The 456,916-nt window shown below is 64.5% G+C and carries 404 protein-coding genes, 1 tRNA gene, 5 pseudogenes and 1 riboswitch (1 of these 411 only partly in view); of the genes and pseudogenes, 230 read left to right on the forward strand and 180 right to left on the reverse strand.

Translation table 11 applies throughout. The features are described from left to right. Positions 1–5 carry the 5' end (the start) of a L,D-transpeptidase gene (locus tag JQ587_RS06760; RefSeq protein ID WP_212297700.1) on the reverse strand. 676 nt of this gene lie to the left of the window's left edge, so only the first 5 of its 681 coding nucleotides appear in the window; the start codon lies at positions 3–5; the stop codon falls past the left edge of the window. 336 nt (positions 6–341) lie between these two features. Between JQ587_RS06760 and JQ587_RS06765 the strand changes: the two genes are divergently transcribed. Together JQ587_RS06765 and JQ587_RS06770 are read left to right on the forward strand one after the other, a co-directional pair. Continuing rightward, positions 342–1,319, forward strand: coding sequence for a magnesium transporter CorA family protein (locus tag JQ587_RS06765; protein WP_212424791.1), 978 nt, complete (start codon positions 342–344; stop codon positions 1,317–1,319). Positions 1,320–1,526: 207 nt separating this feature from the next. Further along, complete coding sequence (locus JQ587_RS06770; RefSeq protein WP_212297702.1) at positions 1,527–1,760, forward strand: hypothetical protein; 234 nt, start codon at positions 1,527–1,529, stop codon at positions 1,758–1,760. Positions 1,761–1,843: 83 nt separating this feature from the next. Here the strand turns inward: JQ587_RS06770 and JQ587_RS06775 are convergent, their stop codons facing one another. From JQ587_RS06775 to pdxH, 3 genes are read right to left on the reverse strand one after another with little or no spacing between them, the layout of a single operon-like run. Next, the gene (locus JQ587_RS06775) at positions 1,844–2,614 is read right to left on the reverse strand and encodes a class I SAM-dependent methyltransferase (protein ID WP_212297703.1); all 771 of its coding nucleotides are present in this window, start codon (positions 2,612–2,614) and stop codon (positions 1,844–1,846) included. Positions 2,615–2,641: 27 nt separating this feature from the next. Continuing rightward, entirely contained in the window at positions 2,642–3,394 is a 753-nt protein-coding gene (locus tag JQ587_RS06780; protein WP_212297704.1) for an SDR family NAD(P)-dependent oxidoreductase, read from the reverse strand. A 38-nt stretch (positions 3,395–3,432) separates the two neighbouring features. Continuing rightward, positions 3,433–4,074, reverse strand: a complete 642-nt coding sequence (pdxH, locus tag JQ587_RS06785; protein ID WP_212297705.1) for a pyridoxamine 5'-phosphate oxidase — start codon at positions 4,072–4,074, stop codon at positions 3,433–3,435. Between the two features lie 113 nt (positions 4,075–4,187). Here pdxH and JQ587_RS06790 point away from each other — a divergent pair, with 113 nt between their 5' ends. Further along, on the forward strand, positions 4,188–4,595 hold the full coding sequence (locus JQ587_RS06790; protein WP_212424792.1) for an RT0821/Lpp0805 family surface protein: 408 nt from the start codon (positions 4,188–4,190) through the stop codon (positions 4,593–4,595). 109 nt (positions 4,596–4,704) lie between these two features. Beyond that, a complete protein-coding gene (locus JQ587_RS06795) occupies positions 4,705–5,664 on the forward strand; it encodes a DnaJ C-terminal domain-containing protein (protein ID WP_212424793.1) in 960 nt (319 codons plus the stop codon). 349 nt (positions 5,665–6,013) lie between these two features. Here the strand turns inward: JQ587_RS06795 and JQ587_RS06800 are convergent, their stop codons facing one another. Next, positions 6,014–6,787 carry an anti-sigma factor family protein gene (locus JQ587_RS06800; protein ID WP_212424794.1) on the reverse strand — a complete coding sequence of 258 codons (774 nt, stop codon included), beginning with the start codon at positions 6,785–6,787 and terminating at the stop codon, positions 6,014–6,016. A gap of 100 nt (positions 6,788–6,887) precedes the next feature. After that, positions 6,888–7,376, reverse strand: coding sequence for a sigma-70 family RNA polymerase sigma factor (locus JQ587_RS06805; protein ID WP_212297709.1), 489 nt, complete (start codon positions 7,374–7,376; stop codon positions 6,888–6,890). Positions 7,377–7,548: 172 nt separating this feature from the next. Here JQ587_RS06805 and fabI point away from each other — a divergent pair, with 172 nt between their 5' ends. From fabI to JQ587_RS06825, 4 genes are all read left to right on the forward strand, one after another. Then, entirely contained in the window at positions 7,549–8,382 is an 834-nt protein-coding gene (fabI, locus tag JQ587_RS06810; protein WP_212297710.1) for an enoyl-ACP reductase FabI, read from the forward strand. Positions 8,383–8,394: 12 nt separating this feature from the next. Continuing rightward, a complete protein-coding gene (locus JQ587_RS06815; protein ID WP_212424795.1) occupies positions 8,395–8,994 on the forward strand; it encodes a histidine phosphatase family protein in 600 nt (199 codons plus the stop codon). A 158-nt stretch (positions 8,995–9,152) separates the two neighbouring features. After that, positions 9,153–10,241 carry a chorismate synthase gene (gene aroC / locus JQ587_RS06820; protein ID WP_212424796.1) on the forward strand — a complete coding sequence of 363 codons (1,089 nt, stop codon included), beginning with the start codon at positions 9,153–9,155 and terminating at the stop codon, positions 10,239–10,241. A 75-nt stretch (positions 10,242–10,316) separates the two neighbouring features. Next, entirely contained in the window at positions 10,317–11,507 is a 1,191-nt protein-coding gene (locus JQ587_RS06825; protein WP_212424797.1) for an adenylate/guanylate cyclase domain-containing protein, read from the forward strand. A 184-nt stretch (positions 11,508–11,691) separates the two neighbouring features. On the opposite strand, the gene clpS is transcribed toward JQ587_RS06825, so the two are convergent. Genes clpS through JQ587_RS06850 form a run of 5 tightly spaced genes read right to left on the reverse strand, consistent with a single transcriptional unit; the run spans position 11,692 to position 14,434 of the window. Next, positions 11,692–11,997, reverse strand: coding sequence for an ATP-dependent Clp protease adapter ClpS (gene clpS, locus JQ587_RS06830; protein WP_148752581.1), 306 nt, complete (start codon positions 11,995–11,997; stop codon positions 11,692–11,694). A 43-nt stretch (positions 11,998–12,040) separates the two neighbouring features. Next, positions 12,041–12,382 (reverse strand): DUF190 domain-containing protein, encoded by a 342-nt coding sequence (locus JQ587_RS06835; RefSeq protein WP_212424798.1) that lies wholly within the window; start codon positions 12,380–12,382, stop codon positions 12,041–12,043. Positions 12,383–12,384: 2 nt separating this feature from the next. After that, positions 12,385–12,810 carry a fluoride efflux transporter CrcB gene (crcB, locus tag JQ587_RS06840; RefSeq protein ID WP_212424799.1) on the reverse strand — a complete coding sequence of 142 codons (426 nt, stop codon included), beginning with the start codon at positions 12,808–12,810 and terminating at the stop codon, positions 12,385–12,387. A 6-nt stretch (positions 12,811–12,816) separates the two neighbouring features. Continuing rightward, on the reverse strand, positions 12,817–13,206 hold the full coding sequence (gene crcB / locus JQ587_RS06845) for a fluoride efflux transporter CrcB (RefSeq protein WP_433995236.1): 390 nt from the start codon (positions 13,204–13,206) through the stop codon (positions 12,817–12,819). A 16-nt stretch (positions 13,207–13,222) separates the two neighbouring features. After that, positions 13,223–14,434, reverse strand: coding sequence for an MFS transporter (locus JQ587_RS06850; RefSeq protein ID WP_349629482.1), 1,212 nt, complete (start codon positions 14,432–14,434; stop codon positions 13,223–13,225). A gap of 126 nt (positions 14,435–14,560) precedes the next feature. Beyond that, a riboswitch (Fluoride riboswitch) is annotated at positions 14,561–14,639 on the reverse strand. Positions 14,640–14,891: 252 nt separating this feature from the next. On the opposite strand from JQ587_RS06850, the gene JQ587_RS06855 reads away from it, so the two are divergent. After that, on the forward strand, positions 14,892–15,770 hold the full coding sequence (locus JQ587_RS06855; protein WP_212297716.1) for a DUF1194 domain-containing protein: 879 nt from the start codon (positions 14,892–14,894) through the stop codon (positions 15,768–15,770). Positions 15,771–15,935: 165 nt separating this feature from the next. Continuing rightward, the gene (locus JQ587_RS06860) at positions 15,936–16,571 is read left to right on the forward strand and encodes a hypothetical protein (protein ID WP_212297717.1); all 636 of its coding nucleotides are present in this window, start codon (positions 15,936–15,938) and stop codon (positions 16,569–16,571) included. A gap of 4 nt (positions 16,572–16,575) precedes the next feature. Here JQ587_RS06860 and JQ587_RS06865 read toward each other — a convergent pair whose 3' ends face one another. Beyond that, positions 16,576–16,725 carry a hypothetical protein gene (locus tag JQ587_RS06865; protein ID WP_212424800.1) on the reverse strand — a complete coding sequence of 50 codons (150 nt, stop codon included), beginning with the start codon at positions 16,723–16,725 and terminating at the stop codon, positions 16,576–16,578. A 196-nt stretch (positions 16,726–16,921) separates the two neighbouring features. Further along, positions 16,922–17,980, reverse strand: a complete 1,059-nt coding sequence (locus JQ587_RS06870; RefSeq protein WP_212297719.1) for a class I SAM-dependent methyltransferase — start codon at positions 17,978–17,980, stop codon at positions 16,922–16,924. A gap of 257 nt (positions 17,981–18,237) precedes the next feature. Here JQ587_RS06870 and JQ587_RS06875 point away from each other — a divergent pair, with 257 nt between their 5' ends. After that, positions 18,238–18,828 (forward strand): hypothetical protein, encoded by a 591-nt coding sequence (locus JQ587_RS06875; protein WP_212424801.1) that lies wholly within the window; start codon positions 18,238–18,240, stop codon positions 18,826–18,828. On the opposite strand, the gene JQ587_RS06880 is transcribed toward JQ587_RS06875, so the two are convergent. The 8 genes from JQ587_RS06880 to JQ587_RS06915 form a co-directional block, all read right to left on the reverse strand. Next, on the reverse strand, positions 18,825–20,072 hold the full coding sequence (locus JQ587_RS06880) for a class I SAM-dependent RNA methyltransferase (RefSeq protein WP_212424802.1): 1,248 nt from the start codon (positions 20,070–20,072) through the stop codon (positions 18,825–18,827). The two genes, JQ587_RS06875 and JQ587_RS06880, sit on opposite strands and share 4 nt — an antisense overlap. Next, entirely contained in the window at positions 20,065–20,799 is a 735-nt protein-coding gene (locus JQ587_RS06885; RefSeq protein ID WP_212297722.1) for a TlyA family RNA methyltransferase, read from the reverse strand. The genes JQ587_RS06880 and JQ587_RS06885 overlap by 8 nt, the downstream gene beginning before the upstream one ends. A gap of 25 nt (positions 20,800–20,824) precedes the next feature. Next, positions 20,825–21,379 carry a nucleoside 2-deoxyribosyltransferase gene (locus tag JQ587_RS06890; protein WP_212424803.1) on the reverse strand — a complete coding sequence of 185 codons (555 nt, stop codon included), beginning with the start codon at positions 21,377–21,379 and terminating at the stop codon, positions 20,825–20,827. 243 nt (positions 21,380–21,622) lie between these two features. After that, positions 21,623–23,551 (reverse strand): 1-deoxy-D-xylulose-5-phosphate synthase, encoded by a 1,929-nt coding sequence (dxs, locus tag JQ587_RS06895; protein WP_212297724.1) that lies wholly within the window; start codon positions 23,549–23,551, stop codon positions 21,623–21,625. Positions 23,552–24,144: 593 nt separating this feature from the next. Next, complete coding sequence (locus tag JQ587_RS06900) at positions 24,145–24,396, reverse strand: exodeoxyribonuclease VII small subunit (RefSeq protein ID WP_212424804.1); 252 nt, start codon at positions 24,394–24,396, stop codon at positions 24,145–24,147. 73 nt (positions 24,397–24,469) lie between these two features. Continuing rightward, positions 24,470–25,399: a histone deacetylase family protein gene (locus JQ587_RS06905; protein WP_212297726.1), complete on the reverse strand. Its 930-nt coding sequence runs from the start codon at positions 25,397–25,399 to the stop codon at positions 24,470–24,472. A gap of 135 nt (positions 25,400–25,534) precedes the next feature. Continuing rightward, complete coding sequence (locus tag JQ587_RS06910) at positions 25,535–27,193, reverse strand: bifunctional metallophosphatase/5'-nucleotidase (RefSeq protein ID WP_212424805.1); 1,659 nt, start codon at positions 27,191–27,193, stop codon at positions 25,535–25,537. An 87-nt stretch (positions 27,194–27,280) separates the two neighbouring features. Beyond that, on the reverse strand, positions 27,281–28,039 hold the full coding sequence (locus JQ587_RS06915; protein WP_212424806.1) for an enoyl-CoA hydratase-related protein: 759 nt from the start codon (positions 28,037–28,039) through the stop codon (positions 27,281–27,283). Positions 28,040–28,338: 299 nt separating this feature from the next. Here JQ587_RS06915 and JQ587_RS06920 point away from each other — a divergent pair, with 299 nt between their 5' ends. Beyond that, the gene (locus JQ587_RS06920) at positions 28,339–29,574 is read left to right on the forward strand and encodes an MFS transporter (RefSeq protein ID WP_212297729.1); all 1,236 of its coding nucleotides are present in this window, start codon (positions 28,339–28,341) and stop codon (positions 29,572–29,574) included. 80 nt (positions 29,575–29,654) lie between these two features. Here JQ587_RS06920 and JQ587_RS06925 read toward each other — a convergent pair whose 3' ends face one another. Beyond that, on the reverse strand, positions 29,655–31,433 hold the full coding sequence (locus tag JQ587_RS06925) for an acyl-CoA dehydrogenase family protein (RefSeq protein WP_212424807.1): 1,779 nt from the start codon (positions 31,431–31,433) through the stop codon (positions 29,655–29,657). A gap of 241 nt (positions 31,434–31,674) precedes the next feature. On the opposite strand from JQ587_RS06925, the gene JQ587_RS06930 reads away from it, so the two are divergent. Continuing rightward, a tRNA-Gln gene (locus tag JQ587_RS06930) sits at positions 31,675–31,749 on the forward strand. A 63-nt stretch (positions 31,750–31,812) separates the two neighbouring features. Here JQ587_RS06930 and JQ587_RS06935 read toward each other — a convergent pair. From JQ587_RS06935 to JQ587_RS06945, 3 genes are read right to left on the reverse strand one after another with little or no spacing between them, the layout of a single operon-like run. Beyond that, positions 31,813–32,112: a hypothetical protein gene (locus tag JQ587_RS06935; protein ID WP_212297761.1), complete on the reverse strand. Its 300-nt coding sequence runs from the start codon at positions 32,110–32,112 to the stop codon at positions 31,813–31,815. A 57-nt stretch (positions 32,113–32,169) separates the two neighbouring features. Further along, the gene (locus JQ587_RS06940; protein ID WP_212297762.1) at positions 32,170–32,664 is read right to left on the reverse strand and encodes a flavin reductase family protein; all 495 of its coding nucleotides are present in this window, start codon (positions 32,662–32,664) and stop codon (positions 32,170–32,172) included. 50 nt (positions 32,665–32,714) lie between these two features. Next, positions 32,715–33,806 carry an LLM class flavin-dependent oxidoreductase gene (locus tag JQ587_RS06945; RefSeq protein WP_212297763.1) on the reverse strand — a complete coding sequence of 364 codons (1,092 nt, stop codon included), beginning with the start codon at positions 33,804–33,806 and terminating at the stop codon, positions 32,715–32,717. 164 nt (positions 33,807–33,970) lie between these two features. Here JQ587_RS06945 and JQ587_RS06950 point away from each other — a divergent pair, with 164 nt between their 5' ends. Continuing rightward, positions 33,971–34,888 (forward strand): LysR family transcriptional regulator, encoded by a 918-nt coding sequence (locus tag JQ587_RS06950; protein WP_212297764.1) that lies wholly within the window; start codon positions 33,971–33,973, stop codon positions 34,886–34,888. Between the two features lie 12 nt (positions 34,889–34,900). Here the strand turns inward: JQ587_RS06950 and JQ587_RS06955 are convergent, their stop codons facing one another. Continuing rightward, positions 34,901–35,785: an SMP-30/gluconolactonase/LRE family protein gene (locus JQ587_RS06955; protein ID WP_212424808.1), complete on the reverse strand. Its 885-nt coding sequence runs from the start codon at positions 35,783–35,785 to the stop codon at positions 34,901–34,903. Positions 35,786–35,883: 98 nt separating this feature from the next. On the opposite strand from JQ587_RS06955, the gene JQ587_RS06960 reads away from it, so the two are divergent. Continuing rightward, the gene (locus JQ587_RS06960) at positions 35,884–36,582 is read left to right on the forward strand and encodes a TetR/AcrR family transcriptional regulator (RefSeq protein WP_249154210.1); all 699 of its coding nucleotides are present in this window, start codon (positions 35,884–35,886) and stop codon (positions 36,580–36,582) included. Positions 36,583–36,602: 20 nt separating this feature from the next. On the opposite strand, the gene JQ587_RS06965 is transcribed toward JQ587_RS06960, so the two are convergent. Then, the gene (locus JQ587_RS06965) at positions 36,603–37,580 is read right to left on the reverse strand and encodes a tripartite tricarboxylate transporter substrate binding protein (RefSeq protein ID WP_212424809.1); all 978 of its coding nucleotides are present in this window, start codon (positions 37,578–37,580) and stop codon (positions 36,603–36,605) included. A 197-nt stretch (positions 37,581–37,777) separates the two neighbouring features. Between JQ587_RS06965 and JQ587_RS06970 the strand changes: the two genes are divergently transcribed. From JQ587_RS06970 to JQ587_RS07025, 12 genes and pseudogenes are all read left to right on the forward strand, one after another. Then, positions 37,778–38,548 carry an enoyl-CoA hydratase/isomerase family protein gene (locus tag JQ587_RS06970; RefSeq protein ID WP_212424810.1) on the forward strand — a complete coding sequence of 257 codons (771 nt, stop codon included), beginning with the start codon at positions 37,778–37,780 and terminating at the stop codon, positions 38,546–38,548. Position 38,549: 1 nt separating this feature from the next. After that, the gene (locus JQ587_RS06975; protein WP_212424811.1) at positions 38,550–40,673 is read left to right on the forward strand and encodes an acetate--CoA ligase family protein; all 2,124 of its coding nucleotides are present in this window, start codon (positions 38,550–38,552) and stop codon (positions 40,671–40,673) included. Between the two features lie 62 nt (positions 40,674–40,735). Then, a complete protein-coding gene (locus tag JQ587_RS06980) occupies positions 40,736–41,953 on the forward strand; it encodes an ABC transporter substrate-binding protein (protein WP_349629483.1) in 1,218 nt (405 codons plus the stop codon). 57 nt (positions 41,954–42,010) lie between these two features. Further along, positions 42,011–43,222, forward strand: coding sequence for an acyl-CoA dehydrogenase (locus tag JQ587_RS06985; RefSeq protein ID WP_212424812.1), 1,212 nt, complete (start codon positions 42,011–42,013; stop codon positions 43,220–43,222). After that, positions 43,222–43,995 carry an SDR family NAD(P)-dependent oxidoreductase gene (locus JQ587_RS06990; RefSeq protein ID WP_212424813.1) on the forward strand — a complete coding sequence of 258 codons (774 nt, stop codon included), beginning with the start codon at positions 43,222–43,224 and terminating at the stop codon, positions 43,993–43,995. The genes JQ587_RS06985 and JQ587_RS06990 overlap by 1 nt, the downstream gene beginning before the upstream one ends. 45 nt (positions 43,996–44,040) lie before the next feature. Further along, positions 44,041–45,060 carry an acyl-CoA dehydrogenase family protein gene (locus tag JQ587_RS06995; protein WP_249154211.1) on the forward strand — a complete coding sequence of 340 codons (1,020 nt, stop codon included), beginning with the start codon at positions 44,041–44,043 and terminating at the stop codon, positions 45,058–45,060. Positions 45,061–45,071: 11 nt separating this feature from the next. Further along, positions 45,072–45,845: an SDR family NAD(P)-dependent oxidoreductase gene (locus JQ587_RS07000; RefSeq protein WP_212424815.1), complete on the forward strand. Its 774-nt coding sequence runs from the start codon at positions 45,072–45,074 to the stop codon at positions 45,843–45,845. Positions 45,846–45,858: 13 nt separating this feature from the next. Continuing rightward, positions 45,859–46,155: pseudogene (locus JQ587_RS37135) on the forward strand (carboxymuconolactone decarboxylase family protein); the annotation flags it as partial. Positions 46,156–46,649: 494 nt separating this feature from the next. Further along, positions 46,650–47,117 carry a tripartite tricarboxylate transporter TctB family protein gene (locus tag JQ587_RS07010; protein WP_212424817.1) on the forward strand — a complete coding sequence of 156 codons (468 nt, stop codon included), beginning with the start codon at positions 46,650–46,652 and terminating at the stop codon, positions 47,115–47,117. A gap of 12 nt (positions 47,118–47,129) precedes the next feature. Further along, positions 47,130–48,629, forward strand: a complete 1,500-nt coding sequence (locus JQ587_RS07015; protein ID WP_212297775.1) for a tripartite tricarboxylate transporter permease — start codon at positions 47,130–47,132, stop codon at positions 48,627–48,629. Positions 48,630–48,651: 22 nt separating this feature from the next. Continuing rightward, positions 48,652–49,806, forward strand: coding sequence for an acyl-CoA dehydrogenase family protein (locus tag JQ587_RS07020; RefSeq protein ID WP_212424818.1), 1,155 nt, complete (start codon positions 48,652–48,654; stop codon positions 49,804–49,806). A gap of 36 nt (positions 49,807–49,842) precedes the next feature. Beyond that, positions 49,843–51,039, forward strand: coding sequence for a CaiB/BaiF CoA transferase family protein (locus JQ587_RS07025; RefSeq protein WP_212424819.1), 1,197 nt, complete (start codon positions 49,843–49,845; stop codon positions 51,037–51,039). 38 nt (positions 51,040–51,077) lie between these two features. Here the strand turns inward: JQ587_RS07025 and JQ587_RS36875 are convergent, their stop codons facing one another. The 3 genes from JQ587_RS36875 to JQ587_RS07035 all read right to left on the reverse strand — a co-directional run bounded on the left by JQ587_RS36875 (position 51,078) and on the right by JQ587_RS07035 (position 52,211). Further along, the gene (locus tag JQ587_RS36875) at positions 51,078–51,206 is read right to left on the reverse strand and encodes a hypothetical protein (protein WP_283815600.1); all 129 of its coding nucleotides are present in this window, start codon (positions 51,204–51,206) and stop codon (positions 51,078–51,080) included. Positions 51,207–51,276: 70 nt separating this feature from the next. Continuing rightward, on the reverse strand, positions 51,277–51,741 hold the full coding sequence (locus tag JQ587_RS07030; protein WP_212297778.1) for a hypothetical protein: 465 nt from the start codon (positions 51,739–51,741) through the stop codon (positions 51,277–51,279). Between the two features lie 239 nt (positions 51,742–51,980). Continuing rightward, complete coding sequence (locus tag JQ587_RS07035; protein WP_212424820.1) at positions 51,981–52,211, reverse strand: hypothetical protein; 231 nt, start codon at positions 52,209–52,211, stop codon at positions 51,981–51,983. A gap of 209 nt (positions 52,212–52,420) precedes the next feature. Here JQ587_RS07035 and JQ587_RS07040 point away from each other — a divergent pair, with 209 nt between their 5' ends. Together JQ587_RS07040 and JQ587_RS07045 are read left to right on the forward strand one after the other, a co-directional pair. Continuing rightward, the gene (locus tag JQ587_RS07040) at positions 52,421–52,636 is read left to right on the forward strand and encodes a CCRG-2 family RiPP (RefSeq protein WP_212297780.1); all 216 of its coding nucleotides are present in this window, start codon (positions 52,421–52,423) and stop codon (positions 52,634–52,636) included. A 204-nt stretch (positions 52,637–52,840) separates the two neighbouring features. After that, positions 52,841–53,029 (forward strand): hypothetical protein, encoded by a 189-nt coding sequence (locus JQ587_RS07045; RefSeq protein WP_212297781.1) that lies wholly within the window; start codon positions 52,841–52,843, stop codon positions 53,027–53,029. A 168-nt stretch (positions 53,030–53,197) separates the two neighbouring features. On the opposite strand, the gene JQ587_RS07050 is transcribed toward JQ587_RS07045, so the two are convergent. Further along, complete coding sequence (locus JQ587_RS07050; protein ID WP_212424821.1) at positions 53,198–53,725, reverse strand: hypothetical protein; 528 nt, start codon at positions 53,723–53,725, stop codon at positions 53,198–53,200. 140 nt (positions 53,726–53,865) lie between these two features. On the opposite strand from JQ587_RS07050, the gene JQ587_RS07055 reads away from it, so the two are divergent. Genes JQ587_RS07055 through JQ587_RS07065 form a run of 3 tightly spaced genes read left to right on the forward strand, consistent with a single transcriptional unit; the run spans position 53,866 to position 60,174 of the window. Then, complete coding sequence (locus JQ587_RS07055; protein WP_212297783.1) at positions 53,866–55,131, forward strand: NHLP bacteriocin system secretion protein; 1,266 nt, start codon at positions 53,866–53,868, stop codon at positions 55,129–55,131. Next, positions 55,124–57,283: an NHLP family bacteriocin export ABC transporter peptidase/permease/ATPase subunit gene (locus JQ587_RS07060; RefSeq protein WP_212297784.1), complete on the forward strand. Its 2,160-nt coding sequence runs from the start codon at positions 55,124–55,126 to the stop codon at positions 57,281–57,283. Before JQ587_RS07055 ends, JQ587_RS07060 begins: the two co-directional genes overlap by 8 nt. Continuing rightward, a complete protein-coding gene (locus JQ587_RS07065) occupies positions 57,280–60,174 on the forward strand; it encodes an NHLP bacteriocin export ABC transporter permease/ATPase subunit (RefSeq protein WP_212424822.1) in 2,895 nt (964 codons plus the stop codon). The genes JQ587_RS07060 and JQ587_RS07065 overlap by 4 nt, the downstream gene beginning before the upstream one ends. Positions 60,175–60,269: 95 nt before the next feature. Here JQ587_RS07065 and JQ587_RS07070 read toward each other — a convergent pair whose 3' ends face one another. Continuing rightward, positions 60,270–60,512, reverse strand: a complete 243-nt coding sequence (locus tag JQ587_RS07070; RefSeq protein ID WP_212424823.1) for a hypothetical protein — start codon at positions 60,510–60,512, stop codon at positions 60,270–60,272. A 127-nt stretch (positions 60,513–60,639) separates the two neighbouring features. After that, positions 60,640–61,527 (reverse strand): hypothetical protein, encoded by an 888-nt coding sequence (locus JQ587_RS07075; RefSeq protein ID WP_212424824.1) that lies wholly within the window; start codon positions 61,525–61,527, stop codon positions 60,640–60,642. Positions 61,528–61,699: 172 nt separating this feature from the next. On the opposite strand from JQ587_RS07075, the gene JQ587_RS07080 reads away from it, so the two are divergent. Further along, a complete protein-coding gene (locus JQ587_RS07080) occupies positions 61,700–62,887 on the forward strand; it encodes a CaiB/BaiF CoA transferase family protein (protein WP_212424825.1) in 1,188 nt (395 codons plus the stop codon). Positions 62,888–63,288: 401 nt separating this feature from the next. Beyond that, complete coding sequence (locus tag JQ587_RS07085; protein WP_212425042.1) at positions 63,289–66,396, forward strand: DEAD/DEAH box helicase; 3,108 nt, start codon at positions 63,289–63,291, stop codon at positions 66,394–66,396. Between the two features lie 4 nt (positions 66,397–66,400). Here the strand turns inward: JQ587_RS07085 and JQ587_RS07090 are convergent, their stop codons facing one another. The 8 genes from JQ587_RS07090 to JQ587_RS07125 all read right to left on the reverse strand — a co-directional run bounded on the left by JQ587_RS07090 (position 66,401) and on the right by JQ587_RS07125 (position 76,329). Beyond that, positions 66,401–67,081, reverse strand: a complete 681-nt coding sequence (locus JQ587_RS07090; protein ID WP_212424826.1) for an SDR family NAD(P)-dependent oxidoreductase — start codon at positions 67,079–67,081, stop codon at positions 66,401–66,403. A gap of 4 nt (positions 67,082–67,085) precedes the next feature. Beyond that, positions 67,086–68,291, reverse strand: coding sequence for a sialidase family protein (locus JQ587_RS07095; RefSeq protein ID WP_212424827.1), 1,206 nt, complete (start codon positions 68,289–68,291; stop codon positions 67,086–67,088). Beyond that, on the reverse strand, positions 68,288–69,706 hold the full coding sequence (locus JQ587_RS07100) for a sodium:solute symporter family protein (protein ID WP_212297796.1): 1,419 nt from the start codon (positions 69,704–69,706) through the stop codon (positions 68,288–68,290). Before JQ587_RS07100 ends, JQ587_RS07095 begins: the two co-directional genes overlap by 4 nt. A gap of 230 nt (positions 69,707–69,936) precedes the next feature. Then, positions 69,937–71,082, reverse strand: coding sequence for a caspase family protein (locus JQ587_RS07105; protein ID WP_212424828.1), 1,146 nt, complete (start codon positions 71,080–71,082; stop codon positions 69,937–69,939). A 63-nt stretch (positions 71,083–71,145) separates the two neighbouring features. Continuing rightward, on the reverse strand, positions 71,146–72,294 hold the full coding sequence (locus JQ587_RS07110; RefSeq protein ID WP_212425043.1) for an amidohydrolase: 1,149 nt from the start codon (positions 72,292–72,294) through the stop codon (positions 71,146–71,148). A 276-nt stretch (positions 72,295–72,570) separates the two neighbouring features. Continuing rightward, on the reverse strand, positions 72,571–73,659 hold the full coding sequence (locus JQ587_RS07115; RefSeq protein ID WP_212424829.1) for a mandelate racemase/muconate lactonizing enzyme family protein: 1,089 nt from the start codon (positions 73,657–73,659) through the stop codon (positions 72,571–72,573). Positions 73,660–73,842: 183 nt separating this feature from the next. Next, entirely contained in the window at positions 73,843–75,048 is a 1,206-nt protein-coding gene (locus JQ587_RS07120; RefSeq protein ID WP_212424830.1) for a M20/M25/M40 family metallo-hydrolase, read from the reverse strand. Between the two features lie 33 nt (positions 75,049–75,081). After that, positions 75,082–76,329 carry an MFS transporter gene (locus tag JQ587_RS07125; RefSeq protein ID WP_212424831.1) on the reverse strand — a complete coding sequence of 416 codons (1,248 nt, stop codon included), beginning with the start codon at positions 76,327–76,329 and terminating at the stop codon, positions 75,082–75,084. Between the two features lie 301 nt (positions 76,330–76,630). On the opposite strand from JQ587_RS07125, the gene JQ587_RS07130 reads away from it, so the two are divergent. Beyond that, positions 76,631–77,368, forward strand: a complete 738-nt coding sequence (locus JQ587_RS07130; RefSeq protein ID WP_212424832.1) for a metallophosphoesterase family protein — start codon at positions 76,631–76,633, stop codon at positions 77,366–77,368. A gap of 164 nt (positions 77,369–77,532) precedes the next feature. Here JQ587_RS07130 and JQ587_RS07135 read toward each other — a convergent pair whose 3' ends face one another. The 7 genes from JQ587_RS07135 to JQ587_RS07165 all read right to left on the reverse strand — a co-directional run bounded on the left by JQ587_RS07135 (position 77,533) and on the right by JQ587_RS07165 (position 84,952). Next, complete coding sequence (locus JQ587_RS07135; protein WP_212297804.1) at positions 77,533–77,889, reverse strand: response regulator; 357 nt, start codon at positions 77,887–77,889, stop codon at positions 77,533–77,535. Between the two features lie 41 nt (positions 77,890–77,930). Next, positions 77,931–78,260, reverse strand: coding sequence for an HGGxSTG domain-containing protein (locus JQ587_RS07140; RefSeq protein WP_212297805.1), 330 nt, complete (start codon positions 78,258–78,260; stop codon positions 77,931–77,933). Next, positions 78,257–78,859: a hypothetical protein gene (locus JQ587_RS07145; RefSeq protein ID WP_212424833.1), complete on the reverse strand. Its 603-nt coding sequence runs from the start codon at positions 78,857–78,859 to the stop codon at positions 78,257–78,259. Before JQ587_RS07145 ends, JQ587_RS07140 begins: the two co-directional genes overlap by 4 nt. A 354-nt stretch (positions 78,860–79,213) precedes the next feature. Then, positions 79,214–81,754: a branched-chain amino acid ABC transporter ATP-binding protein/permease gene (locus JQ587_RS07150; RefSeq protein ID WP_212424834.1), complete on the reverse strand. Its 2,541-nt coding sequence runs from the start codon at positions 81,752–81,754 to the stop codon at positions 79,214–79,216. After that, positions 81,751–82,626, reverse strand: coding sequence for a branched-chain amino acid ABC transporter permease (locus JQ587_RS07155; protein ID WP_212424835.1), 876 nt, complete (start codon positions 82,624–82,626; stop codon positions 81,751–81,753). Before JQ587_RS07155 ends, JQ587_RS07150 begins: the two co-directional genes overlap by 4 nt. A gap of 27 nt (positions 82,627–82,653) precedes the next feature. Further along, complete coding sequence (locus tag JQ587_RS07160; protein ID WP_212424836.1) at positions 82,654–83,898, reverse strand: ABC transporter substrate-binding protein; 1,245 nt, start codon at positions 83,896–83,898, stop codon at positions 82,654–82,656. Positions 83,899–84,040: 142 nt separating this feature from the next. Continuing rightward, positions 84,041–84,952 carry an IclR family transcriptional regulator gene (locus JQ587_RS07165; RefSeq protein WP_249154212.1) on the reverse strand — a complete coding sequence of 304 codons (912 nt, stop codon included), beginning with the start codon at positions 84,950–84,952 and terminating at the stop codon, positions 84,041–84,043. Between the two features lie 225 nt (positions 84,953–85,177). Between JQ587_RS07165 and JQ587_RS07170 the strand changes: the two genes are divergently transcribed. From JQ587_RS07170 to JQ587_RS07180, 3 genes are read left to right on the forward strand one after another with little or no spacing between them, the layout of a single operon-like run. Continuing rightward, positions 85,178–86,977 carry a thiamine pyrophosphate-binding protein gene (locus tag JQ587_RS07170; protein ID WP_212424838.1) on the forward strand — a complete coding sequence of 600 codons (1,800 nt, stop codon included), beginning with the start codon at positions 85,178–85,180 and terminating at the stop codon, positions 86,975–86,977. A gap of 45 nt (positions 86,978–87,022) precedes the next feature. Beyond that, positions 87,023–87,727 (forward strand): SDR family oxidoreductase, encoded by a 705-nt coding sequence (locus JQ587_RS07175; protein WP_212297811.1) that lies wholly within the window; start codon positions 87,023–87,025, stop codon positions 87,725–87,727. Positions 87,728–87,738: 11 nt separating this feature from the next. After that, entirely contained in the window at positions 87,739–88,122 is a 384-nt protein-coding gene (locus JQ587_RS07180) for a cupin domain-containing protein (protein ID WP_212424839.1), read from the forward strand. Position 88,123: 1 nt separating this feature from the next. Here the strand turns inward: JQ587_RS07180 and JQ587_RS07185 are convergent, their stop codons facing one another. The 4 genes from JQ587_RS07185 to JQ587_RS07200 form a co-directional block, all read right to left on the reverse strand. Continuing rightward, a complete protein-coding gene (locus JQ587_RS07185) occupies positions 88,124–89,080 on the reverse strand; it encodes a lytic transglycosylase domain-containing protein (protein WP_212424840.1) in 957 nt (318 codons plus the stop codon). 211 nt (positions 89,081–89,291) lie between these two features. After that, the gene (locus tag JQ587_RS07190) at positions 89,292–89,567 is read right to left on the reverse strand and encodes a hypothetical protein (RefSeq protein WP_212297814.1); all 276 of its coding nucleotides are present in this window, start codon (positions 89,565–89,567) and stop codon (positions 89,292–89,294) included. 79 nt (positions 89,568–89,646) lie between these two features. Beyond that, on the reverse strand, positions 89,647–90,504 hold the full coding sequence (locus JQ587_RS07195; protein ID WP_212424841.1) for a VOC family protein: 858 nt from the start codon (positions 90,502–90,504) through the stop codon (positions 89,647–89,649). A 146-nt stretch (positions 90,505–90,650) separates the two neighbouring features. After that, positions 90,651–91,844: a urate hydroxylase PuuD gene (locus tag JQ587_RS07200; protein WP_212424842.1), complete on the reverse strand. Its 1,194-nt coding sequence runs from the start codon at positions 91,842–91,844 to the stop codon at positions 90,651–90,653. Positions 91,845–92,050: 206 nt separating this feature from the next. On the opposite strand from JQ587_RS07200, the gene JQ587_RS07205 reads away from it, so the two are divergent. Then, positions 92,051–93,364: a PQQ-dependent sugar dehydrogenase gene (locus JQ587_RS07205; protein ID WP_212425044.1), complete on the forward strand. Its 1,314-nt coding sequence runs from the start codon at positions 92,051–92,053 to the stop codon at positions 93,362–93,364. A 49-nt stretch (positions 93,365–93,413) separates the two neighbouring features. Here JQ587_RS07205 and JQ587_RS07210 read toward each other — a convergent pair whose 3' ends face one another. Both JQ587_RS07210 and JQ587_RS07215 read right to left on the reverse strand, forming a co-directional pair. Continuing rightward, positions 93,414–94,214, reverse strand: coding sequence for an SDR family NAD(P)-dependent oxidoreductase (locus JQ587_RS07210; RefSeq protein WP_212424843.1), 801 nt, complete (start codon positions 94,212–94,214; stop codon positions 93,414–93,416). A gap of 82 nt (positions 94,215–94,296) precedes the next feature. Next, positions 94,297–94,434, reverse strand: a complete 138-nt coding sequence (locus tag JQ587_RS07215) for a hypothetical protein (RefSeq protein ID WP_249154213.1) — start codon at positions 94,432–94,434, stop codon at positions 94,297–94,299. Positions 94,435–94,660: 226 nt separating this feature from the next. On the opposite strand from JQ587_RS07215, the gene JQ587_RS07220 reads away from it, so the two are divergent. The 4 genes from JQ587_RS07220 to cyoD are packed head-to-tail and all read left to right on the forward strand — an operon-like array spanning position 94,661 to position 98,511. Next, positions 94,661–95,494 carry a cytochrome ubiquinol oxidase subunit II family protein gene (locus JQ587_RS07220; protein ID WP_212424844.1) on the forward strand — a complete coding sequence of 278 codons (834 nt, stop codon included), beginning with the start codon at positions 94,661–94,663 and terminating at the stop codon, positions 95,492–95,494. Continuing rightward, positions 95,484–97,484: a cytochrome o ubiquinol oxidase subunit I gene (gene cyoB, locus JQ587_RS07225; RefSeq protein ID WP_212424845.1), complete on the forward strand. Its 2,001-nt coding sequence runs from the start codon at positions 95,484–95,486 to the stop codon at positions 97,482–97,484. Before JQ587_RS07220 ends, cyoB begins: the two co-directional genes overlap by 11 nt. Next, entirely contained in the window at positions 97,484–98,125 is a 642-nt protein-coding gene (locus JQ587_RS07230; RefSeq protein WP_212424846.1) for a cytochrome (ubi)quinol oxidase subunit III, read from the forward strand. Before cyoB ends, JQ587_RS07230 begins: the two co-directional genes overlap by 1 nt. After that, on the forward strand, positions 98,122–98,511 hold the full coding sequence (cyoD, locus tag JQ587_RS07235; RefSeq protein ID WP_212424847.1) for a cytochrome o ubiquinol oxidase subunit IV: 390 nt from the start codon (positions 98,122–98,124) through the stop codon (positions 98,509–98,511). Before JQ587_RS07230 ends, cyoD begins: the two co-directional genes overlap by 4 nt. Positions 98,512–98,729: 218 nt before the next feature. On the opposite strand, the gene JQ587_RS07240 is transcribed toward cyoD, so the two are convergent. Then, positions 98,730–99,518, reverse strand: coding sequence for a thermonuclease family protein (locus JQ587_RS07240; RefSeq protein ID WP_212424848.1), 789 nt, complete (start codon positions 99,516–99,518; stop codon positions 98,730–98,732). Between the two features lie 199 nt (positions 99,519–99,717). On the opposite strand from JQ587_RS07240, the gene JQ587_RS07245 reads away from it, so the two are divergent. The 4 genes from JQ587_RS07245 (at position 99,718) to JQ587_RS07260 (ending at position 104,672) form a co-directional block, all read left to right on the forward strand. After that, positions 99,718–101,316 carry a GMC family oxidoreductase gene (locus JQ587_RS07245; protein WP_212297823.1) on the forward strand — a complete coding sequence of 533 codons (1,599 nt, stop codon included), beginning with the start codon at positions 99,718–99,720 and terminating at the stop codon, positions 101,314–101,316. A gap of 7 nt (positions 101,317–101,323) precedes the next feature. Beyond that, positions 101,324–101,773 (forward strand): hypothetical protein, encoded by a 450-nt coding sequence (locus JQ587_RS07250; RefSeq protein WP_212424849.1) that lies wholly within the window; start codon positions 101,324–101,326, stop codon positions 101,771–101,773. Between the two features lie 90 nt (positions 101,774–101,863). Continuing rightward, a complete protein-coding gene (locus JQ587_RS07255) occupies positions 101,864–102,883 on the forward strand; it encodes a S1C family serine protease (protein WP_212297825.1) in 1,020 nt (339 codons plus the stop codon). A gap of 58 nt (positions 102,884–102,941) precedes the next feature. Further along, positions 102,942–104,672: an FAD-dependent oxidoreductase gene (locus tag JQ587_RS07260; protein WP_212424850.1), complete on the forward strand. Its 1,731-nt coding sequence runs from the start codon at positions 102,942–102,944 to the stop codon at positions 104,670–104,672. A 152-nt stretch (positions 104,673–104,824) separates the two neighbouring features. Here JQ587_RS07260 and JQ587_RS07265 read toward each other — a convergent pair whose 3' ends face one another. Then, the gene (locus tag JQ587_RS07265) at positions 104,825–108,301 is read right to left on the reverse strand and encodes an indolepyruvate ferredoxin oxidoreductase family protein (protein ID WP_212424851.1); all 3,477 of its coding nucleotides are present in this window, start codon (positions 108,299–108,301) and stop codon (positions 104,825–104,827) included. A 162-nt stretch (positions 108,302–108,463) separates the two neighbouring features. Here JQ587_RS07265 and JQ587_RS07270 point away from each other — a divergent pair, with 162 nt between their 5' ends. Both JQ587_RS07270 and JQ587_RS07275 read left to right on the forward strand, forming a co-directional pair. Next, positions 108,464–109,417 carry a hypothetical protein gene (locus JQ587_RS07270; protein ID WP_212424852.1) on the forward strand — a complete coding sequence of 318 codons (954 nt, stop codon included), beginning with the start codon at positions 108,464–108,466 and terminating at the stop codon, positions 109,415–109,417. A gap of 333 nt (positions 109,418–109,750) precedes the next feature. Next, positions 109,751–110,455 carry a cysteine hydrolase family protein gene (locus JQ587_RS07275; RefSeq protein WP_212424853.1) on the forward strand — a complete coding sequence of 235 codons (705 nt, stop codon included), beginning with the start codon at positions 109,751–109,753 and terminating at the stop codon, positions 110,453–110,455. Between the two features lie 272 nt (positions 110,456–110,727). Here the strand turns inward: JQ587_RS07275 and JQ587_RS07280 are convergent, their stop codons facing one another. Then, a complete protein-coding gene (locus tag JQ587_RS07280) occupies positions 110,728–111,771 on the reverse strand; it encodes a helix-turn-helix domain-containing protein (RefSeq protein WP_249154214.1) in 1,044 nt (347 codons plus the stop codon). A 228-nt stretch (positions 111,772–111,999) separates the two neighbouring features. On the opposite strand from JQ587_RS07280, the gene JQ587_RS07285 reads away from it, so the two are divergent. Both JQ587_RS07285 and JQ587_RS07290 read left to right on the forward strand, forming a co-directional pair. After that, the gene (locus JQ587_RS07285) at positions 112,000–113,562 is read left to right on the forward strand and encodes a hypothetical protein (protein ID WP_249154215.1); all 1,563 of its coding nucleotides are present in this window, start codon (positions 112,000–112,002) and stop codon (positions 113,560–113,562) included. A gap of 4 nt (positions 113,563–113,566) precedes the next feature. Further along, a complete protein-coding gene (locus JQ587_RS07290) occupies positions 113,567–114,121 on the forward strand; it encodes a hypothetical protein (protein WP_249154216.1) in 555 nt (184 codons plus the stop codon). Positions 114,122–114,148: 27 nt separating this feature from the next. On the opposite strand, the gene JQ587_RS07295 is transcribed toward JQ587_RS07290, so the two are convergent. The 10 genes from JQ587_RS07295 to JQ587_RS07340 form a co-directional block, all read right to left on the reverse strand. Then, complete coding sequence (locus JQ587_RS07295; RefSeq protein ID WP_212424854.1) at positions 114,149–114,973, reverse strand: carbohydrate ABC transporter permease; 825 nt, start codon at positions 114,971–114,973, stop codon at positions 114,149–114,151. Continuing rightward, positions 114,970–115,908, reverse strand: a complete 939-nt coding sequence (locus JQ587_RS07300; RefSeq protein ID WP_212297831.1) for a carbohydrate ABC transporter permease — start codon at positions 115,906–115,908, stop codon at positions 114,970–114,972. Before JQ587_RS07300 ends, JQ587_RS07295 begins: the two co-directional genes overlap by 4 nt. After that, complete coding sequence (locus JQ587_RS07305) at positions 115,905–117,230, reverse strand: ABC transporter substrate-binding protein (RefSeq protein WP_212297832.1); 1,326 nt, start codon at positions 117,228–117,230, stop codon at positions 115,905–115,907. The genes JQ587_RS07300 and JQ587_RS07305 overlap by 4 nt, the downstream gene beginning before the upstream one ends. 76 nt (positions 117,231–117,306) lie before the next feature. Further along, positions 117,307–118,086 (reverse strand): sulfur oxidation c-type cytochrome SoxA, encoded by a 780-nt coding sequence (soxA, locus tag JQ587_RS07310; RefSeq protein WP_212424855.1) that lies wholly within the window; start codon positions 118,084–118,086, stop codon positions 117,307–117,309. Then, entirely contained in the window at positions 118,083–118,400 is a 318-nt protein-coding gene (gene soxZ / locus JQ587_RS07315) for a thiosulfate oxidation carrier complex protein SoxZ (protein ID WP_212424856.1), read from the reverse strand. Before soxZ ends, soxA begins: the two co-directional genes overlap by 4 nt. Then, positions 118,400–118,858, reverse strand: coding sequence for a SoxY-related AACIE arm protein (locus JQ587_RS07320; RefSeq protein WP_212424857.1), 459 nt, complete (start codon positions 118,856–118,858; stop codon positions 118,400–118,402). The genes soxZ and JQ587_RS07320 overlap by 1 nt, the downstream gene beginning before the upstream one ends. 8 nt (positions 118,859–118,866) lie before the next feature. Beyond that, positions 118,867–119,316 (reverse strand): sulfur oxidation c-type cytochrome SoxX, encoded by a 450-nt coding sequence (gene soxX / locus JQ587_RS07325; protein ID WP_212424858.1) that lies wholly within the window; start codon positions 119,314–119,316, stop codon positions 118,867–118,869. Beyond that, positions 119,309–120,592, reverse strand: coding sequence for an NAD(P)/FAD-dependent oxidoreductase (locus JQ587_RS07330; protein ID WP_212424859.1), 1,284 nt, complete (start codon positions 120,590–120,592; stop codon positions 119,309–119,311). The genes soxX and JQ587_RS07330 overlap by 8 nt, the downstream gene beginning before the upstream one ends. 45 nt (positions 120,593–120,637) lie before the next feature. Beyond that, positions 120,638–122,824, reverse strand: a complete 2,187-nt coding sequence (locus JQ587_RS07335) for a xanthine dehydrogenase family protein molybdopterin-binding subunit (RefSeq protein WP_212424860.1) — start codon at positions 122,822–122,824, stop codon at positions 120,638–120,640. An 11-nt stretch (positions 122,825–122,835) separates the two neighbouring features. After that, positions 122,836–123,285, reverse strand: a complete 450-nt coding sequence (locus tag JQ587_RS07340; RefSeq protein WP_212424861.1) for a (2Fe-2S)-binding protein — start codon at positions 123,283–123,285, stop codon at positions 122,836–122,838. Positions 123,286–123,613: 328 nt separating this feature from the next. On the opposite strand from JQ587_RS07340, the gene JQ587_RS07345 reads away from it, so the two are divergent. Beyond that, positions 123,614–125,233 (forward strand): B12-binding domain-containing radical SAM protein, encoded by a 1,620-nt coding sequence (locus JQ587_RS07345; protein ID WP_212424862.1) that lies wholly within the window; start codon positions 123,614–123,616, stop codon positions 125,231–125,233. 5 nt (positions 125,234–125,238) lie between these two features. Here the strand turns inward: JQ587_RS07345 and JQ587_RS07350 are convergent, their stop codons facing one another. Beyond that, entirely contained in the window at positions 125,239–126,627 is a 1,389-nt protein-coding gene (locus tag JQ587_RS07350; protein ID WP_212424863.1) for an MFS transporter, read from the reverse strand. 132 nt (positions 126,628–126,759) lie between these two features. Here JQ587_RS07350 and JQ587_RS07355 point away from each other — a divergent pair, with 132 nt between their 5' ends. After that, a complete protein-coding gene (locus tag JQ587_RS07355; protein ID WP_212424864.1) occupies positions 126,760–127,821 on the forward strand; it encodes an isocitrate/isopropylmalate dehydrogenase family protein in 1,062 nt (353 codons plus the stop codon). Between the two features lie 235 nt (positions 127,822–128,056). On the opposite strand, the gene JQ587_RS07360 is transcribed toward JQ587_RS07355, so the two are convergent. After that, complete coding sequence (locus tag JQ587_RS07360) at positions 128,057–128,230, reverse strand: hypothetical protein (RefSeq protein WP_212424865.1); 174 nt, start codon at positions 128,228–128,230, stop codon at positions 128,057–128,059. 121 nt (positions 128,231–128,351) lie between these two features. Then, the gene (locus tag JQ587_RS07365; RefSeq protein ID WP_212425047.1) at positions 128,352–129,095 is read right to left on the reverse strand and encodes an SDR family NAD(P)-dependent oxidoreductase; all 744 of its coding nucleotides are present in this window, start codon (positions 129,093–129,095) and stop codon (positions 128,352–128,354) included. Positions 129,096–129,239: 144 nt separating this feature from the next. Between JQ587_RS07365 and JQ587_RS07370 the strand changes: the two genes are divergently transcribed. The 5 genes and pseudogenes from JQ587_RS07370 to JQ587_RS07385 all read left to right on the forward strand — a co-directional run bounded on the left by JQ587_RS07370 (position 129,240) and on the right by JQ587_RS07385 (position 135,470). Beyond that, positions 129,240–130,010 carry a methyltransferase domain-containing protein gene (locus JQ587_RS07370; RefSeq protein ID WP_212424866.1) on the forward strand — a complete coding sequence of 257 codons (771 nt, stop codon included), beginning with the start codon at positions 129,240–129,242 and terminating at the stop codon, positions 130,008–130,010. 216 nt (positions 130,011–130,226) lie between these two features. Further along, on the forward strand, positions 130,227–131,240 hold the full coding sequence (locus tag JQ587_RS07375; RefSeq protein WP_212297848.1) for a DctP family TRAP transporter solute-binding subunit: 1,014 nt from the start codon (positions 130,227–130,229) through the stop codon (positions 131,238–131,240). Between the two features lie 276 nt (positions 131,241–131,516). Further along, a pseudogene (locus JQ587_RS37020) lies at positions 131,517–131,858 on the forward strand (TRAP transporter small permease); the annotation flags it as partial. Positions 131,859–132,083: 225 nt separating this feature from the next. Beyond that, a complete protein-coding gene (locus tag JQ587_RS37025; protein ID WP_349629487.1) occupies positions 132,084–133,367 on the forward strand; it encodes a TRAP transporter large permease in 1,284 nt (427 codons plus the stop codon). A 174-nt stretch (positions 133,368–133,541) separates the two neighbouring features. Further along, positions 133,542–135,470 carry an alkyl/aryl-sulfatase gene (locus tag JQ587_RS07385; RefSeq protein WP_212424867.1) on the forward strand — a complete coding sequence of 643 codons (1,929 nt, stop codon included), beginning with the start codon at positions 133,542–133,544 and terminating at the stop codon, positions 135,468–135,470. A 185-nt stretch (positions 135,471–135,655) separates the two neighbouring features. Here JQ587_RS07385 and JQ587_RS07390 read toward each other — a convergent pair whose 3' ends face one another. Then, positions 135,656–136,726, reverse strand: coding sequence for a glycosyltransferase family 4 protein (locus JQ587_RS07390; RefSeq protein ID WP_212297851.1), 1,071 nt, complete (start codon positions 136,724–136,726; stop codon positions 135,656–135,658). A 276-nt stretch (positions 136,727–137,002) separates the two neighbouring features. On the opposite strand from JQ587_RS07390, the gene JQ587_RS07395 reads away from it, so the two are divergent. From JQ587_RS07395 to JQ587_RS07410, 4 genes are read left to right on the forward strand one after another with little or no spacing between them, the layout of a single operon-like run. Further along, positions 137,003–138,766 carry an ABC transporter ATP-binding protein gene (locus JQ587_RS07395; protein ID WP_212424868.1) on the forward strand — a complete coding sequence of 588 codons (1,764 nt, stop codon included), beginning with the start codon at positions 137,003–137,005 and terminating at the stop codon, positions 138,764–138,766. A 59-nt stretch (positions 138,767–138,825) separates the two neighbouring features. Next, complete coding sequence (locus JQ587_RS07400) at positions 138,826–141,030, forward strand: amylo-alpha-1,6-glucosidase (RefSeq protein ID WP_212424869.1); 2,205 nt, start codon at positions 138,826–138,828, stop codon at positions 141,028–141,030. A gap of 19 nt (positions 141,031–141,049) precedes the next feature. Beyond that, on the forward strand, positions 141,050–141,559 hold the full coding sequence (locus JQ587_RS07405) for a PRC-barrel domain-containing protein (RefSeq protein WP_212424870.1): 510 nt from the start codon (positions 141,050–141,052) through the stop codon (positions 141,557–141,559). A gap of 23 nt (positions 141,560–141,582) precedes the next feature. After that, positions 141,583–142,896: an MFS transporter gene (locus tag JQ587_RS07410; RefSeq protein WP_212297855.1), complete on the forward strand. Its 1,314-nt coding sequence runs from the start codon at positions 141,583–141,585 to the stop codon at positions 142,894–142,896. A 40-nt stretch (positions 142,897–142,936) separates the two neighbouring features. On the opposite strand, the gene JQ587_RS07415 is transcribed toward JQ587_RS07410, so the two are convergent. The 4 genes from JQ587_RS07415 to fixL form a co-directional block, all read right to left on the reverse strand. Then, positions 142,937–143,635, reverse strand: a complete 699-nt coding sequence (locus JQ587_RS07415) for a helix-turn-helix domain-containing protein (RefSeq protein WP_212297856.1) — start codon at positions 143,633–143,635, stop codon at positions 142,937–142,939. 103 nt (positions 143,636–143,738) lie between these two features. Further along, complete coding sequence (locus tag JQ587_RS07420; RefSeq protein ID WP_212297857.1) at positions 143,739–144,161, reverse strand: response regulator; 423 nt, start codon at positions 144,159–144,161, stop codon at positions 143,739–143,741. A gap of 43 nt (positions 144,162–144,204) precedes the next feature. Continuing rightward, positions 144,205–144,822 (reverse strand): response regulator FixJ, encoded by a 618-nt coding sequence (fixJ, locus tag JQ587_RS07425; protein WP_212297858.1) that lies wholly within the window; start codon positions 144,820–144,822, stop codon positions 144,205–144,207. Further along, positions 144,819–146,342, reverse strand: coding sequence for a sensor protein FixL (gene fixL / locus JQ587_RS07430; RefSeq protein WP_212424871.1), 1,524 nt, complete (start codon positions 146,340–146,342; stop codon positions 144,819–144,821). Before fixL ends, fixJ begins: the two co-directional genes overlap by 4 nt. Positions 146,343–146,550: 208 nt before the next feature. Between fixL and JQ587_RS07435 the strand changes: the two genes are divergently transcribed. The 10 genes from JQ587_RS07435 to ccoS all read left to right on the forward strand — a co-directional run bounded on the left by JQ587_RS07435 (position 146,551) and on the right by ccoS (position 155,998). Beyond that, positions 146,551–147,381: a universal stress protein gene (locus tag JQ587_RS07435; RefSeq protein ID WP_212297860.1), complete on the forward strand. Its 831-nt coding sequence runs from the start codon at positions 146,551–146,553 to the stop codon at positions 147,379–147,381. 80 nt (positions 147,382–147,461) lie between these two features. Continuing rightward, complete coding sequence (locus tag JQ587_RS07440) at positions 147,462–147,887, forward strand: CBS domain-containing protein (protein ID WP_212297861.1); 426 nt, start codon at positions 147,462–147,464, stop codon at positions 147,885–147,887. A gap of 212 nt (positions 147,888–148,099) precedes the next feature. Next, the gene (gene ccoN / locus JQ587_RS07445; RefSeq protein ID WP_212297862.1) at positions 148,100–149,749 is read left to right on the forward strand and encodes a cytochrome-c oxidase, cbb3-type subunit I; all 1,650 of its coding nucleotides are present in this window, start codon (positions 148,100–148,102) and stop codon (positions 149,747–149,749) included. A 10-nt stretch (positions 149,750–149,759) separates the two neighbouring features. Next, on the forward strand, positions 149,760–150,494 hold the full coding sequence (ccoO, locus tag JQ587_RS07450; protein WP_212297863.1) for a cytochrome-c oxidase, cbb3-type subunit II: 735 nt from the start codon (positions 149,760–149,762) through the stop codon (positions 150,492–150,494). A gap of 13 nt (positions 150,495–150,507) precedes the next feature. Next, entirely contained in the window at positions 150,508–150,672 is a 165-nt protein-coding gene (locus tag JQ587_RS07455) for a cbb3-type cytochrome oxidase subunit 3 (RefSeq protein ID WP_212297864.1), read from the forward strand. A gap of 6 nt (positions 150,673–150,678) precedes the next feature. Further along, positions 150,679–151,551: a cytochrome-c oxidase, cbb3-type subunit III gene (gene ccoP / locus JQ587_RS07460; protein WP_212424872.1), complete on the forward strand. Its 873-nt coding sequence runs from the start codon at positions 150,679–150,681 to the stop codon at positions 151,549–151,551. A 110-nt stretch (positions 151,552–151,661) separates the two neighbouring features. Then, positions 151,662–153,128, forward strand: a complete 1,467-nt coding sequence (gene ccoG / locus JQ587_RS07465) for a cytochrome c oxidase accessory protein CcoG (RefSeq protein WP_212424873.1) — start codon at positions 151,662–151,664, stop codon at positions 153,126–153,128. 15 nt (positions 153,129–153,143) lie between these two features. Continuing rightward, positions 153,144–153,629, forward strand: a complete 486-nt coding sequence (locus tag JQ587_RS07470; RefSeq protein ID WP_212424874.1) for a FixH family protein — start codon at positions 153,144–153,146, stop codon at positions 153,627–153,629. 9 nt (positions 153,630–153,638) lie between these two features. Continuing rightward, positions 153,639–155,828 carry a cation-translocating P-type ATPase gene (locus JQ587_RS07475; protein ID WP_212424875.1) on the forward strand — a complete coding sequence of 730 codons (2,190 nt, stop codon included), beginning with the start codon at positions 153,639–153,641 and terminating at the stop codon, positions 155,826–155,828. After that, a complete protein-coding gene (ccoS, locus tag JQ587_RS07480) occupies positions 155,828–155,998 on the forward strand; it encodes a cbb3-type cytochrome oxidase assembly protein CcoS (protein WP_212297869.1) in 171 nt (56 codons plus the stop codon). The genes JQ587_RS07475 and ccoS overlap by 1 nt, the downstream gene beginning before the upstream one ends. Here ccoS and JQ587_RS07485 read toward each other — a convergent pair. Both JQ587_RS07485 and JQ587_RS07490 read right to left on the reverse strand, forming a co-directional pair. After that, on the reverse strand, positions 155,995–157,197 hold the full coding sequence (locus tag JQ587_RS07485) for an MFS transporter (protein ID WP_212424876.1): 1,203 nt from the start codon (positions 157,195–157,197) through the stop codon (positions 155,995–155,997). The genes ccoS and JQ587_RS07485 overlap by 4 nt on opposite strands. A 104-nt stretch (positions 157,198–157,301) precedes the next feature. Next, positions 157,302–157,784: a cupin domain-containing protein gene (locus tag JQ587_RS07490; protein ID WP_212424877.1), complete on the reverse strand. Its 483-nt coding sequence runs from the start codon at positions 157,782–157,784 to the stop codon at positions 157,302–157,304. Between the two features lie 260 nt (positions 157,785–158,044). Here JQ587_RS07490 and JQ587_RS07495 point away from each other — a divergent pair. Then, positions 158,045–158,759, forward strand: a pseudogene (locus JQ587_RS07495) (peroxiredoxin-like family protein). Between the two features lie 27 nt (positions 158,760–158,786). On the opposite strand, the gene JQ587_RS07500 reads toward JQ587_RS07495, so the two are convergent. Next, the gene (locus JQ587_RS07500) at positions 158,787–159,674 is read right to left on the reverse strand and encodes a LysR family transcriptional regulator (RefSeq protein ID WP_212297873.1); all 888 of its coding nucleotides are present in this window, start codon (positions 159,672–159,674) and stop codon (positions 158,787–158,789) included. A gap of 192 nt (positions 159,675–159,866) precedes the next feature. Here JQ587_RS07500 and JQ587_RS07505 point away from each other — a divergent pair, with 192 nt between their 5' ends. The 3 genes from JQ587_RS07505 (at position 159,867) to JQ587_RS07515 (ending at position 162,954) form a co-directional block, all read left to right on the forward strand. Then, positions 159,867–160,691, forward strand: a complete 825-nt coding sequence (locus tag JQ587_RS07505; protein ID WP_212297874.1) for a 3-hydroxybutyrate dehydrogenase — start codon at positions 159,867–159,869, stop codon at positions 160,689–160,691. A gap of 85 nt (positions 160,692–160,776) precedes the next feature. Then, a complete protein-coding gene (locus JQ587_RS07510; protein WP_212424878.1) occupies positions 160,777–161,919 on the forward strand; it encodes a patatin-like phospholipase family protein in 1,143 nt (380 codons plus the stop codon). Between the two features lie 84 nt (positions 161,920–162,003). Continuing rightward, positions 162,004–162,954: an oxygenase MpaB family protein gene (locus JQ587_RS07515; RefSeq protein ID WP_212424879.1), complete on the forward strand. Its 951-nt coding sequence runs from the start codon at positions 162,004–162,006 to the stop codon at positions 162,952–162,954. A 187-nt stretch (positions 162,955–163,141) separates the two neighbouring features. Here the strand turns inward: JQ587_RS07515 and glgA are convergent, their stop codons facing one another. Next, the gene (glgA, locus tag JQ587_RS07520; protein ID WP_212424880.1) at positions 163,142–164,557 is read right to left on the reverse strand and encodes a glycogen synthase GlgA; all 1,416 of its coding nucleotides are present in this window, start codon (positions 164,555–164,557) and stop codon (positions 163,142–163,144) included. Between the two features lie 202 nt (positions 164,558–164,759). Between glgA and JQ587_RS07525 the strand changes: the two genes are divergently transcribed. From JQ587_RS07525 to JQ587_RS07565, 9 genes are all read left to right on the forward strand, one after another. Continuing rightward, positions 164,760–165,956, forward strand: coding sequence for a CaiB/BaiF CoA transferase family protein (locus JQ587_RS07525; RefSeq protein WP_212424881.1), 1,197 nt, complete (start codon positions 164,760–164,762; stop codon positions 165,954–165,956). Between the two features lie 128 nt (positions 165,957–166,084). Next, positions 166,085–167,629 (forward strand): ABC transporter substrate-binding protein, encoded by a 1,545-nt coding sequence (locus JQ587_RS07530; protein ID WP_212424882.1) that lies wholly within the window; start codon positions 166,085–166,087, stop codon positions 167,627–167,629. 7 nt (positions 167,630–167,636) lie between these two features. After that, positions 167,637–168,587 (forward strand): ABC transporter permease, encoded by a 951-nt coding sequence (locus JQ587_RS07535; protein WP_212424883.1) that lies wholly within the window; start codon positions 167,637–167,639, stop codon positions 168,585–168,587. Beyond that, positions 168,574–169,443, forward strand: coding sequence for an ABC transporter permease (locus JQ587_RS07540; RefSeq protein WP_212424884.1), 870 nt, complete (start codon positions 168,574–168,576; stop codon positions 169,441–169,443). The genes JQ587_RS07535 and JQ587_RS07540 overlap by 14 nt, the downstream gene beginning before the upstream one ends. After that, the gene (locus JQ587_RS07545; protein WP_212424885.1) at positions 169,440–170,432 is read left to right on the forward strand and encodes an ABC transporter ATP-binding protein; all 993 of its coding nucleotides are present in this window, start codon (positions 169,440–169,442) and stop codon (positions 170,430–170,432) included. The genes JQ587_RS07540 and JQ587_RS07545 overlap by 4 nt, the downstream gene beginning before the upstream one ends. Beyond that, a complete protein-coding gene (locus tag JQ587_RS07550) occupies positions 170,429–171,400 on the forward strand; it encodes an ABC transporter ATP-binding protein (RefSeq protein WP_212424886.1) in 972 nt (323 codons plus the stop codon). Before JQ587_RS07545 ends, JQ587_RS07550 begins: the two co-directional genes overlap by 4 nt. A gap of 80 nt (positions 171,401–171,480) precedes the next feature. Beyond that, a complete protein-coding gene (locus tag JQ587_RS07555; RefSeq protein ID WP_212297884.1) occupies positions 171,481–172,548 on the forward strand; it encodes an alcohol dehydrogenase in 1,068 nt (355 codons plus the stop codon). Positions 172,549–172,680: 132 nt separating this feature from the next. Next, complete coding sequence (locus tag JQ587_RS07560; RefSeq protein WP_212424887.1) at positions 172,681–173,760, forward strand: isocitrate/isopropylmalate dehydrogenase family protein; 1,080 nt, start codon at positions 172,681–172,683, stop codon at positions 173,758–173,760. A 38-nt stretch (positions 173,761–173,798) separates the two neighbouring features. Continuing rightward, on the forward strand, positions 173,799–174,197 hold the full coding sequence (locus JQ587_RS07565; protein WP_212424888.1) for an ASCH domain-containing protein: 399 nt from the start codon (positions 173,799–173,801) through the stop codon (positions 174,195–174,197). A 49-nt stretch (positions 174,198–174,246) separates the two neighbouring features. On the opposite strand, the gene JQ587_RS07570 is transcribed toward JQ587_RS07565, so the two are convergent. The 5 genes from JQ587_RS07570 to JQ587_RS07590 all read right to left on the reverse strand — a co-directional run bounded on the left by JQ587_RS07570 (position 174,247) and on the right by JQ587_RS07590 (position 178,797). After that, the gene (locus JQ587_RS07570; protein ID WP_212297888.1) at positions 174,247–174,528 is read right to left on the reverse strand and encodes a hypothetical protein; all 282 of its coding nucleotides are present in this window, start codon (positions 174,526–174,528) and stop codon (positions 174,247–174,249) included. 115 nt (positions 174,529–174,643) lie between these two features. Beyond that, positions 174,644–175,459 carry an enoyl-CoA hydratase gene (locus JQ587_RS07575; protein ID WP_212424889.1) on the reverse strand — a complete coding sequence of 272 codons (816 nt, stop codon included), beginning with the start codon at positions 175,457–175,459 and terminating at the stop codon, positions 174,644–174,646. A gap of 109 nt (positions 175,460–175,568) precedes the next feature. Further along, positions 175,569–176,939, reverse strand: coding sequence for a L,D-transpeptidase family protein (locus tag JQ587_RS07580; RefSeq protein ID WP_212424890.1), 1,371 nt, complete (start codon positions 176,937–176,939; stop codon positions 175,569–175,571). A gap of 407 nt (positions 176,940–177,346) precedes the next feature. Continuing rightward, complete coding sequence (locus tag JQ587_RS07585; RefSeq protein ID WP_020608151.1) at positions 177,347–177,718, reverse strand: helix-turn-helix domain-containing protein; 372 nt, start codon at positions 177,716–177,718, stop codon at positions 177,347–177,349. Positions 177,719–177,747: 29 nt separating this feature from the next. Further along, positions 177,748–178,797, reverse strand: coding sequence for a LysR family transcriptional regulator (locus tag JQ587_RS07590; RefSeq protein WP_212297893.1), 1,050 nt, complete (start codon positions 178,795–178,797; stop codon positions 177,748–177,750). A gap of 471 nt (positions 178,798–179,268) precedes the next feature. Between JQ587_RS07590 and JQ587_RS07595 the strand changes: the two genes are divergently transcribed. Together JQ587_RS07595 and JQ587_RS07600 are read left to right on the forward strand one after the other, a co-directional pair. After that, positions 179,269–179,535 (forward strand): hypothetical protein, encoded by a 267-nt coding sequence (locus JQ587_RS07595; RefSeq protein ID WP_212297894.1) that lies wholly within the window; start codon positions 179,269–179,271, stop codon positions 179,533–179,535. 208 nt (positions 179,536–179,743) lie between these two features. Then, on the forward strand, positions 179,744–180,475 hold the full coding sequence (locus JQ587_RS07600; protein WP_212424891.1) for a cytochrome c biogenesis CcdA family protein: 732 nt from the start codon (positions 179,744–179,746) through the stop codon (positions 180,473–180,475). Between the two features lie 226 nt (positions 180,476–180,701). Here JQ587_RS07600 and JQ587_RS07605 read toward each other — a convergent pair whose 3' ends face one another. Beyond that, positions 180,702–182,159, reverse strand: coding sequence for a sensor histidine kinase (locus JQ587_RS07605; RefSeq protein ID WP_212425048.1), 1,458 nt, complete (start codon positions 182,157–182,159; stop codon positions 180,702–180,704). A 343-nt stretch (positions 182,160–182,502) separates the two neighbouring features. Continuing rightward, on the reverse strand, positions 182,503–182,847 hold the full coding sequence (locus JQ587_RS07610) for a DUF1236 domain-containing protein (protein WP_212297897.1): 345 nt from the start codon (positions 182,845–182,847) through the stop codon (positions 182,503–182,505). Between the two features lie 139 nt (positions 182,848–182,986). On the opposite strand from JQ587_RS07610, the gene JQ587_RS07615 reads away from it, so the two are divergent. Beyond that, complete coding sequence (locus JQ587_RS07615) at positions 182,987–183,220, forward strand: hypothetical protein (protein ID WP_212297898.1); 234 nt, start codon at positions 182,987–182,989, stop codon at positions 183,218–183,220. Positions 183,221–183,381: 161 nt separating this feature from the next. Here the strand turns inward: JQ587_RS07615 and JQ587_RS07620 are convergent, their stop codons facing one another. Further along, the gene (locus JQ587_RS07620; RefSeq protein ID WP_212424892.1) at positions 183,382–184,656 is read right to left on the reverse strand and encodes a serine hydrolase domain-containing protein; all 1,275 of its coding nucleotides are present in this window, start codon (positions 184,654–184,656) and stop codon (positions 183,382–183,384) included. A gap of 172 nt (positions 184,657–184,828) precedes the next feature. Here JQ587_RS07620 and JQ587_RS07625 point away from each other — a divergent pair, with 172 nt between their 5' ends. The 11 genes from JQ587_RS07625 to JQ587_RS07675 all read left to right on the forward strand — a co-directional run bounded on the left by JQ587_RS07625 (position 184,829) and on the right by JQ587_RS07675 (position 198,772). Continuing rightward, the gene (locus tag JQ587_RS07625) at positions 184,829–185,746 is read left to right on the forward strand and encodes an intradiol ring-cleavage dioxygenase (RefSeq protein ID WP_212297900.1); all 918 of its coding nucleotides are present in this window, start codon (positions 184,829–184,831) and stop codon (positions 185,744–185,746) included. 344 nt (positions 185,747–186,090) lie between these two features. Further along, positions 186,091–187,401, forward strand: coding sequence for a CmpA/NrtA family ABC transporter substrate-binding protein (locus JQ587_RS07630; protein ID WP_212424893.1), 1,311 nt, complete (start codon positions 186,091–186,093; stop codon positions 187,399–187,401). Positions 187,402–187,463: 62 nt separating this feature from the next. Beyond that, positions 187,464–188,360: a nitrate ABC transporter permease gene (gene ntrB, locus JQ587_RS07635; RefSeq protein WP_212424894.1), complete on the forward strand. Its 897-nt coding sequence runs from the start codon at positions 187,464–187,466 to the stop codon at positions 188,358–188,360. Positions 188,361–188,373: 13 nt separating this feature from the next. Continuing rightward, on the forward strand, positions 188,374–189,168 hold the full coding sequence (locus JQ587_RS07640; RefSeq protein ID WP_212297903.1) for an ABC transporter ATP-binding protein: 795 nt from the start codon (positions 188,374–188,376) through the stop codon (positions 189,166–189,168). A gap of 335 nt (positions 189,169–189,503) precedes the next feature. Continuing rightward, positions 189,504–190,895 carry an MFS transporter gene (locus JQ587_RS07645; RefSeq protein ID WP_212297904.1) on the forward strand — a complete coding sequence of 464 codons (1,392 nt, stop codon included), beginning with the start codon at positions 189,504–189,506 and terminating at the stop codon, positions 190,893–190,895. A gap of 122 nt (positions 190,896–191,017) precedes the next feature. Further along, positions 191,018–191,446, forward strand: coding sequence for a globin family protein (locus JQ587_RS07650; RefSeq protein ID WP_212424895.1), 429 nt, complete (start codon positions 191,018–191,020; stop codon positions 191,444–191,446). A gap of 10 nt (positions 191,447–191,456) precedes the next feature. Continuing rightward, positions 191,457–192,674: an NAD(P)/FAD-dependent oxidoreductase gene (locus JQ587_RS07655; protein WP_212424896.1), complete on the forward strand. Its 1,218-nt coding sequence runs from the start codon at positions 191,457–191,459 to the stop codon at positions 192,672–192,674. Positions 192,675–192,688: 14 nt separating this feature from the next. Beyond that, complete coding sequence (locus JQ587_RS07660) at positions 192,689–195,394, forward strand: nitrate reductase (RefSeq protein ID WP_212424897.1); 2,706 nt, start codon at positions 192,689–192,691, stop codon at positions 195,392–195,394. Positions 195,395–195,662: 268 nt separating this feature from the next. After that, entirely contained in the window at positions 195,663–196,502 is an 840-nt protein-coding gene (locus tag JQ587_RS07665) for an aldo/keto reductase (protein WP_212424898.1), read from the forward strand. A gap of 188 nt (positions 196,503–196,690) precedes the next feature. Continuing rightward, complete coding sequence (locus JQ587_RS07670; RefSeq protein ID WP_212424899.1) at positions 196,691–197,632, forward strand: DMT family transporter; 942 nt, start codon at positions 196,691–196,693, stop codon at positions 197,630–197,632. 60 nt (positions 197,633–197,692) lie between these two features. Continuing rightward, positions 197,693–198,772: a zinc-binding dehydrogenase gene (locus JQ587_RS07675; protein ID WP_212424900.1), complete on the forward strand. Its 1,080-nt coding sequence runs from the start codon at positions 197,693–197,695 to the stop codon at positions 198,770–198,772. Between the two features lie 4 nt (positions 198,773–198,776). Here the strand turns inward: JQ587_RS07675 and JQ587_RS07680 are convergent, their stop codons facing one another. Beyond that, positions 198,777–199,238, reverse strand: coding sequence for an Lrp/AsnC family transcriptional regulator (locus tag JQ587_RS07680; protein WP_212297911.1), 462 nt, complete (start codon positions 199,236–199,238; stop codon positions 198,777–198,779). 133 nt (positions 199,239–199,371) lie between these two features. Between JQ587_RS07680 and JQ587_RS07685 the strand changes: the two genes are divergently transcribed. After that, a complete protein-coding gene (locus JQ587_RS07685; RefSeq protein WP_212424901.1) occupies positions 199,372–201,735 on the forward strand; it encodes a thiamine pyrophosphate-binding protein in 2,364 nt (787 codons plus the stop codon). A 288-nt stretch (positions 201,736–202,023) separates the two neighbouring features. Beyond that, positions 202,024–203,454 (forward strand): aldehyde dehydrogenase family protein, encoded by a 1,431-nt coding sequence (locus tag JQ587_RS07690; RefSeq protein WP_212297913.1) that lies wholly within the window; start codon positions 202,024–202,026, stop codon positions 203,452–203,454. A gap of 127 nt (positions 203,455–203,581) precedes the next feature. Here the strand turns inward: JQ587_RS07690 and JQ587_RS07695 are convergent, their stop codons facing one another. After that, positions 203,582–204,559: an SMP-30/gluconolactonase/LRE family protein gene (locus tag JQ587_RS07695; RefSeq protein ID WP_212424902.1), complete on the reverse strand. Its 978-nt coding sequence runs from the start codon at positions 204,557–204,559 to the stop codon at positions 203,582–203,584. An 89-nt stretch (positions 204,560–204,648) separates the two neighbouring features. On the opposite strand from JQ587_RS07695, the gene JQ587_RS07700 reads away from it, so the two are divergent. Together JQ587_RS07700 and JQ587_RS07705 are read left to right on the forward strand one after the other, a co-directional pair. Then, complete coding sequence (locus JQ587_RS07700; protein WP_212424903.1) at positions 204,649–205,473, forward strand: NAD-dependent epimerase/dehydratase family protein; 825 nt, start codon at positions 204,649–204,651, stop codon at positions 205,471–205,473. Positions 205,474–205,688: 215 nt separating this feature from the next. After that, positions 205,689–206,102 carry a hypothetical protein gene (locus JQ587_RS07705; RefSeq protein ID WP_212424904.1) on the forward strand — a complete coding sequence of 138 codons (414 nt, stop codon included), beginning with the start codon at positions 205,689–205,691 and terminating at the stop codon, positions 206,100–206,102. Between the two features lie 35 nt (positions 206,103–206,137). On the opposite strand, the gene JQ587_RS07710 is transcribed toward JQ587_RS07705, so the two are convergent. From JQ587_RS07710 to JQ587_RS07720, 3 genes are all read right to left on the reverse strand, one after another. After that, on the reverse strand, positions 206,138–206,821 hold the full coding sequence (locus JQ587_RS07710) for a nitroreductase (protein WP_212424905.1): 684 nt from the start codon (positions 206,819–206,821) through the stop codon (positions 206,138–206,140). Positions 206,822–206,947: 126 nt separating this feature from the next. Then, entirely contained in the window at positions 206,948–207,262 is a 315-nt protein-coding gene (locus JQ587_RS07715) for a hypothetical protein (protein WP_212424906.1), read from the reverse strand. 50 nt (positions 207,263–207,312) lie between these two features. Further along, on the reverse strand, positions 207,313–207,993 hold the full coding sequence (locus tag JQ587_RS07720; RefSeq protein WP_212424907.1) for a GntR family transcriptional regulator: 681 nt from the start codon (positions 207,991–207,993) through the stop codon (positions 207,313–207,315). A 174-nt stretch (positions 207,994–208,167) separates the two neighbouring features. On the opposite strand from JQ587_RS07720, the gene JQ587_RS07725 reads away from it, so the two are divergent. The 4 genes from JQ587_RS07725 to JQ587_RS07740 all read left to right on the forward strand — a co-directional run bounded on the left by JQ587_RS07725 (position 208,168) and on the right by JQ587_RS07740 (position 213,085). Next, entirely contained in the window at positions 208,168–209,886 is a 1,719-nt protein-coding gene (locus tag JQ587_RS07725; protein ID WP_212424908.1) for an IlvD/Edd family dehydratase, read from the forward strand. Positions 209,887–209,948: 62 nt separating this feature from the next. After that, the gene (locus JQ587_RS07730) at positions 209,949–210,956 is read left to right on the forward strand and encodes a TRAP transporter substrate-binding protein (RefSeq protein ID WP_212424909.1); all 1,008 of its coding nucleotides are present in this window, start codon (positions 209,949–209,951) and stop codon (positions 210,954–210,956) included. Positions 210,957–211,169: 213 nt separating this feature from the next. Then, the gene (locus JQ587_RS07735) at positions 211,170–211,748 is read left to right on the forward strand and encodes a TRAP transporter small permease (RefSeq protein ID WP_212424910.1); all 579 of its coding nucleotides are present in this window, start codon (positions 211,170–211,172) and stop codon (positions 211,746–211,748) included. After that, positions 211,745–213,085: a TRAP transporter large permease gene (locus tag JQ587_RS07740; protein WP_188097926.1), complete on the forward strand. Its 1,341-nt coding sequence runs from the start codon at positions 211,745–211,747 to the stop codon at positions 213,083–213,085. Before JQ587_RS07735 ends, JQ587_RS07740 begins: the two co-directional genes overlap by 4 nt. Positions 213,086–213,089: 4 nt before the next feature. On the opposite strand, the gene JQ587_RS07745 is transcribed toward JQ587_RS07740, so the two are convergent. Next, positions 213,090–213,884, reverse strand: a complete 795-nt coding sequence (locus tag JQ587_RS07745) for an enoyl-CoA hydratase/isomerase family protein (RefSeq protein ID WP_212424911.1) — start codon at positions 213,882–213,884, stop codon at positions 213,090–213,092. Positions 213,885–214,109: 225 nt separating this feature from the next. On the opposite strand from JQ587_RS07745, the gene JQ587_RS07750 reads away from it, so the two are divergent. After that, complete coding sequence (locus tag JQ587_RS07750) at positions 214,110–215,327, forward strand: NAD(P)/FAD-dependent oxidoreductase (RefSeq protein ID WP_212424912.1); 1,218 nt, start codon at positions 214,110–214,112, stop codon at positions 215,325–215,327. 41 nt (positions 215,328–215,368) lie between these two features. Here JQ587_RS07750 and rbsK read toward each other — a convergent pair whose 3' ends face one another. Next, the gene (gene rbsK / locus JQ587_RS07755) at positions 215,369–216,274 is read right to left on the reverse strand and encodes a ribokinase (protein ID WP_212424913.1); all 906 of its coding nucleotides are present in this window, start codon (positions 216,272–216,274) and stop codon (positions 215,369–215,371) included. 18 nt (positions 216,275–216,292) lie between these two features. Beyond that, positions 216,293–217,186: a sugar kinase gene (locus JQ587_RS07760; protein WP_092295859.1), complete on the reverse strand. Its 894-nt coding sequence runs from the start codon at positions 217,184–217,186 to the stop codon at positions 216,293–216,295. A gap of 207 nt (positions 217,187–217,393) precedes the next feature. Here JQ587_RS07760 and JQ587_RS07765 point away from each other — a divergent pair, with 207 nt between their 5' ends. From JQ587_RS07765 to JQ587_RS36640, 10 genes are all read left to right on the forward strand, one after another. Next, positions 217,394–218,242: a VOC family protein gene (locus JQ587_RS07765; RefSeq protein ID WP_212424914.1), complete on the forward strand. Its 849-nt coding sequence runs from the start codon at positions 217,394–217,396 to the stop codon at positions 218,240–218,242. A 184-nt stretch (positions 218,243–218,426) separates the two neighbouring features. Next, a complete protein-coding gene (locus JQ587_RS07770) occupies positions 218,427–219,086 on the forward strand; it encodes a TetR/AcrR family transcriptional regulator (protein WP_212424915.1) in 660 nt (219 codons plus the stop codon). A gap of 284 nt (positions 219,087–219,370) precedes the next feature. Next, entirely contained in the window at positions 219,371–220,180 is an 810-nt protein-coding gene (locus JQ587_RS07775) for an ABC transporter permease (protein WP_212424916.1), read from the forward strand. Between the two features lie 51 nt (positions 220,181–220,231). Continuing rightward, positions 220,232–221,224: an ABC transporter substrate-binding protein gene (locus JQ587_RS07780; protein WP_212424917.1), complete on the forward strand. Its 993-nt coding sequence runs from the start codon at positions 220,232–220,234 to the stop codon at positions 221,222–221,224. Positions 221,225–221,268: 44 nt separating this feature from the next. Further along, the gene (locus JQ587_RS07785; RefSeq protein ID WP_212297928.1) at positions 221,269–222,114 is read left to right on the forward strand and encodes an ABC transporter ATP-binding protein; all 846 of its coding nucleotides are present in this window, start codon (positions 221,269–221,271) and stop codon (positions 222,112–222,114) included. Between the two features lie 221 nt (positions 222,115–222,335). Beyond that, on the forward strand, positions 222,336–223,742 hold the full coding sequence (locus JQ587_RS07790) for an enolase-like domain-containing protein (protein ID WP_212424918.1): 1,407 nt from the start codon (positions 222,336–222,338) through the stop codon (positions 223,740–223,742). Continuing rightward, the gene (locus JQ587_RS07795; RefSeq protein WP_212424919.1) at positions 223,739–224,890 is read left to right on the forward strand and encodes a Gfo/Idh/MocA family protein; all 1,152 of its coding nucleotides are present in this window, start codon (positions 223,739–223,741) and stop codon (positions 224,888–224,890) included. Before JQ587_RS07790 ends, JQ587_RS07795 begins: the two co-directional genes overlap by 4 nt. A 10-nt stretch (positions 224,891–224,900) precedes the next feature. Further along, a complete protein-coding gene (locus JQ587_RS07800) occupies positions 224,901–226,091 on the forward strand; it encodes a dihydrodipicolinate synthase family protein (RefSeq protein ID WP_212424920.1) in 1,191 nt (396 codons plus the stop codon). Beyond that, positions 226,091–226,954, forward strand: coding sequence for a sugar phosphate isomerase/epimerase family protein (locus JQ587_RS07805; protein WP_212424921.1), 864 nt, complete (start codon positions 226,091–226,093; stop codon positions 226,952–226,954). Before JQ587_RS07800 ends, JQ587_RS07805 begins: the two co-directional genes overlap by 1 nt. 214 nt (positions 226,955–227,168) lie before the next feature. Next, positions 227,169–227,663 carry a hypothetical protein gene (locus tag JQ587_RS36640; protein ID WP_249149273.1) on the forward strand — a complete coding sequence of 165 codons (495 nt, stop codon included), beginning with the start codon at positions 227,169–227,171 and terminating at the stop codon, positions 227,661–227,663. 158 nt (positions 227,664–227,821) lie between these two features. Here JQ587_RS36640 and JQ587_RS07815 read toward each other — a convergent pair whose 3' ends face one another. Beyond that, the gene (locus JQ587_RS07815) at positions 227,822–229,003 is read right to left on the reverse strand and encodes a Spy/CpxP family protein refolding chaperone (RefSeq protein ID WP_249154218.1); all 1,182 of its coding nucleotides are present in this window, start codon (positions 229,001–229,003) and stop codon (positions 227,822–227,824) included. A gap of 3 nt (positions 229,004–229,006) precedes the next feature. Between JQ587_RS07815 and JQ587_RS36645 the strand changes: the two genes are divergently transcribed. Next, the gene (locus tag JQ587_RS36645) at positions 229,007–229,249 is read left to right on the forward strand and encodes a hypothetical protein (RefSeq protein ID WP_249154219.1); all 243 of its coding nucleotides are present in this window, start codon (positions 229,007–229,009) and stop codon (positions 229,247–229,249) included. 527 nt (positions 229,250–229,776) lie between these two features. On the opposite strand, the gene rocD is transcribed toward JQ587_RS36645, so the two are convergent. From rocD to JQ587_RS07830, 3 genes are all read right to left on the reverse strand, one after another. Beyond that, complete coding sequence (gene rocD, locus JQ587_RS07820; RefSeq protein WP_212424922.1) at positions 229,777–230,991, reverse strand: ornithine--oxo-acid transaminase; 1,215 nt, start codon at positions 230,989–230,991, stop codon at positions 229,777–229,779. A 253-nt stretch (positions 230,992–231,244) separates the two neighbouring features. Further along, complete coding sequence (locus tag JQ587_RS07825; protein WP_212424923.1) at positions 231,245–231,922, reverse strand: potassium channel family protein; 678 nt, start codon at positions 231,920–231,922, stop codon at positions 231,245–231,247. 6 nt (positions 231,923–231,928) lie between these two features. Next, on the reverse strand, positions 231,929–233,149 hold the full coding sequence (locus JQ587_RS07830; protein ID WP_212424924.1) for a cytochrome P450: 1,221 nt from the start codon (positions 233,147–233,149) through the stop codon (positions 231,929–231,931). A gap of 107 nt (positions 233,150–233,256) precedes the next feature. Between JQ587_RS07830 and JQ587_RS07835 the strand changes: the two genes are divergently transcribed. From JQ587_RS07835 to cnbZ, 10 genes are all read left to right on the forward strand, one after another. Further along, positions 233,257–233,799 carry a phosphonopyruvate decarboxylase gene (locus JQ587_RS07835; RefSeq protein ID WP_212424925.1) on the forward strand — a complete coding sequence of 181 codons (543 nt, stop codon included), beginning with the start codon at positions 233,257–233,259 and terminating at the stop codon, positions 233,797–233,799. Beyond that, entirely contained in the window at positions 233,796–234,386 is a 591-nt protein-coding gene (locus JQ587_RS07840; RefSeq protein ID WP_212424926.1) for a thiamine pyrophosphate-dependent enzyme, read from the forward strand. Before JQ587_RS07835 ends, JQ587_RS07840 begins: the two co-directional genes overlap by 4 nt. Before the next feature lie 139 nt (positions 234,387–234,525). Beyond that, positions 234,526–235,227 carry a TetR/AcrR family transcriptional regulator gene (locus JQ587_RS07845; protein WP_212298067.1) on the forward strand — a complete coding sequence of 234 codons (702 nt, stop codon included), beginning with the start codon at positions 234,526–234,528 and terminating at the stop codon, positions 235,225–235,227. Positions 235,228–235,229: 2 nt separating this feature from the next. After that, positions 235,230–236,423, forward strand: coding sequence for an efflux RND transporter periplasmic adaptor subunit (locus tag JQ587_RS07850; RefSeq protein ID WP_212425049.1), 1,194 nt, complete (start codon positions 235,230–235,232; stop codon positions 236,421–236,423). Positions 236,424–236,492: 69 nt separating this feature from the next. Then, positions 236,493–239,588, forward strand: a complete 3,096-nt coding sequence (locus JQ587_RS07855) for a MexW/MexI family multidrug efflux RND transporter permease subunit (protein ID WP_212424927.1) — start codon at positions 236,493–236,495, stop codon at positions 239,586–239,588. Positions 239,589–239,703: 115 nt separating this feature from the next. Then, positions 239,704–240,687 (forward strand): ABC transporter substrate-binding protein, encoded by a 984-nt coding sequence (locus JQ587_RS07860; RefSeq protein WP_212424928.1) that lies wholly within the window; start codon positions 239,704–239,706, stop codon positions 240,685–240,687. Positions 240,688–240,741: 54 nt separating this feature from the next. After that, positions 240,742–243,321, forward strand: coding sequence for an ATP-binding protein (locus tag JQ587_RS07865; RefSeq protein WP_212424929.1), 2,580 nt, complete (start codon positions 240,742–240,744; stop codon positions 243,319–243,321). After that, positions 243,318–243,707, forward strand: a complete 390-nt coding sequence (locus JQ587_RS07870) for a response regulator (protein WP_212297942.1) — start codon at positions 243,318–243,320, stop codon at positions 243,705–243,707. Before JQ587_RS07865 ends, JQ587_RS07870 begins: the two co-directional genes overlap by 4 nt. After that, positions 243,704–244,954, forward strand: a complete 1,251-nt coding sequence (locus JQ587_RS07875) for an adenylate/guanylate cyclase domain-containing protein (RefSeq protein WP_212424930.1) — start codon at positions 243,704–243,706, stop codon at positions 244,952–244,954. The genes JQ587_RS07870 and JQ587_RS07875 overlap by 4 nt, the downstream gene beginning before the upstream one ends. A gap of 8 nt (positions 244,955–244,962) precedes the next feature. Continuing rightward, complete coding sequence (gene cnbZ, locus JQ587_RS07880) at positions 244,963–245,709, forward strand: 2-amino-5-chloromuconate deaminase CnbZ (RefSeq protein WP_212424931.1); 747 nt, start codon at positions 244,963–244,965, stop codon at positions 245,707–245,709. Here cnbZ and JQ587_RS07885 read toward each other — a convergent pair. The 12 genes from JQ587_RS07885 to JQ587_RS07940 form a co-directional block, all read right to left on the reverse strand. Further along, positions 245,706–246,590: an ABC transporter permease gene (locus tag JQ587_RS07885; protein ID WP_212424932.1), complete on the reverse strand. Its 885-nt coding sequence runs from the start codon at positions 246,588–246,590 to the stop codon at positions 245,706–245,708. The genes cnbZ and JQ587_RS07885 overlap by 4 nt on opposite strands. A gap of 3 nt (positions 246,591–246,593) precedes the next feature. After that, entirely contained in the window at positions 246,594–247,535 is a 942-nt protein-coding gene (locus tag JQ587_RS07890) for an ABC transporter permease (protein ID WP_212424933.1), read from the reverse strand. Positions 247,536–247,545: 10 nt separating this feature from the next. Then, positions 247,546–249,054: an ABC transporter substrate-binding protein gene (locus JQ587_RS07895; protein WP_212424934.1), complete on the reverse strand. Its 1,509-nt coding sequence runs from the start codon at positions 249,052–249,054 to the stop codon at positions 247,546–247,548. A 22-nt stretch (positions 249,055–249,076) separates the two neighbouring features. Beyond that, complete coding sequence (locus JQ587_RS07900; protein WP_212424935.1) at positions 249,077–250,183, reverse strand: ABC transporter ATP-binding protein; 1,107 nt, start codon at positions 250,181–250,183, stop codon at positions 249,077–249,079. Then, positions 250,183–251,172, reverse strand: a complete 990-nt coding sequence (locus tag JQ587_RS07905) for an ABC transporter ATP-binding protein (RefSeq protein WP_212424936.1) — start codon at positions 251,170–251,172, stop codon at positions 250,183–250,185. Before JQ587_RS07905 ends, JQ587_RS07900 begins: the two co-directional genes overlap by 1 nt. Beyond that, positions 251,169–251,879: a DUF1028 domain-containing protein gene (locus JQ587_RS07910; protein ID WP_212297950.1), complete on the reverse strand. Its 711-nt coding sequence runs from the start codon at positions 251,877–251,879 to the stop codon at positions 251,169–251,171. The genes JQ587_RS07905 and JQ587_RS07910 overlap by 4 nt, the downstream gene beginning before the upstream one ends. 9 nt (positions 251,880–251,888) lie before the next feature. After that, positions 251,889–253,694: a gamma-glutamyltransferase family protein gene (locus tag JQ587_RS07915; protein WP_212424937.1), complete on the reverse strand. Its 1,806-nt coding sequence runs from the start codon at positions 253,692–253,694 to the stop codon at positions 251,889–251,891. An 81-nt stretch (positions 253,695–253,775) separates the two neighbouring features. Continuing rightward, a complete protein-coding gene (locus tag JQ587_RS07920; RefSeq protein WP_212424938.1) occupies positions 253,776–254,765 on the reverse strand; it encodes an ABC transporter ATP-binding protein in 990 nt (329 codons plus the stop codon). After that, positions 254,762–255,748 carry an ABC transporter ATP-binding protein gene (locus tag JQ587_RS07925; protein WP_212424939.1) on the reverse strand — a complete coding sequence of 329 codons (987 nt, stop codon included), beginning with the start codon at positions 255,746–255,748 and terminating at the stop codon, positions 254,762–254,764. The genes JQ587_RS07920 and JQ587_RS07925 overlap by 4 nt, the downstream gene beginning before the upstream one ends. Before the next feature lie 13 nt (positions 255,749–255,761). Further along, entirely contained in the window at positions 255,762–256,724 is a 963-nt protein-coding gene (locus JQ587_RS07930; RefSeq protein WP_212424940.1) for an ABC transporter permease, read from the reverse strand. 1 nt (position 256,725) lies between these two features. Next, positions 256,726–257,706, reverse strand: a complete 981-nt coding sequence (locus JQ587_RS07935) for an ABC transporter permease (protein ID WP_212297955.1) — start codon at positions 257,704–257,706, stop codon at positions 256,726–256,728. A 98-nt stretch (positions 257,707–257,804) separates the two neighbouring features. Further along, positions 257,805–259,403, reverse strand: a complete 1,599-nt coding sequence (locus JQ587_RS07940) for an ABC transporter substrate-binding protein (protein WP_212297956.1) — start codon at positions 259,401–259,403, stop codon at positions 257,805–257,807. A gap of 374 nt (positions 259,404–259,777) precedes the next feature. Here JQ587_RS07940 and JQ587_RS07945 point away from each other — a divergent pair, with 374 nt between their 5' ends. The 6 genes from JQ587_RS07945 to JQ587_RS07970 all read left to right on the forward strand — a co-directional run bounded on the left by JQ587_RS07945 (position 259,778) and on the right by JQ587_RS07970 (position 267,491). After that, a complete protein-coding gene (locus JQ587_RS07945; RefSeq protein WP_194476990.1) occupies positions 259,778–260,035 on the forward strand; it encodes a DUF6489 family protein in 258 nt (85 codons plus the stop codon). Next, positions 260,035–260,835 carry an alpha/beta hydrolase family protein gene (locus tag JQ587_RS07950; RefSeq protein WP_212424941.1) on the forward strand — a complete coding sequence of 267 codons (801 nt, stop codon included), beginning with the start codon at positions 260,035–260,037 and terminating at the stop codon, positions 260,833–260,835. The genes JQ587_RS07945 and JQ587_RS07950 overlap by 1 nt, the downstream gene beginning before the upstream one ends. 47 nt (positions 260,836–260,882) lie before the next feature. Further along, positions 260,883–262,433 carry a WS/DGAT/MGAT family O-acyltransferase gene (locus JQ587_RS07955; RefSeq protein WP_212297958.1) on the forward strand — a complete coding sequence of 517 codons (1,551 nt, stop codon included), beginning with the start codon at positions 260,883–260,885 and terminating at the stop codon, positions 262,431–262,433. 9 nt (positions 262,434–262,442) lie between these two features. Then, positions 262,443–263,438 (forward strand): alpha/beta fold hydrolase, encoded by a 996-nt coding sequence (locus JQ587_RS07960; RefSeq protein ID WP_212424942.1) that lies wholly within the window; start codon positions 262,443–262,445, stop codon positions 263,436–263,438. A gap of 111 nt (positions 263,439–263,549) precedes the next feature. Further along, positions 263,550–266,786, forward strand: a complete 3,237-nt coding sequence (locus JQ587_RS07965; RefSeq protein ID WP_212424943.1) for a bifunctional cytochrome P450/NADPH--P450 reductase — start codon at positions 263,550–263,552, stop codon at positions 266,784–266,786. 30 nt (positions 266,787–266,816) lie between these two features. Further along, entirely contained in the window at positions 266,817–267,491 is a 675-nt protein-coding gene (locus JQ587_RS07970) for a spermidine synthase (RefSeq protein ID WP_212297961.1), read from the forward strand. Here JQ587_RS07970 and JQ587_RS07975 read toward each other — a convergent pair. Both JQ587_RS07975 and JQ587_RS07980 read right to left on the reverse strand, forming a co-directional pair. Continuing rightward, the gene (locus JQ587_RS07975) at positions 267,488–267,952 is read right to left on the reverse strand and encodes a nuclear transport factor 2 family protein (RefSeq protein WP_212424944.1); all 465 of its coding nucleotides are present in this window, start codon (positions 267,950–267,952) and stop codon (positions 267,488–267,490) included. The genes JQ587_RS07970 and JQ587_RS07975 overlap by 4 nt on opposite strands. A gap of 128 nt (positions 267,953–268,080) precedes the next feature. Next, entirely contained in the window at positions 268,081–269,001 is a 921-nt protein-coding gene (locus JQ587_RS07980; protein ID WP_212297963.1) for an alpha/beta fold hydrolase, read from the reverse strand. 156 nt (positions 269,002–269,157) lie between these two features. Here JQ587_RS07980 and JQ587_RS07985 point away from each other — a divergent pair, with 156 nt between their 5' ends. The 16 genes from JQ587_RS07985 to JQ587_RS08060 all read left to right on the forward strand — a co-directional run bounded on the left by JQ587_RS07985 (position 269,158) and on the right by JQ587_RS08060 (position 283,273). Continuing rightward, positions 269,158–269,538, forward strand: a complete 381-nt coding sequence (locus JQ587_RS07985) for a hypothetical protein (protein WP_212297964.1) — start codon at positions 269,158–269,160, stop codon at positions 269,536–269,538. Continuing rightward, positions 269,535–270,617 carry a PHA/PHB synthase family protein gene (locus tag JQ587_RS07990; RefSeq protein ID WP_212424945.1) on the forward strand — a complete coding sequence of 361 codons (1,083 nt, stop codon included), beginning with the start codon at positions 269,535–269,537 and terminating at the stop codon, positions 270,615–270,617. Before JQ587_RS07985 ends, JQ587_RS07990 begins: the two co-directional genes overlap by 4 nt. Continuing rightward, complete coding sequence (locus JQ587_RS07995) at positions 270,614–271,207, forward strand: GNAT family N-acetyltransferase (protein WP_212424946.1); 594 nt, start codon at positions 270,614–270,616, stop codon at positions 271,205–271,207. The genes JQ587_RS07990 and JQ587_RS07995 overlap by 4 nt, the downstream gene beginning before the upstream one ends. A gap of 246 nt (positions 271,208–271,453) precedes the next feature. Beyond that, positions 271,454–271,909 (forward strand): phasin, encoded by a 456-nt coding sequence (locus JQ587_RS08000; protein WP_212297967.1) that lies wholly within the window; start codon positions 271,454–271,456, stop codon positions 271,907–271,909. Between the two features lie 169 nt (positions 271,910–272,078). Continuing rightward, entirely contained in the window at positions 272,079–273,365 is a 1,287-nt protein-coding gene (locus JQ587_RS08005) for a DUF445 domain-containing protein (protein WP_212424947.1), read from the forward strand. 202 nt (positions 273,366–273,567) lie between these two features. Continuing rightward, positions 273,568–274,338, forward strand: coding sequence for an esterase/lipase family protein (locus JQ587_RS08010; protein WP_212297969.1), 771 nt, complete (start codon positions 273,568–273,570; stop codon positions 274,336–274,338). Positions 274,339–274,550: 212 nt separating this feature from the next. Beyond that, positions 274,551–275,417 carry a phenylacetic acid degradation operon negative regulatory protein PaaX gene (gene paaX, locus JQ587_RS08015; protein WP_212424948.1) on the forward strand — a complete coding sequence of 289 codons (867 nt, stop codon included), beginning with the start codon at positions 274,551–274,553 and terminating at the stop codon, positions 275,415–275,417. Between the two features lie 77 nt (positions 275,418–275,494). Continuing rightward, positions 275,495–276,487: a 1,2-phenylacetyl-CoA epoxidase subunit PaaA gene (gene paaA / locus JQ587_RS08020; RefSeq protein WP_212297971.1), complete on the forward strand. Its 993-nt coding sequence runs from the start codon at positions 275,495–275,497 to the stop codon at positions 276,485–276,487. Between the two features lie 10 nt (positions 276,488–276,497). Next, the gene (paaB, locus tag JQ587_RS08025) at positions 276,498–276,785 is read left to right on the forward strand and encodes a 1,2-phenylacetyl-CoA epoxidase subunit PaaB (protein ID WP_008136594.1); all 288 of its coding nucleotides are present in this window, start codon (positions 276,498–276,500) and stop codon (positions 276,783–276,785) included. Further along, on the forward strand, positions 276,785–277,561 hold the full coding sequence (gene paaC / locus JQ587_RS08030; protein ID WP_212424949.1) for a 1,2-phenylacetyl-CoA epoxidase subunit PaaC: 777 nt from the start codon (positions 276,785–276,787) through the stop codon (positions 277,559–277,561). The genes paaB and paaC overlap by 1 nt, the downstream gene beginning before the upstream one ends. Continuing rightward, a complete protein-coding gene (gene paaD / locus JQ587_RS08035) occupies positions 277,555–278,058 on the forward strand; it encodes a 1,2-phenylacetyl-CoA epoxidase subunit PaaD (protein WP_212424950.1) in 504 nt (167 codons plus the stop codon). The genes paaC and paaD overlap by 7 nt, the downstream gene beginning before the upstream one ends. Positions 278,059–278,194: 136 nt before the next feature. Continuing rightward, the gene (gene paaE / locus JQ587_RS08040; protein ID WP_212424951.1) at positions 278,195–279,277 is read left to right on the forward strand and encodes a 1,2-phenylacetyl-CoA epoxidase subunit PaaE; all 1,083 of its coding nucleotides are present in this window, start codon (positions 278,195–278,197) and stop codon (positions 279,275–279,277) included. A gap of 55 nt (positions 279,278–279,332) precedes the next feature. Continuing rightward, positions 279,333–279,782, forward strand: a complete 450-nt coding sequence (gene paaI, locus JQ587_RS08045) for a hydroxyphenylacetyl-CoA thioesterase PaaI (RefSeq protein ID WP_212424952.1) — start codon at positions 279,333–279,335, stop codon at positions 279,780–279,782. Positions 279,783–279,814: 32 nt separating this feature from the next. Further along, positions 279,815–281,146, forward strand: a complete 1,332-nt coding sequence (paaK, locus tag JQ587_RS08050; protein WP_212424953.1) for a phenylacetate--CoA ligase PaaK — start codon at positions 279,815–279,817, stop codon at positions 281,144–281,146. 64 nt (positions 281,147–281,210) lie between these two features. Beyond that, the gene (locus tag JQ587_RS08055; RefSeq protein ID WP_212424954.1) at positions 281,211–282,215 is read left to right on the forward strand and encodes a quinone oxidoreductase family protein; all 1,005 of its coding nucleotides are present in this window, start codon (positions 281,211–281,213) and stop codon (positions 282,213–282,215) included. 2 nt (positions 282,216–282,217) lie between these two features. Further along, complete coding sequence (locus JQ587_RS08060; protein WP_212424955.1) at positions 282,218–283,273, forward strand: YeeE/YedE family protein; 1,056 nt, start codon at positions 282,218–282,220, stop codon at positions 283,271–283,273. Here JQ587_RS08060 and JQ587_RS08065 read toward each other — a convergent pair. Beyond that, positions 283,252–284,169: a DMT family transporter gene (locus JQ587_RS08065; RefSeq protein WP_212424956.1), complete on the reverse strand. Its 918-nt coding sequence runs from the start codon at positions 284,167–284,169 to the stop codon at positions 283,252–283,254. The two genes, JQ587_RS08060 and JQ587_RS08065, sit on opposite strands and share 22 nt — an antisense overlap. Before the next feature lie 100 nt (positions 284,170–284,269). On the opposite strand from JQ587_RS08065, the gene pdxR reads away from it, so the two are divergent. Beyond that, the gene (pdxR, locus tag JQ587_RS08070; protein ID WP_212425050.1) at positions 284,270–285,700 is read left to right on the forward strand and encodes a MocR-like pyridoxine biosynthesis transcription factor PdxR; all 1,431 of its coding nucleotides are present in this window, start codon (positions 284,270–284,272) and stop codon (positions 285,698–285,700) included. A gap of 4 nt (positions 285,701–285,704) precedes the next feature. Here the strand turns inward: pdxR and JQ587_RS08075 are convergent, their stop codons facing one another. The 5 genes from JQ587_RS08075 to JQ587_RS08095 all read right to left on the reverse strand — a co-directional run bounded on the left by JQ587_RS08075 (position 285,705) and on the right by JQ587_RS08095 (position 290,481). After that, positions 285,705–286,928, reverse strand: a complete 1,224-nt coding sequence (locus JQ587_RS08075; protein WP_212424957.1) for a bifunctional alpha/beta hydrolase/OsmC family protein — start codon at positions 286,926–286,928, stop codon at positions 285,705–285,707. Between the two features lie 24 nt (positions 286,929–286,952). Then, the gene (locus tag JQ587_RS08080; RefSeq protein WP_212424958.1) at positions 286,953–287,612 is read right to left on the reverse strand and encodes a sulfite oxidase-like oxidoreductase; all 660 of its coding nucleotides are present in this window, start codon (positions 287,610–287,612) and stop codon (positions 286,953–286,955) included. A gap of 18 nt (positions 287,613–287,630) precedes the next feature. Then, positions 287,631–288,953 carry an MFS transporter gene (locus JQ587_RS08085; protein WP_212424959.1) on the reverse strand — a complete coding sequence of 441 codons (1,323 nt, stop codon included), beginning with the start codon at positions 288,951–288,953 and terminating at the stop codon, positions 287,631–287,633. A 32-nt stretch (positions 288,954–288,985) separates the two neighbouring features. After that, complete coding sequence (locus JQ587_RS08090) at positions 288,986–290,206, reverse strand: cytochrome P450 (protein ID WP_212424960.1); 1,221 nt, start codon at positions 290,204–290,206, stop codon at positions 288,986–288,988. 65 nt (positions 290,207–290,271) lie between these two features. Next, positions 290,272–290,481: a ferredoxin gene (locus JQ587_RS08095; RefSeq protein ID WP_148774408.1), complete on the reverse strand. Its 210-nt coding sequence runs from the start codon at positions 290,479–290,481 to the stop codon at positions 290,272–290,274. Positions 290,482–290,639: 158 nt separating this feature from the next. Here JQ587_RS08095 and JQ587_RS08100 point away from each other — a divergent pair, with 158 nt between their 5' ends. Beyond that, positions 290,640–291,287: a TetR/AcrR family transcriptional regulator gene (locus JQ587_RS08100; RefSeq protein WP_212297984.1), complete on the forward strand. Its 648-nt coding sequence runs from the start codon at positions 290,640–290,642 to the stop codon at positions 291,285–291,287. On the opposite strand, the gene JQ587_RS08105 is transcribed toward JQ587_RS08100, so the two are convergent. The 4 genes from JQ587_RS08105 to JQ587_RS08120 all read right to left on the reverse strand — a co-directional run bounded on the left by JQ587_RS08105 (position 291,284) and on the right by JQ587_RS08120 (position 295,360). After that, positions 291,284–291,922, reverse strand: a complete 639-nt coding sequence (locus JQ587_RS08105) for an aspartate/glutamate racemase family protein (protein WP_212424961.1) — start codon at positions 291,920–291,922, stop codon at positions 291,284–291,286. The two genes, JQ587_RS08100 and JQ587_RS08105, sit on opposite strands and share 4 nt — an antisense overlap. A gap of 186 nt (positions 291,923–292,108) precedes the next feature. After that, positions 292,109–293,122, reverse strand: coding sequence for an amino acid ABC transporter substrate-binding protein (locus JQ587_RS08110; protein WP_212297986.1), 1,014 nt, complete (start codon positions 293,120–293,122; stop codon positions 292,109–292,111). A 12-nt stretch (positions 293,123–293,134) separates the two neighbouring features. Further along, a complete protein-coding gene (locus JQ587_RS08115) occupies positions 293,135–294,484 on the reverse strand; it encodes an aspartate aminotransferase family protein (protein ID WP_212424962.1) in 1,350 nt (449 codons plus the stop codon). A gap of 3 nt (positions 294,485–294,487) precedes the next feature. Further along, positions 294,488–295,360: a MurR/RpiR family transcriptional regulator gene (locus JQ587_RS08120; protein ID WP_212297988.1), complete on the reverse strand. Its 873-nt coding sequence runs from the start codon at positions 295,358–295,360 to the stop codon at positions 294,488–294,490. 87 nt (positions 295,361–295,447) lie between these two features. On the opposite strand from JQ587_RS08120, the gene JQ587_RS08125 reads away from it, so the two are divergent. Both JQ587_RS08125 and JQ587_RS08130 read left to right on the forward strand, forming a co-directional pair. After that, entirely contained in the window at positions 295,448–296,635 is a 1,188-nt protein-coding gene (locus JQ587_RS08125; RefSeq protein WP_212424963.1) for an amino acid ABC transporter permease, read from the forward strand. 2 nt (positions 296,636–296,637) lie between these two features. Continuing rightward, positions 296,638–297,744 (forward strand): amino acid ABC transporter permease, encoded by a 1,107-nt coding sequence (locus JQ587_RS08130; protein WP_212297990.1) that lies wholly within the window; start codon positions 296,638–296,640, stop codon positions 297,742–297,744. Between the two features lie 185 nt (positions 297,745–297,929). Here the strand turns inward: JQ587_RS08130 and JQ587_RS08135 are convergent, their stop codons facing one another. Together JQ587_RS08135 and JQ587_RS08140 are read right to left on the reverse strand one after the other, a co-directional pair. Next, positions 297,930–299,348 carry an amidase gene (locus JQ587_RS08135; RefSeq protein ID WP_212424964.1) on the reverse strand — a complete coding sequence of 473 codons (1,419 nt, stop codon included), beginning with the start codon at positions 299,346–299,348 and terminating at the stop codon, positions 297,930–297,932. A gap of 148 nt (positions 299,349–299,496) precedes the next feature. Beyond that, positions 299,497–300,273: an SDR family oxidoreductase gene (locus JQ587_RS08140; RefSeq protein WP_212424965.1), complete on the reverse strand. Its 777-nt coding sequence runs from the start codon at positions 300,271–300,273 to the stop codon at positions 299,497–299,499. 156 nt (positions 300,274–300,429) lie between these two features. On the opposite strand from JQ587_RS08140, the gene JQ587_RS08145 reads away from it, so the two are divergent. After that, the gene (locus JQ587_RS08145) at positions 300,430–301,503 is read left to right on the forward strand and encodes a tartrate dehydrogenase (protein WP_212424966.1); all 1,074 of its coding nucleotides are present in this window, start codon (positions 300,430–300,432) and stop codon (positions 301,501–301,503) included. A gap of 60 nt (positions 301,504–301,563) precedes the next feature. Here the strand turns inward: JQ587_RS08145 and JQ587_RS08150 are convergent, their stop codons facing one another. The 4 genes from JQ587_RS08150 to JQ587_RS08165 all read right to left on the reverse strand — a co-directional run bounded on the left by JQ587_RS08150 (position 301,564) and on the right by JQ587_RS08165 (position 305,862). Continuing rightward, positions 301,564–302,637, reverse strand: a complete 1,074-nt coding sequence (locus tag JQ587_RS08150; RefSeq protein ID WP_212424967.1) for a malate/lactate/ureidoglycolate dehydrogenase — start codon at positions 302,635–302,637, stop codon at positions 301,564–301,566. A gap of 11 nt (positions 302,638–302,648) precedes the next feature. After that, positions 302,649–303,560 carry an NAD(P)-dependent oxidoreductase gene (locus JQ587_RS08155; protein ID WP_212424968.1) on the reverse strand — a complete coding sequence of 304 codons (912 nt, stop codon included), beginning with the start codon at positions 303,558–303,560 and terminating at the stop codon, positions 302,649–302,651. 12 nt (positions 303,561–303,572) lie between these two features. Then, complete coding sequence (locus tag JQ587_RS08160; RefSeq protein WP_212297996.1) at positions 303,573–304,823, reverse strand: Zn-dependent hydrolase; 1,251 nt, start codon at positions 304,821–304,823, stop codon at positions 303,573–303,575. A 121-nt stretch (positions 304,824–304,944) separates the two neighbouring features. Beyond that, positions 304,945–305,862: a LysR family transcriptional regulator gene (locus JQ587_RS08165; RefSeq protein WP_212297997.1), complete on the reverse strand. Its 918-nt coding sequence runs from the start codon at positions 305,860–305,862 to the stop codon at positions 304,945–304,947. Between the two features lie 119 nt (positions 305,863–305,981). On the opposite strand from JQ587_RS08165, the gene JQ587_RS08170 reads away from it, so the two are divergent. From JQ587_RS08170 to JQ587_RS08195, 6 genes are all read left to right on the forward strand, one after another. Continuing rightward, a complete protein-coding gene (locus tag JQ587_RS08170; RefSeq protein WP_212297998.1) occupies positions 305,982–306,797 on the forward strand; it encodes a putative hydro-lyase in 816 nt (271 codons plus the stop codon). 85 nt (positions 306,798–306,882) lie between these two features. Next, positions 306,883–308,127, forward strand: coding sequence for an ABC transporter substrate-binding protein (locus JQ587_RS08175; RefSeq protein ID WP_212424969.1), 1,245 nt, complete (start codon positions 306,883–306,885; stop codon positions 308,125–308,127). A 151-nt stretch (positions 308,128–308,278) separates the two neighbouring features. After that, on the forward strand, positions 308,279–309,157 hold the full coding sequence (locus tag JQ587_RS08180) for a branched-chain amino acid ABC transporter permease (protein ID WP_212425051.1): 879 nt from the start codon (positions 308,279–308,281) through the stop codon (positions 309,155–309,157). Beyond that, on the forward strand, positions 309,157–310,140 hold the full coding sequence (locus JQ587_RS08185; RefSeq protein WP_212298000.1) for a branched-chain amino acid ABC transporter permease: 984 nt from the start codon (positions 309,157–309,159) through the stop codon (positions 310,138–310,140). The genes JQ587_RS08180 and JQ587_RS08185 overlap by 1 nt, the downstream gene beginning before the upstream one ends. Further along, positions 310,137–310,868, forward strand: coding sequence for an ABC transporter ATP-binding protein (locus JQ587_RS08190; RefSeq protein WP_212298001.1), 732 nt, complete (start codon positions 310,137–310,139; stop codon positions 310,866–310,868). Before JQ587_RS08185 ends, JQ587_RS08190 begins: the two co-directional genes overlap by 4 nt. Then, positions 310,852–311,556, forward strand: coding sequence for an ABC transporter ATP-binding protein (locus JQ587_RS08195; protein ID WP_212424970.1), 705 nt, complete (start codon positions 310,852–310,854; stop codon positions 311,554–311,556). Before JQ587_RS08190 ends, JQ587_RS08195 begins: the two co-directional genes overlap by 17 nt. Positions 311,557–311,741: 185 nt before the next feature. On the opposite strand, the gene otnC is transcribed toward JQ587_RS08195, so the two are convergent. Next, entirely contained in the window at positions 311,742–312,428 is a 687-nt protein-coding gene (gene otnC / locus JQ587_RS08200) for a 3-oxo-tetronate 4-phosphate decarboxylase (RefSeq protein ID WP_212424971.1), read from the reverse strand. A 105-nt stretch (positions 312,429–312,533) separates the two neighbouring features. Here otnC and ltnD point away from each other — a divergent pair, with 105 nt between their 5' ends. The 8 genes from ltnD to JQ587_RS08240 all read left to right on the forward strand — a co-directional run bounded on the left by ltnD (position 312,534) and on the right by JQ587_RS08240 (position 326,731). After that, the gene (gene ltnD / locus JQ587_RS08205) at positions 312,534–313,451 is read left to right on the forward strand and encodes an L-threonate dehydrogenase (RefSeq protein ID WP_212298004.1); all 918 of its coding nucleotides are present in this window, start codon (positions 312,534–312,536) and stop codon (positions 313,449–313,451) included. 13 nt (positions 313,452–313,464) lie between these two features. Next, the gene (otnI, locus tag JQ587_RS08210) at positions 313,465–314,247 is read left to right on the forward strand and encodes a 2-oxo-tetronate isomerase (RefSeq protein ID WP_212298005.1); all 783 of its coding nucleotides are present in this window, start codon (positions 313,465–313,467) and stop codon (positions 314,245–314,247) included. Beyond that, entirely contained in the window at positions 314,244–315,533 is a 1,290-nt protein-coding gene (otnK, locus tag JQ587_RS08215) for a 3-oxo-tetronate kinase (protein ID WP_212424972.1), read from the forward strand. The genes otnI and otnK overlap by 4 nt, the downstream gene beginning before the upstream one ends. Positions 315,534–315,692: 159 nt before the next feature. Next, entirely contained in the window at positions 315,693–317,384 is a 1,692-nt protein-coding gene (locus tag JQ587_RS08220) for a methyl-accepting chemotaxis protein (protein ID WP_212424973.1), read from the forward strand. A gap of 179 nt (positions 317,385–317,563) precedes the next feature. Further along, positions 317,564–319,756: a methyl-accepting chemotaxis protein gene (locus tag JQ587_RS08225; RefSeq protein ID WP_212424974.1), complete on the forward strand. Its 2,193-nt coding sequence runs from the start codon at positions 317,564–317,566 to the stop codon at positions 319,754–319,756. 346 nt (positions 319,757–320,102) lie between these two features. After that, positions 320,103–322,199: a methyl-accepting chemotaxis protein gene (locus JQ587_RS08230; RefSeq protein ID WP_349629486.1), complete on the forward strand. Its 2,097-nt coding sequence runs from the start codon at positions 320,103–320,105 to the stop codon at positions 322,197–322,199. A 169-nt stretch (positions 322,200–322,368) separates the two neighbouring features. Continuing rightward, a complete protein-coding gene (locus tag JQ587_RS08235) occupies positions 322,369–325,548 on the forward strand; it encodes an efflux RND transporter permease subunit (RefSeq protein WP_212298009.1) in 3,180 nt (1,059 codons plus the stop codon). Then, on the forward strand, positions 325,535–326,731 hold the full coding sequence (locus tag JQ587_RS08240) for an efflux RND transporter periplasmic adaptor subunit (protein ID WP_212424975.1): 1,197 nt from the start codon (positions 325,535–325,537) through the stop codon (positions 326,729–326,731). The genes JQ587_RS08235 and JQ587_RS08240 overlap by 14 nt, the downstream gene beginning before the upstream one ends. Before the next feature lie 92 nt (positions 326,732–326,823). On the opposite strand, the gene JQ587_RS08245 is transcribed toward JQ587_RS08240, so the two are convergent. Beyond that, positions 326,824–328,359, reverse strand: coding sequence for an acetyl-CoA acetyltransferase (locus tag JQ587_RS08245; RefSeq protein WP_212424976.1), 1,536 nt, complete (start codon positions 328,357–328,359; stop codon positions 326,824–326,826). Positions 328,360–328,483: 124 nt separating this feature from the next. Beyond that, positions 328,484–329,617, reverse strand: a complete 1,134-nt coding sequence (locus JQ587_RS08250) for a nitronate monooxygenase (protein WP_212298012.1) — start codon at positions 329,615–329,617, stop codon at positions 328,484–328,486. Positions 329,618–329,946: 329 nt separating this feature from the next. Between JQ587_RS08250 and yghU the strand changes: the two genes are divergently transcribed. Further along, entirely contained in the window at positions 329,947–330,822 is an 876-nt protein-coding gene (yghU, locus tag JQ587_RS08255) for a glutathione-dependent disulfide-bond oxidoreductase (protein WP_212298013.1), read from the forward strand. Positions 330,823–330,874: 52 nt separating this feature from the next. On the opposite strand, the gene JQ587_RS08260 is transcribed toward yghU, so the two are convergent. The 3 genes from JQ587_RS08260 to JQ587_RS08270 form a co-directional block, all read right to left on the reverse strand. Continuing rightward, complete coding sequence (locus tag JQ587_RS08260; protein ID WP_212424977.1) at positions 330,875–332,152, reverse strand: acyl-CoA dehydrogenase family protein; 1,278 nt, start codon at positions 332,150–332,152, stop codon at positions 330,875–330,877. A 302-nt stretch (positions 332,153–332,454) separates the two neighbouring features. Continuing rightward, on the reverse strand, positions 332,455–332,835 hold the full coding sequence (locus JQ587_RS08265; protein ID WP_212298015.1) for a VOC family protein: 381 nt from the start codon (positions 332,833–332,835) through the stop codon (positions 332,455–332,457). Positions 332,836–332,943: 108 nt separating this feature from the next. Next, entirely contained in the window at positions 332,944–333,723 is a 780-nt protein-coding gene (locus JQ587_RS08270; RefSeq protein WP_212424978.1) for an SDR family NAD(P)-dependent oxidoreductase, read from the reverse strand. 180 nt (positions 333,724–333,903) lie between these two features. Between JQ587_RS08270 and JQ587_RS08275 the strand changes: the two genes are divergently transcribed. From JQ587_RS08275 to JQ587_RS08285, 3 genes are read left to right on the forward strand one after another with little or no spacing between them, the layout of a single operon-like run. Beyond that, on the forward strand, positions 333,904–334,692 hold the full coding sequence (locus JQ587_RS08275) for an enoyl-CoA hydratase/isomerase (protein WP_212424979.1): 789 nt from the start codon (positions 333,904–333,906) through the stop codon (positions 334,690–334,692). Continuing rightward, the gene (locus tag JQ587_RS08280; protein ID WP_212424980.1) at positions 334,689–335,675 is read left to right on the forward strand and encodes a phosphotransferase family protein; all 987 of its coding nucleotides are present in this window, start codon (positions 334,689–334,691) and stop codon (positions 335,673–335,675) included. The genes JQ587_RS08275 and JQ587_RS08280 overlap by 4 nt, the downstream gene beginning before the upstream one ends. A gap of 2 nt (positions 335,676–335,677) precedes the next feature. Continuing rightward, positions 335,678–336,055, forward strand: a complete 378-nt coding sequence (locus JQ587_RS08285; protein WP_212424981.1) for a DUF6285 domain-containing protein — start codon at positions 335,678–335,680, stop codon at positions 336,053–336,055. Positions 336,056–336,241: 186 nt separating this feature from the next. Here the strand turns inward: JQ587_RS08285 and JQ587_RS08290 are convergent. After that, positions 336,242–337,020, reverse strand: a pseudogene (locus JQ587_RS08290) (enoyl-CoA hydratase-related protein). 210 nt (positions 337,021–337,230) lie between these two features. Between JQ587_RS08290 and JQ587_RS08295 the strand changes: the two are divergent. Continuing rightward, on the forward strand, positions 337,231–338,505 hold the full coding sequence (locus JQ587_RS08295) for an acyl-CoA dehydrogenase family protein (protein ID WP_212298021.1): 1,275 nt from the start codon (positions 337,231–337,233) through the stop codon (positions 338,503–338,505). Positions 338,506–338,682: 177 nt separating this feature from the next. Here JQ587_RS08295 and JQ587_RS08300 read toward each other — a convergent pair whose 3' ends face one another. Together JQ587_RS08300 and JQ587_RS08305 are read right to left on the reverse strand one after the other, a co-directional pair. Further along, the gene (locus JQ587_RS08300; RefSeq protein WP_212424982.1) at positions 338,683–340,263 is read right to left on the reverse strand and encodes a fatty acid--CoA ligase; all 1,581 of its coding nucleotides are present in this window, start codon (positions 340,261–340,263) and stop codon (positions 338,683–338,685) included. A 229-nt stretch (positions 340,264–340,492) separates the two neighbouring features. Next, on the reverse strand, positions 340,493–341,365 hold the full coding sequence (locus JQ587_RS08305; RefSeq protein ID WP_212424983.1) for an SDR family oxidoreductase: 873 nt from the start codon (positions 341,363–341,365) through the stop codon (positions 340,493–340,495). Positions 341,366–341,470: 105 nt separating this feature from the next. Here JQ587_RS08305 and JQ587_RS08310 point away from each other — a divergent pair, with 105 nt between their 5' ends. The 5 genes from JQ587_RS08310 to ppc all read left to right on the forward strand — a co-directional run bounded on the left by JQ587_RS08310 (position 341,471) and on the right by ppc (position 348,608). Next, positions 341,471–342,280, forward strand: a complete 810-nt coding sequence (locus JQ587_RS08310) for a crotonase/enoyl-CoA hydratase family protein (RefSeq protein WP_212298024.1) — start codon at positions 341,471–341,473, stop codon at positions 342,278–342,280. A 67-nt stretch (positions 342,281–342,347) separates the two neighbouring features. After that, positions 342,348–343,892, forward strand: a complete 1,545-nt coding sequence (locus JQ587_RS08315) for an acyl-CoA synthetase (protein WP_212424984.1) — start codon at positions 342,348–342,350, stop codon at positions 343,890–343,892. Between the two features lie 233 nt (positions 343,893–344,125). Then, positions 344,126–345,217, forward strand: coding sequence for a rhomboid family intramembrane serine protease (locus tag JQ587_RS08320; RefSeq protein ID WP_212298026.1), 1,092 nt, complete (start codon positions 344,126–344,128; stop codon positions 345,215–345,217). Between the two features lie 64 nt (positions 345,218–345,281). Beyond that, positions 345,282–345,686: a YccF domain-containing protein gene (locus JQ587_RS08325; protein ID WP_212424985.1), complete on the forward strand. Its 405-nt coding sequence runs from the start codon at positions 345,282–345,284 to the stop codon at positions 345,684–345,686. A gap of 132 nt (positions 345,687–345,818) precedes the next feature. Then, complete coding sequence (gene ppc, locus JQ587_RS08330; RefSeq protein ID WP_212424986.1) at positions 345,819–348,608, forward strand: phosphoenolpyruvate carboxylase; 2,790 nt, start codon at positions 345,819–345,821, stop codon at positions 348,606–348,608. 64 nt (positions 348,609–348,672) lie between these two features. Here ppc and JQ587_RS08335 read toward each other — a convergent pair whose 3' ends face one another. From JQ587_RS08335 to JQ587_RS08345, 3 genes are all read right to left on the reverse strand, one after another. Beyond that, on the reverse strand, positions 348,673–349,587 hold the full coding sequence (locus JQ587_RS08335) for an SDR family oxidoreductase (protein WP_212424987.1): 915 nt from the start codon (positions 349,585–349,587) through the stop codon (positions 348,673–348,675). A 138-nt stretch (positions 349,588–349,725) separates the two neighbouring features. Further along, positions 349,726–350,865 (reverse strand): thiolase C-terminal domain-containing protein, encoded by a 1,140-nt coding sequence (locus JQ587_RS08340; protein ID WP_212424988.1) that lies wholly within the window; start codon positions 350,863–350,865, stop codon positions 349,726–349,728. Between the two features lie 3 nt (positions 350,866–350,868). Then, positions 350,869–351,282 carry a Zn-ribbon domain-containing OB-fold protein gene (locus tag JQ587_RS08345; protein ID WP_212424989.1) on the reverse strand — a complete coding sequence of 138 codons (414 nt, stop codon included), beginning with the start codon at positions 351,280–351,282 and terminating at the stop codon, positions 350,869–350,871. 177 nt (positions 351,283–351,459) lie between these two features. Between JQ587_RS08345 and JQ587_RS08350 the strand changes: the two genes are divergently transcribed. From JQ587_RS08350 to alkB, 4 genes are all read left to right on the forward strand, one after another. Continuing rightward, positions 351,460–352,809, forward strand: a complete 1,350-nt coding sequence (locus tag JQ587_RS08350) for an amidase (protein ID WP_212424990.1) — start codon at positions 351,460–351,462, stop codon at positions 352,807–352,809. After that, positions 352,802–353,488: a DUF2848 domain-containing protein gene (locus JQ587_RS08355; protein WP_212424991.1), complete on the forward strand. Its 687-nt coding sequence runs from the start codon at positions 352,802–352,804 to the stop codon at positions 353,486–353,488. The genes JQ587_RS08350 and JQ587_RS08355 overlap by 8 nt, the downstream gene beginning before the upstream one ends. Positions 353,489–353,671: 183 nt before the next feature. After that, positions 353,672–354,418 carry a 2OG-Fe(II) oxygenase gene (locus JQ587_RS08360; RefSeq protein WP_212424992.1) on the forward strand — a complete coding sequence of 249 codons (747 nt, stop codon included), beginning with the start codon at positions 353,672–353,674 and terminating at the stop codon, positions 354,416–354,418. Positions 354,419–354,427: 9 nt separating this feature from the next. Further along, a complete protein-coding gene (gene alkB / locus JQ587_RS08365; RefSeq protein WP_212298035.1) occupies positions 354,428–355,081 on the forward strand; it encodes a DNA oxidative demethylase AlkB in 654 nt (217 codons plus the stop codon). 86 nt (positions 355,082–355,167) lie between these two features. On the opposite strand, the gene JQ587_RS08370 is transcribed toward alkB, so the two are convergent. From JQ587_RS08370 to hpaH, 6 genes are all read right to left on the reverse strand, one after another. After that, positions 355,168–356,793 (reverse strand): thiamine pyrophosphate-dependent enzyme, encoded by a 1,626-nt coding sequence (locus JQ587_RS08370; protein WP_212424993.1) that lies wholly within the window; start codon positions 356,791–356,793, stop codon positions 355,168–355,170. Between the two features lie 26 nt (positions 356,794–356,819). Further along, positions 356,820–357,689, reverse strand: coding sequence for a fumarylacetoacetate hydrolase family protein (locus JQ587_RS08375; RefSeq protein WP_212298037.1), 870 nt, complete (start codon positions 357,687–357,689; stop codon positions 356,820–356,822). A gap of 177 nt (positions 357,690–357,866) precedes the next feature. Beyond that, a complete protein-coding gene (gene hpaD / locus JQ587_RS08380; protein WP_212303767.1) occupies positions 357,867–358,850 on the reverse strand; it encodes a 3,4-dihydroxyphenylacetate 2,3-dioxygenase in 984 nt (327 codons plus the stop codon). Positions 358,851–358,978: 128 nt separating this feature from the next. Further along, positions 358,979–360,517 carry a 5-carboxymethyl-2-hydroxymuconate semialdehyde dehydrogenase gene (hpaE, locus tag JQ587_RS08385; RefSeq protein WP_212424994.1) on the reverse strand — a complete coding sequence of 513 codons (1,539 nt, stop codon included), beginning with the start codon at positions 360,515–360,517 and terminating at the stop codon, positions 358,979–358,981. Further along, on the reverse strand, positions 360,510–360,908 hold the full coding sequence (locus JQ587_RS08390) for a 5-carboxymethyl-2-hydroxymuconate Delta-isomerase (protein ID WP_212303769.1): 399 nt from the start codon (positions 360,906–360,908) through the stop codon (positions 360,510–360,512). The genes hpaE and JQ587_RS08390 overlap by 8 nt, the downstream gene beginning before the upstream one ends. A 31-nt stretch (positions 360,909–360,939) precedes the next feature. Beyond that, positions 360,940–361,746: a 2-oxo-hept-4-ene-1,7-dioate hydratase gene (gene hpaH, locus JQ587_RS08395; RefSeq protein WP_212424995.1), complete on the reverse strand. Its 807-nt coding sequence runs from the start codon at positions 361,744–361,746 to the stop codon at positions 360,940–360,942. 111 nt (positions 361,747–361,857) lie between these two features. Here hpaH and hpaR point away from each other — a divergent pair, with 111 nt between their 5' ends. The 17 genes from hpaR (at position 361,858) to JQ587_RS08480 (ending at position 384,720) form a co-directional block, all read left to right on the forward strand. Then, complete coding sequence (hpaR, locus tag JQ587_RS08400; RefSeq protein ID WP_212424996.1) at positions 361,858–362,376, forward strand: homoprotocatechuate degradation operon regulator HpaR; 519 nt, start codon at positions 361,858–361,860, stop codon at positions 362,374–362,376. A 338-nt stretch (positions 362,377–362,714) separates the two neighbouring features. Next, positions 362,715–363,491, forward strand: a complete 777-nt coding sequence (locus tag JQ587_RS08405; protein ID WP_212303772.1) for an HpcH/HpaI aldolase family protein — start codon at positions 362,715–362,717, stop codon at positions 363,489–363,491. Between the two features lie 177 nt (positions 363,492–363,668). Beyond that, complete coding sequence (locus JQ587_RS08410; protein WP_212303773.1) at positions 363,669–365,192, forward strand: UxaA family hydrolase; 1,524 nt, start codon at positions 363,669–363,671, stop codon at positions 365,190–365,192. 206 nt (positions 365,193–365,398) lie between these two features. Continuing rightward, complete coding sequence (locus JQ587_RS08415; protein WP_212303774.1) at positions 365,399–365,917, forward strand: PAS domain-containing protein; 519 nt, start codon at positions 365,399–365,401, stop codon at positions 365,915–365,917. After that, the gene (locus JQ587_RS08420; protein WP_212424997.1) at positions 365,895–367,199 is read left to right on the forward strand and encodes a methyl-accepting chemotaxis protein; all 1,305 of its coding nucleotides are present in this window, start codon (positions 365,895–365,897) and stop codon (positions 367,197–367,199) included. Before JQ587_RS08415 ends, JQ587_RS08420 begins: the two co-directional genes overlap by 23 nt. Before the next feature lie 222 nt (positions 367,200–367,421). Continuing rightward, positions 367,422–370,691, forward strand: coding sequence for a transglutaminase family protein (locus JQ587_RS08425; RefSeq protein WP_212424998.1), 3,270 nt, complete (start codon positions 367,422–367,424; stop codon positions 370,689–370,691). 27 nt (positions 370,692–370,718) lie between these two features. Next, on the forward strand, positions 370,719–373,241 hold the full coding sequence (locus JQ587_RS08430; RefSeq protein WP_212424999.1) for a circularly permuted type 2 ATP-grasp protein: 2,523 nt from the start codon (positions 370,719–370,721) through the stop codon (positions 373,239–373,241). Next, positions 373,238–374,116 (forward strand): transglutaminase family protein, encoded by an 879-nt coding sequence (locus tag JQ587_RS08435; protein ID WP_212425000.1) that lies wholly within the window; start codon positions 373,238–373,240, stop codon positions 374,114–374,116. The genes JQ587_RS08430 and JQ587_RS08435 overlap by 4 nt, the downstream gene beginning before the upstream one ends. Before the next feature lie 260 nt (positions 374,117–374,376). Next, a complete protein-coding gene (locus JQ587_RS08440; RefSeq protein ID WP_212425001.1) occupies positions 374,377–376,011 on the forward strand; it encodes a tetratricopeptide repeat protein in 1,635 nt (544 codons plus the stop codon). Positions 376,012–376,316: 305 nt separating this feature from the next. After that, positions 376,317–377,144 carry a metal-dependent phosphohydrolase gene (locus JQ587_RS08445; RefSeq protein ID WP_212303780.1) on the forward strand — a complete coding sequence of 276 codons (828 nt, stop codon included), beginning with the start codon at positions 376,317–376,319 and terminating at the stop codon, positions 377,142–377,144. A gap of 61 nt (positions 377,145–377,205) precedes the next feature. Then, positions 377,206–378,096 (forward strand): alpha/beta fold hydrolase, encoded by an 891-nt coding sequence (locus tag JQ587_RS08450; RefSeq protein WP_212303781.1) that lies wholly within the window; start codon positions 377,206–377,208, stop codon positions 378,094–378,096. Positions 378,097–378,210: 114 nt separating this feature from the next. Then, positions 378,211–378,837 (forward strand): GTP cyclohydrolase I FolE, encoded by a 627-nt coding sequence (folE, locus tag JQ587_RS08455; RefSeq protein ID WP_212425002.1) that lies wholly within the window; start codon positions 378,211–378,213, stop codon positions 378,835–378,837. 30 nt (positions 378,838–378,867) lie between these two features. Then, entirely contained in the window at positions 378,868–380,391 is a 1,524-nt protein-coding gene (locus JQ587_RS08460) for an FAD-dependent oxidoreductase (protein ID WP_212425003.1), read from the forward strand. A 103-nt stretch (positions 380,392–380,494) separates the two neighbouring features. Further along, positions 380,495–381,076: an HdeD family acid-resistance protein gene (locus tag JQ587_RS08465; RefSeq protein ID WP_212303784.1), complete on the forward strand. Its 582-nt coding sequence runs from the start codon at positions 380,495–380,497 to the stop codon at positions 381,074–381,076. Positions 381,077–381,534: 458 nt separating this feature from the next. Then, entirely contained in the window at positions 381,535–382,767 is a 1,233-nt protein-coding gene (locus JQ587_RS08470) for an acyl-CoA dehydrogenase family protein (RefSeq protein WP_212425004.1), read from the forward strand. A 444-nt stretch (positions 382,768–383,211) separates the two neighbouring features. Beyond that, positions 383,212–383,706, forward strand: a complete 495-nt coding sequence (locus tag JQ587_RS08475; protein WP_212303786.1) for a septal ring lytic transglycosylase RlpA family protein — start codon at positions 383,212–383,214, stop codon at positions 383,704–383,706. Positions 383,707–384,201: 495 nt separating this feature from the next. Continuing rightward, entirely contained in the window at positions 384,202–384,720 is a 519-nt protein-coding gene (locus JQ587_RS08480) for a P-loop nucleotide/nucleoside kinase family protein (protein WP_212303787.1), read from the forward strand. A 174-nt stretch (positions 384,721–384,894) separates the two neighbouring features. On the opposite strand, the gene JQ587_RS08485 is transcribed toward JQ587_RS08480, so the two are convergent. Beyond that, entirely contained in the window at positions 384,895–385,803 is a 909-nt protein-coding gene (locus tag JQ587_RS08485) for a LysR family transcriptional regulator (protein WP_212303788.1), read from the reverse strand. Between the two features lie 154 nt (positions 385,804–385,957). On the opposite strand from JQ587_RS08485, the pseudogene JQ587_RS08490 reads away from it, so the two are divergent. Both JQ587_RS08490 and JQ587_RS08495 read left to right on the forward strand, forming a co-directional pair. Beyond that, positions 385,958–386,344: pseudogene (locus tag JQ587_RS08490) on the forward strand ((R)-mandelonitrile lyase); the annotation flags it as partial. A 28-nt stretch (positions 386,345–386,372) separates the two neighbouring features. Continuing rightward, positions 386,373–387,389, forward strand: a complete 1,017-nt coding sequence (locus JQ587_RS08495; RefSeq protein ID WP_212425005.1) for a zinc-dependent alcohol dehydrogenase family protein — start codon at positions 386,373–386,375, stop codon at positions 387,387–387,389. A gap of 19 nt (positions 387,390–387,408) precedes the next feature. Here the strand turns inward: JQ587_RS08495 and JQ587_RS08500 are convergent, their stop codons facing one another. From JQ587_RS08500 to JQ587_RS08510, 3 genes are all read right to left on the reverse strand, one after another. Continuing rightward, on the reverse strand, positions 387,409–387,861 hold the full coding sequence (locus tag JQ587_RS08500) for an arsenate-mycothiol transferase ArsC (protein ID WP_212425006.1): 453 nt from the start codon (positions 387,859–387,861) through the stop codon (positions 387,409–387,411). A 185-nt stretch (positions 387,862–388,046) separates the two neighbouring features. After that, complete coding sequence (locus tag JQ587_RS08505; RefSeq protein ID WP_212425007.1) at positions 388,047–388,673, reverse strand: phosphoribosylanthranilate isomerase; 627 nt, start codon at positions 388,671–388,673, stop codon at positions 388,047–388,049. A gap of 204 nt (positions 388,674–388,877) precedes the next feature. Then, positions 388,878–390,608: a methyl-accepting chemotaxis protein gene (locus tag JQ587_RS08510; protein ID WP_212425008.1), complete on the reverse strand. Its 1,731-nt coding sequence runs from the start codon at positions 390,606–390,608 to the stop codon at positions 388,878–388,880. A 222-nt stretch (positions 390,609–390,830) separates the two neighbouring features. Here JQ587_RS08510 and JQ587_RS08515 point away from each other — a divergent pair, with 222 nt between their 5' ends. The 5 genes from JQ587_RS08515 (at position 390,831) to JQ587_RS08535 (ending at position 398,165) form a co-directional block, all read left to right on the forward strand. Then, on the forward strand, positions 390,831–392,213 hold the full coding sequence (locus JQ587_RS08515; RefSeq protein ID WP_212425009.1) for an ethanolamine ammonia-lyase subunit EutB: 1,383 nt from the start codon (positions 390,831–390,833) through the stop codon (positions 392,211–392,213). 162 nt (positions 392,214–392,375) lie between these two features. Continuing rightward, complete coding sequence (locus JQ587_RS08520; RefSeq protein WP_212303795.1) at positions 392,376–393,962, forward strand: B12-binding domain-containing radical SAM protein; 1,587 nt, start codon at positions 392,376–392,378, stop codon at positions 393,960–393,962. After that, positions 393,959–394,744 (forward strand): ethanolamine ammonia-lyase subunit EutC, encoded by a 786-nt coding sequence (gene eutC, locus JQ587_RS08525; RefSeq protein WP_212425010.1) that lies wholly within the window; start codon positions 393,959–393,961, stop codon positions 394,742–394,744. Before JQ587_RS08520 ends, eutC begins: the two co-directional genes overlap by 4 nt. 205 nt (positions 394,745–394,949) lie before the next feature. Next, positions 394,950–397,316, forward strand: a complete 2,367-nt coding sequence (locus JQ587_RS08530; protein ID WP_212303797.1) for an efflux RND transporter permease subunit — start codon at positions 394,950–394,952, stop codon at positions 397,314–397,316. A gap of 57 nt (positions 397,317–397,373) precedes the next feature. Beyond that, the gene (locus JQ587_RS08535) at positions 397,374–398,165 is read left to right on the forward strand and encodes a class I SAM-dependent methyltransferase (RefSeq protein ID WP_212425011.1); all 792 of its coding nucleotides are present in this window, start codon (positions 397,374–397,376) and stop codon (positions 398,163–398,165) included. Between the two features lie 89 nt (positions 398,166–398,254). Here JQ587_RS08535 and JQ587_RS08540 read toward each other — a convergent pair whose 3' ends face one another. Next, the gene (locus tag JQ587_RS08540; RefSeq protein ID WP_212303809.1) at positions 398,255–398,752 is read right to left on the reverse strand and encodes a hypothetical protein; all 498 of its coding nucleotides are present in this window, start codon (positions 398,750–398,752) and stop codon (positions 398,255–398,257) included. 479 nt (positions 398,753–399,231) lie between these two features. Between JQ587_RS08540 and JQ587_RS08545 the strand changes: the two genes are divergently transcribed. The 6 genes from JQ587_RS08545 to JQ587_RS08570 all read left to right on the forward strand — a co-directional run bounded on the left by JQ587_RS08545 (position 399,232) and on the right by JQ587_RS08570 (position 405,430). Continuing rightward, the gene (locus tag JQ587_RS08545; RefSeq protein ID WP_027533949.1) at positions 399,232–399,465 is read left to right on the forward strand and encodes a hypothetical protein; all 234 of its coding nucleotides are present in this window, start codon (positions 399,232–399,234) and stop codon (positions 399,463–399,465) included. A gap of 188 nt (positions 399,466–399,653) precedes the next feature. After that, positions 399,654–400,538 (forward strand): squalene synthase HpnC, encoded by an 885-nt coding sequence (gene hpnC, locus JQ587_RS08550; RefSeq protein WP_212425012.1) that lies wholly within the window; start codon positions 399,654–399,656, stop codon positions 400,536–400,538. Continuing rightward, positions 400,528–401,367: a presqualene diphosphate synthase HpnD gene (hpnD, locus tag JQ587_RS08555; RefSeq protein ID WP_212425013.1), complete on the forward strand. Its 840-nt coding sequence runs from the start codon at positions 400,528–400,530 to the stop codon at positions 401,365–401,367. Before hpnC ends, hpnD begins: the two co-directional genes overlap by 11 nt. After that, a complete protein-coding gene (hpnE, locus tag JQ587_RS08560) occupies positions 401,367–402,623 on the forward strand; it encodes a hydroxysqualene dehydroxylase HpnE (RefSeq protein ID WP_212425014.1) in 1,257 nt (418 codons plus the stop codon). Before hpnD ends, hpnE begins: the two co-directional genes overlap by 1 nt. Positions 402,624–402,686: 63 nt before the next feature. Further along, entirely contained in the window at positions 402,687–404,684 is a 1,998-nt protein-coding gene (gene shc / locus JQ587_RS08565; RefSeq protein WP_212425015.1) for a squalene--hopene cyclase, read from the forward strand. Beyond that, positions 404,681–405,430, forward strand: a complete 750-nt coding sequence (locus tag JQ587_RS08570) for a phosphorylase (RefSeq protein WP_212425016.1) — start codon at positions 404,681–404,683, stop codon at positions 405,428–405,430. The genes shc and JQ587_RS08570 overlap by 4 nt, the downstream gene beginning before the upstream one ends. An 83-nt stretch (positions 405,431–405,513) precedes the next feature. Here the strand turns inward: JQ587_RS08570 and hpnH are convergent, their stop codons facing one another. Beyond that, positions 405,514–406,674 carry an adenosyl-hopene transferase HpnH gene (gene hpnH, locus JQ587_RS08575; RefSeq protein ID WP_212425017.1) on the reverse strand — a complete coding sequence of 387 codons (1,161 nt, stop codon included), beginning with the start codon at positions 406,672–406,674 and terminating at the stop codon, positions 405,514–405,516. A gap of 35 nt (positions 406,675–406,709) precedes the next feature. Continuing rightward, complete coding sequence (gene ispH / locus JQ587_RS08580) at positions 406,710–407,636, reverse strand: 4-hydroxy-3-methylbut-2-enyl diphosphate reductase (protein ID WP_212425018.1); 927 nt, start codon at positions 407,634–407,636, stop codon at positions 406,710–406,712. A 449-nt stretch (positions 407,637–408,085) separates the two neighbouring features. Between ispH and hpnN the strand changes: the two genes are divergently transcribed. Continuing rightward, a complete protein-coding gene (gene hpnN, locus JQ587_RS08585; protein ID WP_212303805.1) occupies positions 408,086–410,674 on the forward strand; it encodes a hopanoid transporter HpnN in 2,589 nt (862 codons plus the stop codon). On the opposite strand, the gene JQ587_RS08590 is transcribed toward hpnN, so the two are convergent. Next, complete coding sequence (locus tag JQ587_RS08590) at positions 410,642–411,271, reverse strand: DUF2147 domain-containing protein (protein ID WP_212425019.1); 630 nt, start codon at positions 411,269–411,271, stop codon at positions 410,642–410,644. The two genes, hpnN and JQ587_RS08590, sit on opposite strands and share 33 nt — an antisense overlap. 142 nt (positions 411,272–411,413) lie before the next feature. On the opposite strand from JQ587_RS08590, the gene hpnO reads away from it, so the two are divergent. Further along, positions 411,414–412,805: an aminobacteriohopanetriol synthase HpnO gene (gene hpnO, locus JQ587_RS08595; RefSeq protein ID WP_212425020.1), complete on the forward strand. Its 1,392-nt coding sequence runs from the start codon at positions 411,414–411,416 to the stop codon at positions 412,803–412,805. Positions 412,806–412,825: 20 nt separating this feature from the next. Here hpnO and JQ587_RS08600 read toward each other — a convergent pair whose 3' ends face one another. The 7 genes from JQ587_RS08600 to JQ587_RS08630 form a co-directional block, all read right to left on the reverse strand. Further along, the gene (locus tag JQ587_RS08600) at positions 412,826–413,011 is read right to left on the reverse strand and encodes a hypothetical protein (RefSeq protein WP_212303808.1); all 186 of its coding nucleotides are present in this window, start codon (positions 413,009–413,011) and stop codon (positions 412,826–412,828) included. 105 nt (positions 413,012–413,116) lie between these two features. Then, positions 413,117–413,881 carry an anti-sigma factor family protein gene (locus tag JQ587_RS08605; RefSeq protein ID WP_212300316.1) on the reverse strand — a complete coding sequence of 255 codons (765 nt, stop codon included), beginning with the start codon at positions 413,879–413,881 and terminating at the stop codon, positions 413,117–413,119. Further along, positions 413,878–414,426: a sigma-70 family RNA polymerase sigma factor gene (locus tag JQ587_RS08610; RefSeq protein WP_212300317.1), complete on the reverse strand. Its 549-nt coding sequence runs from the start codon at positions 414,424–414,426 to the stop codon at positions 413,878–413,880. The genes JQ587_RS08605 and JQ587_RS08610 overlap by 4 nt, the downstream gene beginning before the upstream one ends. A 139-nt stretch (positions 414,427–414,565) precedes the next feature. Next, a complete protein-coding gene (locus JQ587_RS08615) occupies positions 414,566–414,895 on the reverse strand; it encodes a cupredoxin domain-containing protein (RefSeq protein ID WP_212425021.1) in 330 nt (109 codons plus the stop codon). A gap of 23 nt (positions 414,896–414,918) precedes the next feature. Beyond that, positions 414,919–415,863, reverse strand: a complete 945-nt coding sequence (locus JQ587_RS08620; protein WP_212425022.1) for a metallophosphoesterase family protein — start codon at positions 415,861–415,863, stop codon at positions 414,919–414,921. A 174-nt stretch (positions 415,864–416,037) separates the two neighbouring features. Continuing rightward, positions 416,038–416,922 carry an alpha/beta fold hydrolase gene (locus tag JQ587_RS08625; protein ID WP_212300320.1) on the reverse strand — a complete coding sequence of 295 codons (885 nt, stop codon included), beginning with the start codon at positions 416,920–416,922 and terminating at the stop codon, positions 416,038–416,040. Positions 416,923–416,934: 12 nt separating this feature from the next. Further along, positions 416,935–418,554: a GMC family oxidoreductase gene (locus JQ587_RS08630; protein ID WP_212300321.1), complete on the reverse strand. Its 1,620-nt coding sequence runs from the start codon at positions 418,552–418,554 to the stop codon at positions 416,935–416,937. 176 nt (positions 418,555–418,730) lie between these two features. Here JQ587_RS08630 and JQ587_RS08635 point away from each other — a divergent pair, with 176 nt between their 5' ends. Next, entirely contained in the window at positions 418,731–419,903 is a 1,173-nt protein-coding gene (locus JQ587_RS08635) for a M20 aminoacylase family protein (protein ID WP_212300322.1), read from the forward strand. Between the two features lie 76 nt (positions 419,904–419,979). On the opposite strand, the gene JQ587_RS08640 is transcribed toward JQ587_RS08635, so the two are convergent. The 3 genes from JQ587_RS08640 to JQ587_RS08650 all read right to left on the reverse strand — a co-directional run bounded on the left by JQ587_RS08640 (position 419,980) and on the right by JQ587_RS08650 (position 424,405). Next, a complete protein-coding gene (locus JQ587_RS08640; protein WP_212300323.1) occupies positions 419,980–421,602 on the reverse strand; it encodes an inorganic phosphate transporter in 1,623 nt (540 codons plus the stop codon). Between the two features lie 125 nt (positions 421,603–421,727). Then, complete coding sequence (locus JQ587_RS08645) at positions 421,728–423,170, reverse strand: UdgX family uracil-DNA binding protein (protein ID WP_212425023.1); 1,443 nt, start codon at positions 423,168–423,170, stop codon at positions 421,728–421,730. Then, positions 423,170–424,405: a putative DNA modification/repair radical SAM protein gene (locus JQ587_RS08650; RefSeq protein ID WP_212300325.1), complete on the reverse strand. Its 1,236-nt coding sequence runs from the start codon at positions 424,403–424,405 to the stop codon at positions 423,170–423,172. The genes JQ587_RS08645 and JQ587_RS08650 overlap by 1 nt, the downstream gene beginning before the upstream one ends. A gap of 162 nt (positions 424,406–424,567) precedes the next feature. Here JQ587_RS08650 and JQ587_RS08655 point away from each other — a divergent pair, with 162 nt between their 5' ends. The 3 genes from JQ587_RS08655 to JQ587_RS08665 are packed head-to-tail and all read left to right on the forward strand — an operon-like array spanning position 424,568 to position 430,234. Next, entirely contained in the window at positions 424,568–425,374 is an 807-nt protein-coding gene (locus tag JQ587_RS08655) for an ImuA family protein (protein WP_212300326.1), read from the forward strand. Continuing rightward, positions 425,271–426,863: a Y-family DNA polymerase gene (locus tag JQ587_RS08660; protein WP_212300327.1), complete on the forward strand. Its 1,593-nt coding sequence runs from the start codon at positions 425,271–425,273 to the stop codon at positions 426,861–426,863. Before JQ587_RS08655 ends, JQ587_RS08660 begins: the two co-directional genes overlap by 104 nt. Beyond that, positions 426,860–430,234 (forward strand): error-prone DNA polymerase, encoded by a 3,375-nt coding sequence (locus JQ587_RS08665; RefSeq protein WP_212425024.1) that lies wholly within the window; start codon positions 426,860–426,862, stop codon positions 430,232–430,234. The genes JQ587_RS08660 and JQ587_RS08665 overlap by 4 nt, the downstream gene beginning before the upstream one ends. A 191-nt stretch (positions 430,235–430,425) precedes the next feature. On the opposite strand, the gene JQ587_RS08670 is transcribed toward JQ587_RS08665, so the two are convergent. Both JQ587_RS08670 and JQ587_RS08675 read right to left on the reverse strand, forming a co-directional pair. Then, positions 430,426–431,196, reverse strand: a complete 771-nt coding sequence (locus JQ587_RS08670) for an SDR family NAD(P)-dependent oxidoreductase (protein WP_212425025.1) — start codon at positions 431,194–431,196, stop codon at positions 430,426–430,428. 195 nt (positions 431,197–431,391) lie between these two features. Beyond that, positions 431,392–431,679: a hypothetical protein gene (locus tag JQ587_RS08675; protein WP_128917193.1), complete on the reverse strand. Its 288-nt coding sequence runs from the start codon at positions 431,677–431,679 to the stop codon at positions 431,392–431,394. A gap of 56 nt (positions 431,680–431,735) precedes the next feature. On the opposite strand from JQ587_RS08675, the gene JQ587_RS08680 reads away from it, so the two are divergent. The 3 genes from JQ587_RS08680 (at position 431,736) to JQ587_RS08690 (ending at position 437,676) form a co-directional block, all read left to right on the forward strand. Further along, a complete protein-coding gene (locus JQ587_RS08680; RefSeq protein WP_212425026.1) occupies positions 431,736–433,130 on the forward strand; it encodes a CoA transferase in 1,395 nt (464 codons plus the stop codon). Between the two features lie 151 nt (positions 433,131–433,281). After that, the gene (locus JQ587_RS08685) at positions 433,282–434,526 is read left to right on the forward strand and encodes an efflux RND transporter periplasmic adaptor subunit (RefSeq protein ID WP_212425027.1); all 1,245 of its coding nucleotides are present in this window, start codon (positions 433,282–433,284) and stop codon (positions 434,524–434,526) included. Between the two features lie 33 nt (positions 434,527–434,559). Then, on the forward strand, positions 434,560–437,676 hold the full coding sequence (locus tag JQ587_RS08690) for an efflux RND transporter permease subunit (RefSeq protein ID WP_212425028.1): 3,117 nt from the start codon (positions 434,560–434,562) through the stop codon (positions 437,674–437,676). A gap of 10 nt (positions 437,677–437,686) precedes the next feature. On the opposite strand, the gene JQ587_RS08695 is transcribed toward JQ587_RS08690, so the two are convergent. The 6 genes from JQ587_RS08695 to JQ587_RS08720 form a co-directional block, all read right to left on the reverse strand. Further along, complete coding sequence (locus JQ587_RS08695) at positions 437,687–438,313, reverse strand: LysE family translocator (RefSeq protein ID WP_212300333.1); 627 nt, start codon at positions 438,311–438,313, stop codon at positions 437,687–437,689. 234 nt (positions 438,314–438,547) lie between these two features. Next, the gene (locus tag JQ587_RS08700; RefSeq protein ID WP_212425029.1) at positions 438,548–439,459 is read right to left on the reverse strand and encodes an amidohydrolase family protein; all 912 of its coding nucleotides are present in this window, start codon (positions 439,457–439,459) and stop codon (positions 438,548–438,550) included. Between the two features lie 40 nt (positions 439,460–439,499). Continuing rightward, on the reverse strand, positions 439,500–440,057 hold the full coding sequence (locus JQ587_RS08705) for a P-loop NTPase family protein (RefSeq protein ID WP_212300335.1): 558 nt from the start codon (positions 440,055–440,057) through the stop codon (positions 439,500–439,502). 23 nt (positions 440,058–440,080) lie between these two features. Continuing rightward, positions 440,081–441,478, reverse strand: a complete 1,398-nt coding sequence (locus tag JQ587_RS08710; protein ID WP_212300336.1) for a TolC family outer membrane protein — start codon at positions 441,476–441,478, stop codon at positions 440,081–440,083. A 222-nt stretch (positions 441,479–441,700) separates the two neighbouring features. Next, positions 441,701–442,480, reverse strand: coding sequence for an enoyl-CoA hydratase (locus tag JQ587_RS08715; protein ID WP_212425030.1), 780 nt, complete (start codon positions 442,478–442,480; stop codon positions 441,701–441,703). 136 nt (positions 442,481–442,616) lie between these two features. Next, positions 442,617–443,303, reverse strand: coding sequence for a hypothetical protein (locus tag JQ587_RS08720; protein ID WP_212425031.1), 687 nt, complete (start codon positions 443,301–443,303; stop codon positions 442,617–442,619). 289 nt (positions 443,304–443,592) lie between these two features. On the opposite strand from JQ587_RS08720, the gene JQ587_RS08725 reads away from it, so the two are divergent. Together JQ587_RS08725 and JQ587_RS08730 are read left to right on the forward strand one after the other, a co-directional pair. Further along, positions 443,593–444,138 carry a sigma-70 family RNA polymerase sigma factor gene (locus JQ587_RS08725; RefSeq protein WP_212300339.1) on the forward strand — a complete coding sequence of 182 codons (546 nt, stop codon included), beginning with the start codon at positions 443,593–443,595 and terminating at the stop codon, positions 444,136–444,138. A gap of 2 nt (positions 444,139–444,140) precedes the next feature. Further along, positions 444,141–444,779 carry an NrsF family protein gene (locus JQ587_RS08730; protein WP_212425032.1) on the forward strand — a complete coding sequence of 213 codons (639 nt, stop codon included), beginning with the start codon at positions 444,141–444,143 and terminating at the stop codon, positions 444,777–444,779. On the opposite strand, the gene JQ587_RS08735 is transcribed toward JQ587_RS08730, so the two are convergent. After that, a complete protein-coding gene (locus JQ587_RS08735) occupies positions 444,776–445,873 on the reverse strand; it encodes a DUF2336 domain-containing protein (protein ID WP_212425033.1) in 1,098 nt (365 codons plus the stop codon). The two genes, JQ587_RS08730 and JQ587_RS08735, sit on opposite strands and share 4 nt — an antisense overlap. A gap of 63 nt (positions 445,874–445,936) precedes the next feature. Next, positions 445,937–447,094 carry a GGDEF domain-containing protein gene (locus tag JQ587_RS08740; protein WP_212425034.1) on the reverse strand — a complete coding sequence of 386 codons (1,158 nt, stop codon included), beginning with the start codon at positions 447,092–447,094 and terminating at the stop codon, positions 445,937–445,939. A 439-nt stretch (positions 447,095–447,533) separates the two neighbouring features. Here JQ587_RS08740 and JQ587_RS08745 point away from each other — a divergent pair, with 439 nt between their 5' ends. From JQ587_RS08745 to JQ587_RS08760, 4 genes are all read left to right on the forward strand, one after another. Further along, complete coding sequence (locus JQ587_RS08745; protein WP_164938793.1) at positions 447,534–448,103, forward strand: sigma-70 family RNA polymerase sigma factor; 570 nt, start codon at positions 447,534–447,536, stop codon at positions 448,101–448,103. Then, on the forward strand, positions 448,100–448,792 hold the full coding sequence (locus JQ587_RS08750) for a hypothetical protein (RefSeq protein WP_212300343.1): 693 nt from the start codon (positions 448,100–448,102) through the stop codon (positions 448,790–448,792). Before JQ587_RS08745 ends, JQ587_RS08750 begins: the two co-directional genes overlap by 4 nt. Before the next feature lie 16 nt (positions 448,793–448,808). After that, the gene (locus JQ587_RS08755) at positions 448,809–450,503 is read left to right on the forward strand and encodes a S8 family serine peptidase (RefSeq protein ID WP_212300344.1); all 1,695 of its coding nucleotides are present in this window, start codon (positions 448,809–448,811) and stop codon (positions 450,501–450,503) included. A 471-nt stretch (positions 450,504–450,974) separates the two neighbouring features. Continuing rightward, on the forward strand, positions 450,975–451,571 hold the full coding sequence (locus tag JQ587_RS08760; protein WP_212425035.1) for a TIGR03809 family protein: 597 nt from the start codon (positions 450,975–450,977) through the stop codon (positions 451,569–451,571). Positions 451,572–451,592: 21 nt separating this feature from the next. Here JQ587_RS08760 and JQ587_RS08765 read toward each other — a convergent pair whose 3' ends face one another. The 5 genes from JQ587_RS08765 to JQ587_RS08785 form a co-directional block, all read right to left on the reverse strand. Continuing rightward, positions 451,593–452,963: a TIGR03808 family TAT-translocated repetitive protein gene (locus JQ587_RS08765; protein WP_212425036.1), complete on the reverse strand. Its 1,371-nt coding sequence runs from the start codon at positions 452,961–452,963 to the stop codon at positions 451,593–451,595. 87 nt (positions 452,964–453,050) lie between these two features. Continuing rightward, on the reverse strand, positions 453,051–453,719 hold the full coding sequence (locus JQ587_RS08770) for a pyroglutamyl-peptidase I (RefSeq protein WP_212300347.1): 669 nt from the start codon (positions 453,717–453,719) through the stop codon (positions 453,051–453,053). Continuing rightward, a complete protein-coding gene (meaB, locus tag JQ587_RS08775; RefSeq protein ID WP_212425037.1) occupies positions 453,716–454,705 on the reverse strand; it encodes a methylmalonyl Co-A mutase-associated GTPase MeaB in 990 nt (329 codons plus the stop codon). The genes JQ587_RS08770 and meaB overlap by 4 nt, the downstream gene beginning before the upstream one ends. A 41-nt stretch (positions 454,706–454,746) precedes the next feature. Beyond that, positions 454,747–455,733, reverse strand: a complete 987-nt coding sequence (locus tag JQ587_RS08780; RefSeq protein WP_212300349.1) for a tripartite tricarboxylate transporter substrate binding protein — start codon at positions 455,731–455,733, stop codon at positions 454,747–454,749. Positions 455,734–455,855: 122 nt separating this feature from the next. Beyond that, positions 455,856–456,638, reverse strand: a complete 783-nt coding sequence (locus tag JQ587_RS08785) for an RsiV family protein (RefSeq protein ID WP_212425052.1) — start codon at positions 456,636–456,638, stop codon at positions 455,856–455,858. Positions 456,639–456,652: 14 nt separating this feature from the next. Between JQ587_RS08785 and JQ587_RS08790 the strand changes: the two genes are divergently transcribed. Beyond that, positions 456,653–456,916 (forward strand): hypothetical protein (locus tag JQ587_RS08790; RefSeq protein ID WP_212425038.1); only part of this gene is annotated, 264 nt, incomplete at its 3' end.

Here is a 456,916-nt window from a genome sequence, read left to right on the forward strand (position 1 = left end):
GACATGGTTTGGTTCCAATCAAAACAATACCGCGCAGGTCTTGAGCGTAGCACCCAAGGCCTTCGACTCCGTTGCTTTCATTATCGTTGAAATCCGCCACAATTCCAGCGTTTAGGGGCTTATCCCGCGCTGCGAGACCCAACCTGTGGCTTTTTTGCCGCAAGATTTGCGCGCTTGGGCTGATTCTTTGGCGCGAAAAGCACAGTTGTCGATTCCGCGCCACAGTTAGGCCACGTCGCCGCCACAAATGCAAATGCTCCGTTAATGTGGTTGTCATCATGAACTTGTCAGAATCGCGCTAAGGGCTGTCATTCTGTCGCAGCCCCTTCTTGGAGTTGTTCATGTTTTCTGTGTTCGTTCCCTCCGAGTCCTCCCTGAAGAAGGCCGTTGTCGACGATCTCGCGGCGGTACCGGAGCACGCGATATGGGTCGACCTGGTCAATCCGACCGCGGCGGAGGACAAGGCCGTGGAGCGGCTGTTGGGGATCGCGATCCCGACCCGGGAGGATATGCAGGAGATCGAGATCTCCAGCCGCCTCTATATCGAGAACAGCGCCCGCTACATGACCGCGACGCTGATGTGCCAGTCCGACACCGACATGCCCCGGACGACGGCGGTGACCTTCATCCTCGGCGACCACCGCCTGGTGACGGTGCGCTACGACCAACCCAAGCCGTTCGCCCTGGTCGAAGCCAAGCTGGCCCGTTCCTGTACCTCCGCAATTACCGGCGAGATGGTGCTGATGGAACTCCTGGACGCCGTGATCGACCGCTGCGCCGACATTCTGGAACGCTGTGGCATGGAGATCGACCAGGTCTCGCACGACATTTTCGAGCCCGAGAGCGAGCGCCATGGCCATGCCAAGCAATACTCGCAGATCCTGATCTCGATCGGCCGCAAGGGCGATTTGACCTCCAAGGTTCGCGAGAGCCTGGTGTCGATCGGCCGCGTCGTCACCTTCCTGTCGGCGGTGGTGGAGGGCGTGAAATGGTCGAAGGACATGCGCGAGCAGCTCAAGACCATGCAGCGCGACGTCGCCTCCTTGACCGACCACGCCTCCTACCTCTCCAGCAAGATCACCTTCGTGCTGGACGCCATGCTCGGCGTCGTCAATCTCGAGCAGAACAACATCATCAAGCTGTTTTCGGTCATGGCCGTTGTCCTGATGCCGCCGACGCTGATCGCCTCGATCTACGGCATGAACTTCAAGTCAATGCCGGAACTCGAATGGACGCACGGCTATCCGTTTGCGCTGGTGCTGATGGTGATCGCCGCCGTCGTCCCGTACTGGATCTTCAAGTTCAAGAAGTGGCTCTGAAACAGTCGCGCTCGTGGAAGATAGCTACCGAGACCTTACGCTGCTCGCACAGACAAGGCTGATGGTGTCGCAGAATAGATCGCCATTGCGGCTGCGCTGTGATGCGTGTGTCGTGCCCCAATTCCTCCGGTAAAATTTGAGCGGTGGGCTGAACGTTTGCGCGAAACTTGTCTGCGATAAACAACGGGTAAGCCGCGAGGAACAACCATGGTTGAAAAACACATAACGACGCCCCGCAACGTCATCGACCTGACGAGCTATCGTCAGATCGTGGCGAGCGGCAAGGCGCCGTCGTTGTCGGCTCGGATGTGCCGGCACTGTGGTGCTCCGCTGCTCGATGGCGAGAACGATGACGACTGCTCGACTGCATTCAACGCGGCCGCTCCAGGTGCTGCAACGTTGAGGCTGCGCGACCGGTCGCGCCGGATTCGCCTGGATTGAGGAGCGGAAGGAAGGGCGGGCGATCCAGTCTTGCGGCGGCGTTGTCTGGATCGCCTTGCTTTCCGCCTTCCGCGGCACGTCTCCTAGCGCTTCACGATCTGCGCCGTCGAGACGATGGTCTCGTCGATCACGCCGTCGCGGCCGAAGGATGCCAGATGGTTCTCGACATCCCGCAGCAACGCCTCGACATCGTCGCCCAACGCTTCCGGGGAGGACGACGAGTAAGTGAGCGTGCGTTGCGCCAGATCCTGCATGTTGACCGTGTGCCTGGTCTCGACCGTGACGAGCTCGGTGGGTGCAAAGGCGCTGCCGCGAAAGAACGCGGAAAGGTCGCGATGAGTCCGCGCGCCTTGACCGGCTTCCTCCCAGAGCTTCGCGGGTGACCAGCGGCGGCGGATCTCGTTGTAGCCGTCGAGCCAGGGGTTGCGGCCGTCGGTGACCGAGAACGAGGCGCAGATCAGAACGACGCCGTCGCGTGCGACCAGCCCGTCGAGCCGCGCGAGCGTCGCATCGCGATCCATCCAATGCAGCGCACGGCCGATCGTGACGATGTCGAACGTACCGATATCGGGAGGAAGCGATTCTGCCTTGCCTTCGATCAGCGTGAGCGCTTGCCTCGCGCGCACGGCCGCCTGTCGCGCGGCCTCGATCATCGCGGTTTCGGGATCGACGCCGACGATACGGCCAACGTAGGGCGCAAAGCCGAGCGCGAGCAGCCCGGGGCCGGTGCCCAGATCGATCAGGGCGCATCGTTCGGTGAGGCCGAGCTTCTGCGCGACGTTGCGAAAGAACACGCCCGGGTAGGGCGGCCGCAAGTGCTCATAAGTTGACGCCGTGCTCGCAAACCGGCCCATGCGTCATCCTCAATGCGTCACCTGGCCCTAGACGTGCTGGCCGCCGTTGATGTGGATCTCGGCGCCGTTGACGTAAGAGCTGGTGTCCGTGCACAGCACATAGATGATCTTGGCCACTTCGTCCGGCGTGCCGAGCCGATGCATCGGAATCTGCTGTTCGACGATCTTCTCGGTACCCGGCGACAGGATCGAGGTGTCGATCTCGCCCGGCGCGATCGCGTTGACGCGCACGCCGACGCGACCGAAATCCGAGGCCATCTCGCGCGTCAGTGATGCGAGCGCGGCCTTCGAGGTGGCGTAGGCGGCGCCCGCGAAGGGATGCACGCGCGAGCCCGCGATCGAGGTGACGTTCACGACCGATCCCTTGGCCGCCTTCAGCTCCGAGATTAAGCCGCGGGCGATCATGATCGGCGCGAAGAAGTTGACGTGGAAGACGTGCGTCCAGGTGTCGAGGTCGGTATCGACCGAGCCGAGCCTGGAGCCACCCGGGCCCTTGGGCGAGATCGCGGCGTTGTTGACCAGCGCGTGCAACGTGCCGCCTTCGAGGCGGTTGCGGATTTCGGAGATCGCCCGCGAAGTGTCCTGGGGATCGCCAAGGTCGACCTGGATGTGATCTTCGGGGCCCGCGTCCCACGGGCAATCCTCCGGGAAGGGATGCCGCGAGCAGGTGATGACGCGCCAGCCGGCCGACGAGAAGCGGATGACGGTGGCGTGGCCGATGCCGCGGCTCGCTCCGGTCAGGAGCAGCGTGCGGCGCGGCGCATTGGACGAATGCGGCATGGACATCTTTCAGGTCGGCCCAAAGATCGAGAGAAGGCTCAGGGGTACATCCGCGTCTTGGACCATGGCTGGCCGGCCGCGTCACGGCGAAATTCGATGCGGTCGTGCAGGCGGAATGGGCGGTCGTGCCAGAACTCGATCCGCGAGGGTGTGATGCGCCAGCCGCTCCAGCCCGGCGGCCGCGGCACGTCGCCGATGACGTGCTTGGCCGCGACCTTTGCGATGGCCTGCTCGAAGGCGAATCGGCTTTCGAGCGGCTGTGACTGCTTGCTGGCCCAGGCGCCGATCTGCGCCTGCTTCGGTCGCGTCGCGAAATAGGCATCAGCCTCGACATCGGTCACCGGCGTCACGTTGCCGCGGACGCGGACCTGACGGCGCAGCGACTTCCAATGAAAAAGTAAAGCCGCCTTAGGATTTGCGGCGAGTTCGCGGCCCTTCTGGCTGGCGATGTGGCTGTAGAAGACAAAACCCTCGGTATCGAAGCCTTTCATCAGCACCATGCGCACGTCGGGCAGGCCTTCCGGATCGACGGTTGCGAGCGCCATGGCGTTGGGATCGTTGGGCTCGCTCTTGATTGCCTCGTTCAGCCAGGCCTCGAACAGCGCAAAAGGCTCGTCGGCTGCAGTGAAATCACCGGATGTTAAGGGTGTCTGGTGTTTCATCGAGGTCGTGTCGGTCATGTCTGGAGTCCGAATTGCGTCCCGCGGCCCAAAGCGCGCTGTTGTCTGCTCTCGCTCTATATAGGGCATGGGGACGCGTTGGCCTATCGGCGATGCGGCCCTTGAGCATTGCCATGACGATGATTTTGATCGGGCTCGGCGCCGGCGGCTGCAGCATGTCCCGCACGGACACCAACGCCTACGCCAAGGCCGACGACAACGACCTCACCGGCTCGATCGCACAGCCAGCAAAGGGCGTGCCTCCAACCGAGACCGATCTCGCCTTCGCCCGCAACGCGGCGTCCGACGTGCTGAGCAGGGGCGACAAGGATGCCAGTCAGCACTGGGAGAATCCGGAAACCGGCGCGCGCGGCTCGGTGACGCCGATCGCGCGATCCTACGCCGCCGAGGATGGCCGCAAGTGCCGCGATTTCCTCGCGAGCTACGTCAACGGGACGACCGAAAGCTGGCTCCAGGGCGCCGGCTGCCAAAGCGGCCGTGGCCGTTGGGAGATTCATACGCTAAAGCCGTGGCGGAGCTAGGATTCGGTCAGCCTGGCTAGTTGCAAAAATGCCACGCCGACCCCACATGGATCGCAGGTGGGGCGGGGAGCCCTTTGAACATTTTGAATTCTTGAAGGAGACGTGACGGATGCGCGACCCCTATGAGGTCTTGGGGGTGCCGCGGAGCGCTAACGCTGCCGCGATCAAGAGCGCCTATCGCAAGCTGGCCAAGAAGCATCATCCCGACAGCAACAAGGGTGATCCCAAGGCCGCCGAGCGCTTCTCCGAGATCAATTCGGCTAACGAGATCATCGGCGACGAGGACAAGCGCAAGCAGTTCGATCGCGGCGAGATCGACGCCGAGGGCAAGCCGCGCTTCCAGGGCTTTCCCGGCGGCGGCGGGCCGCGCGGTCGCGCGGGTCCCGGCGGGTTCGAGAGCTACAGCTTTCGTGGCGGTGGCGCAGGCCCCGGCCAGGGCGCGGGCGCATTTGAGGACATTCTCAACAGCATGTTCGGCGGGGCGCGCGGCGCGCGGCCGGGTGCCGGCGGTGCTCAGTTTGAATTCGACACCGGTGGGATCGGGCTCGATCTCGACGTCAACGTCGCCATGTCGGTCTCGCTGGAAGAATCGGTCAAGGGCGGCGAGAAGCGCGTCCGGCTGCCGAATGGCAAGGAGCTCAACGTCAAGATTCCGGCGGGTGTCATCGAAGGCCAGCAGATCCGGCTGCGGGGCCAGGGTGAAACCGCGCAAGGCCATCCGCCTGGGGATCTCCTGATTACCATCAGCATCGCGCCGCATCCCTTCTTCAAGATAGAGGGTCCGGACTTGCGGATCGATCTCCCGGTCACGCTCTATGATGCTGTGCTCGGCGGCAAGGTTCGCGTGCCCACGCTCGGCAATGCCGTGGAACTCTCGGTCCCGAAAAACACCTCCAGCGGCCGAACCTTCCGCCTCAAAGGTAAGGGCTTGCCAAAATCTGGTGGAACCGGGGATCTCTTCGTCACCATCAGGATTATGCTACCGGACGGGAACGACGCCGAGCTTGAAGCATTGATGGAGAAGTGGCGGGACCAGCACCCCTACAATCCACGTAGCGGGCTCGGTTAGGGCGAGATCGAACTGAAGGGGGTCCTCCTAAAGGCCTAGAGCATCGTCCGGGAGATGATGCTCATCATATGCCTGAGGCGTGGTAGCGCTTCATGGGCTGGACGTGTCGACTGTCCGGCGGGGCAGCCGATAAAAAGGTGCGGCCTCGAGAGGGGGACCAGCGCGGTACCAAAAACCCCAATCGAGGCCGCCCGCGTCGATCGGCGGATCGAACGCTGCTCATATTCGCGTGAGCACCCGGTGCGATAATGAGACGCACACATGTCTTGATTCCAGATTTTCAATGACGGAATCGAGGCACCGCGCTGTTTGAAGGACGCCCAGCAAAGCTTGGGCTATGCGCGCTTGCTTAGCTGCCGTTTTTCTCGGCTTGGTCGTAGACCGCCTGCGCCACCTTGGTCAGGCGATCGCGGTCGGCGCCGCCGCCGCTGACGACGTAGCCGACACCGCGCTCGGCCCAGAACAGCGCCCCGTCCTTCTCCGTGTTTGCGTACCGCATTTGCGTCGCACCACTCTCGGTCTTGGCGGTGTAGATCGTATACCGCTCGCCCGAGGCGCCCTCATACATCAGAAACGAGGCCGGGCCGTTCGGTCCCGGCAAAAGCCGGCCGCCGACCAGCTTCAGCCCACTTCCTTCCAGATTGGGGGCGAACACCGTCCAGCCGCAGCGCCTGGTCAGCCAAGCCTGCAGATGGTCGCGCTCGTTGCCGCCGACCTCGACGGGATGGCGGACCTCGACGACATAGAGGCGGTGGGCGTCGAGCGCATCCGTCGTAAAGTTCTGGAAAGTCGAGGGAGCGTTGGCGGCGCCATGCGCCACCCAACCGGCCGTGCCGCCGGCGATGAAGGCGACCAGCGTAGCCGCAACCGCACCGTAGAGCCATTGCCGCGGACGGCGCTCCAGCCGTTCGAGCTCCAGCCGCGCCGGCACCGGCTCCTGGGCGACGCTGTCGTAGCGGGCGTGCAGCCTTTCGGCCATGGCGCGCCAGGACTGAACCCGCTCGGCATCGTCAGGGTGGGCTGCAAGCCACGCCTCGACGTCGGCGCCGCGCTCAGCCGGCAGCTCGCCGTCGACATAGGCGTGGAGCTCGTCCTCAGTCACTGAAATTCTCTGGTCGTTCATATCGGTCGTCTCTGGCTCTGCGGCCCAAAATATCGGTTCAACGGCGTTGCTTCTCGCTCCGTGCGGCGGACGCGGCGTGCGCGATGCATCAATCCTGCCATCATTTCACCCGCCTGAGCGCAGGGCGCTCACCCTCCAGCGACGCTTTAACGTGTGCGCGGGCGCGCGCCAGGCGGGACATGACGGTGCCGATCGGCACGCCCTGGATATCGGCGACCTCGCGGTAGCTCATGCCTTCCAGCATCACCAGCAGCAGCACCGAGCGTTGCTCCTCGACCAGCGTCGAGAGTGCCCGCTCGATGTCGCGTCCTTCGGCCTCCGTGCCACTGGCATCCGGATTGTTCTCAGTCAGCTGCATGAATTGCGGCCGTCTTGCCAGCGAGCGCCGCCGGTTCTTGTTGAGGTTGGTCAGGATCGTGTAGAGCCAGCTCCTGACGTCGCCTCCCAGAAACAAGCGCTCCGAACGCAACGCACGCACCAGCGTGTCCTGCACCAGATCGTCGGCCGCATCCGCATCGCGCGTGAGCGCGCGGGCGTAGCGGCGCAACGCCGGGATCATGGCCTCTACGCTCTGTCGAAACGCATTCATTGCCGTGCTGACGTCCTTCACATCAGGCGCGAGCGCCCATAGCGATCATAACACCCGAATGGAACGGCTATTCCGGCGCAGGAAACAGCGTTAACGCCGCGTATTAGGACTGTACCGCAGGGGAGGGCTGGTGTACCTCCAGACCTTAACGAGAGCTACAGGACGTGAGCAAATGGCGCAGAATTCAGGTCTGATGCAAGGACTGATGCAGGGCAAGCGCGGGGTGATCCTCGGCGTCGCCAACAACCGCTCGATCGCCTGGGGCATCGCCAAGGCATGCCAGGCGGCAGGCGCCGAGATCGCGCTCACCTACCAGGGCGATGCGCTGAAGAAGCGGGTCGAGCCGCTCGCCGCCGAGCTCGGCGCGCTCATGCTCGGCCATTGCGACGTCACCGATGCTTCGACCATCGATGCGGTGTTCGACGTGCTGAAGGAGAAGTGGGGCAAGATCGATTTCGTCGTGCACGCGATCGCGTTTGCCGACAAGGATCAGCTCGAGGGCCGCTACGTCGACACCACTGCGGACAATTTCTCCAAGTCGATGCTGATCTCCTGCTACTCGCTGACTGCGATCGCGCAGCGCGCCGAGAAGCTGATGACCGACGGCGGTTCGATCGTCACGCTGAGCTATTACGGCTCCGAGAAGTGGATGCCGAACTACAACGTCATGGGCGTTGCCAAGGCGGCGCTGGAGGCCAGCGTGCGCTATCTGGCCGCCGATCTCGGCGAGAAGGCAATCCGCGTCAACGCGATCTCGGCGGGACCGATCAAGACGCTGGCATTCGCCGGCATCGCCGATTCACGCCTCCTGCTGAAATACAACGAGCTCAACGCGCCGCTGCGGCGTAACGTGACGATCGAGGAGGTCGGTGACAGCGCACTGTATTTCCTCTCCGACCTGGGGCGTGGCGTCACCGGCGAAGTGCATCACGTCGATGCCGGCTACCACGTGCTCGGCATGAAGCGGCCCGACGCGCCGGATGTCTCGCTCGGCGGGAAAGACTAGTCATCACCTGGAATGCCCGTGCCCACGATCTACTATCTTCGCCACGGCGAGACCGAGTGGAATGCGCTCGGCAGGCTCCAGGGCACCAAGGACATTCCGCTGAACGCGCGCGGCCGCGGCCAGGCGGTGCAGGCAGGCCTCATCCTCGCCGATCTCCTCAAGCGCGACGGGCGCGACAAGGCGGCGCTGCCCTATGTGTCGAGCCCGCTCGGCCGTGCACGCCAGACCATGGAGCTGGCGCGCGGCAAGCTAGAACTGCCGATCGCGGATTATGCGCTGGACGACCGCCTGCGGGAGATCGGCTATGGCGTCTGGGAAGGGCTGACGCTGGCCGAGAGCGAGGCGAAGGATCCCGAGATCTATGCCAGGCGTCTTGCCGACAAATGGTCGGTGGGGCCCGCGGGCGCGGAGACCTATGCCGACGTCCAGGTTCGTGTGCGCGCCTGGTATGACGAGCTTCGGACCGACACCGTCGCGGTCGCCCATGGCGGCACCTGCCGGGCGCTAATGGTCTCGCTCGGCCTGGAGACGCCGCTCAGCGCCGCCGAGCTCTATATCGAGCAGGGCGCGGTTTACGTGTTCCGCGACGGCCGGCTGGACAAGTATAGCTAGGCTCACTCACCGTCATTCCGGGGCGGTGCGCAGCACCGAACCCGGAATCTCGAGATTCCGGGTCTGGTCCCTCGGACCATCCCGGAATGACAGTGCATGGGTTTGACCCCCGGCCCCCCGCGCGTTACCACACGCCGGAACCAAGCCAGCGAGCAGCAATGTCCTTCAACACCTTCGGCCACATGTTCCGCGTCACCACCTTCGGCGAGAGCCACGGCGTGGCGATTGGCTGCGTGGTCGACGGCTGCCCGCCGATGATCCCGCTCACCGAGGCCGACATCCAGCTGGATCTCGACCGCCGCAAGCCGGGCCAGTCGCGCTTCACCACCCAGCGACAGGAGCCGGATCAGGTCAAGATCCTGTCCGGCGTGATGGCGCATCCCGAGACCGGCGTGCAGGTGACGACGGGCACGCCGATCGGGCTCCTGATCGAGAACACCGACCAGCGCTCGAAGGACTATTCCGAGATCAAGGACAAGTTTCGTCCGGGCCATGCCGACTTCACCTATGAGGCAAAGTACGGCCTGCGCGACTATCGCGGTGGCGGCCGCTCCTCGGCGCGCGAGACCGCGATGCGCGTCGCCGCCGGCGCGATCGCACGAAAGGTGCTGCCCGACGTCAAGGTGCGCGGCGCGCTGGTGCAGATCGGCCCGCACAAGATCGACCGCGCGAAGTGGGACTGGGACGAGATTGCGAAAAATCCGTTCTTCTGTCCGGACAAGGACAAGGCCGCGTTCTTCGAGACCTATCTCGACGGCATCCGCAAGAGCGGCTCCTCGATCGGCGCTGTGCTCGAAATCGTCGCCGAGGGCGTGCCGGCCGGACTCGGCGCCCCGATCTACGCCAAACTCGATTCCGATCTGGCCGGCGCCATGATGACTATCAACGCCGTGAAGGGCGTCGAGATCGGCGCCGGTTTCGGCGCGGCGGAGCTCACCGGTGAAGAGAACGCCGACGAGATGCGCACCGGCAATGACGGCACGCGCTTCCTGTCCAACCACGCTGGCGGCGTTCTGGGCGGCATCTCCACGGGACAGCCGATCGTGGTGCGTTTCGCGGTGAAGCCGACCTCGTCGATCCTCCAGCCGCGTCTCACCGTCGATCGCAAGGGCGCCGACACCGAGATCTTCACCAAGGGCCGCCACGATCCCTGCGTCGGCATCCGCGCCGTCCCCGTCGGCGAAGCCATGATGGCCTGTGTGTTGGCCGACCACTTCCTGCGCGACCGCGGACAGGTGGGGCGCTAACCCGACGTCTTCATGTCACGGTACTAGCCCACCGCGCAGCTTGACGATTCCACAACTTCATCGGCAAATGCGGGCATGGACAGCTCCGGGCTCCAACATGTCTTGAATTGGCTGATCGACGGGGCGAGGACCTCGGGGACCTCGGCCGACATGGTCGCCGCTGTCTGTGAACAGCTGGTCGACGCCGGCCTGCCGCTGTCGCGCTTCGGTCTCTTCATCCGCACGCTGCATCCGGAAATCTTCGGCCGCAACTTCATCTGGCGGCAGGGCCAGAAGGTCGAGATGGGCACCGTCGATTTCGATATCCTGGATTCACCCGAATTCGCGCAGAGCCCGCTTCGTATCGTGTTCGAACAGGGGACCGAGGTGCGCGGCCGCATGGACGATCCCGACAGCAGGCGGTTTCCGTTCCTCGACGACATGCGCGCCGAAGGCGTGACCGACTACATCGCGGTGCCGATGCCGTTTCTCGATGGCTCGATTCATGCCACGAGTTGGGTCACGCGCCAACCCGGCGGTTTCAGCGACGACGACGTCGCGGCGATCAGGATGATCATGGCGCCGCTCGCGCGCGTCAACGAGATCGTCAGCCTGCGCCGCACCGCCGAGATGCTGCTCGACACCTATGTCGGCAACCGCGCCGGCGCGCGCATCCTCGGCGGCCAGATCCGCCGCGGCCACAACGACACCATGCAGGCCGCGATCTGGCTGTCGGATCTGCGCGGCTTCACTGCGTTGTCGGACCGGCTGCCGGCCGAGACGGTGGTCGAGATCCTCAACCATTATTTCGATTGCCAGGTCACGGCGATCCGCGGCCATGGCGGCGAGGTGCTGAAATTCATGGGCGACGGATTGCTCGCGGTGTTCCCGATCGATGAATATATCGGCGATGCCGCGCATGTCTGCACGCGCGTGCTGGAAGCCGCGCGCGAATCCCGCGCCAGCGTCGAGGCGCTCGCCTTTCCGGTCGGCGACGTCATCGAGCGCTTCCGCTTCGGCGTCGCGCTGCATGTCGGCAATATCCTCTACGGCAATATCGGCGGCGGCAACCGGCTCGACTTCACCTGCATCGGCCCGGCCGTCAATCTCGCAGCCCGGCTGGAGAAGATCGCAGGCCGCCTGGGGCGGACCGTCGTGGTGTCCGAGGGCTTTGCAAATGTCTGCCGCGAGGGCTGGCGCGAACTCGGCGACTTTCCAATCGCGGGATTTTCCAAGGCCCAGCGCGTCTACGGGCTGGCCGAGGAGACGCCAGCGGTAATGGCGTGAAGCAGCGGGCTCACTCATGACCGTCGAATTCCGCCAGATCGGGCTCGCCGACGCAGACGCCTTCCGTGCGGCCGTCGACGTCGTCGCCCGCGAGCGAAAATACATCGCGCTTGTGGAGGCGACGGCATCTGCCACGACGAAATCATCATGGCACGGCTCTAGGATCAACTCGAGGCCGCGCGGCCTATTCCTCCGGCTCCGTCGTGAACAGCAGCGGATAGCCCTTGGTACGGGCGGCGTCGGTGGCACGCGTCGCCTTGGTTTCGGCGACGTCCTTGGTGAAGACGGCGACGACGCAGGCGCCGAGCTTGTGTGCGGTGATCATCACCTTGTAGGCCTGATCCTCGGTCATGCGGAACTCGGCCTTCAGGATCATGGTGACGAACTCACGCGGGGTGTAGTCGTCGTTGATCAGGATGACCTTGTGCAGCTTCGGCCGCTCGACCTTGGTTCTGGTCCTGGTTTTCGGCGTGGTGACGGTGTCGTTCATTCCGCCTCCTGGACACGGCGGGTCGGGTTCCCAGCCGGAGCGATCAGCTCACGGTCTTCGTACCATATTGCAGGACCTGCACCTTCTCCAAGGTGATCAGGCCGCTCGACATCATGCCGTCCAGGATGGGCAGGAATGCGTTGATGTTGTCCTCGCTGTCGACGATTTCGATCAACAGCGGCAGGTCTTCCGAGAGCCGCAGGATCTTCGAGGTGTGCAGCCGGCTCGACTTGCCGAATCCCATCGGGCCGCGCAGCACGGTGGCACCCGCAAGGTGGCGCTCGCGCGCCGTCATCACGATGGCTTCATAGAGCGGCTTGCCGTCGAAATGGTCGCTCTCGCCGATGAAGATCCGCAGCGAAACGGCCTGATTGGGGATCTGCATGGTCAACTCCTGGTCAGACGGTTGTAGCGGCTCGCGATCATATGCCCTGCCCATACCGACGCCAGCCAGCAGGCGACGGACGCCGCGACATAGGCGAGCGCGGTATATTTCATGCCGCCGTGAAACAGGCGGAAAGTCTCCAGGCTAAAGGTCGAGAAGGTGGTGTAGCCGCCGCAGAAGCCGGTCATGACAAACTGCCGGTGCTCTGGGCGCGCCAGTATGCGGCCGTCGGGGCCGGTCAGCGTTGCGTAGAAGCCGATGATCAGCGAGCCCGTCGCATTGATGAACAACGTCGCGAAGGGAAAGCCAGGACCGGTATCGAGGGCGAGTCCGACCAGATAACGCGTCAGCCCGCCGACGATGCTGCCGGCGGCAACCCAGGCATAGAGCATCGCCGTGCGCCAGCGATCCGCAGAGGGGGAGGTCATCTGCCGCTAGCCTCCCAGACGGTCCGCAAGGAGGAAGCCGCAGCTCACAGCGGCGAGGCACAGTCCGACGGAGAATGCGACATTGCCGAGTGCGTGCACCGGCTCACCGTTACGGGCGAGTGTCAGCGTTTGCAGGCTGAACGAGGACACTGTGGTGTAGCAGCCCAGGAAGCCCGTCACCGCGAACAGCCACGGATTGGGCGCGGCGAACGCGGAGCCGGGATGGGTCGCGAGCGCACCGAAGATGCCGATCAGGAAGGCGCCGGTGACGTTGATCGTCATGGTGCCCCAGGGAAACGTCTCGCCCAGCCGCCGCGCGATCGCGCCGGAGATGAAATAGCGGGCACAGCCTCCCAGCACGCTGCCGACGATGATTGCGATTGCTCCGCTCAGCACGATGAACAGCTCCCCATCATCCCTTGTCCTCCACCGTCAAGCCGTTGCCGATGGCGAGTAGTCCCACGAGCGCGGCCAGTGCGAAGCCGAGCCCGGCGAGGAACGTTCCCGTAGGACCATAGGCGTCCCACAGGGCGCCGGCGATGACGCTCGCAGCCAGCATCGCAAGGCCCGTGAAGAGATTGAAATAGCCGAACGCGGTGCCGCGCAGGCTTGACGGTGCAGCATCTGCGACCAGGGCCGAGAGCAAGCCTTGGGTCAGTCCCATATGCAGCCCCCACAGCACGACGCCGAGCGCGAGGCCGGACAGACTCGGCAGCAGCGCGAGAGCAAGATCGGCGCCGTCGAGAACGACGAGGCCGAGGGCGAGCAGGGCGGTCCGGTTGATCCGGTCCGACAGCGCGCCGGCCGGATAGGCCGAGAGCGCATAGGTGATGTTCATCAGCACCAGCACCGCCGGCACCCACATCGCATTGAGGCCGATGTTCTGGGCGCGCAGGATCAGAAAGGCCTCGCTGAAACGGGCGAGCGTGAAGACCACGCCGATTGTGACGACGCGCCAGTACACGGAGCCGAGCTGGCGCATCGCAGCGCCGTTGAGCGGATTCTTCGCAGGCGCCCGGTCCGGATCCGGCTCCGGCTCGTGGACTGCGAACGTGATCAGCCCGAAGGACAGGAACGCCGGTACCACGGCGACCCAGAACACGGCGACAAAATGATCCGCCGTCCACCACATCAGGCCGATCGCGACGAGTGGTCCGACGAAGGCGCCGATCGTGTCGAGCGACTGCCGCAGGCCAAAGCTCGCGCCGCGCAGGCCGGCCGGCGAGATGTCGGCGATCAGTGCATCGCGCGGCGCGCCGCGAATGCCCTTGCCGACGCGATCGATGAAGCGCGCCGCGACCAGCCAGCCGACGCTGGGGGCGAGCGGGAACAGCGGCTTGGTCAGGGCGGCGAGGCCATAGCCGAGGGCGGCGAGAAGCTTGCGCCGGCCGAGCCAGTCCGACAATGCTCCGGAGAAGATCTTGGTGATCGCGGCGGTTGCCTCTGCGATGCCTTCGATGAAGCCGACGGTGAGCGTCGAGGCACCGAGCACGGTGACCAGATACACCGGCAGCAGCGCGTGGATCATCTCCGAAGAGACGTCCATCAGCATCGAGACGAAGCCGAGCACCCAGATCCCACTGGGCAGCTTGGTGCGTGCGGCAGCATTCGGTGTGGTCGTCACGTCGTCGCCTTCACGTCCTGGACATCCTCTTGGCTTTCCTCCTGGCCTTCGCTTTCAGGCAACAAAAAACCCGCCATCGGCGGGTTGGTCCATGCTCCCGCCAAAGGCAGAGGCCGAATTGCCTCTCCTCGAGCAGGAGTCATCAGCCCACCACAGTCATTCGACCGCCGGGCGGTTGTCGGGGGACTCCATCCCCATCTGTGCGGTCAACCTAGCATGGAAATCGCCGGGAACAAGTGGGTGGGGCGTGCTGTCCCGCCGCTTGAATGCGTGGGGACGCAAGCGTGGCGACATCGCGGCGGTTTCGCGCTGGCGTACGACAACCCAACTCGCAAACCTTGAACCTGCAAATCTCTACCCTGCAAATCTCTAACCGGAATGTGAAGCGCAAGCGATCTTCGTGCTTTGCGGCAGGGAGTTTGCATGTCACCATCGCGTCATACGACGGGAGGCTGCGATGCGCTTGCTGTTCTCGATCGGGGCTGTGCTGGTGGCCGGCGTGCTTGCCGGAGGGGACGTCGCGGGCATTGCGGCACCAAGTCCTAAATTTGAACCGCCGAAATTTGAACCGTCACGACATCAACCGCAGCGGCTGGCGGCCGACAATGATGCGCAGTCGGTCGATGTCGAGCTGGTCCTCGCGGTCGACGTCTCCTACTCCATGGACATGGACGAGCTCGCGATCCAGCGCGAGGGGTACGCGCAGGCAATCCAGTCAAAGGATTTCTTGCAGGCGCTGAAGGCCGGTCCCAACGGCAGGATCGCGGTGACCTATTTCGAATGGGCTGCGTCCTCCGACCAGAAAATCATCATCCCCTGGCGCCTCATCGACGGACCGGAGACGGCGGACGCGGTCTCGGCCGAGATCATGAAGACGCCGATCCGTCGGGCTTCGCGTACCTCGATCTCCGGTGCGATCGGATTTGCGATGCCGCTGTTCGATGAAAATCCCTATCGCGGGCTTCGTCGCGTCATCGATATTTCCGGCGACGGTCCCAACAACAACGGCGGCCCGGTCACCCTGGCGCGCGATGCCGCGCTCGAGAAGGGCATCGTCATCAACGGCCTGCCGATCATGGTCAAGGAGCCGTCCTATTCGACCATGGATATCGACAATCTCGACTACTACTACGAGGATTGCGTCATTGGCGGTCCCGGCTCCTTCGTGATCCCGATCAAGGATCGCGAGAAGTTCAAGGAGGCGATCCGCACCAAGCTGCTGATGGAAGTCGCCGGCCGCACACCCGAGCGTCCGGTGGTGCGCGTGGCGGACAAGGAGCCGCGTGTGAGCTGCACGATCGGCGAGAAGATCTGGTCGGATCGCTGGGGCCGATGACGGCCAAGCCCGACGAGACCATTTACCTCATCGTGTCAGGCGCTTGAAATTAACCGCTCGTTAACTGTGGCGTGGTCCTAATCGATATGTGTCTGAATGTGTCTGACGGCGCCTGCCGTTGCGCGAAAGCAGGCGAATTCGCCGGGCCATTCACCGAGCAAGCTCATGGCCATCGTCACGCAAAGCACAAGCCAGATATCCCCCGCCAATGAGCGGATGTATCACCAAAGCGCTCTGCTCGGTGAGTGGAAGGGCAATTGGGCGGGCAACAACCAGCCGGTCGGCTTCAAGGTCGTCAACATCCGTGGCAGCCGCGCCCAGGTGGAGTACACCCACAATGGGCACACCGAACGTGGTTTTGCCCAGGTCAGCGGCGCGCTTATCACGTTCGGTTCTGTCACGGTCGGCACCAAGGACGGCAAGAACCTCGTGCTCTTGTTCTCCGCGGGCGGCGCCGGCAAGCAGACCGCGACGCTCGAGAAGCAGGCGCCGCCAGCCTCCGACAGCCGGCTCATGGGAAGCTGGGGCGGCTATTCCAGCGACAACGGCAAGAGCGCGAGCTTCAAGGTGCTCTCCGTCAACGGCAATGAAGCGCAGGTCAGCGTCACCACCGACGGCACGACCCGGCAGGGCACCGGCATCGTCTACAAGAACGTCATCATGTTCGGACAGGCGCAGATCGCGACGGACGACGGACAGAACGGCAAAGTCATCTACCAGGTTGGCACCAAGTCCTTCATGGTCCCGGTGACGAAATATCCGCCGGCCGACTCGTCGTCCTCGGTGGATAGGACGGCTTAACCGCTCACTGTTGTGTTGCGCCCGACTGCGTCAGCGCCTGCAATTGCCAGTCGATCTCCCGCGACATGTCGCAGGCGAGCGCAAGCGCGCCTGCGCCAACCAGCCGCCAGATCTCTTTTGCCTGCTCGGCCAGGTGCGGATTCTTCAGCGGCAAGTGCGCGGCTTCCAGCAGTGCTCCCTTTTCATTGATGAGATAGCGTTCGTTCCGCGCGAACAGGACCTGCGCGGCGCAGGATCGCGATTATGGCATGCGCGACTTCGACGCGGTCGATGCTGACGGCAATCAGCTCACCTTCGGCATGGGAACGGACGCCGCGACCTGACTTATCGGCCGCGGCGCCCGGTGAAGATCAGATCCGTGCCTCAAGGATGAGGTTGAACGGTGTTTCCGCGGCACGACGGAAGCGCGACAAGCCGCCTTCGCTTGCGACCTTGCGCAGCCTTGCCTCGCCGGCTTGCGCGCCGAGCGCGAGGCCCACCTCCTGATCGAGCGAGGCTGGCGTGCAGATCATGGTCGATGCTGCGTAATAGACGCGTCCAACCGGATTGAGATTATCTTCCAGGCGGTCGCCCGCGAACGGCTCGACCAGCATGCAGGTGCCATCCTTCGCCATGCTCTGACGCACGTGGTTGATGGCGCCGACGGGATCGCCCATGTCGTGCAGACAATCGAAGAAGCAGACGAGATCATAACCCTCGGCCGGATAGGTCTTGGCGGAGTGAACCGCGAAACTCACGCGATCGCCGAGCTTGGCCTCGGCTGCCGCCTTGCGGGCCGCATCGATAGAGCCCTCGTGATAGTCGAAGCCATAAAAGCGTGAATTCGGGAAGGCCTCCGCCATCAGCCGCGTCGAGACGCCGTGGCCGCAGCCGACGTCGGCGACCTTGGCACCGCGCTTCAGCTTGTCGACGACACCGTCGAGTGCAGGTAGCCACTCTTGCACCAGATGATGCATATAGCCCGTGCGGAAGAAACGGGCAGTGCCACAGAACAGGCATTCGCTGCGCCGGTTCCAGCCGACGCCCTTGCCGGACTTGAAGGCGTCCGTGATCTTCGGCTCGTCTAGAAACGCTGCGGCAATGACGTTGCCGACCGCGCCGAGAAAGACCGGGCTGTCCGCATCGGCGAGCGCCATCGCTTGCTCCGGCAGCATCGAGAATTTTCCTGAACCGGCATCGTATTCGACGTAGCCGGATGCCGCCTGGCTCGACAGCCACTCGCGGACATAGCGTTCCGTCGTTCCGGTGGCCTTTGCCAGCTCGGCGGAGTTCATCGGCCCCTTGGCGGCGAGGGCGCGGTAGAGGCCGAGCTTGTCGCCCAGGAGGAGGAGCGATGCGTTCATCGCTGCCCCGACCTCGGTGATCATCTTGCCCATAAAAGCGTTCAACCTGTCGGAATTGACCTCCATGACAGCCTCCATCCAATGTCAGGCATTTTCAAAGGTCTGCGCAATTGCGCGTGTTCGGACCGCGCCAGGCCTTTTGCGGTCAAAAACCGCGGCCTGAACTTGCGCGTCCTCTCAATGGGTCAATCCGCCACGGAGGAGGTTCAAAGCGTCAGACGGAGGCGATCCGGGAACCGGATGGCGCGGCCGGCGGCGTCGGATCGCTGGTATTGGGACGAGCCCCGGCGTATGATTTGCCCGCTATCCTGACGGTCACCTGAATGCTCAGCCTTCTACGCTCCTGCGGTCTCGCAACTCTCTTGGCGGTGTTTTGCCTCGGCGGAACGCCGGCTCATGCGCAAGTCGCGCCCCTGCGATATTGGATTCCGGGCGGTGCTTTCGGTTATGGCGGCAGCGCCGATAGCTATGGCAACTTTTCAAGCTTCAATGCCGGCGATGCCAACGGCGGCTACGATTTCCGGCCCGGCTTCTTTGTCGGAAGCCAAAGCGGCAATCTCGGTCTGACCGGTTTCAGCCAGGCAGCATCGGCTGGAAACTTCAGCGCGCTGTCCTATGACAGCACGCAGTTCGGCTACAACATGAAGACTGCGGGCGGCTCGCCCGTGACGTTCTTTGCCGGCTTCGACACGCTGAAATACGGCAACGGCATCGGCAGCTCGGTTGCGCCGCTGACCTCGGCCGCCGGGCCCGGCTACGGCGCGTTTGGGGGTGTCGAATTCAAGCCGACCTCCAACCTCAGCCTGTCGTTCGGGGCCGGGTTCACTCAGCGGGACTCGGGCCGCATGGACAGCGATATCAGGTCGAACATGCTGCCCGGCGAGTCGCCGGCGCTTGGGGCTCTGCGGCGTTAGCGCGTGAGCCGCGCCACCAATTCCACATGCGGCGTGTGGCGAAACTGGTCGACGGGTACAACGCTCTCGATCTTGTAACCGCCGTCGATCAGCAGCCGCGCGTCGCGCGCGAAGGTGGCGACGTTGCAAGAGACTGCGATGATGACCGGCACTTTGCTCGCAGCGAGCTTCAGCGCCTGCGCCTGTGCGCCCTGGCGCGGCGGATCGAATACGACCGCATCGAAGTCGCGCAGTTCCGGCGGCACCAGCGGCCGGCGGAACAGATCGCGCGGCTCGGCCTTGATCGGCTTCAGCCCCGGCGTCCGTGCGGCCTTCGCGAGCGCGGCGATTGCGCCGGCGTCGTTGTCAAAGGCGGTGACGCGCGCCCTTTCGGCCAGCCTGAGCGCGAACGGGCCGACACCGCAGAAGAGGTCGAGAACCTCCTTGGCCTTGCCGACGCGTTCGGCAACGAGTGCGGCCAGCGTCTCCTCGCCGGCGACAGTTGCCTGCAGGAACGAGCCCGGTGGCAGCGTCACGTCCGCACGGCCCATCTTTACCGTCGGCGGCAAGCGTTGCAGCACCAGTTCGCCGTGACGCGTCAGCCGCGCCAGGCGATGCTGCTCGGCAACGCGCGAGAGCGCCGTGACCAGTGGCGTCGGCAGCGGGCCGGAGCCGCGCACGTCGACATCGAGGCCGTTGGTGGTCGCGGTGACCTGGATATCGAGCGGCTTCGTCACCGCCATCTTCGACGTCAGCGGCTCGGCAATCGCCCATGCCGCATCGAGCGCGCCTTCGAGCGCGGGATCGAGGATTGGGCAGCGATCGATCGGAATGACATCGTGCGAGCTGGTTGCCGAGAAGCCGACCTTCAGGATGTCATGTGTGCCGAACCTCCCGTGCAGCGTGACGCGCCGGCGGCCCGCACCATGGGCATCGACCAGCGGCGCGACGTCGCACGCGATGCCGGCCTGCGCCAGCGTCTCGACCACGATGTTGCGTTTCCAGGCGTGATAGGGCTCCGCCGCCCAGTGCTGGATCGCGCAGCCGCCGCACACTCCGAAATGCGGGCAGAACGGCGCGACGCGTTCCGGGCTTGCGAGATCGACCGCCAGCAGCTTGCGGCGGTCGGGATGATGGCCGGCGACATGATCGACCTCGACGGTTTCGCCGCCGAGCGTGTAGGGCACGTAGACCGCATCGCCGGTCGTGAGCGAGACGCCGTCGCCGCGATGGCCGACATGATCGATCGTGACGCGCTCAACCACGGTGCGCACCCAGGAAGAATTCGATATTGCCGTCGCCGCCGGCAATCGAGGACGGAAACACCTCGATGTCAGTGCAGCCGAGCGACGCGGCAAAGGCTGCGATGTCGTCGCAGATCTCCTGATGCACGGCAGCGTCGCGGACGATGCCTTTTTTGTTGTGCTTCCGTTCGGCCTCGAACTGCGGCTTGATCAGGGCCAGCAGGCTCATGGGCGCGGCGGCCAGCGACAGCGCCACCGGCAGCACTGTCTTGAGCGAGATGAAGCTGACGTCGATGACGACGACATCGGGCCGCGCCGGCAGCCGCTTGCCCTCGTAGCTGCGGATGTCGGTCTCTTCCATCGACACGATCTTGGGATGACCGCGCAGCGAGGCATGCAGCTGGCTGGTGCCGACATCGATGGCGAACACCAGGCTGGCGCCGTTGGCCAGCAGCACCTCCGTGAACCCGCCGGTGGAAGCGCCGACGTCGAGGCAGACATGATCCTCGATCTCGATCGGGTAGCGCTCCAGCGCGCCGGCGAGCTTGACGCCGCCGCGTGAGACGTAGGGGTGCGCCGGCTCGGCCTGAATCACCGCGTCCTCGGCGATCGTCTCCGAGGGCTTGGCGACCTGCTTGTCGTCAGCCCTGACGAGGCCGGCCTCGATCGCCGCGCGCGCCCGCGCCCGGCTCTCGAACAGGCCGCGCTCGACCAGCAGAACATCCGCGCGCTTGCGGGCAGGGGGCATCAATCTCTCCGGAGCGACTAAAGCGCTATGTAGCGATCAATCGCGCGGCCGCCATCCGGACGCAAGTCTCGAACGCGGCGAGATCGTGCCAGACATCGACCGGCTGCTTTGCCGGCGTCACCAGTGGGCAGCCATGCAGCTCCAGCGCATGGATCATCATGAGATTGTCGACGAGGCCAAAATCCTCGACCGTCAGCCCCTGCGCGTCGACCAGCCGCCCCTCCTCGGAGGTGACATGCATGGAGCGGCCGACACGGTCGGCATAGGTGGTGCCATCGTTGGAATAGGCCAGGCAGAACTTGCGGCGGCCGGCCATGTAGCCCAGTTCGTAGACCGTGCCGGGATCGGCGCCGGCGCCGCGGAACGGCGTGAGATTGGCGATGATGGCGTCGGCCCCGTCCATCATGGCCTCGTTGCCGCAAAAAATCTGGCGCGAGGCGTCGGGCGCGGCGAGGTCGATCGCGTTGTCGAGGGGGTAGAGGCCGGTCAGGCCGTGATCAGCGCAGATCGCGGCCTTGCGCCGGCCGATCTCAACCGCATCCGGCAGGAACACATCGGGGCCTGCCAGATAGATTTTCATGGGACTACCGATCGAGGAGGCAGCGATTTGCTACGGCATCGGCGGTGCGAAACCTCTCCCGAAGGGAGAGGTCGCGCCGAAGGTGCGGGTGAGGGGTTACGCTCTCGCGTGAGACCTGAACCCCTCACCCGGATCGCTGCGCGACATAGCCGAGGCTTCGCCTCGGTGTTCTCAGGTACGGCCGCCGAAGGCGGCCTATGCCTCTCCCTATGGGAGAGGTGGGGTTCAGTGCCCGTACGACTCTCAGGCGAGCTTGACCGTCTCGGTCTTCACGTCCTTGCCGAGCGCCTCGAACACCTTGGCGACGATGCCCTTGGCGTCGAGACCGGCGCGACCGTACATCGCGGCCGGCGTGTCGTGGTCCTGGAATACGTCGGGCAGGACCATCGTGCGGAACTTGACCATGCCGGTGTCGAGCACGCCCTGGTCGGTCAGGAACTGCGCGACATGCGAGCCGAAGCCGCCGATCGAACCCTCCTCGATCGTGATCAGGATCTCGTGGTCACGGGCAAGCTTGAGCACCAGCTCGGTGTCCAGCGGCTTCATGAAGCGCGCATCTGCGATCGAGGTCGACAGGCCATGGGCTGCGAGCTCGTCGGCGGCCTTCTCGCATTCGGCCAGACGCGTGCCGAAGGAGAGCAGGGCGATCTTGTTGCCCTGGCGGATCATGCGGCCCTTGCCGATCTCGAGGGGGACGCCGACGTCGGGCATCTCGATACCGCGGCCCTCGCCGCGCGGATAGCGCAGCGAGCTCGGACGATCGTCGATCGCGACCTGGGTTGCCACCATGTGGACGAGCTCGGCTTCGTCGGCCGCCGCCATGATCACCATGTTCGGCAGGCAGCCGAGATAGGCATTGTCGAACGAGCCGGCATGCGTCGCGCCGTCGGCGCCGACGAGGCCGGCACGGTCGATGGCGAAGCGCACGGGCAGGTTCTGGATCGCGACATCATGCACGATCTGGTCGTAGCCGCGCTGCAGGAAGGTCGAGTAGATCGCGCAGAACGGCTTGTAGCCTTCGGTCGCAAGACCTGCGGCAAAGGTCACCGCGTGCTGCTCGGCGATGCCGACGTCGAAGGTGCGGTCCGGGAACGCCTTGTTGAAGATGTCGACGCCGGTGCCCGACGGCATCGCCGCGGTGATGGCGACGATCTTGTCGTCCTTCTGTGCTTCCTTCACTAGGCTCTGGCCGAACACGTTCTGATAGGCCGGCGCGTTCGGCTTGGCCTTGGCCTGGGTGCCGGTTGCGACATCGAACTTCACGACGGCATGGTACTTGTCGGCGGAGGCTTCCGCCGGGCCGTAGCCCTTGCCCTTCTGCGTCACGACGTGGACCAGGATCGGGCCGGTCTCCATGTCGCGCACGTTCTTCAGCACGGGCAGCAGATGGTCGAGGTTATGGCCGTCGATCGGGCCGACGTAGTAGAAGCCGAGCTCCTCGAACAGCGTGCCGCCGTCCATCATGAAACCACGGGAATATTCCTCGACGCGGTTGGCGCGGTTGGCGATGATCTTGGGCAGGCGCTTGTTGATCTGCTTGGCCGCCTCGCGCAGCGTGCGGTAGGTCTTGCCGGAGTAGAGCCTCGACAGATAGGCGCTCATCGCGCCGACCGGCGGAGCGATCGACATGTCGTTGTCGTTGAGGATGACGATCAGGCGGGAGTTCATCGCGCCCGCATTGTTCATCGCCTCATAGGCCATGCCCGCCGACATCGAGCCGTCACCGATGACGGCGATCACGTTGTTCTTGCCGCCGGAAAGGTCGCGCGCCACGGCCATGCCGAGGCCGGCCGAGATCGAGGTCGAGGAGTGCGCCGCGCCGAACGGATCGTAATCGCTCTCGCTGCGCTTGGTGAAGCCGGAGAGGCCGCCGCCGGTGCGCAGCGTGCGGATGCGGTCGCGGCGTCCGGTGAGGATCTTGTGCGGATAGGCCTGATGGCCGACGTCCCAGATCAGCCGGTCGCGCGGCGTGTCGAAGACGTAGTGGATCGCGGTGGTGAGCTCGACCACGCCGAGACCCGCGCCGAAGTGACCGCCGGTGACCGAGACGGCATCGATGGTTTCCTGACGCAACTCGTCGGCGACCTGGCGCACCTGCTCGATCTTGAGCTTGCGCAGGTCTTCCGGCGTCCGGATGGTGTCGAGAAGCGGCGTCTTGCTGTATGCGTTCACGGCGATTTCCAATTTTTCAGCGCCGGAAGGTCATTCCGGTGCGCGATGGGTTTGCACAATATCGGCGCAGCGCGAGTCCTTAAACCGTCGGAGCCACCTGCATGGGGCAATGCCCCGTCTTCAAGCTTAGGTGAGCTTAAGTGCGCTCCGGTTCAGTCTCTGTGATCCCTGTCACGTAGATCGGCTTCGTCCGTCCAAGCCAATTTCATTAGCGATTTGAGGCGCTTGTCGTCGGTATTCGGTCCCCACGTCAAGGCTAACAAAAAGCCACACTCCGCGCAGCTTTACACCAAAGCTGGGGCCAAAGCCAACCCGCCGGACCGATTACGGGTATGCAGATGCAACCGGCGGGCCGATTTGGTTAATCGCGGCGCCGGAGCGGAGGTTCCAATTCTACCCCGGTTCCTTGGCAGGATCCTGGGCGAAAGAACAGATATTTTGGCGGGATTCGCGAGGCCGAAAGGACCCTAGCGAGAAAATTCCCCAATTTTAGCGCCCGCGCCCGCTTCCGGTGGCTGGAGACGGCGGCGTGCGATCTTGAAATAACCCAAGGCGACTACTGCCCGACACGGACAGCCTTGGACGGCGGCCCCTTACTGCACGTCGAGCGGGGCGGTGCCGCTGGCCTGTCCGCTGGCATCGGTCGTGATCTTGTCGACGCGCGCCTCGGCCTGGCGCAAGAGTTCCTCGCACCGGCGCTTCAGGGCTTCACCACGCTCGTAGATCGTAACGGATTCCTCGAGCGGCACCTTGCCGTCCTCGAGCCGCTTCACGATCGTTTCGAGTTCCTCGATCGCGCGCTCGAAGGTGAGCCGGGAGACGTCGATTTGGGTATTTTCGGCCATATCCGTTTCCGATTGCCCGATTCGCTTCATTTCTGAAAAAGCAGAGTTTTGCGGGCGTAATGTGGCAGGGGCATCAGGCGCCCATCAAGGCGCCGACATGCGCCGTAACAGATTCTTTCAGTCCTTGCAGGTCGTAGCCGCCTTCGAGCACAGAAACAACGCGCCCTCCGGCAGACTTGTCGGCGAGATCCATCAGCTTGCGCGTCACCCAGGCATAATCCTCCGCGCGCAAATTCAGCGAGGCCAGCGGATCGCGGTAATGCGCATCGAAGCCTGCCGAGATGATCAGCAGTTCGGGGCTGAACTTTTCAAGCTGCGGCAAGATCAGGTTCTCGAACGCGGAGCGGAATTCCGGCCCGCCGTCCTCGGAGGCGAGTGGCGCATTGACGATGGTGTCGTGGTCGCCGCGCTCGCCCTTGGCTCCGGTGCCCGGAAACAGCGGCATCTGGTGGGTCGAGCAGTACATCACGGTCGGGTCCGACCAGAAGATGTCCTGCGTGCCGTTGCCGTGATGCACGTCGAAATCGACGATGGCGGCGCGCTTGATGCCGTATTTGCGCTGGGCGTGCCGCGCGGCGATCGCGACATTGTCGAAGAAGCAGAAGCCCATCGGCTTGCCGATCTCGGCGTGATGGCCGGGCGGGCGCACCGCGACGAAGGCGTTGCGGTGCTCGCCATTCATCACCGCTTCGGTCGCCGCAACCGCGCCGCCGACGCCGCGCATCACCGCTTCCCACGTGCCAGGGGACATCGAGGTATCGCCGTCGATGTAGACCTGGCCGCTGGTCGGCGCGATGTGGCGCAACTCGGTGACGTAGTGCTCGTTGTGGCACAGCGTGACGAGATCGAGATCGCCCTCCGGCGCCAGGTCGCGCGCCAGGAACTGGAAACGCTCGTGCGACAACGCTTCCTCGACCGCGCGCAGGCGGTCGGGCCTTTCAGGGTGTCCCGGCGGCGTGACGTGGTCGAGGCAGGCCTTGTGGGAGAGGAGAAGCGTGCTCATCAGGTCGGCCTCACTGGGAACGAACTCTCGACGTCGCTTGGCGCATCCGGCGCCAAAACGCAATGCAAAATGCAATCTATGCGGTCCGCCGCGAATGGCAAAGGGCTGAGCCGTTCCGCCTCGGTTTGATCCGGATCAATTCACACGCAGGATGCGGGTCGGCGGCAACGGGCCGATCGGTCCATGCGCCCTGAAGAAGGCAAACAGCGCATCGGCGTCGTAGCCGCCATATTGTGGCGAAGCGCCCTGCTTGGCGACGGTAAAACCGTCGCCGCCGACCGCGAGGTAATCGTTGAGGGTGACGCGGTAGCCGGTGGCCGGCTCGATCGGTCTGCCGTTGAGCGTCATCTTGTCGGCCATGACGCGTTCGCCGGGCGGCTTTGATGCGTCCCAGGTGTAGCTGAACCCGTTCGATACCTGGAGAATCCGTGGCCGCTTCGGATCGAGCCATTGCTGCTCCAGCATGTCCTTGAGCTGGCGGCCGGTGAGCGTCATGGTGACAAGGCGGTTGCGGAACGGCTGGCTCGCGAACAGTTCGCCGTAGGACACCGTGCCGTTCTCCTTCGGGATGATGTCGGTGCGAATACCGCCGGGATTGGTGATCGCGATGGCGGCGCTGCCATCCTTCTCATCCCTGGTCGCCGCAAGCTGCGCGTCGGCGATGACGTCGCCGAGCGGACTTTCGCCGGCGTCGTTCGGAACGCGCGACAGCGTTTGGGTCACCGATCCGGCCGGCCGGTTGGCGATCGGCGCGGAGAGCTTGTCATAGGCGTCGATCAGCGCGGTCTGCTCGGGATCCCTGGCCAGCGAGGCGTTGGCGACGATGACGTTCTCGCCCCTGGCGCCGACGATGTCGCGTGTTGCCGGATCGAGCTTGAGGTCGATCGCGGTAACGAGCGTGCCGTATTTGTCGCCGCTGGTGACGAGTCTGCCGTCGATCTGGCAAACATAGGCGCGATGGGTGTGGCCGCTGACCACGACGTCGACGGCGCGGTCGAATTTCTTGACGATATCGACGATTGGTCCCGTGATATCAGGGCACTCGTTGTAGTCTCCGGCCGGCTCGCCGCCCTGGTGGATCAGGACCACGATCGCCTCGACGCCCTGCGCCTTCAGTTGCGGTACCAGCGCGTTCACGGTCTCGGCCTCGTCGCGGAATTCGAGCCCGGCAACGCCTGATGGAGAGACGATGCCGGCCGTTTCCTTCAAGGTCAGCCCGATGAAGGCGACGGGGATGCCCTCGAACTCCCTGATCTCATAGGGCGGCAAAATGCTCTTGCCTGTCGCGGTCTCGACGGTGGACGCCGCGAGATAGTGGAATTTTGCTCCAGTGAAGGAATGCGGTCCCTGGCATCCGTCCTCCGGATGACAGCCGCCGTTCTGCATCCTGAGCAGCTCGGTCTTGCCCTCGTCGAACTCGTGATTGCCGACCGAGGTGATCGCAAGCCCCATCATCGACAGCGATTCGACCGACGGCTCGTCGTGAAACATCGCCGACAAAAACGGGCTCGCCCCGATCAGATCGCCGGCAGCAACGAAGATCGTGTTCTTGTGGCCCTCGCTCAATTGCTTGACCAGCGTCGCCATGTACTCGGCGCCACCGGCAGCCACCATCACCTTCCTGCTCTTGTCTTCAGGATCATTGATGCGGATGCCACCCGGCGGCGGGCGGAGATTGCCGTGAAAATCGTTGATCGCGAGAATGCGCAGCTCGACGGGGGCCGCGCTTTGGGCTGCGGCGGGCAGGGCGGCGAGTGCGAGTGAAAGTGCGGCAAGGATGGGCTGGTATCGCATGGAACCAGACTAGACGTTCCAGGCGAGGATTTCACGAAAGTTCTCGCTGTCATTCTGGGCTCGCGGCGCGCGCCCCGGAATGACGGCCTACCGCTTCTTCCGATTCGCGAACGCATTGAACGCGGCAACGGCATCGTCGGATTTCAACCGCTCGCCGAACAGATGGGCCTCCTGGTCGACGCGGCGGGTGAGCTCTTCGGGCGCGGCGCGCAGCAATTTGCGCGAGGTTGCGACCGCTTCGGCCGGCAGCCGGCAGATTTCGCGCGCCACCTTGCGCGCCTCGACCTCGGTATGTCCCGGCGAGACCACGCTGTTGACGAAGCCGGCGGCGTGCGCCTCGGCGGCGGTAAACGTGCGCCCCATCACCAGCATCGCGAAGGCGCGCTGATAGCCCATCGTGTTCGGCATCAACAGGCTGGAGGCCCCGACCGGCACGAGGCCGAGATGAATATAGGGTGCGGAGAAAGTCGCAGCATTCGAGGCGAGCACGTAGTCGCAGTGGAACAGCATCACTGTGCCCATGCCGATCGAGGCGCCGTCCACGGCCGCAATGATCGGCTTGGTGTTGAGAGCGAGCGAATAGAGAAACTTGACTCCGTCCGATAGTGTTTCCGGGCGTGACGTGTCGGCGTGCAGGAAATCGTCGATGTCGTCACCGGCCGTGAACACGCCTGAGCCTCCGGTGACGATCATGCAGCGGATATCGGGATTGTTCTGCGCGGTATCGATCGCGCGGCTCATCTCCCGATACATGACCTGGGTGATCGCGTTTTTCTTGCTCGGGCGGCGCAGGGTGATGATGCGCGTTCCACGCTCTTCGGTGACGACGATATTGCCGTTCGGCATGGAGCACTCCCTGCGGCCGCCGCGGCGCCTGCCATCGGCGAGTCTTGCTGGAGGCAGCCTACATGATCTCACAGAGGAGCCAATGCTGCGGTTCAACCATTTCGGCCGCGACGCAGGTGAGCGGTTGCATGACACCCGCCCCATGGCTGGATTGCCCGGGGAACTGTGACGCGAACGGGCGTCACATCTCCAGCGATGCTCTTTGCGCATTGCAACAATTGGATACAACGTTTCATTTGAAAAACCGGTGGTTGTGCGGCACGATCAGCCGTCTCGTTCCATTAGGCCATACTCGATCGATGATTGCCGCAACGGGCGTTGACGAATCCTCGCTGCACTATCGTGGCTGGCGCGTGGTGCTGGCCTGTTTCCTGATGGCCTTCTTCATGTTCGGCTTCGGCCTCTACGGCCAGGGCGTCTATCTGGCCGAGCTCCAGCGTGCCCATGGCTGGCCGGGCACGCTGGTATCCGCGGCCAGCACATTCTCGTTTCTGCTGAGCTCGGTCCTCGTCGTCTTCACCGATGATCTGCTTGCCCGGATCGGGTTGCGAGCGCTGATCCTGTGCGGACTGTCGGCGCTCGGCGCATCGACCGCGCTGCTGGGAGTGATGCAGGCGCCCTGGCAGCTCTATGTCGCCTATGCGCTGATGTCGGTCGGCTGGACCGGCATGGGCACGGTGGTGATCGCCACCGTTCTGAATTCCTGGTTCGCGCGGAGGCGCGGGCTCGCGCTCAGTCTCGCCTTCAACGGCGCTACTTGCGGCGGCATCATCCTCGTTCCGGTCCTGCTGGCGCTGAGCAGCAGCCTCGGCTTTCGCTCCGCGATGCTGATGGCCACCGTCGTGATGGTGGTCCTGGTGCTGCCGGTGGTCGTCGTCTTCACCGGTTGGCCGGTCGACGCGTCGCTGAATCCGGCCGGAAGTACGTCCCGCGGCGGCGAGGCCGTGCGTCATTCGCGGAAGGAGCTGCTCGCCAACGCGCCGTTCTGGACCATGGTGCTGCCGATCGCGATCGCGCTGTTGGCGCAGATGGGATTCATCATCCACCAGGTGACGTTTCTCGAACCGCTGATCGGCCGCGCCAGCGCAGGCCTCGCGGTGACCCTGATGGCGGCGATGGCGGTGGTCGGACGGCTGTCGCTCGGCCTGTTCGTCGACCGGCTCGATCCGCGGCTTGCTTGCGCCGCGTCGATGACGAGCCAGGCGGCGGCGTTGCTCGTTCTCCTGCAAAGCCACAGCCCGACCGTGCTGCTTATCTGCTGCGCCGTTTACGGCTTCTCGATCGGCAACATGATCACGTTTCCACCCCTGATCATCCAGCGCGAGATCGGCAGCACGGCCTTCGCGGCCGCGATGGGGCTGGGGACCTCGATCAGCGGCATCGTCAGCGCGTTCGGCCCCGGCATCGTCGGCCTCGTGCGCAGCGTGAGCGGCGACTACACCATGGCGTTCGCGATGTGCGTGGTGCTGGATGTCGTCGCCGCCGGCGTCGTGCTGTGGCGGCCGGGCAAACGGGTGAAGGTCGTGGCGTCGTAAGCCCGGATGGATCCAAATATTCGGTGTCGTCCCGGCCTTGGCCGGACGACACTGAATGTGCAGCCGGCAACGAGCCCATCTTACCCCAGCAACACCGCGTCCGCCGCTGCGACCGACTCCGCGCTTTCCGTCACGGTGCGCTCGAGCGCGCCAGCCTGCACGGTGATGTTTTCCGCAAAGAAGCGCGCGAGCGAGACGTGGCGGGCGGCCTCGGGATTGCCGTCGGCTTTGGCGGCGAGCGCCTCGGAGGCCAGCATGCAGCCGCCGAGCGTGGCGCCGAACTGCTGCAAATACGGTGTCGCGCCGGCGAGTGCCTCGTTCGGCGCGGAGGTGACGCGCTCCAGCAACCACTTGCTGCTGCGCGTCAGCGCTTCCAGCGCCTCGCGCAATTTTGCGCCGGTGGTGCCGAAGGCGGGGTCGTTGGAGGCCTCGACCTGTTTGACGGTAGCCGCGAGCTCCTCGATCAGCGCCCACACCGACGCGCCACCATTGGCCGCCAGCTTGCGTGTGACGAGGTCGATCGCCTGGATGCCGTTGGTGCCCTCATAGATCGCGGTGATGCGGGCATCGCGATAGTGCTGCGCCGCGCCGGTTTCCTCGATGAAGCCCATGCCGCCATGCACCTGCACCCCGAGATAGGCGACCTCGTTGCCGATATCGGTGGAATAGCCTTTGGCCATCGGTGTCAGCAGCGCCGCGCGTGCGGCTGCATCGGCGCGCACCTTCGGGTCCTTTGCGCGTAAGGAGACGTCGAGCGCGACTGCGGTCGCATAGCAGATGGTGCGAGCGGCCGCCGTCTGCGCGCGCATCCGCATCAACATGCGCTTGACGTCGGGATGCACGAAGATCGCGTCCGAGCCGTCGCCCTTCTTGCCGACGGCGCGGCCCTGCCGGCGCTCCTGCGCGTAGGCCAGGGCCTGCTGATAGGCGCGATCGGCTACGCCGACGCCCTCCAGGCCGACGCCGAGGCGGGCCTGGTTCATCATCGTGAACATGCAGCGCATGCCCTGGTTCTCTTCGCCGATCAGGAACCCGATCGCGCCGCCATGATCGCCCATGGTCATGGTGCAGGTCGGCGAAGCATGCATGCCGAGCTTGTGCTCGACGCCCGAGGCAAAGATGTCGTTGCGCGCGCCGAGCGAGCCGTCGGCGTTGACCATGAATTTCGGCACCAGGAACAGCGAGATCCCCTTGGTGCCGGCCGGAGCATCCGGCAGCCGCGCCAGCACGAAATGCACGATGTTGTCGGTCATGTCGTGCTCGCCATAGGTGATGAAGATCTTCGTCCCCTTGATGCGATAGGTGCCGTCGCCCTGCTTTTCGGCGCGGGTGCGCAGCGCCCCGACATCGGAGCCGGCTTGCGGCTCGGTGAGCTGCATCGTGCCGGTCCATTCGCCGGAGACCAGCTTTTCGAGATAGATCGTCTTGAGCTCATCGTTGCCATGCGCGTCCAGCGCCTCGATCGCGGAGGCCGTCAGCAGCGGGCAAAGGCCGAAGGCGACGTTGGCGGCACTCCAGATCTCGGTGCAGGCGGCGTTGATGGCGAGCGGCAGGCCCTGGCCGCCGAAATCCTCAGGTCCCGAGACCGCATTCCAGCCGCCCTCGATCCAGCGCCTGTAGGCATCCGGCCAGCCCGGCGCGGTCGTGACCTTGCCGGCGTCGAGCTTGATGCCGTGCTCGTCGCCGACCTTGTTGAGCGGCGCCAGCACGTCGGTCGCGAACTTGCCGGCTTCCTCCAGCACGGCGGCCGCGATATCCGCGTCGAAATCGCCATAATGGCCGGCTTCCACGGCGGCCTTGAGGCCAGCGCCGTGGTTGAGCGACAGCAGCATGTCAGAGATCGGCGCGCGGTAGGTCATGGCTCACTCCCGAAGACAGGTTTGGCGCCGTATTCCCATGAAACGCCGGAGGTCTCAATGGCCGGGAGGGGCGGGACCGGACCGGGATCTGGCTTATAATAGAGTGGGACCACGCCATATCCCGGCCTGTGGTATTTTGCCTCTCCAGGCGGTTGAAATGCCCCGCCGCTCCCTATAGACCGGCTGCGACTGGAGGGAATCTGCGGTAGTCGGGTCTTCCGCCATTTCTCCCGTCACCTGATGGGGCGTAGCCAAGCGGTAAGGCAGCGGATTTTGATTCCGCCATTCGGAGGTTCGATCCCTCCCGCCCCAGCCAGCAGCGCCGCTTGTTCCCCGAAGCGCGGAAAATCTGTGCGGGGCAAGGATCTGAGGGACCGTCTCAGGTTATTCGTTCGATATGAGCGCGGATCGCGTGCCGTTCGGCATCGATCCAGCCGTGCTCGCGGGCCTTGTCGACCATCTCGGCAAAACGCTGATCCCAGCTGGCATCATCAGGGCGTCCTGCCAGCGTGGGGACCAGGTCAACCGAGACGAGCGCGTCACGATCGTCGAGCAGCGTGATCCCCGGCCAGGCCAGCGTTCCGGACCCGACATCGGCGTGCAGCACCAGCTTGAACCTGCGGAAGTCGAGCGGCTCGCTGAGCCGGACGATGCCGCCGTCGAAACATTCGATGATCACGCCGCCGCTCCTGTTCTGGCTCCCTGGCGATTCCGGTCCGGCGCCATCGCAGGCCGGCTATGCCTGCGGCAAGGCGCGCAGCGCGCCCTGAAAATTGACAAGAGGATCGCCATTGCCGCCGCGGGTGGCCACGATCCTGCCGATGAAGAGACCGTGTGTGCCGACCATCTGGTGATGATGCAGCACGCATTCCAGCGTGCCGATCGCGGGTTCAAGCAATGGCACGTCGAGAATGCCTTGCTCCCACGCTGCCGTCGCGAAGCGGTCGATGCCTTTGGCGCCGCCGGCGAAACGCAGCGCCAGATCCTCTTGCCCACTGCCGAGGAGACTGATCCCGAAGCAGCCATTGGCGAGAATGGCGGCATGCGTTTCGGAGCTCTTATTGACACCGACGAGCAGACAGGGTGGCTCCATGCACAGCGAGGTGACGGAGCTCACCGTCAGCCCGCGCCGCATCGCCTGCGTCCCCGTCGCCACGATCGCGACGCCGCTCGCCAGGTTGCGCATGGCCAGCCGGAATTCGGCGGCTTCGACTGAGCGGAAATCGGTCATTTGAGACATCTGACATCCCATGACGTACCTCCTGGCTCGGCGGGGCTGCGCTATGCCGAAACCGCTTCGCCCGCAGTCGTGCCGTGTCCGGCTCGGCCGGCCTTCAGCTCTTTCCGGATCGCGGGAATGATCTTGCTGCCCCACAATTCGATCTGGCGCAGCATCGTGCGCTGATCGAAATCGCCGAGCTGGGTCTGAAGCGCGATGTGGGTCGGCTTGAGAATGCTGATTTCTTCCAGCATGCGGTCGATCACCTGGTTGACGCTTCCGACGGGCAGGTTGCTGCGCATCGTCTCCAGGCTCATGTCGTTCGGCCCGGCCTCCTCCTTGATCAGATAGCCGTCGTCGCTCTGGGCGCGCCGGAATTTCAGGCTTTCGGAAAGACGGCGTTGGAAGCGCGCATTGTCCAGATATGACTGGATCTCGCTCTCATTGTCGCTGGCATAGGCGCAGCGCAGGAAGCCGAAACGGGTGTTGTCGATGGAGCGGCCTTCCTTGGCCGCAATCCCCTCGAGACGTTCGCGCAAGGCCTTGATGGCGTCGAGGCCGTTCAATAGCGCGGTGACGAACAGATTGTGGTTGTCGCGAATGGCGCGGCCGAGCGTCTCGCCGTGGCCCGACGTGACCCAGATTGGCGGCATCGGCGTCTGCACCGTACGCACCGCGATTGCGGTCGGCGGCATCTTCAGGTGCTGGCCGGAATAGGAGAAGATGTGCTCTTTCATGCCGGCGTGGAGCACATCGTAGAATTCGGCGAACAGCGCGTGCGAATGATCGAGATCGACGCCGAAGCGGTCGAACTCGAACTTCTGGTAGCCGGAGCCGATGCCGAGATCGAGGCGGCCGTTCGAGACCGTATCTGCAAAGCCGATTTCGCCGAGCAGCCGTGCCGGATGATACAGCGGCAGCACGCAAACGGCCGAGCCGAGGCGGATGCGCTTGGTCAGGCCGGCGCAATGCGCGACCATCATCAGCGGTGAGGGACACAGGCTGTAATTGTTGAAATGATGTTCGGCGTACCAGGCCGTATCGAAGCCGGCATGCTCGGCGGCAACCGTCTGCTCGACCGCGTTGTTGATGACTTGCTGCGAGGTTTGATGATAGCCGCGCTGCTGCGCGAGAATGAATACGCCGAATTCCATGGATACGTCCTCCACCACATCGCGGTCGCTCTTGCGATCCCGCGGTCGCTTTTGCGATCCGCCGCGGTCGCTTTTGCGACGCGTTCTCATGACGATATGACCTTGAGCTTTTTCGAACAATTGGCGTAATCTGAGTATGTCCTTTGCAGAATATGAAAAGATCGATGAACCGCCTCCAGGCCATGGAATTGTTCGTGAGCGCCGTCCGGGAGGGCAGCTTTTCCGCGGCCGGGCGCCGCGTCGGGCTCTCGCCGGCGTCGGTGTCGCGCTACATCGGCGAGCTCGAGGCACAGCTCGGTGTGCAGCTTCTGAACCGGAGCACGCGCCATCTCGGCTTGACCGATGCCGGCAAGATCTTCTTCCAGCGGACCGAGCAGGTGTTGCACGGCATCGAAGACGCCGAAGCTGCCGCGCTCTCGCTCCAGACCGCGCCACGCGGAACGCTGCGGGTTCACTCGCGGACGCTATTCGGCATCAAGGTGCTCTCGCCGTTGATTCCAGGCTTTCAGAAGTTGTATCCGGAGCTGAAGGTCGAGCTGCGTCTGTCCGAGCGGCGTCCCCAGCTTCGCGAAGATGAATTCGACGTCGACTTCCAGATCCAGACGGCGAAGGACCCGGGCCTGATGCAGCGGCGAATGCTGAGGAGCGAGCGGATCCTCGTGGCGTCGCCGGACTATGTCGGCCGGATGCCGAAATTGCGTGAACCCGATGACATCACTCACCACAACTGCCTGACCTACTGGATGGGCCCCGACGATGTGGTCTGGAAATTCATGCGCAGGAACAGGCTGCGCGAGATCATCGTGCCGTCGTCCCTCAGCAGCAACAACGGCGTGGTGCTGTGCGATCTCGCCGTCAGCGGGCACGGGATCGCGCTGCTCGACGACTACACCGTGGCGGAGGAGTTGAAGAGGGGGCGCCTGACACGCCTGCTGCCGGGCTTCCGGGTGACGAATTCCACCTTCGACGAAGGGATCTACGCGACGTTTCTTCAGAGCAGCTATCTGCCGGAGAAGATCAGGGTTTTCGTGGACTACATGGCGGAGAACGTGCCGAAGCAGATCAAGCGATCAGCGCAGTAATCGAGGAGACGGTCAGTCCGAGGCAAACCTGTGCGCCGGCAATCCGCGAACGCCGAGGCCTTCCACGGCGAACAGGCCGCCGGCATCGGGGTGATCGTCCCTGAGGGCGTGGCTCCGCGAGATCGACGTCACGTAGAGAATATCGAGATCGGCTCCGCCGAACGTCACGCTGGTCGGGTGACGGATCGGCATGTCGATGATGCGCGCGATCGTCCCGTCCGGCGCAAATCGCGCGACCTTGCCGATGCGCACGAGGACGGACCAGAGGTAGCCCTGCGAATCGACCGTTGCGCCGTCGCAGCCCGACTGCAGCGCTTCGGTGTCGACGAAAACGCGTTTGTTCGCGAGAGGGCCGTTCTGGCTGTAGTCATAGGCCCAGATGATCCGTCTGGCGCTGTCCGCGAGGTAGAACGTCTGGCCGTCGGGGCTGAAGCACGGTCCGTTGCTCACGGCGAGATCCGTTTCCAAGAGCTCCACCGCGCCCGTAGCGTCCAGGCGATAGAGACCGCCTTGCGGCGCTTCGTCGGGAGTGCGGTCGCCGTGCATGGTGCCGGCCACGAAGCGTCCTTGGGGATCGGCTTTGCCGTCGTTCAGCCGCACCTTGGGGTGCTCGAGCCCGATCGACGGGTCTTCCGTCAGGACATGCGTGTCGAAATCGTAGCGCGCAAATCCATGGCGCAGCGCGAGCACCGCGCCGCCGTCGTCGCGCAGGGCCAGTGAGCCGATCGGCGCGGGGACGCCGAACTGTTCGGCCGCGCCGGTGACGGGATCGCGCGCGCGGATCAATCCGGCGAGCGCGTCGATCCAGAAGAGGCGTTGCCGGCGCTCGTCCCATACCGGGCTCTCGCCGAGCTCGTCCTTGGTCGTGCCGACCCGTGTGATCAAGGTCGTGCTCATGGCCCCGCGCTTTGGTATCGCCGGGCTTGACCGGTCGGTCGGTGAAAACCTAGTTTCATTCCAAAGACTCGCGGGCTGACGAATGGATTGCGGAGTTCATGACTGAACTGTCAACGATGAGGGACGGCGTTGCGAACCAGGCCGAGGCCTCGGACCGGGTGCTGCAGATTCTCGCCGAGGCCGGGCGACTGTTCGCCAGCAAGGGATTCGAAGGCACCTCGATGCGGGATATCGCGCTCGCCTGCGGTATCTCCAAATCGCTGCTCTATCATCACTTCTCCAACAAGGACGAGATCTACGCGCGCGTGGCGGTCGGCTCCACGCTGGAGCTTTATCTGTTCGTGCGCGATCGCATTCCGGACGGAACGCCCTCGCAGAAGATTCGTGCGTTCATGGTCGCCACGGCCGAGTACTTCCGGCGCTACCGCTGGGCCTGGATCGCCTCTACGACCGCGTTCTGGAACGATCCGGACCGCCAGCGGCAGAAGGAGCGGTTGACGCGCCGCGACCGTTTTGAGAATTTTCTGCGCGGCCTGATCCAGGAAGCGATCGACGCCGGCGAAATCCGCAAGGTCGACGTTCCCATGACCGGGCGGCTGATCCTGTCCTCGCTCAACTGGATGCATCGCTGGTACAATCCCAACAAATCCGCAACCCCCGAGCAGATCGCGGATATTTTCTTCGACATGATTTTCAACGGCTTGCGAAGCGGCGAACTGGTCGAGCTTCCCGGCGCTGCGTCGCCCAAGGAGCCGTCCAAGGAGCCGTCCAAGGCCGGCCGGCGCAAGTCACGCTGACCGGCGGGGGCGGCCCCGCCTTATTCCAGAACGATATTCTGCGCCTTGATGACGGGTCCCCAGAGCGCGGCATCCTTGGTCAACTGAGCATCGAGCCGTTCCGGCGCACCGGTGTCGGTCACCAGGCCGTCGATCTCCAGTTGCTTTGCGATCTCGGGCTTCTGCATCGCCGCGTTGGCTGCTGCGTTCAATCGCGCGATGACGTCGCGGGGCGTGCCCGCGGGCGCGTGCAGCGCGGTCCAGAAAGAGGCCGTGAGGTCGGGATAGCCGGATTCGGCCAGCGTCGGTATCTCGGGAAAACTCGCCATGCGCTTCTCCGATGAGAGCGCGAGGATGCGGAGCTGGCCGCCGCGGGCGTGTTCGATGACGGCGGCGGGCGTTGCGAAATTGAGGTCGCATTCCCCCGACAGCGTTTCCATGATGGAGGCCGGATTGTTGCGATAGGCAACGTCGGTGACGGCAAATCCCATCGATTTGCTCATCATGATCCCGAACAGATGCGTGACGCTGCCGGGACCGAGCGTGGCGTAAAACAGCGGCTTGTCGCGTCCCTTGGCATAGGTGACGAAGCTCTTCACGTCGGTGGCGGGCGTTCGTGCGTTCACCGTCAGCGACAACGGTCCGTTGCAGAGCATGGCGACGGAGGCAAAATCCTCGAGCTTGTAGGGCAGGTTCTTGCGCAACAGCACGTTCAGCGAAATCGGACCGGTGCCGCCGGCCAGGAGGACCGATCCGTCCTTCGGCGCCCGCGCCACATATTGCGATCCAACGATGCCGTTGGCGCCGGGCTTGTTGTCCACCAGGACCGGCTGGTCGAGGTTCTCCGCCATGACCTTCGCGATCGAGCGCATCAGGCTGTCGATCGAGCCGCCCGGGGCGTAGGGTACGATGATGAAGATCTGTGGCGAGCGCGCCCTGACGATAGCGGGAGCGCCAAGCGGCGCGGCGAGGGCGCCGGCGATCAGAGTTGTCGCCTGGCGTCGGCTGATCCTGTGCATGCGCGTCCTCCTTGGTGTCGTTCCTTGATTGCGAGCGAACCTATCGACTGACCGATCGGTCAGTCAATAGTCCATCAGCAGGATATTGCCAGCCCCGGCTCTTGGTGCTATCAGCGAGAAGGCTGACCGATCGGTCAGGAGAGACTGGCAGCGCCAGCAAGACAAGCACAAGACAAGCAAAAGCCCAGGAGGAAGCCATGTCAGGAGATATCGTCACTCTCGAAGTGTCCGATCACATCGCGCTGGTGACGCTGAACCGTCCTCCCGTGAACGCGCTCGATCGCGCGATGCGTGACCGCATCGTCAGCGTGTTCGACGAGATCTCCGAGCGCAGCGATGTCAGGGTTGCGATCCTGACCGGAGCCGGGAAGGTGTTTTGCAGCGGCGCGGATCTGAAGGATCGTCCGGACCCGGCGAAGGTCGGCGCGTTTCACAGTCATAACCGGATCACGCGCGAGACCGGCAACTGCATCCGCGAATGTTCAAAGCCGGTCATCGCGGCGATCAACGGTGTTGCGCTCGGCGCGGGTGTGGGCCTGATGGCCTCCTGCGACATCTTCTACGCCTGCGAGGAAGCGGTTTTCGGCATGCCCGAGATCAACGTGGGTCTCGCCGGCGGCGCGGCCATGTTGAACACATTGTTCGGCCGCTCGCTGATGCGCCGCATGTTCTTCACCGGCTATCGCGTGCCGGCCGCCGAGCTCTACCGCCTCGGCATCATCGAGGCCTGCACCACCAAGGAAAATCTGATTCCCGAAGCGATGAAGCTCGCGCAGGAGATCGCCTCGAAGAGCCCGATCGCGATGGAATATGCCAAGAACGCGGCAAACATGGTCGAGTTGATGCCGCCGCGCGATGCCTATCGCTTCGAGCAGAACATCACCATGGCCCTGTCCAAGACCGAAGACGCCAAGGAAGCGCGGATGGCGTTCCTGGAGAAGCGCGCGCCGGTGTTCAAGGGGCGCTGAGATGCGGCCGGGACAAGGTCTCGACGCGCTGATGTCGCCGCGCTCGATCGCGATCATCGGCGCCTCGCAGGAGGCGACCAAGATCGGTGGTCGGCCGGTCGACCTGCTGCGCCGCCACGGCTATGCAGGTCGCATCTATCCGGTCAATCCGAAGGCCGCGACGGTGCAGGGCCTCAAGGCCTATGCATCCGTCGCCGAGGTGCCGGAGGCGCCCGATCTCGCCATCATCGCGGTCGATGCGGAGCGCGCGGGCGAGGCCGTCGAGCAGTGCGCCGCGCGCGGCGTACGCAGCGTCGTCGTGTTCTCATCGGGCTTCGCGGAGCTTGGCGAGCAGGGCCGCGCGATGCAGGACCGGCTGCGCGTGGCCGCGCGAGACAGCGGCATGCGCCTGCTGGGGCCGAACTGTCTCGGCGCGGTCAGCGTCGCCGAGAAGAGCATCGCGACCTTTTCGATCGTGCTCGAACACAGCATGCCGGCGGCTGGCTCGCTCGGCATCGTGTCGCAGAGCGGCAATCTCGGCAGCTACACGATGCGGCTTGCCAGCGAGCGTGGTGTCGGCGTCAGCCGTTTCATCACCACGGGCAACGAGTGCGATGTCGATATCGCGGACGGAATTGCCTGGATGGCGCGCGATCCCGCCACGAAGGTGATCCTGTGCTGCCTCGAGGCTTGCCGCGATGCCGGCCGCCTGATCTCGGCGCTGGAGGAGGCGCGTGATGCCGGCAAGCCCGTCATCGCGATGAAGATCGGGACGTCGGCGGCAGGCCAGGCCGCAGCCGCCTCGCACACCGGCGCGATGGCCGGATCGGACGCGGTGTTCGACGCGCTGTTTGCCCGTTGCGGGGCCGTGCGCGTCCGCAGTATCGACGAGCTGATCGATCTCGGCCATGCCGCATCGATCCTGCTGCCAGACCGGCTGCCGAAAGGCCCTGGCGTGGCGATCCTCACCGCGTCGGGCGGCTTTGGCGTGCTGCTCGCGGATGTGGCGCAGTCGGCCGGGCTGACGTTGCCAGAGCTCGGGCAGGAGACGCAGCGCCAGATTCTGGAGCTGGTGCCGTTTGCATCGGCCCGCAATCCGGTCGACGCGACGGCACAGATGTCGAGCCGCCCCGATCTTCTGGAGAAGATCATGTTCGCCGTCGTCGCGGACGAGCGCGCCGATACGGTGATCCTGCCATTGCCGTTCTCGCTGCACCTGCCGCGGCTGCGCTCCATCTATATGCAGACGCTGCGCAACATCCGCGCGCAGTTTCCGCACCGCCCGGTCATCCTGTGCGTCGACGGTCCGGAGGACGCGCTGGCCGAGCTGCACGCGTTGGGCTTCCCCACGGTGGAAAGCTTCGATGGCTGCTGCGCCACCGTCGCTGCGCTGGTGCGCCTGCAGGCGGCATCGAAGCGTTCGCAGGACGTGCCTGCGGTCGTCGAGCCGGCGCAGCCGCTTGCCGCCGACGCATTCCGCCACGAACTCGGCGCCAAGCGCGCGCTTGCCGAGGCGGGTGTTCCGGTCCTGGCCGAGCGCCTCGTTCAGGACGCCGATGCGGCGGCGCGTGCTGCTTCTGGCATCGGCTACCCCGTGGTGTTGAAGATTGCCTCGCCCGATCTGCCCCACAAGACTGAGGCCGGCGGCGTGGTCGTCGGCCTGGGCTCGGAAGCTGAGGTGCGGCGAGCCTATGCCCAGATGCGCGATAGCGTCGCCACCAAGGCGCCGCATGCGACGATTGACGGCGTGATCGTGGCGCCGATGGCCAGGGGCGTCGCCGAGCTCATCCTCGGCAGCCGCATCGATCCGGTGTTCGGGCCGGTCGTGATGGTCGGCCTCGGCGGCATCTTCGCGGAGATCCTGCAGGACTCCGCCGTGCAGATGGCGCCGGTCAGCGAAACGCAGGCGTTGGCGATGCTGAAATCGCTGAAGGCCTTCGCCGTGCTCGACGGTGCGCGCGGTCGGCCGCGCGCCGATCTCGACGCTGCGGCCCGAGCCGTTGCCGCGCTGTCGCGCTTTGCCGCCGCACATGCCGAGACAGTCGCGGAGATCGACGTCAACCCGCTGCTGTTGCGTGCCGAAGGCGAGGGAGCCGTGGCGCTCGATGCGCTGTTGATCCCGCGCGGAGCGCAGCCAACGCACTGAACCAGCCAAGGAGAGCCGGCAGAAGTCGGCCTAAAGCAAAAGCGTAAAAGCAGGAGGAAACGGTGAAGAGATCGACGATTGCCGCACTCGGCATGATTGCCTTGCTGCTCCCGAATGCGCCGCTGTCCGCGCAGGGTATCTCCGGTGACGTCGTCAAGATCGGCATCATGAACGACCAGAACGGTCCCTATGCCGACAATTGCGGCCTCGGCTCGGTGGCAGCCGCCAAGCTCGCCGTCGCCGATTTCGGCGGAACGGTCGGCGGCAAGAAGATCGAGCTCGTGACCGCCGATGACCAGAACAAGCCCGATGTCGGTGTCGCCATCGCGCTGCGCTGGGTCGACAACGAAGGCGTCGATGCCATCGTCGGCTGCTCGGCCTCGTCGATCGCGCTGGCGGTGCAGGAGATCATGAAGAACCGCAAGAAGCCCTATCTTCTTGCCGGTACGGCCGGCTCGTTCTTCACCAACGACAAATGCTCGCCGATGACCACGCAGTGGGTGGTCGACACCTATGCGCAGCCAAAAGCAACGGTGAAGGCGCTGCTCGCGCAGGGCATCGACAGCTGGTTCTTCCTGACGGTGGACTACGCCTTCGGCAAGGCGTGGCAGGCGGACGCGACCAAGTTCATCGAGGCGGGCGGCGGCAAGGTGGTGGGCTCGGTGCTGCATCCGCTCAACTCGTCGGATCTGTCCTCATTCCTGCTGACGGCACAGGCCAGTGGTGCCAAGGCAATTGCGCTCGCCAATTCGGGCGCGGACTTCGCCAACGCAATCAAGCAGGCCCAGGAGTTCGGACTGAACAAGTCGCAATTGCTGGTCCCGCTGGGGTTGATGATAAGCCAGACGCACGGCATCGGCCTCAAGGATCTCCAGAACGTCCGGCTCACGACGCCTTTCTACTGGGACATGACGCCGGAGAGCCGGGCCTTTGCCAAGCGCTATGCCGAGGCGACGGGCGGCCAGCTTCTCAACGAGGGCAAGGCGGCCACTTACAGCGCCATCACGCATTATCTGAAGGCGGTCGACGCCGCCGGGTCCGACGACGGCGACGCCGTGATGCGGCAGATGAAGAATACGCCGATCAACGACTTCGAAATGAAGAATGTCAGCATCAGGGCTGACGGCCAGGTCATGCGCCCGCTCTATGTCGCGCGGATCAAGACGCCGGCGGAGTCCAAATACACCTACGATTATTACGAGATCACCGGCACGATCGCGCCGGAGGATGCGTGGCGGCCGGCATCGGAGAGCGCCTGCGCGCTGCTCAAGTCGCACTGATGGACGGCAAGCCGGCAGGACGTGGCGGCACAGATGGCGAAAGCAGGAAAGCAGGCGATGAGTGCACTTGAAGCGGTATCGACCCATCCGGAAGCACGTGAGAACCTGACCGGCGAAGCCTATCGCGACGTGATGTATCGCTGGCTGCGCGCCAATCTGCCTGCCAGTTTCCGCAGCGACAGCGTCGCGTTCGCGCCGCCCACGCTTGCGCAGTCGGTCGCCTGGGAAGCGGCAATGTACCGCGCCGGGCTGACCGGCATCACCTGGCCGCAAGTCTATGGCGGACATGGACGTTCCCTGCGCGAGCATCTGATCGCCAATCAGGAAATCGGCCGCCTTGCGATGCCGGAGAGCGTCAACTCGATCGGAAAGGAGCTCGCCGGCCCCATCATTCTCGCGGTCGGGACCGAGGAGCAGAAACGGCGCTTCCTGCCCGCGATCCTCGAGATGCGAAACATCTGGTGCCAGGGATTTTCCGAGCCGGAAGCCGGCTCCGATCTTGCCGGCCTTCGCACGCGAGCCACGAGGAACGGGGACGGTTGGCGGATCAACGGCCAGAAGATCTGGACCAGCGGCGCCTATCGCGCGCAGCGCTGCCTGGTCCTCGCCCGCACTGGACCGCTGGAGGACCGCCATCGCGGCCTTGCCATGTTCGCGGTGCCGCTCGATGCCAAGGGCGTGCGCGTGCGCACCATCAAGTCGATCGACGGGCGCGAGAGCTTTTGCGAGGTTTTCTTCGACGAGGTCGAGGTCGCGCAGGCTGACGCGATCGGCGCGCCCGACGAGGGGTGGGCGGCAGCCATCCGCGTGCTGGAGATCGAGCGGGCGACCAACCGCATGTACCGTGCCTGGCGCTTCGAGAACGAGCTGCGCCATCTGATTTCGGCCTGCAAGGCGGACGCGGTGTTGTCGGCGATGGTTGCTGACAGGCATTATGCGGTCCGGCTCGGCGAGGTCGCGGTCGAGATCGAGGTGCTGAAGGCGCATGTCGAGACCGCCGTCGAGGCGCTCGCGAGCGGTGACAAGATCGGCGCGCGGGGCAGTCTCGCAAAGCTCTATTGGAGCGAATCGCATCAGCGCTTTGCCGCGCTCGCCCTCGAGCTGCTCTCGCAGGCCTCGCTGCCGCAGAACCCCGCGATCAAGGTCGCGCGGCAACGCTTCGAGGCGATCTATCTCCAGGCCCGCGCCGAGACGATCTATGCCGGCACGACCGAGATCCAGCTCGGCATCATCGCCGACCGCATTCTCCAGCTCTCGCGGGGCAAGTGATGGTCTCGCTCCAAGGTCAGGGCCCCGGCTTGCTGAAGGATCGTCTCGTCCTGGTGACGGGAGCGGGCCAGGGGATCGGACGCGCCATCGCGCTCGGCGTCGCCACTGCGGGCGCGAGGGTGGTCGTGACCGATCAGAGGCAGGACCAGGCAGAGTCTGCCGCTCGCGAAATAAGGGACGCAGGCAGGGAGGCGGCCGCCTATTCGCTCGACGTGACCGATGTCGCCGCGTGCAGCGACGTGGCGAGGCGCGTCGACGAGGAGGTTGGCCCCGCCGACGTCGTCGTCAACAACGCCGGCATCATCATTCGCGAGCCGATCGACAGTCCGCGCGCCCACGAGAACTGGCGACGGGTGTTTGACGTCAACGTCAACGGCACCTTCAACGTGGTTCATGCCTTCATTCCGGCGCTGCGCAAGACGCGAGGGACCATCATCAATGTCGCGTCGGTCGCGGGCTTCGGCGGCATGGGCAATACGCTCGGCTATTCGCCGTCCAAGGGAGCCGTGAGGCTGTTCACGCAGGCACTGGCCCGCGATCTCGCCCCCGATGGCATCCGGGTCAACGCCGTTGCCCCCGGCATCATCGCGACCGAGATGAGCGAGAGCACCCGTGACAATCCGGCGAGGCTCTCCGGCCTCATGGCGCGCACCCCCATGAAGCGCGTGGGACAGCCCGACGAGATCGCGGGGCCCGTGGTCTTCCTCGCCTCGGCGATGGCGTCCTATGTCAACGGCGTCATCTTGCCGGTCGATGGCGGCTATCTCGCCTAGTGAACGATTGTCGTCGCAAGAGTTTCGAAGAGGATAAGGATGAGCATGGCCGAAGCACTTCAGCCCGACGAGTTCGCGGCAACCGCGGCGCGCGCAGTGACCGCATGTGCGGGCCTCGACATCCGCGAGCAGGCGCAAAATCTCGCCGGTGACGGCCTGCTCGGCGTCATCGCTGACGAGGGTGTGGGAGGATTGGCGCTGCCGCTCGGCTTCGCCGTGCCGGTGATTGCCGCCGCGCATTCCGGATTGCTCGCCTTTCCGCTGCTGGAAACCGTTCTCGTCGGCCGTCTGCTGCAGTCATCGCTGACGCGTCTTGCCGCTGCGATCGTGTCCGGCGAGACGCTGGCAACGATCGCCTGGCAGGGCGAGGTTCTCGCCGAACGGGAGGGCGGCCAGCTGCTGCTGAGCGGTTCGCTTGGGCGCGCGCCCTGCGCGGGGCAGGTCGACCACATTCTGGCGCGGACAAACGACGGTGCCGCCGTGCTGATCCCGGCCAATGCCGGGGGTGTCGTCGTGGAAGAGGCCGCCGGTCTCGATCTGACGGTGCCGGAGCATGTCGTGCGACTGGAGAAGGTCGAGCTTCCCGTCGGCTCCATCCTGCCGGCAGGCACATGGGATCTGCTGAACTCGGATGCCAACGTGCTCCGCGCCGCAGCCATTCTGGGATCGGCCGAAGCATGCCTGTCGCTTGCGCAGGAACACGCGTCGACGCGCCGCCAGTTCGGCCACGCCCTGTCCTATAACCAGGCCATCCGCCATGCACTGGCGCGGCAGAAGCTCGGGCTCGAAAGCATTCGTCATGCCATCACGCGCAGCCTGTCGAAGGATGGCGGGCCCGTTCAGCGCGATGCCGCGTTCCTCGCAGCCGCGACCTATGGCAGTTCGATCGGCGAAGGCGCGCTGCAGATCCATGGCGGCATGGGCTTCACCTGGGATGTCCCGGTGCATCGCCATCTGCGCCGCATCCGCACGCTGCAGGCACAAGGTGATGCCAGCGGCCTGATCAACTCGTTCGGCCACCGTTACGTATCGGAAGTCGCTCCGTTTGCCGAGGCAGGAGCGTGAGGGAGACAGCCATGACCGAAACCAGGGATCAGACGCTCGCGGGCCGCGTCGCACTCGTCACGGGCGCCGGGAACGGCATCGGCCGCGCGACCGCGCTCAAGCTCGCCGCACGCGGTGCGATCGTCGGCGTCAATGATTTGAAGCCGGAATTCGTCGATAGCACGGTGGACGCGATCAAGGCGGCAGGCGGCAACGCGGTTGCCGTCTCCCAGGACGTCTCCAGCCGCGACGGTATGCGGCAAGCGGTGCTTGGATTGGCGAAAGCGCAAGGGCGTCTCGACATCCTCGTCAACAACGCGGCGTGGGTCCGTTATCAATCCGTCCCGGACATCGCGCCGGAAACCATCGACCGCATGCTCAACATCGGCTTCAAGGCGGTGATCTGGGGAATCCAGGCCGCCGCGGAGGTTATGGATGCTGAGCGCGGCGGCGCCATCGTCAACGTCGCGTCGGTCGCCGGCCTGATCTCGGCCAAGAACAGCATCGTCTACAGCGGCATCAAGGCCGGCGTCATGGGCATCACGCGTGCGGCTGCAGCGGAGCTGGGTGAGCGTAACATCCGCGTCAATGCGGTGGCGCCGTCGGCGATCCCGACCGAAGGAACGATGCGTAATCGCAATGCCGAGCTCGACGCACGTCGTGTCGCGAGAACCCCTCTGGGCCGGCTCGGCACGGTCGACGACATCGCCAAGGCGATCTGCTTCCTCGCCGGTGACGAGAGCGGCTTCATCACGGCGCAGGTGCTCACCGTCGATGGCGGCATCGTCCTGACCAACATTGCCTGACGGGACAAGCGCGATGTCCGATCTGACGCCGGAACAGCAGGTGCTGAAAGAGGCCTATGTCAGGGCGCGCGGCTATTGGCGGCCCTGGACCGAGGGGTTGCTGCGGCTCGATCCGGCGTTTCTTCAGACCTACGGGAAGTATGCGGGCTACGCCGCGGAGAATGGACCGCTGTCGCCGAAGATGTGCGAGCTGATCTACGTCGCGCTGGACGGATCGGCGACGCACCTGTTCCGCTCGGGGCTTGCGCTGCACCTGCGCCTTGCGCTCCAGGCAGGCGCGACGGCGCGGGAGATCATCGACGTGTTTCGCCTGGCGACGGCTCAGGGGCTGGACGGCTGCAGCCTCGGCATCGGCATCCTTGCCGAGGAGCTGGCGAGCGCGGGCGTGGAGGTCGATCATGCCGCGCTCACCAAGGAGCAGCGCGCGCTGCGCGATGTCTACGTGGCGCAATTCGGCGACTGGCCGGATTTCTGCGAGCAATGGCTGCGGTCCGATCCCGGCTATTTCGCGGTGCTGCTGGATCTCCTCGCAGGCGGGGACGCCGGCGACGGTCTCGACCAGCGGTCGCGATGCCTGATCTCGATCGCATTGAACGCCTGCTTCACGGCGCTCGATGCCCATGGACTGCGCGTGCAGATCCGGCGGGCGGTGCGGCTCGGCATCGGCCAGCGGGAGATTCGCCAGGTTCTCCAGATGACCGCGCATCTCGGCGTCCACGCCTGCGCGGTCGGCGTCCCGGTTCTGATGGAAGCCCTTGAAGGGCGCACCGCGAAGGCTGGTGCGGATGAGAACGGGGGAAGCGAATGAAGGGATTGGCGATCCGCAATCACAGGGCTTTCGCGTCCGGCGTCCTGTTCCTCGCATTTGCAATCTTCTTCTTCGTGACGGCGTTGCAGTACCCTGCAGGTACAGCCGCGAGGATGGGGCCGGGCTATTTTCCGCGCCTGCTTGCGATCGTGCTCGCCGCCGTCGGTCTCATCGTGATCCTCGGTGCGATGAAGCCGACCGCGGAGGCGCAGGGGCTGCGCCAGTGGGATCTCAAGGGGCTCGCCTGGATTGCCGGCTCCGTGATCCTGTTCGGCGCTCTGCTGTTTCCGCTCGGTCTGGTCGGCGCCTTGTTCGTCCTCGTCATGGTGTCGAGCCGCGCCAGTCCCGAATTCACCTGGACGGGCGCGCTGGCGAATGCGGTGGTGCTCACCGCGCTGTGCCTGGCCGTCTTCGTCTACGGGCTCGGGCTGCAACTGCCCGTTTGGCCATCCCTTCTCAACTGAACGAGCCGATCGATGGACCTCTTTCACAATCTGGCAATCGGCTTTGCTACGGCCGCCCAGCCCGCCAATCTGCTCTACGCCTTCTTCGGCTGCCTGCTCGGCACCTTGATCGGCGTGCTGCCGGGCCTCGGTCCGCTGGCGACCATCGCGATGTTGCTGCCGATCACCTATGCGCTGCAGCCGGACGCGGCGCTGATCATGCTCGCCGGGATCTATTACGGAGCGCAATATGGCGGCTCGACCACGGCGATCGTGGTCAACCTGCCCGGCGAGTCCTCGTCCGTCGTCACCACGATCGACGGCTATCAGATGGCGAAGCAGGGCCGCGCCGGCGTGGCGCTCGCCACCGCGGCGATCGGCTCGTTCTTCGCCGGATGCGTGGCGACGCTCGCCCTGGCGGCCCTTGCCGGCCCGTTGACCGCGACTGCGCTGTTGTTCGGCCCCAAGGAATTCTTCGCTCTCATGGTTCTGGGCCTGATCCTGGCGTCGGTGCTGTCGAGCGGCCCGTTCATCGAGGGCATCGGCATGGTCGTGCTCGGCATGCTCTTGAGCCTCGTCGGCACCGACCTCAGCAGCGGCAGCCAGCGCTTCGCCTTCGGCATTCCGCAGTTGTTCGACGGCCTCGATTTCGTGCCGCTGGCGATGGGCATCTTCGGCTTCGCCGAGATCGTCAAAAATCTCGAGCAGGACGACAAGTTGTCGCTGGTCACCCAGAAGATCACCAATCTGTTTCCGACCCGCGACGACGTCCGCCGCATGGTGCCGGCGATGCTGCGCGGCACGGCGCTCGGTACCCTGCTGGGCGTTCTGCCCGGCGGCGGCGCGGTGCTCTCCTCCTTTGCGTCCTATACGCTGGAGAAGAAGCTGTCGCGGTATCCCGAACAATTCGGCAAGGGTGCCATCGAGGGCGTTGCGGGTCCGGAGTCCGCGAACAACGCCGGCGCCCAGACCTCGTTCATTCCGCTGCTGACGCTGGGGGTGCCGTCCAACGTCGTGATGGCCCTGATGGTCGGTGCCATGAACATCCACAACATCCATCCGGGCCCGGAGGTGATGACGAAGAACCCGACCCTGTTCTGGGGCCTGATCGCCTCGATGTGGGTCGGCAATCTGATGCTGCTGATCCTCAACCTTCCGCTGGTCGGGCTGTGGGTGAAGCTGCTCACCATTCCCTACCGCTATCTGTTCCCCGCGATCATGGTGTTCTGCTCGATCGGCGTCTATTCCATCAACAGCGGGACGTTCGAGGTCTACGAGGCCGCGGTGTTCTGCGTGTTCGGCTACGTCCTGATCAAGCTGCAACTGCCGGCAGCGCCGCTGCTGCTGGGCCTGGTTCTGGGCCCCGCCATCGAGGAGAACTTTCGACGCGCCATGGTGCTGTCGCGCGGCGACGCCACCGTGCTGCTGACCTCGCCGCTGTCGGCGAGCCTGTTGGCCGCAGCCGCCATCGCCATCATCCTGATCATGCTTCCCACGATCCGCGCCCGGCGCGAGGAGGCACTTCAGGAATGAGCTCCATCGCAAGGCTGCTGCCATGATCCGCGAACCTGCTGCCTTCGAGGCCTTGCTGGAGCGCGTCCGCGGCTTCGTCCGCGACACCGCCATTCCGGCCGAGGCGCGCGTCGAAAGCTGCGATGACGTGCCCGAGGACATCGTCGCCGTCATGCGCGCCGAAGGTTTCTTCGGCTGGAGCATCCCCGAAGCCTATGGCGGGGCCGGGCTGACCACGGAGGAGCTCGTTCTTGCGGCGTTCGAATTGTCGCAATGCTCGGTCGCCTTCCGCGCCCGCGTCGGCACCAATACCGGCATTGGTTCGGAGGGCATCGTCGCCGACGGGACCGAGCAGCAGAAGCAGGCCTATCTGCCGCGCCTCGCCAGCGGCGAATGGACCGGCTGCCTTGCCGTGACCGAGCCCGACGCTGGTTCAGAAGCCTCGAATGTGCGGACCACCGCCCGCCGCGAAGGCGATCACTACGTTCTCGACGGCGAGAAGTGCTTCATCACCAATGCCCCGGTCGCCGATGTCTTCACCGTCACCGCGCGAACCGATCCGCAGTCGAAGGGCGCGGCCGGCGTCTCGGCTTTCATCGTCGCGCGCGGCAGCGCCGGCCTTGCCACCGGCGCACCCTATCGCAAGATGGGGCAGGCGGGCTCGCCCGTGAGCGCGGTCCATTTCAACCGGTGCCAGGTGCCGGCCGCCAATCTGATCGGCGGCCGCGAAGGCGCGGGCTTCAAGACCATTATGAAGGTGCTGAACAAGCAGCGCATTCATCTGGCCGCCTTGTCCACCGGGCCGGCGATCCGGATGCTCGACATGGCGATCCGCTACACCACCAGCCGCGTTCAGTTCGGCGAGCCGGTTGCGAACTACCAACTGGTTCAGGCGATGATCGCCGATTGCCGGACGGAGATCTTCGCGGCGCGATCGATGATCCTGGAAACCGCCCGCAAACGCGATCGCGGCGAGGACGTCGCGCTCGAAGCATCGATGTGCAAATATTTCGCGACCGAGATGTGCGGCCGCGTGGCCGATCGCTGCGTGCAGATGTTCGGCGGCGCCGGCTACATCGCCGATCTCTCCTCGATCGAGCGCTGGTACCGGGACGTCCGGCTGTTCCGGCTCTACGAGGGCACCAGCCAGATTCATCAGCTCAACATCGCGCGCCTCCTGCTGCGCGATGCGACCTGAGCCGTCGGACCAATTCAAAATGTTCGAGGAAGTGAAATGAGCGGGCCGCTCGAAGGACTGAAGGTCCTGGACATCGCGACCATCGTCGCTGCGCCTTTCGCGGCGACGCTGCTGGCCGACTACGGCGCCGACGTGCTCAAGATCGAGATGCCGGGGCAGGGCGACGGCGTGCGGGCCTTTCCGCCGTTCAAGGACGGCAAGCCGCTGTGGTGGAAGAGCGTGAACCGCAACAAGAAGTTCGCAACGCTCGATCTGCGCAAGCCGGAAGGCGTCGCGCTGTTCAAGCGGATGCTGCCGCAGTTCGATGTTCTGATCGAGAATTTCCGCCCCGGCACGCTCGACCGCTGGGGGCTCTCGAAGGAGGTGCTGTGGCAGATCCAGCCGCGCTTCGTCATCCTGCGTGCGACCGCGTTCGGACAGGACGGGCCCTATCGCGACAGGCCGGGCTTCGCGCGGATTTTCGAGGCGATGGGCGGGCTTACCTACATCACCGGCGAGGCCGACGGTCAGCCGATGCATCCCGGCTATCCCATGGGTGATGCGATCGGCGGTCTGTTCGGCGCGGTCGGTGCGCTTGCGGCCTTGTGGAAGCGGGCGAAGGATCCCGACGCGCCGGGCGAGGAGATCGATCTCGCGCTGACCGAGGCGGTGTTCAGGCTGCTCGACGTGCTGCCCATCGAGTTCGACCAGCTGGGGGAGGTGCGTAGCCGCATCGGAAACGGCAACGCCTATTCCGCTCCGGCGGCGGTCTACCGGACCCGCGATGATCGCTGGGTCACGCTGGCGGGATCGACCAATGCGCTGTTTGCCGCGAACTGCCGGGCAATTGGCCGAGCTGACCTGATCGAGGATCCCCGCTTTTCCAACAACGCGCGCCGCGTCGAACATTCGGCGGAGCTGAACGCGATCTTCTCGCAATGGTGCGGCGGCCATACGCTCGACGATGTGCTAGCCGCCTTTGCGGCCGAGGAGGGCACGCTGGCGCCGATCTACGCGATCGATCAGATCGCCGCCGATCCGCAGTCCCTGGCGCGTGAGATGATCACCCGTGTTCCCGACAAGGATTTCGGCTCGGTTGCAATGTCGAATGTCGTGCCGCGCTTCGCGGTCGACCGCGCGCAGTTGAAGACGTCCGCCGGCGACATCGGCGAGGACAATCGCGAGATCTACCAGCGCTGGCTCGGACTTTCGGATGACGAACTAAGCCTGCTGCAACAGCTGAAGGTCATCTAGCGGTCGGCGCTCGACGACGCATCGGTCCTTCGCGGGCTCTATTGCGACTTGCTGAACACCGACAGGATTTGAAGCAGTTGCTTGTGTCCGCCGGCGCCGACCTTCCTGATCAGGCGCTGCTCATGCTTCGACGGCACCAATCGCAAGGCCGGCCGGCCGCCGGTCATGCGGATGCCATCGCATTCGCAGCCCGGCAGCGGGAGGCTTTATTTGGCGAGGATGGCAGCTGCTATGTCGTCACTGGATCGGAGTGATCAGCTCTCCGCTCAAGGTGCATTCGATGAAGATGGTGCTGTTCGTGCTCGTGTAGGCCTCTACATACGGATATCTCGACGGGCCCATCAGGAACTCCGGGTCGACATCGACGGTTGTGAAATAAGAGCCGCCTACAGGGCCCGGCGTGTTGAGCGTCAGTTGCACGTAGCGTCCGAGCGTTGCACCGTTTGTCGTTGCCGAAACCTGCAGGTTCGAGACGTACACGGGCACCGTGGTCGTGAACCTGCACGTCGCCCTATGAACCAGTGTCAGCTTGTCCGACGGCAATTGAGAGAAGAGGACCTGGCAGTATGTTGTAGCGAAACAGGAATGAGAGATGGTCTCGTCGTAGTGCGTTCCGTACAAGGTCTGCGTTGCCGGTGCTTGTGTTGCGATGACGAGCGAGCTGGCGATGATTGCGAGCTTAGCCGTGCGTGCAGAATGCATTTCAACCCTCCATTGAAAAAATACAAGTTTGAGAAGGAAAGAAGCAACCTGGTCGGCCCTGCTCCTCTTGCTCGCGAATTGACCAATTCGCCGGCGCGACCGAGTAGAGGCCTAATCTCGCAACGTATCATGACGCGAAGCCTTGGTAACCAGCTTGGTCCGCGATGATTGCGTCAATGATCCTTTTTCAAGCCAGATACGCTTTTGAATTCGTTGTATAATCAAGCACGCCATGGCTCTCAGCTTCCCGCCATCGCGTGACGGACGATGGCGATGACCTCGTCCGCTTCCGCTTCGGTGCTGTCAAAATGGGTGACGAAGCGGATGACGTCCTGCCCCCATCGTGCGAATGGCAAGCCAGTCGCAGCGAGGGCGCGCTTCTCGGTGCGGTGACCGTCAGTGGTCCCATCGAACGCATCCGTCAGGCCGACCTGAAGGCGTTGGCGTCGCGGTCGACTGATGCCTCGCATCGGCTCTCGCTTGTGCTGGGCGCGCCTTTGCCCTGCGGAGCAGGCAACTCGCGGATCGCCAACCTGCCGTCGACTGATCCCGGCGTTCTCTAACGCCATCCGAACGAAGGATCGAACGAGGTGACCGCCGTCACAGCTTCTCCTGTTGCCTGCTGACATGCTGTCCGCGATTGCGGGATCGGCCCGCAGCGCTAACAGGAGAAGGAACGATGACGGTTTCGACCAAGCATGAGCTTGCGAATTGCGAGCTCTCGATCGACGAGCTCGAGGCCGTCGCCGGCGGCGGTCTGTGGGGTTGGATCAAGCACGAAGCGTCCGACGCCTTGCATTGGATCGAGAAGAACGCAGGCGGCGTGGCCTCGGTCATTGAGAAGGTGCTGGGCGGCCCGATCTACAACTCCCATACCCCGCACAAAATGTCCTGACGACCGCCCAGGTCCACCGCTTGTCCAGCCTGCTTTTCCCGGGCCATCGGCCCGGGAAACTATCTTGAGAGGCCGAATCCTGGCGGGAGCTCCGGCACGTGTTCCTGTGTGACCGACCTCACAGCCTCGACCAACCCTCAAGTCCTATAGCTGTGACCACTGATCGAGAGGGGCGGTCCCTCCTAAGGCAAACAGGAGATGACAATGACCAAGTTTGAGACGTCCGGGAACGAACGACGTGCAGTTCTGCTCGATGATGCGGCGCTGGAGAAGGTGGTGGGCGGTTCCGCCAACAACGACTTCCAGAGCTTCCTGGCGGCGCACTCGGTCGGCGGATGGACGATGCGAGACGTCTTCGCCAAGCCGGTGCTGGGGCGCTACACCCCGCAATAGCCCCGAACCAGGCCAAGTAGAACGCTCGGTGACAATTTGTGCCGGGAGGTCATTCGTTCGGATGACCTCTTCCGATCCGCCACCCGGTAAGCTTCGATGACGATGTGCCGGCGAGGCCGCGCGGCCGCGGGGCGCCTGTCCGGACATCACAGCCCGCGATAAATCCCCTCAAAGTCGAGAGCGAATAGAACTCAAAATTCCGGTCGTCGCGTCGACGACTTGCAAAGCCTGCTGAGCCTTGGCCAAGGCGAGAGGCGACCTCGCGCATTGATCGGGCAGCTGGGCGATCTTCTTACGTTGGCTGGTCAGAATATTGGTCGACTGCTCGACGGCAAATTTCACCACATCGCGGGTCGGGTCATTCTCGCTGACATTGGTCAGCTCTTTCTCGATCGTGATCAGATATTCGAAACTGGACAGCTCTTGAGAAATCTCGACAAGATTCTGGATCGTGGACTTGACGCAATCCGCGTCGACCGCGGAGATGTCGGGCCTCTTCGAGGTTTGCACGAGATCGCCCATCAGGCCCGCGAACATCGGCCTGAGGTCCTCGACCTTCTTCAGGTCCGCCTGGCTCAGGACGCCTGCCAGACACACATTCGTGGCGACCAGCACTCCAAGGCATGGCCACGCCAGCCGAGCGGTCAAGGCGCGGGCCATTGCAACAGGCGTGATGCGATCCGCTTGCCAATTCATCTGATGCGTCCGATGCCCACTGTCTCGACAAATGCAGTTCTCGTAGTAAGCTTAGCTCCGCTCACAATTTCGCTCAATCCCATTCTCGGCGTCGTGCGTGTGGGCGTTGGCGCCGCAAATGTTTTGCGAGGGAGCGCGGCGTGACCGATGGCACCGACAAAATCTTCCGCGCCAGCGCGCTGCAGCGTGCGGCCTCGCCGGAGGAGCTTGATCATCTCGTTGCGATCACCAAGCCGGCCGATTGGATCCTCGCTGCGATCGTGACGATCGCGCTGGTCGCCGCGCTCATCTGGGGCATTTACGGCCGGATCCCGTCGCGCGTGTCGGGGCAGGGAATTCTGGTCGGCAGCGGGCGCGTCGTCGATGCGGTGTCGGCCGCCGAAGGCCGGCTGGCGTCGCTCAGCGTCTCCGTCGGTGACCATGTCGAGCGCGGGCAGGTCATCGCCCAGATCTCGCAGACCGAGATCGAGCAGAAATACGTCAACGCCGTCGAAACCTACAAGGAGCGTCAGCGCGAGCACGACGACATGGCCGCGAAAGTCTCGGCCGAGCTTGCCGTCAAGGCTTCCAACTTCGACAAGCTCGAAGCCGCCTTCAACAAGGTCATCGAGGCGACCGGCCAGCGCGTTCAGGCCCTCGATGTCGACGTGAAGAATCTCGAACAGCTGATGGCCAAGGGCCTGACGACGCGGAAGACGCTCGAGGATCGCCGCCTCGAATTGACCGAGGCGCAGCAGCGTCGCACGGATTCGCAGAACGAGATCCTCAAGCTTCACGCACAGAAGACCGATCTCGAAACCCAGCGCGAGCGCGAATTGCAGCAGGCCGAATTCGCCTCGAACAATGCGCGGCGCGAGATGCAGGCGCTGGCGGGAACGCTGGGGCGCAATTCGCAGGTGCTCAGCCCGATCGCGGGACGGGTGCTGGAAATCAAGACATCGTCCGGCTCGGTTCTCGCCGTGGGCACGCCGGTCGTCCTCATCGAGGACGAGGGCGCACGGCTCGAAGCGGTCGTCTACATCCCCGCCGAGCAGGGCAAGAGCGTCAAGCCGGGCTACCAGGTGCGCGTCGCCCCCAGCACGGTCAAGCGCGAGGAGTTCGGCACCATGATCGGTGTGGTCTCGAGCGTCTCCGAATTTCCCGTGACGCCGCAGGGCATGACCGCCGTGCTGCACAATGACCAGCTCGTGAAAGTGTTTTCCCATGACGGCGCGCCCTATGCGGTGGCGGTGTCGCTGGACCAAGATCCATCGACCGCCAGCGGCTATCGCTGGGCAGTGGGGAAGGGGCCGCAGGTTCATCTCACCAGCGGCACGCTGGCGCAGGCCGAGATCACCACGCGAAGCCGGCGCCCGATCGATCTGGTTGTCCCCCTGCTGCGGAAGTGGACGGGGATCGATGGATAGTCCTGGTTCGACGACCGCAGGCATCAAGCGCACGCCGACCATTTTGCAGATGGAAGCGGCCGAATGCGGCGCTGCGTGCCTTGCAATGGTGCTGGCGCATTATGGGGCGTGGGTTCCGCTCGAGCGGCTTCGCGTCGAATGCGGCGTCTCCCGCGACGGCAGCAAGGCCAGCAACGTCGTCAGGGCGGCGAAGCGTTTCGGGCTGTCGGCGAAAGGATTCCGGCTCGACCTTGCCGCGCTCGGTTCGGCGCCGACGCCTTGCATCATCCATTGGAACTTCAACCATTTCGTCGTCCTGGAAGGCATCAAGGGCAGGTCCGCCTCCATCAACGACCCCGCCTTCGGGCGTCGGCAGGTCGGCGTCGACGAGCTCGACCGAAGCTTTACCGGCGTTGTCCTCACTTTTGAACCGGCGCCCGGATTCGTACCAACCGGCGACAAGCCGGCGGGATTGCGGCTGCTGCTGCGGGAACTGCGCGGATCGAAAGCCGCTGTCGGGCTGCTGATTCTGCTCAGCTTCGTCATGGTCGTTCCCGGCCTCGTGGCCGCGAGCTTCTCGAAGATCTTCATCGACGATATTCTCATTCAGCATCTGAACGGATGGCTGCGCCCGCTGCTGATCGGCATGGCTGCAACCGCGCTGATCCGCACGATCCTGACGCTGCTGCAACAATCCCTGTTGCTGCGGTTGCAGACAAAGCTCTCGGTCGTGATGATCAGCCGCTTTCTCTGGCGGGTGATGGCCTTGCCGATCGAGTTCTTCACCCAGCGCCACGCCGGCGACATTGCGGCGCGAGTGGGGGCCAATGATCAGATTGCGCGCCTGCTGGCGGGCGGCATTGCCGCGAACGCGCTCAGCCTCACCTCGGTGGTCTTCTTCGCCTTCGCGATGATCGTCTACGATCACTGGTTGGCGGCGGTCTGCATCAGCTTGTCGTTGCTCAACGTTCTCACCTTGCGGCTGTCGATGCGGCGCAGGGAAGATCTCAGTCGCGGGCTCTCGCTGGAGCGCGGCAAGCTCCTGGGCGCGGTCGTCAGCATCGTCAGGTCGATCGAGACGATCAAGGCGAGCGGGCTCGAGGACGAGGCCTTCGCGCAATGGTCGGGCGTCCAGGCCAAGGTGCTGAACGCGGAGCGCGACCTGGCGTCCTCGTCGATCCTCCTCGACATGATCCCGACCCTGATCTCCGGCATGACCATGACCGCGATCCTGATCCTCGGCGGCTTGCGGGTGATCGAAGGCTCGCTCACGCTCGGCAGCCTCGTTGCCTTCCAGGCGCTGATGGCGAGCTTTTCCGAGCCGGTGGCGACGCTGGTCAATCAGGCCGGCAGCTTCCAGTTGATCAAAGGCGCACTCGACCGCCTCGAAGATGTCTACAATTATCCGCTCGGCGATAAGCCGCGCGCATCGGACAACGCGTTCCCTGCAAGGCTCGATGGACGTATCGAATTCAAGGACGTGCAGTTCGGCTATTCGCTGCTCGAACCGCCGCTGATCTCCGACCTCTCGATTACCGTGACCCCTGGGTCGCGCGTGGCGCTGGTCGGCGCCTCCGGCAGCGGAAAGTCCACCCTCGGCCGCCTGGTCTGCGGGCTCTACAAGCCCTGGGCCGGCGAGATCCTGATCGATGGGACGAGGCTCGAGGAAGTTCCGCCCGACATCCTCGCCAATTCGATCGCCTATGTGGATCAGGACATCTTCCTGTTCGAGGGCACCATCCGCGACAATCTTACGCTCTGGGACCGCACGACGCCGGACATCGATCTCACCCGCGCGCTCAAGGACGGCGAGATCCAGGACGATATCGCGATCCGAGCCGGCAATTACGATTCCTACGTCAACGAGGGCGGCACCAATTTCAGCGGCGGACAGCGCCAGCGCATCGAGATCGCCCGCGCGCTGGTCGGCCGTCCGTCCATCGTCGTGCTCGACGAGGCGACCGCGGCGCTCGACCCTGTCACGGAGAAGGCCATCGACGACAACCTCCGCCGTTGCGGTTGCACCTGCATCATCATCGCCCATCGCCTCAGCACGATCCGGGATTGCGACGAGATCGTCGTGTTACGGCAAGGCAAGGTCGCCGAGCGCGGCACGCACGAGACCCTTCTCGCCCTGAACGGCGAATATGCCCGGCTGGTGTCGCAGGAATGACGAAGCCGATCGACCATATCGTGTCCGGTGCGGACCTCGTCGCGGCGCTGGAATTGCCGGGCGAGATGGCGCTCGATGGCCGCCGGCCCATCCTGCTCGATCACCACGGCCATGTCTTCGAGATCGTCGCCGGTCACGCCGACATCTTTGCTGTCGATATCAGGGACGGCAAATCCGGCAGCCGCCATCATCTGTTCCGCATCGAGCGCGGAGACATCATTCCCGATCTCCCGGGCTTTCCAGCGTCATCTCCGGACGGCCTCCGCTTCATCGCGGTGGGCGCACAGGACACGCTTGTGTCCATCGTTCCCCGAGCCGATCGGCCGTCGGAGCTGGCGCTGCGCTGGATCGAGCGGCTTGCACGTTTCGTCGCGGGACCGGCGCCATTGTGGCAGATGCCCGAATTGCCGGAGGGCGAGGTGACGCTGACCGCGGGCGAAGCCCGCCGCGGCCCCATGCGCGGCCTGCTCTGGCTCACCGTCGAGCGGGGTGCGCTCGGCCTGCTCGGGACCGGCGCGCGTTACACGGCGGGAAGTCCGCCGCTGCCGTTGACATCGGGCCTGTGGGTCGAGGCGGGCGCGGACGGCTGCGCCGCAGGTGCGGCCGGCCACGTACCGGCCGACGGGGTGATCTGGCCGGCGATCGATCGGTTTCATCTCAGCTTTGCGGAATGCGTTCAGGACATGCTTGCGCGCGACTCTCTGAATGAGGGCGCGCGCCTGGAAAGCCGAACCGGGCTTGCGGCGTCACAGGCGATCGAAGCTTTCGACCGCCTGTCCGGCATTATCGTGCGCCGCTTCGATCACGATGCGATCGACGCGTCCCGGTCCGACAGGCTGGCCGGCGCCTGCCAGATCGTCGGCACCGCGATGCGAGCCCCGATCGCGATCACCAATCGCATCGAAGGCAGCGGGCAGGATTTTGCGGGCCTCGCCCAGATCGCTCAGGCCGCACGCCTGCGGCTGCGCGAGGTGTTGCTCCGGTCGGACTGGTGGCGGCTGGATGCGGGCCCGCTGGTCGGTTGGTTCGGCGAGGCTCGCGCCGCGATCGCGCTCGTCTACGAGCCGCGTCGCGGCTACATCATGGTCGACCCGCTCACGAAGGCGCGCCGGCCGGTCGATCGGTCCATCGCGGCGCAGATCGCGCCGGAGGCCGCCACGTTCTATCCGCCGCTGCCGTCGCGCGCCCTGAAATTCAAGGACCTCCTGCAATTCTCGCTGCGCTATGCCCGTGGCAGCGGGCTGCGCATCGCATTGTCGGTCGTCATGATCGGCCTGTTGTCGCTGGTGACGCCGTTCGTCACCAACCTCTTGATCAGCTCGATCATCCCGCGATCGGAGCTGGATCAACTCGCCTTCTGCGCACTCGCGCTGGTTCTCGCCGGGCTGTCGGTCGCCGGCGTCCAGGTCATGCAGGCTCTCGTCATGCTGCGGATGGAGGCGACGATCGACTGGCGGCTGCAGTCGGCGATGATCGATCGTCTGCTCCGGCTGCCGACCGCCATTTTCCGGGAATACACCGCCGGCGAGCTGGTCGACCGCGCCATGGGCATCGATGCCGCGCGGCGGGCGCTGACCGGTCATGCCTTGCGCGGCATGATCGCCGGCCTGTTCTGCGTCTTCAGCCTCGGCTTGATGCTCTATTACAGCTTCAAGCTGGCGCTGGTCGCGATTGCACTGACATTCGTTCGGGCGGCCGCCATCATCGGGACCAATCTGGTGCGGCTGCATTTCGAGAGCAAGCACTTCAACCAGCAGGGCAAGGTCAGCGGCTTTGTGCTCCAGCTCCTCACCGGCGTCGGAAAATTGCGCGTCTCGGCGGCGACGTCGCGCGCGCTCGCCATCTGGTCGAGGCAGTTTGCGATCCAGAAGCAGTATTTCGTGTCGTCGCAGGTGGCGGGCAACGGGCTCGGCGCGTTCGAGACGGCGTTCCCCACCATCGCGACGCTGATCATCTACGCCTACGCATCGTATTCGAGCAGCGGCCTGCTGACCGACATCGGCACGTTCTTCGCGTTCTTTTCCGCCTTTGGCCAGTCGATGGGATCCGTCGGCTCCTGGGCGGCCGGCGTGAGCGAGGCGCTCATCGCCATCCCGCCGCTGCTTCGGCTGCGGCCTCTGATCGCAAGCCCAACCGAAATTCCCGACGATCGGAAGTCGCCAGGGGAATTGTCCGGATCGGTCGAGCTCGCGCGCGTGTCGTTCCGTTATCTCCAGAACGGGCCCCTTGTGCTGGACAACGTCTCCTTGAAGATCACCCCGGGCGAGTATGTCGCAGTGGTGGGTCCCTCCGGCAGCGGGAAATCGTCGCTGTTCCGGCTGCTGCTGGGATTCGAGCGCGCGGAGTCGGGCGCGGTGTTCTACGACGGCAAGTCGATCGAGACGCTGGATGCGAGCGCGCTGCGGCGCCAGCTCGGCGTGGTCCTGCAGAGCGCCAAGCTCGCGAACGGCAACATCTATGAAAATATCTGCGGCGGAATCCGGCTGCCGCTCGACCAGGCCTGGGAGGCTGCGCGTCTCGCCGGCATCGCAGACGACATCCAGGCGATGCCGATGGGCATGCTCACCCAGGTCTCGGAGGGTGTCAGCACGCTGTCCGGCGGACAACGCCAGCGCATCATGATTGCGCGCGCGATCGCGCGGCGTCCCCGTATTCTCTTGTTCGACGAGGCGACGAGCTCGCTGGACAACCGGTCCCAGGCTATCGTCAGCGATGCGCTGGAAAATCTGAACGTCACGAGGATCGTGATCGCACACCGGCTCAGCACGGTGCAGCGGGCCGACCGGATCATCGTGCTGGTCGACGGCAAGATCGTCGAGACCGGGACATTCGCCGAGCTGAACGCCGCGTCCGGCATGTTCGCCGCGTTCGCGCGGCGCCAGATGCTCTGAGCGAGACGACGGCCTCCGCACAAACGAAAACCTCCCGGACGTCATTGTCCGGGAGGTTCTCAGGTTAAGGCATTTGGCTTGGCTTGGGACCGAGCTTAGTTCAGCTTCATGTTGGAGCCGCCACCGGCACCGGTGACGATCCCGCCGACCAGGATGATGCCGGCGGCAATCCCCGCCACGACCGGGTTCTTGAAGAAGCTGCCGACGGCATGGCCGATCACGTGCGCTTCGTGGCTGATGAAGTGCCCGATGCTGGAGAAGAAGCCGCCGCCGGCAACGCCGTCGAGCTGCTCCATCGAGAGTTCGCAATTGGTGCTGTTGTTGATCTCACGGGTCATGTTGTCTCTCCTGTCTTGATGCCGCGGGATCATCCCCGCAACCGTGGACAGCATGCCGCATGCAGCCGGTGATTGCCGTGACCGGGGTCACGCTCTCGCGCGCGATCATGATTTCGTCGCGGGAGTCCTATCCCTCGTACTGATCCGGCCCCATCGCCCACGATGCCTGATCGTGGCCGTACGCGAAGTTGCGGTTGTTGACCGAAGGATTGCGGTTGACCATCGGCCGCATGAACATCGGATGCGTCGCGCTGCGTACCTCGTGCTCGACGGTGAAGAGAAGCTTGCCGCTGTCGAGATCGACGATGTCGCAGAAGCGGTACTGGTATTGATTGTCCTCGCGGGAGATCAGGTCGCGCGCCAGCAGCTTGCGGTACGGGCCGGAGAAATCGGTGATGTACATCTGCACATGGTGGCCGTCATAGCCGGGTTGCGGCCGATCGGTCTCCCGGAACAGCAGGTGCTGGTCGCGGCCGGTCTTCACCGCCGCGACCTTGCCGTCGCCGTTGCGCAAGGCCGCCGGCATGCCCATGATCGCGGGATAGAAGGCGCAGATCGCCTGCGCTGATCCGGCCGGCACATCAAACTCGACATAGGGGATGCCGAGCGTGATGCGCCCGAAGCGCGCCGCGTCCGGTTCGTGGACGCGGATGCGGTTGCCCCACGGGCAGGTGGCTTCGACATAGTCGTTGTGCTCGGCATAGGCAAAGGCCGTGCCTTCGAGCTTGCTCTTGACCGAAGCCAATCGCGTCAGCAGGGCCTCGCGGCCCTCGATGACGAGCCCGGTATGGCCGCGCAGCACCTGCGCCTTGCCGCTCGGGAGATGAAACTGGCTTCGTCCGGCATTGATCCACATGTTGGTGTCGGACACCATCAGATAGGGATCGCGGGTCAGCCCGAGGCCGGTGACGTAGAACAGCGTGGCGAGGCGCTGGTCCGGAACCTGGATGTTGACGTGCTCGAAATGAATGGCGTTGCCGAGATCTTCTGCGGATCGATCGAATTGTTGCGGCATGGAGCTGCGCTTCTCGCTGGAGGGACGGACAGGCCCATACTAGAGCAGAATTTCCGCCAGCCGAAACGGTTGGCTGATCACATCTTGCAGGTTGGGCATCGTGTCCCTCGCCACCTTGCCGCGGCACCCATTCCCTGTAATCTGACCGCAAAGACATGAGGGAATGAGGCCGATGGGGGGAGTTCTGGAAGGCGTGCGCGTCCTCGATTTCGGGCGCTATATCGCGGGGCCGTATTGCGCGACATTGCTGGCCGAGTTCGGCGCCGAGGTCATTCGCGTCGAAAAGCGCGACGGCAGCGAGGACCGCTTCGTGGCGCCGGTCGGCGAGGGTGGCGAGGGCGCATTGTTCCTCCAGGTCAACCGCAACAAGAAGTGCATCACGCTCGATCCCATGACGGCGGAGGGGCAGGAGGTGATGCGACGCCTGGTGGCGACGGCAGACGTGGTCGTCGCCAATCTGCCTCCGCAGACCTTGCGCGCGATGAAGCTCGACTACGACTCGTTGAGAGCGATCAAATCAGACATCATCCTGACGACCGCAACCGCGTTCGGCGGGCCGGGGCCCTGGTCCGACCGCGTCGGCTTTGACGGCGTCGGACAGGTCATGTCGGGCTCGGTCTACATGACCGGCGCCGGCGATCCGCCGTACCGCGCGGCCGTGAACTGGGTCGATTTCGGCACCGCGCTGCATTGCGCGTTCGGGACGCTCGCAGCCCTGATCGAGCGCGGCAAATCCGGGCGCGGACAGATCGTCGAGGGCGCATTGCTTGCGACCGCGCTGTCCTTCACCAATGCCACGCTGATCGAGCAGGCGGTCATCAACGTCAACCGCGTTCCGACCGGCAATCTCGGCCAGACTGCGGCGCCGGCGGATATCTACCGCACCAAGGACGGCTGGGTGCTGTGCCAGGTCACGGGCCATCCGCTGTTCAAGCGCTGGGCGAGGCTGATGGGCGAGGAGGAGCAGTGGCTGAACGATCCGCGCTTCGCCGATGACATCAGCCGCGGCAACAACGGCGCCATCATCAGCGAGCGGATGGCGCGCTGGTGCGCGGAGCGTACCACGCAGGAGGCGGTCGACACGCTCGGCAAGGCGATGATCCCGACCGGGCCCGTTTTGAGTCCGCAGCAGGCACTGGATCATCCGCACATCCGCGCCGCCGGCTTCCTTCAGGACGTCGACTATCCCGGCTTGCCGAAACAAGCACCGGTTGCCCGCGCCGCGATCCGGCTGTCGGAAACGCCGGGCGAAATCGCAGCACGTCCGCCGACGCTCGGCGAGCACACGGATACCGTGCTGGCGGAACTTGGCTACGACAAGGCAGCGATTGCGGCGCTTCGGCAGAGCGGCATCATTTAGGCGCAGCGTCGAAACGAGAGTGGAAATGAGCGGGCGCGTCTGCTAGACGACTGGCGGCTTGTCCTCGCGCTTTCTGCGTTGGCCGACGATCTTTGCGTCGTATGAGGTTTTAGGGAGGCGTGCGTTCGCACGCTTCATCCCATCGGCATGGCCGTCCGCGACCGAATCGCCCTCGAGCTCGGCCGCGTGTGCCATTGACGACTACTTACGACGAGAAACGGATTCACGTGCGTCATTCCAAGAAAGTGCGGCCAGCCACCAAGAACTCGTCAGTCAAGAGTTCGCCGAAGAAGCGCCTGCCGGCGAAGAGCCCGACAAGCAGGCGCTCGCCAAGCAAGGCGTCACCGAAGCCGGGCAAGGGCCCGCAGCGCGCCACAATCGCCTCGTCGTCGCCCCTCGGCATGATGGCGCTGCATCTGCTGGCGCAATGGAAGGAATCAGGCCGCAGCGGACTCGTTTTCCTTGCCGAGAGCGAGAACCGGGCGGAGCGGCTCGGCAGCGTGATTCACGCGCTGGACCCGTCCTGCGAAGTCCTGGTGTTTCCGCGGCTGAATACGCTGCCGTTCGATCAATTGGAACCATCGCGCGAGATCGCAGGCCGCCGCACCTCGGTGCTGCGGCGCCTGGCGAAAACCAAACAGCCGATCTTTCTCATCTCCACGGCCGAAGCCGTGATGGAGCGCTTGCCGCCGCCGGCGAGCCTGTTGCGCTTGAATACGGGTTTGAAGGTCGGCGGGGCATTCTCGGAGAGCGAGCTTCGCGTCCGTCTCGAAGAGCTGGGCTACGATCTCGACGATGAACCGGACTACCCGGGCGGCGTGCTGTTTCACGGCCAGACCTTCGAGATCTTTCCGGCCGGCGCGCTGGGACCGTTCCGGGTCGAGCACTCGGAGCGCGCCATCAAGCGCATCGTGGCGTTCGACCCGCAAGAGCACGAGATCATCTTCGAGACAAAAGAGCTTCTCGTCGATCCCATGTCGGAACGAACAGCCATGTCAGGCGCGCGGGCCAAGCGCGCGACCCTGTTCGACTATTGCGGCAAGGCCAAGTGGATCGCGGACGCCGGCGTGTCGGTGCATGCCGATGCCTGGCTGAGCACGATCGAGGAGGCCGCCGGCCGCGCCGACAGGGAGCGCGAATATCTGGGACGGAGCGACTGGAAGCAGGCGACCCGCGGCATGAAAGTGCTGTCGCGAACCGCCCCGTTCCAGCCGACGCCGGAATTCTCCAAGCTGTCGTCCACCAGGAAGGCGCTGCGCGCTTTCGTCGAGGAGATCAGGCGGGCCGGTTCGCGCCTGATCCTCGTCGCGGCACAGGAAGAAGATCTCCGCGTGATGGAGCGGATGAGCGGCGTCCGGGCGGAACGTGTCGAGAATTGGAATGAGGCCGAGAGCGCGCGCCCTCGCGACGTGGCGCTGCTCGCCGATCTCGATGCCGGCTTCGTCATTCCCGGCAAGAAGGCCGCGGTGGTCCTGACGGCGAGTGACGTGCTCGGCAGCCGCGCGCATCATCCGCAGCCGATGGCGCGAAGCTGGAGCGCGGCTTTCGATCATGCCGACGTGCCGGAACCGGGCACGGTGGTCGTGCATCTTCAGCGCGGCATCGGCGTGCTTGATGGCTTGCAGACCGTAAACACTGGCGGCGGCGCCATGCGCGAGATGGTCAGGTTGTCCTTCGCCGGCGACAACGCGGTTCTGGTGCCGCCGCCCGATCTGGCGCAGATGTGGCCCTACTCGACGGAGCGCGGCAAGCTCGCGCTCGACAAGGCGGATGGCAGCACATGGTGGGCCCGCCGCAGCGAGGCCGAACAGGAGATTCAGGCCGCCGGCAAGTTGCTCGCCAAGCACATCAGCCAGCGCAAGCGGCGCAAGGCGGCAAAGCTGGTCCCACCGGGCTCGGCCTACGAAAAATTCGTGGCGCGATTCCCCTATTTCACGACCATCGATCAGGCCAAGGCCATCCACGACGTGCTGGATGATCTTGCATCCGGCCATCCCATGGACCGGGTGATCTGCGGCGACGTCGGCTTCGGCAAGACCGAGGTGGCGTTGCGCGCGGCGGCGGCCGTGGTGCTATCAGGGAAGCAGGTCGCGATCGCGGTGCCGACGACCGTCTTGGCCCGGCAGCACGTCGCCACCTTCCGCAAGCGCTTCGCGCCGCTCGAGATCGAGGTCGGCAGCCTGTCGCGCGCCATCTCGGGTGCCGAGACGCGGGAGACCAAGGAAGGCTTGCGCAGCGGCCGGATCAAAGTCGTGGTCGGCACGCAGGCGCTGACGTCGAAGGACGTGAAGTTCGACGATCTCGGCCTCGTCATCATCGACGAGGAGCAGCATTTTGGCGCCGCCGAGAAGGCAAAACTCTCGGGGCTTGCCAAGAACGCCCATACGCTCTGGATGAGCGCCACGCCGATCCCGCGCACGCTTGCTGCGGGGCTCGCCGGCTTCAGGGACCTCAGCGTCATTGCGTCGCCGCCCGTTCACCGGCTTCCGGTCGCGACCAAGATCGCGCCGCTGTCGGATGCCGCGATCGCCTCGGCCCTGCTGCGCGAGCAGCGGCGGCACGGCCAGAGTTTTCTGATCTGCCCGCGCATCCAGGATCTCGAGCCGATGCTGGCGCGCGTGCAGGCGGTGGCACCCGATCTCAAGATCGTCTGTCTGCACGGCAAGCTGCCGGCCGACGAGATCGACGACCGCATGATGACCTTCGTCGAGGGCAAGGCCGACGTTCTGCTCGCCACCAACATCGTCGAGAGCGGCCTCGACATCCCGCGCGCCAACACCATCGTGGTGTGCTGGCCCGAAAATTTCGGTCTGGCCCAGCTGCACCAGCTGCGCGGGCGCGTCGGTCGCGGCGGCATCCGCGCCTTTGCGTTTCTCCTGACCGAGTCGGCCTCGGGGCAGTCCGAGAAGCGGCTCGCCGTGTTGGAGGAGTTCAGCCGTCCTGGCGCCGGTTTTGCCATCAGCGAGCGCGACCTCGATCTGCGCGGCGCGGGCGATCTGTTCTCGGAGCAGCAATCCGGCCACGTCCAGGTGTTCGGGCCCGTGCTCTACAGCCATCTCCTGAAAATGGCCTCGGAGAAGGTCGATGACGGCAGGTCCGTGGTGTGGGTGCCAGATCTCAATCTGCCGGTCGCGGACATGCTGCCTCCGGGCTATGTGCAATCCGCCCCCGTGCGGCTGGAGCTCTATGCCCGTGCCGCCCGCTGCGCCAGCGAGGACGAGCTCGACGATCTCGAGGAGGAAACCTCGCGCCGCTTCGGGCCCTTGCCGCAGGCCGCCCGCGATTTTTTTGCGGTGGCGCGGCTGAGACTGGATTGCAAGCGCCGAGGCATCATCCGCCTCGATGTGGGGCAAAGCGCGGTGGCCGCGACGTTCCTGCCGGGGCGGTTGCGGAAGTCAAAAGGAAAGACGCTGCAACGTGACGGCGATCGCGTCGTCTACCACAGCCCTATGCGCGATGCCCCGTTCGACCGGGTCGAGCAATTGTTCGAGCTTCTCGACGAGGCGTGAAAATTCAGAGCGAGCTGCCGCCGCAAATCACGAGCTGCTGCCCGGTGATGGCGGCAGCTTCGCCTGAAAGCAGGAAGGCCACGGCGGCGGCGACTTCCTCCGGTTGAATGAAGCGGCCGATCGGCGGCAGCTTTGGCGTGACATTAGCCCGCGTGGGGTCCTTCAGCATCGGCGTCTCGGTCGCGGCGGGCGAAACCACATTGACAGTGATGCCGCGCGGCGCCAGCTCGCTCGCCCAGGACCGCGCCAGCGCGACCAGCGCCGCTTTCGTCGCGGCATATTGCCCGCGGCCGGCCGCGCCCGAGGCGGTGCGGCTGCCGATGAAGACGATGCGCCCGCCTTTCGGCAGGCGCGGTGCCAGCGCGTCGGCGAGACGCTCGGCGACGTCGACATGCAGCCGCCACATCGCCGCACCGTCATCATGGTCGAGCGATCCGAGCGAGCCGACTTTCAGCAGGCCGGCCGCGTGAACCAGCGCCGTCGGAGCGAGACCGGTGACAGCGGCGGCGATGGAATCGACATCGGCGAGATCGAGCGGCAGATGCGCGAATGCCGGATGATCGAATGGCCCGGGCCGTCGGCTGATTCCGGTGACGCGCCAGCCGTCGCGCAGCAGACGCTCGACGATCGCGGCGCCGATCCCCGAACTGGCGCCCGTGACGAGCGCGTGCGGCCGCTTGTCCATCACCTTAGTCCTGCTGCACCCATGGTTCGGTCACGCGCACATATTTGATGGCGCGGCGATGGAAGGTGAAGGCCATGTGGATCGCGCCGTCCGCGGTCTGCTTGACGGAAGGGTAGGACAGTTCGCGATTGGTCTGGTCGCGCGAATTGTTGGTCATGCAATAGCCGTCGCCGGTCTCGACGTCGCGCTTGGCCCATGTGCGTCCGCCGTCGCGCGAGATCGCCAGCGTCATCGGCGCCCGCGGCGCGCCCCAGAACGCAGTACGTCCGTCGGTTTTGCCGCCGTCGCCGGTGAGCACGGGCGGAAGATCGTCCTCGATCTCGTCATAGAGCGAGAGGCGGCGATCCGTTGCGTTCCGGGCGCTGGAATCGTTGAAGACCAGCGCGAGATGCCCGTTGTCGAGCCGCGTGAGCTGGATCGAGGAATTGTTGTTCGGCAGCGCGGTCGCAACCGGCGCCGACCAGCTGCGGCCGTGATCGGTGGATCGGCTCTGATAGATGTTGTCGGCCCAGCGGCTGCGATACATCGCAACCAGCGAGCCGTCGTCGAGGCGCACGATGCTCATATGCACGCAGCCGCGGCTGCCGGGGACGTCGATGTCGCGCCAGGTGGCTCCCGCGTCGGACGAGATCTTCACCGCGCTGGTGTCCTCGTCGCCGTTCCATTTCCGGCCCGGCATGCTGTGGCAATAGAACACGGGCAGCAGCCAGTCGCCATTGTCGAGCACGACGATCGGCTGGCGGATGAAGGTGCCGCGGCCGCGATGCTCCGGAAACAGCGTCTCGATCGGGCCCCAACTCCTGCCATGGTCGCGCGAGAGGCGGCGGCGGATGATGGCGGTGTCCTGGTTGCCCGCCAGTTGCGCCGTCCACATCAGCCACAGCGTGCCGTCAGGGGCGGGGAACAGCACCGGGTTCTGCTCGGAGCGGCCGGAATCGTCGGACAGCTTTTCGGCCGCCGACCATTGCGCCGCGCCGCGCGGAAGCCGCGAGAAATACACCGAGATATCGGACATGCCCTCCTGCGTGCCGCCGAACCAGACGCAGGCGAGATCGCCATTGGCGAGCGGCATCAGATTGGCGGCGTGGTTCTGCACGCAAGGCGAGGGAATGAAGGCGTCGAACCGGTCGGGATCGCCGGCCGCGGGACGAACGACCCCATCGGCGGCGATCTCGATGTCGGTGATCGCGACCTCGGCACCGATGGTCATGTCGAAGTCCTTTCAACGAAAGCATTGGATTGCGCCGGCTGCGGCGCGGCGCCCATCACCAGGCGCTCGATCGCCATCACGACCAGCGGCGTCACGGCGGCGATGTACATGTTGTCGATGCCGAAGGGGTTGCCGAGCAGGTACCAGACCGTGGTCGAGACGGCGGCGCCGATCAGGCCGGCGGTGGCGCCGCGGTTGCTGGCGAACAGCGGCAGATAGAAGCCCAGCATCGCGACCATCGTGATCGACAGGCGCAGCGCGCGGGTGAAGAACGACAGTTTCAGGATCTCCGGAATGAAGAAGACGAAGACCAGCGGCACGATGGCGATCACGATCGAGAACACGCGGGTCATCTTCAGCTCGCGCTCCGGCGTCGGCTGCCAATACGGCACGTAGAAGTCGCGCACCACCAGCGAGGCGATCGCAAGCGCAACGGTGCAGACGCTGACGAAGATCGAGGCGACCAGCGAGGTCGTCACGAAGGCGGAGGCCAGCGGCGGCATCTTCTCCAAAAACACCGGCAGCGCATAGAGGCTGTTCATGTCGGGATAGAGATACTTTGCGGCGACGCCGATCAGCGCCAGCAGGAGGCCGAGCGGAAGGCAGAATGCCGCGGCATAATACGTCGCCTTGCGGGCGTCATCGGCGCTCGGCGTCGAGGAGATCGCCTGCACGATGAACTGTGTCGAGAAGATCGCGCCGACCGTGCCGAAGGTCCAGGCGAAGATGGTCGCAAAGCCGATCTTGCCGTCCCAGCTGAAATAATAAGCCGGCAGCTTGGCCTGCATCGGCGCGATGCCGCCGGTCAGCGACATCGCGACCGCGAAGATGATGATGATGCCGACGACCTTGAAGGCGCTGTGCAGGATCGTCACCCAGGCGACGCCCTTGAGTCCGCCGAACACGTAATAGAAGGTCGAGACCACGGCGATGATGCACATCGCAACCGGCATGCTGACATGCAGCGAGGTGGCAATCGCCGCCGCGCCGCTGACGTAATTGCCGACATTCACCAGCAGCAGCGCGTAGATCATGATCACGGACACCGTGAGCATGGTCGACTTGCCGTATTTCTGCGCGATCGCGGCCGAGATGGTGTATTCGCCGGAATTGTAGAGCTTCTTCACCATCAACATCCCGAACAGCAGGAAGCCGATCGAGGCGCCGAGCACGGCCCATCCCGCAGCCATGCCGGACTGGAACGCCTCCTGCGCCGTGCCGACGGTCGATTTGGCGCCGACGAATTCGCTCATCATCAGCACGCCGACGACCACGGCCGGCATCGCGCGGGACGCGGTCATGAACTGATCGCTGGTCCGGCTGCGCAGCTTCAGCGTGAGCCAGGAGGTGAAGGCGATGTAGGCGACGATCATCGTGACGATGAGCGTGCTTTCGCCGTTGAGGAGAGCTTGCATCGGTGACGTTTCCTCTGGTGGTGCGGGACGCGGTGTTGTGAGCCCGCTTGTGCCCGACGGCTAATGTTCGGAATGCGAACAATTGTTCTTAAAACTCATTAAACCTGCCCGGGCGCCGTGCGTCAAGCGCACGCCGCAAGGCCGCCGGGGAAACCTGGGTTCCAGAGAGCAGGGCGGGAGCCAGCGCACGGCCGCGATCGCGGCCCGGCGGGGCGGTACGCCTAACGCATCTATTCGGCGCTGCGTTTCCAGGCGCCGGTGCCGAGCTTGCCGGTAATCACCGCCAGCGCATCGTGGATCTCGTAGGCGCCGCCGTCGCTGTAGCCTGACAGGCCCCTGATGGCGTGCAGGGTCCAGCGGCCGTTCGCCGCCGTGATGGTGCCTTCGTGCGCACGGGCCGAGCGCTGCGGCTCGGCGTGGAACCGGTAGGTGCCGTCGCCCATGATCTGCCAGATCCAGCGCGACTGCCCTCTGCCGCTCGGCACCATGATCTCCCAGGTGCCGACCAGCGCGGGATCGATCGTTGGCGCCGTCGTCGTCTGCATTGGCGCAGGAGAGACGGCAGCCTGCGTTGGCGTTCCCTCCGCACCGTCCGGTGGCCGGCCCGCGAGGTAGATCGCCTTGCGCGACAGCGAACCGTAGACGAACGGCTGCTGCTCGTTGCGCGTTGCTTCCATCACGTCGTCGCGGACGTTGCGGAACATGAAGGTCACCTCGACGCCCGGCGCCTCGATGTTGCGCAGCAGCGCTGCTGCAAACGGGCTGTTGCGCGCCTCGCCGTCGAGCGCCGTGGTGCCGTCGCGCGCGGCATAGGCGACGAGAACGTTGCCGACGGGCTCGATGCGGCCGAGCCCGCTCGTGGGGGCCGCACGCGTGGCCATCGATCGATTCATCCTGGCGGCAAACGGATTGTTGCGGCAGGCATCGAGGATGACGAGGCCAAGGCTCGTGGTGTTGGACACCTGCAGCATCACGCTTTGCAGGTTGATGGCTTCATTCGCCGCGTCGGTGTCGCGTTTCAGCTCGGCGTCGATCGGGATCAGCCAGTTCTCACCATTGATCTCCATGCCATGGCCGGCGAAGTACACGGCTGCCATGTCGGCGCCGGCGGCGTCGCGCCCGAATGCGATCAACCTGCGGCGCATGTCGTCGAAGCCGGCGTTCGTCGCCAGGGCGACGGTGAAGCCAAGTCGGCTCAGCGCCGCGGCGATGTCGCTGGCGTCGTTCGGCGGATTGGTCAGGGTGGGCACGTTCCTGTAGGCACCGTTGCCGATGACGAGCGCGACCCGCCGGCTCTCCGTGGCTGCGGCCGTCGCAGCCACGCCTGCAAGCGCAGTTGCCGCCGTCAACCCTGAGACGAATTCACGCCGGTTCATCCGGATCCCGCTGGCTCGAACGCGTTGCCATCCTAGCGCAACCGATCCGGGGGAGCCACGGGGCTAGTTCGCCGACAGCGCCGTCTTGGCGACTTCGGCCATCCAGCTCGACGCGACGGGGAGGATGGTATCGTTGAAATCGTAGCGCGGGCCGTGCAACTCGGCGCCGTCGCGCAAGGGCCCGTTGCCGATCCAGACAAACGCGCCGGGGCGGTGCTGGAGATAGAAGGCGAAATCCTCGCCCGCCATGCTCGGCGCCAGATCGCGCCGCAGCGGCGCCCGCACCTTGTCCGCGGCGATGCGCGCGAGGCCAGCTTCCTCCGGCGTGTTGCTGACCACGCCGACGCCCAGGACGATGTCGGGCGTGACCTTGACGTCGAAGCTCGTGGCGATGCCGGCGCAGATGTCGCCGATCCGCGCGAGGATGATGTCCTTCACCTCGTTGCGGTGATGCCGCAGCGTGCCGCGGATCACGACCTTGCCCGCGACCTGGTTCGGCGCGGTGCCGCCCTCGATCGTGCACAGCGAGAGCACGGCGGTGTCGAGCGGATCGACGCTGCGGGACACGATCGACTGCAGCGCCACGATCAGATGGCCGGCCGCCATCACCGGATCGCGCGTCAGATGCGGCATGCCGGCGTGACCGGCGTGGCCCTCGATGGTGATGGTGACGCGGCCGCCGGAAGCCATGACCACGCCGTCATGAACCGCGATGGTGCCGGCATCCAGGCCCGGCCAATTGTGGAAGCCGAACACGCGCTGCATCGGGAAACGCTCGAACAGCCCGGCCGCGACCATCGCGCGCGAGCCGCCAAAACCTTCTTCGGCCGGCTGGAAGATGAAATCGATCGTGCCGCTCCAGCTGGTGTCCGCGGCGAGCAGCGCGGCGGCGCCCAGCAGCGAGGCCGTGTGCCCGTCATGCCCGCAGGCATGCATCACGCCCGGATTTTTCGAGGCGTAGGCAAGCCCGGTATCCTCGGTGATCGGAAGCGCGTCCATATCTGCGCGCAAGCCGACGCGCCCCTCGGCCGCTCCGCGCGTCAGCGTCGCGACCACGCCATGACCGCCGATTCCGGCTTCGAAGGGAATGCCGAGCTCGGTGAGCCGCTCCTGCACGAAGGCGGCGGTCGCCTTCTCCTGCAGGGATACCTCGGGGTGGGCATGCAGATGCTGGCGCCACGCGGTCAGTTTCTTGTGCAGCTCAGGGGGCAAGGCGTGGCTCTCTCGAAAGATGGCGATTGCAGGCAGCATAGCGGATTATCTGGCCACCGCATCAAGCGCCTCGGAATGCCTCGCGTGCAGAAGCGAGTTCGGTGATTGCTGGGCAGACCGACCGCGCTGCGCGCTCCGCTTCACCTCTCCCGCTTGCGGGAGAGGCCGGGAGAGGGTTCGACCGTCATAGGGAGTCTCACTGTGGAGGCACCCTCTCCCCAACCCTCTCCCGCAAGCGGGAGAGGGGGCACACCTCCATCGTGGCCGCAGACTGTCCTACGCTGCCAGTTTCGCCAGCCCCTTCCAGTCAAAACCGATGCCATGACCCGGCCGGTCCGGCGCCAGCGCCTTGCCGTCCTCGAGCACCAAGGGATGCTCGATGTACTTGTCGAGCCCGAAACCGTGCGCCTCCAGATACGACCGGTTCGGGCAGGCCGCGAGCAGGTGCACGGTGATGTCGTGCGCACCGTGGCTGGTGACGGGCAGGTTGAACGCCTCCGCCAGCCGCGCGATCTTCATGAACGCGCTGACGCCGCCGCAATTGGTGACGTCGGGCTCGGGATAGGAGACCGCACCCGACGCGATGTAGTTCTTGAACTCCCACAGCGAGCGCAGATTTTCACCGGCGGCGATCGGCACGCCGCCGGCCTGCATGATGCGCGCATGGCCCGCGACATCGTCGGGGATGATCGGCTCTTCCAGCCAGGTCAGGTCGTAGGGCACGAAGGCGCGGGCGGCGCGGATCGCTTCCTCGACCGTCCATTTCATGTTGGCATCCGCCATCAGCGGAAAGCCGTCGCCGAGATGCTGCCGCATCGCTGCGACCCGCGCGACGTCGGATTTGAGATCGGGCCGGCCGACCTTCATCTTGATGGCGCGAAAGCCTTTTGCGAGATTGCCGTCGGTCTGCTTCAGCAGGGCCTCGACCGACAGATCGAGGTCGATGCCGCCGGCGTAGCACGGCACGCGCGCATCGAATCCGCCGAGCAGGCGGAACAGCGGCAATTTGGCCCGCCGCGCCTTCAGGTCCCACAGCGCAATGTCGAGCGCGGACAGCGCCAGCACCGCAGGCCCGCCGCGTCCGCCATAATGCAGGCCCCACCAGACGTGATGCCAGATCGCCTCGGTATCGTCGGCCTCGCGTCCTTCGACCAGCGGCGGAATCTCGCGCTTGAGGATATCGGATGTCGCCCCGCCATTGCGCCCGACCGTATAGGTGTAGCCGACGCCCTCCGCACCATCGGCATCGCTGATACGGCAGGTGATCAGCTCGAACGCCGCGATCTCGCCATGGGTGGAGTCGGACAGTGTGACGGGGAGGGGGATCCGGTAGAGCCCGGATTCGATCGTCGCGATGCGCGCCATGTGGCCTCCTTGCGTTTTTTTCTTGGTTCGTAGGGTGGGTTAGCCCTGCGAACTGTGCGAAGCGCGGATCGCGGGGCGTAACCCACGCATGTTTCCACACTTGCCGAACGAAGTTGGTGGGTTACGCCAGCGGACTGCGCTTCGCGCGGCCGCGGGCTAGCCCACCCTACAAGTCAGCCTACCTCACCGCATCGTCGCGATCTGCACGGCCAGCGCGCAGGCGCGATCGTATTCGTCGAGATTGATCCATTCGTCGATCGTGTGTGCCTCGTTCTGCCCGGCGCCGAACGTCACGGTCGGAATGCCGTGGCGGACCATCCAGTTGGCATCGAGGCCGCCATTGGCGGCGCGGACGTTCGGGGTGCCGCCGACGGCGGATACGGCCTCGATCGCGCGTTTGACGACCGGCAGGTTCTCCTTCATGCGGAACGGAAAATAGTCGGTCTCGGCCTTGAACTTGACCTTGCCGGACTTGCCTTGTGCGTTGGTGACCTTCTTGGCCGCCTTCTCGAACGCGGCCTTGTAGGCCTTGGTGATCTCCTTGAAGAATTTGCCGTCATGGCTGCGACATTCGCCGCGCACATGCACATAGTCGGTGACGACATTGGTGGCATCGCCCGCGGGGCGGCCTTCGCCGCCGGTGACGGGGCCGACATTGCTGGTGCCCTGCCGCGCGCTTGCGCCCTTGCCCTTCACCACCTTGCCGAACCAGCCGCCGGCCTTCACCTCGGCGAGCGCCAGCGCCATGATCATGGTCGAGGAGATGCCGCGCTCCGGCGCGACGCCGGCGTGCGAGGCGCGGCCAAAAATCTCGACGGTCCAGCGATCGGCGCCGACCGCGCCGATGATCACGTTGGAGGCCGAGCCGCCGTCATAGTTGAAGGCCATCACCGGCGAGCCGAGCTCGTCGAGCTTGACGTGGCGCGCGCCATAGAGGCCGCTCTCCTCGCGCACGCAGAACAGCAGCGTGATCGGCGGATGATCGAGCTTCTGCTTTTCGAGCTCGGCCGCCAGGGTCACCAGCACCCCGCAGCCGCAGCGATTGTCGCCGCCGAGCGCGGTCTTGGCCTCGTTGACGATTCTGCGGCCGGATTTCTTCGGCTTGGCGCCGGCGCAGAGCGGCACGGTGTCCATGTGGGTCATGAACATGATGCGCGGCTGGTTGTGCAGGGCACCGCGGCCGGGCAGATCGACGATGAGGTTGCCGGTCTCGGTCGGCACGGGAATGCGGCTGTTGGCGTCGTCGAGCCGGATCGCCTTGGCCGGCACGCCGCTCTCCTTCAGCGCGGCGGCGAGCTCACGCCCGATCGCCGCCTCCTGTCCGGTGACGCCTTCCACGGCGAGGAAGCGCATGAGGCGGTCGGTGGCGGCTTTGGTGTCGACAGGCATGGAGTTCATTCCCTTGATGCACGAGCGCCCATCCTACGTATGCGACGAGGTGTAAGTCAAAAAGATCATCGCTCCCACGAGCAGCGCGGCCGCCATGAACAGCAACACCGCCGGTAGCCCCGCGAGCGCTGCCACCGCGCCTGTGACCGACTGCATCAGCGCCGCGCCGAGGAAGAAGGCGAGGTTGATCGCCGCGAGAGCCTTGCCCGCGGTTTGCGCGTCGACCAGCTGCCGGGACATGCCGAACAGCAATGGCTGGGCGGAGGTCGCGATGCCGATGAGCACGAACAGCACGAGATCGTAGAGCGGCGGCATCACGGGCACGCCGAACAGCATCGAGACCAGATAGTGCGGCGCGCCGAGCGCCATCAGCGCCAGCAGCAGGCCTCCGACCATATGCGTGCTCGCCACCAGCTCGCGGCGGCGGCCGATCCTGCGGTCGATCATGCCGACGCACAGGGGTCCTGCGATCATCGCGAGCGTGAACGCAGCGAGCTGGTTGCCGGCCTCGACCCGCGACAGGCCCTTGACCTGCATCAGCCATGGCCCGCCCCACAGCCCGCGCAGCACCAGCGAGGTGGCAAGCGACACCAGCGCCAGCGCGATCAGGCCGCGCAGAGGCCGCGAGAATCCGAGCCTGAGCACCTCGATCATCTGCAACAGCGGGGAAGAATCGTCCTTGTGCTCAGCCGGCTGGCTCGGCACCAGCAGGAACACGGCAAGCGCCACCAGCACGCCACCGAGCGCCGAGATCCAGAACCCGGCGCGCCAGCCGTAATGGTCGACCACGAAGGCCAGCGGGCTCGACGACAGCAGCATGCCGATATTGCCGATCGAGAGGATCGCACCCGACCATAGTCCGAAACGCGCAGCCGACAGTTGCTTCGCCGCCAAGGTCATCGGGCACATCAGCATGCCCGACGTGGCGATGCCGAGCAGCACTTGCCCGAGGGCAAAGCTCGATGGCCCCGTCGCAAAGCCCGACGCGATGGCGCCGACCACGGTTCCCATGAGCAGGCTGAGCGACACCGGCCGCACGCCGAAACGATCCATCGCGGCGCCGACCGGGATCTGCGCCGCCGCAAAGGCGAAGGGATAGACCGAGGTGAGGCTCGCCAGCGCCTGCGGTTCGATGCGGAAATCCGCCGCCATCACATCGAGGCTGACCGCCGGAATGGTGCGCAGCAAGGTCGAGAGCATGTGCCCGCAGGCCAGCGCAAGCAGCGCAAAGATCAGCGCGCGGGTGCCCTGTCCCGCCTCATCCGTCGCAACCGCACTCATCAGCGTCCCGTCCCGGCAAGGGTTTTGGCCGGGTTACATGATTGGGGGAGCCGTGCCAATGGCGGGAGAGGGCGCCTTATCGCATGGCCCGCCAGCCATGGCGGCACAGCGCCTCGCGTCATTCGCTGCCTCGTCAAAGCCGTCACTTGCCCGCGCAGCGATCGCAATGATAGCTTTCCGCACGGCGCCGATTTGACACTCAGCTTGCGGGCGCTTCTCAAAATGCAGCTAAAGCGACCTGCCATTTCTGCATCGTCCCGCAATCGGAGTGTCGTCGGCCGTCCCGCATGAGGAGGGCGAGATGAAATTTGCTGCAATCGCGGACGTCCACGGCAATTGCCCGGCGCTTGAAGCCGTGCTCGCTGATATCGCCGAGCTCGGCATCCGCGAGATCGTGAATCTCGGCGATCACGTCAGCGGCCCGCTCGAGGCGGCCCGGACGGCAGATCTGCTGATCGAACGGGGCTTTCCATCGGTACAGGGCGACCAGGATCGCATTCTCGTCGAGCTCTGGCGGAGAGGGACATCGGCCAGGAGCGATTTCCGGCAGCTCGCGCGCAAGCATTTCGACTGGATGGCCAGCATGCCGTCGACGCTTCTCTATCGAGAGGACGTGTTTCTGTGCCACGCATCTCCCAGGGACGATGCTGCCTTCTGGCTCGATCACGTCACGGCCGACGGCAGCGTCCGCGCCAGTCCGATCGACATGATCGAGGCCGGCGCCGAAGGCGTCGATGCAGAACTCATTCTCTGCGGGCACACGCATATCCCGCGCGTGGTCCGCCTGAGGGATGGACGCATGGTCGTCAATCCCGGCAGCGTTGGGCTGCCCGGTTACGATGGGCGGTCGCCCGTTCCCTATGTGGTCGAGGTCGGCACGCCCCACGCCTGCTACGCCATTCTGGAGCGCGGCCGCGCAGGCTGGTCCGCGACGATCCGTTACGTGCCCTACGACAGCACGGCCATGGCCGCATTGGCCCGCGACAGGGGCATGCCGACCTGGGCCAGCGCGATTGCAACGGGATGGGTTGAACGGTGAGGGCTTACTGAGGGCTTACGGAGATGCTGCGCAGGATCGGGTCTAACATCTCGCCGCAAAACGCGAACTCATCCTGAGGGCCCGCCGGAGGCGGGCGTCTCGATGGATGGCCGCAGGCGAGCTTCGCCCCACGTTGTTCTGATGTGCGATAGCCCTGCGTGCGTCTACTGTCCCGCTTCCGCCAGCAGCACGGTCGGGTAGACCGGCTTGGTGAAGAACTTTGCACCGGGCGGCAGGGGCCGCGGCAGCGGACGGCCCGAAATCACGATGATCCGCATGTCGGCGTTGTACTGCTGGGCAAAGTGAGCGAGGTCCACGCCGTCCATTTTCCCGACCAGATTGACGTCGGTGACCATCAGGGATGGGTGCCGGACTTTCAGTGCCAGAGCCGCAGTCTCTGCATCCTCGCACTGGAGCACGTCAAAATTGCTTTCTTCGAGCAGCAGCGCGAGCATCTCTCGCTGAATGTCGTCATCCTCGACGACGATGGCGGTCGGCCGGATCGGCTTTGATTGGCCCATGGTTGCACCTCGCTTCCTATCATTTGTTAAGTGCGAGGAGGCTATTCTGTTCCCGGCGTGGTGCATTTGGTTTCGCTCTCGTCCGGGTTGCGGGCCGTTTCCGATCCCGCGGACAATCTGCGCAGCAGAGTCTCTGCCTCGATTAGCACGGTGCGAATAAACTTCCGTTCGTCGATCGCCTCGCTGGTGAAATAGCCGTGCTTGACGGCATTGCTGTTCCCAAATGGCGCGCCGGATCCCCACGCTCCGCCGTGCATGCGACAGCGGCTTTTGCCGCGCAGCGCCGGCGCGCGGCAGGCTTCGCCGTTCCGTGTCTGCGCGCCGCAGCGCGAGCTGGCCTGCATCGGCACGGTGTTGCGGGGGTGGCTCATATGGTGATGGCCGCGGCGTCTACGAGGCCCGGCTGCGCAGCGATCAAGTTTGCGTGTTGCGTGATATGGCCGACCACGGCCTTGCCGCCGTCCTGCACCGACAGATTCTGCACCGTGATCGCACACGCGCCATTGCTGCGATGGCGGCTCAGTGCCTCCATCTGGGCTGCGTAGGTGCGGGCCAGCCGGGTCAGGGCGCGCGTGAGGCTCTCCTGCTGCGGCACGTCGTCGGTACAGGCGAGGCGACAGGCGCAACGCATCGAGGCAACGTGGATGCTCACCATCTGTGCCGCCAGCATGGCCTCGAGCGGGTCCTTCGGCGCGATGCTCTTCAGCATCGAGATCATGAAGGACAGATTGCCCTGCTCAGGCTTGCACGCAACCGCGCTGGCTTTCACCAGCTGGCTCAGGAGGCCATGTAGCGCGTCGCGGTCGACGACGCCAAGCGCCTCGGCGAGCAGCTTCTCGCCGACGCGCGGGTCGGGATGGTCGATCACGATGCGCCTGCGGCGGAGCTTTACATTTGGGCTTGCAATGATCGCGGTGTGATTGCCCGCCGCGATGGGCATCGTCTCGGTGCAGGTCAGGGATGTCGTCATGCGATGGGTCCTTTGCCGGCGCAAGCGCGAGAGGCCGCGACGAGCGGAGCCGGCCGCGCGCCTGCTGTCGCGGCGCTTCAGATTTTCAGATGTCGATGAGGAGTTTTCGCGTCGCCAGGCCGAAGCGCCCGTGATCGGGCATGGTGGGCACGGGCGATTGTCGCGATGATGCCATCGTGCGCCTGTTTTGCCCGACGTGTCAAACGGATTTTCTGGAATTCCGCAAGGCCGCCCCGTGCAAGTGCGCTCGTACCGGCTGGCGCCGGCTACTGTGCATGGGGTTGTTTTCGCGGTTTTTGTCCGGATAGAGGCGCGCACCCGCCGCGCGACGGAATGCCGGACGGAAACGCGGGCCTACAGCCACAGGATCTGCTTGCGATAGCCGAGGTCGTTCAGCAGCGGCGCCGCCGGACCCTGGTGGAACACAGCGCCGCGCTCCAGCGCAAAGACACGGTCCGCGAGCGCCAGCACGAGATCGAGATTGTGCTCGACGATCACGATCGACATGTGCTGCCGGAGTGCATCGAACACCCTGAACAGTTCCAGCGTCACCGCGGGCGCGAGGCCCTCGAACGGCTCGTCGAGCAGCAGCAGGCGGACATTGCCGGACATGGCACGCGCGACCGCAACCATCTGCTGCTCGCCGCCGGAGAGATAGTCGGCCGCGATGTTCATGCGCTCCTTCAGGCGCGGGAAGGTGTTCAGGATCTTCTCCTCGTCCCAGGCCACGCCGTCGCTGCCGTCGGTCTTGCGGGCGAGGCGACCGAGCGCGAGGTTTTCGCGCACGGTCATGCCGGCGAACAGGCCGCGGCCCTGCGGCACATAGCCGACGCCGCGGCGGGCGATGTCGGGCGCGGCGAGGCTTGCGATATCATCGCCGCGATAGACAATGCTGCCCGAGGCCGCCGGCACGAGGCCGGCGATGGTTTTCAGCAGCGTCGACTTGCCCGCGCCGTTGCGACCCAAAAGCGCGACGATCTCGCCCTTGCGGACGTCGAGCGCGGCGTCGTTGAGGATGTGGCTCTTGCCGTAGAACGTGTTGACCCGCTCGAGCCGCAGCGCGGTCTCTTGTGTGCCAGCAGGCTTGTCGCTGCGCCGGTGTTCGACGGCGGGAATGCCCTTGCCAGTATAGATCTCCTGCACCCTATGGTCGGCCCGCACGGCGGCGGGGCAGGCGGACATCAGCACCTCGCCCTGGTTCATCACGGTGACGGTTTGCGAGAAGCCGAGCACGCGGTCGATGTCGTGCTCGACGATCAGCACGGGAATGTTGGCCGCGATGTTCTTGATCAGGTTGGAGACGCGCTCGCGTTCGGCCGCGGCAAGGCCGGCGAGCGGCTCGTCGAGCAGCAGCACCTGCGGTCTTGATCCGAGCGCAATACCGAGATCGACCAACCGCTGCCCGCCATAGGAGAGCTCGCCGCCCGCGATCTCCTCGATGCCTTCGAGCCCGAGAAACTTGACCAGTGCCGCGGTCTCGGCGTGGATGTCCTTGTAGGCGTCGATGTCGTTCCAGATGTTGAAGCGCATCGCGCGCCGCGCCTGCAGCGACAGGCGGAGATTCTCGTAGATCGAGAGCCCGCGAAACAGGTTCGTGATCTGGAACGAGCGCGCCAGCCCCTGGTGGCAGATCGCATTCGCCGGCACGCCCGCGATGTCGCGGCTCTGCAGACGGATCGTCCCTCGGTCCGGCGTGTAGAGACCGGAGACCAGGTTGAACAACGTGGTCTTGCCGGCACCGTTCGGTCCAATCAGGGCGTGGATCTCGCCTGACACGACTTTGAGGCTCGCATCCTCCACCGCGCGAATGCCACCGAACTTTCGCGACACGCCGCTGACTTCCAGCACCGTGCCCGTCAACGCCTCCGGTCGCAAAAAGTCCGGCAGTGGCAAGCCGTCATAGATCTTGCGCCGGCTCATTGCCGCCGTCTCTTCCGCGGGCGGACGCAGGCGCCGCATGATTAGCGAACCGATGCCGACGAGGCCGCCGGGCGAATACATCACGAAGGCCACGAAGGTGAGGCCGAACCAGAACAGCCAGTCCGACGTCCAGATCGAGAACAGCTCGCGGAACAGGATGAAGAACACCGCACCCAGCGCGGGACCGAGCAGGCTGCGCATGCCGCCGATCACGACCATCGCCAGCAGCTCGCCGGCGAACGGCACCGAGACGGCTTCGGCGGAGACGAGATAGTTCAGAAACGCGATCAGCGCGCCGGCAAGGCCGGTGACGACGGCCGAGATCACGAACACCGCGAGCTTGTAACGCTCGACCGGATAGCCCTGAAAGTTCGCGCGCAGCTGGTTCTCGCGGATCGCGACCAGCACATGCCCGAATGGCGAGCGCACCAGGCGCATCAGCACATAGAGCACAGCCAGTCCGATCGCCGCGACCACGATGTAATAGTTGAGAGCGCTGTCGAAGCTGATGGGGCCGATGCCGCCGCGCTTCAGGCCGCCAAGCCCGTCCTCGCCGCCGGTGAGGCTCGTCCAGCGGAAGGCGGTGGTGTAGACCAGCGCCGCCAGCGCCAGCGTCAGCAGCGAAAAGTAGACGCCACGCCGGCGCAGGATCAGCAGGCCTGTTATGGTCGAGGCGAGCGCGACCACGACCATCGACCCCAATAGCGGCAGCCAGATCTCGCCGGGGAAGAAGCGGAGCTGGATGAGCCCGGCGGCATAGGCGCCGACGCCGAACCAGGTGCTGTGGCCGAACGAGACCAGACCAGTCGTGCCGATGCAGAGGTTGAGCCCCGTCGCCGCGATGGCGAGGCCGAGTATCCAGGTGCCGGTGTTGAGCGACAGGCCCAGCGCGCGCAGCAGGAAGGGCAGTGCGATCACTGCCACAGCCGCGATCAGCACCGGCCTCAGCCTGTCGATGGTCGAGGCGGTCCTCATTCGAACTTCTCGATGCGTTCGCCGAGCAGGCCGCGCGGACGCACCAGCAGCACCAGGAACATCAGGATGTAGATCGAGGCCTCGCCCGCCGCGGGTTCGAAATGAATGGCGATGCCGCGCACGACGCCGACGAGAAGGGCGGCGATGACCACGCCCCAGAAACTGCCGAGCCCGCCGATCACGACCACGACGAAAGCGACGGTCATGATCTCGGCACCCATCGCCGGGTGCACCGTCGTGATCGGGGCAAAGAACGCACCGCCGAGCGCGGCGAGACCGACGCCGAGCATCACGATCGCGGTCATGTAGGGCTGCAGGCGGATGCCGAGCGCCGCGACCATGTCCGGCCGTTGGATGCCGGCGCGCACCACGCGTCCGAACGAGGTTTTTTGCAGGAGCCACCAGACGCCCAACAGAATCGCCGCGACGGCAGCGAGGATCAGCAAGCGATAGCGCGAGAACAGGAAGTCCCCGACGATGACCGAGCCGCGAAAACTCTGCGGGATCTCGGTCGTAACAGGTGCCGCGCCCCAGATCATCCGGATCGCCTGCTCTGCAACCATTGCGAGCCCAAAGGTCACGAGCAGGCTGAGGATCGGATCGGCGGTGTAGAAACGGCGCAGGATGAAGCGTTCGAACAGGATGCCGAGCAGCGCGACCGCGAAGGGCGAGATCACCACCGAGGCCCGGAAGCCGAGACGGCTGCTCAGCTCGACGCAAATGTAGGCGCCGAGCGCGTAGAACGCGCCGTGCGCGAGGTTGACGATGCCGCCGACGGAGAAGATCAGCGACAGCCCGAGTGCGATGAGCAGGTAATAGCCTCCGAGCACGAGGCCATTCACCACCTGTTCCAGCAAGAACTCGAACTGCATGTTGCGTCCTTGCCGCGAGGGCGCGCGTCAGGCCTTCATCTCGCAGGGGTTCTGCTCTTTGGTCGGGTAAATCGATTCCAGCGGATCACCGGCCGCCGGTACCGCATCGCCCAGTACGAGCATGTCCCACTGGTCCTTCATCTGGTCCTTTGGCTTGACCGTGAACGGGTAGGCTTCCTGCACCAGCTGGTGATCCCAAGATCGGAAATACGCCTTGCGCGCCTTGCCGATGTCGAATTGCGCCTGCTTCTCGAAATAGGCGATCAGTTCGCCGCTGTCGGTCGATTTCGTCGAGTTGATCGCCTCCGCCAGGAGCTTCAGCGTGACGTAGTCGATCCAGGCATGGTTCTCCGGCGTTTTGCCGTACTTCTTGGTGAAGGCGGCGACGAAAGCCTGCGATGTCGGATTGGTCAGCGTGTGATACCACACCGTCGGCCAGGTGCCGCTGAGATTGCCCGCGCCCGCGGCCCAGGCATCGCCGGTGTTGAGGTTGAAGCCGACCAACGGGTAGGGGAAGCCGAACTCGGCATATTGCTTGACGAGGTTCGTCACCTGATTGCCTGCGAGGTTGCAGCAAACCACGTCGGGTTTTGCCTGTCGTACCTTCAACAGATACGGGCTGAAATCGGTGACATCCGTTGCGATCAATTCGTCGCCGATCAGGTTCGCATCATGCGCGCCGAAGAAGGTTTTTGCGGCCTTCAGCAGGTCATGGCCAAAAATGTAGTCGGCCGTAAGCGTGAAGAACTTCTTGCCCTTCACCATGCCCTGCTGCGACAGCGCGGTGCCGACTGCGTTCACCATCACGGTGTTCGGAATGTCGCAGTGGAACGCGTATTTGTTGCAGTTCTTGCCGCGAAGCGCATCCGACCGCGCGCCGGTCGAGAAGAACACCTTCTTGTTGCGCTCGGCGACTTGCATGATGGTGAGCGAGGAGGCCGACGAGATCTCACCGAGCAGCACCGCCGCGCCGTCCTGCTCCAGCATGCGCTGTGCCTTGGTCGCCGCGGTCGCCGGGTTGATCGAGTCTTCCGAGAGCAGATCGATCTGCTTGCCCAAGATGCCGCCGGAGGCGTTGATCTCCTCCGCTGCGAGCTTCACCCCGAGCTGCGCGTAGCTGCCGATCACGCCGAGGAAGCCGGTGAGCGGGGTGAGGTGCCCGATCCGGATCTTCTCGGTCTGCGCCCTGACGATCGCGGGAAATCCGAGCGCGGCCGCGCCAGCAAAGGCTGCGCCCGCCCGTAACAACGTCCGTCGTGGGTAGCGGATCATGTCTGTCTCCTCCCGGGTGCATTGCGTGCCTCCCTTCAAAGCCGGTTATCCGGTATTGTGAGAGAGCTTTTTCTAATGCGGGAGGATAATCCCGAACGTCACTGCCGGTGTCAACCGGCAAAATCGCCGTTTGGGTTGCGGCTCAGGCCTTCTGCATAAAGGCCCTGTGCGCCCGGTCCTTGGCGCCGAACTCGGCCGACAGGCGATCGGCGGCGGCCTGCACGACCTGCGCACCGGCGTGCAGCGCCTGGTTGGACAGGCGCCAGATCGGCCCGGAAATGCCGAGCGCACCGATCACCTGCCCGGTGAAATCGGTGACGGGCACGGCGACGCAACGCACTTCCGGATTGAACTCGCCGTCGTCGAAGGCAACGCCGGTGCGCTGCACTTCGGCGATCTCACGCATAAGAGCGCCGGCATCGCTGATGGATTTCGGCGTCGACGGTTTCAACTCGGCGCGGTCGATAAAGCGCTTGAGCTGCTCGGGGCGCAGCGACGCCAGAATGATCTTGCCGAGCGCGGTGCAATGGGCGGGCCGCACCACGCCGACGCGATCGGTGAGCTGAAACGCGCCGGGACCGCTGGTGCGGGCGATCACAACCACCGCATCGCCCATCCGCACGGCAAAATGGCCGCTTTCGCCGGTCTGGCGCGACAGCTCCTCCAGCACAGGCGTTGCGACATTGACCATCTCGATTTCGTCGAGCGCTGATGCGGCGAGTGCAAACAAGGGACGGCCGATGCGGTACCGTTTGTTGTCCTTCTCCTGGCGGAGGTAGCCGAGCGAAACCAGCGTCTTGGCCAGATGAAACGTCGTCGAGTTGTGCAGGCCGACCAGCTTGCTCAGTTCCGCAAGCCCAATTCCTTCGCGATGGCGCGCCACCTCTTCGAGGATCGAGAAGGCGCGCCCGAGCGATTGAACGCCGCCACCGCGCTGCTTGTCCTCGGCCTCGTCGTCGCCATCCGCCTTGGGTGCAGGGACCAGTTTGGCAATCGCGGCCTTGCGCGGGCTTGCGGGCTTCTCGCCGGTGGTCGGCTTGGTACGCGATCTCAAGGACAAGGCTCCCTCGGGTGAATCGAATTGGCTCCGTTCTTGCGACAGTAGCACGCAACCGGCGCAACCGTGCGGAGCTTCGCGTTCCCTCAAGCCGAAAGACTACCACAATATAAATTGACGTACAGCATTATGAGAAATAGGCTTCCCGCGGCCCCTGATGACCGCGCCGCGTTCTCCGCATCGGTACACAAGAAGTCGATGGGCCGAGAGGGAGACCGGTTGATGTCGAAAAACATGCTCAATGGCGCTCAGGTCATTGTCGATTATCTGATCCAGGAGAAGGTGCCGCAGGTGTTCGGGCTTTGCGGCCACGGCAACATCCAGTTCATCGACGCGCTGTACGAGCGCTCCTCCGACATCAAGACGATCTCCGTCCATCACGAGAGCGTCGCCGGTTTCATGGCGGACGTCTATTACCGCGTCTCCGGTAGGCCGACGGCGACCTTCACCTCTTGCGGGCCGGGTTCGGCGAATCTGCCGATCTCGCTGGCCAACGCGTATCTCGATTCCGTGCCGTTCATGGCAATCACCGGCAACGTGCCGACCAGCCAGTTCAACCGCGGTGCATTCCAGGAAATGTACCGGCACTACCAGGCCGACTTTCCCTCCACGGTGCGCACGATGTGCAAGAAGGTGTTTCAGCCAACGCGCGGCGAGATGGTGCCGCTCGCGGTGCGGCAGGCGTGGAAGACGATGGTCACGGGACGGCCGGGGCCTGTCGTGATCGACGTGCCATTCGACGTCTTCATGGAGTCGGCGGCCGAGGAAGCGCCGAAGGCGGTCGAGTGGAGCGCCAACATCTCCAGCCGCTGCGGCGCCGATCCGGAAGGCGTCGAGAAGGCTGTCGATATGCTGCTCGCGGCTGAGCGGCCGGTGATGCTGGTCGGGCAGGGTGTTCGCTATGGCGGCGCGGCGGAGGAGCTGCGCAAGCTCGCCGAGCGGCTGCAGATTCCGGTTGCGGCATCCGCAAGCGGCCTCGGCGCGCTCGATGTCAATCATCCGCTCGCACTCGGCCTCGTCGCACGAGCCGGACACTATCAGGCCAATCACGCCACGCGGCAGGCCGACGTTCTGCTTGCGCTCGGAGTCCGCTTTGACGACCGCACCTCGAGCTCGTGGATCCCCGGCTATTCCTTCACGATCCCGCCGACGAGATTGATTCACGTCGACATCGACCCCGAGGAAATCGGCCGCAACTATCCGGTCGCGCTCGGCTTGATGGCGGACGTCCGCACCTTCCTGCGGCAGATACATGGCGAACTCGATCGCCGCGACAATCTGTTCAAGAAATCGGATGCTCGCAAGAAGTGGCTGGCGCAGATCGACGGCTATCGCAAGGAGTGGGACGAGTTCGTCGCGCCTGGCTTCTCCGACGATACCACGCCGATCAATCCGCAGCGTGCGGCGGCCGAAATCGACAAGGCGTTGCCGGAGGATGCTATCCTCGTCTCCGACATCGGCGTGCACCACAACTGGCTGCTCGGCTTCTGCAAGCCGAAGCGGCCCGACTCGCTGATCGGCTCCATGGGGTTTGGCCCGATGGGCTTTGGCGTTGCCGGCGTGATGGGCGCAAAATTCGCCGCGCCCGATCGCCCTTGCGTGTCGGTTTGCGGCGACGGCGCCTTCTTCATGCATGCCAACGTGCTGGGCACGGCGGTCGAGTATAATCTGCCCGTGGTCTGGGTGGTCTGGAACAATTACGCCTATGCCTCGATCCGCGGGCTTCAGCGCGGCTATCTCGGCGGCCGCGAGCTTGCCACCGACTTCAAGCATCCGGAGACGGGCGAGCGCTACAACCCGGATTTCGCGGCGATGGCGCGCTCCTGCGGCGTCGAAGGCGTGCGGGTCGATCGTGCCGGCGATCTCGGTGAGGCGATCCGCAAGGGCATCGCTGCCAACAAGCCCTATCTGATCGACGTCGATATCGCCGCGGACGTCAATCCCTCCGGCGCCGGCGTCTGGGAATTGCCGGGCCTCGGCCAGAGCAAGGCCGGCATCGGCACGCGCTTCCAGCCGGGCTGATTCGCGGTTCGCAAAAGCAATCAACAAGAATATCGGGAGATGGGAATGACGCTCGCAGGCAAGAACATCGTCGTGATCGGCGGCTCCTCAGGCATCGGCCTCGCCACTGCGGAGCTCGCAAAATCAGAGGGGGCCGATGTCGTCATCGCCTCGCGCAGTGCCGCGAAGCTCGATCCAATCGCCGCGCGGCTGAAGGTGACGGCGATCCCGACTGACGTCACCAGCGATCAGAGCGTCGCCGAACTGTTCAAGCGCACCGGTGCTGTTGATCATGTCGTGCTGACGGCCGCGCAGCTTCGCACCGGGCCGTTCAAGACCGTCGCAATGGAGGAGGTCCGGGCCACGATGGAGGGAAAATTCTGGGGCGCCTGGCGCGTCGCGCGTGAGGCCGATATCCGGCCCGGCGGCTCGCTGACGCTGGTCACCGGTTTCCTCAGTGTCCGGCCGCGCCCGAACTCGGCGATCATCAGTGCGGCTAATGGTGCGCTGGAGTCGCTCGCCCGCGCGCTGGCGCTCGAGCTTGCGCCGGTGCGTGTCAACGCGGTGTCACCCGGCGTGATCGACACGCCGATCCGGGCTGCGATGCCCGAGGCTGCTCGGAAGGAGATGCTGGCCAGGACGGCGGCGACGCTGCCGGTCGGGCGCGTCGGCATGGCTGAGGACATCGCCCAGCAGATCGCGAGTTTCATGAGGAACGGCTTTGCCACCGGCTCGATCGTCTATGTCGACGGCGGCGCGCTGGTGAATTAGGGAGAACTGGCATGGCTGTGGAAAGCAACGGCGCCTTCATCCGGAACATTGCGGAAGTGCCCTGGCGCGAGTTCCCCAACCATTTTGGTGGTGCGCTATCGAAGCCGCTGGTGATGCCGGAGACAGCGGGCTCGCGTCGCATCGACTACCGCATCTCGATGTACCAGCCGATGGCCTATGTGGCGCGGCATCACCACAAGGTGCAAGAGCAAGTCTATCACGTGCTCGACGGCGAGGGATTGATGGAGATTGCCGGCAAGAACCATGTCGTGCGTAAACACGACGTGATTTTCCTGCCGCCCGGCGTCGAGCATGCGATCTCGAATTCCGGTCTGACCGATCTCGTGTTCCTTGTAGTGACCTCACCGGTCGCCGACGACGAGAAGCCGGTCTAAGCTAGCCCGAGAAGCGCTCGCGCGCCGCGACGCGAATGGCGTGAGCCTTTGCACCCTTTGCGCGGGCCGCAATCATGCTGCGCGCCTTGCCGTGAGTTGTGCCGTTCTTGCGGAGCAGGGACACTAGGTGCTTGCGGGCGCGATTTGCCGCGAGCCGCGCCGCCAGTTGCTCGGCCTTGCGGATGATGGTGGCGGTGGATGGCGTGAGATTGACGGGCACCCAGGCGACGTCCCTGCTCTTGGACAGGCTGCCGACGCCTTCACAAGGCGCCTCGCGCGGCAGGTCGATCCGGATCGCAAGTGCTTGCGAACGCTCGATCCAGTCTTCCGCCTTGGTGCCGGTGATGATGCGGACATAATCGCGCGTCTCGCGCGGCAGCTCGCTCTCCTTGGCGAGCCACTTCTGGATGCGGCCGGGGCCCGCGTTATAGGCGGCCGCGGCGAGACCAAGATTGCCGAAATCGTCGCGGAGCTTGCGCAGGAACTTTGCCGATGCAGGCAACGCCTTCATGGGATCGAAGGGATCATCAAGCCCGACCTCGGCGGCGGTCTCCGGCATGAATTGCGCGACGCCCTGGGCGCCGGCCTGGCTGACCTCGTTGGATTTGAAGCGGCTCTCCTGCCAGAGCAGGCGAGCGAAGAACGGCACGGGAATGCCGCTCTCCTCGGCCGCTTCCTTCAGGGCGCGGCAGAATTGTTCAGTCGGCGACGCCGGAGCCTGCACGGCGGTTTCCTCCGCGCGCGGGGGCTCGATCGTCTCTTCGTACGATGCGTGTGCATTGGCGAGCTCAATGGCCTGCACGCTTGCAAGGAACATCTCGACCAGAGGAACCAGCGAAGGCGCGCGATCTGCCTTGGGTGTTGCGTTGTCGAAGCTGGAAGCTTGCAAGGTCGGCGGCGTGCTGACGTCGCACATCAGAATCAGGAAGGCAGCGCAAGCCGCGACGAGAAATCGCATCTCGATAAAAGTCCTCGAACTGTGGGGGAACAACCAGCGGCGCGCCGGCGAGAAGGACTTCTTAACCGTAATTGCGGCGAAGCTGCGATTTCACGAAGCTGCCGGTGTTAGTACGGTGTTCCCACCGCGGGAACGCGCTGCTCCCGCGGATCTACGGGAACCGCGGGAAGGTTCAAGGCCTGCAAAAGACAGTGCGGGAGGCTGGTGGCGCTTACGCCTTGGGAAAGTCCTTGCGCATCGCGATCTCGGCGGCATCGCCGGGTGACAACACGGTCTGCTCGAAGGCTGCTTGCGGCTTCGTCATGATGTCATAGAGCGAGATGCCTTTGATCGGCTTGTCCATGAGCTCGCGGACGCAGTCGGCGAGCGTGCCGTTATAGACGAGATAGGGCGGACCGCGGTCCTTCTGCCTCTCGCCCTTCAACGACGGCCACTTCTTCAATTCGGCCGGCGCGTCGTACGCGATCGGCGATCCCTCTTTGAACATGAGCGTGGCCCCGGGCGGCTTGGATTAGCAGGGAATCCTAGTGCCGCCCGGTAAACGCGCGTTAAAGAATTAGTTCAAATCAGCCGGCAATGAAGGCGAGCAGGGTGCCGTTGGCTTTGGCCGGCGGCACGACGATCGCGGCTCCACTACGGATTCCCGCCGAACCCAGCGCTTTCTCCGTCGCCGCGAGATCGCCGCTGACGAGAACCAGCGCTGCGCCACCGCGCCCGGAGAGGCCGGCAAGCGGCACACCGGGATAGCATTTGCCGAGTTGGTCGAGCGTCAGATAGACGAAGTCGGCACGGTCGCCGCCGGAGGGCACGGTCACCGAGTCGTCGGCTTGCGTCTTCGCGTCGCGATCGATCAGCCGCGCCAGATGGGCGGCTTCGCTTGTGGGCTCGGGCGTCGCAATCAGCACCTGGCTGATCCGCTTCGCCGCATTGGCGTGCATCATCAACTCGGGAATCCACACCGTCTCGCGAGTCTTGTGCTGGCAGGCGAAGATGCGCACGCCGCCGGGCGCCTCCGCGGTCGGCCACATGAAGGTACGGAATTTGGCGGCCGAGACCGTGCCATCAGGCAGCGTCACCGGCCGTTCGAAATCAGTCGGGCCGATCGGCGTGAAGCCGCGCGTGCGGATTTCTTCGGCGCCAGCTGCGGAGTCGATGGCGGTGAAGGCGATGCGCTCGATGCCTTCGCCCTGCCGCTCGACAAAGGCGCGGGCCGGCGCGTTGTGCTCGGTCGGCACCAGTACGCCAAGCAGCTCCATATAGTCCGGGTCGAACATGATGGTGTAGTTGCCGGTGCCCATATGTGCGCTGTGGGTGCCGCGCGGAGAGAGGGTGAAGCCGAGTTGCCTGTAGTTTTCGGCCGCCTTGTCGAGGTCCCGCACCATGACGACCGCGTGATCGATACCGATGACGTTCTTGAGGGCCACTGTGATTTCCCCGAATGCAAAATGACGTTGGACGGCGTGAGCGGCCGCTGTCCCTGTCTACGCCGGATAGGCGCGCGAGTCATTTTCAAATCGGCAGGAGAAGCGGAATTTCATTCCGCGAAATGCGGCGTCGACGCGGCATGGCGTCAGCGATTCTGCTCGCTGATATAGGCAGCGAGCATGGCGCGCTCCTCGCCGGTCATTTCGGTGATGTTGCCCGGCGGCATTGCATTGGACCATGCCGCGACACGGCCGATCAGGCGGATGTTACGGTGGATGTGCTCGGGCGCGTCGAGCAAAATGCCCTTCGGCGCGGTGACGATGCCGGCCCAGACCGGCTCGGCCGCGTGGCACATGCTGCAGCGTGACATCACGATCTCCTCGACATTGACGAGTGTCGGCCGCGCTGACAGGGCGCTCGTCTTAGCCTCGCGCGGGCCGGCCGCGGACAGGAACAGGATCGCGATCACGCCCGCCGCTGCGACGCCCCATACCCACCACGGCGATTTGCGGCCGGCATGGCCCTCGTTGAAGAAATGGCGGATCACCGGCCCCAGCGCCAGTATGATCGCAACGATGATCCAGTTGAAGCGCGTGGCATAGAGCAGGGGATAGTGATTGCTGATCATCAACACGACGACCGGGAGCGTCAGATAGTTGTTGTGGACCGAGCGCTCCTTGCTGGTCTTGCCGAGTTTCGGATCAGGCGCCTGGCCCGCGATCAGGCTGGAGACGATCTTCTTCTGGTTCGGAATGATCAACGCGAAAACATTGGCGACCATGATGGTGCCGATGATCGCGCCGATCTGGTTGAAGGCACCGCGCCCGCTCAGCACGTGGGTGAAGGCGTAGGTGAGCGCGACAAGGAACAGATAGCCGCCAATGGCAAAGGGCAGCTCGCGCTGCGCGAGGCCGGTGCGGCACGCGGTCTCGTAAAGCAGCCAGGCCAGCGCGAGGCTGCCGAAGCTGAAGAGTCCGGCCTGGACCGGCGTCAGATCGAGGATCGATTTGTCGACCAGGAACAAATCGGCGTCGAGATAGTACACCACCACCATCAGCGCGAAGCCGGACAGCCAGGTGGTGTAGGCCTCCCATTTGAACCAAGTCAGTTCGTCCGGCATCTGGCGAGGTGCCACCAGATATTTCATGATCCGGTAGAAGCCGCCGCCATGGACCTGCCAGGCCTCGCCCTGCACGCCATCGGGCAGATCGCTGCTGGGCTTGAGGCTGAGGTCAAGGGCGATGAAATAGAACGAGCTGCCGATCCAGGCGATCGCGGCCACCACGTGCAGCCAGCGCAGCAGTAGACTTGCCCATTCCGATACGATCGATCCCCACATGATCACCCCATCAACCGCATCGCCGATGCCGCAGCTTTGATGACCGCAACCGGCGGTCGAACCTCTACAATGTGTTGCACCGATCCGCGCCGTTTTCCAGTACGATGGGTCATACCAAATGCACATCGTGCGGGCATGAGCTGACGTGGGATTTGGCAGAGGAAGTCCGGGAGGAAGGTGACGTGACAATCCGCGTTTCGCACATGATGGCGTCCGCATGGCTGTTGGTCGCCTGCGTCGGCGCGCGGGCTGAGCCCGTGCTGCAGGGCAAGGACGCTTATGGAAGCTGGCAGGCCGACAAGCCCGGGACCGTCAGGCTGATCCGTCCGCAGGATCTGGCCAAACCTGGCGCTTCGCCGTCGGTTTCCAACCCCACGCGCGTGACTGCACGCGGCGCCGCGACGCCGCTCGTGCCGGAGGGATTCAAGATCGAGCTTCTGGCTGATGGCCTATCCGACGCACGCGTGCTGCGCGTCGCGCCGAATGGCGATATTTTCGTTGCGGAGACCGGACCGGGGCGTATTCGCGTGCTGCGTCTTGCTGAGGGCGGCGCCAAGGTTGCGACAAACGAGGCTTTTGCCAGCGGGCTCAGCCGTCCGTTCGGAATCGCCTTCTTCCCGAACGGTGACAATCCGCAATGGATCTATGTCGCCAATGCCGGCAGCGTCGTTCGCTTCCCCTATCACGCCGGAGACCTGAAGGCGTCCGGCAAGGCTGAAATCGTGGTGGCGAACCTGGCGCAAGGGTCGGGGCATTCTACCCGCGACATCGTGTTCACGCCTGACGGCAAGCGGATGCTGGTGTCGGTCGGCTCCGCCAGCAATGTCGCTGAGGGCATGGGGAGCCCGCCCGGCGGGCTCGATGCCTGGTCGCGCACGCAAGCGACCGGCGCGTCCTGGGGCTATGAGACCGAGCGTGCCGCGGTGCTCTCCTTCGACCCCGAAGGCAAGGACCGCAAGCTTTACGCCACCGGTATCCGCAACTGTGTCGGCCTTGCAATCCAGCGGCAAACTGGCCTCCCCTGGTGCTCGACCAACGAGCGCGACGGTCTCGGCGACGATCTTGTGCCGGACTACGTCACCAGCGTGAAGGAGGGCGCGTTCTACGGCTGGCCGTGGTTCTACATCGGCAACAACGAAGACCCGCGTCACGCCGGCGCCCGGCCAGACCTCAAGGACAAGGTGACGGTACCTGATGTGCTGATCCAGCCGCATTCCGCCTCGCTCGGCATGACCTTCTATCAGGGCACGCAGTTTCCGATCGAGTATCAAGGCGACGCCTTCGCCGCCGAGCACGGCTCCTGGAACAGGTCGAAGCGCACCGGCTACAAGGTGATCCGCGTCAGGATGAAAGATGGCAAGCCGACTGGCGAGTACGAGGATTTTGTCACGGGCTTTGTCGTGAACGACAGCCAGGTGTGGGGACGGCCGGTGGGGATTGCCGTGGCGAAGGATGGCGCGCTGCTGGTGGCGGAGGATACGGGCGGCACGATCTGGCGAGTGACGAGCGTGCCGCGGTGACCGGTTCTCTTCGCCTCTCCCCGCGTGCGGGGAGAGGGAGAAGCAAGACCTATCCTCGCCGCACGCTCGCCCCGCCGTCCACCGGAAGCGTCACGCCCGTGATGAAATTTGCCTCGTCCGACGCCAGGAACAGTGCGGCATTTGCGACGTCCCAGCCCGTTCCCATCTTCCTGCGCAGGGGCACCTTACTGTCGCGTTCGGCTTCGACTTCGGCGCGGGTCTTGTGCCATTCGCGCGCGCGGGTGTCGACGGCCATCGGCGTGTTCATCAGGCCGGGCAGGATGACGTTGGCGCGGATGCCGTATTCGGCATTCTGGTAGGCGAGCTGTTCGGTGAAGGCGATCATCGCCGATTTCGTCGCCTTGTAGGCGACGTAAGGATAGGTCGTGATCGCGGCCATCGAGGAGATGTTGATGATCGCGTCGCTCTTTTGCGCGCGCATGATCGGGACGACTTCCTTGGCCGCGAGAATGCAGCTCTTCAGGTTGATGGCGACGACGCGGTCAAATGCCTCTTCGGTGAGTTGAAGCAGTTCGGCATCGCCGCCGGCCAGGCTGACGCCGACATTGTTGTGCAGCACGTCGATGCGGCCCCAGCGCGATTTCGCGTCCGCGACCATCGCGTTGATGTCGGTGGACCTGGTCACGTCGGCCTTGAAGGCCGCAGCGGTGCCGTGCGACGCCGTAATCAGGTCCACGGTTTCCTGCGCCGATTCCAGATGGTGGTCGACGCACAGCACCTTCGCCCCCTCACGCGCGAAGGTGAGTGCGGTCGCGCGACCATTGCCCATGCCTTCGCCGGGGCTCTGGCCGGCGCCGACCACGATCGCAACCTTGTCCTGCAAGCGCATTCAGTTCACTCCTGGGATCGGGGTACTGCTGAAGTACCTCTTTGTAAGTGGGCTCGTTGTCGATCTTCATCTTGAATCGGATCTAGCCGCCGACGCCATTGAAGGCGCGCGCCATCTCCGGCGAGCTGACCAGCAACTTATGTAGATTGGTGTTGCGCTTGAGCATGTCGCGATATTCGGGCGCGACCTGGTCGGCCTCGGGATAGGGCAGGCGGGCCATTGCTGTGTTCCATCCCGTTGCTTTTTGCCGACGATAGCAATGGAGGGGCGGGGTGAGAAGGGCCGGCCGCCCCGCGCGGATGTCATTGACATCGCACGGAATTGCATGCCCTCGCGCGCTCGACCGGGCGGTTCGAGGAACCGAGTTCACGCGATCGCGTTTGTTGCGGAGCCTTTCCCCGCGTTAGGTTCTGTGCCGGGGCTCCCCAACCGCCAGTGGCTTGCCGATGAATCTGCTCGATCCACAAGGGCCCGTCGCTGCGGCCAACAGCACTATCCTGATCGATTCCGTCTTCATCATGCTGGCGATCGTGGTCCCAACCATCTTCGCGATCCTCGCCTTTGCATTCTGGTTTCGTGCGTCCAATCCGAAGGCGCGCTTCCAACCCGACTTCGTCTATTCCGGCCGTGTCGAGATGGTGGTGTGGGCGATTCCCGCGCTGACCGTGGTCCTGCTCGGCGGCGTCGCCTGGATCGGCTCGCACCAGCTCGATCCTGCCGCCCGAGTGCCGGGCACCGGCAGTCCGGTTCGGATTCAGGCGGTTTCGCTGGACTGGAAATGGCTGTTCATCTATCCGGATCAGCGCGTCGCCGCGGTCAATGCTTTGACGGTGCCGGCCGGCGCCGAGTTGAACATCCAGCTGACATCGTCGAGCGTGATGAATGTGTTCTTCATCCCGCAGCTCGGCAGCATGATCTACACCATGAACGGCATGGTGACGAAGCTGAACCTGCGCGCCGACAACGAAGGCAAGCTGCAAGGCTTGTCGGCGCATTTCTCCGGCGACGGCTTTCCGGACATGATGTTCGACGTCAACGTGATCTCGCCGCTGTCTTTTCCCGACTGGGTTGCAAACACCGCGAAGACTGGTTCGGTGCTGAACGAGGACAGCTACAAGAAGCTGATGCAACAGGGCGTCGAGAAGGGCAAGCCGACCTATCGGCTCGCCGATCCGCGCCTGTTTGATCTGATTGCGACCCAGCACATTCCGCCGGGGCCGGGGCCGGAGCTCGTCTCCGATGCCGGCCGTCCCCACAGTGGAGGCGTTGATGCTCGGTAAGCTCGACTGGTCGGCAATCCCGTTCGATCAGCCCATTCCGCTGATCGCCGGCGCCGTGGTGCTGGTCGGGATCCTCGCCGTGCTGACGTGGGTCGTCGTAAAGGGCCATCTGCCCTATCTCTGGCACGAATGGATCACCAGCGTCGATCACAAGCGCATCGGGGTCATGTACATCCTGCTGGCCTCGGTGATGCTGCTGCGCGGTGGCAGCGATGCCATCATGATGCGGATCCAGCAGGCGATTGCCTATCAGTCGCAGGGCTATCTTCCGCCCGAGCACTACAACCAGATCTTCTCCGCGCACGGCACCATCATGATCTTCTTCGTGGCGATGCCGTTCGTGATCGGGCTGATGAATCTGGTCGTGCCGCTTCAGCTTGGGGTGCGCGACGTCGCGTTCCCGACGCTGAATTCCGTCGGCTTCTGGCTGACCGCGACCGGCGCGCTGCTGGTCAATCTGTCGCTCGTAATCGGTGAGTTCGCGCGTACCGGCTGGCTCGCTTTTCCGCCGCTGTCGGAGCTGTCCTACTCGCCCGGCGTCGGCGTCGACTATTACGCCTGGTCGCTGCAGATCTCCGGCGTCGGCACGCTGGTCGCGGGCATCAACCTCGTCACGACCGTGCTGAAGCTTCGCACCAAGGGTATGAATTATCTGCGCATGCCGATGTTCTGTTGGACCACGCTGGCCTCGAACCTCCTGATCGTCGCGGCCTTCCCGATCCTCACCGCCACGCTCGCGATGCTGCTGCTCGACCGATATCTCGGCTTCCACTTCTTCACCAATGAAGCCGGCGGCAACGTCATGATGTTCATGAACCTGATCTGGGCCTGGGGACATCCCGAGGTTTACATCCTGGTGCTGCCGGCGTTCGGCATCTTCTCCGAGGTGGTCTCGACGTTCTCCGGCAAGGCGCTGTTCGGCTATCGTTCGATGGTGCTCGCGACCATGGCGATCTGCGTCATCTCCTTCATGGTCTGGCTGCACCACTTTTTCACGATGGGCGCCGGCCCCGACGTCAACGCCATCTTCGGCATCGCCAGCATGATCATCGCAGTGCCGACGGGAGTGAAGATCTACAACTGGCTGTTCACGATGTATGGCGGCCGCATTCGCTTCGCGACGCCGATGTTGTGGGCGGTCGGTTTCATGGTCACCTTCATCCTTGGCGGCTTGACCGGGGTGCTGGTCGCGGTGCCGCCGGCCGATTTCATGCTCCACAACAGCATGTTCCTGGTCGCGCACTTCCACAACGTCATCATCGGTGGTGTCCTGTTCGGCGCCTTTGCAGGCTTCGAGTACTGGTTTCCGAAGGCGTTCGGTTTCCGTCTCGACGAACGCTGGGGCAAGCTGGCGTTCTGGTTCACCTTCACGGGCTTCTACATCACCTTCGTGCCGCTCTATGTCGCCGGCATGCTCGGCATGACGCGGCGGATGCAGCACTATGACGTCGCGGAGTGGCGCCCGTGGATGATCGTGGCGGCGGTCGGGATGGCCGTGCTGTCGATCGGCGTGATCTGTCAGATCATGCAGCTCGTGGTCAGCATCCGCAACCGCGAGGCCCTGCGGGACCGCACCGGTGATCCCTGGGACGCCCGCTCGCTGGAATGGGCGACCTCGTCGCCGCCCCCGGTGTTCAATTTCGCCTTCCATCCCGACGTCCGCGGCGAGGATGCCTATTGGGACATGAAGATCCATGCCCGGCAGCAATCGCTCGAGCACGAAGAGCTCGAGTATCACGACATCGAGATGCCCCGGAATTCGCCGACCGGGTTCGTCTGCGCATTCTTCGCCACCATCATGGGCTTTGCGTTGATCTGGCACATCTGGTGGATGGTGATCCTGGGCGGCATCGGTGCGTTCGCGACCTTCGTCGTCTTCGCCTGGCGTGACCATGACGAGTACGTCATTCCGGCTGCCGAGGTCGCCGCGATCGACCGCTTCAATCTCGAGGAGCGGCGCAGCCTCGTCAGCATGGCCGGGGTGATTTGATGTCGATGACCGCAACTGTCGGCCACGCGCATGCCGACCCCCATCACGTCGGCATCGTCGTCGAGCATCCCGGGCCCGCGCCGAAGCGGATTGTCACCGCTTACGGCTTCTGGGTCTTCTTGCTCTCGGACATCGTGATGTTCTCCTGCTTCTTTGCGGCCTATGCGGTACTGGTCAACCAGACCGCCGGCGGGCCAAAAGGCTCGGAGATTTTCGAGCAGCGCAACGTTGCGATCGAAACGGTTTGTCTGCTGCTTTCGAGTTTTACCTGCGGTATGGCCGGCATCGCGGCCGATGTGCGCAATCGGTTCTGGTTCTATCTCGGCATGGCCGTGACCTGCGTGCTCGGACTGATCTTCCTGGCCATCGAGTTTAACGAGTTCGTCGACCTCGTTGCCCGCGGCTATGGCCCGTCGCGCAGCGCGTTCCTGACCGCATTCTTCTCGCTCGTCGGCTGCCACGGCCTGCATGTATCGGCCGGTGTGCTTTGGCTCCTCACCATGATGGCTCAGGTCTTTGCAAAGGGCTTTCGCGCCGACGTCCTGCGCCGGATGATGTGCTTTGCGCTGTTCTGGCACGCACTCGACATTATCTGGGTCGGGGTGTTTTCCGTCGTCTACCTGCTTGGGAGTGGCGCATGAGCGATCAGACGCACATGCATGTAGATCATGACATCGCACCTGGCGATGAAGAGCAGCACAGCGTCGGCGGGCGGGCGCTTGGCTATGTCGTAGGTCTCGGTCTTGCGCTGCTGCTCACCGCGACCTCATTCTTCATCGCCGGCACCGATCTGGTCTGGCAGCCCTCAATCCCCGTCGCGCTGATCGTGCTGGCGGTCGCGCAGATGGGCGTGCACCTGGTCTTCTTCCTGCACATCACCACGGGGCCCGACAACACCAACAACGTGCTGGCACTGGCCTTCGGACTTCTGGTTGTCTTTCTGGTAGTTGGTGGAACTGTCTGGATCATGGCGCATCTCAATCAGAACATGCCGCCGATGGACCAGATCATGCCGATGCGCAGCTAGCGCCACACAAAAAGAAGAGCCGCCTGTTTGTGACAAGCGGCCCAAGTCTAGGGAGGAAACGCCCGAGCAAAGCAATCGGACCGAAGCCGGATTGCCGCCAAGGAAACGCTCGCGCGAAGCGCTCGCGTACACATATAGGTGCCGCAACTCCCCTTTGAGTTCAATTCCGGATCAATACGGTCTCGGACTACTACTCACGGGTGCGTGAACCAAATTGTTCACTTTGGCCGGCGGCAGTTATAGGCCTTGCGGAAGCCCGAGGCCTGCGCGTCGTCCTCCGAGCAGAACCAGCGGTCCGGTTTGGTGGTCGCGGCATAGCTCGGGCAGCCCCGCAGATGATAGATGCCGATATTGCCGGTGACGCGCGCGCGCACCGCGAGCTTGCCCTTGATGGCGCAGTCCGGCGGCGCCGTCAGCTCCTCCGGAAACAGCACCGCACGAATCTCCTTCTCGCGGTCGGCGCGGCAGGCGGCGCCGAGCAGGGAGCCGTCTTTCTTGCCCGTCCGGAACTCTTGCGGTGCAACAAAGCACCCCTTCCAGATGCCGGCCGAGGCTGTCTTGGCGTCGGCGGCTGCCGGCTTGACGTTGGCCTTGATCGGCTCGCGCGCGATCGCAAAGCCTGCCTTGAGCAACTGCTCGTTCAACGAGGCCTTATCGCCCTCGACCGTGCAGATCGCGCGATGGCGTTTGCCGAAGTTCTTCTCGGGACCGACATCGTCGCAGCGCACGGGCTTTCCGCCGATCAGCTTCGTGAGCTGGTCGCGGGCCTCGATGCCGCAGGTCCAGGGATCGGCATGGTCGTCGATGCAGACCTGGTCCAGCTCGGGCGCGTCGACGCCGTCGAGCCGGTAGGTGACGTCGCCGAGCTGGATTGAATTGGCGTCCCGGACCGTCGCGGCGGCAGTTAGCGCGGTGGCAGGGCTGGAAGTCCCCAGAAATCCGGACAGAGCGAGAAATAAAACAAACGCGAAGGCGCGGGCGGCGGCAAATGAATTCTCGAAGGACATAACTTCTCGCTATCGATGGCTCTTGCTCCCCGTTCCTAGCATCCGGGCGAGGCGATACCAATGGTCTGCGCTGCGCGAAGTGCGACATTCGCCCACCAGCCTTTACTCGCCGGCCGGTCTGCCCCTATCGTTTGCGGCCTTGTGAGCCGTGATGGCCGAATCGCCCGGGAAGCGGCGAGGGCGGGAGGAAGGCGTTTCGATGAAAGACCCCGTGGACGTCCTGATCATCGGCGCCGGCGCTTCGGGCGCTGCGGTGGCATGGTCGCTGGCCGAGACCAAGATGCACATCCTCTGCCTGGAGCAGGGCGGCTGGATGAACCCGGCGGAATATCCCAGCACGGGCCGGGACTGGGAGGCCAAGTTTTACGGCGAGTGGTCGTCGAGCCCGAACGTTCGCGGCCGGCCCGAGGACTATCCGATCAACGACGACAATTCACCGATCAAGGTCGTCAACTATAATGCGGTCGGCGGCTCGACGGTGATGTACACCGCGCACTGGCCGCGGCTGCATCCGTCCGATTTCAAGGTGAAGACGCTCGACGGCGTCGCCGACGACTGGCCGATCGACTACGACGCGCTGACGCCGTTCTACGAGGAAAACGACCGGATGATGGGCACGTCCGGTCTGTCGGGCGATCCGCTGTCGCCGCTGACCCATCCGCCGATGCCGCAGCAGCCGCTCGGCCTGTCCGGCGCCATTATCGGCAAGGCCATGAACAAGCTCGGCTGGCACTGGTGGCCGTCGGACACGACGGTCGCGACGATGGACTATGAGGGCCGTGCCCGCTGCATCAATCTCGGCCATTGCACCCCGGCGTGTGCGCAAGGCGCAAAGTCCTCGACCGACATCACCTATTGGCCGCATGCGGTTCGCGCCGGCGTCGAGCTGCGCACGCATTGCCGGGTGCGAGAGATCACCGCCGACGAGAACGGCATGGCCACGGGAGTGGTCTATTTCGACAAGGATGGCGTCGAGCAGTTCCAGCCGGCGCATGTCGTCATCATCGCCTGCAACGGCGTCGGCACACCGCGACTGCTGCTCAACTCGAAATCCGATCGCTTTCCGAACGGCCTCGCCAATTCATCCGGCCTCGTCGGCAAGAACCTGATGTTCCATCCCTACGCGCAGATCTACGGTTACGTGAAGGAGCCGACCGACAGCAACCGCGCGCCGCCGACTTGCCTGTGGAGCAAGGAGTGGTACGACACTGATCTGTCGCGCGGCTTCACGCGCGGCTATGGCGTTCAATTCGTGCGCGGCGCAGGTCCCGTGTTCGAGGCCGTCGTCAGCGAGCAGAAGGGCATTTTGCCCTGGGGCGCGGATCATCACCGTGTCTTCCGCAAGCTCAACGGTCATCGGCTCGGGTTCTCGGCGATCTGCGAGGATCTGCCGGAGGAGCACAACCAGGTCACGCTCGATCCCGTGCTGAAGGACAGCCACGGCATTCCCGCACCGAAGATCGACTACACGATCTCCGAGAACAGCCGGAAGATGATGGACCATGCGCTCGCCCGCGGCCGAGAGGTCCTGGAGATGGCGGGGGCCACCGACATCTGCATCAATTCGCCGATCCCGTGGGGCGGCTGGCATCTGCTCGGCACGGCGCGGATGGGCACCGATCCCAAAAAATCCGTCGTCAACGAATGGGGCCGCACGCACGATGTCAAAAACCTCTTCATCGTCGACGGCAGCATCTTCGTCACCTCGGGCGGCGTAAACCCGACCTCCACCATCCAGGCTCTTGCGCTCTACATCGCCGACCAGATGAAGCAGCGCCTCGCCAACTTGTTCGACTGAGGCCGTCATGTCCGAAAGTCTTCAACTCACGCGCACCCAGCGCGACGACCTCCGCACCATCGCCGGGATGATCGTGCCGGCCAGCGACGAGTACAAGGTGCCCGGCGCCGACGATCCCGCGATCCAGGCCGACATGCTGACGACGCTCGGCCGCGACACCAAACTGGTGACGGCGGCGCTGGATGTTCTGGCGCGGCTGGCAGGTCAGCCGCTGGCGGAGCTCGACGCTACGAAGCGCGATGCGGTGGCGCAGGAATTTCGCAAGTATGGTGGCGCAGCCGCGGCGACGCTCGTTCGCGTCGTCTTGCAATGTTACTACCGCGACGACCGCGTCCTGACTTCGCTCGGGCTCGAGCTGCGCGCGCCATTCCCCAAGGGCCATGTACTCCCGGATGGCGATTGGTCGCTGCTCGACCCCGTCAAGGCCAGATCCGGCACGCTGCGGCGCGCCCCCTAGCCACTTGGGCAGTCCAGCCCCGCGCCCCGGGCGGTCCCTTGCGTGGCAGGGAAAAGGCTACCATCTGTGTGAGCCTCAAGGACTTTCGCCATGCTGGATTTCACTTCAGATATCGTCGATGACGTGCCGTCATCGCGGACGACGGCGTCTGACCCGGTCGATGATCGGGCCCTGCTTGACGCCTATTCCAATGCCGTGATCGATGTGACCGACCGCGTCGGCCCCGCGGTCGTGCGCGTCGAAACCGGGCCAAAGGTGCCGAGCGGCCGCGAGCGCGGCGGTCTCGGCTCCGGAATCGTAATTTCGCCGGACGGGCTCGTGCTCACCAACAGTCACGTGGTCGGCTCCGCCAAGGAGATCCGGCTGCGGGACGTGGAAGGACATGTCGGTGATGCCCGCGTGCTCGGCGTCGATCCCGATACCGATCTTGCACTGCTGCGCGCCAACGGCGTGCGCGATCTGCCCTATGCCGCGCTCGGCAACTCGAAGAGCTTGCGGCGCGGCCAGCTCGTGATCGCAATCGGCAATCCGCTCGGCTTTGAATCGACTGTCACTGCCGGTGTCGTCTCGGCGCTGGGGCGTTCGATCCGCTCGGTGAGCGGCCGCACCATCGAGGACGTGATCCAGACCGATGCTGCGCTCAACCCCGGCAATTCCGGCGGGCCGCTGGTGTCGTCGAATGCCGAGGTGATCGGCATCAACACCGCCATCATCAATGGCGCGCAGGGCATCTGCTTTGCGGTCGCCAGCAATACCGCGCAATTTGTGCTGTCGGAGATCATCCGCCACGGCTACGTCCGCCGCGCCTTTATCGGCGTTGCCGGGCAGACCGCGCCGGTCCCGCGGCGGCATGCGGTATTGGCCGGCGTCGAGAACAAGATGGGCGCGCTGCTGATGCAGATCGAGCAGGACGGCCCCGCGGCGAAGGCGGGCCTGTTGCCCGGTGACGTCGTGATCAGGCTGGACGGCGTCGAGATCAACGGCGTCGACGACCTGATCCGTGTGCTCGACCGCGACCGGATTGGCCGGCGGCTGGCCATGGACGTGCTGCGGCTCGGTCGTCTGCGGGCGATCGACATCGACCCGATCGAGCGCAAGCCGGCCCGCTAGCTGCCCGCCCGCGGGCGGGGTATGACGGTGTCATGCCTCGCCTCTGGAACCCAGCCGCATGATGCCGGCGCATGAGACCTACGACGTCGTTGTCATCGGCGCGGGTGCCGGTGGCATGACGGCCGCGGCGGTCGCCGCCGCCGAAGGCCTGCGCGTGCTGGTGATCGAAAAGACCGCGTTCGTCGGCGGCACCACGGCGTGGTCCGGCGGCATGGTCTGGATCCCCGCCAATCCCAAGATGAAGGAGGCGGGGCTCTCTGACAGCATCACGGATGCCGTCCAATATCTGTCGAGCACGGTGCCGGAGCCCGCCAACGCGGGCTTGCGCGCGGCTTTCCTTGCGCGTGGGCCAGAGGCGGTCGCCTATCTCGAAGCCAACACGGACGTGCGTCTGCAGCCGGTGAAAGCCTATCCGGACTATTACCCGGAACGATTGGGCGCAACATCAGGCGGACGCGTGCTGGAGCCGGTGGCGTTCGACGGCTCGCGGCTGGGCGGAGCTTTCGCGCGATTGCGGGCGCCGCTGCCGGAGTTCACGCTGTTCGGCGGGATGATGGTCAATCGCCTCGACATCCCGCATCTGCGCCGGATCGGGAAGTCGTTGCGCTCGACCCTGCGGGCGGTGCGGCTGGTCTCGGAGTATGCGCTGCAGCGGTTGCGCAGTCCGCGCGGTACGACGCTCCATCTCGGCAATGCGCTGGCCGCGCAACTGTACGCCTCCCTGCTGGCGCGGCAAGTCGAGATCCTGTTCAGCGCCGACGTCGATGATCTGTCGATGCAGGGCGATCGCATCAGCGGCGTGGTCATTCGCCATGGCTCACGCGACCGTTCGATTGCGGCGCGACGCGGGGTGGTGCTGGCGACCGGTGGCTTCTCGCACGATGCGAGTTTGCGCAAGCGCTTCTTCCCCGCGGCGGCCGGCTTCGTCTCGGCCACCAACACAGCAGGCATGGGCGATGGGCTTCGCCTTGCGACCGCTAGCGGCGCCGCGCTCAACACTGACGCAACGAGCCCGGCCTATTGGGTGCCGGCCTCGTTGTTCCGCCGGACCGACGGCAGCCGCGGCGTCTTCCCGCATACGGTGACCGACCGCGCCAAGCCCGGCGTGATCGCCGTGAATGCAGCGGGCCGGCGTTTCGTCAATGAGGCGCTGTCGTACCATGAGTTTGTGCTTGCCATGCTGCGCGATGGAAGTGGCGAGCCGGATCGGCCGTTCTATCTGGTGTGTGACCGTCAGTTCCTGTGGAGCTACGGCCTCGGCCGCATCAAGCCGTTTGCGCGCAACGTGCGACGCTATGTGGCCAGCGGCGAATTGATCGAGGCGCCCGATATGGCGCAGCTCGCGACGAAGATCGGCATCAAGCCGTCCGCGCTCATGGCGACGATCGCGAGCTACAATTCCGATGCGAAGGACGGCCGCGATCCTGAATTCGGTCGGGGAAGCACCATCTATCAGCGGCACCTCGGCGATATCGGCCACAAGCCCAACCCATGCGTCGCGCCGATCGTCCGCGCGCCGTTCTTTGCGATGCGGATCTATCCGGCCGATCTCGGCACCGCGATCGGCATGAAAGTCGATGCCCAGGCGCGCGTGCTGCGTGAGGACGGCTCGCCGATCGTGGGCCTCTATGCCTGCGGCAACGACATGGGCTCGATCATGAACGGGAATTATCCGGGGCCCGGAATCACGCTCGGCCCGGCGCTGACGTTCGGGTACATCGCGGGAAGGCATCTGGCGGAGGGGGCTGCGACGGCGGCGACGTCCGCGGCCGCCACGACTTCAGTCTAGCCATCCCCATCACTGTAATGTCCCGCGAAGGCGGGGAATCCAGTACACCGCGGCGGTTGTGGCGAGAGCGAGTTCTCCAACGAGCGTCCCTGGAATACTGGATCGCCCGGTCAAGCCGGGCGATGACACTGAAAGTGTGGTGGCCGCTTGCCCTACTCCGCCGCCGCTGCAAAGCGGCTGTTCTCCAGCTCCGCTTCCAGTCGCGCCTTCTCAGCGGTCGCCAGCTTGACGTTGGCTTCCTTGACGTGGCCGAAGCCGCGGATCGTTTCCGGCACCCTTGCGAGTCTTACCAGCAGAGGAATTTGCTCCGCCTTCAGTCCGACTGTCCGCTGCTCGATCATGCCGAGATAATCCGCGACCAGCTTGCGCTCGGTCCGGCGCTCCTCGGTGCGGCCGAACGGATCGAACGCGCCGCCGCGCAGGAATTTCAGCTTCGCCAGCACGCGGAAGGCATGGACCATCCAGCCGCCGAACTCCTGCTTCTGGAGATGTCCGGTGGTCTTGTCGCGCTTCGCGAAGATCGGCGGTGCCAAGTGGTACTTCAGCGTAAAATCGCCGTCGAACTTTTCGGACACCTTATTGGCAAAGCTGCCGTCGGTGTAGAGCCGGGCGACCTCGTATTCGTCCTTGTAGGACATCAGCTTGAACAGGTTCTTCGCGACGGCCTCGGTCAGCTCGGCGGACGCGGGGGAGGCGAGATTCTCGGCCTTCCGCACCTTGGCAACAGCCGCGAGATAACGATCGGCATAGGCCTTGTCCTGATAGCCGGTCAGGAACTCTGCGCGCGTCGCGATGACATCGTCGAGCGACTTGGTCGGCGCCGACGTCCGGCTCTTGAACTGCAGCACGATGCGCACGCGCGACATGTCGTGGGCGGCGAGGCGGCCCCAAGTAAAGGCGAGCTTGTTCATCTCGACCGCGGCGCCATTGATCTCGATGGCACGGAGCAGGGCCTCCAGCGACAGCGGGATCGCGCCCTTTTGGAAGGCGAAACCGAGCATGAAGGGGTTGGTCGCGATGCTGTCGCCCATCAGTGCCGCGGCGATGCCGGTGGCGTCGATGATGTCCAGGTTCTTGTCGCCGACGGCGTCGCGCAGCACGGTCTGCATCGTGCCCATTTCGAAATCGATGTCGGGGTTTTGCACGAAGCTGGCGGTCGGCTGAAGGTCGGCGTTGATATAGGCCTTGGTCACGCCGCGCTCGGCCCGGCTCAGCGCAGTCGGGCCAGCCGAGACGATCATGTCACAGCCGAGGATGACATCGGCTCCGCCGGTGGTGATGCGGACTGCCGAAATGTCTTCCGGCCGCTGCGCGATACGAACATGGCTCATCACCGCGCCGTTCTTCTGGGACAGGCCGGTGAAGTCGAGCGCCGAGCAGCCGCGGCCGTCGACATGGGCGGCCATGCCGAGCAGGGCGCCGATGGTGATGACGCCGGTGCCACCGATGCCGGTGACGAGGATGTTGTAGGGGCCGTCGAGCTCACGCGTCGGCGGTAGCGGCAGATCGGCGAACAACTGGCCAGAGTCCACTGCCGAGGTCTTCATACGCTTAAGCGAGCCGCCATGCACGGTGACAAAACTCGGGCAAAAGCCCTCGACGCAGGAAAAGTCCTTGTTGCAGTTCGACTGGTCGATCTGGCGCTTGCGGCCGAACTCGGTCTCCAGCGGTTGCACCGAGACGCAGTTGGAGGCCTGCGAGCAGTCGCCGCAGCCTTCGCAGACGAGCTCGTTGATGAAGGCGCGCTTGGCGGGATCGGGATAGAGCCCGCGCTTGCGGCGGCGTCGCTTTTCGGCAGCGCAGGTCTGATCGTAGATCACGACCGTGAGGCCCTTGATGTCGCGCAGCTCGCGCTGCACGGCATCGAGCTCGCGGCGGTGATGGATGGTCGCGCCTTGCGGGAAGTAGTTGCCCTCAGGGTATTTCGTGGGATCGTCTGAAACGATCGCGAGCCGCTTCACGCCCTCGGCCCAGACCTGGTGCGCGATCTGCGCGACGTTGAAGGCGCCTTCGGCCGGCTGGCCGCCGGTCATCGCGACGGCGTCGTTGTAGAGGATCTTGTACGTGATGTTGATGCCGGCGGCAGATGCCGCACGAAGGGCGAGAAGCCCGGAATGGGTGTAGGTGCCGTCGCCGAGATTCTGGAAAATGTGCTTCTCGGTGGTGAAGGGCGACTGGCCGATCCAGTTCACGCCTTCGGCGCCCATATGCGAGATCAGATCAGTGCGGCGCGTCGGCATGCTCAGGGCCATGCCGTGGCAACCGATGCCGGCCATGGCGCGGCTGCCTTCCGGCACGCGGGTCGAGGAATTGTGCGGGCAGCCCGAGCAGAAGAACGGCGTGCGCGCGAGGGTGATCTGCGTGCTTGTCGTGGCGGGATTGTCAAAGGCCTCGAGCCGGGCGAGGCGTTGCTCCAGCACCGGGCTGTGATGGCCGAGCTTACGCAGCCGCGCCACCAGCGCGCCCGCGACGATGGTCGGTGTCAGCTCGCCCTCGCTCGGCAGCAGCAGTGCGCCGCGCTCGTCGCGCTTGCCGGTGACGGTCGGTCGCCGGGACGCATCGATGTTGTAGAGGATGCGCATCAGCTGGTCTTCAATGAAGCCCCGCTTTTCCTCGACGACGAGGACGTCTTGAAGACCTTCGGCGAAGCGCTTGGCGCCGCTTTCCTCCAGCGGCCAGGTCAGCGCGACCTTGTAGATGCGAAGGCCGAGATCCTGCGCGTCCTTGTCGGTAATGCCGAGGTCGGCGAGCGCCTGGCGCAGATCGAGATAGGCCTTGCCGGTCGCGACGATGCCGAGCCGCGCGGGCTTGGAATCGAGCACGATGCGGTCGAACTGGTTGGCGCGGGCGAAGGCCTGCACTGCGGCCATCTTCGGACCGAACAGGCGCCGCTCTGCCTCCAGCGGCGGATCGGGCCAGCGGATGTTGAGGCCGCCGGGCGGCATCTCGAAATCATCCGGGAGCACGATCTTGATGCGTTCAGGATCGCTGTCAATCGAAGCTGAGCTCTCGACGGTCTCGCTGATTGCCTTGAAGCCGACCCAGCAGCCGGAGAAGCGCGACAGTGCAAAACCGTAGAGGCCGAGATCGAGATAATCCTGAAGCGTCGCCGGATTGATCACCGGGATCAGCGCCGCGGCGAAAACCTGCTCGCTCTGATGCGCCAGCGTCGAGGACTGGCAACCATGGTCGTCGCCGGCGAGCGCGAGCACGCCGCCATTGAGCGAGGTGCCGGCCGCGTTGGCATGCTTGAGCGCGTCGACCGAGCGGTCGACGCCGGGGCCCTTGCCGTACCAGATGCCGAACACGCCATCGACCTTGGCGCCGGGAAACAAGCCGACCTGCTGGCTGCCCCAAACTGCGGTCGCAGCTAAGTCCTCGTTCAGGCCGGGGACGAAAGCGATGTCGTGTTGCTGAAGGTGCGACTTCGCGCGCCACAGCGCATGGTCGTACATGCCGAGTGGGGAACCGCGATAACCCGAGATGAAGCCGCCGGTGTTGAGGCCTTGGAGTCGGTCACGTTCGCGCTGCAACATGGGCAAACGGACCAGGGCCTGGGTGCCGGACAGGAAGATCCGCTTCGATTCGAGCCGGTATTTGTCATCCAGCTCGACCTGCATCAGCGTCATTTCAGGAGTCCTTGTCGTCGTGCCCGGTGGGAATTTTGCGCCGCGGAAAGAGGGCGACTTGCGAAGCGGATATTGGCAGTCAAAAGCATGGAGCATCGAAGTCAATATCGCTGGCCGCATCCGTGGCGGGCCTGCTAGTCATGGCTGCCTGTGGAGGAGCCAATGACTGCAAGTGCGTTCAAGACTGAGATCACCGAGACGGCCGAAGCCCTGATCGGGCCGTGGCGCCAGCCGCGCCAGATGCTGCATGCGCAGGTTTACGACGCGCACGCCTCCATCCACGATGATGCCACCGCGCAGAAGCTCGGCTTCAAGGGCGGGACCATCGAGGGACCGACGCATTTCAGCCAGTTCGCGCCGCTGGGTGCGCGTCTGTGGGGACAGGCGTGGTTCGAGAGCGGCTGCCTCTCCGCGCATTATCGCAACGCCTGTTTCGAAGGCGAGGAGGTGCAGGCGATCCTGTCGAAGCCTTTGCCCGGAACGAGCCAGTGCCAGATCCAGATGGTGAAGCGCGACGGCACCGAGGTGCTGCGCGGCACGGCCTCCGTCGGCGATCCTCACGCTGCAACGGCGCTGGAGACCCGCCTGACCGAGCTCAAGCCGCTCGCCGATCCCGTGATCCTGCGCGATCTGAAGGTGGCACAGACGAGCAAGCGACAGACGGTGCGGATGGCGTTCGACCAGAACATGGGCGACCTCTATCCGTTCTCGCTGCGGCAGAAGCTTACGGTCATCACCGAGAACTCGCCCTACTATTCCGGCGCCGACAATCCGTGGGGAAGAGCCATCATCCCGATGGAGATGCTGAGCGTGCTGTTTCAATACCGCGCCAAGGACGATCCGCTGCCGGCGAAAGGGCCGGCCGTCGGTCTGTTCGCTGACCAGGAGATCCGACTGGTGAAGGGCCCGCTGTTCGTCGACGAGGAATACGAGGTCGAGCGCGAGGTGGTCGCGCTGTCCGGCAGCCGCCGCACCGAGAGCGCCTGGGTCAGGACGCGCGTGTTCGACAAGGCTGGCGCGATGGTTGCGACCATGCTGCTCAACATGGCGACGTTGAAGGACTCTTACGCGCCGTATGAAGAGGAGCATCGGCGGTTGTATGGGGCGGGGCCTTAGCGCCACGCTCCGTCGTCATTCCGGGGCGACGCGAAGCGTCGAGCTATGATGCGCAATTGCGCATCAGAGAATCCATTTCACCTCATATATTGCGGCCCGATGGATTCCGGGCTCGCGACTTCGTCGCGCCCCGGAATGACAGCGGGCGCCGCTCATCCTTTAAGCAAATGCACGTCGCAAAGCCGTCGCGAAGGGAATATGCAGATGTCGATCGCTGGCGTAACGTTCTGAGTACGCAGCGGTTTCCGTCGCAGCTGGTGCGCCGCCGCAATTGTACACAATGGCACGGCGCTTGCAGAGCTGATGGCAAAGAGAGTTCTCGCGAGGGGCGTCATGTTGAACTCAAGCAAGTCGAGACTGGGTGTCATCAGAGCCGAGCCCGAGCCGATCAAGCTCGACTTGTCGTCGACCGCGCTCGTCATCATCGACATGCAACGCGACTTCATGGAGCCCGGCGGCTTCGGTGAGACGCTCGGCAATGATGTCAGCCAGCTTGCGCGCGCGGTGAAACCGATCGGCGCGGTGCTAGAGGCGGCGCGTGACACCGGCATGTTGGTGATCCACACCCGCGAGGGCCATCTGCCCGATCTCTCCGACGCGCCGCCGGCGAAAGTCGAGCGCGGCGCGCCGTCCCTGCGCATCGGCGATCCCGGCCCGATGGGGCGCATTCTCATCCGTGGTGAGGCCGGTCACGATATCATCCCCGAGCTCTATCCGCTCGACAGCGAGGTTGTGATCGACAAGCCCGGCAAGGGCGCGTTCTATGCCACCGAGCTTAGCGAGGTGCTGGAAAGATACGGCATCGAGAACCTGCTCGTGTGCGGCGTCACCACAGAGGTATGCGTCAACACCACCGTGCGCGAGGCCAATGATCGCGGCTATCGCTGCATCGTCATCTCGGACGGCTGCGCGTCTTACTTCCCCGAGTTTCATGAGATGGGCCTGAAAATGATCAAGGCCCAGGGCGGCATCTTCGGCTGGGTCGCGGATTCAGTTGCCGTCCTGGAGGCAATGAGAGGCTCGGCCGCAGGGGAGTAGTATCGCAAGGCGCATTGACGGGGACGGTTGGCAAGTCGGGGTTCAAGGCGGCCTTTCAACATGGGCGACCGGAGCGCGTTCTTCGGCTTCGGCACCAAGGTCCAGCGTGCCGCACATGTTCATCGTCACCTTCGTCGGTGTCGGCTTTGGCGTTACACTCCCGCAGTGGCATTTGCCTACGCCGTGACTGCGGCCGGCCTGTTCGCGGCGAGCAAGCTCGGCGCCGGCGAGCACTATGCCGCACATCCGGAGATGCACGCCGCGCCGACGGGTCAGCCGAGCCGGCCGATCCATTCACGGAACAACTCAGGGCCGGCTTCGACCGCGGCTGCAAGATCGTGCAGACGAGTATCGCGCGCTACGCGTGGCGAGTAGCCGAAGTGTTGCCGGAAGCTTCGGCTGAAATGCGCCTGGCTCACGAAGCCGAATTCAGCGGCGATCTCCGCATTCCAGCGATCCTCGCTCGCGTCATCAAGCAGCACATGGATCGCCTCGAGCCGGCGCCCGCGGATGTAATCCGCGATGCCCGCGAGCGGTGCGAATACGCGATAGAGCACCGAGCGCGACACACCGATCTCGCGGCAGATGGTCGCCACCGATAGGTCGCTGTGACCCAGGTTCTGATCGATGAAACGACTGGCACGATGAAGGATGCCGATGTCGCGCCGGGCAAGGCCTTGCCCGCGCGGCCGCGCAGCCACACCAAAACACCCGCGCAGCAGGCCGAGTGTCGTCTGGACCGCCTCGGGCGCGCCGGTTTCGTCCATCGCCGGAAGTCTTCTCCGCAACAGCGTCATCTGATCGGCGAGCACCCGGCCGGCGGCACCGTCAAGCACCAGCCCGTGCAGGTCGAGGCCATCGGGCGCAGCGCTGACGATGGGATCGCGCTCCACGTCCAGGCTGATGGTGTCGGTCGCCGTCGCGATGCCGTCGAAGGGCCGGGTGAGATCGAGCACCAGCACCTGGCCAGGGCCGGCCGAGATCGGTTCGCCGTCGACCTCGCCGCGCCAGGCGCCGCGACGGAGCAGCAGCAGCGCGAATGAGTTGCGGCCATCGGCTTTTGCCAGCGCGGCAGAGCGGGTGAAGCGCACCGGCCCCATCCGAGTTGATGCTGCAACCAGGCCACCGAGCAGCCACGCCTCGGCATGGACCTCGAACCCATCCCGGCCGGTGCCGTCGGGGAGCGACACTTCATAGTGCGTGAGAATCGCGCGGTAGCGGTCAAGGCGCTCGGCGGCAGGCAATTCCGCGCTGTCAAAGCGCAGGTACGGAATTTTGGTCATGCCAAGCCGCTCCCTTCGGCAGTTGGTCTGCAAATTGGGACGATCAGGCAAGTTTCCGCGTCGTCGAACCGCAGTCTCCGGACATGAATATTCATATTATCGCGCGCGGGCCAGATGCATGTGTGTGCCGGGCCCACGCAATTTGCGATGACGTGAAGGTGAGCGATGAAAACGCGGGGGATGAGTCTTGCGGCGCGGCCGGCCGAGGGGCGGACCAGCGAGACGGCCGGACGAACGGGGAGGGTGGTGGCGAGGCGGCGAATGCGGCCGGCAACGATGTGTGCAGTGGCGGCTTTCGTGCTTGGCGCCTTGCTCGGCAATCCATCCGCGCGGGCGCAGTTCGTCTGCGTCGACGCCAGCAATAGCACCGGCGGCGCAGGCGCGGGGACCGCCGGAAGTACGGCATGCGGCACCGGAAGCATGGCCGGTGGCGCGTCCAGCTCGGCCTACGGCGCATCCAGCAACGCGTTCGGCAACTTCAGTCTTGCCGCCGGCGCCTTGAGCCAGGCCACCAACGAACAGACCGTCGCGGTGGGCTATGGCGCCAACGCGGCCGGCCGGTACACGTCCGCCACCGGGGCGCAGAGCGTGGCGAATGGCTATGAGAGCTCCGCCTATGGTTACGTGAGCAACGCGAGCGGCGATTTCGCCGTGGCCGTTGGTGCCAACAGCAGTGCCGCCGGCTGGATGTCCACGGCGACGGGGACGAGCTCCCGTGCCTCCGCCGACTACGCGACCGCATCCGGCGGCTGGAGCACCGCGACCGGCATGTCGAGCTCGGCCTACGGCACGAGCAGCTATGCGGCCGGCGACAGCTCGCTGGCGGTCGGTGCCTCGGCGGTTGCCAACGCAGGCAGCACGAATGGGACGGCCGTCGGCTCCAACAGCGTGGTGACCGGCGCCAACAGCACGGCCGTCGGCGCGAGCAACAGCGTCACCGGAAACAACAGCGGCGCGTTCGGCACCGGCCAGATCGTTCGAGGCAATGGAAGCTTCGCCATCGGTGATCCCAATACCCTGAACGGAAATGGCAGCTTCGTGCTGGGCGACAACAACAAGATCAACGGCACCAACCAGACCGGCTGGGGCGACAACGTCAATGCGGTCGGCTCCAACAACGCCGTGGCCGCCACGGCAAGCGCCGCCGGGTCCTCCGTGTTCGGCTCCGGCAATGCCGTCAACGCACCCAATGCCCTGGTGATGTCGAACGCTGCGACAGTGACCGGCTCGGGCGCCATCGCAATCGGCAACACCGTGTCGGTTACTGGCACCAACGCCGTCGCTGTCGGCAACAATACCAGTGCCGGTTTCGCCAACTCGGCCGCCTTCGGCAATGGTGCCACCGTGACGCGCGCCAACCAGCAGACCTTCGGCACGGCAGGCAACACCTACACCATGACCGGCATCACCTCCTCCGCAAGCAAGGCCGCGCAAAGCGGCGCAACGCAACTCGTGACGTCCGACGGCGCCGGCAATCTTGCAACCACCTCCCTCGGCGCACTCGGCATCGCCTCGGTGGGCGATCTCAGCGCCATCAACGGTCAGCTGGCCGCTATGAATCGCCGTCTCGACGATCTCAATAGCCGCACCAGCAAGGCGACCAGTGGCGTCGCGATGGCTTTTGCCATGGCGGGTGTGCCGACGCTGCTGCCGAACGAGAGTTTTGCCATCGCGATGAACTACGGGACCTTCGAGCGAGCCAATGGTCTTGCGTTCAATGCGGCACTACGCCTCAACCGCAATATGCAGTTCAACGGCGGCATCAGCTACGGGCCGGACGAGAAAGTCGCCGGGGGGCGTGTTGGCCTGCGCATGGGGTGGTGAGGACATGATTGCGTTATCCCCACGATTTGCGGTGTGCCTGTTCCTCGTCGCGGCTTGCGTACCCGCGGAAGCGGAGACGCAACCATCGCCCTCCGGCTTCGCCGATCGCTGGGCAGTTCAACCGGCCGCAACCGCGACGAGGCAGGGGCCCCAGATCTCTGTCGAGCAGGCGCTCTATCTGATCCGCTCCGCGCTCCTGACGCTGAATGACGCCAATCGCTCAGGCAATTATTCGGTGTTGCGAGACCTTGCCGCACCCGAATTCCAGGCCAGGAACAGTGCGGCCGACCTCGCACTTGTGTTCGCCGATCTGCGGGCGCGCAAGTTCGATCTGTTTGGCGCCGCGCTTCTTGCGCCGCGATTGTCGACGCCTCCGGCGATCGATCCCGGCGGAATGCTGCGGCTCAGCGGCAACATCCCGACCAGGCCTTTGCAGATCGATTTCGATCTGCTGTTCCGAAATGTCGGCGGCAGCTGGCGGCTTTACGGACTTTCGGTGGCTACCCCTGTTGCTGCGGCTCAACCTGTCGCTCCGCAGGCAGAGGCTGCGAAGCGATAGTCTTCGAAATGCTATGAGGACAGGCGATCAGCCGCCCTTGACGGCACCTGCAGTGAGCCCGGCCACGATCTGCCGCTGGGCGAACACCGTGAGCAGCAGCACCGGGAGGGTGACGATCAGCGCGGCGGCGGCCAGCGGGCCCCAGCTCAACTGATCGAACGAAATCATGTTATAGACGGCGACAGGCAGGGTGCGCGTCTCGCGTCCCGCCAGTACGATGCCGAACACAAAATTGTTCCAGGAGAAGATCACCGCGAGAATGAAGGCGACCGCAATGCCGGGCTTGGCGATCGGCAGCGCGACATGCCTGAACACCTGCCAGCGTGTGGCGCCGTCGATCAGCGCGGCTTCCTCCAGCTCAAGTGGCGTCGTCTCGAAATATCCGATCATGATCCAGATCACGATCGGCACAGTCACAACCAGATGGATGATGATCTGCGGCACTAGCGTGCCGAGCAAGCCCAGCCACTGGAACAGCAGGAACAGCGGGATCAAATAGGACAGGCCGGGCGTGATGCGGGCGATCAGGATCACGATCGCCGATTTGTGTGCGGCCATGCGTGCGATGCCGTAGCCGGCAGGGACGCCGACGATCAACGCAAGCGTCGTCGCGCCGCCGGTGACGATCAGGCTGTTGAAGAAATAGGTGACGAAGCGGTTGGAGGCGAGCACGTCCACATAGTTCTTCCAGGCGAAATGCTCGGGGATGAAGACCGGTGGGTAGGCAGCATTGTCGACCTCGAACTTGAGCGAGAGCGAGAGCATCCAGAGAAAGAACAGGATTGCGGGCGACACGATGACGAGCACCGCGAACCACAGGCTGATCTTGCCGACGATTTGCTTCGGGGTCATGCGCCCCTCGCAATCTCGGTCCACAGCATGCGCTGGCGGGCGTAGAGCATCACCGCTGCGAGCAGGACAATCAGCAGGAAGAACACGACCGCGATCGCCGAGCCGTAGCCGAGATCGTAATAAACGAAGGCGACGCTGTAGAGGTAGAGGTTAATGGTCTCCGACGCCGATCCCGGTCCGCCCTGGGTGATCGCAAAGATAACGTCAAAGCTCTTTACCGCGTCGATCATGCGGATCATGCCGGCGATGAACAGGAACGGCATGATCAGCGGCAGGGTGATGAAGCGAAACACCTGCCAGAGGCTGGCGCCGTCGATCTGTGCGCTCTCATAGGGCTCGGTCGGGATCGCGGCGAGGCCGCCGAGCACGATCAGCATGACGAGCGGCGTCCATTGCCAGGTCTCGACCAGCACCAGCGACGGAATGACCGTTGCCGGATGAAACACCCAGAGCTGCGCGGGAATCCCGACCAGCGACAACAGGTAGTTCAACACGCCAAGCTGCGGGTGGAACATCATGGTCCAGACCAGTGCGATCGCGACCGGCGTCGCCATCATCGGCATGATGAAGATGCCGCGCAGAAAACCGCGACCGGCGAATTTCTGGTGAAACACCACGGCGGCGAATGTGCCAAACACCAGCGGCAGCACCACAGACAGCACGGTGTAGACCAGCGTATGTCCGATCGCCTCGATGAAGCGGGGATCGCCGGTCAACCGCAAATAATTGGAGAATCCGACGAAGGTAGTCGGCGAGCCGACCTTCCATTCGTTCAGGCTCATCCAGATCGTGAACACCCATGGGAAAATGATGATCGCGAGCACGACGACCAGCGCCGGCACCACGAACGGCCAATAGGACGGCGGCCGCAGTTCCTTCTCCGGCGCGGCATCAGACTGTGCCGCGCGCGGAGTCGATTGTGTCAACGCACTCACGTCTTTTCGCTACGCTCCAGGATCGGTCGGAACTGGTCGTGGGCCTTCTTCAGCTCCGCCGCGGGATCAGAGCCGGCCAGGGTCGCGGTGACGGCGGCGCCGACGAGATCGCGGAATTCGGCGACCGGGATGATCACCGGCAGGCCGAGCTTGCTGATCTTGGCGGAATCAATCACCGACTGCAGCCACTCCTTGGGCATCTTCACGCCCTTCTGGACCTCAGCATCGTTCAGGATCGAGTTACGGAACGGCACGCCGCCGCCGGCCTGCAACAGCCGCGCGCCCTGCGTCTTCGAGACTGCCCACTGACAGAGCAGATAGGCCGCTTCCTTATTCTTGCTCGCGGCCGGAATGCCGAGGCCGTCACCGTAGGTGGCCGAGTATTGTCCCTTCGGCCCGGCGGGCACGACGGTGTAGCCGACCTTGCCGACGACGCGCGAGGCCGCCGGATCCTCCAGCGGCGGCGCCCAGCCCACGCCGTCGATCCACATCGCTGATTTGCCTTGCGTGAACGAAGCCATCGACTCCATCCAGTTGAAGCCGGCGACGCCGGGCGGGGCCATCTTCGTCAGCAGAGTCTGGTAGAGCTTGGTCGCTGCAACGGCTTCGGGGCCGTCGGTCAGGATGTTGCCCTTGGCGTCGAGGAATTCACCGCCATAGTCGAGGAAGAAGTTGGTCCACAAGGTCATGTTGGCGTTGCGCAGGCCGCGTCCGACGAAGCCGAAGGTGCCGTCCTTGGCATCGGTGAGCTTTTCGGCGGCGGCGACCATCTCGTCCAGCGTTTTGGGCACCGCAACGCCCTTCTTCTGGAACAGCTCCTTGTTGTAGTAGAGGATGAAATAGTCGACCGACCAGGGCAGCGACAGCATCTGGCCCTTATCGTTCTTGGCGTATTGCAGGCCGGCGGCCGAGAAATCGCTCTCGACGAGATCAGGCGCGGTCAGCGCCGGGTCCTTCATGAAGGGCGTCATGTCGGCAAGCCAGCCGGCCTTCTCGAATTGACGCTTCTGGACGTGATAGCTGAGGTGAACGACGTCGAAGCTCGGCCGCCCCGAGGTCAGCTCGATCACGCATTTCTGCCGTTGCTGCTGCTCGGGGATCTGCTCGGATTCAACCTGGATGCCGGTGAGATCGGTAAATTCCTTGATGTACTTTTGCAGGTTGTCGCCGCGCGGGCCCTTGGCGAGGATCACCTCCAGCTTGGTCCCGGCATACTTCTTCCAGTTGACCTCGGCGCGCGCCGGCAACCCCGTCAGGCTGAGCGCGCCAGCCGCGGCAGTGCCGGTCAAAAGCGTACGGCGCGAGATTTTGTGGTTAGCCACTTTAGTCCCTCCCTGTGACTCGGTTTGGGGGGGATACTAGCGACCGTTCCACGCCTGCCTAGCCCTAATTTGGGCGTTACGGTCGCACCGCGGGCGTTTCCATCGGCATTCCGCGGGCCCGCGACATCAGATAGAGCTCGAGCGCGACCAATTCGGGGGCGCCGTAATCATAGGCCTGGGCGCGGACACCGGTCATGCAACTGCGCAGCCGCCGCTCCAGCGATCCCAGCGTCTGCCATTCCAGCCGGTAAAGCGGATAGCCGGTCGGCTGCGCCTGCGTGATCGGCGAGCCCGCGAGGCGCCTGTCAAAGTTGTCGTCGTGGCAATTGGTGCAGGCCAGGTTGAGCTGACCTTCGCGCTGCGTGAAAAGGGTGCGGCCCTGGTCGATGAAGGGCTTTGCTTGCGGATCGTCGCCTGCGGCGATCGCGACGCCGCGGGACTGGTGGGCGACGAAGGCGGACAGCGCCAGGATGTCGCGGCTCTCGTAGGGCAGGGGCGTCGCCTGCTGATGATTGGTACGGCAGAGGTTGATGCGCTGGTCAAGCGTGACGGGGCGGGCCAGCGCCCTGTCGAAGGCGGGATAGCGCGCCGCGACGCCTTTCATGCTGTCCCGCGCATCGCCGTGGCAGTCCGCGCAGGCCTTGTCCGCGCTTCCGGCCTTCCTTGTCCACAGCGCTTCGCCGTCGAGCACGAACAGCATACCCGGATTGGACGTGTCGTCATCCTGCATGGCGCGCGTGTCAGGGCCCATGAAGGAATAGCCGGAGCGGCGTGCATCGGACGGGATTTCACCGGCGAGCAGGGCAGGGGTTGCGGCAAACAGCGTTGCCGCCGCTATCGCGCGCCAAAAGATCATTCGACAATGATCGATGCCGAGGCGATGGACGAATAGCCGTTGTCGCCAATCCATTCAAACTCGAACTTGCCGCTCTCTTTGGCGACTGTGAAGAACGACAAATACGGATTGGCGGCGATGGCCGGAAACAGGTCGGCGCGGAAGATCTCGGCGCCGTTGTGGCGGCAGGTGAAGCTCGTGATGATGTCGCGCGGCACCGGCGCGCCGTCCATGGTGTGGCGAAAGCCGGTTTCCATGATGTGCGAGGTCAGCGTGCGGATCTCGATGATGTCGCCGCGTTTGGCTCTGGTGGGAACGTTGACGAGGGCGGCCATCAGTTCACCTCCTCGGTGCAGGCGGCCAGCGTCACGACCACGTCGGCGGCAACCTGCCAGAAGCTGTCGTCGGAGAGGCGGGCGATCGCAACCACCTTCTGGGTGTCGGCAAGGCGGATCCGGGTCGAAACCTGAGCACGACCGGAGGAAGGGTTCAGGTAGAAATTGCCGATGTTCGGCTGCGGGTTCTTCTCGTTGAAGATGTGGATGCTCTTGACGTAGTCGTCCGCCGTCATCGGGCTTGCGACGCTCACCGTCATCGGCACCGTGTTGCCGTTCTCGACCAGCGGCGGAATCTCGAGCTTGACCTTGCCGATGCGAACTGCCGCTTCGCCGACGACGTTGCGGATCGCGGTGTTGAGCATCGTCGGCGTTGCGTCGACCGGCGGCAGCGCCACGATCGGAATGACCGTGACACTGCCGACCAGGCTTAAAAATTGACGTCGCGTCGCTGGCATGACCATTCCTAGTCCCGAAGTGTTGCAAGATAGGCCACGATGTCCTCGATCTCTGCGGCCGAGAGCACCGGTTTGCCGACGAAATTACGTCCGACGCGGACGAGGCCGTCCGCACGATAATAGGACGGCATGATGGTGTCCGGATTGAAGCGCGAGGCGTCAACCAGCCGAAGCCGCAACTGGCTCACCGTCCAGCGGTTCCCCGCGCCGGTGAGATCAGGCGCAAGGTCGCCCTGGAACCGCGTTTCCGGGAAGGGGCCGGAATGGCAGAGGATGCAGGTCGTTGCGCGCGCCAGCACCAGCACGCGTCCGCGCGCGGCGTCGCCGGGGGCCCCTGTCAGCGAATGCGCGATGCCATTACCGGTGATTTCATAGGGCACGAGTCCCTCGGCGCACGCGTCTGAGACGAACGCAAGGCTGGCAACCAGCACTGCGATGAAGGCTATCGATCTAGCCAAAGGTGTCCGCCGTGATCGTTTGAAACCAGTGCTCGGCATCAGCCGCCTCGCGGGCACGCAGTTCGCGCGGCGCATCGACCGGGCTCGTTGCGCCGCCTTCTACCTCCGCGAAGATGTCGCCTTTCGGCTGGTAGTTGTCGGCAAGCGAGAAGCCGTAACCAGGCGCGACGGTGTTATAGCAGACACCGGTGAGCCGCGGCGCCTCCGGCGCGCGACCGGCGAGCAGGCTGACGATGGCCGCTGCGCAAGCCTTGCCTTGCGCGCTCGCGGCCGACGCTGATTTCGGGATGCCGCCGCCGAGGCAGGCGTCGCCGATGACGTGGACGTTTTCGACCAGCTTTGACTCGAAAGTCACAGGATTGATCGGGCACCAGCCGGTGGCATCCACGGCGCCCGCCACTTCGGCAATGTGGCCGGCGCGCTGCGGCGGGATGACGTTGGCGACGTCAGGCGTGTAGGTGCCGAATTCGGTGACGATGGTCTTGGTCGACGGATCCACGGATGTCACGCGGCCGCCTTGTGACAAGCCGATGCGTTCGATCATGTCGCCGTAGAGCTCCTTCCACGCCTTCTCGAACAGCCGCTGCTGCGAGAAATTGTCCTTGGCATCGAGGATCAGGACTTTCGAGCGCGGTTTCCTGGTCTTCAAATAATGCGCGATCAGGCTGGCGCGCTCGTAGGGCGCCGGCGGACAACGAGAGGGATTGGCGGGGATCGCGATGGCGACCGTGCCACCATCGTCCATCGCCTCCAACTGCCTGCGCAGCAGCAGCGTCTGCGCGCCCGCCTTCCAGGCGTGCGGCATCTTTTCCGATGTGGTCTCGTCATAGCCGGGCAAGGCGTCGAAATGGAAATCGATGCCGGGCGAGAGGACGATACGGTCAAAGGGCAGCGCGACGCCATCGGCCGTCAGGACGCTGCGCTGCTCCGGCGCAATCGTGGTCACGGCCTGGCTGATCACGGTGATGCCCTCGGCGGCGAGCTTGTCATGGCCAAATTGCTGCGCTTCGATCTCGCGCAGGCCCGCGATCACCTCGTTGCTGAAGGGGCAGGAGGTGAAGACCGCATTGGGCTCGATCAGGATGACCTGCAGGTCGGCTTGCGCGCGCTTGAGAGCGCGGGCGCAGGCTGCTCCGCCAAAGCCGCCGCCGACCACGACGATGCGGCCCGTCGATTGCGCGCGCACGACGTGTGGCCGCCCCAATGTTGCGGCTGCGGCGGTGATACCGAGCACGGCAGTTCGCCGTGTCACCGGTCGCGTGGTCATCAGGATCATCCAGGCGAAATGCCGCGGCGGCCGTGATGACCGCCGCGGCGTTTGTTAGGCGAAGGTGATGTTCTGGTCGCGCAGCGGCACCGAGCGGATGCGTTTGCCCGTCGCTGCGAAATAGGCATTGAGCACCGCAGGCGCCGCAACGCCGATGGTCGGCTCGCCGACACCGCCCCAGAAGCCGCCGCTCGGCACCATCACCGCCTCCACCTTCGGCATCTCGTTGATGCGCATCGAGTTGAAGGTGTCGAAGTTGGTTTGCTCGATGCGGCCGTCCTTGACGGTGCAGCCGCCGTAAAACAGTGCCGAGAGGCCATAGACGAAGGAGCCCGCGATCTGCCGTTCCACCTGCGCCGGATTGACGACGTAGCCGGGATCGGTGGAGGCGACGATCCGGTGCACCTTGATCTTGCTGCCGTCGGTCACCGAGATTTCGGCGGCGCCGGCGACATAGCTGCCGTAGCCCATGACCTGCGCAATGCCGCGATAGACGCCTTGCGGCGCCGGCTTGTCCCAGCCGATCTTTTCGGCCACGGCATTAAGCACGGCCAGATGCTTGGGGTGATTGCCCATCAGCTTGCGGCGGAAGGCGAGCGGGTCCTGGCCCGCTTCATGGGCGAGCTCGTCCATGAAGCATTCCATGTAGATCGCGTTGTGATTGACGTTCACGCCGCGCCAGAAGCCGGGCGGAACGTGCGGGTTGCGCATGGAATGCTCGATCAGCAGGTTCGGCACCGCGTAGCCGAACGCGGCCTCGCCGGATTGGGCGACGCCCTGGAAGGCCGCCGGATCCATGCCGTTCTGCAATGCCTCGGGGCGCACCGAGAACAGGATGGATTGCCCGGACAGGCGGTAGTGCAGCGCGACCAGATTGTTGTCGGCGTCGAACGCGCCGGTCATCTTGCATTGGGTGACCGGGTGATACCGGCCATGCGTCATGTCCTCTTCGCGCGACCATAACAATTTGATTGGCGTGCCCGGCATCTGCTTCGCGATCGCGACGGCCTGGCGGACATAATCCGTCATGCCGCGCCGGCCGAAGCCGCCGCCGAGCATCACCTTGTGCACGTCGCACTTCTCCGCCGGCAGGCCGGATGCCTCAAGCACGGCCGCGAAAGCCGCTTCGCCGTTCTGTGTGCCGCACCAGACCTCGCATTTGTCCGCCGTATAGAGCGCGGTGGCGTTCATCGGCTCCATCGTGGCGTGGTTCTGATAGGGATAGTTGTAGACGGCCTCGATCTTCTTCGCGGCGCCGGCCATCGCTGTCTTCACGTCACCGTTCTTGTTGCCGACATAGGCCGGCTGCGCGTCGTCAAGGCCCTCGGCCAGCCATTTCGCAATCGTCTCGCTCGAGACCTTTGCGTTGTCGCCTTCGTCCCAGACGATCGGCAGCGCTTCCAGCGCGGTCTTGGCGTGCCACCATGTGTCGGCAACGACCGCGACCGCGGAATCGCCGACCTTGACGACCTTCTGGACGCCTTTCATGCCGGCGACCTTGGCTTCGTCGAAGCTCTTCACCTTGCCGCCGAACACGGGGCAATCCTTGATCGCGGCGTTCAGCATGCCCGGCAGCTTGATGTCGATGCCGTAGACCATCGTGCCGGTGGTCTTGTCGGTGGTGTCGAGCCGCAGCAGGCCTTTGCCTGCGATGGTCCAGTCCTTGGGATCCTTGAGCTTGACGTCCGCCGGCGGCGTCAGCTTCGCAGCGGTTTCGGCGACCTTGCCATAGGTCGTGGTCTTGCCCGATGCTTTGTGAGTGATGACGCCTTTTTCGACGGTGCATTCGGAGGCCAGCACCTTCCACTCGTCGGCGGCGGCCTGGATCAGCATCACGCGCGCGGTGGCACCGCCCTTACGAACATAGTCCTGCGAGGAGCGGATGCCGCGGCTGCCGCCGGTCGAGAAATCGCCCCAGACGCGTTTGCGGGCGACACTCTGGCCGGGTGTCGGGTACTCGGTCGTGACCTTCGACCAGTCGCATTCGAGCTCCTCGGCAACGAGCTGGGCGAGGCCGGTGAGCGAACCCTGACCCATCTCGGAGCGGGCGATGCGGATCACCACGGTGTCGTCCGGCCTAACCACGACCCAAGCGTTGACCTCGGGCGAGCCGTCGGCTGCGCGGACCACCGCGGGGCCGCCGAAGGGGAGGTCGAGGCCGATGGCGAGGCCCGTGCCGACGGCGGCGGTGCCGATCACGAAGGCGCGGCGGTTCATCTTGGCGGAAACGTGCTTGTTCATATGCCGGCTCCTTAGGCGCTAGCGATCGTGTGGATCGCCTCGCGCACCTGCTGGAAGGTGCCGCAGCGGCAGATATTGGTGATGGCCTCATCGATGTCGGCGTCGGTCGGTTTCGGCTTCTCGCTCAGCAGTGCCGCCACCGCCATGATCATGCCGCTCTGGCAATAGCCGCATTGCGGGACGTCCTTGGCGATCCAGGCCTGCTGCACCTTGTGCAGCGTGCTGCCGGAGGCGAGCCCCTCGATCGTGGTGATCTTCTTGCCCTCGGCCTCACTGATCGAGACCCCGCAGGAGCGGGTGGCGACGCCGTCGATATGGACGGAGCAGGCGCCGCATTGTGCAATGCCGCAGCCATATTTGGTGCCAGTGAGGCCAGCATTCTCGCGGATCGCCCAAAGCAGCGGGGTGTCCGGCTCGACGTCGAGCGTGAAGTTTTTTCCGTTGATTGTTAGGTTTGCCATCGCAAGTCCCCTGATTGGCCCATCCACCGATGGACTCAGCGGCGCAATGTGTCCGGCAAACTGGAACTGTTCAAATCAAGAGTCCGAGGGGCAGCTATCGAAGATTCTCGCGGCTGCGGGAAGATTATGGACCGGGCGGTGTTGTGCGCGTTCTGAGAAGGGCCGGGCCTGTGCCCGGATTGCGCCATCTCCCTGGACGCCGGTGGCTTGGTCTGAGGCGACGTCGGGGCGCGAAGAAAGCGCGACAGCTTGTCCCTTTTGCCTGGGTGCAAGACCACGATGCTTTGCTACACTGACTCAAAGCCTCTAAGAGTTCCATGGGAGTTTCGTGAACGTGCCGCAGCCCTGCAACGTGCTCATGCTCTATCCGCTGTTCACCGCGGAGTCCTTCTGGAGTTTTGGCGAGTCCTGCAAGCTGATGGGGGTGCGGCGCCCTGCTGCGCCGCTCGGCCTCATCACCGTTGCGGCGATGTTGCCGGAGAGCTGGACTGTCCGGCTCATCGATTGCAACACGCAAACCTTCGGCGACGACGATCTCGCCTGGGCCGACGTGGTCTTCACCGGCGGCATGCTGCCGCAGCAGGCCGACACGCTGCTTCTGATCGACAAGTGCCACGCCGCGGACAAACCGGTGGTGGTCGGCGGGCCAGATCCGACGTCGAGCCCTCACATCTATGCCAGCGCGGACTTCCTGGTGCTTGGTGAGGCCGAGGGCGTCATCCACGAATTCATCGCAGCTTGGGACAGTGGCAAGCGCGCCGGAGTCTTCACCGCGCCCAAATTCCAGGCCGATGTTACCCGGACGCCGGTGCCGCGCTTCGATCTGCTCAAGTTCGAGGACTATCTCTATCTCGGTGTGCAGTATTCGCGCGGTTGTCCGTTCACCTGCGAGTTCTGCGACATCATCGAGCTCTATGGCCGCGTGCCGCGGACCAAGACGACCGAGCAGATGTTCGTCGAACTCGAGCGGCTCTACCAGATGGGTTATCGCGGCCATCTCGACTTCGTCGACGACAATTTCATCGGCAACAAGAAGTCGCTGCGCCAATTCCTGCCCCAACTCGCCGAATGGCAGCGCGCGCACGGCTATCCCTTCGAGCTGTCGACCGAAGCCTCCGTCAATCTGGCCGACGATCCCGAATTGCTGGAGCTGATGGGCGCGGCGAATTTCTTCGGCATCTTCGTCGGCATCGAAAGTCCGGATCCCGCAACGCTGGTCGCAATGCGGAAGAAGCAGAACACGCGGCGCAACATCGCCGAGAGCATCCACAAGATCTACGCCGCCGGCATGCTCGTCACCGCCGGCTTCATCGTCGGCTTCGACAACGAGAAGGTCTCGATGGCGGATGCGATGGTCGATTTCATCGAGGAGGCCGCGATTCCCGTCGCCATGGTTGGCCTGCTCTATGCCTTGCCGAACACGCAGCTCACGCGGCGGCTCGCCAAGGAAGGCCGTCTGCATCCGGACCATGATCTCGCCTCGACGACCGGCGGCGACCAGTGCACCGGCGGCATCAATTTCGATCCGGTGCGGCCGCTACGCGATATCCTGAAGGACTACAGGAACGTGCTGGAGCGGATCTATAGTCCAGCCGCCTATGCGAGGCGTGTCGACAAGCTGATGACGCTGCTCGACCGCTCGAGGCAGCGCCATGAGCTCGCCGAGGGCGACATCCGCGCGCGGGTCGGGGCGATGGAGACGGTGCATCGTGTGGTCACCGCAATCCCCGAAGCACGCGGGCCGCTCTGGCAGACCTTCATGAATTGCGCCAAGCGCGACACCTCGTCGGCACGCATCGCCGTGCAGATGATCGCGGCCTATGCCCATCTCGGACCGTTCTCGCGCAAGGTCATCGATGCCATCGACGCGCGCTTGGCCGCGCTCGACGACGAGCCGGTGATCCCGGCGCCGGCGATTGACGTCACGGCGGCACGACACTTGGCCTGAACGTCTTACTTCACGGCCAATCGCAGGAAGCTCATCACGCTGCCGAGCGCGGCAAAGCCTGCCCCGAGCGCCAGCGCGACGGTGGCGCCGTTGTGGCCGGCGAGCGCGAAGCACGCCGCGGCAAGCGCTGCGCCGGTCGTCTGCCCGGTCAGGCGCGCGGTGGCGACGATGCCGGAGGCACTCCCGCCGCGATGCGGCGGTGCGCTTGACATGATCGCCTTCATGTTCGGCGCCTGGAAGAAGCCAAAGCCCATGCCGCAGATCATGATCCGCCAGACGATATCAGGAATGCCTGGATTCGCCGGCAGCAACGCGAGCAGCGCCATGCCGAGGCCGAGCAGAATGAGGCCGACGCCGCCGAGGAGACCGACCGGATGGCGATCGGAGAGGCGTCCGGCGATCGGCGCCATGATGCCGACGACCAGCGGCCACGGCGTCATGAAGAACCCGGTCTCGACCTGGGAGCGCCCGAGCACGTCCTCGAAGTAGAACGGCAGCGAGACGAAGGCGAGGCCTTGCACCGCGAAGGAGCAGACCGCCGTCGCCGCCGACAACGCAAACATCGGCCGGCTGAACAAATCGATCGGCAGCATCGGCGCGGGATGATCGGCGTGCCGCCGCGTCAGGATGAAGCCGAGCGAGAGCGCCGTGACCAGCTCGACGGTCACGACGACCGGCGACAGATTATGCGCGGCGCTGCCGATGCCCGTGATGAACAGGCCGAGGCAGATTGCGGTGAGAAGCGCGCCGAGGAAATCAAAACCGTGATCGGCGCGCGGCGTCTTCGGCAGCATCGCAAAACCGATGCCGGTGGCGACGAGGCCGAAGGGGATGTTGACGGCGAACAGCCACGGCCACGGGCCAACCGCAAGGATCGCAGATGCGATCGAAGGGCCGAAGGTGAAGGCGGTTGCAACCACGAGTGCATTGTGGCCGAAGCCGCGGCCCTGCATCCGGCCGGGGTAGACGAAGCGCACCAGCGCGGTGTTGACGCTCATGATGCCGCTGGCGCCCAGGCCCTGCAGCGTGCGTGCGACCAGCAGGCTGTCCAGCGACCAGGCGACCGCGCAGAGCAGCGAAGCGACGGTGAACAGCACGAGGCCGCCGAGATAGATGCGCTGGTGCCCGACGATCTCGCCGAGCGCGCCGAGTGGCAGCAGGGTCGCGATCAGCGCGATCTGGTAGACGTTGACCACCCAGACCGACTGCTCCGGGCTGACATGCAGATCAGCCGCGATCGCGGGCAGCGCGATGTTGGCGATCGCGGTGTCGAGCGAGGCCATCGCCAGCGCGGTGAAGATTGCGGCGATCGCCCAGCGGCGTTGCTCGGCCGGCAGGCCATCGGCAACTGGACGATCGGGCTCGCGCGCAGCGGCAGGTAACGTGATTGTCATTGCCTTGCGCTTTGCTCCGGCGGCCTGGCTTTGGTGGGGTTTTCGCATGTACTACGCTTGGGGCGGCTTCCACAGGCATATGCTTGCATGCATTGTATGCGCGAAGGTCAGGCGCTCTCATGGGGAATCACCATGCACATCGTCGTCCTGCCGGGGGACGGCATCGGACCGGAGATCACGGCCGCGACATTGGGCGTGCTGCGCGCGGCGTCTGAACGCTTCCAGCTCAATCTGCGGCTGGAGGAGCACGCGGTCGGGCATGCGAGCCTGAAGCTGTCAGGCACCACGGTGCGCCCCGAGCTGCTCGACATCGTTCGCGCCGCCGACGGCCTGATCCTGGGACCGACCGCGACCTTCGACTTCAAGGATGAGGCGCATGGCGAGATCAACCCGTCGCGCCACTTCCGCAAGAACCTCGATCTCTACGCCAATGTCAGGCCTGCGCGCACCTATACCGGACGGCCCGGCCGCATCGGCGATTTCGACCTCGTCGTGGTGCGCGAGAACACCGAAGGGTTTTACGCCGACCGCAACATGGAGCAGGGTAACGGCGAGATGCTGGTCACGTCCGACGTCGTGATCTCGCTGCGCCGGATCACGCGCCTCTGCTGCGAGCGCATTGCGCATGCCGCTTGCCGGCTGGCGATGAAGCGGCGCAAGCATCTCACCATCGTGCACAAGGCCAACGTGCTCAAGATCGGCGACGGCATGTTTCTGGACATTTGCCGCGAGGTGGCGAGGTCCTATTCCGGCCTTGCGGTCGACGACATCCTGGTCGACGCCATGATGGCGCATGTGGTGCGCAACCCCGAACGCTTCGACGTCATCGTTGCCACCAACATGTTCGGCGACATCCTGTCCGATCTCACGGCGGAGCTCTCGGGCAGCCTCGGCCTCGGCGGCTCGCTCAATGTCGGCGACCGCTACGCGATGGCGCAGGCCGCGCACGGCTCGGCGCCCGACATCGCAGGGCAGGACGTCGCCAACCCGGTCTCACTGATCCTCTCGACGGCGCTGCTGCTCGGCTGGCACGGCGAGAGAAGCGGCGCGGTCCGCTACGAGGAAGCGGCGCGTGCGATCGAGGCGGCGGTGGCGAAGGCGATTGGCGAGGGCAGGGCGACACGCGACGTCGGCGGCAAGCTCGGCACCATCGCAGCGGGCGCCGCGATCGCGGAGATCCTGCAGGCGGAATGAGCAGCGCCTGACTTTTTTCTGCTTTTTCTTTCGAGCCCGAACCGGATAGCTCGAAAACAACCCCATGCACAGTAGAAGGCCCCTTGAACGACAGGGGTTTTCAGACGACTTCGCCGCGACCTCTGGCGCTTCGGCGAAGTTGACACGTCGGGCAAAACACCGGCACGATGTCATCATGGGCGATCGCGTTGACGATCATGCCGCGTGCGCTCGGATGTGCATGGCTCTTCGCCTTTCACGCGTTGAAATACGGTAGCGTGCAGACGAGGCGGTCCTGCGCGGGACCATCGGGACGTTCAAACCGGACGTGCGCGCCAGGATGGTCGATGGAATCGAACGGACCGCCAGGGCGGTCGCCGCCATCGCGAACGCTCCGGCATCGGATGTCATCATCACCGAAGGCGGTCATCAACGATCCCGCCCTGGTCGCGACCGCCGAGAAGGCAGAGAAACCCGCGTTTGGCGAGAAGCGGAGTCTGTCGCCGGCGATCACCCCGAGCGCGTCCGGGACACGGGAGATTTGCGCTAAGTTAGAACTGATACCGTCGCAATCCCCCATCCACCGGGATCACCGTTCCCGTGATGTAGCGCGCCACTGGCGATGCCAGGAACACTGCGAGCGCGGCGAGGTCCTCCGGCTCGCCCCAATAGCCGACCGGAATCTCCTCCTCGGCAAAGCGCTCGCGATAATCCGGCGGATAGTTGCGGCGGATCTGCTCGCTCATGATGCGGCCGGGCGGGATGCAGTTGATGGTGATGCCGTGCTCGCCGATCTCGCGCGACAGGCCCTTGGCCCAGGCGTGGACGGCGGCCTTCGCGGCGAAGGCGGCGTTGAGGCCTTCCGGCTCGGACTTGCCGGTGATGTTGACGATGCGGCCCCATTTGCGGTCGATCATCTGCGGCAGCAGCGCATGGGCGATGCGGCGATAACTGGTGAAATTGAGCGCGATCGCCTCGTCCCATTTGCTGTCGGGCGCATCGACCGGCAAGGGGCGGCTGCCGCCGGCATTGTTGATGAGGATGTCGACATGGCCGAGCTCGCTCACGGCGAAGGCTGCGATCCTCTCGGCGGCGTCCTTGGCCATCACGTCCTGCTCGAGCGGCGTGATCAAGCCGCCGCCGACCTCCTGCACGAGTTCGGCGAGCAGGTCGGTCCGCCGCGCCACGCCGACGACGCGCACGCCTTCGGCAGCCAAGCCCTTGGCGATGGCACGGCCGATGCCGATGCTCGCTCCGGTGACAACAGCGGTTTTCGATTTGAGCCCGAGGTCCATGGTCACACGCTCTCTTGATGGGGTCTTGCTTCTTGGTTTCGTTTCCAGGCCGTCCCGCGGGCTCTACCGAATTGCCTGGGCGGGACGAGCAGTGGTAACCAAGAGGCCTCGCGAAGGAAACACCAAAAAGAAAAGGCTCGACCAATGGTCTGGGATCCGCAGCAATATCTGAAATTCTCCGGCCACAGGCTCCGGCCCGCGGTCGACCTGTTGATGCGCATTCCCGACGTCGGCCCGCGCACGGTCGCGGACCTCGGCGCTGGCGCCGGCAATGTCACCAAGCTGATCAAGGAGCGCTGGCTCTCGGCCGCGGTGACCGGCGTCGAAGGCTCGGCCGAGATGGTTGCAGCGGGGCGCAAAGCCGCGCCTGAGGTGGAATGGTCACATGAAGACCTCGGCCATTGGCACCCCGCCAAGCAATATGACGTCGTCTATTCCAATGCCGCACTGCACTGGCTGCCCAATCACGCGGCACTCTTCCCCTCGGTGATGGAGAAGGTCGCGCCCGGCGGGATACTTGCGGTGCAGATGCCGCGCAACTTCCTGGCGCCGTCGCATGTCCTGATCGGCGAGACCGCCCTGAATGGGCCCTGGCGGTCCAAGGTCGAGCACCTCGTGACGCCGCCGCCGGTGGAGGGGCCGGCCTTTTATCACGATTTGCTCGCGCCGCTGTCCGAGAACATCGATATCTGGGAGACCGAATATCTCCAGGTGCTCGAAGGCGAAAATCCCGTGAAGGAATGGACCAAGGGCACCTGGCTGACGCGGTATCTCGATGTGCTCGAGGGCGACGAGAAGGCGGCGTTCGAAGCGGCCTACGGGACGCGGGTGGCCAAGGCCTATCCCAAGAATGAAGCGGGGCAGACGCTGTTCCCGTTCAGGCGGCTGTTCATGGTCGCCCAGCGCAAAAGTTAATCGTCTTTTCTGCGATGCGACATAAGCGCTCGCTCCCCGGGGCGGGGCGAGCGCCGGGTTGCGCATGCGACCGCCATCAAGATAGCCTCCCTGCGGCATAGCTTCGCTGCGGCAAATTGGGCTTAGGTCTAGTTGTTCGGCGTGCGGATTGCTGCCACTACTGAAACCGTAAAACAAAAAAGAACCCGGTTTCCGAGGTTGTTGGGGAGGTCCTTCATGCGCAAACTGCTCTTTGCGGTCGCGGCTGCCGCGTTCGCTTTGGCTCCGGTCCTGTCTTCGGACTTGGCTCAGGCTCAAAGCCCGATCATCATCAAGTTCAGCCACGTCGTGGCCAACGATACGCCGAAGGGCAAGGGCGCGCTCAAGTTCAAGGAGCTCGCCGAGAAGTACACCGACGGCAAGGTCAAGATCGAAGTCTACCCGAACTCCTCGCTCTACAAGGACAAGGAGGAGATCGAGGCGCTGCAGCTCGGTTCGGTGCAGATGCTGGCGCCTTCGACTGCGAAATTCGCCCCGCTCGGCATCAAGGAGTTCGAGGCGCTCGACCTGCCCTGGTTGTTCAAGGACGACGCGACTTATTCCAGCGCGATGAAGGGCACTGTCGGCAAATGGCTGTTCCAGAAGCTGGAGGCCAAGGGCATCACTGGACTCGCCTATTGGGACAATGGCTTCCACATGGTGTCGTCGAATCGCCCGCTGATGAAGCCGGAGGATTTCAAGGGCCTGAAATTCCGTATCTCCGGATCCAAGATCGCCGATCAGTATTTCCGTCTGATGGGCTCGATCCCGCAGATCATGGCGTTCTCCGAAGTCTATCAGGCGCTGCAGACCGGCGTGGTCGACGGCTGCGAGAACACGGCGTCCAACTATCTGACGCAGAAGTTCTACGAGGTGCAGAAGGACATCACGGTGTCCTATCACGCGCATCTGCAATACGCCGTCATCGTCAACTCGAAATTCTGGTCCGGCCTGCCGCCTGACATCCGCACCCAGCTCGACAAGGCGATGGCGGAGGCGACCGACTATACCAACCAGATCGCGCACCAGGAGAACGAGGACGCGCTGGCCGAGATCAAGAAGGCGGGCAAGACCACGCTGCATTATCTGAGCGACGCCGATCGCAAGGCGTGGCAGGAGGCGATGCAGCCGACCTATAAATGGGCGAAGGGCCGGGTTGGACAGGAAGTGCTCGACCTCATCTCCAAGGAACTCGACGTCAAGATGAACTGACGCGTTTCCCGGAAAAGCAAATAACAACGGTCGGGAGTGAACGCTCCCGACCGTTTCGCATCGATAGGGGGACTCAATTTGCTGCGCGTGCTCAACCAGGTGCTCAATCATCTCGAAGAATGGTTGATCGCGACGCTCATTGCGGCTGCAACCGGACTGATCTTCATCGCCGTCGTGCACCGCTACGGTGCGGGCGAATCGATCAACCTGTCGCGATGGGCCACCGCGCACGGGATGACCTGGCTGGCATCGCTGTCGATGGCGGTGTTTACCTTCATGTCCGAGCTGGACCTGTCCTGGGCGCAGGAACTCTGCATCTACATGTTCATCTGGATGGCGAAGTTCGGCGCGGCCTATGGCGTGCGCACCGGCATCCATGTCGGCGTCGATCTGCTCGTCAACCGCCTGCCCGAGCACTCGCGCAAGCACGTCATCCTGTTCTCGCTGCTGTGCGGCGCGCTGTTCACCGGCATGATCGCCACCTTCGGTGCCTCCTTTGTCAGCGAGATGTTCAAGACCGGCCAGCAGTCGAACGATCTCGAAGCGCCGATGTGGTTCGTCTATCTGGCGATCCCGCTCGGTTCAGGCCTGATGTGCTTCCGCTTCCTCCAGGTCTCCTGGTCCTATCTCCGGACCGGTGAACTGCCGCATCATGACGAGGCCCATGTCGAGGGCGTGCAGGCCGACGGCTCGCCAGTGCTGCATCCGCAGCCGGCCGGTGCGGCAACGAAGGCTGCCTCGCGAAAGGTGTCGCCGCTCGGCGTCATCCTGATCATGGCGCCGGTCCTGATCTTCGCGCTCTGCCTTGCCGAGAAGACCGGCTTCATCGTGCTGCCGCACTGGATGCGCGCGGCGACCGTGTTCGCGCTTCTGATCGCGCTGATGCTGACCGGCATCCCGGTTTCGATCGCGCTCGGTCTCACCGTGATGACGTTCCTGTTCACGCTGACCGCGGTGCCGATCGAAGCCGTCTCGATGAAGCTCTTCACCGGCATCGAGGGCTTCGAGATCATGGCGATCCCGTTCTTCATCCTCGCCGGCAATTTCCTCACCCATGGCGGCGTCGCGCGGCGCATGATCAATTTCGCGACCTCGCTGATCGGGCATTGGCACGGCGGCCTCGGCCTCGCCGGCATCGTCGCCTGCGCGATGTTCGCGCTGGTCTGCGGCTCGAGCGTGGCGACGGTCGCCGCGATCGGCGCCATCGTGCTGCCGGAGATGGTCCGTCACGGCTATCCCATGCGCTTCGGCGCCGGCATCATCACCGTCGCCGGCTCGCTCGGCATCTTGATGCTGCCGTCGATCCCGAAGATCGTCTACGCGGTGTCGACCAACACCTCGATCGGCGCGCTGTTCGTCGCGGGCCTGCTGCCCGGCATCCTCCTGACGACGATGCTCTGCATCGTCACCTGGTGGCTCGCGCGCAAGCGCGACTATCCGCGGCTGCCGAAGGCGACCTGGGGCGAGACCGTCCACGCCTTCCGCGAGAGCATCTGGGGATTGATGCTGGTCGTCATCATCATCGGCGGCATTTATAGCGGCCTGTTCACCGCGACCGAAGCCGCCGCAATGGCCGCGGTCTATTCCTTCATCATCGCGGTGTTCGTCTACAAGGCGATCAAGATGTCGGACGTGCCGCGGGTGCTGCTGCGCGCCGCCAACACCAGCGCGATGCTGCTCTACATCGTCACCAACGCGGTGCTGTTCTCCTTCGTGCTCTCCAACGAGAACCTGCCGGCGACGCTCGCCGACTGGATCGCGGCGCAAAACCTCGGCTGGGTCGGCTTCCTCCTGGTCGTCAACGTGCTGCTGCTGCTCGCCGGCAACTTCATGGAGCCGAACTCGATCATCCTGATCATGGCGCCGATCCTGGCGCCGGCGGCCAAGAAGCTCGGCATCGACCTCGTCCATTTCGGCATCGTCATGGACGTCAACATGGAGGTCGGCCTCTGCCATCCGCCCGTCGGCTTGAACCTCTACGTCGCATCGATGATCGCGCGAATGCGCATCACGGATCTCGCGGGAGCGGTGATGCCGTGGCTGCTCACCATGCTCGGCTTCCTCGTCATCGTGACCTATTGGCCCGATTTGACGCTGTGGCTGCCGCGGGTGCTGGGGATGCACTGAGGGGCATCTCGCAGCCCGGATGGAGCGAAGCTTAATCCGGGTTTTTGCACGTTTCGATAGATGGCCCCGGATTGCGCTTCGCTCCATCCGGGCTAAACATCAGTCCTCCACCGACGATGGCAATCGACCGCGAGATGCGGTTAGATGCCGCGCATCAGGCCGGGAGGACGCAAAATGACTGAATTCAGCAGCGAGCCGAAGGACGCAACGCCGTCCGTCATTGCGCAGCATCGGGCGATGCTGAATGCGCTGCCGTTTTCCGACACGCGGGATTTCGACGACGCTGCGCGCGGCTTTCTCGGCACGATCGAGCACGCGAAGATTACGAATCCGCAAGGGCGAACGGTCTGGAGCCTCGAGCCTTATGGCTTTCTGTCCGCTGCGGAGGCGCCGCCGACGGTCAATCCCAGCCTGTGGCGGCAGTCGCGGCTCAACATGCAGCACGGCCTGTTCGAGGTCGTCCCCGGCGTCTACCAGGTGCGCGGCCTCGACATCGCCAACATGACGCTGATCGAGGGCGACAGCGGCGTCATTGTCGTCGACACCCTGACCTCGATCGAGGGCGCGCGCGCCGCGCTCGATCTCTACTTTCGGCATCGCGGCCTGAAGCCGGTCGCGGCCGTCATCTTCACCCACACCCACACCGATCACTGGGGCGGCGCGCGCGGCGTGCTGGAGGAGGATGCGCTGGCGACCGGGCGCGTGCCGATCATCGCGCCGAACCTGTTCATGGAGCACGCGGTCTCGGAGAACATCATTGCGGGGCCCGCGATGTTGCGCCGGGCGCAATATCAGTTCGGGCCGTTCCTCGCCAAGGGCGTGCGCGGGCAGGTCGACAACGGGCTCGGCAAGTCGATGGCCGCCGGAGGCGTTGCGCTGCTGCGGCCGACCGATCTGATCGTGGCGACCGGCGACAGGCGCGTCATCGACGGCGTCGAGTTCGAATTCCAGATGGCGCCCAACAGCGAAGCGCCGGCGGAGATGCACTTCTTCCTTCCGCGCTACAAGCTTCTGAACCTCGCCGAGAATTGCACGCATAATTTCCACAATCTGCTGCCGTTCCGCGGCGCCGACGTGCGCGACGCGCTGGCCTGGTCGAAGTACCTGGGCGAAGCCTTGCATCTGTGGGGCGGCAAGGCGGAAGCGATGTGCGGCCAGCATCACTGGCCGGTGTGGGGACGCGAACGGATCGACACCATGATCCGCGAGCAGCGCGACCTCTACAAATTCGCGCACGACCAGACCATCCGCCTGATGAACCATGGCCTGAATGCCGCCGAGATCGCCGAGACCATCCAGTTGCCGAAGAGCCTTGAAGGTGCCTGGCACGGCCGCGGCTATTACGGCCACATCCGCCATAACGTGAAGGCGATCTACCAGAAATATCTCGGCTGGTACGACGCCAATCCGGTCAACCTCGATCCGCTGCCGCCGGTGGAGTCGGGCAAGAAGTATGTCGAGTACATGGGCGGCGCGGATGCGATCCTGGCGCGGGCGCGCAAGGACTTTGACAAGGGTGAGTTCCGCTTCGTCGCGCAGGCGCTCGGCCATCTCGTCTTCGCCGAGCCGGACAATCAGGCGGCGCGCGCATTGCTGGCGGATACGCTGGAGCAGCTCGGCTATGCCGCCGAGAGCTCGACCTGGCGCAACGCCTATTTGTTCGGCGCGCAGGAGTTGCGGCAAGGCATGCCGAAGACTCCGCCGCGCCCGCCGATGCCGCGCGAGACGCTGGCGGCGCTGCGCACCTCACAGCTCTGGGACGTGCTCGGGATTCGCCTCAACGGCCCGAAGGCGGAGGGAAAGCACATCGTGCTGAACTGGAGCTTTTCCGACACCGGCGAGACGTTCGTGCTCAACCTCGAAAACTGCGCGCTCACCTATACGGAAGGCGTGCAGGCCGACAACGCCGATGCCAGCTTCACGCTGGCGCACGCCACGCTGGATGAGGTGATCGCGAAGCTGACGAGCTTTCCGGAGGCCGTCGCTGCCGGCAAGGTCAAGCTGTCCGGCAACCCGATGAAGCTCGCCGAGCTGATGGGGCTGATGGACGAATTCCCGCGGATGTTCGAGATCGTCGAGCCGAAGCGGACGGTGGTGGTGTAGGGCACCGCTGGCGCGACATATTCAGGGTCGTCCCGGCGAAGGCCGGGACCCATAACCCCAGGGAGAAGTCGTGTGGCGAGACTGGTCACTCCGAGTCTTCGCCAAACTATCGCTGCGGCGTATGGGTCCCGGATCGGCGCGCGCTTTGGGCGCGCTTGTCCGGGACGACACCTTTTATGGGTCTACTACTCCGCGCTGCTCACCAGCTTGATCCGTGGCGCGGTGGCCTCGGTCAGGCTGCGATAGGCGGCGAGATAGTCGAGCGCCATCCGCCGCGCCGTAAAGCGCTTCTCGAACTGCTTGCGGATGGCTGTGCGGTCGAGTTGCGCGAGGCGGCCCACCACGCCGGCGGCGCTGAGGATGTCCTCGACCACGAAGCCGGTGAGGCCCTCGTCGATGATCTCGGGTACCGAGCCGCGGTTGAAGGCGACGACCGGCGTGCCGCAGGCCATCGCCTCGATCATCACCAGGCCGAACGGCTCCGGCCAGTCGATCGGCAGCAGCAGGCCGAGTGCACCGCTCAGGAAGTCGGACTTCTCGTGATCGCTGATCTCGCCGATGAAATCCACCAGCGGATTGTTCTGGATCATCGGCTTGATCAGTTCGTCATAGTAATCCTGATCGGCCCGATCGACCTTCGCCGCGATCTTCAGTGGGATGCCGCAATGCATCGCGATCTTGATGGCGCGGTCGACGCCTTTCTCCGGCGCGATACGGCCGAGCACGGCGAGATATTCCTGTTTCGCCGGCTTCGGCCTCAGCAGGTTCTCCGGCAGGCCGTGATGGATCGTCGTCACCCAGTTCGCCTGCGGCACCGGCCGCCGCTGCGCGTTCGAGATCGAGATCACCGGCATCTTGGAGAAGGTGCTGAAGACCGGCTGATGCTCCGGCAGGTCGAGCCGGCCGTGCAGCGTGGTCAGGAACGGCGTCGGCTGCCGGTAGAACAGCGACCACGGATAATAGTCGAGATGGAAGTGGAGGAAGTCGAACTCCTCGTCGTCACATTTCTGCCGCACCCGCTCCAGCAGCACCATGTGCAGCGCGTTGGGATCGCGCACGGAACCGTCGAGACGCAGCGCCCGCGGCCATAGCGCGTCCAGCTTTGCCGACGTCTGGGAATCGCCACTGGCGAACAGCGTCACATCGTGTCCAAGGGCAACCAACTCTTCCGTCAACCAATGCACCACCCGCTCGGTGCCGCCATACAGCTTGGGTGGAACAGCCTCCGTCAACGGAGCTACCTGCGCGATGCGCATCTCACCATCTCCTCTGCGATCATTGAACGTTGAAACCCCCAGCGCGTCGGCACCGGCTATGCCAGCCAAGGGAACGTTTCCGCACTTGCGAAGTTCCCCTCAACAAACGTTACTTATTGGACACATCGCGCGCGTGTCTCGATGCTGCCATCGCATCATCTCAGATCGTCCGCATCCGCATGTCGTGATGACATTGCCCGGGAACCGAGGCGAACTGGTCGATGTTCAATCGGCCAGTAAGAAAAATTGGATCATCATAACGGGGTCAAGTGTCACATGGATCATCTTTCTGGATACGCGCGCAGGCCATTTGCCTTTGTCTTGCGCTATCTTAGGCGGCGGCTCGCGTCGCATCTGGTGATCCTCACCGCCGTCGTTGCGGCGGTTGCCTGCTCCGTGGGCACGCAGTACGGCGTTAAATCCCTCGTCGATAGTTTGTCGGCGGGAACCTCGCATGGTGGCAGCGTATGGCTGGCATTCATCCTGCTCATGTCGCTGATCACCGCCGATAACTTTCTGTGGCGGATCGCGAGCTGGACGGCGAGCTTCACCTTCGTTCGGGTCACGGGCGATTTACGCCGTGACATATTTCGTCATCTGACCGGGCACGCGCCGAGCTATTTCTCGGACCGGATGCCGGGCATGTTGACCAGCCGCATTACGGCCACATCCAATGCCGTGTTCACCGTCGAGAACATGTTCGTCTGGAATGTGTTGCCGCCGTGCATTGCCACAGTTGCGGCCATCATGCTGATTGGAACCGTCAGCCCTTACATGGCCCTCGGCCTGATCGTGATCGCCGGTGGCATGGTAGTCGCGATGTTCCATCTGGCCGCGGCCGGCAAGCCGCTGCATGACGATTTCGCCGACAAGGCGGCCGTGGTCGACGGTGAGATGATCGACGTCATCAGCAATATGCCGCTGGTCCGCGCCTTCTGCGGCATCGGCCACGAGCATGAGCGCTTCGACGCGACGGTGAACCGTGAGCTCACGGCGCGAGGGCGGAGCCTGCGCTATCTGGAGAAGCTGCGGCTCACTCACGCCGGCGTGACCGTCGTCCTGACGGTGGCGCTGATGGCCTGGGCGATCACGCTCTGGCAGCAGGGCGAGGCGACCACCGGCGATGTCGTCCTGGTCTGCACGCTCGGCCTGTCGATCCTCAACGCGACGCGCGATCTCGCGGTGGCGCTCGTGGACGTCACCCAGCACGTCGCGCGCCTGACCGAGGCGATCGCCACGCTCCTGGTGCCGCATGAATTGCGTGATCATCCCGAGGCCGAGCCGCTGGTCAAGAGCGGCGCCGCGATCGCGTACAACAACGTCACCTTCGGCTATCCCGGCGCTGAGAAGATTTTTGAGCGGTTCAGCCTGCGGCTGCAGCCGGGCCAGCGCGTCGGTTTGGTCGGTCAGTCCGGCGGCGGCAAATCGACCTTGTTTACACTGCTGCAGCGCTTCTACGACGTGGACGAAGGCAGCATCACGGTCGACGGCCAGGACATCTCCATGGTGACGCAACAGAGCCTGCGCGAGGCGATCTCCGTCGTGCCGCAGGACATCTCCCTGTTCCATCGCTCCATTCGCGAGAACATCCGCTATGGCCGGCCCAACGCGACCGACGACGAGGTGCTGCGCGCGGCGATCGCGGCGCGCTGCGACTTCATCGACAGCCTGCCCGAAGGTCTCGACACCATGGTCGGCGACCGCGGCGTCAAAATGTCCGGCGGCCAGCGCCAGCGCATCGCGATCGCGCGCGCCTTCCTCAAGGACGCGCCGATCCTGCTGCTCGACGAGGCCACTGCGGCGCTCGACAGCGAATCCGAAGAAGCGATCCGCGAGGCGCTGACGCGGCTGATGCGCGGCCGCACCGTGATCGCGATCGCGCATCGCCTGGCCACGCTGCGCAATTTCGACCGCGTGGTCGTGCTCAGGAACGGCAAGATCATCGAGGATGGCGCGCCCGACCGGCTGATGCAGGGCCACGGTCCGTATCGTGAGCTGGTGACGCAGGAAATGAGCCGGCTCGCGAAGGTCGCCGCGTAAGCCCGATAGTTGCGTTTGCGTTGGTCGCGTTCGCAAAACAAGACGCAGGGGAGCAGCTCATGGCAGCCGAAGCCGCAACCAAGATCATCTCGGTATCGCAGACGGCGGAGGCCGTCGCGGAGCAGGCGTTCTACATTCCGATGACGGGGCCCGCCGCGCGACCGCGGCGGTCTCTCAAGCATGATGACACCTTTATCGTGCTGGACAGCCATGGCGACATCGGCGCTTCGGCCGGCGGGCCGGATGGCCTGTTCAACCATGACACGCGTTATCTGGCGCGGCTGGAGCTCGTGCTTGACGATCTCCAGCCCCTGTTGCTCGGCTCGAACCTGCGCGACGACAATTCGGGACTGACGGTCGATCTCACCAATCCCGACATCTACCGGCAGGGCCGTCTCGTCCTGCAAAAGGACCTGCTGCACATCGTGCGCACCATCTTTCTGTGGCGCGGCACGGCGTATCAGCGCATCGGGTTACAGAACCATGGCGAGCAACCAGCCGCTTTCGAGCTGACGCTGCTGTTCGACAATGATTTTGCCGACCTGTTCGAGGTGCGTGGCGAACGGCGACCGCGCCGCGGCACCGGCACCAGCAAGCTGGTCGGACCGACCGACGTGCTGTTCGAATATCGCGGCCTCGACGATGCCGAGCGAACCACCGGCCTGCATTTCGATCCGCGCCCAACCAGGCTTTCGGTCAATGCCGCGACCTGGCAGCTCGAGCTGGAGCCGCATGAGACCAAATCGCTGTTCGTGGCCGTGTCCTGCAACCGGCCGGTGGCGGAGAAGCCGGCGCGGTTCTTCAGGGGGCTGCTCGCCCACCGCCGCGAGATGCGGCGGTCGGCGATCGGGGCGGCGAGCATCGAGACCTCCAACAACATCTTCAACGAGGTGCTGTGCCAGGCCATGGCCGACCTCAACATGCTGACGACGGAGACGCCGCAGGGGCGCTATCCCTATGCCGGTATTCCCTGGTACTCGACGACATTCGGCCGCGACGGCCTGATCACGGCGCTGCAGATGCTGTGGGTCGATCCGCGGGTGGCCAAGGGCGTGCTGCGTCGGCTTGCCCATTTCCAGGCCAAGGCCGTCGATCCGCTCGCCGACGCCGCGCCGGGAAAGATCCTGCACGAGATGCGCGGCGGCGAGATGGCGGCGCTGCGCGAGGTGCCGTTCTCGCAATATTACGGCAGCGTGGATTCCACCGCCTTGTTCGTCCTGCTCGCGGGGCGCTATTTCGAGCGCACCGGCGACGAGACGACGTTGGTCGAGCTGTGGCCGGCGATCGAGGCGGGGCTCGCCTGGATCGACGGGCCCGGCGATCCCGACCAGGACGGCTTCGTCGAATATCAGCGCGCCACCGAAAAAGGCCTCGCCAATCAGGGCTGGAAGGACTCTTACGACGCCATCTTTCACGCCGACGGCAAGCTCGCGGAAGGCAATATCGCGCTCGCCGAGGTGCAAGGCTATGTCTACGCAGCAAAACAGCTCGCCGCGCGATGTGCGCTGCAGCTTGGCAAGCCCGACCTCGCGAAGCGGCTCGAGGCGGAGGCCAGGACGCTCGCCGAGCGCTTCGAGGAGGCATTCTGGTGCGAGGAGCTCGGCACCTATGCACTCGCGCTCGACGGCAACAAGCGGCGATGCGAGGTCCGTACCTCGAATGCCGGGCAGGTGCTGTTCAGCGGCATGATCCGGGAGGACCGCGCCCGTCTGGTTGCTGCCGATCTGATGCGGCCGCACTTCTTCTCGGGCTGGGGCATCCGCACCGTCGCGCGCGGCGAGGTGCGTTACAATCCGATGTCGTATCACGACGGATCGATTTGGCCGCACGACAACGCGCTCATCGCACTCGGGCTCGCGCATTACGGGCTGAAGCACTCGGTCGCGCATGTGTTCAAGGGCCTGTTCGATGCCGCGACCTATATGGATCTGCGGCGGCTGCCGGAATTGTTCTGCGGCTTTCGCCGTGAGAAGCGGCGTGGCCCGACGCTCTATCCGGTCGCCTGCGCCCCGCAGGCCTGGGCCAGTGCGACGCCGTTCACGCTGCTGGAGGCCGCACTCGGCATCGAATTCGATGTCGCGCGCTGCGAGATCCGCCTGCGCAATCCGCATCTGCCGGCGTTCCTGAACGAGGTCATCCTGCGCGATCTGCGGCTTGGCCAATCCAGCGTGGATCTGCGCGTCAGCCGCCACGGCCACGATGTGGCGCTCGAGGTGCTGCGCACGCGCGGCAGGATCCAGGTGTCGATCGTGCTGGCGCATTAGCGGCCTGCAAGGAGGGTTCATGCGTACCGCCGGATGGTTGATCTTGAGCATGGCGATCGTCGCGGGATTGACGGTTGCCGTATCGCAGGCCGCGGAGGAGCTGCCCGCGACCACCAATGAGGCGAAGGCGCCGCCGACGGCCTCGGTCGTGCCTGTGACGCCGAAAGATGCCGCGCCGCCGCCATCGGTGACCATCATCGGCGCCAGCGACGCCCACGGCGTGCTCGGCCGCGACGTGCGCAGTGCGGCGGATGAGGACATGGGCCGCATCGTCGACGTCATCGTCGATCGCGAGGGTCATGTCCGCGCCGCCGTGATCGATTTCGGCGGCTTCCTCGGCGTCGGCAGCCGCAAGATCGTGGTGGACTGGAATGCGCTACGCTTCGGCAAGATCGCCAACAAGAAGGACAGCATCACGCTGGAATTGACTAAGGCGCAGGTCGCGGCCGCGCCGGAATACAAGGAAGACACGCCGATGGTCGTGCTCGGCGCGTCCGGCAGTCTTCAACCGCTGCAAGCCATCCAGTGAGGAGGGGGGAGGGCTGACCGCCTGTGCTCTTGTCGAGGAAGCCGAACCATGCAGATCGCGAGGGACGCGTTGAACAGGACAACGTCGCCGCGCCCATCCTTGCGGCCATTCCGGCGCCCTCGCGCCGCAGCCTGCGCGGCCTCGACTGGTTCATCTTTTTCCTTGCCGACGTGCAAACCGGCTTCGGTCCCTTCATCGCGGTTTATCTGACGACGCAGAAATGGACTCAGGTCGAGATCGGCTTCGTGCTGTCGATCGGCGGCATCGTCGCGCTGATCGGCCAGATGCCGGGCGGCGCCATCATCGACGCCGCGAAATCCGAGCGGCTGGTGGCCGCACTCGCGATCGCGACCATCGGCTGCTGCGCGCTCGCCTATGCGGCGATGCCGGTCTTCGCCGTCGTGGTGAGCGCGGCCACGCTGCATGCGGCGGCGAGCTGCGTGCTGGGCCCGGCGATCGCAGCGATCAGCCTTGGTCTCGTCGGTCCGCTCGCGATCGGCGAGCGGCTCGGTCGCAACGCCCGCTTTGCCTCGCTCGGCAACGGCGTCGCCGCCGCGGTGATGGGCACGGCCGGCTATCTGCTGTCGAGCCGCTCGGTGTTTCTGGTCACCTTCCTGCTCGCGATCCCGACCCTGATCGCCCTGTCGCGCATCCGCGAGGAGGAGGTCGACATCGCGCGCTGCCACGGCGAGATGCCGCGCGAGGCGCCGGTTCCAGGGGACACCAATATCTGGCACCTGATCCGGCAGCGGCCGCTCATCGTGTTTGCGCTCAGCGTATTGCTGCTGCAACTGGCTAACGCCTCGATGATGCCGCTGATGGCAAGCGCGGTGACGGCGCGATCGAGCCAGTGGGCGACGGTGCTGGTGGCGGCCTGCATCATCGTCCCCCAGGCGATCGTGGCACTGCTGTCGCCCTCGGTCGGACGCAAGGCGCAAGCGTGGGGCCGTCGGCCGCTGCTCTTGATCGGATTCGGTGCACTGACGATCCGCGGCCTGTTGTTCGCGACTGTGCGCGATCCCTATCTGCTGGTGCTGGTGCAGGTGTTCGACGGTTTCACAGCCGCGGTGTTCGCGGTGATGATTCCGCTGATCGTGGCCGATGTCGCCTTCGGCAGCGGGCACTTCAATCTGGCACAGGGCATCGTCGGCACCGCGACCGGTATCGGCGCGTCGCTGAGCACCGCGCTTGGTGGCTATGTCAGCGACAAATTCGGCAATGCCACCGCATTCTTCGGCCTGGCGAGCATCGCCGCGACCGGGCTGTTGCTGATCCTGTTCGTGATGCCGGAAACCCGGCGCACGGGTATGACGGCCGCAAAAGAATTGGCCGGCTGAACGAATTCAGCCGGCCAAGTTGGTAGGGAGGACGAAAAGATCAGGCGTCGAGATTGTGCAGGCGTTGACGGTTGCGCAGCACGATCTGGCGGGCGCCGGAGAAACCCAGGATGCCCTGGCTGTGGAGCTGCGACAGCGCGCGCGAGACGGTCTCGAGGGTGAGGCCGAGATAGTCGCCGATGTCGCGGCGGCACATCGGCAGCGCCATCATGCCGGCGACGGCGAGGCGGCGATCCATTTCGAGCAGGAAGGTTGCAACCCGCTCCATCGCGGTCTTGCGGCCAAGCAGCAGCATGTGGTCTTCGGCGTGGCGCAACTCGCCCGCCGTCATGGCCCAGAGCTTGCGGGCGACCTGCACGTCGGTGCCGGCGGCCTTCTCCAGGCTCGAGCGCTTCACCAGCCGCACACTGGTGTCGATGATGGCTTCAGCGGCGAGGCGATGGCTGGGGCCGGATTCGAGGCCGAACACGTCGCCGGCAAGATGGAAGGCGCCGATCTGACGGCGGCCGTCGGAGAGGAGCTTGTAGGTGCGGACCGCGCCGGAGACGACCTGATAGACGTATTCGGCCGGCTCGTCTTCGCCGTAGATCTCCTCATCCTTGCGGTAGGAGAACTCGGTGGCGACCAGGCCGACATGGCCGGTGATCGCGCCGAACTGGTCCGAGACGGGATGGGCTGGGGCAATCTTGCCACCGATTTGGGTGTTGATCGCCTGGGTGTTGAGTGTCTGGGTCAGCATCTGCGCCATCTCCGTTGTGATGACGCTTTCCTACGCGGTATCGGATGCTTCGAAAATTTCGCGAGATATCTTAAGGGGGGTTACCTACGTAGAACCCCGTAGGTCAATTCCGGCGCCGATCCTGGATGGCCGCGCGGATGCGCTTGACCAAGTTTTCGTCGAGAAGCGGCTTCAAAATCACATCTTTTACGCCTGCCGCCGCCGCCCGGGCCGAGATATTACCGTCCGGATAGCCGGTGATGAGGATCACCGGGATGTCGCCGTCGGACTGACGCAGCCGGCCGGCGAGCTCGATGCCGTTGATATCGGGCATCTTGTAGTCGATCACATAGCAGTCCGCGTCCGGCAGGCTCGTCGCGTTGAGCAACGCCGTGGCGTTCCGGAAGGTCCGCACGGCAAAGCCGTCGGTTTCCAACAGGAAGCGCAGCGATCCCAGCACGGCGTCATCGTCGTCCACCACGTAGACAACGAGCTGTGCGGGTGATGCCACTGGCAGCCGCTGAGGGTGCGAGCCGATTTCGATCATTCTGACTACGTAGCACAGCGGGAGAGCACCGACTTGACCTGTCTCAATCCCTGAGCATGCCGGCGCGCATGGCCAGCCGCACCAATTCCGAAAGGCTGTTGGCCTGCATCTTGGTCATGACATTGGCCCGGTACACCTCGATGGTGCGCGGGCTGATGTCGTACTCGCGGGCGATCAGCTTGTTGGAGAGCCCCGCGACCAGCCCCTCCATGACCTGACGCTCCCTCGGGCTCAAGGAGGCGACGCGGGCGGCAATGTCCTGGACCACGGCCTCGCTCTTTGCCGCCGGTTCGGCCTGGCGGATGGCGGCCTCGATCATGGCGGTCAAGCGGTCGTCTTCGAACGGCTTTTCCAGGAAGTCGACGGCGCCAAGCTTCATCGCCTCGACTGCGAGCGGCACGTCGCCGTGGCCTGTCATGATCAGGATCGGAAACGGCGAGTGCTGGCTCTTCATCAGCTTCAGGAGCTCGATCCCGTCGAGGCCCGGCATCCTGATGTCGGAGACGACACAACCGAAGGCGAGGCCGGGCAGGGTGTCGAGGAAGTCTTGCGCGTTGTCGAACAACGTGACGCCGAAGCCTGCGGAATCCAGCAGAAAGTTGAGTGAATCCCGCATCGCCTCGTCGTCGTCGATGACGTAAACATGTCCCTTGGTCGTCATTGATCAGTCTCGTCGGCTGCTGGCAGGGTGAAGCGGAATGAAGCGCCGCCCGATGCGTTGTTCTCGGCGACCATGCGGCCGCCGTGAGCCTCGATGATCGAGCGGCTGATCGACAATCCCACGCCCATGCCGGTCTCTTTGGTGGTGAAGAAGGTCTGAAACAGGTTTGGAATGACGTCGTCGCGGAAGCCGGAGCCGGTGTCCGATACCTCCACCTCGATCATGTCGTCCCGGATGTGCCTGTTGGCGATGACGAGCTCGCGCCGCGGCGACTGCGCCATCGCTTCCAGCGCGTTGCGGAACAGATTGACCAGCACCTGCTGGATCTGTACCCGGTCGGCGAGCACGAGATCGGCGTTCGGATCGAGATTGAAGCGGAGCTGAACGTTCTGCTCGCGTGCACCGGCGAGCCCCAGCGCGCCGGCTTCCTCGATCAGTTTCGACAGACTCTCGATTCGCTTCTCGGATTCGCCGCGGGAGACGAAATCGCGCAGCCGCCGGATGATCTGGCCGGCGCGGAGCGCCTGCTCCGACGCGCGATCCAGCGCGCTTTCGACTTTCGGCGTGTTCGGGTCCTGGCTGCCGGCGAGCAATCGCCGCGACCCCTTCATGTAGTTGCTGATCGCAGCCAGCGGCTGGTTGATCTCGTGGGCGAGCGCGGATGCCATCTCGCCCATCGCGGTCAGCCGCGAGACGTGCATGAGCTCGGATTGCAATTCCTGCAGCCGTGCCTGCGTCTGCTGGTGCTCGGTGAGGTCGCGGACGAAGCCGGTGAAATAGGGCTCGCCGCCCGACTGCATCTCGCCGATCGACAGGTGCATCGGGAAGGTGGTCCCGTCGCGGCGCTTGCCGGTCACGATGCGGCCGATGCCGATGATGTGCGGGTCGTTGGTCGAGCGATAGCGTGCGATGTAGCTGTCGTGGCGGGTGCGGTCCGGCTCCGGCATCAGAATGCTGACGTTCTGGCCGATCGCCTCATGCTCGGACCAGCCGAACAGGCGTTCGGCCGCCGTGCTGAACAGCTGCATGATGCCACGGCCGTCGATGACGATCATGGCGTCCGGAATGGTGTGGAGGATGGAGCGGAGGTGGGTCTCGCGCGTCCGCAGGGCTTCCTCGACCTGCTTTTCCTCGTCGATGTCGAGCAAGATGCCGCTGAGATGACGGGCGGTGCCGGCCTCGTCCCTGATCAGGCCGGCGCGGGCCCTGATCCATTTGCCCCGGTCGGACATGCCGGCAATCCTGAAGGAGACGTCGAAGCCGCCGCCATGCCCGGTGACCTGCCTGATCGCAGCCTCGACGCGCTCGCGGTCCCCGGGCTCGAGGCGCGACAGGAAGAGGTCGTAGCTCGCCGGCTGGCCCTGCTCGATACCGAGCAGCATCCGCGCGGTTTCCGACCATTCCAGCTCGCGCGTCGTGAGGTCGAGATCCCAGGTGCCGACGCCGAACCCTTCGATCCGGACCCGGAAATGCTCGCCGCGATGATCGTCCGGCGGGTGCGTTACGCGGGTCGGCGACAAGTCATGGCTCCCATTGTGCAAGCTGCGGCAAGGTGCCGCGAACATGCCGGTAATTTCGCCCAACGCCGCGCCGGAGGCAAGTTCCGATGTCTGATTCCGCTGGTGGATTTCCCGCGGCACGGCCCCGGGGGCGATTTGATCTATCTCATTCTGCCGGGCTGGCGCGGGCTTACACTTTCGTCAAAGCTCACCGCTCCGGAGATTCCCGATGACATACGCGACCGTGATGGTCAGCCTGGCGCTGGATCAGCTCAACACCGCGCGCCTCCAGGTCGCGGGCGAGCTTGCCGAACGATTCGAGGCGGCGATCGTTGGGATCGCCGCAGCGCGATTCGCGCCGCCGCTCTACTTCACCGATGGTGCCGAGGCCCAGCGCCTGATCGATCAGGAGGAGGGCTCCGTCAAGCAGCGCCTTGCCGAACTGGAGGCGCAATTCCGCGCCGCGACCAGGACGCGCAACGGGCGTGCGGAGTGGCGCAGCGCCATGGATTTTCCCGCACGATACGTCCTGGCACAGGCGCGCTGCGCCGACATCATCGTCAGCGGTGGGCAGAGCCCGACCTTCTCCGATGCCTTTTCGATGGCAAGCCCCAGGGATCTGGTGATGCAGACCGGCCGGCCGCTGCTGGTCGTGCCCGACCGAATCAACTGGCTCGATCTGCGCAGCGTGCTGGTGGCCTGGAAGGACACCCCGGAATCGCGGCGCGCGGTGGCCGATGCGCTGCCGATGCTGCGCAAGGCCAAGGATGTCGTCGTGGTCGAGATTCCGGAAGCGGACGATGACCGCTCGGGGGTGATGGCGCATGTCAGCGACGTCGCCGCCTGGCTCGCCCGTCACGGCGTCACCGCGACGGCGCGGGTTCCGGAGGCGGCGAGCGAAACCGCTGCCGTGCAATTGGAGAGGATCGCCAGCGATGTCGGAGCCGGTTTGATCGTCGCCGGTGCCTACGGCCATTCCCGCTTCCGCGAGCTGATTCTCGGCGGCGTCACGGAATATCTGATCACGCAAACCGCCCGCTGCGTGCTGTTGTCGCACTGACGGCCAGATACTGAAGGCAAGTCCTTGAAGGCAAGTCCTTGAAGGTTTGGCCGGCAGAGAACAATCAATGAGGACGCGCCGTGTACAAATTCCTTGAACAGACCGTCGAAAGCTACATGACGCGCAACGTCCGCACGGTGCAGCGTGACCACAATCTGCTCGCACTCAGCGAGATGTTCGAGCAGGACGACTTCAACTCTTATCCGGTCGAGGACGACGGCCAGGTCGTCGGCATCGTCACCAAATTCGACATCCTGAAGTGCTTTGCGTTCACGCCGAGCCAGATGTTGCCGCGCTATCACGACCTGATGAGTCGCAAGGTCGGCGACGTCATGACGCCGGAGTTCATCTATGTCAGCCCCGACACGCGGCTGACGCGCGTGCTCCAGATCATGGTCGAGCACCGGATCCGCAGCATCATCGTGCTCGACGGCACCCAAAAGCTGGTCGGCATCGTTGCGCGCGAAGACGTCATCGCGGCGCTGAAGGCAACCGCGAGCGACTGACGAGACGTCCTCAAATCCTGCGGTTCCAGGCCCCGTGATTTCCCGGAGACGGCAGCGCGCGATGGGCTCGGCGCGATGTCCAGGCGCTTGATATCGTTCGCCAACCTTCAGCGGCCTCACATTAACAGAAATCCATCCATCTTGATTTCAATCAATTCCTCGCGAGGGTGAATGTGTTTTCTGGCTGCGTGTTCTTTCAGAGAGAATCCGCGATGCCCCAGCCCTCCATCTCGAAAACCATGACGACAGGCGAAAGCGGCTTGGCGTTCATATTCGCGGTCACTGCCTTCCTGTGCCTGATCGCCTCGGCCAAGGCGCTCGATGCGCCCTTCGCCTTCCACGCCGCACTGAGCGCGGCGGCGAGCCTGGCCGCGGTGTTCTTCATCATCAACCGCTACTACGACCGCCCGGCGGCGCTGCCGCCCGCGGAGATCAATGGACGGCCCAACTACAACATGGGTCCGATCAAGTTCACCGCATTCATGGCAATGTTCTGGGGCATCGCCGGCTTCCTGGTCGGGCTCATCATCGCCTCGCAGCTGGCCTGGCCCGCGCTGAACTTCGATCTGCCCTGGATCCAATTCGGCCGGCTGCGGCCGCTGCACACCTCCGCCGTGATCTTCGCCTTCGGCGGCAACGTGCTGATCGGCACGTCCTTCTACGTGGTGCAGAAATCCTGCCGCGCGCGCCTCGTCGGCGATCTCGCGCCCTGGTTCGTCGTGCTGGGCTACAACTATTTCATCCTCATCGCCGGCACGGGCTATCTGCTCGGCGTCACTCAGTCGAAGGAATATGCCGAGCCTGAATGGTACGCCGACCTCTGGCTGACCATCGTCTGGGTCGCCTATCTGCTCGTTTTCCTTGGCACCATTATCAAGCGCAAGGAACCGCACATCTTCGTCGCGAACTGGTTCTATCTCGCCTTCATCGTGACGATCGCGGTTCTGCATCTGGGCAACAACCCCGCGCTGCCGGTGTCGTTCTTCGGCTCCAAATCCTACATCGCCTGGGGCGGCATCCAGGATGCCATGTTCCAGTGGTGGTACGGCCATAACGCGGTCGGCTTCTTCCTGACCGCCGGCTTCCTCGCCATCATGTACTACTTCATCCCGAAGCGCGCCGAGCGGCCGGTCTATTCCTACCGGCTCTCGATCATCCACTTCTGGGCGCTGATCTTCCTCTACATCTGGGCCGGCCCGCACCATCTGCACTACACGGCGCTGCCGGATTGGACGCAGACGCTCGGCATGACCTTCTCGATCATGCTGTGGATGCCCTCCTGGGGCGGCATGATCAACGGCCTGATGACGCTGTCGGGCGCCTGGGACAAGCTGCGGACCGACCCCGTGCTGCGCATGCTGGTCGTCTCCGTCGCCTTCTACGGCATGTCGACCTTCGAAGGCCCGATGATGTCGATCAAGGTGGTCAACTCGCTCAGCCACTACACCGATTGGACCATCGGCCACGTGCATTCCGGCGCGCTCGGCTGGGTCGGCTTCGTCTCCTTCGGCGCGCTGTACTGCCTGGTGCCGTGGGTCTGGAATCGCAAGGGCCTCTACAGCCTCAAGCTCGTCAACTGGCACTTCTGGATCGCCACGCTCGGCATCGTTCTCTACATCTCCGCGATGTGGGTGTCCGGCATCCTCCAGGGCCTGATGTGGCGCGCCTACACCTCGCTCGGCTTCCTCGAATATTCCTTCATCGAGACCGTCGAGGCGATGCATCCCTTCTACATCATCCGTGCCGCCGGCGGGGCGCTGTTCCTGATCGGCGCGCTGATCATGGCCTACAATCTCTGGATGACCGTTCGCGTCGGCGAGCAGGAAGTCCAGATGCCCGTCGCTCTTCAGCCGGCGGAATGAGGAGCTTCCCATGTCGTTCTGGACACGCCACCAAGTCTTCGAAAAGAACTCGATCATCCTGGTCGTCGGCATTCTGCTGGTGATCGCGATCGGCGGTCTCGTCGAGATCACGCCGCTGTTCTACCTCAAGAGCACGATCGAGGTGGTCGACGGCGTCAGGCCCTACACGCCGCTGGAGCTCGCCGGCCGCAACGTCTACGTCCGCGAGGGCTGCTATCTCTGCCATTCGCAGATGATCCGGCCTCTGCGCGACGAGGTCGAGCGCTACGGCCACTTCTCGCTAGCCGCCGAGAGCATGTTCGACCATCCGTTCCAGTGGGGCTCGAAGCGTACCGGGCCTGACCTTGCTCGCGTCGGCGCCAAATATTCCGACGACTGGCACGTGACCCATCTGACCAACCCGCGTGCCATCGTGCCGCAGTCGGTGATGCCGGGCTATCCCTTCCTGGCTCAAACGGAGGTCAACACGGACACGATTGCCGACCACATGCGTACGCTGCGGACCGTCGGCGTGCCCTATACCGACGACCAGATCGCCAACGCGGCCGCCGACATGAAGGCCCAGGCCGATCCGGACAATGCCGGCGGCGATGCCTTCACCAAGCGCTACGCCAAGGCCGTCGTGCGCAATTTCGACGGCAAGACCGGAACGCCGACCGAGATGGACGCGCTGATCGCGTACCTGCAGATGCTCGGCACGCTGGTCGACTTCAAGCTCTACAACGAGAAAGCCAATCTTCGCTGAGAAGGCATCACCGATGAAAGCCATCCTGACACTCGACAATCTCGCGTCCGGTCTCGTGACCACGATCTGGACGCCAGTCTTCGTCGCGATCTTTCTCGCGATCATCGCCTACGCGTTTTGGCCTCGCAACAAGGCTGTGTTCGACGAAGCGGCCAGCCTGCCGCTGCGGGAGGAGTGAGAGATCATGACCGACCATAGTGAAATCGATTCCGTCACCGGCAGGGCCACGACCGGGCATGAGTGGGACGGCATCAAGGAGCTCAACACGCCGCTGCCGCGCTGGTGGGTGATCTGCTTCTACCTGACCATCGTTTGGGCGGTCGCCTATTGGGTCGTCTATCCGGCCTGGCCGCTGATATCGAGCAACACGACGGGCCTGTTCGGCTACTCGTCGCGCGCCGACGTCGCGGTCGAGCTTGCCAATCTCGAGAAGATCCGGGGTGACAAGATGGCGGCACTCGGCACTGCCTCGCTCGCCGACATCGAGAAGGACCCGGCCTTGCTGGCGCTCGCTCGCGCCAAGGGCAAGACCGTGTTCGGCGACAATTGCGCGCCGTGCCATGGCTCCGGCGCTGCCGGCGCCAAGGGCTTCCCGAACCTGAACGACGACGACTGGCTGTGGGGCGGCACGCTCGACCAGATCATGCAGACCATCCAGTTCGGCGCACGCTCCGGCCACGCCAAGACGCATGAGGGCCAGATGCTGGCCTTCGGCAAGGACGGCGTGCTGAAGCCAGAAGAGATCGTCACGGTCGCCAATTACGTGCGCTCGCTGTCCGGCCTCTCGACCAGGAAGGGTTATGACGCCGCCAAGGGTGAGAAGATCTTCGTCGACAATTGCGTCGCCTGCCATGGCGATGGCGGCAAGGGCAACCAGGAACTCGGCGCGCCCAATCTGACCGACAAGATCTGGCTCTACGGCTCCGACGAGGCGGTCCTGATCGAGACCATCGGCAATGGCCGCGCCGGCGTCATGCCGGCCTGGGAAGGGCGGCTCGATCCCGCCACCATCAAGGCGATGGCAGTCTACGTCCACTCGCTGGGCGGTGGAAAATAGCCTCATGGCGACAAGCGGGGGCGAACAAAAATGCCCCCGCTTGAGCTGGATCAACTGACCCAGCGGCGTCGGGTCTAGGTTTAATCGCACCTCTTCGAGAGTCCCGAGCGATGAACAAGACCGTAAACCCGAAAGACCTCACACCGGTTGATGACAACGGGCCGCTCTATGCAGCCCGCAAGAAGGTTTATCCCCAGAGCGTCTCCGGCACCTTTCGCCGGATCAAATGGGGCCTGATGGCGTTCTGCCTCGGCGTCTACTACTTCCTGCCCTTCGTGCGCTGGAACCGCGGCCTCGGCGCCCCCAGCCAGGCGGTGCTGATCGATCTCCCCAACAGCCGCTTCTACTTCTTCTTCATCGAGCTGTGGCCGCAGGAGGTCTACTACTTCACCGGCCTCTTGATCGTTGCCGCGGTGGCGCTGTTCCTGATGAACTCGGTCGGCGGCCGCATCTGGTGCGGCTATCTCTGCCCGCAGACGGTCTGGACCGACCTGTTCTACGCGGTCGAGCGCCTCGTCGAGGGCGACCGCCGCGAGCGGATGCGGAAGGATAAATCGGCCGGTACGCTGACGATCAAGCGCGCCTCCGAGATCGGGCTCAAGCACGCGATCTGGCTCATGATCGCCTGGTGGACCGGTGGCGCCTGGGTGCTCTATTTCAACGACGCCCCGACGCTGGTGAAAGAGCTCCTGACCTTCCAGGCGCCGATGATCGCCTATAGCTGGATCGGCATCCTGACGGCCACGACCTACGTACTGGCCGGTTACATGCGCGAGCAGGTCTGCACCTATATGTGCCCGTGGCCGCGCATCCAGGCTGCGCTCACCGACGAATGGGCGCTCAACGTCACCTATCGCTACGACCGCGGCGAGAAGCGCACCTCGGTCAAGAAGGCCGCGGAGCTGCGCGCGCTCGGCGAGCAGGTCGGCGATTGTGTCGACTGCTACCAATGCGTCGCGGTCTGCCCGACCGGCATCGATATCCGCAACGGACCGCAGCTCGAATGCATCCAGTGCGGGCTCTGCATCGACGCCTGCGACAACGTGATGACCAAGATCGGTCGGCCGAAGCGGCTGATCGGCTATGACAACGACATCAACATCCATCGCCGCCAGGAAGGCAAGCCGCCGGTCTACCGCATCGTCCGGGCCCGCACGGTGGTCTACAGCGCGATCATTGCCGCGGTCGGCGGCATCATGATCTATACGCTCGCGACCCGTAGCCTGCTCGACGTCAACGTGCTGCACGACCGCAACCCGGTCGCGGTCAAGCTCAGCGACGGCTCGATCCGAAATGCCTATACGGTGCGGCTGTTGAACAAGAGCGGCTACGATCGCGTCATCGCGATCGACGCCGATGGCCCGGTCAATTCCACGATTCACGTCGTCGGCGTCGATTCGGTAACGCCCGACAGGCCGATGATCGTGGTCCCGCGCGACTCCACCAGTGAGCTGCGCCTGCTCGTCACCGCGCCGGCCGACAACAATCCGGAGAAGTCGATCCCGGTGCACTTCCACGTTACCGATATCGGGCTTGGCGAGGTCGCCTCCACCACCGACAATTTCGTCGCGCCGTAAGTTCAGGAGATCGCCATGGCCACCAAGCCGCTGACCGGAACCAAGGTGTTCCTGATGCTGGTCGCCTTCTTCGGGGTAGTGATCGGCGTCAACGTCACCATGATGAAGCTCGCGATCGCGACGCTGCCCGGCACCGACGTCGACAGCCCCTATGCCGCGGGTCTCGCCTATGACCGCGAGATCTCGGCGGCGCAGGACCAGGCCGCGCGCAAATGGAAAGTCAATGCGCATATCGAGCGGCGCGCCGATGGCAATGCCGTGCTGCAGGTCGAGGCGCGCGATGCGGCGGGTCAGCCGGTGAGCGGCTTGAAATTCGGCGGGCGCCTGGAGCGGCCGACCGACAAGCGCGCCGACCTTGCGGTCGAGCTCGCGGAAGCCGGCGTCGGCATTTATCGCGGCAACGCGGCCTCGGTTGCGCCGGGCCAGTGGGATCTCGTCATCGAGGGTGACGCCAAGGGTGAGCGCGTGTTCCTGTCGCGCAATCGCGTGATCCTGAACTGAGGTCTTCCCATGCAGGTGACACGCGATTTCTCTCACTACGTCCGCGCCGCGGGCGCAGGCATTCAGCATATCGATCTGGCGGTCGAGGGCGTTCATTGCGCCGGCTGCATGGCCAAGATCGAGCGCGGTCTGCAGGCCATCCCGGATGTCACGATGGCACGGGTGAACCTCACCGACCGGCGCGTCGCGCTGGAATGGAAACAGGGCACGCTCGATCCCGCCCGTTTCATCGATCGGCTCGAAGAGCTCGGCTACAAGGCCTATCCTTACGAAACCGAAAGCGCGGAAGCGACCGAGGTCGCCGAATCGCGCTTCCTGCTGCGTTGCCTCGGTGTCGCCGCGTTTGCCACCATGAACGTGATGATGCTGTCGATCCCGGTATGGTCGGGCAACGTCTCGGACATGCTGCCGGAGCAGCGCGACTTCTTCCACTGGCTGTCGGCGCTGATCGCGCTGCCGGCGGCGGCCTATGCCGGCCAGCCGTTCTTCCGTTCGGCCTGGCGTGCGCTGTCGAACAAGACCACCAACATGGACGTGCCGATTTCGATCGGCGTGTGTCTTGCACTCGGCATGTCCGTGGTCGAGACCGTCAACCATGCCGAGCACGCCTACTTCGACGCGGCGATCATGCTGCTCACGTTCCTGCTGGTCGGTCGCTTCCTCGACCAGAACATGCGGCGGCGAACCCGCGCGGTCGCCGGCAATCTCGCGGCGTTGAAGGCGGAGACCGCGGCGAAGTTCGTCGGGCCTGATGAAATCTCGCAGGTGCCGGTCGTTGCGATCCATCCCGGCGACATCGTGCTGCTGCGACCGGGCGAGCGCTGCGCCGTCGACGGCACCGTGATCGAGGGGCGCTCCGAGATCGACCAGAGCCTGATCACCGGCGAGACGCTCTATGTCATGGCCGAGCACGGCACGCCGGTCTATGCCGGCTCGATGAATATCTCCGGGACGTTGCGGGTGCGGGTCTCGGCCGCGTCGGAAGCAACGCTGCTCGCCGAGATCACGCGCCTGCTCGACAATGCCCTGCAGGCTCGCTCGCGCTACATGCGGCTCGCCGACCGCGCTTCGCGGCTCTATGCGCCGGTGGTACATGCGACCGCGCTGATCACGATCCTTGGCTGGGTCATCGCGGGAGCGAACTGGCACGATGCGATCGTCACCGGCGTTGCGGTGCTCATCATCACCTGTCCCTGCGCGCTCGGCCTTGCCATTCCGACCGTGCAGACGGTGGCCTCGGGTGCGATGTTCAAGGCGGGCGTGCTGCTCAATTCCGGCGATGCCATCGAGCGGCTTGCCGAAGCCGACCACGTCATCTTCGACAAGACCGGCACGCTGACGCTGCCGGATCTCGACGTGACGAATGCGGCCGATATTCCTGCGGACGTCTTCGATCTCGCCGGCCGCCTCGCGCTGTCGAGCCATCATCCGGTCGCCGCTGCTGTCGCGCAGGCCGCCGGTGCAAAATCGCCGATCGTCGGTGCAGTCGAGGAGGCCGGGCAGGGCGTTCGTGCTGTGGTGGATGGTGTCGAGATCCGCCTTGGTCGGCCGTCCTTCTGCGGTGCCGAAGCTTTGGTCGGCGGCGTCACGCTCGATCCCGAAGCGTCCGTCGTGGCGTTCAGCAAGGGGGCCGACAGGTTCATTCTCTCCGTGCGTCAGGGCCTGCGTCCGGATGCGCAGGCCGTGATCGCAGCGCTGAAGGACCGCAACATCGGCATCGAAATTCTCTCCGGCGACCGCGAGTCCGCCGTGATCGCGGCGGCTCATGCGCTGGGCGTTGCCGAATGGCGCGCGGGCGTCACGCCGGCCGACAAGATCGCGCGGATCGAGGAATTGAAACGGCGCGGCGCGAAAGTGCTGATGGTTGGCGACGGCATGAACGACGCGCCCTCGCTGGCGGCTGCCCATGTCTCGATGTCGCCGATCTCGGCCGCGCATCTCAGCCAGGCCACCGCCGATCTCGTCTTTCTCGGCCGGCCGCTGGCCCCTGTCATTGCGGCCATCGATTCCGCGCGCAAGGCGCTGCATCTGATGCGGCAAAATCTCTGGCTCGCGATCGGCTATAATGTGCTGGCCGTGCCGGTGGCGATCAGCGGCGTCGTGACGCCCCTGATTGCGGCGGCTGCCATGAGCGGGTCCTCGATCCTGGTGATGCTGAACTCGCTGCGCGCCCGCAGCGCCTCGCGGGAGTTCGTGTGATGGAGATCCTGGTCTTCCTGGTGCCGCTGGCGCTGATGCTCGGAGGCGCCGGCCTCGTCGCCTTCCTCTGGTCGCTGCGCAGCGGCCAGTACGACGATCTCGACGGCGCCGCCTGGCGCGCCATTGCCGACGACGATCCGCCGCCGCAGGAAGTGCCGGCGAAGCGCTAGCGTTTCAAGGCGAAGGTGAAGAGGGCCGCTGCCGCGAGCGCCACGCCGACACCCGCCACGCACGCGTGCCAGCCGAAGGCGTCGAACAGACGTCCGAGCACGGCCGTGCCGATCAGTCCGCCACCGAAATAACACGCCAGATAGGTGCCGCTGGCAACGCCGCGGTTGTCGGCCGCAGTCTGCCCGACGAAGCCGGTAGCTGCGGCCTGCGCGAAGAATGTGCCAACACCGACCAGAACCATTCCAATCAGCACTTCGCCGAGACGCGCAGAAAGCATCAGCGGCAAGCCGACGCCGGCAACCGCGAGCGCTGCCCATATCGTCACGCGTGTTCCCAGGCGCGATGCGGCCCGGCCAGCCAGCAACGTCGTGACGACCGACGGCAGGAAGACGAAGTAGACCAGGCCGAGGTCCATCATGCCGAGCGACAGCGGCGGCCGGACCAGGACGAAATTGACGAAGGTGAAGGTGCCGATGAAGGCGAACAGAATGCAGAAGCCGATGCCGAAAGCGGCGCGCAATCGCGGATCGCGCCAATGTGCGATCATGGCGGCAAACGGTGCGCCCACCGGCGTGGTCGGTGATACGGGCTGGACGCGTTTGATGGTGAAGTAGACCAGCGCGGCGCCGGCGAGATTGAGGCTTGCGAAGAAATAGAAGTTCCATTGCAATCCGAGGCCATCGGCGACCGCCGCCGAGATCAGCCGGCCGAGCAGATTGCTGGCGACGTTTCCGGTTATGTAGGCGGCAAACGCAGTACCGGCGTCCATGGCGCTGCATTGCTCGCCGAGATGGGCCAGCGTCAGTGCGAAGGCAGACGCCATGCAGAGACCCTGGGCGATGCGCAGAGCGGTGAAGACTGCAAGGTTTGGCGCGACCGCCAGCAGGCTGGTCGGGATCGCGAGAAGCGCCAGGCTGAGGAGGATTCCGGTGCGGCGATCGATATGCGGACTGAGAAAGCCGACGACGAGGCCTGCGATGGCCATGCCGAAGGTGCTGGCATTGACGGCAAAGCCCATCGCCGCGGGCGTGACACCGTAGTGCCGCGTCAGCGAGGGTAGGATCGCCTGCGTCGCGAAGAGGTCGACGACGGTCAGGAAAGCAGTCAGGCCGATGACAAGCGAACGGAGCGCAACTCGCTTGGTGTGCGTATCCGTGATGATCACGTCGGTCCCGGCATGCGCGGAAAGGTCGGCCATGATGCAGCTCCTCCTGTGGTGGGTGCGGCGCCCGGCAGTTTGGAAGGCTTGGGGAGTACCGGGCGCCGCATCCGGTAACGGGTGCGCTGGGGCAGGTGCACGCGTTACATGTTGTGGTCTTGCGGGTCCCTGCGAACGTCGCCGACATAGAGAATGACCGTCTCCTTGCCGCGGTTCTTCCACCAGTGCGAGGTGCCTGATACCTCGGGCCGGATGTCGCCGGCCTTGTGCACGATCGGATCGGCGCAGTTGGAGGCGTATTCGACGATCTCGCCCTGCTGCACGAAGATCAAGGCGGGGCGATCGTCGTGGCTGTGCCAGGGCACGATGCCGCCGGGCTCGATGGTCAGCTTGCGGAAGCGCAGCTCGCGGCCCTCGATATGCGCTGGCTGCTTGCCGAGATCGATGGCGCCGAGCGTGACGTCGGTGACGCCGACGGCCTTGGCGTCGACCATCTGTTGCGCGTTCGGCTTGATCTTGTCGGCCGGGCATTCGCCGGCGAATACCGGCTGCGCCGAGAGTGCCAATGCACCGACGATGGCAAGGCCCGGAAAGATCAGACGCGGTAAGATGTGGCTCTTGGACATGGGAGGTCTCCTGTGCTGGCCGGAACCTTGCTGGTTGCCGGCTATGGCAGGAGCTTCGTCGAGACTGCGTCGAAGCTGAAATGCCGGCTTGCTCTCGATGCGATAGCCTCGTGCTATCTTGATGCGCGGCGGCTATCGAACCGATTGGGCATCGGCATTTCCGCTTCGGGAGCTTCCGGGGTCCGATGGTCGCCAAGCCGCCCCTTGCGGGCAGCCGAACCGGGAAACTAATATTCGCCTCAAGAGTGCCGGAGCGGAAGATGACGTCTCTCTCACCAGCCGACACCGAACGTCTCAGGTCTGCCTTCCAGCGCTGCCGCGATATGGACGGCACACTGAACGAACAGTTGCGCGCCTATGCCGATGCCAGCCGCAAGGTCTTCCCGGCCTATGGCGAGGCGGTCGATCGCCTCGTGGCGAGATTGGGTGGGAATGGCGGCGGCGAGAGCGCGCCGAGTCCGGGGGATGCGATGCCGCCGTTCATGCTGCCGGATGACAGCGGACGTCTGGTCGCGCTGGCCGCGCTGCTGGAGCGCGGCCCGGTCGCGGTGATGTTCTTCCGTGGTCATTGGTGTCCCTATTGCAGGCTCAATGTCCGCGGTGGTCCAGGCGCTTGACCGCATCGAAGCCATGGGCGCGCAGATCGTCGCAATCGTGCCGGAGACCCAGGAGTACACCCGGCAGCTCAAGGCCGATTCGGGTGCGCCATTTCCGATCCTGACGGATCTCGACAATGGTTACGCGCTGTCGTTGAACCTCGCGATCTGGCTCGGCGCCGAGATCAAGAACCTGCTGTCCTATCAGGACATGGCGAAATTTCACGGCAATGACGGCTGGATGCTGCCGATTCCGGCCGTGTTCGTGGTCGGCCGCGACGGCATCGTCAAAGCCCGCTTCGTCGATCCTGATTTTCGCAAGCGCATGGAGATCGACGATCTGCTCGAGGCGCTCGCGGGCGCGAGCGGAAGGCGCTGAAGCCCGCGTCGTCCCGGTGCAGCGAACCTAACCGGCGATCGCCCGCCAGTCGGCACCGCGCAGCATCCGCATCACCGCATTGGCCACCGCCGTGCGTTGCCGGCCGGCCACCCCGTAAAGGCTGACGGTGCGGCGGGCGTCGAGCCCTGCGACCGCAGCGCGCGTCAACTTCTCCGGCACGGGGGAGGAGTGGGGGACCATGGCGACGCCGATATCGGCTTCGACGAGTTCGATCAGATCGTGCTCGCTCGAGACCTCATGGCCATGCTCGACGTCGATGCCGTGCTCCCGCAGGCTCGTGGAGATTCGGCTGGAATGCTCGCAAAATGTCCGGCTTAGCAGTTGCTCCGCCTGCAGATCGTCCAGCTCGATGGAGCTGCGGCCGGCCAGGCGATGTCCCTCGTTGACCACGAGCTCGAAGCTCTCCGTGAACAGCGGCCAGACATCGAGCCGCTCCCAGGATTCGTCGATTTCGGCCGCGATGCCGAGTTCGGCCTCGCCCTCTTTCAGGAATTCGGCGACGTCGCGGCTGGAGCCGCGCAGGAAGCGAAATTCCAGCCGATTGAACTGCCGCTTGATCTGGTTCAGGTGGGGAATGAGCAGCGAAAGATCGATCGAATGCGTCAGCGCGATGCGCAGCGCGCCGATCTCTCCGCTCTTGAACGAGGAGGCGAGCGAGCGTGCGCCGGCAGCGGCATCGTAGCACTGCTTCAGCAGCGGATGCATGCGCTGGCCGAGCTCGGTCAGTTGTGCCGCGGGCCGCTCGCGGCGAAACAGGTCGCCACCGAGCTCGGCCTCGAGCTGCTTGATGGCGCGCGTCAGCGAAGGCTGCGTCACGTTGCACTCCTCGGCGGCGCGGGTGAAATTCAACAGCTGCGCCACCGCGAGGAAATAGCGGACTTGATGCATTTCCATGGATCGGCTCCCCAGCAAGATCGGCCCGAAACCTAGCCGATCGCGACGGGAAATGACATCCCGCCTACGATAGCGCGGACGTATGGACTCGGAAGCCAACCGGCATTTCCGCCAGGTGCGATGATCCCGCACATTTCGGCCCAGCGATGGCGCGTGCGTTGCGCCGGTCGTGGCCCAGAAGAGGTTTGGATCATGAATATTCCCATCACGTCGCAGACGCCGGCTTCGTCAAGGGTGTTGACCGGCAAGGTGGCGCTGGTTACCGGATCGACCAGCGGGATCGGCCTTGGCATTGCGCGGGCGCTGGCCGCCGCGGGCGCCGACATCGTGCTCAACGGCCTGGGTGTCGCCAGCGAGATCAGCCGGACGCGCGAGCAGATCACCGCCGAGTTCGGTGTCAAGGCGAGCTATTCGCCGGCGGACATGACCCGGCCGGAATCGATCGCCGAGATGATCGCGGCGACGGGGGCGCAATTTGGTCGACTCGACATTCTCGTCAACAACGCCGGCATCCAGCATGTCGCACCGCTCGAGCAGTTTCCGGTCGAAAAATGGGACCAGATCCTGGCGATCAACCTGTCGTCGGCTTTCCACACGACACGGCTCGCGCTGCCCGCGATGCGCCAGAACGGCTTTGGCCGGATCATGAACGTCGCATCTGCGCACGGCCTCGTCGGCTCGCCGTTCAAGGCGGCCTATGTCGCAGCCAAGCATGGTATCGTCGGCCTGACCAAGGTGACGGCGCTGGAGACTGCGGAGGAAGGCATTACCTGCAATGCCATCTGCCCGGGTTACGTCTACACGCCGCTGGTCGAGGCGCAGATCGATGGGCAGGCCCAGGCACACGGCATCTCGCGTGATCAGGTCGTCCGCGACGTGCTGCTCGCGCAGCAGCCCAACAAACGCTTCGCCACGGTCGAGCAGCTTGGCGCCCTCACGGTGTTCCTGGCGACCGACGCAGCCGCCTCGATCACCGGCATTGCGCTTCCGGTCGATGGCGGCTGGACTGCGCATTGACATGAAGCGGGATCGCTCGGTCCGGAGTAACAAGTCGCGGCCAACGGCGAATATTCGACCAGTGCAGGCTCATCAGGAGCGAACCATGAACGGCACACAGGATAAAACACAGGGCAAGGGCCTACCGGGCCAGGTCGTGCTGGTACTCCAGGGCGGCGGCGCGCTCGGCTCGTATCAGGCCGGGGTCTACCAGGCGCTGCACGAGGCCGGGATCGAGCCGGATTGGATCATCGGCACTTCGATCGGTGCGATCAATGCGAGCCTCATCGCAGGCAATGAGCCTGGACAGCGGCTGGTGCGACTGAAGGAATTCTGGAAACGGATGGAGCAGAATCCGGTCTGGAATCTGCGCAGCGTGTTTCCCGGGTTCAACGAAAAGCTGGCCTATTGGTCGACGGTGACCAGTGGCATCCCCGGCTTCTTCCGCCCCAATCCGCTGGCGCATGCGGGCGATTCTTACCCGCTGGGGGCCGACCACGCCGGCTTCTATTCGACCGCTCCGCTGGAGAAAACGTTGCGCGAGCTCGTCGATTTCGGCCTCGTCAATCGCTGCGCACCACGGCTGACGGTCGGCGCGGCTCATGTCCGCAGCAGCCAGATGCGCTATTTCGACAGCCGTGACGGCGAGCTGACGGTGAAACACATCATGGCCTCGGGCGCGCTTCCACCGGCGTTTCCGGCAGTGCGCATCGACGGTGAGCTCTATTGGGACGGTGGCATCCTGTCGAACACGCCAACCGAGGCGGTCTTCGACGACAATCCGCGCAGGAATTCGCTGATCTTCGCGGTGCATCTGTGGAATCCCGTCGGTGCCGAGCCGACCACGATGGCGGAGGTGCTGAACCGTCACAAGGACGTGCAGTACTCCAGCCGCATCGCGAGCCACATTGCCCGCCAGCAGCAGGCCCATCGTCTCCGCCACGTCATCAACCAGCTCGCCGGGCATCTGCCCGAAAGCGAGCGCGGCGATCCTGCGGTGAAGGAGTTGATCAGCTACGGCTGCCCGACCCGGATGCATGTGGTGCGGCTGCTCGCACCCCAGCTCGACCACGAGAGCCACACCAAGGACATCGACTTCAGCCCGTCCGGCATCATGCAGCGCTGGGATGCGGGCTATGCCCACACGAGATCGGTGCTCGAGCGAAAGCCGTGGATCGGCGAATTCGATCCGTTGTCGGGCGTGGTGCTGCACGAGCATCTGGACGAGATGCCGCTGGCCGCAGAATAGCGCCGCAAGCCGTCGTTTGCTTCATCGAATTGCCACAGGCTTTGCGGATCGTCGGCCTTCGTCCGACGTCGAGAGGGCCTGCACGTGGTGTCCGGCAACGATCTGGAATTGGCTCTCGATCAGGTCCGCGCGCGCGCAGCGGGACCGGTTGCAGGCGTGTTCGGTCCTGACACGGTGACGTGGCGGATCGATCGGGAGGCCGTCATCTTCCTCGGCGCCGGCCGCGCGCTGCTGCTTCAACTTGCCCACCCCTGGGTCGCCGCCGCCATCGCCGAGCACTCCAAGACCTTTGCCGATCCGATCGGGCGCTTCCACCGCACCTTCGACATCGTCTTTGCCATGGTGTTCGGTTCGCTCGACCGGGCGTTCTTGTCATCCCGGCAATTGCACCGGCGCCATGGCATGATCGTCGGTGAGATGCCGGAGACGGTCGGCCCGTTTGCGGCGGGCTCGCGCTACTGCGCCAACGACGTTCCGTCGCTGCGCTGGGTTCATGCGACGCTGGTCGAGACTGCGCTGATGGCGCATGATTTGGTTCTGCCGCCACTCTCGGTGGAGGAGCGCGAGCGGTACTGGACGGAAAGCCGGATGTTCGGCGCGCTGTTCGGATTGACGGCGGATGATCTGCCGGCCGACTGGTCGGGCTTTGCGGCCTACACTGCAGCGATGGTGCAGTCGGACAATCTGACCGTCAGCTCGGCGGCGCGCGAGATCGCCGCGCAGATATTTGATGGTGCGCGTCCTTGGCTGCGGCCGCCGCGATGGTACCGGGCGCTGACCGCGAACCTGCTGCCGGAGCGTCTGCGCGCAGGGTTCGGGTTTGACCTCGATGCGCGCGACGAGAGATCTGCCGACAACGCGGTGCGATGGATCAAGCGCCTCTATCCGAAATTGCCCGACCGGCTGCGCTATGTCGGCCCGTATCAGGAAGCATTGGCCCGGCTCCGCGGCGAGCCGCAACCGGACTGGATGATCCGCTGCCTCAACCGCGCGTGGATCGGCCGGTCGCAAATGGACGCGCGCGGGAAGGGGTGAGGGGCTCTCTACTCTGCTCTTAGTCCGTCATCCTGTGGTGCGAGTGGCGCGATGCAGGGGCATCGCGCTGGGAGCCTTGAAGGATCCACGGTCGAGCTGATGCATCCGGGCCGTCGCCCTTCGAGGGCCGCTGAAGGAGCGGCCACCTCAGAGGTGACGGGAGATAGAGGTGTCGTACGCCTCAGCCTCACACAGCCGCCAGCTTCCTGTACAGCTTGCTGTAGCTACTCGCCGAGATGCTCCAGGAGAACGACCTGCCCATCGCGCTGCGGCGCATGGCGTCGAGCTGGTCCTGGGCCATGAAGGCGGAGAAGGCGCGGCGCACGCCACCGAGGAAGGACTCGTGCGAGGGTCTTGGAAACAGGAAGCCGGTCTCGCCGTCGGTGATGGTTTCGGCCAGGCCGCCGGTCTGGTGTCCGATCGGCAGCGAGCCGAAGCGTTGCGCGTACATCTGGCTCAGCCCGCACGGCTCGAAGCGCGACGGCATCAAGGTGAAATCGCTGCCGGCGAAGATGCGCCGCGCTTGGGCGTCGTTGAAGCCGATGGTGACGCCGATGGCGTCGGGGCGGCGGCGATGCGCGTCGATCAGCGCCTGCTCGAGCGCCGGCTCGCCGGAGCCGGTGACCACGATCTGCCCGCCGGCATCGACGATCTCGTCGGCCGCCGACAGCACGAGGTCGATGCCCTTCTGGTGCACGAGCCGTGCGACGATCGCGAACATCGGCCCGCGCGAGACAGCAAGCCCGAACTGCTTGCGCACGTAATCCGCATTGGCCTTTTTGCCGATCCAGTCGCCGGCGCCGAATTGTTGCGCGAGCTGGGCGCAGGAGCGCGGGTCCCAGCTCTCGTCGATGCCATTGAGGATGCCGGTGAGCTCGGACGCCTCGGAGCGGACGCGCAGCAGGCCTTCGAGGCCGCAGCCGAATTCCTCCGTCGTGATCTCGCGCGCATAGGTGCCGCTGACGGTGGTGAGGTGCGAGGCGTAGACAAGCCCGGCCTTGAGGAAGGAGAGCTGGTCGTAGAACTCGACGCCGTCGATGTGGAAGGAGCTTTCGGGGACGCCGATCCGCCGCAGCGACTCCTTCGGGAAGAGACCCTGATAGGCGAGGTTATGGATGGTCAGGATCGACGGCAGCTTGGCGCCGCGCCAGGCGAGATAGGCCGGTACGAGCGAGGCCTGCCAGTCATTGGCATGGATCAGATCTGCTGCCCAATTCTTGTCCAGCTTGCCCATGGCCAGCTCAGCGGCAGCCGACGCAAAGCGCGCGAAGCGGATGTCGTTGTCCGGCCAGTCGTGGCCGGACTCGTCGCCATAGGGGTTGCCGGGGCGGTCGTAGAGTTGTGAGCACAACAGCACATAGACCGGCAGACCGTCCTTGGTGGCGGCCCGGCCGAGCGAGCAGGCCGGCATCTCCGCAAATGCCGGGCAGCGTCCAACGATCTGAATATGCGTGAGTTGCTCGATGATGTCGCGATAGCCGGGCAGCATGATCCGGATATCGGCGAAGGGGCGGAGGGCTCTGGGGAGGGCAGCAGAAACGGCACCGAGTCCGCCGACGCGGACGAAGTCGTCCATCTCTGTCGTGACGAATAAGACCCTCAAGAAGATTGCCCCCTTCCGATCCCGATTGCTGCTATGCAAGATCGGGTCCAGTTGCCCCTGGAAATCTCGAGCCGCCCACGCGACGTACCGGTTCGGTAAAGACTTTCCTACTCAGCCGCCGCCCTCTAGGGTCGGCGCACCAACATGAGGGAACAACGATAGTTCCTAATTGACTCGCGGACTCGGCAGGGGCGCAGCACGCATGCAACTAGCAGATAAGCATGAGGGGACGACGACAAAGGCCTTTGCAGGCCTCAGGGTCCTGGATTTCTCGACCACCATCGCCGGCCCCCATTGCGCACGAATGCTGGCCGACATGGGCGCCGAGGTCATCAAGATCGAGACCGACGGCGGTGAGACGATGCGAACGCGGCCGCCGCTGCGCAAGGGCTGCAGCACCGTATTCGGCCAGCTCAATGTCGGCAAGAAGAGTGTGGTGCTCGACCTCAAGTCGGAGGACGGACGGGAGGCGGTTCGGCGGCTGGCCGCCACATCAGACATTTTGGTCGAGAATTTTCGCCCCGGCGTGATGCGTCGGCTCCGGCTCGATTACGACAGCCTCCGCCCGGTCAATCCCAGGCTGATCTACTGCTCGATTTCCGGCTATGGCCAGAGCGGCCCTTCGGCCGAGCTGCCGGCCTACGCGCCGGTGATCCACGCGGCCTCCGGCTACGACATGGCGCATCTCGCCTACCAGCCCGGCCGCAACAGGCCGGACTATTGCGGCATCTATCATGCCGACGTCGTGACCGGCACCTACGGCTTTGGCGCGATTGCCTCGGCGCTCTATCAGCGCACCGTGACCGGGCAGGGCCAGCATATCGACGTCTCCATGCTGGAGTCGATGCTGAGCCTGACGGTGATCGAATTGCAGAGCTCGCAATTCGCAGTGAAGCCGCCGCCGCGTCCGATGTTCGGACCGACCGAGACCGCCAACGGCTATGTCATGATCACGGTCGCCAGTGAGAAGACGTTCCAATGCCTGATGGGCGTAATCGGCCGCCCCGAATGGATCACCGACGCACGCTTCTCCAGCTATGCTCCGCGCCGCGAGAACTGGGCCGACATGATGGATGGCGTCGAGGCCTGGTCGCGGCAGCTCTCGACCGACGCATGCCTCGTCGCGCTCGGCGCGGCCGGCGTGCCGGCCTCAGCCTATCGCACCGTGTCCGAGGCGCTGGCCGATCCGCAACTCGCGCATCGCCAGGCTTTGTCATCGGTGGAGGACGGAGGCGGTTCCTTCCAGGTGCTCAATCTGCCGTTCCGGATGACCGGCGCCGACACCACGCCGGGCGCGACCATGGCCGTGCTCGGCGAGCACACGCGTGCCTTGCGCGAGGAGATCGGCCTTGGTGACGCCGTGCCAATTCCGTCAGGCAAAACACAAGCGACGAACTGAGCGCGTTGCGCTGCAAGAGTGCGGCATCGAACCCCGTGTGTTCCTCTTGCCGTGGCGCGCATTTGCCGCCAAGCTTGCCCGAGTCATTCAACGATCCGAAACATCGGACGAGGATCCCGGGAGGAACCATGACGAACATTGCTGCCGCGGCGTGCAAGCGCGCGCCGATTTTCCTTGTTGCGGCATTTGCGCTCCTCCCGCTGGCTGAGCCCGCACAGGCGCAAAAGTCCGGCGGCAGCATTACCGTCGGCCAGGAGCTGGATATTCCGGGCTTCGATCCGCTCAAGGTCGGCGTCTACGACTCCTCCGGCTACACCGCTGCCGCTGCGATCTTCGACACGCTGGTCACGCTGGACGACAAAGGAGATGCCGCGCCGAAGCTCGCGGAATCCTGGACGCATTCCGACGACTACAAGAGCTGGACCTTCAAGCTGCGCAAGGGCGTGAAATTTCACGACGGCACGCCGTTCAATGCGCAGGCCTTCAAGGAGAACTTTGACCGGCAGAAGGACCCCGCCAACAAGTGCCGCTGCGCCTTCTACATCACCAACGTCAAGGAGGTGCTGGCGCCGGACGAATACACAATCGTCTATAATCTCACCGACCCTTCCGTGAATCTGCCTGCGACGATGAGCATCCAGAGTACCAACAACGTCGTGCATTCGCCGACGGCCTGGAAGACCAAGGGCGACGATTACAATCGCAATCCCGTCGGCACCGGTCCCTACATCCTGAAATCCTGGACCGCCGGCGATCGCATGGTGCTGGAGAAGAACCCGGATTACTGGGACAAGGGCCGTCCCTATCTCGACCGCATCGTCCTGAAGCCGCTGCCCGACGCGCAGTCGCGCTTCGCTTCGCTGCAATCGGGCGAAGTCGACATCATCTGGGACGACGAGAACGATGCCGACAACATCCTGAAGGCGCAGAAGGACTCCAAGCTCACCGTGCACACCTACAAGGGCTCGGGTGCGCAGGTCTATGCCTTCAACACCAAGGTAGCGCCGTTCGACGACGTTCGCGTGCGCCAGGCACTGGTGATGTCGATCGACCGTCCAAAGATGTCGCAGGCGATCAGCAACGGCCTCAGCCGGCCCGCGACCAATCCTTACGGCGAAGGCTCCTGGGTGAAGTGTAAGGACGACGGCGCCCTGCCTTACGACCTCGAGAAGGCGAAGGCACTGATCAAGGACTACGGCAAGCCGGTCGAGTTCAAGATGCTGGCGACCGCGACGCCGCGCGGCCGCATGATCGGGCAGGTGCTCCAACAGTTCTGGAAGCGCGCCGGCGCGAATATGGAGATCGACCAGGTCGACCAGGCGACGATTCCCTCGCGCGCCTTCTCGCGTCAGTTCCAGCTGACGCCGTGGCGCATTGTCGATCTCGCCGATCCCGATCCGCAGATGTATGCGAATTTCCGCACCGGCAGCCCGGTCGCGCTCGCCGGCTTCTCCGATCCGGAGCTCGACAAGTTGCTCGATCATGCGCGTGTCACTGCCGATGTCGGCCAGCGCACCGAGGATTATTGCGCGATCAGCCGCCTGATCAACAAGGAGGCGATCTGGTTCTGGACCTTCCAGAACACCTACTACGCGCTGTCGAGCGCCAAGCTGAAGGGCTTTCCGAAAATCTACAACGGTGTGATCGACGTTTCGAACACCTGGCTGGAATGACCTCGCGATGCTGAACTTCGTCGCGCGGCGGCTGCTCGGCATGCTGCCGGTGCTGCTTGCGGTCTCGCTGCTCACCTTCCTGATCGCCTCGCTGCTGCCGGGCGATCTCGCTTTCGTCATCCTTGGCGATCAGGCGACGCCTGAGAATGTCGCGGCGCTCCGCCATGATATGGGGCTCGATCAGCCGCTGTGGTGGCGTTACCTGAGCTGGCTCGGCCACGTCCTGCAGGGCGATCTCGGTCGCTCGTTCCGCACCGGGCAGACCGTGCTGCAGGCGGTCTCCGAGCGCATCCCGGTCTCGCTTGAGCTGATGCTGATGGCGGAGTTCATCGGGCTCCTGATCGGCGTGCCGCTCGCGATCGCCTGCGCCGCGCGCGCCGGTGGTGCGTTCGACCGCTTCATGACCGGCAGCGCCTTTGCAATGCTGTCGATGCCGTCCTTTCTGCTGGCGATCCTGCTGATCTACCTGTTCGCGGTCGAGTTGCATTGGCTGCCGGCGACCGGGTATGTGCCGTTTACCGAGGAGCCGCTCGCGAACTTACGCTTCTTCGTGCTGCCGGCGCTGACACTGGCGCTGGCGGAGTGGCCGGGCATCATGCGGGTGCTGCGCTCCGACATGATCGCGACGTTGCAGGAAGATTACATCGCGCTGGCCAAGGCGAAGGGCCTGAAGCCCTCGCGCATCCTGTTCGTGCATGCGCTCAAGCCCTCGTCGCTGACGCTGGTGACGGTCACAGGCATCAATATCGGCCGTCTGCTCGGCGGCACGCTGATCGTGGAATCGATCTTTGCGCTGCCCGGCATCGGCCGGCTGCTGGTCGGCGCGATCTACACCCGCGACCTCGTTATTCTCCAGGGCGTGGTGCTGCTGGTCGCCTGCGGCTTCGTCATCGTGAACTTCATCGTCGACATGCTCTACGCCGTGCTCGATCCGAGGATCCGCCATGGCCACGCTTGAACTCTCGATGCAAGAGGACGTGCCGGCACCGGTCGGGCGCAAGCGCAAGCTCGGGCTGTTGTTCTGGGTCGCAAGCATCTGGCTCGCTGTCATTCTTGTGCTTGCGATCCTGGCGCCTTTACTGCCGCTGCAGAACCCGACCGATATGGACATGCTGGAGCGCCGCGCTGCGTTCTCGAGCGAGCACTGGCTCGGCACCGACGGCCTCGGCCGCGACGAGCTTGCCCGGCTGATTTTCGGCGCACGGGTTTCGCTCACCGTCGGGCTGATTGCTCCGATGATCGGCCTTGGCATCGGCGGTGCGCTGGGCCTGCTCGCCGGCTATTTCCGTGGCCGGTGCGAGACGCTGATGGTTGGCAGCATGGACGTGCTGCTGGCCTTTCCGCCGCTGATCTTCGCGCTCGCGGTGACCGCCTATCTCGGCCAGTCCATCCCCAACCTCACCATCATCCTCGGCGTGCTCGGCATTCCCGCCTTCATGCGGGTGGCGCGCGCGGCGACGCTGACCTTGGCGCGGCGCGAGTTCGTGATCGCGGCCGAGGCGCTCGGCGCCAGCCATGCGCGGATCCTGCTGCGCGAGCTACTGCCGAACGTGATCCTGCCCCTGCTCGCCTTCTTCCTGCTCGGCGTTGCCGTCACCATCGTGGTCGAGGGCGCGCTGTCGTTCCTGGGGCTCGGCGTACCGCCGCCGATGGCGAGCTGGGGCAGCATGATCGGCGAGGGGCGCGACAGCCTCGACGTCGCGCCGCGGCTGGCCTTCCTGCCGGCGGCGGGGCTGTTCCTGACCGTGCTGGCCTTCAACCTTGTCGGCGACACCATGCGGGCGCTGACCGACCCGCGTCAGGGGGCGCTGTGAGCACTCAGCTCCTGACCATCGAGGACGTCGCGGTGGAGCTGCCGACCCCGCGTGGAAACCTGCGCGCCGTCGATCATGTCGACCTGTCGCTGGGGGCGGGCCGCACGCTCGGCATCGTCGGCGAGTCCGGTTGCGGCAAGACCATGCTGTCGCGGGCGATCCTTCAGCTGCTGCCGAAGAAGGCGAAGCTGTCCGGACGCGTCATGTTTGACGGTCAGGATCTGGTCCGGCTCGCGCCCGCAAGCCTGCGGCGCCTGCGCGCGCGCGATCTCGCCGTCGTGTTCCAGGACCCGATGACCTCGCTCAATCCGGTGCTCACCATCGGCACCCAATTGATGGAGACGATCCAGGAGCATCTCGAGCTCGATGCCCCGGCGGCGCGGAAGCGCAGCATCGAGCTGCTCGCGGCCGTCGGCATTCCGGCGCCGGAGCAGCGGCTGGCGCAATATCCGCATCAATGTTCCGGCGGCATGCGGCAGCGCATCGCGATTGCGATCGCGCTGTCCTGCGAACCGAAACTCCTGATCGCGGACGAGCCGACGACGGCGCTCGACGTCACCATCCAGGCGCAGATCCTCGATCTGCTGGCGCGCGAGCAGCGCCGCCGCCACATGGCGATGATCATCATTACCCATGATCTCGGTGTGGTCGCCGGTCGTGCCGACGAGGTCGCGGTGATGTATGCGGGCAGGGTGGTGGAGCGCGCGCCGACGCAGGCGTTGTTCAAGCGCATGCATATGCCCTACACTGAGGCGCTGCTCGCGGCGATCCCGAAGCTGGAGACGGCGCCGCATACGCCGCTGCCCGCGATTTCCGGCCGTCCGCCCGATCCGACGCGGCCGCTGAGAGGCTGCTCCTTCGCGCCGCGCTGCCGCTATGCTGCGGGCGCCTGTCGTGAAGCCAAGCCCGAGTTGAAGAGCGCGGAGATGCCGGATCATCTCTATGCCTGCTTCCATCCGATCCAGATGGCGGAAGGGATCGGCGCATGATGCAGTTGGTCGTGCGCGATGAGCCGCTCCTGCATGTCGATAATCTCGTCGTCGAATATGGTCTCGGCAACAAGACCGTGCACGCTGTTTCCGGCGTCAGCCTTCATGTCGCACGCGGCGAGACCCTCGGGCTGGTCGGCGAGTCCGGCTGCGGCAAGTCGACACTGGGGCGCGCGGTGCTGCAATTGCGCCGCGCCAAAAGTGGCCGCGTGCTGTTCGACGGCGAGGACCTCACCGCGATGGGGGGTGAGGCGCTGCGAAGAATGCGCCGTCGCGTGCAGCTGATCTTCCAGGACCCGATCGCCTCGCTCAATCCGCGCCGTCGCATCGGCGATATCGTGGCCGAGCCGTTGATCATCGCCGGGGTCAAGGATGGCACCGAACGCAAGCGTAGGGTTCACGAGGTGCTCGCTGCGGTCGGGCTCGATCCGGATCTCGTGGCGGGTCGTCTGCCGCATGAATTCTCCGGCGGCCAGTGCCAGCGCATCTCGATCGCGCGATCGCTCGTGCTCAATCCCGAATTCATCGTCTGCGACGAGCCGGTCTCGGCGCTCGACGTCTCCATCCGCGCGCAGATCCTCAATCTGCTGGAAGAGATGAAGGCGCGCTTCGGCCTGACGCTGCTGTTCATTGCGCATGACCTCGCCGTGGTCAAAGCGGTCAGCGATCGCGTCGCGGTGATGTATCTTGGCCGGCTCTGCGAGGTCGGACCGTCGGAGCAATTGTTTGCAAAGCCCGCGCATCCCTATACCGGGCTGCTGTTGCAGGCGATCCCGGTACCCGATCCGGATGTGCGTCCCGCCGAAAGCGTGGCGACCGGCGAGCCGCCATCGCCGATTGCGCCGCCATCCGGCTGCCGCTTCCGCACCCGTTGCCCGCGGGCGGACCAGCGATGCAGCGCGGAGATGCCGGAGTTGCGTGAGGTCGCAATCGGCCAGTTCGCGGCTTGCCATCATCCGCTGGCCTAACTAAGACGGCTCCCAGATTTGTCTCGCTCGACCGCCCGTGGCATGGTGCGTGACGATAAGAGTATGCCGGGAGGATTCCGATGAAGAGTTTCAAGGTCGCCGATTTCAAGGCGCCGTTGCAGGAGTTCGACGAGGCCACGCCGCAACCGTCGGGCACGCAGGTGCTGATCAAGGTCAAGGCCGCCGGCGTCTGCCACAGCGATCTCCATATCTGGGAAGGCGGCTATGATCTCGGCCACGGCCGCAAGCCGCTATCGCTGAAGGACCGCGGCATCAATCTGCCGCTGACCATGGGCCACGAGACCGTCGGTGAAGTCCTGGCCTTCGGTCCCGACGTGAAGCCGACCGACCAGGGCGACCTCAAGCTCGGCGATGTCGGTCTCGTCTATCCCTGGATCGGCTGCGGCAAATGCGCCACCTGCCTCGCCGGTGACGAGAACATGTGCCTGACGCCGCGCTCGCTCGGCGTTTACTGCGACGGCGGCTATTCCGACCACATGCTGGTGCCGCATCCGCGCTATCTGCTCAATCTGAAAGGGCTCGATCCTGCGTCGGCCGCACCTTATGCCTGCTCGGGCGTCACCACCTACAGCGCGCTGAAGAAGGTTGAGCAGCACTTTGATACGCCGATCGTGATGTTCGGCGCCGGCGGGCTCGGCCTGATGGCGCTGTCGCTGCTCAAAGCCATGGGCGGCAAGGGCGCGATCATGGTCGATATCGATGCCAGGAAGCGCGAGGCGGCAGAAAAGGCCGGCGCGCTCGCCACTGTCGATCCCAAGGCGCCGGACGCGCTGGAGCAACTCGCGAAGAAAGCGGGCGGTCCGATCCGCGCCGTGATCGATCTCGTCGGCAATGCCGCGACGACGCAACTCGGCTTTGACTGTCTCACCAAGGGCGGCAAGCTCGTCATCGTCGGCCTGTTCGGCGGCGGCGCGACCTGGGCGTTGCCGCTGATTCCCATCAAGGCCGTGACGATCCAGGGCAGCTATGTCGGAAACTTGCGCGAGACGCAGGAATTGCTCGATCTCGTGCGCGCCAAGAACGTGGCTCCGATCCCGGTGACGAAGGCGCCACTCGACAAGGCCAACGATGCGCTGCTGCAATTGCAGCAGGGCGCCGTGGTCGGTCGCACGGTGCTGACACCGTAGTCTCTTCCGTCATTCCGGGGCGGTCCGCAGGACCGAACCCGGAATCTCGAGATCCTCAGGTGCGCAATTGCGCACCATAGTTCGGCTCTTCGAGCCGCCTCGGAATGACGCCTTCCTCTCAGGAACCCCCAAATGTCCGCAAACAACGCCTTCCACATTGCCGTGCTCGCCGGTGACGGCATCGGTCCCGAAGTCATGGCGCCGGCGCTCGAGGTGCTGCGCAAGATCGAGACGAAGTCGGACTTGCGCTTCCGCTTCACCGAGGCGCCGGCGGGCGCCAACAATTATCTCGCCACCGGCAAGTCGATGCCGGATTCCACCATCAAGCTGTGCGAGGAGGCGGATGCGATCCTGCTCGGGGCCTGCGGCCTGCCCTCGGTGCGCTACCCCGACAACACCGAGATCGCGCCGCAGATCGAGCTGCGCTTCATCTTCGACCTCTATGCCGGCGTGCGCCCGGCGCGGCTCATTCCGGGCGTGCCGAGCCCGATCGTCGGCGCCGACAAGCGCGGCATCGATCTCGTCGTGATCCGCGAATCCACAGAAGGCCTGTTCGCTTCGATGGGTAAGGGCGTCGTCACCCACGAGGACGCGCGCGAAACCATGGTGATCACGCGCAAGACCTCCGAGCGCCTGTTCGATTTCTCGTTCCGCCTCGCCGAGCGGCGCAAGGCGCGCGGCAAGCCGGGATCGCTCGCCTGCGTCGACAAGGCGAACGTCTTCAAGGCGTTTGCGTTCTTCCGCGGCATCTTCGACGAGATCGCCAAGAAGCATCCCGGGGTGAAGACCGATCGCCTCTATGTCGACGCCTGCTCGGCGATGCTGGTCAAGCGTCCCTGGGATTTCGACGTGATGGTGATGGAGAACATGTTCGGCGACATCGTGTCCGACATCACCGCGAGCCTGATCGGTGGCCTCGGCATGGCGCCGTCGGCCGACATCGGCGACAAATATGCGGTGTTCCAGCCGTGCCACGGCACCGCGCCCGATATCATGGGGCAGGGCAAGGCCAATCCGACCGGCATGATCCTGTCGGCGGCGATGATGCTGGACTGGCTCGCCGACAAGCACGGACTGGAGAGCGCCACCGAAGCGGGCGAGCAGATCGAGCGCGCGGTCGACCAGGTCTATGCCAACGGCCTCAAGCCGATGGAGTTCGGCGGCAGCAACGGTACGGCCGATATTACCAAAGCGATGCTCGCCGTGCTGTAGATGCCGCAGGCGGTCGATGTCGGAGGAGCTGGACGTTCATGCGCAAGCAAGTCCCCGAACGGCATCGACAGCTCCGGACCTTTGCTTTCGGCGACAGTCCCGCGCTTGCGGATGAATTGCTCGAGCTCGTCGTCAAGGGCATCAAGACCGCAACCTGCAGCACGGAAGACGAACCAAACACCTCCGCGCCGGGTGAGCGTTGGGTGGTGCTGGACGGACGGGGAGATCCACGCTGCGTCATCGAAACCACCGAGATCACCTATCGGCGGTTCAACGATGTCGACGCCGCCTTTGCGTATGATGAGGGGGAGGGCGATCGCAGCCTCGCCTATTGGCGCAACGCCCATCGCGCCTATTTCGGCCGGCTCGGACGGTTCAGCGAAGACATGATGCTGATGTGCGAGCGCTTTCGCCTGATCGAGGTTTTCGGCGATTGATCGGCGCGAGACTGCGCTGGAAAAGGGGCCTTGCGGCCCCTTCGTCGTTTTACCAGCGACGCCAGTGACGGTGGCCATAACCCCACGGGCGCGGGCCGTAGAAGCGTCGCGGGCCGCCATAATAGCCGTAGGCGCCGTAATAGTTCGGACGCCACCAGCAGCGACCCCAGGCGTTGCAGACCATCCGCACCTGGTCGACATTCGCCGCCGGGCCGCTTGCGACCTTGTCGGCTTGCGGAATGCCGTTCGGCATCGCAGCGAGCGCTTGCCCCGACGCCAGCGCCGCGCTGCCCAGCGCCGCCAGACCAAGAACAGCAAATTTGAGTGTCATCGCGATCTCCCTCGTTGGTGGCGGGAGAACTTTCAGCAGATCGATTGGTTGCTACCGCAGCGCGGGGCCGCGAGGAATTTAATCTTCGTGAACGAAGGTTCAGCTTATGACGCCGTCACGTCCCCCTGAACTGCGGCTTGCGCTTTTCCATGAAGGCCTGCCGGCCCTCGCGAAAATCGGCGCTGTCCATGCAGGCCGTGCCGATCGCCTTGATCGCATCCATGTCGCGTTTGCTTTCGTCTTTCAGGACCTCCGCGATGGTGATCTTGGCGGCCTTGATCGCGAGCGGCGCGTTCTGCGAAATTGTCGTGGCGATCGCCATGGTCTCGCCCCAGAGCTGGTCGTCCGGGATCACGCGTTCGACGAGACCAATGCGCAGCGCCTCGGTGGAATCGATGCGCATGCCCGTGTACATCAGAAGCCGCGCCCAGGACGGCCCGACCAGCGATACCAGATGCTTCAAGCCGTCATAGCCATAGGCGATGCCGAGTTTTGCCGCGGGAATGCCGAACTGGCTGTCATGCGCGGCGATGCGGATGTCGGCGAGCATCGCGACCTGCATGCCGCCGCCGAGGCAAAAACCCTGGATGCAGGCAATGGTCGGCTTCGGGTAATTGGCGAGCAGTGCACGTTGGGCGGCGCTTCGCTTGCTATATTCCTCTGACGCTGCTGCGTTGTGGCGGGTCTCCTCGAACTGGCTGATGTCGGCGCCGGACACGAACGCCTTGCCGCCGGCGCCGCGCAGGATCACGACGCGCACGGAATCGTCGTCGCGCAAGGCTGTCAGCGCCGCGCCGAATCCCTCCCACATCTCCAGCGACATCGCGTTGCGCTTGTCTGGATTGTTGAAGGTGATCACGCCAACGCCGTCGGTGATCTGTTTGAGGATCTTGCCGTCGGCGTAGGGAGTTTCATTGGAGAGATCAGGCATTGCGCGCTCGCTTGTCGTCAGCCGAGGCGCAATGTGCGACCGGGTCGGGGCCCGGGTCAACCGCGGCAGCGGATGCGGCTTTGCATCCGCCCGTGCCGCGATTGCATGCCTACTGCGCCATGTGCGCGGTCAGCGGGTGGCTGCCGGCATTGCTGAAGAACGCGGCCTCTTCGGCGGTCGCCTCCAGCAACTGCTCGTCCTGATTATAGACGTCGTTGCGGAACTGGATGGTCTGGTCCTTGGTCATCCAGGCCGTGAGATAGATCCAGGCCACCGGCACCTTCCTGGCCATGGGGATCTCGAGGTGCTGCCCGGTGGCGATCTCGGTGTCGATTGCGGCGCGGCTCCACTTCGGCTGGTCCTTGAGCAGCCAGGCGGCGAGATCGCGCACATTGTCGACGCGCGAGCATCCGTGGGAATCGAAACGGTAGTCGTCGCTGAACAGATTGCGCTGGTTGGTGTCGTGCATGTAGACCGAGTAGGAGTTCGGCATGTCGATCTTCACCGCGCCCAGCGCGTTGAACGTGCCGTTCTGCTGGCGCACGGTGAAGTTCGGCGTGTGCGCGCCCGACCAGTCGACCGAATGAGGATCGATCGGATTGTCGTGGGCATCGAGCACCTCCATGTGCATGCGCGACAGGTAGGTCGGATCCTTGCGCATGTGCGCCGAGATCTCGGTCTTGGCGATCGAGGAGGGGACCGTCCAGGTCGGGTTGAGCACGACGCCGGTGATTTGCGCTGTCAACGTCGGCGAGGGCTTTTCGGTCTTGCCGACAATGACGCGATAGCGCCGTACCACCACGTCGTTCTCGACCGCCTCGGCGAAGGCGGCAGGAATGTTGACCACGACATAGCGCTGGCCAAAGCTGAAATTGGTGTTCTCGAGCCGCTCGAGCGAGGCCTCCAGTTGCCGGATGCGCTTCTGCACCGTGACGTTCATGGCCGCGATCGTGCGTGGCGTCATCGTGCCCGTGGGCGCGAGACCGTGGCGGGCCTGGAAGCGTTTCACGCCATCGGCGAGATCCTGGTCGAATGGGCCGCTCGCCTTCTCGGCGGCGAGGTCACTGGTCAGGATCAGCCGCTTGCGCAGGAGGTTGTCATTGGCGCCCTGAACACCGAGTGCGAACTTGGCGTCTGCGGGGATCGTCGGCCAGCCGCCGCGCACGGCGATGTCGGAATAGCTCAGCGCCGCGTCCTTGATCCGCTGGGCGGTGGCCGCGTCATAAGTGGGCTCATGCGTCAGGGCGAGCGCCGCGGCCGAGCGGCTCTCGGCGGTCGACGCCGGTGCGGCGGCGGCTTTGGGGGCCGGGGCGTGAGCCGGGTTGGCGGCCGCAGGCACCGTGCCCGACGAAGCGGCAGGCGAGGTATTGGGCGAAGTATTGGTCTTGGGGCCGGCCTGGCCCGTGGTCTCGGTCTGCGCCAACGCGGAGGCGCTGGCAAAGAGGCCCATGGCAATGATCACGGCATGGCGTTTCGACATCTGTCTGGCTTTCCCCATGAGGACGAGGCCCGCAACGGGCGCTCGCATCGGCACATCCCGGCCGCCCTCGCGGCACGCGCCGATTCGCTGAAATCGGCGTCGACGCTAGGGCATCGGGGTTGCGGTCCCATTAAGCGCGGTACATCAAGCCCCCACGCATCCTGCGCCGAGGCTCTCGATTAGGTCGCAGCAAGGTGGGAACGGGTTCGCGAAAACCGCGGGCAATGGCAGCCGTATGCCAGCAAAACCGCAAGGAAAAGGGGCGGCCAGGCCGCCCCGCAAAGCCAGGACCGCGCGCGGATGGCGCGCAGGCCACATCGAATCCGTCAAGTCTCGTCCAATCCGGCCGCGCCCCCGCGACGCGGCGGATTGAACAATCGGCCGTGAAGACCGGACCGCCGACCGGATCAGCTTTCGTTCGCTGCGATCGATTCCATCAGCGAAACGAGCTGACGTTGCACCGTCTGATCCTTGATCTTGCTGTAGGCGCGCAGCAGGCGGAGGCTGAAAGCCGAATCCAGGAACAGGAGGCTTTCGACTTCGCGGGCCTTGTTGTCGCCGTCATAGAAGAAGGTCACCGGCACATCGAGGGCGGAGGCGATCTGCTGAAGCCGAGCGGCGCCGACACGATTGACGCCCTTCTCGTATTTCTGGACCTGCTGGAAGCTGACGCCGAGCTTTTCGCCGAGCTCAGCCTGCGAGATCTTCATCTCGACGCGCCGCAGACGGATCCGTTTGCCAAGCTCAATGTCCGGCTTGCCGGCACTGCGCTGCTTCATCCTTTTCGCCGCTGCTTTCATCTCTGTTTTCACCTTTGTTCTTCGGTTGAAAATCCCCCGAAGAGCTGGGTCAGGGGTTCGCCCATATACGACTCCTTGAACTCGTGCGGATGCACGAACTCCTCCTTAAACCACGGGAAGCGAGCTGGATTGAAAGCCTCGATCAGCCAGTCAATCATGTGCCGCACGCGCGGAATCCGGCCGCTACCGGGATGGTAGGACAACCAGATATCCAGCGGTCGGTTCAACTCGACCTCCAGTGGAATCAACTTCCCGCCAAGCGCGATGGCATAGCTCGGGAATACGCCGATGCCGGCGCCATTCGCGACCGCCCAGTAATTGGCGCTCGAGACGTTGGTCTTCATGACCAGAAGGTCACGCTCCGGAACGCCCGGGAAGAAGCTCTCAAATGATTCCTTGGCGGCGATCTGATCGGCGAACTGCAGCACCAGGCGGTGCTTGATCAATTCCGCTGCCGAGCGCGGCGCGCCATGTTTCTCGACGTAACTCTTGGAGGCCCAGAACATCAGGTGCATGCGGCCGAGCCGCACCAGCTTGACGTCGAGCGCCGAAGGCCGCGCCAGATGGATGGCGACGTCGGCCTCGTGGCGGGAGACGTCGGCCGAGCGCATCGCGCAGTGCAAATCGACCAGGATTTTCGGATAGGCCTGCTGGAATTCCACCAGTCGCGGAGCGAGCCAGAACGTGCCCAATCCCTCGGTGACGGCGACGCGGACTTCGCCGGTAAGCGCGTTGCCCGTCGAATCGCTGGTGCGCAATACGTCGAAGGCGGCCGCCTCCATGCGCTCGACGGCGGAGACCACCAGCGCGCCTTCATCAGTGAGATGGGTGCCGTGGACGTCGCGCGTGAACAGAGTGGTGCCGGTCTGGCGCTCGAAATCGTCGATTCGGCGGCGAACGGCGTTGATCGACAGCGACAGGCGTTCGGCCGCCGAGCGGAAACTTCCGCATCGAACGACTTCCAAGAATATGCGGGCCGCATCCCAATCGGAGAGGCCGCTGATGTTTGTCTTTAGGCGTTCCTCCTGCGGAACGCCCCTTTCCGCCAAGGAGTGCATACAAGTCCCTTCGGACCGCTAAACTGGCAGAATCTAGCGCAAACCACAACCACGACGGGTTGGGGAGCGGTGAGTTTTGAACGCCATACTTACCGCGCCCGAAGTGGTATTGGAGTGTGTTTGCGGTTGGGAATCGGGCTGATTTTTGCCCGGAAGAGGGGTAGACGTGCGTTCCGTTGCGAGCCTCGAAATGGCTGCGGGATTGCCGGGTCCATGTAGACCGGAGGGTGGCGCGCGAAATGTCGTGCGCTCTCGTGCGATGGATCCGTCGCGCTGGCTCAAGCGTTTCCCCTCAGAACGTTCCGATTTGCGCCGCCGGACGATGCCGTCCGGAACCGGGGTTTCGACGCGGAAACACATTGAAATCGTCTTCGAGGGCACGGATTCCTCATGCTATCCTTGGCTCACTTTGGGGGCCCAGGGGATTGTTCCAAGCACGTCTCGCAGGCCGAACTAACGGAAAGAACGCCGGTGTCGCATCCAGACGAACAATTGCAGTCGGTGCTCGAGACGCTCGAGGAGTGCCGCAAGGTTCTCAACGAGAGCAACAACCGCGAGTCGGCTGAGCTGCTCTCGATCGTCATCCTCGATGTCAGGATGAAGCTCAAAGGTATCGACAGTGCCGACCTCAAGGCGCTGTGCGACGAAATGCTGCGGAGCGCTGCCAGCGAACCGCTGCCCCCTTCCAAGCAGACGCAGGACCAGCCCCGGCGTCCGCTGCTCCGCGTGGTGAAGTAGCCGCGCCGCCGAAGCTCGCTTTTTGACGAGTTTTGTGCGCGTCCCGATGCCGCATCTGTGATCGCAGACGGCATCGGGAGGAGCCCTGGTTTGATCGCGCCTCTGTTGCGCATTCTCCGGCATCGGCTACATCTGAGCCGGTTCGGCTCCGGTCCCGTGCGCGCTCCCCGCGTCCAGCCCGAGGGCCCGGGATGGCTCCGACTGCATCATGCAAAATGTTTCGATCACGGCGGCGCTGATTGCCGGCCTCGTCAGCTTCCTCTCCCCGTGCGTTCTGCCCCTGGTTCCGCCCTATCTGATCTATCTCACCGGCGCCACGATCGAGCATGTCGAGAGCGACGAGCCGGCCTCGGCCTCCAAGCGTGCCATCATGATGGCGGCGTTGCTGTTCGTGCTCGGCTTCTCCACGGTGTTCGTGGCGCTCGGCGCCAGCGCCTCGCTGGTCGGCGGGCTGATCCGCGCCTGGTCGGCAGAGCTGTCGATCCTCGCCGGCATCGTCATCATCGTCATGGGCCTGCACTTCCTCGGCTTGACCCGCATCGGCCTTTTGATGCGCGAGGGCCGGCTGCCGATCCCCAAGCCGGTCGGCCTTTGGGGCGCCTACATCATGGGCCTCGCCTTCGCCTTCGGCTGGACGCCCTGCATCGGCCCGATCCTCGCCGCGATCCTCTCGATCGCCGCGGCCGAGGCAACGGTGACGAAGGGGGCGGGCCTGCTCGCGGTCTATTCCGCCGGCCTCGGCATTCCCTTCCTGATCGCGGCGTTGATGGTCGAGCAGTTCTCGACGCTGTTCGCACGCATGAAGGGCCACCTCGTCAATGTCGAGCGGGCCATGGGCGTGTTGATGGTGATCACCGGCATCGGCTTTCTGACCGGCGCGGTCTCCAATGTCAGCATCTGGCTGCTCGAGACGTTCCCGGCGCTGCAGACGATCGGCTAACAGGGAGGTTTGCGGTGCCCTGGGAGACTGCCCCGAGAGCCGTCGAACTCAGGATTCGATCGCGCAAAGCAGCATTTGAACCTGCAACGACTTGCCGACCAAGCTGAGAAAAGGTGCCGGCGTCAATGTCGGCTTGTGGCCCCTAGGGCGACCCGCCTCCGTACCCAAATGATGTCCCTCTGCGGCGACAACTGCGGACACGACGAGCTTCGATGATGTCTCCCCTTCACCGCGTTTCGTCCAGTGCGCAGATCACCGTGCAGACCACGCCCCGCGGGAGGAAGTCGACGGTCGCCTCGCCGCCGAGCTGGTCGCGCGCGCTGCGCTCGATCAGGCGCGAGCCGAAGCCGCGCTGCACCGGCGCCGTCACCAATGGGCCGCCGAGCTCGGTCCAGATCAGCCGCAATCGCGGCTTCGGTGCGTCGGAGATGACTTCCCAGTCCAGCGTCACCCGGCCGGTCTCGTTGGACAGTGCGCCGTATTTCGCGGCGTTGGTGGCGATCTCGTGCACGATCATCGACAGCACGACCGCAAGCCGCGGCGACAGCGGCACGGCGGGGCCGGCCATCCGGATGCGATCGGGATTTGCGAGCCGGAACGGCTGGAGCGCGCGTGCGATCACGTCCCTCAGCTCCGAGCCTGTCCACTTCTCCTGGCTGAGGAGATTATGCGCTTGGGCCAGCGCACCGAGGCGTCCCTCGAACTTCGTTCGCTCGTCGCGGCTAGCGCTGCGGAAGGTCTGCACCGCGATCGCCTGCATCAGTGCCAGCGTGTTCTTGACGCGGTGGTTGAGCTCCTCGATCAGAAGATTGTGCAGCATCTCGCCGCGCGCGATCGTCGTTGCCATCCTGACCGCAAAGGTGAGGCCGATCAGCAGCAGCACGCCGCCGATCAGGCTGGTGATCGCGATGTTGCGCCAGAGCGGTGCGATCAGCGAGCTCTCGGTGACGCCGGCAGCGACGGTCCAGCCGGTCAATCGCGATCGCGTATAGGCCGAAGCAAGCGGAATGCCGTCGAGCGACACGCTCGACAGAGCCGCCTCGGGCGAGCGGAACATGGCTTCAAAGAGTGATGGCGAAGCCTGCTTGCCGAAAGTCTCACCTGGGTTAGGCGCGCGCGCGAACACAATGCCCTTGCTGTCCAGCAGCGACACGGTCCAGTGCTCGTCCGGGCGCTGCCGCTCGATCAAGTGCTGGAAGATGTCGATCGGCGGGCTGAAGGAGAGCGCGTAGACCACCTCGCCGTCGCGCATCACGGGGACCTCGACCGTGACGATCGGCCGCTTCTTGGTTGATCCGGTAAACAGATCGGAGAACTGTGGCGTCTTGCTCGCAAAGACCCGTTCGACGATCTCGTGGTTGTTGCGTGGCGGCAGATTGGCGATGTCGGTCGTGACCGTCGAGAACAGCTGGCGCCCGGATTTGTCGGCCAGCAGCAGGACGCTGTCTTCGCCATATTGGCTGATGAAGCCGATCGCGAGACGTCGGAAACTGTCGAAGTCCCCGTTGCGCAAGGAGTCGCTCAGTGCGAGCACCTGCAAGCCACCCGTCATCCGCTGCACTTCGGAATCGAGCACGAGGCGCATGCTTCGCACCGTTTCGAGCACCCGGCGAGTCGCGTCGCTGCGGTCCTGGCGATAGTTGGAATAAGCGAGGCCGACGGCAAAGACGATCAACGGCAACATCGTTCCCGTGACCAGGAGAGCGAGCCGGACCGGCAAAGTGAGCTTTGACAAACGCGGGCGTCCCGGTTCCTGCGCAATTGCGCCGGATTATGATTTTGTCAAACCATACGGGCAGGACTTGCACCGCGCCACGATTTTGTGCCGCGGCGTAGATCAGGACAGGGAATTTTGCGGTGCAGTTGTCGTTGCCGGCGCCTCAGCTCATGCTGATGGCGGTGAGCAGCAGGCAGACGGCATAGATGGCCGCGAGGCTCAGCCCGGCGATCCGGGCTTCTCGATGCGGTGTCATGGATCAACTCCGAGAGGGCGGCCGCCTTCCAGGTGGCCGCCCGTCCGCTATGCCTCAATCAACTTCCTGCACGACCGTCCGCGTGCCGGGATCCACCAGCATCACGCGCTCCCCGGAGTAGACGTAGCGATACTGCGTGAGCGACGGACCCCAATCGGCCGGGACCGCCTCGAGCTCGACTTCACTCGGAACCTTCGCGCCGACGATGATCTTCTCCTTGGTCGTCACCGGCCGCAGGTGATGCTCAGTGACATAGGATTTGATCCGCGTCCTGTATTGCGGCTCGATTTGAATCGTCGCGGCGTGACCGGTTCCGGTCGTGGTCACCACGGTCGATTGCGCGAACGCGCCGGTCGAGATCATCACCACCGCCGCAGACAGCAGGAACAGCTTTTTCATTTTGTCCTCCTCGGGAATAAGCGCTGCACCAACATTCCATGGAAGGTGACGTTCCCTGCTCGCTAGGAACAAATTACTAGTTTTTCCCGTTCATCCCTCGACCGGGCGCGGAACGTCCCGGACATTGGAGGAGGAGAGAATGAAGCTGAGGATCGCAACCGCGGCAGTGATGATTGCTGCGTTTACCCTGCCGGCGTTCGCGGCCGACGAGTTCTACGTCGTGCAGGACGTCAAGACCAAGAAGTGCACCGTCGTCGACAAGAAGCCGATGGACGCGAGCATGACCGTCGTCAGTCCCTCAGGCGCGATCTACAAATCGCGCACCGAGGCTGAGAGCGGCATGAAGACCGTCAAGGTCTGCACGTCGAACTGAGGAGGACGAGACAATGCCAGTTCTGATTCTGTGGGCCGTACCGGCCGTGCTGGTGATCGGCGGTGGCATCTACCTGATCGGCCACTTCCACTAGGCAAGAAAGCAAAAGCAACGGGCTCCGCGATCACGCGCGGAGCCCGTTGCAGCAAATGTTAGGAATCTCAGAGATTGCTCTCTGTGATCGCCGCATAGACCATGCTGCGGAGCTCGCGGCGAAGTGGATAGGCGCTCGACGGCAGCACCTGCGTCATGAAGATGGTGATCAGCTCTTCAGCCGGATCGATCCAGAATGACGTCGTGGCTGCGCCGCCCCAATTATACTCGCCGGGGCTGCCGGCGATCAGCGTTTCCGCCGGGCGCATGGTCACGGCGAAGCCGAGGCCGAAGCCGATGCCGTTATAGCTGGCCTCCGAGAACAGCGAACGCGACACCTCCGGCAGCGCCTGTCCGCCCGGAATGTGATTGCTCGTCATCAGCGCCAGCGTCTTGGGTCCGATCAGGCGGACGCCGCCAAGCTCGCCGCCGTTGAGGAGCGCGCGGCAGAAGGTGAGATAGTCGGCCACCGTCGAGCAGAGCCCGCCGCCGCCGGAGATGAGGGAGGGCGGTGACAGGAACGAGCTCGTGGTCGGGTCGTCCTGGAGTGTGATGCCCTCGCGGCGCTGCCCGGCATGGAAGGTCATGCCGCCGCCCGGATCGGCCGAATAGCAGGCGGCGAAGCGATGCGCCTTGGAGGCCGGCACGTAGAAGTCGGTGTCGATCATGCCGAGCGGATCGAGAATGCGTTGCTTCAGGAACTGCTCGAACGGCATGCCCGAGATCTTGCCGATGAGATAGCCGATGACGTCGGTCGAGACCGAGTAGTTCCAGGATTCGCCCGGCGAGAATTCGAGAGGAATCTTCGCGAGCGCATCGATCATGCCCTGAAGCGTGCCGGACTTCTCAACCTCACCGATCTTTTCGGCCCGATAGGCGGCATCGACGTTGGAGCGCTGCTGGAAGCCGTAGGTGAGACCGGAGGTGTGACGCAGCAGATCGACGATCAGCATCGGCCTGGACGGCGGCCGGGTCAGGAAAGCCGGCGAGGTGCCGGCAACGAACACGCCGAGATTCTTCCATTCGGGAATGTACTTGGCGACGGGCTCGTCGATCGCGACCAGGCCTTCCTCGACCAGCATCATGAAGGCGACGCTGGTGAGCGGCTTGGTCATGGAATAGATGCGGTAGATCGTGTCGTCCTTGACCGGCGCCTTTCGCTCGACGTCGGCAAAGCCCTGCACCGAGTTGTGGGCGATCTTGCCGCGGCGATAGACCAGGAGCTGTGTGCCCGGGAAGCGGCCGGCGTCGATGTACCGCTTCTTCAGATGGGCATCGACGCGGTCGAGCGCGGCCTTGGACATGCCGACGGATTCGGGCGAGGCGGGGGTGGGGGCGAGCATCAGTTCCTCCGGGCAGTTTTGTGGGACGTTGATAGCCGAAATGGCGCCCCCATTCCAAGCGGGTCACGCTTAACGCGGGCCCGCCGGTTGGTGTAGGCTCCGCTTGGAACGCCGCCAAGGAGCCTCTCAAGATCCCGAGGGGGCCAACGAGAAAAACCAAGGGCAACGCACCATGACCCAGTTCAACGAGACCGAACTCACTGAAGCCGTCGTCAAGAGCTTCGACAACGCGCCCGATCCGCGTGCGAAATTCCTGCTCCAGGAATTGGTGAAGTCGCTGCACGAATACGTGAGCAAGACCGGTCTCACCTTCGAGGAGTGGGATTACGCCATCGATTTTCTGACCCGTACCGGCCAGAAATGCACCGACACCCGCCAGGAGTTCATTCTGCTGTCCGACGTGCTCGGCGTCTCCATGCTGGTCGATGCGGTCAATCATCGCGATCGCGATGGCGCGACAGAGACCACCGTGCTGGGCCCGTTCTATGTCGGCGAGCACAAGGTCACCGCGCATGGCACCGACATTTCGCCGAACAATCTCACCGGCGAGAGGATGTTCGTGCAGAGCCGCGTTACCGATCTCAAGGGCAAGCCGCTGGCGAATGTTCCAGTCGACGTCTGGCATGCCGACGATGACGGCTTCTACGATTCCCAGAAAGCGAATTATGATGAAGTCGGCGCCTCGGCGCGGGCGCGCTTCATCACGGACGCTGACGGCCGCTTCTCCTTCCGCACCATCCTGCCGTGCAGCTATCCGATCCCGACTGATGGGCCGGTGGGCGAGATGATCGTGCAGACCAAGCGCCATCCGATGCGCCCCGCGCATGTGCATTTCCTGGTCAATGCGAAGGGCTACGAGCCGCTGATCACCCACGTCTTCATGGACGGTGACAAATATCTCGATTCCGACGTGGTGTTCGGCGTCAAGGACGACCTTGTCGCCAAGGTCGAGCCGCGCATCGATCCGACGATGCCCGACGGCACCAAGGCGAGCGGGCAATGGCACCTGATGACCTACGAATTCCACCTGAAGCCCGGCGGTGGTATCGCACCCAAGCCGTTGGGGACCAAGGCGGCTGAGCCGGCCTAAGCACGGCGTCAATCGCGGTTGCCTAGTTTATGTGCGGCGCACAAAATTTGAGCGATGCGCAAATTTGGCGAGCGCGCCGAGCGCTGCGACAACCCGGCGCAGGTGGATTAACATACTAATTTTAAAAGACTTTTCTGCCTGATTGGCTTGGCACGAAGCTTGAATTGATCAAGCCGACGCCATTGATGCCGTCCCGCGAGACTTCTCATCCGATTGCTGACGCCACCAGACGGGGGTCCCCCGTCATGCGTCCGCATGCGCCAACGCCGGCGCGACGGACGGACGGGCTGCTCGCGCGCACTGACGCCGACAATTCTGCAACGATGCAAAGGACGACACTGCCTATGACCAAGCGCACCCGCCAGCCCTCGGGCCTGAGCCGCCGTCAATTGTTGAAGGCCACCGGCTCGACCGCCGCACTTCTCGCCGCCGCCAAGCTGAATTTCCCCGCCGGCGCCTTTGCGCAGGACGCAGGTCCCGAGGTCAAGGGTGCCAAGCTCGGCTTCATTGCACTGACCGATGCGACCCCGCTGTTCGTCGCCAAGGAGAAGGGCATCTTCGCCAAATACGGCATGCCCGATGTCGAGGTGCAGAAGCAGGCCTCCTGGGGCACCACGCGCGACAACCTGGTGCTCGGCTCCGAAGGCAACGGCATCGACGGCGCGCATATCCTCACCCCGATGCCGTATCTGATCTCGGCCGGCAAGGTGACGCAGAACAACCAGCCGACGCCGATGTACATCCTGGCGCGCCTGAACCTGAACGGTCAGTGCATCTCGGTCTCCAAGGAATATGCCGACCTCAAGGTCGGAATCGACACCGCGCCCTTCAAGACCGCGCTGGAGAAGAAGAAGGCCGGCGGCAAGGCGGTGAAGGCGGCGATGACCTTCCCCGGCGGCACGCATGATCTCTGGATCCGCTACTGGCTCGCCGCCGGCGGCATCGATCCGGACAAGGACATCGAAACCATCGTGGTGCCGCCGCCGCAGATGGTCGCCAACATGAAGGTTGGCACCATGGACTGCTTCTGCGTCTGCGAGCCCTGGAATCTCCAGCTCATCCATCAGGAGATCGGCTACACCGCAATCACCACCGGCGAGCTCTGGGACAGACATCCCGAGAAGTCGTTCGGCATGCGTGCGGCCTGGGTCGACAAATATCCGAAGGCGGCGAAGGCGCTGCTGATGGCGGTGATGGAAGCCCAGCAATGGGCCGAGAAGGCGGAGAATCGCGAAGAGGCCGCGGCGATCTGCGCCAAGCGCCAGTGGATCAACTGCCCGGTCGAGGACATCACCGATCGTATGAAGGGCAAGTTCGACTACGGTACCGGCCGCGTCGTCGACAACTCGCCGCAACAGATGCGGTTCTGGAAGGACCAGGCCTCCTATCCGTTCCAGAGCCATGACCTCTGGTTCCTCACCGAGGACATTCGCTGGGGCAAGTACGAGCCCGGCTTCGACACCAAGGCGCTGATTGCCAAGGTGAACCGCGAGGATCTCTGGAAGGACGCAGCGAAGACGCTCGGCGTTGCAAGCGCCGACATCCCGACCTCGACCTCGCGCGGCAAGGAGACCTTCTTCGACGGCAAGGTGTTCGATCCCGAAAATCCGGCAGCCTATCTGAAGTCGCTCGCAATCAAGCGCGTCGAAGTCTGATGGAGCCCTGCGGCCGCCTTCGGGGCGGCCGCATCGTCTTTTGAAGCCGGAGAGGGATTTCGATGAACATGCCTGCCACGAAGATTGAGGTTGAGATTGCGGCACCCGCGCCCATTGCCGCGCCGGTCGTCGCGATGACGCTGAGGCGTCCGCCGCGCACCGAAACCTACGCACGGATGGCGCGCGAGCTCGCCGTGCGCGTCATCCCGCCGCTGGTCGTGATCGCGCTGCTGACGCTGGTGTGGGAGCTGGTCTGCCGCCGCGCAGGTTCTGCGCTGCCACCGCCGTCAAAGGTGTTCAAGGACACCAAGGAACTGATCTTCGATCCGTTCTTCGACCATGGCGGCATCGACAAGGGCCTGTTCTGGCATCTCTCGGCCAGCCTCCAGCGCGTTGCGCTCGGCTACTCGCTCTCGGCGATTGCCGGCATCGCGCTCGGCGTGCTGGTCGGGCAGTCGGTCTGGGCGATGCGTGGGCTCGATCCGCTGTTCCAGGTGTTGCGCACGATTCCGCCGCTGGCCTGGCTGCCGCTCTCGCTTGCCGCGTTTCGCGACGGCCAGCCCTCGGCGATCTTCGTCATCTTCATCACCTCGATCTGGCCGATCATCATCAACACCGCGGTCGGGATCCGCAACATCCCGCAGGACTACCGGAACGTTGCCGCCGTCGTGCAGCTCAATCCGCTGGAGTTCTTCGCCAAGGTCATGATCCCGGCGGCGGCACCCTACATCTTCACCGGCCTGCGCATCGGCATCGGCCTGTCCTGGCTCGCCATCATCGCGGCCGAAATGCTGATCGGCGGCGTCGGCATCGGCTTCTTCATCTGGGACGCCTGGAACTCCTCGCATATCAGCGAGATCATCCTGGCGCTGTTCTATGTCGGCATCGTCGGCTTCGTGCTCGATCGCCTGATCGCGGGCCTCGGCAAGATCGTCACCCGCGGCACGGCGCAGAACTGAAGGAGCAGAGCACATGACCGCCTATCTGAAGCTCGATCATATCGACAAGATCTTCACCCGCGGCGCCGCGACGACCGAGGTGCTCAAGGACATCAACCTGACGATCGAGAAGGGCGAATACGTTTCGATCATCGGCCATTCCGGCTGTGGCAAGTCGACCCTGCTCAACATCATCGCAGGCCTCACCAACGCCACCATCGGCGGCGTGCTGCTGGAGAACCGCGAGGTCAATTCGCCGGGGCCGGATCGCGCCGTGGTGTTCCAGAACCACAGCCTGCTGCCGTGGCTCACCGTGTACGAGAACGTCAAGCTCGGCGTCGACAAGGTCTTTGCCAGGACCAAGTCGAGGGCCGAGCGTGACGCCTGGGTGATGCACAATCTCAACCTGGTGCAGATGGCCCATGCCAGGGACAAGCGGCCCTCCGAAATCTCCGGCGGCATGAAACAGCGCGTCGGCATTGCCCGAGCGCTCGCGATGGAGCCGAAAGTGCTGCTGCTGGACGAGCCTTTCGGTGCGCTCGACGCGCTGACCCGCGCCCATCTCCAGGATTCCGTGATGGCGCTGCATCAGAAGCTCGGCAACACCATCTTGATGATCACCCACGACGTCGACGAAGCCGTGCTGCTCTCCGACCGCATCGTCATGATGACGAATGGCCCTTCCGCACGCATCGGCGAGGTGCTGGAGGTGCCGCTCGCTCGGCCGCGCAAACGGCTCGATCTCGCGACCAACGCCACATACCTGAAGTGCCGCCAGCGCGTGCTCGAATTCCTCTACGAGCGCCATCGCTTTGTCGAAGCCGCGTAACGCATCGTTAACGCGTGAAAACGCTGCGCCTAATTTTGAATCATTAAGCTCAATCCTTGTGCGTCGCACACGGATTGAGCGAATCGCAAAATTTGCGTGCGAAATGGGCCTGCAAATATTTCGGGCAATTCGAATAAGTCGCTGAATTCCCTGTATTTCCCAATCGCGGGCAGTTGGCACGGAAGTTGAATTACCTTGTCCGACGCCAACGACGACGTCCCTCAACATCATCAATCAGCATCGTGAACTCGCCACTGGGGCTTGGCCTCGGCGCGCGCCTCCATGTGGAGGCAGAGCCTGCAACGACGCAGCGGTGAGCCTAGAAGGGATTTGCAATGACGAAGAATCCGACTCTCAGTCAGACCTGGATTTCTGACTGGCGCCCCGAAGATGAGGCGTTCTGGAATGCGACTGGCAAGACTATCGCAAGGCGTAACCTGATCTGGTCGATCGTTGCCGAGCATATCGGCTTTTCGGTCTGGCTGATCTGGAGCATCGTCACCACCAAGCTGCCGCAGGCAGGCTTCCACTACTCGACCGACGAGCTGTTTCAGCTCATCGCGGTGCCGGGGCTGATCGGCGCATTGATACGCTTCCCCTACACCTTCGCGGTCACGACCTTCGGCGGCCGCAATTGGACCATTTTCAGTGCCGCGGTGCTGTTCATCCCAACGCTCTCGCTTGCCTATTTCGTGAGCCAGCCCGATACGCCGTTCTGGCTGATGCTGCTGGTGGCCTCCACCGCCGGTCTTGGCGGCGGCAATTTCGCCTCGAGCATGACCAATATCTCCTTCTTCTTCCCGGACAGGATGAAGGGGTGGGCGCTCGGCCTCAACGCGGCCGGCGGCAATATCGGCGTCTCCAGCGTGCAGCTCTTGACGCCGATCCTGATGACGCTTGCCGCCATCAACCTGTTCCAGGCGACACCGGTCGACGGCATCTTCCTGCAGAACGCCGGCCTGATGTGGGTGCTGCCGATCGCGGTCGCGGTATTCGGTGCGGTGTTCTTCATGAACAACCTCACCTCGGCGAAGTCGTCGATCAGGAACCAGCTCGCGGTGGTCAAGCGCAAGCACACCTGGATCATGGCCTATCTCTATATCGGCACGTTCGGATCCTTCATCGGCTATTCGGCGGCATTCCCGCTGCTGATCAAGACGCAGTTTCCGACGGTGACGATCTCGATCGCCTTCCTCGGGCCGCTGGTCGGCTCGTTGTCGCGACCGATCGGCGGCCTGCTCGCCGACAAGATTGGTGGTTCCATCCTCACTTTCTGGAACTTCATGGCGATGGCTGCTGCAACCGTCGGCGTGCTCTATTTCGTCGGGCAAAAGGACTTCACCGGCTTCCTGGCGATGTTCCTGATCCTGTTCGTCACGACAGGCATCGGCAACGGCTCGACCTACCGCATGATCCCCTCGATCTTCCGCGAACAGAATTTGTTCAAGGTGCGCGGGCAAGGCGATGCGGCGCGCGCGGTCGCGCTGAAGACGGCGAGCATCGAGAGTGGTGCGGCGGTCGGTTTCATCGGTGCCATCGGCGCGGTCGGCGGCTATCTGATCCCGAGTGGCTTCGGCAAGTCGATCGCCTTGACCGGCGGACCGCAGCTCGCGCTTGCGATCTATCTCGGCTTCTACGCCTCCTGCCTCGCTCTCACCTGGTGGTTCTATCTGCGTCGCAGCCCGCAGGGTGAAGGCGCACCGGGCCTCGCCGGGGCACGCGTCTGACACTTGGTACGAAAATCGCTTCTCCCCGTACGCGGGGAGAAGTCTCTCTGGTGACGTTTGACCCATGAACTTTTTCCGCAATGACGCGGACAAAGGCAGACCGAAACAGACAGGAAACCATCATGACGCCTCAGCAGATCGCCCTCGTGCAGCAGAGCTTTTCCAAGGTCGCGCCGATTTCAGAAGCAGCCTCAAAACTGTTCTACGACCGCTTGTTCGAGGTCGCCCCGTCCGTGCGCGCGATGTTTCCCGAGGACATGACCGAGCAGCGCAAGAAGCTGATGGGCATGCTCGCCGCGGTCGTCGGCGGTCTGTCGAATCTCGAAACGATTCTTCCCGCGGCATCGGCGCTCGCCAAGCGTCACGTCGCTTACGGCGCCAAGGCCGAGCACTATCCCGTGGTCGGCGCGACTTTGCTTTGGACCCTGGAGAAGGGCCTCGGCGAGGCCTGGACGCCCGAACTCGCCACCGCCTGGACCGACGCTTACGGCGTGCTGTCCGGCTACATGATTTCCGAGGCCTACGGCCCACAGGCGCAGGCCGCCGAATAGGAGATGTCTTGTGAGTGAACCGCTGGTCATCGTCGGTAACGGTATGGCGGCAGCTCGTCTGGTCGACGAGCTCGCCAAGACCGCGCTCGGCCGCTACGCGGTCGCTGTGATCGGCGAGGAGCCGCGGCTCGCTTACAATCGCGTGCTGCTCTCCTCGGTGCTGGCCGGCGAAACCGGCTCGCACGAGATCGAGCTCCGGCCGGCAGACTGGTGGCGCCATCGCGGCGTCACCGTGCGCTACGGCTATCGCGTCACCGAGATCGACACCGGCCGCCGCGAGCTCAAGATCGAGGGCGAGGAGAGCATGGAATACTCCAAGCTCGTGCTCGCGACCGGATCGACGCCGCTGCGGCTCAACGTGCCGGGCGCCGATCTCGCCGGCGTGCACACCTTCCGCGACAGCCGCGACGTCGACCTGCTGTTGACGCTCGCTGCCGCCAGGAAGCGCGTCGTCGTGGTTGGCGGCGGCTTGCTCGGGTTGGAGGCGGCGTACGGGCTTGCCAAGGCCGGAGCGCCGGTGACGCTGCTGCATCTGATGGACCGGCTGATGGAGCGCCAGCTCGATCTGCCGGCCGCCGACCTGCTCAAGACGCTGGTCGAACGCAAGGGCATTCGAATCCTGCTCAACGCGTCGACTGCGCGGATTCATGGCGAGGGCCATGTCGAGGCCGTCGAGCTCGCCGACGGCAGTCGCATCGAAGCCGACGCCGTGATCTTCGCCGCCGGCATCAGGCCCAACATTGCCCTTGCCAAGGAGGCCGGCATCGCGGTCAACCGCGGCATCGTCGTCAATGATGTGATGCAGACCGCATCATCGGACATCTACGCGCTCGGCGAATGCGCCGAGCATCGCGGCAGCTGCTATGGACTGGTCGAGCCCGCGTATGAGCAGGCGCGGGTGCTGGCGCGGCATCTTGCCGGCCGGCCCGCCGCCTATCAGGGCAGCGTGGTCTCGACCAATCTGAAGGTCTCCGGCGTCAGCGTATTCTCCGCCGGCGACTTCATGGGGGGAGACGGCAGCGAGAGCCTCGTTCTCACCGATCGCAGACGCGGCACCTACAAGAAGCTCGTCATCGCCGATGGCCGGCTCACCGGCGCCGTGCTGATCGGCGATACCGTTGATGCGCTTTGGTACCTCGAGCTGATCCGCAATCGCGAGAAGGTCGCGGCGATCCGCACCGACATGATGTTCGGCCGTGCGCTGGCGCACCCTCCCAAGGCCGCTTGATAAGGCAGCGTAAAATGACGGCAATCGATCCCACGCTGCGCGCAACCCGAACGACCTGTCCCTATTGCGGCGTCGGCTGCGGCGTGCTGGCGACGCCTGACGGCAAGGGCGGGGCGGCGATCGCGGGCGATCCCGATCATCCCGCCAATTTCGGCCGGCTGTGCTCCAAGGGGTCTGCGCTCGGCGAGACCGTCGGCCTGGAAAGCCGTTTGCTGTATCCGATGATCCGCTGCAAGGGCGTGCTCGAACGGGTCGCCTGGAGCGATGCGCTCGATCATGTCGCCCACCGCATGCAGCACATCGTGGCACGCGATGGCGCCGACGCGGTCGCGTTCTATCTCTCGGGGCAGCTGCTCACCGAGGATTATTACGTCGCCAACAAGCTGATGAAAGGTTTCGTCGGCACCGCGAATGTCGACACCAATTCGCGGCTTTGCATGTCGTCCTCGGTCGCCGGCCATCGCCGTGCCTTCGGCGCCGACACGGTGCCCGGCTGTTACGAGGATCTCGACCAGGCCGATCTGCTCGTCTTCGTCGGCTCGAATGCCGCCTGGTGCCATCCGGTGCTGTTCCAGCGCATGATGAAGAACCGGCAGGAGCGCGGCGCGCGCATGATCGTGATCGATCCGCGTCGGACCGACACCGCCAGCGACGTCGATCTGTTTCTGGGCCTCAAGCCCGGGACCGACACCGCGCTGTTCTCGGGCCTGTTCGTCCATCTCGCCGACAGCGGCGCACTCGATCACGACTACATCGCGCAGAACACCTCGGGCTTCGACGATGCGCTCGCACGCGCGCGCAACATCGCCGGTAGCGTCGCCGCGACCGCGCTCGCGACCGGGCTGTCCGAGCAGGACGTCGCCACCTTCTTCAAGATGTTCCGCGACACCGAGAAGGTCGTCACGCTCTATTCGCAGGGCGTCAACCAGTCGGCGCAGGGCACCGACAAGGTCAACGCGATCCTGAACTGCCATCTTGCGACCGGGCGCATCGGCAAGCCCGGTGCGTCGCCGTTCTCGCTCACCGGCCAGCCCAATGCGATGGGCGGCCGCGAGGTCGGCGGCCTCGCCAATATGCTCGCCGCGCATATGGGTTTCACGCCGCCGGACATCGACCGCGTCAAGCGGTTCTGGAAGGCGCCGCGAATCGCCACGCATGAGGGCCTGAAGGCGGTGCAGCTGTTCGAGGCGATCAACCGCGGCGAGGTCAAGGCGCTGTGGGTGATGGGCACCAACCCCGCGGTGTCATTGCCCGATGCGGACATGGTCCGCGATGCCCTAAAGAAGCTCGAGCTGTTCGTGGTCTCCGAGAACGTGCTCTCCAACGACACGGTCGAGGCCGGCCCGCATGTGCTGTTGCCCGCGCTCGCCTGGGGCGAGAAGTCCGGCACCGTGACCAACTCCGAGCGCCGCATCTCCCGCCAGCGCTCGTTTCTGCCGGCACCGGGTGAGGCGCGCCCCGATTGGTGGATCCTCAGCGAGACCGCCAAGCGCCTCGGCTTTGGCGACAGCTTCAACTACAAATCCGCTGCCGAGATCTTCCGCGAGCATGCTGCGCTCTCGGCCTACGAGAACGACGGCAGCCGCGACTTCGACATCGGCGCACTCACTTCGCTGTCCGACGAGGCCTTCGACACCTTGAAGCCGGTGCAGTGGCCGGCACGCGAAGGCGAGGCGCCCGGCGAGCGCTTCTTTGCCAAGGGCGGCTTCTTCACCAATGACGGCAAGGGCCGCTTCGTCGCGCCGGAGGTACCGGCGCTGCGTGGCGAGACCGGCGCGTCGCGTCCCCTGAGGCTCAACACCGGACGCATCCGCGACCAGTGGCACACCATGACGCGCACGGGCCTGAGCCAGCGGCTCGGTGCGCATCTGCCCGAGCCGTTTGTCGAGATCCACCCCGACGACGCGGGCAAATACGGCATCGTCCATGACGGCTACGCCCGCATCACGACCGATTACGGCCAGTGCATCCTGAAGGCCGTCGTCAGCGAAGGCCAGCAGCGCGGCGCGCTGTTCGTGCCGATCCACTGGAGCGCGATGAATGCCTCGCACGGCCGCGTCGGTGCGCTGGTGCAATCGTTCACGGATCCGTTCTCGGGGCAGCCGGAATCCAAGGCGACGCCGGCCGCGATCGCTCCTTACGAATTTGTCTTCCGCGGCTTCGCGCTCTCGCGGGAGCCACTCGATCTGCCGCCCAACCTGTTGTGGACCCGCGTCACGGTCACTGGCGGCTTCGGCTATCTCTTCGCTGACAACGCGGATCTATCACGCTGGCCGGTCTGGCTCGACGGTGTCGGCGGCGAAGACGTCGCCGACTATCGCGATTTCGGCGGCGGGGTTTATCGTGCGGCCTCATTTTCGGGCGACCGCATCGAGACCTGCCTGTTCGTCGGCCCCGCGCATGATGCCGGCGACTGGGAGGTGGTGAAGAGCGCGTTCGCAGCCGATCGCGTCACCGACGATCAGCGCCGCATGCTGCTGTCGGGCAAGTCCAGCGAAGGTGCCGCCTCGACCGGCCCGATCGTCTGCGCCTGCTTCGGCGTCGGCCGTGGTACCATCTGCGAGACCATCGCAAACGGCGCGCGCACCGCCGCCGAGATCGGCGCAAAGCTCAAGGCCGGCACGAACTGCGGTTCCTGCATCCCCGAGCTGAAGCGGCTGATTGCGACCACGGAAGTGGCGCCGGCGAAGCAGGCCAAGGTCGCGAGCGCGGCGGGGTAGGTCAGGCTCTTTCCGTCGTCATTGCGAGCGTAGCGAAGCAATCCAGAATCCCTCCGTGGAAAGACTCTGGATTGCTTCGCTGCGCTCGCAATGACAGTTGGATGCAGCTGGGCGAGATATTTCCCCATCGTCGTCCTGGCGAAAGCCAGGACCCATTACCCCGGTCAGTGTTGTCGAGGCGCACTGCAGCCACCATCTACTGCAACAACATCTCCCTGTGGTAATGGGTCCTGGCTTTCGCCAGGACGACATAAGATCGGAGATAACCATGAACAAACATCCCTTCGGCAAGACCGGCACCAGCGTCTCCGTGATCGGGCAGGGCACCTGGTATCTCGACCATGGCGATCGCAAGCGTGCGATGGCTGCGTTGCAGCGCGGGCTCGATCTCGGCATGAGCCATATCGACACCGCCGAGATGTATGGCGATGCCGAGCTCGTCATTGCCGATGCGATCGCCGGCCGCCGCGACGAGGTGTTCCTCGTCTCCAAGGTGCTGCCGAGCAACGCCTCGCGCCGCGGCACCATTACCGCTTGCGAGCGCTCGCTGAAGCGGCTGAAGACGGATCGGCTCGATTGCTACCTGCTGCACTGGCGCGGGTCGTATGACCTTGAAGACACCGTCGCCGCATTCGAGGAACTGGTCAAATCAGGCAAGATCAAATCCTGGGGCGTCTCCAATTTCGATGCCGACGATCTCGACGAGATCCTCGACGTATCAGGCGAAGGCAAGATTGCCTGCAATCAGGTGCTCTATCATCTCAAGGAGCGCGCCATCGAGCATGCGGTGATCCCGTGGTGCGAGCGGCACGGCGTCGCGGTTGTCGCCTATTCGCCGTTCGGGCACGATGACTTTCCGGATGAGCGCAGCAAGGGCGGCGCCGTGCTGGCGCGCATCGCCGAGGCGCGTCGCGCGACGCTGCGTCAGGTCGCGCTGAGCTTTCTCACCCGTGCGACTACGGTGTTCGCGATCCCGAAGGCGTCGTCCGCGGAACATGCCGGTGAAAATGCGGCCGCCGGCGATCTCGTGCTGACGACAGACGAGATATCGGCGCTGGATGCGGCGTTTCCGCGCGGTCCAAAGCCGCGCAGCCTGCCCATGCTGTAATGCACAAACGTCTATTATTAATGGAGTATTGACGCGCGCGGACCTGAGCGCATATCGGCATCCTGTTTTCGGAAGTTGTGAAAGCGGCGCATTTGTCGTTTTTATGGGCGGTTCTCGATTCGCATTCTTGCCGGGTTCCCACCGTGACACCGCCGCCCGCCGCAGCCGCAAGGCTCGACAGTATTTCTATGCCCATGCCTCAGACGAAGCAGGAGGCTCGCCGCGCGCCTGCGCGCGTCGATCATCCCTTCAAGGGCATCGCGCTGGTGCTGCTGTCGACGGTATTTCTCGGCTGCTCCGACGTCACCGCGAAATATCTCTCGACCAGTCTGCCGTCGATCGAGATTACCTGGATCCGCTTCGTCACCTTCGCGCTGATGTTCACGCCGGTGATGCTACCGGGCTCGCCGCTGCATGCGATGCGCACCGAGCGATTGAGCTTGCAGCTGATGCGGGGTGTCGCGTTGCTCGGCTCCTCGCTGTTCTTCATCACCGGCCTGCGCTTCTTGCCGATCGCGGAAGCCTCCGCCACGGGCTTCGTCTCGCCGCTGTTCGTCACCGCGCTCTCGATCATCTTCCTTAGCGAGAAGGTCGGCATGCGCCGTTGGATCGCAACCGCGATCGGCCTGATCGGCGTGATGATCATCCTGCGTCCGGGGTCGAGCGCGTTCCACGTCGCCGCCTTCTTCCCGATCGTCTCGGCGTTCTGCTGGGCCGCAGCGCTGATCATGACGCGCCTGATGAGCGGGCGCGAGGCCGTGCTCACCACGATGGCGTATTCGGCTCTCACCGGCGTTGCGATCCTCAGCATCATGGTGCCGTTCGTCTGGGTCACGCCGACGTGGACCGGAATCGGGCTCGGCATCGTCGTCGGCCTGGCTTCCACCATCGGCCAGTGGATCATCGTGCTCGCCTATCGTTATGGCGATGCCTCGGTGCTGGCGCCGTTCTCCTACACGCAGTTGCTGTGGGTCAGCATTTTGGGCTTCTTCCTGTTCGGCGAAGTGCCTGACGTCTGGACCGTCACGGGCGCGGCCTTCATCGTCGCCAGCGGCCTCTATATCGCCCATCGCGAACGCATCCGCCGCGCCCAACTGCTGGTGCAGGCCGCGCGTTCTCCGAACCCCTGACGCAAGTCGACCTGCCCTGAGACGTGCTATCAACGGCTCCAACGAGCAGGGAGGAGCCGGATGCGCGCAGCGATTTTCAGAAACGGTGAGATTGTCGTCGACCGGATCGCAGAGCCGAAGCCCGGCCCGGGCCAGGTGCTGGTCAAGACGCTCGCCTGCGGCATCTGCGGCTCCGACCTGCACGCGCGCCAGCACGCCTCGCGGATGGTGGAGATGGCGAAGAAGACCGGACGCGCGCCGATGGATCTGTCGCGCGACGTCGTGTTCGGCCACGAATTCTGCTGCGAGATCGTCGACTACGGCCCCGGTACCACGCGCAAGCTCAAGCCGGGCACGCATGTGTGCTCGCTGCCCGCACTGCTGACGCCTGATGGCATCAAGGGCATCGGTTATTCCAACGAGTTCGTCGGCGGTTATGCCGAGCAGATGCTGCTCAGCGAGCCGCTGCTGCTCGAAGTACCCAACGGCCTTGCGCCGGAACACGCTGCGCTGACTGAGCCGCTCGCGGTCGGTGTTCACGCCGTCGAAAAAGCCAACATCCGCGGCGGCGAAGTGCCATTGGTGATCGGTTGCGGCCCGGTCGGGCTCGCGGTGATCGCCGCGCTGAGGATCAAGGGCCTGCACCCGATCGTCGCTGCCGACTATTCGCCCGCGCGCCGTGCGCTCGCCACAAAGCTCGGCGCCGACATCGTCGTCGATCCCAGGGTGTCGCAGCCCTATGCGACCTGGGCCGAGCACGCGCAGATGTCTGAAGCGGAGAAGGCGGCGCGACCGCCGTTCCAGGCCATGCTGCCGGCGTTGAAGCCGGCGGTCATCTTCGAATGCGTCGGCGTGCCCGGCCTGTTGCAGCAGGTGTTCGAGGGCGCGCCGCGCGATGCCAAGGTTGTCGTTGTCGGCGTCTGCATGGAGAGCGACAGACACGAGCCCATGCTCGGCATCATGAAGGAGCTCAACGTCCAGTACGTGCTCGGCTACACGCCGGAGGAGTTTGCGGCATCGCTGCGCCTGATCGCCGAAGGGCAGGTGGATGCGGCCGCCATGGTGACGGCGGAGATCGGCATCGACGGTGTCGCCAAGGCCTTCGCCGATCTCGCCAATCCAGAGGTGCACACGAAGATCATCGTTCAGCCGTGGCGATAGGACTCTAGACCGGCAGCGCGATTGAGTACTTCACCTGGCTGAGCGCAAAGCTCGACTCGATCGAGGCGATTCCGTCGAGCCGGGTCAGCTTGGTCTTGAGGAAGGTCTCGTAGGAGGCGAGGTCGGCCGCGACGACGCGCAGGAGATAGTCGCGGTTGCCGGTCATCAGATAGCACTCCAGCACCTCGTCCCATTTCGAGATGGCGCGGGCAAAGCGATTGAGGTCCTCCTCCTTCTGCCGCGCCAGCTTGATCGAGATGAAGACGCTGACATGCAGGCCCAGCGCCTTCTGGTCAACGGTGGCGATGTAGCGGCTGATGACGCCGCGCTCCTCCAGCAGTTTGACCCGGCGATGGCACGGCGAGACCGAGAGCCCGACCTTGTCGGCGAGCTCCTGCATGGTCAGCCGGCTGTCGGTCTGGAGGTGGCTGAGGATCTTGCGGTCGATGGCGTCGAGGTCGGGCATTGGGATGAAACCTGCTTTTGGACGGGAGTATTGGTAAAGTATCCTAATAATTGGAGGTATGGCGCGAAAGATTGAGAAGTTTGGCGCCGTCCGCAGGCGTATCATCGTGCCACCTGTTTCCGGGAGCATTGCCATGCCCGTTGATTCCGCCCGCCTCGACACATTGACCGCGCTGGCCCGCAAGGCGCTGTGGCTGTCGTCATGGACCATCCATCACGCCAACCATGTCCGCTCCAATTCGGATGGCCTCAAGGTCGGCGGCCATCAGGCTTCCTCGGCCTCGCTCGCGACCATCATGTCGGCGCTGTATTTTCACGTGCTGCGGCCCGAGGATCGCGTCGCGGTGAAGCCGCATGCGAGCCCGGTGTTCCACGCCATCCAATATCTGTTCGGCCGGCAGAGCCGCGAGAAGCTGGAGAATTTCCGCGGCTTCAAGGGCGCGCAGTCCTATCCCTCGCGCACCAAGGATGTCGACGACGTCGATTTCTCCACCGGCTCGGTCGGCCTCGGCGTCGCGCAGACGCTGTTCGCCTCGCTGGTGCAGGACTACGTCAAGGCGCATGGCTGGATGAAGGATCGCCGCGAAGGGCGGATGATTGCCCTCGTCGGCGATGCCGAGATGGACGAGGGCAACATCTTCGAAGCGCTCGCCGAAGGCTGGAAGCACGGCCTGCGCAACACGTGGTGGGTGGTCGACTATAACCGGCAGTCGCTCGACGCCGTCGTGCGCGAAGGTCTCTGGGAAAAGTTCGAGACCATGTTCCGCAATTTCGGCTGGGACGTGGTGATCGTGAAATACGGCCGGCTGATGCGCGAGGCGTTCGCGGAAGCAGGCGGCGAGGCGCTGAAGCGCTGGATCGACAATTGCCCGAACGCACTCTATGCCGCGCTGTGCTTCCAGGGCGGCGCCGCCTTCCGCAAGCATCTGCATGACGAGATCGGCGACCAGGGACCGATCACGAAACTGATCGACAAGCGGAGTGACGAGGAGCTCTTGGCGCTGATGTCCAATCTCGGCGGCCACGACATGGCGAGCATGCTGGAGGCGTTCGAGTCCGTCGACCACGATCGCCCGGTCTGCTTCATCGCCTACACCATCAAGGGCGTCGGCCTGCCGTTCCAGGGCCACAAGGACAACCACGCCGGCCTGATGACGGTCGCGCAGATGGAGAAATATCGCGAGAGCCAGAACATTCGTCCCGGCCACGAATGGGACAAGTATGAGGGGCTGACGCAAGCTCCGGCCGAGCTCGACGCGTTCCTTTCGCGCGTGCCGTTCAACAAGGATGGCCGCCGGCTGACCGCGCCGGTCGTCGAGGTGCCCGCCCAACTCGCCTTCAAGCCGTCGCCGCAGATGTCGACGCAGCAGGGCTTTGGTCTCGTGCTGAACGAGATCGCGCGCGGCGACAGCGAGCTGGCAAAACGCATCGTCACGACCTCGCCCGACGTCACCGTCTCGACCAATCTCGGTCCGTGGGTGAACCGGCGCGGCCTGTTCGCACGCGGCGAGAAGGCGGACTTATTCCGCAGCGAGAAAATTCCGTCCACGTTCAACTGGGACTTCTCGCCCAAGGGCCAGCATCTCGAGCTCGGCATCGCCGAGATGAACCTGTTCATCATGCTCTCGGCGCTCGGCCTGTCGCATCAGATCAACGGCGAGCGGCTGCTGCCGGTCGGCACGCTCTACGATCCCTTCATCGAGCGCGGCCTCGATGCGCTGAACTATGCCTGCTACCAGGATGCGCGCTTCATGGTAGCGGCGACGCCGTCCGGCATCACGCTCGCGCCCGAGGGCGGCGCGCACCAGTCGATCGCAACGCCCTTGATTGGCATGGCGCAGGACGGGCTCGCCTCGTTCGAGCCGGCCTTCGTCGACGAGCTCGCCGTGATCATGGGCTGGGGTTTTGACCATATGCAGCGCGACCCGGGCGAGGGTGGCTCGGTGTATCTGCGGCTCTCGACGCGCAGCATCGAGCAGGCGCAGCGGATCATGACGCCGGAATTGCAACAGGGTATCACCGATGGCGCCTACTGGCTGCGCAAGCCGGGCCCGAATGCCGAAGTCGTGATCGCCTATACCGGCGCGGTGGCGCCCGAAGCGATCGAGGCCACGGGCTTCATCGGCGAGAGCCGTCGCGACATCGGCCTGCTCGCGATCACGTCAGCCGATCGCCTGCATGCGGGTTGGACCGCCGCGCGGAAATTGCGGCGCGACCGGCGCGGCGTGCAGCATCTCAGCCATATCGAAAAGCTGCTGGCGGAGCTCACCCGCGACTGCGGCATCGTGACCGTGATCGACGGCCATCCCGCCGCACTCGGCTGGCTCGGCAGCGTCCGCGGCCATCGCGTCGAGGCGCTCGGCGTCGAGCAGTTCGGCCAGACCGGCACCATCGCCGACCTCTATCGCCATTATGGCATCGACGCCAACGCCATCATCGATGCGGCGGAAAGCCTCACCACGGGCGCACCGGTGCTGCATCGGAAGATGGCTGTTTAAACTCTCGTCGCCCCGGCGAAGGCCGGGGCCCATACGCCGCAGCGCTGTTGTGGGCCGCAGGTGGGAGACGCCTGAACAAACCAATTCCGTTTCGTGGTTATGGGTCCCGGCCTTCGCCGGGACGACACCTTGAATGCCGGCACCACCTTGCCACCCCACCATCACCGGCTCATATAACCTCCGTCTGCCGCAACGCTGGCCCCGCATATGGCGGGTTCAATTGCTGGCGCTTTCGTGCAAGGATGCCTGCCGAAACGCCCCCTCCAAGCTCCCAAGAAGAGGTTAACGATGGTCAATCGCATGCAATTCTACATCGACGGCGCCTGGGTCGATCCCGCCGTCAAGAAGTCCACCGCCGTGGTGAACCCCGCGACGGAAGAGGCGATGTACGAGGTTGCGCTGGGCTCCAAGGCCGATGTGGATAAGGCGGTTGCCGCCGCCAAGCGCGCCTTTGCAACCTTCTCCCAGACCAGCCGCGAGGAGCGTGTCGCGCTGCTCACCAAGGTCATCGAGATCTACAAGGGCCGCCTCAAGGAGATCGGCGCCGCCGTCTCCGACGAGATGGGCGCGCCGCTGCCGATGGCGGAGAAGCTCCAGGCCGGCGCCGGCCTCGGCCATCTCATGACCACGCTCGACGTGCTCAAGAACTATCATTTCGAGGAGCCTGTCGGCACCGCCATGGTGCTGCGCGAGCCGATCGGCGTGGTCGGCATGATCACGCCCTGGAACTGGCCGCTCAACCAGATCGCCTGCAAGGTTGCGCCCGCGCTCGCCGCCGGCTGCACCATGATCCTGAAGCCGTCGGAATTCACCCCGACCTCGGCGCTGATCTTCGCGGAAATCCTCCATGAAGCCGGCGTGCCGAAGGGCGTGTTCAATCTCGTCAACGGCCTCGGCCCCGAGGTCGGCGCCGCCATGAGCGAGCACCCCGACATCGACATGATCTCCTTCACCGGCTCGACCCGCGCCGGCATCGATGTTGCGAAGCGCGCCGCGCCGACCGTGAAGCGCGTCAGCCAGGAGCTCGGCGGCAAGTCGCCGAACGTCATCCTCGAAGGCGCCGACCTCACGAAGGCGGTGACCGGCGGCGTGATGCACATGTTCAACAACTCAGGCCAGTCCTGCAACGCGCCCTCGCGCATGATCGTGCCGCTGTCCAAGATGAAGGACGTCGCCGCGATCGCGAAGGCCGTCGCCGACAAGACCAAGGCGGGCGATCCGCGCGCCGAAGGCACCACCATCGGCCCGGTCGTCAACCGCGGCCAGTGGGACAAGATCCAGGGCCTGATCAAGAAGGGCATCGACGAGGGCGCAACGCTCGTCGCCGGCGGCCCGGGCCTGCCCGAAGGCGTCAACAAGGGCTTCTATGTCCGCCCGACCATCTTCGCCGACGTCACCCCCGACATGACGATTGCGCGCGAAGAAATCTTCGGACCGGTGCTGACCATCATCGGCGCCAAGGACGAAGCCGACGCCGTGCAGATCGCCAACGACACGCCGTATGGTCTCGCTGGTTACGTCACCGGCGCTTCGGTCGAGGACGCCAAGCGCGTCGGCCGTCAGATCCGCGCCGGCAACGTCAACCTCCAGGGCGTGCCCAACGACCGCTCTGCGCCGTTCGGCGGCTACAAGCAGTCGGGCAACGGCCGCGAATGGGGCAAGTACGGCCTCGAGGACTTCCTCGAAGTGAAGGCCGTCGCCGGCTTCAACGCAGCGTAGGCGTTAGAGCGCGAACAGAATGGCGCCGGAGCGGGCAACCGCTCCGGCGCTTTTGTTTTTTGCTCCGTCGTCATTCCGGGGCGTCGCGACAGCGCGCGCCCCGGAATGACGATGGAGAGAGGAGCGCCTATCCCCCCAGCGCACCCTGCGTATTCACATACAGCGCGTAGATCGATTGGCTCGCCGCCATGAACAGGCGGTTGCGCTTGACGCCGCCGAAGCAGAGATTGGCGCAGCGTTCGGGCAGCGCAATGCGCCCGATCATGACGCCGTCGGGCGCGAACACGACCACGCCGTCGAGCTCGGGATCGCCCATGCCCCAGCCGCACCAGAGATTGCCGTCGACGTCGCAGCGCATGCCGTCGGGCGTGCCGGGGCCCGCATCGATGTGCACGCGCTTGTTCGAGATCGTGGTGCCGTCAGCCGCAACATCATAGGCGAGGATTTTCCGGTTCGGTTGCCCACGCGATTCCACGACATAGAGGATCTTCTCATCCGGCGAGAAGCACAGTCCGTTCGGGCCGAGCACGCCCTCGGCGACGATCGTCGCCTTGCGGCTCACGGGATCGAGCCGGTAGACGTTCGGATCGATCTCGCTCTCGGCCTTGTAGCCCTCGTAATTGCCGAGCAGGCCGAAGGTCGGATCGGTGAACCAGATCGAGCCGTCTGATTTGACAACGACATCGTTCGGCGAGTTCAACCGCTTGCCGTTGAATTGATCCATCAGCACGGTGGTCCCGCCGTCATATTCGGTGCGGGTCACGCGGCGGCCGCCGTGCTCGCAGGTGACGAGCCGGCCCTGGCGATCCCTGGTGTTGCCGTTGGCGAAATTGGAGGGCTTTCGGAACACCGAAACCGCGCCGGTCTCTTCCTCCCATTTGACGATGCGCTGGTTCGGGATGTCGCTGCAGAGCAGATAGCGCCCGTCCCCGAACCACACCGGGCCTTCGGCCCAGCGCAGGCCGGTCGCCAGCCGTTCCACGGCGGAGAGCTTCAACCAGTATTTTTCGAAGCGGGGATCGAGGGCGTGAATGGCCGGATCGGGGTAATAGGTCGCCGGCCGCCAGCCTGGCCGCTCCTGGATGTGGGACGATGCCTCATTCATGTCGGTTCTCTCGTTTCGTTCCCTCTGGACAATCCAGCTACCATCAGTGATCAACGACCGCAAATCGGTCGCCAAAGACGAGGAAAGACATGCCGCGCATCTTGATGACGGGAGCTTCGGGTGGAATCGGAACGCGCCTGCGCAAATTGCTGCCGCCGATCTATCCGGACCTGCTGCTCTCCGACATCCGCCCGCCTGCGGACCTCGGGCCGAACGAGCAGTTCAAGGCGGCTGATCTCTCCGACCTCGCGCAGTGCGAGGCGATCTGCGAGGGCGTCGACGGCATCATCCATTTCGGCGGCTATTCGGTCGAAGGTCCGTGGAACGACATCCTCCAGGCCAACATCATCGGCGGCTACAATCTGTTCGAGGCCGCGTACCGCAAGGGCGTCAAGCGCGTGGTGTTCGCGTCCTCGAACCATGCCGTCGGCTTCTATCCGCGCCACCGCAGGATCGACACCGACGTCACCGCGCGCCCGGACGGCCGCTATGGCGTCAGCAAGGTGTTCGGCGAAGCGCTCGGCGCGCTCTATGCCGACAAGCACGGCTTGAAAGTGACGTGCCTGCGCATCGGCAATTTCGGTGACGTGCCGCTGGACCTTCGCCGCATCTCGATCTGGCTGAAGCCGGAAGATCTGGTGCAGCTCTGCCAGATCGGGCTCGAGCATCCCGACATCCATTTCGAGATCTTCTACGGCGTGTCGCTGAACGAGCGCGCCTGGTGGGACAACCACCGCGCCTACGAATTCGGCTACCGCCCGACCGGCCGCTCCGAGGATCACGTCGCGCACGCCATGGCCGAGCAGGCCAAGCTGAAGCCCGATCCGATCGGCGATCATTTCCAGGGCGGCGCGTTCTGCAGCAACGAGTTCGACGGCGATAAGAGCCGGATCATTGATTGGAATAAGCGGTAGGGGAAGCGACGCGAGCTGTCTCACAAGGACAGTGAGAGTTGGGCTCGCAGAGAGATCCTCACCGTCATGGCCGGGCTTGTCCCGCCGCGCCGAAGCGGCTTCGGCCGCGCAGGCGGGACAAGCCCGGGCAATGACGGCCCATTGACATAGATCAATCTCACTGCAGGCATCGTCTGGCTCTCGATTGGTGCGATCGCAATTCGAGAACCACGACAATGAAGTTCAAATTGTCAGTCGTCGCAACGCTTGCGATGATCGCTTCAAGACCAGTGCAAGCTGCAGCGCTCAGCGACGCCGAGGCGACATTCCTCGACCAGCTCGTCACCGCATCGGTGGTGCTGGAGCAGCGATGCGTCGGCTTTGAAGCCGATGGCGCCGGCGGCGTTCAACTCGGCGCCCGGCTTCTTGGCGGCCCCAATGCGGCGATGGCGATGATCGACGCTTATTCGGCGGCCATCAAGGCCCGCAATGGCGAGAGCTACGATCCCCGTAAATTCCGTCCCGAGGTCTCCGACGCGGCCAGTAAAACCTTCAAGCGCGTCCGGACGGATTTAATCAGGAGTCCGAAAAGGGCGTGCGCCGATTACGGTGATAGCAGCGTGGATCGCGGTCTGCTGAGGCGTTACTGAACGGGCGACAAGCCCTTGATTGACGAAGGCTGCTTCTAGGCTCCACTCGCAAATCCCACGAAAGTCGTCGCTTCATCGACCGACTTGCGCTCGGATATGACGGCATTGGCAGGAAAGCTGTGATCTGGCCAGCCCAACGCGATGCTTTTCATGATCACTTGATCATCCGCGATCCCGGCATGCTCGCGCACGACGGGGGATTGCATGATGCCCTGGCTGTTGATTACGGCGCCAAGCCCCCGCGACCAGGCCGCGTTGACGAGCGCGGTCGCAACGGCGCCGCAGTCGAAGGCCGTATCGTCGCTGGAGGCCAACTGGCGATCGTATGTGATGATCACGCAGACAGGCGCGTCGAACTGGCGAAAGCCGCGCAGGACCCAGTCTTGGCGCTGCTGCTTGTCATCTCGCGCAATTCCCATGGCACTGAACAGCTGCTTGGCAACGCCAATCTGGCGTTCGCGATGCACGCCCTCGAATGCCTGGCCGGTTCGAAATTCGCGCGAGTGCGGCACGCCCGCCAGATTGCGCTCGGTGTTGCCCTGACGGATACGGTCCAGCGGTGCTCCGGTGATGACATAGAAATTCCACGGCTGGGTATTCATCGACGAAGGCGCGCGCATGGCCAGCGCCAGGATTTCCTTGATCAATTCCGGCGGGACGGGGTCGGGCTTGTAACCGCGAATGCTTCGCCGGCCGAGAATGACATCATCAAATTCCATGTTGCGGCATCCTGAAATTGATATCAGGTCGCGTTCTCCCTCACAGTTCTGATCATGTCCATCACTTTCACGAGCAAAAGGCTTGGCCTTTGCCCGTTTGCCGACGTGCTATTCCAAATTCTGACGTCACGAAGGCTGTTTCAGCGGCGCGTCGGAGAATGCTTTGCGAAGTGCGGGCAATCTACCCGACAGCCCCATATTTTCGGCGGCACGTTCCAGATCACGCCAAAATCCGCCGTGAGCGGAGAGGAGATGACCGAGCTCCTCGATCGTGTCGAGCGCTAGCTCGAGTTCATTGTGTGCGAGGAATTCCTGATATTGCTTCAGCAGCGTAACGCGCGCGTGCTCATGTTGAGCTGGGCTGTCCGGCAGCGCATGTCGCGCCCGTTCGAGCAGCGTCTCGGTGATCTTCCAGCTTTTGATAAGCTGATGGTCCGGCATCAGATCATTTTAGTAGATCTGGATGCCTGGCGGCGATGTCACGCGCGGGCTCAAAGCGTCTCCCCCGCAATCCTCTCCAGATAATCCTTCTTGCTGAACTGCATGTGATCCACACACAGCTGCGCCAGCGCCCAGCTGTCGCGGCCTTTCAACAGCTCGATCATCAGCTCGTGCTGGCGGCGTGATTGCGCAAGCCCCTCGCGATCGGCGAGGTTTTTTGCGCGCATCGGCAGCGTCAAGCTCATATAGTCCTGCAGCGAGCGCACCAGATAGGGATTGCCGCAGGCCGAAAACAGCGCGAGGTGGAAGGCGTCGTTGGCTTCGTGGATGCCCCGCAGATCCTGCACATCCGCCTTCGCGCAATAGTCGCGTTGCAGGGCGGCGAGCTCGTCGATCAGGCCTTGCGGCGCGGGCAGGGGGATCATCAGCGCGGCCTGCCGCGTCAGCATCTCCCTGACTTCGTAGATCTGCCGGACCTCCTCGGCCGAGTAGAACCGCACGGTGGCGCCGACGTTCTTCCCGCGGCGGACGATGCCGCGGCGCTCGGCATCGACCAGCGCCTGCCGCACGAAGTGGCGCGAGGTGCCGTAGCGCGACATCAGCGCGTCTTCGGTCAGCCGCGCGCCCGGCGCGAAGCGGCCGAAGATGATGTCCTCCTCCAGCCGCGCAACGACGTCATCCGGATCGTCGCGCCTGATAGCCATGGCGTCTGCGGTGCGAATGTCGGACATGCCCTCAGCCTCCCGGCGCCCGCCGGCTCGCCCCTAGGGAGCAGGGAAGGGGCAGATTGTCAATAATCCGGATGATTTATGGTACGACGGTCCATAAATGATGGGATAGACGCGTGTCTTATTGACAATCGGGGGCCAGGCTGTACCACAATGGGAGCCTAAGGAGTGACGTGGATGACGAGTGGTTTGCGCAAGGGTCTGACGAGCTATGGCGATGCCGGCTTCTCGCTGTTCCTGCGCAAGGCGTTCATCAAGGCCATGGGCTATTCCGACGACGCTCTGGAGCGTCCGATCGTCGGCATCACCAACACCTATAGCGACTACAATCCCTGCCACGGGAACGTCCCGCAGATTATCGAGGCCGCCAAGCGCGGCGTGATGCTGTCGGGCGCGATGCCGTTCGTGTTCCCGACCATCTCGATCGCCGAGAGCTTTGCGCATCCGACCTCGATGTACTTACGCAACCTGATGGCGATGGACACCGAGGAGATGATCCGGGCCCAGCCGATGGATTCGGTGATCGTGATCGGAGGCTGCGACAAGACGCTGCCGGCGCAGGTGATGGCGGCGATCAGCGCCGATTTGCCGACGGTGGTCATTCCCGTGGGACCGATGGTCGTCGGCCATCACAAGGGCGAGGTGTTGGGCGCGTGCACGGACTGCCGCCGCCTCTGGGGCAAGTATCGCGCCGGCGAGATGGACGATGCCGAGATCGAAGCCGTCAACGGCCGCCTCGCGCCATCGGTCGGCACCTGCATGGTGATGGGTACGGCCTCGACCATGGCCTGCATGATCGAAGCCATGGGCCTGTCGCTGCCGATGAGCGCGACGATCCCGGCGCCGCATGCCGAGCGTTTCCGCCTCGCCGAGGCGAGCGGCAAGGTCGCGGCCGAGATGGCCAAGACCAAGGGCCCCAAGCCGAGCGAGCTTTTGACGCCGGCCTCTTTCAAAAACGCGCAGGTCGTGCTGCAGGCGATCGGCGGCTCGACCAACGGCTTGATCCATCTGACCGCGATGGTGCATCGCTCGCCGCACCGTCTCGATCTCAGCGTGTTCGATCAGATCGGTCGCGAGGTGCCGGTGCTGGTCGATCTCAAGCCCTCGGGCGAGCACTATATGGAGCATTTCCATCACGCCGGCGGCGTGCCGAAACTGCTGGCGCAACTCGGCGATCTCGTCGATCTCGATGCCAAGACGATCTCGGGCCAGACGCTGCGCAATGTCGTCGCGAATGCGGAGGATGTGCCCGGCCAGGACGCGATCCGCTCGCGCGACAATCCGATCAAGAAGGAGGGCGGCCTCGCCGTCCTGCACGGCAACCTCGCGCCGCGCGGCGCTGTGATCAAGCAGTCCGCCGCGAGCCCGAAATTGTTGAAGCATACGGGGCGCGCCGTGGTGTTCGAATCCGTCGAGGATATGACGCTGCGCGTCGACGATCCCGATCTCGACGTCACCGCCGATGACGTGCTCGTGCTGCGCAATGCCGGTCCCAAGGGCGCGCCGGGCATGCCCGAGGCGGGCTATCTGCCGATCCCGAGGAAGCTCGCGCGTTCCGGCACCAAGGACATGGTGCGCATTTCGGATGCGCGCATGAGCGGCACCGCATTCGGCACCATCGTTCTCCACATCACGCCGGAATCCGCCGTTGGCGGGCCGCTGGCGCTGGTCAAGAACGGCGACAAGATCAGCCTGGATGTGGCCAGGCGCAGCATCGAGCTCTTGGTCGATGCCGCCGAGCTCGAGCGCCGGCGCGCGGCCGTGAAGCCGCCTGCTGCGCTCGATGAAGTTCGGCGCGGCTACGCCTGGCTGTTCAACGAGACCATCATGCAGGCCGACGAGGGCTGCGACTTCGACTTCATGCAGAGGACTGGGAAGAAGACCGAAAAGGGCTGATCAACACTCGAACGAGCGCCCAGACCGCTGAAAGCGGCGGGCGATAAAAACAGGGGGAGACGATGATTGCACGATCCTTGCCAGGATTCTTACACGGCTTGGTGGCTGTGGCTGCCATGCTGTTCGTCACGGGCGCCGGAGCACAGGAGGTGAAGCATTATCGCTTCGCCTATGACCAGCCCCGCAACACCGGCTACTCGATCGCCGGCGATCTCTTTGCCGACAAGCTCAAGGAATTGAGCAAAGGCACCATGATCATCGACCAGTACCCCGGCGCGCAGCTCGGGCAGGAGCCGCAGGTGCTTCAGCTCGTGAAGGCCGGCGACGTCGAATTCTCCATCGTCTCGTCGGCCAACACCGCGACGATCTCGCCGCAGGCCGGCGTGATGTCGCTGCACTATCTGTTCCGCGACGAGAACCACGTGATTAAGGGCCTTGCTGATCCGAAGGTGTTCGAAGCCCTCAAGGCTATGATCGAGGAGACCACGCAAGGCCTGCACCTCATCGGTACGGGTTCGCAGGGCGTGCGCCACATGTATTCCAAGAAGGAGATCCATAATGTGGCTGATATCAAGGGTCTGAAAGTCCGCGTGCAGGCGACCGCGACCGAAGACACCATGTTCCCCGCCTATGGCGCCCAGACCGTGCACATGCCGTTCGGCAGTGTCTACACGTCGTTGCAGACCGGCGTCGTCGACGTTGCCGAGAACAGCATCAACGTCTACCTCGTCAACAAGCACTACGAGGTCGCCCCGGTGCTGAACATCACCGAGCACGAGGCCAACAACGCGCTGGTGTTCGTCTCCGACAAGCTCTGGCAGAGCCTGTCGGCCGAGCAGAAGGGCTGGGTGCAGACGGCGGCCAACGAGATCAGCACGAAGGAGCCGGCCAAGGCGTTCGATCTCGAGCGCAGCGCGGCCGAGAAGCTGAAGAAGATGGGCGTCAAGATTGTGGACAACGTCGACAAGAAGAGCTTCACGGCGATCGCCGACCCCTATCTCGACAAGCTCGCCAAGGAGCTCGGCCCGCATGCCGAGAAGATCAAGGATTTGATCCGGTCGATTAATTAGGCCGCGGGCGCCTTACCTCTCCCCATCGGGGAGAGGTCGGATTGCGCAGCAATCCGGGTGAGGGGCCGCGGCGTTCTGTGAGGCTGTAACCCCTCACCCGGACCGCATCTTGCGATGCGATCCGACCTCTCCCTACGGGAGAGGTCGCCATCGACTCGACTAGCAGCGTTTGCAAAGCTCAATCCGCGTTATGCCGGGACGACGAGGGTAACAATGGCCATCGCCGACAAGCTCGTACTCCAACGCCAGCGTCACCTGAAATGGCGCCGGCTCGATTGGCTCGAGCTCGCGCTCATGATCCTCTGTGGCGTGCTCTGCTTCGGCTTCTCGCTGTCGGTCACCGCCGACATCATCACCCGCACCATCGGCCATCCCTGGCTCTGGCTGCAGGAAGTCACCTCGACGCTGTTCATCTACGCGATCTTCATCGGCGCGGCGGTCGCGACCCGGCGCAACGATCACCTCTATCTCACCGCGATTTCCGAGGCGATGCATGGCACGCCACGCGTCATCGTCGAAGTGATGATCCGCCTCATCGTGCTCGGCGTCGCCGTCTGCCTGATCTGGTACGGCTACCAGAATTACCTGCGTGGCTTCGGCAGCTTCCGCCTGCCGTCGGGCACGCCGATCGCCTCGCTCTACGCGATCATACCGCTCTCCGGCATTCTGGTCGGCCTCTTCACCGTCGAGCAGCTCGTCAACGGCCTGCGCAACGGCTTTGACCATCCGGAGCCGCCGGACCAGGATGCCGCGCCGGTCGTGACCGAGACCCAGGTGAGGGCGCAGCCGTGAGCGCACCCATTGTCCTGGCGTTGATGTCGATCTGCTTCCTGTCGTTCGGCTATCTCGGCGTACCCGTGCCGTTCTCGCTGATGGCGGGCGTCTTCATCGGCGCCATCCTGTCCGACGTCTCGCTCGCGGCAATCATCCAGAAGATCTTTGACGGCGTCGATTCCGAGGCGCTGCTGGCGATTCCGTTCTTCCTTTTGGTCGGTGAGCTCATGAGCTCGGCCAATGTGGTGGTGCGAATAGCCAATCTTTCGGTGTCGCTGGTCGGGCATATCAGGGGCGGGCTGTCGCAGGTCGTGGTCGTCTTCAGCATGTTCTTCTCGGAGATGTCGGGTTCGACCACCGCCGATGTCGCCGTGATGAGCCGGGCGCTCGGCGGCCCGATGAAGCGCGAGGGCTATGAGCCCGCCTTCATCGCCGCCATCATCGCCTCCGCCTCGACCATCGCGGCACTGGTGCCGCCGAGCATCACGGCGGTGGTCTATGGCGCGGTCGGCAACGTCTCGATCGCCGGGCTGTTCATGGCGGGTGTGGTGCCCGGCCTGATGATCGGCTTCGGCCTGATGATCTATTGCTATTTCTTCGGCCCGTCCGGCCTGCGCAAGCCGCGCGCGCCGCTGCGGCAGATCGTGTTCGCGGCCGGCGACGCGGCGCTGCCGCTGATGATCCCGGTGATCTTGCTCGGCGGCATCCTGACCGGCTGGTTCACGCCGACGGAAGCCGGCGTCGTCGCCGTGGTCTGGATCATCCTCGTCGTGATCCCCGCGCTCAACCGCGGTCACTTCCGCAAGATCCCTTACGATTTCTGCCTCGCCGGACTGATCTTCTCGCTGCCGCTGATCACGATCGGCGCCGCCAACGCCTTCGGCTGGATGCTCGCTTATTTGCGCGGCGCCAGCTACATCGCCGACATGATCACCTCGATCGCGGGTCACGATCCGCATCTGATCATGCTGCTGATGGTGCTGCTGTTCACCGTGGTCGGCGACTTCATCGAGCCGGTGCCGACCATCATCATCTTCATGCCGCTGGTCAACACGCTGACCGAGGCGGGCGACATCAACGGCGTCCACATGGGCGTGGTGCTGATCGCGACGCTCGCCTTCGGCCTGATCACACCGCCTTATGGTCTGGTGCTGCTGATGGCCTCGAAATTCGTCGGCATCAGTTTCGCGAAAGCGTTGCGCGCGGCGCTACCGATCTATGTGGTGTTCTTCGCCACCATCGCGTTCGCGATCTATTTCCCGAGCGTCGTGCTGTGGCTGCCGCGGCACGTGCTGCCGGAATCGGTCGGCTGCTTCAAGTCGCCGGCGGGGACCGGGTACATCTGCCCGCAATAGAGCGCTACTTGCTCTTGCTGGTAAACTTCTTCACGGCGACGCGGAATTCCTCCGTGTTCATCGCCATGATGATCTTGTGCTCCTCGGCCTCGAGCTGTTGCCTTACCGGCGTCGTCGCCGCCGCATAGACCAGCGATTTGGTGCCTGATATCGCCGCGGGCGGGTTCTGCGCCAACCGTTCGGCGAGCTGCCGCGTCGCGGCCTTCAGCTCGGTTGCCGGTACGGTCTTGACGACGAGGCCCCATTCTTGCGCCTGCTGCGCGGTAAAATTATCCTCGGCGAGGAAGATCTGCAGTGCGCGGCGTGAGCCGACCGTGCCGACGATCCCGACCGTCGAGCCGCCATCCGGCGACACGCCGATTTTGGCGTAAGCCGGGGTGAATTTGGCGTCCTCAGCCGCGATGCAGAGATCGGTGACGAAGGCGAGGCCCATGCCGGCGCCCGCGGCCGAGCCGTGCACGCTGGAGAGCGAGATCTTCGGCATGCGCCGGATGATCTCGATGAAGGAATGATAGTGCTTGAGCAGCTCGCCGACGACCGGCGTCACGGTGTTGGCCTCAGCCGCAGCCCCAATCGTCTGCAGATCGCCGCCGGCGGAAAAGGTGCGGCCTTCGCCCTCGAGCACCACGACCCTGATGGCGTCATCGCCTTCGAGATAAGCCGCAAGCTGTTCGAGCTTTTGCGCGATCGCAAGGTTGATCGAGTTGAACGCGGCGGGACGGTTGAGCGTGATGGTCGCGATCGGGCCGTCGACCCGCAGCAGCGCGGGATCATCGGGCTTTGAGACGGGAGCTGGCATTGGAAATCCCCGGCTGGAGGTTGTTGCTGCAACTAAATCGCAGAAGGCGAGGGGAGACAATCCCCGCAAGCCACCTTGCGCATGGCTGAATGATAGGCTCAAATGGGCCGCCTTCGCCAAAGGGACGGACACGAGCGCCGGTTCCTCCTAGGCAAGCCAAGCCAAAACCAGCGAGAGAGGAGACGACATGGCTAACGCTCGTGCCTTGCAGAAATGGGCTGTCCAATGACGGGCCCGGTGATCATTGTCGGCGCCGGCCATGGTGGCTATCAGGTCGCGGCCTCCCTGCGCCAGGCGGGCTTTTCCGAGCGCATCTGCCTGATCAATGACGAGGCGCATCTGCCCTATCAGCGGCCGCCGCTGTCCAAGGCTTATATCAAAGGCTCGGCGGGGCCCGAGAGCCTGATGTTCCGCCCCGAGAAATTCTACCACGACCAGACCATCGAGCTGATCGCCGGCCGCGCCGTCTCGATCGATCGCGGCGCGCGCACGGTGCTGCTCGCTTCGGGGGAGACGCTGGCCTACGGCCATCTCGTGCTGGCGACGGGCGCGCGCAATCGGCTTCTGGATTTGCCGAATGCGAATCTGCCCGACGTGAAATATTTGCGCATCCTCGACGAGAGCGAGGCGCTGCGAAAGATCATGCCGTCGAAGACGCGGGTCGTGGTGATCGGCGCCGGATTCATCGGTCTCGAATTCGCCGCGACCGCGCGGATCAAGGGCCTCGAGGTCGACGTGCTCGAGCTCGCGCCGCGCGTGATGGCGCGGGCAGTGACCGCGGAGGTCTCGGAATATTTCCAGGCGCGGCACCGCGAGGCCGGCATCCGCATCCATCTCGGCGTGCAGGCGACCTCGATCGAGGCCGAGGGCGGCAAGGTCACCGGCGTGTCCTTGAGCGACGGCCGGCATTTGCCGGCCGACCTCGTCGTGGTCGGCGTCGGCGTGCTGCCGAACATCGAGCTCGCGGCCGAAGCGGGGCTGCCGGTCGCGGCCGGCATCATCGTCGATGAATATCTCGCGACGGCCGATCCGAACATTTCTGCGATCGGCGATTGCGCGCTGTTCGCAAGCCCGCGCTTCGGCGGCTCGCTGCGGCTGGAATCGGTGCAGAACGCCACCGATCACGCCCGCTGCCTCGCGGCGCGGCTGACCGGCGACAAGAAGCCTTATGACGGTCATCCCTGGTTCTGGAGCGACCAGGGCGACGACAAGCTCCAGATCGCCGGCCTCACCACCGGCTACGACCGCGTCGTGCTGCGCGGCGATCCCGTCAAGAAAGCCTTCTCCGCGTTCTGCTACAAGGGCGACAAGCTGCTCGGCATCGAGTCGATCAACCGCGCCGGCGATCACATGTTCGGCCGCCGCCTGCAGGCCATGGACCGCTCGATCACACCGGAGCAGGCCGCCGACGAAAGCTTTGACCTGAAGAGCGCGCTGGCGTGAGTCTTCTCCCTCTCCCCGCAAGCGGGGCGAGGTGAAGAAAGCTACAAAATCGCAGCCACCTCGGCGGCCGTCGGCATCGACGGCCCCGCGCCCATGCGCTGCACGCTGATCGAAGCCGCAGCATTGGCGAAGGCGAGGGCTGCGCGCATGGCGGCCCCATCAGCGAGCTGCGAGGCGAGTGCGCCGACGAAGCAATCGCCGGCGCCTGTGGTGTCGACCGCCTTCACCGCGCGGCCGGGCACCGCAAATTCCTCGTCTCCGGCGAGCGCGAGCACGCCGCGTTTGCCGAGCGTGATGCAGATGGTCTGGTCCTCGCGCGCCTGAAGTTGCCGGGCGACCGCGATGATCTTTGCGGCCTCGTCATCGTCGGAGAGGTCCGCGCCGGCGAGGAAGCCGAGCTCGGTCTCGTTCAGCACGAGGATGTCGACCAGCACAAGCAGCTCGCCGGACATCTTTTGCGCCGGGGCGGGATTCAGCAGCGTCGTTGCGCCGGCGGATCGCGCCCGCTGGAAGAACGCGGCAATGGTCGGCAGCGGGATCTCGAACTGGCTGACGGCGACATCGCCCTTCGCCAGTGGCGCATCCGCGACGTCATCCGCGCTGACCAGCCCATTGCTGCCGGGAATGACGACGATGGTATTGTCGGAGGCGGCGACGGTGATGATGGCGGTGCCGGTGTGCGTATCCGCCTCGAGGACGGAGCCGAGATCGATGCCTTGGGCGCCGAGGAACGTCCTCAGTTCGGCCCCGAACGCATCCTTGCCGAGACGTCCGATCAGCGTCGTCTTCGCGCCGAGCCTGGACGCCGCCACGGCCTGGTTCGCGCCCTTGCCGCCCGGAAAATACAGCACTTGCCGACCCGCGACGGTCTCGCCCACCCTGGGATGGCGATCGGCGGTCGCCACCACATCCATATTGATGCTGCCGGCGACGAAGACGCGGCCCATGAGCAATCCTTTCGAAGTCTAGACCCTGACTTCGAACTCGTGCCTGACTTTGGCGATGTCGACAAGGGTCGGCAGGCCGGCTTCGTTGCCGAGGCGCTGGATCTTGAAGGTCGAGGCCGCCCGGGCAAAGTCGAAATGCTCGCGCCAGCTTTTGCCGGGGTGGGCGAGGTAGGAATAGACATAGGCGCCATGGAAGACGTCGCCGGCGCCGTTGGTGTCGATCACGCGCTCGCGCGGGATCGGCATCGCCGGCATCACCTGGACCGTCCCGGTTTCGTCGTACCAGAGCAGGCCCTTCTCGCCCATGGTGACGCCGCCGATCTTGCAGCCGCGGCTCTTGAGGTAATCGAGCATCTTCTCCGGCGTCAGGTCCATCTGCTCGCACAGGCGTTCGGCGACGATCGCGACGTCGATGAATTCCAGCAGCTCATGCGTGTTGGTGCGCAGGCCGCCGCCGTCGAGCGAGGTCAGGATGCCGGCCTCGCGGCAGACTTTTGCGTAGTGGATCGCGGCATCGGGCTGATGGCCGTCGACATGCAGCGCGCGGCAGCCGCCGAGATTGAGCATCGGGAACGGATGGATGTGCTCGTCGTCGCGGCAGCGGACGATGGCGCGCTTGCCGTCCTTGGGCATGATGAAGGACAGCGAGGACTGGTTCACCTTCCGCCCGTGCAGCGAGATCGCGTATTTCGCGCACATGTCCTGGAACATGCGCCCCAGCCAGTCATTGGCCGCGGTGGCGATCAGATCGGGCACGATGCCGAGCTTGGCGCAGCAGAACGCCGCCGTGACCGCGTTGCCGCCGAACGAGACCGCGTAGTCGGAGGCCACGTGCTTTTCGTCGCCGGTCGGCATGTGGTCGGTGATGAAGACGACGTCGATATAGGTCTGTCCGATAAAGAGAGCCTGCATTGCTTGTCCGTGATGCGCGTGGTGGTCCCGGCCGACGGGCTTACTCTAACACCGGTTCCGCTTCGGGGACGCTGAAATTATTCGCAAAACCGCCCCGAAGCGCTTGAGGTCGGTATGAGGCCGGAATACGACCATGTCGGGCCGATGCCAAGCCCGGACAAATGCCGTTTTCCGGCCAGGGTTCCAGGTCGATCAAAAGGGACAAACATGATCACCGGCCTCGATCACATCGTCGTTCTGGTCAGGGATATCGGTGCGGCCAAGGCGGCCTATCAGACGTTGCTCGCCCGCGCGCCGGCCTGGCAGAATTCCGGCGAGGGCGCCGACCGCGTGCTGTTCACCCTCGACAACATGACCATCGAATTGATGGCGCCGAGCGGCTTCACCGCGACCGCGGACCGGATGCGCGCGCTGCTCGACGACCAGGAAGGCATGCTCGCCAGCCTGTGCTTTCGTGTCGCAGACATGGGCAAGATGCACCGGCGGCTGGACCGGGTGGCGCTGAAGCCGGATCCCGTCGCCGAGGTCGAGAGCAGCGACGATGCGAGCGGCGCGGCCTTGCACTGGAAGCGCACGCGCGCGGCCACCGAACTGACGCGCGGCGTGCGCATGTTCTTCCTCGAGCTTGCCGAGGAGCGGCCGAAGTCGGTCGCGACCGACTTCGCGCCGATCGACGGGCTCGATCATGTCGTGATCACCACCGAGGATTCCGATCGCGCCGCCGCGCTCTATGGCGCGCGGCTCGGGCTCGATCTCGCGCTCGACCGCTCCCATCATGACTGGGGTCAGCTGATGTTCTTCCGCTGCGGCGATCTCATCGTCGAGGTGGTGCGCCGCCCCGTCGCGGGCGGCGATTCCCGGCACGACCGGCTCTGGGGCCTGAGCTGGCGCGTCGCCGACATCGACGCCACGCGCGCACGCCTGATTGCCGCCGGCCTCGACGTCACCGAGGTCCGCAACGGCCGCAAGCCGGGCACGCGCATCATGACGGTCCGCAACGGCACCTGCGGGATCCAGACCGTGCTGCTGGAGCGTTCGCCGAAGCCGGTGGAGTAGGGGACGGAGTCATTCCGGGGCGATGCAAAGCATCGAACCCGGAATGACAGAGCTATCCGGCGTCCCTGCGTTCTCAAACGGGCGTCCGCGTGTTACACGGAATCCTGAGACCACCCAGCGAGCACCCGGTTTGGCGAAGGCAGCGGCAAAACGAACTCTGAAATGGCAGCGTGACCCCGAGGGGATGCGGCTGCGCATTCTGGAAGCCGCCAAGCAGGAGTTCTCCGCCCACGGGCTCGCCGGTGCCCGCGTCGACCGCATCGCGGCCAAGGCCGGCGCCAACAAGCGCATGCTGTATTACCACGTCGGCAACAAGGACGAGCTCTATCTCGCGGTGCTGGAAGGCGCCTATGACAAGATCCGCAGCGAGGAGCGGGGGCTCGATCTCGAACATCTCGATCCGCCCGAGGCCATCAGGCGGCTGATCGAGTTCACCTGGAATTACTTCCTGCGCAATCCCGAATTCCTGTCGCTGCTCCAGACCGAGAACCTCGTCCGCGCAAAGCATCTGAAGCGCTCGACCAAGGTCAAGTCGATGCATTCGCCCTTTGTCGAGATGATCCGCACCGTGGTGCGGCGCGGCGTCGACAGCGGCGATTTCCAGGTCGCGGTCGATCCGGTGCAGCTCTACATCTCGATCGCGGGCCTCTGCTTCTTCTACCTCTCGAACTCGGCGACCTTGAGCGTGATCTTCGGCCGCGACCTGCTCGCCAAGGACGCCAAGGATGAGCGGCTCGCGCACATGGTTGGCCTCGTGCTGGCCGCGCTGACCGGGCGATCGGCCGCGTTGTTCGATGTCGCGAAGGCGCCGAAGTCGCGAACGGCTGTGGCGCAGACCGTTTAGGGCAAACCATTTCCCCGTCGTCGTTCCGGCGAAGGCTGGGACCCATACCGCGTGATCTATCGATCGCGTGCGGTGCTAATCCCGAACGCCCAGTCTTCGCCAAACTTCGCTTAGTGGCCCGGCGTTCGCCGGGACGGCACCGCTGATTTTGCCGATAGGCAATCCTCTAAGCGACACCGGATCTCCTCGGAACCGGCGCAAAACGTCACAGGGAAAGCTCTGGACAGTATTTATCCAACGGGTTAATTTCTCGCCCGAACAAAGAAGACGACCGGGAGTGAGGCGTGGCTGAGCTGAAGCTGCAAGGCGCGGTGTCCAAGATGCTGAATGCTGCCTGGGTGCGGCCGTTTCTGTTCCTGGTCTTCATCGTCGTGGCCTGGGATCTCGCGATCCGGCTGTTCAAGATTCCCGCCTATCAGATCCCGTCGCCGGCCGATGTCGTCGCGGTTCTCCGTACCGACTGGCCGGAACTGCTGCGCCAGTGCTGGCCGACGACCTATGCCACCGTCTGCGGCTTCCTGCTGTCCGCATTGTTCGGCATCCCCGTCGCGATGCTGATCGCGGGCTCGAAGACGGTGGAGAGCTATGTCTATCCGCTGCTGGTGTTCTCGCAGTCCGTGCCGAAGATTGCGATCGCGCCGCTGTTCGTGGTGTGGTTCGGCTTCGGCATTATTCCCAAGGTGATTTCGGCGTTCCTGCTCGGCTTCTTCCCCGTCGTGGTCTCGGCCGTGCAGGGCTTCAAGTCGGTCGATCCTGATATGGTGGATCTTGCCCGTGCCATGCAGGGCAGCCGCTTCCAGGTGTTTTGCGCGGTGAACCTGCCGCATGCGCTGCCGGCGATTTTTTCCGGCCTGAAAGTCTCGGTGACGCTCGCCGTGGTCGGCGCCGTCGTCGGTGAATTCGTCGGCTCCAACTCCGGCATCGGCTACGTGATGCAGCGCTCGATCGGCACGTTCGACCTGCCGACCATGTTCGCGGCCCTTGTCATTCTCGCGCTGCTCGGCGTGATCCTGTTCTGGATCGTCGACCGGATCGAGAAGCTGATCATTCCCTGGCATGTCAGCCAGCGCGAAGACGTGATTTTCGCCTCTTAACTTAAGCAACGGCCACCAACGGCCGAAACAGAACGACAAGGGAGAGTGACGATGAAGCGGTGGATTGGGGCTGCGTCTGTGGCGCTGTTGGCGTTCGCGGTTTCGCCGGCGCAGGCGGCCGACAAGGTCGTGCTGATGCTGAACTGGTACGTCTATGGCGAGCACGCGCCGTTCTATTACGGCAAGGCCAAGGGCATTTATGCCGCCGAAGGTATCGACCTCGAGATCCAGGAAGGCCGCGGCTCGGCTGCGACCACGCAGGCCGTCGCCGCCAAGACCGCCGATTTCGGCTATGTCGACGTGCCCACCATGATGCGCGCCGCGATCAAGGGCGCGCCTGTCATCGCGACCGGCGTGCTGCTCCAGACCTCGCCGATGTCCGCCATGGGCTTTGCCGACAAGAACATCCGGAAGCCCGAGGACATCAAGGGCAAGACGGTGGCGATCACGCCGGCCGACTCCATGACCCAGATCTGGCCGCTGTTCCTGAAGAAGACCGGCCTGAAAGAGAGCGACTTCCAGACCGTCGCCGGTGACGGCCAGACCAAGCTCAACGCCGTCATCAACGGCCAGGCTGATCTCCTGCTCGGCTATGTCATGGACCAGTCGATGAAGATCAAGGACGCCACTGGCAAGGACGTCTATCCGATCAAGTTCGCCGACTACGGCATCAACATGGTTTCGTCAGGCATCATCGCCAATACCGACTATGTGAAGGCCAACGCCGACCTCGTCCGCCGCTTCATGTCGGCGACGACCAAGGCGGTCGAAGCCGCTGAGAAGGAGCCGAAGGCCGCCGCGCAGTCGATCCTCGATGCCAACCCCAAGGGCGGCAGAATCGACACGCTGACGCAGGGCTTCGAACTGACCATTCCGCTGTACCGGACCGCCGAGACCAAGAGCAAGCGGCCGTTCCAGGTCACCGACCAGAACATGACGGACAGCGTCAACCTGATGGTCGAGTATGGCGGCCTCGACGCCAAGGCCAAGGAGAACCCGAAGGCCTTCTACACCAGCGATTACCTGCCGAAGAGTGGCACGTGAGCGACAAATTTCCGTCGTCGGGACGACGGGCGGAGAGGGCTGCGATGAACCCCGCGACCAAACCGATCGACTTGCAGCCGGCCGCACATCTGAGACTGGTGAGCGACCGGGCTGCCGGCGATACGCCGGGCATCACGCTGTCCGGCGTGTCGAAGACCTACCGGACGCGCGACGGCGATGTGCCGTCGCTGCGGCCGCTCGACTTCCATATCAATGATGGCGAGTTCTTTGTCGTGGTTGGCCCATCCGGCTGCGGCAAGTCCACGCTGCTCAAGCTGATCTCCGGCCTGTTGCCGCCGACCACAGGCGAGGTTCTGGTCGAGGGCGAGACGGTGACGAAGCCGCACGGCAATGTCGGCATCGTCTTCCAGAACGCGCTGCTGCTGCCATGGCGCAACATTCTCTCCAACGTGATGCTGCCGATCGACATGAAGCGGCTGCCGCGGGACGAATATCTCACCCGTGCCAAGGCGCTGCTGAAGCTGGTTGGGCTCGAAGGGTTCGAAAAGAAGCTGCCCTGGCAGCTCTCCGGCGGCATGCAGCAGCGCGCCTCGATCTGCCGCGCCCTGGTGCACGATCCCCGGATCATGCTGATGGACGAGCCGTTCGGCGCGCTCGATGCGCTGACCCGCGAACGCATGAATGTCGAATTGATGCGGATCCAGCGCGAGACGAAGAAGACGGTGCTGCTGATCACGCATTCGATTCCGGAGGCCGTGTTCCTCGCCGACCGCGTGCTGGTTATGACCGAGCGGCCCGGCGCGATCGCCGCGATCTACGATGTGCCGTTGCCGCGCCCGCGCTCGCTGGACGTAATGGCCGATCCGGTGTTCACGGAGCTCGTGCAACGCATCCGCAAGCATTTCTTTTCGCAGGGTTCACTGGATTAGGATCGGCGCGTAATGTGCTTCGGTAGTGACCAAATGCACGGTGCGCTCCCTCCCCCGCATGCGGGGGAGGGCTGGGGAGAGGGTGTCTCCGCTCGCGAGAACCCCGAAGAGGAGAAAACCCTCACCCGGCACTTCGTGCCGGTCTCTCCCGCAAGCGGGAGAGGCGGGTCGCCCGCGGTCCTGCCGCTCGTGTCAAATTCATCTCGCGTCGTTGTTAGACCATGCCCCCGCGCCTGAAGCTGCGAGACATCGCCTTCTTCGAACGACCCGTACATTTCGCGCGGCCGTTCCGCTTTGGCGCGATCACGATCAACGCGACGCCGCAGCTGTTCGTGCGGGTCGAGATCGAGGTCGAGGGCAGGGGCGCTGCTGTCGGCGCCAGCGCCGAACTGCTGGTGCCGAAATGGTTCGACAAGCGGCCGGAGCTGTCACCGGCGCAGACGATCGACGGACTGCGACGCTCGCTGGAGATCGCGCGCGGGCTCTATCTGGTGCAGACGGGCTTCCGGACGGCGTTCGATCTGCATGCGTCCTGCATTGGCGCGCAGGTCGCAGCCTGTGCCGGGGAGAACATTCCGCCGCTTGCCGCGGCCTATGGTCCGGCGGAAATCGACAAGGCGATTCTCGATGCGCTGTTGCGTGGCGTCGAGACGAATTTCTTCGACGGGATGGCCGGCAACATCGCCGGCATTGATACGCGATTGTCGCCGGACCTTAATGAGGGCGATATCGAACGATTTCTCATGCTCGGCAACCAATACCGGTCGCGACGCGTCGCGATCCGCCACACTGTCGGTCTCGACGACCAAGTCGAGGGCGATGGCGGCGTGGTCGATCCGAAGGAAAATTCTGGCGCGCGCTATTTCAAGCTGAAGCTTGGTGGCGATCCCGAGGCGGATGCCGCTCGGTTGATCCGTATTGGACGTCAGCTGGCGCCGCTGCCTTTTGACTACAACGTGACGCTGGACGGCAACGAGCAATATGCGGATTTGACGGCGCTTGAGTCGCTGGTCAGTCGGCTGGAGCGCGACAGCGCCCTGGAGCCCATCTTTCGCAAGCTGCTCTATATCGAGCAGCCGATGCCGCGCGATGTCACGCGTCAATCGCCGCTCAGTGAAGCCTTGCGTTGGCGCGATTTCATTATCGACGAAGCGGACGATTCCTATGACGCCTGGCCGACCGCCTACAAACTCGGTTACCGCGGCGTCTCGTCGAAGTCCTGCAAAGGCATCTACAAGTCGATCGTCAACTTCACCCGCATTGCCAAGCTGAACGACGAGGGCGCGGAGTGTTCCGTCACGGGTGAAGATCTGACCTGTCAGACCGGGCTCGCTCTTCAACAGGATCTGGCGCTCGGTGCGCTGCTTTGCCTCGAACACGCCGAGCGCAACGGCCACCACTATGTCGACGGCTTTTGCGATACGCCCGCAGCAGAAGCTTCGGCCTTCGCCGCTGCGCATCCTGATCTCTACGCCGATGCCGGGCAGGGCATCCGGCTCTCCATTCACAACGGCGATCTGCTGACGGGATCGCTCAACACAGTGGGCTTCGCGACGTCGGTCCATCCGGACTGGTCGGCGCTCCGTCCGCTCGAACAGCCAAGATCACTCCGGGAGCAATTAGCATGACCACCCAACGCCTCGGCCTCATCATGAACGGCGTCACCGGCCGCATGGGGCTCAATCAGCATCTGATCCGTTCCATCGTCGCGATCCGCGACCAGGGCGGTGTCCGCCTGAAGAACGGTGATCGGATCATGCCCGATCCGATCCTGGTCGGCCGCAGTGCCGACAAGATCGAGGCGCTCGCCAAGCGCTACAACATCGCGCGCTGGACCACTGATCTCGACGCGGCACTCGCCGACACGAACGACACCATGTTCTTCGACGCTGCGACCACGCAGGCGCGCCCCGGCCTTCTGACCCAGGCCATCAACGCCGGCAAGCACGTCTATTGCGAGAAGCCGATCGCGACGAATTTCGAGGAGGCGCTCGAAGTCGTCAAGCTCGCCAATTCCAAAGGCGTCAAGCACGGCACGGTGCAGGACAAGCTGTTCCTGCCCGGCCTGAAGAAGATCGCCTTCCTGCGCGATAGCGGATTCTTTGGCCGGATTCTCTCGGTGCGCGGCGAGTTCGGCTATTGGGTGTTCGAGGGCGGCTGGCAGGAGGCGCAGCGTCCGTCCTGGAACTATCGCGACGAGGACGGCGGCGGCATCATCCTGGACATGGTCTGCCACTGGCGCTACGTGCTCGACAATCTCTTCGGCGACGTTCAGAGCGTGGTCTGCATCGGCAACACCGATATCCCTGAGCGGTTTGACGAGCAGGGCAAGAAGTACAAGGCGACTGCTGATGATTCCGCCTACGCGACCTTCCAGCTCGAGGGCGGGGTCATTGCCCACATCAACATGTCCTGGGTCACGCGCGTCTATCGCGACGATCTCGTCACCTTCCAGGTTGACGGCACCCACGGCTCGGCGGTCGCGGGCCTCACCGACTGCGTGATCCAGGCGCGGCAGGCGACGCCACGGCCGGTCTGGAATCCCGACGAGAAGCGGCTGCATGATTTCTACGGCGACTGGCAGAAGCTGCCCGACAACGTCACCTATGACAACGGCTTCAAGGAGCAGTGGGAGATGTTCATTCGCCACGTCTACGAGGATGCGCCCTACAAATTCACGCTGCTCGAAGGCGCCAAGGGCGTGCAGCTCGCCGAATGCGCGCTGAAGAGCTGGAAGGAGCGGCGCTGGATCGACGTCGCCCCGATCAAGGCGTGAGGAGGGACATATGAACAAGCCCGTCCAGCCAATGTCGTCATTGTCGCTGAAGCTGCCGAAGGTCGATCGCTCGATCGAGACCTACCGGCTCGCGGCATCGCGTACCTTCCCTGCAAAGCTCGAAGGCCCCTTGAACCGCATCGCCTTCTCGGCCGTGCACACCGTCGCCGATCCCTTCGCCGACAACGATCCCTGGCTCTCGGTCGCCGTCGACTGGGACAAGACCATCGCCTTCCGCGAGCACGTCTGGGACCTTGGCCTCGGCGTTGCGGAGGCCATGGACACCGCGCAGCGCGGCATGGGGCTGGATTGGCCGACCTCGCTGGAGCTGATTGCGCGTTCTGTGTCTGCCGCCAAGCGGCGCAATGCGCTGGTGTTCTCCGGCGCGGGCACCGACCATCTCGCGGTCAAGGATGCCAGGAGCCTCGACGACGTGATCCGTGCCTATGAGGAGCAGGTCTCGGCGGTCGAGAAGGTCGGCGGCCGCATCATCCTGATGGCATCGCGCGCGCTCGCAAGACTCGGCCGCAACGCGGAGGATTATGCCAAGGTCTATGATCGCGTGCTGTCGCAGGTCCGCGAGCCCGTGATCATCCATTGGCTCGGCGACATGTTCGATCCCGCGCTGACCGGCTATTGGGGCACAAAAGATCTCGACAAGGCGACGGACACGGCGGTCGCGATCATCAACGGCAATGCCGCCAAGGTCGACGGCGTCAAGGTCTCGCTGCTCGATAAGCAGCGTGAGATCGACATGCGCCGTCGTCTCGACAAGCGCATCAAGATGTATACCGGCGACGATTTCAATTACGCCGAATTGATCGCAGGCGACAGCCAAGGCTTTTCGCACGCGCTGCTCGGCATTTTCGATGCGATCGCGCCGGCGGCGTCCTACGCGCTGTCGCGGCTGGCGACCGGCGATGAGGCCGGTTTCCACGACGTGCTGGGGCCGACTGTGCCGCTGTCGCGCCACATCTTCAAGGCGCCGACGCGGTTCTACAAGACTGGTGTCGTCTTCATGGCCTATCTCAATGGTCACCAGGATCATTTCACCATGGTCGGAGGACAGGAGAGCGCGCGCTCGATGCTGCATCTGGCCGAACTGTTCAGGCTTGCCGATCAGGCCGGGCTTCTTGCCAATCCTGAACTGGCGACGCGGCGGATGAAGACCGTGCTCGCCTCGCATGGACTGGACGCCTGATGCGCGATTTTTCGCCTGACCACCACTGGCTGTCGCTGAACACGGCGACAGTCCGCAAGCAGGGTGACCTCATCGAAATCATCGATGCCTGTGCAAGGCATGGCATCCGTGCCATCGATCCCTGGCGCGACCAGGTTGCGGCCGTCGGCCTCGATCGCGCCGCGCGCGCCGTGCGCGATGCCGGCCTTGATCTCTCAGGCTATTGCCGTGGCGGCATGTTCACCTCGGACGCATCGCGCCGGGGCGAGGTGCGCGACGACAACCGGCGCTGCGTGGATGAGGCCAAGGCACTCGGCGCGCCCTGCGTCGTGCTGGTCGTCGGCGGCCTGCCGCAATATTCACGGCCGGGCAGCGAGGCGTCGAAGGATATCTTGGCCGCGCGCGGGCAGGTCGAGGAAGCTCTCGCCGAGATGCTCGACTATGCGAGGCAGGCCAATTTGCCGCTGGCGATCGAGCCCCTGCATCCGGCCTATGCGGCGGATCGTGCCTGCGTCAACACCACAAAACAGGCGCTCGACATCTGCGACCGGCTCGATGCCGGCCGCAGCGGCATGCTCGGCGTCGCGCTCGACGTCTATCACATCTGGTGGGACCCGGAGCTGATGGACCAGATCGCCCGCGCCGGCAAGGATCGCCTGCTCGCCTTCCATGTCTGTGATTGGCTGGTGCCGACCAGGGACATCCTCAACGACCGAGGCATGATGGGTGATGGCGTCATCGACATCAAATCCGCGCGTGCCGCCGTCGAGGCGCAGGGCTTCGCCGGCTATTCCGAGATCGAGATCTTCTCGAATGACTGGTGGGCCAAGCCCATGGACGAGGTGCTGCGAACCTGCATCGCGCGGCACAAGGCGGTGGTTTAGTTACCATAAGTGCGCCTGCCCTGCGGGCGGCCGACCGACCCCTCTAGCAGACGAAGCGGCTAGCCGGTCGGAGTACCACCAATGATGAGGTGGACGGTCATCAGTTCCCAGGCAGAATATCATCATCTCGATGCCGCAGCCTCGTCGCACTCTGTGCCGGATTGGATGTGGTGATCGGTGACATCAATGATCGGCAGGCGCGGCGGATGTACCCATGCCTGTCGATCTCGAATGGCCCCGACGAGCAATCGTCGGGGCCATTGTTGTGATCGGGGTGGCAAGGTCGGCGAGCTCTGCCGAAGGACGAGGCGAGATCTATTTCGGCGATCTTTCGACGACGCGAGGAAAAGTAAGACGATTGCGCTATCAGCGAAAGGCACCGTCAAACACCGGGCTATCGCTCGTCAATTCGATCTGCGAAGCTGTGACAACACAAATGCGCTTGCAGGCAAGCAAGTGCGAAGGGAGGTCCGCAGTGGAGAAAGTGCGACGCCTGCGTGCGATGAGCTCACTGTGCCGCCAACAGGCTGCATACAACAGCATGAACAAATGGAAGCTGCTCGCGGAAGCGGAATACTGGGATCATCTGGCCGAGTCTGAGCTGTCTTCTTACTTCCAGCAATGCAACGCCATTGGCGCGAATGAGGCAGAGCAGCCTCAAGAGATCGCAAACACGAATGATGTTGGGCCGAAGACGATTTCCGCGTGAAGTCAGATACAAGGCAGTCGTTTGCGTTTGCGCCACTGCACTCTCACAGAAGCCGTGGCGGTGACATGCCTCGTCGACTTTTGAGCAGAATAATTGCAATTGCGTCATCTCGCGCCGGTCGACCGCCGCGCTCATCGCGACGAGAGAACGCGACGCCCTCACGGGCTTGCGACCTGTTGCAGCGTGTTGAAACGCGCCTTCTGCTCGCTGCTCAGCGTGGCAAAGAACTCGTCCAGGGCGGGTTCGACCAGCTTGGCGGTCGACAGCATGGCCTCGAGCCGGCGCTGCATCGTCTCCAGCCGTCCGACCGGCGTCAGCGGTGCATCGTTCGGACAGGCCGCCTGTAGTCCCTCAACGCCCTTGGCAGTCGCTTCGCCGAGGCGGTCGAGCGCCTCCTTCTGCTTGCCGGCGGGGTGGAGCACTGCCTCGATCCTTTGGATCGGCAACTGGGTCAGGCTGGACTTCGGATCGGCGCAGCCTTCGCTGCTAACTTCCTGCTGCAGCGGCGTGCGGTCGCCGACATTCGGGCCGAGCGTGTTGAAGCGCGCCTGCTGTTCGTCATTGAGCGAGTTGTAGAAATTCTCCAGGGCCGGTCGCACGATCTTGACGGCTTCCAGCGTCGCGTTGATGCGGTTCATCATCGCGCGCAAGCGGCCAGGCGGAGTCAGTGCATAAGTCTCGGCGCAGGAGTCCTTGAACACACCGGCCGCGTTGGCTGCCGCGGTCTTCAACTCGTCGAGCAGGGTACGTTGCTCCGGCGTCGGCCGCACGGCTCGCGTGATATCGGCAAACGGCCAAGCGGTCACGCCCTTGTCCGGCGTGCCGCACAATTGCTGGAGCGTTTGTGGGTTGACGCTGGCGCGCGGGCGCGCGCGGCCACCGCCGCCGGCTTGCGGATAGTCGTATGGGTTGGTGCTGGCATAGGCCGCATAGGGGCCGTCACCGCCCCAGAACACGGTGTCGACGAAGTCGTCATAAGCGTACGCCCAATAGCCGGGCTCGTAAGCATAGGACCAGAACGTGTAGTCAAAGATGTCGGAATAGGCGTAAGGCCAGAACACGGGCCCAAGCCACGCCACGAACACCGCGGGATGGCGGTGTCGCCAGGCTTGCCGGGGGGCCCAGCCGCTCTGGCGAGCCACAAGGGCCGCCTGAGTCTGCGGATTGGCCTGCTCGCGGAAGCGCGCGGCAAACCGTCCGCGCTCGGAGGCCTGCGCGGCCGCCGCAGTAGCTGAGGCGCGGCCGGCCGGAGCCTGGAGTCCAAGGCGCTGCTGGCGCCCCAGGTCAAGTTGCTGCGCGCGCTGCTCACGGCCAAGCAAGCGGTTTTGCGCCTGGAGCATCCGTTGCCGCTCGCGTTGCGCCCGCGCGCCTTCCACCTTTTGCGACTGCAATTGCTGCACGCGCTGCTGGAGCCGATCGATGCGTGTCTGGCGCTCTGTCGTCTGGCGCGACAATATCTCGCGCTGCCGCTGCAGCACCATCTGCTGGTGCTGCTGGATCTGCTGCTGATGCTGTTGCGTGCGCTGTTCAATCTGCTCCCGTCGCGACAGCCGCTCGCTCACGGCCGGCGGTGCGCCTGGGCGTGACGGGGGCGGCGATATGCGGCGTCGGCCGCGGCGCCATGGCCGGGCGTTGCGGCGCCGCGGGCGCTCGATGGAATTCGGGCTGCGGCGCCGCTATGTGCGGGGCCGTCCGCGGCGGCGGGGCAGCGAAATGCGCGGGCGGACGAGGTGGCGGCGAGGCAATATGCGGCGCGGGATGTGGCGCCATGGCCGGCCGCTGCGGCATGGCCGGGGGATGGAATGCTGGCGCGGCGGGACGCGCCATCGGCGGTGGGGCTGCCGGACGGGCCATGGCCGGTGGTGGTGCCGGCCGTGCTGCCGGCGCTGCGGCTGGCCCGCCCCTTCCATGTCCCTGGCCGGGTCCTTGGGCAAACGCGCCGACGCCCGTCGCCAGCATCGAGACACCAACCAAGACGGCCGTCAGGCCAAGGCCACGCGGAAGCATGATCGTCGCTCCCAGCTCGTAATCGCCCACGATTTTTAACGCACAGGCGGCGGAATGGTTCGTTGTTGGCAGCGGCTGGCATTGCGATCTTCCGACGCAGGCAGCCTCAGGAGAAATCCTGCGTCAGGGTCGCGGCGAACCGCTCCAGCGCCCAGTCGACCTGGTCGCTGGTGATCACCAGCGGCGGGGCGATGCGGATCGTGTGCTCATGGGTATCCTTGGCGAGGATGCCCTTGCCCTGGAGCGCCTCGCAGTAGCGGCGGGCGCGTCCGGCCTCGGGATGCAGCTCGACCGCCAGCATCAAGCCGCGCCCGCGCACCTCGCGGATCGTGTTGGCACGAATGTCCTTGAGGCCTTGCAGAAAGCGTGCACCCTGCCTGGCCGCGTTCTCGATCATGCCTTCCTCGACCAGCACGCGCATCGCCGTGCGCGCCACCGCGCACGCAAGCGGGTTGCCGCCGAAGGTCGAACCATGCTGGCCGGGTCGCAAAGTCCCGAGCACGTCGTTGTTCGAGAGCACGGCCGACACCGGATAGAAGCCGCCGGACAGGGCCTTGCCGAGCAGCGTCACGTCCGCCTCTATGCCTTCGTGTTGTTCGGCCAGCAGCTTGCCGGTGCGGCCGAGCCCGGTCTGGATCTCGTCGAGCACCAGCATCACGTTGTTGGCGGTGCAGAGCTCCCGCACTTTCATGAAATAGCCTGCCGGAGGAATGATGACACCGGCTTCGCCCTGGATCGGCTCGACCAGAAAGGCGACAGTGTTTGGGGTGATTGCTTCCTCCAGCGCGGTGGCGTCGCCGAACGGGATGATCTTGAAGCCGGGCGCGAACGGCCCGAAATGGGTTCGTGTCTCGGGGTCGGTCGAGAAGCCGACGATGCCCAATGTGCGTCCGTGAAAATTGTTGGCGCAGACGATGATTTCGGCTTGGCCGTCCGGCACGCCCTTCACCTCATAGCCCCATTTGCGGACCGATTTGATCGCGCTTTCGACCGCCTCTGCGCCGCTGTTCATTGGCAGCACCTTGTGGGAGCCGGTGAGCGCCGCGATCTCCTCGTAGAACAAGGCGAGCTGGTCGTTGTGGAAGGCCCTCGAAGTGAGCGTCAACCTGTGCGCCTGTTCGACCATCGCCGCCAGGATCTTGGGGTGACAGTGACCCTGGCTGACCGCCGAATAGGCCGAGAGGCAATCGAGGTAACGGTTGCCTTCAGTATCCCAGACCCAGACACCTTCGCCGCGCGACAGGACGACCCCGATCGGCTCGTAATTATGGGCGCCAAAGCGTGCTTCCGTTGCGACGAAATCAATGACCGACGAGCTCATCTGTCGTCACTCATTGCTGCGGCGCGCCGGGGCAAGCGATCGCGGCGGCCGCGCTCAAGCTGATGTGGGTATCCGTCTGCCCGTGCGGAAGCCTTCACGTGCCCGAAGGCGCGGCTCGGCCGGGTGATGGCGCGTTCGGCGCTGATTGCTCCGCCACGTCAAATGGTTCGGCGGGTTCACAAGCGATTGCCCGCCGACCCGTCTTCTACTGTGCATGGGGTTGTTTTCGACTTTTTGGGTCGGCAGGGGTGATTCAGGAGTCCTGCCTGCGATGCTCGATCTCGAGCGTGACCAGGCGCGCCAGCAGCGTCGCGGGATAGAGCTGGCCGAAGATGGCTTCCATATTGCACAGGCTGCGGGCGACGGGATGGAGGGGCGCGACGTCGCCATATCCGGTCGTGGTCATGGTTGCGAAGCTGAAATAGATGACCTCGCTCGCGAGCCTCGGGCTGTCCTCCACCTTCATGCTGACGAAGGCGACCGGATCGAGCGAGCCGATGAAGGTGTAGAGCGCCGCAAAGATCACGGCCACCGTCAGATACAACAGCACGGCACCGATCACGCGATGGTAAGTCACCCGTCCCGGCGCGAAGGTCTGGCGCGCCACCGCCCAGGCCATCGTCGTTCCCACGATGAACCAGGAACCGGCAAACAGATTGAGGTCGAGGATCGACGGCGATTTGAGCCGCAGGATCGCGCCAGTCACGATCATGCCGAGCGCGATCAGCATGCCGATGACCGCGACCGGGCTGCCTGATATCACGAAGATGCCGCAGACCAGCAGCAGCGCCAGCACGAGCTCGGACACCTGAAATGCAAAGAGCCCCAGCGCCTGCAGCGGCGAGATCACGAACATCATGATCACCAGCAGCACCGTCAGCACCGTGAGGGCCGGATCGGCCCAGCGTTCGCGCAATTGATCGATATTCATGACGCCTCAGCCGATCGAGCAGGGGACGCTCAGGAAGCCGCGAAACCGCACGCGCCCGCCGCGCACCGGCTCGCCGCTCACGGCATAATCCGGGAAGCGCGCCAGGAAACGCGAGATCGCGATCGCGCCCTCGAGCCGCGCCAGCGCCATGCCGGCGCATTGATGCGCGCCCGTGGCAAACGCGAGATGCCGGTTCGGCGTGCGTGCGACGTCGAATTTTTCGGGGTCGGGAAACTGCGCGGGGTCGCGGTTGGCAGCCCCGATGCACAGCGTCACCGACGTGCCGGATTCGAGCATGACGCCGCCGAGCTCGACCCGCTCCGTGGTCATGCGGTTGCCGAGCTGGTTCGAGCTTTCGTAGCGCAGGATCTCCTCGACGGCAGTCTTGATCAGCTCCGGATTGTCGATGAGCCGCTGCTTCTGGTCGGGGTTTCGATGCAGCGCGACGAGGCCGTTGCCGATCAGATTGGTCGTGGTCTCGTGGCCGGCATTGAGCAGGAAGATGCAATTGTGCAGCAGCTCCTTCTCGGTCAGACGCTCGCCGTTCTCCTCGCCCTGGATCAGGCGCGTCAGCACATCGCGGTCGGGATTGCCCGGCTTTTCGCGGCGGCGGGCCATCAGCGTCTCGAGATAGGCAAGAAAGTCCGTCACGGCCTTGTTGCCGCGTGCGGCGACATCAGGCGATACGACGGGCTCGAGCGCGCCAAGGATTGCCAGCGACCAGTCGCGTAACGGCCCGCGTTCGTCATGGGGCACGTCGAGCAGATTGCCGATCACCTCGATCGGGATGGAGGCGGCGAAATCTTCGATCAGTTCGCAATGGCCCGTGGCGGCGATGGCGTCGAGCAGGCCGTCGACCAGCTTGACGATATCGCCCTCCATGCCCGCAATCGCCCGCGGCGACAGTGCGCCCATGATCAGGCGCCGCACGCGGGTGTGCGCCGGCGGATCGTTGAACACGAGACTTGTGGTGTGGTGTTCGTAGAGCGGCGTGTCGCCATATTTCGGCGCGAACTCGCGCTTCTTGTCCGAGCTGAACGATTTCGTGTTCTTGTAGGTGGTGACCAGGTCGTCGTAGCGCGTCAGGAACACGGTGCCGCTCGGCAGGCGCTTGACCGGCTCGTTCTCCCGCAGTGCACGATAGGTGGGGTAGGGATCGTCGTAGAATTCGCTCGTCAGCTTCGCCAGATCGAAATTGGCCGCCAGTTCTTTCGCATCTGCGTTCATGCGCCATACTCACCGGTTGAAACCGATATGCCGTTTTCGCTCTTTCGAGCTTTGCCGGTCACCGTCTACAGTCATGCCCTGATTTGCAAGCCGACCGGACCAGGAAAATGCACGCGCGCGCTGACGCTTCCGATACGGCCCCGAGCTGGCCCGATGATGTTTTCGCCACCTTGCAGCGTTTCGACGTGCGGCAGGTGCCTTACGTGCCCGATGCCGGCCATTCCAAGCTGATCCAGCGCGTGCTGGGTTCATCCACGATGCGCGGCATTCCGCTGACGACGGAGGAAGAGGGCGTGGCGCTTCTTGCCGGCGCCTGGACCGGCGGCCAGCGTGGTGTCTTGCTGATGCAGTCGAGCGGTGTCGGCAATTGCATCAACATGCTGTCGCTGATCCCGATCCTGCGCTTTCCGTTCCTCACGCTCGTGACCATGCGCGGCGAGTGGGGCGAGTTCAATCCGTGGCAGGTGCCGATGGGATCGACCACGCAAGGCGTGCTCGAACTGTCCGGCGTCAAGGCGCTGCGCGCCTCGCATGCGGCCGAAGTGCCGGCGGTGTTGGAGGCGGCTGCGGCACAAGCCTACAACGCGCTGACGCCCACCGCCGTCCTGCTGTCGCAGCGCTTGATCGGCGCCAAGGTTTTCACCAAATGAGCAAGGCCAATCTCCTCGACCGCCGTCAGGTGGTGTCCGCGCTGCTTGCGAACCGCAAGGACGTGGTTGCGATCGGCGGCCTCGGTGCCTCCACCAACGACATCACCGCTGTCGGCGATCACGCCCGCAATTTCTATCTCTGGGGCGGCATGGGCGGCGCTGCCATGATCGGATTGGGCCTCGCGCTGGCGCAGCCCAAATTGCCGGTGCTGGTCATCACCGGCGACGGCGAGATGCTGATGGGCATGGGCAGCCTCGCCACTATCGCCCTCCAGAAGCCCTCCAATCTCTCAATCGTGGTGCTCGACAACGAGGCCTATGGCGAGACCGGCGGCCAGACCAGCCACACCTCGGCTGCCGCCGACCTGGTCGGCATCGCCAAGGCCTGCGGCATCGCGGACAGCCGGGCGATCTCGACCCTGGCCGAGGTCGAGGCCTTCGCCAAGGCCGTCCACGACCTCGCGGCGGGGCCGCGCTTTGCCAATGTGAAGATCGACAGCGCCAGCGTCGAGCGGATTTTGCCAAGCCGGGATGGGACCTACATCGTCAACAGGATCCGGGGCGACCTCGGCTTCCAGCCGATCTGACGCCCACCCTGCTGCGGTTCCCTGGGGGCGTTCGCTCCCAGCGGTAATCTGTGACCAATTTTCAACAGACCCGCGCGCACTTAAGTTGCGTCGCAGCAATCGGCTTGACTTTGGCGTGGGTGAGTGCTTACTCACCAGCATGAGCTCATTGCGTATGACGAGCGACCTGAGGCGTCAGCTGATCCTCGGAGCCGCCAAGCGTTGCTTTGCCCGACATGGCTATAACGGCACCACGACGAAGAGCGTGGCGGCCGCCGCTGCCATTTCCGAAGCGCTGCTGTTCAAGCATTTCCCGTCCAAGGCGGCGCTTTACGCCGAAATTCTCAGCGACGAATGCGAGGCGGACCCGGCGCTCATCGAACTTCTCGAGCGCGAGCCGTCGACGGCCACCCTGGTCGAATTGATCCGCGGCATGGTCGAGCACTTCCTTCAGATCGCTGACGGCCCCGACCAGGAGGAGGCGCAACGCCTGCGACTGATGGCCACCAGTCATCTGGATGACGGCGAATTCGCGCGATTGCTATATGCCAAGATCGAGACGCTGATCGGAGCGATCTTTGTCGCATCACTCGAACGCGCGGTCGCGGCCGGCGATGCGAGGGCTTGTGGCAGTGAACCGCTCAATCTGTTCTGGTTTGCGCATCATACGGTCATGACCGCTGCGCTGACCAGGCTGCCCGCCGTGCCCTGTCTTGCCTACGGCAGGGCGAACGATCTGGAGCGGCAGCTCTGTGAGTTTCTCCTGAGGGGTATCGGACTTAACGACGCCGCAATTGCTTCACATCTGGGCCGCGATCAGGCCGTTTGTGCCGGCAAGACGGCGATTGCAGAAAGCGCATGACAATGAACATCGTAACCGAACACAAGATTTCGGGCGAACCGATCGATAGCAAGGCTCCCAAGCGCCCGGTCCGGCCGGTGCTGTGGTTCATCATCGTCGGCACGCTGCTGGGCGCGCTGGTCGGTGGTCTCGTCTGGTTCAATTTTTTCCGTGGCCAGATGATCAAGCAGTTCTTCGCCAACAACAAGCCGCCGCCGACCGCGGTCAGCGCGGCGGAAGCGAAGTCGGAGGTCGTGCCGAACCTGCTGACCGCAGTCGGCAGCCTCGTCGCCGTGCATCAGGTCGACGTCAGCGCTGATGTTAACGGTCGCGTCACCGAGATCAAATTCGAGCCCGGTGCCCATGTTGAGGCCGGTACGCCGCTGGTGCAGCTGTTCGACGCGCCGGACCAGGGCGATCTCGCCAACTACAAGGCGCAGGCAACGGTTGCGCAGCTGTCGCTCGACCGCGCCAAGCAGCTGGCATCGCGCCAGTTCGGTCCGCAGGCGACCGTCGATTCCGCGCAGGCCGCCTATGACCAGGCGCTGGCCGGCATCGCCAAGACCGAAGCGCTGATCTCGCAGAAGCTGGTACGCGCACCGTTCTCCGGCGATCTCGGCGTCCGCAAGGTCGAGGTCGGACAATATCTCACCGCCGGCACGGCGATCGTCTCGCTGACCGATCTGTCGGAGCTGTGGGCGAACTTCACGGTGACGGAAAAGGACTCGGCCAACCTCAAGGTCGGACAGGTGGTCCGGCTGAAGGTCGACGCCTATCCGGGCCGTACTTTCGACGGCAAGATCACCACCATTGAGCCGCAGATCGCGGCCGACACGCGCAACATCCGCGTCCAGGCGACGATTGCGAACCCGGAAAAGATCCTGAAGCCGGGCATGTTCGTGAGCACCACGGTGGTGATGCCGGACAAGCCGGCCGTGATCACCGTTCCGGAGACGGCCGTCGACTACACGCTGTATGGCGACTCGGTGTTCGTGATCACCGAGAAGAAGGGAGAGGACGGCAAGACCAGCCTGAATGCTGTGCGCACGTTCGTGCAGACCGGCAATCGGGTCGATGGTCGTGTCGAAATCATCAAGGGCGTGAAGGTGGGCGACAAGGTCGTCGCCGTCGGCCAACTCAAGCTGCAGTCGGGCGCTGCTGTCGCGATTTCGACCGACCCGGCTCCGCAGATCCCTGCGCAGCCGCCGCGCTACTGACAAATACACTCACGTGATCCGGCCTGGCCGGATCACGTTTCTTGAGACATAGAAATCGAGATCGCCGCGATGGCCTTTACTGATATTTTCATCAAGCGTCCGGTTCTGTCGGTCGTTGTCAGCCTGCTGATCCTGCTGATCGGGCTGCGCGCGGCGATGGTGCTGCCGATCCGGCAGTATCCGAAGCTGTCGAACACGGTCATCAACATCACGACCGTCTATCCCGGCGCGTCCGCGGACCTGATCCAGGGCTTCATCACGACCCCGATTGAGCAGGCCGTCGCCTCCGCCGAAGGCGTTGACTATATGACCTCGTCCTCGGTGCTCGGCACCTCGACAATCCAGGTCTACATCAAGCTGAACTTCGATCCGAACCAGGCGCTCACCGAGGTGTTGGCCAAGACGAACTCGGTCAAATATCTGATTCCGAAGGAATCGAACGACCCGATCGTGACCAAGACCACAGGGCAGACGACGGCCGTGATGTATCTCGGTTTCTCCTCCGAGGAACTGTCGGGTTCGGCGATCTCCGATTATCTGACACGCGTCGTGCAGCCGGTGCTGTCGACTGTCGACGGCGTAGCCTCGGCCGACATTCTGGGCGGCCAGACCTTTGCGATGCGGCTCTGGCTTGATCCCGTGAAGATGGCCGGCCGCAATGTATCGCCAGCGGACGTCGCGTCTGCGATCACGGCCAACAACTTCCAGTCTGCGGCGGGACAGACCAAGGGATATCTGATCGTTTCCAACATCTCGACGAACACCAGCCTGACCGACGTCAACCAGTTCCGGAAGATGATCGTCAAGGCCAAGGACGGTGGCTTCGTCCGGATGGAGGATATCGCCACGGTCGAACTTGCGGCGCAGAGTACCGACGCGAGCGTCGCCTTCAACGGCGAGCATGCGATCTTCATTGGCGTGAACGCGACGCCGCAAGGCAATCCGCTGACGCTGGTCAAGGGCGTGCGGGCGCTGTTCCCGGAGCTCGAGCGCAATCTGCCGCCGTCGATGAAGATGAAGGTCGCCTACGACTCGACCAAGTTCATCCAGTCCTCGATCGACGAGGTGGAGAAGACGCTGGGCGAAGCCGTAATTATCGTCATCGTGGTGATCTTCCTGTTCCTGGCCTCGCTCCGTTCGGTCATCATTCCGGTCGTCACCATCCCACTGTCGATGATCGGCGTCTGTACCCTGATGCTGGCGCTGGGCTTCAGCTTCAACCTGCTGACCCTGCTCGCGATGGTGCTCGCAATCGGCCTCGTGGTCGACGACGCCATCGTGGTGGTGGAGAACATCCACCGCCATCTGGAGGAGGGTAAAACGCCTGTCCAGGCCGCGCTCCAAGGCGCGCGCGAAATCGTCGGTCCCGTCGTCTCGATGACCATCACGCTCGCGGCGGTGTATGCCCCGATCGGCTTCCTCGGCGGTCTCACCGGTTCGCTGTTCCGCGAATTCGCCTTCACGCTCGCCGGCTCGGTGATTGTATCAGGCGTGATCGCGCTGACGCTGTCGCCGATGATGTGCTCGGTGCTCCTCAAGAACACCGAGGAGGGCCGCTTCGCCAAGCTCGTCAACAGAGTGTTCGGCGCGCTGACGCGCTGGTACGGCCGCAGGCTCGATCGTTCGCTCGACTACAAGGCGATCACCGGCATGTTCGCAGTGACGATCCTCGGGCTTGTCGGCTTCCTCTATATGCACACCTCGAAGGAGCTGGCGCCTGAGGAAGACCAGGGCATTGTGTTCGCGGTGACCAAGGCGCCGAAATACGCCAACATCGACTATGTCGATTTCTACGGCGACAAGCTCGACAAGGAATTCCAGAAGTTCCCCGAGACCGACTTGCGCTTCGTGCTGAACGGCATCAACGGCCCGCAAGGCGGCATCGCCGGCATGCTGCTCAAGCCGTGGGAGGAGCGCAAGCGGTCGTCGATCGCGCTGAAGCCGCTGGTCCAGGCCGAGCTCTCCAAGATCGAGGGCGTGCAGGCCTTTGCATTCAACTTGCCGCCGCTGCCGGGGGGGCCGGGTGGTCTGCCGGTGCAGATGGTCATCAACTCCACCGCGGGTTACCAGACGGTCTTTGAGCAGATGGAGAAGCTGAAGGACGCTGCTCGCAAGAGCGGTATGTTCATCGTCTCCGACAGCGACCTCGCCTACAACCAGCCGAACGTGCAGGTCACGATCGACCGCACCAAGGCGCAGGATCTCGGCGTCAACATGCAGAACCTCGGCAGCACGCTCGCGATTCTGCTCGGCGGCAACTACATCAACCGCTTCAATCTCGAAGGCCGGTCCTACCAGGTGATCCCGCAGGTGCCGCGCAGCGAGCGTCTCTCGCCGGAATCGCTCGGCGGCTACTATGTGACGACCAACACCGGACAGCAACTCCCGCTGTCGACCGTGGTCTCGGTCAAGACCAAGACCGACCCGAACTCGCTGACGCACTACAATCAGCTGAATTCGGCGACGTTCTCGGCCGTGCCGATGCCCGGCGTGACCGTCGGCGCCGCGGTTGACTTCCTCGAAGGTGAGGCCAAGAAGCTGCCGCAGGGCTTCAGCCACGACTATCTCGCGGACTCCAGGCAATACGTGCAGGAAGGCAATCAGCTCGCAATCACCTTCGGGTTCGCGCTGATCATCATCTTCCTGGTGCTGGCCGCGCAGTTCGAGAGCTTGCGTGACCCGTTGGTGATCATGATCTCGGTGCCGATGGCGATCGTGGGAGCGCTGATCCCGCTGTTCTTCGGCGCTGCCACCATGAACATCTACACCCAGGTCGGCCTGCTCACCCTGGTTGGCTTGATCACCAAGCACGGCATCCTGATGGTGGAGTTCGCCAACGAGCTCCAGGTCAACGAGCGGCTCGACCGCCGCTCGGCCATCGAGATGTCAGCCCGCATCCGCCTGCGGCCGATCCTGATGACGACGGCTGCGATGGTCACCGGCCTGATCCCGCTGCTGACGGCGTCCGGCGCCGGTGCAGCCAGCCGCTTCTCGATCGGTCTCGTCGTTGTGGCCGGCATGTCGATCGGCACGCTGTTCACGCTCTTCGTGCTGCCTGCGGTCTATGTCGTGCTGGCGACCGACCATCGCGCGGCCGCCGATTCCGAGCGGAACAAGCAGGTCAACGAGCTCGACCTCGACGCCAAAGTGCTGCGGCCGACCTGACCAAGGCTCAATTTGCGTGAGAAGCGGCAACAGTCATCGCTGTTGCCGCTTTTTTTTGTCGTGCGATATCCGGTAGTATGACGGCTGGAGCCGATGCGTTTGGGCAGGTCGTCGGATGAAGAGACGCGAATTTCTGGCAGTGCTTGGCGGGGCGGCACTTGTGCGGCCGGACATGGCGTCGGCCGATACGGCAGGCCGCATCTATCGGCTCGGCACGGTGACGCCGATCGCGCCGGTGACGGCCGAGGGCCGGGGCGGCAAGATCTTGATCAAGGTGCTTGAAGAGCGCGGCTTCAGGCTCGGCCAGAACCTCGCCTTTGAGGCGCGGGGCGCGCTCGGCGATGTCGCGATGTTGCCCGCTCTGATCGCGGAGCAGAAGGCCAAGAACGTCGACGTCATCGTGGTCATCGGTTATCCGACGGCGATGGCGGCCAAGGCGGCCGGCATCGCCACCGTCGCAGCCAGCGGCGTCGGCGATCCCGTCGAAACCAGGCTGATCGAGAGCCTCGCGCATCCAGGCGGCAAGATCACCGGAATTTCAGATGTCGCCGCGACACTCAGCGCCAAGCGGCTGTCGTTGCTCAAGGAGGTGTCACCGAAGCTGACCAAGGTCGCGATGCTCTGGAACAAGGACGACCTCGGCATGACCATGCGCTATCAGGCATCCGCCAAGGCGGCGCAGGCGCTCGGCCTGACCGTGCAGGCGCTTGGCGTGCGCGAGCCCGACGATTTCAACGAAGCCTTTTCGGTGATGAACAACGATCCGCCCGACGGCATTCTGATGGTGGCAGATGCGCTGACCATTCTCAATCGCGAGCGTGTCTTCGAGTTCGCGGCCGTCCGAAAGCTGCCTGCGATCTATGAATTTGACCAGTTCGCCCGTGACGGTGGCCTGATGTCCTATGGCGCGGATTCCGCGGAGTCGTTCGAACGGGCGGCTGCGCTGGTCGCCCGCATCTTCAATGGGGCCAATCCCGGCGATCTGCCGTTCGAGTTGCCGACCCGCTATCCCCTAGTGCTCAATCTCAAGACGGCCAAGGCGACAGGGCTGGAAATTCCGCCGACCATGCTGGCGCTTGCCGACGAGGTTATCGAGTAGCCTTGTGCGCTGCGGCGAGAGACAAGGTCCGGCCTTCTTGCTAGGCTTGGGGGAATGAGCATTTCCGTCCATCCTGACACCCCGCAATCCAGGGCCCTGCCGCACGCGGCCGGGGACGGCGTCGTATCCGGCGAGGCGGGCCGGCGGATCAGGACCCGGTTGTTCACCAAATATGTCGCGCTGTTCGTGGCCGTGGTCGCCGTTGCGCTGCTGGCCAATGGGCTGTTTGAAGTCTTCTTCTATTATCGCGAGCACAAGGCCGCGCTGATTCGGGTCCAGCACGAGCAGGCCGAGGCAGCCGCCGCCAAGATCAGCCAGTTCGTCAAGGAGATCGAGAGTCAGCTCGGCTGGACGACCCAACTGCCGTGGTCGGCGGGCTCGATCGAGCCGCGCCGGTTCGACGCGCTGCGGTTGCTGCGTCAGGTGCCCGCGATCACCGAGCTTGCCCAGGTGGATTCGACCGGTCGGGAGCGCCTGCGGGTCTCGCGGCTGGCGATGGACGCGATCGACAGCGGTGTCGACCTGTCAAGCGATCCGAAGTTCACCGAAGCCGTCGCGCACAAGGTCTATTACGGGCCAGTCTATTTTCGTCGCGAGTCGGAACCCTACATGACGCTGGCGCAGGCCGGCGCGCGCAAGGATGCGGGTGTCAGCATTGCGGAGGTCAATCTCAAGCTGATCTGGGATGTCGTGTCCCAGATCAAGGTCGGCGAGCACGGACATGCCTATGTGGTCGGCCCGGAGGGGCGCCTGATCGCGCATCCCGATATCAGTCTGGTCTTGCGTAACACCGATCTTTCGGGACTCGCACAGGTGCGCGCGGCGCTTGCCGGCGGCGGGGCCACGCCGGACGCCTTGCAGGAAGCGACCAACATCCAGGGACAGAAGGTTCTGACGGCGTCCGCGCCGATCACCCCGATCGGCTGGACCATGTTCGTCGAACTGCCGGTCGAGGAAGCTTATGCGGCGCTCTATGCCTCGCTGGAGCGGCTTGCGATCGTGCTGCTCGCGGCTTCCGTCTTCGCGGTGCTCGCTGGAATATTCCTCGCGCGCCGCATGGTCGGCCCGATCCAAGCGCTGCGTAGCGGCGCGATGCGCATCGGCGGCGGCGATTTCGCTCAGCAGATCTCGATCAAGACCGGCGACGAGCTCGAGGAACTGGCAAACCAGTTCAACCACATGGGCGAGCGCCTGCAGGAATCCTACGCCGACCTCGAAAGCAAGGTCGAGCAGCGGACTGCAGAGTTGCGGGAAGCCCTACAGCAGCAGACTGCAACCGCCGATGTGTTGAAGGTGATCAGCCGCTCGACGTTCGATCTGCAGACCGTGCTCGACACGCTGGTCGGGTCGGCGGCCCGTCTGTGCGACGCGGACGAAGGAACGATCTTCCGGCCCCGCGATGGCGCCTTTTATCTGGCAGCAAGCTGCGGTCTCGATGTGGAGCAAGAGAACAAGCTTCGGACATTTGCTTCGGTACCGGAGCGGGGAAGCGTCGTCGGACGCACCTTGCTCGATTGCAAGACGGTTCATGTTCCGGATGTGCAGGCTGATCCGGAGTATGCACCTTCGTCTGCGCGAAGACGCTCCAATGTGCGTACGATGCTGGGTGTCCCTTTGCTGCGAGAGGGGGCGCCCATCGGCGTCTTCGTCTTGATGCGGCATGTGGTGCGTCCCTTCAGCGAGAAACAGATCGAGCTCGCCACGACCTTTGCGGATCAGGCTCTTATTGCGATTGAGAATGTCCGCTTGTTCGAGGAAGTCCAGGAGCGCACCAGAGAGCTGTCGCGATCCCTTGACGATCTGCGCGCCGCCCAGGATCGCCTCGTGCAGACCGAGAAGCTTGCCTCGCTCGGCCAGCTCACGGCGGGAATCGCCCACGAGATCAAGAACCCGCTCAACTTCGTCAATAATTTCTCTTCGGTCTCGACCGAGTTGATCGACGAACTCCGGGAGATCCTGCACACGGCTTCTCTCGACGACAAGACGAAGGAAGAGGTCGACGAGCTGGCCGGCATGCTCAAGGGTAATCTCGAGAAGGTCGTGCAGCACGGCAAGCGCGCCGATTCTATCGTCAGGAACATGCTGCTGCACTCGCGCGAGGGCTCCGGCGAGCATCGCCACAGCGATATCAACGGGATCGTGGAGGAGAGCCTCAATCTGGCCTATCACGGCGCACGCGCCGAAAGGCCATCATTCAACGTGACGCTCCAGCGCGACCTCGATCCAACTGCCGGTATGGCCGATGTCTATCCGCAGGAGATCACCCGGGTCTTCCTCAATCTGATCTCGAACGGCTTCTATGCGGCGGCGAAACGCAAGGAGAGTGCCGCGGGCGGTTTCGAACCAACCCTGAGCGCCACTACGAAAAATCTCGGCGGCTGGGTCGAAATCCGGATTCGCGACAACGGCACGGGTATTCCACAGGAGGTGAAGGAGAAGATGTTCAATCCCTTCTTCACCACCAAGCCGGCCGGCGAGGGTACCGGGCTCGGCCTCTCCATGAGCCACGACATCGTCGTGAAGCAGCATGGTGGCACGATCGACGTGAACACCGAGCCGGGTGTATTCACCGAATTCATCATCACGCTGCCTCGGACCATGGCGGTGGGACGCACAACCGGAGGTAGCACTTGAACGTTTACATTCTGGTCGTCGACGACGAGCCCGATGTCGAGGCGCTGTTTCGGCAGCAGTTCCGGCGCGATCTGCGCGCCGGCCGGTTCCATATGGAGTTTGCAATCTCGGCGTTTGACGCGCTCAAGCGCGCGGCTGAGGTGCGCGATCCCGCGCTGATCCTGATCCTATCCGATATCAACATGCCCGGCATGAGCGGGCTCGACATGCTGCCCAAGGTGCGCGCCGACCATCCAAATGTTCCCGTCATCATGATTACGGCCTATGGCGACGTCGAGACGCGCCGGAAGGCGATCGAAGGTGGCGCCACCGGGCTCCTCACCAAGCCGATCGACTTCACGCAACTGCGCCAGGAGATCGATACCAGGCTCGAGCAGGCGGCATGACCCCGACCATTCTTTTCGTGGATGACGAGCCGGATCTGGAAGCGCTGATCCTGCAAAAATTCCGCAGGCAGATCCGCGACGGGCTGGTCAACTTCATCTTCGCCCGCGACGGCGTCGAGGCGCTGGAATCGATCGAGCGGAATCCGCGTGTCGACCTCGTGGTCTCCGACATCAACATGCCGCGGATGGACGGGCTCTCGCTGCTCGCGAAGCTTCAGGAAGCCGAGGACAAGAAGTCGACCATCATCGTCTCCGCCTATGGCGACATGAGTAACATCCGCACCGCCATGAACCGCGGCGCATTCGACTTCCTGACCAAGCCGATCGATTTCATCGACCTGGAAACCACGATCCAGAAGACCGTGCGCCATATCGAGATGCTCCGCGAGGTGCGGCGGCGCCAGATGGAAGCCGAGCGGGCGCATGCCGCGCTGTCGCGTCATTTCTCGCCCGAGCTCGCCAAGCGTCTGGCGGCGAGTGGGGAGGGCGAGGGGATCGCCGTCCAATGGCGCGAGGTCGCCACGATTTTCACCGACATCACCGGCTTCACATCGCTGGTCGAGAGTGCGGCGCCCGAGACTCTGGGAGAGCTGCTCAACGAGTATGTCGGCGGCATGACCGAAGTGGTGTTTGCGCATGAGGGCACGGTCGCCAAGATCATCGGCGATGCAATCCAGGTGCTGTTCAATGCCCCCGGTGATCAGCCCGATTATGCAACGCGCGCGGTCGCCTGCGCTCACGATCTCGATCGCTGGGCGCAGGATTTTTGCGCGCGGCAGAAGGCCAAGGGCGTGAATTTCGGCACCACCCGGATTGGCATTCATGCCGGACCGGCACTGGTCGGCAATTTCGGGGGCAACCGTTTCTTCGACTACACCGCCTATGGGGACACCATCAACACCGCGGCGCGTCTGGAGGCTGCCAACAAGCATCTCGGCACCCGCATTTGTGTCAGTGCTGGCATCGCGGAGCGAGCCGCGAATTTCCAGGGCCGTCCCGTCGGCGAACTGGTGCTGCGCGGACGGAGCGAGCCGCTGCCCGCATTCGAGCCGCTGGTGCAGGAAAAATTCGAGGCGCCTGCAACGACGCAATATTTCGAGGCCTTTGCCAAGATGGAAGCGGGCGATGCTGCCGCCATGCCGGCCTTTGCCGCGCTGGTCGGCATGCACGCCGATGATCCTCTCGCCGGCTTTCACCTGAAGCGCCTGCTGAACGGCGGCAAGGGTATTCGCATGCAATTGGAATAGGAGTCCACATGACGCGCGAATTCTCGGCCGGTAACTACCGTTTTATCCCATCCGTATTCCAGTATTCGGCGGGTGTTGCTGCCGATGACGGCTACGAGATCGAGCGCGTCAGGTTCGACCGCCTCGTGCCGCTTGCGGAGGGATTCGCGCTGGCGGCGAAGTTTATCCAGGAGGCGGGACGTCCGCTGACGGCCTTCTGTGCCTGCGAGCTGCGTTCACCGGCCGCCTTCAGTGAGGAAGGTTTCCGTGCATTCAACCTGCATTACGTCAAGACGCTGTCCGAATGGGGCATCTTCGACGGCACCACCAATCCGGTGGCACGCAGCAATGTCTGTCCGGAGATCGATCCGCCGTCCGAGCCGTCATTCTATGCCTTCTGCTTCACGCGTCCGACGCGCACGAAAGCGCCGTCCTTCGTGATCGCCGGCGGTGCCGAGGCTCGCGAAGGCAGCGGGACCTATGTCGAGCGTACGGTGCGATACCGCGACCTCAGCCCGGAGGGGCTGCGCGAGAAGGTGCGCTTTACGACAACGTCGCAGATGGAGAGCCGGATGGCGGCCTTCGGCTTCGGCTGGAAGGACACGACCGGCGTGCAGGCTTATTCCGTGCACGACTTCCACCACGTGCTGGTCGATGAGCTGGTCCGTCGCGGCGCACTGCGGTCGGGCCTGACCTGGCATTTTGCGCGTCCTCCGGTGGTCGATCTCGAATACGAGATGGATTGCCGCCGCGTGATGCGCGAGGCGGTCATCTAACGCTGGCGCGGGTCCAGCGCGTCGCGCAGGCCATCGCCGAGCAGGTTCAACGACAACACTACGAGGAAGATCGCGAGGCCCGGCCAGATCGCCATCCATGGCGCCTGGGTCAGGAAGCGCTGGGCTGCGTTGAGCATGCTGCCCCAGGACGGCGCCGGCGGCTGCTGGCCGAGGCCGAGGAACGACAGCGCGGCCTCGGCGATGATGGCGGCCGCGATCGACAAGGTCGCCTGGACCAGCAGTGCGGGCAGGATATTGGGCAGGATGTGTGAGACCGCGATCCGCCACGGCGGATTGCCGAGGGCGCGGGCCGCCTCGACATAGTCCTCGGCCTTGACGCTCAGCACCTGTCCGCGAGTGAGACGAATGAAGATCGGCGTTGCCGAGATGCCGATCGCGATCATGGCATTGCCGAGGCTTGGACCGAGAAATGCCGCCAGCGCGATGGCCAGGATCAGGAACGGACAGGCCAGCATCGCATCCGTGATCCGGCTGATCAGCGCATCGACGAATCCGCCGCGATAGCCAGCCAGGAGGCCGAGCGGCACGCCGATGCCGAGCGCGATCGCAACGGAGATGAGGCCTGCCAGCAGGGAGGCGCGCGCGCCATAGACGACACGGCTCAGAATGTCGCGGCCAAGCTCGTCGGTGCCGAACCAGTGCTGCGCGGTCTGCGGCTTGCGTACCAGGCTCCAGCTCGTCGCGACGGGATCGTAGGGCACGATCAGGGGCGCGAGCAGCGCGAGCAGGATGAAGACGGTGAGCACGACAAGGCCCGCGACGGCCGCCTTGCGCTTGAACAGGCGGCGCCGCGCCCGGCGCGCCGGGCTGTCCAGCTCGTCGGCTTGCACAAGAGGGCCGGACAGGGCGGCGTCGGTCATGGCCTAGCCCCTCAGCCTGGGATTGACGAGGATGTAGGCAATGTCGGCGATCAGGTTGAGTGTAATGTAGATCGTCGCCGTCACCAGCACCACGCCCTGCACGACGGCGTAGTCGCGGTTGAAGACCGCATCGACGATCAGTTTGCCGAAACCGGGAATGGAGAAGATCTGCTCGGTCAGCACGGCGCCCGACAGCAGCGTGCCCAGCTCGAGCGCGCCGAGCGTGATGATCGGCGTCAGCGCATTGCGCATGGCGTGCTTGAGGATCACCGAGCGCTCCCAGAGTCCTTTGGCGCGCGCGGTGCGGACATAGTCGCTTTCCAGCACCTGGAGCATGGCGCTGCGCGTGTGCCGCATCAGGACCGCGGCAATCGCGTTGCCGAGCACGAAGGCCGGCATGATGGTGGCGGCCAGGCTCGCGCGCCAATTCTCCGTCGGCGGCACGTAGCCGGAGGCCGGCAGCCAGCCGAGCTCGATCGAAAACAGGAAGATCAGCATGATGCCGAGCCAGAAGTTCGGCGTCGAGATGCCCCACAGCGCGAAGAAATTGGCGCCGTAATCCCAGGCCGTTCCTTTCTTCACAGCCGCGACGATGCCGGCAGGAATGCCGATCAGGAACGCGATGATGATCGCCATTGCGCCGAGCTGGAGCGTCACCGGCAGCTTCTGCGCGATGAGTTCGCGCACCGGCATCTTGTTGCGCAGGGATTCGCCGAAGTCGCCTGAGAGAACGCCCTTGATCCAGTAGGCGTACTGCACGGGGATGGGCTGATCGAGCCGGTACTGGTGCCGGATTTGCTCGATCACGGCCGGATCGCGCTCTTCGCCCGCCATCACCATTGCGGGATCGCCCGGCAGCAATTGCTGTAGCGAGAAGATCAGGACCGACACGAAGAACAGTGTCGGTACGATCTGCGCAAGCCGGCGGGCGAGGAAGTTCAGCATCCCTGCAGCGTCACTTCAGCTTGAGACCGACGACGCGCACGAGGCCGTCGGGCATCTGCTTGTAACCTTCGAGCCTGGTCGTGTGCGCAATGATGATGCGGCGGTGATAGAGATAAAGCAGTGGCTCCTCATCCTGGACCAGCTTCGTCAGCACTTCATAGCTGGCCTTGCGCTTGGCGAAGTCGGTCACGAGCCGGGCGTCCTCCAGCGCCTTGTCGGCCTGCGCATTATTCCAGTCGCCGTAGTTCTGGGGAGCGCGGCTGTGCAGGAAGATGAAGGTGTTGCCATCAGGATCGACGCGGCCGCTCCAGGCCAGCATATAGGCCTGGTAGTCGCCGGCCTCGGCCTGCTTGAGGCCGGTCGCGAATTCAGTCACGCGGATCTTCATGTCGAAGCCGGCTTCTGCCGCCATCGACTGGATCACCTGCGCCGGCGTCTCGGTCTCGGCACCCTTCGGCACCAGGAAATCGACACTGACCGGCGGCGTCACGCCGGCTTCTTTCAGCAGGGCCTTGGCTTTCTCCACGTCACGGGCACGCACCGGCAGGCTCTTCTGATAGTAGGGATGATCGGGGTTGACCCATTGATTGCCGACCTGGAACTCGCCGTTGAACACGACCTGGTTGATCGCTTCGCGGTCGATCGCAAGGTCGAGCGCCTGCCGTACCTTAGCGGACTGGCTCAGCGGCCCCTTGGCCTTGTCCTTGCCGATGTTGAGCGTGATGCCCTGATAACCGAGCTCGATGGCAGTCGCGACCTTCAGCCGTGAATCCGCGCGCACCTCCTTGAGGTCGGTGGCGAGCACGCGCTCGATCAGATCGAGGCCGCCGGATTTGAGGTTCGCCAGCCGCACCGTCGCATCGACGATTGGTTGGAATACGATCCGGTCGATGAAAACGTTGTCCTTGTTCCAGTAGTCCGCGAACTTCTCGAACACGATGCGGTCCTGCTGCACGCGTTCGACGAATTTGTAGGGGCCGGCGCAAACCGGATGCAGGCCGAACTTGTCGCCGGCTGCCTTCGCGGCCTTCGGCGACATCATCATTCCAGCGCGGTCCGTAAGCTGGGCGAGCAGCGGCGAGAACGGCGACTTCAACACGAGCTTGATGGTGAGGGGATCGACGACATCGACGTGGTCGACCGAGGCGAGCTCCGGCTTGCGAAACGAGCCGGGGAGGGTCAGGTGGCGCTCAAGCGAGAATTTGGCGGCTTCCGCATCGAACGGCTCGCCATCGTGGAATTTCACGCCAGGCCGGAGCTTGATGACGAGGCCCTTGCCATCGTCGACCGTTTCGCTCGACAGCGCGAGCTGCGGCACGATGTTGAGCTTCTCGTCGATGTCGAACAGCTTGTCGCAGAACGCAGCGAACACGATGCGGCCGACATAGGTGCGTGCCATCGAGGGATCGAGGATATCGGGATCCTCAGCGAGGCCGATGCGCAGCGTGGTTTGCGCCTGGACGGCCCCAAGCGACAGCAGGAATGCAGCCGCCGTTGCGGCCAGGCGAAACATCTTCATCGAATTATCCCCATTGCTCCGGCTACGTCGTTGTCGGCCTTGCACCCTGTATACCAACCCCGGGCAGGGTCGCGCCTTCCGTCTTTCGGCTGAAAGCTGCGACTAATTTTGCCAGGGCCGGGGTAAATCCGGCCGTTGCGGGCAGGATGGTGTCGGCCGAAGGCAGCTCGTTGACGCGATGGCAGGCAGTGGCGTGTCCGGCGCCGTCGGCCGTCAGCGCCGGCGCTTCGGTGCGGCAGCGGTCGATCACGAAGGGACAGCGGGTGTGAAAACGACAGCCGGCCGGCGGATTGAGCGCGCTCGGGATCTCGCCTTGCAGCACGACCTTCGTCCGCTTGGCGTGAGGCTGCGGCAGCGGGATCGCGGACAGCAGCGCACGGCTATAGGGGTGGCGGGGCTGGGCAAACAGCGCGTCAGCGTCGGCCTCTTCAACGATGCAGCCGAGATTCATCACCGCGACGCGGTCGGCGATGTGCTTGACCACAGCGAGATCGTGCGAAACGAAAATGTAGGCGAGGCCGAGGCGGTCTTGCAGCTCGCGCAGCAGGTTCAATATCTGCGAGCGGATCGAGACGTCGAGCGCCGAGACCGGCTCGTCGCAGATGATCAATTTCGGCTCGACCGCGAGCGCGCGGGCAATGGCGATGCGCTGGCGCTGCCCTCCGGAGAATTCGTGCGGATAGCGCCGTTCGAGGCGCGGCTCAAGCCCGACCAGCCGCAGGATTTCCGCGACCCTGTCGCGCCGTTGTGCCGGTGGCACGAGATCGTGCAGAGCCAGGGGTTCGGTCAGGATCTGGCCGACAGTCATGCGCGGGTTGAGCGAGGCGTAGGGATCTTGGAAGATGATCTGCGCCTCGCGGCGGAATTTCCGGAGCGCACCCGCATCGAGCGAGAGCAGGTCGCGACCGTTGAAGCGCACCGTGCCCGCATCGGGCTCGATCAGCCGCAGCACCAGGCGGCTGATCGTGGATTTGCCGCAACCGGATTCGCCGACCAGAGCGAGCGTCTTGCCGGCCTCGAGCGAAAATGACACGCCATCGACGGCTTTGACATGCGCCAGCGCGCGGCCGAACGGCGATCGCCGGGCGACGAAATGCTTGACCAGGCCTTCGACCTCGAGCAGCGCCATCAGGACACCAAAAGCTCGAGCGGTGCGCGGATGCAGCGCGAAACATGGCCGGGGCTGATTTTCATCAGCGGCGGCGGCGCCCTGGTGCAGGCTTCCAGCACGAACGGACAGCGCGCGGCGAAGCGGCAGCCGGCGGGCGGCTGCGCCATGTTCGGCACCATGCCTTCGATCGTCGCGAGCTGCTCGGCGCGATGGTCGAGCCGCGGGATCGAGCCGAGCAGGCCGACGGTGTAGGGATGCTGCGGCGCTGAGAACAGTTCGTTGACCGGCGCGCGCTCGACGATCTCGCCGGCATACATCACCGCGACCTCGTCGCAGACTTCGGCGACCACGCCGAGATCGTGGGTGATCAGGATGATCGCGGCGCCGCTCGCCGCCTTCAATTCCCGCATCAGCTCGAGAATCTGCGCCTGCAGGGTGACGTCGAGCGCGGTGGTCGGCTCGTCCGCGATCAGGAGCTGCGGATCGCAAGCCAGCGCCATCGCGATCATGACGCGCTGGCGCATGCCGCCGGAGAGCTTGTGCGGATATTCGTCGATGCGCCGCTCGGGCGACGGGATGTGGACGCGGCGCAGGAGTTCGATCGCCCGCTCGCGCGCGCTGCGGCGGGAGCCGCCGCGATGACGCAAAATGGTCTCGATGATCTGGTCGCCGATGGTGAAGCTCGGGTTGAGCGAGGTCATCGGCTCCTGGAAGATCATCGCGAGCCGGTTGCCGCGCAGGTCTCGCAGGGTCTGGTCGGGCGCTTGCAGCAGGTCGAAACCGTCGAAGCGAATTGCGCCCGATATTTCCGTCGTCTGCTTTGGCAGCAAGCCCATGATCGCCAGCGACGTCACGCTCTTGCCGCAGCCGGATTCGCCGACGAGCCCGAGCGTTGCGCCATTGGCGACGCTGAGATCGACACGATCGACAGCGTGGGTGATACGGCCGTCGTCGCCGTGAAAGCGGATGCGCAAGTCCCTGATCTCGATGAGCGGGCTTGCGCTCATGCTTGTCTTGCCCGAGCCGCGGCTATGCTGGCGTCGATGACGCTGCGATCGGTGTTGCCAGACGGATTCTGTCGGGTCGGCATGGACGGGCGGAAGTGCACCCAGAGCTCCTGGCTGACCCGTTCGAGCCGCTCGAGCTCGCCGAGCGGGTCGGGATGATCGTCGGCGCGGATGTCCAGTGCCGGCCATTCCTCCTCGCCGTGGATCAGCAGTGCGGCAGACTGCTTGCCACGCTTGTCGCCGCCGGCGGCTTCGCCTGCGCGCATCGCAGCGAGCAGCCGGCGCGGGAAGGGCAGGCTGTCATTGGCGATATAGGTCTTTGCCGTCTCGCCGAGCACATCGGCGCCCGCAAGCATGTTGCCGGCAATCGAGAAGCCGTTGCCTTTGATGTGCCCGCACCAGTCGACACAATCGCGCCCTGTATGCGCGGCGATCTCTCCGCTCGCATCCATGATGTGGATCTGGCGGCTTTCGCGGCCGTCGTCGGTCGCGAGCAGGGCTGCGAGCACGTCATGCGCGTTCAGGCCCTCGCGCAACAGCTTGACGCCGTCGATGCCGTAATAGGGATTGACGAAGGCCTGGGTCGCGATGGCGCCGAGGCTGGCAGCGATGTAAGGCACGCGCGCGCCGACGGCGAAGAAGCGGGTCGCAACGGCGATACCGAACTGGCCGGTGGCAGGATCTCGCGCGATGATCGACCAGGTCATGTGCTGCCTTTATCTTCCAGCGGCGTAGCCCTGCATGCCGCGCGGATTGGCGGCGGCACGGCGGCGCACACCGACGCGCGAAGCCGCGGTGAGGCGGCCTTCGGACCAGTCGGGCCCGATCTCGACGATGTGTCCGCGCTCGCGAAGGTTCTCGATCGTCGCCTTGGGCACGCGGTTCTCGACCACGAGCACGCCGGGTCGAGCCGTGCGGGGCCAGAACGAGATCGGGAAGTGCTCGGAATGCCAGGCCGGCGCGTCGATCGATTCCTGGAGGTTGAGATTGCAATGGACGTGACGCAGGAAGAACTGCGTGATCCATTGGTCCTGCTGGTCGCCGCCGGGCGAGCCCCAGGCGAGATAGGGCTCGCCGTCGCGCAGTGCCATGGTCGGCGACAGCGTCGTGCGCGGCCGTTTGCCCGGCGCTAGCGCGGCCGGATGATCTTCCTCCAGCCAGAACATCTGGGCACGGCTGCCGAGGCAGAAGCCGATCTCGGGGATCACCGGTGAGGATTGGAGCCAGCCGCCCGACGGCGTCGAGGACACCATGTTGCCGGCCTTGTCGATGATGTCGAAATGCACGGTGTCGCCGCGCACCTCGCCGAAGCGGCCCACGGTCGGCTCGCCGGCGCCAAGCGCGCCGACGGCCTCGCGCTGGCCTTCGGCACGGCGCAGCTTGACGACGCCGCCAAAGCCTTCGACCGATCCCGGGATGAAATCGAGCGATGCCTTGTCGGTGACGAGCTTGCGACGCTCGTCATTGTAGGCGTCCGACAGCAGCGTCCCGATCGGGATCTCCGTGAACTTGGGATCTCCGTAGAACTTTTCGCGGTCGGCGAAGGCGAGCTTGGCGCATTCGATCTGGAGGTGAATGAATTCCGGCCCGGTCGGGTCGAGCCCATCGAGCGCAAAGCCCTTTAAGAGCGCGAGTTGCTGCAGCGTCACCGGACCCTGGCTCCAGACGCCGGCCTTGCAGACGGTGTAGCGGCCGTAGTCGTAGGTGAGGGGCGCTTCGATCGTCGGTTGCCAGCGCGCCATGTCGTCGGCGGAGAGAACGCCGCGATGCGGCGAGCCGCTGACGTCCATCACCTCCTGCGTCCGGCAGAACTTGTCGATGGCTTCCGCGACAAACCCGTGGGACCAGGCCTTTCGCGCACGCTCGATCTCGGCGTCGCGGCCGCCGCCGCCGCTCTCGGCCTCGGTCAAAATCCGAGTGTAGGTCGCCGCCAGCGTCTTGTTGGTAAACATCGTGCCGGGCTTCGGCACTTCGCCGTTCGGCAGATAGACCGCGGCCGATGTCGGCCAGTGCTTGCGGAACAATTGCTCGACCGTCTGGATTGTGGCGCAGGCGCGCTCGACCAGCGGATAGCCGTCGCGCGCGTACGAGATCGCAGGCTCCAGCACGTCGCGCACGCGCATCGTGCCGTAGTCACGCAGCAACATCATCCAGGATTCGAAGGTGCCGGGAACGCAGGCCGCCAGCAGGCCGGTGCCGGGCACCATGTCGAGGCCTTCGCTCTTGTAATGCGCGATGGTGGCGCGCGCCGGCGCCGGGCCCTGGCCGCAGATCACCTCGGTGCGGCCCCGCTTGACGTCGTGCACGATGATGGGCACGTCGCCGCCGGGGCCGTTCAGATGCGGCTCGACCACCTGGAGCGTGAAGGCGGTGGCGACGCCGGCATCGAAGGCGTTCCCGCCCTTTTCCAGGATAGCCATGCCGACGGCGGTCGCAATCCAGTGCGTGGTGGCGACGACCCCGAACGTGCCCTCGATCTCGGGGCGCGTGGTGAAGGGATCGGGATTGACATTGCTGGCCATGGGCTACCTCATTTGCGGCGAGCGCAATTGATCACAGGCCATGCCGTGCGGCCAATGCGCAGGCCGCATGGCACGCGCGCGTCACGCCGGGACCGGCGTGGTGTTTACGGCGTGACAGGCGACGCCGTCGACCAGTTCCGGGGCTTCCTTGCGGCAAAGATCAAACGCCAGCGGGCAGCGCGGGTTGAAGGCGCAGCCGGGTGGAGGGTTGATCGGGTTCGGGATCTCACCCTTCACCGGAATACGCTGGCGGCCGCTCATGGCGAGATCGGGCACGGCGCCAAGCAGCATCTTGGTGTAGGGCATGCGCGGACGGGCGAACAGTTCGCGTCCCTCCGCGATCTCGACGATCCGCCCGAGATACATCACGCCAACGCGGCTCGCCATGTGACGGACCACTGCGAGGTTGTGACTGATGAACAAATAGGTCAGGCCGAACTTGTCCTGGAGGTCGCGCATCAAATTCAGGATCTGCGCTTGCACGGAGACGTCGAGGGCGGAGGTCGGCTCGTCGCAGACGATGAATTCGGCATCGGAGGCGAGTGCCCGAGCGATCGCGATGCGCTGGCGCTGGCCGCCGGAGAATTCGTGCGGGAATTTCAGCCGGTCGTCGGGATGCAGGCCGACGAGGCTGAGCAATTCGCCGACGCGGGCCTGGATGTCACGCTCGCCTTGGATCAGGTCGAAGGCCCGGATCGGCTCCGAGATAATGGCATCGACCCGGAAGCGCGGGTTCAGGCTCGCATAGGGATCCTGGAAGATCATCTGAATGCGGCGGCGCAGCTTGCGTCGGGCCGGCGCCTGCCGCGGGTCGGTCATCGAGACGCCGTCGATCCGTACATCGCCGGAGCTGGGCGGCAACAGGCCGACCACCATCCGCGCCACCGTCGTCTTGCCGGAGCCGGACTCGCCGACCAGCGCAAAGGTCTCGCCCTTTCTGATGTCGAAGGTGACGTGATCGACAGCCTTGAGATATTCGAGATGCCCGCCCTCGAGCACGCGATTGAGCCAGGGTTTCGAAACGTCGAAGACGCGGCGCAGATTTGTGGCCTGGACGAAAGACGTGCTCATGCCGCGGTCTCCGCCGGCACGGTGTCATAGAGATGGCAGGCAACTGACTGCGTACCGCGCGACAGCGGCTCTGGGCGCTCGACCCGGCAGCGATCGAAAGCGAATGCGCAGCGCGGATTGAAGGAGCAGCCGCGCGGGATCGCTGAGAGGCGCGGCATGGAGCCGGGGATTTGCACCAGGCGCTTGTCGTCGCCGGCAAGAGTCGGGATCGCGCCCATCAGGCCCTTGGCATAGGGATGCAGCGGGTTCCGCACGACGTCCTGCACCGGGCCGATCTCGGCGACGCGGCCGGCATACATCACCGCGACGCGGTCCGATGTCTCGGCGATCACGCCCATGTCATGCGTCACCAGCATCACGGCGGTGCCGTGGTCGCGGCCGAGCCGCTTGATCAGCGAGATGATCTGCGCCTGCACGGAGACGTCGAGCGCGGTGGTCGGCTCGTCGGCGATGATCAGCTCCGGCTCGGCGCAGATCGCGAGCGCAATCACCACGCGCTGACGCATGCCGCCGGAGAATTCGTGCGGATAGCCGTCGATACGCCTTTCCGGTGCGGGGATGCCGACCTCGGCGAGCAGGTCGATGGCGCGGCGGCGGGCGGCCTGTTCGGAGAGATCGAGATGGGTCCGGATCGTCTCCACGATCTGGTCGCCGACCTTGTACAACGGATTGAGCGAGGTCAGCGGGTCCTGGAAGATCATCCCGATGCGTTTGCCGCGAATGCGGCGCATCTCCTCGGGCGGCAGATTGTCGATGCGCATTCCCCCGAGACGAATCTCGCCGCCAGCGATTCGACCAGGCGGATCAATCAGTCCGATCACCGCAAGACCGGTGACCGATTTGCCGGCGCCGGATTCGCCGACCACGCCCAGCACCTCGCCCTTGGCGATATCGAAGGAGACGCCGTCGATGGCACGCAGCGTGCCGCGGCGCGAGGCGAACTCGACCTGGAGATTACGCACGGAGAGAACGGGTTCGGTCATGAACGCTGCATGCTCATCGGAGTTTGGGGTTGAGGGCATCGCGCAGCCAGTCGCCGAGCAGGTTGATCGACAGGATCAGCGCCGCGAGTGCAATTCCGGGGAAGGCGACGATCCACCATTCGCCCGCGAACAGATAGCCGTTGCCGATGCGGATCAGCGTGCCGAGCGACGGCATGGTTTCGGGCATGCCCGAACCGAGGAACGACAGTGTAGCCTCAGTGATGATCGCGAGCGCGAGGTTGATGGTGGCGATCACGAGGATCGGCCCCGTGGTGTTCGGCAGCACGTGCCGCAGCATGATTACGGGGGCAGGCAGGCCAATCAATTGCGCCGCTGCGACGTAATCCTTGTTCTTCTCGACCAGGACCGAGCCACGCACGGTGCGCGCATACTGCACCCAAAAGCTCAAGCCGATCGCGAAGACCAGGACCGCCAGCATGCTCATCTCGTCGAGCTTGTTGCCAAAGACCGATTTGGCGATACCGTTGATCAGCAGTGCGATCAGGATGGCCGGGAAGGAAAGCTGCACGTCGGCGATACGCATGATCAGCCCGTCCACAGCGCCGCCGAAATAGCCGGCCGTCAGCCCGAGCAGGATGCCAAGCGCGCCGGAGAAGACGACGCCGAGCACCCCGACGAGAAGCGAGATGCGCAAGCCGTAGAGGATCGCGGACAGCACGTCGCGGCCCTGCTCGTCGGTCCCGAGCAGGAACGGGCTCTGGCCGTCCGCGGTCCACAGCGGCGAGATGCGTGAATTCATCAGCTGAAGCTGCGCCGGGTCGAATGGATTCTGCACCGAGAGCACGGAGGCAAAGATCGCGATCAGGAAGAACAGCAAGGTCACACCCGCCGCGATCATGGTGATCTTGGAGCGGCGGAACGAATAGAACAGGTCACTGTCGAGCGCGCGCTGGAACCAGCCCGGTGCGGCAGCAGTGCGCTTTTCAACCTCGTGCGGAACGACGGCCTCGCTCATATCAGTGTGCCCGGCTGACCGTCGAGCGCAGCCGCGGATCGACGATGGTGTAGAGGATATCAACCACGAGATTGATGGTGACGAAGATCAGGGACACCATCATCAGATAGGCCGCCATGATCGGGATGTCGACGTTCTGGACGGCCTGCACGAACAGGAGCCCCATGCCCGGCCATTGGAACACGGTTTCGGTGATGATTGCGAAAGCAATGACCGAGCCAAATTGCAGACCCGCGACGGTGATGACGGGAACCAGCGTGTTGCGCAGCGCGTGGCCGAAATGGATCGCCCGTGTGGTGAGCCCGCGGGCGCGGGCGAAGCGGATGTAGTCGGTCCGCATCACCTCGAGCATTTCCGCCCGGACGAGCCGCATGATCAGCGTCATCTGGAACAGACCGAGGGTGATCGAGGGCATGATCAGCGCCTTCAGGCCTGACAGCGTCAGGAGACCCGTCGTCCACCAGCCGATGTGCACGACGTCGCCGCGACCGAACGAGGGCAGCCAGCCGAGTGTCACCGAGAACAGGTAGATCATGAGAATGCCGATCAGGAAGGTCGGCAGCGAGATGCCGATCAGCGAGACGGCCTGGAATATGTGCGTGAGCCAGCTGTCACGGCGAAGCGCCGAATAAACGCCCATCAGGATGCCACAGATCATCGCGAAGATGGTGGCACAGATCGCGAGCTCCAGCGTCGCGGGCATCCGCTCCATCAGAAGATTGGTGACAGGCAGGCGGAACTGGTAGGACACGCCGAACTTGAACTGCGCGGCGTTGCCGATATAGCGGCCGAACTGCACGATCACGGGATCGTCGAGGCCGAGGGATTTGCGGATCGCGGCGCGTTCGGCGCCCGACGTATCCATCCCGACCATCTGGTTCACGGGATCGCCGGCGAAGCGGAACATCGAGAACGAGATGATCCCGACGGCGATCATGACACCGATGGCCTGGATGGCCCGGCGCAGTGTGAAAGCGAGCATCTGTTCCTTTCACATCTCTTCAGCACGCATCATCGCGTTAACCCGAAACGGCAAGTCCCGGAAGCCATGGCTTCCGGGACTTCACAACTTGTCGACACCTACTCGTCCTGCTTGGTCGCCCAGTAGAGCATGACCATATTGTCCGCACGCTGGGTCAGCTTCACCTTCTTCGACACGCCCCAGGCGAGCGCCTGCTGATGCAGCGGGACATAGGCCCAGTCCTTCATCGAGAGCTCGAAAGCCTGCTTGATCAGGAGATCGCGCTTGGTCGTATCGGATTCCACCAGAACCTTGTCGGCGAGCTCGTCGAACTGCTTGTTGCAGTAGCCGGCGAGATTGGCTTCGCCACGGTTGGGATCCTTGGGATCATCCCGGCAGCCCATGATGTCGTGCAGCACGTTCTGGGAGTCGAGCGTATCCGGGGTCCAGCCCAGCATGAACAGCGAGGTTTTGTAGCCGCCGGGCTTCAGCACCTTGGCGAAATACTGGGCCTTGGGTTGCGCCAGCAGGTCCACCTTGATGTTGATGCGGGCGAGCATGCCGACGATCGCCTGGCAGATCGCGGCGTCGTTGACGTAGCGATCGTTCGGGCAGTCCATCGTCACCTCGAAACCGTCCGCATAGCCGGCGTCTGCCAGAAGCTTCTTGGCGGCGTCGGGATCGAACTTAGGCCGGGTGAAATCCTTCGAGGCGAAGATCTCTGGTGCAACCATCAATGCGGACGGCGTGGACAGTCCGCGCATCACGCGATTCTTGATCAGGTCGACGTCAATCGCCCGATAGACGGCTTCGCGGACGCGAACGTCCTTGAACGGATTCTTGCCCTTGACGTTGGAGAACAAGAGTTCGTCGCGCGCCTGATCCATGCCGACGAAGATGGTGCGGAGCTCGGGTCCCGTCAGCACGGTGGCGTTGGGGCTCGCTTTGACGCGCTCGATGTCCTGGACCGGAACCGGCTCGATCACGTCGACCTCGCCCGACAGCAGGGCCGCGACACGCGTGGCCGGGTTTGCGATCGGCGTGAAGACGATCTCCTTCAGATTATGCTCCGGCTTGCGCCACCAGTTCGGATTGGCCTTGAAGACGGTCTTCACGCCCGGCTGATGGCTCTCGATGGTAAAGGCGCCGGTGCCGTTTTCGTGGAGCGAGGCATAGCTCGGGGTCGTCGCGGCGGCAGGCGTCGGTGCCACCGCATCGTTCGCCTCTGCCCATTTCTTGTCCATGATGTACCAGGTCGCCCACAGCGCCGTCAGGATGGGGTTGGGCGAGGTCAGGACGAAATCGACGGTGTAATCGTCGACCTTGACGACCTTTGCGTCGGCGGGAACGCGGCTCTGGAAATTCGAGCCTTTCGCTCGCACGCGCTCGGCCGAGAACACCACGTCATCGGCGGTGAAGGGGTCACCGTTGTGGAATTTCACGCCCTTGCGCAGGTGAAAGCGCCAGCGCGTCGGCTCCGGCGTCTCCCAGCTTTCGGCGAGCGCCGGGATGATCTTCAGGTCCTTGCCGCGGGCGACCAGACCTTCATAGACATGGCCGAGATGTGCACTGGTGGTCGACTCGTTCAGCGTGTAGGGGTCGAGCGACTTCAACTCACCCTGGTTGGCGTAGCGCAGCGTCTGGCTCGACGCCGGCGACACCGCCAACGCAAGCGCACCGGCGAGCGTCGCCGCAAATAGACTTCGTCCGACTGACATTCTTGACCCTCTCCACTCGCCCGCACCGTGATTTTTGATTGTTCGGTGGGGCTGATCGATCCATGTTGCCCAGAGTTCTCGACCCGTGCAAGCGCCTTTCCAGCAAGGAACGCGCCAAGTTGCACCGCTGTGCAGCAATGCTGACCAACAATTTAGGGGCGGGAGGCGCGTGGGCGACATTGGACTTTCGGCCAGCCGGGTCCCGAGAATGAGGGCGGAAACGGCCCGCCGGCGCCCATTCGCGCCGACAATTTGATTGACCATATCGGCCGATTGCGGAAGCCGGCGTCCGGCTCCCGGCTCAGGTCGCTTGCGTCGCACACCATGTCGCGGCGATACTGTGTGACGCCACTCGAATCTCATCCGGAGGGGACATGAAAGTTAATATCGAAATCGACTGCACCCCCCTCGAGGCCCGCCAGTTCTTCGGGTTACCTGACGTGGCGCCGATGCAGACCGCGGTGATGGACAAGCTGCAGCAGCAGGTGCTGAGCAACATCGAGAAGGTCTCTCCGGAATCGCTGATCCAGAGCTGGTTTACGTTCGATCCCAAGATCGCGGAGCGGTTTCAGGATATGTTCGTTACCATGGCCGGTCTGGGCAGCCCGCGCAGCGGCGACAAGAAGAAATAATGTCCGACCAGCGCGACGGGGCGCCCGGTTCGGATCGGCTTCGTCCGCCGGCCCTCGGCCTGCTGCTCGCGGAGGCGCGCGGCCTGTTCGAATTCAATGCCAGCGTCCTGCTGTCGCCGCTACTGATGCGGGCGCCCAGGGGCGACGGCCATCCGGTGCTGGCACTGCCGGGCTTTCTCGCCAGCGATCTTTCGATGGCGCCGATGCGGCGCTATCTCGGCGATCTCGGCCATGAGACGCACGCCTGGCGGATGGGCCGCAATCTTGGCGGATTGGCGCGGATGCGGGAAGCCTTGCGCCGCCGCCTCGCTGAAATCCATAGCGCAAGCGGACGCAAGGTCAGCCTGGTCGGATGGAGTCTCGGCGGCGTCTATGCCCGCGACCTTGCGCTCCAGGCGCCCGACATGGTCCGCTATGTCATCACGCTCGGCAGCCCCTTTGCCAACGATGTGCGGGCGACCAATGCGACGGCGCTCTATGAGGCATTGTCCGGCGAGCGGGTCGAGGATTTCGCCGAACTGCGTGAGGCGATTGCCGGCGATCTCCCGGTGCCCGCGACGTCGATCTATTCGCGCGCCGACGGCGTCGTGAACTGGCGGACCTGCCTGCTGCGCCCGGGGGACCGCGCCGAGAACATCGAGGTGCACCTCGCAAGCCATATCGGGCTTGGCGTGAACCCTGCAGCGTTGTGGGCCCTGGCGGATCGCCTGGCGCAACCGGAGGGGGAATTCTGGCCATTTGACCGGGCGGGGCCGTTTGCCATTGCATATGCCCCGGCGGAGCGGGCAGTATCGGCCTGACGAGAAGCGCCAGTAAAGGCGCCCGTCGAATATGAGCGGAGGGAACTATGGCTGACGGTAAGAAGCTGTCGTCGTTGGACGCATCGTTTTTGTATCTGGAAACCCCGGAAATGCCGATGCATGTCGGCAGCATGGCGATCTTTCGCCTGCCCGACGACTACAAGGGCGACTTCTTCGAAGACTTCAAGGCGATGATCGTCTCGCGGCTGCACATCGCGCCGATTCTGAAGGCGCGCCTGGAGAAAGCGCCGCTCGATATCGATCATCCGACCTGGGTCGAGGACGATCAGTTCGACATCGACCGTCATATCTTCCGCGCCAGCCTGCCGGCGCCGCGCGACCGCGCCACGCTCGAGCGCATCGTCGGCTGGATGCATGCCAAGCTTTTGAACCGCGCCCGCCCGCTCTGGGAGTTCTACGTGTTCGAGGGTATGAAGGACAACGAGGTCGGGCTCTATTCCAAGATGCACCATGCCGCCATCGACGGCGGTGCCGGCGCGGCGCTGACCAACATGATCTATGACGTCTCGCCGATCCCGCGAAAGGTTGAGGCGCCGACGAGCGGGTCGAAGCCAGGACAGGAGCCGCGCGATATCGCTGCCAATCTGCTCGATTCCTATCAGCAGCTCTTTACCCAGCCGCTCGATGCCTCGGCGGCTGCGAAGAACCTGCAGCTGCCGCGCACCGGCAAGAGCGACATCGGCTCGATCCTGTTCGACAATGCGATGTATCAGATCGAGAGCGCGGTGCGCTTCGCGGGCAATATCCCGACCATGGTCAAGAGCGTCTCCGACGTACTCGGCAAGATTTCCGATCCCAAGTCGCGCGAGAGCCTCGCCAGCATGGTGTCGCCGCCGACGATGCTCAACAAGACGATTTCGTCGGAGCGAAGCTTTGCCGGCGTATCTATCTCGCTGTCGCGATCCAAGGCGCTCGCCAAGCAGGCCGGCGGCAAGCTCAACGACGTGGTGCTCGCGCTCGCCTCCGGCGTGGTCCGGCGCTACCTCCTGCAATACGGCACGCTGCCTGCGAAGTCGCTGACCGCCGCCGTGCCGATCTCGCTTCGCGAGGAGGGGAATACCGAGGCCAACAACCAGGTCTTTGGCATGATCTGCTCGATTGCGACCAATATCGAGGATCCCAAGGCGCGGCTCGAAGCCATCATCGCGCAGTCGACCAAGTCCAAGGAGATGTCGCATCCGCTGCGGGCCTTGATGCCGCAGGTCTCCAACATCTCGATGCTGGGCGCGCCGATCATCGTCCAGATCCTGGCGCTGCTCTACAGTCGTTCCGACCTGTCGGATGTGCTGCCGCCGGCTGCTAATATCACCGTCTCGAACGTGCCGGGGCCGCGGCAGACGCTCTACGCCGCAGGCGCCGAGCTCCTGCATATTTTCCCGGTGTCGATCTCGACGCACGGGCAGGCGCTCAACATCACCGTGCAGAGCTACCGCGACCAGCTCGATTTCGGCTTCATCGTCGGAGCTAACATCATTCCGCACGTGCAAGTCATGTGCGACATGCTGCCGGAGGAGTTTGCTGCGCTGGAGGCGGCCTATGCGCCGCCGGCGGCCGACATCAAGGGCGCGGCCGAGTAGGAATTTGCGATGATCGAAATGCCGCCGCTCAAGTTTGCGTCGACGAACGGAATCCGCATGGGCTATTACGAGGCGGGCCCGGTCACGGACAAGCCACCGGTGCTGCTGTGTCACGGCTGGCCCGAGCTCGCCTTCTCCTGGCGTCACCAGATCAAGGCTCTGAGCGAGGCCGGCATCCGGGTGATCGCGCCGGACCAGCGCGGCTATGGCGCGACCGACCGGCCCGAGCCGGTCGAGGCCTATGACATGGAACACCTGACCGGTGATCTCGTTGGGCTGCTCGATCATCTCAACATCGAGAAAGCGATCTTCGTCGGCCACGATTGGGGCGGCTTCGTCGTCTGGCAGATGCCGCTGCGGCATCCCACACGCGTCGCCGGTGTTGTCGGTGTCAACACGCCGCATTGGGATCGGGCGCCGATGGATCCGATCGCGCTGTTCCGTCAGCGCTTCGGCGACCAGATGTACATCGTCCAGTTTCAGGATCCGGCGCGCGAGCCGGACAGGATCTTTGGCAGCCGCGTCGAGCAGACCTTTGATGCCTTCATGCGCAAGCCGCTGGCACGGCCTGCGGAGAAATCAGGCGAGCCGCCGATCGCCGGCGTCGGCGCCTCCTCGAAGACCAATCTGGCGTTTCCGCAGATGATTGCGGCTTACGATGCCAAAGTCGATCCGCGCACGCCAATCCTGTCGGCGGACGAGAAGAAGATGTTCGTCGATACGTTCACGAAGACCGGTTTCACCGGCGGCATCAACTGGTACCGCAATTTCACCCGCAATTGGGAGCGGTCGAAGGGGCTCGACCACCACCTCACCGTGCCGTCGCTGATGATCATGGCCGAGAACGACGCGGTGCTGCCGCCGTCGGCGGCCGATGGCATGGAGAGACTGGTGGCTGATCTCGAGAAGTATCTGGTGAAGGACAGCGGCCATTGGACGCAGCAGGAGAAGCCGGAAGAGGTCAGCGCCAAGCTGATCGAATGGCGTAGAAGGCGGTTTGGGTGACGACGAAGTCGTCATCCCGGGGCGATGCGTAGCATCGAGCCCGGGATCTCGAGATTTCGGGTCTGGTCCTTCGGACCATCCCGGAATGACGCAACGGGGGAAGCGCATTTAATGTCATCCAAGAACCGTCTGGATCCGATCCCGCATCCGCCGACCAAGCCGGTGGTTGGCAACATGCTGTCGCTGGACTCGGCCGCGCCCGTGCAGCATTTGACGCGGCTGGCCAAGGAGCTGGGCCCGATCTTCTGGCTCGACATGATGGGCTCGCCGATCGTGGTCGTCTCCGGCCACGATCTCGTCGACGAGCTCTCTGACGAAAAGCGCTTCGACAAGACGGTGCGTGGCGCGCTGCGGCGCGTGCGCGCGGTCGGCGGCGACGGTCTGTTCACCGCGGATACCAAGGAGCCGAACTGGAGCAAGGCACACAACATCCTGCTGCAGCCGTTCGGCAACCGCGCCATGCAGTCCTACCATCCGAGCATGGTCGATATCGCCGAGCAGCTCGTCCACAAATGGGAGCGCCTCAACGCCGACGATGAAATCGACGTCGTCCACGACATGACGGCGCTGACGCTGGACACGATCGGCCTCTGTGGCTTCGACTATCGCTTCAACTCGTTCTACCGGCGCGACTACCATCCCTTCGTCGAGTCGCTGGTGCGCTCGCTCGAAACCATCATGATGACGCGCGGCCTGCCGTTCGAGCAGCTCTGGATGCAGAAGCGGCGCAAGACCCTGGGCGAAGACGTCGCCTTCATGAACAAGATGGTCGACGAGATCATCGCCGAGCGCCGCAAGAGTGCGGAAGGAATCGACGACAAGAAGGACATGCTCGCGGCGATGATGACCGGTGTCGACCGCTCGACCGGTGAGCAGCTCGATGACGTCAACATCCGATACCAAATCAACACATTCCTGATCGCGGGCCACGAGACCACCAGCGGCCTGCTGTCCTATACGCTCTATGCGCTGCTGAAACACCCCGACCTCCTCAAGAAGGCGTATGACGAGGTCGATCGCGTCTTCGGCCCTGACGTCAATGCGAAGCCAACCTACCAGCAGGTGACGCAGCTCACCTACATCACGCAGGTCCTGAAAGAGGCGCTGCGGCTGTGGCCGCCGGCGCCGGCTTATGGCATCTCGCCGCTGAATGACGAAACCATCGGTGGCGGCAAGTACAAACTCAGGAAGGGCACGTTCACCACCATCCTGGTGACGGCGCTGCATCGCGACCCCAGCGTCTGGGGCCCCAATCCTGATGCGTTCGACCCCGAGAACTTCAGCAAGGAAGCCGAAGCGAAGCGGCCGATCAATGCCTGGAAGCCGTTCGGCAACGGCCAGCGCGCCTGCATCGGCCGCGGTTTTGCCATGCACGAGGCTGCACTTGCACTCGGCATGATCCTGCAGCGTTTCAAGCTGATCGACCACCAGCGCTACCAGATGCACTTGAAGGAAACGCTGACGATGAAGCCGGAGGGCTTCAAGATCAAGGTGAGGCCGCGGGCGGATCGCGAGCGAGGTGCCTATGGCGGGCCCACCACGGCCGCAGTTTCAGCGCCGAGGGCGCCGCGTCAGCCGACCACGCGTCCCGGTCACAACACGCCGATGCTCGTGCTTTATGGCTCCAACCTTGGCACGGCCGAGGAACTCGCGACGCGCATGGCGGACCTTGCGGAGATCAACGGCTTTGCGGTGCATCTCGGGCCGCTCGACGACTACGTCGGCAAGCTTCCGCACGAAGGCGGCGTGCTGATCATCTGCGCCTCCTATAACGGCGCGGCGCCCGACAATGCGACGCAGTTCGTCAAATGGCTCGGCGACGATCTGCCGAAGGACGCCTTTGCCAACGTGCGTTATGCCGTGTTCGGCTGCGGCAACAGCGATTGGGCCGCGACCTATCAATCGGTGCCGCGCTTCATCGACGAGCAATTGTCGAAGCACGGGGCACGCGCCGTCTATCCGCGCGGCGAGGGCGACGCACGCAGTGATCTCGACGGTCAGTTCCAAAAATGGTTCCCGGCCGCCGCTCAGGTCGCGACCAAGGAATTCGGCATCGACTGGAATTTCACGCGCACCGCGGAAGACGATCCGCTCTATGCGATCGAGCCGGTCGCGGTGACCGCAGTCAACACCATCGTTGCCCAGGGTGGTGCTGTCGCGATGAAGGTGCTGGTCAATGACGAGCTCCAGAACAAGTCCGGCGCCAATCCGTCGCCGCGCTCGACGCGCCACATCGAGGTGCAGCTGCCGGCCAACGTCACCTATCGTGTCGGCGATCACCTGAGTGTCGTTCCGCGCAACGATCCGACGCTGGTGGACTCGGTCGCCCGCCGCTTCGGCTTCCTGCCCGCCGATCAGATCAGGCTCCAAGTCGCCGAAGGCCGCCGGGCGCAATTGCCGGTCGGCAATGCCGTATCGGTCGGACGCCTCCTCAGCGAGTTTGTCGAGCTGCAGCAGGTGGCGACGCGCAAGCAGATCCAGACCATGGCCGAGCATACCCGTTGCCCGGTCACCAAGCCGAAGCTGCTGGCCTTTGTCGGCGAGGAGGCCGAAACGCTCGAGCGCTACCGCGGCGAGATTCTGGCCATGCGCAAATCGGTGTTCGACCTGCTGCTCGAATATCCTGCTTGCGAGCTGCCGTTCCACGCCTATCTGGAAATGCTCTCGCTGCTTGCGCCGCGCTACTACTCGATCTCGTCCTCGCCGTCGGTCGATCCAATGCGTTGCAGCGTCACGGTCGGCGTGGTCGAGGGACCGGCCGCTTCGGGGCGCGGTACCTACAAGGGCATCTGCTCGAGCTATCTCGCCAATCGGCGGGCTGGCGATACGATCTACGCCACCGTGCGCGAGACCAAGGCCGGCTTCCGCCTGCCCGACGATCCCTCGGTGCCGATCATCATGATTGGTCCGGGCACGGGGCTCGCGCCGTTCCGCGGCTTCCTCCAGGAACGCGCCGCGCGCAAGGCGAAGGGCGCCAGCCTCGGACCGTCCATGCTGTTTTTCGGCTGCCGCCATCCCGATCAGGATTTTCTCTACGCCGATGAGCTGAAGGCGCTTGCCGCAAGCGGCATCACCGAGCTCTTCACCGCGTTCTCGCGCACGGACGGCCCCAAGACCTATGTCCAGCACGTTCTTGCCGCGCAGAAGGACAAGGTCTGGCCCCTGATCGAGCAGGGCGCGATCATCTATGTCTGCGGCGACGGCAGCAGGATGGAGCCCGACGTGAAGGCGGCGCTGGTTGCGATCCATCGCGAGAAGAGCGGCAGCGATGCCGCTGCGGCTGCGCGCTGGATCGAGGAGATGGGCGCGAAGAACCGGTATGTGCTGGACGTCTGGGCTGGCGGGTGACCGCCAGTCCAATCGTGCTAAACGTCAGGCATGATTCCCTGGGAAAAACTCGACACCGCCAAAATCCCCGGCTCCGACGAGGAGCTCCGCCTCATGCGGCGGGGCAAGGAGTTTTCGATCAAGCTCGGCACCAACGAGCTGATGAACAACCGCCTGTCTGGTTCTGAGGCCGCACTTGCAACGCTTGCAGCGAAGCAGATCGAGGCGGTGACAAAACCCGTCGTTCTCATCGGCGGCCTTGGGATGGGCTTTACGCTGCGCGCGGCGCTCACCGTCCTCGGCAGCAAGGCGAAGATCGTGGTCGCCGAACTCGTGCCAGCGGTGGTGAGCTGGGCGCGCGGGCCGATGGCGGAAGTCTTCGGCGACAGTCTCGATGATGCCAGGGTGAGCATCCGGGAGACCGACGTCGGCGAAATCATCCGGGCGAAGAGTTCGGCCTTCGACGCCATTCTGCTCGACGTCGACAATGGGCCGGAAGGACTGACTCGCAAGGGCAACGATGCGCTCTACAGTGCGAACGGATTGACGGCTGCGAAGGCGGCACTGCGGCCGGGCGGCGTGCTCGCCGTCTGGTCGTCGGGACCGAATCCCGCCTTCACCAAGCGCCTTGGCAGTGCCGGCTTCGGCGTCAACGAGGTCAACGTTCGCGCCACCGGCAGGGGCGGTGGCGCGCGTCACGTGATCTGGATCGCGAGGAAGGGTTAGAACATCGTGTTGTTGTTCGCCGGATTCTCCGGGATCGGCTGAACCACATCCCAATGCTCGACGATCTTGCCGTTCTCCAGCTTGAAGATGTCGACAATCGCGTTGCCTTTGGTGCCGGGCTCGCGGACCGCGTTGACATGCAGGATGACGTAGTCGCCATCCACGAACGCGCGTTTGATCTCGCTGTGTGAGTTCGGAAATTTTTCGCGCAGGAAGCCGATGAACTTTCGGAAGCCCTCCGGTCCATCGGCGGCGTTCGGATTGTGCTGGACGTAACGGTCGCCGACATAGGCGAGCGCTGCATCGACGTCTTTCTGATTGAGACCCTTCTCGTAGAAGGCGAGCACGGCGGCGCGGTTGGCTTCGTCTTGTGCGCTGGCCGCCATCGTGGCGCCGCTGGCGAGGGACAGCATGAGAGCCGAAGCGGCGACCATTGCCGCAGGCCGGACGATGAGATGCATGTGAGCTCCGGGAGGCCGTAGCCTCGGTCTTGCGATTGAGGGAGGCCTCTATAGCTCTCGCGCCGGCTCGGGTTAAGAGAGTAACCGGCGGCTCACATGGTCACCGCGAGGAGACTGGCGGCGTGGGTCTACGCTGCCTGCGCTGCCGCGCCATGCGCATGCTTGTCGATAGCGCCGACGATCTCAGGCCAGAACCGCATCGGCAGCGCGTGGCCCATGCCGTCGATCATCAGCAGCTTTGCGCCCGGAATTGACGCGGCCGTGTCCTTGCCGCCTTCGGGCCGCACCAGCGGATCGACCGTCCCGTGGATCACGAGCGTTGGCGTCTTCACGCTGTGCAGCCGCTCCTTGCGGCTGCCGGAGGCAAGCACCGCGCGGAGCTGCCGGCCGACGCCGGCCGGATTGAGCCCGCGGGCAAAGACGCGTTCGGCGCGGCCGGGATCGAGCGCCTCTTCCTCGGGGAAGGAACCGGCACGCAAGATCTTCCAGGTCTGGCCGAAGCGGGTGATGAACTCCTCCTTGCTGCGCGGCGGGGGGGCCATCAGCATGGCGGCGGCCTCTCGCGTCGGAGGCGGCACGCGCGGATTGCCGGTGGTCGACATGATCGAGGTCAGCGAGCGTACGCGCGCGGGGAACGACAGCGTCACCTCCTGCGCGATCATGCCGCCCATGGAGGCACCGACCAGATGTGCCGACTTGATGCCGAGCGCATCCATCAGGCCGACCGTGTCCCTGGCCATGTCGATCAATTTGTAGGGAGCGGCCACTGGAATTCTGAGGAAGCGCAGCTTCATCAATTCCAGTGGAGTCAGGCGATTGCCGCCGGTGAGATGGCTGGACTTGCCGATGTCGCGATTGTCGAAACGGATCACGCGAAAGCCGTGTGCGGCGAGCTGTTCGCAGAACGCATCGTCCCAATGGATCATCTGTGCTCCGAGCCCCATGATCAGCAGCAGCGGCTCGGCATTGCCATTGCCGAAAATCTCGTAGCAGATGTCGATGCCGTTGGCACGGACGGTCTGGGGCGGCTGATGGGCGGAGGCGTTCACGGGCGTTCCTCGGGCTTTTGACCATTGCTGTATGGCACGGTTTCCTCGCGCGAAGAAGCCGTGTGCCGGACCGCTGCTTGCCGGTTGACCGGCACCCCGCAACGGTGTCGTATGGCAGGAAGAAGGGCACAAGCCCTCCACATCGGGAGGATGCTGATGACCGACAAGATCACCGATCCAGTTGCCTTGTGGCAGCAGATGGTCGGCGAAATGGAGAAGGGATTCAACTCCTTCGCCACCAAGGCGATGGAGACGCCGGAATTCTCGCAAGCGATGAACCGCGCCGGCGGCGCTGCTGCGGGCGCTCAGAAGCAGTTCGGCGATCTCATGGAGAAGTATCTCCTCTCGATGAATTTGCCGAGCCGCGAGCAGATGACGGGTATCGCCGAGCGGCTGCAGTCGATCGAGGGGCAACTCGGCGAGATCAGGTCGATGCTGAATCAGATGTCGGCCAATTCCGGGGGGGCACCGATCGATTCCGCACCGCGGCCACCGCGCACCAAACGTCCGCCATCCGAAGGCGGAGAGCCAAAATGAACGCGCCGACGGGACTTGATTTCGCATCTATCCCGGAGCGCATCCAGGCCGAGGTGCAGCGCGCCATCCAGCGTAGCATCAAGGGCGTCGAATATATTTCGACCTCCGGCCCCACCCTCGGCTCGACACCAAAGGACGTGCTGCACTCGCGCGGAACGATGAGTCTCTACCACTACCGGCCGATGTCGGACGAGATTTATCGCGTGCCGGTGCTGATCGTGATGGCGACCACCAATCGCGGCTACATTCTCGACCTCGTCCCTGGCCAGAGTTTCATCGAGTTCCTGCTGAGGCGCGGCTACGACGTCTACATGCTCGACTGGAGTGCACCGCGCCCGGAAGAGAAGAGCCTGCGGATGGAGGACTACGTCCTCGACTTCATCCCGGATTGTGTCCGCCGCGTGCAGGCCGATTCCGGCGAGCAGGACGTCTCCGTCATCGGTTATTGCTTCGGTGGCGTACTGTCACTGCTCTATGGCTCGATCTTCCCGGACGGGCCGATGAAGAATTTGATCTGCTTCACCACGCCGATCGATTTTCGCGAGATGAAGCTGTTCTCGAATTTCTCCGACCGCCGCTATTTCGACGTCGACCGGCTCGTCGACAGTGTCGGCAACGTGCCGCCGGAGATGATCCTGTCCTCGTTCGAGATGCTGCGTCCGGCCTCGCGCACGGTGAGCCAGATCCAGCTCTGGGAAAACATCTGGAACGATGAGTTCGTGAAGTCGTACCGGATGTTCGACCGCTGGGCGACCGACACGCTGCCGCTGGCGGGCGAATATTTCCGCACCATCACCAAGGACCTGATGTGGGACAACAAGCTGTTCAACGACACCATGTCGGTGGGCGGCCGCGCGGCGAAGCTCGAGAACATCAAGGTGCCGATCCTGCATGCGGTCGCCGAGCACGATCACATCGTGCCCTATGACGCCGCAAAACACCTCATCGCCAAGATCGGCTCCGCGGATAAGGAAGAGGTGATGCTGAAGGGCGGTCACGTCTCGCTGGTCGCCGGCGCCAATGCGGTGAAGCGGCTGTGGCCGAAACTGGATTCCTGGCTGGGAAAGAGATCGACATGAGCGAGCAGCGTTCCTATCCGCGTCATGTCAAGACCGACGCCGGCGATATCGAGATCCGCCTGATGTCGCCCGCGGACGAAGCCGCAGTGCTCGCCTTCGGCAAAGGCCTGCCGACCCATGATCTGTTGTTCCTGCCGCGCAACATCAGCGAGCCGAAGGTGCTGTCGGCCTGGGTCAAGGAGATCGAGCGCGGCGCGATCCAGAGCCTGCTGGCGGTCCGGGGCGGCACGGTCGTCGGTTGCGGCACGCTGGTGCGTGATCCGCACTCCTGGTCCCCCCATGTCGGCGAGATCCGGATGGTGGTGTCGCAGGATGTGCGCGGGAAGGGGGTGGGCAAGGCGCTGTCGCAGGAGACCTTTGCGCTCGCGCTCGGGGCTGGGCTGGAGAAGCTCTCGGTCCAGATGACGGTCGACCAGCAGGCTGCGATCGCGCTGTTCGAAAGCCTCGGCTTCAAGGCAGAGGCCTTGTTACGCGACCATGTCCGGGACGTCGGTGGCAAGACCCACGACATCGTCGTGCTCGGGCACAACATCGCGCAGGTCCAGGCCCAGATGGAGGCCTACGGGCTGCCAGGCGCCGTCCAGCACTAAGAGGGCCGTCCAGCACTGAGGCGCCATCCGGCGACCAGAAAACTGGAAATCAACCCCATGCAAAGTAGGCGGCGGGCCAGGGAGGCAGCAGATTGCCTCCAATTGAGGATATTCACGATTTCGTGATATCGCAATGCAACATGATTGTTGCGTCGCACAATTAACTATGCCATATAAGCCCTGCCCCGGGCCAAAACCGGACGGGGTGAGCCCATAGCTCAGACCGATGAGGATGGAGAGAACCCCATGACCACCGAAACCAACACTGCCTTCGAGGGCTTCAAAGACGCTTTCAAGAACATCCAGAACCTGGAAGTTCCCGAGGCCGCCCGCGAGTTCGTCAAGAAGACTGCCAACACCGCCAAGGACCGTGCTGCCGAGGTGTTCGCTGGCTCCGAGCGCGTGACCGCCGCCGTCGAGAACGCGGTGTCCGAGTCCGTCACTGAAGCCGGCAAGATCAGCCGCAACATCCAGCAGGCGATCTACGAGGACGCCGAGGCGTTCTTCTCGGGCATCGACAAGCTCGCATCCGCCAAGTCGGTCAGCGAAGCCGTCGAGATCCAGTCGAGCCTGCTCCGCTCCCGCGGCGAAGTGTTCGTCTCGCGCGCCAAGGCGACCGCCGACTATTTCGGCAAGCTCGCCGCCAATGGTGCCAAGTCCGCTCAGGACAACTTTGCCAAGGTCTACAACAAGACCGCCTGATCCGGCACCCTGAGGACCAACTGAAATTTGAGGCCCGCTTCGGCGGGCCTTTTGTTTTTGTCCCGCCGTCATTGCGAGGAGCGAAGCGACGAAGCAATCCAGAGTCTTTCCGCGGAAAGATTCCGGATTGCTTCGCATCGCTCGCAATGACGGGTACTGTGATGCAGTGATGACTCCATCAGGCAGTTTCTCTTTTGACACCCCAGGCGACGCCGAACGTGCGGCAGAGCTGCGCCGCGTCAAGGCGCTGGCGACGCTGGTGCTGGCGTCGACGCTGGCGCTGTTCGTCGCCGCGAAATGGCTGCTGCCGGTGCATCCCGTGTTCGGCTTCATCGCCGCCTTTGCGGAAGCCGCGACCATCGGCGGGCTTGCCGACTGGTATGCCGTGGTCGCGCTGTTCAAACGGCCGCTCGGCCTGCCGATCCCGCATACCGCGATCATCCAGAGCAATCAGGCCCGCATCGCCGACAAGCTCGGCGAGTTTATCCAGGTGCATTTCCTCGAGGCCGGCCCGGTCGAGGCCAAGCTGAACGAAATCGATTTCGGCTCCTTCGTCGCCGACTGGCTGCGCGACCGCAAGCGCAGCGACGACCTTGCGCGCTTCGCGCTGCGCTTGCTGCCGGAAGCCGTCTCTGCGACGGAGAGCTCCGGCTTGATGACCTTCATCATCCGCCGCATGTCCTCGCAGCTCCAGGCCATTGATCTTGCGCCACTCGCAGCCGGCACGCTGCGCGGATTCGTGGCCGAGGGGCGCCACCAGATCCTGTTCGACGATCTCCTGCGCGTGATGCACGAGACGCTGACTCGAGTCGAGACGATGGCGATGATCCGCGAGAAGGTGCGCGCGGAGCTGCCGACCCTGCTCAAGCTCTATCGCGCCGACAAGTTCCTGGTGAACAAGATCGTGTCGTCCGCCACCGCGTTCTTCAACGAGGTGCGCAGCGATCCCAAGCATCCGTTCCGCGGTGAGTTCGACCGTATGGTGCTGAGCTTCGTCGACCGGCTCGGCACCGACCAAGCCTATATCGACCGCATCGACGGCTTGAAGCGCGATCTCCTGGCGCGGCCCGAGCTTGCCGATCTCGCCCGCACCGTCTGGGCCAACACGCGCTCCTTCATCGAGCGCAGCGCATCAGGCGAGACGCAGGTGCTGCAGCATCATCTCGCCGGCATGTTCGTTTCGGCGGGCGATGCGCTCGCCGGCGATGCCGAGCTTCGCGGCGAGATCAACAAGGGCCTGGTGACCGTGCTGCGCAGCTTCGTGGCCGACCAGAAGAGCGGCGTCTCGACCTTCATCTCCGACCAGGTCAAGGCGTGGGACATGGCGCAGTTGATTTCGCTGATTGAAATCAACATCGGGCGCGACCTGCAGTACATCCGCTTCAACGGCTCGCTGATCGGCGGGCTCGCCGGATTGGCGCTCTACTCCGTAGAATTCCTGCTCCGATTGTTGTGACTTTTGCGTCACGCCCGTTAGCATTAACGCGCAGGCCTATTGTCGCCTCGCGCATCTCCCGCTTGAATGTGTGGAACCGGCCGCCTAGCTGATTCATGTTGCGCTGCGGAACGTTCAAGAAGCCGGCGTATTGGAAGTCGTGCCCATTGCCGGCATCGCGGCCGGCGGGCTCTTCGGGAATTCTTGCCAAGGGGATCCATTGATGACCGCTACTGCCCAGACGCTGCGTCCGCCGTCCCGTGCTCTGATGTTTCTGGAAGGGCGCGCGATCCACGAGTTCGGCGCATTCCTCGGCGCGCTGCCGCTGCTGAGCCTCGCGCCGCGTGGCGATGGGCATCCGGTGCTGGTGCTGCCCGGACTGGTGGCCTCCGACGCGTCCACGCGCGCGCTGCGCAGCTTCTTGACCAACAAGGGCTACGCGGTGAGCGGCTGGCGCCAGGGCCGCAATTACGGCCTGCGCGAGGGTGTGCAGCATGCGATGGTCGATCTGGTCGAGGAGCTCAGCGACAAGCATGGCCGCAAGATCAGTCTGGTTGGCTGGAGCCTCGGCGGTCTCTATGCGCGCCAGCTTGCCAAGATGATGCCCGAGCGCGTGCGTCAGGTGATCACGCTGGGCAGCCCTTTCGCCGGCAATCCCCGGTCGACCAATGCCTGGCGCGTCTATGAATGGGCGAGCGGGCGGAAGTCCGACGAGGTTGATCCGAAGTTTGGCGGCGAACTCGCCGTGCCGCCACCGGTGCCGACCACCGCCATCTTCAGCCGCACCGACGGCGTCTGCGCCTGGCAGGGCTGCATGGAGAGATCCGGCGCGCAGACCGAGAGCATCGAGGTCGAGAGCAGCCATTGCGGCATGGGCCACCATCCCGCGGTCGTCTATGCGGTGGCCGATCGCCTCGCGCAGAAGGAAGGCCAGTGGCGCCCGTTCGATCGCAGCGGTTGGCGCAGCCTGGCCTATCCCGATCCGCACAGGTAGTTTCTTCGCCTCTCCCCGCCTGAGGGGAGAGGCCGGAATTTGCGGCTAGCAAATTCCGGGTGAGGGGGACTCTCCGCGAGTCCGACTCTCACCGAAGTCGCGGAGAGCGGCCCCTCACCCCAGCCCTCTCCCCGTAAGAACGGGGCGAGGGAGAGCAAGAGCGTCGCTCCCGTCCATTGTCCCGCCCGCACCAAACGCGCTATGCCTCGCGCATGGCGCATCCGCTCTCCCGCATCATCGATCAGCTCAAGCGTGAGCCGTCACGCACCGGCTCCATCGTCATCACCATGTTCGGCGACGCCATCGTTCCGCGCGGCGGCTCCGTGTGGCTCGGCACGCTGCTGGCGTTCTTCGAGCGACTGGACATCGATGGCAGCGTGGTGCGTACGGCGATGTCGCGGCTCGCGGCCGATGGTTGGTTGACGCGCGAAAAGGTCGGTCGCAACAGCTTCTATCGTCTCGCCGAGAAGGGCCGCGAAACGTTCGAGGCCGCGACGCGCCACATCTACGATCCTCCGCCGTCCGACTGGACCGGGCGCTTCGAGCTGCTGTTGATCGGCAATGGCGAGGACCGCGACGTCTCGCGCGAGGCGTTGCGCAATGCCGGCTTCGGCAGCCCGCTGCCGGGCGTCTGGGTCGCGCCGTCAGGCGTGCCGGTGCCGGACGAGGCCGCAAGTGCCATCCGCCTTGAAGTTTCAGCCGAGGATGACAGTGGGCGTCGCCTGCTCAGCGCGAGCTGGCCGCTGGAGCGCACGGCCGACGCCTATCTGAAATTCATGAGAACCTTTGAGCCGCTGCGCGCCGCACTCGCACGGGGCACGGAGCTGTCCGAGGCGGACGCCTTCACGGCGCGCATCCTGCTGATCCACTACTACCGCCGTGTCGTGCTGCGCGATCCGCTGCTGCCGGAAAGCCTTTTGCCGGCGGACTGGCCGGGCAGGGCTGCCCGCGGGCTCTGCGGCGAGATCTATCGGGCGCTGCTTGCGCCGTCGGAACAATGGCTTGATGGCCATGGAACCAATGAAAAGGGCCCGCTGCCGCCGGCGCGGAAGCTTCTGGAGAGGAGGTTCGAGGCTTGATTTATATGTTACAGAATTATCTTGCATGAGGTAATTTCTGTTATATATTGCCTCCCAACAAATCGGGAGGAGTGCGCATGTATACCCAGGCGCTGAACACGGCCGAGACCGACGATCGCGGTCTGGAGGACGCAGGCAGAGCTGCGCAGTTCCAGGCCCGCATCGATGCCGAGGAGCGCATCGAGCCGAACGACTGGATGCCGGCGGCCTACCGCAAGACGCTTACGCGCCAGATCTCCCAGCACGCCCATTCCGAAATCGTCGGCATGCTGCCCGAGGGCAACTGGATCACGCGCGCGCCGACCTTGCGCCGCAAGGCTGCATTGCTCGCCAAGGTGCAGGACGAGTGCGGCCATGGGCTCTATCTCTATGCCGCCGCCGAGACACTCGGCGCCTCGCGCGAAGAGCTGGTCGACGCGATGCTCGCGGGCAAGGCGAAGTATTCCTCGATCTTCAATTATCCCACGCTCACCTGGGCCGACATCGGCACCATCGGCTGGCTGGTCGACGGCGCTGCGATCATGAATCAGATCCCGCTGTGCCGCTGCTCCTACGGCCCTTATGCGCGCGCGATGATCCGTGTCTGCAAGGAGGAATCGTTCCACCAGCGCCAGGGCTACGAGATCATGCTGACGCTATGTCGCGGTTCGGACGAGCAGAAGGCGATGGCGCAGGATGCGCTGAACCGATGGTGGTGGCCGGTGCTGATGATGTTCGGCCCGCCGGATGCGACGAGCCAGCATAGCGACACCTCCACGAAGTGGAAGATCAAGCGCTTCTCCAATGACGAGCTGCGCCAGAAATTCGTCGATGCCACCGTGCCGCAGGCGCAATATCTCGGCCTCACCATTCCAGATCCAGGCATGACTCAGGATGCGGACGGGCACTGGCGCTACAGCGAGATCGACTGGACCGAATTCAAGCAGGTGCTCGCCGGCAACGGTCCGTGCAACCGCGACCGCATGGCCGCGCGCCGCAAGGCGCACAACGAAGGCGCCTGGGTGCGCGAAGCCGCCGCCGCCTATGCCGCCAAGCGCGCGCAGCGCCAGACCGCGCAAGCCGCGGAATAGGGAGATCATTATGGCCACGCCGAACACGCCGCTGTGGGAAGTCTTCATTCGCAGCCGCAATGGGCTCGCGCACAAGCATGTCGGCTCGCTACATGCGAGCGATGCCACCATGGCCCTGCAGGCCGCCCGCGACATCTACACCCGCCGCGGCGAGGGCCTCTCCATTTGGGTCGTGCCATCGACCGCGATCACCGCGAGCGATCCTGCCGAGAAGGGCATGATGTTCGAGCCGGCCGAATCGAAGATCTACCGGCATCCGACCTTCTACGAGGTGCCCGAGGAAGTGGGGCACATGTGATGGCGATCGCCAACATCCAGGTCTGCGAAACGCCGCTGGTGCTTTACACCCTGCGCCGCGCCGACGATGCGCTGATCCTCGGCCACAGGCTGTCGGAGTGGTGCGGACATGCGCCGATGCTGGAAGAGGACATGGCGCTCTCCAACATCGCACTCGACCTGATCGGCCAGGCCCGCGAGCTCTATACGTATGCCGCCAAGGCCGAAGGCAGGGACAACGACGAGGACAAGCTCGCCTACCTGCGGGACGTCAGGCAGTACCGCAATCTGCTGCTGGTCGAGCAGCCCAATGGCGACTTCGCTCAGACCATGGTGCGGCAGTTCTTCTATTCCGCTTTCGCCGACCTTTATTGGCGCGCAATGATGAGTTCGCCCGATACGACGCTCGCGGCAATCGCCGCGAAGTCGGAGAAGGAGAGCGCTTACCATCTGCGTCATGCCTCGGAATGGATCATCCGTCTCGGCGACGGTACGGATGAGAGCCGCGCCCGCGCGCAAGGAGCGATCGATCACCTCTGGGCTTTCACCGGCGAGATGTTCGCCGTCGACGATGGCGAGCGCGCCCTGATTCATGCCGGTATCGCCATCGATCCCGGCACCTTGCGCGGCCGTTGGCTGACGACGCTCTCCGGCGTTGTCAGCGAAGCAACGCTTCACCTGCCGCAGAACGACTGGATGCAGCAGGGCGGCCGCGCCGGCCGGCACAGCGAGCATCTCGGCCACCTCCTGTCCGAACTGCAATCGATGCAGCGCACCTTTCCGGGGCAGACATGGTGACGGTGTTGGAGCACGATAGCGAGCTGCGTCAGCGCGCGTGGGATGCCGCAGCGAGCGTGGTCGATCCCGAGATTCCGGTGCTCACCATCGCCGATCTCGGCGTGCTGCGCGATGTCACGCTCGACGGCGATCATGTCGAGGTCGCGATCACGCCGACCTATTCGGGCTGCCCGGCCATGAACATGATCGCGCTGGAAATCGAGGTAGCGCTGGAGCGCGCCGGCTTCCATCGCCCAAAAATCCGTACAGTGCTGTCGCCGGCCTGGACCACGGACTGGATGAGCGAGGAGGGCCGCCGCAAGCTGGCCGCCTACGGCATCGCGCCGCCGCAAGCTTCACACTCACGCCGCGCACTGTTCGGCGAGCAGGCGGTCGCGTGCCCGCAATGCGGCTCTGACAAGACCGAGCTCCTGTCCGAGTTCGGCTCGACCTCCTGCAAGGCGCTCTGGCGCTGCAAGTCCTGCCGCGAACCCTTCGACTACTTCAAGTGTCATTGAGGCGCATGATGCCGATCCGATCGTCATTGCGAGCAGCTCTTGCGACGAAGCAATCTGGGCTGTCTCCGCGGAAAGATTCTGGACTGCTTCGCTCCGTTCGCAACGACGACGGAAAGACCGAACGAAGGTGCCCGTAATGTCAACCGTCGCTCCCCGCTTCCATCGCCTCGCCGTCAACGATCTCCGCCGCGAGGCGTCTGACGCGGTCTCGATGACCTTCGCAATCCCGCGCGAACTTGCCGACGACTATGCTTTCAGCCCCGGCCAGTATCTCACGTTGCGCACCACACTGGATGGCGAGGAGGTGCGCCGCTCCTACTCGATCTGCTCCGGCCCCGATGACGGCGAGATCCGCATCGCCGTGAAGAAGGTCGACGGCGGCGCGTTCTCGAGCTGGGCAGCAGACGAGCTGAAACATGGCGACGAGCTCGACGTGATGACGCCGACGGGGCGCTTTGGCGTGATCGCACCGGCCGAAGCCGGGTGCATCCATGTCGGCTTTGCCGCAGGCTCCGGCATCACGCCGATCCTGTCGATCGTCAAGGGCGTGCTGGCGCGCGAGGCGGACAGCCGCTTTTTCTTGTTCTACGGCAACCGCACGACCGACAACATCATGTTCCTGGAGGCGCTCGAGGAGCTCAAGGACCGGTTCATCGATCGCCTCTCGATCTTCCACGTCATCTCCGGCGAGGAGCAGGACATCCCGATCCTGCATGGCCGGCTCGACGGCGACAAGGTGAGGGTGCTGCTGCGCTCGCTGGTGCCGGCCGAGAGTGTCGATCACGTCTTCATCTGCGGGCCATCTGGCATGAGCGAGGACGTCGAGGCGACTTGCCGCGATCTCGGGATCTCCGATGATCGCATCCATGTCGAGCGTTTCGTCTCCGAGTTCGGCGGCAAGCCGCGGCCGAAGAAGGCCGTTGCCGCCGACGCGCCGCCGAAGGCGGTCGCCTCCCTGATCATCGACGGCAAGCGCCGCGACGTCCCGGTCGCCGAGGACGAGGCGATCCTCGATGCCGCGCTGCGCGCCGGCGTCGATCTGCCCTTCGCCTGCAAGGGCGGCATGTGCTCGACCTGTCGCGCAAAACTGGTCGAGGGCGAGGCGCCGATGGACATCAATTATTCGCTGGAGCCCTGGGAGCTGAAGGCCGGGTTCGTCCTGACCTGCCAGGCGAAGCCGTCGTCGGAGCGGGTCGTTGTCGATTACGACCACGTTTGACAGTGTTGGCCGACCAGCAGAACATCATGAACGAGCATTTCGCCGGGAGAAGCGCGTGAACTTCAAAGCCGCCCTGTCGCCTGAGGATGTTGCCCGCGCCTGCACTGAAGCGATGTGGGCGGAGGACGATGCGTCCAAGGGTCTCGGCATGGAGATCGTCGAGGTTGGTCCCGGCTTCGCGACGGTCGCCATGACGGTGCGGCCGGACATGGTCAACGGCCAGCGCATCGCCCATGGCGGCTTCATCTTTACGCTCGCCGATTCAGCCTTTGCCTTTGCCTGCAACTCGCACAATGACCGCGTCGTCGCAGCGCAGGGCCAAATCACCTTCATCAGGCCCGGCAAACTTGGCGACCGGCTCGTGGCCAAGGCACGGGAGATCACCCGCGGTGGCCGCTCCGGCATCTATGACGTGCGCGTGACTGCAGGCGATACCGTCATCGCAGAATTTCGCGGACATTCGCGTGTCATTCCCGGCACGTGGCTGCCGGCGCAAGACCAATAAACAGAAGAACAAATCAATGTGGGGAAACGAGAATGGCTTCGACGAAGCTGAAGGACGGCGGCCGCACCTATCGGGCCGAGATGGACGCGCAGGAGCGCGCCTCACGCGACGAGATCATGGCGTTGCAGAAACAGCGTCTGGCCTGGTCGTTGAAGCACGCCTACGACAACGTCGCGCACTATCGCAAGGCTTTTGACAAGGCAGGGGTGCATCCGTCGGACTTCCGCGAGCTATCGGATCTCGCGAAGTTCCCGTTCACGGTGAAGACGGATCTGCGCGACAACTACCCCTTCAACATGTTCGCGGTGCCGCGCGAGAAGCTGGTCCGCGTGCATGCCTCGTCCGGTACGACGGGCAAGCCGATCGTGGTCGGCTATACCCAGCGCGACATCGAGACCTGGTCCGAGGTGATGGCGCGCTCGATCCGCGCGGCCGGCGGCCGCACCGGCATGATCATCCACAATGCCTATGGCTACGGCCTGTTCACCGGCGGTCTTGGCGTGCACTACGGCGCCGAAAAACTCGGCTGCACGGTGGTGCCGATCTCCGGCGGCATGACCGAGCGGCAGGTGCAGCTCATCAACGACTTCCGTCCTGACATCATCACGGTGACGCCGAGCTACATGCTGGCGATCCTGGACGAGTTCAAGCGCCAGAAGCTCGATCCGCGCCAGTGCTCGCTCAAGGTCGGCATCTTCGGCGCCGAGCCCTGGACCAACGCCATGCGCGGCGAGATCGAGGATGCCTTCGACATGGATGCGACCGACATCTACGGCCTGTCGGAGGTGATCGGCCCCGGCGTCGCGCAGGAGTGCATCGAGACCAAGGATGGCCTGCACATCTGGGAGGATCACTTCTATCCCGAAGTGATCGACCCCGAGACCGGTGCCGTGCTGCCGGATGGCGAGAAGGGGGAGCTCGTCTTCACCTCGCTCACCAAGGAGGGCTTTCCGGTGATCCGCTATCGCACCCGCGACCTGACGCGGCTGTTGCCGGGCACAGCGCGGCCGGGCATGCGGCGGATGGAGAAGGTGACGGGCCGCTCGGACGACATGATCATCCTGCGCGGCGTCAATCTGTTCCCAACCCAGATCGAGGAGATACTGCTCGCGACCGACTGGTGCGGCGGGCACTTCATCCTGGAGCTCACTCGTGAGGGGCGCATGGATGAGCTGACCATCATCGCCGAGGCGCGGGCTGAGAGCTGGGACGGCAGAGGCCTCATCGACCACGCCGACCGGATATCGACCCACATCAAGAACACCATAGGCATCAGCTCCAGGGTGCAGGTGGTTGCGCCGGCCACGCTGGAGCGCTCGCTCGGCAAGGCCAAGCGGCTCTACGACAAGCGGCCCAAGGACTGACTTGACGGATTGACTTGACCGCCCCCAAAGGCGACAAGGCCCGCGAGAAATCGCGGGTCTTCCCATGTCGCCAGCCGTTACCAAAGCCGTCGAGGCGCGTTGCGTCCGCCTCAATGCCAAGGCCGAGAACGCGGCCGTGGTCATGCCGGTCGTCGAGCATCATACGCTCGCGCGCGGCCCGAATGATCTCCTGATCGAGGTGAAGGCTGCTGCCGTCAATCCGTCCGACGTCAAGGCCGCGACCGGGCTGATGCCCTATGCGGTGTTCCCGCGCACGCCCGGCCGAGACTACGCAGGCTTGGTGATCGATGGTCCGTCCGGCACCGCCGGCGGCGAAGTGTTCGGCTCCTCCGGCGATCTCGGCATCCGCCGTGATGGCACGCATGCAAGCCATCTCGTGGTCGAAGCTGAGGCGGTTGTGGAGAAGCCGAAGACGGTGTCGTGGGAGGAGGCCGCCGGCATCGGCGTGCCCTTCGTCACGGCGATGGAAGGCTTTCGCCGCGCCGGCGTTCCGAATCCCGGCGAGACGGTCCTGGTGTTCGGCGTCAACGGCAAGGTCGGTCAGGCGGCGGTGCAGATCGTGACCTGGCGGGGCGCGCGCGTCATCGGCGTGGTGCGCAAGGCGGAAGCCTATGAAGGTCACGCCAACGCGCCCATCGAGGTGATCGATGCCTCCGCGACAGATGTCGCCACACGCGTGCGCGAACTGACCGGCGGCAAGGGCGCCGACATCGTCTTCAACACGGTCGGCGATCCCTACTTCCAGGCGGCGCACAAGTCGCTCGCCTTGCGCGGCCGCCAGATCCTGATCGCCGCGATCGACCGCATCGTACAGTTCAACATTCTCGAATTCTATCGGGGACAGCACACCTATGTCGGCATCGATACGCTCGGGCTGTCGTCGGTCGCGACCGGCGCCGTGCTGCGCGAGCTCGGCCCAGGCTTTGCCAGCGGCCAATTGAAGCCGTTTCCGATCCGGACGAACGCGATCTATCCGCTCGAGCGCGCAAAGGAGGCGTATGTTGCGGTCGCCGGCTCGTCGCGGGACCGCGTGATCCTGAAGCCGTAATCATGGAATCGACCCAACTCGTCATCCTCGCCGGCCTCGTCATTGGCCTGGTTTATGGCTCCGTCGGCCTGCTCAGCGGTTTCTGCCTGATGAGCAGCATGCGCGGCTGGCTGACGGAAGGGGACGGTCGGCTGGTGCGCAGCTACGCGCTGGCGATCGCGGTTGCGATTGCCGCGAGCCAGTTCCTTGCCGGTAACGGCATGGCCGATCTCGGCAAGTCGATCTATCTGCAACAGACATTCTCGGCGCCGGTGCTGTTCCTGGGCGGATTGCTGTTCGGCTACGGCATGGTGCTGTCGAACGGCTGCGGCTCGCGTGCGCTGGTGCTGCTCGGGCGCGGCAATCTCCGGTCCTTTGTCGTCGTGATCGTGCTGGCCATCGCCGCGCAAATGACGCTCAAGGGCCTGATCGCACCGGCACGCATCGCGCTGGTTCAGGCATCGCAGGCCACGGTCACCGTCAATTCGCTGCCCTCGCTGCTGGCGACGCTCGGACCCACCGAAGCCGTTTCGCGTATGCTGGCCGCTGCGGCGATCGTCGTGGCGCTCATCCTGTTTTCCTTCGCGCATCCGGCGTTCCGCCGCTCGCCGGGCCAGATCGCGGCAGGAGCCATCATAGGCCTTCTCGTCGCCAGCGGCTGGTATGTGACCGGCTACCTCGGTGCCGACGACTTCAACCCCGTTCCGGTGACCTCGCTCACCTTCGTCGCGCCGATCGCTGATAGTCTGCAATACGCGATGCTCTCGACCGGCCTGACGCTCAACTTCGGCATCGCGACCGTTGGCGGAGTCTTTGCCGGCAGTCTGGCGACCGCGATCGCCACGGGCCGCTTCCATCTCGAAGGTTATTCCTCGCCACGCCACATGCTGCGCTCGGCCGCCGGCGCCGCATTGATGGGCATCGGCGGCGTGATGGCGTTCGGCTGCTCGATCGGGCAGGGGCTCACCGGTGTATCGACGCTTGCGGTGGGCTCGTTCATTGCGGTCGCCGGCATTCTGCTTGGCACCACGGCCGGCCTGCGCGGCGCGTTGCGGGTTCAGCCGCTCGCCATGGCCTGACGGCGCAGCAGCCGGTCGCCCAGAGTCGCAAGACCAATGCCTGTGACGATCAGCGCGGCTGCGATGACGAGGCTCATATCGATGGGCTCGCCCAGCAGGATCGCCGCGCTGGCGATGCCGACGAGAGGTGTCCCGGTGGTGCCGAGCGCCGTCGTCAGCGCCGAGATGCTCTTGTTGACCATCGACATCGCCCAATAGGCCAATGCCGTCCCGATCAGGCCGGAATACAGGAACAGCAGCACGATGCGCCATGACCATTCTGCGTGCGGCAGACCATCCGTGATCAGCGCCGATCCCGTCAGCACGATCGTCGCGACGAGCACCTGCCAGATCAGAAGCTGGAGCGGGGATGCGATCCACCGGTGTGCGCGGATATAGATGATGTTCGCGGCCCAGGAGATCGCGGCCAGGATGACCATGCCGGCGCCGAGCACGACGTTGCCGCTGGCCCAGTCGATCGACGCGGGATTCAGGATCACGGCAAGTCCGATCAATCCGAGCAGCGCGCCTGCGAGCTTTGGTGCTGTCAGCGTGTCCTTGCCGAGCAGGGGCGCGGCGATCGCGACCCAGAGCGGCGTGGTGTAGCCGAGCACGACGGCCTTGCTCGCGGGCAGGAAGCGCACGCCGGCCGCGACGAGGACCGAGAACACGGTCATGTGCAGCAGCGCCACGCTGAGGATCACAGGAATGTCGCGCCGCTCAGGGATCACCAGATTCTTGCTGAGTCCGAGAATCACCAGCAAACCCGCCAACGCGATCCAGCTCCGGATTGCCGAGGTCCACAGCGGCGGAAGGAATTGCACGAGCTGCTTCGTCACCGACCAGTTCACGCCCCAGGCCAGCACGACGATGAGGAACAGGCCGATGGCCGCGCGAGGCGACAGGGAAGAGTTCATCGCAAGACCCTTGAAGCAGTTCGAGCCGGTGGATAGCATCCGCCCTGGTACCTGAAAAAGTGCCAGATAGGAGAAGATCAAGGTGCCAGTTTCCGAGGCGATGATTTCGGCCCTGATTGACCTGAAGCGGACCGACGGTGAGGGATTGGCTGTTCAACTGACGAGCCAGCTCCGAAGCCTGATCGCGACCGGCCGTATTGGCAAAGGCCGTGCATTGCCATCGAGCCGGCGGCTCGCGAGCGATCTCAGCGTTTCGCGCAACACCGTGACATATGCATTCGAGCAGCTCGCCGCCGAGGGATATCTCGAGGCGTCGCCCGGACGTCGCCCGGTGGTCACGGTTGACGGCGGCGAATCCAGCGAAGAAGCGGGCGCGGCCACACCGAGAACGCGCTCAGCCAGGCTGCGGCTCTCACCTTGGGCCTCGAAGCTCAAGCAGACGGACTGGCCGATGTCCTATCAGGCCCAGCTCAAGCCGTTGCGTCCGGGGCACGGAGATGCGCGGGAGTTTCCGAACGAGATCTGGGCGCGCTGCCTGCGCCGCAGTGCCGTAAGCGCCGCCAGGCGCGAGCTTGGTTCGGTCAACCGCCTCCGCCTGCGCGAGGCGCTGGCGCATTATCTGGCGTCCAGCAGAGGCGTTCGGGCGACTGCCGACCAGATCATGATCCTGCCGAGTGCACAGGCCGCGCTGACCCTGATCGCGGCTGTTCTCATCACGCCGGGCGACGAGGTCTGGGTCGAGGATCCCGGCTATCCCGGCGCCGCAGCCGCCTTTCGTGCCTCCGGCGCGCGTGTGACAGGCATGCGGCTCGACGAGCAGGGCATGCAGCGGATGCCGGGATTGGCTGCGGCGAAGCTCATTTTCATGACGCCGTCGCATCAGCATCCGACCGGACGGGTGATGTCGCTGGCACGCCGCACCGAATTCTTGAGGTCAAGCAGCCCTGGCAAGACCTGGATCGTCGAGGACGATTACGACGGCGAATTCCACTACGATAGCCGGCCGGTGCCGGCCTTGCAGGGGCTCGATGCCCACGGCCGCGTGTTCTATGTCGGGACCTTCTCCAAGGCGATGACGTCGGATATCCGGCTTGGCTATCTCGTCGTGCCGCCGTTGCTGGTCAGCACCCTGGAGATCGCGCAGCGGCACATCGGCTTGATAGCCTCCAGCCACATCCAGGAGGCGCTCGCCGAGTTCATCGCCGACGGGCATTTCCTCGCACATCTGCGCCGGATGCGCCGGCTCTATCACGCGCGGCGGGATCATCTCGTCGAGGGGCTGGAGCGGCAGCTGGGTGAGGTGCTCTCGGTCGAGGTGCCCTCAGGCGGCATCCAGCTCGTCGCGCGCCTCAAGCGCAGTCGCGCCGATCAGGCGGCAGTCAAGCGGCTGGTTGAGGCGGGCGTCGAGACGCGGGCTCTATCCAGCTTGGCGCTGGGCAAACCGCGCGATCACGGTCTGCTGCTCGGCTTTGCGGCCTGGCGCGAGGCCGAGATCAGTGCTGCGGTGCGAACGATGGTGTCGTGCTTCTAGCGCGCTAGCCAACCGCCGTGGTCACGATGCGGATCTCGGAGGTCAGCGTCCGGTGCACCGGGCACTTGTCGGCGATCTCCATCAGCTTCTTGCGTTGCTCGGCATCGAGCGCGCCATCCATCGCGATGTCGCGCTCGATCTGGTCGAGCATGCCGTCGCGCGTCTCGCATTCCGCGCAGTCCTTGGCGTAGATCTTGGAATGTTTCAGCGTGACGGTGACGCGGTCGAGCGGCAGCGACTTGCGGTCGGCATAGAGGCGCATGGTCATCGAGGTGCAGGCCCCTAAGCCCGCGAGCAGGAAGTCGTAGGGGCCGGGACCGGCATCCTCGCCGCCGGCAGCCTTCGGCTCGTCCGCGACCAGACGATGCGGCCCGACCGTGATGATCTGGTTGAATTTGCTCTTGCGGGTCTCCTGCACCACGACCTTGCGCGGCTCTTCGGGGAGGTCCGCGACCTTCGCAGATCTTGCCATGTCGATATAGCGGCTGGCCCAGGCCGCGATCATGTCTGCCGCGTAAAGCGCGTCCGCCGGTTTCGTCAGGAGATGATCGGCCTGGTCGAGCGAGACGAAGCTCTTGGGGTGCTTCGCCGCAACGAAGATCCTGGTCGCATTATCGATGCCGACGGTATCGTCGACAGGTGACTGCATGATCAGCAGCGCCTTATGGAGACCGGTGACGTCCTTCATCAGCTCGTGCTCGACGATATCGTCGAGGAATTCGCGCCTGATCCGGAACGGGCGGCCCGCGAGCGAGACTTCGACTTCGCCCTGGGCGCGGATGTCGTCGAGATGCTTGCTGAACAGACCAGTCACGTGCGCGGGATCGGAAGGCGCAGCGATGGTCACAACCGCCTTGGCCTCCGGAATTTGTGCGGCTGCCGCAAGAATGGCCGCACCGCCGAGGCTGTGGCCAATCAGAAGGGACGGCGCCTTGCGCGTCGTCCGCAGATGATCGGCGGCCCGCACGAGATCGGCGACGTTGGAGGAGAAGGTCGAATTGGCGAATTCACCCTCGCTGGAGCCGAGCCCGGTGAAGTCGAAGCGCAGCACCGCGATGCCCTTGGCGGCGAGTGCGACCGAAATGCGTTTTGCCGCCAGCGTATCCTTGCCGCAGGTGAAGCAATGCGCGAACAGTGCGAAGGCTGCGGGCTCGCCGTCCGGCAGCTCGATCGCGGCCGCAAGCTGATGGCCGCCTTCGCCTGTGAATTGAAAGCGTTCGGTCTGCATGGGCTTTCCCCGTCTTGCTAGAACCTAATCGTCCGAATAGCGCTGCTCGGCCCAGGGATCGCCGCGGTTATGATAGCCGCGGACTTCCCAGAAGCCCGGCGCATCCTCGGTCAGGAATTCGATGGCTTGCAGCCATTTGGCGCTCTTCCAGAAATACAGATGCGGCACGACCATCCGCACCGGGCCGCCATGCTCCTGCGTCAGCGGCTGGCCCGACCAGCTATGGGCGAGCAGCGCGTCTTCGGCGGCGAAATCGTCCAGCGCGAGATTAGTGGTGTAGCCGTCATAGGAATGCAGCACGACGAAGCGCGCATCCTCGCGCGGCCGGCAGGCCGCCAGCAGTTCGCGCGTGGCGAGGCCTTCCCAAAGGTTGTCGTAGCGCGACCAGGTGGTCACGCAATGAATGTCGGAGGTGAACCGGTCCTGCTTCTGCGCGGCGAATTCGGCAAAGGTCCAGAACACGGGGGTCTCGATCGCGCCGTAGACGTCGAGCCGCCAGCGATCGCGCGAGACCGGCGGCATGACCCCGAGATCGAGCACCGGCCAGTCCTGGGTGAGATGCTGGCCGGGCGGCAGGCGCTGATCCTCCGGGCGCGTGATCTTGCCGGTGAGGAAGCGGCCTTCGCGCGCCCATTTCTCCTTGGTGCGTGTCAGCTTGCTGTCGGATGGCGTCTCGTCGGCCATAGCTTACTCGTCAATGAGCTACTCGTGGCGGTGCATCGCGGAGGCATGCTTGGTATCGCGCATGGTGGAATAGATGATCAGCGACAGGCAGATGATTCCGGCGAGATAGTAGTAGAACCAGTCCTCGTGCCCGATGCTTTTGAAATAGAGCGCGATCGCGGGCGCGGTGCCGCCGAAGATCGAGACCGTGATCGCGTAGGGCAGGCCGACGCCGAGGGCGCGGACATTGGTCGGGAATAGCTCGGCCTTCACCACGGCGTTGATCGAGGTGTAGCCGGCGACGAACAGCCAGGCGCAGCAGATCAGGATGAAGGCCATGAAAGGCGACTTGGTCTCCTTCAGCGTCATCAGCAGCGGCACGGTCGCGAGCGTGCCGGCGACGCCGAAGAAGATCAGCAGCGGCTTGCGCCCGATCTTGTCGGAGATGGCGCCATAGATCGGCTGCAGGATGGTTGCGAAGATCAGTGTGCCGAAGATCACGAAGGTGGTCTGGTCCTCGGTCAGGCCCACCGAGAGCTTGACGAAAGTCTGCATGTAGGTGGTGAAGGTATAGAACGCCGCGGTGCCGCCGGCAGTGAGTCCGACCACGAGCAGCAGCTCGCGCGGGTAGCGCAGCAGATTGGTGAGCGAGCCGGTCGGCTTCACGACCTTCTTGGCTTCCTCGAACGCCTCAGTCTCGTGCAGATTGCGCCGCATCACCGCGGCAAAGATCGCGAGTGCCGCGCCGATCGCGAACGGGATGCGCCAGCCCCAGGCCTTGAGCTCGTCGGGCGTGAGGAAGACCTTTTGCAGGAGCAGCAGAACGATGATCGCGGTGAGCTGCCCGCCGATCAGCGTGACGTACTGAAAGCTCGAATAGAAGCCACGATGCTTGGGGTCCGCGACCTCGCTCAGATAGGTGGCGCTGGCGCCGTATTCGCCGCCGAGACTCAACCCCTCGATGACGCGGGCGAGCGCCAGGATCACCGGCGCAGCGAAGCCGATCGTGGCATAGGTCGGCGTCAGCGCGATGATCAGCGAGCCGAAACACATGAAGACAACGGACAGTGTCAGCGAGATGCGCCTGCCGAAATGATCCGCAATGTAGCCGAACAACCAGCCGCCCAGGGGACGCATCAGGAAGGTCGCCGCGAACACCACGGCGACGTTCAACTGCTGCACGACCGGGTCATTACCGGGAAAGAACGCCGGAGCGAAATAGAGCGCGAACGCCGTATAGGCGTAGAAATCGTACCACTCGACGAGATTGCCGATCGAGCCGATGAAGATCGCCTTGATCCGCCGCTGGGCGTCGGCGAGATCGATGTGGTCGGAGGCCGGGTGGGTTGCTTGCTCTGTCACGTCCGGCCTCTCTCCGTCAGTTCCGGAGAGGCCTACATCGCCTTTCCGAGCAGAAATGGCAACTGGCGAGGGCCCCGCACGGTGCCCTGGGACCAGGTCACGGTGCCCGCCGGATCGAGCCGGAAGTCAGGAATCCGCTTCAGCCATTCCTCCAGCGCAACCTGCATCTCCATCCGCGCCAGGTTGGAACCGACGCAGCGGTGGATGCCGAGGCCGAAGGCGGCATGGCGGTTCTCCCGGCGGTCGATCACGACCTTGTCAGCGTCCGGAAACATTTTCGGGTCGCGGTTCGCAGCCGGAAAGGACAGCAGAACCATGTTGCCCGTCTTGACCGGGCAGCCAGAGATGGTCGTCTCCTTGACGACCTCGCGCGCCATCGTTACCGGCGAATAGGCGCGCAGAAGTTCCTCCACGGCGGTCGGGATTAACCCCGGCTCAGCGATCAGACGCTCGCGGTCGGCCGGCGTCCGGGCGAGATGCCAGAGCGAGGAGCCGATCGCGCTCCAGGTCGTGTCGATGCCGGCGATCAGGAGCAGCCGCAACGAACCCAGAACGTGCGACTCTTCCAGCGGCTGGCCTTCCTTGTCCTTGGCATTCATCAAATACGAGATGAGATCGTCGGTTGGCCTCGACCTCCGCTCCTCGATATGCGCCCTGAAGTAATCGCTCATCCCGTGCACGGCCTCGAGCAGCTTGTTTTCGTCCTTGATGCCGAGCTCCAGGATCATGTGGATCCAGTTGATGAAGAGATCGCTGTCGCTCTCGGGAATGCCGAGCATGTGTGCGATCGCCTGAACCGGGATGTATTTGCTGTAACGCGCGGCTGCGTCGACCTTGCCGTCGGCGATGAAGCCGTCGATCAGCTCGTTGCAGATCGCGCGCATCCGCGGTTCGAGCTTTTTCATCGCATCCGGCGTGAACGGCGGCAGCAGCAATTGCTTGGCCGGTTTGTGCACGGGCGGGTCGGAGGTGATCGGCGGGGCCGCGTTCCTGGCGACCTCGGGCCGCACGTCGCGGACGATGATGCGGCGCGAGGAAAAATGCTCGGTGTCGTTGGCGATCTCGCGCACTGCCTCATAGGTCGTCGGCATGTAACAGCCGAGGAAGCGCTCGGTATGCACGACCGGGCTTGCCGCGCGCAGTTCCTCCCAGATCGGAAACGGATCCTCCGTCCATTGCGGATCGGTGTGGTCGAAATCGTTGACCCAGTCGGTCACAGGGGGATGGGCGGCGGGCTGGCTGATATCGGACATGGCAGGAAAATCCCTTGGAACTCGTGTTCGCTGAAGGCACGCAAGGCGCGCGGGCAGGGGCCGCGCTACTCCTCGATCACATCGATCGCGATTTCCGGGCAGTTGGATTTGGCGAGCCAAGCCTTGTCCTCGAGGCCAGGCGGAACCGTGCCGTCACCGGCCTCATGGGCGTTGCCGTATTCATCGAGCTCGAACAGCTCCGGCGCCAGCGCCTTGCAGCGCGCGTGACCCTGGCATTTGTCGGGATCGACGTGAACTCTCAGTCGTTCGGCCATTGCGGCTCCCTCGGTCGTGTGCGCTCAGGCCCAAAAGGGCGGCGCGTTCCTCTTTGTCATTATTGTCAGCGGCACTTGCCGCATATTCTAAGTTATATGCTATTACATTCGCCGCAGGCTTCCCCTGTCAAGCGCAAACTTATAGGCTCCGCCGTAACATGCGTTCACAACTCGCTCGCAAGCCCGAGAACACCTACCACCACGGCGATCTCCGCGACGCCCTGATCAAGGCCGCGCTCCGCGAGGCGGAGCAGGGCGGGGCGGAAGCGATCAGCATCAAGGCGCTGGCAAAGCAGCTCGGTGTTTCGCAGCCCGCGCCGTACCGTCATTTCGCCGACCGTGAGGCGCTGCTTGCCGCGGTGACCGCGGAGGCGTTCCGGCAGTTCAGCGCGATGTTGCGCGAAGCGATGACGAAGCCCTCGAAGCAATCGAAGCTGTCGCGACTGGCGCAAGCGACGCTCGATTTCGGTCTGCGTCGCAACGGCGTCTACCGCCTGATGTTCGCGTCCCGCACCGTCTCCTGCGCGGCCAGGGGCAGCGAGCTGCATGAGGTCACGCGTGAGACGTTTGAACTGGTGATTGAAGCTCTGGAAGCGCCCGCGGTCGGCTATTTGCGCGAACGGCAGGCGCTCAAGATCTGGGCGGCGCTGCACGGCGTTGTGATGCTGGCCGAGCAGGGCCTGTTCACCGGCGAGGCGGCGCACGCCACGCGAGAGGAGCTGGTCGAGGACTTTGTGAACGAAACGAAGGCCGCGCTCGCCGTCGCGATCAAGGACGCGCAGCGTCGAAAGAAGGCGGGCGGTTAGGCCTTCGCTTTCAAAAGCTTCATCAGCTTCTCGACCGCGCTATCAGGTGTAGTCACGACGGGGCGGCCGGTGGCTTCCGCAACGAGCGGCGCGGTCGATGCGATGCTGAACTGCGCCAGTGCGATAACGTCGCAATCACGCAGATCCCTAGATGCCTCCACGATCAGCCGGTCGTGCGTGGCGCGGTCACCGCGGTCGAGTGCGGCCAGCGCACCCTCGGCAAGCTTTGGCACGATCTGGACGGATGCGGGAAACTCCGGCGGCATCGACGCCAGCGTCGGCGGAAAGGTCGAGAGCAGGCCGATCCTGTTGCCCATGGTCACCGCCTGCTCGATCATCGCCTCGTTCGGCTTGAGCACCGGCATCGGCGCATGTGCCCGCGCGACCGCCTCGATGCAGGGGCCAAAGGCCGAGCAGGTGAACAGGATGCCGTTTGCGCCGGTGGTCGCCGCATAATCGCCGAGGGCGAGAAAGCGCTCGGTCATGGCGTCGTTGAGCTTACCGTCACGCGCCAGATCCGCCGACAGGCTGTCGTCGAGCAGGTTCATCAGCCGTGCCTCCGGCCACGCCCGCGCGAACGCCGCCTCGATCGGGGCGATGGAGTGTTTCAGGGCGTGGATCAGCGCGATGCGCATGGGCTCGGTGCTTCTTCTCCCTCTCCCCGCTTTTACGGGGAGAGGGTTGGGGTGAGGGGCTCTATCCGCGCAAAACGTGAGAGGTGGACGCGTGGAGAGTCCCCCTCACCCGGATTGCCCCGGACGATGCTTTGCATCGCCGGTCGCAATCCGACCTCTCCCCGCAAGCGGGGAAAGGTGAGCTCCTTACTTGAACGGAATCGCGTACATCAAGCCGCCCTTGCTCCAGAGGCCGTTGAGGCCGCGCTCGAGCTTGAGCGGGCTCGCCTTGCCGACATTGCGCTCGTAGATCTCGCCATAATTACCTGTGGCCTTGATCGCCGTGACCAGCCATTTGTTGTCGAGACCAAGCCGCGAGCCGAGATCGCCGGAGGCGCCCAACAAGCGCTGGATCGCCGGTGTCTGCGACTTCGTCATCTCGTCGACATTGGTCTGCGTCACGCCGAGCTCCTCGGCTTCGATCAGCCCGTAATGCAGCCAGGTGATGATGTCGCTCCAGACCTCGTCGCCGTTGCGGGTGAACGGCCCGAGCGGCTCCTTGCTGATGGTCTGCGGCAGCACGACATAATCGGCCGGGTTCGGAGCCGCGGTGGTGACGGCACCGGCGAGCGCGGAGGCGTCCTGGGTCATGGCGTCACAGCGGCCGCCGAAGAAGGTCTGGTACATGGTGTCGACGCGGTCGAACACCAGCGGCTTCCAGTCGATGCCGTTGGCGCGGCCGTAATCGCCGAGCGTGACTTCATGGGTGGTGCCCTGCGCGACGCAAACGGTGGCGCCTTTGAGGTCCTTCAGCTCCTTCACGCCGAGGTCCTTCTTCACGACGAAGCCCTGGCCATCGTAGAAGTTGATCGGACCCTGGCGCAAGCCCAGCGTCACGCCGCGCAAATAGGTCTCCGTCGAGTTGCGGTAGAGCACGTCGATCTCGCCGGACTGAAGCGCCGTGAAGCGGTTCTGCGCGGTCAGTGAGACGTATCGCACCTTGCTGGGATCACCTAACACGCCGGCGGCGAGCGCGCGGCAATAGTCGACGTCGAGGCCCTTGTAATTGCCTTGCGAGTCGGGTGCCGAGAAGCCGGCAAAGCCGGCGCTGACGCCGCACACCAGCGTTCCGCGGCTTTTCACCGTGTCGAGCGTCGCCGCCGACGCAACGACTGTCGATGCTGCGAGCACGCCCGCTGCGATAACCACTTTCCTCATCATGCTACTCTCCCCTCAGTGATTGACACTACGCAACACGTTGTCGACGGCCGTGCCGAGCTTGTCGACGATCTGGTCGATCTCATCTGCCGAAGCGATATAGGGCGGCGCCAGCAGTACGTGGTCGCCGCGGATGCCTTCCACGGTGCCGCCGCCGGGATAGCAGCCGAGCCCGTTGGCGAAGGCTTCCGCCTTGATCTTCTGGTTCAGCTTGAGTGCAGGATCGAACGAGGTGCGGCTGGCGCGATCAGCGACGAGCTCGATCGCCCAAAACAGGCCGCGGCCCCTGATATCGCCGACATGTTGGTGATTGCCGAAGCGTTCGGTCAGCCGCTGCTCGAGCTGCCTCCCGCGCTGCTTGACCTGCTCGAGCAGATTGTCCTCGCGGATCACATCTTGCACCGCGAGCGCCGCTGCGCAGGCGAGCGGATGGGCAAGATAGGTGTGACCGTGCTGGAAGGCGCCGGAGCCTGAGCGGATGGTGTCGATGATTTTGCCGCTCGCCAGCATCGCGCCGATCGGTTGGTAGCCGCCGCCGAGCCCCTTGGCGATCGCCTGGATATCAGGGGAGATGCCTTCTTGCTGCCACGCGTGCGTGGTGCCGGTGCGGCCCATGCCGCACATCACTTCGTCGAGGATAAGCAGGGCACCGTAGCGGTCGCAGATCTCGCGCACCGCCTTGAAGTAGCCGTCTGGCGCGGTCACCGCGCCGGCGGTGGCGCCGACGACCGGCTCGGCGAGGAACGCGGCGACGGTGTTGGGGCCAAGCCGCACAAACTCTGCTTCGAGCTCAGCCGCGAGCCGCGCCACGAACTGCGCATCGGATTCACCGTCGTGCTTCTCGTGATAAGCGAAGGCCGGCGTCACGTGGCTGAAGGCGGCGGAGAGCAGCGGCGCATAGGGCGCGCGGCGCCACGCGTTGCCGCCGGCGGCGAGCGCGCCGAGCGTGTTGCCGTGATAGCTCTGCCGCCGCGCAATGAAATGCTGCCGCTGCGGCTCGCCGCGCTCGATGAAATATTGCCGCGCGAGCTTGATGCTGGCCTCGATCGCTTCCGACCCGCCGCTGACGAAATAGGCGTAGGCGAGGCCGCCCGGCTCGTGGCCGACCAGAGTCTCGGCGAGCGCCTCGGCCGGCTCGGACGAGAAGAAGGCGGTGTGGGCATAGGCCAGCGTCGAAGCCTGCTTCGCCATCGCCGCGATCACGCGCGGATGCTGATGGCCGAGGCAGGAGACGGCCGCGCCGCCGGAGGCGTCGATCACACGTCGTCCGTCCTCGGCAAAGAGATAGACGCCTTCGCCGCCGATCGCCTTGGGTGGCGTCTCTCGCAGCGAGCGGTGCAGCACGCGGCTGGTGCGGGTGCCCATGGATCAACCTTTCTCTGAGACGTAAGTGGAGGCCGCGGCGAGCCGGGCCTCGGTGTTCTGAAGGCGCTTCTTCGCGGTCGTGCCGCCGAGCGAAAACGTCACCGCGGCCAGGGACTGCGCAATTGCGAGCGCTCCGGTGAGGCTCGGGAAGAAGCCGGGCGAGGAAGCCGCTTCGAACAGCAGCACATGGTCGGCGCCCTCGGCCATCGGAGCGGCCGCGCTGTCCGCGATCGCGACCAGCGTCGCGCCAGCGTGATGAGCGGCCTGGGCGACGCGGACGCTCGCATGCGTATAGGGCGAGAAACCGAAGACGATGACGGCTTCGCCGGGGCGGAAGGCGCCGAGATCGAGATCGTCCGGGCCGGACGCGCCGACGAGTTGAACTTGCTCGGCACGAAACAACCGTAATTCGTAGTTCAGCAGTTCGGCAACGCTGCGGCAGCTGCGATAACCGGAGATCCAGATCCGTTTGGCGTCATGCAGTGCGCGGGCCGCCTCTGCGATGGCGTGGGCGGAGATGCGCGGCAGGCCGGCGGCCTCAGCCTCGAGCTTGTCGGTGATGAGCGCGACGTCCGCGTCCGGGCCGTGGCGGCGGCTTTTGGCGCGAGCCGAGAAGGGCGAGGTCTGCGACGGCCGCCGCGCCTCCGTCAACGCGGCGCGCAATTCGTCCCAGCCGGAATAGCCGATGGCTTTGGCAAGCCGCGTGAATGCGGCGGGATCGGCGCCGGCCTCTGCCGCGAGGTCGCGCATCGAACGGGTGGTGGCGTCGTAATCATTGGCCGCGACGAAACGCCCGACCTCCTGCAAGCGCAGGGGGAGCGATGGCAACGCAATGCGGAGGTCGCTCAAAGGCGAGGATCTTGCGGGCTCGGCCATGAAACATTTGTTGCATGGATCAGAGTTTGGTGCAACAGTTGACGTGCGCCGCCGGAAATCGCTGCTCTCTGGAAGGATTTTTGTGCCGTGACCTCTGATGCCCCCAGGCCACCGCCGCGCCGCAGCTTTTTCGGCGCGCTCGGGCCGAACGAATTAAAGGGCTTGTTCTGGCAGGTGCTGGTGGTCGGCATCGCGGTCGCCGTCATCGTCTTCCTCTGGTCCAACACCGTCACCAACCTCTCGGCCCGCCGTATCACCACCGGCTTTGCCTTTCTCGGCCGCGAGGCCGGGATGCCAATCGCCGACAGCCTGCTCGCGTACAATCCGAGAGACAGCTACCTCTGGGCCTTCGTCGTCGGTGTCGCCAATACGCTACGCGTCGCGGTGATCGGCATCGTGCTCGCGACCATCCTGGGGACGCTGATCGGCATCTCTCGGCTTTCGGCGAACTGGCTGCTGTCGCGGCTCGCCGCCGTCTATGTCGAGGTCCTGCGCGACATCCCGCTGCTGCTTCAGCTCTTGTTCTGGTACGTTCTGATGCAGGCGCTGCCGGCCGCACGTGCCGCGTGGCGGCCGGTCGAGGGTATTTTTCTTTCCAACCGCGGCCTGATCCTGCCGGCGATTCCGGTTGGCTCACCGCAGCTCTGGGTGCTCGGCACGGCCGTGCTGGGCTGTGCCGCATTCTACATCATTCAGCAGCGGCTGGTCGCCCAGCAGATGCGTGACGGCAAGCCGCGGCGGGCGTGGCCTCTTGCGGTTGGTCTTATTGTCGTGCTGCCGGCGGCGGTGTCGGTGCTGCTCGGCGTGTCCTGGAAGATCGAGTGGCCGGAATTGCGCGGCTTCAACTTCGTCGGCGGGCTGACGCTCGCGCCGGAATATTTTGCGTTGTTGATCGCGCTTGTCACCTACACTTCGGCCTTCATCGCCGAGATCGTGCGCAGTGGCATCCAGTCGGTGCCGCGCGGGCAGTGGGACGCCGCCAGCGCGCTCGGCCTGCGCCGCAGCTTCATGCTGCGACAGATCATCCTGCCGCAGGCGCTGCGCGTGATCGTGCCGCCGATGACGAGCCAATATCTCAACCTGACCAAGAACTCCTCGCTCGCGGTCGCGATCGGTTACCAGGACGTGGTCTCGATCGCCAACACGACGCTGAACCAGACCGGGCAGGCGATCGAGGCGATCGCGCTGATCATGGCGGTGTTCCTGACCATCAGCCTCGGCATCAGCTTCTTCATGAACTGGTACAATGCGCGCATCGCGCTGGCGGAGCGCTGAGCATGACCGCGATTACCGACATGCCGGACGTGCCGCGCGCCGCCCGCCGCCCGCAAATCGGCAATCCGGTGCTGCGCTGGCTGCGCACCAACCTGTTCTCGTCGATCCCGAACGGCATTCTTACAGTCGTCCTGCTGGCGGTGCTGGCGAAAGGCGTGATCAGCTTCGTGCTATGGGGCATTGCCAATGCGGTGTGGATCACGCCGGCCAATGATTCCAGCGCCTGCAAGGCGGTGCGCGGTCTTGGCGCCTGCTGGGCCATCATTCCCGAGAAGTACCGCTTCATCCTGTTCGGCACCTATCCGTTCGACGAGCAGTGGCGGCCGGCGCTGTCCGTCGTGCTGTTCATCGCCCTGTTCTATCTCTCCACCCGCCGCGCCCTGTGGCGGCGCGAGCTGGCCTATCTCTGGATTGGCGCGCTGGCGCTGATCAGCGCGCTGATGTGGGGCGGGGTGTTCGGGCTCTCCTTCGTCTCGCAGGACCGGTGGGGTGGCTTGCCGGTCACGTTGATCCTGGCGACGTTCGGATTGGCGTTCGGTTTTCCGCTCGGCATCCTGGTTGCGCTCGGCCGTCGCTCAAAGCTGCCGGCGATCCGGTCGCTTTCGGTGCTCTATGTCGAACTGATCCGCGGCGTGCCGCTGGTCAGCCTTCTGTTCATGGCGAGCGTGATGTTTCCGCTGTTCATGCCCAGCGGATTCAACATCGACAAGCTATTGCGGGCACAGATCGCGATCATTTTGTTCGCGGGCGCGTATCTTGCGGAGGTGATCCGCGGTGGTCTCCAGGCCGTGCCGCGCGGGCAATACGAGGCTGCCGACGCGCTGGGGCTGTCCTATTGGAGGAAGCACCGGCTCGTTGTCCTGCCGCAGGCGATCCGCCACGTCATTCCGCCGCTGGTCAACACCTTTATCGCGTTCTTCAAGGACACCAGCCTGGTGCTGATCATCGGCATCTTCGACCTGCTGACGACGGCCAAGACCGCGATCATCGATCCGGCCTGGCAGCAGTTTTCAGTCGAGGTCTATATTTTCGTCGCCGCGATCTATTTCGCCTTCTGCTTCGCGATGTCGCGCTATAGCCGGAGCCTGGAGGCGACGGGCGGGAGGTGATCTTCCTTCTCCCCTTCTGGGAGAAGGTGGCGTGAAGCGCCGGATGAGGGGTTCTATCGTCAAATTCAGGCGGTGAGAGTCCCTTGTGGAGAGATACCCCTCACCCGTCTCGCCGCTTCGCGGCGAGCCACCCTCTCCCACAAGGGCAAGGGGGAGGGTGCGGCGGAGCGCGCGGCGGAGAGCGATTACTTCTTCACCCGCGGATCGATCGGCGTCTGCCCCCGCAGGCCAAGAATGTCCTCGAGCAGCATCGCACCCGCGATCACCTGCGCATCCGCGCGCGGCGCGCCGACGACCTGCACGCCGACCGGAAGACCCGAATTCGCGAAGCCGCAGGGCAGCGACAGCGACGGGCAGCAGGCGAGCGTGATGGCGTAGACGATGCCGAGCCATTCGATGTAGTTCTCGAACTTCTTGCCCGCGCATTCGGCGACATAGCGGTTCTCGATCGGGAAGGGCGGGACGATCGTGGTCGGCGTCAGCAACAGATCGTAGGTCTTGAAGAATTCGACCGCGCGCGCAGTCATGCCGACGCGCTGCGCCTCGGCGCGCGCGAGCTGCTCGACGGTGAGCTTGAGGCCCTCTTCGATGTTCCAGATCACTTCGGGCTTGAGCAGATCGCGCTTGGTACGCAGCAGATTGGCCTTGGTGATGGCGAAATCGAAGGCACGCAGCACGTGGAAGCATTCATGCGCCTCGCGCCAGTCCGGATGCGCCTCCTCGACGATCGCACCGGCCTCTGCAAATCGTTCGGCCGCCTTGCGGGTGATCGCTTTGACCTCCGGGTCGACAGGGGTGATGCCGAGATCTGGCGAATAGGCGATGCGCTTCGGCTTCTTGCCCGATTGAGCCGCTGACAGGAAGGAGGTCGCAGGCGCCGGCAGCGACAACGGATCGTCCGCATAGTCACCGCTCATGGCGTCGAGCAGCAGCGCCAGGTCCTCGACGTTGCGGGCCATCGGCCCGGCGACGCCGAGATTGCGATCGACGCCCGACTTGGGGGTATGGGCAACGCGGCCGATGCTCGGCCGCATGCCGACGATACCGCAGAAGGCTGCGGGGCTGCGCAAGGAGCCGCCCATGTCGGAGCCTTGTGCGAGCCAGGCCATGCCGGTCGCAAGCGCCACCGCTGCGCCGCCGGAGGAGCCAGCGGCCGATTTGGACGTATCCCAGGGATTGAGCGTCGCGCCGAATACTTCGTTGAAGGTGTTGGCGCCGGCGCCGAATTCCGGCGTGTTGGATTTGGCGTAGACGACCGCGCCGTTGGCCTCGAGATTCTCGACCATGAGGTCGGACGTGGCGGAGATGTTGTCCTTGAAGATCGGCGAGCCCTGCGTGTTCAACACGCCCGCGACATCAGTCAGGTCCTTGATCGGCACCGGAAGGCCCGCCAGCAATCCGCGGGCACCGGCCGGCTTCTGCATCAGCGCCTTGGCGTTGTCCCGCGCCCGATCAAAGCAAAGCGTCGGCAGCGCGTTCACCTTGCCGTCGACCTCCTTGACGCGCTTTTCCACCGCGTCCAGCAGCTCGAGCGGAGAGACGTCGCCGGAGCGCAGCTTGTCGACGACGACGCAGGCGGTTTCGCGGATCAGGTCTTCAGACAATTATTTTACTCCTACCTCTGGATTGTCATTCCAAGGCGCCCAAAGGGCGACCCTGGAATCTCGCGGTTCTCTCAGGTGCGCAATTGCGCACCGTAGTTCGATGCGTTGCATCGCCCCGGAACGGCGATGCTTAAGAACTTTGGAGCAGTTAGCCCCATCCCGCGCTGATGCCGCCGTCCACCGTGTAGATGACGCCCGACGTATAGCCCGCGCGATCCGAGGCCAGGAACGCCATGAGGTCGCCGATCTCGCGCGCATGCGCGGGGCGGCCAAGCGGCAGACTCTTCTGGAATTCCTTGTAACGGGTCTCGTCGCCGAACTGGTGCTTTGCCCGTGTCTTCAGCAGCGTGACGTGGCGGTCGGTGCCGACCGGTCCAGGATTGATGCCGACCACACGGATGTTGTCGGCGAGGCTTTTGCCTCCGAGCGCGCGGGTGAAAGCCATCAGCGCGGCATTGCCGGCGCTGCCGCAGATGTAGTTGGCGTCGAATTTCTCGCCGGCGGCACCAATGTCGTTGACGATGACCCCGCCGCCCCTGGCCTTCATCTGGGTGTAGATCTGCCGCGTGAGGTTGATGTAGCCGAACACCTTCAATTCCCAGGCGTGGCGCCAGGTGGCCTCGTCGATCTTGTCGATGGAGCCGCCGGGAATGTCGCCGGCATTGTTGACGAGCACGTCGATGTCAGCGGCCTCCTTGGCTAGCCGCACGACATCCTCGGCCTTGCGCAAATCCACGACGCTCGTCGCGGCATCGATCTGGTGCGCCGAGCGCAAGCGATCGGCCAGCGCCTCGAGCTGATCGCCGCTGCGGGCGGCGAGCAGGAGATGGGCGCCTTCCTCGGCAAACGCCTCGGCAGCAGCTGCGCCAATGCCCCTGGACGCGCCTGTGATCAGGACGCGCTTGCCACGCAAATGCAGATCCATGTGAGGTACTCGCAGGAGAGGAACACGGATGAAACCAGTAGGCGCTCGCCCGCGCCATGGTCAACATTGCAGTGCAGCGTTGCACTGCCGCCGTGTTTGGTCCATTGCAGAGCCATCAGAAGGCGGCGGCTGCCGGACCCAACAAGGACGTTCTCGATGAGCAAGAAACAATACCGGATCGCAGTCATTCCCGGTGACGGCATCGGCAAGGAAGTGATGCCCGAGGGCATGCGCGTCTTGGAGGCCGCGGCGAAGAAGCACGGCGCGTCGCTGCAATTCGATCATTTCGACTTCTCGTCCTGGGACTATTACGAGAAGCACGGCCAGATGATGCCGGATGACTGGAAGGAGAAGATCGGCAAGCACGACGCGATCTATTTTGGCGCGGTCGGCTGGCCGGCCAAGATTCCGGATCACGTCTCGTTGTGGGGATCGCTGATCAAGTTCCGCCGCGAGTTCGACCAGTACGTGAATTTGCGCCCGGTGCGGCTGATGCCCGGCGTGCCGTCGCCGCTGGCCGGCCGCAAGCCCGGCGATATCGATTTCTGGGTGGTGCGCGAGAACACCGAAGGCGAATATTCCTCGGTCGGCGGCCGCATGTTCCCGGACACTGACCGCGAGTTCGTGACGCAGCAGACGGTGATGACCCGCACCGGCGTCGACCGCATTCTGAAATTTGCCTTCGAGCTGGCGCAGTCGCGGCCGAAAAAGCATCTGACCTCGGCGACGAAGTCGAACGGCATCTCCATCACCATGCCCTATTGGGACGAGCGCGTGGAGGCGATGGCGAAGAAATTTCCGGGCGTGAAGTGGGACAAGTACCACATCGACATTCTGACCGCGAACTTCGTGCTGCATCCGGATTGGTTCGACGTCGTCGTCGGATCCAACCTGTTCGGTGACATCCTGTCCGACCTCGGTCCGGCCTGCACCGGCACCATCGGCATCGCGCCGTCGGGCAATATCAACCCCGAAGGCGATTTCCCGTCGGTGTTCGAGCCGGTCCACGGCTCGGCGCCCGATATCGCGGGGCAAGGCATCGCCAACCCGATCGGCATGATCTGGTCGGGCGCGATGATGTTGGAGCATCTCGGCGAGAAGGAAGCTGGCAAGTCGATCGTCGAGGCGATCGAACGCACGCTGGCGGAGCGCACGCTGCGCACCAAGGACCTCGGCGGCAACGCCGATACGACGGCGTGCGGCAAGGCCGTTGCCGATATGGTGGATTAAAGCGCGCTGCTAGCCAAATGGTCGTCCCGGCCTTCGCCGGGACGACATCGACGATTTCGTTCAGCCCGCGATCTTCTCGATCGCGGCCTGGTCCAGCCCGAACTTCTTCCCGGCCTCAAGAATCTCCTGCCAGGTGGTCGGGTCGACCGGAATGCCTTCAGCGAGGCGCTTCCTCTTGGTCTCGCGTTCGGGCTCGCCGGCGATCCTGACCTTGTCGACGCCGGGGCCGGGAGGCGAGCCGGTGTGCCAGGCGACGAAGCTCTCGACTTCGCGCGCCAGGTTTTCGCCCGTGCCGAGCTTCTCCGGATCGATGACGATCGAGAGCATGCCGTTCAGGACGTTGTACTTGCCGTCAGACGGGCCCTTGACCACCTGTCCGCCGGAGAGCGCGCCGCCGAGGATTTCGCACACCAGCGCGAGTCCTGAGCCCTTGTGCTCGCCGAACGGCAGGATGGCGCCGTGCGGCGGGATCACGGTGTAGCGCGGATTGACGGTGGGCTTGCCTTCATTGTCGATGATGGTGCCGGGCTCGAGCTCGACGCCCTTGTTGTGGGCGACGCGGGTCTTGCCCTGCGCGATCCGGCTGGTGGCGAAGTCGAGCACGATCGGCTCTTTCCCCCTGCGCGGGATGCCGACGCAGAACGGGTTGGTGCCGTGGCGCGCATCGCTGCCGCCCCAGGGCGCCACGATCGGGCGCGAGATCACGTTGACGAAGTGGATCGAGACCAGCCCATGCTCGATGCACTGCTCGGCCCAGTGGCCGATGCGGCCGATATGGTGCGAGTTGGAGAGGCCGACGAGGCACACGCCGTTACGCTTGGCGCGCTCTGCCGCCAGCTCCATCGCTTCGTGACCGATCACCTGGCCGTAGCCGGTGAGGCCATCGAGGGTGAGAAGCGGACCGGTATCGAGCACGATCTTGACGTGCTGGTTCACGGCAAGGCCGCCGTTGGTGACGCTCTGGACATAGCGCGGGATCATGCCGACGCCGTGGGAGTCGTGGCCCTTGAGGTTCGCTTCCACGAGGTTCGTGGAGACGAGCTCGGCTTCACGGTCGGTAGATCCACCGGCCCTGACGATGGCGCTGACGGCGTTGATGAGCGATTCTGCCTTGATCGTGCGGTAGTCGGCCATTGTTGTTGCTCTTATCCTTTGACGATCCGGCGGCAATGGACCCATGCCGCTTCAATCAGGTTCTCACTCGCCTCCGGCGTGCGGAAGGCGGAATGAGCCGACAGTGTCACGTTCGGAATCTTCGTGAGCGGATGGTCTGCCGGCAGCGGCTCGATATTGAAGACGTCGAGACCGGCATGGCGGATGTGGCCCGACTTCAGCGCGTCGATCATCGCCTGCTCGTCGACGATGGCGCCCCGCGCGGTGTTGATGAAGACGACGCCGGGCTTCATCTTGGCGATCTTTTCGCGCGTGATCATGCCGCGCGTCTCATCGTTCAGCAGCAGGTGCAGCGACACGACGTCGCTTCTCGCCAGCAGTGTCTCGAGATCGGTGAACTCCACGCCGGGATGAGTCTTCGGCGATCGATTCCAGGCGATGACCTTCATGCCGCTGCCGGAGGCGATGCGTGCCACCTCGGCAGCAATACCGCCGAAGCCGATCAGGCCCAGCGTCTTGCCGGTGAGCTGCATGCCATCCTCGCGCAGCCAGTGACCGGCGCGCATCTCGCGGTCCATCATCGCGATGACGCGGGCCGAGGCCCACATTAGTGCGATCGCGGATTCCGCGACCGCCGTGTCGCCGTAGCCCTTGATCAGATGCACGGAAATGCCGAGCTCTGCGAGTTCTTCCGGGTTCATGTAGCTCCGCGCACCGGTGCCGAGGAATACGACGTGCTTGAGCCCTGTGCACTTCTTTGCAACGTCGGTCGGCAACGCGGTGTGGTCGACGATCGCAATCTCGGCGCCATCGAGAACGTCCGGATATTGCTCGGGCTTGATGTCGGGGTCCCTGTGAATCCGCACCTTGGGATCGCCGGGCCTCTCCAACCGCTCCATGATCGCAGCGAGGGCTTCATTGGCGTCGACGAAAACTCCACGCATGTCTGTCTCCGATCAGGATGCGACGCCGGCGATCGCCAGCACGGTGTGCATCAGCACGTTGGTGCCCGCGGCGCAGTCGGGCTGCGTGGCATCTTCCAGCTCATTGTGGCTGATGCCGTCCTTGCAGGGCACGAACACCATGGCCGCCGGCATGACGGTGTTGAGGTTGCAGGCGTCGTGACCGGCGCCGGAAGTGATGCGGCGAGAAGAATAGCCGAGCGTCTTTGCGGCGTTCTCGACCGCTGCGATGAGCTTGGGGTCGAAATGCGTCGGCGGTTTGCGCCAGACCAGGTCGATCCCGACCTCGACCTTGCGGCGCGCGGCAATCTCGGCAATGGCGGCACGAAGGTCGCGATCGAGTGCGTCCATGATGGCACCGTCCGCGCTGCGGCAGTCCATCGTGAAAGCGATCTCGCCGGGAATGACGTTGCGCGAGGGGTTCGCGATCACGGCCTCGCCAATGGTGCCGACCGCGTTTGGTCCGTGTTTCCTGGCGATGGCTTCCATCGCAAGCACGATTTCGGACAGCGTCGCCAACGCATCACGCCGCAGCGGCATCGGTGTCGAGCCTGCATGGCTCTCGAAGCCGGAAATCTTGCCGTCGTACCAGAGCACGCCCTGGCCGGAATCGACCACGCCGATGGTCTTGCCCTCGGCTTCGAGGATCGGACCCTGCTCGATGTGGAGTTCGACAAAGCAGCCGAGCTTCTGGAAACCAACGGGCTTGTCGCCGCGATAGCCGATGCTGTCGAGCGCCTGGCCGACGGTGGTGCCGTCGATATCCTTGCGTGAGAGAATGTCGTCGGTGGTGAAATCGCCGACGTAAGCCGCGGACGCCATCATCGCCGGCGCAAAACGCGAGCCTTCCTCGTTGGTCCAGTTGACGACGCAGATCGGCGCCTCGGTCTCGATGCCGGCGTCGTTCAGCGTGCGGATCACTTCGAGCGCGCCGAGCGTTCCCAGAATGCCGTCATACTTGCCGCCGGTCGGCTGGGTGTCGAGATGCGAGCCGATGCCCACGGGCAGCTTCGACATGTCGCGGCCCTTGCGCAGGCCGAACTGCGAGCCGAGCGCATCGACATGAACTTCCAGGCCGGCTTCCTCACAGGCCTTCCGGAACCAGTCACGCACCTGCTTGTCTTCGCTGCTGAGTGTCAGCCGCCGTACACCGCCCTTGACCGTCGCGCCGAATTGCGCGGTCTCATGGATGGAGCCCCAGAGGCGGGCGGAATCGATTTGCAGGTTGGTCGCGGCTCGGCTCATGCGTCGTTTCCATTTGTCGCTGTCATTCCGGGGCGCCCGTAGGGCGAACCCGGAATCTCGAGATTCCGGGTTCTCGCTTTGCGAGCCCCGGAATGACGTTGAAGGTTGTCCGGCGCCTTTTTCAATGACGCGCCGGCGCGGGCGCGTCAACCGCGAGGCTGCTCTGCGCAATCTGACAGGCAAGCTCGGCGACGCGCTGCACCGCGACGACGTCCGGCGAAGCGAGCCAGCTTGCCGTGAATGTCAGTGGTGCGATTTCCAGATCGGTGTCGAGCAATTGCAGCCGGCCGTCGGCGAGCTCGTTCTCGACGATGGCGTCGGGGATCACGGCGATGCCAAGGCCTTCCACCGCCATGTGGATGACGGTTGCGAGCGAAGCCGACGCATGGAGACGGATCGGCGGCAATTCCGGCCGATCGAACACCTCGCGCACGACCTCGTAGGGCCTGGTCTTGCGCGGGAAGGTGATGATCGGAAACCGCGCGATATCGGCGGGTGTGACCGGGCCATGGCCGAGCCCGAGTGATGGGCTCGCGAGAAAGCCGATCGGGTAATCGGCGAGCGCGCGGTTGTGTACGCCCGAGGCCGATAGCGGTCCGACCACGAACGCAAGTTCGATCTCCTGCGCGAGCAATCGCGCGGTGAGGTTCGGCGTGATGTCGACCTCGATTTCCAGCGACAGGTTTGGGTAGAGCTCGTTGACGCTCTTCACCAGCCGCGGCAGCCAAGTATGCACGATCGTCTCGGCAACGCCGAGCCGCATCACGCCGCGCATCGCCGAACGATCGCCGATCTCGGCCATCATTGCAGCGCGCAGGCCGATCAGCTTTTCGGCGTAGACCATCATCTGCCGGCCGCTCGGGGTGGGCGAGGCCACGCGATGATCGCGGTTCAGAAGCTTGACGCCCATCTCGCGTTCGAGCTGGGCGATGCGCTGGGAGATTGCCGGCTGGGTCGTATTGAGCCGGGCCGCGGCGCCTCGGAAGCTGCCGAGCTTGACAACCCAGAGGAAGGTTTCGATCGACCTGAAGTCCAGCATTGGAAGGATTTCCCCAATCGATAAAATAGATTTATCGATATCGATTAGAAAGGAAGATTAGACTTTATAGCACGCTTGGTGTTGGCTGTCTTTGTCGAGTTTATAGGCAGGTCGATCGCATGACTGTTTTGGTGGCAACGCAGCAAACTGAAACGCCCGACACGCTCCCGAGCCGTCAGGCCCGGCTCGCCTATCGCAGCGGCCAGGTCGGCTCCACTGCGGGCGTTGCTCCCGGCTTCGTCCAGGGCAATCTGGCGATCCTGCCGGCGGAATATGCCGGCGCCTTTCACCGCTTCTGCCAGCTCAATCCGAAGCCGTGCCCGATCATCGGCATGTCCGACGTCGGCAGCCCGCATATCCCCGCGCTCGGCGCCGACCTCGACATCCGCACCGATGTGCCGCGCTACCGCGTCTGGCGCGACGGCGAAGTCGTCGATGAGCCCACCGACGTGACCAAGCATTGGCGCGACGATCTCGTGACCTTCGTGCTCGGCTGCTCGTTCTCGTTCGAGGAGGCGCTGCTCGACGAGGGCATGCCGATCCGTCACATCGAGGAGAATGTGCGGGTGCCGATGTATCGCACCAATATCGCGTGCGGCGAGGCCGGCCCGTTCGCAGGCCCGATGGTCGTCTCCATGCGTCCGTTCAAGCCGGCCGATGCGATCCGCGCGGTGCAGATCACCTCGCGCTATCCCGCCGTGCACGGTGCGCCCGTGCATCTCGGCCATCCGCACCTGATCGGCATCACGGATATCGCCAAGCCTGACTATGGTGATCCCGTCCCTGTCGCCGACGACGAGATCCCGGTGTTCTGGGCCTGCGGCGTGACGCCGCAATCGGTGATCAACGCCGCCAAGGTACCATTCGCAATCACGCATTCGCCCGGCTTGATGCTGGTGACGGATCTGAAGAACAGGAACATGGCCGTGATTTAGTAGGCAGCGTTTGCTGCTTCTTCGGGCTTTACGCAGTTTGCCAATCGTTTCATTCGATACGCGCGAATAAAAGGGGACTTTGCCAATGACCATCACTCGCCGCGACGTTCTGCTCGGAGCCACCGCCGCTGCCGCGCTGCTGCCGCTAGCCGCGCGCGCGCAAACTTCCGAGGTGCTGATCGGCGCGACCTATCCCCTGTCGGGTGCCGGCGCGCAAGTCGGCGTCGATGCGCAGCGCGCATTCGAGACCGCAATCGACATCATCAACAACGATCAGGATTTCGATCTTCCGCTGGCAAAGGGCGTCGGCTTGCCGGGCCTCGGCGGCGCCAAGATCCGCATGGTGTACGCCGACCACCAGGGCGACCCGCAAAAGGGACGCGCCGAAGCCGAGCGGCTGATCACCCAGGAGAAGGTCTGCGCGGTGCTCGGCTCCTATCAGAGCGCGGTCGCGGTCACGGTCAGCCAGATCTGCGAGCGTTACCAGATCCCGTTCCTGTCGGCGGACAATTCCTCGCCGAGCCTGCATCGCCGCGGACTGAAGTACTATTTCCGCGCTTCGCCGCATGACGAGATGTTCTCGGCCGCGATGTTCGATTTCCTCGACTCGATGAAGAAGAAGGGCGTCAAGGCCGACACGCTGGCGCTGTTCCACGAAGACACGATCTTCGGCACCGACTCCGCCAACGCCCAGACCAAGCTCGCAACCGAGCGCGGCTACAAGATCGTCGCCGACATCAAGTACCGCGCCAACTCGCCGTCTTTGTCTGCCGAAGTCCAGCAGCTCAAGGCCGCCAACGCCGATGTGTTGCTGCCCTCGAGCTACACCACGGACGGCATCCTGCTGGTCAAGACGATGGCGGAGCTTGGCTACAAGCCGAACGCGATCCTGGCCCAAGCAGCCGGCTTCTCCGAAAAGGCGCTGTACGACGCCGTCGGCGACAAGCTCGAAGGCGCGATCACGCGCGGCAGTTTCTCGCTCGATCTTGCCGCCAAGCGGCCGATGGTCGGCAAGATCAACGATCTGTTCAAGGCGAAGTCGGGCAAGGACCTCAACGACAACACGTCGCGGCAGTTCATGGCGATGATCGTGATTGCGGACGCCATCAACCGCGCCAAGTCGACCGACGGCGAGAAGATCCGCGATGCGATGGCTGCAACCGACATTCCGGGCGAACAGACCATCATGCCCTGGAAGCGGGTCAAGTTCGACGACATGGGTCAGAACAACGACGCCGATCCGGTGCTGCTGCAGTATATCGGCGGCAAGTTTGTCACCATCTTCCCGTCGCAGGCGGCGGTTGCCGAAGCTGTCTGGCCGATGAAGTGAGGATGGATCGGGAGCTCGGACGATAGCTCCCGATCCTGGTCCTGCGGAGGAAGACGGAGCCCACGTCGGGAGAGGCGAGGGCGGCCCGTCCTTTGCGATGCGCGTTCGATGACGCCCCTCGGGGTGAGAGCTTTTCTGGGGGGACAAGTTGCTGACAGTCGAAACAATTGTCCAAAGTCTCGCGAGCGGCCTCTTGATGGGCCTGCTCTACGGACTGATCGCCGTGGGCCTCGCGCTGATCTTCGGCCTGATGGACGTCACGAACTTCGCCCATGGCGAGTTCCTGATGATCGCGATGTACGCGTCCTTCTTCCTGTTCACGTTCTTCGCCATCGATCCCTTGCTCTCGGCGCCGCTGGTCGCGGCGGCGATGTTCGTGTTCGGAGCGGTGGTCTACCTGTTGATTGTACGCTTCGCCATGCGGGCCAAGGCCAATGCCGGCATGGTGCAGATCTTCACTACCTTCGGCCTGGCCATCGTGATGCGCGGACTGGCCCAGCTGTTCTTCACGCCGGACTATCGCAGCATTCCGCAATCATGGCTCGGCGGCAAAACCGTCTCCGTTGCAGGTATTTTCCTGCCGGAGCCGCAGCTGGTCGGCGCGCTGGTCTCGATCGCGGCCTTTGCCGGCCTCTACTTCTTCATCCACCGCACCGATTTCGGCCGTGCGCTGGAAGCCACGCGTGAAGATCCCGGTGCGGTCGCGCTCGTCGGTATCGACAAGAATCGCGTGTTCGCGTTCGGTTGGGGCCTTGGCGCTGCGCTTGTCGGTCTCGCCGGTGCGATCATGGCGGTGTTTTTCTACATTTATCCCGACGTTGGCGCGTCCTTTGCGCTGATTGCCTATGTCACGGTGGCGCTCGGCGGCTTTGGCAGTGTGTTCGGCGCTTTTGCCGGCGGCATCATCGTCGGGCTGGTTGAAGCGATGACTGCCCTGATGCTGCCGCCCTCACTGAAGTCGGTCGGCATCTATGCGGTCTACCTGCTCGTTGTCTTCATTCGGCCGCGTGGCCTGTTCGGGTCGATGTGATGGACAAGAATTATGCCGCGCGGCGTCGCCGCGATCTCGTCATTGCCGCGGTGCTGGCCGCGCTGGCCGCGCTCGCGCCGCTGTTCGTCAAGAACGTCTATATCCAGAACATCCTGGTCCTGACCTTGATGTATGCGGCGCTGTCGCAGAGCTGGAACATCCTCTCCGGCTATTGCGGGCAGATCTCACTGGGCCACGCTCTCTATTTCGGCATCGGCGCCTACACCACTGAGCTCCTGTTCACGAAGTTCGGCGTGCTACCCTGGTTCGGCATGCTTGCGGGAGGCATGATCGCGGCTGTCATCGCGATGGGGCTCGGCTATCCCTTCTTCCGCCTGCGCGGCCATTACTTCGTGATTGCCACCATCGTCATCGCCGAGATCGGCCTGCTGCTGTTCCAGAACTGGGAATGGGCGGGAGCTGCGATGGGGATCACCATTCCGGTGCGCGGCGACAGCTGGCTGAAATTCCAGTTCATGCGCAGCAAGCTGCCGTATTTCTATTTCGCGCTGGCGCTGTGCTGCCTCGCCTGGTTCGTCACCTGGTGGCTGGAGGACTCCAAATGGGGCTTTTGGTGGCGCGCGGTGAAGGACAATCCGGAAGCGGCCGAGAGCCTTGGCGTCGTCGTGTTCAACTCCAAGATGGGCGCGGCCGCAGTCTCCGCTTTCCTCGTCGCCGTCGGCGGTGCGTTCTATGCTCAGTTCCTCGCCTATATCGATCCTGAGAGCGTGATGGGCTTCCAGTTCTCGCTGCTGATGGCGCTCCCGGCCGTGCTCGGCGGTATCGGCACCCTCTGGGGTCCCGTGCTGGGGGCGGCCATCCTGATCCCGATGACGGAGCTGACGCGCTCGTATATCGGAGGTTCAGGCCGCGGTGTCGATCTCATCGTTTATGGCGCGTTGATCGTAGCGATCTCACTGGCTTTGCCGCAGGGGCTGGTGAGCCTGTTCTCCCGTTCAAAAGCAAAAGGAGCGACGCGATGACCGCGCTTCTTGAAACCCGCGGCGTGTGGCAACGCTTTGGCGGCCTCGTTGCCAACAGCGACGTCTCGATTTCGGTCGGCCGTGGCGAGATCGTCGGCCTGATCGGTCCGAACGGCGCCGGTAAGTCGACGCTGTTCAATCTCATCGCCGGCGTGCTGCCGCCGACGCAGGGCTCGATCTGGTTCGACGGTGAGGATGTGACGGCGATGCCCGCAGCCGAGCGCTGCCAGCGCGGCGTAGGGCGCACCTTCCAGGTCGTCAAGAGCTTCGAGACCATGACGGTCATCGACAACGTCATCGTCGGTGCGCTGGTGCGCAACACCGTGATGCGGGTGGCCCGCCGCAAGGCGCATGAGGTGCTGGAGTTCACCGGGCTAGCCGCGCGTGCCGACGTGCTCGCAAGCGACCTGGTGCCGGCCGAGAAGCGCCGCCTTGAAGTCGCCCGCGCGCTTGCGACCGAGCCAAAATTGTTGCTGCTCGACGAAGTCCTCACCGGCCTCACGCCGACCGAGGCGCAGACCGGTGTCGCGCTGGTGCGCAAGGTGCGCGATGCCGGCATCACCGTGCTGATGGTCGAGCATGTCATGGAGATCGTGATGCCGCTGGTCGACCGCGCCATCGTGCTCGACCTCGGCAAGGTTCTGGTCGAGGGCAAGCCCGCCGACGTCGTCCGCGATCCCAAGGTGATCAAGGCATATTTGGGAGATCGTCATGCTGTCGGTGCATGAAGTCACGACGGCCTATCAGGGCCTGGTCGCGATCTCGGCGGTCAGTATCGAGGTTACCAAGGGCGAGATCGTCTGTGTCGCCGGTGCCAACGGCGCCGGCAAGTCGACGCTGCTCAAATCGATCGCCGGTGCCGAGCGCCCGCGCTCGGGCACCGTGACCTTCGACGGCAAGCGGCTCAACGGCATGGCGCAGCACCACATCACGGCCGCCGGCATCGCCTATGTGCCGGAGAACCGCCGCCTGTTTCCGCGCCTGTCGGTGCGCGACAATCTTCGCCTCGGCAGCTATCTCTACCGCGGCGAGGCCGATCGCGAGGCGCCGCTCGATCTCGTCTTCAAGCTGTTTCCGCGCCTGTCGGAACGCCTCGAGCAGCGCGCCGAGACGCTCTCCGGCGGCGAGCAGCAGATGCTCGCGATCGGCCGCGCGCTGATGACGCGCCCGCGGCTGTTGATGCTGGACGAGCCCTCGCAGGGCATCATGCCGAAGCTGGTCGACGAGATCTTTCAGGCGGTGAAGCTGATCCGGGATTCCGGCATGACCGTGCTGATCGTGGAGCAGCGCATGGCCGAGTGCCTCGAGATCGCCGACCGCGCCTACATCCTGCAAACCGGCCGCGTGCTGATGCAGGGCTCGGCGGCGGAGATCAGGGGCAATCCGGACGTGCGGAAGGCGTATCTGGGATTGTAGGCGCAACGAGTGGAGCAAGCTTCGCCGACGCACTCGGTGTCATCGCCCGACCTTGATCGGGCGATCCAGTATTCCAGAGACGTCAGAGCGGTACGGATAAGCTGCGGCGTACTGGATTCCGCGCTTTCGCGGGGAATGACAGCGGTGGGTGAGGCGGCGCTGGTGCGTTCATGACACCACGGTACCTAATGCCCGTGCCCATGCTCCGGCAACGTCACCCCGAACACCTTCACCAGATCGTTCACCTGTTCCGGTGACAGATACCGCGGGTTCAACCCGCGCAGCAGGAGATACAGCTTCGCCGTCTCCTCCAGCTCCTCCGTCGCGAACACCGCGGCTTCGAGCGTGTCGCCAGCGACCACCGGGCCGTGATTGGCGAGCAGCACGGATGAATATTTTCCGGCGAGCCCCTTGATTGCGTCTGCGACTGCGGGATCGCCGGGGCGATAATAGGGCACGAGCGCGGTGGCGCCGCACTTCATCAGATAATAGGCCGTCATCGGCGGCAGCGCGGCGCGCGGGTCGATCTCGGGCAGCATCGAGAGCGCGACCGAATGGGTGGAATGCAGATGCACGATCGCCCGCGCATTTCCGCGCGTATCGTAAAGTGCGGTGTGCAGCGGAACTTCCTTGGTCGGGGCGTCGCCCGAAACCAGCCGGCTCTGATTGTCCAGCCGTGACAGCTTTGCGGGGTCGAGGAAACCGAGCGAGGCGTTGGTCGGCGTCACCAGCCAGCCGCCGCCATCCAGCCTGACGCTGATATTGCCGGAGGACCCGGGCGTCAGCCCGCGCTCGAACAGGGACCGTCCGAACCGGCAGATATCCTCACGCAGCCTTGTCTCGTTGCTCGTTTCAGTTCTCATGGCCGTCATGTCCGCTTGTCTCACGCTTTGGCACCGCGGCCAAGCCGTGTTATTCGGGTTCGCGAGCCGCCGCGAAGGCCGGCCGTCCAGGAAACGTACGCAAGGGTTAGTTGCATGTCTGCCTCCATCTCGCAAAACCAGCACATCGCCGTCATCGGGCTTGGCTCGATGGGATATGGCATGGCGACATCGCTAAAGCGGGCCGGCCACGCCGTTACCGGCTGCGACGTTTCGGCCGATGCTGTCGCGCGTTTCGTGAAGGACGGCGGCGCTGGCGCCGCGACGCCGGCCGAGGCGGCCAAGGCGGCCGACATCGTCGTCAGCGTCGTCGTGAATGCCGTGCAGACCGAAGCGATCCTGTTCGGCAAGGACGGCGTCGCCGAGACCCTGCCGAAGGATGGCGTCTTCATCTCCTCCGCGACCATGGATCCCGACGTGGCCCGGCGCCTCGCCAAGCAGCTGGAGGCGACCGGCCGGCATTACCTGGATGCGCCGATCTCCGGCGGTGCGCAGCGCGCGGCGCAGGGCGAGCTGACGATCCTCGCTTCGGGCAGCCCGGCTGCCTTCGCCAAGGCGCGCCCGGCGCTCGATGCGATGGCGGCAAAGCTCTATGAGCTCGGCGATGCTGCGGGGCAGGGTGCCGCCTTCAAGATGATCAACCAGCTGTTGGCCGGCGTGCACATCGCTGCCGCCAGCGAAGCGATGGCGTTCGCGGCCAAGCAGGGTCTCGATATCCGCAAGGTCTACGAGGTGATCACGGCCTCCGCCGGCAATTCCTGGATGTTCGAGAACCGCATGCCGCACGTGCTCGACGGCGACTACACGCCCCGCAGTGCGGTCGATATCTTCGTCAAGGACCTCGGCATCATCCAGGACATGGCACGCACGGCGAAATTCCCGGTGCCGGTTTCCGCCGCAGCCCTCCAGATGTTCCTGATGACATCGGCGGCCGGCATGGGCCGAGACGACGATGCGTCGGTGGCGCGCATGTATGCGCAGGTCACCGGCGTCAAGCTTCCCGGCGACAAGTAAAAGAGGATTTCCAATGCCCCGTTTTGCCGCCAATCTCTCGATGATGTTCACCGAGGTGCCGTTCCTCGATCGCTTCGATGCGGCCGCGAAGGCCGGATTCAGCGCCGTCGAGTTTCTCTTTCCCTATGAGCATCCGGTCGAAGCGGTCGGCGAGCGGCTCAAGCGCAACGGCCTGACCCAGGCGCTGTTCAACCTGCCGCCCGGCGACTGGAACGCCGGCGAGAAGGGTTTTGCGGCGCTGCCTGCGCGCTTCAATGATCTCAAGGCGAGCCTGGAGACGGCACTGCCTTATGCCAAAGCCACCGGCGTCAAGCGCCTGCATTTGATGGCCGGCATCGCCAACCGCGGCGAGCGTGTCGCAATCGAGGCGTTCTATAAATCAGTGGCCTGGGCTGCGGAATTCTTCGCGCCGCACGGCATCGATATCGTGCTCGAGCCGATCAATGCGCGCAACGTGCCCGGCTACTTCCTCAACGATTTCGGTTTCGCACGCGACCTGATCCAGGAGTTGCGCCTTCCGAACCTGAAGCTGCAGTTCGACATCTATCACTGCCAGATCATCCATGGCGACGTCACCATGCGGCTGCGCGAGATGATGCCGATCATCGGCCACATCCAGATCGCCAGCATTCCCTCGCGCAACGAGCCCGACGGCGAGGAGCTGAACTATCCGTTCCTGTTCGAGGAGCTCGACCGTCTCGGCTATGCCGGCTTCGTCGGCTGCGAATATAATCCGCGCGGCAAGACCAATGATGGGCTCGCCTGGTTCAAGCCCTATGCTGGAGTGAAGCCGTGAGTCTCGCAGCGAAAATTTCTCTTGGCTGCATCGCCGACGACTACACCGGCGCCTCCGATCTCGCCAATACGCTGACGCGCGCGGGCCTGCGCACGGTGCAGACCATCGGCGTGCCGGCTGACGATCTCGCGCTGCCCGAGGTCGATGCCGTCGTGGTGTCCCTGAAGAGCCGTTCGATCGAGGCGGGTCTTGCGGTGTCGCGCTCGCGCGCGGCCGAGAAATGGCTGCGCGGGCGCGGCGCGGGCCACGTGCTGTTCAAGATCTGCTCGACCTTCGATTCCACAGATGCCGGCAATATCGGGCCGGTGATGGACGCGTTGCGCGCCGATGGCGGCGAGGCTGTCGTTCTGGTGACGCCGGCTTTCCCGGAGACCGGCCGCACCGTCTACCAGGGCAATCTGTTCGTCGGCGCCGTGCCGCTGAATGAGAGCCCGCTCAAGGATCATCCGCTCAACCCGATGCACGATTCCAACCTGGTGCGGGTGCTGGCGCGCCAGAGCGGGACGCCCATCGGCCTCGTCGATCTCGCAACGGTCACGCGCGGCACGGACGCCGTGCGGGCGCGCCTGGCCGAGCTTGCAGGCAAGGGCATTGGCGCCGCGATCATCGACGCCGTGTTCGACCGCGATCTCGAGACCATCGGCCTCGTTGCTGCCGGACATGGATTATCGGTCGGTGCTTCCGGCATCGGCTTGGGGCTGGCGCGGGCGATGGTATCGACCGGAAAAGTGCGATCGGCCGCGACGGGGGCAGAGGCGAGTGCCGCAGTCGGCGGACCGGCGGCATGCCTTGCCGGAAGCTGCTCGCAGGCGACGCTTGCGCAGATCGCGAACGCTGAACGTGTCATGCCGGTGTTGCACCTCGATTCTGCGCAAATTGTCGCAGGCGCAAGCGAGGCCCAGCGCGCGCTCGCCTGGGCCAGACCGCGGCTGGCCGAAGGTCCGGTTCTGATCGCCTCGAGTGCGACGCCGGATCAGGTCTCAGCACTTCAGGCGCGCCACGGCCGCGACGCAGCCGGGCATGCGATCGAGCAGGCCATGGCCGACATCGCCGAAGGCCTGGTGCAGGCGGGCGTCCGGCGCCTGATCGTTGCGGGAGGCGAGACGTCCGGCGCCGTGGTCGACCGATTGAGGATTCCCGGCTTTCTCGTGGGGGTGGAAATCGCGGCGGGCGTGCCGGTGTTACGCGCGGTCGGCGCAGCCGCAGGAGAGATGTTGCTCGCGCTGAAGTCCGGAAATTTCGGCGGGGCGGAGTTTTTCACGGACGCGCTTAGGCTCATGCGCTGAGCGCAGGGCATTCTTAGCTGCCTGTTCATCTCTTTCGGGCTCCGTACTCGTACGGAGTCGTAGTCGACGTCTGCCCAGATGCCTGACGTCGGTGCTGCTCCCTTTGGTTGATTCGTAAACTCCCGGACGCGAGCCGCGCCAGCACAACGAGACCCGATTATGTTCGCCAAGATCTCCATCCGCGCCAAGATCATCAGTGTCGTGGCGTTCCTGCTGGTTGCCATGGCCGGCATGGGCCTGCTCGCCGTTATGAAGATGCGGTCGATGAATGCCAACACCACCGACATCACCACGAGCTGGATGCCGAGCGTGCGGGTGCTGGGCGAGCTTCGGGCCGCGGTCATCACCTATCGCAACGTCGTTCGCGAGCACATGCTGTCCGAGACGCTGGATGACAAGCTCGCGGCAGAGAAAACCGCGGCAACGGTGACGGAGGCCTTGGCCAAGAGCCGAAAGACCTACGAGACGATGATCACCTCGCCCGAAGAGAGGGCGCTCTATGAGGAGTGGTCGAAATTGTGGGCCGAGTATCAGAAGGGTGCCGAAGACGTCATGGAATTGTCGCGCATGGAGGCGGGCAAGGTCCCGCACGGATCCCATGAGCTGAATACCAAGACGGTCAACAAGATCGGTCTGAGATCCGACGAGGTCCTGGCGAAAGACATCGAGCTCAACACCAGAGGAGGCGACCAGGCAGCCAAGGACGCCGCCGACAGCTACTACTATGCCTTCATGTTGGTCTCGATCATCCTCGGCGCCGCCGTCATCGTCGGCATCGGCGTCGGCTTCTATCTGGTTCACGACGTTTCCAGCGGCATCAACTCCATCATCGAGCCGATGCAGGCGCTGGGTAAGGGTGACCTTTCCGCCGAGGTCCCGCATCGCGGCGAGAAGACCGAGATCGGCGCCATGGCCGACGTGCTCCAGATATTCAAGGAGGCGCTGATCGCCAAGAAAGCCGCCGATGAGGCCGCGGCCGCGGATGCCGAAGCCAAGATCGAGCGCGGCCACCGCGTCGACAGCATTACTCGCGAGTTCGAAACGATGATTGGCGAGATCGTCCAGACCGTGTCGTCGGCTTCCACCCAGCTCGAAGCCTCGGCCTCGACGCTGACGTCGACTGCCGATCGCTCGCAGAGGCTGGCGACCACGGTTGCCGGTGCTTCGGAGGAAGCCTCGACCAACGTGCAGTCGGTGGCTTCGGCCACCGAGGAAATGGCTTCGTCGGTTGGCGAGATCAGCCGTCAGGTGCAGGAATCGGCGCGGATGGCTGGTGACGCCGTCGGCCAGGCGCGCGCGACCACCGATCGCGTCAGCGAATTGTCCAAGGCAGCTTCGCGCATCGGCGATGTCGTCGAGCTGATCAATACCATTGCCGGCCAGACCAACCTGTTGGCGCTGAATGCCACCATCGAGGCGGCCCGCGCCGGCGAAGCCGGCCGCGGCTTTGCGGTGGTCGCCTCCGAGGTGAAGGCGCTCGCCGAGCAGACCGCGAAGGCGACCGGCGAGATTGGCCAGCAGATCTCCGGCATCCAGGCGGCGACAAATGACTCGGTTGGCGCGATCAAGGAGATCTCCTCGACGATCGAGCGTCTGTCGGAAATCTCGTCGGCGATCGCTGCGGCAGTCGAGGAGCAGGGCGCAGCCACCCAGGAAATCGCCCGCAACGTGCAGCAGGCCGCGCAAGGCACCCAGCAGGTCTCCTCCAACATCACCGACGTGCAGCGCGGTGCGACCGAGACCGGCACGGCCTCCTCGCAAGTGCTGTCGGCGGCGCAGATGCTGTCGAATGACTCGAGCCGGCTCAAGACCGAAGTCAGCAAGTTCCTGACCAACGTGCGCGCCGCATAGGGCCGCACCTTCCGGTATCCATTTACGCAAAGGGCGGCGCCATCGGCGCCGCCCTTTGCTTTTTGGGCAAGCGTCCGGGCATGCGGACATATTTTTCACGTGGGTCCTACGGTTCCAAATCTTTACGGGTTCCGAACCCTGCGAATCCTAACTGATCGCAATGTTTCGGAGACTCAATCGTGAAGCTGCTTTCATTTTCTGCCATTCGCTCCATCCAATTGAAGATCGCTCTGATCGCCGGACTCTGCCTCGCGGTCACCTGTGTCGTTCTGATCGGCTACGGCCTGTTCTCGACGCAGAGCATGAACCAGTACGTGACCCGCGAGGTCATGCAACTGGTCGACCAGCAGACCAAGGAGAGCCTGATGAACCGGGCCTCCACGGAAGCGAACGCCATCAAGGCCGAGCTGGAGGTCGGGTTCGACGCGGCGCGGACCACGGCGCATGCCTTCGCGACTTTGGCAGACGAGAAGACAGGCACTCCCATTGCGGCGCGGCGGGCCCAATTCAACGCGCTGCTCCGCCACGTGCTCGAGCTCAATCCCGCCTTCAACGGCACCTACTCCGCCTGGGAGCCCGGTGCGCTGGATAACGACGACGTGTCGTTCAAGGGACGCAAGGAGGTTGGATCGGACAATACCGGCCGCTTCCTGCCGTACTGGACCCGCAATGCCAACGGCGATATCGCGGTCCAGCCGCTGGTCGAGTACGACAGCAGCGAGCGGCATCCCAACGGTCTCGTGAAGGGGGCCTGGTACATCAATCCGAACACGACGGGTAAGGAGAATATCCTCGGTCCGCTGCCTTACATCGTTCAGGGTAAGGCCGTCTTCCTGGCCACCATGTCGGTTCCGGTCGTGATCGGCGGCAAGTTCCGCGGCGTTGCCGGCGCCGACTACAATCTCGACTTCGTCCAGAAGCTCGCCGTGAAGATCAACGGCTCGCTGTTCGAGGGCAAGGGCAAGGTCGCGATCCTCAACGATACCGGTCTGATCGTCGCCAACAGCGCCAACCAGGACGTGATCGGCAAGAACGCGTCGGAAGCCGACGCGCGCTGGAGCGAGAGTCTCGCCATCATCAAGGCCGGCAAGAGCACGGCGCAGGACGATCCCAAGTTCGCCAATATCGACATCTATGCGCCGATCCGCTTCGGGTTCACCGAGAATGCCTGGTCGGTCGTGATCTCGATCCCGCGCGACGTCGTGCTGGCGTCCGCGCGCCAGCTGGATGCTTCGCTGAGCGCCCGCGCGACGTCGAGCACGTTCTGGCAGCTCGGCGTCGGCCTCGTGATCGTGCTGGCGGCGATCTTCCTGATCTCGTTCGCCGCGCGCAAGATCGCGCGGCCGATCCAGGATTGCGCCAATTTCGCCGACGGCATCGCCAAGGGCGATTTCAATCAGCAGCTCGAGATCGATCAGGCCGGTGAAGTCGGTCGGCTCGCGACGTCGCTGAGCTCGATGCAGGGCGACATCAAGCGCAGCATCGAGCAGCGCGCCCAGGACCAGGCTGCAGCCGATCGTGAGCGCAAGCGGACCATGAACGAGCTGGCCGACAGCTTTGAAGCGCAGGTCGGCGGCATCGTCGAGACGGTGTCGGCGGCATCCGGTGCGCTGGAGAGCTCGGCCGGAACGCTCAGCTCGACCGCCGAGCGGGCGCAACAACTCACCAAGGTGGTTGCCGCCGCGTCCGATCAGGCGTCGGGCAACGTGCAGTCGGTGGCTTCGGCGACCGAGGAGATGGCTTCGTCGGTCGGCGAGATCAGCCGTCAGGTCCAGGAATCGGCGCGGATGGCGAGCGACGCGGTCGGCCAGGCACGCGCTACCACCGAGCGTGTCAGCGAATTGTCCAAGGCGGCTGCCCGCATCGGCGACGTCGTCGAGCTCATCAACACCATCGCGGGCCAGACCAATCTGCTGGCGTTGAACGCCACCATCGAGGCGGCCCGCGCCGGAGAGGCCGGCCGCGGCTTCGCGGTGGTCGCCTCCGAAGTGAAGGCGCTCGCCGAGCAGACCGCGAAGGCAACCGGCGAAATCGGCCAGCAGATTTCCGGCATTCAAGTGGCGACCAACGACTCCGTCGGCGCCATCAAGGAAATCTCCTCAACCATCGAGCGCCTCTCTGAGATCTCGTCGGCGATTGCCGCCGCGGTGGAAGAGCAGGGCGCCGCGACCCAGGAGATCGCCCGCAACGTGCAGCAGGCGGCGCAGGGTACGCAGCAGGTCTCGTCCAACATCACCGACGTACAACACGGCGCGACTGAGACCGGAACGGCCTCCTCGCAGGTGCTGTCGGCGGCGCAAATGCTGTCGACCGACAGCGCCCGGCTCAAGAACGAAGTCAGCAAGTTTCTGACCAACGTCCGCGTGGCCTAGCACTTCACACGACAGGCCGATCAACCGACGAGCGGCGCAGAAGGCGCCGCTCGATTCGTTGTGCCGGTCCCGGCGCAGATGTTGTCGCGTGACAGCAGCCGCCTCAAGCTCGAGGTCGGCAAGTTCCTGAACTCCGTCGCGCCGCCTGAGCGGAAACGTAAGCAGGCGGATTGCGACTTTGGCGTCATCGGCGGGCAACGATTTGATAAGCATATGAAGGGACGCCCTAAGCCGGGCGACCGTACTTTGACGTGAGACAACGTCGCGTTGCCGGTGTCAGCTATTTCTTCCCAGGGTCGACCCTTCCGTTTGGAGGAAGCGGCGCTCCGAGAGAAGGAAGCCAGCGGTGCATCTCAGAATAGGCAGGGTACTACCGGTCATCATTTCGGCACTTGCCTTGATGGGGGTGGCGGCGACCGGCTACACGGCCGTTCGCGCCTACCACGACCGGCACGAAGCCGTGGTCTTTGTCGGCCTTAACGGCATTTCGCAGTCGTTGTTGCGAAGTGCCGGGCAATGGGCCCAGGAGCGCGGCATGACCAATGCGGCGCTGAATTCTCCCGAGGTGATTTCCGGTGATCGACGCACGGAAATCGATCGCGTGCGCGCGACTTCAGATCAGGCGTTTCGGGATGCCGTGCAAGGTTTGCGCGGCGTGGCGGCGATGAAGGTCGCTGAACAGCGCATCGCTGAGGCGGAGCGGGCGCTTCAGGATTTCGAGCGCCTGCGTCGCAAGATCGATGCGGCTCTTGCGAAGCCCGGGCCGGAGCGGGATCCCGAGGTGGTCAAGGCCGTGGTCCCCTCCATCACCGAGTTGATCGAGGTCTCCGCCAACAGATTGCGCCTCACGTTGGAGACGCTGACCAGTTCGCCCTCGGCGGCCATGGCGCGCCTCGTCGGCCTTCGCCACCTGACCGCAGAAATGGCTGAGAATGCCGGTCGCGAGCGTGCGCTGCTCGGAGGCTTGATCAGTTCGCGCACCAAGCTTGCCGCGGACGGCATTGGTCGGATCGCGACCTTCCGGGGCCACGTCGAGCTTGCCTGGGGAACGGTTGCTCCGATCGCCGATCGCTCCGACGTTGCGTCGAAAATCGCATCCGCCATCAAGGCCGTGAACGAAGATTACTTTCAAACCTATGGTGCGCTGCGCTCCGACGTTCTCGCGACCGCTGCGAGTGGGGACTACAAGATCGGTGGCCGCGACTATATGAGCCGCGCGACGACAGCGATCGATTCCATCCTGGGGCTGGCGGATGCGATCGGCGCAGCCGCGGACGCGGAGGCTGCCGAACAGGAGAAGGCAAGCGCCTCGAATCTGGCCGTTAGTGCTGCGATCCTGTTCGCAAGCCTCGGCCTCGCAGTGCTGAGCTTCTGGGTCGCGGTTTCGCGGATCGTGCGTCCGCTCTCGGCGCTGACGGGGGCGATGGGCGAACTGGCGAGCGGAAATTTTGCGGTGGTTCTTCCCGGGCTTGGCCGCAAGGACGAAGTGGGTGACATGGCCCATGCGGTCGAGGTGTTCAAGGTCAAGGCCGAGGAGAAGGCGCACGAGGCTGCGGCCGCCAAGATCAGGCAGGATCAGGTCGCGGCGGAACAACGCCGCGCCGACATGCATAGGCTTGCCAGTCAGTTCGAGGCGGCTGTTGGCGAGATCGTCGATGCCGTAAGTTCGGCTTCGACCGAGTTGGAGGCCTCCGCCGGCGCAATGAACGTGACGGCCGCACGGGCACAGCAGCTTGCTGTCACCGTTGCCGATGGTTCGCAGGAGGCTTCTGCGAACGTCCAGTCCGTTGCGTCGGCGACCGAGCAACTGTCGTCCTCCGTCAACGAGATCGGCCGCCGGGTGCAGGATTCGGCGCGGATGGCCAACGAAGCGGTCGACCAGGTACGACTGACAAGTGGACAGATCGGCGAGTTATCGAAGGTGGCCGCCAAGATTGGCGACGTCGTCGAACTGATCGATGAGATCGCGGGGCAGACCAATCTGCTGGCTCTCAACGCCACGATCGAGGCGGCGAGGGCGGGCGAGGCCGGCCGCGGCTTCGCCGTGGTGGCCTCCGAGGTCAAGGCTCTTGCCGAGCAGACCGCGAAGGCGACCGGCGAGATCGGCCAGCAGATCACTGGCATCCAGTCGGCCACCCGGGAATCCGTCACGGCGATCCGCGACATCGGCGACACCATCTCCCGGCTGTCCGAGATCGCTGCGGCCATTGCTGCGGCCGTGGAGCAGCAGGGCGCGGCGACGCAGGAGATCGCACGAAACGTGCAGCAGGCGGCAAAGGGGGCGCAGCAGGCCTCATCCAATGTGGGCGAGGTCGAGCGCGGCGCCGCCGAGACCGGCGCGTCTTCGTCGCAAGTGCTGTCGGCGGCGCAGATGCTGTCGCGTGACTCCAATCGGCTCAAGCTTGAAGTCGGAAAGTTCCTGAACGTGGTGCGCGCCGCCTGAAATAGGCGGTCGCATGGCTGCGATGACGTTTTCGCAGTGCGATAGCAGGGAAGTGAATGCAGGAAAGCCGCCGGAGGTTAGCGTTTCCGGCGGTGCTCGGGTAAAGGGGAATGGGGATCGCCGTGGGGGCGGATTCCGAATTCTCGTTTGACCTGGATTTGCCTGGCGCATGATTGCTCTGGTCCGTATCGCCCTGAGCCGGCCCTACACGTTCGTCGTGCTCGCGCTTCTGCTGCTGATCATCGGACCGCTGGCGGCGCTGCGGACGCCGACCGACATCTTTCCGGACATTCGCATCCCCGTGATCGGCGTGGTCTGGCAGTATACCGGCCTGCCGCCCGACCAGATGTCAGGCCGCATCACCACGCCGTTCCAGCGCGCGCTGACGACGACGGTCAATGACATCGAGCACATCACCGCCAATTCCTATAACGGCTTTGGCATCATCAAGATCTTCTTCCAGCCCAATGTCGACATCCGCACCGCCAACGCGCAGGTCACGGCGATCTCGCAGACGCTGATCAAGCAGATGCCGCCGGGCGCGACGCCACCCCTGATCCTGAACTACTCCGCCTCGACCGTGCCGATCATCCAGGTCGCGCTGTCGGGCGATGGCCTGACCGAGCAAAACCTCGCCGACATCGGCATCAACCAACTGCGCACGCCGCTGGTGACCGTGCCGGGCGCCGCGATCCCGTATCCCTTCGGCGGCAAGCAGCGCCAGATCCAGATCGACCTCGATCCGACCGCGCTGCAGGCCCGAGGCCTGTCCGGCCAGGACGTCGCCAATGCGCTGGCCGCGCAAAACCTGATCACGCCGGTCGGCACCCAGAAAATCGGGACCTTCGAGTACAATATCCAGCTGAACAACTCGCCGCTGAAGATCGACGAGCTCGGCAACCTGCCGATCAGGACCGTCAACGGCGCCATGGTCTATGTCCGCGACGTCGCAACCGTGCGCGACGGCAATCCGCCGCAGACCAACATCGTCCATGTCGACGGCAACCGCTCGGTGCTGATGATGGTGCTGAAGGCGGGCGCGACCTCGACGCTCGACATCATCGCCGGCATCAAGCAGAAGGTGATCGACGTCAAGGATCAGCTGCCGGATGCCTTGAAGATCGGCTTCATCGGCGACCAGTCGGTGTTCGTCCGCGGCGCGATCGAGGGCGTTGCCTTCGAAGGCGTGATCGCCGCGCTGCTCACCAGCGTCATGATCCTGTTGTTCCTCGGCAGCTGGCGCTCGACGATCATCATCGCGGTCTCGATCCCGCTGTCGGTGCTAGGTGCCATCGTCATGCTGTCGGCGATCGGCGAGACGCTCAACATCATGACGCTCGGCGGGTTGGCGCTCGCCGTCGGCATCCTCGTCGACGACGCCACGGTGACCATCGAGAACATCAATTATCATCTCGAGCAGGGCAAGCCGGTCGAGCAGTCGATCCTCGACGGCGCCAACCAGATCGTGACGCCCGCCTTCGTCTCGTTGCTCTGTATCTGCATCGTGTTCGTGCCGATGTTCTTTCTCACCGGCGTCGCGCGATTCCTCTTCGTGCCGATGGCCGAAGCGGTGATGTTCGCGATGATGTGGTCATTCATCCTGTCGCGCACACTGGTGCCGACCATGGCGAATTACCTGCTACACCCGCACGTGCATCACGAGGGCGAGCCGCCGAAGTCGCGCAATCCGCTGGTCTGGTTCCAGCGCGGTTTCGAGAGGCGATTCGAACGCATTCGTGGCGGATACCACGATTTGCTGGGGCTCGCGCTGGCGCACCGGATGGTATTCGTCGCCGGCTTCCTCTGCGTGGTCGGCGCGTCCTTCGCGCTGGTGCCGTTCCTGGGGCGCAACTTCTTCCCCGCCGTCGATGCCGGCAACATCCTGATGCACGTCCGCACTCAGGTCGGCACCCGCGTCGAGGAGACCGCCAACCAGCTCGCCGACGTGCAGAAGGCGGTCCGCAAGCTGATCCCGGGCGAGATCGAGACCATGACCGACAACATCGGCATGCCGATCTCCGGCATCAACATGACCTATAACAACACCGGCGTGATCGGTCCGCAGGACGGCGACATCCAGATCAAGCTCAGGGAGGGCCACAAGCCGACCGAGGAGCATGTGAGGGTGCTGCGCGAGCAGCTGCCGCGGCTGTTTCCGGGCGTCAGCTTCGCGTTCCTGCCGGCCGACATCGTCAGCCAGATCCTGAATTTCGGCGCGCCGGCGCCGATCGACCTGCAGATCCGCGGCGCCAATCTCGGCGCCAATTTCGCTTATGCCAACAATCTGCTGGCCAAGATCCGCAGGATTCCCGGCGTTGCCGATGCGCGCATCCAGCAGTCTCCGAACGGTCCGACCTTCAACATCGATGTCGACCGGACCCGCGCGCAATATGTCGGCCTGACCGAACGGGACGTCACCAACAGCCTCGTGGTCAATCTCGCCGGCTCTTCGCAGGTCGCACCGACCTACTATCTCAACCCCGACAACGGCGTGTCCTATTCCATCGTGATGCAGACGCCGCAATACCAGATCGATTCGCTCAGCGCGCTGCAGACGCTGCCGATCACCGCAGCCGGGAATTCGCAGTCGCCGATCCTCGGCGGTATCGCCGACATCAAGCGTTCGGTGTCGAGCGCGGTGGTGTCGCAATACGACATCCAGTCGATGGTGCAGATCTTTGCCACGACCTCGGGGCGCGATCTCGGCGCGGTGTCCAACGACATCCGCCAAGTGATCGCCGACACCGCCAAGGAGGTGCCGAAGGGCTCGTCCGTGGTGCTGCTCGGCCAGGTGCAGACCATGAACAGCGCCTTCACCGGCCTGTTGTTCGGCCTGCTCGGCGCCGTCGTGCTGATCTACTTCCTGATCGTCGTGAACTTCCAGTCCTGGTCCGATCCGTTCGTGATCATCACCGCATTGCCGGCCGCGCTCGCCGGCATCGTCTGGATGCTGTTCACGACCCAGACCACGCTGTCGGTGCCGGCGCTCACCGGCGCCATCATGTGCATGGGCGTTGCGACCGCCAACAGCGTGCTCGTGATCTCCTTCGCCCGCGAGCGCTATCAGGAGCTCGGCGATCCCATCGCCGCGGCGCTCGAAGCCGGCTTCGTCCGGTTCCGGCCGGTGCTGATGACTGCGCTTGCCATGATCATCGGCATGGCGCCGATGGCGCTGGGGCTGGGTGAGGGCGGCGAGCAGAACGCGCCACTTGGCCGCGCCGTGATCGGCGGCCTGATCTTTGCGACTTTCGCCACGCTGATGTTTGTTCCCGTGGTGTTCAGCATGGTACACAAGAAACAAGGCGCCAAAGCCGCCGCCTCATTGGAGACTGCGCATGTCACCCACTGAACCCCGCTCCTCGGTATCGCGCCGGAAACTGGGTATTTTCAGCGTTGTGGCGCTGATCGTGGCTGGCCTCGTGGTTGGCACCGGCATCCGTGCGCGCGAGGATCAGGGCTCCAAGCTGAAGGAGTGGACCGACGACCAAGCCGTTCCCAGCGTTGCGGTGACTCTGCCGAACGCCAAGGCGCTCAATTCCACGATCGATCTGCCGGGCCGGCTCGAGGCCTATTATCGCGCTCCGATCTTCGCGCGTGTCTCCGGCTATCTCAAAAGCTGGAGCGCGGACATCGGCGCCCGGGTCAAGGCAGGTCAGGTGATCGCCGAGATCGAGGCGCCCGACCTCGACCAGCAGCTCTTGCAAGCACGCGCCGACCTCGCCAGCCAGCAGGCCAGCGCCAGGTTATCGGAGGCAACCCTGAACCGGCGCAAGACGCTGGTCGCCTCCAACTTCGTCTCCGCGCAGGAGATCGACGAGCGCACCGCGGATCTCTCCAACAAGAATGCGGCGGTCAATTCCGGAAAGGCCAACGTCGAGCGGCTCGAGGCGCTCGCCGGCTACAAGAAGATCACCGCGCCGTTCGACGGCGTGGTCACGGCGCGCGATACCGACGTCGGTGCGCTGATCAATGCCGGCGGCGGCGCGGGGCCGGCGATGTTCGTGGTCTCCGACATCACCAAGCTGCGCGTCTACGTCAACGTGCCCCAGAACTACGTACCGGCGATCAAGATCGGCGCCAAGGCCACGATCGCGCTGCCGGAGTATCCCAACCGGAATTTCCAGGCGACCGTGGAAGCGTCCTCGCAGGCCGTGGACGTCGCGTCAGGCACCACGCGTATGCAGCTTGGCCTCGACAATTCCAGCGGCGAGCTGATGCCCGGCGGCTATGCCAGCGTGAAGCTCGGCCTGCAGCGCGACTCCGCGCCGTTGAGCATTCCCGCCAGCGCGTTGATCTTCAACGGCAGCGGCCTGCGCGTCGCGACGGTGGGCACCGACGACAAGGTGCTGTTCAAGCCGGTGACCATCGCCCGCGATCTCGGCCGCGAGATCGAGCTTGCCTCGGGCATCGCGCCCGACGACCGTGTCATCACCGCGCCGCCGGACGGCCTGTCCGACGGCGATGCGGTTCGCGTCGTCGGCGCCGGCGGGAAACCGGCCACCGCGTCCGAGAAGCAGCCGCCGAAGAGCTAGCGCAGGTGTCGTAGCTTCGGAGGGTGGTTTAGCGAAGCGTAACCCACCATTGGTGTCTCCGTGGACGCAACAGAGGTGGGTTACGCCTTCGGCTAACCCACCCTACGAAATCGCGCCACGCGCCACTCCGGCACGCCATCCGCGGCCATCCGGATCTCGCCGAGTGAACCTACCGGCGTACGATCCATGCTCAATAAGTGCCTCAGCGTCGCATGATCGCTCGCCGGAATCCGCGCCAGTGTGCGCCGATCATCTTCTGTGCGCAGCATCACCACACCGTGCTCGACATCGCCGCCACGGCCGTAGAGCACGGTAAAGCTCTCGACCTTGCCTTTTCCGCTCGCCTCCGTGACGAACTCCGGCACCGCGCGCTTGTTGCGGTCGGCCTCGCCTTGTACGCTGGTCTCCTGCGCCAGCGCCTCGCGCGGTGGCACCTTCGCCACCACCAGCGCGTGATGCTTGGTGACGAAGCCGCCCTGACCATAGAGCAGGCCGAGCTTGTCGCCCTCGCGCACACGCCGCACCATCGCGCAGGCGGCATGCGTCATGTAAGTGTTGAGCGGCGCACCGAAAAAGGTGAGCCCGCCGGTCACGGTGGGCTGCACGTCGGCGGAAAGGCCCAGCGTCCGCCGCGCCATCTTCGGCACGCAGGGGAAGCAGCTATAGAGCTCGATCGCGCCGAACGTTCTCCCGTCGCCGCCGGCGAGATCCATTGCGGCCGTCAGCACGGCATTCTGCGGATGGCTCTCGTAAAACTGGTCGCGCAGCAGATAATCGGGCGGCTCCTCGGCTGAGGCGCCGCCGAGCGGATAGACCAGTTTGTCTTCGGGAATCCCGGCCGCACGCGCCTTGGCAAGGCTGGTCAGCAGCAGCGCACCGCCCATGTTGACGCTTGGGTTGGCGACCATGAGTTTGTTGTACGGCCAGGCGATGAGGCGGTTGTCCGCGGTCGGTGTCGTGATCTCGTCCGGCGCATAGCGGCGCTTCAGCCAGGCATTGGGATTTTGCGCGGCGGCCTCCGAATAACGCGACCACAGCATTCCTGATTCCGTCATCGCCTCGCGCGGCGTTTGGCCCCAATGCGCGGAGGAGGCGGCTTCATAAAATGGATAGACCGTGACGGGCCTGAATACGCCGAGCTTCACGGCGAGAGGCTTCTGGAATGCGGCGCCACGCTTTGGCTCGGGGGCGTCGTGGGCAAACGGCGTCCATGGCAGCTTGACGCCGGCACGATCGGCTTTGGTCGCGGTCGATTGCGCCTCCGCGCCGCAGACCGCCGCGACGGCGCATTCGCCGCGCGCGATGCGCTTTGCGGCCTCGTGGATGTAGCGGATCGGAGTCTCACCGCCGACCGGGCCGTAATAGCAATGCGCAGGTTGGATCCCGAGGCGTTGCGCCAAGAGCTTTTCCGGATCGCGATAACGCCAGCTCAGGAAGTTGACGACGTCGAGCGACTGCACCTCGCCGAGCAGCTTTGCACCGGCATCGGCTTCCGCGCGTCGCAAGGCCCGCTCGAGCAGGTCGAGCGGCTCGAGGCCTTCGGTGATCTCCTTGGGGCGGTCGACGATCTCGCCGATGCCGACGATGACGGGAATGCGGTTTTCGGGGGAAGTGGTCTTGTCAGTCATAATCTCGTTTCGCGATGTTGGATATTTTCGTCATTGCGAGGAGCGAAGCGACGAAACAATCCAGGAATCTTTCCGCAGAGGCGGTCTGGATTGCTTCGCTTCGCTCGCAATGACGATGTGGTTGCTACTCCGCCACCAGCGCATTCATGTGCTCGACGGCTTCGGCAAACTCTTCCTTGAATTCCTGCACCACGGCGCCGGCTGATTTCACGCTGTCGATCAGGCCGACGCCCTGGCCGACGAAATAGCTGACGAGATCGCGCGCCTTGGCGTTGCCGCTCGCAGCCGCCCGATCGATCGAGTTGAAGGCGTCGCGGCTGATGATGCTCTGCAGCGGCATCGGTAGCGCGCCCGGGCTTTCCGGCGCGCGGTCCCAGGCATCGGTCCAGACCGAGCGAAGCTGCCGCGCCGGCTTGCCGGTGCGCCCCTTCGAGCGGACCGCATCGCGCGAAGAGGCCGCGATCATCTTCTCGCGGAAGATCTCAGAGGTCTCGGACTCGACGGTGGCCAGCCACACCGAGCCGGTCCAGGCGCCGGCTGCGCCCATGGCCATGCAGGCCGCCATCTGCCGCCCCGTCATGATGCCGCCGGCCGCCAGCACCGGCACGTCGCGGATCTTTTTGACCGCCTTGATCACCTCCGGCACCAGCACCATGGTCGAGACCTCGCCGCAATGGCCGCCAGCCTCGGTGCCTTGCACCACGAGGATGTCGACGCCGGCGGCGACCTGACGCAGCGCGTGCTCCTTGGCGCCAACGAGGGCGGCCACCGGCACGTTGTGCTTCTTGCCCATCTCCATCATCGCTTTCGGCGGCACGCCGAGCGCATTGGCGATCAGCCGGATCGGATGATTGAAGGAGACGTCGAGCAGCTCCAGCGCGGTCTTGGCGTCGAACGGCTGCGGCTGATTGTCGGCCACTTCGGTGGCAGTGAGCTCAATGTCGTACTTCTTCAGGAGGTCGCGCGTGTAGGTGCGATGCTCCTGCGGCACGCGCGCTTCCAGGCTCTTCCAGGTGACGTCCTTCTCGCCTGACGTCGAGATATTTTCGGGGATCAGCACGTCGATGCCGTAGGGCTTGCCGTCGACGTGATCGTCGATCCATTTCAGCTCGCGTTCGAGCGTATCCGGCGTATGCACGGTGGCGCCGAGCACACCGAAGCCGCCGGCGCGGCTCACGGCTGCAACGACGTCGCGGCAATGGCTGAAGGCGAGCAGCGGGAACTCGATGCCCAGCATGTCGCAGATCGGCGATTTCATGATCCTCTCCCGGCGGTCCTGGGGTTGCTCTTCTTGCTTGGTCTTGTGAGGGCCGTTCGACGCTAACCCTTCGCTGCCAGTGATGCCACGCCGGATTTGAGGGAGCTTCTTGCGCGCAGGCGTCCATTCCGCGCCATAAAATAAGTCGTGAGAGCATCCACAGATGTCGCCAAGCGCGGCCAGACCGTCAGCCCGTAGAGTGGTGACGGGTTAGCTCGAATGCATGACGCCGGCCTGAGGCCCGCGCCGGACGCAGAGCGGGCAGGGCTTGCCATCGGCTGTTTGCGGGCTAATTAATGCAGGCGCATCTTTCTGCCGGAGCCCATCGCATGCCTGACGCCCCCGCCTACGTGCCGCCAAAAGTCTGGACCTGGAACAAGGAGAATGGCGGTCAGTTCGCCAGCATCAACCGGCCGATCGCCGGCGCGACCCACGACAAGGAGCTGCCGGTCGGCAAGCATCCCCTCCAGCTCTATTCGCTGGCGACGCCGAACGGGGTGAAAGTCACGGTGATGCTGGAAGAACTGCTGGCGCTCGGTCACAAGGGTGCCGAGTACGATGCCTGGCTGATCAAGATCGGCAATGGCGACCAGTTCGGCAGCGGCTTTGTCGACATCAACCCGAACTCGAAAATCCCGGCGCTGATGGACCGCTCCGGCCCCGAGCCTGTCAGGATCTTCGAGTCCGGATCGATCCTGTTTTACCTCGCCGAGAAGTTCGGTGCCTTTCTGCCCAAGGAGATCAAGGCCCGCACCGAGGCGATGTCCTGGCTGTTCTGGCAGATGGGCAGCGCGCCCTATCTCGGCGGCGGCTTCGGCCATTTCTACGCCTATGCGCCGTTCAAGATCGAATACGCCATCGATCGCTTCGCGATGGAGGTCAAGCGTCAGCTCGACGTGCTCGACCGGCGTCTCGCGGACAACGAATATCTGGCGGGCAAGGAGTACACCATCGCCGACATGGCCGTGTGGCCGTGGTACGGCGCACTCGCCAAGGGGCTGGTCTATGGTGCCGGCGAATTCTTGTCGGTGCAGGACTACAAGAACGTGCAGCGCTGGACCGATGAGATCGCCAAGCGCCCAGCCGTCAAGCGCGGCCGCATGGTCAACCGGGTGTCCGGCGATCCGGCCAGCCAGCTCCACGAGCGCCACGACGCCAGCGATTTCGAGACCAAGACGCAGGACAAGCTCGCTCCGGCAACGTAGCTCTGTTTCTTCCCCTTGCCCCGCTTGCGGGGAGAGGGGAAGAGAGGGCGGCTTACGCCATGCTCAGCTCGTGGCGGCCGACCACCATCCAATGCACCTCGTCCGGACCATCGGCAAAGCGCAGGTGGCGCACGTCCTGATACATCTCGGCGAGCGGGGTCCAGTGCGAGATGCCGGTGGCACCGTGCATCTGAATCGACTGATCGATGATCTTGCAGGCACGCTCCGGCACCATGGCCTTGACCATGGAGACCCAGACGCGGGCTTCCTTGTTGCCGAGCACGTCCATGGCTTTGGCGGCCTTCAGCACCATCAGCCGCATCGCCTCGATCTCGCAGCGCGCCTGCGCGATGATCTGCATGTTGCCGCCGAGATGAGCGATCTTCTTGCCGAAAGCCTCGCGGGTGAGGCCGCGCTGCACCATCAGATCGAGCGCCTTCTCGGCTTTGCCGATGGTGCGCATGCAGTGATGAATGCGGCCCGGTCCGAGGCGGAGCTGCGAGATCTCGAAGCCGCGGCCCTCGCCGAGCAGCATGTTCTCCTTCGGCACGCGCACATTGTTGAAGCGCATGTGCATGTGGCCGCGCGGGGCGTGGTCCTGGCCGAACACGTACATCGGGCCGAGCACCTCGACGCCGGGCGTGTCGCGCGGCACCAGGATCTGCGACTGCTGCTTGCTCGGCGCCGCGTCGGGATTGGTCTTGACCATCACGATGAGGATCTTGCAGCGGGGATCGCCCACGCCCGAGATGTAGTACTTCTCGCCGTTGATGACCCATTCGTCGCCGACGAGCTTTGCGGTGGTGGAGATGTTCTTGGCGTCGGAGGAAGCGACGTTCGGCTCGGTCATGACATAGGCTGAGCGAATCTCGCCGTTGAGCAGCGGCTTCAGCCACTTCTCCTTCTGCTCCTTGGTGCCGACGCGCTCCAGCACCTCCATGTTGCCGGTGTCCGGCGCCGAGCAGTTCATGGTTTCCGACGCCAGCGGGCTCTTGCCAAGCTCGGAGGCGATATAGGCGTAGTCGAGATTCTTCAAGCCCTGGCCGGTCTCGTCGTCGGGCAGGAAGAAGTTCCAGAGGCCTTCCTTCTTGGCCTTGTTCTTGGCAACCTCGAGCACCTCGAGCTGCTTTGGCGTAAAGCTCCAGCGATCCTCCTTGCCTTCGCCGGCCTTGGCGAACTCGATCGACATCGGCTCGACGGTCTCGCGGATGAATTTCCTGACGTGATCGTAAAGCGGCCGGACCTGGTCCGACATGCGCAGGTCGTTGAGCTCATCGCCGGGATTGAGCGTGTAGTTGGTGGTGCGGGGTATGTAGGCGTGCTTTGTCATTGTTCCTCCCGGAGGTCACTGAGATCGTGTTGGCCGGGAGAATAGTCGCAGCGCGGCCAAAGCGCGAGCGCGTATTTTCTCACGCAAGCCATGCCATGCGATGGAATTTCGCGGCGGCGTTTGAAATGTTGTTTGGGGGCGAACTCTATCCCACGTCGTCCCGGACAAGCGAAGCGCAGATCCGGGACCCATAACCACAGGGAGAAGTTTGACGAAGACTCGCGGTCACCAGCTCGCGCCGCAACTCCTCCCTGGGGTAATGGGTCCCGGCCTTCGCCGGGACGACACCGAGTATAGCCGACTCAGTTAGGCATCCGATGCATCGCGCAGATCTTGTTGCCGTCGAGATCGCGCAAATAGGCGAGATAAAGCTTATTCCCCGCGCCTTCACGAATGCCAGGTGGATTTTCGATTGGCGTTCCGCCGGCGGCGATTCCCGCGGCGTGCCACTTGTCGACCTGCTCAGGCGAGTTGGCAGCAAAGCCGATGGTGCCGCCGTTCGCGCAAGTTGCCGGCTCGCCGTTGATCGGCTTTGTCACCGAGAAAACGCCGGTCTTGGTGATGTAGAAGATGCGGTGGCCGTCGACCCGCGCGGGCCGCACCTCGAGCGTGCTCAGCAGGCTGTCATAGAACGTCTTGGCCTTGTCGAGGTCGTTGGTGCCGATCATGACGTGTGAAAACATTTGCCCGTTCCCCTCGGAGTTTGTAGCCCGGATGGAGCGTCGCGAAATCCGGGTCTTGCTTGCTTTTCAGAATCCCGGATTACGCTTCGCTCCATCCGGGCTACGAAATCAAAACGCCGTATAACCGCCGTCGATCACGAACGTGTCGGCCGTGTGAAACGACGAGGCCTTGCTCATCAGATACACGGCGATGCCGCCGAAATCGGATGCCTCGCCGAAGCGCCGCATCGGAATCCGCGGCATCACATTGGCAACGAACTTTTCGTTGGCCATGAGACCCGATGTCATGTCGCTCTTGATCCAGCCGGGGAGGATTGCGTTTGCGGTGATGCCGTGGCGGGCGAGCTCGACACCGAGCGCGCGCACCAGTGCATTGATTGCGGCCTTGGTCGCGGCATAGTGCTCGTTGCGTGCGGTGCCGAAGATGGAAGCGAGGCTCGAGGTCGCAACCAGCCGGCCGAACGGGTCGCCGGCATTGGCGCGGTCGGTCATGTGCCTTGCGGCCACTTGAAAGGCATGGAACACACCGTCGAGATTGGTCGCAAACATCGTGCGCCATTCCTCCTCGGTGCGCTCGATGAAGGACCTGCGGCCTCCGCCGCCGATGCCGGCGTTCGCGAAGCAGCCGTCAACCCGGCCGAACGTGTCGAGCGTCGCCTTCATCGCGGCATTCACGGAAGCCGGATCGGTGACGTCGCAGACGCGGGCGTCGACCTTGCCGGAGAGGCCCGCCATGCTCGCGGCAGCCGCCTTGTTCTTGTCGGCATTGCGGCCCCAGATCGAGACATTGCAGCCCTGGCCGGCCAGTGCCTGCGCGATGCCGAGACCGATACCACCGTTGCCGCCGGTGATCACGGCGACGCGGCCGGTGAGATCGAAAAGGTTCATGGCGCGCTTCCTGTTTTTGGCGCGACCGGCATCAGCCGGTGCGCGCAAGATCATGCGATATGACGGTGGGGTATGCTCTCGCCACCATGGACAAGACCGCGCCAAAAATCAAATATGCGCCCCGGCAAAAGTAATTCCGGCCTGCGAAACATCGCGGGGGCCGCAACTGACGAGGAAACGATGCAGTTCAAACACGTCACGCTCGAGTTCGACGGTTCGGTGGCGATCCTCAAGCTCGACCATCAGGAGGTGATGAACGCGGTCTCCATGGACATGCTGGGCGGTCTCGCCGAGGCGCTCGATACCATTGAGGAGAAGAGGGACGAAGTGCGTTGCGTGGTGCTGACCGGCGCAGGTCGGGCGTTCTGCACCGGCGCTAACCTGCAGGGCCGCAACAACCAGTCGAAGAAGACCAAGGCCGGCCTGACGCTGGAGACCGGGTTTCATCCGTTCCTGCGCCGCATCCGAAGCCTTCACTGCCCCATCATCACGGCGGTCAACGGGCCGGCGGCGGGCGCCGGCATGAGCTTCGCGCTGCTCGGCGACATGGTCCTGTGCGCGCGCTCGTCCTACTTCCTGCAGGCCTTCCGCCGCATTGGCCTGGTGCCGGATTGCGGCTCGACCTGGTTGCTGCCGCGCCTGATCGGCAAGGCGCGTTCGGTCGAATTGTCGCTGATGGGCGAGCGCCTGCCGGCCGAGAAGGCGCTGGAATGGGGGCTCGTCAATCGCGTCTATGACGATGGCGTGCTGATGGAAGAAGCGATGAAGCTCGCGCGCGACCTCGCCAGTGGACCGACGGTCGCGCTGTCGCTGATCCGCAAACTCTATTGGGACAGCCCGGAAAATTCCTTCGAGGACCAGCTCAATCTCGAATTCCAGTCCCAGCTGCGCGCCGGCGATACGCAGGACTTTCGCGAGGGTGTCGGCGCGTTTCTGGAGAAGCGGCCTGCGCAGTTCAAGGGCAAATGATCGAAGCCGAACTCTCCCGCAGCGTCGCGCGCTGGTGCAAAGGGGCCACCGGCGTCACCGGCGCAGCAAAGCTTTCGGGTGGCGCCAGCCAGGAAACCTGGCGCTTCGACATCGCGCATCCCGACGGGCCGATCGGCGCGATCCTGCGCCGTTCGCCGAAAGGCTATGGCGCCGCGCCGACACGTGCAGCAGGTCTCGCCGCCGAAGCGCAACTGATGCAGCTTGCCTACGAGGCAGGCGTACCGTCGCCGCGCGTGATGCATGTGCTGACCCCGGATGAAGATCTCGGCACCGGCTTCATCATGCAGCGGGTCGAGGGCGAGACCATCGCCCGCAAGATTCTGCGTGATGATGAATTCGCGGCGGCGCGGCCACTGCTTGCGCGGCAGATCGGCGGCGTGCTCGCGGGCCTGCACCGGTTGCCGCAGGACAAATTGCCCGCGCTGCGCAGCCGCTCCGCGAGCCAGGAAATCTCCGAGCTCGAGCGCGACTATCGCAGCCTGAACTGGCCGAAGCCGGTGTTTGAGCTGGCGCTGCGCTGGCTGCGCGCCCACGATCCCGGCCCCTCGGCCGAGACCACGCTGGTGCATGGCGACTTCCGCAACGGCAATCTCATCATCGGCGCCGACGGGTTGCGCGCGGTGCTGGACTGGGAGCTCGCCCATCTCGGCGATCCCATGGAGGATCTCGGCTGGGTCTGCGTCAACTCCTGGCGTTTCGGCGAGATCGACAAGCCCGTCGGCGGCTTTGGCTCGCGCGAAGAGCTGTTCGCCGGCTATGAGGCAGCCGGCCGCAAGGTGGATGCAGCGCGTGTGAAGTTCTGGGAAGTGATGGGCACGCTGCGCTGGGGCATCATGTGCGGCGGCATGATGCAGCGATTTCGCGAAGGGCCTGACCATTCCATGGAGCGCGCCATGATCGGCCGTCGCGCGTCGGAGACCGAGATCGATCTGTTGCGGCTGCTCGCGCCGCGCGGAGGTTAGACATGCAGGACGAGCCGACCCCGATCGAGCTGACCAAGGCGGTCGCCGATTTCCTCCGCAGCGACATCACGCCGCTGATCACCGGCCATCAGGCTTTCAAGCTGCGCGTCGCCGTCAACATCCTCGACCTCGTCACGCGACAACTGACGCAGGAGGAGGGGAGCGACGCAAGCGAGGTCGAACGCCTGCGCGCGCTGCTCGGCATGGACGGCTCGGTGACCGAGCTCAACCGTGCCCTTGCGGAGCGCATCGCAAAGGGAGAGGTCGATCTCGCAACGCCGGGCCTCGCCGAGCATCTGTGGGCAACCACGATGGACAAGCTTGCGGTCGATCAGCCGAGCTACGCGTCCTACAGGCGGGAGCTATCGCGGGGCGAGTGAGCACGGTCTTTCCTCATAGTCGTCCCGGCGAAGGTCGGGACCCATACCGCGTGATTTATCGATGACGCGAAGTCGTCGTTCCGAACAACGAGTCTTCGCCAAACGCCTCCCCGTGGTTATGGGTCCCGGCCTTCGCCGGGACGACTCGGGAGAGAGTTGTTGCAGCCGTCCGCGGGAAGTGATGCCCTACTTCCCCACCCATTTCGGCGGTCGCTTCTCCGAGAAGGCCTTCGGGCCCTCGATGTAATCCTGCGAGGCCGCCATCGCCTTCACCGCGGGATATTCGCGCTGCTCCTCGATCGCCTGCTCCAGCGACACGGCAAGCCCCTTCTGAATCGCCTGCTTCGAGGCGCGGATCGACATCGGCGAATTCTTGGTGATCATCTCGGCCCAGCGCAGCGCGCCGGCGAGCGCCTCACCCTGCGGCACCACCTCGTTGACGAAGCCGAGCTCTTGTCCCTCCTTGGCGCTGACATGGCGCGCCGTGAGGACCATGCCCATGGCGCGCTTCAGCCCGATCTGGCGCGGCAGGCGGTGCAGGCCGCCGGCAAGCGCGGCGAGCCCGACGCGCGGCTCGGGCAGGGCGAAGGTCGCATTCTCCGCCGCAATGATCAGGTCGCAGGCAAGCGCGATCTCGAAACCACCGCCCATGGCGACGCCGTTCACCGCCGCGATGATCGGCTTGTCGCAGTCGAACCGCGCCGTGAGGCCGGCAAAGCCGCCCTTGTCCCAGCCGCGTTTTCCTCCCGCCGCCTGCCACTTCAGATCGTTGCCGGCGCAGAACGCTTTGTCGCCGGCGCCGGTGACGATCGCCACCCACTGTTCTGGATCGGCGGAGAAATCGTCAAACACCTTTTGCAGCTCGAAATGTGCGTCGGTATGCAGCGCGTTGTAGACCTCGGGCCGCGACAGGGTCACGATCGTGATCGGTCCCTCGCTTCCACCTTTGAGAATCTCAGCTCCATCGCGCGCTCCCGCTTTTTCTTCCGAAGGAATATTGGCGTCATACTACCGCGCACCGGCGTTACGGCACCATCGAATTGCGCGGGCGCGCCTTGCGCTCCGACATGTCTCGCCTTGCTTGACTTGCGCGCGCTCTTCTCACCTTAATCGTGCGAAGCAAAGCGCGCCTAGCGCCTTAACGCAAAACGATAAAATCAATCCGGGAGAGAACCGTGGATTTCTCATTGCCTGCAGATCTCGTCGCCTACCTCGGAGAGCTCGATCGTTTCATCGAGCGCGAGATCAAGCCGCTGGAAGAGGCCGACGACAACATCCGCTTCTTCGATCACCGCCGCGAATGGGCGCGCACCGACTTCGAGAATGGCGGTCTGCCGCGGCACGAATGGGAAGCGCTGCTGCGCAAGGCGAAGGATCTCGCCGACGCTGCCGGGCACCTACGCTTTCCGGTGTCGAAACAATATGGCGGCAAGGACGGCTCCAACCTCTGGATGGCGGTGATCCGCGAGCACTTTGCCGCGAAGGGGCTCGGCCTGCACAACGATCTTCAGAACGAGCACTCCATCGTCGGCAATTTCCCCGTCGTCACCATGCTCGACCGTTACGGCCGCGACGACCAGAAGGCGATGATCGACGGTTCGATCAAGGGCAAGTACCGCATCACGTTTGGCTTGACGGAGCCGCATCATGGCTCGGACGCCACCCACATGGAGACGCGTGCGGTGCCGGCGACCCGCGACAACGTCAAGGGCTGGATCATCAACGGCGAGAAGATGTGGACGACCGGCATGCACGTCGCCACGCATTGCGCGCTGTTCGCACGCACGTCAGGCAATGACGGCGACGCCCGTGGCATCACCTGCTTCCTGGTGCCGGCCAAGAGTCCCGGCGTCAGGATCGAGGAGTACATGTGGACCTTCAACATGCCGACCGACCATCCCCGCGTCAGCTTCACCGATGTGTTCGTGCCGGAGGATGCGCAGTTCGGCGAGGTCGGCCGCGGCCTGTCGCTGGCGCAATGTTTTGTGCACCAGAACCGCATCCGCCAGGCCGCGAGTTCGCTGGGCGCCGCGGTCTACTGCATCAACGAGAGCGTGAAATACGCGCGTGAGCGAAAGCCGTTCGGCAAGGCGCTCGCCGAGAACCAGGCGATCCAGTTCCCGCTGGTCGAACTCGCGACGCAAGCCGAGATGCTGCGCCTGTTGATCCGTAAGACCGCCTGGGAGATGGACCAGCTCACCGAGGAACAGATCGAACGCACGCTCTCCGACCGCGTCTCGATGTGCAATTACTGGGCAAACCGCCTCTGCTGCGAATCCGCCGACCGCGCCATGCAGGTCCACGGCGGCATGGGCTATTCACGTCACAAGCCGTTCGAGCACATCTACCGCCACCATCGCCGCTATCGCATCACCGAGGGCAGTGAGGAAATCCAGATGCGGAAAGTGGCGGGGTTCCTGTTTGGGTATATGGGGCCGGGGAAGCATTGAGCGCGTCGAGCCCCGATTTCTCTCCCCAATGTCGTCCTGGCGAAAGCCAGGACCCATTACCCCAGGGAGGAGTTGTGGCGCGAGCTAGTGGTTATCAATCTTCGCCAAACCCTCCCTGGGGTAATGGGTCCTGGATCAGCGCTCCGCTGCGCGTCGCTTGTCCAGGACGACGCGGGGCTAATTCACCCGTCGATCCTTCCCCGCCCAGTATGGTTCGCGCAATTGCCGCCGCAGAATCTTCCCTGACGGATTTCGCGGCAGCGCGGGAATGAACTCCACGGTCTTCGGCGTCTTGAAGCCGGCGATGCGTTCACGGGTGAAGTTAATGATGTCGGTGGCGGTCGCCTCTTTGCCGGGCTTCATCACCACGACGGCTTTCACCGCCTCGCCCCATTTGTCGTCGGGCACGCCGATCACGGCGGCTTCCGCGACGTCGGGGTGATCGCAGAGCGCGCTCTCGACCTCGGCCGGGTAGATGTTCTCGCCGCCGGAGATGATCATGTCCTTGATGCGATCGTGGATGTAGAGATAGCCGTCCTCGTCCATGAAGCCGGCATCGCCCGTGCGCAACCAGCCGTCGCTGCGCAGTGTCGACGCGGTCGCCTCCGGCAGATTCCAATAGCCGGCCATGTTCGAGCCCGAGCGCGTTGCGATCTCGCCGACTTGACGCGGCGGCAGCGGCTTGCCATCGGCATCGAGGATGGCGATCTCGACGCCCGGCAGCGCCTTGCCGGCCGAGCGCATCCGCTCGAGGCCCTCGACATGGTCCTCCGGCGGCAGTGCGACGATGGTGCCTGTGGTCTCGGTCATGCCGTACATCTGCACGAAGCCGCATTTGAAGATATCGATGCACTCCTTCAGCAGCGCTGCCGGAATCGGGGAGGCGCCGTAGAGCATGTATTTCAGTCGGGAGAAATCAACCTTCCTCGCGCGCGGCTGCCGCACCACGAATTGCATCGCCGCCGGCACCATGAACAGTTTGGTAATGCCTGACTGCTCGAAGAAATCCAGAACCTTGGTCGGATCGAACTCGCGCGCGATGACGCCGCGGGCGCCGTGATAGAGTCCCATCACGCCCCAGCCGGAGCCGCCGATGTGGAAGATCGGCATCGCGACCAGCGAGACATCGTCGGTCGACCACCGGTTCCACTCCGGTTTGTCCTCGGCATTGCCGGTCTGCACGAGGTTGAGGAAGTTGGCATGCGACAGCATCGCGCCCTTCGGCTTGCCCGTCGTGCCCGACGTGTAGAGCTGGATCGCGATATCCCTGGTGTCGATCGGCACCTTGGGATCATTGCCGCTCTGCGCATCGCGCCAGGCTGCAAAATCCTGCCATTCCGGCGCGCCGCCTTCGGTGGTGATGATGGTGCGGACGCCCGGCAACTGATCCTTGATCTGGCGGACCTGCGTGATGAACTCCGGCCCGACGAACAGCACCGGCGCCTTGCAATCGCTAACGATGAAGGCGACCTCGGGTCCCGCGAGCCGCCAGTTCACCGGCGCCATCACCACACCGGCCTTCATCGCGCCCATCAGCAGTTCGAAATAGACATCGCTGTTCTTGCCGAGATAGGCGATGCGATCGCCTTTCTTCACACCGATGGCGAGAAGCGCATTGGCGACCTTGTTGGTCTTGATGTCGAACTCGGCGAAGCTGGTGACGCGGCCCTCGAACTCATAGGCGATGGCGTTACCGCGGCTCGTCGCGCGCTCGCGCACCATGTCGGCGAGGTTCGCCAGTTTGGGTGATGCGGACATGTCTCTCCCATCGGTGCCTTGTTTTTATAGCGCGGAGTGTGGCGTCATCCGCGAACAAAGACAATACGGGGGAGGGAAGAGCACGACTGGTTCAACATCGTCGTCCTGGCGAAAGCCAGGACCCATAGCCACAAGACGCAATTTGGCGAAGACGGATCATGGCCAATCTTCACCAACCAGCATTCGGTGGTAATGGGTCCTGGCTTTCGCCAGGACGACTACGGAGAGATCACCCCCGCTTCGCCCGGTCCTTCTCGTTCTGCGCCATGATGCTGTCGCGCGCAGTCTTCCAGTCGTCGTCGCTCCAGTCGCGGAGCTGGTAGAAATTGCCGCCCATGGCGAGCGCCTGCGCGCCGTCCATCGCGATGGTCTCGCCGTTGATCCAGTCGCAGCCGCCGGAGATCAGAAACACCGCGAGGTTCTGCAACTCCTCCATGGTGCCGACGCGGCCCATCGGGTTCATCGCCTTGGTGCGCGCGCCGGCCTCATCGCCGGGCTTGATGCGCTTGCTCATGCCCTCGGTCGGAATCTCGCCCGGCGCGATGGTGTTGAGACGGATGCCGTAGCGGCCCCATTCGGTCGCGAGCGACATCGTCATGGCGTGGATTGCCGACTTGCTCATCGCCGACGGCACCACGTAAGGCGAGCCGTTGCGCACCCAGGTCACGGTGATCGAGACGACGTTGCCGGGCTGCCTCAGCGCGATCCAGCGCTTGCCGACCGCCTGCGTCACATAGAACGTGCCGTGCATGACGATGTTGGCGACCGCATCGAAGCCGCGCGGCGAGAGTTCCTCGGTACGTGAGATGAAATTGCCGGCGGCGTTGTTGATGAGATCGGTGAGAGGCGCGTCGCGAAAGATGGTTTCAACCATCTCCTCGACCGCGAGCGCATTGCGGATATCGACGCCGTGACTGGTGACGCGGCCGCCATACTGATCCATCAGCTCGATCGCGGTCTCGTCGCAGACGATCTTGCGCCGGCCGCAGATATGCACCTCGGCGCCGAGCTGGAGGAAGCGCGCCGCCATTGACTTGCCGAGCCCGGTGCCGCCACCGGTCACGAGAATGCGGCGCCCAGCCAGAAGATTTTCCTTGAACATGGCTGTTTCTACCGTACGGATTGTCAGTTAATTGGTCGATTGACTAAATCTGGCCGTCAGCTTTCTGTAAAGCGGCACCGAACAAGAACAGGGGAGAATTCATCCATGGAAGAGCGCGTCTCGATCTCGATCTCGGAAGGCGTCGCCGACGTGCGCCTGGTGCGTGCGGACAAGATGAATGCGCTCGATCAGGCCATGTTCGAGGCCCTTGTTGCGGCAACGGAGCGCCTTTCGAAGGAAAAAGGCGTGCGCGTTGTCGTGCTGTCCGGGGAGGGCCGCGCGTTCTGCGCCGGTCTCGACATGGGGCGTTTTGCCGCCATGAAGGAGAAGGGTGGCAACGGAATTCCGGGTGGCGAAAATCGCGATCTCACCAAGCGCACGCATGGCCAGGTGAACTTTCCGCAAGCCGCGGTATGGGGATGGCGCCAGCTTCCGGTTCCCGTGATCGCAGCCGTACATGGCGTCGCCTTTGGCGGTGGCTTCCAGCTCTCGCTCGGCGCCGACATGCGCTTTCTTGCACCGGATGCGCGCATGTCGATCATGGAAATCAAATGGGGCCTCGTCCCCGACATGGCGGGCACGCCGATACTGGCATCGCTCGTGCGCGACGACATCTTGCGCGACCTTACCTACACGGGTCGCATCTTCTCCGCGCAGGAGGCGATGACCTACGGCCTCGCCACGCGCATCTGTGATGATCCGCGCGCCGCAGCGCTCGAAGTCGCGCGCGAGATCGCCGGTAAAAGCCCCGATGCGGTCCGCGCCGCGAAGCGTTTGCTGAACAATCTCTCGGTCGATCCAGGTCCCGCGTTGCTCGCGGAGTCGGTCGAGCAGCAGAAGCTGATCGGCAGTCCGAACCAGACGGAAGCGGTGCGCTCCAACCTGGAGAAGCGCGCGGCGAAGTACGCGGATTAGCGTTCTCCGTCATGGCCGGTGATGACGACAAGCTAACACCGTCGCTGAAGAACAAAGAAAAACAAAAATGAGCGAAACGTCCAACTTCCTCGGTATCGTCTCCGGCGATCGCCGTCGTGCCCATGCTGAGGTCGCCCATCGCGCCGATCGCATCGCCTCGGGCCTCGACAGGATCGGCGTCAAGCAGGGCGATTGCGTCTGCATGCTGATGCGCAACGACGTTGCCTTCCTGGAGGCCGCCTACGCCGCGATGCGGCTCGGTGCCTATGGCGTGCCGATCAACTGGCACTTCAAGCCGGAGGAGATCAACTATATCCTCAACGACACCGGCACGTCCGTGCTGATCGGACATGCCGACATGCTGCACGCCTTGCGCGACGCGGTTCCTGAAGGCGTCACCGTGTTCAGCGTGCCGACGCCGCCGGAGATCCTCAATAACTACAAGATCGATCCCGATCATCTGAAGACACCGGACTTCGCGATCGATCTCGAATCCTGGCTCGCGCCGTACCAGCCCTATGACGGTCCGGTCGTGCCGCAGCCGATGAACATGATCTATACCTCGGGCACGACAGGCCATCCCAAGGGCGTGCGGCGCAATGCGCCGACGCCGCAGCAGCAGGCCGCCGGCGAGCGTATGCGCGCCATGATCTACGGGCTGAAGCCCGGTGCCCGCGCGATCCTGCCCGGTCCGCTCTATCATTCCGCGCCGAATTCGTTCGGCATTCGCGCAGGCAAGCTCGGCGGCGCGTTGGTGCTGATGCCGCGCTTCGAGCCGGAAGAATTTCTGGAGTTGATCGAGCGCTTTGGAATCGACACCATCTTCATGGTGCCGACCATGTTCATCCGCCTGATGAAGCTGCCTGAGGAGGTGCGCAGGAAGTACGACGTCTCCTCGCTGCGCCACATCATCCACGCCGCAGCGCCGTGCCCGGCCGACGTCAAGCGCGCCATGATCGAATGGTGGGGGCCGGTGATCTACGAATTCTACGGCTCGACCGAATCCAGCGCCGTCACCTTCGCAACGTCGGAAGACGCGCTGAAGAAGCCGGGCACGGTCGGCAAGATCACGCCCGGCGCCGAGCTGCGCTTCATCGGCGATGACGGTCGCGTGCTCGGCGTCGGCGAAATCGGCGAGATCTACTCCCGGATGGCCGAAATGGCCGACTTCACCTACCACAACAAGCCCGAGAAGCGCGCCGAGATCGACCGCAACGGTTTCATCACCTCCGGCGATGTCGGCTATATCGACGAGGATGGCTACGTCTTCATCTGCGACCGCAAGCGCGACATGGTCATTTCTGGCGGCGTCAACATCTATCCGGCCGAGATCGAATCCGTGCTGCACGCCGTGCCGGGCGTGCATGACTGCGCGGTGTTCGGCATCCCCGATGCCGAGTTCGGCGAGGCCCTGATGGCCGTGGTCGAGCCGCAGCCAGGCGTCACGCTGGATGCAGCTGATATTCGAGCCCGGTTGAAAGCCTCGCTCGCCGACTACAAGGTGCCCAAGCACATCGAGATCCGCGCCGGGCTGCCGCGCGAAGACTCCGGAAAAATCTTCAAGCGCCGCCTGCGCGATCCCTATTGGGAGCAGGCCGGACGAAAAATCTGAGCGGCTTGGCTCGGATGGAGCGAAGCGCAATCCGGGGCGGTGCTTGCGTCCAAACCCCGGATTTCGCTCCACTCCATCCGGGCTACGAACGCAGGGTGAGAAGGCGTTCATGGCGAAGCGCGCGCCGAAATTCGAGGGACGGTAGGCCGCTCAGGTTGATGCACGCTGGAGTAGCAATCGGTAACCGGCTCGGCTAGGTTGGCGTTCCCATTTCCTGCCGCTAGCGATCGCAAATGCCCTCATACCGCGCCAGCTCCAGCTTCTTCGAAGTCCCTCATGCCGCCGTCTATGCCCTGATGACGCTGACGGTCCTCGCGTCGGGGTTCTGCTTCATTCAGGCGGGCGGTCCAGAGGCGTCGGGCGAGTTGCTCTATCGCTACGGCGGCATGTATTCGGGCGCAATCGCGCGGCATGAGTACTGGCGTCTGATCGCCTATGGCTTCCTGCACGTCAACTTCGTCCACCTCACGATGAACATGTTGTGCCTCGTGCTCTGGGGTGGACATCTCGAGCGGCGGATCGGACCGGCCTATTTCCTCATCATCTATCTCTGCGCGATGGTGTTCGGCGCCGTCATCGGCAACGGCATCCATTCCACGCCCTATTTGACGGTCGGCGCGTCGGGTGCCACGTCGGGCATTCTGGGCGCGCTGTTCTGCCTGTGGATCCTCGGCAAACTTGACGTCAGGTTCGACTTCTTCGCAATCAACATCGGATTGAACATCGCGTTTGCGCTCGGCAATTCGCGGATCGACTGGGGCGTCCATCTCGGCGGGTTTGCCGCCGGACTGATCGCCTGTGCGGTGCTGGACCTGGTCGAGAAAGCGATTCCTTACGTGCTTCGTTGCAAGTTTCCGGAAGCCGTCAAGGTCAGCCTGACCTTGCTTGCCTGTGTTGCTGCACTATGGGCCTGGAGCGGCCGGGCTCAGGCCGTCGCCGCCGGGGTTGCCGGATGGGGCCCGGCCATCATCGTCGTGGTCGCATCTTGTGCCGTCGTGAAGATAGTTGATCTCGTCCTCTCCATGAAAAAGGGCCTCGCGATCGTTGTGACGGCGTTGGCCGGTGCAAACGCTACCGCCGTGATGCTCATCGGTTGGGCTCTGGCATCGTCTTGCAGGCCGCGCTGGCCAACGGGATCCGTTCCGCTCGATAATTTTCTCGTCACATTCTGTCTCAATCCTGTTCTCATCTCGGGGCTGTCAGCAATTGGCGTCGCGGCGGTGACGCTTTGGCTCTGTGCGAAGGAGATTTCGCGCGGAATCGAGGATGTCGGATTCGTCGGCACATCGCTGCGTGCCGAACGCAGCCGGCGTCATGGACTATGACCTCGGAGGTCGTGCTATAAGAGGGCTCATCGACCTCCGGATGGTCCCAAGGTTCCTAAATCCCATGTCTCCAGTTTCCATCCTGCTCAACCTGATCTGGATTCTCATCGGCGGTGCCTGGATGGCATTCGGCTGGCTGGTGGCCTCCGTCATCATGGCCATCACCATCATTGGCCTGCCCTGGGCACGGGCGGCGTTCAACATCGCCATTTACACGCTCCTGCCGTTCGGCTCTCGCGCAGTCAACCGCGACGAGGTCACCGGCATGAGCGATATCGGCACGGGCGCCCTCGGGGTGATCGGCAACATCATCTGGTTGGTGCTGGCCGGCTGGTGGCTGGCGTTGGGCCACGTCCTCACGGCCGTGATTTTCGCCATCACCATCATCGGCATTCCCTTCGCCTGGGCTCATTTGAAGCTCGCAGGCATCGCGCTTTGGCCGATCGGCAAGGTGATCGTGCCGGCCTGACCTTGTCGGCGAGATTCCAGCCCGCCGCGCGGCGTGTGTGCGCCGCCCCCAACTTCATCTTGCGCTGCGGCAAAAAACTTGCACACTCGGCCCCGCCGGGAGCCATTGGGAGCTCTACAAGGGGAGCGAGCCATGTCCCTCCAGACCGTACCATCCGACGCCACTGAGCAGCGCTCCAACCGGCCTGAGGACGTTCAGGCGCTGGAAGCCGATGTGCGGCTGCGCGACGACATCCGCCTGCTCGGGCGCATCCTCGGTGACACGGTGCGCGACCAGGAGGGGGAGGATGTGTTCGACCTGGTCGAGCGTATCCGGCAGACCTCGATCCGGTTCCACCGCGACGAGGACCGGCTCGCCCGCCGCGAGCTCGAACAGATCCTCGACAGCATGTCGACCTCCGAGACGGTACGGATCGTCCGCGCCTTCAGTTATTTTTCCCACCTCGCCAATATCGCCGAGGACCAGAACAACATTCGTCAGATGCGCGCCGGCAAGGGCGGCGGCTCCGGCGTTCTGGTGGCGACGCTCGCCAAGGCCAAGGGCGCGGGAATTGGTGCCGACGCGCTGCGCAATTTCTTCAAGAGCGCGCTCGTCAGTCCGGTGCTGACCGCGCACCCCACCGAAGTCCGCCGCAAGAGCACCATGGACCGCGAGATGGAGGTCGCTGGCCTGCTCGACCGCCGCGAGCGGGTCGCTTTGACCCCGGACGAGGCCGCTGCCAGCGACGAGCAGCTGCGCCGCGAGGTGCTGACGCTGTGGCAGACCAATCTGCTGCGCCGGACCAAGCTCACCGTGCTCGACGAGGTCGCCAACGGCCTGTCGTTCTACGATTACACGTTCCTGCGCGAGGTGCCGCGGCTGGTCAACGCGCTGGAGGATCGGCTGGAGGAGGGCGGCGAGCAGGCCGCCGGCGAGCTCGCCTCGTTCCTGAGGATGGGAAGCTGGATCGGCGGCGACCGCGACGGCAATCCCTTCGTCACCGCCGACGTGATGCGCGGCACGCTGCGGCTGCAGTCGAGCCGCGTGATGCAATTTTATCTGAACGAGCTGCACGTGCTCGGCTCGGAACTGTCGATCGCGGCGCATCTCGCCGACGTCTCCGAGGAACTGCGCACGCTGGCCGAGCGCTCGCCGGACACCTCGCCGCACCGGAGCGGCGAGCCCTATCGTCTCGCGGTCTCAGGCATCTATGCGCGCCTGACGGCGACGGCCGAAAAACTCAAGGTCGAGATCACCCGCCGTCCGGTCGGCAAGGGCGCGCCTTATGCGAGCGTCAAGGAGTTGCAGGCCGATCTCGACGTGCTGCACCGCTCGCTGATCTCCAACAACGCTCGCGTCATCGCCCGAGGCCGGCTGCGGCTGCTCAGGCGCGCGGTGGATTGCTTCGGCTTCCATCTGGCGCGGCTCGACATTCGCCAGAATTCTGCCGTGCACGAACGCACCATCGCGGAGCTGATGGATGCCGCCAACCCCGGCATGTCCTATCTCGCGCTCGGCGAGGACGCGCGCATTTCGTTGCTGACCAACGAACTCCGCTCGACGCGCGCGCTGGTGTCGCCGTTCGTCAAGTACAGCGACGAGACCATGGGTGAGCTCAACGTCTTCCATGCCGCCGCGGAAGCGCATGCGATGTTCGGCTCGGATGCCATCCCCCAATGCATCATCTCGATGTGCAAGGGCATGTCGGACATGCTCGAAGTCGCGGTGCTGCTGAAGGAGGTGGGCCTCGTCCATCCGTCCGGGCGCAGCGCCATCAACATCGTGCCGCTGTTCGAGACCATCGAGGATTTGCAGGCGTCAAGCGGCATCATGGATCGCATGCTGTCGCTGCACGACTACCGCCGTCTCGTCGACAGCCGCGGCAGCGTGCAGGAAGTGATGCTCGGCTATTCCGACTCGAACAAGGACGGCGGCTTCGTCACCTCGGGCTGGGAGCTCTACAAGGCCGAGATCGGGCTCGTCGACGTGTTCGAGCGTCACCACGTGCGCTTGCGCCTGTTCCACGGCCGCGGCGGCTCGGTGGGCCGCGGCGGCGGTCCGAGCTATGACGCCATCGTCGCGCAGCCGGGCGGGGCGGTGAACGGTCAGATCCGCATCACCGAGCAGGGCGAGATCATCTCGTCGAAATATTCCAATGCCGAAGTCGGCCGCAACAATCTGGAGATCCTGGCGGCTGCGACGCTGGATGCGAGCCTGTTGCAGCCGAGCCAGAGTGCGCCCCGCCGTGAATATCTCACCGCGATGGACGAACTATCAAATCTCGCTTTCAAGGCGTATCGCGGCCTGGTCTACGAGACCGATGGCTTCGTCGATTATTTCTGGTCGTCGACGGTGATCAACGAGATCGCGACACTCAACATCGGCAGCCGTCCGGCCTCGCGCAAGAAGACCCGCGCGATCGAGGATTTGCGCGCGATCCCCTGGGTGTTCTCCTGGGCGCAATGCCGCCTGATGCTGCCGGGCTGGTACGGCTTTGGCAGCGCGGTCGAGCAATGGATTGCGGAGCATCCGCAACAGGGCATGCCGTTCCTGAAGGAGCTCTACAAGGAATGGCCGTTCTTCCGCATGCTGCTGTCGAACATGGACATGGTGCTGGCGAAAAGCTCGATCGCGATCGCCTCGCGTTATGCCGAACTGGTGCCGGACGAAGCGTTGCGCGAAAAGATCTTCGGCCGCATCCGCCGCGAATGGCATTCCTGCATCGAGACGTTGCTCGACATCATGGGACAGGACCGGCTGCTGCAAGGCAACCCGCTGCTGGAGCGCTCGGTGCGCCACCGTTTCCCCTATCTCGATCCGCTCAATCACGTGCAGGTCGAGCTGTTGAGGGAGCACCGCGCGCAGAACCCGGACGAGCAGGTGCTGCGCGGGATTCAGCTGACGATCAACGGTATCTCGGCGGGATTGCGGAATACGGGCTAGGTGGCGAATAGCGAACGGCGAGTAGCGAATGAAATGCCATTCGCTGCTCGCTATTGGCGAAACCTCACACCGGATCCCACGGGAAGATGTCGGCGGAGCGGTCGAGCTTGTAGAACGAGCCCTTCAGCGCCGGCATGGCGTGTTCCGCGATCGACTGCGGCGTCCAGCCTTCGCTGCGATGGACCGAGCGCAGCGGACGGTTCTGGCTGAACAGGAACAGCTCGTTCATGCGTGCGCCAAAGATCTGGCCGGTGACGTCCTTGGCGGCATCGGAGAGCAGATAGGCGCAGATCGGCGCGATCTTCTCCGGACCCATCTGCTTGATCTTCTCGACGCGCGCCTTCTCGGCTTCGGTCTCGGTCGGGATGGTGCCGATCATGCGGGTCCAGGCGAACGGCGAGACGCAGTTCGAGCGGACGTTGAAGCGGCCCATGTCGAGCGCGATCGATTTGGAGAGTCCGATGATGCCGAGCTTGGCGGCAGCGTAGTTGGCCTGACCAAAATTGCCGATCAGGCCGGAGGTCGAGGTGAAGTGCACGAACGAGCCCGACTCCTGCTCGCGGAAGATGCGCGCAGCGGCGTGGCTGACGTAGAACGAGCCCATCAGATGAACCTTGATGACGGCCTCGAACGCTTCCACGCTCATCTTGTGAAAGATCATGTCGCGCAAGATGCCGGCGTTGTTGACGACGCCATCGAGCCGGCCGAAATGATCGGTTGCGGTCTTGACGATCTTGCTGGCGGGAACGGCTTCCGCGACCGACTCGAAATTGGGGACCGCGACGCCGCCGCGCTTCTTGATCTCCTCGACCACCTCCTCAGCCGGCGTGGCACTGGTGCCAGCGCCGTCGGCGGCTCCGCCGGGATCGTTGACGACGACCTTGGCGCCTTCCGCCGCACAGAGCAGCGCGATCTCGCGCCCGATGCCGCGGCCTGCGCCGGTGACGATGATGACCTTGTCTTGCAGTGATTTGCTCATGTGGGTTCTCCGCTATTCGCCTCAAATTCTGCCGTCATTCCGGGATGCGCCGAAGGCGCAGGCCCGGAATCCATAACCACGGTCGGGAGTATGGATTCCGGGCTCGTCGCTTCGCGCCGCCCCCCGGAATGACAGCCATTACCTCTCGTTCGTAAACACGATCGTGCCACTGGCGGCGAACATGCCGCCGACGCCGTGGCACACTGAAATCTTCGCGTTCGGCACCTGCGCCGGCGCGATGCCGCGCATCTGGCGTACGCTCTCCTGAAGCGCGTACATGCCGTACATGCCCGAATGCATGTAGCTCAAGCCGCCGCCATTGGTGTTGAGCGGCAGCTTGCCGCCGGGCCGCGTATTGCCGTCCGCGATGAACTTGCCCGTCTCCTCGTGCGGCATGAAACCGAGATCGCCGAGGCCGAACAGCGGCAGATGCGCAAAGGCGTCGTAGATCATGAGGTGATCGACGTCCTTGTGCGCGATGCCGGCCTCCTTGAATGCCAGCGGACCCGCGGTCTTGAACGCGCGCGAGGAGTTGAACGTTTCCATCTGGCTGACCATCGGGGTTTCGACGCTCTCGCCGGTGCCCATGATGTAGACGGGCTTGCGCGGAAAATCCCTGGCGCGGTCGGCCGAGGTCAGGATCAGCGCGCCGCCGCCGTCGGTGACGAGGCAGCACTGCAGAAGCCGGAACGGATAGGCGATCATGCGCGAGTTGAGGACGTCGGCAACCGTGATCGGGTCCTTCATCATCGCCCGCGGATTCTTCGCCGCCCATTCGCGCTGCACCACCGCGACCGCGGCGAGCTGCTCGTGCGTGATGCCGTAGGTCTTCATGAACCGCAGCACGGGGATCGGGAACATGCTCGGCGGGCCGTACACGCCATAGGGCGCCTCGAACTGGCCCTGCAGGCTGTCGGCGGGGATCGAGCGCGGCGCCTTGCCGATCATCGACTTGCCGCTTTCGGCATGCGTGATCAGCACGGTCTTGCACAGGCCGGCCTCGATCGCCGCCGCGGCGTGGCGGACGTGCAGCATGAAGGAGCAGCCGCCGACCGAGGTGCCGTCGACCCAGGTCGGCCTGATGCCGAGATAGTGGCAGACCTGCTGCGGCGTTTCGACCGCGGTGGCAAAGCCGTCAATGTCGGAGAGCTTGAGCCCGGCGTCCGCGATGGCGTTGAGCGCCGCATCGGCGTGAAGCTGGAGCTGCGACATGGTGGGGATGACACCGAGCTCGGTGGTCTCGGCCGCGCCGACGACGGCAACCTGGTTCCTGCGCATGATCTACCCCTTCGCCGGACGGAAGACGGGGAGCGTGATCTTGTCGTCGAGTGCCTCGAACGCGACCTCGAGCTTCATATCGAGCTCGAGCGCTTCCGGTGTCTGCGGGCAGTCGATGATGTTGCTCATCATCCGCGGCCCCTCGGCGAGCTCGACCACCGCGATCGCGTAAGGCGGCGTGAAGCCCGGCGCGGCAGGGCGGTGGTTGATCACGTAGCTGTAAAGGAAACCCTTGCCGCTGGCCTTGAACACGGAGACCCTGCGCGAAGCGCAGGACGGGCAGAACGGACGCGGCGGGAAATAGACATGCGCGCAGGCGTCGCAGCGCTGCAGGCGCAATTCGCCTGCTTTCGTGCCGTCCCAGAAATGCTGGGTTTCCGGCGTCGGTTTCGGTCGCGCGCGCTGCGGTTCGGCCATCTCGGAACGCCCTCCCATGGGACGGGCTTAGCGCCCGCCCGTTTCGATCTTGATGCGACAATCGGCTATGGTGCGTCAACAATCCAGCAGGCAGCATGCATGCCATCATGCGCACAATGCTTGTGTCGAACTGAGCCGGCGCTGTAGATTGCGCGCGCAATATTCCGTGAGACAGACATGCCCGATTTTCCGACACTGGCGAAGCTTGCCGACGACCTCGAAAGTGGCCGCACCACCGCCCGCAAGCTGGTGGAGGCGTGTCTCGCCAAAATCGCCGATCCCTCGGGCGAGGGCCAGCGCACCTTCATCCATGTCGACAAGGACGCCGCGCTGGCGGCCGCTGACGCAATGGACGGCCTTCGCAAGGTCAAGGCTGCGCCGTCGCGCTATGCCGGCATTCCGGTCTCGATCAAGGATCTCTTCGACATCAAGGGCCAGGTGACACGTGCCGGCTCCCGCGCGCTGGACGATTCCTCGCCTGCCGAACAGGATGCGGCGACGGTGGCGCGGCTCCGCAGGGCCGGCTTCGTCGTGATCGGTCGCACCAACATGACCGAGTTCGCCTATTCGGGCATCGGCATCAATCCGCATTACGGCACGCCGAAGGGCGCCTGGAACCGCGCCGAGGGCCATGTGCCCGGTGGCTCGTCGTCGGGCGCGGCCGTCTCCGTGCTGGACGGCATGGCGCACGGCGCGCTCGGCACCGACACCGGCGGATCCTGCCGCATTCCCGCCGCCTATAACGGCATCGTCGGCTACAAACCGACGCAGCGCCGCGTGCCGCTCGATGGCTCCGTGCCGCTGTCCTTCTCGCTCGACAGCATCGGGCCGCTGGCGCGATCGGTCAGCTGTTGTGCCATACTCGACGCGGTGCTCGCCAACGAGCCGATCACCGCGGTCCGACCGCGTCCCGTGAAGGGCATGCGGCTTGCGGTGCCGACCGCGATCGCGCTCGATGACCTCGATGCGCCGGTAGCGGGAACGTTTGAACGTGCGCTGAAGACGCTGGCCGATCACGGCGCCATCATCGAGCGGATCGAGATGGCGGAATTCCACGACATCGGTCCGATGAACGCCAAGGGCGGTTTTGCCGCGTCCGAAAGCTATGCCTGGCATCGCTACCTCATCACCTCCAAGGGCGATGTCTACGATCCCCGCGTCTCGGTGCGCATCATGCGCGGCGAGGCGCAGAGCGCGGCCGACTACATCGATCTCCTCAACGAGCGCCGCTCGCTGATCGCCCGCGTCAATGCGCGCATCGCGCCCTATGATGCGCTGGTGTTGCCGACCACCGCCAACACGCCGCCGAAGATCGCAGACCTCGCCGACGACAAGGCGTTCACCACGCAGAATCTGCGCGCGCTGCGCAACTGCACCTTGATCAACATGATCGACGGCTGTGCCATCTCGCTGCCGGCGCACCGTGAAGGCGACGTTCCCGTCGGGCTGATGCTCGCGGGCGCCGGCGGGTCAGACCGCCGCATCTTTGAACTTGCCGCCGGCATGGAGGCCGTCATTCGTGTTTGACCTTACTTTCACCGTTGACGCCCAGGGCACCACCACGCCGCTGACGCTAGCGATCGACCAGATGGTCATCGCCGGTTGGACCGGCCGCGATCCCGTCGCCCGCGACAAGCATATCGCCGAGCTGCAAGAGATGGGCATCGCCCCGCCGGCCTCGACGCCGATCTACTATCGCGCCTCGGCGCGGCGGCTGACCCAGGAGGACAGCATCGAATGCTGTGGCGAGGACTCGTCCGGTGAGGTCGAGTTCGTGCTGATCGGCTGGCAGGGCCGCATCTTCGTCGGCTGCGGTTCCGACCACACCGACCGCAAGGTCGAGGCCTATAACGTCACCGTGTCCAAGCAGATGTGCGACAAGCCGATCGCCTCCACGATGTGGGAGCTCGAAGACGTCATCGGCCATTGGGACAAGATGATCCTGCGCTCCTACGCCACGATCAAGGGCGAGCGCGTGCTCTACCAGGAGGGCACGCTGGACGCGATGCTGCCGGTCAATGACCTCATCGCGCGCGGCTTTGACGGCGGAAAATTCCCCGACGGCTGCGCCATGTTCGGCGGCACCTTTGCCGCCAAGGGCGGCATCCGCCCAGCGGACCGCTTCGATTTCGAGCTCGAGGATCCTGTGCTGAAACGCACGATCAGACACGGGTATGACGTGGCGACGCTGCCGGTGAGGGGCTGAGGCGCCTTTGCCGTTTTGGCGGGTGCGGCTCTCTCCGCGTCATTGCGAGGAGCCCTTGCGACGAAGCAATCCAGACTGGTTCCGCGGAGGATCCTGGATTGCTTCGGTACGCTGGCAATGACGGGCGGAGAGGGTCGGAAAACGGGTGGCGGCGGGCTGATTGGTTTTGCGAAGGTCGAAGTCATGACAGCAACAGCCCGCAAATCACCCCATACGCCTTCCGCCGACCTCGCCGGCCACGTCCACACCCTCGGCTGGCCGCACATCACCGCTGAGCTCGACACCCAGGGTTGTGCCATCCTGAAGGGCCTGCTCACGCCCGACCAGTGCCGCGCCGTCGCCACCCTCTATCCCGACGATACGCACTTCCGCAGCCGCATCGTCATGGGCCGTCATGGCTTTGGCCGCGGCGAGTACAAATATTTCTCCTACCCGCTGCCCGATCTGATCGCGCAACTGCGCCCGGCGCTCTACGCGCAGCTGCAAGGCGTCGCCAATCGCTGGAACGAGGCGATGGGGATCGATATCCGCTATCCGACGGCGCACGCGGCGTTCCTGAAACGCTGCCACGAGGCGGGGCAGGCGCGGCCGACGCCGCTGCTGCTGCAATATGAGGCCGGCGACTACAACTGCCTGCACCAGGATCTCTATGGCGAGCACGTGTTCCCGCTCCAGGTCGCGATCCTGCTGTCAGAGCCGGGCCGCGACTTCAGCGGCGGCGAGTTCGTGCTGACCGAGCAGCGGCCGCGCATGCAATCGCGCGCCGAAGTGGTGCCGCTGGCGCAAGGTGACGCCGTCGCCTTCGCTGTGCATCACCGTCCGGTGCAGGGGACGCGGGGCACTTATCGCGTTAACCTCCGCCATGGCGTGAGCCGTATCAGATCCGGCCAACGCCACACGCTGGGTGTGATCTTTCATGATGCCAAATGAGTGGGACGATTGACGGCTGATTTGTTCGACAGCGTTGCCGAGGCACAGCCGTCGCGCGAGGAGATCGCTGACGGTGCCGTGCTGTTGCGCGGCTTCGTCAAGCCGATCGAGCGAGAGCTGATCGACGCGGTGCGTGCCATCGTCGCACAATCGCCGTTCCGCCGCATGACCACGCCGGGCGGTCATCTGATGTCGGTCGCCATGACCAATTGCGGCGAGCGCGGCTGGATCACCGATCACACCGGCTATCGCTACGATCCGATTGACCCCCGCACCGGCGCGCCATGGCCGGCGATGCCGCCCGTGCTCCGCGATCTTGCACGCCGCGCGGCGGAGCAGGGCGGTTTCGCCGGCTTCGCGCCAGACGCGTGCCTCGTCAATCGCTACGAGCCCGGCACGCGGCTGTCGCTGCATCAGGACAAGGACGAGCTGGATTATTCGGCGCCGATTGTCTCGGTCTCGCTCGGCCTGCCCGCGACCTTCCTGTTCGGCGGCCTGGCGCGCGCCGACAAGCCGCGCCGCTTCCGCCTCGTGCACGGCGATGTCGTGGTCTGGGGCGGCCCGTCCCGGCTAGCCTATCACGGTGTCGCGCCGCTCGCGGACGGCGAGCATCCGCTGCTCGGCCGCAAGCGGGTCAATTTGACCTTCCGCAGGACACGCTAGTGGCCCGTCATTCCGGGGCGCGCGCTAGCGCGAACCCGGACTCTCGAGGTTCCGGGTTCGGCTCTGCGAGCCGCCCCGGAACGACACTACGGCTTCGGCGGGTGAATGAACGCCCACGGGCTGACTTCGGAATCCCTGGTCACCTCGACCGAGATCAGATACGGCCCGTTGTGGCTAAGCGCCTTCTCCATCGCCGCCTTGAACTGATCCGGCGCCGTCACGCGCACAGATGCGACGCCGAAGGACTCCGCCAGCTTGACGAAATCCGGATTGACGAGGTCGGACGCCACCACGCGGCCGTCAAAACGTTCGCGCTGGTCGCGGCGGACGTTGCCGTAGGCGTTGTTGTTGAACACCAGCGTCACCACGCCGATGTTGAATTGCACAGCGGTGGCAAGCTCCTGCACGCCGAACATGAAGCCGCCATCGCCGGTGATGGCGACCACGGGCTTGTCGGGGTTTGCGACCTTGGCGCCGAGCGCGGTCGGGAAGCCCGAGCCCAGCGTGCCCTGATAGCCCGAGGTGATGAAGGTGCGCGGCTCGTAGATCGGAAAGCCGTACCAGGATGCGAAGCCGAACTGCGAGAGCTCGTCGGTCACGATCGCATTCGCCGGCAGCACCTCGCGCAGGATGTTCAGATAGGCCATCTGCGGCTGGATGCGCTGGATCTCCGCCAGCGCGGTCGCACTGGCCTCGCGGATCGCGGCGCGGCGGCCGGCGGTCTTGCTGTAACCGGCCTTGCTGACGGTCGCAGTGAGATCGGCGGTTGCGGCCTTGGCATCGGCGACGATCGCTGTGTTCGGCGGATAACGCCGCATCTCGACGGGATCGATGTCGATGCGGATGCTCTTGAGGCCGTCGGGCTGGTACGGCCAGCGCGACATCGTCGGCAGCTCCAGCCGCGTGCCGATGCCGATCATCAGATCGGTCTTGGCCCACAGCTTGTAGGCGGCGGCCATGGTCAGCCCAAGCTCATGCGCATTGGAGACGATGCCCCGGCCGCTGCGGAAGGCGACGACCGGTGCGTCGATCATCTCGGCAAGCGCGAGGATTTCTTCACGCGCCTCGATCGCGCCGCTGCCGACGAAGATCATCGGCGCCTTGCTGGCCTTGATCAGCGCCGCCGCCTGCTTGATCATATCAGGATCGGGCCGCGGCGCGGGCAAAGGCTCCAGCACCGGTGCAGCGGCGGTATCGCCGCGCTGGGTGAAGATATCCCAGGGCATTTCGACCGAGGCGGGGCCGCGGCGGCCGGACGTCATTTCCTGAAAAGCGCGCGCGACGACCGTCGGTGCGTTGCCGGGATATTCGATGCGGTCGGCCCACTTCACATAGCTGCGCAGGGTGGCGAGCTGATCCGGCATCTCGTGCAGGTGACCGCGGCCTTTGCCGAGAAACTGCGTCGGCACCTGGCCGGTGACGCACAATACCGGTTCGTTGCAGCCGAAGGCGGTGAGCAGCGCCGCGCTGGCATTGAGCACGCCGGGGCCGGGCACCACGCTGAACACGCCGGGCCTGCCGCTGGAGCGTGCATAGCCGAACGCCATGTAGCCGCAGGCCTGCTCGTGCCGCGCGCCGATCACCTTGAGCTGGGCCTGGTGGAAGGCGTCGAACAGGCCGTAGATCTGCGCGCCGGGCAGGCCGAACACGGTGTCGACGCCGTGGGCGACGAGCCCGCTTACGATCGCTTCGCCGCCGGTAAGGGTGGTCATTGCATCATTCCACTTCGATTGTTGTCTCAGGCTTCGTCGACGACGCCGTTGCGCAAAGTGCCGATGCCCTCGGCCGCGATCTCGATGACGTCGCCGGGCTTCAGATAGCGCGGCGGATCGAACCGTGCGCCGGCGCCGGTCGGCGTGCCCGTGACGATGACGTCGCCGGGCACGAGCGTTGCGAAGGTCGAGATATAGCTGATGAGATAGCGGAACGGGAACATCAGTCGGCTGGTACGATCGTCCTGCCGGAGCTCGCCGTTGACATGCGCGGTCAGCCTGACGTCGGCGATCTGCGCTTCCCTGGTGTAGGGCACCAGCCACGGCCCAAGGCTGCCGCTGGAATCGAAGTTCTTGCCTTGGGTGACGTTGAATTTGGCATGGCGCAGCCAGTCACGCACCGAGCCCTCGTTGCACAGCGTGAGCGCAGCGATGTGGTCCAGCGCCGAGCTTTCCGGAATATGGCGGCCGGCCTTGCCGATCACCAGCACGATCTCGCCTTCATAATCGAGCTGCTCCGACGCGCGGGGCCGCACCAGCGGCGTATCATGGCCGACGAACGAGCGTGGGCTTCGCATGAACATGCTCGGATATTTCGGCGCGTCCTGGCCGTCCTTGTACTCGGCGTTGCGGTCGGGATAGTTGACGCCGATGCAGATGATTTTTTCCGGCGCGGGTACCGGCGGCAGCCATGTGATCTCGCCGAGCGCGTGAACCGGCGTGCGGCCCGCGGCCTCTTCGGCAAGGCTCACCAGCTTGCCGGCCGCGATCACCTCGCGCAGCGTCGGATAGTCTTTTGCGTAGCGCACGGAGAGATCGACGATGCCGCCCTCCAGGACGGCGCCGTAGCGGATTTCACCTTTGACGGAATAGGTGGCGAGACGAGGCAGCTTCATTGGTGGCTCTTTATTCCCTGTCGTCCCGGCGAAGGCCGGGACCCATAGCGCGTGATCCCTCGATAATGCGCGATGACAATCCCGAACGACCAGCCTTCGCCAAACTTCTCCCAGTGGTTATGGGTCCCGGCCTTCGCCGGGACGACAGGGGGAGAGAGGCTCGGCCGGTCCTCCGCATCAATCCGCCACCAGCACGTCGGCGACAAACTTCGGCTCGCGCACGGCCTGGCCCGTGAACGGCGAGCCCTGCTCGAACCAGGAGCGCGGCGCCGGTGCGCCCCACAGCGTCTGGCGGCGCGGATCGCGCAGCGACCAGCGCAGCGGCTCGTGGTCGTGATCGCCGGTGAAGTAGTCGCTGGTGTAGAGCTCGAGGCGGTGTCCGTCGGGATCGCGGACGTAGAGGAAGAACGCGTTCGAGATGCCGTGTCGTCCCGGGCCGCGCTCGATGTTCTTCACGAAACCCTGTGAGGCCATGACATCGCAGAGGTGGATGATGTTCATCGCCGTCGGCGTCCAGTAGGCGAAATGGTGCAGGCGAGGGCCCTTGCCGTTGGTGATGGCAAAGTCATGGACGTTGCCCTTGCGATGCATCCAGGCGGCCGCGATGCGACCGTTCGGTCCGTCTTCCTCGGCGTATTCGGTGAGGCGGAAGCCGAGCCGCGCGTAGAAATCGACGGTGTCCTGCACCTCGGCGGCGAAGACGTTGAAATGGTCGAGCCGCTGCGGGTGGCACCCCCTGTAGAGGTCGTAACGGCGGAGCAGATGCGGCCGTCGCTCCATCGACGCGTAGAGCTCGATCTGGAAACCGAAGGGGTCGGTGAACTGCAGCGTGCGGCCTTGGAACGGCTGATCGGCGAAGGCGTAGTCGAGGCCGTTCTCGGAGAGAAATCTTGCCGCCTTGTCGAGATCGCCGTCATTACCCACCTTGAAGCCGAGCCTGTTACAGGCGGGCACGGCTGCTTTGCGCAGCACCAGCGAGTGATGCTGATGCTCTTCGGCGGCGCGCAGGTAGACGACCTTGTCGTTGGCATCCTCGACATGCAGGCCGACAGTGGTCTCGTAGAACTCGCGGCTCAGTTTCAGATCGGTCACGTCGAGCACGACGTGGCTGGAGCGGATGATGTTGAACGGCGGCTCGAAGATGTGTTGCGGTACGGGCATGTGCGTTTCCCCTCGGTCCTGTCATTCCGGGCGGCCCGCAGAGCCGAGCCCGGAATCCATCGCGCAGCAGTGTCGTTGGATGAATGGATTCCGGGCTCGTGCTGCGCACGTCCCGGAATGACCGTTTCCTAAATTCCCAGTTTCTGAATCTTGTGCGTGCCCCGCGCCAGCGAGACGTGTTTGGTTTCCATGTAGAAGTCGAACGAATAGTCGCCGCCGTCGCGGCCGATGCCCGAGGCCTTCATGCCACCGAACGGCGTCGGCAGATGGCGGACGTTCTCCGAATTCAGCCAGATCATGCCGGCCTCCAGCGCATCGGCAACGCGCAGCGCGCGGCCGACGTCGTTGGTCCAGACATAGCCGGTGAGGCCATAGCGGATGTCGTTGGCGATCTCGACAGCGTCGTTTTCGTCCTTGAAGGGCAGCACCGTGAGGAATGGGCCGAACACTTCTTCCTGCGCCACGCGCATCTTGCCGTGTGCGCCGGTCACCAGCGTCGGCTCGACATAATGTCCGCCGCCCGGGCCGTCATAGGCCTTGCCGCCGACCGCGATCGTAGCGCCATCCTGCCGCGCGACGTCGAAATAGGAGCAGACTTTTGCGTGATGGCGTTCGTGGATCAGCGGCCCGATCTCGGTGGCGGGATCGAGGGGATGGCCGACCTTCAGCGCCTTCACGCGCGCGGTCAGCTTCTCCACGAACTTTTCAGCGATGTTCTGCTGGACCAGCAGGCGGCTGGACGAGGTGCAACGCTCGCCGTTGAGCGAGTAGATCATGAACACGACGGCGTCGAGCGCGCGGTCGAGATCGGCGTCGTCGAATACGATCACCGGGTTCTTGCCGCCGAGCTCGAAATGCACGCGCTTCAGGGTTGGTGCGCCCTGAACCATGATCGCCGAACCCGTCGCGCTTTCGCCGACGAAGCCGATCGCCTTGATGGCGGGATGCTCGGTCAGCGCCTTGCCGGCCTCTTCACCGAACCCGTGGACGGTGTTGAGCACGCCGTCGGGCACGCCGGCTTCCTTGACGAGCCTTGCGAGAATGGCGGCCGTCACCGGCGACCACTCGGCCGGCTTGTGCACGACGGTGCAGCCGGCGGCCAGCGCGGGGGCTATTTTCCATGTCGACAGCATGAACGGCGTGTTCCACGGCGTGATCACGCCGACGGGACCGATCGGCACGCGCGTCGAGATGTTCCAATGCTCGTCGCTCGGCGTGTTGAGGCCGTCACGCGCCTCGGCGCATTTGTCGGCGAAGAAGCGGAAGTTCTCGGCGGCGCGAATCGCAGCCTTGGCCATGAAGCGATAGGCCTGGCCGGTGTCGATGCATTCGAGCACGGCGATGTCGTCGGCATTGTCCTCGATGGCGTCGGCGACGCGATGCAGCAGCTTGCGCCGCATCGCAGGCCCCATGTCACGCCAGGACTTGAAGGCGAGGGCGGCAGCGGTCGCCGCGGCGTCGATGTCCTCGGCGTTGCCGCGGGCGACGGTTGCGAGCGTTGCGCCGTCGACCGGCGATTTCGTCTCAAAGGTCTGGCCGGAGATCGACGGCACGATCTTGCCGCCGATCATGTGACCGATGCCGTCCGCTTGCAGCTTCTTCAGCAGAGGTGCCGCGCGGTCGCGATTAGCCTGGAACACGTCGGCTTTCGGCGTGGGCTTATCCATTTGCAGCCTCCACTTTCAGGGCGTCGTGGATGTTGTTGCGCTTCCAGCTCGTGTCCTTGTCGTTGGTCTGCATGTCGAACGACAGAGCGAACTTGCTGGCGGCGAAGACGGGATCGAGGTGTTTTGAGAGGGTCTGGAACACATGCTCGCCGGCCTTCTGGCGTGTCGGCAGGTCGCGGCCCTCGCCGATGCGCAGGACCATGTCGAGAAAGCCGTAGTCGTCTCTCGCATCCGCAATCGCATAATGCTCGCACCTGACGGCGCGGACACGAATGCCGCCAAGCGGGAAGATGCCGGTCTCGACGGCCGCCTTGCGCACGACCTCGCAGACGGCGGCGATGTCGAGCCGGCTGTCGAGATTGGCCGAATATTCGATCGTGAAATGCGGCATGGCGGTTCACTCCCCGTGTCGTCTTATTGCTTTAGGCGAAGTAGCAGCTGACCGAGCCGTAGGCGCCATAATCGGCTTGAATTGTGTCGCCCTTGCGGGTCTCGATCGGACGGATGAAGGATCCCGCCAGCACGACCTGTCCGGGCTCCAGCGCAAGACCAAGCGGCGCGATCTTGTTGGCGAGCCAGGCGACCGCAGTCGCGGGATGATTGAGCACGCCGGCGGCAAGCCCGGTCTCTTCCAGCTGGCCGTTCTTGAAGCACAGCGCGCCGATCCAGCGCAGATCGGCGTCGAGCGGACGGATCGGACGGCCCCCGAGCACGATGCCGGCATTCGCGGCATTGTCGGCGATGGTATCGTAGATCTTTCGTGTCGCCTTGGTGTTGGGATCGACGCGCTCGATGCGCGTATCCAGGATCTCCAGTGCCGGCACGACGAAGTCGGTGGCGTTGAGCACGTCGAACATCGTGCAGTCGGGTCCTTCGAGCCGCTTGCTCATGACGAAGGCAAGCTCGGCCTCGACGCGGGTCGCGATGAAGCGTTCGGTCGGAATGATCCCGCCGTCGGCGAAAAACATGTCATCGAGCAGCACGCCGGAATCCGGCTCGTCGATGGCAAGCGCGCTCTGCATCGCCTTCGAGGTCAGGCCGATCTTGTGGCCTTTGACGAGGCGCCCCTCGGCGATCTTGATGTCGACCCATGCCTTCTGAATCGCGTAGGCGTTAGTGATGGTGATGTCGGGGAGATCCTGCGAGAGCTGCCGGATCTGCACGCGGGTCTTCTCCGCCTGGTGCAGACGCCTCGCGCAAGCTTGGATATCGTCGTTGGAAAGCGCCATTGGTGGTCTACCAAAATCGTGGTGCCGGGAAATACTTAACATGTTAAATGAATGCGTCAAACGGAAATTGGCTTGCTGCACTGCAAACGTTTTGCGGTCTGAAAGGGCGTCATGACGAAGAGACCGGCCGATCCCGCCAGCGGAAACGCGCCTGCCGCGCGCCAGGTGCCGATGCGCGACTTCTCGCGCTCGCTGCCGATGTCGCTGTTGAGGGCACGCGAAGCCGTGATGCGGCAATTTCGTCCCAATCTGCGCGAGCACGGGTTGACGGAACAGCAATGGCGCATCCTGCGCGCGCTCGCCGCTATCGAGGCCGCCGAGGTCACGGAACTCGCGCGCACGGCCTTTCTCCTCGGACCGAGCCTGTCGCGTATCCTGCGTGATCTGGAGGCGCGCAACCTGATCGAGCGAAAGACGGCAAAGACGGACCAGCGCCGCAGCATGGTCTCGATCTCCAGGGAGGGCCTGAAGCTGATGGCCTCCGTCGCGCCGTCCTCGGAGGCGATCTATGCCGAGATCACGCAGCGGTTTGGCGCGCGCAAGCTCGCCGAGTTGCAGGAGATGCTCGGTGAGCTCGAACAGAGTCTCGCAGGGCTCGGTGCGGGCAACGCGGCAGGTGCCGAGGAGTGAAAGCAGATATGCGCGAGCGCGCGGCAACGGCCACGGACATCTCCGGCCTTTTTCGCTCAAAGGCGCTGATTCCCGGCGATACCGAGTGAAAAATCCGGCCTGAGCGCGCGAAAATGGCATCCCCTTGCCGGATGACATCCGGGCGGCGATAGTGACTGTCGCCCGTGAGGCAGGCGTCAGCAAACCACTATCCAGTGGGTGACCGCATAGGTCTTGCGCCATTGCAAGCATAGCGCGGCGCTCCGGTTCGGGGTAACAGCGAGGCCGAACTGTCGCGGCGCGCGGCGCGATGGCGAAGGTCCAACAACACGGTCCAAACAACAAAGAAGGAAGGCAACGTGGCGAACAAGGTCAAGGAAATCTGGAAGTCGGGCAAGGCCGTGGTCAACGCGTGGCTGGCGATCCCCTCCGGCTTCTCGGCAGAGATGATCGCACAATGCGGCTTCGACAGCGTCACCGTCGACATGCAGCACGGCGTCCAGGACTATCTGTCGATGGTGCAGTGCTTCCAGGCCATGGACAAGCATCCGGTGACCCCGATGGTCCGCGTGCCCTGGAACGAGCCCGGCATTATCGGCAAGGTGCTCGACGGCGGCGCCTATGGCGTGATCTGCCCGATGGTCAATACGCCGGAGGAAGCCAGGAACCTCGTTTCCTATTCGAAATATCCGCCGCAGGGCGTCCGCTCCAACGGCCCGATCCGCGCCGGCATGTACGGCACCGCGGGCTCCTACCAGAAGACCGCGAATGCCGATACCATCCTGCTGCCGATGATGGAGACGAGGACCGCGGTCGAGAACATGGAAGCGATCCTCGACGTTGAGGGCATCGACGGCGTCTATGTCGGCCCGTCCGACCTCGGCTTCTCTTATGGCCTCGAGCCGAAGCTCGACCGCTCGGAGCCCGAGATCCTCGCGATCTACGAGAAGATCATCAAGGAGTGCGGCAAGCGCGGCCTCAACCCAGGCATCCATTGCAGCGGCGCCGAAGGCGCTGCGCGCGCCATCAACATGGGCTTCAAGCTGGTGACCCTCTCGAACGAGGTCGGCCTGATGACGACCTATGCCAAGATGCAGGTGAATGCGACCCGCAAGGACGCGGGCGGCAAGGCCTGAGCTCTCTCCTAACCCTCTCCCCGTTCTTACGGGGAGAGGGTTAGGGTGAGGGGCTTCTCTCAACACGAACAAATCTAACGATCGAGCGCGCGGCTCGCCCCTCACCCGGATCGCTGCGCGATCCGACCTCTCCCCGTAAGAACGGGGAGAGGTGAAGTAAGACCCAAGGAGATACCCATGACCATCAGCCCCGTCATCCGCCTGCATCCCGCCGACGGCGTGCTGATCGCGCGCGCGAGCCTGCCGCCAGGAACGGTGGTGGCCGACGGCGTGACCACGATCGAGCGCATTCCCTCCGGCCACAAGGTCGCGATCAAGCCGTTTGCCGTGGGCGAACCCGTCATCCGCTACGGCCAGATCATCGGCTTTGCGACCCAAGCCATCGCGCCGGGCCAGCACGTGCACGTGCAGAACATCGGCATGGGCGATTTCGCCAAGGACTACGCCTATTGCGCCGACGTCAAGCCGACGCCGAATTTCGATCTGCCGGCAACCTTCGAAGGCATCCGCCGTCCCGACGGCCGCGTCGCCACGCGCAACTATATCGGCATCCTCACCTCGGTGAATTGCAGCGCGCATGTCGCAAGCCTCGTCGCCGACGTCTTCAAGAAGAACCCGTTCACCGGCGACAATCCGCTGGCCGAATTCCCGAACGTCGATGGCGTGGTTGCGCTGACCCACAAGACCGGCTGCGGCATGACGCAGAATGAGCCGCTCGCGCTGCTTCGCCGCACCCTTGGCGGCTATGCGCGGCACGTCAATTTCTCCCACGTCATCGTGCTTGGGCTGGGCTGCGAGGTGAACCAGATCGGCGGGCTCATGGAAGAGCAGAAGCTCGCCGGCCGGCTGCGCGCGATGGACATCCAGGAGGTCGGCGGCACCCGCAAGACGGTGGAAGCCGGCATTGCCTTCGTGCGCGAGGCGCTGGCTGACGCCAACAAGGTCAAGCGCGAGAGCGTGCCCGCGAGCGAGCTCACCGTGGCGCTGCAATGCGGCGGCTCGGACGGCTATTCCGGCGTGTCGGCCAATCCGGCGCTGGGGGCGGCGAGCGATCTGATCGTCCGTCACGGCGGCACCGTGATCCTGTCGGAGACGCCCGAGACCTACGGCGCCGAGCATCTCTTGACGCGCCGCGCCGTCAGCCGCGAGGTCGGCGAGAAGCTCGTCGATCTCATGCGCTGGTGGGACGAGTACACCGAGCGCGAGGGCGCCGAGATGAACGCCAATCCGAGCCCCGGCAACAAGGCCGGCGGCCTCACCACCATTCTGGAAAAGTCGCTCGGCGCGATGGCCAAGGCCGGCACCACCAACCTTGTCGAGGTGCTGCGCTATGCCGAGCCGATCACCAAGAAGGGTTTTGTCTTCATGGACACGCCCGGCTACGACCCCGTCGCCGCAACGGGGCAGGTCGCCGGCGGCGCCAATTTGGTCTGCTTCACCACCGGCCGCGGCAGCGTGTTCGGCTGCAAGCCAGCGCCCTCCATCAAGCTCGCCACCAACACGCCCATGTATAAGCGCATGGAAGAGGACATGGACGTCAATTGCGGCACCATCCTCGAAGGCGAGGAGAGCGTCCAGCAATGCGGCGAGCGCATCTTCGATCTCATCCTGAAGACCGCCTCGGGACAGCCGACCAAGAGCGAGAGCTTCGATTTCGGCGGTGCCGAGTTCGCGCCCTGGGTGCTCGGCGCGACGATGTGATCGCGCCTGGCGCCGAGGTTTACGAGCAGAATCGCAAATGCGTCCGATTGGCGGTGATGTGCCGATCGTTCGTTACGTAATGTTACGGAGGCGAAGGCCTCTCGCAAGGAAGCCTCGGATTACACCTGGTTAACACTGTTGCCGTAGACAGGAGAGTGATGCGGTCCGCAACGGTGCGGACCGGCCTTTATCCGAGGACCGAACCGATGCAAGCGATACGTCCCACTGGGGTGGAAAATCTCCTCGGTGAGGAGGAGCTGATCGTATCGAAGACCGATCTCAAGGGCCGCATCACCTACGCCAACGACATTTTCCTGCGCATGGCGAAGTACTCCCGGAAGGAGCTGATGGGCGCGCCCCACAGCCTGATCCGCCATCCCGACATGCCGCGCGCCGTCTTCAAGCTGCTGTGGGACACGCTCCAGTCCAAGCAGGAGATATTCGCCTACGTCGTCAATCTGGCGAAGGACGGCAGCCATTACTGGGTGTTTGCCCACGTCACGCCGACCTTCGACGAGCGCGGCAACATCGTCGGCTATCACTCCAACCGTCGCAAGCCGGATCCCGTGCAGATCGAGCGCATCAAGCCGATCTACAAGACGCTGTGCGCCGAAGAGGCGCGGCACGCCAATGCCAAAGAGGGCATGCACGCAAGCTTCGACGCGATGGTCGGACTATTGAAGCAACAAGGTGTCGGTTACGATGAATTTGTGCTCTCTCTCTAAGGCGCAGGGAGCGACCGCGCTCTCGTGCGGTCTTGCCGTCGTTGCGTTCGTCCTCTCGCTTCTCGGTGTGGCCGGAGTCCCCGCTGCGGCATTGCTTGGCGCGACCGTCATGCTGCTCGGCTACGCCGTCTGGTGCCAGCATCGCACCGCGGTGGCCGTCGATGAGGTCGCCGACACCTGCCGCAAGGCAGCGCGCGGCGATCTCGAGGCGCGCATCCTGAGCGAGCGGCAGGCCGGGCGGATCGGGGCGATCCAGAAGTCCGTCAACGACATGCTCGACATCACCGACGCATATTTGCGCGAGGCCTCGGCGTCGATGGACTATGCCAGCCGCGGCAGGTATTTCCGCAAGATCCTCGCGCGCGGATTGCCAGGCTCGTTCCGCCGTTCGGCTGTCGTCATCAATTCCGGCACCGACAGTCTCGGCCGTCGCGTGGTCGAAATCGCGGATCTCGCAAAACAGTTCGGCACGCATCTCGACGGAGTTGCTGGCACGCTGATGGGCGCGGCGACCGATCTCGAATCCGACGCCGGCCAGATGGCGGCGGCGGCCGAAAAGACCAGCCGCCAGACCTCTGGCGTGCTCAGCGCCTCTGACCAGGCCTCGCGCAACGTCGCGACCGTCGCCAGCGCCGCGGAGCAGCTCGCATCCTCGATTGCCGAGATCAACCGTCAGGTCGCCGGCTCGACCACGAGCACCGGCCGCGCCGTGAACGAAGCCAATCGCGCCGGCAGCGAGATCCGCACGCTGGCGGAGGCGGCGATGCAGATCGGTGACGTCGTCAAGCTGATCAGCGAGATCGCCTCGCAGACCAACCTGCTGGCGCTCAACGCCACCATCGAGGCGGCGCGGGCAGGGGAGGCCGGCCGCGGCTTCGCGGTCGTGGCCTCCGAGGTCAAGAGCCTCGCCAACCAGACCGCGAAGGCGACCGAGGAGATCAGCGCCAAGGTCGGCGAGATGCAGCAATCGACCACCAACTCGGTCGCGGCAGTCGAGGCGATCGCGCAGACCATCGCCGAGATCAACGGCATCACGGCCTCGATCGCGACGTCGATCGAGCAGCAGGGCCTTGCCACCCGCGAGATCGCCCGCAGCGTCCAGGAAGCCTCGGCCGGCACTTTGCAGGTGTCCTCCAACGTCACCGGCATCAGCGAGGCCGCCGCCGACACGGGCCGCGTCGCCGGCCGGGTCAACAGCGCTTCCGAGCGCGTGCATGGCGAGGTCGAGACGCTCCGCCGCGAGGTGACGCAATTTTTGCAGCGGCTGACCTCGGCGGCGTAGGGCTCGCCCACCGCTGTCGTCCCGGACAAGCGTGCCCTAAAGCGCGCGCCGATCCGGGACGACGAGCGTGGGACGAGCACGGCGTAACCACACTCTCAGTCATTGTCCCGACAAAACCGGGACGACCGGGATACTTCCTAGGCACGGTCTGCCCGTTGTTAGTGCTTGATCGCGCTGACATCAGGTGTTCTGCTCAAAAAAGCTGCTGGAGCACCGTACCCCGTGTCGATCTACGTCGCATTACACCACGTCACGCACTACAAATACGACCGCCCGATCGACCTGGGTCCGCAAACCATCCGCCTGCGGCCGGCGCCGCATACGCGGACGCCGATCCTGAGCTACTCGCTCAAGGTCACGCCGGCGAACCATTTCGTGAACTGGCAGCAGGACCCGCAGGGCAACTGGCTCGCCCGCTACGTCTTTCCGGAGAAGACCACCGAGCTGAAATTCGAGGTCGACTTCACGACGCAGATGACCGTGGTCAACCCGTTCGACTTCTTCGTCGAACCCTATGCCGACAGCTTTCCGTTCGAATATCCGAGGGATCTCAAGACCGAGCTGGCGCCATATCTCGAGACCATCAAGCCCGATCCCGCCTTCGCGAAATATCTGGCCTCGATCCCGCGCGAGGCCCCGAACACGGTCAATTTCCTAGTCGATCTCAATCGCGAGCTCCAGAAGAAGATCAACTACATCATCCGCATGGAGCCCGGCGTGCAGACGCCGGAGGAGACGCTGACCTCCTGCGCCGGTTCATGCCGCGACTCCGCCTGGCTGCTGATCCAGACCTTTCGTCATCTCGGCCTCGCCGCACGTTTCGTCTCCGGCTATCTGATCCAGATCCGTCCCGACATCGATCCGATCGAGGGACCGCCGGAAGTCGAGAACGATTTTACCGATCTGCATGCTTGGGCCGAAGTCTATCTGCCGGGCGCGGGCTGGATCGGCTTCGATGCGACATCCGGGATGCTCGCGGGCGAGGGGCACATCCCCGTTGCCGCTACGCCGCATTATCGCTCGGCCGCGCCGATCTCCGGCGGCGCCGGCTTTGCCGAGGTCGAGTTTGCCTTCGACATGAGCGTCCGGCGCATTCGTGAAGCGCCGCGCATCACAAAGCCGTTCTCCGACGAATCTTGGGCACGGCTGAACGATCTCGGCGAGCAGGTCGACGGCGATCTCGCCGCGCAAGACGTGCGGCTCACCATGGGTGGCGAGCCCACTTTCGTGTCCGTGGATGATCTCGAGGCGGCGGAGTGGAATACGGAGGCCGTCGGCCCGACCAAGCGCGCGCTCGGCGACGATCTGATCCGCCGTTTGCGCACGCGCTTCGCAGCCGGAGGCCTGCTGCATTACGGCCAGGGCAAATGGTATCCGGGCGAGAGCCTGCCGCGCTGGGCTTTCGGCCTCTACTGGCGCAAGGACGGCGTGCCGATCTGGAAGAACGCGGACCTCATTGCAAAAATCGAAAATCCCAAGCGTGCCCAGACCGAGGACGCCGAGGATTTCATGGAAGGCACGGCGGCGCGGCTCGGGCTCGATCCCGGCTACATCATTCCGGCCTATGAGGACACCGTCTACTGGCTGAAGAAGGAGGCCGAGCTTCCGATCAACGTCGATCCATCCAACTCGCAATTGTCCGATCCCGAGGCGCGCGCGCGCATGGCGCGAGTGTTCAATCAGGGCCTCCGCGCGCCGCGCGGCTTCGTGCTGCCGGTGCAGCGCTGGAATGCGCCGCCGCGCTGGCGCAGCGAGCGCTGGCAGCTCCGGCGCGGCCATCTGTTCCTGTCGCCGGGCGATTCACCGCTCGGCCTGCGCCTGCCGATCGGCTCGCTCGGCTACGTCCCCCCCAATCAATATCCCTACATCGTCGAGCGAGATCCGCTGGAGGCGCGCGACAAGCTGCCGGTGTTCACGCCCCCGGCGCGGCCAAAAGCACCGCCGCGCGTCGCGCCCGAGCAGCTCAACACGTCCATCCCCGTCCGCACGGCGCTGTCGATCGAGGTCCGTGACGGCGTGATCTGTGCCTTCATGCCGCCGGTCGAGCGTATCGAAGATTATCTCGAGCTGGTCGCAGCGGTCGAGGCCACCGCCGAGGAGATGCAGCTTCAGGTCCATGTCGAGGGCTATGCGCCCCCGTTTGATCCGCGCATCGAGGTCATCAAGGTGACGCCCGACCCCGGCGTGATCGAGGTCAATATCCAGCCGGCGCAGAGCTGGCGCGATGCGGTCGAGATCACCTCCGGCCTCTATGAGGATGCCGGCAAGGTGCGCCTCGGCGCCAACCGCTTTCTGGTCGATGGCCGCCACACCGGCACCGGTGGCGGCAACCACGTCGTGATCGGCGGCTCTTCACCGCAGGACTCACCGTTCCTGCGGCGCCCCGATCTCCTGAAGAGCCTCGTGCTGTACTGGCAGCGGCATCCGTCGCTGTCCTATTTCTTCTCCGGCCTGTTCATCGGTCCGACCAGCCAGGCGCCGCGTATCGACGAGGCGCGCCACGACAGTATCTACGAGCTCGAGATCGCGCTTTCGCATGTGCCGCCGCCGGGCTACCAGACGCCGCTGTGGCTGGTTGATCGCTTGTTCCGGCATCTGCTCGTCGATATCACCGGCAACACCCATCGCGCCGAGATCTGCATCGACAAGCTCTATTCGCCCGACGGGCCCACCGGCCGCCTCGGCCTCGTCGAATTCCGCGCGCTCGAAATGCCGCCGGACCCGCGCATGTCGCTGGCGCAGCAGCTCCTGATCCGCGCGCTGATCGCAAAGTTCTGGCGCGAGCCGCAGGCAGGCAAGTTCGTGCGCTGGGGCACCGCGCTGCATGATCGATTCATGCTGCCGCATTTCATCTGGGAAGATTTTCTCGACATGCTCACCGAACTGAAGGAGTTCGGCTATCCTTTCGAGCCGGAATGGTATCTGGCCCAGCTCGAGTTCCGCTTCCCCGCCTTCGGCCGCGTCCATCATGGCGGCGTGACGCTGGAGCTGCGCCAGGCGCTGGAGCCCTGGCATGTGCTCGGCGAGGAGGGTTCGGCCGGCGGCACAGTGCGCTATGTCGACTCGTCGGTCGAGCGGCTCCAGGTCAAGGCCGAGGGCTTCGTCGAGGGCCGCCATGTCATGACCTGCAACGGCCGCCGCCTGCCGATGACATCGACAGGCCGCTCCGGAGAGGCCGTTGCCGGCGTCCGCTTCAAGGCCTGGCAGCCGGCCTCCGGCCTGCAGCCGACCATCCCTGTCCATGCGCCCCTGACCTTCGACCTCATCGACACCTGGAACGGCCGCTCGCTCGGCGGCTGCGTCTATCACGTCGCCCATCCCGGTGGCCGCAACTACGATACCAAGCCGGTCAACACCTATGAGGCCGAGGCGCGGCGGCTGGCACGCTTCCAGGACCACGGCCATACGCCCGGGCCCATGCAGCCGCCGCCCGAGGAACGCACAAATGAATTTCCGCTGACCCTCGACTTGCGGACCCCGCTCCTGCAATGAGTATGATGGTGGGGCAGGGAGAGGCGCATGGGCGAAGGCGCAGCCGAAGAGGACAGAGCGGGCAAGGCGCAGGGACAGCGTGAGGGGCAGCGCCGCCTCGCGCAATGGGTCCGCGACTATCGCCGTCTGCCCGGCATTCCCGATGAGTTCCTGGGGCCCGGCGGCGCCCCGCGCGCGGTCTGGAGCCGCTTCTTCGATGCTTTCGGCGCGCTCGCGCCTGACGAGGTCGAGCGGCGCTTCGGAATGGCCGACCGCCACCTGCGCGAGGCCGGCGTCACCTACCGTGCGCCGGGCGATAGCGCCGACCGGCCGTGGTCGCTCAGCCATCTGCCGCTGCTGATCGACGAGGCCGACTGGAAGCAGCTCTCCGCCGGCATCACCCAGCGCGCCGAGCTCTTGGAGCTCGTGCTGCGCGACATCTATGGCGAAGGCCGGCTGGTCGCGGAAGGCGCGCTGCCGGCCGGTGCGATTGCCGGCAGCCCTGAATATCTCCGCGCCGTCTGTGGCGTGCCGCCGCCGGGCGGGCGCTACCTCTCGCTCTATGCCGCCGATGTCGGCCGCGGACCCGACGGCCGCTGGTGGGTGCTCGGCGACCGCACCCAGGCCCCGTCGGGCGCGGGCTACGCGCTGGAGAACCGCCTGGTGCTCTCGCGCGCCTTCTCCGATCTCTACAAGTCGATGAACGTGCCGCGCGTCGCGCCGTTCTTCGAGGCGTTCCGCGACTCGCTTCGTGCGCGCGCCGATCGTGACGAGCCGCGCATCGGCGTGCTCACGCCCGGCAGTTTCAGCGAGACCTATTTCGAGCACGCGACGCTGGCGCGCTATCTCGGCTTCCTCTTGGTCGAGGGCGATGATCTCGCCGTCAGCGACAACCGCATCCACATCCGCACGGTTGCCGGGCTGAAGCGGCTCGACGTGCTGCTTCGTCGCGTCGATTCCAACTCGCTCGATCCGCTAGAGCTCGATGCCTCCTCGCATCTCGGCGTGCCCGGCCTGATCGACGTGCTGCGCAAGGACGGCGTCGTCGTCGCCAACATGCCGGGCTCGGGCGTGCCGGAGGCGCGGGCGCTGCTCGGTTTCCTGCCGGCGCTCAGCCGCCGCCTGCTCGGCGAAGAGCTGAAGATGCCGCACATCGCGACCTGGTGGTGCGGCCAGAAATTGGCGCGCGACGAGGTGTTGTCGCGGCTCGACGAGGTCGCGATCGAAGGTGCTTATCAGCGCGGCGTTCCCGGCTTCGAAAGCAACGGACCCGTGCTGGCGAGCGAGCTCGACACCGCCGGGCGTCAGCGCCTGGTTGATGCCATCAGCGCGCGTGGCATGGACTACGTCGGCCAGGAGGTGGTGCGTCTGTCCACCATGCCGGTGTGGGAGCACGGTCAGCTGACGCCGCGTCCGTTCGTGTTGCGCGTGTTCGCAGCCGCAACGCCGGACGGCTGGGCCATCATGCCCGGCGGCTTCTGCCGGATCGCAGAGCAGCCGGACGCGCGCGCGGTGTCGATGGGTGACGGCGCCCGTGCCGCCGACGTCTGGGTGGTTTCGGAGAAGAAGGTCTCGACCGCATCGCTGCTGCCGGCGACCGACAAGGTGCGGATCCGCCGCATCGCCGGCGTGCTGCCGAGCCGCGCCGCGGACAACCTGTTCTGGCTCGGCCGCTATCTCGAACGCGCCGAGGCGACGCTGCGGCTGGTCCGTGCGCTGGGCTCGCCGAGCGGGCCCAACAAGGGCACCGCGGCCTCGTTGCAATCCGCCGAACGGATCCAGCGCCTGCTGGTGACCTGGGGCGCGATCTCGCAGACCTCACGTGCGGCGCCGGGGCGTATCGTTGCCGAAGCGTTGCAGAGCGAGGCGCGCTTCGGCTCGGCGCTGTCGCTGGTGCGCGCGGCGCAACGCACGGCGACCTCCTTGCGCGAGCGGTTGTCGCCAGATGCCTGGCAGGTCATCATCGAAATGGCCGAGCGGCTCTCTTATGAGGTCGAGGACGACGACAGCGTGTTGAGCGCGGCCGAGCTGACCTTGCAGGAGCTTGCGAGCTTCGCAGGCCTGGCGCAGGAGAACATGAACCGCGCCGCCGGCTGGCGCTTCCTCGACATCGGCCGCCGCACCGAGCGTGCGATCAACACGGCCCGTTTCGCCCGACAGTTTGCCTATGACGAGGCCGGCGACGAAGACCTCGATATCCTGCTGACGCTGGTGGATTCCCAGATCACCTATCGCTCGCGCTACCTGCTGGCGCCGATCCTGGCGCCGGTGCGCGACCTCGCGGTGCTCGACAGCTACAATCCGCGCTCGGTGGCGTTCCAGGTGGCAACCCTGAACGAGCATATCGCGGCGCTGCCAAGCCTGAAGGAGCACGGTCTGATCGAGCGGCCGCAGCGGCTTGCGATAGCGGTGCAGTCCATGCTGGCCACGGCCGAGGCCGAGAAGCTCGAGGTCAAGACGTTGTTCGCGCTGGAGCAGGATCTGCTCAGTCTCGCCGAAGCCATTGGGCTGCACTACTTCCCCCATGGTCCGAATGCGAGCCGGCCGGAAAAGCTGACGGGGCTGGCGTGATCTACGACATCCGTCACGTCACCACCTACGAATACGAGAGCCCGGTCAGCTTCGCCCGCTGTACGCTTCGGCTCGAGCCGAAGGACGGCAACGGTCAGGAGCTGATCTCGCACAAGGTCGAGATCCGGCCGCGTCCGTCCGAGCGCCATGTCCGCCGTGACTTCTTCGGCACGCTGACCGAGAGTGTGGTGATCGACGCCGCGCATCGCAATTTGCGCATCGATTCCCGTTCGCGTGTCTCGGTGTCGCGCCAGCCGCCGGCGCGCGATGCTACCAGCCCGTCCTGGGAGAGCATCCGCGACATCGCGTTTGAAGCGACGAGCCTCCGGCCGTCCTCGCCGGTTGGTTATGTCTTCGCGAGCCCCTTGGTGCCGGTGTTGCGTCCCGTCAGTGCCTATGCGGCTTCGAGCTTTGCGTCAGGCGCGGGCATCCTCGCTGGCGCGGTCGATTTGATGCATCGCATCCGCACCGAGTTTCGCTACGACCCCAAGGCCACCGCGATCTCGACGCCGCTGAACGAGGTCTTCGACAAGCGCCACGGCGTCTGCCAGGATTTTGCTCATGTGATGATCGCAGGCCTGCGTGGGCTCGGTCTGCCTGCCGCCTATGTCAGCGGTTACTTGCGCACGATCCCGCCGGCGGGCCAGCCGCGCTTGCAGGGCGCCGATGCGACGCATGCCTGGGTGTCGCTGTGGTGTGGAGCCGAGCTCGGCTGGATCGATTTCGACCCGACCAATGATCTGCTGGTCAACAACGATCACATCGTGCTGGCGGTTGGCCGCGACTTCTCCGATGTCTCGCCGGTCGATGGCATCATCGTCGGCTCGCCGAAGCAGAAGCTCGGCGTCGCCGTCGACGTGTTGCTGGTGGAGTGACCGCAGTCTCACCGCTTGGCGTGGTGAACGGATGCATCCGAGTGGGCGAAAATTTGTTTCCGCGTGTTTCCCGGCGGCCGGGGGCGATCGTCCATTAATGCGCTGTTAACCATGTCCCCGCGACATATTGGCACACCTTTCCTTGTTGAAGCCGAATCCATGGTCGAGGCCCCCGTATTGCTGACGGACACCGCCGAACAGGTGGCGATCGCGCGGACCTTGCATGGCGTCACCTTCACGGCGACGTTTCCGGAGACCGCATGACGTCACTATCGATGGCCTTCCCGACGGCGGAGACCGATCCGCCGAGCGTTTCCGAATTGTTGCGCGCGGGTCGTGAGCACTACCGGAGCGGGGAGATCAAGCGGGCGATCGCGATCTTTCAGGCCGGGCTCGCGCTTGCTGCCACGGCGTCGATCGGTGTGGTGGTCGACGGCGTTGCCGATCTTCACGCCGCTCTTGCCAATGCGTTCATGCTCTCCGACGACATCGCCGCAGCGGCCGCAAACTACAAGGCTGCCTTGCGGATCGCGCCGCATCTCGTCGCCTGCTGGTGCAATCTCGGCATCGTTCATCAGCGCAGCGGCCAAGCCCAGGACGCGATTTCGCTTTACCTCGAGGCGCTCCGGCGCAATCCGGGCCACCGGCCCTCGCGCACGAATCTGGTCCAGGCGCTGGTGGCGACGCGGCAGTTCGCGATCGCAAGAACGCTGTTGCTCGAATTGCTCGAGGAGACCCCCGAGGATGCCGGGCTTCGCAGCCAGCTCGGCAAGGTCTGCTTCGAGCTTGGCGAGACGGACGAGGCGCTCGTGCAGTTCGAGCGGGCGGTGGCGCTGGCTCCAGAGCAGGCCGAGAACTTCTACTGGGTTGGAGCCATCCGTCAGGCGCGGGGCGAGTTGGAGGTGGCGCAGGCCGCCTACGCCCGTGCCGCACAAGTGCATCCGATCCTGCGCAGGCCCGCCGCCAAATCGCCGCCGGCGTTTCGGGCGCTGGCGCTGTTTGCGCCCTTCGTCGGCAACACGCCGGTCGAATTTCTCTTCAGGGATTGTGCGTACCAGACCAGCATTCTGTCGCTGCTGCCAGGCAGCCAGCCGGATGTCGCCCTGCTGGCGCACGAGGCCGACGTCGTCGTCAACCTCGTCTCCGACGCAGATCAAGGCGCGGACGTGCTTCCTGTCGCCACCGCGCTCGCACGAGGCCTCGGCAAGCCGGTCGTCAACGATCCCGCAAAGATTGAGAACACCACGCGCGACGCCACCGCGTTGGCACTCGCCGACGTCGCGGGCTGCCGCGTGCCGCGCACGTTGCGCATTGTGGCCGGGGAGGGACTTCCCGACGGCCTCGACCTCGCCTTTCCAGTGCTGGCGCGCCAGGCCGGCATGCACGGCGGCGACGTCTTCGAGAAGCTCGACGATATCGCGGCGCTGACCGCGTTCCTCACGGCTCACGCGGGCCATGATCGCTATTTGATCGACTATATCGACTATCGCTCCGCCGACGGCTTTTACCGCAAATACAGGTTCTTGTTCATCGGCGAGGAAATCCTGCCCTACCATCTGGCGATCGGAGACGACTGGAAGCTCCATCGCGACGCGACCGACATGGCGCATCACGCCTGGATGCAGAGCGAGGAGGAGGGCTTCCTGCGCGCGCCCGGGCAGGTCTTCGGCCCGTCCCATGACGCGGCGTTGCGAGTCATTCGCGATCGCATCGGCCTCGACTATTTCGGCATCGACTGCGCCCTCGACCTTGACGGCCAACTGGTCGTGTTCGAGGTCAACGCCTCCATGCTGGTGCACGACCAGAATCCGGAATTTCCTTACAAGGATCCTTATATCCGCAGGATTAAAGTCGCGTTCGAGGGAATGCTCGCGCGCTTTGCGCAGGGGAATTGACGCCACCGTCCGCTTCGCGGTGCAGGTTCCCTGATCCGGCTGCGGCGGACACCCACGCGCGCACATCCATCGCAAGATGAACGGTCGGCCAATGGCCGGGCTGGCGAAGCGTCGCTCGGCCCAGCCTGTGGATGCATCGAGCCATCACCGCAACCGTGATGCTGCGCGGCAGGACAGGATCATATTTACGTATTTTTGCTCCAGGATTTGGCCCATCGCCCCGGATTGGGCTATGCTGACATCGAACACGAGAATGAGGCGTCGGGAGTTACCGTGGGACACCACCGACAGACGGGGCTGCATCCATGATGACGTTACCGCGACTGGCGGCTGAATCCCTGGAGAAGCTGCTGGGCACGTTCATGCGGCGTCGGTACGGCGAGACCTCGGCAAGCATCGTCGAGAGCGCAACCCGCACAGCGATGGAATGCATCGGCAACAGCGATGCGCTTTACCATAACGTCGAGCATACGATGCTGGTGACGCTGGCGGGCCATTCCATCCTGAGTGGCCGAAGTCTCCATGTTCACCTGACGGCCGAGGATTACGTCCACGTCCTGATCGCCTGCCTTGCCCACGATATCGGCTATGTTCGCGGCCTGTTCGAGGAGGACGACGTCGACGGCTTCGTGATCGATGCCGCCGACACCAAGGTCTCGTTGCCGCGCGGTGCGTCGGACGCGAGCCTGATGATGTATCACGTCGACCGCTCCAAACTCTACGTGACGCGGCGGCTGCGACATATTCCGGGGCTCGACCCGGAACGCATCGCCCGCGCCATCGAGGGGACGCGTTTTCCGGCCCGGGAAGGCCAGGAGTATGACGACGACGCGTCGATCCTGCGCGCGGCCGATTTCATCGGGCAGCTCGGCGACCCCAACTATCTGCGCAAGGCCAATGCGCTCTATTACGAGTTCGAGGAGGTCGGCATGAACCGCCAACTCGGCTACGACTCGCCTGCCGACATCGTGAACCGCTATCCACAGTTCTATTGGAACAGCGTCGCGCCGCATATCCAGACCGAGATCGGCTATCTCAACAAGACCGAGATCGGCCGGCAGTGGATCGCCAATCTCTACAGCAACGTCTTCCGCGCCGAGCGCGACATCTCGCTGTCCGGACCGCAGAGGTAGCGGTACTCTTGTAGCCCGGATGGAGCCAACGGGCTTCGGCCGCCGAATCCGTGAGCTAATCATGCAGCAAAAAACAATCCTCACGGATGTCCTCGACATCGCCTATCTCGACTACGGCGCGCCGGATGGCTGGCCCTGCATCATGGGCCACGGCTTCCCCTATGATGTGAACGCCTATGCCGAGACCGCGCCGCTCCTCGCGCAGGCAGGCGCGCGGGTGCTGGTGCCCTGGCTGCGCGGATATGGGCCAACGCGCTTTCGCTCCGCGGCGACGCTGCGCTCGGGCGAGCAGGCGGCGCTCGGCGCCGATCTCCTGGCCTTCATGGATGCACTTGGCATCGCGCGGGCCGTCGTTGGTGGTTATGATTGGGGCGGTCGCGCGGCCTGCGTGGTCTCGGTGCTGCACCCCGAGCGTGTGGTCGGGCTCGTCTCCGGCAACTCCTACAACATCCAGAACATCGCGCGCGCGATGGAGCCGGCCTCGCCGCCGGAAGAGGCCGCGCTGTGGTACCAATATCTCTTCCACAACGAACGCGGCCGCCGCGCGCTGGAGCGCAATCGCCGCGGCTTTGCCCGCCAGCTCTGGGCGATGTGGTCACCGAGATGGCAGTTCGACGACGACACCTTCGAGAGAAGCGCTGTGTCGTTCGACAATCCTGATTTCGTCGACGTCGTGATCCATTCCTATCGCCACCGCTTCGCGCTGGTCGAGGGCGATCCCGCTTATGCGGCTATCGAGGCGAAGCTCGCCCAACAGCCGCCGGTCCGCGTCGCCACGATCGCGATCGACGGGGACAGCGACGGCGTCAATACCGGCACCGCCCATCACGCGCGCAAGTTCGAGGGCTTTTTCGAGCGGCGGGTGTTCGCCGGCGCCGGTCACAATCTGCCGCAGGAGCGGCCGGCGGAATGGGCGCAGGCCGTGCTCGACGTCCGGAAGGCGGCCTCGTAGAGCCGCCTTTCCTGCGCTCTTCCGATTTTTCCTGATCCCGGGAACCTTTTCCGATCGCAGCCGTCCAAGCTGTGGGGCCGGTCTGTAGGCGGCTCGTTGCAGGAGAGGTTTCCGATGAAGTCACAGGCACGCAGGCTGGAACGTGTCGCGGTCGCAGAGGCGCCGAGCGAGCGGCCTGATAGGGCGGAGGTCGAGCAGGCGATCCGCACCATGATCCGCTGGGCTGGCGATGATCCCGCGCGCGATGGCTTGCGCGACACGCCGGATCGCGTCGCGCGTGCCTTTGAAGAATATTTCTCCGGCTATGCGCAGGATCCGACCGAAATCCTGCAAAAGACCTTTGAGGAGATCGAAGGCTACGACGAGATGATCGTGCTGCGCGGCGTCCGCTTCGAGAGCCATTGCGAGCACCACATGGCGCCGATGGTCGGACGGGCCTGGGTCGCCTATATCCCGGAAGGGCGCGTCGTCGGCATCTCCAAGCTCGCGCGTCTCGTCGACATCTACGCCAAGCGCCTCCAGATCCAGGAGAAGATGACCGCGCAGATCGCCAACACGATCAACGACGTGCTCAAACCCCAGGGCGTCGGCGTCATCATCAAGGCGACGCATCACTGCATGACCACGCGCGGCGCGCACAAGCCGGGGACCGATCTCGTGACCAGCCGCATGCTCGGCGTGTTCCGTGACAATGCGCTGACGCGGCAGGAATTGCTGGGGCTGGCCAATTCGGACGATTGATCCGCAAGGAGACGATGCAAGGAGACAACCATGACCGAAGACAAAAAGCCGAGCGGCCCGGACCTGACCAAAGGCGTTGCGCTCGCCGCGTTCAAGGACGGCAAATTGCTCGGTCATGTCGGTGAGGAGGATGTCCTGCTGGTGCAGGCCGGCAGCGAGATCTTTGCGATCGAGCCGTCTTGCAGCCATTACCATGGCCCGCTCGCCGAGGGCCTCGTGGTCGGCGACACCATCCGCTGCCCCTGGCATCACGCCTGCTTCTCCTTGCGGTCGGGCGAGGCAACGCGTCCGCCAGCGCTGAACGCGCTGGCGGTGTGGGATATCACGCGCGACCGGGACAGGATCATCGTTGCGCGCAAGCGCGAGGCACCCAAACCTTCAATGGCTCATCGCAGCGCGCCGACAGCGGAAAAATTCGTCATTGTCGGCGGCGGTGCGGCGGGCTTCGCGGCCGCCGAGACGCTTTGCCGCGAGGGTTTTGCCGGCGCCATCACCATGCTCAGCAGTGACGGCGCGATGCCGGTCGACCGGCCCAACCTCTCCAAGGATTACCTCGCCGGCAATGCGCCGGAGGACTGGCTGCCGCTGCGCGGCGAGGACTATTATCAGGACGCGGGCATCGATCTCCGGCTGAACACGAACGTCGCGGCGATCGATCCGAAGACGCGCAGCGTCACGCTGGGCAATGGCGACAAGCTGCCGTTTGATCGGCTGCTGCTCGCGACCGGCGCGGAGCCGATCAAGCTCCAGATCCCCGGCGCCGACCAGCCGCATGTCCACACCCTGCGCTCTGTGGCCGACAGCCGCGCCATCATCAAGGCCGCCGGCAGCGCGAAGTGCGCACTGGTGATCGGCGCGAGTTTCATCGGCCTCGAGGTCGCGGCGTCCTTGCGGGCGCGCAAGATCGAGGTGCACGTGGTCGCGCCCGAGGAGCGGCCGATGCAGAAGGTGCTCGGGCCCGAGATGGGCGACTTCGTGCGCGCGCTTCACGAAGAGAACGGCGTGGTCTTCCACCTCAAGGACACCGTGGAAAAGTTCGATGGCGCGCGCGCCAAGCTGAAGAGCGGCGCCGTGATCGATGCCGACCTCGTCGTGGTCGGCATCGGCGTCAAGCCGCGCCTCGCGCTTGCGGAGCAGGCGGGGCTTGCGGCCGACCGCGGCGTCAGCGTGAGCGAATATCTCGAGACCAGCATCGCCGGCATCTTCGCGGCCGGCGACATCGCCCGCTGGCCCGATCCGCATTCGCGGCAAACCATCCGCGTCGAGCACTGGGTGGTCGCGGAACGGCAGGGCCAGACCGCGGCGCGGAACATGCTCGGCAAGCGCGAGCGCTTCGATGCCGTGCCGTTCTTCTGGAGCCAGCATTACGATGTGCCGATCAACTATGTCGGCCACGCCGAGAGCTTTGACGACATCGCCATCGACGGCAGCATCAGGGATAAGGATTGCCTACTGAAGTACCGCAAGGACGGCCGCGTGCTCGCAGTCGCCTCAATTTACCGCGATCTCGACAATCTCAAGGCCGAGCTCGAGATGGAGCAGTCGCACGCTTGATCTGCGTCAACGCTGGTGGCGGCGGGGCTGATCTGCTGGCTGTCGTCCCGGCGCCATGCTATCCTGGGATGCGCTCTGGGGCATCACATGCAGGAGTAGCGTCATGACAAGTGTGTCGGATACGTCTCAAAGCCGTGATTCAAGTCTAGGCTCCGGCATCGCAGCGCTGCACGCCAAATGGGGCTGGATCGTCGCCCTCGGCGTCGTCTACCTCATCACCGGTTTCGTCGCGCTCGGTAGCGTGGTGATGGCGACCGTAGCGAGCGTCCTCGTGGTCGGCGCCATGATGATCGTCGCGGGGGCGGCCGAGATCATCGGTGCCTTCCAGATGAAGAGCTGGGGCAAGTTCCTGATCTGGGTGCTGCTCGGCGTGCTCTATGTCATCGCCGGCTTCCTTACCTTCGACAACCCGCTGTTTGCGGCGGTTCTGCTGACGCTGTTTCTGGGCGCATCGCTGATTGCATCCGGCGCCGTCAGGCTGTTCCTCGCCTTCAGTATGAAGCGCGAGAGCCCGTGGGTGTGGGTGGCGCTGTCCGGAGCCATTACGCTGCTGCTCGGCTTGTTGATCGTGGCGCGCTGGCCGGTCAACAGCGTCTACATTCTCGGCCTGTTCCTCGGTATCGATCTTATCATGGCGGGCGCGGGCTGGATCAGCCTGGGCTTCGGCTTGAAGCAGCGGCACTAGCGCATCAGCAACTCGACGCAAGACCATCTTGCGGAACTCCGCTGAGCTGGCGCGCTGGCAAAAGGGCACGCCGCGTGATCGTCTCGCGCGGACGATCATCACCGGGGAGAAACCATGAAAGCCGCTTTGGCCCTGGCCGCAGCGCTGGCGCCTGTCTGTCCGCGCCCGCCTTCGCACAAAAATCCTAAAGGTGTCACCGACACCGAGATCAAGATCGGCAACACCATCCGATCAAGGACGGCTATATGCTCCAGTTCGACGGCGACGACTGGATCGTGGCGAGCGAGCAGATGCGCGGGACGTGAGGGGTTTCTCACCACTCGTTCGGTACCGTAGGGCGGGCAAAGGCGCACGTGCGCTGTACCCATCATCTAACAATGATTCGAAAGAAACGGTGGGCACGCTCCGCTTTGCACACCCTACGAGACCGACGCATGGTCGGCGAATAGGAGACCACCATGAACTTTCAACACTCTGCCCGTTCGCTCGAGCTGCAGGAGCGCGTCCGCCAGTTCATGCGGGTGCACGTCGAGCCGGTCGAGGAGCTCTATTACGAGCAGGTCAAGCCGGAAGCCGCGCGCTACAGAACGCCGCCTGTGCTCCAGGACCTGAAGCGGCTCGCGCGGGAGCAGGGGCTCTGGAATCTGTTCCTCTCCGGCGAGCATGGCCCGGATCTTACAAGACCTGGCCTCACCAATCTCGAATATGCGCCGGTGAAGGAGATCATGGGCCGCATCCTCTGGGCGCCCGAGGTGTTCAACTGCTCGGCGCCGGATGTCGGCAACATGGAGGTGCTCGCCAATTATGGCACCAAGGCGCAGCAAGAGCGCTGGCTGAAGCCGCTGCTGGAAGGCCGCATCCGCTCCGGCTTCTCGATGACGGAGCCGCAGGTTGCCTCCAGCGATGCCACCAACATCCAATGCGCAATCACGCGCGACGGCGACGATTACGTCATCAACGGCCGCAAATGGTTCACGTCAGGCGCGATGAACGAGGATTGCGAGATCCTGATCGTGATGGGCAAGACCGCGCCCGACCATCCCGACCGCCATCGCCAGCAATCCATGATCCTGGTGCCCCGGAATACGCCCGGCGTGCGCATCGTTCGCGACATGCTCACTTACGGTTATGACGATGCGCCGGTCGGCCACCCCGAGATCGTCTACGAGAATGTCCGCGTACCCGCCGAGAACATGCTGCTCGGCGAAGGCCGCGGCTTCGAGATCGCGCAAGGCAGGCTCGGCCCCGGCCGCATCCACCATTGCATGCGGCTGATCGGCTGCGCCCAGCGCGCGCTGGAATTGATGTGCCAGCGGTCGGTGTCGCGCACGGCGTTCGGCAAGCCGCTCGCCGAGCAGGGCTCGGTGCGCGAGGACATCGCGCACTCCTTCTGCGAGATTGCGCAGGCGCGGCTCCTGACGTTGCAAGCCGCCGACAAGATGGACCGCGAGGGCAACAAGGCCGCGCGCGACCTGATCGCCGCCGCCAAGATCGTGGTGCCCGGCATGGCGGCCCGCGTCATCGACCGCGCCATCCAGATCCATGGTGCCGCCGGCGTGTCGCAGGACACGTTCCTCGCGCGCGCCTATGTCTACGCCCGCTTCATCCGCATCGGCGACGGCCCGGATCAGGTGCATCTCGCCGCCGTCGGCAAGGAGCTGATCAAGCGCGGCGGCGTCATCGGAGGCTAAAGCATGATCCGGAAAAGCGCGCAGCGCTTTTCCGGAAAGATCATGCTCAAACTACGGCCCTCAAGCGCGATGACGCTTCATCCCAATTTCATCGCGCTTTAGCGCTTCCTGTTGCAAGACAATGATATGCACATCGATGTGCACATCGCCCAAAGTTCCGCGCGATTGCGGTTCTCACGGGTGTTGCGCAATGGATCTTCATTTGCTGGGTGCAGTAAGACTGCGGGGATCGAGGTCCATGGCCGCCGGGGCCATGTTGCTGACTCATTCCCTGTCTTAGACAGCGACAACGAAAACACGCGGGGACCGCTCAGGTTCTCGCAACGGTTCCACGGCCAGGGGTTGGCCCAAATTCGCAAGAGACTGGCGCAAGTTCAGAAACGCTGACGCGTTCGCTTGGCCATGTTCTGCGGCATCGGGAACCGCACGAAAATCAAAGGAGATATGATGGTGTTCCGCTCGAGCGCCGCAATTTGCGGCGCCCTGGTTGCGCTTGGCGTTTCTGTGACTGTTGCCCGTAGTGAAGCAAGTGGGGTTCATGCAAGCGCCGTCGTCGATGCCGCCTGCGGAGATGTGATCGTCGGCGCAGCGTCCACGTATAATCCGTTCAAGCCCGGCAAGGAGGAGGGCGGCCCGAGCACGGCTTCCGGCGAGCGGTACGATCCCTCGGTCTGGACCGCTGCCATCAAGACGAGCCTGCGTCGGAAATTTGGCGGCGTCCAATTCGGGGCGAGGCCGAAATTTGCGCTCGTCGAGGCCGTCGGCAAGAAGGTCATCGTCAAGATCAACGACGTGGGACCGCTCAAGCCCGGCCGCATCATCGATCTCAATGAGCGAACGATGCGCCATTTCGATCCGAGCATGGAGCTCGGAGTCATTCCCGACGTCACTGTGAGGCCGTTGGCCGGCGACGATTGGACTCCGGGACCGGTCGGCTAAACGCTCATCGCTGACAACGGCACAGCCCTTCGGTCCATCGACAGGCCGCAGACGACGGCAAGGCGGTGGACCGGCGCCGCGCGAATCCGTCTCGCAAGCCAGGCGGCGGAAGGGCTGCCGCCGCCTCCCATAGGGCCCCCGCTGCCGTTTTGGCACAAACTGCACAGGCCTTCAGCCTTATCATAGGTTAACTTTGGGCATGGACGGCGAACTGGTCATACGTGTCGTTGTCGTTGCGGCTGGTGCTTTCACCGTGGCTGCCGTTTCCGCGCTCCTATTCAGCTATTGATCTATCTCAACGTGCGCACCGCGCCTGGGGCATTCCCTGTCATGAGCAGGACATGCGCTGGGTGCAACGATGCGACCGTGGGCTTTGCATGCGCTGGTTTGGGGGCTGACCGCGATCGGCCTGATGGCCATCGCCTCCATGATGCTCTGAGACCATGGGGCTGCGCGGCCCATTGCAGGCACCCGCGTGCCAATGGATGATGGGGCATGAGAAGTCGGCACCCCATCCTCATCGTCTTCGGCGGCCTTCCCGGTACTGGAAAGACGACGCTCTCGCGCGAACTGACACAGCGGCTCGCGGCAACCTATGTCCGGGTCGATGCGATCGAACAGGCATTGCGCACTGCGGGCCATGATGTCGGTCCGATGGGTTACGTCGTCGCCAACGCGCTGGCGGCTGAAAATCTGAGGCTCGGCCGCGTGGTTGTCGCTGATAGCGTCAATCCGGTGCCGGCCAGCCGCGACGGCTGGCGGCGGACGGCCCTGCAGATGTCAGCACGGATCGCCGAGATCGAGGTGATTTGCAGCGATGCGGCTTTGCACCGGCAGCGGGCGGAAGCCCGCAGGTCCGACATCACTGGCCTCGAATTGCCGACCTGGAACGACATCCTGTGCCGGCACTATGAACCCTGGGATCGAGACCACCTGGTGCTCGATACCGCCAATGAGTCGATTGATCGTCTGCTCGAACGTGCAGAGGCCTATCTCCGCGACGAGATCGGGTGATCCGGTTCCAACCTCCCGCGACATCTTGTCGGCGCCAAAACTTCGTCATCATCTGTTCAAGATTCGCAGCTAGTCTTTCACGTGACGATTGGTTCGCCGGATGTACGCGGACTGCATCGCAAGCCTCGGCCTTCGTGCCGGGGCTTTTCGTTGTCGAAGCACACCTGAGAATCGTTAGCTGCGTTTTCTTCGCGTGTCGTGATGCCGGAGCGCGTCGACGATCACCTTGAATGCAGCCGAATTCTGCCGCGAGCTTGGATAATAGAGGTAATAGCCGTCGAAGGTCGGTGACCAGTCGTCGAGCACGATGACGAGCTCGCCGGACCGGACGTGCCGCGTCACCATGTCTTCGGGGACATAGGCAATGCCGAAGCCCTTGATGGCAGCCTCGATCATCGCGTGGGAATCGTTGAACGTCACTTGTCCTTCGACGCGGACCCTGAGATCCTGGCCGTTCCTGCCGAACTCCCACACATAATGACCGCCGGCCGCCGCGCGTCGCTTGATGCAGACATGCTTCAGGAGGTCCTGCGGGTGCTTCGGCTTCGAATGCTCCTTCAGATATGCCGGCGAGGCGATCGCAACGAGCCGCCAATCCGGGCCGATGCGGACCGCGATCATGTCTTTTTCGACACTCTCTCCGAGGCGGATGCCGGCATCGAATCCGTCCTCGACGATGTTGCGGAAAGCCGTCTCGATGTCGAACTCGACCTTGATGTCCGGGTACGTCCTCAGGATCCCGACCAGTTTCGGCCAGACGGCCTTTTTCAGGGCGTGCTCCGAGAGCGTGATCCGGATGGTGCCGGACGGCTTGTCACGCAGTGACATCAACGCGGCAATATCGCGCTCGATCTCGTCGATGCGAGGGGCAACGGATTGCTGAAGCCGTTCGCCGGCCTCCGTCAGGCCGACGCTTCGGGTCGTGCGCGTGAGAAGCCGCAGGCCCATCTGCGATTCCAGACGCTTGATCGTATGGCTGAGCGTCGATTGCACGACGCCGAGTTTCGCGGCCGCCTTCGTGAAGCTGCGCTCGCGGGCGACGGCCAGGAAGGCCAGCAGGTCGTTGAAATCCTGGTTAGCCATGGCCGTCACTATTCATGGCCTGCATCGATTAATGCAAGCAAATTATATCGACTAATCGGGCGTTGCCCGGGCCGCTATGTGTGTTTCCGTGGAAGCGAGCGCGAGTCCTCGGTGATCGACGCAAACGGGGCCGTTCGCATCAAGGAGACAACAGGTGCAAATTCGGCAAGCAGGCTCGCAACCGTCGGTCCGGGCTCCGGCCGAGTATTTCACCGGCGTGGTCCGTATCGATCCCCTGTTCCCGGCCGTCGACCCTTCGCGCGTCGCCGGCAATCACGTCACCTTCGAGCCCGGCGCGCGCACGGCGTGGCACACGCATCCGTTTGGCCAGACGCTGATCGTGACCTCCGGCCTTGGCCGTGTGCAGCGTTGGGGCGGGCCGGTCGAATGCATCCGTCCGGGCGACGTCGTCTCGTTCGAACCCGGCGAGAAGCACTGGCACGGCGCGTCTGCGACGTCTGCCATGAGCCATATCGCGATTCAGGAATCGCTCGACGGCAACCCGGTCACATGGATGGAGCGGGTGACGGACGAGCAGTATGGCGCTCCGCCGCCAAAGGAGCATGACAATGAAAGCAACCGTCCTCCACGGACCCGGCGATATCCGTTACGAAAGCGTCAACGATCCGAAGCTCATTCATCCGACTGACGCCATCATCAAGCTGTCGGCGACCTGCATCTGCGGCTCCGATCTCTGGCCCTATCGCGGTCTGCAACCGCACGACGGGCCAGCGCATATGGGTCACGAATATTGCGGCGTGGTCGTCGAAGTCGGCAGCGCGGTGCGGACCATCAAGCCCGGCCAGTTCGTCGTCGGCTCGTTCTGCCTGTCGGACAACACCTGTCCGCATTGCAAATTCGGCTTCCAGTCGTCGTGCGAGCAGCGTGAGTTCATGTCGGGCGCGCAGGCGCCTTACGCGCGCGTTGCGCTCGCTGACGGCACGCTGGTCGCAACTCCGGAGATGCCGGGACGCGATCTCATCCCGCATCTGCTTGCGACCTCCGACGTGCTCGGCACCGGCTGGTATGCGGCAGACGCTGCGAATGTGAAGCAAGGCTCCGTGGTCGCGGTGGTCGGTGACGGCGCGGTCGGCCTGATGGGCGTGCTTGCGGCGAAAGAGATGGGCGCGGAGCGCATTATCGCCATGAGCCGTCACAAGACGCGGCAGGATCTGGCCCGCGCGTTCGGCGCGACCGATATCGTCGTCGAGCGCGGCGCGGAGGGTATCGCGCGGGTCAAGGAACTGACCCGGGGCGTCGGCGCCGACTCGGTGCTCGAATGCGTCGGCACGCAGGAAGCGATGTCGCAAGCGCTCGAATGCGCGCGGCCCGGCGGTACCATTGGCTACGTCGGCGTTCCCCATGGCGTGACCTTCGATGGCCGGGCGTTGTTCTTCACCCAGCGCCGCATGATGGGCGGTCCTGCGCCGGTGCGGCGGTTCCTGCCCGATCTGATGGACCGCGTGCTTAATGGACGGATCCAGCCGGGCAGGGTGTTCGATCTCACGCTGCCGATCGATCAGGTCGCCGAAGGCTACAAGGCGATGGATGAGCGCCGCGCGATCAAGACGCTGCTGACGGTGTAAGCGCGGGGCTGGGCGCCGTCTATCGGGAGTGGCGTTGCAGGCTCCCGATCAGCCGCCCGACGAGCTCATCGATCTTGCCCAGCGCCGCCTGCGGATCGAGGAACTCGATATCGTCCACGTTCCAATATTCGACGCGATGGGCGACGCCGGCAAAGCGTTGCTCGATCATCGGGCGATGCTCGGCGTCCTTCAGCGCGACCACATGGTCCGCGCCCGCAAAGTCGGCGACCGTGCAGAGCTCAGGATATCGCGCAGCGCCGCCCGGCGCGATGCCTTTCGCGCGCAGGGCGTCCAGCGTGTAGGGCGACATCGGCCCGACGTTTTCAGGGAAGAGGTTTTCGGCGACGCCGCGCGAAAATGCCTGCCAATCCAGTCCTACGAGCCCGGCTTGATGGTTGAAGAGTTCCTCGGCGTAGCGGCTTCGGTAGTAGTTGCCCGTGCAGAGGAACAGCACGCGGTTGGTCTTGTTCATCGGCAATGGGTCCGTGATCGATTTTCAGGCCGGGGCGCCTTGCGCGGTCATCGCATCTGCGGGCTTGCGCATCAAGCGCATCGGCTCCTCGATATCGCGATCGCCCACCTTCAAATATCGATTCGACGATCCGTTCGCGTGCCCTGTCGACTGCTTCGCTCTACCCATCCTACTCGCGACGCGCTTCACAATGAGTGCACGACATCGAGGAGCGCTGAGATCTTGCCCGGATCTTTGATCCCCGGTTCACTCTCAAGGCCCGACGAGACATCGATCATCCTTGCACCGGTGAGATTGATTGCCTTGGCTACATTGGCGGGATCAAGTTCACCTCCAAGCGCCCACGGCAAGGGATGCTTGATCCCCCGGAGCAGTTCCCAATTGCCCGACGTTGCGGAGGCTGGTTCGGGCTCTGCACCATCTGGCGGCTTGAACTCATAAAGGACGCGATCGGCCACGCCCTCCCACATTGTGACTGCGCGCAGGTCCCTGGCAGTTCGGACCGGTACGACGCCCCAAACAGCCGTTCCGGCAATCCCCGATGGTCGCTCGATTCCATTGAATTGCAGGATGTGCAACTTCGCAGCACTGATCGCCGCCATGAAGAAAATGCTGTCCTGCTCGAAGAAGACGCCAACTTTCCGGACATGACGGGGAACGCGCGCCGCCAATTCGGCGGCTTGTTCGGGGGTCACACGGCCAGCAGAGGGCTTTCGGGAGAACGCGAACCCAACATGAGTTGCACCGCCTTTCACCGCAGCGTCAACGGCCTCCGGCGTGGTCAGCCCGCAGATTTTGACTTTGACCTTCATCTGTGTTGCGGCCGGCTGCCAGCTACTGCGCGCACGATGACATCATGCCGGTGTTTTGCCCGACGAGTCAAATAGACTTCGTAAAATCGGTAGTTGTTGCGCTTTGGCGGTCGAGCCATCGATTTGGCGCACCTCGCCTACGGTGCATGGGGTTGTTTTCCCGTTTCTTGTCCGCTCGGCCCACCGCCGGCCTTGCGGACGGCATCACCCCACCGTGGCGATGCGGCTGTCCGACCTCAGGTTCTGGAAGAACTTCTCCACCTCGCGCGACAGCGTGTCCGCCGTGGCGGTCAGGCTGCTTGCCGCCGTCAGCACGGACGATGCCGCCGTGTCGGTTTCGCCGATGGCGTCGCGCAGCGAGGTGATGTTGGCGACCAGTGTCTCGTTGCCTTGGGCCGCCAATTGCGCGTTGGAGGAGATCTCGCGCGTCGCCTGGTCCTGCTGGCCGACGGCGCCGGCAATTGCCGAGGTGACCTCGTTGATCTCGCGCACCGCGCCGCCGATCTCGCGCACCGCATCGACCGCATTGCGGGTGGAGGACTGGATCATCGCGACGTTCTCGCTGATGTCGGCGGTCGCCTTCGCGGTCTGGCCTGCGAGCGCCTTGACCTCGTGAGCGACGACGGCAAAGCCGCGGCCGGCATCACCGGCGCGGGCGGCCTCGATGGTGGCGTTGAGCGCGAGCAGGTTGGTCTGCTCGGCGATCGTCTGAATGAGGGTCAGCACGCCGTCGATGCGCTGGGTGGCCGCGGCGAGACTCTCGATCTCGGCGATCGATTTCTCGGTGCGCTGGCCGGTCTGCTCGACTGCGCCTGCGCTGTGGCGCACCTGGCGGCCGATCTCTTCGACGGAGGCCGACAGCTCCTCGGCCGCCCCAGCGACCGCAGTGACGTTGTGCGAGGCCTGCTCGGTCGCGTTCGCCACCGTGCCGGCGCGGCTGTTCGCGTCTGCGGTGACGCGGGTGATGGTCTGCGCGGTCTCGCGCATGACGGATGCGTTGTCGCTGAGGCCGTGCATGATCGCGCCGATCGCTTCGCGAAACGCGTCGACCGATTGCTCGATGTGGTGGGCGCGTTCTTCGCGTGCCGCCGAGTCCTGCGATACCTGCGAAGCGAGCTTGCGGTTGCGCCCCATCGCGTCCTGGAACACTTCGATGGCGCGGGCGAGCGCCCCGATCTCGTCGGCACGGCCTGAGTGCGGCACCACGACATTCTCGGCACCGTCGGCGACCTGCTTGATGGTCGCGGTGATCGCGGCCAGCGGCCGGGCGATCGAGCGGGCGATGATGATGACGCCGATCACGACCAGTGCCAGCGCCACGCCGCCGAGGCAGGTCAGGATGAAGGACAGCGTGCGGTTGGTTTCGGTCTCGCGCGCGATCTGCTTGGCCCGCTCGGCGTAGACCTTGGAGAGCGCCTCGAGATCCTTGTTCAGCGCCGAGCGCACAGCGCGGTTGGCGTCGTTGTCGCCCCATTCGCGGCCCGCGGCAGCATTGATCTCGACGCCGCGGCGCACCAGCTCCTTGCGAAACTCGACGAACTGCTCGATGCGCTTCTTGAAGGTGGCGAACTGCTCGGCATCGTCGGACTTGACGATGCTCTCCCAGCCCTTCACCACGCCCAGGATCTTCTCGTTGAACTTGAGCAGGCCGTCGCCGTATTTCTTCACCACCGCCGGCTCGGTCGACATGTAGACGCCGCGCGATTCCATCACGACCGCGTAGACCAGCGAGTTGACGCGTTCGACGTTCAGCGCGGCCGCGTTCGCCGTCTCGATCGCGCTGGTCAGCTCGGCGCTGCGGCGGCTGTTATAGTCGGACAGCATCGCGATCGCCGCGGTGAGCAGGGCGAACAGCGCGAAGATCGCGTAGAGCTTGGTGGCAAGCGTGAAACGCCCAGCCAGGCTGGCGGCATTTCCGGATCGGTCTGATGTCATGATGTTTCAGGGCCTGGAACGGCCAGCAGCGGCCGGTGAGCACGGGTCGTCTAAAATTGATGCAAAACTATGCAGAACGAAGATGGATGTGGCGTTAACGCGGCCGTTCGCCCCCTTCGCCCTTGGTCGAAGGAAAGGTAAGATATTTCAGCGTCTTGATCCAAAGGTATGGTCTCAAGATCGCTGTACTCGGCCACTGGCCGACGAAACCCGGAGGGGCCTTTGGTCTACCGCCACACCATCGATGCCACGACCTACGCTTTTCCCGACCTGCGCGACCTCCTCGCCAAGGCGACGCCGCCGCGCTCCGGCGACCGGCTGGCCGGCATTGCCGCTGGCAGCGCCGAGCAGATGATCGCCGCGCGGATGGCGCTGGCGGACGTCCCCTTAAGTCAATTCCTGAACGAAGCGGTCATCCCCTACGAAGCCGACGAGGTCACCCGCCTCGTCATCGATAGCCATGACGCCACGGCCTTTGCGCCGGTGGCCTCGCTGACGGTCGGCGGCTTTCGCGACTGGCTGCTGTCGGACGCCGCCACGCCGGAAGCCGTGCGCAAGCTTGCGCCCGGCATCACGCCGGAGATGGCGGCCGCAGTCTCGAAGCTGATGCGCAACCAGGACCTGATTCTGGCGGCGAGGAAATGCGAGGTCGTCACCGCCTTCCGCAACACCATCGGCCTGAAGGGCCGGATGAGCACGCGGCTCCAGCCCAACCATCCCTTCGACGATAGCAGGGGCATCACGGCCTCGATCCTCGACGGCCTGCTGCTCGGGGCGGGCGATGCCTGCATCGGCATCAATCCGGCGAGCGATGATCCCGCCGTGATTGCCCAATTGCTTCGGCTCCTGGACGAGATCATCGCCCGGCTGAAGATCCCGACGCAGGGCTGCGTGCTGACCCATGTCACGACGACGCTGTCGCTGATCGGGCAGGGCGTACCGGTCGACCTCGTCTTCCAGTCGGTCGCCGGCACCGAGGCCGCCAACCGCAGCTTCGGCATCGACCTCGCTTTGCTGAAGGAGGCACAGGCAGCCGGGCTGTCGCAGAAGCGCGGCACGGTCGGTCAGAACGTCATGTACTTCGAAACCGGGCAGGGCTCGGCGCTGTCGGCCAACGCCCATCACGGTGTCGACCAGCAGACCTGCGAGGCGCGCGCCTATGCGGTCGCGCGTGCCTTTGCGCCATTGCTGGTCAACAGCGTGGTCGGCTTCATCGGACCGGAATATCTCTACGACGGCAAGGAGATCATCCGGGCAGGGCTGGAAGACCATTTTTGCGGCAAGCTGCTCGGCCTGCCGCTCGGGATCGACATCTGCTACACCAATCATGCCGAGGCGGACCAGGACGACATGGATAATCTCCTGACGCTGCTTGCCGCCGCCGGCGTCACCTTCATCATGGGCGTCCCCGGCGCCGACGACGTCATGCTGAATTACCAGTCCACCTCCTTCCACGATGCGCTTTATGTCCGGGATGTCTTCGGTGCGGCCCGCGCCCCGGAGTTCGACGACTGGCTGGTGCAGTCGGGTATTGTAGGCGCCGATTTCCGCCTTGCGGGCGATGCAGGCCTGTTGCCCGATTTTGCCTCCCGGCTGATCGCGTAACGCGAAAAAACTTCCACCCACCGGCGTGAACCGGGGAAACCATTGGCGCGTCTCACGAATTAGTTCGGTGCCACAATATTGAGGAAATCCGGCCGCAGCGTTACGCTATGTGTCTGGAGACCTCGTCAGTACCGTTCGTAGAACGTGGTTGGGGGAAGTTCGATGCGCGCTGAAAGCAACGGAACGAGCCGGCACATTCTCTGCGTCTTCCCGCGCTACACGTCGTCGTTCGGGACCTTCGAGCACGCCTATCCGCTGACGGACGGTGTCCGAGCCTTCATGCCGCCGCAGGGACTCCTGCTGCTCGCGGCCTATCTGCCCAGGGAATGGCAGGTCAAATTCGTCGACGAGAATCTTCGCCGCACGACCAGAGAAGAGTTCGAGTGGGCGGAAGCCGTGTTCGTCAGCGGCATGCACATCCAGCGCCAGCAGATGAACGACATCTGCCGCCGCGCCCATGAATTCGACCTGCCGGTCGCGCTTGGCGGCCCCTCGGTCAGCGCCTGTCCGGACTATTATCCGTCGTTCGACTATCTCCATGTCGGCGAGCTCGGCGACGCCACCAACCAGCTGCTTGAAATCCTGTCGCGCGATACGTCTCGCCCCGAGCAGCAGGTGGTGCTGACCACCAAGGACCGGGTGCCGATGACGGAGTTTCCGATCCCGGCCTATGAGCTTGCCGACGTGAAACGGTATTTCCTCGGCAGCATCCAGTATTCCAGCGGCTGTCCCTACCAGTGCGAGTTCTGCGACATTCCCGGCCTCTACGGCCGCAACCCGCGCATCAAGACGCCGGAGCAGATCATCGCCGAGCTCGATCGCCTGCGCGAATGCGGCATGACCGACACGGTCTATTTCGTCGACGACAATTTCATCGGCAACCGCAAGGCCGCGATGGACCTGCTGCCGCATCTGATCGAATGGCAGAAGAAGACCGGCTATGTGATGCGGCTCGCCTGCGAGGCGACGCTGAACATCGCAAAACGCCCGGAAATCCTCGAGAAGATGCGCGAGGCCTATTTCATCACCATCTTCTGCGGCATCGAGACGCCGGATCCCGACGCGCTGAAGGCGATGCACAAGGACCACAACATGATGGTCCCGATCCTGGAGGGCGTGCGCACCATCAACTCCTACGGCATGGAGGTGGTGTCCGGCATCATCATGGGCCTCGACACCGACAAGCCGAACACCTCGGAGGCGCTGCTCGCCTTTGTCGAGGAGTCCCGGATTCCGCTGCTCACCATCAACCTGCTCCAGGCATTGCCGAAGACGCCGCTATGGGACCGGTTGGAGCGGGAAGGGCGCCTGATCGATGATGAGGGGCGCGATTCCAACGTCAACTTCCTGCTGCCGTATGACGAGGTCGTCGCGTCCTGGAAGCACGCCATGGGCGTGGCTTACGAGCCCGAGAAGGTCTATGCGCGCTTCCAGTATCAATGCGACCACGTCTATGTGCACCGTCTCAAGATGCCGGTGCCGGACGAGATGAAGACCTGGCCCAACATCCGGCGCGGGCTCGTCATGCTGCGCAATATCTTCTGGAAGGTCGGCGTGCTCGGCGACTACAAGCGCGTGTTCTGGAAGTTTGCGCTGGGGCGCATCAAGCGCGGCGACATCGAGGGGCTGATTGGCTGCACCATGATCGCGCATCATCTCATCACCTTCGCGCGCGCGGCTTCAACCGGCCAGCAGAACGCTTCGAATTATTCGATCCGGCTGCGTGAAGCGTCCGTTCCCGCCGAATGAGCGACGAGCCCGTTCCGGCGCGCCCGACCCTCGATCTCAGAGCGTTCACGCCTGCGCGCGTCGCGCTCGGGCGCAGCGGTGCGAGCCTGCCGACCAAGCCGCTGCTCGACTTCACGCTGGCTCACGCCCGCGCCCGTGACGCCGTACATGCCGTCTTCGACGCCCAGCGTCTCGTGGCCGGGATCAGTGCGCTCGGCCTTGCCGCCACCGAGGTCAGGAGCCGGGCTGCTGATCGCAGCGATTATCTGCGCCGGCCGGATCTCGGCCGGCAGCTCGATGCCGGCTCTGCCGCGGCGCTGGCCGATCGTGCCGTCGCGCCATGCCAGCTCGCGATCGTCATCGGCGATGGATTGTCGGCGGCCGCGGTCCATGCCCATGCGGTCGCGCTGTTGAACAGCCTGCTTGGGATGCTTGCGCAGGGCGACGCTGTCGCGATCGGTCATGTCGTCGTCGCCTCAGGCGCGCGGGTTGCACTCGGCGACGAGATCGGGGTCATTCTCGGCGCCCGCATGGTCTTGATGCTGATCGGCGAGCGGCCGGGCCTGTCCGCGCCAGACAGCCTCGGCGCATATCTGACCTTCGCGCCGAGGCCCGGCCTGACCGATGCTGGGCGCAACTGCGTGTCGAACATCCACAAGGCCGGGTTGAGCTATGACGAGGCGGCCCTCAAGATCGCCTGGCTCGTCCGCGAAGGATTGGCACGGGAGGTCACCGGCGTGGTGCTCAAGGACGAGAGTGCTGACCGCGCGCCGCGTCGAATTGGCACGGCTTTGCCCGAATGACGGGCATTCCGGCAAAATCGCCGCATCTTGATCGATTCGGAGCCCGTTGGCGTGCTTGCGAGTCGGGCCATTGACCTGCTAAACCGCTGCCGGCGATTTTCCGCGCATTTTCAAAGGGCAAGCCTCCCATTGGTATGGCGTTTTCAAGCCGTTCGCGGGGCGCAACAAGCTCACAGCTCGAGCCGATTTAGGAACTGGACAAGGCATGCTCGAAAAGCACCGCGAGAATGAGGTTCATGTCGACAAGGTCGAGCAGGGGCCTGCGTCCTCAATTGCCTTCGGGCTGGAGCGTCTCGGGCTAATTGCGGTCCGGGCACCGATCGTCTCCTGCATCATTCTGCTCGCGCTGATCGTCGGCGCCGTGTTCGGCATTGAGCGGATCAAGATCGACGATTCGCTGTCGCAGCTGTTCCGCTCCAACACGCCGGAATTCCGCCAGTATGAAGCGGTGACCAAGAAGTTCCCGGCCGAGGAATTCGACGTTCTCGTTGTGGTCGAGGGCCAGAAACTCCTGGCGCGAAACAACCTTGAGAAGCTGCGCGACTTCGTCACCGACATGCAGCTGGTCGAGGGCACGCGCGGCCTGGTGTCGCTGTTCTCGGCGCGCCAGGCGCCGGCGCCGGGCAAGCTGCCGGCCGCGTTGTTCCCCTCCGAACTGCCGGAGGGCGCGGCCTATGACAAGTTCATCGAGACCGTCAAGAACAACGAGATCATCCGCGGCAAGCTGTTGTCCGAGGATGGCACGCTCGCGCTGATCGTGCTGTCGCTCGATCCGGAGGTGGTTGCCTCCAGCAAGCTCACCAAGACCGTCGGCGACATCCGCGCGCTGATGAAGGAAGATCTCGGCGACACCGGGCTCAGCGTGCAGCTCTCCGGCGTGCCGGTGATGCAGCTCGAGATCCGCAACGCGGTCGAGCGCGACGGCCTCACCTACAACATCCTCGGCATCCTCGCCGGCTGCGTCATCGCCATTATTTTCTTCCGCAAGATCTCGTTCATGGTGGTGGCGGCATTCCCGCCGATGATCGCGATCCTGATCGCGCTCGGCGCGCTCGGCTGGGCCAATTTCAATCTCAACATGTTTCTCAACGTGATGACGCCGCTCATCATGGTGATCTCGTTCTCGGACTCGATGCAGCTCACCTTCGCCGCGCGCGACCGGCTGATCGCGGGCCAGGACAAGTTCACCGCGTTCAAGAACGCGGTGCTGGTGGTGGGCCCGGCCTGCGTGCTGACGCACGGCACTGCCGGCATTTCCTTCATCGCGCTGCAGTTCTCCGACTCCGACCTGATCCGCAAATTCGGCGAGGCGGGCCTCGCCGCGACCATCATCGCACTGGTCACGGTGCTGTCGCTGGTGCCGGTGTTCGGCGTGCTGTTCGTGCGCAACGAGAAGATCTTTGCGGTCAAGTTCCAGAGCGCCGATGCCGGCGTGCAGGCGCTGCGCAATTTCTGCTACTGGATCGCCGTGCGCATGGTCGGCCGGCCCGGCCTGTTCAGCCTGATCGCGCTGCTGTTCGTCGCCAGCCTCGGCGTCATCTACGCCAATCTTCAGCCGCGCTACCGGCTCGCCGACCAGGTGCCGGACAAGCGCCAGGCGGTTGCCGCCAGCAACCGGCTCGATGCCAAGCTGACCGGCGCTAATCCGGTCAACGTGCTGATTCAGCTCCCCAAGGGTGAAACGCTCTACTCGCCGGAGACGCTGCAGACCATTGCGGACGTCCACGCGACCGTCGAGAAAGCGGCCGGCGTCGGCAATGTCTGGTCGCTGGAGACGCTGCGCCGCTGGCTGGCGGAAAAGGCCGGCAGCAGCGACGTCGCAACGCTCCAGGAATATGTCAACGTCATCCCCGAGCATCTGGTGCGGCGGTTCATCGACGCGCAGCAGGATGCGGTGGTCGTGGCCGGCCGCGTGCCGGACAAGGACTCCAGCCAGCTCTTGCCGATCGTCGACAAGCTCGATTCCGAGCTCGACGCCGTCCGCAAGAAGCATCCCGGCTACGAGGTTGCCGTCACCGGTCTTGCCGCCATCGCCGCCCGCAACTCGGCCGGCATGATCGAGAAGCTGAATCGCGGTCTCACCGTCGAATTCGCGCTGGTCGCGATCTTCATCGGTCTCGCCTTCCGCTCCTGGGTGGTGATGTTTGCCTGCATCCTGCCCGGCATCTTCCCGGTGGTGATGTCGGGAACGGTGCTGTGGGCGATGGGGGAGGGGCTGCAATTTGCTAGCGTGGTGGCGCTCACCGTCTCGTTCGGCCTGGGCCTCTCCGCAACCATCCACTTCCTCAACCGTCTGCGGCTGGAGAGCAAGCCCGGCGTCGGTTCGGCGCTCGCGGTGGAACGTGCGACCGTGCTGGTCGGTCCGGCGCTGATCCTGACCACGGTGGTCCTGGCCTGCGGCCTCGTCGTCACCGTGTTCTCGGACTTGCCGTCGCTGCGGCTGTTCGGCTGGCTCAGCGCCTTCTCGATGGTGGCGGCGCTGGTCGCCGACCTCTTCATCCTGCGGCCGACCGCGATGTGGCTGATCAATTTGCACGCCAAGCTTCAGGGGCCCGACAAGCCGGCGATCTGAGCGGGGTCATCTCGCCGCCACCGAATCGCAGCACACTAGCTGCAGTTCGGAGGCTCGATGCGCGATACGAAGCACGACAGCTCGATCACGGCGTTTCAGCAGAAGCGGGGTGGCGAGGCGGCCGCGTTCTTCGTCCCGTTCCTGACGCCGGCCATGAGGCTGCTCGACGTCGGCTGCGGACCGGGAACGATCACGGCCGCGCTTGCGGGGATCGTCGGCGCCGCCATCGGCGTCGACATCGAGCCGAACGCGATCATGGTGGCCCGTCAGCTTTCCGCGCATTCGGGCGCGACCAATCTGTCCTTTGTCGAAGCCGACATGACCACGCTTCCGTTCGAGGACGATGCGTTCGACGCGGTATTCTTTCATGCAGTGCTCTATCATCAGAGCCAGGCGACGCTGGCGCAAACGCTGGCGGAGGCGCGGCGGGTGCTGAAGCCGGGCGGGGTGCTGGGTACGCGAGATGCCGATGCCGGCGGCAACATTCTTTATCCCGAGCTTGACGGGGTGCGCCTCGCGCTCGAGCTCTGGCAGCGCTGGTACGAGCACGACGATCCCGACGCGCTTCGCTTCGGCCGCCGGCAGAGTGCCATTCTTCGCGCGCACGGCTTTACGCCGGTGTGGACCGGCGCAAGCTACGTCAATCACAGCGCTGATGCTGCGCGCCGCGCGGGGGCCGTCACGGATGCGAGGCGGAGCCTCCGTGGCCTCGGGCCGCAACTCCTGAACAAGGCGCTGGCGACCGACGAGGAGATCGAGGCCGCGCTAGCCGGTTGGCAGGCCTGGGGCCGCGATCCGGATGCGGTCTATTTCAGGTGCCGATGCGAATGCGTCGCGCAAAAGGATTGAACGGGGCACTTGCACGGCGGTCCATCTCAGCAAAAAGCCCCCGGCTCGCGAGAACCGGGGGCTTGTTCCGATCGAAGCGGGAAGGGCGATCAGCCCTTCGTCATCGTGATGTTGACGCCGCGGATCTCGCCCTTGGACGAGATCTGCACTGTCTGCTTGGAGCCGTTGGTGCGCAGCGACAGATTGGCAGCAAAACCGTTGGCCTCGACAAACACGTCGATCTGGCCGCCGCCGGCGGTACCTTGCAGATTGCCGAAGATGTTGCGGTTGGATTCGCTCCAGTTGCCGGAGATCCGCTCGCCCTGGCTGGTCACGTCGCTGGTGAGGTCGAACTTGTAGCTGTCGGATGCGCAATGCAGCGCCTGCTTGAGCGCGAGGCCGGTGCCGGCGACTTTGTAGTCCGCCTTGCAGCGGATGCGCTCGGTCGAGCCGTCGGACAGCGACACCGTGCCGGTGCCGGTCCACGCCCCGTCGAAGCCGGCGAACGGCCCGGACGACTGAGCATGGCTTGCCGCAACTGAGAAGAGCAGCGCCGCACCAATGCCGGCCGCCTTGATCGCCAGTTCAGATCGCCCAAAGAATTTCATCATCAATATCCCGTTTTGGAACGACGCCCGCTCATCACAGAACGTCTCGCCACATCGAAAGTTTAGTGTTGCGAGCCTGTGTCAGGTTCAAGAGCGTCCACCGGGTTCAAGACCTGACCGCCTGCGATAGCAGGCTCGCGAAGCGCTCTTGCCATGGTCCGGACCCCGGATTCCCTCTGTTTCCATGTGTTTCCGGCCGAAATGGCCGATCGGACAGATGCAGGCCTGCAACAGGTATGCAGTAAAACGCCGATTGCCAGAATTATGACGTAGTATCAAACCCTTACATCTGCCAATGAAGGACCAGGGAAGACCTGATTTGGTGACGCGGCGCCAATTTGGCCGCATTTGCCAGCGCTTGTGGCCTTCTCCGGTGCCGCCCTTTCCGCGGCAACTTGCCATCAGAGCAATCCGTTCCCGTCGTCCGCCCTGTGCTGTCCGGGATTGGTGCGATTCTGCCGTCAGAATGAAGGAATACTATGCGTAAGCTTCTCGTCGCTCTCACCGTGCTGTCGGCAACCCTGTCCACGGCTGCGTTTGCCCAGCAGGGGCGCGGCACGGACGCCGAGCAGAAGGCCTGCACGCGCGACGTGCAGAAGTTCTGCCGTCCGGTCATCGATCAGGGCGATTTCACCGTCCTGGCCTGCCTCAAGGAGAACCGGGCCAAGATCTCGCAGGCCTGCGACCAGGTTCTGAAGAACCACAACCAGTAAGCTCGGCCACTGGCCCACGAAGGCGGCCTCGGGCCGCCTTTTCAGGCCGGATCCGGCAGGGCTGCCATCGAGAGACAGGATTGGTTTTGCGGCCGTATTCCCCTATATGGGGGCCGCGGCGGCGTCGCCGGCACGAGCCCGCGAGCGCAAAAGCCTTTTCTGTCCAAACGATTGTTGATCAGCCCTCGATGACCTCTGCGAGCGAATTGCGATCCGGCAAGGGTGACCGCGACGAGAATTTTCCCGTCGCGTCCTGGATCATTCATCCGCGTCATCGCGCGCTGATCCTGGCGTATTACAATTTCGTCCGGACCGCCGACGACATCGCCGATCACGCCTCCCTGCCGGCGGACGAAAAGCTCCGTTATCTCGACCTGCTCGAGGCGGAACTGCTCGGCAAGGGCGACACCCAGGCCGAGGCCGTCGCGCTGCGGCGTGCGCTGGCCGAGCGCGGCATGGCGCCGCGTCACGCGCTCGACGTGCTCATCGCGTTCCGCATGGACGTGACCAAGCTGCGCTACGAGACCTGGGACGAGGTCATCCATTATTGCCGCTATTCGGCGATGCCGGTCGGTCGCTTCATGCTCGACGTCCATGGCGAGAGCACCTCGACTTGGGCCGCGTCGGATGCGCTTTGCGCCGGCCTCCAGATCAACAACCACCTCCAGGATTGCGGCAAGGATTTCCGCGAGCTCAACCGGGTCTACCTGCCGCGCGATGCGCTGGCCGCAAGCGGCGCCTCGGTCGAGCAGCTCGGCTTGACGCAGTCTCCGCCGGCGATGCTGTCCTGTCTTCAGGGCCTCGCGGTGCGCAACGAAGCGTTGCTGGGCGAGGGCAGGTCGCTCGGCGCCGAGATCAGGGATTTCCGCCTCGGCGTCGACGTCGCGGTGATCCAGGCCTACGCCGACCGCATCGTGCGCCTGTTGAAGGTGCGCGACCCCTTGCGCGAGCGCGTGCATCTGAACAAGTTCGAACTTCTCACCTTCAGCCTTGCCGGCATGATCGGCGAAGTCGGCCGCCGTGCGGTCGGCCGCAAGGCCCTCTCGAATCCGGGGACTGCCCATGACGCTTGAGGCGACCGCGCCCGGCGCCGATTATGGCTCGTCCGCATCGAACAGCTCCTTCTACGCTGCGATGCGCATCCTGCCGCGCGACCAGCGCGAGGCGATGTTCCAGATCTACAGCTTCTGCCGCCAAGTCGACGACATCGCCGATTCCGACGGCCCGCGCGACGAGCGGCTCGCAGCGCTGCAGGAATGGCGCAACGACATCGACGCGCTCTACCAGGGCAATCCGCCGCCGCGGTTGAGGGACTACGTTGCCTCCGTCAAAACCTTCGGGCTGAAGCGCGAGGATTTCCTCGCCATCGTCGACGGCATGGAGATGGACGTGCCGCAGGACATCCGCGCGCCCGACATGGCGACGCTCGATCTCTATTGCGACCGTGTCGCGAGCGCCGTCGGGCGGCTGTCGGTGCGGGTGTTCGGCCTGCCGGAAGAGGATGGCATCCTGCTCGCCTACCACCTCGGCCGCGCGCTGCAGCTCACCAATATTCTGCGCGACATCGACGAGGATGCCGGCCTCGGCCGGCTCTATCTGCCGCGCGAGGCGCTGCTGCATGCCGGCATCACCTCCAACGATCCGAACCGCGTGATCGCCGAGCGGGCGCTGCCGAAAGTCTGCCTGCCGCTGACGCAGCGCGCGAAAGCGCATTTCGAGAAGTCGGACGAGATCATGAATCGCAACAAGCGTCGCGCGGTGCGCGCGCCGCGGATCATGTCGAAGTACTATCACGCCATTCTGGACCTCCTGATCGCGCGCGGATTCAACGCGCCGCGCGAGCCGGTGCGTGTGTCGAAGATCACACGCTTCGCGATCCTGTTCCGCTACGCTTTCATCTGATGCAAAACACAGCTCACATCATAGGCGCTGGAATTTCCGGCCTCTCCGCCGCTGTGCGGCTCGCCAATGCCGGCTACAAGGTCGCCGTGCACGAGGCGACGCACCAGGCCGGCGGCCGCTGCCGTTCTTATTTCGACGGCGCCACCAACCTCACCATCGATAACGGCAATCATTTGCTGCTGTCCGGCAACAGCCACGCGCGCGCCTATGCGCGCTCGATCGGCACCGAGGCGGGCCTGGTGGGACCCGAAAGCGCGCAGTTTCCCTTCATCGACATCAAGACCGGCCAGCGCTGGCAGATTGATCTCGGTTCGGGCCGGCTGCCGACCTGGGTGCTCGACGAGGGCCGTCGCGTGCCCGACACCGGGCTCACCGATTATCTCAAGCTGGCGCCGCTGATCTGGGCGTCGGAACAGACACTGGTCGGCAAGTCCATTCCTTGCGAAGGCACGCTCTATCATCGCCTGGTGCAGCCGCTGCTGCTCGCGGCGCTCAACGTCGATCCGCCCGAAGGCTCGGCCGGGCTTGCCGGCGCGATCGTGCGCGAGACGTTGCTTGCGGGCGGGCAGGCCTGCCGTCCGCTGATCGCGCGCGACGGCCTCAGTGCCGTGCTGATCGAGCCGGCCGTGAAGTTTCTGCAGGAGCGCGGCCACACCGTTCAGCTCGGCCATGAGCTGCGCTCCTTCGTCACCGCTGACGGCAAAGTGAGTGCGCTGAACTTTGGCGGCGAAGACGTGGTCCAGCTTGCCGCGGGTGACGTGATCGTGATGGCGGTGCCGCCGCGCGCGGCGACGAGCCTGCTGCCCGGCCTGACCGCGCCGACCGAATTCCGCGCCATCGTGAACGCGCATTTCCGCTTTGAGCCGCCGCCGGGTTCGGCGCCGATCCTGGGTGTGATCGGCGGCGTCGTGGAATGGCTGTTCGCCTTCCCGAACCGGCTGTCCGTCACCATCAGCAATGGCGACCGCCTGGTCGAGATGCCGCGCGAGGAACTGGCGCAGGCGATCTGGGACGACGTCTGCAAGGCGGGCGGTGTCTCCGGCGAGCTACCTCCTTGGCAGATCGTGCGCGAGCGCCGCGCCACATTTGCGGCAACCCCGGCCCAGAATGCCCTGCGCCCGGGGCCGGTCACTGCGCTGAAAAACCTGTTCCTTGCCGGTGATTGGACTGCTACGGGATTGCCTGCAACGATCGAGGGATCGGTCCGGTCAGGTGATCGCGCTGCCGATCTGGTTTTGGCCGCCAAAGGATCCTGAAAAGCGGCCCTGACGGGCAATGTCCCGGTCATTTTCAATCGACACTCGGAGCAATCGAGCGACATGGATTCCGTGAACGCGACCAGCCGCGAAGCCCAGGAATCGAGGATCTTGGAATCGAAGGTCTTGGAATCCAAGGTCCTGGAATCGAGCATTGCGTCGGCGACGCAAGGCGTGATCGGCCTCCAGCAATCCGATGGCCATTGGGTCTTCGAGCTCGAGGCCGACTGCACCATCCCGGCCGAATACGTCCTGCTGCGCCATTATCTCGCCGAGCCCGTCGACACCGCGCTCGAGGCCAAGATCGGCAATTATCTGCGCCGCATCCAGGGGGCCCACGGCGGCTGGCCGCTGGTGCATGACGGCGAGTTCGACATGAGCGCCAGCGTGAAGGCCTACTTCGCGCTGAAGATGATCGGCGATTCCGTGGATGCGCCGCACATGGTGCGCGCGCGCGAGGCGATCCATGCACGCGGCGGCGCGATCAACAGCAACGTCTTCACCCGTTTCCTGCTCGCAACCTTCGGCGTCGTGACCTGGCGCGCGGTGCCGGTGTTGCCGATCGAGATCGTGCTGCTGCCGTTCTGGTCGCCGTTCCATCTCAACAAGATCTCCTACTGGGCGCGCACCACTATGGTGCCGCTGATGGTCATCGCTGCGCTGAAGCCGCTGGCGCGGAATCCGAAGGGCGTCGGCATCGACGAGCTGTTTCTGCAGGATCCGCGCTCGATCGGCATGACCGCGAAGGCGCCGCACCAGAGCATGGCCTGGTTCATGCTATTTCGCGCGCTCGACGGCATCTTGCGCGTGATCGAGCCGATGTTTCCGAAGAGCCTGCGCAAGCGCGCGATCGATGCCGCGCTCGCCTTCACCGAGGAGCGGCTCAACGGTGAGGACGGCATGGGCGCGATCTATCCGCCCATGGCCAATATCGTCATGATGTACGACGCGCTCGGCAGGGACGAGAGCTTCCCGCCGCGCGCGATCACGCGCCGGGGCATCGACAAGCTGCTCGTGATCAATGACGACGAGGCCTATTGCCAGCCCTGCGTCTCGCCGGTGTGGGACACGACGCTGACGGCGCACGCGTTGCTGGAAGCCGGCGGTGACAAGGCTGTGCCTGCGGCCAAGCAGGGCCTCGACTGGCTGATCCCGAGGCAGGAGCTCGAGGTGAAGGGCGACTGGGCGGTGAAGCGGCCCGACGTGCGTCCGGGCGGCTGGGCGTTCCAGTACAACAATGCCCATTATCCCGACCTCGACGACACGGCCGTGGTCGTGATGTCGATGGACCGCATGCGCCGGGAGCACGGTGCGACCGGTTATGACGCCGCCATCGACCGCGGCCGCGAGTGGATCGAGGGCATGCAGAGCGACGACGGCGGCTGGGCCGCCTTCGACGTCAACAACCTCGAATATTACCTGAACAACATCCCGTTCTCCGACCACGGCGCACTGCTTGATCCGCCGACCGAGGACGTCACCGCGCGCTGCATCTCGATGCTGGCCCAGCTCGGCGAGACCGAGAAGACCAGCAAGCACGTCGCCGACGGGATCGCCTATCTCAGGAAGACCCAGCACCCCGAGGGGTCCTGGTACGGCCGCTGGGGCATGAACTTCATCTATGGGACCTGGTCGGTGCTCTGCGCCCTCAACATGGCCGGAATCCGCCATGACGACCCCATGATCCGGAAGGCCGCCGCCTGGCTGGCTTCGATCCAGAACAAGGACGGCGGCTGGGGCGAGGACGCCGTCAGCTACCGGCTGGACTACAAGGGCTGGGAACCCGCCCCTTCGACCGCCTCGCAAACGGCATGGGCCTTGCTTGCCCTGATGGCTGCTGGCGAGGTTGATCACCCGGCCGTCGCCCGCGGGGTGGAGTACCTGATTGCAACACAGAACGGAAAAGGACTGTGGGACGAGAGCCGCTACACCGCCACAGGCTTCCCCCGCGTGTTCTATCTGCGGTATCATGGTTACCCGAAGTTCTTTCCGCTGTGGGCGCTGGCTCGGTATCGGAACTTGCGGAGCACCAACAGCAGGGTGGTAGGGGTCGGAATGTGACTTTGGGGACGGGGGAGTATTTTACCGCGGGCAATGCCATTGATCCGCGGCCGATCTTGATCGTGACCGGACTGGTTCAGGAAGCCCGCATTGCCGCTGGGCCCGGGATGGCTGTCATTTGCTCGTCGAGCAGCCCGAGCCAGTTGCGGGCGCTGCTGACGGTGGTGGACCCTGAGACAATTCGTGGTGTGATCTCGTTCGGCGTGGCCGGCGGGCTCGACCCGACCCTGCGCTCCGGCGACGTCGTGGTGGCAACCGAGGTGCTCGCGGGCGATGCCCGCTGGGGGGCCGGCCTGTCGCTCAGCGACGACCTCATCGATCGTCTGACCTCGGGCCGCCGCCGCGTCGTGCGCGGCAGCCTCGCGGGCGCCGAGGAAGTGGTCACGGGCCGCTCCTGCAAGGCAGCGCTGCATTCGGAGACCGGCGCCTCCGCCGTCGACATGGAAAGCCACATCGCGGCCGCCTACGCCGCCGAGGCCGGCTTGCCGTTCGCCGCGGTCCGCGTCATCAGCGACCCCGCCCACCGCGCGCTGCCGGCGCTCGCCCGCGCCGCCATCAAGCCGAACGGCCAGATCGACCTCGCCGCCGTCCTGCGCGGCATCGTTCGCAATCCGGCAACGCTCCACGCGCTGGTCTCGACCGGCCTCGACTTCAACCGCGCGCTGCGCTCGCTTCGCGGCTGCCGCGACTTCTTGATCGGGACGGAGCTGGTGGACAGCGAGGCGCTGGTGTCAAAGGCGGCCTGAGCGGGGTCTTCGAGCTGCAAGAGAAAAGGCCCGGTCGCTATTGGCGGCCGGGCCTTTTTCATTTGTGATTGCTGCTCGCGCGCTTATGCCGCCGTCGACGCCTTCCGTGCGGCCTTCGCCGCAGCGGCATCGGCCTCGTCCTTGCGGATCTCGGAGAGCTTCTTCTGGACCTGCTCCGAAAAGATGTACTGCGCCGGGCGCTGCTTCGACATGTCGATCTCCGGCACCATCGGGCCGGAGGTCTTGATGCCGCGCAGCGACACCCACATCGCTTTGATCGGGTTGTTGAGGGCAGCGGTCGCCGCCGTCGGCTCGTAGCCGCAATGGGCCATACAGTCGGCGCACTTCTCGTACTTGCCGGTGCCGTAGGTCTCCCAGTCGGTGGTGTCCATCAGCTCCTTGAAGGTCTTTGCGTAGCCTTCACCGAGCAGGTAGCAGGGCTTCTGCCAGCCGAAGATGTTGCGCGCGGGCATGCCCCACGGCGTGCACTCGTATTCCTGGTTGCCGGCGAGGAAGTCGAGGAACAGGCCGGAATGCATGAAATTCCACTTCTTGCCCTTGCCCATCGCAAAGACGTCGCGGAACAGCTTCTTGGTCTTGGTGCGGTTGAGGAAGTGCTCCTGGTCGGGCGCGCGCTCATAGGCGTAGCCGGGCGACATCGAGACGCCGACGCCGAGCTCGACGGTGAGGTCGAGGAATTTCGCGATCTCCTCGGCCGGGTGGCCGTCGAAGATGGTAGCGTTGACGTTGACGGTGAAGCCGCGCGCCTTCGCCGCCTTGATCGCGGACACGGCGCGGTCGAACACGCCCTGCTGCGACACGGCCTTGTCGTGGTGGTCGCGCAGGCCGTCGAGATGGACGGAGAAGAACAGGTAGGGCGAGGGCTCGAACAGGTCGAGCTTCTTCTCGAGCAGCAGCGCGTTGGTGCAGAGCGAGACGAACTTCTTGCGCGCGACGAGGCCGCGCACGATCTCGCCGATCTCCTTGTGGATCAGCGGCTCGCCGCCGGGGATAGCCACCATCGGCGCGCCGCACTCGTCGGCCGCGTCCCAGCACTCCTGCGCCGTCATGCGGCGGTTGAGGATCGCATCGGGATAATCGATCTTGCCGCAGCCGACGCAGGCGAGGTTGCAGCGGAACAGCGGCTCCAGCATCAGCACGAGCGGATAGCGCTTGCGGCCAAGCAGTTTCTGCTTGAGCAAATAGCCGCCGATACGCATTTCCTTGAAGAAGGGGATTGCCATTACACGTTTCTTTCTGGGCTTGAAATTCGGGTAGGTCAGCTTGCAGCCAATTGGGCCGGAAGCCTGACTTCGATGTTTTCCTCGCGGCCGGGGAGCACCGAGACCGTCACCGGTCCGATCCGCCGCAACGCTTCGATCTCGTCATCCACCAGCACCTCGGGCGCCGAGGCGCCGGCCGTGAGGCCGACGGTTCTGGCACCTTTCAACCACTCCGGATTGAGCTCGCGGCCATCGGCGATCAAATAACTCGCGACGCCGGCCTCAGTGCCGATTTCGCGGAGCCGGTTCGAGTTCGAGCTATTGGCGGCGCCCACCACCAAGATCACGTCGACCAGCTTGCTCAAGTCCCTTACCGCAGATTGGCGGTTCTGTGTCGCATAGCAGATATCCCGGATGTCTGGGCCTTGAATATCTGTAAATTTGGCTTGAAGCACCCCGATAATGTCCCTGGTGTCGTCGACCGACAGGGTGGTCTGGGTGATGTAGGCCACTGGCGTATCTGCCGGCAGCGCCAGGGCTTTGGCCTCTTTGACACTCTGGACCAGCAGAACCGGCCCCGGAACCTGGCCCATCGTGCCCTCGACCTCGGGGTGTCCAGCATGGCCGATCAGGACCAGGGTACGGCCCTTGGTGATGTAGCGCTTCCCCTGATTGTGAACTTTCGTGACCAGCGGGCAGGTGGCATTCAGCACCGGAAGGTCGCGCGCGGCGGCCTCTTCCTCGACGCTGCGGGCGACGCCATGGGCGCTGAAAACGGTCACCGCCTTCGGTGGAACCTCGGACAGCTCCTCGACGAAGATCGCGCCCTTGTTCTTGAGGCTTTCGACGACGTATTTGTTGTGCACGATCTCATGGCGCACGTAGACGGGCGGGCCGTATTTCTCCAGGGCCCGTTCCACGATCTCGATCGCGCGCACCACGCCTGCGCAAAAGCCGCGCGGCTGCGCTAGATAAACTTCCATTGGACGTCCATCACGCAAGTTGCACCAATCCGCTCACTTGTCTCCGGCGGCACCCGCCGCATTGCAATATCCGCACCATTGGTTCGGGGGCGCGGTAACCGCCCACCCATCTGGGCTCCGGCGCATGCAGGCACAGCACTTTGTGTCAAAAAATCGGCAATGGGGAAAGGCGGGAATGACTCAGGCGTTCCAGGAAAGTCGCTTCCAGGTATTATATTACTGTATTTCGGGCAGGCAAGACGACGCCGTTTCTGCTCACCCCTTCGTCACTTTACCGCCTCAACTCCGCGGCTATACCGGCCGCCCCGCATGATTTTGCCATGGTCTTTCGCCGTTTACTTCGAACCTTGTTCCGGTGAGAACGACCCAAAACGGCAATAGGTTTCGCCCGGGAACTCCGCTAAACAGCGGGCGTTTTCGGCAAGCTGTTAACCGCAGAAAGAAAAGAAGTGCTGCAAAGCGTAGTCGTTGCCATCGTCAGGGCCTGCACCCGGTTTGCCTCCCTCGTCGTCGTTCTCGGGCTCCTGCTGGCGGTGGGGGCGGGCTATTACGCGTCCCGGCACTTCGCCATCAACACCGACATCAATTCGCTGATCTCGCAGAATCTCGATTGGCGTCAGCGCGACCAGCAGTTCGACCGAGCCTTCGACCGCGATGCGACGATCCTGGCGGTCGTCGAGGGAGCGACGCCGGAGCTGACGACCGCCGCGGCGGATGCGCTTTATGCCAAGCTGAAGGATGACAAGACCAATTTCGTCTCGATCCAGCAGCTCGGCACCGGCGAGTTCTTCGAGAAGAACGGCCTGTTGTTTCTTCCGACCGAGGAGGTCGGCAAGATCACCAGCCAGTTCGAATCCGCGGCGCCCCTGATCGAGATCATGGCCGGCGATCCCTCGATCCGCGGCCTCACCGGTGCGCTGGAAACGGGGCTCGCGGGCGTCAAGCGCGGGCAGGTCAAGCTCGACAGCACCGAGCGGCCGTTCAACCAGATCTCGCAGACGGTCGAGACCGTGCTCAACAAGGGCAACGCGACCTTCTCCTGGCGTGAGCTCGTCAGCGACCAGCCGCTGCAGGACTCGGACAAGCGCGCCTTCATCGAATTCAAGCCGATCCTTGACTACAATGCGCTCGAGCCTGGCAAGGACGCCACTGATGCGATCCGCAAGGCGGCTGCGGACCTCGATTTTCCGACCAAATACCAGGCGCGCGTGCGGCTGACCGGTCCGGTCCCGATCGCCAACGAGGAATATGCCACCGTCCAGGAAGGAGCCGTCGTCAACGGCGTCGGCACGGTGCTCGTCGTGCTCGTGATCCTGTGGCTGGCGCTGCATTCGTCGAAGATCATCTTCGCGGTGTTCGTCAACCTCTTCGTCGGCCTGGCGATCACGACGGCCGCCGGCCTGCTGATGGTCGGATCGTTCAACTTGCTCTCGATCGCGTTCGCGGTGCTGTTCGTCGGCCTCGGTGTCGATTTCGGCATCCAGTACAGCGTCCGCTATCGCTCGGAGCGCTACAAGCACAACGACCTCCCGGGCGCTCTGGTGCTCGCCGCCAAGCGCTCGGCAGTGCCTCTGTCGCTCGCGGCGATGGCGACTGCGGCCGGCTTCCTCTGCTTCATGCCGACCGATTACAAAGGCATCGCGGAGCTCGGCCAGATCGCCGGCGTCGGCATGCTGGTGGCGTTCATCTCCTCGATCACCGTCCTGCCGGCGATGCTCAAGCTGCTCAATCCGCCGGGCGAGGAGGAGCCGGTCGGCTACGCCTTCCTGGCGCCGCTCGATCATTTCCTGGAGAAGTACCGTGTGCTGGTCGTCGGCGGCACGCTGCTGCTCGCGGTCGCCGGTCTGCCGCTGCTCTACTTCATGAAGTTCGACTTCAATCCGATGAACCTGCGCAATCCGAAGGCCGAATCGATCGCGACCTTCCTCGACCTGCGCAAGGATCCCAACACCGGCGCCAATGCCATCAACGTGATGACGACTTCGGAAGAGCAGGCCAAGCAGGTCGAGGCGAAGCTCGAGAAGGTGCCGGAGGTGCTGCGCGTGATGTCGCTCGACAGTTTCGTGCCGCAGGACCAGCAGCCGAAGCTGAAGCTGATCGCGCAGGGCGCCAAGATTCTGAACCCCGCGCTTAATCCGGATCAGATCGACGCGGCGCCGTCGGATCAGGAGAATGTCGAGTCGTTGAAATCCTCGGTCGAAAATCTGCGGCGCACTGCAGGCGACGCCAAGGGTCCAGGCGCGGTCGCTTCGCGCCGCCTCGCGGACGCGCTGGAAAAGCTCGCCAACTCGGATGAGGCGACCCGCAACAAGGCGCAGGACGTGTTCGTAACGCCGATGAAGATCGTGTTCGACCAGCTCAAGAACGCGATGCAGGCCGAACCGGTGACCCTGAAGTCACTGCCGCCCGATCTCGTCAACGCCTGGAAGAGCAAGGATGGCATCATCCGCGTCGAGGCTCAGCCGAAGGGCGATCCCAACGACAATGATACGTTGCGCAAGTTCGCCGCCGCCGTGCTCGAGGCCGAGCCGACCGCAATCGGCGGTCCGGTTTCGATCCTGAAATCCGGCGACACCGTTGTGAGGGCCTTCATCCATGCCGGCATCTATGCGCTGCTGGTGATTGGCCTGCTGTTATGGATCACCCTGCGCCGCATCATCGACGTGCTGATGACGCTGGTGCCGCTGCTGGTCGCGGGCGCGGTGACGCTCGAGATCTGCGTATTGATCGGCCTGCCGCTCAACTTCGCAAACATCGTCGCGTTCCCGCTGCTGCTCGGGGTCGGCGTCGCGTTCAAGATCTATTACGTCGTGGCGTGGCGCTCCGGCAGGACAAACCTGCTTCAGACCAGCCTGACGCGCGCGATCTTTTTCAGCGCGCTGACGACGGCAACCGCGTTCGGCAGCCTGTGGCTGTCGAGCCATCCGGGCACATCCAGCATGGGCAAGCTGCTCGCACTCTCGCTGGTGACGACGCTTGCCGCAGTGCTGTTGTTTCAGCCCGCCCTAATGGGCAAGCCCCGCAATCTCAGGGAGTAGGCAGATGTCGCCGACGGGATCGGCGGCACCTTTTTGACCGGGCTTGGCTGCGGCAGCGCTCTTCGGAGTCGCCGTCGCAGGTGCTGCGGCGGCAGCTGGCGCCGGCGCGGTCTTCGGCGCCGCTCCGGTGGTTTTTGGCGCACTCTTGGCCATGGCGTTGGCGGTGCTCAGGGGGATCGGCGGACCGACTCGGGTCCAGGTCTCTCCGCCGCACAGGAAGCCCAGCACGCAGCCCTTGATCTCGAGTTGGTCCGTGCCGGCAGGCGTGATGGTCGCACTATACATCTGACCATCCTTGGCGTTGTAGACTTGGCCTTCCCACTGTTCGGCGCCGGCGGTCTTCTTCATGTTGATCAGGGTCGCCATGCCCAGTGTCGGCCTGTTCTTTTTTGAGACATCCGGGTTGTTCTCGTCGCGGCCGCCGGGCTGCTTTTCCCAGGAAACTGCGCCCCACATGCTCCCATTGCATTGGGCGACACGAATATTGGCGACGCCATCGGCGACCCGCCAGTCGCCGGTAGGATCGGCGGCAAGCGCCGGTGTCAGGCCGACGTAACCGCCTGCCAGTATTATTCCGGTGTAAATGGCCAAACGCATGAGTGTTCCTTGGCAGTGCAACATGGTCTAAAGCTGTGCTTGCGAAGATGGTCCGAAAAAGGGCAAAAGGCCGCACAGACCCTTTTCCGTTTGCTGACCGTTTTCAGTTGACGAAGCGGCCCTCAATCGAAGTATGTAGCGGATGCACAGTCCAAATCCAGACATGTCCCAGTTGTTCGCGGACCGTCAGGCCCAGCGCAGCACCCTGCATAATCGGTACCTGAACGAGCAGTTCGTCCGGGTTCTCAAGACCATCGGCTACGATGTCGGCTTCCAGAAGGGGCAAGGGCAGTACCTCTACGATCGCGAAGGGGCACGCTATCTCGACCTCCTGTCCGGCTTTGGCGTGTTCGCGATCGGGCGCAATCATCCGGTGATGCGCGATGCGCTGAAAAGCGTGCTCGACGCCGATCTGCCCAATCTCGTCCAATTCGACGTCTCGGTGCTGGCCGGCGTGCTCGCCGAGCGGTTGTTGAAGTACGTCCCTTATCTCGACAAGGCGTTCTTTGCCAATTCCGGCGCCGAATGCGTCGAGGCCGCGATCAAGTTCGCGCGTGGCGCCACCGGCCGCCCCGGCATCGTCTATTGTGCCCACGGCTATCATGGCCTGACCTACGGTGCGCTCTCGCTGACCGGTGATTCGAACTTCCGCACCGGTTTCGAGCCGCTGCTGCCGGGCTGCACCTCGGTTCCGTTCAACGATCTCGCCGCACTGGAGAAGGCGCTGGCCTCGCGTGAGGTCGCGGCCTTCGTCGTCGAGCCGATCCAGGGCAAGGGCGTCAACATGCCCTCGGACGAGTTTCTGCCGGGTGCGGCTGGGCTCTGCAAGAAGTACGGCACGCTGTTCGTCGCCGACGAGATCCAGACCGGCATGGGCCGCACCGGCCGCTTCCTCGCGGTCGAGCACTGGAACGTCGAGCCCGACATGGTGCTGCTGTCGAAGTCGCTCTCGGGCGGCCACGTGCCGGTCGGCGCCGTGCTGACGCGCAAGAACATCTTCGACAAGATCTTCAACCAGATGGACCGCGCCGTGGTGCACGGTTCGACCTTCTCCAAGAACGATCTCGCGATGGCCGCGGGCATCGCCACGCTCGACGTGATGGAATCGGAGAAGCTGATCGAGTCCGCCGCCAAGCGCGGCGCCGAGCTTCGCCTCGCGCTCACCCGCATGGTGCCCGGCTACGAGCTGATGAAGGAAGTGCGCGGCAAGGGCCTGATGATCGGCATCGAGTTCGGACCGCCGAAATCGCTGCGGTTGCGGGCGTCCTGGAACGTGCTGGAGGCCGCCAACAAGGGCCTGTTCTGCCAGCTCATCACTGTGCCGTTGTTCAAGGATCACAAGATCCTGACGCAGGTCGCCGGTCACGGCAGCCACACCATCAAGCTGCTGCCGCCGCTCACCATCACCGAAGAAGACTGCAGCTGGATCGAGAAGGCGTTCGACGAGGTCATCGCCGGCAGCCACAAGGTCCCCGGCGCGATCTGGTCGCTCGGCAAGACGCTGGTGGACAACGCGGTGAGAAGGTCGGCCTGATCTTCCGCCGGCTGCGTCGATCAGCAACGCCCGGCGTAGTCCCAGATATGAAGCATGTTCAGCGTGATCAGGCCGGCAAAGCCGGCAATGATGGACAGGAGCGCGAACCAGATCCATTGCTTGCGCTCCTTGAAGGCCAGCAATGCAGCGCAGCCCGCCGCGAACATCGACGGGAACGTGGCGCAGATAATCAGTGACGGAACCATGTCTGTCCTCCTTGTGGAGCTGCAATCTGCCGAATTGCGCTCGCGAGGACTGTGAGCGACGTCACCTCTCTGAACCATGGCGCGGAGCGTCGCCCGCTGCCGGCGCTACCCCTCCACATTCGCCTTCATCGCCGCCTCGAACTTGTCGACGAACTCGGTGAGCTCATCGCCGCCGATATCGCTGACGGCCCAGAAGTTCAGGCCGCGCTCGCCCCAGCGGCGGCAGTTGAAGCCCTGCATGGTCTGCGTCTTCGGCAGCCGGTGCTCGGTGCTCGCGGTCTGCGCCACGAACAGGTTGATGATGTGCTGCCGGCGCCGATAGACGACGGCACCGATCGCGCGCGCATCGACATAGTCGAGCCGGCCGCCGACCAGCGTAAAACCTTGCGCGGTGAGGTCGATCACGGGCGGGGCGACGTCGAGCTTGCCGTTGAACCAGGGCTTGACGGTGTGTTGGTCGGTCGAGACGACGTCGATGAGGTGGCCGGCCTGGAGCGAGCGCAGATGCGCCGAGACGACCTCCGAGAGGATGCGCTGCTGATCGTCCTGGCGCAGCACGACGGCGACGACGCCGGAGGCGGCGAGTGCTGAGACTGCTGATCCCATCGCGAAGCCGCGCAGCACGGAGCGACGGCTCGGTTGCGGCCTCGCTTGCGGCATCGACGCTTCGATACGGGCACGCAAGGCTGCCGGCGCGCTGTAGCGCAGCTTGGTGTCGGCCAGCACGCGCTTCATCTCGCGTTGCGCCGCGAGCTCGGCTGCGCAGGCCGGGCAGCTGGCGATATGGGCTTCGACCTCGCGCGCATGGCCGGCATCGAGCTCGTTGTCGAGCAGCGCATGAAGCAGGATTTTTGCTTCGTCGCAGGTCATTTCGAATGCTCCTCTTCCGCCGTCCAGGCCGCGCGCAGCATGGCGCGGGCGCGGGCGAGGCGGGACATCACGGTGCCGACGGGGGCGCCGACGGCTTCTGCAATTTCACGATAGGACAGGTTGTTGATTTCCCGCAGCACGAAGGTTTCCTTGAACGGCTCGGCGAGCGCGTCGATCATCCTGCGAATGGCGCCGGCGTCGCGGCTGCGCAGCACTTCGGTCTCCGGGCTCGCCTCGGTCTCCTGCCACATCGGCGTCTGGTCGGCGGCACCGGGCGTGTCCTCGATCGCGGCGTGCGAATGTGCGCGTCTGGCGTATTCGGCGTTGCAGACATTGCGCAGGATCGCGAACAGCCAGGGCTTCATGGCCGGTCCGCGATAGCTGTCGAAATGCTTCAGTGCGCGCAGATAGCATTCCTGCACCGCGTCCTCCGCGTCGGAGGCGTCGCGCAGCAAATAACGTGCGAGCGTGTAGACGTCGTCGAGATAGGGCAGTGCCGCCTCGCGGAAGCGCTGCGCCTTCTGGAAATCGTCACTGACCGGCATCGCCTCTCGCTTTGCCTCTTGCTGCGGTTCGTACGTCGTTGCGTGCTTTGGGTCGGTCTGGGGCCTGACTGAAGGCACGCGAGCCCGGCCGGCGTGGGACCACCGACCGGGCAAGACAGAGATGCCTTGGTTGGAGACGTTACTCAACCTTGACCATCCCGGTCATGTGCGGGTGCAACGAACAAAAATACTTGTAGTCGCCCGCATTGGTGAAGGTGAACGTGAACTTGTCGTCGGTGTCCAGGGTCTTGGACCTGAACTTGCCGGCCGACACCACGGTGTGGGGGATGTCGTCCCGGTTGGTCCAGGTCACGGTCGTGCCGACCTTGATCTTGAGCTCCGGCGGCTGGAAGACGAAATTGTCGATATGCACCTCCATGGCGGTGTCGTCGGCACGGGCGGTCGTAACCGGTAACAGGATGGCCGCGGCCACAGCGACGGAGAAGTCGCGGCGATTGAGTGTCTTCATGGTCAGCTTCTCTTCAGCCCTGATCAACCCTGGAGCGGCGTGTCGATGATCGCGAGCCGCTGCTCGTTCTGCTTGAAGTTGACGCTGGCGACCCCGAGCATCGAGCGGAGCTTGGCGTCCTCGACCTTCATCGGTCCGGGCGAGGGGGCGGCGCCCGGCGCCGGCTGCGGGAAGGCGGTCGAGCGCGCGGTATGGAAGGTGACGTTGCCCTCGACCTTCTGCATCACCTGGTGAATGTGCCCGTTGAGCACGGTGACCGAGCCAAAACCCTTGACGTATTCGAGCGCGCGGCCGCCGTCCTCGGTGCCCCAGCCCCATTCCGGATAGACGGTCCAGAGCGGAATATGCGCGAACAAAACGACAGGCGTGGATTTCGACTTGCCGCGGAGGTCGTCCTCGAGCCAGGCGAGCTGTTCGGCGCCGAGATTGCCGAGACCGCCGGCCTTGAGGTCGACGACGTTGACGAGACCGATGAAGTGCACGCCGCCGGCGTCGAAGGAGTACCAGCCCTGACCCTTGGTGCCGCGGCCGTAACGCTCGCGATAGAACTTCACCTCTTCGTCGAGGAAATCATGCTCGCCGGGCACGTAGTGCACGTCCAGCTTGGACTGCGAGATGATGCGATCGGCGTTGTCGAACTCGGAAGCCTTGGACAGATGGGTGATGTCGCCGGTGTGGATCATGAACGACGGCTTGACCGGCATCGCATTGATCTTGTTGACGGCTTCCTCCAGCGTGCCCAACGCATTGGGGTTGGCTGGCTTGTCGAAGCCGACATGGCTATCGCTGATCTGGAGGAAGGTCATGCCCGGTGCCGCGGCGGTTGCGGCTTGCGCGGAATCGATGATGCCGAGCGAGCGCGGCACGCCGCCCGTGATGGTCCAGAGCACCCCGGTGCCGGCCCATGTCATGCATTCCAGCACCTTGCGGCGGCTGACGCCGTCGTCCCCGTGATCGTGTCCGCTCATCGCACGTCTCCTTTGGCCCGGAATTGGGCCGTCTGGGAGGTGATCGGGGGAGGAACGGGTTTATTCGCGGGGGGCGATGACGTTTTCGTGAGGTGGGGTCACATATGCCGTTTGAGCCCTTGGCCCGGCGCACTCTGCTGCGCTGCATCCGGGGCTTGGGAGGTGACCGAGGATCTACGCCGAAAATTCCCGGACCGCCCGCAGCACAAGGGCGGGTGCTTCCTGTGCCACACAGTGGCCGACGCCTTCGAAGGCGAGGGCACGGGCGTGCGGCATCAGCGCCGTCGCGCGTGAGGCCATCTCCTTGTAGATCGGCCCCGACGTCTCGGCTGTCGTCACCGTTACGGGGCACGCGATCTCCCCGAACCAGGTGAACGGATTACCGCGCGCGTCGCCGGCATAGACCTGCTCCATCGCCTCGTAGATCGGATGCAACATCGCGGACTCGATCTCAGGCGTGCAGCAGAGCCGCACCCGGCCATTGTCGAGCGGCGTGAAACCGTGCTGCACATAGGCCCACAGCGAAGCCTCGGTCCAATCCGCAAAAGCGGGCGCAGCACGATAGCGTTTGAAGACGGCCTCGTGACTGTCGAACTCCGCCTGCCGGCGCAGCGCGCCCTGCACGCGGGACAGCGATTGTTCACTTAATCCGGCCGACGGCTCGCGCGCTGCATGCGGGTTCATCACGGTTGGCTCCATCACGAACAGGCGTGTGAAACATCCCGGTCTCATCTTGGCCGCCAGCAACAGATCGGTTGCGCCCGCGCTGTGGCCGATGCCGTAGACCTCGCCCAAGCCCAGCGCGTCGATCACGCGGCAGATATCCTCGGCATAGTCAGCAAAGTGATAGACGCGAGGCTTGTAGCTTGCGCCGTGGCCGCGGCGATCGAGCCCATAGACGGTGTGGGTCGATGCGAGATCGCACGCGACCTCATCCCAGACGCCGGCGACAAAGCCGGTACCATGCACGAGCAGGGCGGGCGGTTTGCCGCTCTCGCCCCATTGCACCATGGCAATCTCTGCGCCGGCGGGACCGATGGAAAAGCGGTGACGGATCATGCTGATTGGATGCTATCTCGCATCCTCCAGGATCATCGTTGCGCCCTTCTCGGCGATCATCGCGGTCGGCGTGTTGGTATTGCCCGAGGTGATCGTCGGCATGATCGAGGCGTCGACAACGCGCAGGCCGGCGAGGCCATGGAAGCGCAGGCGTTCGTCGACCACGGCCATGGGATCGCTCGCCGATCCCATCTTCGCCGTGCCGACGGGATGGAAGATCGTGGTGCCGATGTCGCCGGCGGCTTTGGCGAGCGAGGCATCGTCGTCGCCGACGGTGGGGCCGGGCAGATATTCGCTCGGCCGATATCTTGCCAGCGCCTTCTGCTGCATCAGGCGGCGCGTGGTGCGGATGGCGTCGGCACCGACCTGGCGGTCGTCATCGGTCGACAGATAGTTCGGCGCGATGATCGGCTTCTCGTCAGGCGTCGCCGAGCGTAGCCGCACGGTGCCGCGAGAGGTCGGCTGCAGATTGCAGGCGCTCACGGTGATCGCAGGGAAGCGATGCAGGGGATCGCCGAATTTGTCGAGCGACAGCGGCTGCACGTGGAATTGGATGTTGGCGCGCGCACGCGTTGCGTCGGAGCGCGTGAAGATACCGAGCTGCGACGGCGCCATGGTCAGTGGACCGCGGCGGCGGAAAGCATAGTCGAGGCCCATCAGACCGCGACGGAACAGATTGTAATAGGTCTCGTTCAGCGTCCGCACGCCTTCGACCTTGTAGATCGCGCGCTGCTGCAGATGGTCCTGCAGATTGCGCCCCACACCGGGCTTGTCCATCACGACGTCGATGCCGAGCGGAGACAGCCAGTCGGCAGGGCCGATGCCGGAGCGATGCAGCACCTGCACCGAGCCGATCGAGCCCGCCGAGAGGATCACCTCGCGCTTGGCACGCGCCTCGACGATCTCGCCGTTCTGGATGAAGCGCACACCGACGGCGCGGCCCTGCTCGATGATCAGGCGATCGACCAGTACATGCTTCTCGAGCCGCAGATTGGGGCGGTTTAGCGCCGGCTTGAGGAAGCCGCGCGCCGACGACCAGCGCCGGCCGCGCTTCTGGTTGACGTGGAAATAGCTCGTGCCTTCGTTGTCGCCGGTGTTGAAATCGGGGATGCGCTTGATGCCCATTTCTTCTGCGGCGTCGCCGACGGCATCGAGAACGTCCCAGGACAGCCGCGGCGCCTCGATGCGCCAGCCGCCGCCGGCCCCGTGATGCTCGCTTGCGCCGAGGAAGTGGTCTTCCAGCCGCTTGAACAGTGGCAGCACGTCATCATAGCCCCAGCCGGTCATGCCGAGCTGGCGCCAGTGATCGTAATCGGCGGCCTGACCGCGCATCGAGATCATGGCGTTGATCGCCGAGCAGCCGCCGATCACCTTGCCGCGGGGATAGGCGAGCGCGCGGCCGTTCAGCCCCGGCTCGGCCTCGGTCTTGAACATCCAGTCCGAGCGCGGATTGCCGATCGCAAAGAGATAGCCGACGGGGATGTGGAACCAGATCCAGTTGTCGTCGCCGCCGGCCTCGAGAATGAGGACGCGGTTCTTGGGTTCGGCCGACAGCCGGTTGGCAATGATGCAGCCGGCCGTGCCGGCGCCGACGACAATGTAGTCAAACTCACCTTCGAGCCGTCTTGGCATTCTGCTTCCACCCGGATGGTCTCTAAACGTTCTGTCCTAATAGGCAGACGGAGCTGGCCGGGACAAGCCCGGCCATGCCGCGCGGGCAGGGCTAGGCCCCAGCCAGAGGCAGTTGGGTGGACTGCCGCTTGCATGGTAGACAGGCCGGCAATTTCAACAAAGCTCGAGACCCCTCCATGCCCATCGTGAACCGTGTCGCCGACCTCCAACCCGATATCCAGGCCTGGCGGCGGGACATCCATGAGCATCCCGAGCTGCTGTATGATGTCCACCGCACTGCAGCATTCGTCGCGGACCGCCTGCGTGAGTTCGGCTGCGACGAGGTCGTGACCGGCGTCGGCCAGACCGGCGTGGTCGGCGTGATCAAGGGCAGCAAGCCGGCCGGCGAGGGGCTCAAGGTGATCGGCATGCGGGCCGACATGGACGCGCTGCCTGTCGAGGAACAGACCAACCTGCCTTACGCTTCCAAGACTCCGGGCAAGATGCACGCCTGTGGCCATGACGGCCACACTGCGATGCTGCTCGGCGCCGCGCGCTACCTCGCCGAGACCCGTAACTTCGCAGGCGATGCCGTGGTGATCTTCCAGCCGGCCGAAGAGGGCGGCGCCGGCGGCGCGGCCATGGTCAAGGACGGCATGATGGAGCGCTTCGGGATCGAGCAGGTGTACGGCATGCATAACGGTCCCGGCATCCCGATCGGCTCGTTCGCGATCCGGCCGGGCCCGATCATGGCGGCGACCGACGAGGTCGACATCATGATCGAGGGCCTCGGCGGCCACGCCGCGCGTCCGCACAAATGCATCGACCCCGTCCTGGTCGGTGCTCAGGTGATCACCGCGCTGCAGTCGATCGTCGCGCGCAGCGTCGATCCCTTGGAGTCGGCCGTGATCTCTATCTGCGAATTCCACGCCGGCAACGCCCGCAACGTCATTCCGCAAACCGCGACGCTGAGGGGCACCATCCGCACGCTGACGCCGGAGGTGCGCAAGCTGGTCGAGAAGCGTGTCCGCGAAGTGGTGGCGGGCGTGGCACAGATCACCGGCGCGAAGATCGATCTGCACTACAAGCGCAACTATCCCGTCGTGAACAACCACGCCGCTGAGACCGAGGTCGCGGCGCGCATTGCCAAGCAGGTCGCGGGCGAGGCCAATGTGCTCGAGATGCCGCCGCTGATGGGCGGCGAGGACTTTGCCTATATGCTGGAAGCGCGTCCCGGCGCCTTCATCTTCTGCGGCAACGGCGATAGCGCCGGCCTGCATCACCCCGCCTACAATTTCGACGACGAGGCCATCGTGTTTGGCACGTCCTTTTGGGTCAAGCTGGTCGAGGAACAGCTCGCAGCCTCTTGATGCGCTGATCGAGAGCTCAAACGAAAAGGGCCCGTGCATCGCACGGGCCCTCTTTGCTTCTGTGCCGTGTCGCGGCTCAGAACACGTGGGAGAACAGATAATAGAGCACGCCCGAGATCAACATTGCGGCCGGCAGGGTCAGCACCCAGGCCATCGCAATGTTGCGGATCGTGGCCCATTGCAGGCCCGAGCCGTTGGCGGCCATCGTGCCTGCGATGCCGGATGACAGCACGTGGGTGGTCGAGACCGGCAGGCCGTAGACGTCGGCGGCGGCGATGGTGGCGGCCGCGGTGATCTCGGCGCAGGCGCCCTGCGCGTAGGTCAGGTGGGTCTTGCCGATCTTCTCGCCGACCGTGACGACGATGCGCTTCCAGCCGACCATGGTGCCGAGACCAAGCGCGATGGCGACCGCGATCTTCACCCAACCGGGGATGAACTTCGTGGCGTTGTCGAGCGAGCCCTTGTAGGCATTGAGCACGGTCACGTCAGCGGAGCTGAGCTCGGCTTCCTTGTCCTTCATCAGGAAACGCAGCGCTTCCGAGGCGAGGTACATGTCGTTGCGGGTGTTGCCGACGAGGTCGGCAGGCACCTTGGCGAGTGAGCCGTAGGTGGTCACCTGCTTGGAGATGTCGCGCACGAGCACGGCGAGCGACGGGAACGTGCCGCCATTGACCTCGTGTTGCGCGACATAGTTGGTCACGGCGGGGCGCGGGTTGCCGATCACGCTGTAACCGGCGGCCTTGCCTTCGATGATCTTGCTGGCGGCCTCCGAGTTCTGGCTAAACGCGGCGATCTGGCTCTCCGGCAGCGCGCGGTTGAGCGCGTAGGCGGTCGGCACGGTGCCGATCAGGATCAGCATGATCAGGCCCATGCCCTTCTGACCGTCATTGGAGCCATGGAAGAAGCTCACCAGCGTGCAGGTGAGGATCAGGATGCCGCGGATCCACCAGGGCGGCGGCTGGTCGCCCTTCGGCTCGCCGAACAGAGCGGGCGTGGCGCGCAGCAGCACGGTGCGCAGGATCAGGAGGAGGCCGGCGGCGAGCGCGAAACCGAACAGCGGCGACAGCAGCAGCGCCTTGCCGATATTGGTGGCCTGGGTCCAGTCGACGCCGGAGGTGCCGCTGCGGCCGTGCAGGCTGGCGTTCATGATGCCGACGCCCATGATCGAGCCGATCAGGGTATGCGAGCTCGAGGCCGGCAGGCCGAAATACCAGGTGCCGACGTTCCAGATGATGGCGGCGATCAACAGCGCGAACACCATGGCGAAGCCGGCGCTGGAGCCGACCTGGAGGATCAACTCGACCGGCAGCAGCGAGACGATGCCGAACGCGACCGCGCCCGAGGACAGCAGCACGCCGAACAGGTTGAACATGCCGGACCACACCACGGCGACATGGGCAGGCAGCGAGCGGGTATAGATCACGGTGGCAACCGCGTTGGCGGTGTCGTGGAAGCCGTTCACGAACTCGAAGCCGAGTGCGATCAGAAGCGCGACGAAGAGCAGGAGGAAAGGAGCTAAGGTCTTGACCTGTGCGCCGGCCGCGTCGACGTCGATCCAGATGCTGTAGGCGACGAAGAGCAGTGCGGCGGCGATCACCCCCATATAGATCACGCCGGTGAGCGGATGGAATCCGCGATTGAGGTCTGGCCCCTTACTCAAGGCCGGCTCGATGGAGCCCGGCAAAGCAACGTCACTCATTGAAAATTCTCCTGTCCCAAGGCCCGCGACTTTGCGCGCGGCATGTGACAGGCGGTTGAAATGACGGGCAGACACTTGAAATGGCGCGAGTTCTCCCCCGGCTTGTGACATGCATCCGGGTTGCGTCAGGCGGCGCGCGGAGCCTTTTTCAGCAAGCCGGCGGCGATCTTCAGGTCTTCGACAAAGCGCTGATATTCCAGCACCTTGGCGTCCGGATCAGGCAGGCGCAGCAGATAAGATGGATGCACCGTCACCAGAGTCTTGCGTCCGTCGGGGAGGTCTATGAGCCGTCCGCGGGTCTTGCCGATGGGCGTGATCTTGCCGAACACGCTCTGTGCGGCGGTTGCGCCCATCGCCACGATCAGCTCGGGCTGAATTGCCGAAACCTCCCGCTCATACCATTGTCGGCATGCCTTGATCTCCGGCGTTGCCGGCTTCTGGTGCAGGCGGATCTTTCCGCGCGGCACGAATTTGAAATGCTTCACCGCGTTGGTGACATAGACCTTCGTGCGGTCGACGCCGGCTTCCGCGAGTGCGCGGTCCAGCATCTGGCCGGCCGGGCCGACGAAGGGATGGCCGGCGAGGTCTTCCTTGTCGCCGGGCTGCTCGCCGACCAGCATGATGGTGGCGTCTTTCGGGCCTTCGCCGAACACGGTCTGGGTCGCGTCCTTGTAGAGCGGGCAGGCGCGGCAATGCGCGGCTTCCTCGCGGAGCGCTTCGAGATCGTCGGCGGCAGGTTTACGTTTCATCGGAGCCTCCGGCCGCTTTTGAGGCTTGTGCGGATCGGTTGCGGCGTTGGCGATCATGGCGCCGGTCATGCGCTCGGCGTCCTCGATCAGGGGTTTAATGATCGAGGCCTCGGGCAGGTTCCTCCAGTATTTTTTCGGCATCTCGGCCTGCATCGCCTTCACCTTCAAACGTGCCGGATTGAAGATGCTGGCGTAGTAACGCTGCCAGGTTTCCTCGAGCCGGTCTTCGCTTGGCGCCTCGCTCTTGCTCACGCCCGGCGTGAACGAGAGCGCGTGACCGTCCCAATGTGCGCAGAGGTCCGGCGTCAGGATCGACCAGGGCATGTCGGCAAAACGTTTGGCGAAAAACGGCGCGGCAAGCTCGACGATGTGATGTTCCGGTTCGAACCAGGCGACGTAATGTGCCGCGCGTTCGCGTCCGATCTCACGGAAGCGGACGAAGGCATGCATCTTGTGCTCGTCGCGATGAACCGCGCGTGCCATCGCGATAGCTAACGCGACATCGGGATCGGTCGCGACCTCGATGAGATCGTGATTGTCCCTCAAGCGCCAGAGCAGGCGATAGAGGATCGCAAAGCGCTCGCTATCGCGATGCAGGATTGCGGCCTGGGCGAGGTCGACGAATTTTGCCGACACGCTGAAGGTGCCCTCGTTCACCTCGAGGATTGGAGACGGGGCGGATGGTGCGAACAGCTCCGCTTCGCCGCCCTGCACGGTCCAGGTGACCTCATTAGGATTCACATGACGAAGCACGAGCGTCCGCGCGGCTTTACGCCAGCCGTCGAAATCGGTTTCGGTGTCGAGGATGATGTACTGCATCAGAAGCCAAACCCCAATTGTGTTGCCTTCGGCTTGAAACGCTCGATCAGCCGCGCCTCGTCGAGGCGGTGCGGCGAGGGGCGGTGATCGCTGAGGACGATGAACGGCAGCGCCTTGCTGCGGGGCACGTGCAGCCGCGCGAGATCGGACAAGCGGATCGTGGTCGTGCGTCGCGTCGCGATGATGCGTTCGACCGCCTTGGTGCCGAAGCCCGGCACGCGCAGCAGCTCCTCGCGGCTGGCGCGGTTGACGTCGAGCGGGAAGCGGTCGCGATGGCGCAGCGCCCAGGCGAGCTTTGGATCGATGTCGAGCGGCAGCATCGCGCTGTCGTCGACGATCTCCGCAACGTCAAAGCCGTAGAACCGCATCAGCCAGTCGGCCTGGTAGAGCCGGTGCTCGCGCAGCAAAGGCGGCTGTACCAGAGGCAACGCGCGGCTCGCGTCGGGGATCGGGCTGAAGGCGGAGTAATAGACGCGCCTCAACCGGTATGAACCATAGAGATTGGCGCTGGTGTGGAGAATGGTGTGATCGTTCGCGCCATCGGCGCCGACGATCATCTGTGTGCTTTGCCCGGCAGGTGCGAAACGCTGCGGCTTTGCCTTCGTCTTGGTGCTGCTGATATCCTCGGCTTCGTCGAGCTTCAGCCGCAGCCGGCCCATGGTGCGGCGGATCGCGCGCACGTCTTTTTCGGGCGCGAATTGCTGCAGGCTGGTCTCCTGGGGCATCTCGATATTGATGGAGAGACGGTCGGCATATTTGCCGGCTTCCGTGATCAGCGCGTCGTCGGCTTCCGGAATGGTCTTGAGATGGATGTAGCCGCGGAAGTGATGCTCCTCGCGCAGCTTTCGCGCGACGCTGACCACTTGCTCCATTGTGTAGTCGGGGCTGCGGATGATGCCGGAGGAGAGGAACAGTCCTTCGATGTAATTGCGCCGGTAGAAGTCGAGCGTGAGCTTGACCACTTCGTCGATGGTGAAGCGGGCGCGCGGCACGTTGGAGGAGGCGCGGTTGACGCAATAGAGGCAATCGTAGTTGCAGGCATTGGTCAGCAGCACCTTGAGCAGCGAGATGCAGCGGCCGTCCGGCGCGTAGGAATGGCAGATGCCCATGCCCGGCGCGGTCGAGCCCATGCCCTTGCCGTCGCTGGAATCCCGCTTCTCGGTGCCACTGGAGGCACAGGAGGCGTCGTACTTGGCGGCATCCGCCAGGATCTCCAGCTTACGTTGTACGTCCATCCCGGAATCCCTTTGATTCAACTCATGAATCCGATAGGGCGCAATTCGATTGACTCTTCGCGCGCCGTTAGCTTTATATTAGAACATATCATGAACAAATGAGCCAGCCGGTGGTTCTCTTTTTGAGAGGCATCGGCAATCACCTCTGAAGGAGCGGCGAGCATGAGCGGCGCACGCATGAGCGCGCTTGCGACCTTGCGCAGCCAGATCGAGCGGATCGAGACGGCGGAAGTCGGGCATCATCACGACCGCGTTGCGCTCGGTCACAGCGAAGTGGACCACGCCTTGAAAGGCGGACTCGCACGCGCGGCGATCCACGAGGTGTTTTGCGAAGGGCGTCAGGGCGCGGTTGCGACCGGCTTTGTCACCGGGCTTGCGGGCCGCGTCACGACGCAGCGGCCGCTTTTGTGGGTGCGGCAGGATTTTTCGGAGCTCGAGGCCGGCGCGCTGTCGATGAGCGGGCTCGCCGAGCTCGGCCTCGATCCGCGCCGCGTGGTGATGGTGCGGGCGGCTGACGTCGAGAGCGCGCTGCGCACCTCGGCCGATGCGCTCGCCTGCGATGCGCTCGGCGCCGTCGTGCTCGAGCTCTGGGGCGAGACCAGGCAGTTCGATCTGGTGGCGAGCCGCAAACTGACGCTGGCCGCGCAATCGTCCGGCGTCACCGGCTTGCTGTTGCGGATGGCGGCGCAGCCGCTGCCCTCGACTGCGGAAACGCGGTGGATGCTGCGCGCCGCGCATTCGCCGCCGGGTTCAGCTTCAATGCCTGCGGCGCCTTGGAGTGCCTGGGGCGCGCCGCGTTTCGATGTCGAGCTGTTGCGTAACCGTCATGGCCCGTGTGGCCGGTGGATCATGGAATGGAAATGTGATGAGTGCCAGTTCTCTGAACCGTCGGCGTATCCTCAGCCTGTGGCTGCCGCGCCTGCCCATCGACCGGATCCAGCGGTTCTTCAACAGCGCCGGGCTGGGTAAAACCAATGATCCCAGCATTGTCGTCATCAAGGACACCAATGCGCTGGTGATCCATGCGCTCGATGAAGCCGCCGAGCGCCTCGGCCTGCACATTGGCCAGCCGCTGGCCAATGCCCGGGCGATGTGCCCGGACTTAAAGGTGTTCGACGCCGATGTCGTGGCCGATGCCAAGACGCTGAGCGACATCGCCGACTGGTGCGATCGCTTCACGCCGCTGGTGGCGCTCGATCCGCCGCACGGGCTGTTCCTCGACATCACCGGCTGCGCGCATCTGTTCGGCGGCGAGGCCGCGCTGTTGCAGACGCTGGTTCGCGCGCTGGCGCGCCAGGGCTTTGCCGTCGGCGCAGCCATTGCCGGCACCTCGGTCTGCGCGCGCACGCTGACACGGCAGACGCCTGGCGTTATTGTTGCCGATGGCGGGGAGGCGGCGGCGATCGACCGCTTTCCGGTGTCCGCGCTTGGTGCCGACGAGACGATTACGACTGGCCTGCGCCGCGCTGGCTTGAAGACCATCGGCGATGTCGCCTCGCGCAATCCGAGTGAAATCACGGCGCGGTTCGGTGCACGGTTCTCCACGCTGCTCGCGCATGCGCTGGGGCAGGGCGATGCGCCGATCAATCCGCGCAAGCCGCTGCCCGACTACATCGTGGAGAAACGCTTCGCCGAGCCGATCGCGACCGACACCATGATCGCGATGACGCTGTCGCGGCTGGCCGATACGTTGATCGCGTCCATGGAGAAGCAGGGCAAGGGCGCGCGCCGTCTGGAGGCCGCGTTCTTCCGCACCGACGGCGTGGTGCGTGCGATCATGGTCGAGACCGGACGTCCCGTGACGCGAAGTGCCGTGATCGACCGGCTGTTCCGCGAACGGCTCGATGCGCTCGCCGATCCGCTCGATCCCGGTTTCGGTTTCGACATGGTGCGGCTGTCGGCAAGCCGCACCGAGATCGTGGTGCAGGAGCAGCGCGATCTCGATGCCCACGTCCATGACAATGACGAACTTGCCGCGCTGATCGACCGCATCGCCGCGCGGATCGGCGGAAAACGCGTCGTCGTGCATCTGCCGCAGGACACCCATATCCCCGAGCAGGCGGTGCTGGCCGCGCCGGCGCAGCATCATCTCGCCGTCGCCATGCAGGCCGAATGGCCGGCGCGCGCCGAGAGCGAACCGCCGCTGCGTCCCCTGCGGCTGTTCGACAAGCCGGAGCCGGTCACCGTGCCGTTTGCGACCGTGCCGGACGGTCCGCCGCATCAATTCACCTGGCGGCGCGCGAAACACGCGGTGGTGCGGGTGGAAGGGCCCGAGCGCATCGCCATGGAATGGTGGCGGCAGGACGGCAAGCAGCTGACGCGGGATTATTTCCGCATCGAGGATGCCGAGGGCCTGCGCTTCTGGATCTTTCGCGATGGTCTTTACGAGGGCGAGGTGTTCGACGCCGACGGCAAGCCCGCGCCGCCCAACTGGTATGTGCACGGTCTCTTCGCATGAATACGCTTGCTTATGCCGAGATCGGCATCACCACCAATTTCTCCTTCCTGCGTGGCGGCTCGGATCCGCGCGCCTATGTGCACCAGGCCAGCAAGCTCGGCATTCCCGTGATCGGCATTGCCGATCACAACACGCTCGCCGGCGTGGTGCGGGCCTACAGCGAGCTCGACAATGACAAGGTGCTGCACAAGCCAAAGCTGCTGATCGGCGCGCGCATCGTCTTCATCGACGGCACGCCCGACATTCTCGTCTACCCGCGCGACCGCGCCGCCTATGGCCGGCTCTGCCAGCTTCTGACCCGGGGCAAGCGCGGCGACGACATCACGCGGATCGAGAAGGGCGAATGCCATCTCACCTTCGCCGATTTGCTGGAGTTTTCTGAAGGCCAGCTCCTGGTCCTGACGCTGCCGCATCGCTTTGAGGATGCGAAGGCGATGGATGTGCTTTCAAAACTCAAAGCCAGCCGCTCCGAAGGCGTGTGGCTCGCCGCGAGCCTGATCTATCGCGGCGACGACCGCCGCCGCCTGGCGCGGCTCGACAATCTCGCCGCCAAAGCAAAAGTGCCGCTGCTCGCGACCAACGAGGTGCTCTATCACGATCCCGGACGCCGCCCGCTGCAGGATGTGCTCACCTGCATCCGGGAAAAGACCACGATCGAGGCGGTCGGACGTAAGCTGGAAGCTAATGCCGAGCGCTTTCTGAAGACGCCCCGCGAGATGTCCCGGCTGTTCCGCGATTTTCCCGAGGCGGTCGCGGAGACCATGCGCTTTGCGGACACAATCGAGTTCTCGCTCGATCAGCTCAAATACCAGTATCCGGACGAGCCGGTGCCGCCGGGCAAGACCGCGCAAGGGCATCTGGAGGACCTGACCTGGGCGGGCGTCGATAAATATTTTGGCGGCAACATCGACGACAAGCTGCGCGCGACCCTCAAGAAGGAGCTCGCGCTGATCGCCGAGCTGAAATACGCGCATTACTTCCTGACCGTGCACGACATCGTCCATTACGCCCGCAGCCAGAACATTCTGTGCCAGGGTCGCGGCTCGGCGGCGAATTCGGCCGTCTGCTACGTGCTCGGCATCACCTCGGTCGACCCGACCAAGGTCGATCTGTTGTTCGAGCGCTTCATCTCCAAGGAGCGGCTGGAGCCGCCCGACATTGACGTCGATTTCGAGCATTCGCGCCGCGAGGAGGTGATGCAATATGTCTATCGCCGCTACGGCCGCCACCGCGCCGCGATCATCGCCACCATCATCCACTATCGTCCGCGCAGCGCCATCCGCGATGTCGGCAAGGCGCTGGGCCTGACCGAGGACGTCACCGCCGCGCTCGCCGACACCGTCTGGGGTAGCTGGGGCAAGGGTCTCAACGACATGCAGGTCAGGCAGGCCGGGCTCGATCCGCAAAACCCCATGATCAACCTCGCGGTCGAGCTTGCGACCGAGCTGATCGAATTCCCGCGCCATCTCTCCCAGCATGTCGGCGGCTATGTGCTGACGCAGGACCGGCTCGACACCTATGTGCCGATCGGCAACGCGGCGATGGACGACCGCACTTTTATCGAGTGGGATAAGGACGATGTCGACGCGCTCAACATGATGAAAGTCGACGTGCTCGCGCTGGGCATGCTGACCTGCATCAGGAAATGCTTTGATCTGATCGATCAGCACAAGGGCAAACGCTGGGTTCTGGCGACCGTCCCGCAGGACGATCCCAAGGTTTACGACATGCTGTGTGAGGGAGAATCGCTCGGCGTGTTCCAGGTCGAGAGCCGCGCGCAGATGAACATGCTGCCGCGCCTGAAGCCGCGGACCTTCTACGATCTCGTCATCGAGGTCGCGATCGTGCGTCCGGGGCCGATCCAGGGCGACATGGTGCATCCTTATCTGCGCCGGCGAAACGGTCTGGAGAAGGTGACCTATCCCTCGCCATCGCCCGAGCATGGTCCCGCGGATGAGCTCTACAAGGTGCTGCACAAGACGAAGGGCGTGCCCCTGTTCCAGGAGCAGGCAATGCGTATTGCGATCGAGGCAGCAAAGTTCACCTCTGAGGAAGCCAACGGCCTGCGCCGCTCGATGGCGACCTTCCGCAATGTCGGCACCATCGGCCAATACGAGGAAAAGCTGATCGGCAACATGGTCGCGCGCGGTTACGATGCCAATTTCGCCAGAAGCTGCTTTGACCAGATCAAGGGTTTCGGCTCCTACGGCTTCCCGGAGAGCCATGCCGCGAGCTTCGCCCAGCTCGTCTACATCTCGTCATGGTTGAAATATCATCATCCCGACGCCTTCTGCTGCGGCCTCCTGAGCTCGCAGCCGATGGGCTTCTACGCGCCGGCGCAGATCGTCGGCGATGCCCGCAAGAACGGCGTCGAGGTGCGCGAGATCGACGTGTCCTACAGCTTTGCGCAGAACACGCTGGAGAACACTGACGACAGATATTGCGCCGTCCGCCTGGGTTTTCGCCAGATCGACGGGTTTCACTGGCTCGATCCCGATGAGGAGTTCCTCAAGGCGGAGCAAGCGAAGCGGCAGGACAAGGTCCATGTCACTCAGGAGGACTGGGCCGATCGCATCATCAAGGCTCGCGACCGCCAGCGGTTCACCTCGCTCGAAGATTTTGCCCGCGACACCGGCCTGCCCAAGCGCGCGCTGATCCTGCTGGCGGACGCTGATGCATTCGGCTCGCTCGGGCTCGATCGCCGCGAGGCGCTGTGGCAGGTGCGGCGGCTGCCCGACGATGTGGCGCTGCCGCTGTTCGAGGCGGCGACCGCGCGCGAGCAGCCGGACGAGCATGCCAAGCCACTCCCCGTGATGCCGCGGCCCGAACAGGTCGTCGCCGACTACCAGACCATCCGGTTGTCACTCAAAGGCCACCCGATGGAATTCCTGCGCGAGACGTTTTCGCGCGAGCGGATCGTCGCCTGCAAGGAGATCAGTCACGAGAACGAGCGGCGGCGCGTCCGCTGCGCCGGCGTGGTGCTGGTGCGGCAGCGGCCGGGCAGCGCCAGCGGCGTCGTGTTCATGACGCTGGAGGACGAAACCGGCATCGCCAATGTCGTGGTGTGGCCCAAGGTCATGGAGCAGTACCGCAAAGAGGTGATGGGTGCGCGCCTCATCGAGGTCCAGGGCTATATCCAGAGCAGCCCCGAGAAGGTGACGCATCTGATCGCCCAGCGCATGATCGACCGCTCGCACGATCTGGTCGGGTTGGCCAATGACGCGCTGAGCCGCAAGCCTCCGGTCCCGGCAGGCGCCGACCTGATCGAGTCGCTCAATGACGACCGCCGCGACCACGCGGACATGCCAGCCCAAAAAATCCGCCACCCCCGCAACGTCCGCATCCTGCCGCCGTCGCGGGATTTTCATTGAGGCTGTGAGTGCGGAATGTTGCCTCACCCGTCATTGCGAGCTTCGCGGGCAATGACGAGTCTGTTGAAGCGATCGCGCACCTCACCCTCAGTCGTCATGCCCGGGCTTGTCCCAGGCATCCACGTCTCTAAGGGGTGCGGCTGCGCGTGGATGGCCGGAACAAGCCCGGCCATGACGGCGGAACGAGCGCCTCAAAAATTCACCCGGTTCGAGATCGCGCCGTCGACGACGAGATTGGCGCCCGTCGTGAACGATGACGCCGGGCTTGCCAGAAACACCGCGGCGTTTGCGATCTCCTGTGGCGTCGCCATGCGTCCCATCGGATTGCGCTTCATCGCGTCGCTGTAGCGCTCGGGCATGTTCTTCTCGATCATGTTCCAGACGCCGCCCTCGAAGTAGACGGTACCGGGCGAGACCACGTTCACGCGGATCTTCTTCTTGGCGTATTGCCGCGCCAGCCCCTTGGCCATGTGGATCAGCGCCGCCTTGATCGGGCCGTAGGAGCTGGCGAGATCGGCCTGCGCCGCCGAGATCGAGGAGATGATGACGAAGGCGGCATCGCCGCGCGTCTCGCCGCTTGTCTCGAGGAACGGTCGCGCCGCGTCGAACGCCTGTACGGCGCCGAGCACGTCGAGCCGGAAATTCTGCTCCCACGATGCGGGGTCGTGGCCTTGCGCCATGGCGCCGGCATTGGAAAACAGCATGTCGATGCCGCCGAGTTCCTTGGCAGCGCCCTCGACCCACGCCTTCAGCGCAGCACCGTCGGAAACGTCAACCGCGCCGCCGGTGGCGCGGATGCCGCTTGCCTTCAGCTCAGCGACGGTGGCGGCAACCTGCTCCGCATTGCGCGCGCACACCGCGACATGCGTGCCTTCCCCGGCCAGCGTCGCAGCGATCGACCGACCGATACCGCGCGTGCCGCCGAGAACGATGGCGTTTCTGCCCTTGAGACCGAGATCCATTGTTTGATTTTCCTTCTTGTTGATCGCGCGCGGATGGACGGTGTGCCTTCCCGACGTCGTCCTGGCGAAAGCCAGGACCCATTACCACAAATCCGTGTTGTTACGTGATGCCGTAGCCAAAGTGCATTTCCACAACATGCGACCGGGGTAATAGGTCCTGGCCTCCGCCATGACGACACCGAATATGCGTCGTCGTCACTCCGGCGCCGCCCCCACCGGCGGGCCGCCGGGCGGGCGGTGCAGGAAGGTCAGCGACGCGTAGGCGCCGACCCAGGAGCCGATCGCGGCGAATGCGACGTAGAAAGCGTTTTCGGTGTAGCTGATCACGGCGTAGGACGAGAGCAGATACCAGATGGCGCTCCAGCTCGCCGCCGGCACGCGCTTGCGTGCAACGACGGCGGAGGTGAACATCACATAGACCGCGTCGGTGGCCGCGGTTGCGACGAACACGGCGCCTGCGGTGAGGGGATCGATGGCGGCCATTGCATTTCCTCATATGCTCATGAATGCTCGCAAAAAACTAAGGGAGAGAAGCGGCCATGCAAAGCCCCGCCGACACTCTGAGGGATATCTGGACCTCCGCCGGAGGCGATGCGGCCGCGCTTCAACATGTGCGGCTGACCGGCGAAGAGCCGCAGGTCCCGTCCTCGTTTCGCGTCGCCGTCGCGGGGCAAACGACGATCGCAGCCGCCGGCCTTGCCGCTGCCGAGATCTGGAGGCTGCGCAGTGGCGAAGCGCAGGACGTCACCGTCGATCTCCGCCATGCTGTCGTCGAATGTCGTTCCGAGCGTTATCTGCGCCTCGACGACAAGCCGCCGCCTCCGGCCTGGGACGCCATCGCCGGCGTCTACAAGACCGGCGACAACCGCTTCGTCCGCTGTCACACCAACTTTCCGCATCACCGCGACGCCGTCTGCAAGGTGCTCGGCTGCGAGGCGGAGCGCGAGAAGGTGCAGGCCGCACTGATGCAGTGGAAGGGCGCGGATTTCGAGACCGCGGCCTATGCCGCCGGCGGCGTCGTTGCGCTGATGCGCTCTTACGACGAATGGTCCGCGCTGCCGCAGGCGCGCGCGCTCGCCGAATTGCCGCTGCTCTCGGTCGAGAAGATCGGTGACGCCCCGCCAAAGCCGTGGCCTGAAGGCGATCGTCCGCTCGCAGGTCTGCGCGTGCTCGATCTCTCCCGCGTCATCGCAGGCCCAGTCGCGGGCCGCACGCTCGCCGCGCACGGTGCGGATGTGCTGCTGGTCTCCGGGCCCGATCTGCCGGCGATTCCCTGGCTCACCATCGACACCGGCCGTGGCAAGCTCACCACCTTCATCGAGCTGAAGAGCGAAGCGGGCAGGGCGCAGATGCGCGCATTGTTGAAGGACGCCGACTTTGTCTCGCAAGGCTATCGTCCGCGCGCGCTCGCCAGCCTCGGCTTCTCGCCGGAGCAAGCAGTGGAGATCAATCCCGGCATCGTCTACGTCACGCTGTCGGCATATGGCCATGCCGGTCCCTGGGCCGAGCGGCGCGGCTTCGATTCACTGGTACAGACCACGACAGGTTTCAACGATGCGGAAGGCAAAGCCGCCGGCATCGACGGTCCCAAGGAATTGCCGGCGCAGATGCTCGACCACGCCACCGGCTATCTGATGGCGTTCGGCGCGATGTTGGCGAAGGCGCGCCAGGCCCGCGAAGGCGGCAGCTGGCATGTGCGCGTATCGCTCGCGCAGACCGGACGCTGGCTGTGGAATCTCGGCCGGCTCGACAGCGGCCTCAGCACCCCGGATCTTACGGGCGAGGCCGTACATGCTGCGTTCATGGAAACGGTGTCATCTGGCTTCGGCACGCTGAAGGCGGTGCGCCATTCGGCCGTGCTGTCGAGGACGCCGGCGCAATGGAGCCGTCCGGCGATGCCGCTCGGCAGCCATCCGCCGCAATGGCCGCGCTGAAGCTGACGTGAAGCTGACGTGACGCAAAATTTTAACGCAAACCGACGGACACCCCGCGTTTTTTAGGTTGTTTGAAATCGCAATTCGGCACTATTAGCGCGACCGATGAGGCAGTCGTTTGCCGAGATCGTCGCAGACATGACCGGGCCCCATGGCAGCTGAAAATACCAAGAGATTGCAGGTGCTTACAAAACGACGGGCCGTCACCTCCGTAGTTTTACTGGCACTTGCCGGGGCTGGTGCCTACGGCTTCCTGTTCGCGGACGCCAAGGAGAAGAAGCACTCCGAAGTCTCCAGCCAGTCGCGCAAGAACGCCCAGAATTTCACGCCGACGCCGTCCGAGTGGGCGACACTGACGATCGAGCCGGTCAAAGCCAAAACCTTCCGTGCCGAGTACGTCACCGAAGGCAAGGTCGCGGTCGATGAAGACCGCTCGACGCCGGTGTTCTCGCCCTATGCAGGCCGGGTGACCAAGCTGCTCGCCAAGCCCGGCGAGAGCGTGACCCAGGGTCAACCGCTGTTCACAATCGAGGCCGCCGATACCGTGCAGGCCCAGAACGATTACATCGCGGCGATGACGTCGCAGAACAAGGCAAAGTCGGCGCTCGAGCTTGCCGACATCCAGTATCGGCGCGCCAAGGACCTCTACGAAGGCCGCGCCATTCCGCTCAAGGATTTCCAGCAGGCGGAAGCGACCCAGGTCCAGGCGCAGAACGACATGCGCTCCTCGGTGACGGCGCTGGAAGCCGCAAACAACAAGCTGCGCATTCTCGGTTTCACCGACGAGACGATCAAGGCGTTCCAGAGCAAGAGCACGATCAATCCGGAGATCACGATCTACGCGCCGATCGCGGGTACGGTCGTGCAGCGCAAGATCGGCCCCGGCCAATACGTAAATTCCGGTGCCAGCGATCCGGTCTTCGTGATCGGCGACCTGTCCTCGGTCTGGCTCACTGCCTTTGTGCGCGAGAGCGATGCCGCCTCCGTCGCCGTCGGGCAGGATATCGCGGTCAATGTGATGGCGCTGCCGGGCCGTCCGCTGACTGCCAAGATCAATTACGTCGCCGCCGCGATCGATCCCAACACCCGTCGTCTGCTGGTTCGCGCCACCATCGACAACAAGGACGGCCTGCTCAAGCCGGAGATGTTCGCCAACGTCACGATCTATTCGGCCGGCGATCGCGCGGCGCCTGCGGTGCCGAAGCAGTCGCTGATCTACGAAGGCAATCAGGTCCGGATCTGGGTCGCGCGTGAGGACAAGTCGGTCGAGCTCCGTCAGATCAAGATCGGCCTTATCAATGGCAACCTCGTCGAGGTGACCAGCAACCTGAAGCCCGGCGAACAGATCGTCGTCAAAGGCAGCCTGTTCATCGACCGCGCGGCGTCCGGTAGCTGATCGACGAGCCCCAAGAAACTGCGAAGAAACTGAATGGACCGTCTCGTCGCCCTTGCCGTCAACCGGCGCTTCCTGATGGTCGGCATGTTCGTCGCCGTGTTCATCGGCGGCCTCATCGCGTTCAATCAGCTCAACATCGAGGCCTATCCCGATCCGACCCCGCCGATGGTCGACATCGTCACGCAGAGCCCCGGCCTGTCGGCGGAAGAGATCGAGCGCTACATCACGATCCCGATCGAGACCCAGGTCGCGGGCCTGAAGAACCTCACGACCATCCGCACCATCTCGCTCTACGGCCTCTCCGACGTCAAACTGCAGTTCTCCTTCGCCTACACCTATGACGAGGCGCTGCAGCAGGTCTTGAACCGCCTGGCCCAGCTCGCGCCGCTGCCGGGCAACGTGCAGCCGCAGATCTCGCCGCTGAGCCCGATCGGTGAAATCTTCCGCTATCGCCTGGTCGGCCCGCCGAACTACAGCGTGCTCGACCTCAAGACCATCCAGGACTGGATCCTCCAGCGCCGTTTCCGCGCCGTGCCGGGCGTGATCGACGTCACCGGGTGGGGCGGCAAGAGCAGGACCTACGAGCTCCAGGTCGACAACAACAAGCTGGTCGCCAACGGCCTGACGCTGCCGCAACTGCTCCAGGCGGTCAGCAATTCCAACGTCAATGTCGGCGGCAACACCGTCAATATCGGCCAGCAATCGGCCGTGGTGCGCGGCGTCGGCTTGATCCGGTCAATAGACGACCTTGCCAACACCATGGTCGCGCAAACCAACGGCAATCCGGTGCTTGTGAAGGACGTCGCCACCGTCACCGTCGGCCAGAAGCCGCGTCTCGGCATCGCGGGCCTCGACGATTCCGACGACATCGTGCAGGGCATCGTGCTGATGCGCCGCGGCGAGCAGAGCACGCCGACCATCAATCGCGTCGAGCAGCTTGTCGCCCAGATCAACAATTCCACCATCCTGCCGCCGGGCGTGCGCATCGAGCGCATCTACGACCGCAAGGATCTGATCGACCTCACCACCCACACCGTGCTGCACAACATGGTGGTGGGCATCCTGCTGATCGTGCTGCTGCAATGGATCTTCCTCGGCGATCTCCGAAGCGCGCTGATCGTCGGCGCCACGATTCCGTTCGCGCTGTTCTTCGCCGTGATCATCCTGGTGCTGCGCGGGGAATCGGCCAACCTGCTGTCGGTCGGTGCCATCGATTTCGGCCTGATCGTGGACGCCACCGTCATCATGGTGGAGGCGATCTTCCGCCGCCTGACGCAGACCACGCCGACGACGGAATCCGAGCAGATGTCGCCGGAGACGCTGTTCGGCATGAAGAGCCACGCCATCCTCAGCGCCGCGGCTGACGTGTCGCGCTCGATCTTCTTTGCCGCGGCGATCATCATCGCGGCCTTCCTGCCGCTGTTCACGCTGTCCGGCGTCGAGGGTAACATCTTCGGGCCGATGGCGCGCACCTATGCCTACGCGCTCGCCGGCGGCCTGCTCGCGACCTTCACCGTCACGCCGGCGCTGTCCGCAATCATCTTGCCGGCGCATGTCGAGGAGACCGAGACCAGGGTGATGCTGATCCTGCACCGGCTCTACATGCCGGTTCTGAATTGGGCTGTCGCCAACCGCAACATCATGCTTGGCGCCTCGGTCGGCCTCGTGCTGATGACGGTTGCGCTCGGCCGGCTGCTCGGCCTCGAATTCCTGCCCAAGCTCGAAGAGGGCAATCTCTGGATTCGCGCCACGCTGCCGCCGACTATCTCGCTCCAGGAGGGCAACTCTTACGTCAACGAGATGCGCAAGCTGATCCGCGCCCGGCCCGAAGTCGAGTCCGTGGTGTCGCAGCATGGCCGTCCCGATGACGGCACCGACGCCGCCGGCTTCTTCAACGCCGAGTTCTTCGCGCCGCTGAAGCCGGCGAGCCAGTGGCCTGGCACGCATGACAAGGAAGTGCTGACTGCGGAATTGCTCAAGCAGCTCGACGACCGCTTCCCCGGCGTCGAGTTCAACTTCTCGCAATATCTCCAGGACAACGTGTCCGAAGCGGTCTCCGGCGTGAAGGGTGAGAACTCGATCAAGCTGTTCGGCAGTGATCTGCAGGCGCTGACCGACACCGCCAACAAGATCAAGTCGGTGCTGTCGACGGTGCAGGGCGTCACCGACCTCGCGGTCTTCACCTCGCTCGGGCAGCCGACCGTGCAGATCGACATCGATCGCGCCAAGGCCGCGCGCTACGGGCTCGCCCCCGGCGACATCAACGCCACCATCAAGGTCGCGATCGGTGGCGATACCGCCGGTGATCTCTACGAGCCGGGCTCCGACCGCCACTTCCCGATCATCGTTCGCCTTGCGCCGGAATATCGCCGCAGTGCCGAGGCGATCCAGAACATACGGATCGGCGCGCCAGGGCCGAACGGTTCCGTGACCCAGATTCCGCTCAGCGAAGTCGCCACCATCAGCCTCGTCTCCGGCGCCGCCTACATCTATCGCGAGCAGCAGGAACGCTATCTGCCGATCAAGTTCTCGGTGCGCGAGCGCGATCTCGGCAGCGCCATCCGCGAGGCGCAGCAGAAGATCGCCGACCAGGTGCAGTTGCCGCCCGGCTCGCACATGGAATGGGTCGGCGAGTTCGGCAACCTTCAGGATGCGATCCGGCGGTTGTCGATCGTGGTGCCGATCTCGCTGGCGCTGATCGGCATCCTGCTCTGGTTCAATTTCGGCTCGATGACCGACACGCTGCTCGCCATGAGCGTGATCCCGATGGCGATCTTCGGCGGCGTGCTGGGCCTGCTGATCTCCGGCACCGCCTTCAGCGTCTCGGCGGCGATCGGCTTCATCGCGCTGTTCGGCATTGCCGTGATGGACGGGATCATCATTCTCTCGCAGTTCAACCAGCTGATCGAAGAGGGCATGGATCGCATGAGCGCGGTGATCCGCACCGGCGAATTGCAGCTCCGGCCCGTGCTGATGACCTGCGTGGTCGCCGGCGTCGGCCTGCTGCCGGCCGCGCTGTCGGAAGGCATCGGCTCGCAGGTGCAAAAGCCGCTCGCGGTCGTCGTCGTCACCGGCATGATGCTGGCGCCGGTCGTGATCCTGGTGACGCTGCCGGTGCTGATCTCCTTCTTCTCCCGCCGCGCGCGCTGACGACCGCCGATCACAACATCCGCTGCGCGATCCGCAGCAGCATCGAAGTGCCGAGCCCAAGCAGCATCAGGCTGGTGAAGCGGCTGCTCAGCGACAGCATCCGCGGCGTCAGTCGTGACCGCGCGGTCGCGACGATCGTGCTGAGCATCATCCACCAGACCGCAGAACCGACGAAGACGCCCGCGATCAGCGGTGCCGCCGCGGCCTGCGTGGAGAACGCGTGCAGCGCCGCCAGAAACAGGATGACCGTCAACGGATTGGTGAGCCCGAGCGCGATGGCGCTGAGATAGGCGCGCGCGAGACGCACGCGGTCGATCTCACCGGCATCCCCAAGCACGATGGAGCAGCGATGCGTGCGGATCGCGAACCACAGGAGCGTGAGCGCAGAAGCGATGCCGAAGACGACGGCGTTCGCCTCGACCCAGGGCTGCGCCAGCGCACCCAATCCCAGGACTGCGAGCGCGCTGTAGGTGAGATGCACGGTCGCTGCACCGAAGCCGGTGGCGAGACCCGTGGCCATGCCCGACGCCAAGGTGCGCTGAATGCACAGCATCCCCATTGGTCCGATCGGAGCCGCGACGGTGAAACCAATTCCAATGCCGGAGACCAGCGCGGCAAGATAATGCGATAAAGGCATGCATCCGCACGTACAAATGAAATCTGTGCGTGTGCGTAGCTGCGAAATCGCAAGCTCGCCTCAACCGGAAGGCTGAAAAACGAACGAGAGCGCAAACACGAACGTGTGAGACACTTTTCCGTTCTGCCCTCGCGACCAGAAATGTGCTTCCGCTGCAACGGTTCCATTGCGTGAGGTGGATTCAAGTTCCATGACAAGCAAGCCGATCCGGCGAGATGCGTTGCGCGATACGAATCAGAATCCGTAGAGCCGTGCCGGGTTGTCGACCAGGATCTTCTTGCGCACGTCCGCATCCAGCGCCCAGGCCGGCAGCTGATTCAGCAGGCGTCCGTCATCGATCGCATGGAACGGTGCGATGTCGGTGGCTTTCCGCCCCTCGACGTGACCCGAATCCGGATGCGGCCAGTCGGTTCCCCAGACGATGCGGTCTGTGTTCGCCGCGATGAGCGCTCGGGCATAGGGCACCATGTCCAGATAGTCGGGGGCGAGCTTCGACGAGCGGTAGGCGCCGGATATCTTCACATAGGCCTTACCGGATCTGACGAGCGCGACGAGGTCGGCAAAGCCGGGCTGCTCCAGTCCGAGCGCGGCCTCGAGGCCGCCGAAATGGTCGAACACGGCGGGGACCGGTGAGGCCAGCACGAGGTCCTTGATCGCGGAGATCATCGACAACGTCGTGTAGAGCTGCACGTGCCATCCGCGCGCCTTCATGCGCTCGACCGCAGCTGTGAAGCGGGCGCGGCCGACATCGGGATTGTTGACGCCGTCGGTTGCAAGATTGATGCGGATGCCACGAAAGCCGTCCGCATGCATCGCGTCGAGTTGAGCTTCCGTGGTGTTGTCGTCGATCACGGCCACGCCGCGCGCGGTGGCGCCGCGGGCCTTGATCCCGAACAGGCTGGAGGAATTGTCGGCGCCGTAGACGCTCGGCGTGACGATGACGACGCGGTCGATATGCAGCGCCTTATGCAACGCCGCCATTTCTTCCGGACTTGCCGGCCCCGGCGTATAGACGCGCCCCGTGAAGAACGGAAACTTCTCGACATCGCCATGGATATGCGTGTGACAGTCGCAGGCATCCGCTGGCACGTCGAAATTGACCGGCGTCGCGGGCTGCGCTGCGCGCGCATAAACTTTGTCGGTCATGGCGGCTCCGGCGGCGTGGAAGGTGCCGAACGATATCACATCAGCCGGGCAGTCCCGCCACGTCGCTGCATAGCTGCTCGACGAGCTCCGCAAGCGGACGTGCGCCATCGACGCGGACAACCGGGCAGGGCAGACTGGCAAGCCACGCATCGTCTTTCGGAAGACTGCGGCCTTCGCGATCCCCGGCTTCGTAGTGCGAAGCCCACTCGACGAACGACTCCGTCTCCTCATGACGCCAGCCGCCGGGCGCGACGGCATCGGCGCCGAAATGAGCAGCTTCGCGGGCGCGCAGGCGCTGCAAGCGAAGCTTACTCGGCGTTGACACGAAGACGACGAGATCGAACAACGTGACGAGTTCGTCGCCCCAGCCGGTGGCGGTTCCGCTCAGCACCCAATCGAGGCGCGGCAGGAACATCTCGCGCATCAGGCGCAGCCGATCGGCGGCAGGGCGCGTCGTCTGGTAGGGCGGAACGGTCGGCAGCCAGAAATAATCGTCGGTGTCGTGATGCGGCAGCGCCAGCCGGCCCGCGAGCGCGCGGCCGAGCGTCGTCACGCCGGAGCCTGAAGCTCCCATCAGATGGATGCGGTGGCTCTTCATCGGTGTTGCCGGAAGATTTGAAATTACTGCCCCGACGGCGTGCGCAGGCCGTGCCAGGCGTCGCGCACCTGATGGTAATGCACCTCGGGCAGATAGTCCGGGGTGTTCAGGCTCAGCGTCTTGACGTCGAGATGGCCGACGGCGCTGAGCAGCGTGTAGGAGGCGATGACGCGGTCGCGCAACGCGCCGATCAGACGGGCCCGGGCCTGGATCAGATCGGCCTGCGAGTTCAGCACATCGACCGTAGTGCGCTGGCCGCCGGCGGCCTCGCGCTGCACGCCCTGGAGCGCGACGGTCGCGGCCTTCACCTCGGACTCCGAGGCCGAGACCGCGATCTTGGCGCCTTCATTGGCGACCCAGGCGCTCACCGCGGCCGTGCGGGCCTGATTGCGCACCTGATCGAGTACGAGCCGGCTCTGCGCCGTGACTTCCTTGGCCTGCCGGGTCTGTGACGCGGCCTGGCCGCCGTCATAGATCGGCGCGGTGACGTTGGCGACGATCGAGGCCTGGTCGGTGCCGAAAGTACCGAGCGTCTGGTCGCTGTCGCGGCTGCGGCTGACGCTGCCCTGGAGGCTGGCGCTCGGCAGCAGCGCGCCTTCGGCGACGCGGATATTGGTCGAGGCGACGTCGACGTCGAAGCCGGCTGCCATCACCGCCGGGTGCTCGCGGATCGCCATCGCGATCGAATCCTCGCGGTTTTTCGGCAAATAGCGATCGACCACTTCGGCGGGGCGAAGCGCGGAGGGCGCATTGCCGATCACCTGGGAATAGGTCGCCTGGCTCACTGCGAGCGCGACTTCGGCGGCGTTGAGATCGGCAAGGCCGCGATTGAGGCGCGCCTCGGCCTGGGCGCTATCGGTCGGGGTGACGTCGCCGGCGTTGAGGCGGCGTTGGGTGATGGCGAGCGTCTCGCGCAGGAAGGCGACGTTGGAGCGCTGCGCCTCGACCAGCGACTGGTTCGCGAGCACGTTGGTGTAGGCGGTGACGGCGTCAAGCAGGACGCCCTGGCCGACATTGCGCAGCGCCTCGCGGCCGGACTGCACCTGGAGTTCCGCGACCCGCACGCTGTTGGCGGTGCGGAAGCCGTTGAACAGGGTTTGCGACACCGTGACCCCGATCGTCCACGGCTTCAGCGTTGCGGTCTGGATGGTGTTGTCCGGCAGCAGGTTGCGCACGGCCTGCAGGCCGGCGCTGAGGCTCGCCACGATTTGCGGCCGGTAACCGGCCAGCGCCTGCGGCACGTTCTCGTCGGTGGCGCGCTGCCTTGCGCGTTCGGCGTTGAGTTGCGGATTGGTCTGGTAGGCCTTGACCAGCGCCTCCGGCAGGGCCTCCGCAGAGGCCGCAGCAGGCAGCGCGCAACATAGCGCCAGCGTGGTCCATGTCGCCAGGACAGGACCCACGCCCGATTGACGCCGCGTCATCGCGCGCCCAGCTCTGGCGGTACGCCCAATCATGTAATCCCGCAAAACCCCGGCTGTCCGCCCCCGCCGACGGCGGCTCTCTTAACTGTTTACCCAGCGCCGGTCGCGCAGGCAAACTGCCGCGGAGGAAACCCCCATGAAATCCGTGCTTGTTGCAGGTGCGTCACAGGGGGGTGCGGGAATGGGGAGTAGTCTTACACCAGCCTTACCCGTCCGTCGGCTTTACCGGTTCTTGTTCACCGGCTTGCGCTTCTCGATGAACGCGGCCATGCCCTCGGAACGGTCTTCGAGCGCGAAGGTCGCGTGGAACAGGTTGCGCTCGACGCTCATGCCCTCAGCGAGCGTCGTTTCGAAGGCGCGGTTGACCGCTTCCTTGGCCATCGCCACCGCTGGTCGCGACATCGCGGCGATCTTCTCGGCGGCCGCCATAGTCTCGTCCATCAGCTTTTCGGCGGGCACGATGCGGCTGACGAGGCCACTGCGCTCGGCTTCCGCGGCGTCCATCATGCGGCCGGTGAGGCAGAGGTCCATCGCCTTGGACTTGCCGATCGCGCGGGTCAGGCGCTGGGTACCGCCGATGCCGGGAATGGTGCCGAGGGTGATTTCGGGCTGGCCGAACTTGGCGGTGTCGGCGGCGATGATGAAATCGCACATCATGGCGAGCTCGCAGCCGCCGCCGAGCGCGTAGCCGGCGACTGCGGCAATGGTCGGCTTGCGGCAGCGCGCGACGCGGTCGCCGCCGATCGCGGCGAAGTCCTCGGAGAACATGTCGATGAAGCCCTTCGGCTGCATCTCCTTGATGTCGGCGCCGGCGGCAAAGGCCTTCTCGCTGCCGGTCACGACGATGCAACCGATGGCGTCATCGGCCTCGAGATCCTCGACGGCGGCGGCAATCTCGCGAAATACGCCGAAGGAGAGCGCGTTGAGCATCTTGGGCCGGTTCAGCTTGATGATGCCGACCGCGCCTTTGCTTTCGACGATGATGTGTTCGAACGTGCTCATGCTCCACCCACGCGTTTGATTGGGCGGGCAATGTGCCCGCTGGCGGGGTGGGCTTCAAGAGGGCCAAAAGCCACCAGGACGCGCGCCGGGCGCACGCCCCGAAAAGGGGCCGTCAGGCCAAGAATTAGGTCAAGCCTCAGGCCATGAACATGCGCGCGGCGGAGGCCAGTGTCAGCAGCGTACCGACCCCGATGAAGATCTTGCCGATCAGGGAGCTCTGGTCCCAGGCCGAGCTCGGCTGGCTGCTCGCCATCACCGGCGCGGGACGCGGCTGTGCGTCGGTTGCGGCGATCACCGCTTTCTGCGCGGGCGGGTTGTCCTGCTGCAGGGCGCGGTCGAGGTCGTTGAGCTGGTCGGGCGCGACCACCTGGTTCTCGGCATTGGGAGCAGCGGTACTATCGGCTGCGGCCTGAACGTTGTCGTTGGCGCGGCCTGTCATTGCGGAAGCTGCAGCCGCAGGCGGCGGATCGGCGGGAGCGAGCTGCGCATTGGCATTGGCGACGTCCGGCGGCATCTGGTTCGAGGCCGGCACGTCGGTGCTGGCTTCTTTGCCAGCCTTGGTGCCAGTTTTGGCCTCGTCGGCCTGCGCCGTTGCGTCCGTCTGATCAGACTTTTTGGTCTTGTCGTCGGATTTCTGCGCCGTCTTGCTGTCGGTGTGGCGGCGAGACGAATGGCTCCGCGGCTTGGCTGGCTTGCTTGCTTCGGCCTGTTTGCTGTCGCTCGTGCTTGCGGCCGAATTCGGCGCGGCCTGCGCCGTCGCTCCAAACAGCAGCAATAGTCCGGCCAGAATGACCAATGCCGCGCGTTCGCTGGCTTTCATCATGTTGACGATCTCCCCAATGCGCCCGTCCCGGGAGCGAACAGAGACCCTGGGGCATGACGACAGCGGGGCAAAAAATGGGAATCTTCGGGCCACACCGGGCAAAACCGGGGCAAACCGGTCGAGCGCACCAGCCTGCCGGGTGCGGCAGGGACCGAACGGTGTTATGAGCCTGACGAAATTTCATGCGGTTGCTCCTGGCCGGGTTCAGAGCGATCACGACTTCGTGATCGCTTTGGTCGTGGCGTAACAAATTGAAAGAGCGGCCGAATTGCAATGGTGAGGGGCGCGCGTGCGCGGACGTGAGGACGAGTGGACCGGCCTGATGCGGTCGGCCATGGCGGGCGATGATGCGGCGTATCATCGCCTGTTGAAGGCGGTCACACCGGTGTTGCGCGCTGCAGCGAGGCGCGGCTTGGCGCGTGCCGGGCAGCCTCCCGACCAGGCCGAGGATATCGTGCAGGAGATTTTGTTGGCGGTGCATCTGAAGCGGCACACCTGGGACAGCGAAGCCCCCTTCGCGCCCTGGCTGTTCGCGATCGCGCGCAACAAGTTGATCGACGCGCTCAGACGCCGCGGCCGGCGCGTCTTCGTCAACATCGACGATTTCGTCGAGACGCTGCCCGGTGAGATGCCGCAAGAGACGGCTTCGGCGAGTGAAGTCACGGCGCAGCTCAACACCTTGCCGCAGCGCCAGCGCGACGTGTTGCAGTCGATCGCGGTCGACAGCGCCTCGATCAAGGATACGGCGGCGAAATTCTCGATGAGCGAAGGTGCCGTGCGGGTCGCGCTGCATCGGGGGCTTGCGGCCCTGACCGCCAAACTACGGGACCACTAGTCATGGATACCGATCAACTCATTCGCACGCTCGCCGCCGACAACACCCATCGCGCTCCGCGTGTCGGCGCGCTGCTGACCACGGGCCTCCTGGTGGCTGCACCGTTCTCGATCCTGATTTTTGCGACCTTCCTGGGCGTGCGGCCGGACGTGATGACGGCGATGCATAACCCGTTCTTCGACACGAAGTTCGCGGTCACTTTGTCGCTCGCGATCCCCGCGATCATCATCAGCCTGCATCTGTCGCGACCCGAAGCCCTGATGCGCGGCTGGGGCTGGCTCCTGCTGCTGCCCGTCGGGCTGCTCGCGGTCGCGATTGGCAGCGAGGCGATGATGGCGCCGGCCATGCCGATGACGATGCGACTCGTCGGCAAGAACTCGCGGTGGTGCATGTTGGCGATCCCCGCGATGTCGCTGCCGCTGCTCGCGGGCGCATTGTTCGGCCTGCGCCATGGCGCACCGTCGCGCCCGGCGCTTGCCGGCGCGCTTGCCGGCCTGCTGTCGGCCGGACTCGCCGCCACGCTCTACGCCTCGCATTGTACCGACGACTCGCCGTTGTTCGTCGCGACCTGGTACACAATCGCGACCGCGGTCGTCACCGCGATCGGCGCGGCGGTGGGGTCGAGGGTGCTGAGGTATTAAGCCGCCGACGTCGTGTTCTGCATCCGCTGGAAGCGCAGCACTTGCTGTGCGGTGGAGCTGCGCAGGGCCTCGTAGGTATCGCGCAGCGTCAGCATGTCGGTCTGCGATCCGCCGGACAGCTTTTCGCGCATGGCGATGATTGCGCGCACGCTCGACCATTGCATGCCGGCGACCTTGGCGAGGATCATGACGCCCTCGGTGCGGCTCTCGATCATCATGTTCTCGGCGGTCTCGACCGTGACGCCGGCGAGCGCCGCGAGCCCCGCGTTCGTCTCGTCGAACTTGCCTTGCTCGGCGAAGGTCGCGATCTGGAATTCGGTGAGGCGGCCGTCATCGTGAAGTGACTTCACCAGCGCGCGCGCCATTTCGGTCTGCCGGGTCATGGCGGCGGCACGGACCCGCTGCGCCGCCTCCTGGACCACGCTCGACACCTCGTCTGCGAGTTCCGGATGGGCGGCCTCCAGCTTCCTACGCACGCTCAAGGAGGCCCTGGCGACCAGCTTCAGATAGTGATGTCGCGGCAGGTCGGGCCGCAGGCCGATGCAGGCGGCAAGATCGTCGTCGCGCTCGGCGCGGGTGACGAGGTCGGTGAGGCTACTCTCTGAGAGCTTTGCACCGGGATTGCTGACGGTCGACTGCACCACGTCTTCATTGCCGCGCGTCACCAGCACGTCGGTCAGCGCCTCCGACAGCACCCGCCGCAGCGAGATCGCCTTGAGATGGGCCTGGCTCTTGTTGCGCGCGATCTCGATCAGGGTGGTATCGTCCAGCCGCTCCGACTTCGTCAGCACGGGGCCGGCGACCTCGATGAGCTCATCGAGCGCGAGCGTGCGGATAATTTGCGGTGGCGCGGCCGCGATCGGTGCGAGGCGATCGGCGAGCAGCGCCTTGGCCGAGGTCTCGATCTGCTCGATCAGGCACTGGAAGACGTCGTCGAAAACCCGGACGTGGTCGTCGGAATAGTCCACGGCGTTGTTGATGAAGAGGTCGGTGACGCGGCGGAGCGTCTCGACCCGGCGCGCGACGGTGCCGTGCGCGAGCGCGGTCTGCAATTCCTCGAGCAAATTCTCGGATGACTTGACGGATGATCTCATAGCCCTGTCCTGGAGCGTTCGGTCCGGCAGCGTCGTCTCGCTGGCCGGCAGCAAATGAATTGGTCAGCTTGTGGAAATGCGGTTGCGCCCTTGCGCCTTGGCGGAATAGAGCGCGCTGTCGGCGCGCGCGAGAAACGTGTCGGCAGTATCAAGGTCGCGCAGCGTCACGACGCCGGCGGAAATCGTCACGTGCATGCCGGGCGAAAATGCGCTCCAGTCGAGCTCGGCGACGATGCTGCGCAGCCGGTCGAGCATGCGCGATGCGGCCTCGCTCGCGGTGCCGGGCAGCAGCAGCAGAAACTCCTCGCCGCCGTAGCGGCCGAAGCGGTCGTCGGGCCGGATGTTGGCGAAGATGGTGATGGCGAAGGTCCGCAGCACCTCGTCGCCGACGGGATGGCCGTAGGCGTCGTTGATGCGCTTGAACCAGTCGAGGTCGATCAGCGCAATGGCGCAAGGTGCGGACGACTGCCGCGACTTTTCGATCTCGGCGTCGAGAAGCCGCATGATGCAGCGGCGGTTGTAGGAGCCGGTGAGCTCGTCGAGCTCGGCGAGTTCCTCGATGCGGCGATAGGCGGCCTTCAACTCGATGCTGCGCCGGTACAGGATCTTTCGCAGCGTTGCGCCGAACAGGCCGAGAAAGGCGCACTGGCCGATCACCAGCACGAAGCACAGCATCGAGGCGATCCGCTGCAGCCGCGTCGCAACCGGCATGCCGATCGGCAGGTCGGAGCCGAGGAACACGGCCGCGAGCGCGACGGTCGCGAGCGCCCAGGTCAGCATCGCCTGGGCCGAGGTCATGCGCAGCGTGCCGAAGGCGAAGATCAGGAACAGCACGCTGATAAAGGCAATCCCGATCGTTGGCACCGACACCAGGAACATGAATTGCAGCGCCATATGCGCCGAGATCTGGAAGACGGTGAGATAATGGTCGTTGTGCCTGTCGCCGACGCCGGCCTCCGACATCACCGCGAAGATGCCGATGATCAGGAGGCCGCCGACCCAGAACAACGATGGAACGTTGATGTGAACGGCGCCATCATAGGCGTATAGCAACAGCACGAAGGCGCCGAGCGAGTAGCTCGCGACCTGGCCGATATACATCTGCCGGCGCTGCCGGACACGGCGCGCCAGCACCTCGGGCGCGGCCGCCTCGGGCGTGAGGACGATATCCGCGACCTCTGCGGCATTCCTCTCCGGAAAGGACGTCGCGGCCGTGCTCATGGTCCCGCCATTGGTGGATGTCAGCCGAAAAAATCTACGTGGCAAGCCTTTAGGTTTGGTATCCTTTTTGAACCGAATCCGAGGGGGACACTGCGCGGGGAGGGCTTCTGGCGGCGCGGAATTTTGCAGCCAGTTAGGCATCGCAGGCGATTATCGCGGACCAAAGCCGCCGCCGCGCGACATAAGGTGCACAGGGCCGTGTTATGAACCGGGCTCGGTCGGGCCGTCTGTGCCGGCCGCGGCAAGTCCGAAGAGAGTATTTCCGTATTATGTTACCGTTCTGGAGCGAAGCAGCCAACCGCCACGGGTGGGACGAGGAAATCGCGCGTATGTGGGGTAGATCACACAGGTCCCCGTATGACTGCGGTAGGTTGAACAATTTTGCACCGCCCGTCGAACCCTCCGCCGTATCGACCCGACCAACTTTGCGAGACGGCCATTGAGCGTGACACAGGCGGCTACGGACGAGGTCCTGATCGCCAGGATCGCCCAAGGCGACCGGCTCGCCATGCAGGTGCTGTACGGGCGGCACCATGTCAGGGTTTACAGGTTCGGGCTCAGGCTCGTGCGGGACGAGCAGACGGCGGAAGACCTCATCAGCGAGGTATTTCTCGATGTCTGGCGTCAGGCCGGCAAATTCGAGGGCCGGTCCGCTGTTTCCACCTGGCTCTTGGCAATTACCCGATTCAAGGCCCTGTCTGCGCTCCGGCGCCGCAAGGATTTTGAATTGGACGACGAGGCCGCCAACGCGATCGAGGATTCGTCCGACGATCCCGAAACGGTGGTGCAGAAGAAGGATACCAGTGAAGCGTTGCGGGAGTGTCTGACGGGCCTCTCGCCGGACCATCGGGAAATCGTCGACCTCGTCTACTACCACGAGAAGTCCGTGGAAGAGGTGGCGGAGATCGTCGGGATCCCGGAGAACACGGTAAAGACGCGCCTCTTCTATGCGCGCAAGAAATTGGCCGAACTGCTGAAGGCAGCCGGCATTGAGCGAGGCTGGCCATGATGGCATTGAGCAAGAAGATGCTGGAGCGAGAGCCCGGTGAGATCGAGATGCTGCTGCCGTGGCATGCCGCCGGCACGCTGAATGCGCGCGATGCCCGCCGCGTCGAGGACGCGCTCGCCAGCGATCCGGAGCTCGCAAAACAATATGCGGCGATCCGCGGTGAATATGAAGAGACCATCCATCTGAACGAGAGCCTGGGTGCTCCGTCCGCCCGCGCCATGCAGAAGCTGTTTGCTGCGATCGACGCCGAGCCGGCGCGGGCGACCGGTTCGCTGCCGCTGCCGGCACGTGTTGCCACGTTCTTTGCCGGCCTGTCGCCGCGCACGCTGGCCTGGTCGGCGAGCTTGGGGGCCGTCGCGCTGGTGCTCCAGGCTGGCATCATCGGCGCCGTGCTGATGAAGACCCAGCCCTCGACCTTCCAGACCGCATCGCTCTCGACCGGCGCGCCGATCACGCGCGAGCTGGGCGCGGCTGCGCCTTCGCGGGCGCTGGTGCGCTTCACGCCCGAAGCGCGCGTCGCGGACATCACCGCGCTGCTCGACAGCTACCAGGCCTCGATCATCGGCGATGCCAAGGGCGGCATGTTCCGCCTCCAGTTCGACAAGGCGATGAGCCAGGACGAGCTCGCCGCGCTGCTCGGCAGGATGCAGCGCGAGAAGTTCGTCAATCTCGCCGTGGCGGCGCCTTAAACGCGCCCCTGCACCAATGACGCGCAAGTTCGAGAGTCAGTTGCGAGCCGGGGCCTACGCTTCGTCGGTCGGGGCCGCGCTCCTGCTCGCCTCCTGCCTCGGTATCGAGGTGGCGCACGCCCAGGCGATCATGCGCACGCCCACGATCAGCGTCCCCTCGCGCACGCCGACCATCTCTCCCACCGTCGCTGCGCGGGCGGTGAGCGTTGATCGCGGTCCACGCACCATCACCACGACGACGGTCGCACGGGTTCCTTCGGCCCGGATGGGGCCGATGCCGGTGCTGCCCTACGCGCACTATTCGCCGAACCTCTACCCCTCATGCACGGCAGCCTATCGCGACGCCGACGGCGAATGCCTCGGGCAGCCGAACACGGGCGGTGACGGCGCCGGCAAGTCAGGCAAGAAGAGCGCCGGCAAAGGACGAGGTAACAAAACGCCTGTCGCCGTTGGCTCGCGTAGCTTCGCCAACGAATTCGTAGCCGAGATCGATGCGGCGCTGTCCGTGACCGAGGCCGACGAGCTGGCGCGCCGCCACGGCTTGACCCGCGTCTCTTCGGAGAATTTCCCGTTGATCGGGGCCACGGTTGGGCTGTTCCGCGTCGCGGACGGGCGGCCGTACGAGACGGTGCGGCGTGAATTTGCCGCCGACGGCAGCGTGCGCTCGCTTCAGCCGAACTTCCGCTACCTGCTTCAGGACCAGAAGCCGGCCATGCCGACCGAAGGCGATCCGGCCCAATATGCGTTGTCAAAGCTGCGCCTGCCACAGGCGCACACCCTGGCGCACGGCGCCAACGTCACGGTTGCCGTGATTGATTCCGGCATCGACGCCAAGCATCCCGAGCTCGCCAATTCCATCTCCGACAATTTCGACGCGCTCGGCAGCACCGAGGGCGCCCATGTTCATGGCACCGGCATCGCGGGCGCCATCGTGGCACATGCCAAGCTGATGGGCAGCGCGCCGGAAGCGCGCATCATCGCCATTCGTGCCTTCGGCGGCACCACCGGCAGCGCCGAGAGCTCGTCCTACATCATCCTGCGCTCGCTCAATTATGCCGCCGAGCACGGCGCCCAGATCGTCAATATGAGTTTTGCCGGTCCGAAGGACGCGGTGATCGAGCGCGCGATCGCGGCAACCGCTGCGCGCGGCCTGGTGCTGATCGCAGCCGCCGGCAATGCCGGCGCCAAGTCGCCGCCGCTCTATCCCGCTGCCAATCCCAATGTGATCGCGGTCAGCGCGACCGACCAGCAGGACAAGCTGTTCGCGGCGTCGAACCGCGGCAACTACATCGCGCTCGCCGCACCCGGGGTCGACATCTTCCTGCCGGCGCCGGACGGCAAATACCAGATGACGTCCGGTACCTCGTTCTCGGCGGCCTATGTCTCCGGCGTCGCGGCACTGCTGCTCGAGCGCAATTACACCCTGAAGCCTGAAGCCTTGCGGATGACGTTGGCGAAGACCGCGCGTGACCTCGGTTCACCCGGGCGTGATGATCTCTACGGCGACGGCGAGGCCGATGCGTTTGCCGCGGTGACGGCTGTTCCCGCCGACAGCGCGACGCCGGTCGCATCTGCCTCCGGTACAACTAAACGTGAAGATGCCGAGAAGCGCCGTGACGACCCCGGCGTCCGCGCGATCGCGCAGCCCTCGCTGTCAAGCGCGGACGATAAACCTGCGATTTCTCAGGCGGATAGGCCGGCGGCGCGATAGCGCCTGCGACAAGATTGCACGCAGGCCAAGGGTTAAAAATTCGGACGCCGCTTTTGAACGTTCAGCCAGCTGCCACGACCAAATTATGTGGGAGCGGTCATCCCTCCCCATCAGTCATATCAGGCGCGAGCGCCCATCCACCCCAAGCGCCCATATGGCTCGACCCGTCCGGTTGTCCCCCCGGACGGGTCTTTTCTTTTTGGGCGTCCGATTTCTTGAAGCGTGGTGAGGGATCAGCCTGCGGTTGAGCCCGCGTGTGGGATCGTTGTCCGGGCGCGCGACAAGCCCGCTATGCTTGTGTGAAGCTTGACTCGCAAACCCCTGAAAACTCCGCACGACTACGGTATTTCATGACGAGAGCCGTGTCGTTGCTGGACAAGTCAAAACTTTTCCACAAAATATTCATGTCGCTTCTAAATTGATTCGTGTGCGTTGCGTCGCGTCCGTATTTTTCTCCTGACGGGCTGGTTCATGACACATCGCCAAGAGTCGGTTCGCGCCGCGGCTGCGGGCCGCGACGTTGCGGCACGTTGGTGCGCTCTCGCCGAGCAGCGGCTGGAGCATCTCTCCGAGATGTTCGAGACCGGACGCTGGCGCCGCTATCATTCCGAGCTCGCATTCCTCGAAAACATCCAGGAAGCCAAACGCGCGGTCCAGACCTGGCGCGCACTGGCGAATGGTGAGGACGTCGCCGCGGCCGCCGCGAGCGTGACTTCTGCATTCGGCTGGTCGCCGGCGACGATGCCGCGTGTGTTTCCGCGCGAGCAGGCCCAGACCGTGCAGCCGAAGGCGGTGCACATCGCGCCCGAGACCTCCGTTCCGGTCAGGCTCGAGCCCAAGGTAGACGTGCTCGCCGAAATCGTCGAGGCGCCGACTGCACCGGTCGCGCCGGCGGCTCCAATGATGCCGGCGGCTTCGACCGCGCCTGTGGCGTCGATCGCGTCTTTCTTGCAGACCTTCTCGCCGCCGGCCGATGAAATCGTCACCGCCCCCGAGCGCGTCGTCGAATTCACCTTCAGCCTCGACGGTATCGAGGCAAAATACCCGCTGCTGCGGAATACGTTTTAGGGGCGGCGCCCGGCGGCCCGCCTACTGCCGCACCGCATTCCCGCCGACCACCACCTGCGCAAACCGTTGCGCACCCTCCACCGACAAGTCGGCCGTCACGGCACGGACGTGATCGAGGCCGACTACGGCGCCGCGCGGGGTTTCCGAGATCATGTTGTTGTTGACGAGCGCGGTGCCGGCGCCTGATACGACGGAGACGCCGACGCCCGCGAGCGCCTTGCGGATCACATTGCCCGAGATCACGACATCGCGCAGATATTTGCCCCAGCCGGCGACGATGCCGTAGGACGGCGCATTTTCGATCACATTGCCGGTCACCGACGTGTCAGCCTCGACATAGATGCCGATGCCGGCGTCGTCGTCCGGTGCGGTGCCGATCGGCCGCTTCGGGATCAGATTGCGGATGATGTTGCCCTGGACCACCGCGATGCGGCCGCCTTCGTTGAAATTGCAGATGGAGACACCGACGGCAGCGCCGTCCACGGTGTTGTTGGCGATCACCGCGGCCTCGAACGCGAACTCGGAATAGAGCGCGACCTCGCGGACGTCGCTGACGCTGTTGCCAGTGATGTGGATGTTGGAGGCCGAGTTGCCGCGCACCGCGGAGTAGTCGCAATTCCTGATACGGTTGCCGCGCACGATCACGTTGCCGGCGCGGAAGGCGTTGATGGCGTTGCCATACTGGCCGGAGCCGCCGGGACCAGCCTTGATGTCCTCGATGCGGTTGTCTGCCACCAGCGTGCCGTCATCGCCGATGGCGGTGCGCAGGATCTCGATGCCGTTGTCGTTGGTGCCGACAATGGTGTTGCGGGACACGCTGAGCCCCTTCGCGTCGAACGAGACCACCGCCGTCACGGCGATGTTGGTGAAGATGTTGCCGGAGATGTCGCCGGAGACCTGCTCGAGCCAGATGCCGCTGCCGCCGGAGCCGGTGATCTCGCAATCGGCGATGCGGACGTCGCGGCCGGCAAGGATGTGGATCAGTCCGCGCCGCGTCGGCAGCGGAATGCCGCCGCCGTCGAAGGTGAGGCCGCTGAGGCCAATTGCGTCGGAGCCGTCGCTCTGGATCGCTGAGGCTCCGCCGGTGAAGACGAGTTTCGTCGCGCCGCGAACGCCGATCAATTGCGCGCCATGCGGCAGCCGCAGCTGGCCGGTCCGGTAGATTCCCGGCGGCAGCGCCAGCGGCATCTGCGCGCGTGACGCTTCGTCGATGGCGCGCTGGAGCGCGCGCGTCTGATCTTCGCTGCTGCCGGGCCGCACGCCGTATTGGGTTGCATCGCGGCCGAGCAGCGACGTCAGCGGCGCCGCGCGCGCGGCGTCGGCAGGCATGGCGAGTGCACCCGCGATGCCGGCGGTCGAAGCCCCGATGAGATGTCGGCGGTTGAGGTTCATGACGCGTCCTTCGGCGGACGCGGGAGGTGTCCGCGAAGGTTAGGTAGCGCAGGGCGGCCGGGCTCGTCGGGATTATTCGCAGTAGGGTTAAATGTTTACCCCGGCGCAGTGTGTGTTCCGCGCTTTCCTCGTCAATCTCGCCATCTCCATCAGCATGGCCTCGCCAGCATCCACCAGCTCCTCAAGCGTGATCCGCGGCGCGCCCTTGCGCCGCACCGCACCGCTGCGCGCGAGCAGGGGAATGTGGATAAATGCCGCAAGCCGCGGCCCGCCGGCCCTGACGTTCTCGATCGCACGCCAGCTCAGATAGTTGCAGAGATAGGCCCCGGCATCGCGTGAAGGCCGGGCATCGATGCCGGTGAGGCGCGCGGCGCGCAGCAGCCTCGCCGTGTGCGGCCCGAACGTCATGGCGTCGGCACGACCGGCGATGCCGCGCTTGCTCGAGCGGGTGTTGGCGGCATCGGGCCAGAGCATCGTAACGGCGTTGCGTGCGCGGCTCTCGATGCGCAGATACGGCGTGCGCGCAGCGAGGCCGAACATCAGCAGCGCATCCGGCCTCACTTTCGCGAGCACCTCCGGCAATTGCCGGTCGACCGCGGCGTAGGTCACCGGAAAGATGTGGCGCGATAGCTCGACATCATCGAGCGCGGGACGGCGCAGTTGCGCCAGCCGCGCGACCAGCGGCTGGGTCGGATTATGCGGCGCCCCGGGAAACGGGCCGAAGCCGGTGAGGAGAATGCGAAGCCTATCGCTCATTGCAGCAACTCCAATATCTGCTCGGCAGCGAGTGCCGGCGTGAGGTGGCCGTCGGCCACTTCAGCCTCGATCTTCCGCACCTTCGAGCGCACCGACGCCTCGCTGCGCAGTCGCGCCAGCATGCGCTGCTCCAGCATCGACCACATCCATTTCACCTGTTGCTCGCGCCGCCGCGCGGCGAACTCGCCGGATGCGTTCATCGCCTTGCGATGCTCCAGAATCTTCTGCCACAGCTCGGCGATGCCGGTGCCGGCCAGTGCCGAATAGGTGACGACGGGTGGATGCCAATGCTCGGACCTCGGCGCCAGGATGTGCAGCGCGCCGCGATAGTCGGCAGCGGTGATGTTGGCGCGCTTGAGATTGTCGCCATCGGCCTTGTTGATCGCGATCATGTCGGCGAGCTCGACCAGGCCCTTCTTGATGCCCTGCAGCTCATCGCCACCGCCCGGCAGCATCAGCGCGAGGAAGAAATCGGTCATGTCACAGACCGCCGTCTCCGACTGGCCGATGCCGACGGTCTCGACCAGCACGACGTTGAAGCCGGCCGCCTCGCAGAGCAGCATCGCCTCGCGCGTCTTGGCCGCGACGCCCCCGAGCGTGCCTGACGACGGCGAGGGGCGGATGAAGGCATCGTCGGACGCCGACAATCGAGCCATCCGCGTCTTGTCGCCGAGGATCGAGCCGCCGCTGCGTGCCGAGGACGGATCGACCGCGAGCACCGCGACCTTGTTGCCGTGCTCGATCAGATAGGTCCCGAGCGCATCGATGGTGGTGGATTTACCGACGCCGGGCGAGCCGGTGATGCCGACGCGCACCGCCCTGCCGGTGTCGGGCAGCAGCATCTGCACCAGCTCACGCGCCTGTGCCTGATGGTCGCTGCGCCGGCTCTCGACCAGCGTGATGGCACGCGCCAGCGCCGCGCGATGGCCCGCGCGCAGGTCGCGGGCGAGGGAGGTGATGTCCAGCAGAGTCTTCTTCTCAACCATGCCCTGCTTTACAACGGCGAGAGCAGGCAGGCGAGGGCCCGTCAGGCCTTGGTAAAACCGGCCGCCCTCATGGCCTGGCCCATCTGGCGATCCGCCTGGTCCATGAAGGTTTCGAACTGGCCGGCATCACGCCACACCGTGCCAAAACCGCGTCCTGTCATGAAATCCTTGAAGGCGGAGGAATCGTACACCTTCCTCAAGGCCGCCGTCAGCCTGGCGGCGATGTCCGGGGTGAGGCCCCTGGGTGCGCCGATGCCGCGCCATGAGCTGGTGGAGTAGTCGACGCCGAGCGTTTCCTTCAGCGTCGGGACGTCGGGGAAAATCGGATTGCGCGCGTGCGCCATGATCGCGAGGCTGCGCGCCTGGCCGGCTTCGATGGTGGCGCGCGCCTCCGGCACCGAGCATGTGGTGAGATCGAGGCTGCCCGCGACGAGGTCCTGCATCGCCGGTGCTGCGCCATTCGATGCCGACCATGCGACCTGGTTTGCCGGCAATCCCATCGCCTGCATCCAGCCCACGAGCGCGAGATGCCAGATGCCGCCTTGCCCAGTACCCGATGCCTTGAAGCGTCCCGGCGATGCGAGCTTGATGGCATCCATCAGCTCCTTCGCCGTCTTGTACGGCGAGGACGCGGAGACCTGGATGCCCGGCGGGTCCTCGTTCATCAACGCGAGCGGTGTGAAGTTCCGCGGCGTCAGATGCGTCAGGGCCTGCCAATGCAGCATCGCGATTTCCACCGTCAGCATGCCGATGGTGTAGCCGTCCGGCGGTGCGGCTGCGATCTCGGCATGGCCAACGGCGCCGGATCCTCCGGTGCGATTGACGACGTTGAACGGCTGGCCGAGCTCCTTTTCCAGCAGCGTCGCCACGATGCGCGCGGTCGCATCCGAGCCGCCGCCGGCGCCCCAGGGCACGACCAAGGTCACCGGCCGCGCCGGATAGGCTTGCGCGCGTGCCGGCGTGAGAAGAGCGGATGTGGCGGCGGCCACAGAAGAGGCCGCGAAATTGCGGCGCGTGATCCCTGGCATCAAAAATCCCGGCGGCGCCCTCGGGAATCGGGCTGGTATCGAGGCGGCATGCTATGCAGCTTTGCGCCGATGTCGCAAGCGGCAGCCCCTGTGACGCCGTGCGCAACGGGTTCCGTCGGAACTCATGGCTGCTCCTCAGCGTCGCCCTTTGGCCGCGCCCCGCCGAAAATGCGTGCGCCCTCCGGCGTGAGATAGGGCTTCAATGTCTCCCACGGAACGAATGCAACATATTGGCCCTCGGCGTAGGGGCCGACCGCATAGGGCGGGTAATGAAAGGTGAGGCCGGAGCTCTTGCCTGTTTCGGTCGACGGCGCGAGCGTCACGGCGCCGATCTTGGTGAGGCTCGGCTCGACACCCTTGAACCATTCGTCGGTCGCGGTCTCGCTGCTGTCGCGCTTCCTTTTCTCAGTTTTCAGCGAGGCGATGACGGCTTTCACCATCGCCTTCATTGTCGGCCCCTTGTCAGCGGTCTCGGTGAAGAATGGGCGGATCGAGATGCGCTTGCTCTCGGCCTTGTCCCACAGCACCGTGTTCACGTCCGAGTTGGGATGGGCGCCATGGGTATCCATGTAGTCGTCGCGCAGGACGCTGACGTAGCGATCGGCAACGACGGAGCGGATCGAATATTTGCGCTCGAAGTCCCAGCCGCCGTCCTTGAAGAATTGCGGATCCTGCTTGCGCGCGGCGGCGGCGTCGGCCGCGTTCTTGTCGAGCCACTTCTTGCCTTCGGCCAGGCAATCGGCGGCGAGTGGCGCATCGGCTTTGATCTTGTCGTCGAGGAAGACACGGGCCACGATGCTCTTGGTCTTGATGATTGCGTCAGGCTTAGGGTCGGCGGCGAGGGAAGGCGAGACCAAGGCGATCGTCGCCACGGCAGAAAAGATCGCGAGTAATCCTGCCCGCATATTTGCACGATGATATGCCACTTCAATATCCATCAATTTTGTATACGGCAGCCGTCGAGACGTTCGAACATCTGCATGAGCGTAACGATCGCAAGGTGAACGGGCGCAGAACGCGCGGCGAGAATGACCGGATAGTGAAGGTTGGTCGCGATAGCGCGCCTGCCGGTTTGATGCCGGGAGCCCGAGGGCGGCGGAATTACTCCGCCGCCTCGCTGTGCCCGAGCCGGGCATTCAGCTTGCGGATCAGCTCTTCGGCGGCGTCCGCGATCACCGTGCCG

The sequence above is a fragment of the Bradyrhizobium manausense genome (assembly GCF_018130615.1).
In the GTDB taxonomy this organism is placed as follows: domain Bacteria; phylum Pseudomonadota; class Alphaproteobacteria; order Rhizobiales; family Xanthobacteraceae; genus Bradyrhizobium; species Bradyrhizobium manausense_A.

Bases quoted from the DNA above. Each gene is read 5' to 3' on its own strand.
- JQ587_RS08740 (WP_212425034.1), bottom strand. From the start codon at position 447,094: ATGAGCACGGCCGCGACGTCCTTTCCGGAGAGGAATGCCGCAGAGGTC.
- JQ587_RS08005 (WP_212424947.1), top strand. From the start codon at position 272,079: ATGACTCCATCAGGCAGTTTCTCTTTTGACACCCCAGGCGACGCCGAA.
- JQ587_RS07830 (WP_212424924.1), bottom strand. From the start codon at position 233,149: ATGAACGCAGATGCGAAAGAACTGGCGGCCAATTTCGATCTGGCGAAG.
- JQ587_RS08115 (WP_212424962.1), bottom strand. From the start codon at position 294,484: ATGGGCACCCGCACCAGCCGCGTGCTGCACCGCTCGCTGCGAGAGACG.
- JQ587_RS08235 (WP_212298009.1), top strand. From the start codon at position 322,369: ATGATTGCTCTGGTCCGTATCGCCCTGAGCCGGCCCTACACGTTCGTC.
- JQ587_RS07875 (WP_212424930.1), top strand. From the start codon at position 243,704: ATGACCCCGACCATTCTTTTCGTGGATGACGAGCCGGATCTGGAAGCG.
- JQ587_RS07650 (WP_212424895.1), top strand. From the start codon at position 191,018: ATGACGCCTCAGCAGATCGCCCTCGTGCAGCAGAGCTTTTCCAAGGTC.
- JQ587_RS07840 (WP_212424926.1), top strand. From the start codon at position 233,796: ATGAGCAAGGCCAATCTCCTCGACCGCCGTCAGGTGGTGTCCGCGCTG.
- JQ587_RS07420 (WP_212297857.1), bottom strand. From the start codon at position 144,161: ATGATCGAAATCGGCTCGCACCCTCAGCGGCTGCCAGTGGCATCACCC.
- JQ587_RS07320 (WP_212424857.1), bottom strand. From the start codon at position 118,858: ATGCCAGCGACGCGACGTCAATTTTTAAGCCTGGTCGGCAGTGTCACG.
- JQ587_RS08600 (WP_212303808.1), bottom strand. From the start codon at position 413,011: ATGGTTCCGTCACTGATTATCTGCGCCACGTTCCCGTCGATGTTCGCG.
- ccoP (WP_212424872.1), top strand. From the start codon at position 150,679: ATGACCGACCATAGTGAAATCGATTCCGTCACCGGCAGGGCCACGACC.
- JQ587_RS06770 (WP_212297702.1), top strand. From the start codon at position 1,527: ATGGTTGAAAAACACATAACGACGCCCCGCAACGTCATCGACCTGACG.
- ntrB (WP_212424894.1), top strand. From the start codon at position 187,464: ATGAACATGCCTGCCACGAAGATTGAGGTTGAGATTGCGGCACCCGCG.
- JQ587_RS07525 (WP_212424881.1), top strand. From the start codon at position 164,760: ATGCAACTAGCAGATAAGCATGAGGGGACGACGACAAAGGCCTTTGCA.
- JQ587_RS08705 (WP_212300335.1), bottom strand. From the start codon at position 440,057: ATGAAGAGCCACCGCATCCATCTGATGGGAGCTTCAGGCTCCGGCGTG.
- hpaD (WP_212303767.1), bottom strand. From the start codon at position 358,850: ATGCCCGTACCGCAACACATCTTCGAGCCGCCGTTCAACATCATCCGC.
- JQ587_RS08145 (WP_212424966.1), top strand. From the start codon at position 300,430: ATGAGCAAGAAACAATACCGGATCGCAGTCATTCCCGGTGACGGCATC.
- JQ587_RS08260 (WP_212424977.1), bottom strand. From the start codon at position 332,152: ATGACAAAGCACGCCTACATACCCCGCACCACCAACTACACGCTCAAT.
- JQ587_RS08080 (WP_212424958.1), bottom strand. From the start codon at position 287,612: ATGGCCGACGAGACGCCATCCGACAGCAAGCTGACACGCACCAAGGAG.
- JQ587_RS07115 (WP_212424829.1), bottom strand. From the start codon at position 73,659: ATGGCGCGCATCGCGACGATCGAATCCGGGCTCTACCGGATCCCCCTC.
- JQ587_RS07790 (WP_212424918.1), top strand. From the start codon at position 222,336: ATGCCCCCGCGCCTGAAGCTGCGAGACATCGCCTTCTTCGAACGACCC.
- JQ587_RS08275 (WP_212424979.1), top strand. From the start codon at position 333,904: ATGCAGTTCAAACACGTCACGCTCGAGTTCGACGGTTCGGTGGCGATC.
- JQ587_RS07680 (WP_212297911.1), bottom strand. From the start codon at position 199,238: ATGCCCGACCTCGACGCCATCGACCGCAAGATCCTCAGCCACCTCCAG.
- JQ587_RS08010 (WP_212297969.1), top strand. From the start codon at position 273,568: ATGACCGCTACTGCCCAGACGCTGCGTCCGCCGTCCCGTGCTCTGATG.
- JQ587_RS37025 (WP_349629487.1), top strand. From the start codon at position 132,084: ATGCGCGCGGCGACCGTGTTCGCGCTTCTGATCGCGCTGATGCTGACC.
- JQ587_RS08605 (WP_212300316.1), bottom strand. From the start codon at position 413,881: ATGACCTGCGACGAAGCAAAAATCCTGCTTCATGCGCTGCTCGACAAC.
- JQ587_RS08280 (WP_212424980.1), top strand. From the start codon at position 334,689: ATGATCGAAGCCGAACTCTCCCGCAGCGTCGCGCGCTGGTGCAAAGGG.
- JQ587_RS07065 (WP_212424822.1), top strand. From the start codon at position 57,280: ATGACGAAGCCGATCGACCATATCGTGTCCGGTGCGGACCTCGTCGCG.
- JQ587_RS06970 (WP_212424810.1), top strand. From the start codon at position 37,778: ATGTCAGGAGATATCGTCACTCTCGAAGTGTCCGATCACATCGCGCTG.
- JQ587_RS07350 (WP_212424863.1), bottom strand. From the start codon at position 126,627: ATGACAATCACGTTACCTGCCGCTGCGCGCGAGCCCGATCGTCCAGTT.
- JQ587_RS07090 (WP_212424826.1), bottom strand. From the start codon at position 67,081: ATGGACAAGCGGCCGCACGCGCTCGTCACGGGCGCCAGTTCGGGGATC.
- JQ587_RS07610 (WP_212297897.1), bottom strand. From the start codon at position 182,847: ATGAAAAAGCTGTTCCTGCTGTCTGCGGCGGTGGTGATGATCTCGACC.
- JQ587_RS08305 (WP_212424983.1), bottom strand. From the start codon at position 341,365: ATGTTCAAGGAAAATCTTCTGGCTGGGCGCCGCATTCTCGTGACCGGT.
- JQ587_RS06905 (WP_212297726.1), bottom strand. From the start codon at position 25,399: ATGAGCACGCTTCTCCTCTCCCACAAGGCCTGCCTCGACCACGTCACG.
- JQ587_RS08430 (WP_212424999.1), top strand. From the start codon at position 370,719: ATGGGCGAAGGCGCAGCCGAAGAGGACAGAGCGGGCAAGGCGCAGGGA.
- ispH (WP_212425018.1), bottom strand. From the start codon at position 407,636: ATGGAAGTTTATCTAGCGCAGCCGCGCGGCTTTTGCGCAGGCGTGGTG.
- fabI (WP_212297710.1), top strand. From the start codon at position 7,549: ATGGCGCAGAATTCAGGTCTGATGCAAGGACTGATGCAGGGCAAGCGC.
- JQ587_RS07660 (WP_212424897.1), top strand. From the start codon at position 192,689: ATGACGGCAATCGATCCCACGCTGCGCGCAACCCGAACGACCTGTCCC.
- JQ587_RS08195 (WP_212424970.1), top strand. From the start codon at position 310,852: ATGCTGTCGGTGCATGAAGTCACGACGGCCTATCAGGGCCTGGTCGCG.
- JQ587_RS08610 (WP_212300317.1), bottom strand. From the start codon at position 414,426: ATGCCGGTCAGTGACGATTTCCAGAAGGCGCAGCGCTTCCGCGAGGCG.
- JQ587_RS08485 (WP_212303788.1), bottom strand. From the start codon at position 385,803: ATGGCTAACCAGGATTTCAACGACCTGCTGGCCTTCCTGGCCGTCGCC.
- JQ587_RS07050 (WP_212424821.1), bottom strand. From the start codon at position 53,725: ATGAATTGGCAAGCGGATCGCATCACGCCTGTTGCAATGGCCCGCGCC.
- ccoS (WP_212297869.1), top strand. From the start codon at position 155,828: ATGGAGATCCTGGTCTTCCTGGTGCCGCTGGCGCTGATGCTCGGAGGC.
- JQ587_RS08510 (WP_212425008.1), bottom strand. From the start codon at position 390,608: ATGACATCAGACCGATCCGGAAATGCCGCCAGCCTGGCTGGGCGTTTC.
- JQ587_RS08420 (WP_212424997.1), top strand. From the start codon at position 365,895: ATGAATTTGTGCTCTCTCTCTAAGGCGCAGGGAGCGACCGCGCTCTCG.
- otnI (WP_212298005.1), top strand. From the start codon at position 313,465: ATGCCCCGTTTTGCCGCCAATCTCTCGATGATGTTCACCGAGGTGCCG.
- JQ587_RS07330 (WP_212424859.1), bottom strand. From the start codon at position 120,592: ATGATCCTGATGACCACGCGACCGGTGACACGGCGAACTGCCGTGCTC.
- JQ587_RS07040 (WP_212297780.1), top strand. From the start codon at position 52,421: ATGACGGTTTCGACCAAGCATGAGCTTGCGAATTGCGAGCTCTCGATC.
- paaE (WP_212424951.1), top strand. From the start codon at position 278,195: ATGTCAACCGTCGCTCCCCGCTTCCATCGCCTCGCCGTCAACGATCTC.
- JQ587_RS08335 (WP_212424987.1), bottom strand. From the start codon at position 349,587: ATGAGCAAATCACTGCAAGACAAGGTCATCATCGTCACCGGCGCAGGC.
- JQ587_RS07365 (WP_212425047.1), bottom strand. From the start codon at position 129,095: ATGGACCTCGGGCTCAAATCGAAAACCGCTGTTGTCACCGGAGCGAGC.
- JQ587_RS08065 (WP_212424956.1), bottom strand. From the start codon at position 284,169: ATGAACTCTTCCCTGTCGCCTCGCGCGGCCATCGGCCTGTTCCTCATC.
- JQ587_RS07130 (WP_212424832.1), top strand. From the start codon at position 76,631: ATGAAATTTGCTGCAATCGCGGACGTCCACGGCAATTGCCCGGCGCTT.
- JQ587_RS07025 (WP_212424819.1), top strand. From the start codon at position 49,843: ATGAGCGGGCCGCTCGAAGGACTGAAGGTCCTGGACATCGCGACCATC.
- JQ587_RS08120 (WP_212297988.1), bottom strand. From the start codon at position 295,360: ATGGCCGAGCCCGCAAGATCCTCGCCTTTGAGCGACCTCCGCATTGCG.
- JQ587_RS07765 (WP_212424914.1), top strand. From the start codon at position 217,394: ATGATCACCGGCCTCGATCACATCGTCGTTCTGGTCAGGGATATCGGT.
- JQ587_RS08505 (WP_212425007.1), bottom strand. From the start codon at position 388,673: ATGAAGGTCAAAGTCAAAATCTGCGGGCTGACCACGCCGGAGGCCGTT.
- JQ587_RS08700 (WP_212425029.1), bottom strand. From the start codon at position 439,459: ATGACCGACAAAGTTTATGCGCGCGCAGCGCAGCCCGCGACGCCGGTC.
- JQ587_RS07390 (WP_212297851.1), bottom strand. From the start codon at position 136,726: ATGCGCATCGCGCAGGTAGCTCCGTTGACGGAGGCTGTTCCACCCAAG.
- JQ587_RS08470 (WP_212425004.1), top strand. From the start codon at position 381,535: ATGAACTTTCAACACTCTGCCCGTTCGCTCGAGCTGCAGGAGCGCGTC.
- JQ587_RS07340 (WP_212424861.1), bottom strand. From the start codon at position 123,285: ATGGCAAACCTAACAATCAACGGAAAAAACTTCACGCTCGACGTCGAG.
- JQ587_RS07185 (WP_212424840.1), bottom strand. From the start codon at position 89,080: ATGCGATTTCTCGTCGCGGCTTGCGCTGCCTTCCTGATTCTGATGTGC.
- JQ587_RS06975 (WP_212424811.1), top strand. From the start codon at position 38,550: ATGCGGCCGGGACAAGGTCTCGACGCGCTGATGTCGCCGCGCTCGATC.
- JQ587_RS06860 (WP_212297717.1), top strand. From the start codon at position 15,936: ATGGCCATCGTCACGCAAAGCACAAGCCAGATATCCCCCGCCAATGAG.
- JQ587_RS08670 (WP_212425025.1), bottom strand. From the start codon at position 431,196: ATGGATCTCGGTCTCAAGGGCAGAAACGCCATCGTTCTCGGCGGCACG.
- JQ587_RS07190 (WP_212297814.1), bottom strand. From the start codon at position 89,567: ATGTTCAAAGAGGGATCGCCGATCGCGTACGACGCGCCGGCCGAATTG.
- JQ587_RS07985 (WP_212297964.1), top strand. From the start codon at position 269,158: ATGACCGACAAGATCACCGATCCAGTTGCCTTGTGGCAGCAGATGGTC.
- JQ587_RS08350 (WP_212424990.1), top strand. From the start codon at position 351,460: ATGCCCGATTTTCCGACACTGGCGAAGCTTGCCGACGACCTCGAAAGT.
- paaD (WP_212424950.1), top strand. From the start codon at position 277,555: ATGGTGACGGTGTTGGAGCACGATAGCGAGCTGCGTCAGCGCGCGTGG.
- JQ587_RS06990 (WP_212424813.1), top strand. From the start codon at position 43,222: ATGGTCTCGCTCCAAGGTCAGGGCCCCGGCTTGCTGAAGGATCGTCTC.
- hpaH (WP_212424995.1), bottom strand. From the start codon at position 361,746: ATGGCGCTTTCCAACGACGATATCCAAGCTTGCGCGAGGCGTCTGCAC.
- JQ587_RS07530 (WP_212424882.1), top strand. From the start codon at position 166,085: ATGACGAACATTGCTGCCGCGGCGTGCAAGCGCGCGCCGATTTTCCTT.
- JQ587_RS07245 (WP_212297823.1), top strand. From the start codon at position 99,718: ATGAAAGACCCCGTGGACGTCCTGATCATCGGCGCCGGCGCTTCGGGC.
- JQ587_RS07715 (WP_212424906.1), bottom strand. From the start codon at position 207,262: ATGCCGGACCATCAGCTTATCAAAAGCTGGAAGATCACCGAGACGCTG.
- JQ587_RS07965 (WP_212424943.1), top strand. From the start codon at position 263,550: ATGTCATCCAAGAACCGTCTGGATCCGATCCCGCATCCGCCGACCAAG.
- JQ587_RS08715 (WP_212425030.1), bottom strand. From the start codon at position 442,480: ATGAGCACGTTCGAACACATCATCGTCGAAAGCAAAGGCGCGGTCGGC.
- fixJ (WP_212297858.1), bottom strand. From the start codon at position 144,822: ATGACGACCAAGGGACATGTTTACGTCATCGACGACGACGAGGCGATG.
- JQ587_RS08680 (WP_212425026.1), top strand. From the start codon at position 431,736: ATGCAAAGCCCCGCCGACACTCTGAGGGATATCTGGACCTCCGCCGGA.
- JQ587_RS08245 (WP_212424976.1), bottom strand. From the start codon at position 328,359: ATGACTGACAAGACCACTTCCCCCGAAAACCGCATTCCCGTCATCGTC.
- JQ587_RS07950 (WP_212424941.1), top strand. From the start codon at position 260,035: ATGTCCGACCAGCGCGACGGGGCGCCCGGTTCGGATCGGCTTCGTCCG.
- JQ587_RS07550 (WP_212424886.1), top strand. From the start codon at position 170,429: ATGATGCAGTTGGTCGTGCGCGATGAGCCGCTCCTGCATGTCGATAAT.
- hpnH (WP_212425017.1), bottom strand. From the start codon at position 406,674: ATGGCAATCCCCTTCTTCAAGGAAATGCGTATCGGCGGCTATTTGCTC.
- JQ587_RS08520 (WP_212303795.1), top strand. From the start codon at position 392,376: ATGCGCGCTGAAAGCAACGGAACGAGCCGGCACATTCTCTGCGTCTTC.
- JQ587_RS07535 (WP_212424883.1), top strand. From the start codon at position 167,637: ATGCTGAACTTCGTCGCGCGGCGGCTGCTCGGCATGCTGCCGGTGCTG.
- JQ587_RS07625 (WP_212297900.1), top strand. From the start codon at position 184,829: ATGACCCAGTTCAACGAGACCGAACTCACTGAAGCCGTCGTCAAGAGC.
- JQ587_RS08475 (WP_212303786.1), top strand. From the start codon at position 383,212: ATGATGGTGTTCCGCTCGAGCGCCGCAATTTGCGGCGCCCTGGTTGCG.
- JQ587_RS07485 (WP_212424876.1), bottom strand. From the start codon at position 157,197: ATGGCCGACCTTTCCGCGCATGCCGGGACCGACGTGATCATCACGGAT.
- meaB (WP_212425037.1), bottom strand. From the start codon at position 454,705: ATGGTTGAGAAGAAGACTCTGCTGGACATCACCTCCCTCGCCCGCGAC.
- JQ587_RS08495 (WP_212425005.1), top strand. From the start codon at position 386,373: ATGAAAGCAACCGTCCTCCACGGACCCGGCGATATCCGTTACGAAAGC.
- JQ587_RS08360 (WP_212424992.1), top strand. From the start codon at position 353,672: ATGACAGCAACAGCCCGCAAATCACCCCATACGCCTTCCGCCGACCTC.
- JQ587_RS08325 (WP_212424985.1), top strand. From the start codon at position 345,282: ATGTCTCCAGTTTCCATCCTGCTCAACCTGATCTGGATTCTCATCGGC.
- paaB (WP_008136594.1), top strand. From the start codon at position 276,498: ATGGCCACGCCGAACACGCCGCTGTGGGAAGTCTTCATTCGCAGCCGC.
- JQ587_RS08590 (WP_212425019.1), bottom strand. From the start codon at position 411,271: ATGCGTTTGGCCATTTACACCGGAATAATACTGGCAGGCGGTTACGTC.
- cyoB (WP_212424845.1), top strand. From the start codon at position 95,484: ATGCTCGGTAAGCTCGACTGGTCGGCAATCCCGTTCGATCAGCCCATT.
- JQ587_RS08780 (WP_212300349.1), bottom strand. From the start codon at position 455,733: ATGCCAGGGATCACGCGCCGCAATTTCGCGGCCTCTTCTGTGGCCGCC.
- JQ587_RS08105 (WP_212424961.1), bottom strand. From the start codon at position 291,922: ATGCGCATCGCGCTGATCCACGCCCTGAAACACTCCATCGCCCCGATC.
- JQ587_RS07405 (WP_212424870.1), top strand. From the start codon at position 141,050: ATGCGTACCGCCGGATGGTTGATCTTGAGCATGGCGATCGTCGCGGGA.
- JQ587_RS08660 (WP_212300327.1), top strand. From the start codon at position 425,271: ATGAGTGCCAGTTCTCTGAACCGTCGGCGTATCCTCAGCCTGTGGCTG.
- JQ587_RS06985 (WP_212424812.1), top strand. From the start codon at position 42,011: ATGAGTGCACTTGAAGCGGTATCGACCCATCCGGAAGCACGTGAGAAC.
- JQ587_RS06945 (WP_212297763.1), bottom strand. From the start codon at position 33,806: ATGGAATTCGGCGTATTCATTCTCGCGCAGCAGCGCGGCTATCATCAA.
- JQ587_RS07705 (WP_212424904.1), top strand. From the start codon at position 205,689: ATGAAGTTCAAATTGTCAGTCGTCGCAACGCTTGCGATGATCGCTTCA.
- JQ587_RS06960 (WP_249154210.1), top strand. From the start codon at position 35,884: ATGACTGAACTGTCAACGATGAGGGACGGCGTTGCGAACCAGGCCGAG.
- JQ587_RS36640 (WP_249149273.1), top strand. From the start codon at position 227,169: ATGCCTGTCGATCTCGAATGGCCCCGACGAGCAATCGTCGGGGCCATT.
- paaX (WP_212424948.1), top strand. From the start codon at position 274,551: ATGGCGCATCCGCTCTCCCGCATCATCGATCAGCTCAAGCGTGAGCCG.
- JQ587_RS08465 (WP_212303784.1), top strand. From the start codon at position 380,495: ATGACAAGTGTGTCGGATACGTCTCAAAGCCGTGATTCAAGTCTAGGC.
- JQ587_RS08540 (WP_212303809.1), bottom strand. From the start codon at position 398,752: ATGAAATTCTTTGGGCGATCTGAACTGGCGATCAAGGCGGCCGGCATT.
- JQ587_RS07355 (WP_212424864.1), top strand. From the start codon at position 126,760: ATGCACATCGTCGTCCTGCCGGGGGACGGCATCGGACCGGAGATCACG.
- JQ587_RS07605 (WP_212425048.1), bottom strand. From the start codon at position 182,159: ATGTTGCCGTTGATCGTCTTTGCCGTCGGCCTCGCTTATTCCAACTAT.
- yghU (WP_212298013.1), top strand. From the start codon at position 329,947: ATGCCTGACGCCCCCGCCTACGTGCCGCCAAAAGTCTGGACCTGGAAC.
- JQ587_RS08060 (WP_212424955.1), top strand. From the start codon at position 282,218: ATGGAATCGACCCAACTCGTCATCCTCGCCGGCCTCGTCATTGGCCTG.
- JQ587_RS07230 (WP_212424846.1), top strand. From the start codon at position 97,484: ATGTCGATGACCGCAACTGTCGGCCACGCGCATGCCGACCCCCATCAC.
- JQ587_RS07105 (WP_212424828.1), bottom strand. From the start codon at position 71,082: ATGAACCGGCGTGAATTCGTCTCAGGGTTGACGGCGGCAACTGCGCTT.
- JQ587_RS07370 (WP_212424866.1), top strand. From the start codon at position 129,240: ATGGTCTGGGATCCGCAGCAATATCTGAAATTCTCCGGCCACAGGCTC.
- JQ587_RS08620 (WP_212425022.1), bottom strand. From the start codon at position 415,863: ATGAGCGGACACGATCACGGGGACGACGGCGTCAGCCGCCGCAAGGTG.
- JQ587_RS08410 (WP_212303773.1), top strand. From the start codon at position 363,669: ATGACCATCAGCCCCGTCATCCGCCTGCATCCCGCCGACGGCGTGCTG.
- JQ587_RS08760 (WP_212425035.1), top strand. From the start codon at position 450,975: ATGACACATCGCCAAGAGTCGGTTCGCGCCGCGGCTGCGGGCCGCGAC.
- hpaR (WP_212424996.1), top strand. From the start codon at position 361,858: ATGACGAAGAGACCGGCCGATCCCGCCAGCGGAAACGCGCCTGCCGCG.
- JQ587_RS07895 (WP_212424934.1), bottom strand. From the start codon at position 249,054: ATGAAGATGTTTCGCCTGGCCGCAACGGCGGCTGCATTCCTGCTGTCG.
- JQ587_RS07265 (WP_212424851.1), bottom strand. From the start codon at position 108,301: ATGACGCTGATGCAGGTCGAGCTGGATGACAAATACCGGCTCGAATCG.
- aroC (WP_212424796.1), top strand. From the start codon at position 9,153: ATGTCCTTCAACACCTTCGGCCACATGTTCCGCGTCACCACCTTCGGC.
- JQ587_RS07845 (WP_212298067.1), top strand. From the start codon at position 234,526: ATGAGCTCATTGCGTATGACGAGCGACCTGAGGCGTCAGCTGATCCTC.
- JQ587_RS07220 (WP_212424844.1), top strand. From the start codon at position 94,661: ATGAATCTGCTCGATCCACAAGGGCCCGTCGCTGCGGCCAACAGCACT.
- JQ587_RS07760 (WP_092295859.1), bottom strand. From the start codon at position 217,186: ATGCAGGCTCTCTTTATCGGACAGACCTATATCGACGTCGTCTTCATC.
- JQ587_RS07255 (WP_212297825.1), top strand. From the start codon at position 101,864: ATGCTGGATTTCACTTCAGATATCGTCGATGACGTGCCGTCATCGCGG.
- JQ587_RS08000 (WP_212297967.1), top strand. From the start codon at position 271,454: ATGACCACCGAAACCAACACTGCCTTCGAGGGCTTCAAAGACGCTTTC.
- JQ587_RS07645 (WP_212297904.1), top strand. From the start codon at position 189,504: ATGACGAAGAATCCGACTCTCAGTCAGACCTGGATTTCTGACTGGCGC.
- JQ587_RS07240 (WP_212424848.1), bottom strand. From the start codon at position 99,518: ATGTCCTTCGAGAATTCATTTGCCGCCGCCCGCGCCTTCGCGTTTGTT.
- JQ587_RS07270 (WP_212424852.1), top strand. From the start codon at position 108,464: ATGACTGCAAGTGCGTTCAAGACTGAGATCACCGAGACGGCCGAAGCC.
- JQ587_RS07720 (WP_212424907.1), bottom strand. From the start codon at position 207,993: ATGTCCGACATTCGCACCGCAGACGCCATGGCTATCAGGCGCGACGAT.
- JQ587_RS08480 (WP_212303787.1), top strand. From the start codon at position 384,202: ATGAGAAGTCGGCACCCCATCCTCATCGTCTTCGGCGGCCTTCCCGGT.
- JQ587_RS06855 (WP_212297716.1), top strand. From the start codon at position 14,892: ATGCGCTTGCTGTTCTCGATCGGGGCTGTGCTGGTGGCCGGCGTGCTT.
- JQ587_RS08615 (WP_212425021.1), bottom strand. From the start codon at position 414,895: ATGAAGACACTCAATCGCCGCGACTTCTCCGTCGCTGTGGCCGCGGCC.
- JQ587_RS06775 (WP_212297703.1), bottom strand. From the start codon at position 2,614: ATGGGCCGGTTTGCGAGCACGGCGTCAACTTATGAGCACTTGCGGCCG.
- hpaE (WP_212424994.1), bottom strand. From the start codon at position 360,517: ATGGATAAGCCCACGCCGAAAGCCGACGTGTTCCAGGCTAATCGCGAC.
- JQ587_RS08220 (WP_212424973.1), top strand. From the start codon at position 315,693: ATGTTCGCCAAGATCTCCATCCGCGCCAAGATCATCAGTGTCGTGGCG.
- eutC (WP_212425010.1), top strand. From the start codon at position 393,959: ATGAGCGACGAGCCCGTTCCGGCGCGCCCGACCCTCGATCTCAGAGCG.
- JQ587_RS08735 (WP_212425033.1), bottom strand. From the start codon at position 445,873: ATGAGATCATCCGTCAAGTCATCCGAGAATTTGCTCGAGGAATTGCAG.
- JQ587_RS07910 (WP_212297950.1), bottom strand. From the start codon at position 251,879: ATGACCTGGTCGATCATCGCGCGAGATCCTGCCACCGGCCAGTTCGGT.
- JQ587_RS06795 (WP_212424793.1), top strand. From the start codon at position 4,705: ATGCGCGACCCCTATGAGGTCTTGGGGGTGCCGCGGAGCGCTAACGCT.
- JQ587_RS06940 (WP_212297762.1), bottom strand. From the start codon at position 32,664: ATGACCGATTTCCGCTCAGTCGAAGCCGCCGAATTCCGGCTGGCCATG.
- JQ587_RS07855 (WP_212424927.1), top strand. From the start codon at position 236,493: ATGGCCTTTACTGATATTTTCATCAAGCGTCCGGTTCTGTCGGTCGTT.
- JQ587_RS07700 (WP_212424903.1), top strand. From the start codon at position 204,649: ATGCCGCGCATCTTGATGACGGGAGCTTCGGGTGGAATCGGAACGCGC.
- JQ587_RS08710 (WP_212300336.1), bottom strand. From the start codon at position 441,478: ATGACGCGGCGTCAATCGGGCGTGGGTCCTGTCCTGGCGACATGGACC.
- JQ587_RS08730 (WP_212425032.1), top strand. From the start codon at position 444,141: ATGGATACCGATCAACTCATTCGCACGCTCGCCGCCGACAACACCCAT.
- JQ587_RS07435 (WP_212297860.1), top strand. From the start codon at position 146,551: ATGACATACGCGACCGTGATGGTCAGCCTGGCGCTGGATCAGCTCAAC.
- JQ587_RS07155 (WP_212424835.1), bottom strand. From the start codon at position 82,626: ATGCAGTTCGAGTTCTTGCTGGAACAGGTGGTGAATGGCCTCGTGCTC.
- ccoO (WP_212297863.1), top strand. From the start codon at position 149,760: ATGTCGTTCTGGACACGCCACCAAGTCTTCGAAAAGAACTCGATCATC.
- JQ587_RS08645 (WP_212425023.1), bottom strand. From the start codon at position 423,170: ATGCAGTACATCATCCTCGACACCGAAACCGATTTCGACGGCTGGCGT.
- JQ587_RS08450 (WP_212303781.1), top strand. From the start codon at position 377,206: ATGCAGCAAAAAACAATCCTCACGGATGTCCTCGACATCGCCTATCTC.
- JQ587_RS07080 (WP_212424825.1), top strand. From the start codon at position 61,700: ATGGGGGGAGTTCTGGAAGGCGTGCGCGTCCTCGATTTCGGGCGCTAT.
- JQ587_RS07170 (WP_212424838.1), top strand. From the start codon at position 85,178: ATGTCGAAAAACATGCTCAATGGCGCTCAGGTCATTGTCGATTATCTG.
- JQ587_RS07935 (WP_212297955.1), bottom strand. From the start codon at position 257,706: ATGCTCGCTTTCACACTGCGCCGGGCCATCCAGGCCATCGGTGTCATG.
- JQ587_RS08340 (WP_212424988.1), bottom strand. From the start codon at position 350,865: ATGCGCAGGAACCAGGTTGCCGTCGTCGGCGCGGCCGAGACCACCGAG.
- JQ587_RS07905 (WP_212424936.1), bottom strand. From the start codon at position 251,172: ATGAGCGCAAGCCCGCTCATCGAGATCAGGGACTTGCGCATCCGCTTT.
- JQ587_RS07670 (WP_212424899.1), top strand. From the start codon at position 196,691: ATGCCCATGCCTCAGACGAAGCAGGAGGCTCGCCGCGCGCCTGCGCGC.
- JQ587_RS07510 (WP_212424878.1), top strand. From the start codon at position 160,777: ATGAACGGCACACAGGATAAAACACAGGGCAAGGGCCTACCGGGCCAG.
- JQ587_RS08310 (WP_212298024.1), top strand. From the start codon at position 341,471: ATGGAAGAGCGCGTCTCGATCTCGATCTCGGAAGGCGTCGCCGACGTG.
- JQ587_RS07835 (WP_212424925.1), top strand. From the start codon at position 233,257: ATGCACGCGCGCGCTGACGCTTCCGATACGGCCCCGAGCTGGCCCGAT.
- JQ587_RS07860 (WP_212424928.1), top strand. From the start codon at position 239,704: ATGAAGAGACGCGAATTTCTGGCAGTGCTTGGCGGGGCGGCACTTGTG.
- JQ587_RS07745 (WP_212424911.1), bottom strand. From the start codon at position 213,884: ATGCCAGCTCCCGTCTCAAAGCCCGATGATCCCGCGCTGCTGCGGGTC.
- JQ587_RS07750 (WP_212424912.1), top strand. From the start codon at position 214,110: ATGACGGGCCCGGTGATCATTGTCGGCGCCGGCCATGGTGGCTATCAG.
- JQ587_RS08170 (WP_212297998.1), top strand. From the start codon at position 305,982: ATGACTGTTTTGGTGGCAACGCAGCAAACTGAAACGCCCGACACGCTC.
- JQ587_RS07540 (WP_212424884.1), top strand. From the start codon at position 168,574: ATGGCCACGCTTGAACTCTCGATGCAAGAGGACGTGCCGGCACCGGTC.
- JQ587_RS06765 (WP_212424791.1), top strand. From the start codon at position 342: ATGTTTTCTGTGTTCGTTCCCTCCGAGTCCTCCCTGAAGAAGGCCGTT.
- JQ587_RS07180 (WP_212424839.1), top strand. From the start codon at position 87,739: ATGGCTGTGGAAAGCAACGGCGCCTTCATCCGGAACATTGCGGAAGTG.
- JQ587_RS08090 (WP_212424960.1), bottom strand. From the start codon at position 290,206: ATGTCCGATATCAGCCAGCCCGCCGCCCATCCCCCTGTGACCGACTGG.
- JQ587_RS06910 (WP_212424805.1), bottom strand. From the start codon at position 27,193: ATGCGATACCAGCCCATCCTTGCCGCACTTTCACTCGCACTCGCCGCC.
- paaK (WP_212424953.1), top strand. From the start codon at position 279,815: ATGGCTTCGACGAAGCTGAAGGACGGCGGCCGCACCTATCGGGCCGAG.
- JQ587_RS06825 (WP_212424797.1), top strand. From the start codon at position 10,317: ATGGACAGCTCCGGGCTCCAACATGTCTTGAATTGGCTGATCGACGGG.
- JQ587_RS08095 (WP_148774408.1), bottom strand. From the start codon at position 290,481: ATGGCCGAACGACTGAGAGTTCACGTCGATCCCGACAAATGCCAGGGT.
- JQ587_RS07955 (WP_212297958.1), top strand. From the start codon at position 260,883: ATGGCTGACGGTAAGAAGCTGTCGTCGTTGGACGCATCGTTTTTGTAT.
- hpnO (WP_212425020.1), top strand. From the start codon at position 411,414: ATGCACAGTCCAAATCCAGACATGTCCCAGTTGTTCGCGGACCGTCAG.
- JQ587_RS07735 (WP_212424910.1), top strand. From the start codon at position 211,170: ATGGCCATCGCCGACAAGCTCGTACTCCAACGCCAGCGTCACCTGAAA.
- JQ587_RS07215 (WP_249154213.1), bottom strand. From the start codon at position 94,434: ATGGCCCGCCTGCCCTATCCCGAGGCCGACCAGGTCGCGCCCGAATAT.
- JQ587_RS07640 (WP_212297903.1), top strand. From the start codon at position 188,374: ATGACCGCCTATCTGAAGCTCGATCATATCGACAAGATCTTCACCCGC.
- JQ587_RS07865 (WP_212424929.1), top strand. From the start codon at position 240,742: ATGAGCATTTCCGTCCATCCTGACACCCCGCAATCCAGGGCCCTGCCG.
- JQ587_RS08530 (WP_212303797.1), top strand. From the start codon at position 394,950: ATGCTCGAAAAGCACCGCGAGAATGAGGTTCATGTCGACAAGGTCGAG.
- rbsK (WP_212424913.1), bottom strand. From the start codon at position 216,274: ATGGGCCGCGTCTTCGTCGCCGGCAGCATCAATATGGATGTGGTGGCG.
- hpnD (WP_212425013.1), top strand. From the start codon at position 400,528: ATGACGCTTGAGGCGACCGCGCCCGGCGCCGATTATGGCTCGTCCGCA.
- JQ587_RS08690 (WP_212425028.1), top strand. From the start codon at position 434,560: ATGGACCGTCTCGTCGCCCTTGCCGTCAACCGGCGCTTCCTGATGGTC.
- JQ587_RS06995 (WP_249154211.1), top strand. From the start codon at position 44,041: ATGGCCGAAGCACTTCAGCCCGACGAGTTCGCGGCAACCGCGGCGCGC.
- JQ587_RS07075 (WP_212424824.1), bottom strand. From the start codon at position 61,527: ATGCCGCAACAATTCGATCGATCCGCAGAAGATCTCGGCAACGCCATT.
- JQ587_RS08440 (WP_212425001.1), top strand. From the start codon at position 374,377: ATGACGTCACTATCGATGGCCTTCCCGACGGCGGAGACCGATCCGCCG.
- JQ587_RS07785 (WP_212297928.1), top strand. From the start codon at position 221,269: ATGAACCCCGCGACCAAACCGATCGACTTGCAGCCGGCCGCACATCTG.
- JQ587_RS07805 (WP_212424921.1), top strand. From the start codon at position 226,091: ATGCGCGATTTTTCGCCTGACCACCACTGGCTGTCGCTGAACACGGCG.
- JQ587_RS07145 (WP_212424833.1), bottom strand. From the start codon at position 78,859: ATGACGACATCCCTGACCTGCACCGAGACGATGCCCATCGCGGCGGGC.
- JQ587_RS07675 (WP_212424900.1), top strand. From the start codon at position 197,693: ATGCGCGCAGCGATTTTCAGAAACGGTGAGATTGTCGTCGACCGGATC.
- JQ587_RS07730 (WP_212424909.1), top strand. From the start codon at position 209,949: ATGATTGCACGATCCTTGCCAGGATTCTTACACGGCTTGGTGGCTGTG.
- JQ587_RS07260 (WP_212424850.1), top strand. From the start codon at position 102,942: ATGATGCCGGCGCATGAGACCTACGACGTCGTTGTCATCGGCGCGGGT.
- JQ587_RS07285 (WP_249154215.1), top strand. From the start codon at position 112,000: ATGCGGCCGGCAACGATGTGTGCAGTGGCGGCTTTCGTGCTTGGCGCC.
- JQ587_RS08165 (WP_212297997.1), bottom strand. From the start codon at position 305,862: ATGCTGGACTTCAGGTCGATCGAAACCTTCCTCTGGGTTGTCAAGCTC.
- JQ587_RS07045 (WP_212297781.1), top strand. From the start codon at position 52,841: ATGACCAAGTTTGAGACGTCCGGGAACGAACGACGTGCAGTTCTGCTC.
- JQ587_RS06875 (WP_212424801.1), top strand. From the start codon at position 18,238: ATGCTCAGCCTTCTACGCTCCTGCGGTCTCGCAACTCTCTTGGCGGTG.
- JQ587_RS07930 (WP_212424940.1), bottom strand. From the start codon at position 256,724: ATGAGCGAGGCCGTCGTTCCGCACGAGGTTGAAAAGCGCACTGCTGCC.
- cnbZ (WP_212424931.1), top strand. From the start codon at position 244,963: ATGACGCGCGAATTCTCGGCCGGTAACTACCGTTTTATCCCATCCGTA.
- JQ587_RS07630 (WP_212424893.1), top strand. From the start codon at position 186,091: ATGACCAAGCGCACCCGCCAGCCCTCGGGCCTGAGCCGCCGTCAATTG.
- JQ587_RS08770 (WP_212300347.1), bottom strand. From the start codon at position 453,719: ATGAGCGATAGGCTTCGCATTCTCCTCACCGGCTTCGGCCCGTTTCCC.
- JQ587_RS07125 (WP_212424831.1), bottom strand. From the start codon at position 76,329: ATGAGTGCGGTTGCGACGGATGAGGCGGGACAGGGCACCCGCGCGCTG.
- JQ587_RS07295 (WP_212424854.1), bottom strand. From the start codon at position 114,973: ATGACCCCGAAGCAAATCGTCGGCAAGATCAGCCTGTGGTTCGCGGTG.
- JQ587_RS07140 (WP_212297805.1), bottom strand. From the start codon at position 78,260: ATGAGCCACCCCCGCAACACCGTGCCGATGCAGGCCAGCTCGCGCTGC.
- JQ587_RS08500 (WP_212425006.1), bottom strand. From the start codon at position 387,861: ATGAACAAGACCAACCGCGTGCTGTTCCTCTGCACGGGCAACTACTAC.
- JQ587_RS06815 (WP_212424795.1), top strand. From the start codon at position 8,395: ATGCCCGTGCCCACGATCTACTATCTTCGCCACGGCGAGACCGAGTGG.
- JQ587_RS08300 (WP_212424982.1), bottom strand. From the start codon at position 340,263: ATGTCCGCATCACCCAAACTGGCGAACCTCGCCGACATGGTGCGCGAG.
- JQ587_RS08445 (WP_212303780.1), top strand. From the start codon at position 376,317: ATGATGACGTTACCGCGACTGGCGGCTGAATCCCTGGAGAAGCTGCTG.
- JQ587_RS07160 (WP_212424836.1), bottom strand. From the start codon at position 83,898: ATGATCCGCTACCCACGACGGACGTTGTTACGGGCGGGCGCAGCCTTT.
- JQ587_RS07690 (WP_212297913.1), top strand. From the start codon at position 202,024: ATGGTCAATCGCATGCAATTCTACATCGACGGCGCCTGGGTCGATCCC.
- JQ587_RS08160 (WP_212297996.1), bottom strand. From the start codon at position 304,823: ATGAGCCGAGCCGCGACCAACCTGCAAATCGATTCCGCCCGCCTCTGG.
- JQ587_RS06790 (WP_212424792.1), top strand. From the start codon at position 4,188: ATGACGATGATTTTGATCGGGCTCGGCGCCGGCGGCTGCAGCATGTCC.
- JQ587_RS07990 (WP_212424945.1), top strand. From the start codon at position 269,535: ATGAACGCGCCGACGGGACTTGATTTCGCATCTATCCCGGAGCGCATC.
- otnC (WP_212424971.1), bottom strand. From the start codon at position 312,428: ATGACGGCCATGAGAACTGAAACGAGCAACGAGACAAGGCTGCGTGAG.
- JQ587_RS06925 (WP_212424807.1), bottom strand. From the start codon at position 31,433: ATGACCTACCGCGCGCCGATCTCTGACATGCTGCTGTCGCTCAACCAC.
- JQ587_RS07120 (WP_212424830.1), bottom strand. From the start codon at position 75,048: ATGCCTGTCGACACCAAAGCCGCCACCGACCGCCTCATGCGCTTCCTC.
- JQ587_RS07175 (WP_212297811.1), top strand. From the start codon at position 87,023: ATGACGCTCGCAGGCAAGAACATCGTCGTGATCGGCGGCTCCTCAGGC.
- JQ587_RS08250 (WP_212298012.1), bottom strand. From the start codon at position 329,617: ATGAAATCGCCGATCTGCGACATGCTGGGCATCGAGTTCCCGCTGCTC.
- JQ587_RS06805 (WP_212297709.1), bottom strand. From the start codon at position 7,376: ATGAATGCGTTTCGACAGAGCGTAGAGGCCATGATCCCGGCGTTGCGC.
- JQ587_RS08345 (WP_212424989.1), bottom strand. From the start codon at position 351,282: ATGGCCGAACCGCAGCGCGCGCGACCGAAACCGACGCCGGAAACCCAG.
- JQ587_RS08390 (WP_212303769.1), bottom strand. From the start codon at position 360,908: ATGCCGCATTTCACGATCGAATATTCGGCCAATCTCGACAGCCGGCTC.
- JQ587_RS08140 (WP_212424965.1), bottom strand. From the start codon at position 300,273: ATGGATCTGCATTTGCGTGGCAAGCGCGTCCTGATCACAGGCGCGTCC.
- JQ587_RS07070 (WP_212424823.1), bottom strand. From the start codon at position 60,512: ATGACCCGTGAGATCAACAACAGCACCAATTGCGAACTCTCGATGGAG.
- JQ587_RS08415 (WP_212303774.1), top strand. From the start codon at position 365,399: ATGCAAGCGATACGTCCCACTGGGGTGGAAAATCTCCTCGGTGAGGAG.
- rocD (WP_212424922.1), bottom strand. From the start codon at position 230,991: ATGAGCTCGTCGGTCATTGATTTCGTCGCAACGGAAGCACGCTTTGGC.
- JQ587_RS06965 (WP_212424809.1), bottom strand. From the start codon at position 37,580: ATGCACAGGATCAGCCGACGCCAGGCGACAACTCTGATCGCCGGCGCC.
- JQ587_RS07725 (WP_212424908.1), top strand. From the start codon at position 208,168: ATGACGAGTGGTTTGCGCAAGGGTCTGACGAGCTATGGCGATGCCGGC.
- JQ587_RS07585 (WP_020608151.1), bottom strand. From the start codon at position 177,718: ATGAAGCAGCGCAGTGCCGGCAAGCCGGACATTGAGCTTGGCAAACGG.
- JQ587_RS07590 (WP_212297893.1), bottom strand. From the start codon at position 178,797: ATGCACTCCTTGGCGGAAAGGGGCGTTCCGCAGGAGGAACGCCTAAAG.
- JQ587_RS07995 (WP_212424946.1), top strand. From the start codon at position 270,614: ATGAGCGAGCAGCGTTCCTATCCGCGTCATGTCAAGACCGACGCCGGC.
- JQ587_RS08075 (WP_212424957.1), bottom strand. From the start codon at position 286,928: ATGCAGACCGAACGCTTTCAATTCACAGGCGAAGGCGGCCATCAGCTT.
- JQ587_RS07010 (WP_212424817.1), top strand. From the start codon at position 46,650: ATGAAGGGATTGGCGATCCGCAATCACAGGGCTTTCGCGTCCGGCGTC.
- JQ587_RS07505 (WP_212297874.1), top strand. From the start codon at position 159,867: ATGAATATTCCCATCACGTCGCAGACGCCGGCTTCGTCAAGGGTGTTG.
- JQ587_RS08240 (WP_212424975.1), top strand. From the start codon at position 325,535: ATGTCACCCACTGAACCCCGCTCCTCGGTATCGCGCCGGAAACTGGGT.
- JQ587_RS07555 (WP_212297884.1), top strand. From the start codon at position 171,481: ATGAAGAGTTTCAAGGTCGCCGATTTCAAGGCGCCGTTGCAGGAGTTC.
- JQ587_RS07150 (WP_212424834.1), bottom strand. From the start codon at position 81,754: ATGAGGACCGCCTCGACCATCGACAGGCTGAGGCCGGTGCTGATCGCG.
- JQ587_RS08685 (WP_212425027.1), top strand. From the start codon at position 433,282: ATGGCAGCTGAAAATACCAAGAGATTGCAGGTGCTTACAAAACGACGG.
- JQ587_RS08375 (WP_212298037.1), bottom strand. From the start codon at position 357,689: ATGAAGCTGCCTCGTCTCGCCACCTATTCCGTCAAAGGTGAAATCCGC.
- JQ587_RS06780 (WP_212297704.1), bottom strand. From the start codon at position 3,394: ATGCCGCATTCGTCCAATGCGCCGCGCCGCACGCTGCTCCTGACCGGA.
- JQ587_RS07015 (WP_212297775.1), top strand. From the start codon at position 47,130: ATGGACCTCTTTCACAATCTGGCAATCGGCTTTGCTACGGCCGCCCAG.
- JQ587_RS08055 (WP_212424954.1), top strand. From the start codon at position 281,211: ATGTCGCCAGCCGTTACCAAAGCCGTCGAGGCGCGTTGCGTCCGCCTC.
- JQ587_RS08655 (WP_212300326.1), top strand. From the start codon at position 424,568: ATGAGCGGCGCACGCATGAGCGCGCTTGCGACCTTGCGCAGCCAGATC.
- JQ587_RS06900 (WP_212424804.1), bottom strand. From the start codon at position 24,396: ATGGCCGAAAATACCCAAATCGACGTCTCCCGGCTCACCTTCGAGCGC.
- pdxR (WP_212425050.1), top strand. From the start codon at position 284,270: ATGATTTCGGCCCTGATTGACCTGAAGCGGACCGACGGTGAGGGATTG.
- JQ587_RS08100 (WP_212297984.1), top strand. From the start codon at position 290,640: ATGCGTTCACAACTCGCTCGCAAGCCCGAGAACACCTACCACCACGGC.
- JQ587_RS06915 (WP_212424806.1), bottom strand. From the start codon at position 28,039: ATGCCGAACGGCAATATCGTCGTCACCGAAGAGCGTGGAACGCGCATC.
- JQ587_RS07135 (WP_212297804.1), bottom strand. From the start codon at position 77,889: ATGGGCCAATCAAAGCCGATCCGGCCGACCGCCATCGTCGTCGAGGAT.
- JQ587_RS07665 (WP_212424898.1), top strand. From the start codon at position 195,663: ATGAACAAACATCCCTTCGGCAAGACCGGCACCAGCGTCTCCGTGATC.
- JQ587_RS07970 (WP_212297961.1), top strand. From the start codon at position 266,817: ATGATTCCCTGGGAAAAACTCGACACCGCCAAAATCCCCGGCTCCGAC.
- JQ587_RS08150 (WP_212424967.1), bottom strand. From the start codon at position 302,637: ATGGCCGACTACCGCACGATCAAGGCAGAATCGCTCATCAACGCCGTC.
- ltnD (WP_212298004.1), top strand. From the start codon at position 312,534: ATGTCTGCCTCCATCTCGCAAAACCAGCACATCGCCGTCATCGGGCTT.
- JQ587_RS07205 (WP_212425044.1), top strand. From the start codon at position 92,051: ATGGCGTCCGCATGGCTGTTGGTCGCCTGCGTCGGCGCGCGGGCTGAG.
- JQ587_RS07095 (WP_212424827.1), bottom strand. From the start codon at position 68,291: ATGACCATCGGTGCCGAGGTCGCGATCACCGACATCGAGATCGCCGCC.
- cyoD (WP_212424847.1), top strand. From the start codon at position 98,122: ATGAGCGATCAGACGCACATGCATGTAGATCATGACATCGCACCTGGC.
- JQ587_RS07500 (WP_212297873.1), bottom strand. From the start codon at position 159,674: ATGGAAATGCATCAAGTCCGCTATTTCCTCGCGGTGGCGCAGCTGTTG.
- JQ587_RS07850 (WP_212425049.1), top strand. From the start codon at position 235,230: ATGAACATCGTAACCGAACACAAGATTTCGGGCGAACCGATCGATAGC.
- JQ587_RS07960 (WP_212424942.1), top strand. From the start codon at position 262,443: ATGATCGAAATGCCGCCGCTCAAGTTTGCGTCGACGAACGGAATCCGC.
- JQ587_RS08765 (WP_212425036.1), bottom strand. From the start codon at position 452,963: ATGAACCTCAACCGCCGACATCTCATCGGGGCTTCGACCGCCGGCATC.
- JQ587_RS07210 (WP_212424843.1), bottom strand. From the start codon at position 94,214: ATGCGCTTGCAGGACAAGGTTGCGATCGTGGTCGGCGCCGGCCAGAGC.
- JQ587_RS07800 (WP_212424920.1), top strand. From the start codon at position 224,901: ATGAACAAGCCCGTCCAGCCAATGTCGTCATTGTCGCTGAAGCTGCCG.
- JQ587_RS07455 (WP_212297864.1), top strand. From the start codon at position 150,508: ATGAAAGCCATCCTGACACTCGACAATCTCGCGTCCGGTCTCGTGACC.
- JQ587_RS08640 (WP_212300323.1), bottom strand. From the start codon at position 421,602: ATGAGTGACGTTGCTTTGCCGGGCTCCATCGAGCCGGCCTTGAGTAAG.
- JQ587_RS07620 (WP_212424892.1), bottom strand. From the start codon at position 184,656: ATGCTCGCCCCCACCCCCGCCTCGCCCGAATCCGTCGGCATGTCCAAG.
- JQ587_RS08155 (WP_212424968.1), bottom strand. From the start codon at position 303,560: ATGCGTGGAGTTTTCGTCGACGCCAATGAAGCCCTCGCTGCGATCATG.
- JQ587_RS08750 (WP_212300343.1), top strand. From the start codon at position 448,100: ATGATGGCATTGAGCAAGAAGATGCTGGAGCGAGAGCCCGGTGAGATC.
- JQ587_RS07920 (WP_212424938.1), bottom strand. From the start codon at position 254,765: ATGAGCACGTCTTTCGTCCAGGCCACAAATCTGCGCCGCGTCTTCGAC.
- shc (WP_212425015.1), top strand. From the start codon at position 402,687: ATGGATTCCGTGAACGCGACCAGCCGCGAAGCCCAGGAATCGAGGATC.
- JQ587_RS08665 (WP_212425024.1), top strand. From the start codon at position 426,860: ATGAATACGCTTGCTTATGCCGAGATCGGCATCACCACCAATTTCTCC.
- JQ587_RS08785 (WP_212425052.1), bottom strand. From the start codon at position 456,638: ATGCGGGCAGGATTACTCGCGATCTTTTCTGCCGTGGCGACGATCGCC.
- JQ587_RS07825 (WP_212424923.1), bottom strand. From the start codon at position 231,922: ATGAATATCGATCAATTGCGCGAACGCTGGGCCGATCCGGCCCTCACG.
- ppc (WP_212424986.1), top strand. From the start codon at position 345,819: ATGTCCCTCCAGACCGTACCATCCGACGCCACTGAGCAGCGCTCCAAC.
- JQ587_RS06890 (WP_212424803.1), bottom strand. From the start codon at position 21,379: ATGAAAATCTATCTGGCAGGCCCCGATGTGTTCCTGCCGGATGCGGTT.
- JQ587_RS08190 (WP_212298001.1), top strand. From the start codon at position 310,137: ATGACCGCGCTTCTTGAAACCCGCGGCGTGTGGCAACGCTTTGGCGGC.
- JQ587_RS07375 (WP_212297848.1), top strand. From the start codon at position 130,227: ATGCGCAAACTGCTCTTTGCGGTCGCGGCTGCCGCGTTCGCTTTGGCT.
- JQ587_RS07035 (WP_212424820.1), bottom strand. From the start codon at position 52,211: ATGCGAGGCATCAGTCGACCGCGACGCCAACGCCTTCAGGTCGGCCTG.
- JQ587_RS07975 (WP_212424944.1), bottom strand. From the start codon at position 267,952: ATGCATCTCATCGTCCGGCCTGCGGCAATGGTCGCCGCTTCGGCTCTC.
- JQ587_RS07945 (WP_194476990.1), top strand. From the start codon at position 259,778: ATGAAAGTTAATATCGAAATCGACTGCACCCCCCTCGAGGCCCGCCAG.
- JQ587_RS07575 (WP_212424889.1), bottom strand. From the start codon at position 175,459: ATGCCTGATCTCTCCAATGAAACTCCCTACGCCGACGGCAAGATCCTC.
- JQ587_RS07885 (WP_212424932.1), bottom strand. From the start codon at position 246,590: ATGACCGACGCCGCCCTGTCCGGCCCTCTTGTGCAAGCCGACGAGCTG.
- crcB (WP_212424799.1), bottom strand. From the start codon at position 12,810: ATGACCTCCCCCTCTGCGGATCGCTGGCGCACGGCGATGCTCTATGCC.
- JQ587_RS07275 (WP_212424853.1), top strand. From the start codon at position 109,751: ATGTTGAACTCAAGCAAGTCGAGACTGGGTGTCATCAGAGCCGAGCCC.
- JQ587_RS08175 (WP_212424969.1), top strand. From the start codon at position 306,883: ATGACCATCACTCGCCGCGACGTTCTGCTCGGAGCCACCGCCGCTGCC.
- JQ587_RS07085 (WP_212425042.1), top strand. From the start codon at position 63,289: ATGATGGCGCTGCATCTGCTGGCGCAATGGAAGGAATCAGGCCGCAGC.
- JQ587_RS07770 (WP_212424915.1), top strand. From the start codon at position 218,427: ATGCGGCTGCGCATTCTGGAAGCCGCCAAGCAGGAGTTCTCCGCCCAC.
- JQ587_RS06955 (WP_212424808.1), bottom strand. From the start codon at position 35,785: ATGAGCACGACCTTGATCACACGGGTCGGCACGACCAAGGACGAGCTC.
- JQ587_RS06835 (WP_212424798.1), bottom strand. From the start codon at position 12,382: ATGCAGATCCCCAATCAGGCCGTTTCGCTGCGGATCTTCATCGGCGAG.
- JQ587_RS07695 (WP_212424902.1), bottom strand. From the start codon at position 204,559: ATGAATGAGGCATCGTCCCACATCCAGGAGCGGCCAGGCTGGCGGCCG.
- JQ587_RS06800 (WP_212424794.1), bottom strand. From the start codon at position 6,787: ATGAACGACCAGAGAATTTCAGTGACTGAGGACGAGCTCCACGCCTAT.
- paaC (WP_212424949.1), top strand. From the start codon at position 276,785: ATGGCGATCGCCAACATCCAGGTCTGCGAAACGCCGCTGGTGCTTTAC.
- JQ587_RS08625 (WP_212300320.1), bottom strand. From the start codon at position 416,922: ATGATCCGTCACCGCTTTTCCATCGGTCCCGCCGGCGCAGAGATTGCC.
- JQ587_RS08650 (WP_212300325.1), bottom strand. From the start codon at position 424,405: ATGGACGTACAACGTAAGCTGGAGATCCTGGCGGATGCCGCCAAGTAC.
- JQ587_RS08720 (WP_212425031.1), bottom strand. From the start codon at position 443,303: ATGATGAAAGCCAGCGAACGCGCGGCATTGGTCATTCTGGCCGGACTA.
- pdxH (WP_212297705.1), bottom strand. From the start codon at position 4,074: ATGACCGACACGACCTCGATGAAACACCAGACACCCTTAACATCCGGT.
- JQ587_RS07000 (WP_212424815.1), top strand. From the start codon at position 45,072: ATGACCGAAACCAGGGATCAGACGCTCGCGGGCCGCGTCGCACTCGTC.
- JQ587_RS36875 (WP_283815600.1), bottom strand. From the start codon at position 51,206: ATGACCGGCGGCCGGCCGGCCTTGCGATTGGTGCCGTCGAAGCATGAG.
- JQ587_RS07570 (WP_212297888.1), bottom strand. From the start codon at position 174,528: ATGACACTCAAATTTGCTGTTCTTGGTCTGGCGGCGCTGGGCAGCGCG.
- JQ587_RS08675 (WP_128917193.1), bottom strand. From the start codon at position 431,679: ATGGCCGCCATCGATCCCCTCACCGCAGGCGCCGTGTTCGTCGCAACC.
- JQ587_RS08635 (WP_212300322.1), top strand. From the start codon at position 418,731: ATGCCCATCGTGAACCGTGTCGCCGACCTCCAACCCGATATCCAGGCC.
- JQ587_RS08370 (WP_212424993.1), bottom strand. From the start codon at position 356,793: ATGACCACCCTTACCGGCGGCGAAGCGATCGTAAGCGGGCTCGTCGCC.
- JQ587_RS07395 (WP_212424868.1), top strand. From the start codon at position 137,003: ATGGATCATCTTTCTGGATACGCGCGCAGGCCATTTGCCTTTGTCTTG.
- JQ587_RS07400 (WP_212424869.1), top strand. From the start codon at position 138,826: ATGGCAGCCGAAGCCGCAACCAAGATCATCTCGGTATCGCAGACGGCG.
- JQ587_RS07100 (WP_212297796.1), bottom strand. From the start codon at position 69,706: ATGCAAGCTCTCCTCAACGGCGAAAGCACGCTCATCGTCACGATGATC.
- JQ587_RS07815 (WP_249154218.1), bottom strand. From the start codon at position 229,003: ATGCTCCAGGCGCAAAACCGCTTGCTTGGCCGTGAGCAGCGCGCGCAG.
- folE (WP_212425002.1), top strand. From the start codon at position 378,211: ATGAAGTCACAGGCACGCAGGCTGGAACGTGTCGCGGTCGCAGAGGCG.
- JQ587_RS07925 (WP_212424939.1), bottom strand. From the start codon at position 255,748: ATGACCGAACCCGTTCTCTCCGTGCGTAATCTCCAGGTCGAGTTCGCC.
- JQ587_RS07060 (WP_212297784.1), top strand. From the start codon at position 55,124: ATGGATAGTCCTGGTTCGACGACCGCAGGCATCAAGCGCACGCCGACC.
- JQ587_RS08270 (WP_212424978.1), bottom strand. From the start codon at position 333,723: ATGAACCTTTTCGATCTCACCGGCCGCGTCGCCGTGATCACCGGCGGC.
- JQ587_RS06870 (WP_212297719.1), bottom strand. From the start codon at position 17,980: ATGGAGGTCAATTCCGACAGGTTGAACGCTTTTATGGGCAAGATGATC.
- JQ587_RS07020 (WP_212424818.1), top strand. From the start codon at position 48,652: ATGATCCGCGAACCTGCTGCCTTCGAGGCCTTGCTGGAGCGCGTCCGC.
- JQ587_RS07795 (WP_212424919.1), top strand. From the start codon at position 223,739: ATGACCACCCAACGCCTCGGCCTCATCATGAACGGCGTCACCGGCCGC.
- JQ587_RS07360 (WP_212424865.1), bottom strand. From the start codon at position 128,230: ATGACCGCCTTCGGTGATGATGACATCCGATGCCGGAGCGTTCGCGAT.
- hpnE (WP_212425014.1), top strand. From the start codon at position 401,367: ATGCAAAACACAGCTCACATCATAGGCGCTGGAATTTCCGGCCTCTCC.
- JQ587_RS07415 (WP_212297856.1), bottom strand. From the start codon at position 143,635: ATGCTGACCCAGACACTCAACACCCAGGCGATCAACACCCAAATCGGT.
- clpS (WP_148752581.1), bottom strand. From the start codon at position 11,997: ATGAACGACACCGTCACCACGCCGAAAACCAGGACCAGAACCAAGGTC.
- JQ587_RS08545 (WP_027533949.1), top strand. From the start codon at position 399,232: ATGCGTAAGCTTCTCGTCGCTCTCACCGTGCTGTCGGCAACCCTGTCC.
- JQ587_RS07030 (WP_212297778.1), bottom strand. From the start codon at position 51,741: ATGCATTCTGCACGCACGGCTAAGCTCGCAATCATCGCCAGCTCGCTC.
- JQ587_RS07470 (WP_212424874.1), top strand. From the start codon at position 153,144: ATGGCCACCAAGCCGCTGACCGGAACCAAGGTGTTCCTGATGCTGGTC.
- JQ587_RS07565 (WP_212424888.1), top strand. From the start codon at position 173,799: ATGCGCAAGCAAGTCCCCGAACGGCATCGACAGCTCCGGACCTTTGCT.
- JQ587_RS07335 (WP_212424860.1), bottom strand. From the start codon at position 122,824: ATGAACAAGCACGTTTCCGCCAAGATGAACCGCCGCGCCTTCGTGATC.
- JQ587_RS06885 (WP_212297722.1), bottom strand. From the start codon at position 20,799: ATGCCCCCTGCCCGCAAGCGCGCGGATGTTCTGCTGGTCGAGCGCGGC.
- JQ587_RS06920 (WP_212297729.1), top strand. From the start codon at position 28,339: ATGATTGCCGCAACGGGCGTTGACGAATCCTCGCTGCACTATCGTGGC.
- JQ587_RS08110 (WP_212297986.1), bottom strand. From the start codon at position 293,122: ATGATGAGGAAAGTGGTTATCGCAGCGGGCGTGCTCGCAGCATCGACA.
- JQ587_RS07615 (WP_212297898.1), top strand. From the start codon at position 182,987: ATGAAGCTGAGGATCGCAACCGCGGCAGTGATGATTGCTGCGTTTACC.
- JQ587_RS07200 (WP_212424842.1), bottom strand. From the start codon at position 91,844: ATGTGGGGATCGATCGTATCGGAATGGGCAAGTCTACTGCTGCGCTGG.
- soxA (WP_212424855.1), bottom strand. From the start codon at position 118,086: ATGATCTTTTGGCGCGCGATAGCGGCGGCAACGCTGTTTGCCGCAACC.
- JQ587_RS08265 (WP_212298015.1), bottom strand. From the start codon at position 332,835: ATGTTTTCACACGTCATGATCGGCACCAACGACCTCGACAAGGCCAAG.
- JQ587_RS07250 (WP_212424849.1), top strand. From the start codon at position 101,324: ATGTCCGAAAGTCTTCAACTCACGCGCACCCAGCGCGACGACCTCCGC.
- JQ587_RS07290 (WP_249154216.1), top strand. From the start codon at position 113,567: ATGATTGCGTTATCCCCACGATTTGCGGTGTGCCTGTTCCTCGTCGCG.
- JQ587_RS08460 (WP_212425003.1), top strand. From the start codon at position 378,868: ATGACCGAAGACAAAAAGCCGAGCGGCCCGGACCTGACCAAAGGCGTT.
- JQ587_RS07890 (WP_212424933.1), bottom strand. From the start codon at position 247,535: ATGCTGAACTTCCTCGCCCGCCGGCTTGCGCAGATCGTACCGACACTG.
- ccoG (WP_212424873.1), top strand. From the start codon at position 151,662: ATGAACAAGACCGTAAACCCGAAAGACCTCACACCGGTTGATGACAAC.
- JQ587_RS07580 (WP_212424890.1), bottom strand. From the start codon at position 176,939: ATGTCGAAACGCCATGCCGTGATCATTGCCATGGGCCTCTTTGCCAGC.
- JQ587_RS07685 (WP_212424901.1), top strand. From the start codon at position 199,372: ATGCCCGTTGATTCCGCCCGCCTCGACACATTGACCGCGCTGGCCCGC.
- JQ587_RS07915 (WP_212424937.1), bottom strand. From the start codon at position 253,694: ATGGCCAGCAATGTCAATCCCGATCCCTTCACCACGCGCCCCGAGATC.
- JQ587_RS08695 (WP_212300333.1), bottom strand. From the start codon at position 438,313: ATGCCTTTATCGCATTATCTTGCCGCGCTGGTCTCCGGCATTGGAATT.
- JQ587_RS07385 (WP_212424867.1), top strand. From the start codon at position 133,542: ATGACTGAATTCAGCAGCGAGCCGAAGGACGCAACGCCGTCCGTCATT.
- JQ587_RS07710 (WP_212424905.1), bottom strand. From the start codon at position 206,821: ATGGAATTTGATGATGTCATTCTCGGCCGGCGAAGCATTCGCGGTTAC.
- hpnC (WP_212425012.1), top strand. From the start codon at position 399,654: ATGACCTCTGCGAGCGAATTGCGATCCGGCAAGGGTGACCGCGACGAG.
- ccoN (WP_212297862.1), top strand. From the start codon at position 148,100: ATGCCCCAGCCCTCCATCTCGAAAACCATGACGACAGGCGAAAGCGGC.
- soxZ (WP_212424856.1), bottom strand. From the start codon at position 118,400: ATGGCCGCCCTCGTCAACGTTCCCACCAGAGCCAAACGCGGCGACATC.
- JQ587_RS06950 (WP_212297764.1), top strand. From the start codon at position 33,971: ATGAACCGCCTCCAGGCCATGGAATTGTTCGTGAGCGCCGTCCGGGAG.
- JQ587_RS07900 (WP_212424935.1), bottom strand. From the start codon at position 250,183: ATGGCGCTGCTCGAGGTCGAAGGCCTGGTCAAGCATTTCGTCGCCCGG.
- JQ587_RS08130 (WP_212297990.1), top strand. From the start codon at position 296,638: ATGACCGCGATTACCGACATGCCGGACGTGCCGCGCGCCGCCCGCCGC.
- JQ587_RS08320 (WP_212298026.1), top strand. From the start codon at position 344,126: ATGCCCTCATACCGCGCCAGCTCCAGCTTCTTCGAAGTCCCTCATGCC.
- JQ587_RS08630 (WP_212300321.1), bottom strand. From the start codon at position 418,554: ATGCCAAGACGGCTCGAAGGTGAGTTTGACTACATTGTCGTCGGCGCC.
- JQ587_RS08185 (WP_212298000.1), top strand. From the start codon at position 309,157: ATGGACAAGAATTATGCCGCGCGGCGTCGCCGCGATCTCGTCATTGCC.
- JQ587_RS08285 (WP_212424981.1), top strand. From the start codon at position 335,678: ATGCAGGACGAGCCGACCCCGATCGAGCTGACCAAGGCGGTCGCCGAT.
- JQ587_RS07600 (WP_212424891.1), top strand. From the start codon at position 179,744: ATGCAAAATGTTTCGATCACGGCGGCGCTGATTGCCGGCCTCGTCAGC.
- JQ587_RS07490 (WP_212424877.1), bottom strand. From the start codon at position 157,784: ATGTCCAAGAGCCACATCTTACCGCGTCTGATCTTTCCGGGCCTTGCC.
- JQ587_RS08755 (WP_212300344.1), top strand. From the start codon at position 448,809: ATGACGCGCAAGTTCGAGAGTCAGTTGCGAGCCGGGGCCTACGCTTCG.
- paaA (WP_212297971.1), top strand. From the start codon at position 275,495: ATGTATACCCAGGCGCTGAACACGGCCGAGACCGACGATCGCGGTCTG.
- JQ587_RS07560 (WP_212424887.1), top strand. From the start codon at position 172,681: ATGTCCGCAAACAACGCCTTCCACATTGCCGTGCTCGCCGGTGACGGC.
- JQ587_RS07475 (WP_212424875.1), top strand. From the start codon at position 153,639: ATGCAGGTGACACGCGATTTCTCTCACTACGTCCGCGCCGCGGGCGCA.
- JQ587_RS07940 (WP_212297956.1), bottom strand. From the start codon at position 259,403: ATGTCAGTCGGACGAAGTCTATTTGCGGCGACGCTCGCCGGTGCGCTT.
- JQ587_RS08315 (WP_212424984.1), top strand. From the start codon at position 342,348: ATGAGCGAAACGTCCAACTTCCTCGGTATCGTCTCCGGCGATCGCCGT.
- JQ587_RS07780 (WP_212424917.1), top strand. From the start codon at position 220,232: ATGAAGCGGTGGATTGGGGCTGCGTCTGTGGCGCTGTTGGCGTTCGCG.
- JQ587_RS08535 (WP_212425011.1), top strand. From the start codon at position 397,374: ATGCGCGATACGAAGCACGACAGCTCGATCACGGCGTTTCAGCAGAAG.